Origin of the sequence: Shewanella sp. ISTPL2, from assembly GCF_013283205.1 — a bacterium.
Taxonomy (GTDB): Bacteria; Pseudomonadota; Gammaproteobacteria; order Enterobacterales; family Shewanellaceae; genus Shewanella; species Shewanella oncorhynchi.
In genome coordinates, this window is the sequence record NZ_JAAPAV010000001.1 from 2,941,244 (window position 1) to 3,329,768 (window position 388,525).

At 45.2% G+C, this 388,525-nt stretch carries 322 protein-coding genes, 1 tRNA gene and 7 pseudogenes (1 of these 330 only partly in view); 204 read left to right on the forward strand and 126 right to left on the reverse strand.

Annotated features, from left to right (window positions below):
• The 3 genes from HUB64_RS12855 to HUB64_RS12865 all read right to left on the reverse strand — a co-directional run.
• Window positions 1–2,343, reverse strand: partial view of a winged helix-turn-helix domain-containing protein gene (locus tag HUB64_RS12855; RefSeq protein ID WP_173497121.1) — the 5' portion only. It extends 924 nt beyond the left edge of the window; 2,343 of the gene's 3,267 nt are visible here — the first part of the coding sequence; its start codon is at window positions 2,341–2,343; the stop codon falls past the left edge of the window.
• A 432-nt stretch (window positions 2,344–2,775) separates the two neighbouring features.
• Window positions 2,776–4,104 carry a DUF4785 domain-containing protein gene (locus HUB64_RS12860; RefSeq protein ID WP_173497122.1) on the reverse strand — a complete coding sequence of 443 codons (1,329 nt, stop codon included), beginning with the start codon at window positions 4,102–4,104 and terminating at the stop codon, window positions 2,776–2,778.
• Between the two features lie 11 nt (window positions 4,105–4,115).
• On the reverse strand, window positions 4,116–4,973 hold the full coding sequence (locus HUB64_RS12865; RefSeq protein ID WP_113938915.1) for a hypothetical protein: 858 nt from the start codon (window positions 4,971–4,973) through the stop codon (window positions 4,116–4,118).
• Here HUB64_RS12865 and HUB64_RS12870 point away from each other — a divergent pair.
• The 8 genes from HUB64_RS12870 to HUB64_RS12905 all read left to right on the forward strand — a co-directional run bounded on the left by HUB64_RS12870 (window position 4,972) and on the right by HUB64_RS12905 (window position 12,856).
• A complete protein-coding gene (locus tag HUB64_RS12870; protein WP_173497123.1) occupies window positions 4,972–5,172 on the forward strand; it encodes a hypothetical protein in 201 nt (66 codons plus the stop codon). The genes HUB64_RS12865 and HUB64_RS12870 overlap by 2 nt on opposite strands.
• A 592-nt stretch (window positions 5,173–5,764) precedes the next feature.
• Complete coding sequence (locus tag HUB64_RS12875; protein ID WP_113938914.1) at window positions 5,765–6,112, forward strand: hypothetical protein; 348 nt, start codon at window positions 5,765–5,767, stop codon at window positions 6,110–6,112.
• 185 nt (window positions 6,113–6,297) lie between these two features.
• Window positions 6,298–6,999, forward strand: coding sequence for a TetR/AcrR family transcriptional regulator (locus HUB64_RS12880; protein ID WP_173497124.1), 702 nt, complete (start codon window positions 6,298–6,300; stop codon window positions 6,997–6,999).
• Window positions 6,999–8,009 carry an HlyD family secretion protein gene (locus tag HUB64_RS12885; protein ID WP_173497125.1) on the forward strand — a complete coding sequence of 337 codons (1,011 nt, stop codon included), beginning with the start codon at window positions 6,999–7,001 and terminating at the stop codon, window positions 8,007–8,009. Before HUB64_RS12880 ends, HUB64_RS12885 begins: the two co-directional genes overlap by 1 nt.
• Window positions 8,006–8,962 (forward strand): ABC transporter ATP-binding protein, encoded by a 957-nt coding sequence (locus HUB64_RS12890; RefSeq protein ID WP_173497126.1) that lies wholly within the window; start codon window positions 8,006–8,008, stop codon window positions 8,960–8,962. The genes HUB64_RS12885 and HUB64_RS12890 overlap by 4 nt, the downstream gene beginning before the upstream one ends.
• The gene (locus HUB64_RS12895; RefSeq protein ID WP_173497127.1) at window positions 8,952–10,088 is read left to right on the forward strand and encodes an ABC transporter permease; all 1,137 of its coding nucleotides are present in this window, start codon (window positions 8,952–8,954) and stop codon (window positions 10,086–10,088) included. Before HUB64_RS12890 ends, HUB64_RS12895 begins: the two co-directional genes overlap by 11 nt.
• Before the next feature lie 169 nt (window positions 10,089–10,257).
• Complete coding sequence (locus tag HUB64_RS12900) at window positions 10,258–11,547, forward strand: acetyl-CoA hydrolase/transferase family protein (RefSeq protein ID WP_113938909.1); 1,290 nt, start codon at window positions 10,258–10,260, stop codon at window positions 11,545–11,547.
• A 406-nt stretch (window positions 11,548–11,953) separates the two neighbouring features.
• Complete coding sequence (locus HUB64_RS12905) at window positions 11,954–12,856, forward strand: cell division protein (RefSeq protein WP_107946996.1); 903 nt, start codon at window positions 11,954–11,956, stop codon at window positions 12,854–12,856.
• A 300-nt stretch (window positions 12,857–13,156) separates the two neighbouring features.
• Here the strand turns inward: HUB64_RS12905 and HUB64_RS12910 are convergent, their stop codons facing one another.
• Window positions 13,157–13,705 carry a DUF1415 domain-containing protein gene (locus HUB64_RS12910; protein WP_173497128.1) on the reverse strand — a complete coding sequence of 183 codons (549 nt, stop codon included), beginning with the start codon at window positions 13,703–13,705 and terminating at the stop codon, window positions 13,157–13,159.
• A 26-nt stretch (window positions 13,706–13,731) separates the two neighbouring features.
• Window positions 13,732–14,325: a LysE family translocator gene (locus HUB64_RS12915; protein WP_173497129.1), complete on the reverse strand. Its 594-nt coding sequence runs from the start codon at window positions 14,323–14,325 to the stop codon at window positions 13,732–13,734.
• 398 nt (window positions 14,326–14,723) lie between these two features.
• On the opposite strand from HUB64_RS12915, the gene HUB64_RS12920 reads away from it, so the two are divergent.
• A complete protein-coding gene (locus HUB64_RS12920) occupies window positions 14,724–15,407 on the forward strand; it encodes a DUF4136 domain-containing protein (RefSeq protein WP_173497130.1) in 684 nt (227 codons plus the stop codon).
• Window positions 15,408–15,655: 248 nt separating this feature from the next.
• Here the strand turns inward: HUB64_RS12920 and HUB64_RS12925 are convergent, their stop codons facing one another.
• From HUB64_RS12925 to HUB64_RS12935, 3 genes are all read right to left on the reverse strand, one after another.
• Window positions 15,656–16,477 (reverse strand): DUF2797 domain-containing protein, encoded by an 822-nt coding sequence (locus tag HUB64_RS12925; RefSeq protein ID WP_105249677.1) that lies wholly within the window; start codon window positions 16,475–16,477, stop codon window positions 15,656–15,658.
• Window positions 16,478–16,664: 187 nt separating this feature from the next.
• Window positions 16,665–17,318, reverse strand: coding sequence for a DedA family protein (locus tag HUB64_RS12930; protein WP_168823092.1), 654 nt, complete (start codon window positions 17,316–17,318; stop codon window positions 16,665–16,667).
• Between the two features lie 470 nt (window positions 17,319–17,788).
• Window positions 17,789–18,289 carry a glycine cleavage system protein R gene (locus HUB64_RS12935; protein ID WP_028760534.1) on the reverse strand — a complete coding sequence of 167 codons (501 nt, stop codon included), beginning with the start codon at window positions 18,287–18,289 and terminating at the stop codon, window positions 17,789–17,791.
• Window positions 18,290–18,489: 200 nt separating this feature from the next.
• On the opposite strand from HUB64_RS12935, the gene HUB64_RS12940 reads away from it, so the two are divergent.
• From HUB64_RS12940 to HUB64_RS12960, 5 genes are all read left to right on the forward strand, one after another.
• On the forward strand, window positions 18,490–20,748 hold the full coding sequence (locus tag HUB64_RS12940; protein ID WP_173497131.1) for an ABC transporter permease subunit: 2,259 nt from the start codon (window positions 18,490–18,492) through the stop codon (window positions 20,746–20,748).
• 59 nt (window positions 20,749–20,807) lie between these two features.
• Window positions 20,808–22,466 (forward strand): phosphate ABC transporter permease PstA, encoded by a 1,659-nt coding sequence (gene pstA, locus HUB64_RS12945; RefSeq protein WP_173497132.1) that lies wholly within the window; start codon window positions 20,808–20,810, stop codon window positions 22,464–22,466.
• A 33-nt stretch (window positions 22,467–22,499) separates the two neighbouring features.
• On the forward strand, window positions 22,500–23,318 hold the full coding sequence (gene pstB / locus HUB64_RS12950; RefSeq protein WP_028760531.1) for a phosphate ABC transporter ATP-binding protein PstB: 819 nt from the start codon (window positions 22,500–22,502) through the stop codon (window positions 23,316–23,318).
• Window positions 23,319–23,388: 70 nt separating this feature from the next.
• Window positions 23,389–24,099 (forward strand): phosphate signaling complex protein PhoU, encoded by a 711-nt coding sequence (gene phoU, locus HUB64_RS12955; RefSeq protein ID WP_028760530.1) that lies wholly within the window; start codon window positions 23,389–23,391, stop codon window positions 24,097–24,099.
• 244 nt (window positions 24,100–24,343) lie between these two features.
• Entirely contained in the window at window positions 24,344–24,496 is a 153-nt protein-coding gene (locus tag HUB64_RS12960; RefSeq protein WP_173497133.1) for a hypothetical protein, read from the forward strand.
• A 381-nt stretch (window positions 24,497–24,877) separates the two neighbouring features.
• Here the strand turns inward: HUB64_RS12960 and HUB64_RS12965 are convergent, their stop codons facing one another.
• The 4 genes from HUB64_RS12965 to HUB64_RS12980 all read right to left on the reverse strand — a co-directional run bounded on the left by HUB64_RS12965 (window position 24,878) and on the right by HUB64_RS12980 (window position 27,803).
• Window positions 24,878–25,288, reverse strand: coding sequence for a contact-dependent growth inhibition system immunity protein (locus tag HUB64_RS12965; protein WP_131523257.1), 411 nt, complete (start codon window positions 25,286–25,288; stop codon window positions 24,878–24,880).
• Window position 25,289: 1 nt separating this feature from the next.
• Window positions 25,290–25,622: a polymorphic toxin type 28 domain-containing protein gene (locus HUB64_RS12970; RefSeq protein ID WP_173497134.1), complete on the reverse strand. Its 333-nt coding sequence runs from the start codon at window positions 25,620–25,622 to the stop codon at window positions 25,290–25,292.
• A gap of 222 nt (window positions 25,623–25,844) precedes the next feature.
• On the reverse strand, window positions 25,845–26,822 hold the full coding sequence (locus HUB64_RS12975) for a transposase (RefSeq protein WP_173497135.1): 978 nt from the start codon (window positions 26,820–26,822) through the stop codon (window positions 25,845–25,847).
• A gap of 255 nt (window positions 26,823–27,077) precedes the next feature.
• Window positions 27,078–27,803: a hypothetical protein gene (locus tag HUB64_RS12980; RefSeq protein WP_105249673.1), complete on the reverse strand. Its 726-nt coding sequence runs from the start codon at window positions 27,801–27,803 to the stop codon at window positions 27,078–27,080.
• A gap of 470 nt (window positions 27,804–28,273) precedes the next feature.
• Between HUB64_RS12980 and HUB64_RS12985 the strand changes: the two genes are divergently transcribed.
• Complete coding sequence (locus tag HUB64_RS12985) at window positions 28,274–29,290, forward strand: IS110 family transposase (protein ID WP_173496475.1); 1,017 nt, start codon at window positions 28,274–28,276, stop codon at window positions 29,288–29,290.
• 469 nt (window positions 29,291–29,759) lie between these two features.
• Window positions 29,760–30,089: a cysteine-rich CWC family protein gene (locus HUB64_RS12990; protein ID WP_173497136.1), complete on the forward strand. Its 330-nt coding sequence runs from the start codon at window positions 29,760–29,762 to the stop codon at window positions 30,087–30,089.
• Window positions 30,090–30,106: 17 nt separating this feature from the next.
• On the opposite strand, the gene HUB64_RS12995 is transcribed toward HUB64_RS12990, so the two are convergent.
• Both HUB64_RS12995 and HUB64_RS13000 read right to left on the reverse strand, forming a co-directional pair.
• On the reverse strand, window positions 30,107–31,219 hold the full coding sequence (locus tag HUB64_RS12995) for an energy transducer TonB (protein WP_173497137.1): 1,113 nt from the start codon (window positions 31,217–31,219) through the stop codon (window positions 30,107–30,109).
• Between the two features lie 196 nt (window positions 31,220–31,415).
• Entirely contained in the window at window positions 31,416–32,237 is an 822-nt protein-coding gene (locus HUB64_RS13000) for a hydratase (RefSeq protein WP_173497138.1), read from the reverse strand.
• Window positions 32,238–32,555: 318 nt separating this feature from the next.
• Between HUB64_RS13000 and HUB64_RS13005 the strand changes: the two genes are divergently transcribed.
• Together HUB64_RS13005 and HUB64_RS13010 are read left to right on the forward strand one after the other, a co-directional pair.
• Window positions 32,556–33,530 carry a DMT family transporter gene (locus HUB64_RS13005; RefSeq protein ID WP_168825611.1) on the forward strand — a complete coding sequence of 325 codons (975 nt, stop codon included), beginning with the start codon at window positions 32,556–32,558 and terminating at the stop codon, window positions 33,528–33,530.
• 29 nt (window positions 33,531–33,559) lie between these two features.
• On the forward strand, window positions 33,560–34,174 hold the full coding sequence (locus tag HUB64_RS13010; protein WP_173497139.1) for an HAD family hydrolase: 615 nt from the start codon (window positions 33,560–33,562) through the stop codon (window positions 34,172–34,174).
• Here the strand turns inward: HUB64_RS13010 and HUB64_RS13015 are convergent.
• The 4 genes from HUB64_RS13015 to uvrA all read right to left on the reverse strand — a co-directional run bounded on the left by HUB64_RS13015 (window position 34,171) and on the right by uvrA (window position 41,038).
• The gene (locus HUB64_RS13015) at window positions 34,171–34,542 is read right to left on the reverse strand and encodes a DUF6677 family protein (protein ID WP_173497140.1); all 372 of its coding nucleotides are present in this window, start codon (window positions 34,540–34,542) and stop codon (window positions 34,171–34,173) included. The two genes, HUB64_RS13010 and HUB64_RS13015, sit on opposite strands and share 4 nt — an antisense overlap.
• A gap of 138 nt (window positions 34,543–34,680) precedes the next feature.
• Entirely contained in the window at window positions 34,681–36,603 is a 1,923-nt protein-coding gene (locus HUB64_RS13020) for a DEAD/DEAH box helicase (RefSeq protein ID WP_011847889.1), read from the reverse strand.
• Window positions 36,604–36,797: 194 nt separating this feature from the next.
• The gene (locus HUB64_RS13025) at window positions 36,798–37,967 is read right to left on the reverse strand and encodes a M28 family peptidase (protein ID WP_173497141.1); all 1,170 of its coding nucleotides are present in this window, start codon (window positions 37,965–37,967) and stop codon (window positions 36,798–36,800) included.
• Between the two features lie 188 nt (window positions 37,968–38,155).
• Window positions 38,156–41,038: an excinuclease ABC subunit UvrA gene (gene uvrA / locus HUB64_RS13030; RefSeq protein ID WP_131524377.1), complete on the reverse strand. Its 2,883-nt coding sequence runs from the start codon at window positions 41,036–41,038 to the stop codon at window positions 38,156–38,158.
• A gap of 403 nt (window positions 41,039–41,441) precedes the next feature.
• Here uvrA and HUB64_RS13035 point away from each other — a divergent pair, with 403 nt between their 5' ends.
• Together HUB64_RS13035 and ssb are read left to right on the forward strand one after the other, a co-directional pair.
• A complete protein-coding gene (locus tag HUB64_RS13035; RefSeq protein ID WP_168825599.1) occupies window positions 41,442–42,809 on the forward strand; it encodes an MFS transporter in 1,368 nt (455 codons plus the stop codon).
• Window positions 42,810–42,917: 108 nt separating this feature from the next.
• Window positions 42,918–43,628, forward strand: coding sequence for a single-stranded DNA-binding protein (ssb, locus tag HUB64_RS13040; protein ID WP_011790777.1), 711 nt, complete (start codon window positions 42,918–42,920; stop codon window positions 43,626–43,628).
• Window positions 43,629–43,811: 183 nt separating this feature from the next.
• Here the strand turns inward: ssb and HUB64_RS13045 are convergent.
• A pseudogene (locus HUB64_RS13045) lies at window positions 43,812–44,090 on the reverse strand (transposase); the annotation flags it as partial.
• A gap of 168 nt (window positions 44,091–44,258) precedes the next feature.
• Between HUB64_RS13045 and HUB64_RS13050 the strand changes: the two are divergent.
• The 7 genes and pseudogenes from HUB64_RS13050 to cueR all read left to right on the forward strand — a co-directional run bounded on the left by HUB64_RS13050 (window position 44,259) and on the right by cueR (window position 54,871).
• Window positions 44,259–44,507 carry a heavy-metal-associated domain-containing protein gene (locus HUB64_RS13050; RefSeq protein ID WP_173247046.1) on the forward strand — a complete coding sequence of 83 codons (249 nt, stop codon included), beginning with the start codon at window positions 44,259–44,261 and terminating at the stop codon, window positions 44,505–44,507.
• Between the two features lie 255 nt (window positions 44,508–44,762).
• Window positions 44,763–44,959: pseudogene (locus HUB64_RS13055) on the forward strand (integrase core domain-containing protein); the annotation flags it as partial.
• A 677-nt stretch (window positions 44,960–45,636) separates the two neighbouring features.
• Complete coding sequence (locus HUB64_RS13060; RefSeq protein ID WP_173497919.1) at window positions 45,637–46,803, forward strand: efflux RND transporter periplasmic adaptor subunit; 1,167 nt, start codon at window positions 45,637–45,639, stop codon at window positions 46,801–46,803.
• Window positions 46,800–49,976: an efflux RND transporter permease subunit gene (locus HUB64_RS13065; RefSeq protein WP_173497142.1), complete on the forward strand. Its 3,177-nt coding sequence runs from the start codon at window positions 46,800–46,802 to the stop codon at window positions 49,974–49,976. Before HUB64_RS13060 ends, HUB64_RS13065 begins: the two co-directional genes overlap by 4 nt.
• Window positions 49,977–50,145: 169 nt before the next feature.
• Window positions 50,146–51,438 (forward strand): annotated as a pseudogene (locus HUB64_RS13070) (efflux transporter outer membrane subunit); the annotation flags it as partial.
• A gap of 76 nt (window positions 51,439–51,514) precedes the next feature.
• On the forward strand, window positions 51,515–54,022 hold the full coding sequence (locus HUB64_RS13075; protein WP_173497143.1) for a heavy metal translocating P-type ATPase: 2,508 nt from the start codon (window positions 51,515–51,517) through the stop codon (window positions 54,020–54,022).
• 366 nt (window positions 54,023–54,388) lie between these two features.
• Entirely contained in the window at window positions 54,389–54,871 is a 483-nt protein-coding gene (gene cueR / locus HUB64_RS13080) for a Cu(I)-responsive transcriptional regulator (RefSeq protein WP_173248699.1), read from the forward strand.
• 213 nt (window positions 54,872–55,084) lie between these two features.
• Here cueR and HUB64_RS13085 read toward each other — a convergent pair whose 3' ends face one another.
• The 6 genes from HUB64_RS13085 to aspA form a co-directional block, all read right to left on the reverse strand.
• Window positions 55,085–56,140, reverse strand: a complete 1,056-nt coding sequence (locus HUB64_RS13085) for a porin (protein WP_173247035.1) — start codon at window positions 56,138–56,140, stop codon at window positions 55,085–55,087.
• Between the two features lie 228 nt (window positions 56,141–56,368).
• Window positions 56,369–57,094, reverse strand: coding sequence for a fumarate reductase iron-sulfur subunit (locus HUB64_RS13090; RefSeq protein ID WP_105251338.1), 726 nt, complete (start codon window positions 57,092–57,094; stop codon window positions 56,369–56,371).
• Complete coding sequence (locus tag HUB64_RS13095) at window positions 57,091–59,100, reverse strand: fumarate reductase flavoprotein subunit (RefSeq protein ID WP_173247032.1); 2,010 nt, start codon at window positions 59,098–59,100, stop codon at window positions 57,091–57,093. Before HUB64_RS13095 ends, HUB64_RS13090 begins: the two co-directional genes overlap by 4 nt.
• Before the next feature lie 151 nt (window positions 59,101–59,251).
• On the reverse strand, window positions 59,252–59,977 hold the full coding sequence (locus HUB64_RS13100; protein ID WP_113940029.1) for a fumarate reductase cytochrome b subunit: 726 nt from the start codon (window positions 59,975–59,977) through the stop codon (window positions 59,252–59,254).
• Window positions 59,978–60,116: 139 nt separating this feature from the next.
• Entirely contained in the window at window positions 60,117–61,418 is a 1,302-nt protein-coding gene (locus HUB64_RS13105; protein WP_105251341.1) for an anaerobic C4-dicarboxylate transporter, read from the reverse strand.
• 115 nt (window positions 61,419–61,533) lie between these two features.
• Entirely contained in the window at window positions 61,534–62,976 is a 1,443-nt protein-coding gene (gene aspA, locus HUB64_RS13110) for an aspartate ammonia-lyase (RefSeq protein ID WP_131524382.1), read from the reverse strand.
• A gap of 552 nt (window positions 62,977–63,528) precedes the next feature.
• Here aspA and ansB point away from each other — a divergent pair.
• The 6 genes from ansB (at window position 63,529) to HUB64_RS13140 (ending at window position 71,365) form a co-directional block, all read left to right on the forward strand.
• Window positions 63,529–64,587 (forward strand): L-asparaginase 2, encoded by a 1,059-nt coding sequence (gene ansB, locus HUB64_RS13115; protein ID WP_105251343.1) that lies wholly within the window; start codon window positions 63,529–63,531, stop codon window positions 64,585–64,587.
• A 491-nt stretch (window positions 64,588–65,078) separates the two neighbouring features.
• Window positions 65,079–67,913: a pitrilysin family protein gene (locus tag HUB64_RS13120; RefSeq protein WP_217272643.1), complete on the forward strand. Its 2,835-nt coding sequence runs from the start codon at window positions 65,079–65,081 to the stop codon at window positions 67,911–67,913.
• 254 nt (window positions 67,914–68,167) lie between these two features.
• Complete coding sequence (locus tag HUB64_RS13125; RefSeq protein ID WP_173497144.1) at window positions 68,168–69,358, forward strand: MFS transporter; 1,191 nt, start codon at window positions 68,168–68,170, stop codon at window positions 69,356–69,358.
• Entirely contained in the window at window positions 69,333–70,292 is a 960-nt protein-coding gene (yidZ, locus tag HUB64_RS13130; RefSeq protein ID WP_131524386.1) for an HTH-type transcriptional regulator YidZ, read from the forward strand. Before HUB64_RS13125 ends, yidZ begins: the two co-directional genes overlap by 26 nt.
• 230 nt (window positions 70,293–70,522) lie before the next feature.
• Complete coding sequence (locus tag HUB64_RS13135) at window positions 70,523–70,966, forward strand: hypothetical protein (RefSeq protein WP_173497145.1); 444 nt, start codon at window positions 70,523–70,525, stop codon at window positions 70,964–70,966.
• Between the two features lie 57 nt (window positions 70,967–71,023).
• Window positions 71,024–71,365: a hypothetical protein gene (locus HUB64_RS13140; protein WP_173497146.1), complete on the forward strand. Its 342-nt coding sequence runs from the start codon at window positions 71,024–71,026 to the stop codon at window positions 71,363–71,365.
• A gap of 46 nt (window positions 71,366–71,411) precedes the next feature.
• Here the strand turns inward: HUB64_RS13140 and HUB64_RS13145 are convergent, their stop codons facing one another.
• A complete protein-coding gene (locus HUB64_RS13145; RefSeq protein ID WP_173497147.1) occupies window positions 71,412–74,141 on the reverse strand; it encodes a DEAD/DEAH box helicase in 2,730 nt (909 codons plus the stop codon).
• Between the two features lie 372 nt (window positions 74,142–74,513).
• On the opposite strand from HUB64_RS13145, the gene HUB64_RS13150 reads away from it, so the two are divergent.
• Both HUB64_RS13150 and HUB64_RS13155 read left to right on the forward strand, forming a co-directional pair.
• Entirely contained in the window at window positions 74,514–75,884 is a 1,371-nt protein-coding gene (locus HUB64_RS13150; protein ID WP_173497148.1) for a DUF4397 domain-containing protein, read from the forward strand.
• 231 nt (window positions 75,885–76,115) lie between these two features.
• Window positions 76,116–77,237 carry a sterol desaturase family protein gene (locus HUB64_RS13155; RefSeq protein WP_105251349.1) on the forward strand — a complete coding sequence of 374 codons (1,122 nt, stop codon included), beginning with the start codon at window positions 76,116–76,118 and terminating at the stop codon, window positions 77,235–77,237.
• Window positions 77,238–77,399: 162 nt separating this feature from the next.
• On the opposite strand, the gene HUB64_RS13160 is transcribed toward HUB64_RS13155, so the two are convergent.
• Window positions 77,400–78,833 (reverse strand): LysM peptidoglycan-binding domain-containing protein, encoded by a 1,434-nt coding sequence (locus HUB64_RS13160; RefSeq protein WP_105251350.1) that lies wholly within the window; start codon window positions 78,831–78,833, stop codon window positions 77,400–77,402.
• 210 nt (window positions 78,834–79,043) lie between these two features.
• On the opposite strand from HUB64_RS13160, the gene HUB64_RS13165 reads away from it, so the two are divergent.
• From HUB64_RS13165 to HUB64_RS13180, 5 genes are all read left to right on the forward strand, one after another.
• On the forward strand, window positions 79,044–80,399 hold the full coding sequence (locus tag HUB64_RS13165) for a leucine-rich repeat-containing protein kinase family protein (RefSeq protein ID WP_173497149.1): 1,356 nt from the start codon (window positions 79,044–79,046) through the stop codon (window positions 80,397–80,399).
• 296 nt (window positions 80,400–80,695) lie between these two features.
• Complete coding sequence (locus HUB64_RS13170) at window positions 80,696–81,910, forward strand: efflux RND transporter periplasmic adaptor subunit (RefSeq protein ID WP_173497150.1); 1,215 nt, start codon at window positions 80,696–80,698, stop codon at window positions 81,908–81,910.
• Window positions 81,910–84,981, forward strand: a complete 3,072-nt coding sequence (locus tag HUB64_RS13175; RefSeq protein WP_173497151.1) for an efflux RND transporter permease subunit — start codon at window positions 81,910–81,912, stop codon at window positions 84,979–84,981. The genes HUB64_RS13170 and HUB64_RS13175 overlap by 1 nt, the downstream gene beginning before the upstream one ends.
• A gap of 259 nt (window positions 84,982–85,240) precedes the next feature.
• Window positions 85,241–85,378 carry a hypothetical protein gene (locus tag HUB64_RS23190; protein WP_254451416.1) on the forward strand — a complete coding sequence of 46 codons (138 nt, stop codon included), beginning with the start codon at window positions 85,241–85,243 and terminating at the stop codon, window positions 85,376–85,378.
• A gap of 102 nt (window positions 85,379–85,480) precedes the next feature.
• Window positions 85,481–86,998 carry a sel1 repeat family protein gene (locus HUB64_RS13180; protein ID WP_254451417.1) on the forward strand — a complete coding sequence of 506 codons (1,518 nt, stop codon included), beginning with the start codon at window positions 85,481–85,483 and terminating at the stop codon, window positions 86,996–86,998.
• 158 nt (window positions 86,999–87,156) lie between these two features.
• Here the strand turns inward: HUB64_RS13180 and HUB64_RS13185 are convergent, their stop codons facing one another.
• A complete protein-coding gene (locus HUB64_RS13185; protein ID WP_173497152.1) occupies window positions 87,157–90,273 on the reverse strand; it encodes a M9 family metallopeptidase in 3,117 nt (1,038 codons plus the stop codon).
• A gap of 420 nt (window positions 90,274–90,693) precedes the next feature.
• Between HUB64_RS13185 and HUB64_RS13190 the strand changes: the two genes are divergently transcribed.
• Entirely contained in the window at window positions 90,694–91,695 is a 1,002-nt protein-coding gene (locus HUB64_RS13190; RefSeq protein WP_173497153.1) for an NAD(P)H-quinone oxidoreductase, read from the forward strand.
• Between the two features lie 490 nt (window positions 91,696–92,185).
• On the forward strand, window positions 92,186–92,590 hold the full coding sequence (locus tag HUB64_RS13195; protein WP_105251357.1) for a hypothetical protein: 405 nt from the start codon (window positions 92,186–92,188) through the stop codon (window positions 92,588–92,590).
• Window positions 92,591–92,724: 134 nt separating this feature from the next.
• Here the strand turns inward: HUB64_RS13195 and HUB64_RS13200 are convergent, their stop codons facing one another.
• The 5 genes from HUB64_RS13200 to cutA all read right to left on the reverse strand — a co-directional run bounded on the left by HUB64_RS13200 (window position 92,725) and on the right by cutA (window position 99,383).
• Complete coding sequence (locus tag HUB64_RS13200; protein WP_131524396.1) at window positions 92,725–93,759, reverse strand: aldose epimerase family protein; 1,035 nt, start codon at window positions 93,757–93,759, stop codon at window positions 92,725–92,727.
• A 190-nt stretch (window positions 93,760–93,949) separates the two neighbouring features.
• Window positions 93,950–95,095 (reverse strand): galactokinase, encoded by a 1,146-nt coding sequence (galK, locus tag HUB64_RS13205; RefSeq protein WP_028761840.1) that lies wholly within the window; start codon window positions 95,093–95,095, stop codon window positions 93,950–93,952.
• 295 nt (window positions 95,096–95,390) lie between these two features.
• Entirely contained in the window at window positions 95,391–97,046 is a 1,656-nt protein-coding gene (locus HUB64_RS13210; protein WP_131524398.1) for a cation:proton antiporter family protein, read from the reverse strand.
• A gap of 181 nt (window positions 97,047–97,227) precedes the next feature.
• Entirely contained in the window at window positions 97,228–99,063 is a 1,836-nt protein-coding gene (locus HUB64_RS13215) for a protein-disulfide reductase DsbD (RefSeq protein ID WP_173497154.1), read from the reverse strand.
• Complete coding sequence (cutA, locus tag HUB64_RS13220; RefSeq protein WP_113940010.1) at window positions 99,060–99,383, reverse strand: divalent-cation tolerance protein CutA; 324 nt, start codon at window positions 99,381–99,383, stop codon at window positions 99,060–99,062. The genes HUB64_RS13215 and cutA overlap by 4 nt, the downstream gene beginning before the upstream one ends.
• A gap of 225 nt (window positions 99,384–99,608) precedes the next feature.
• Between cutA and HUB64_RS13225 the strand changes: the two genes are divergently transcribed.
• Window positions 99,609–100,205 carry an FxsA family protein gene (locus HUB64_RS13225; RefSeq protein ID WP_105251362.1) on the forward strand — a complete coding sequence of 199 codons (597 nt, stop codon included), beginning with the start codon at window positions 99,609–99,611 and terminating at the stop codon, window positions 100,203–100,205.
• A gap of 288 nt (window positions 100,206–100,493) precedes the next feature.
• Here HUB64_RS13225 and HUB64_RS13230 read toward each other — a convergent pair whose 3' ends face one another.
• The 3 genes from HUB64_RS13230 to HUB64_RS13240 form a co-directional block, all read right to left on the reverse strand.
• On the reverse strand, window positions 100,494–101,480 hold the full coding sequence (locus HUB64_RS13230) for a DUF3187 family protein (RefSeq protein ID WP_217363100.1): 987 nt from the start codon (window positions 101,478–101,480) through the stop codon (window positions 100,494–100,496).
• Between the two features lie 696 nt (window positions 101,481–102,176).
• Window positions 102,177–105,263 (reverse strand): efflux RND transporter permease subunit, encoded by a 3,087-nt coding sequence (locus HUB64_RS13235; RefSeq protein ID WP_173497155.1) that lies wholly within the window; start codon window positions 105,261–105,263, stop codon window positions 102,177–102,179.
• Window positions 105,264–105,266: 3 nt separating this feature from the next.
• Entirely contained in the window at window positions 105,267–106,349 is a 1,083-nt protein-coding gene (locus tag HUB64_RS13240; protein WP_173246975.1) for an efflux RND transporter periplasmic adaptor subunit, read from the reverse strand.
• A 128-nt stretch (window positions 106,350–106,477) separates the two neighbouring features.
• Between HUB64_RS13240 and HUB64_RS13245 the strand changes: the two genes are divergently transcribed.
• Window positions 106,478–107,467, forward strand: coding sequence for a LysR family transcriptional regulator (locus HUB64_RS13245; RefSeq protein WP_113940006.1), 990 nt, complete (start codon window positions 106,478–106,480; stop codon window positions 107,465–107,467).
• Between the two features lies 1 nt (window position 107,468).
• On the opposite strand, the gene HUB64_RS13250 is transcribed toward HUB64_RS13245, so the two are convergent.
• A complete protein-coding gene (locus HUB64_RS13250; protein ID WP_131525936.1) occupies window positions 107,469–108,836 on the reverse strand; it encodes an MATE family efflux transporter in 1,368 nt (455 codons plus the stop codon).
• Window positions 108,837–109,060: 224 nt separating this feature from the next.
• Between HUB64_RS13250 and HUB64_RS13255 the strand changes: the two genes are divergently transcribed.
• The 6 genes from HUB64_RS13255 to HUB64_RS13280 all read left to right on the forward strand — a co-directional run bounded on the left by HUB64_RS13255 (window position 109,061) and on the right by HUB64_RS13280 (window position 115,683).
• Window positions 109,061–109,351: a co-chaperone GroES gene (locus HUB64_RS13255; protein ID WP_006086113.1), complete on the forward strand. Its 291-nt coding sequence runs from the start codon at window positions 109,061–109,063 to the stop codon at window positions 109,349–109,351.
• A gap of 57 nt (window positions 109,352–109,408) precedes the next feature.
• Entirely contained in the window at window positions 109,409–111,046 is a 1,638-nt protein-coding gene (gene groL / locus HUB64_RS13260; protein WP_071938647.1) for a chaperonin GroEL, read from the forward strand.
• 956 nt (window positions 111,047–112,002) lie between these two features.
• Window positions 112,003–113,190, forward strand: coding sequence for a RelA/SpoT domain-containing protein (locus tag HUB64_RS13265; RefSeq protein WP_173497156.1), 1,188 nt, complete (start codon window positions 112,003–112,005; stop codon window positions 113,188–113,190).
• Between the two features lie 348 nt (window positions 113,191–113,538).
• Window positions 113,539–113,910 carry a hypothetical protein gene (locus tag HUB64_RS13270; RefSeq protein ID WP_254451418.1) on the forward strand — a complete coding sequence of 124 codons (372 nt, stop codon included), beginning with the start codon at window positions 113,539–113,541 and terminating at the stop codon, window positions 113,908–113,910.
• A gap of 692 nt (window positions 113,911–114,602) precedes the next feature.
• Window positions 114,603–115,178, forward strand: coding sequence for a hypothetical protein (locus HUB64_RS13275; protein WP_173497158.1), 576 nt, complete (start codon window positions 114,603–114,605; stop codon window positions 115,176–115,178).
• 118 nt (window positions 115,179–115,296) lie between these two features.
• Entirely contained in the window at window positions 115,297–115,683 is a 387-nt protein-coding gene (locus tag HUB64_RS13280; RefSeq protein ID WP_173497159.1) for a carboxymuconolactone decarboxylase family protein, read from the forward strand.
• A gap of 159 nt (window positions 115,684–115,842) precedes the next feature.
• Here the strand turns inward: HUB64_RS13280 and HUB64_RS13285 are convergent, their stop codons facing one another.
• Entirely contained in the window at window positions 115,843–116,094 is a 252-nt protein-coding gene (locus HUB64_RS13285; RefSeq protein WP_006083102.1) for a DUF2999 family protein, read from the reverse strand.
• Window positions 116,095–116,452: 358 nt separating this feature from the next.
• Between HUB64_RS13285 and HUB64_RS13290 the strand changes: the two genes are divergently transcribed.
• The 3 genes from HUB64_RS13290 (at window position 116,453) to HUB64_RS13300 (ending at window position 119,230) form a co-directional block, all read left to right on the forward strand.
• A complete protein-coding gene (locus HUB64_RS13290; RefSeq protein ID WP_173497160.1) occupies window positions 116,453–117,949 on the forward strand; it encodes an ATP-binding cassette domain-containing protein in 1,497 nt (498 codons plus the stop codon).
• Window positions 117,950–118,421: 472 nt separating this feature from the next.
• Entirely contained in the window at window positions 118,422–118,718 is a 297-nt protein-coding gene (locus HUB64_RS13295; RefSeq protein ID WP_173497161.1) for a DUF134 domain-containing protein, read from the forward strand.
• On the forward strand, window positions 118,715–119,230 hold the full coding sequence (locus HUB64_RS13300) for a NifB/NifX family molybdenum-iron cluster-binding protein (RefSeq protein ID WP_173497162.1): 516 nt from the start codon (window positions 118,715–118,717) through the stop codon (window positions 119,228–119,230). Before HUB64_RS13295 ends, HUB64_RS13300 begins: the two co-directional genes overlap by 4 nt.
• 19 nt (window positions 119,231–119,249) lie before the next feature.
• Here HUB64_RS13300 and HUB64_RS13305 read toward each other — a convergent pair whose 3' ends face one another.
• The 3 genes from HUB64_RS13305 to HUB64_RS13315 all read right to left on the reverse strand — a co-directional run bounded on the left by HUB64_RS13305 (window position 119,250) and on the right by HUB64_RS13315 (window position 120,500).
• Window positions 119,250–119,597: a co-chaperone YbbN gene (locus HUB64_RS13305; protein WP_173497163.1), complete on the reverse strand. Its 348-nt coding sequence runs from the start codon at window positions 119,595–119,597 to the stop codon at window positions 119,250–119,252.
• Between the two features lie 62 nt (window positions 119,598–119,659).
• Entirely contained in the window at window positions 119,660–119,881 is a 222-nt protein-coding gene (locus HUB64_RS13310; protein WP_173496094.1) for a hypothetical protein, read from the reverse strand.
• Entirely contained in the window at window positions 119,847–120,500 is a 654-nt protein-coding gene (locus HUB64_RS13315; protein WP_173497164.1) for an excalibur calcium-binding domain-containing protein, read from the reverse strand. Before HUB64_RS13315 ends, HUB64_RS13310 begins: the two co-directional genes overlap by 35 nt.
• Before the next feature lie 411 nt (window positions 120,501–120,911).
• On the opposite strand from HUB64_RS13315, the gene HUB64_RS13320 reads away from it, so the two are divergent.
• Window positions 120,912–121,298: a PadR family transcriptional regulator gene (locus HUB64_RS13320; protein WP_105251375.1), complete on the forward strand. Its 387-nt coding sequence runs from the start codon at window positions 120,912–120,914 to the stop codon at window positions 121,296–121,298.
• Between the two features lies 1 nt (window position 121,299).
• Window positions 121,300–122,262, forward strand: a complete 963-nt coding sequence (locus HUB64_RS13325) for a hypothetical protein (RefSeq protein ID WP_173497165.1) — start codon at window positions 121,300–121,302, stop codon at window positions 122,260–122,262.
• 147 nt (window positions 122,263–122,409) lie between these two features.
• On the opposite strand, the gene HUB64_RS13330 is transcribed toward HUB64_RS13325, so the two are convergent.
• Window positions 122,410–123,225 carry an ABC transporter substrate-binding protein gene (locus HUB64_RS13330; protein WP_173497166.1) on the reverse strand — a complete coding sequence of 272 codons (816 nt, stop codon included), beginning with the start codon at window positions 123,223–123,225 and terminating at the stop codon, window positions 122,410–122,412.
• 300 nt (window positions 123,226–123,525) lie between these two features.
• Here HUB64_RS13330 and HUB64_RS13335 point away from each other — a divergent pair, with 300 nt between their 5' ends.
• From HUB64_RS13335 to HUB64_RS13355, 5 genes are all read left to right on the forward strand, one after another.
• Window positions 123,526–125,610 (forward strand): TonB-dependent receptor, encoded by a 2,085-nt coding sequence (locus tag HUB64_RS13335; RefSeq protein ID WP_173497167.1) that lies wholly within the window; start codon window positions 123,526–123,528, stop codon window positions 125,608–125,610.
• 273 nt (window positions 125,611–125,883) lie between these two features.
• Window positions 125,884–126,726, forward strand: coding sequence for an AraC family transcriptional regulator (locus HUB64_RS13340; protein ID WP_105251379.1), 843 nt, complete (start codon window positions 125,884–125,886; stop codon window positions 126,724–126,726).
• Between the two features lie 138 nt (window positions 126,727–126,864).
• Window positions 126,865–127,578, forward strand: a complete 714-nt coding sequence (locus tag HUB64_RS13345) for a LysE family translocator (protein ID WP_173497168.1) — start codon at window positions 126,865–126,867, stop codon at window positions 127,576–127,578.
• A 97-nt stretch (window positions 127,579–127,675) separates the two neighbouring features.
• The gene (locus tag HUB64_RS13350; RefSeq protein WP_173246922.1) at window positions 127,676–128,506 is read left to right on the forward strand and encodes a hypothetical protein; all 831 of its coding nucleotides are present in this window, start codon (window positions 127,676–127,678) and stop codon (window positions 128,504–128,506) included.
• 333 nt (window positions 128,507–128,839) lie between these two features.
• On the forward strand, window positions 128,840–129,673 hold the full coding sequence (locus HUB64_RS13355) for an HNH endonuclease (protein WP_173497169.1): 834 nt from the start codon (window positions 128,840–128,842) through the stop codon (window positions 129,671–129,673).
• A 137-nt stretch (window positions 129,674–129,810) separates the two neighbouring features.
• On the opposite strand, the gene HUB64_RS13360 is transcribed toward HUB64_RS13355, so the two are convergent.
• Complete coding sequence (locus HUB64_RS13360; protein WP_173497170.1) at window positions 129,811–131,751, reverse strand: GGDEF and EAL domain-containing protein; 1,941 nt, start codon at window positions 131,749–131,751, stop codon at window positions 129,811–129,813.
• 224 nt (window positions 131,752–131,975) lie between these two features.
• On the opposite strand from HUB64_RS13360, the gene HUB64_RS13365 reads away from it, so the two are divergent.
• On the forward strand, window positions 131,976–132,734 hold the full coding sequence (locus HUB64_RS13365; protein WP_173497921.1) for a phosphatase PAP2 family protein: 759 nt from the start codon (window positions 131,976–131,978) through the stop codon (window positions 132,732–132,734).
• A 54-nt stretch (window positions 132,735–132,788) separates the two neighbouring features.
• On the opposite strand, the gene HUB64_RS13370 is transcribed toward HUB64_RS13365, so the two are convergent.
• Window positions 132,789–133,337 carry a DUF2799 domain-containing protein gene (locus HUB64_RS13370; protein WP_113939984.1) on the reverse strand — a complete coding sequence of 183 codons (549 nt, stop codon included), beginning with the start codon at window positions 133,335–133,337 and terminating at the stop codon, window positions 132,789–132,791.
• 201 nt (window positions 133,338–133,538) lie between these two features.
• On the opposite strand from HUB64_RS13370, the gene HUB64_RS13375 reads away from it, so the two are divergent.
• Both HUB64_RS13375 and HUB64_RS13380 read left to right on the forward strand, forming a co-directional pair.
• A complete protein-coding gene (locus HUB64_RS13375; RefSeq protein ID WP_254451419.1) occupies window positions 133,539–133,832 on the forward strand; it encodes a hypothetical protein in 294 nt (97 codons plus the stop codon).
• Between the two features lie 335 nt (window positions 133,833–134,167).
• A complete protein-coding gene (locus tag HUB64_RS13380) occupies window positions 134,168–135,028 on the forward strand; it encodes a PA4780 family RIO1-like protein kinase (protein ID WP_173497172.1) in 861 nt (286 codons plus the stop codon).
• A gap of 738 nt (window positions 135,029–135,766) precedes the next feature.
• Here HUB64_RS13380 and HUB64_RS13385 read toward each other — a convergent pair.
• Window positions 135,767–136,000, reverse strand: coding sequence for a transposase (locus tag HUB64_RS13385; RefSeq protein WP_106649408.1), 234 nt, complete (start codon window positions 135,998–136,000; stop codon window positions 135,767–135,769).
• A gap of 672 nt (window positions 136,001–136,672) precedes the next feature.
• Between HUB64_RS13385 and HUB64_RS13390 the strand changes: the two genes are divergently transcribed.
• Window positions 136,673–137,362, forward strand: coding sequence for an OmpA family protein (locus tag HUB64_RS13390; RefSeq protein WP_173497922.1), 690 nt, complete (start codon window positions 136,673–136,675; stop codon window positions 137,360–137,362).
• Window positions 137,363–137,627: 265 nt separating this feature from the next.
• The gene (locus tag HUB64_RS13395; protein WP_173497173.1) at window positions 137,628–138,464 is read left to right on the forward strand and encodes a molybdate ABC transporter substrate-binding protein; all 837 of its coding nucleotides are present in this window, start codon (window positions 137,628–137,630) and stop codon (window positions 138,462–138,464) included.
• A 78-nt stretch (window positions 138,465–138,542) separates the two neighbouring features.
• Here HUB64_RS13395 and mgtE read toward each other — a convergent pair whose 3' ends face one another.
• From mgtE to HUB64_RS13450, 11 genes are all read right to left on the reverse strand, one after another.
• A complete protein-coding gene (gene mgtE, locus HUB64_RS13400) occupies window positions 138,543–139,907 on the reverse strand; it encodes a magnesium transporter (protein ID WP_113939980.1) in 1,365 nt (454 codons plus the stop codon).
• A 250-nt stretch (window positions 139,908–140,157) separates the two neighbouring features.
• Window positions 140,158–140,433, reverse strand: coding sequence for an HPr family phosphocarrier protein (locus HUB64_RS13405; RefSeq protein ID WP_173497174.1), 276 nt, complete (start codon window positions 140,431–140,433; stop codon window positions 140,158–140,160).
• A complete protein-coding gene (gene rapZ, locus HUB64_RS13410) occupies window positions 140,420–141,274 on the reverse strand; it encodes an RNase adapter RapZ (RefSeq protein ID WP_105251390.1) in 855 nt (284 codons plus the stop codon). Before rapZ ends, HUB64_RS13405 begins: the two co-directional genes overlap by 14 nt.
• The gene (gene ptsN / locus HUB64_RS13415; RefSeq protein WP_006083071.1) at window positions 141,271–141,714 is read right to left on the reverse strand and encodes a PTS IIA-like nitrogen regulatory protein PtsN; all 444 of its coding nucleotides are present in this window, start codon (window positions 141,712–141,714) and stop codon (window positions 141,271–141,273) included. Before ptsN ends, rapZ begins: the two co-directional genes overlap by 4 nt.
• Before the next feature lie 2 nt (window positions 141,715–141,716).
• Window positions 141,717–142,004: a ribosome hibernation promoting factor gene (gene hpf, locus HUB64_RS13420; RefSeq protein ID WP_006083070.1), complete on the reverse strand. Its 288-nt coding sequence runs from the start codon at window positions 142,002–142,004 to the stop codon at window positions 141,717–141,719.
• 28 nt (window positions 142,005–142,032) lie between these two features.
• Entirely contained in the window at window positions 142,033–143,511 is a 1,479-nt protein-coding gene (locus HUB64_RS13425) for an RNA polymerase factor sigma-54 (RefSeq protein ID WP_105251391.1), read from the reverse strand.
• A 107-nt stretch (window positions 143,512–143,618) separates the two neighbouring features.
• The gene (gene lptB / locus HUB64_RS13430) at window positions 143,619–144,350 is read right to left on the reverse strand and encodes an LPS export ABC transporter ATP-binding protein (RefSeq protein WP_105251392.1); all 732 of its coding nucleotides are present in this window, start codon (window positions 144,348–144,350) and stop codon (window positions 143,619–143,621) included.
• Window positions 144,347–144,901 (reverse strand): lipopolysaccharide transport periplasmic protein LptA, encoded by a 555-nt coding sequence (gene lptA, locus HUB64_RS13435; protein WP_105251393.1) that lies wholly within the window; start codon window positions 144,899–144,901, stop codon window positions 144,347–144,349. Before lptA ends, lptB begins: the two co-directional genes overlap by 4 nt.
• Complete coding sequence (gene lptC / locus HUB64_RS13440) at window positions 144,888–145,448, reverse strand: LPS export ABC transporter periplasmic protein LptC (protein ID WP_105251394.1); 561 nt, start codon at window positions 145,446–145,448, stop codon at window positions 144,888–144,890. The genes lptA and lptC overlap by 14 nt, the downstream gene beginning before the upstream one ends.
• Entirely contained in the window at window positions 145,445–145,996 is a 552-nt protein-coding gene (gene kdsC, locus HUB64_RS13445; RefSeq protein WP_028759542.1) for a 3-deoxy-manno-octulosonate-8-phosphatase KdsC, read from the reverse strand. Before kdsC ends, lptC begins: the two co-directional genes overlap by 4 nt.
• Window positions 145,996–146,973, reverse strand: a complete 978-nt coding sequence (locus HUB64_RS13450; protein ID WP_131524129.1) for a KpsF/GutQ family sugar-phosphate isomerase — start codon at window positions 146,971–146,973, stop codon at window positions 145,996–145,998. The genes kdsC and HUB64_RS13450 overlap by 1 nt, the downstream gene beginning before the upstream one ends.
• Before the next feature lie 643 nt (window positions 146,974–147,616).
• Here HUB64_RS13450 and mlaF point away from each other — a divergent pair.
• Genes mlaF through murA form a run of 7 tightly spaced genes read left to right on the forward strand, consistent with a single transcriptional unit; the run spans window position 147,617 to window position 152,248 of the window.
• On the forward strand, window positions 147,617–148,435 hold the full coding sequence (mlaF, locus tag HUB64_RS13455) for a phospholipid ABC transporter ATP-binding protein MlaF (protein ID WP_063882287.1): 819 nt from the start codon (window positions 147,617–147,619) through the stop codon (window positions 148,433–148,435).
• Window positions 148,432–149,217, forward strand: a complete 786-nt coding sequence (gene mlaE, locus HUB64_RS13460) for a lipid asymmetry maintenance ABC transporter permease subunit MlaE (protein WP_105251396.1) — start codon at window positions 148,432–148,434, stop codon at window positions 149,215–149,217. Before mlaF ends, mlaE begins: the two co-directional genes overlap by 4 nt.
• A 56-nt stretch (window positions 149,218–149,273) precedes the next feature.
• Window positions 149,274–149,747 carry an outer membrane lipid asymmetry maintenance protein MlaD gene (gene mlaD / locus HUB64_RS13465; RefSeq protein ID WP_028759401.1) on the forward strand — a complete coding sequence of 158 codons (474 nt, stop codon included), beginning with the start codon at window positions 149,274–149,276 and terminating at the stop codon, window positions 149,745–149,747.
• 11 nt (window positions 149,748–149,758) lie between these two features.
• Window positions 149,759–150,421, forward strand: coding sequence for a phospholipid-binding protein MlaC (locus tag HUB64_RS13470; RefSeq protein WP_105251397.1), 663 nt, complete (start codon window positions 149,759–149,761; stop codon window positions 150,419–150,421).
• Entirely contained in the window at window positions 150,418–150,702 is a 285-nt protein-coding gene (locus HUB64_RS13475; protein WP_105251398.1) for a lipid asymmetry maintenance protein MlaB, read from the forward strand. Before HUB64_RS13470 ends, HUB64_RS13475 begins: the two co-directional genes overlap by 4 nt.
• Window positions 150,703–150,721: 19 nt before the next feature.
• A complete protein-coding gene (locus HUB64_RS13480; protein WP_006086065.1) occupies window positions 150,722–150,979 on the forward strand; it encodes a BolA family protein in 258 nt (85 codons plus the stop codon).
• A gap of 9 nt (window positions 150,980–150,988) precedes the next feature.
• Window positions 150,989–152,248, forward strand: coding sequence for a UDP-N-acetylglucosamine 1-carboxyvinyltransferase (gene murA, locus HUB64_RS13485; RefSeq protein ID WP_105251399.1), 1,260 nt, complete (start codon window positions 150,989–150,991; stop codon window positions 152,246–152,248).
• 97 nt (window positions 152,249–152,345) lie between these two features.
• Here murA and degS read toward each other — a convergent pair whose 3' ends face one another.
• Entirely contained in the window at window positions 152,346–153,428 is a 1,083-nt protein-coding gene (gene degS, locus HUB64_RS13490) for an outer membrane-stress sensor serine endopeptidase DegS (RefSeq protein WP_105251400.1), read from the reverse strand.
• 115 nt (window positions 153,429–153,543) lie between these two features.
• Entirely contained in the window at window positions 153,544–154,896 is a 1,353-nt protein-coding gene (degQ, locus tag HUB64_RS13495; protein WP_173246892.1) for a Do family serine endopeptidase DegQ, read from the reverse strand.
• A gap of 412 nt (window positions 154,897–155,308) precedes the next feature.
• Between degQ and zapE the strand changes: the two genes are divergently transcribed.
• The 8 genes from zapE (at window position 155,309) to rlmB (ending at window position 163,216) form a co-directional block, all read left to right on the forward strand.
• Window positions 155,309–156,421: a cell division protein ZapE gene (gene zapE, locus HUB64_RS13500; RefSeq protein ID WP_168825494.1), complete on the forward strand. Its 1,113-nt coding sequence runs from the start codon at window positions 155,309–155,311 to the stop codon at window positions 156,419–156,421.
• A 291-nt stretch (window positions 156,422–156,712) separates the two neighbouring features.
• Complete coding sequence (rplM, locus tag HUB64_RS13505) at window positions 156,713–157,141, forward strand: 50S ribosomal protein L13 (protein WP_105251403.1); 429 nt, start codon at window positions 156,713–156,715, stop codon at window positions 157,139–157,141.
• Between the two features lie 14 nt (window positions 157,142–157,155).
• Complete coding sequence (rpsI, locus tag HUB64_RS13510; protein WP_006083052.1) at window positions 157,156–157,548, forward strand: 30S ribosomal protein S9; 393 nt, start codon at window positions 157,156–157,158, stop codon at window positions 157,546–157,548.
• A 138-nt stretch (window positions 157,549–157,686) separates the two neighbouring features.
• Window positions 157,687–157,875, forward strand: coding sequence for a DUF2065 domain-containing protein (locus HUB64_RS13515; protein WP_105251404.1), 189 nt, complete (start codon window positions 157,687–157,689; stop codon window positions 157,873–157,875).
• A 72-nt stretch (window positions 157,876–157,947) separates the two neighbouring features.
• Window positions 157,948–159,243 (forward strand): adenylosuccinate synthase, encoded by a 1,296-nt coding sequence (locus tag HUB64_RS13520; protein ID WP_173497175.1) that lies wholly within the window; start codon window positions 157,948–157,950, stop codon window positions 159,241–159,243.
• Window positions 159,244–159,355: 112 nt separating this feature from the next.
• Entirely contained in the window at window positions 159,356–160,012 is a 657-nt protein-coding gene (gene motX, locus HUB64_RS13525) for a flagellar protein MotX (RefSeq protein ID WP_113939975.1), read from the forward strand.
• A 39-nt stretch (window positions 160,013–160,051) separates the two neighbouring features.
• Window positions 160,052–162,475: a ribonuclease R gene (rnr, locus tag HUB64_RS13530; protein WP_173497176.1), complete on the forward strand. Its 2,424-nt coding sequence runs from the start codon at window positions 160,052–160,054 to the stop codon at window positions 162,473–162,475.
• Complete coding sequence (rlmB, locus tag HUB64_RS13535; RefSeq protein ID WP_028759536.1) at window positions 162,476–163,216, forward strand: 23S rRNA (guanosine(2251)-2'-O)-methyltransferase RlmB; 741 nt, start codon at window positions 162,476–162,478, stop codon at window positions 163,214–163,216.
• A gap of 127 nt (window positions 163,217–163,343) precedes the next feature.
• Here the strand turns inward: rlmB and HUB64_RS13540 are convergent, their stop codons facing one another.
• Together HUB64_RS13540 and HUB64_RS13545 are read right to left on the reverse strand one after the other, a co-directional pair.
• A complete protein-coding gene (locus tag HUB64_RS13540) occupies window positions 163,344–164,777 on the reverse strand; it encodes an MFS transporter (RefSeq protein ID WP_173497177.1) in 1,434 nt (477 codons plus the stop codon).
• A 242-nt stretch (window positions 164,778–165,019) separates the two neighbouring features.
• Window positions 165,020–165,763, reverse strand: coding sequence for a YdiY family protein (locus tag HUB64_RS13545; RefSeq protein ID WP_168825486.1), 744 nt, complete (start codon window positions 165,761–165,763; stop codon window positions 165,020–165,022).
• Window positions 165,764–165,976: 213 nt separating this feature from the next.
• Between HUB64_RS13545 and rpsF the strand changes: the two genes are divergently transcribed.
• Genes rpsF through rplI form a run of 4 tightly spaced genes read left to right on the forward strand, consistent with a single transcriptional unit; the run spans window position 165,977 to window position 167,415 of the window.
• Window positions 165,977–166,372 carry a 30S ribosomal protein S6 gene (gene rpsF, locus HUB64_RS13550; RefSeq protein ID WP_105251410.1) on the forward strand — a complete coding sequence of 132 codons (396 nt, stop codon included), beginning with the start codon at window positions 165,977–165,979 and terminating at the stop codon, window positions 166,370–166,372.
• Window positions 166,373–166,380: 8 nt separating this feature from the next.
• On the forward strand, window positions 166,381–166,686 hold the full coding sequence (priB, locus tag HUB64_RS13555) for a primosomal replication protein N (protein WP_105251411.1): 306 nt from the start codon (window positions 166,381–166,383) through the stop codon (window positions 166,684–166,686).
• Window positions 166,687–166,698: 12 nt separating this feature from the next.
• A complete protein-coding gene (gene rpsR, locus HUB64_RS13560; protein ID WP_169563989.1) occupies window positions 166,699–166,926 on the forward strand; it encodes a 30S ribosomal protein S18 in 228 nt (75 codons plus the stop codon).
• 36 nt (window positions 166,927–166,962) lie between these two features.
• The gene (rplI, locus tag HUB64_RS13565; RefSeq protein WP_113939970.1) at window positions 166,963–167,415 is read left to right on the forward strand and encodes a 50S ribosomal protein L9; all 453 of its coding nucleotides are present in this window, start codon (window positions 166,963–166,965) and stop codon (window positions 167,413–167,415) included.
• 237 nt (window positions 167,416–167,652) lie between these two features.
• Here the strand turns inward: rplI and HUB64_RS13570 are convergent, their stop codons facing one another.
• Window positions 167,653–169,851, reverse strand: a complete 2,199-nt coding sequence (locus HUB64_RS13570) for a S46 family peptidase (protein WP_173246879.1) — start codon at window positions 169,849–169,851, stop codon at window positions 167,653–167,655.
• A 125-nt stretch (window positions 169,852–169,976) separates the two neighbouring features.
• On the opposite strand from HUB64_RS13570, the gene dnaB reads away from it, so the two are divergent.
• Together dnaB and alr are read left to right on the forward strand one after the other, a co-directional pair.
• The gene (gene dnaB / locus HUB64_RS13575; protein WP_105251415.1) at window positions 169,977–171,383 is read left to right on the forward strand and encodes a replicative DNA helicase; all 1,407 of its coding nucleotides are present in this window, start codon (window positions 169,977–169,979) and stop codon (window positions 171,381–171,383) included.
• A gap of 86 nt (window positions 171,384–171,469) precedes the next feature.
• Window positions 171,470–172,546, forward strand: coding sequence for an alanine racemase (alr, locus tag HUB64_RS13580; protein WP_173497178.1), 1,077 nt, complete (start codon window positions 171,470–171,472; stop codon window positions 172,544–172,546).
• 424 nt (window positions 172,547–172,970) lie between these two features.
• On the opposite strand, the gene HUB64_RS13585 is transcribed toward alr, so the two are convergent.
• Window positions 172,971–173,435 carry a chemotaxis protein CheX gene (locus HUB64_RS13585; protein ID WP_105251417.1) on the reverse strand — a complete coding sequence of 155 codons (465 nt, stop codon included), beginning with the start codon at window positions 173,433–173,435 and terminating at the stop codon, window positions 172,971–172,973.
• Between the two features lie 735 nt (window positions 173,436–174,170).
• Between HUB64_RS13585 and dusA the strand changes: the two genes are divergently transcribed.
• From dusA to HUB64_RS13600, 3 genes are all read left to right on the forward strand, one after another.
• Entirely contained in the window at window positions 174,171–175,190 is a 1,020-nt protein-coding gene (gene dusA / locus HUB64_RS13590; protein ID WP_254451420.1) for a tRNA dihydrouridine(20/20a) synthase DusA, read from the forward strand.
• 208 nt (window positions 175,191–175,398) lie between these two features.
• Entirely contained in the window at window positions 175,399–175,689 is a 291-nt protein-coding gene (locus tag HUB64_RS13595) for a hypothetical protein (RefSeq protein WP_173497179.1), read from the forward strand.
• 151 nt (window positions 175,690–175,840) lie between these two features.
• Window positions 175,841–176,041 (forward strand): PspC domain-containing protein, encoded by a 201-nt coding sequence (locus HUB64_RS13600; protein ID WP_113941528.1) that lies wholly within the window; start codon window positions 175,841–175,843, stop codon window positions 176,039–176,041.
• Between the two features lie 131 nt (window positions 176,042–176,172).
• Here the strand turns inward: HUB64_RS13600 and HUB64_RS13605 are convergent, their stop codons facing one another.
• Window positions 176,173–176,910, reverse strand: coding sequence for an enoyl-CoA hydratase (locus tag HUB64_RS13605; RefSeq protein WP_028761866.1), 738 nt, complete (start codon window positions 176,908–176,910; stop codon window positions 176,173–176,175).
• A 33-nt stretch (window positions 176,911–176,943) separates the two neighbouring features.
• Between HUB64_RS13605 and HUB64_RS13610 the strand changes: the two genes are divergently transcribed.
• From HUB64_RS13610 to HUB64_RS13620, 3 genes are read left to right on the forward strand one after another with little or no spacing between them, the layout of a single operon-like run.
• A complete protein-coding gene (locus HUB64_RS13610; RefSeq protein ID WP_173497180.1) occupies window positions 176,944–177,426 on the forward strand; it encodes a copper chaperone PCu(A)C in 483 nt (160 codons plus the stop codon).
• A gap of 11 nt (window positions 177,427–177,437) precedes the next feature.
• Complete coding sequence (locus HUB64_RS13615; RefSeq protein WP_105251468.1) at window positions 177,438–178,406, forward strand: DUF2333 family protein; 969 nt, start codon at window positions 177,438–177,440, stop codon at window positions 178,404–178,406.
• A 2-nt stretch (window positions 178,407–178,408) separates the two neighbouring features.
• Window positions 178,409–179,146 (forward strand): TIGR04219 family outer membrane beta-barrel protein, encoded by a 738-nt coding sequence (locus tag HUB64_RS13620; protein WP_173497181.1) that lies wholly within the window; start codon window positions 178,409–178,411, stop codon window positions 179,144–179,146.
• A gap of 77 nt (window positions 179,147–179,223) precedes the next feature.
• Here HUB64_RS13620 and tolC read toward each other — a convergent pair whose 3' ends face one another.
• A complete protein-coding gene (gene tolC, locus HUB64_RS13625; protein WP_105251469.1) occupies window positions 179,224–180,531 on the reverse strand; it encodes an outer membrane channel protein TolC in 1,308 nt (435 codons plus the stop codon).
• Window positions 180,532–180,775: 244 nt separating this feature from the next.
• On the opposite strand from tolC, the gene nudF reads away from it, so the two are divergent.
• The 7 genes from nudF to parC are packed head-to-tail and all read left to right on the forward strand — an operon-like array spanning window position 180,776 to window position 188,719.
• Complete coding sequence (gene nudF / locus HUB64_RS13630; RefSeq protein WP_028759445.1) at window positions 180,776–181,378, forward strand: ADP-ribose diphosphatase; 603 nt, start codon at window positions 180,776–180,778, stop codon at window positions 181,376–181,378.
• A 6-nt stretch (window positions 181,379–181,384) separates the two neighbouring features.
• The gene (locus tag HUB64_RS13635) at window positions 181,385–181,825 is read left to right on the forward strand and encodes a DUF1249 domain-containing protein (RefSeq protein ID WP_105251470.1); all 441 of its coding nucleotides are present in this window, start codon (window positions 181,385–181,387) and stop codon (window positions 181,823–181,825) included.
• A gap of 15 nt (window positions 181,826–181,840) precedes the next feature.
• The gene (gene cpdA / locus HUB64_RS13640) at window positions 181,841–182,680 is read left to right on the forward strand and encodes a 3',5'-cyclic-AMP phosphodiesterase (protein WP_105251471.1); all 840 of its coding nucleotides are present in this window, start codon (window positions 181,841–181,843) and stop codon (window positions 182,678–182,680) included.
• A 26-nt stretch (window positions 182,681–182,706) separates the two neighbouring features.
• Window positions 182,707–183,282, forward strand: coding sequence for a YqiA/YcfP family alpha/beta fold hydrolase (locus HUB64_RS13645; protein ID WP_173497182.1), 576 nt, complete (start codon window positions 182,707–182,709; stop codon window positions 183,280–183,282).
• Between the two features lie 56 nt (window positions 183,283–183,338).
• Entirely contained in the window at window positions 183,339–185,225 is a 1,887-nt protein-coding gene (parE, locus tag HUB64_RS13650) for a DNA topoisomerase IV subunit B (protein ID WP_105251473.1), read from the forward strand.
• 52 nt (window positions 185,226–185,277) lie between these two features.
• Entirely contained in the window at window positions 185,278–186,450 is a 1,173-nt protein-coding gene (locus HUB64_RS13655; protein ID WP_105251474.1) for a sorbosone dehydrogenase family protein, read from the forward strand.
• Complete coding sequence (parC, locus tag HUB64_RS13660) at window positions 186,443–188,719, forward strand: DNA topoisomerase IV subunit A (protein WP_105251475.1); 2,277 nt, start codon at window positions 186,443–186,445, stop codon at window positions 188,717–188,719. Before HUB64_RS13655 ends, parC begins: the two co-directional genes overlap by 8 nt.
• A 166-nt stretch (window positions 188,720–188,885) precedes the next feature.
• On the opposite strand, the gene HUB64_RS13665 is transcribed toward parC, so the two are convergent.
• Entirely contained in the window at window positions 188,886–189,944 is a 1,059-nt protein-coding gene (locus HUB64_RS13665; RefSeq protein ID WP_105251476.1) for a porin, read from the reverse strand.
• 435 nt (window positions 189,945–190,379) lie between these two features.
• Complete coding sequence (locus HUB64_RS13670; RefSeq protein WP_173246856.1) at window positions 190,380–191,444, reverse strand: porin; 1,065 nt, start codon at window positions 191,442–191,444, stop codon at window positions 190,380–190,382.
• Between the two features lie 426 nt (window positions 191,445–191,870).
• On the opposite strand from HUB64_RS13670, the gene tcdA reads away from it, so the two are divergent.
• Window positions 191,871–192,680 carry a tRNA cyclic N6-threonylcarbamoyladenosine(37) synthase TcdA gene (gene tcdA, locus HUB64_RS13675; protein ID WP_131524107.1) on the forward strand — a complete coding sequence of 270 codons (810 nt, stop codon included), beginning with the start codon at window positions 191,871–191,873 and terminating at the stop codon, window positions 192,678–192,680.
• A gap of 86 nt (window positions 192,681–192,766) precedes the next feature.
• Here the strand turns inward: tcdA and HUB64_RS13680 are convergent, their stop codons facing one another.
• Window positions 192,767–194,392: an ATP-binding protein gene (locus HUB64_RS13680; protein ID WP_168826667.1), complete on the reverse strand. Its 1,626-nt coding sequence runs from the start codon at window positions 194,390–194,392 to the stop codon at window positions 192,767–192,769.
• Window positions 194,393–194,560: 168 nt separating this feature from the next.
• Here HUB64_RS13680 and HUB64_RS13685 point away from each other — a divergent pair, with 168 nt between their 5' ends.
• Entirely contained in the window at window positions 194,561–195,172 is a 612-nt protein-coding gene (locus HUB64_RS13685) for a superinfection exclusion B family protein (protein WP_105251480.1), read from the forward strand.
• A 141-nt stretch (window positions 195,173–195,313) separates the two neighbouring features.
• Here the strand turns inward: HUB64_RS13685 and HUB64_RS13690 are convergent, their stop codons facing one another.
• Window positions 195,314–195,445: a DUF3149 domain-containing protein gene (locus HUB64_RS13690; protein ID WP_105251481.1), complete on the reverse strand. Its 132-nt coding sequence runs from the start codon at window positions 195,443–195,445 to the stop codon at window positions 195,314–195,316.
• Window positions 195,446–195,756: 311 nt separating this feature from the next.
• Here HUB64_RS13690 and HUB64_RS13695 point away from each other — a divergent pair, with 311 nt between their 5' ends.
• Window positions 195,757–197,346: a bacteriohemerythrin gene (locus HUB64_RS13695; protein ID WP_131524106.1), complete on the forward strand. Its 1,590-nt coding sequence runs from the start codon at window positions 195,757–195,759 to the stop codon at window positions 197,344–197,346.
• 300 nt (window positions 197,347–197,646) lie between these two features.
• Window positions 197,647–197,733: transfer RNA gene (locus HUB64_RS13700), tRNA-Leu, on the forward strand.
• 129 nt (window positions 197,734–197,862) lie between these two features.
• On the opposite strand, the gene HUB64_RS13705 is transcribed toward HUB64_RS13700, so the two are convergent.
• From HUB64_RS13705 to HUB64_RS13740, 8 genes are all read right to left on the reverse strand, one after another.
• Window positions 197,863–198,195 carry a YegP family protein gene (locus HUB64_RS13705; RefSeq protein ID WP_173497183.1) on the reverse strand — a complete coding sequence of 111 codons (333 nt, stop codon included), beginning with the start codon at window positions 198,193–198,195 and terminating at the stop codon, window positions 197,863–197,865.
• Between the two features lie 131 nt (window positions 198,196–198,326).
• Window positions 198,327–198,731, reverse strand: a complete 405-nt coding sequence (locus HUB64_RS13710) for a DUF2787 family protein (RefSeq protein WP_173497184.1) — start codon at window positions 198,729–198,731, stop codon at window positions 198,327–198,329.
• 19 nt (window positions 198,732–198,750) lie between these two features.
• A complete protein-coding gene (locus tag HUB64_RS13715; RefSeq protein WP_173497185.1) occupies window positions 198,751–199,194 on the reverse strand; it encodes a JAB domain-containing protein in 444 nt (147 codons plus the stop codon).
• 69 nt (window positions 199,195–199,263) lie between these two features.
• Window positions 199,264–199,770: a hypothetical protein gene (locus HUB64_RS13720; RefSeq protein WP_173497186.1), complete on the reverse strand. Its 507-nt coding sequence runs from the start codon at window positions 199,768–199,770 to the stop codon at window positions 199,264–199,266.
• 34 nt (window positions 199,771–199,804) lie between these two features.
• Window positions 199,805–201,838 carry an AAA family ATPase gene (locus HUB64_RS13725; RefSeq protein ID WP_173497187.1) on the reverse strand — a complete coding sequence of 678 codons (2,034 nt, stop codon included), beginning with the start codon at window positions 201,836–201,838 and terminating at the stop codon, window positions 199,805–199,807.
• Complete coding sequence (locus HUB64_RS13730; RefSeq protein ID WP_173497188.1) at window positions 201,835–202,770, reverse strand: site-specific integrase; 936 nt, start codon at window positions 202,768–202,770, stop codon at window positions 201,835–201,837. The genes HUB64_RS13725 and HUB64_RS13730 overlap by 4 nt, the downstream gene beginning before the upstream one ends.
• Before the next feature lie 136 nt (window positions 202,771–202,906).
• The gene (locus tag HUB64_RS13735) at window positions 202,907–204,190 is read right to left on the reverse strand and encodes a hypothetical protein (RefSeq protein ID WP_173497189.1); all 1,284 of its coding nucleotides are present in this window, start codon (window positions 204,188–204,190) and stop codon (window positions 202,907–202,909) included.
• 95 nt (window positions 204,191–204,285) lie between these two features.
• Window positions 204,286–205,062, reverse strand: coding sequence for a hypothetical protein (locus tag HUB64_RS13740; protein ID WP_173497190.1), 777 nt, complete (start codon window positions 205,060–205,062; stop codon window positions 204,286–204,288).
• 375 nt (window positions 205,063–205,437) lie between these two features.
• Between HUB64_RS13740 and HUB64_RS13745 the strand changes: the two genes are divergently transcribed.
• The 14 genes and pseudogenes from HUB64_RS13745 to HUB64_RS23080 all read left to right on the forward strand — a co-directional run bounded on the left by HUB64_RS13745 (window position 205,438) and on the right by HUB64_RS23080 (window position 229,620).
• Window positions 205,438–206,274 (forward strand): hypothetical protein, encoded by an 837-nt coding sequence (locus tag HUB64_RS13745; protein WP_173497191.1) that lies wholly within the window; start codon window positions 205,438–205,440, stop codon window positions 206,272–206,274.
• 402 nt (window positions 206,275–206,676) lie between these two features.
• A complete protein-coding gene (locus HUB64_RS13750; protein WP_253724223.1) occupies window positions 206,677–206,841 on the forward strand; it encodes a hypothetical protein in 165 nt (54 codons plus the stop codon).
• 61 nt (window positions 206,842–206,902) lie between these two features.
• Window positions 206,903–207,310, forward strand: a complete 408-nt coding sequence (locus HUB64_RS13755) for a LexA family transcriptional regulator (protein WP_173497193.1) — start codon at window positions 206,903–206,905, stop codon at window positions 207,308–207,310.
• On the forward strand, window positions 207,311–208,567 hold the full coding sequence (locus HUB64_RS13760; protein WP_173497194.1) for a Y-family DNA polymerase: 1,257 nt from the start codon (window positions 207,311–207,313) through the stop codon (window positions 208,565–208,567).
• A 426-nt stretch (window positions 208,568–208,993) separates the two neighbouring features.
• Complete coding sequence (locus HUB64_RS13765) at window positions 208,994–211,825, forward strand: archaeal ATPase (RefSeq protein ID WP_173497195.1); 2,832 nt, start codon at window positions 208,994–208,996, stop codon at window positions 211,823–211,825.
• Between the two features lie 23 nt (window positions 211,826–211,848).
• A complete protein-coding gene (locus tag HUB64_RS13770; RefSeq protein WP_173497196.1) occupies window positions 211,849–214,248 on the forward strand; it encodes an adenosine deaminase in 2,400 nt (799 codons plus the stop codon).
• 407 nt (window positions 214,249–214,655) lie between these two features.
• Window positions 214,656–215,207, forward strand: a complete 552-nt coding sequence (locus HUB64_RS13775) for a hypothetical protein (protein ID WP_173497197.1) — start codon at window positions 214,656–214,658, stop codon at window positions 215,205–215,207.
• 186 nt (window positions 215,208–215,393) lie between these two features.
• Window positions 215,394–215,975, forward strand: a complete 582-nt coding sequence (locus tag HUB64_RS13780; RefSeq protein ID WP_254451421.1) for a hypothetical protein — start codon at window positions 215,394–215,396, stop codon at window positions 215,973–215,975.
• 6 nt (window positions 215,976–215,981) lie between these two features.
• Window positions 215,982–216,443, forward strand: a pseudogene (locus HUB64_RS13785) (DUF4113 domain-containing protein); the annotation flags it as partial.
• Between the two features lie 512 nt (window positions 216,444–216,955).
• Window positions 216,956–217,465, forward strand: a complete 510-nt coding sequence (locus HUB64_RS13790; RefSeq protein ID WP_173497198.1) for a DUF5625 family protein — start codon at window positions 216,956–216,958, stop codon at window positions 217,463–217,465.
• 591 nt (window positions 217,466–218,056) lie between these two features.
• Window positions 218,057–220,297 (forward strand): type I secretion system permease/ATPase, encoded by a 2,241-nt coding sequence (locus HUB64_RS13795; protein ID WP_173497199.1) that lies wholly within the window; start codon window positions 218,057–218,059, stop codon window positions 220,295–220,297.
• A complete protein-coding gene (locus tag HUB64_RS13800) occupies window positions 220,287–221,741 on the forward strand; it encodes an HlyD family type I secretion periplasmic adaptor subunit (protein WP_173497200.1) in 1,455 nt (484 codons plus the stop codon). Before HUB64_RS13795 ends, HUB64_RS13800 begins: the two co-directional genes overlap by 11 nt.
• A gap of 68 nt (window positions 221,742–221,809) precedes the next feature.
• On the forward strand, window positions 221,810–222,451 hold the full coding sequence (locus HUB64_RS13805) for a hypothetical protein (RefSeq protein ID WP_173497201.1): 642 nt from the start codon (window positions 221,810–221,812) through the stop codon (window positions 222,449–222,451).
• A 44-nt stretch (window positions 222,452–222,495) separates the two neighbouring features.
• Window positions 222,496–229,620 carry a calcium-binding protein gene (locus HUB64_RS23080; RefSeq protein WP_217363101.1) on the forward strand — a complete coding sequence of 2,375 codons (7,125 nt, stop codon included), beginning with the start codon at window positions 222,496–222,498 and terminating at the stop codon, window positions 229,618–229,620.
• 763 nt (window positions 229,621–230,383) lie between these two features.
• On the opposite strand, the gene HUB64_RS13885 is transcribed toward HUB64_RS23080, so the two are convergent.
• Entirely contained in the window at window positions 230,384–232,441 is a 2,058-nt protein-coding gene (locus HUB64_RS13885) for a TonB-dependent receptor (RefSeq protein ID WP_173497202.1), read from the reverse strand.
• Window positions 232,442–232,863: 422 nt separating this feature from the next.
• On the opposite strand from HUB64_RS13885, the gene HUB64_RS13890 reads away from it, so the two are divergent.
• Window positions 232,864–233,163: a hypothetical protein gene (locus HUB64_RS13890; protein WP_173497203.1), complete on the forward strand. Its 300-nt coding sequence runs from the start codon at window positions 232,864–232,866 to the stop codon at window positions 233,161–233,163.
• Entirely contained in the window at window positions 233,160–234,764 is a 1,605-nt protein-coding gene (locus tag HUB64_RS13895) for a PepSY domain-containing protein (protein ID WP_173497204.1), read from the forward strand. The genes HUB64_RS13890 and HUB64_RS13895 overlap by 4 nt, the downstream gene beginning before the upstream one ends.
• Before the next feature lie 216 nt (window positions 234,765–234,980).
• Here the strand turns inward: HUB64_RS13895 and HUB64_RS13900 are convergent, their stop codons facing one another.
• A complete protein-coding gene (locus HUB64_RS13900) occupies window positions 234,981–235,382 on the reverse strand; it encodes a MerR family transcriptional regulator (RefSeq protein WP_173497205.1) in 402 nt (133 codons plus the stop codon).
• 76 nt (window positions 235,383–235,458) lie between these two features.
• Here HUB64_RS13900 and HUB64_RS13905 point away from each other — a divergent pair, with 76 nt between their 5' ends.
• The 3 genes from HUB64_RS13905 to HUB64_RS13915 all read left to right on the forward strand — a co-directional run bounded on the left by HUB64_RS13905 (window position 235,459) and on the right by HUB64_RS13915 (window position 239,591).
• On the forward strand, window positions 235,459–237,543 hold the full coding sequence (locus HUB64_RS13905) for a TonB-dependent siderophore receptor (RefSeq protein WP_173497206.1): 2,085 nt from the start codon (window positions 235,459–235,461) through the stop codon (window positions 237,541–237,543).
• 329 nt (window positions 237,544–237,872) lie between these two features.
• Window positions 237,873–238,481: a hypothetical protein gene (locus tag HUB64_RS13910; protein WP_173497207.1), complete on the forward strand. Its 609-nt coding sequence runs from the start codon at window positions 237,873–237,875 to the stop codon at window positions 238,479–238,481.
• Window positions 238,482–239,150: 669 nt separating this feature from the next.
• Window positions 239,151–239,591: a hypothetical protein gene (locus HUB64_RS13915; protein WP_173497208.1), complete on the forward strand. Its 441-nt coding sequence runs from the start codon at window positions 239,151–239,153 to the stop codon at window positions 239,589–239,591.
• 198 nt (window positions 239,592–239,789) lie between these two features.
• Here HUB64_RS13915 and HUB64_RS13920 read toward each other — a convergent pair whose 3' ends face one another.
• Together HUB64_RS13920 and HUB64_RS13925 are read right to left on the reverse strand one after the other, a co-directional pair.
• Window positions 239,790–240,728 (reverse strand): diguanylate cyclase, encoded by a 939-nt coding sequence (locus HUB64_RS13920; protein ID WP_173497209.1) that lies wholly within the window; start codon window positions 240,726–240,728, stop codon window positions 239,790–239,792.
• Window positions 240,728–245,626: a PAS domain S-box protein gene (locus HUB64_RS13925; protein ID WP_173497210.1), complete on the reverse strand. Its 4,899-nt coding sequence runs from the start codon at window positions 245,624–245,626 to the stop codon at window positions 240,728–240,730. Before HUB64_RS13925 ends, HUB64_RS13920 begins: the two co-directional genes overlap by 1 nt.
• Before the next feature lie 423 nt (window positions 245,627–246,049).
• Between HUB64_RS13925 and HUB64_RS13930 the strand changes: the two genes are divergently transcribed.
• A complete protein-coding gene (locus tag HUB64_RS13930; protein WP_173497211.1) occupies window positions 246,050–247,306 on the forward strand; it encodes a Vps62-related protein in 1,257 nt (418 codons plus the stop codon).
• Between the two features lie 261 nt (window positions 247,307–247,567).
• Here the strand turns inward: HUB64_RS13930 and HUB64_RS23320 are convergent.
• A pseudogene (locus tag HUB64_RS23320) lies at window positions 247,568–248,773 on the reverse strand (methyl-accepting chemotaxis protein); the annotation flags it as partial.
• A gap of 966 nt (window positions 248,774–249,739) precedes the next feature.
• Here HUB64_RS23320 and thrS point away from each other — a divergent pair.
• Window positions 249,740–250,939, forward strand: coding sequence for a threonine--tRNA ligase (gene thrS, locus HUB64_RS13940; protein WP_302479734.1), 1,200 nt, complete (start codon window positions 249,740–249,742; stop codon window positions 250,937–250,939).
• A 466-nt stretch (window positions 250,940–251,405) separates the two neighbouring features.
• On the opposite strand, the gene HUB64_RS13945 is transcribed toward thrS, so the two are convergent.
• Window positions 251,406–252,356 carry a GlxA family transcriptional regulator gene (locus tag HUB64_RS13945; protein WP_173497214.1) on the reverse strand — a complete coding sequence of 317 codons (951 nt, stop codon included), beginning with the start codon at window positions 252,354–252,356 and terminating at the stop codon, window positions 251,406–251,408.
• Window positions 252,357–252,493: 137 nt separating this feature from the next.
• Between HUB64_RS13945 and HUB64_RS13950 the strand changes: the two genes are divergently transcribed.
• Entirely contained in the window at window positions 252,494–253,387 is an 894-nt protein-coding gene (locus HUB64_RS13950) for an MBL fold metallo-hydrolase (RefSeq protein WP_254451423.1), read from the forward strand.
• A gap of 404 nt (window positions 253,388–253,791) precedes the next feature.
• On the opposite strand, the gene HUB64_RS13955 is transcribed toward HUB64_RS13950, so the two are convergent.
• The gene (locus HUB64_RS13955; protein ID WP_173497216.1) at window positions 253,792–254,403 is read right to left on the reverse strand and encodes a LysE family translocator; all 612 of its coding nucleotides are present in this window, start codon (window positions 254,401–254,403) and stop codon (window positions 253,792–253,794) included.
• A gap of 99 nt (window positions 254,404–254,502) precedes the next feature.
• On the opposite strand from HUB64_RS13955, the gene HUB64_RS13960 reads away from it, so the two are divergent.
• The 4 genes from HUB64_RS13960 to HUB64_RS13975 all read left to right on the forward strand — a co-directional run bounded on the left by HUB64_RS13960 (window position 254,503) and on the right by HUB64_RS13975 (window position 261,715).
• Entirely contained in the window at window positions 254,503–255,375 is an 873-nt protein-coding gene (locus tag HUB64_RS13960) for a LysR family transcriptional regulator (RefSeq protein WP_173497217.1), read from the forward strand.
• A gap of 699 nt (window positions 255,376–256,074) precedes the next feature.
• Window positions 256,075–260,253: an RHS repeat domain-containing protein gene (locus tag HUB64_RS13965; RefSeq protein WP_173497218.1), complete on the forward strand. Its 4,179-nt coding sequence runs from the start codon at window positions 256,075–256,077 to the stop codon at window positions 260,251–260,253.
• 23 nt (window positions 260,254–260,276) lie between these two features.
• Window positions 260,277–261,125, forward strand: a complete 849-nt coding sequence (locus HUB64_RS23215; protein WP_254451424.1) for an RHS repeat-associated core domain-containing protein — start codon at window positions 260,277–260,279, stop codon at window positions 261,123–261,125.
• A complete protein-coding gene (locus tag HUB64_RS13975) occupies window positions 261,125–261,715 on the forward strand; it encodes a hypothetical protein (protein WP_173497219.1) in 591 nt (196 codons plus the stop codon). The genes HUB64_RS23215 and HUB64_RS13975 overlap by 1 nt, the downstream gene beginning before the upstream one ends.
• Before the next feature lie 617 nt (window positions 261,716–262,332).
• Here HUB64_RS13975 and HUB64_RS13980 read toward each other — a convergent pair.
• From HUB64_RS13980 to HUB64_RS14015, 8 genes are all read right to left on the reverse strand, one after another.
• A complete protein-coding gene (locus HUB64_RS13980) occupies window positions 262,333–262,803 on the reverse strand; it encodes a hypothetical protein (protein ID WP_173497220.1) in 471 nt (156 codons plus the stop codon).
• Window positions 262,804–262,813: 10 nt separating this feature from the next.
• Window positions 262,814–263,479, reverse strand: coding sequence for a molecular chaperone (locus HUB64_RS13985; protein WP_173497221.1), 666 nt, complete (start codon window positions 263,477–263,479; stop codon window positions 262,814–262,816).
• A gap of 61 nt (window positions 263,480–263,540) precedes the next feature.
• The gene (locus HUB64_RS13990) at window positions 263,541–264,215 is read right to left on the reverse strand and encodes a DMSO/selenate family reductase complex B subunit (RefSeq protein ID WP_173497222.1); all 675 of its coding nucleotides are present in this window, start codon (window positions 264,213–264,215) and stop codon (window positions 263,541–263,543) included.
• A gap of 13 nt (window positions 264,216–264,228) precedes the next feature.
• Complete coding sequence (locus tag HUB64_RS13995) at window positions 264,229–266,739, reverse strand: DMSO/selenate family reductase complex A subunit (RefSeq protein ID WP_173497223.1); 2,511 nt, start codon at window positions 266,737–266,739, stop codon at window positions 264,229–264,231.
• 19 nt (window positions 266,740–266,758) lie between these two features.
• Complete coding sequence (locus HUB64_RS14000; RefSeq protein WP_173497224.1) at window positions 266,759–268,747, reverse strand: MtrB/PioB family decaheme-associated outer membrane protein; 1,989 nt, start codon at window positions 268,745–268,747, stop codon at window positions 266,759–266,761.
• A gap of 14 nt (window positions 268,748–268,761) precedes the next feature.
• Window positions 268,762–269,703: a DmsE family decaheme c-type cytochrome gene (locus tag HUB64_RS14005; protein WP_173497925.1), complete on the reverse strand. Its 942-nt coding sequence runs from the start codon at window positions 269,701–269,703 to the stop codon at window positions 268,762–268,764.
• An 868-nt stretch (window positions 269,704–270,571) separates the two neighbouring features.
• Window positions 270,572–271,654, reverse strand: coding sequence for a DUF1566 domain-containing protein (locus tag HUB64_RS14010; protein WP_173497225.1), 1,083 nt, complete (start codon window positions 271,652–271,654; stop codon window positions 270,572–270,574).
• A 52-nt stretch (window positions 271,655–271,706) separates the two neighbouring features.
• On the reverse strand, window positions 271,707–273,011 hold the full coding sequence (locus tag HUB64_RS14015) for a DUF2628 domain-containing protein (RefSeq protein WP_173497226.1): 1,305 nt from the start codon (window positions 273,009–273,011) through the stop codon (window positions 271,707–271,709).
• A gap of 167 nt (window positions 273,012–273,178) precedes the next feature.
• On the opposite strand from HUB64_RS14015, the gene HUB64_RS14020 reads away from it, so the two are divergent.
• Window positions 273,179–273,424 carry a helix-turn-helix domain-containing protein gene (locus HUB64_RS14020; protein WP_131525885.1) on the forward strand — a complete coding sequence of 82 codons (246 nt, stop codon included), beginning with the start codon at window positions 273,179–273,181 and terminating at the stop codon, window positions 273,422–273,424.
• Here the strand turns inward: HUB64_RS14020 and HUB64_RS14025 are convergent.
• The 4 genes from HUB64_RS14025 to modA form a co-directional block, all read right to left on the reverse strand.
• Window positions 273,421–274,725, reverse strand: coding sequence for a site-specific integrase (locus tag HUB64_RS14025; RefSeq protein ID WP_173497227.1), 1,305 nt, complete (start codon window positions 274,723–274,725; stop codon window positions 273,421–273,423). The two genes, HUB64_RS14020 and HUB64_RS14025, sit on opposite strands and share 4 nt — an antisense overlap.
• 236 nt (window positions 274,726–274,961) lie before the next feature.
• Window positions 274,962–276,047, reverse strand: coding sequence for a molybdenum ABC transporter ATP-binding protein ModC (modC, locus tag HUB64_RS14030; protein WP_173497228.1), 1,086 nt, complete (start codon window positions 276,045–276,047; stop codon window positions 274,962–274,964).
• Window positions 276,041–276,778 carry a molybdate ABC transporter permease subunit gene (gene modB, locus HUB64_RS14035; RefSeq protein ID WP_131525893.1) on the reverse strand — a complete coding sequence of 246 codons (738 nt, stop codon included), beginning with the start codon at window positions 276,776–276,778 and terminating at the stop codon, window positions 276,041–276,043. The genes modC and modB overlap by 7 nt, the downstream gene beginning before the upstream one ends.
• A 16-nt stretch (window positions 276,779–276,794) precedes the next feature.
• The gene (modA, locus tag HUB64_RS14040) at window positions 276,795–277,586 is read right to left on the reverse strand and encodes a molybdate ABC transporter substrate-binding protein (RefSeq protein ID WP_173497230.1); all 792 of its coding nucleotides are present in this window, start codon (window positions 277,584–277,586) and stop codon (window positions 276,795–276,797) included.
• A 205-nt stretch (window positions 277,587–277,791) separates the two neighbouring features.
• Here modA and HUB64_RS14045 point away from each other — a divergent pair, with 205 nt between their 5' ends.
• From HUB64_RS14045 to HUB64_RS14055, 3 genes and pseudogenes are all read left to right on the forward strand, one after another.
• On the forward strand, window positions 277,792–278,571 hold the full coding sequence (locus tag HUB64_RS14045; protein WP_173246843.1) for a TOBE domain-containing protein: 780 nt from the start codon (window positions 277,792–277,794) through the stop codon (window positions 278,569–278,571).
• A gap of 295 nt (window positions 278,572–278,866) precedes the next feature.
• A pseudogene (locus HUB64_RS14050) lies at window positions 278,867–279,109 on the forward strand (IS4 family transposase); the annotation flags it as partial.
• A gap of 1,214 nt (window positions 279,110–280,323) precedes the next feature.
• A complete protein-coding gene (locus HUB64_RS14055) occupies window positions 280,324–280,968 on the forward strand; it encodes a two component system response regulator (protein WP_131525039.1) in 645 nt (214 codons plus the stop codon).
• Between the two features lie 54 nt (window positions 280,969–281,022).
• On the opposite strand, the gene HUB64_RS14060 is transcribed toward HUB64_RS14055, so the two are convergent.
• The gene (locus HUB64_RS14060; protein WP_168826752.1) at window positions 281,023–283,797 is read right to left on the reverse strand and encodes a two component system sensor kinase; all 2,775 of its coding nucleotides are present in this window, start codon (window positions 283,795–283,797) and stop codon (window positions 281,023–281,025) included.
• Window positions 283,798–284,051: 254 nt separating this feature from the next.
• On the opposite strand from HUB64_RS14060, the gene HUB64_RS14065 reads away from it, so the two are divergent.
• From HUB64_RS14065 to HUB64_RS14250, 38 genes are all read left to right on the forward strand, one after another.
• Entirely contained in the window at window positions 284,052–284,441 is a 390-nt protein-coding gene (locus HUB64_RS14065) for a hypothetical protein (protein WP_247651579.1), read from the forward strand.
• Window positions 284,438–285,913, forward strand: a complete 1,476-nt coding sequence (locus HUB64_RS14070; protein ID WP_131525041.1) for an EscC/YscC/HrcC family type III secretion system outer membrane ring protein — start codon at window positions 284,438–284,440, stop codon at window positions 285,911–285,913. Before HUB64_RS14065 ends, HUB64_RS14070 begins: the two co-directional genes overlap by 4 nt.
• A gap of 1 nt (window position 285,914) precedes the next feature.
• Window positions 285,915–287,120 carry a type III secretion system inner membrane ring subunit SctD gene (sctD, locus tag HUB64_RS14075; protein WP_173497231.1) on the forward strand — a complete coding sequence of 402 codons (1,206 nt, stop codon included), beginning with the start codon at window positions 285,915–285,917 and terminating at the stop codon, window positions 287,118–287,120.
• An 8-nt stretch (window positions 287,121–287,128) separates the two neighbouring features.
• Window positions 287,129–287,320: a hypothetical protein gene (locus HUB64_RS14080; RefSeq protein WP_131525043.1), complete on the forward strand. Its 192-nt coding sequence runs from the start codon at window positions 287,129–287,131 to the stop codon at window positions 287,318–287,320.
• Window positions 287,321–287,424: 104 nt separating this feature from the next.
• Complete coding sequence (locus HUB64_RS14085) at window positions 287,425–287,793, forward strand: hypothetical protein (RefSeq protein WP_168826759.1); 369 nt, start codon at window positions 287,425–287,427, stop codon at window positions 287,791–287,793.
• Between the two features lie 47 nt (window positions 287,794–287,840).
• Window positions 287,841–288,416, forward strand: a complete 576-nt coding sequence (locus tag HUB64_RS14090) for a secretion protein EspA (protein WP_006081435.1) — start codon at window positions 287,841–287,843, stop codon at window positions 288,414–288,416.
• A gap of 37 nt (window positions 288,417–288,453) precedes the next feature.
• The gene (locus HUB64_RS14095; RefSeq protein ID WP_168826761.1) at window positions 288,454–289,254 is read left to right on the forward strand and encodes a secretion protein EspA; all 801 of its coding nucleotides are present in this window, start codon (window positions 288,454–288,456) and stop codon (window positions 289,252–289,254) included.
• A gap of 10 nt (window positions 289,255–289,264) precedes the next feature.
• A complete protein-coding gene (locus tag HUB64_RS14100) occupies window positions 289,265–289,735 on the forward strand; it encodes a SycD/LcrH family type III secretion system chaperone (RefSeq protein WP_028759293.1) in 471 nt (156 codons plus the stop codon).
• Entirely contained in the window at window positions 289,725–291,179 is a 1,455-nt protein-coding gene (locus HUB64_RS14105) for a type III secretion system translocon protein (protein WP_173497232.1), read from the forward strand. Before HUB64_RS14100 ends, HUB64_RS14105 begins: the two co-directional genes overlap by 11 nt.
• Before the next feature lie 12 nt (window positions 291,180–291,191).
• Window positions 291,192–291,794 carry a pathogenicity island effector protein gene (locus HUB64_RS14110; protein ID WP_028759295.1) on the forward strand — a complete coding sequence of 201 codons (603 nt, stop codon included), beginning with the start codon at window positions 291,192–291,194 and terminating at the stop codon, window positions 291,792–291,794.
• Between the two features lie 63 nt (window positions 291,795–291,857).
• A complete protein-coding gene (locus tag HUB64_RS14115; RefSeq protein ID WP_131525048.1) occupies window positions 291,858–292,241 on the forward strand; it encodes a secretion protein in 384 nt (127 codons plus the stop codon).
• A 48-nt stretch (window positions 292,242–292,289) separates the two neighbouring features.
• Entirely contained in the window at window positions 292,290–293,915 is a 1,626-nt protein-coding gene (locus HUB64_RS14120; protein WP_173497233.1) for a hypothetical protein, read from the forward strand.
• Window positions 293,916–294,122: 207 nt separating this feature from the next.
• Window positions 294,123–294,602: a SycD/LcrH family type III secretion system chaperone gene (locus HUB64_RS14125; protein WP_173497234.1), complete on the forward strand. Its 480-nt coding sequence runs from the start codon at window positions 294,123–294,125 to the stop codon at window positions 294,600–294,602.
• Between the two features lie 47 nt (window positions 294,603–294,649).
• Window positions 294,650–295,777 (forward strand): hypothetical protein, encoded by a 1,128-nt coding sequence (locus HUB64_RS14130; protein ID WP_173497235.1) that lies wholly within the window; start codon window positions 294,650–294,652, stop codon window positions 295,775–295,777.
• A 39-nt stretch (window positions 295,778–295,816) separates the two neighbouring features.
• Window positions 295,817–296,518 (forward strand): hypothetical protein, encoded by a 702-nt coding sequence (locus tag HUB64_RS14135; protein ID WP_173497236.1) that lies wholly within the window; start codon window positions 295,817–295,819, stop codon window positions 296,516–296,518.
• A 214-nt stretch (window positions 296,519–296,732) separates the two neighbouring features.
• Entirely contained in the window at window positions 296,733–297,431 is a 699-nt protein-coding gene (locus HUB64_RS14140) for a helix-turn-helix domain-containing protein (RefSeq protein ID WP_173497237.1), read from the forward strand.
• Window positions 297,432–297,440: 9 nt separating this feature from the next.
• Window positions 297,441–297,656: a type III secretion system needle filament subunit SctF gene (gene sctF / locus HUB64_RS14145; RefSeq protein WP_012197145.1), complete on the forward strand. Its 216-nt coding sequence runs from the start codon at window positions 297,441–297,443 to the stop codon at window positions 297,654–297,656.
• 25 nt (window positions 297,657–297,681) lie between these two features.
• Complete coding sequence (locus tag HUB64_RS14150; RefSeq protein WP_012197146.1) at window positions 297,682–297,996, forward strand: EscG/YscG/SsaH family type III secretion system needle protein co-chaperone; 315 nt, start codon at window positions 297,682–297,684, stop codon at window positions 297,994–297,996.
• Complete coding sequence (sctI, locus tag HUB64_RS14155) at window positions 297,983–298,324, forward strand: type III secretion system inner rod subunit SctI (RefSeq protein ID WP_131525054.1); 342 nt, start codon at window positions 297,983–297,985, stop codon at window positions 298,322–298,324. Before HUB64_RS14150 ends, sctI begins: the two co-directional genes overlap by 14 nt.
• Window positions 298,321–299,040 carry a type III secretion system inner membrane ring lipoprotein SctJ gene (gene sctJ, locus HUB64_RS14160; RefSeq protein WP_131525055.1) on the forward strand — a complete coding sequence of 240 codons (720 nt, stop codon included), beginning with the start codon at window positions 298,321–298,323 and terminating at the stop codon, window positions 299,038–299,040. The genes sctI and sctJ overlap by 4 nt, the downstream gene beginning before the upstream one ends.
• 29 nt (window positions 299,041–299,069) lie before the next feature.
• Window positions 299,070–299,750: a type III secretion system domain-containing protein gene (locus HUB64_RS14165; protein WP_173497238.1), complete on the forward strand. Its 681-nt coding sequence runs from the start codon at window positions 299,070–299,072 to the stop codon at window positions 299,748–299,750.
• Window positions 299,747–300,400: a type III secretion protein gene (locus HUB64_RS14170; RefSeq protein ID WP_173497239.1), complete on the forward strand. Its 654-nt coding sequence runs from the start codon at window positions 299,747–299,749 to the stop codon at window positions 300,398–300,400. Before HUB64_RS14165 ends, HUB64_RS14170 begins: the two co-directional genes overlap by 4 nt.
• 10 nt (window positions 300,401–300,410) lie before the next feature.
• Window positions 300,411–301,439: a TyeA family type III secretion system gatekeeper subunit gene (locus HUB64_RS14175; RefSeq protein WP_028761714.1), complete on the forward strand. Its 1,029-nt coding sequence runs from the start codon at window positions 300,411–300,413 to the stop codon at window positions 301,437–301,439.
• A 293-nt stretch (window positions 301,440–301,732) separates the two neighbouring features.
• A complete protein-coding gene (gene sicP / locus HUB64_RS14180; RefSeq protein ID WP_173497240.1) occupies window positions 301,733–302,170 on the forward strand; it encodes a chaperone SicP in 438 nt (145 codons plus the stop codon).
• Window position 302,171: 1 nt separating this feature from the next.
• The gene (locus HUB64_RS14185; protein WP_173497241.1) at window positions 302,172–306,215 is read left to right on the forward strand and encodes a type III secretion system effector BopA family protein; all 4,044 of its coding nucleotides are present in this window, start codon (window positions 302,172–302,174) and stop codon (window positions 306,213–306,215) included.
• A gap of 118 nt (window positions 306,216–306,333) precedes the next feature.
• Window positions 306,334–306,693: a type III secretion apparatus gene (locus tag HUB64_RS14190; protein WP_012197154.1), complete on the forward strand. Its 360-nt coding sequence runs from the start codon at window positions 306,334–306,336 to the stop codon at window positions 306,691–306,693.
• Entirely contained in the window at window positions 306,690–308,750 is a 2,061-nt protein-coding gene (locus tag HUB64_RS14195; RefSeq protein ID WP_269319663.1) for an EscV/YscV/HrcV family type III secretion system export apparatus protein, read from the forward strand. The genes HUB64_RS14190 and HUB64_RS14195 overlap by 4 nt, the downstream gene beginning before the upstream one ends.
• A 12-nt stretch (window positions 308,751–308,762) precedes the next feature.
• Window positions 308,763–310,094 carry an EscN/YscN/HrcN family type III secretion system ATPase gene (locus HUB64_RS14200; RefSeq protein WP_173497242.1) on the forward strand — a complete coding sequence of 444 codons (1,332 nt, stop codon included), beginning with the start codon at window positions 308,763–308,765 and terminating at the stop codon, window positions 310,092–310,094.
• 16 nt (window positions 310,095–310,110) lie between these two features.
• Window positions 310,111–310,512, forward strand: a complete 402-nt coding sequence (locus tag HUB64_RS14205) for a hypothetical protein (RefSeq protein WP_173497243.1) — start codon at window positions 310,111–310,113, stop codon at window positions 310,510–310,512.
• A complete protein-coding gene (locus tag HUB64_RS14210) occupies window positions 310,505–310,951 on the forward strand; it encodes a hypothetical protein (RefSeq protein ID WP_173497244.1) in 447 nt (148 codons plus the stop codon). Before HUB64_RS14205 ends, HUB64_RS14210 begins: the two co-directional genes overlap by 8 nt.
• A 4-nt stretch (window positions 310,952–310,955) precedes the next feature.
• Window positions 310,956–311,876 (forward strand): hypothetical protein, encoded by a 921-nt coding sequence (locus HUB64_RS14215; RefSeq protein WP_173497245.1) that lies wholly within the window; start codon window positions 310,956–310,958, stop codon window positions 311,874–311,876.
• A 119-nt stretch (window positions 311,877–311,995) separates the two neighbouring features.
• On the forward strand, window positions 311,996–312,646 hold the full coding sequence (gene sctR, locus HUB64_RS14220) for a type III secretion system export apparatus subunit SctR (RefSeq protein WP_012197160.1): 651 nt from the start codon (window positions 311,996–311,998) through the stop codon (window positions 312,644–312,646).
• A complete protein-coding gene (gene sctS, locus HUB64_RS14225; protein WP_012197161.1) occupies window positions 312,643–312,912 on the forward strand; it encodes a type III secretion system export apparatus subunit SctS in 270 nt (89 codons plus the stop codon). Before sctR ends, sctS begins: the two co-directional genes overlap by 4 nt.
• A gap of 2 nt (window positions 312,913–312,914) precedes the next feature.
• Window positions 312,915–313,715, forward strand: a complete 801-nt coding sequence (gene sctT, locus HUB64_RS14230; RefSeq protein WP_012197162.1) for a type III secretion system export apparatus subunit SctT — start codon at window positions 312,915–312,917, stop codon at window positions 313,713–313,715.
• A 21-nt stretch (window positions 313,716–313,736) separates the two neighbouring features.
• A complete protein-coding gene (locus tag HUB64_RS14235) occupies window positions 313,737–314,786 on the forward strand; it encodes an EscU/YscU/HrcU family type III secretion system export apparatus switch protein (protein WP_131525061.1) in 1,050 nt (349 codons plus the stop codon).
• 543 nt (window positions 314,787–315,329) lie between these two features.
• Entirely contained in the window at window positions 315,330–316,562 is a 1,233-nt protein-coding gene (locus HUB64_RS14240) for an efflux RND transporter periplasmic adaptor subunit (protein ID WP_173497246.1), read from the forward strand.
• A 2-nt stretch (window positions 316,563–316,564) separates the two neighbouring features.
• A complete protein-coding gene (locus tag HUB64_RS14245) occupies window positions 316,565–318,598 on the forward strand; it encodes a MacB family efflux pump subunit (RefSeq protein WP_173497247.1) in 2,034 nt (677 codons plus the stop codon).
• Window positions 318,599–318,605: 7 nt separating this feature from the next.
• Window positions 318,606–320,057: an efflux transporter outer membrane subunit gene (locus HUB64_RS14250; protein ID WP_173497248.1), complete on the forward strand. Its 1,452-nt coding sequence runs from the start codon at window positions 318,606–318,608 to the stop codon at window positions 320,055–320,057.
• A 145-nt stretch (window positions 320,058–320,202) separates the two neighbouring features.
• Here the strand turns inward: HUB64_RS14250 and HUB64_RS14255 are convergent, their stop codons facing one another.
• From HUB64_RS14255 to HUB64_RS14300, 10 genes are all read right to left on the reverse strand, one after another.
• Window positions 320,203–321,345, reverse strand: coding sequence for a site-2 protease family protein (locus HUB64_RS14255; RefSeq protein ID WP_168826794.1), 1,143 nt, complete (start codon window positions 321,343–321,345; stop codon window positions 320,203–320,205).
• Between the two features lie 231 nt (window positions 321,346–321,576).
• A complete protein-coding gene (locus HUB64_RS14260) occupies window positions 321,577–321,954 on the reverse strand; it encodes a DUF4144 family protein (protein ID WP_028759298.1) in 378 nt (125 codons plus the stop codon).
• Window positions 321,955–322,187: 233 nt separating this feature from the next.
• The gene (locus HUB64_RS14265; RefSeq protein ID WP_173246781.1) at window positions 322,188–323,876 is read right to left on the reverse strand and encodes a DUF342 domain-containing protein; all 1,689 of its coding nucleotides are present in this window, start codon (window positions 323,874–323,876) and stop codon (window positions 322,188–322,190) included.
• Between the two features lie 479 nt (window positions 323,877–324,355).
• Window positions 324,356–325,399, reverse strand: coding sequence for a methyltransferase (locus HUB64_RS14270; RefSeq protein ID WP_173246778.1), 1,044 nt, complete (start codon window positions 325,397–325,399; stop codon window positions 324,356–324,358).
• Window positions 325,400–325,595: 196 nt separating this feature from the next.
• On the reverse strand, window positions 325,596–326,918 hold the full coding sequence (locus HUB64_RS14275) for an alkaline phosphatase (RefSeq protein ID WP_173246775.1): 1,323 nt from the start codon (window positions 326,916–326,918) through the stop codon (window positions 325,596–325,598).
• A 74-nt stretch (window positions 326,919–326,992) separates the two neighbouring features.
• Window positions 326,993–327,946, reverse strand: coding sequence for a glutathione synthase (gene gshB / locus HUB64_RS14280; protein WP_173246772.1), 954 nt, complete (start codon window positions 327,944–327,946; stop codon window positions 326,993–326,995).
• Window positions 327,947–328,039: 93 nt separating this feature from the next.
• Window positions 328,040–328,771, reverse strand: coding sequence for a 16S rRNA (uracil(1498)-N(3))-methyltransferase (gene rsmE, locus HUB64_RS14285; protein ID WP_173246769.1), 732 nt, complete (start codon window positions 328,769–328,771; stop codon window positions 328,040–328,042).
• A gap of 8 nt (window positions 328,772–328,779) precedes the next feature.
• Window positions 328,780–329,559, reverse strand: a complete 780-nt coding sequence (gene endA, locus HUB64_RS14290; protein ID WP_219235770.1) for an endonuclease EndA — start codon at window positions 329,557–329,559, stop codon at window positions 328,780–328,782.
• A 126-nt stretch (window positions 329,560–329,685) separates the two neighbouring features.
• Window positions 329,686–330,345 (reverse strand): SprT family zinc-dependent metalloprotease, encoded by a 660-nt coding sequence (locus tag HUB64_RS14295; protein ID WP_173497249.1) that lies wholly within the window; start codon window positions 330,343–330,345, stop codon window positions 329,686–329,688.
• Window positions 330,346–330,503: 158 nt separating this feature from the next.
• Window positions 330,504–331,658 carry a hypothetical protein gene (locus HUB64_RS14300; protein ID WP_173497250.1) on the reverse strand — a complete coding sequence of 385 codons (1,155 nt, stop codon included), beginning with the start codon at window positions 331,656–331,658 and terminating at the stop codon, window positions 330,504–330,506.
• A gap of 330 nt (window positions 331,659–331,988) precedes the next feature.
• Between HUB64_RS14300 and blaOXA the strand changes: the two genes are divergently transcribed.
• A complete protein-coding gene (gene blaOXA, locus HUB64_RS14305; protein WP_105251500.1) occupies window positions 331,989–332,813 on the forward strand; it encodes a class D beta-lactamase in 825 nt (274 codons plus the stop codon).
• Window positions 332,814–332,976: 163 nt separating this feature from the next.
• On the opposite strand, the gene HUB64_RS14310 is transcribed toward blaOXA, so the two are convergent.
• Window positions 332,977–333,888, reverse strand: coding sequence for a LysR family transcriptional regulator (locus HUB64_RS14310; protein WP_105251501.1), 912 nt, complete (start codon window positions 333,886–333,888; stop codon window positions 332,977–332,979).
• Between the two features lie 121 nt (window positions 333,889–334,009).
• Here HUB64_RS14310 and HUB64_RS14315 point away from each other — a divergent pair, with 121 nt between their 5' ends.
• From HUB64_RS14315 to HUB64_RS14325, 3 genes are all read left to right on the forward strand, one after another.
• The gene (locus HUB64_RS14315) at window positions 334,010–338,563 is read left to right on the forward strand and encodes a biotin carboxylase N-terminal domain-containing protein (RefSeq protein ID WP_113941555.1); all 4,554 of its coding nucleotides are present in this window, start codon (window positions 334,010–334,012) and stop codon (window positions 338,561–338,563) included.
• Between the two features lie 1,013 nt (window positions 338,564–339,576).
• The gene (locus HUB64_RS14320) at window positions 339,577–339,831 is read left to right on the forward strand and encodes a YkgJ family cysteine cluster protein (protein WP_173242460.1); all 255 of its coding nucleotides are present in this window, start codon (window positions 339,577–339,579) and stop codon (window positions 339,829–339,831) included.
• Window positions 339,832–339,853: 22 nt separating this feature from the next.
• A complete protein-coding gene (locus HUB64_RS14325; RefSeq protein WP_105250838.1) occupies window positions 339,854–340,309 on the forward strand; it encodes an Rrf2 family transcriptional regulator in 456 nt (151 codons plus the stop codon).
• On the opposite strand, the gene HUB64_RS14330 is transcribed toward HUB64_RS14325, so the two are convergent.
• The 4 genes from HUB64_RS14330 to gpmM are packed head-to-tail and all read right to left on the reverse strand — an operon-like array spanning window position 340,284 to window position 344,978.
• The gene (locus HUB64_RS14330) at window positions 340,284–341,039 is read right to left on the reverse strand and encodes a divergent polysaccharide deacetylase family protein (RefSeq protein ID WP_173242462.1); all 756 of its coding nucleotides are present in this window, start codon (window positions 341,037–341,039) and stop codon (window positions 340,284–340,286) included. The genes HUB64_RS14325 and HUB64_RS14330 overlap by 26 nt on opposite strands.
• A gap of 9 nt (window positions 341,040–341,048) precedes the next feature.
• On the reverse strand, window positions 341,049–342,257 hold the full coding sequence (locus HUB64_RS14335; protein ID WP_173497251.1) for a S41 family peptidase: 1,209 nt from the start codon (window positions 342,255–342,257) through the stop codon (window positions 341,049–341,051).
• Window positions 342,258–342,289: 32 nt separating this feature from the next.
• Window positions 342,290–343,423, reverse strand: coding sequence for a murein hydrolase activator EnvC (locus HUB64_RS14340; RefSeq protein ID WP_113941204.1), 1,134 nt, complete (start codon window positions 343,421–343,423; stop codon window positions 342,290–342,292).
• 10 nt (window positions 343,424–343,433) lie between these two features.
• A complete protein-coding gene (gene gpmM / locus HUB64_RS14345) occupies window positions 343,434–344,978 on the reverse strand; it encodes a 2,3-bisphosphoglycerate-independent phosphoglycerate mutase (RefSeq protein ID WP_105250842.1) in 1,545 nt (514 codons plus the stop codon).
• Between the two features lie 267 nt (window positions 344,979–345,245).
• Between gpmM and HUB64_RS14350 the strand changes: the two genes are divergently transcribed.
• The 7 genes from HUB64_RS14350 to HUB64_RS23405 all read left to right on the forward strand — a co-directional run bounded on the left by HUB64_RS14350 (window position 345,246) and on the right by HUB64_RS23405 (window position 351,385).
• A complete protein-coding gene (locus tag HUB64_RS14350) occupies window positions 345,246–345,680 on the forward strand; it encodes a rhodanese-like domain-containing protein (RefSeq protein WP_105253030.1) in 435 nt (144 codons plus the stop codon).
• A gap of 295 nt (window positions 345,681–345,975) precedes the next feature.
• Complete coding sequence (gene secB, locus HUB64_RS14355; RefSeq protein WP_006083777.1) at window positions 345,976–346,461, forward strand: protein-export chaperone SecB; 486 nt, start codon at window positions 345,976–345,978, stop codon at window positions 346,459–346,461.
• Between the two features lie 4 nt (window positions 346,462–346,465).
• A complete protein-coding gene (gene gpsA / locus HUB64_RS14360) occupies window positions 346,466–347,482 on the forward strand; it encodes an NAD(P)H-dependent glycerol-3-phosphate dehydrogenase (protein ID WP_173497252.1) in 1,017 nt (338 codons plus the stop codon).
• A gap of 193 nt (window positions 347,483–347,675) precedes the next feature.
• A complete protein-coding gene (locus tag HUB64_RS14365; protein ID WP_173497253.1) occupies window positions 347,676–348,860 on the forward strand; it encodes an NAD(P)/FAD-dependent oxidoreductase in 1,185 nt (394 codons plus the stop codon).
• A gap of 222 nt (window positions 348,861–349,082) precedes the next feature.
• Complete coding sequence (locus HUB64_RS14370; protein WP_173497254.1) at window positions 349,083–349,970, forward strand: hypothetical protein; 888 nt, start codon at window positions 349,083–349,085, stop codon at window positions 349,968–349,970.
• Between the two features lie 29 nt (window positions 349,971–349,999).
• Window positions 350,000–350,773, forward strand: a complete 774-nt coding sequence (gene thyX / locus HUB64_RS14375) for an FAD-dependent thymidylate synthase (protein ID WP_173497255.1) — start codon at window positions 350,000–350,002, stop codon at window positions 350,771–350,773.
• A 480-nt stretch (window positions 350,774–351,253) separates the two neighbouring features.
• A complete protein-coding gene (locus tag HUB64_RS23405) occupies window positions 351,254–351,385 on the forward strand; it encodes a hypothetical protein (RefSeq protein WP_330147829.1) in 132 nt (43 codons plus the stop codon).
• Window positions 351,386–351,446: 61 nt separating this feature from the next.
• Here HUB64_RS23405 and HUB64_RS14380 read toward each other — a convergent pair whose 3' ends face one another.
• The 5 genes from HUB64_RS14380 to HUB64_RS14400 form a co-directional block, all read right to left on the reverse strand.
• Complete coding sequence (locus HUB64_RS14380; RefSeq protein WP_173497256.1) at window positions 351,447–352,811, reverse strand: TrkH family potassium uptake protein; 1,365 nt, start codon at window positions 352,809–352,811, stop codon at window positions 351,447–351,449.
• A gap of 1 nt (window position 352,812) precedes the next feature.
• Window positions 352,813–353,514, reverse strand: coding sequence for a TrkA family potassium uptake protein (locus HUB64_RS14385; RefSeq protein ID WP_173497257.1), 702 nt, complete (start codon window positions 353,512–353,514; stop codon window positions 352,813–352,815).
• A 32-nt stretch (window positions 353,515–353,546) separates the two neighbouring features.
• Window positions 353,547–354,230 carry a response regulator transcription factor gene (locus HUB64_RS14390; RefSeq protein ID WP_173497258.1) on the reverse strand — a complete coding sequence of 228 codons (684 nt, stop codon included), beginning with the start codon at window positions 354,228–354,230 and terminating at the stop codon, window positions 353,547–353,549.
• Window positions 354,231–355,277 carry an ATP-binding protein gene (locus HUB64_RS14395; protein WP_113941211.1) on the reverse strand — a complete coding sequence of 349 codons (1,047 nt, stop codon included), beginning with the start codon at window positions 355,275–355,277 and terminating at the stop codon, window positions 354,231–354,233.
• 283 nt (window positions 355,278–355,560) lie between these two features.
• Window positions 355,561–356,484 (reverse strand): pirin family protein, encoded by a 924-nt coding sequence (locus HUB64_RS14400; RefSeq protein ID WP_173497259.1) that lies wholly within the window; start codon window positions 356,482–356,484, stop codon window positions 355,561–355,563.
• Window positions 356,485–357,068: 584 nt separating this feature from the next.
• Between HUB64_RS14400 and HUB64_RS14405 the strand changes: the two genes are divergently transcribed.
• The 6 genes from HUB64_RS14405 to mog all read left to right on the forward strand — a co-directional run bounded on the left by HUB64_RS14405 (window position 357,069) and on the right by mog (window position 363,244).
• Window positions 357,069–358,742: a sensor histidine kinase gene (locus tag HUB64_RS14405; protein ID WP_173497260.1), complete on the forward strand. Its 1,674-nt coding sequence runs from the start codon at window positions 357,069–357,071 to the stop codon at window positions 358,740–358,742.
• Complete coding sequence (locus tag HUB64_RS14410) at window positions 358,736–359,467, forward strand: LytTR family DNA-binding domain-containing protein (protein WP_173497261.1); 732 nt, start codon at window positions 358,736–358,738, stop codon at window positions 359,465–359,467. Before HUB64_RS14405 ends, HUB64_RS14410 begins: the two co-directional genes overlap by 7 nt.
• Before the next feature lie 107 nt (window positions 359,468–359,574).
• Entirely contained in the window at window positions 359,575–360,819 is a 1,245-nt protein-coding gene (locus HUB64_RS14415; RefSeq protein ID WP_173497262.1) for an MFS transporter, read from the forward strand.
• Between the two features lie 234 nt (window positions 360,820–361,053).
• Window positions 361,054–361,791, forward strand: coding sequence for a sulfite exporter TauE/SafE family protein (locus HUB64_RS14420; protein WP_113941215.1), 738 nt, complete (start codon window positions 361,054–361,056; stop codon window positions 361,789–361,791).
• Window positions 361,792–361,927: 136 nt separating this feature from the next.
• Window positions 361,928–362,392, forward strand: a complete 465-nt coding sequence (locus tag HUB64_RS14425; RefSeq protein WP_105250911.1) for an NlpC/P60 family protein — start codon at window positions 361,928–361,930, stop codon at window positions 362,390–362,392.
• A gap of 318 nt (window positions 362,393–362,710) precedes the next feature.
• Window positions 362,711–363,244, forward strand: a complete 534-nt coding sequence (mog, locus tag HUB64_RS14430) for a molybdopterin adenylyltransferase (protein WP_106648670.1) — start codon at window positions 362,711–362,713, stop codon at window positions 363,242–363,244.
• 73 nt (window positions 363,245–363,317) lie between these two features.
• On the opposite strand, the gene HUB64_RS14435 is transcribed toward mog, so the two are convergent.
• The 4 genes from HUB64_RS14435 to HUB64_RS14450 form a co-directional block, all read right to left on the reverse strand.
• Window positions 363,318–363,566 (reverse strand): hypothetical protein, encoded by a 249-nt coding sequence (locus HUB64_RS14435; protein ID WP_173497263.1) that lies wholly within the window; start codon window positions 363,564–363,566, stop codon window positions 363,318–363,320.
• Between the two features lie 95 nt (window positions 363,567–363,661).
• Window positions 363,662–364,810, reverse strand: a complete 1,149-nt coding sequence (locus HUB64_RS14440) for an ABC transporter permease (protein ID WP_173497264.1) — start codon at window positions 364,808–364,810, stop codon at window positions 363,662–363,664.
• An 82-nt stretch (window positions 364,811–364,892) separates the two neighbouring features.
• A complete protein-coding gene (locus tag HUB64_RS14445; RefSeq protein ID WP_173242482.1) occupies window positions 364,893–365,627 on the reverse strand; it encodes an ATP-binding cassette domain-containing protein in 735 nt (244 codons plus the stop codon).
• A gap of 3 nt (window positions 365,628–365,630) precedes the next feature.
• A complete protein-coding gene (locus HUB64_RS14450; protein WP_173242483.1) occupies window positions 365,631–367,271 on the reverse strand; it encodes an alpha/beta hydrolase in 1,641 nt (546 codons plus the stop codon).
• Between the two features lie 93 nt (window positions 367,272–367,364).
• On the opposite strand from HUB64_RS14450, the gene HUB64_RS14455 reads away from it, so the two are divergent.
• From HUB64_RS14455 to HUB64_RS14485, 7 genes are all read left to right on the forward strand, one after another.
• Window positions 367,365–367,736, forward strand: coding sequence for a GntR family transcriptional regulator (locus tag HUB64_RS14455; protein WP_173242485.1), 372 nt, complete (start codon window positions 367,365–367,367; stop codon window positions 367,734–367,736).
• Between the two features lie 42 nt (window positions 367,737–367,778).
• The gene (locus tag HUB64_RS14460) at window positions 367,779–368,642 is read left to right on the forward strand and encodes an ABC transporter ATP-binding protein (protein WP_173497265.1); all 864 of its coding nucleotides are present in this window, start codon (window positions 367,779–367,781) and stop codon (window positions 368,640–368,642) included.
• On the forward strand, window positions 368,639–369,955 hold the full coding sequence (locus HUB64_RS14465) for an ABC transporter permease (RefSeq protein ID WP_173242487.1): 1,317 nt from the start codon (window positions 368,639–368,641) through the stop codon (window positions 369,953–369,955). Before HUB64_RS14460 ends, HUB64_RS14465 begins: the two co-directional genes overlap by 4 nt.
• Window positions 369,956–370,147: 192 nt before the next feature.
• Complete coding sequence (locus HUB64_RS14470; RefSeq protein WP_173242490.1) at window positions 370,148–371,956, forward strand: long-chain fatty acid--CoA ligase; 1,809 nt, start codon at window positions 370,148–370,150, stop codon at window positions 371,954–371,956.
• A gap of 142 nt (window positions 371,957–372,098) precedes the next feature.
• Window positions 372,099–374,555 carry a toxin-antitoxin system YwqK family antitoxin gene (locus HUB64_RS14475; RefSeq protein WP_173242492.1) on the forward strand — a complete coding sequence of 819 codons (2,457 nt, stop codon included), beginning with the start codon at window positions 372,099–372,101 and terminating at the stop codon, window positions 374,553–374,555.
• A gap of 125 nt (window positions 374,556–374,680) precedes the next feature.
• Complete coding sequence (locus tag HUB64_RS14480; RefSeq protein ID WP_173497266.1) at window positions 374,681–375,091, forward strand: thioesterase family protein; 411 nt, start codon at window positions 374,681–374,683, stop codon at window positions 375,089–375,091.
• Window positions 375,092–375,214: 123 nt separating this feature from the next.
• Complete coding sequence (locus tag HUB64_RS14485) at window positions 375,215–375,763, forward strand: HPP family protein (protein WP_105250927.1); 549 nt, start codon at window positions 375,215–375,217, stop codon at window positions 375,761–375,763.
• On the opposite strand, the gene HUB64_RS14490 is transcribed toward HUB64_RS14485, so the two are convergent.
• Together HUB64_RS14490 and HUB64_RS14495 are read right to left on the reverse strand one after the other, a co-directional pair.
• Window positions 375,760–376,026 carry a GNAT family N-acetyltransferase gene (locus HUB64_RS14490; protein WP_173497267.1) on the reverse strand — a complete coding sequence of 89 codons (267 nt, stop codon included), beginning with the start codon at window positions 376,024–376,026 and terminating at the stop codon, window positions 375,760–375,762. The genes HUB64_RS14485 and HUB64_RS14490 overlap by 4 nt on opposite strands.
• 69 nt (window positions 376,027–376,095) lie before the next feature.
• Complete coding sequence (locus tag HUB64_RS14495) at window positions 376,096–376,524, reverse strand: thioesterase family protein (protein WP_105253036.1); 429 nt, start codon at window positions 376,522–376,524, stop codon at window positions 376,096–376,098.
• A 194-nt stretch (window positions 376,525–376,718) separates the two neighbouring features.
• Here HUB64_RS14495 and HUB64_RS14500 point away from each other — a divergent pair, with 194 nt between their 5' ends.
• The 6 genes from HUB64_RS14500 to HUB64_RS14525 all read left to right on the forward strand — a co-directional run bounded on the left by HUB64_RS14500 (window position 376,719) and on the right by HUB64_RS14525 (window position 380,469).
• On the forward strand, window positions 376,719–377,078 hold the full coding sequence (locus HUB64_RS14500) for a MerR family transcriptional regulator (RefSeq protein WP_113941227.1): 360 nt from the start codon (window positions 376,719–376,721) through the stop codon (window positions 377,076–377,078).
• 67 nt (window positions 377,079–377,145) lie between these two features.
• The gene (locus HUB64_RS14505) at window positions 377,146–377,724 is read left to right on the forward strand and encodes an NAD(P)H-dependent oxidoreductase (RefSeq protein ID WP_113941228.1); all 579 of its coding nucleotides are present in this window, start codon (window positions 377,146–377,148) and stop codon (window positions 377,722–377,724) included.
• Window positions 377,725–377,749: 25 nt separating this feature from the next.
• The gene (locus HUB64_RS14510; protein WP_173497268.1) at window positions 377,750–378,151 is read left to right on the forward strand and encodes a GFA family protein; all 402 of its coding nucleotides are present in this window, start codon (window positions 377,750–377,752) and stop codon (window positions 378,149–378,151) included.
• Between the two features lie 3 nt (window positions 378,152–378,154).
• Window positions 378,155–378,505 (forward strand): MerR family transcriptional regulator, encoded by a 351-nt coding sequence (locus HUB64_RS14515; RefSeq protein ID WP_113941230.1) that lies wholly within the window; start codon window positions 378,155–378,157, stop codon window positions 378,503–378,505.
• 216 nt (window positions 378,506–378,721) lie between these two features.
• A complete protein-coding gene (locus HUB64_RS14520) occupies window positions 378,722–379,108 on the forward strand; it encodes a carboxymuconolactone decarboxylase family protein (RefSeq protein WP_105250934.1) in 387 nt (128 codons plus the stop codon).
• Between the two features lie 269 nt (window positions 379,109–379,377).
• Complete coding sequence (locus tag HUB64_RS14525; RefSeq protein ID WP_173242499.1) at window positions 379,378–380,469, forward strand: hypothetical protein; 1,092 nt, start codon at window positions 379,378–379,380, stop codon at window positions 380,467–380,469.
• Window positions 380,470–380,577: 108 nt separating this feature from the next.
• Here HUB64_RS14525 and mtnC read toward each other — a convergent pair whose 3' ends face one another.
• The gene (gene mtnC, locus HUB64_RS14530; protein ID WP_105253037.1) at window positions 380,578–381,258 is read right to left on the reverse strand and encodes an acireductone synthase; all 681 of its coding nucleotides are present in this window, start codon (window positions 381,256–381,258) and stop codon (window positions 380,578–380,580) included.
• A gap of 381 nt (window positions 381,259–381,639) precedes the next feature.
• On the opposite strand from mtnC, the gene HUB64_RS14535 reads away from it, so the two are divergent.
• On the forward strand, window positions 381,640–382,068 hold the full coding sequence (locus tag HUB64_RS14535; protein ID WP_173242501.1) for a hypothetical protein: 429 nt from the start codon (window positions 381,640–381,642) through the stop codon (window positions 382,066–382,068).
• A gap of 300 nt (window positions 382,069–382,368) precedes the next feature.
• Here HUB64_RS14535 and HUB64_RS23220 read toward each other — a convergent pair whose 3' ends face one another.
• Window positions 382,369–382,707 (reverse strand): TonB-dependent receptor, encoded by a 339-nt coding sequence (locus HUB64_RS23220; protein WP_309247071.1) that lies wholly within the window; start codon window positions 382,705–382,707, stop codon window positions 382,369–382,371.
• Here HUB64_RS23220 and HUB64_RS14545 point away from each other — a divergent pair.
• Window positions 382,706–383,159, forward strand: a pseudogene (locus HUB64_RS14545) (hypothetical protein); the annotation flags it as partial. The gene HUB64_RS23220 and the pseudogene HUB64_RS14545 sit on opposite strands and share 2 nt — an antisense overlap.
• A 35-nt stretch (window positions 383,160–383,194) precedes the next feature.
• Here HUB64_RS14545 and HUB64_RS14550 read toward each other — a convergent pair.
• Together HUB64_RS14550 and HUB64_RS14555 are read right to left on the reverse strand one after the other, a co-directional pair.
• Entirely contained in the window at window positions 383,195–383,920 is a 726-nt protein-coding gene (locus tag HUB64_RS14550; protein ID WP_173242503.1) for a response regulator transcription factor, read from the reverse strand.
• Entirely contained in the window at window positions 383,913–386,033 is a 2,121-nt protein-coding gene (locus HUB64_RS14555; protein ID WP_173242505.1) for an ATP-binding protein, read from the reverse strand. The genes HUB64_RS14550 and HUB64_RS14555 overlap by 8 nt, the downstream gene beginning before the upstream one ends.
• A gap of 294 nt (window positions 386,034–386,327) precedes the next feature.
• On the opposite strand from HUB64_RS14555, the gene HUB64_RS14560 reads away from it, so the two are divergent.
• A complete protein-coding gene (locus HUB64_RS14560) occupies window positions 386,328–388,412 on the forward strand; it encodes an InlB B-repeat-containing protein (protein ID WP_173497269.1) in 2,085 nt (694 codons plus the stop codon).
• Window positions 388,413–388,525: the final 113 nt, after the last annotated feature.

The window sequence follows — 388,525 nt, forward strand, 5'->3', positions numbered from 1 at the left end:
TGAGCCCAAAGTGTTATGGGCATAGGACAGCTCCATCAGCGCATCTTTATCCTCTGGCGCAAGGGCGTACATGGTTTGGCTGTATTTTAAGTATTGCTCGTAAAAAGGGCGCGATGCCGCCCAATCACTCACATCATACTTAAGCTGGCCTAACCAAAACGCATTGGCACCTAGAGTTTTCAGTAGGGCTAAGTTTTCCGGCTGCAATTCGAGCAGTGGCAGCATTTTTTCTTGCGCTGCGAGTAATGCGCTGCGAGCTTCATCGATTTTATTGCGCGAATAGGCGACTTCGCCCATGGCCTCTAAGGTTTGGCCGTGTTGGAAGCGGGCATCGAAGCTTAAGTGCGCGTCATCCTCTTTATTGGAAAAATCACTGAAATATTCCAGTGCCTTATTGCTGATCCCGTCGAGTAAGTCCATACGGCCGATGCCGCGCATCTTGTCGGCGAAGTCACCCACCATAAAGCCGAGCAAATCTTCGGCGGCGAGGCGTTTTTGCAGGGCAAGTTTTTCGGCCTCTATGCTGCGCACGCTCATAATAATGGAGGTGAGGGTGAGGACGCATAATAGGGTAACGGTTAAACGCCTCGTCCAGCGCAGCATATTGGCGCGTTTGCTGGAGGCTGTGATAAAGGCGGTTTCGGGATCGTCTAAATCGAATAACGGATTTTGGCTGAGGCTTTGGGCTTCTTTTAAAGGTTTACCTTCAGCGAGTAGATAAGCGCTGTGTTTGGCTTCGCTGAGCCAACGCTTAGATAAATGCTGTAGGCGACTCTTAATGCTTAAGCTGTCGTTATGCTCGCTAATCCAAGCGGTTGCCCGCGGCCAACGGCGCAACAGGGCTTCGTGGGCGATGCTAAAACAGGGTTCACCATTTTGCAGATGCGACACGAATAAGCGGCTATCGACCATGGCTTGCACTAGGGCGGTTTCGGCCGTGCTTTGCAGCTGCGACCAGCGAGCGGTGCGGCTGGTGATGGACTTTTCATCTTCACGTAGGGTCACTAGCAGAGATAAAATTCGTGGTAGGCTGGCTTTTTCGGCATCGCTTAAATGGGAAATCGCCTGCTCGGCATTTTTGCCAATCGCCCCTTCAATACCGCCAAGTGCATGATAAACAGAGACTAATAACTTATCGTCGGCGCTGCGTTGCAAATACAAGGCTTGCAGAGTGTATTGCAACATGGGCAACGCATCTGGGTTACTGGCCGCATCGCTGCAGAGCATTTCGTCGAGCGGCATCGCGGTGTCGCTGTCAACTTCCCAGCTTAAGTTGGCAGCCACTGCGGGCAGGCGGATCATTTGTAATAGCTCAGTGCGTGTTGGCGGCGCTAAGTCAAAGTGGGCGCCGCGGGCTTTACCCGCCATTAAGCTTGGGTAATTGACCAATAAAGGATAAAAATCGTTGCGACAGGCACTGATGATAATCACGGCTTTTGAGGTGGCGAGTTGTTCCAATAATTCTATGAACTGAGTTCGTTCGGTATCGCTAAATAGCGGTGATGAGAGCAACACTTCTAATCGGTCGATAAACAAGGCAAAAAACGGATTAGAAAAGGGTTTAGCCTTGAGCGCTTGGGTGCACTGGTCGATTACGCTTTGGATATCTTCGATGAGTTGAATCGCCAGAGTCTCAGCGCTCATGCCTTCGAATACTGGGGTGTCGTTGATTTCCCAGTCGAGCATAGCACTGGCAAGATCGGTGAGTAGTTGCCCTTTACTCACATCGGCAAAATCTAAGCTGCTGAATGACGCGACACCAATGCCGTTATAGCCGTCGCCCTTCATTAAATTGGGCACAACACCCGCATTTATCAGGGAGGATTTACCGCTGCCACTTGGACCTAAGATCAGGCAGAAGGCACGGCCAAACAGGATTTGTTGACTTATCCGGTTAAGCAAAGTGCTGATTTGTTCACTGCGGCCAAAAAACACCTCGGCATAATTAGCGCTATAGGCTTGGAGCCCCGGAAAGGGCGAGCCGCCTTGCCAACTCTGTGGGCTGGCGGTGGCTTCGTGGCCGATAGGAAAACGCACTTCGGCTAAGGTGCGATAGCCGCGTTTGCGTATGGTTTCTATATAGGTGGGTTCTGTGGCGCTATCGCCTAATGCTCGACGTAACTGATTGATAATCTTGTGTAGTGGATTGTCGCCGGTATCTACACCTGGCCAGCAGTGGCTGACTATTTCATCACTGCTGACGACTTCGCCCGCCCGTTGACAGAGAAATAGCAGCACATCCATCGCCTTGGGTTCAAGTTGTTTGACTTGTTTGCCAAGGAGCAGACTATTGGCGCTGGGATTGATTTGCCATTCACCAAAGAAAAATGTGCTGTCACTCATAACGATGTCCATTTATTGAGTATTGACCATGGCACGGTAAAAACTTGCGCCGTGAGTCACTCTTATTGTTATACGTATTGTTATAAAGATCTGTGCTTGTCATTCAAAGGTCTGATGTCAAGACCTTGACATTATGCCGTTGATGATTGTTATTTAAAAGGAATAACCCTTGATAATCAATGTAAATTTTATCAGGGTGAGGTGTGGTAAATAGTCTTTAGCTTGTCATTTTTCTGTCAACAGTTTGTGCATTGCGCTAGATGTTAAATAAGGTGATGGCTTTTAGGTGTAGATTGCAAAAGATCAACAATAAAAAAGTGCCCGTGATTAGGCACTTTGTATTAGAGAGGAACTTAAGGATAACAAGCCTGACTTATCAGTACCTTAAGTTAAGTATCTTAACGTTAGCCCCTTAACATTCGTCCCTTTGGATTAGCGCGATAAGGTTAGTGCCTTGGCTTGATAGCTTAATCTGGCCATTTGACCTTGATCTTGCAGTTCTAATTCATTGAGTTCGAAGGGCGGCTGTAAACCCGAGGCTTGGATGAGCTTAGGATCTAACATCAGCTTTAACTTCGGCGACTCTGGGGTTAGCCAATTGGCCGCTTGGGTGCGTAGAATCGCCACCTTTTGACCTTCGGCATTGGTGCCCGTTAACGTGCCACTTAAGCCAAAACGTCCCGCCTCGGCGACCGATAACTCAAAGTTGATTTGGTTAGGTAGGCCTTTATCCCAAACCGTGAGCACTTCGGGCTTGATGCTCGCCGAATTGACATAGGACTTAAAGACAGATTTGACCGTGCGCTGCACCGGTCTGCCATCGACTTGGGTTTGCACTGTGATTTCAATTTCACTGAAACCCGCATTGCTGCTCGAAAGTGCAACGCCCGCGGGGATCACCGCTTGCCATGTCTCCCCTTGTTTTACCATCGCCAGCGGTTGCATATTGCCATCGGCTTGCTTGAGTTTTGCCTGTGGCACAAAGGCGTTATCACTTTGGCTGAGTGCGAGTTCAAGCCCAAGGGTTTGCGCATCCGCCGCGATGGTGGTGGGGGCTTTGACGCTTAGTTGATAGGGCGAGCCTTTTTCCTTCACATTGACTAAGTAGCTGGCGCTCGGTGTTAACGGCTGGCTGACCTGTAGGCGATATTCGCCCGGTGTGGCCTTCGCCGACATTTGTAATGCACTGGAATCATCGGTTAACCCTGCGCTAGCCAAAGCATCGGCGTTGACCATCGATTTGACCAGTGACTCATTGGTGTTTATCCCACTGCTGTTGGCTGCTTTGCCTTGGGGTGACTGATTAGGGGGAACGCGCTGAATTTGCACGCGCTCAGGGGCAATGACCTCGGCGTGCATTAAGGCGCCAGAGCGGGTATCGCCCCGAGGTGCAATGCGCACTAAGCTAGACGCTTGGCTCATGGTGAGGCCCACGCCCGCATTAAGCTGTGCGCCTGTTACATTGACCCAATACTCGTCACTTTGGCTGGCTTGCTCCAGCTTAAGTATACTCGCTTGATACTCACCGTACAGCGGGGTGATAAAGCTAATGTAATCCGTACTGGTGTTGATGGGCGTGAGTGTTGGGCTGGCAATATTGCTATCGACTAAATCGGTATCGCTCGGCGCGGCTAGGGTTAACCCTTTGGCGTACATTGGGCTGGCATTGGTTTTGGGATCTATGGGTGTGGCTTCATCTTGGCAGGCTGCAAGCAGTCCGCTTAGCGCCAAGACACTGGCAAGTTTGCTGAGTGTGTGCATCTTAGTGCTCCTTAAATGTGGTTGCGGATCAGCGTGTCTAAATTGAAACACGCCCGGCGGCTCTGCTGATGGCTTAAGGGCTCTTGGCCACGGGTCTTTTGTTTATCGGTAAACCAGACTGTGCCAGCCGCTTTTTGCGAGCTGCAATTTAAGAAGCCGTCGGAGCAGCTATCGAGCCAGTTTTGGGTGGTTTCGAGCGCGACTTGGTATTGATAACCCGCGCAGTAACTGTCGCTGTCCCAAATAGCGGAATCAACATCTGAGCCCACCACGACTTCGAAGGGTTTACCCAGCGATGGGCGACCCGCTGTGCCATTAAGCCAAGCGTTGTTGTAGTTTGCCATCCAACCGACTTGCTGTTGTTTCACCGCATTGCTGCCATAGCCTAAGAGCCAGCCTAAGCTGGTTTCGAACACATTACCTTGGTTCACCGCATCGGCCAGCGGCGTACCAGCACTGGAAGGTGCGATGGCGATAACCTTTGAGGTGGCGTTGATCACTGCAGGATAACGGCTGTCCCACGTTGGGTTAGATAAAATCCACCGCACTACGTTGCCACCATTGGAGTGGGTCAGCAGAATTAAGTCGTCGATATTTTTGGCTTGGATAAAGCTATTGAGCTGCGTGGCCAGACAACCTGCGGCGCTTTCTTCCCACATATATTGGTCAAAGTCGCAGTTGATCACTGTGTAATTGTTTGGCACTGGGATGCCTTGGCGCACTGAGTTAACAAATTCGGGCGTCCAGTAATCGGCTAAGGCATTGGTCTGGTGACCCGTACCATGGATAAAGGCGACTCCGGTTGCGGCTAACGTGACTGGGCTGACAGCGAACAGACCCAAGAGCATGAGGGCTTTTTTGATCTTCATGGCTATATCTCGTGTTGTTGGTCTTGTTGATTGTGGCCGCCAGTCCGTTGCGACAGTTCAGGGCAAGTCAGTTAATGCAGGATTTGCCGTAAATAAGCTTGAAATCGGCTGGCATGGCTCGGTTTATAGGCGCTTAAGCGCGGGTTACTCACTTTGGGTAAAACATGACTTAAGGCCTGAATACGACGGGATAGTGTGAATGCGCTAGTTTAGGTTGGCATCAAATGTGATTGCCGTAACTTAGCCATTATCAACAGGACTTAACTCAAGCTTATTAACCTAGACGCAACATTTTAAGCTGGCAAGTAAAACCATCATTATAAAATGCAATCGCAGGGTCGCATTTTGAACGGTTCGTTTTAATGTCAAACTAAAGGTTGGTAACCTGATGATAAGCAATGCCTAATAAACTAAATTGTGCTTTATCGTGTTTGAAATATCGATTTGCTTACACAAAAGAATTTTCTGTGACACCCGCTTAGTGTTTAATTTAATCAGTTTATCATTCTGTATATAAAGGTTTTTTGTGATAAATAATTCAAACTCGCCCATTTACTCTGGGATATGGGTATCACTTTAGTGCATTTAAAGACTAAACCGATTAGGCTGAGCTGAGGTAAAGTGGGATAAACGGAATAAACCAACATTGCCGAGATGACATTCTTCTCATCTGAATCAGTCATCTGAGCCATGGATTGACTGAGAGTAGAAAAAGTAGCGCGATATGGGCAGGTTTAATCTAAATAGACAACAAACACGGGAGAATAAGTTTGGCGATAGAACATAATAAGATGGTGAGCTGCTTAAGTGGACTGCAATGTCGCACTAACTTCACCATAAAAAACATTACAGAATACATGCTCCCAGAAACCAAAGAGGCTTTCTATTTACACCTCGACGGTAAATCACCAAACTTGATTATTCGTCCCGCATTCGAAGTCTTTTCCGGCGAACTTGCCACTATTGCAGGCGTGCATGCCAAATACGACTATTTCCACAATGCCGAGATGACACGTTTCCCCAAACGTTTGCATAAGAGTTTGACCGAAACCCACTATGGCCTTGCCTTTAGTTTTGACACTGTTGAAGCCGTACAGCAATTCATTACCCGTTTGAGTGCGATAGTGAAAGGCGCATAAGCTTTTACTGTATAAATCTTTAATAGAAGGCCGCTTAATTTTTCGATTGAACGGTATCTAAATTTTAACCATGCAGTCCTAGGGTTAAATTCCTCAATATCAATGAAAATGAGGAATTTAACTGCTGCCTTTTTACGCGGCTTTTCAGTATATTCATCAATAGATGAATTTTGCTGGAGCTTGCCATGTCGCTTATTCCCGGTCGCCCAAAGGGGGTTGTGCCATTTACCGCCCAAACTGAATCACAGCCGCAGACTCCTGGTCGTCCGAAAGGGGATTCCGATGCCCGCCAACGCTTAATTATCGCAGCCCTAAATCTCTTCAGTCATCGCAGTTATCCCAGTGTTTCTACCCGTGAAATTGCCCGCGAAGCCGAGGTTGATGCCGCGCTTATTCGTTATTATTTTGGTTCAAAAGCGGGCTTGTTCGAACAAATGGTGCGGGAAACCCTTGAGCCCGTATTAGCGCGTTTTCGCGAAATATCCGCTGCGGATGCCCCTAATAACTTGGGTGAACTTATGCAGACATATTATCGCGTTATGGCACCTAACCTAGGATTGCCACGGTTGATTATACGGGTGTTACAGGAAGGCGATGGCACAGAACCCTATCGCATTATGTTGTCTGTTTTTGAGCAAATTTTATCCCTCTCGCGGCAATGGCTCGAATCCACATTAGTCAATGCAGGGCTATTGAAGGAGGGATTAGATCCCGATTTAGTACGCCTCAGTTTCGTGAGTCTGATGGTCTTTCCGCTTATTGCGCCCCCGGTGTTAATGCGTCAGTTCGGCTTTTTTAGTGCCGATGCTGATGGTTTACAGCGTCTAGCGCTGCACAATATGCAGGTTTTTACCCAAGGTGTACTGCGTGAACCGAGGAAGTCGTAATGAGTGTGAATTTTAAAATTCTGACGCACGTGAGTGTGGGTTGTGTGATCTTGCTATTAGTCGGCTGCACTGAAGCGCCGCCCAGAGTGCTTGGCACTGTCGAGCGGGACAGGCTGACACTTACCGCGCCCGTAGGTGAGTTGATTACTCAAGTGAATGTGGTTGAAGGTCAACAGGTTAAGGCGGGCGAGGTGTTAATTCAGCTTGATACAACCTCAGCCAATGCGCGCCTCGCCCTGCGCCAAGCCGAGCTTGAACAGGCTAAAGCTAAACTTTCTGAGGCGGTCACAGGTGCGCGTTTAGAGGATATAGAACGCGCCAAGGCCGTGCTCGACGGGGCAAATGCCAGCGTGAAAGAGGCTCAGCGAGCCTTTGAACGAACAAACCGTTTATTTGCCACTAAAGTACTTAGCCAAGCGGATTTAGATACCGCCCGTGCGGCGCGGGATACCAGTTTCGCTAAGCAAGCCGAGGCGCAGCAAAGTCTGCGATTGCTAGAAAATGGCACCCGTAGTGAGCAGCTAGAGCAGGCCAAAGCGGCGGTGGCTGCAGCTCGCGCCAGTGTAGCCATCGAACAAAAAGCCTTAGCAGACTTGAGCTTAGTGGCGGCGCGTGATGCCGTTGTCGATACGTTGCCTTGGCGAGTCGGCGATCGCATTGCCGCAGGCACTCAGTTGATTGGTTTACTGGCGAGCGAGGATCCCTATGTACGGGTTTACCTGCCCGCGACTTGGTTAGACAGAGTGAAGGTGGGCGATAGCGTCAATATTCTTGTGGATGGCCGCGAGATACCGATTGCTGGCACTGTGCGCAATATTCGCAGTCAACCTGCTTACACGCCATTTTATGCGCTGAATGAACGTGATCGGGCGCGGCTGATGTATTTGACCGATATTACTATTTCCGCCACAGATCAGGACCTACCTACTGGCATGGTATTAGAAGTTGAACTCGATGTGCTGCAACTCGATGTGCAGCCAAAAGTGCAACAAAAAGTGAAACAGCCATGAGCCACGCCGATTTTGCTATCGAGACCCAAGGTATGACCCGCGCCTTTGGCGGCGTCAATGCAGTGGAAAACCTCGACCTCGCCATTCCCAAGGGCACTATTTATGGGTTTCTCGGCCCCAATGGCTGCGGAAAATCGACTTCAATTCGCATGTTAACTGGGTTGCTGAGTCCAACATCGGGGAATATTCGTGTTTTGGGTGAAACCTTACCCGGTGCCGAGGAAAAACTGCGTCGCCGCATTGGCTACATGACGCAAAAATTCTCCCTGTACGACAATCTTTCGGTGCGGGAAAACTTAGAGTTTGTCGCGCAAATTTATGGCCTTAACCGCCGAGCATCAAAACTGCGAATAGCCGAGTTAGTCACGCTATACGATTTAGTCGGCCGTGAGAAACAAATGGCGGGCTCCATGAGTGGCGGCCAGAAACAGCGTTTAGCCTTAGCGGCGGCGACCTTACATCACCCTGAATTGCTGTTTCTCGATGAGCCGACATCGGCGGTCGATCCTGAAAATCGACGCGAGTTTTGGGAGCGCTTATTCGATCTCTGTGCCCAAGGCACCACGATACTGGTCTCGACTCACTATATGGATGAGGCCGAGCGTTGCCATGGTCTGGCGATTTTAGAGCGGGGGATAAAACGCGCCGACGGTTCACCCCAGCAACTGATGGCGGCGATGGGGGCTCGGGTGGTTGAGATATCAGGGGACGACTTACGTAATTTAAAACAATCACTGATCAGCGAGTCTGCGGTATTGTCGGCGGCGCAAATTGGCAGTCGTTTGCGGGTGTTAGTGCGCAGCGATATTGAAGATCCGCTTGCTTGGCTTAAACCAAGGGTTGCTAGTCGGACGATGGAAGAAGTGCGCGCTAGCCTAGAAGATGTGTTTGTCACTTGTACTGGCGAGCGCTTGGCTGGGGTTTCCAAGGGAGAGACTGACCATGTGGCGTAGGATTTTTGCGATTGTGGTCAAAGAGCTGCGGCAGTTGTCGCGGGATCGCATGACCTTTGGCATGATAGTCATGATCCCGTTAGTGCAACTGATGTTGTTTGGTTATGCGATCAATACCGATGCTCGCCATCTGCCTGCTGGGTTAGTTAATTTGAGTGATTCTGCCTACAGTCGCGCACTGGTTAAGGCGGTGGAAGCAACGCAGGTCGTAGATTTTAAGCAGCGATATTTAAGTGCCGCCGAGGCTGAGGCGGCGATTACTCGCGGCGAAGTTAAAGCTGTGCTGTATTTGCCCGCCGATCTCGATGAGCGCTTAGTGCGTCACCCAAGCTTTGTGGGTCAGCAATATTTAACCCAATCCTATATCGCACAACCCGCTGGCCAATGGCTGGTGGATGGTTCAGATACGGTTGTCGCTTCAACTATTCGTAACCTAAGGCAAATGCCACTGGATGAAGTCGCAGGAAGAACACTAAAAACGGCGATGCCGAGTTTTGAAGTGGTGCAATATTTCAACCCAGAACAACGTTCTGTGGTCAACATAGTACCCGGCCTGTTGGGGGTGATTTTGACTATGACCATGGTGATGTTTACTTCCGCCGCCATAGTGCGTGAGCGCGAGCAGGGCAATATGGAGTTTTTGATCACTACGCCAGTGCGGCCACTGGAGTTGATGCTGGGTAAAATCGTGCCCTATGTGATGGTTGGCTTTGTGCAAGTGACCATTATCCTGAGCGCAGGGCATCTGTTGTTCGATGTGCCCATTCGCGGCGGGCTTGATTCTATCGCCCTTGCCGCTATGTTGTTCATTTGCGCCAGTTTAACCTTAGGATTAGTGATTTCGACCATAGCGAAAACCCAGTTGCAATCGATGCAGATGACGGTATTTATTCTCTTGCCATCGATTCTCTTGTCGGGATTTATATTCCCCTACGAAGCCATGCCTATCGCGGCGCAGTGGATTGCCGAAGCCTTACCCGCAACCCATTTTATGCGTATGTCACGGGCCATAGTACTGCGCGATGCCCAAGTGATGGATCTGCAATTTGATGCCCTGTGGATGATAGGTTTTACCTGTGTCGGGCTATTTATCGCCAGCATGAGATTTTCGAAGCGCTTGGATTAACCCTGTACTGAGTTTCATCATCAAGGGCAAAGTGCCGAGTTTTGATATAGCGCAAATTATCAGTAAACAGTCGCGCTAAGCCATTGAAATCGATGTTGCTTAATTAGGATATCCCTTACACTGCCGCTAGGGCGATTGCCGCCATCATGCTTAGCGAAGGGAATTCATTATGCCTCCAATCATTTGTCATAGCGCGCTCGATGCGGTTGCTTTAATTCAAAGCGGCGAGACGCTGTGGACTCATTCCATGGGCGCCACTCCGCGCATTTTATTAGATGCGTTGGCGCAGCATGCTCTCACCAAAGAAAATCTCACCCTGTTACAGTTACATACTGAAGGCGCCGAATCCTTAAGCCATCCCAGTTTACAGGGGCATTTACGCCATCGATGTTTTTTCGGTGGGCTGCCAACGCGGGCATTACTGCAAAGTGGTGACGCGGATTATGTGCCGATTTTCCTGTCTGAAGTGCCTAAGTTATTTCGTTCCGGCGAGCAAAAAATAGATACCGCAATTATCCAAGTGTCGCCACCCGATAAGCATGGCATGTGTTCCTTAGGCATTTCGGTTGAAGCAACGCTTGCAGCTTGCCAAGTCGCGGGTAAGATCATCGCTCATATTAATCCACAAATGCCGCGCACCCATGGTGACAGCTTTATCCATATCGACCGTTTTGCCGCTGTGTATGAGCAGAGCGCGGCGTTGCCCATTCATTCTTTCGCGACGGGGGATGCGGTGAGTTTGGCGATCGGTAAAAATGTTGCCCAATTAGTGCGTAATGGCGATTGTTTGCAAATGGGTATAGGTGCGATCCCCGATGCCGTGCTGTCTTGTTTAACCGAACATAAAGACTTAGGCGTCCACACTGAGCTATTTTCTGACGGTATATTACAACTGGTTGAAAAGGGCGTGATTAACAACAGTAAGAAGCGTTTTTATCCGGGAAAACTCGTCACAGGTTTCGCCCTGGGTAGCCAGAAATTATACGACTATGTTGATGATAATCCTGCGGTCATCTTTATGGACATAGAGCAAGTTAACGACACGGCCATTATCCGTAAAAATCCCAATGTGATGGCGATTAACTCGGCGTTGCAGGTCGACCTTTCAGGCCAAGTGTGTGCCGATTCCATTGGCACTAAAATCTATTCTGGTGTCGGGGGCCAGATGGATTTCATCCGCGGAGCAGGGTTATCTGAAGGTGGTCGTTCTGTGATTGCGCTGCCCAGCACGGCCGCGGGGGGAACGCTTTCTCGCATTGCAAGCGTGTTATCACCTGGCGCAGGGGTTGTTACCACTCGGGCCCATGTGCATTATATTGTGACCGAATACGGCGCCGCTAATCTACGCGGCCGTTCACTGCGAGAACGGGCACAAGCGCTGATCGCCATCGCTCACCCAGATTTTAGGGAACAATTAAGTCGTGATGCCTTTGATGTGTGGGGATTAAGACTTCTTTGAGTGATTGCTTGAATCTGAATCGTTGCCTGTTGTAAATCGAGTGCAGTTGCTTCCGTGACACGCCGTGAAGCCATCCATGGCGGCTCTACGATGACATCCATGTCATCGAAGGTCACGTCAGCTACTACATTCGATTCTTATTATAAAATTTGATATTTATCATCATCTTTGAGTCGGTTTAAAGAATAGTTAAAATTTTAATTTGATAGAGGTGCTAACCATTTGAAAATTTTTGGGGCTTACTTTTATTAATATTGATAAGTTTAGCGGCATTTAAAATCAATCATATATTGTAAGGTTGATGTTCAGGCTGCAGGTTTGGAGGCTGAGCGTGTGCATTTTGTTGGTTTAGTTAAGGTAAACGTGCAGTACATCAATTAAAGGTTAGCTTCAAAAAGGAATCTGAATGACCAAGGATCAAGATTGTAATAGTAGGAATATACCTCTCCCTATTCAACGAGAGGTTAGGCAACGTTGTGGCTTCGGTTGTGTTATCTGCGGAATGCCACTCTATGAATATGAGCATATGGAGGAATGGGCTAGCGTTAAGCGCCATGTCGCTGAAGAAATAACGCTATTGTGCGATCAACACCATAGAGAAAAAACGGGTGGGTTCCTGCCCAAAGAAATGGTACGCAATGCTGATTCAGATCCATTTAATCTTCGTGAAGGCGTTTCTAAACCATACTGCCTTCATTTTTCGGGAAAAACTGCTGAAATTGAGATTGGCGGAAATAGCTTCACATGTGAGGATCAAGGATATGGAACCGCAATGGTACCTATTAGCGTAGATGGTACTCCCTTGATTGGGCTGGTTATGGCGGATGGACATTTACTCTTAAATCTTGTTATTTTTGATGAATTTAATGCACCAGTTCTTCATATTAAAAATAATCAGCTTTATTACTCTACTGCACCATGGGATATCCAGCTAGTTGGTACAAGGCTTTCAATTCGGGAGGCACATCGTAAGATACTTATAGAGATAGACTTCAAACCACCAAATAAAGTTGTTATAAAACGAGGCCGATTTTTAAGAAATGGGGTAGAGATTTTAGTAAGGCCGAGTAATATTTTGATTACAAATAATGCAACCTTGCTCAGTGGTTGTCATGCGCATAATTGTTACGGCGGCTTAATTGTCGGTCATCACGAACAAAGTTTAGGTGGCTTTATGGCATTAGGTTGTCTACCTCGGTATCTCGGTGATCGTTCCGAAGCTCTTAAGTTTGAACGTGAATCAATGGCTGAAATTGAAGTGAACAAGTCTAACAATAATAAGGGTGGTGTGAATGCGACCCGCTGTTGATGTGTCAGCCGTTATTGATAAGTTTATATAAGAAGATCAAATAGTTAAGGTAGTGACAGTGTATTTGGGTTAAATATTTGTTCTGGCTGGGTCGAAGATATGTGCAAAGGTTAACTGAATTAAGCACTGGCATGTAAGTGACCGTTGGCGGCATGGATGCCGTCGTCGAGCCCTCATGGACGAGTTCACGGCGTGTCACTGGAATGATAGTGCTTAATGTCTAACTTGGAATAACGTCAACAGCCCAATAAATCCTGTCTTGCTTTGTATAACTGCTCTCTGTTGTTTAAAGAAACGAAGCTATTTCCCCATGCACTCTGCTAACAGTTTGACGAAAAAGTCGCTGCCTTTGCGTTCGCAAAAAGCGATATTGCGCTCTGGGATGGTTTCGGGATCTGTGTAACTGGCGAGAGCGAGCTCCATGCTGGCTTCGCGGATGATGTGCAGGGTTGGGTAGGGCGCGCGGTTGGTGAAGTTGGCTGCCCCGTCCTGTGGTTCGCCATCGAAACAATAGTCTGGGTGGAAGGTGGCGAGTTGGTAAGTGCCTTCGTACTCGTGTTCGATAAGCGTATCGGTTGCCATGTCGATGAGGTCGAGATAAGCATAAAACCCCTCAAAACCACGGGGTAGAATAAACAGTGTGGTTTCTGCTTCGGGGTGGGCGTCGAGGTATTGGCATTCTTCAATCAATGCCTTAAGCACTTGTTTGACTTTAGTCTGTTCCACCACCAGATACCGAATACTGCCGCGTTCGACTTCTTGTCTGGCGAAGGGGCAAATATTGTATTTCATGATCACTTTTTTCACCCAGTCGTCGGTTTGTTGAGTGATCATGTCAATTTCGTTCATGGCGGTCGTTTGCTCGTGCTTAAAAATTAGGGGGCGATCATAGGGATGATAGACGCCACAAGCAAGAGCGCCATGCTGATATTAAAAATCTTCTGTTGGCGCTCATTTTTTAAAATGCGTTTAAGGGCTACACCAAAGCCGAGCCAGACGATAGCGCAGGGAAATGCGATGCACAAAAATACCGTTGCAATAGTGATGACCTGCGGGGTCAAATCCTGCTGTACTGACGTGAACGTCGCAATCGCGCCCACGGCCATGATCCAGCCCTTAGGGTTGACCCATTGAAAGGCCGCGGCTTGGATAAAACTGAAGGGTTTAGCAATGGCTTTGCCTTCCATCTTGCTACTGCTGTTGGCAATCAACCAAGACAGATACAAAAGGTAACCTATGCCGACGACTTTAATCACTTGATGGATGATAGGATAGCTTTGGAATAGGGCGCTCAAGCCCAAACCTATCGCGAGGATCATGGTCGGGAAGCCAAGGCTTATTCCCATAAGATGCGGAATACTGCGTTTTACGCCAAAGTTTACCCCTGAGGTCATCAGCATAATATTGTTAGGCCCAGGGGTGATCCCAGATGAAAAGGCAAACAACGCGATAGCGAGTATTAACTCCATAGATAGATCCACACCTTTATTTTAGTTTTATGGCATTGTGATTATTTGCGGCATTGAGCCTGCGATTTACTCATCGGCCGGTACGCAATACTGTGTTGCTATTATTTAAAATTGCGACATTTGATTGCAACGCAGGCGAGGCATTCTAGCGATTAAATGTTGCCGCGCCTATACGACATAGCGAGTTTATAAACTAAAAAGAATAACAAAATATGTACATGCCTCGATGGGATTAATGGCGTGAGAATAGGGCTAGCGAGTTTGATGGTTCTCTGTGTTAGCACGAATATCAAGATATATTGGAATATGCTGATTTAACACTATGATGGATATCAGCTTTCAGTTTTAGTAATAGTAACTATCCTTAGACAGCATTTTATAGATTGAGGTAACAGGGCATGATGAATCCATCATTACATAGTGAGCTAAGTGGAGTGCTAAATCGACAGCTCAGTCGAGTTCCTTGCTGGGCTCCCGACCGAGTGTTAAGTCGGTATTTGAGAGTGTTAATACTGCTTTTTAGCAGCGTTTTAGGTCTTACTGGGTGCGTGACTGTGACGGATAACGCGGCGCAGTCGTTGCGAACCACAATCGTGATGTCTGGCGATCTCAGTGAATTACCGTCAACGGCAATGACATTTACTTGGCATCCTAAATTTCAAAAAATCATCACAGATAAACGCTTAGATCCGCAGCCAGTGTTGCAACACATGCAAGCCGTATTAAAGCAAACTTTGCAGAGTAAGGGATATCGCTGGGTCGAAGATCCACTACTGGCGGATTTTCAGGTTGGCTTTGGCGTCGCTATGGGAACTGAAATGAGTGATGAACAAATTTTGGCAGTGGCAGGGTTAGTCGCTGGGCTGTCAACCGACGGTGTTAATACCCAAAAGTATGACAAAGGTACCGTGGTGATAGCGCTCTTTAAACCCACTAAAATACAGGGCGTTGATGAGCCAATTTGGCGAGTGCTTGCCCAAGGTTTTGGCAACATTAAAAAGATGGATGAGCTAACCGAAAATTTCGACAGTCTCATTGCCAGTATGTTGGCCAATATGCCGTCGGTTAATGTGGCTCTTTAGTCAGCGTTTGAGCTTTAGTTCAGTTCTAAGTGAATTGAGTCAGCATTTTGGTTGGAGCATTCGCCAGATAAACGGGATTAGTGCTTAATTGAGGTGTCTTGGTCCCATGTTTGTGGTGCTAGCTCCCATTTTTGAACTGTGGGACATGGTACTTTAGTGACAGCCATCTCAATAAAGGGCGCGACAGTGAAAACTGACGCGCTTTTTCATTTTAATGGATGGAAGTTCCATTTTGATTTCAGACTGTTTCAGTCGTGCTCGACTGTGATCTCGTAGGATGAAAACTTACGAATGTTAATCACGCCCGTATCAAACATTAAATACTGCCCCTTGATCCCCTGCAAAATTCCGCTGACGACCACATCTTTATCGAAATTGTGCGAAGTGATCTTCTTCGGAAAGGTGTCAATTGGATAATGAATTGGCTGAATCGTTTCGTGCAAACGCTCGATACTGTAATCGCCTTTTTGCATGCCGATTTCGTGCAACTTAGCCTCAATTTGTGGGATCAGTTCCGCAGCCTTAGCATTTAAATCGATATCGTCGGCATGGCCTTTTAACATGGCTTGCCAATGGGTTTTATCATTAACCAGTTTTGCCAATTCTACTTCGACTAAGCCTGAGAGCTGTCTTGTTGAGACTTTAAAAATCGGTAAACCTTGGGTAGCACCTTGGTCAATCCAACGGGTGGGCAGTTGAGTGTGGCGGGTAATGCCGACTTTAACGCCCGAAGTATTCGACAGATATACATAATGCGGCACAAAACAGTGGCTCTGGGCCCACTCTGGTTCGCGGCAAGTGCCTTGGTCGTAATGACAAGTTTCCGGCTTCATGATGCACATATCGCAACTCGCCAACTTTTGCATACAGACAAAACAATGGCCCTGCGAGTAACTCTTCTTGCTCTTTTTACCGCAGTTGCAGCAGAAGATATTGCCCGTGTGGGTCAAGGTTAATTGCTTGCCTATCAATGGATTGAGCGGGAGTAACTCATCACCAACAACGAGTTGATATTGCACTTGTTGCGCGTCATCTAACTGCACGCGCATCTTTTTTAGCGTTCCTAACATGGTCATCCTAATGTGTTGCGTTCTGGTGCAGCTTAGTCGCTCATTATGCGTTCTAGTGCACGCTTTCGTTATATCGTCATTGCGTGGTCGCCAGTATACAAGATTATCCAAGCCAGTTTAGATAGGATTTTTCGATAAGTAAGTCGATTGATGGCGTTAATGACCTGAGTCGATTGACTGAGAGCACCTAAACCTCTTTTGTTTTACTTAACCATTTGTACACTAAGGCAATAATACCGAAAGTAAGCAGGGCTACTGGTAAGTAAATGATTATGCTCATAAATTGTGTTTGGTATTTTGTTGCTAATTGGGTATGGCTAATGAGATACCCAAAACCAACAACGGAAAAAATCCACACCATTGAGCTGATGAAGTTAATGAGTAAAAAACGACGGGAAGAAATACCCGTTGCACCTAAAATATAGGGGTAAACGGTACGAACAAAAGGAATATAACGTGCGAGTAGCAGGGTTATCACTCCATAGTTATCAATAAGGTGGGTCGCTTTTTCCTGATGTTTGATATCAATATTCGACAGCAGTTTTTGGTAAATTTGGGTATGCCCTAAAAATCGACCCTGTAAATAACCTATAGCTGTACCTGTAAAGGTTGCTAGAACCAATAACGGCATAATACCGATATGAAGAATATCTTGATAAATCAGCACTCCAGTGAGAAAGAGTAGGCTATCTCCGGGTAAAAATGCGGTGGGAATAAAGCCATTTTCTAACACTAAAAAGCCACAAATTAATGCGCTGACCATGAGGGCGATTTTAGGATTGGCTAAAACCGCCAGATCATTGTGTATCATGGCTTGGGCCAGTTCGTATAACTGCTCCATACGTACTACTCCCTAAAATAATTGATAAAACATAAAGATGGAAAAGCTCGAAAGCGGCAATTTTGAACCTGAGCTATGGTGTTTCGTGGGTTATTCTACCAAGGGAGCATGAATCGAAAGGCAGTTACAACATTAAATTTTGTTGGTGTTAGTGTGTTTATGATTCAGTAATCGGGTTTTGTGGGCTTTTTATAGTAAAAATATTAAGCATTATTATAGGGTTAATAAATTTTAAATGATGACATCAACTTACAAACCCACTTGCCTGATTCCTATGCGCATTCTAACGATTCCAACTATCCAGTATTGATTGCACTGGCTTAACTTAATTTGAACACCTTGCCGCGAATGTCGGTTTTTAAGCATTGTTTTTAAGCGCACTTTAAGTGCTGTTTGAAAGTACTATTGCGAGTGCGCTCTCTAAATGTATTGGTGTGCTAAGTGTTAGCTTGCCGTAAAAGCTAATGGCATTAACGGCTTAATCTATCGAGCACGAGATCATCCCCAAGAGCATAGAGGGATTCTACCAGTTGATCTTCTTGGGCGAGATCTGTGAGTCCAAGGCCGATGGTCGCCCGAAACAAAGCTATACCTGTGTGGCCTGCGGTTTCATATTGACTACTAAACTGCTCGATATTGATGCCAATTGCATTGATTTTATTAGATATATCGAGCACAAGTCCGGGTCTGTCATAGGCCACTAGGTTGTAACTTAAGCGTTTGATGGGCTTAAGGGCGACCGAGGTTTTGGAGTAGGTGAGGGACAGGCTATCGATGCATTCTAGGGCCTCAATGAGCTCGTCCATGCGCAGTGACGGCACTTCGAGTAACAATATCGCGGCAAAGACACCGTCAATATGGCGTAATTCTGAGTCGAGCCAGTTGCCGCCATGACGACTCACAGCATGGGCGATTTGTTCTACTAATCCTTTTCTATCAGGTGCTTGTAGTGTGATTAAGTATCGTAGCATAGTGACTGACTCCTATTTTTTGTAAAAGGCACCTGTTTTAAAACGGGGTGTAACACAACTGTCATCTTTGCGTCATATAATCCAACGCACTTAGAATAAAGGATGTTGTTATTGCTCAGTTTACGTTCAAACAGTGTAAGCATAGCACTCGGCAAATCCTAGCGAAAAAACTCGCTAGCTATTAATAATAGAGGTTCTTAATGGAAAGTCAGGTCACTCAACCTGGTTCTGCATCGCACAGTATGCTTAAAGGCGGACGCTCGAATCGCAGGGCATTTAAGGATAAAGCGGCGCAAATCAGCGTCACTATCGGCGGCACTATGGTATTTGTCGCCTTATTGTTGATCTTCTTTTATCTGTTGTATGTGATTAAACCCATTTTCGACAGTGCTGATGTCACACCCGTTAAGAGTGTGAGCTATCAACACGCGGATGTGCCGACCTTAATGGTGGGTGCTGAAGAGCAAAATGAGGTGATGTACCGTGTGAGCGTTCATGGTCAAGTGGACTTTTATACTGTTGCCGACGGTAGCTTACTTTCTAGCTTTACCCCGACGTTACCAGCGGGTGTTACCGTCACCAGCGCCGCCGTTGCTGTACCGAGCGAACAACGTTTTGCGCTAGGATTAAGTAATGGTCAGGTCATAGTGGCGGGCCTAGAGTTTGGTTTAACGTACCCCAATAACAAACGTTTAATCACACCTAAACTGCGTTATCCCGCAGGTGAAACCCCTATTACAGTCGATGAGACGGGCAGTGCGATTCATAAGCTGACCTTCACTTATAGCTCAGACAAAATGAGTTTTGCTTATCAAGATGAAAGTGGTGTTTGGCGCCTCACTCGTCTCGAAGGGCAAGAGAACATGATGACTGAAGAAGTGGAGTGGGTTTCTACGACGTCACAAATTCAAGATGCGCCGAAGAAAGTCTCCCACGAGCTGATGACGCCCGATCAACGTCAATTGATGTTGCAAACTGGCAATAAAATTTTCGTGTACGACATCCGTGATACTGACAGCTTAGATCTGCTGCAGGTGATTGATGTTGAACGTGCTAAGGCACAAGTCAATAACGTGGCTTTGCTGGCGGGAGCGAGTTCATTACTGGTCAGTTATGACACAGGTATTGTGGCGCAGTACTTCCAAGTTAATGGTGAAAAAGGGCGTTTATATCAAGAGATTCGTCAGTTTGATGACTTACCGCCCATCAGCTCGATTGCCTCTGAGTTTTATCGTAAGAGTTTCGCGACTGTGAGCCCTGAGGGTGAGCTAACACTACTCTATACCACGAGTCATCGTGAACTGTTTGATGCAAAGTTTGACCTTAAAAACCCCGGTAAAATGGGCTTTACCCCACGCTCAAACGGCATAGTCGTTGAGGCGGACAAAAAGCTGCATATCTTCAGTGTGGAAAACTCCCACCCAGAAGTGTCATGGAGCGCCATGTGGGACAAGGTGTGGTATGAAGGTTATCCAGAGCCACAATATGTATGGCAATCGACCTCAGGTTCTGACGATTTCGAAGCTAAGTTGAGCTTAATGCCATTGGCCTACGGCACAATGAAAGCGGCATTTTATGCCATGTTATTTGCCGTGCCTTTATCCGTTGCTGGTGCGATTTACACTGCTTACTTTATGTCGCCTAAGGTGCGCGGTTTCGTGAAACCGACCATTGAAATCATGGAAGCATTACCAACGGTGATTTTAGGCTTCTTGGCGGGTCTGTGGTTAGCGCCACTGATTGAAGAGCATCTCCCCGGCATTTTAATTCTACTGATCTTATTGCCGACCTCGATACTCACATCTGCCTATGGCTGGAGTAGGTTGCCGGGTAAGTGGAAACAACGTTTACCCGAAGTGTACCAAGAGCTGATGTTAATCCCTGTGGTCTGTTTCGTGGGTTGGTTCTCTTTTGCGGTCAGCCCAATCATCGAAGTGGCGTTGTTTGATGGTAATACCCGTCAATTCATCACTAACGAACTGGGGATCACCTTCGACCAACGTAACGCGCTGGTGGTCGGTATTGCTATGGGCTTTGCGGTGATCCCAACGATTTTCTCCATCGCTGAAGATGCCATTTTCTCTGTACCGCGTCATTTATCTAACGGCAGCTTAGCCTTAGGTGCGACGCCTTGGCAGACATTGACACGCGTGGTGTTGTTAACCGCCAGTCCGGGAATTTTCTCGGCCATTATGATGGGCCTTGGCCGCGCCGTTGGCGAGACCATGATCGTACTGATGGCCACCGGTAACACCGCCATCATGGAATGGAGTGTGTTCGAAGGGATGCGAACCTTGGCGGCAAACATTGCGGTTGAAATGCCTGAATCGGCTATCGGTAGCTCGCATTACCGTGTGCTCTTCCTTGCTGCGTTTGTACTATTCATCTTTACATTCTTCTTTAACACCATTGCAGAAGTGGTGAGACAGCGTCTACGTGAACGCTATAGCTCGCTGTAACGGGGATAAGACAATGACATTAAATACTATTTCGCCAGTGACCTTGAGAGGTTTGTGCAATGGGTAAGTGGGTAAAATCAGGCTCGCCATGGATATGGATGACGGGCGGTGCTGTGAGCATCAGTTTGATTGCCGTCTTAGGCTTATTATTGTTAATCGCATGGCGTGGCTTAAGTTACTTTTGGCCTGCAACCGTTTACCAGTGGGAGCTTGAAGATAACACGGGTGTACGTTCGACCTTAATTGGTGAGGTTTACGATAGGGAAGATGTACCGACTGAGCGTTTGATTGCTGCTGGCCATGTGTTTAAGCAACACCCGGGCGAGTTTGTGACCCGTTACTTAGTGAAAACCGGTAACCGTGAATTTGTGGGTTTGGATTTCCGCTGGATATTAGGTACGGACATTGTTAGCCGTTCTGTGCCAAGCGAGGTCGCACTGATCGAGCGGGCTAAAAACGGTAACTTCTACGGTTATCCGATAGCCGTGATTGAAAATGGCAAGCGTCTTGATTTAGTGAATGATGCGATTGAATCCTCCTTAATGGAGCATATCGAACGCGCTGTTGCCTTATCGGACAAAGCGGTTGATTTGCAGAAGCAAGATATTGGTTCGATTAACTACGCCATTGAAAAATTGCGTTTGCAGGAGCGTCGTTTCGAGCTGGATGGGGAACTGACCGACAGTATAAAAGCTGAGTTGGTCGCCAAGAGAGCTCAACTGCAAGAAGATTACTTAGTGCTTGAAAAGGCGTTATTTGCCCTGCGTGATGATGCGGCGCGTGACTCGGTTATCGTCCGAGATATGCGCGGCGAAGAAGTTGAACTGAAGCTCGATACCGTTCTGGATGTGACCTATGTGAATCACTTAGGACTCATAGGCAAAATTGGTAAGTGGTTTGTCGGTATTGGACGCTTTATGAGTGACGATCCGCGTGAAGCCAACACTGAGGGCGGCGTGTTCCCCGCGATTTTCGGCACTGTATTTATGGTGATGTTGATGGCGGTTATCGTGACGCCATTTGGCGTGGTCGCGGCGGTTTATCTACATGAATATGCTAAGAAAGGCCCTATTACTAAGATGATCCGCATTGCGGTAATCAACTTAGCGGGTGTGCCCTCGATTGTTTATGGTGTATTCGGTTTAGGTTTTTTCGTGTACATGATGGGCGGTTCCATCGACCAATTGTTTTACGCTGAAGCTTTGCCTGCTCCTACCTTTGGTTCGCCAGGGGTGATTTGGTCGGCATTAACCCTCGCGATTTTGACGCTGCCTGTGGTTATTGTGTCGACTGAAGAAGGGTTAAGTCGTATTCCAAGCGCAGTACGTCAAGGTAGTTTGGCATTGGGCGCGACTAAGGCTGAAACCCTGTGGCGGATTGTGATCCCGATGGCGAGTCCAGCGATCATGACGGGTTTGATTTTAGCGGTCGCTCGTGCTGCCGGTGAAGTGGCACCGCTGATGTTGGTGGGTGTCGTGAAATTAGCGCCAACATTACCACTGGACTTTAACTTCCCGTTTGTGCATTTAGAACGTAAGTTCATGCACTTAGGGTTCCATATATATGATGTGGGCTTCCAGAGTCCTAACGTTGAAGCGGCACGTCCTCTGGTGTATGCGACCTCTTTCTTGCTGGTGTCTGTGATTGTGGCACTCAACTTGACGGCCATTAGCGTGCGTAACCACTTACGTGAAAAATATCGTTCGCTTGAGCACTAATCAGCGATTATCCTGAAAGTATTAGGACTAAATATGATTTCTATAGATTCGACAGCAATGAAAACCAATAACTTTGATTTAGCTAACTTAAGCCAGAACGACACCGCGCTGGAGATCCGTAACTTAGATTTGCGCTATGGTGATAAGCAAGCGCTGTTTAATGTATCGATGAAGATCCCCAAGAAGCAAGTCACTGCCTTTATCGGCCCCAGTGGTTGTGGTAAATCGACACTATTGCGCTGTATTAACCGCATGAATGACTTAGTTGATAATTGTCATATTGGCGGCGAGATATTGCTGCACGGCCAGAATATTTACGACAAGAAAATCGACGTCGCGGCCCTGCGCCGTAATGTCGGTATGGTGTTCCAACGCCCAAATCCTTTCCCTAAGTCGATTTACGAAAACGTTGTTTATGGCTTGAGATTGCAAGGGCTGAATAACCGTCGTGAACTCGACGAAGCGGCTGAGCGTTCATTGCGCGGCGCGGCGATTTGGGACGAAGTTAAAGACAGATTACACGATAACGCCTTTGGTTTGTCTGGCGGTCAACAGCAACGTCTGGTGATTGCCCGTGCGATAGCCATTGAGCCAGAAGTGTTATTACTCGACGAACCAACATCGGCACTCGATCCGATTTCGACGCTGACGATTGAAGAGTTAATCACTGAGCTTAAGACGAAATATACTGTGGTTATCGTGACTCACAACATGCAACAGGCGGCGCGGGTATCGGATCAAACGGCCTTTATGTATATGGGTGAATTAGTTGAATATGCTGATACTAACACGATTTTCACCACGCCGAAAAAACGTAAGACTGAAGATTACATCACAGGACGTTACGGTTAATCACTTGAGTATCGGATAAGGCCACCACGGCTTGGTATGGGTCAACAGTTAAGTAACAGGTTGGAACGCAATGGAAAACATGAATTTAAGTAAGCACATTTCGGGTCAGTTCACCGCTGAGCTGGATGATATCCGTAATCGAGTGCTCGCCATGGGTGGCTTGGTTGAACGTCAGCTGGAGCAAGCGATAGATGCCTTAAGTGCCCTCGATGCCGAGTTAGCCCAGCGGGTGATTGCAGGCGATCATAAGGTCAATGCGATGGAAGTCTCCATTGACGAAGAATGCACGCGTATTATTGCCAAGCGTCAACCTGCGGCCAGTGATTTACGCTTGATTATCGCTATTTCAAAAACCATCGCCGATCTTGAGCGTATTGGTGATGCCTGTGTGCGGATTGCAAAAGCGGCATTAGATAAACGTTTGAATAATCAGCAGCCTTTGTTAGTTAGTATTGAAAATATGGGGCGTCATGCGACTCGGATGTTGCATGCGACTTTAGATGCCTTGGCCCGTATGGATGCTGATACCGCGTTAGAGCTGCATAAAGAAGATGCTAAGCTTGACCGTGAATATGAAGGCATCATTCGCCAGTTAATGACCTATATGATGGAAGATCCGCGTTCAATCCCAGACATACTCGACGTATTATGGGCAGCACGCGCAGTTGAGCGTGTCGGTGACCGCTGTAAAAATATTTGTGAATACATTATCTACTACGTGAAAGGCAAAGACGTTCGCCATACTTCCTACGAAGATATGGAAAAGGACATGAAAGGCTAACACAAGTATTAATCTGCTATTGTAATGCCATTCGCTGAATAAAACGCTCTACAGTCTCTGTGGAGCGTTTTGCTTTTAGAGCTTTTAAATGCGGCTTAATAAATGCCGACTGCTTTTATAGACTGATTTGACAGTACTAATAGCAATGATGAGTCAATTCGATTTGGTAAAAACGCATTGGAAAATTCTGCAGGGCTATTATACCGGAGTGAGCTTTAACTACAGTTGTTGGGGGGCTTAGCGTTTGCTGATACTCATTCATACAGGCTTGCCATGGTATTCACTCACCGACGCGCAGCAAGTCCATCCTTGGATGCTCGACCGCCCCGTCCATGGGGCGGACGGTCGTCTCGCTAATCACCATGACTCACCTTTCGAGCATTCTTGTAATCTGTAGATTTAAAGACATACGCAACACACTTTTGGGACAAAACCTTGCTAGATTTTTTACTCTAATTCATTGGTTTCGGATTAATATTTGTAAGGCAATTATTGAACGTTAGTATTAAACCCGATGAAAAAGCCATCCTAAAGCGAATGCTCTTCTAAAACTCGCAGCAGACTGAGCAGCTCAAAGCAGTAGAAGTGATCACCCATAAACAGCAGAAGCGATCAATTGTGTCAGTGCCATCAGTTGGTGGCGCTGCCCCAAACTGCGGCCCCTGCTGGCAAAGGCTGCACACTTCTACGGGTCAAATTGCTTAGTTTCAGGTAAGAAAAAGCCCCAATAAAATGGGGCATTTTGTCTATCATTGCACTAATATAATCTTCATATTGACTACACTAGTAACTTGTTAAGCTTATCGATTACAACTAAATGCTCGTCTTGAACACCTTCTTCCTTTATTGCTTTTAAATTATCATCAATGGATAGCACGAGCATCAGATCTTTTGCTTTTTCCTTAGCTACATATTTTTCAAAGTCTACTTGAGCTATCGCGACCAATAATTCACCATCATACTTCCATCCACATAGGGGATTGAGAATTAACATGTCTATTGCTAAAGGAACTATCTCCTTTAGGTAGAGTTCTTGCCTAATGGCAATCGCAACATCTTTTTCTGATAAATTGTATAAATATGTATCTCTAACAGAAATATACCAATCATCTAGTGAAGATGTATCTTCGCAATGTTCTATGTTAATCCCGTACTGTTTTTCAAGTTCAAGAAAGTTTATATCTTTCATATCAAATCCCGTGACCTTTAAAAGCACCTTCCATTTTGTCTATAGCATCGACTGCTTTTAGGCGAGCTTCATTAGCTTGAGGATTATCGACTTTTTCTAAAGTTTTAATCGATTTTCGCAAGCCTCTCAAATTATCATTCATTTCTTTAATATGATTCCAATACTTATCGCCTAGCTTAGATTTTAACGATTGCATCATTTCTGTTCCAACACCGATAAAATCTTTATCCTTTAGCCCATTAGCTGTAATGTTGTTGATTGTTCTAATTGCCTTTAGCTGCGATTGACCTAGTTCAACAACTGCTTTCCCTCCCTTGCTGGGTAGGAACGCCAAAAAATCTGGCCATCCATTTTAGATCAACAACATAATGCACTTTTGGTTTGTCTACAACTTGTACTAGCTAAAATTGCTTAAATGAGAGTCATCAAAAGTTGAAGGGCTAAAGCTGAGGCATAAAAATGAGCTAACTCATTAAAAAATTGGTGTATTTAAGACATGCTAACCCACCCAATAAAACACATGGGCAGAGATTGGTTTGGTTAAGCAGGATTACAGTTAGTTGCTGTGAAAGTACTGACAGCTTGCCGCAAAGTGCCGTCGTCGCTTTTCTAGATGTTCACAGTAATCAGTGAGTTCTTGCAGCGTACCCACCGGACCATAAAATAGCTTGCCAAATTCAGTGGACAGCTTGAGCCAATTGTGATGTAGGATATTTAATCTTGTCAGTAACTTAGCACTATTTTCACTTATTGCCCCACGTTTATCATTGCGGATTATTCGGCCTGTATCATCCACTAATTCGAGATAATCCGTTAAGGAAAACGCAATGCCATTGGGCTGGTTCTCGCGCTCATTACCGATAAAAGGCAGTAGATTTTTAGGTTGTTCACCTTTTAATGCGGCCCGAATGCGCAGCTGAATACTGGTATGGTCGGATTGTTCTGGCGTATCCGCTATTTGGGCTCTAATCGGATTCAAATCAACGTAGGCCATACAGGTTAACACAGCGGCTTCATCGAGTAAGGCTTGGGCTTTAAAGCGTCCTTCCCAAAAACGACCAGTACAGTTATCTTCTTGATTTGCTTGTCTTGCTATTGGTTCATTAAGGCAGCGCATAAACCATGAAATATCGCATAATCGGCTGCGGTAAATTGCGATTGAATGCCTTAATCGGTTGACCTCGTGAGCTTCAACTAACTCACCTTTGGCGAATTTTTGCGTTAAGTCATCACCTTTAAACAGCTTATGCCATTGCTCAAGTACTTCGCGGTCAGTCCAACGATTGGCACTGTCGATATCGACCCGCAGCACCACATGCAGATGATTCGACATCACCGCAAAGGCTGCCACATCAATGGCAAAAACGGCTTCAAGTTCAAACAGTAGTGACTCAACCCAACCACGGCGATGGTCATAGTTTTTTCCAGAATAGGTATCATCGCCACACAAAAACGCACGCCGAACAACGCGGCTACAGCAATGGTAATAGGGCGTATCTTCAAGACTAATTTGAGTTCTGCGAGGGCGCGGCATACAAACCTCCTTGTTTAATGCTTAACCCAAGCATAGTCGGAGGTTAACAACTGCGCCATTAAGGCTGGGTGTCCAGTTAACTTTGTTAACTAACAGGGTGTCCAGTTAACTAACAACTGCGCCATTAAGGCTGGGTGTCCAGTTAACTCAAACTACCAGTTAACTCAGGGTGTCCAGTTAACTCATAGTTTCTGTTTGCATGGTATTAATAGCTAGATGGCCTTGGCCTAAGATAAATGGATAAATCCTGTTGTTTTATAACCTCCACATTACATTGCCACCTATGCCATAGAATACATCAAGCTCAAAACTGAAAGGCTCTTTCTCTGAAACTCCCAATTTATTCAGTAACTGAGTTGGTAATATTGGCTGACAACTGCCGACAGCATTTTTGATAGCATTCATGAACTTTTGATCTGTTGTCAAAAAGTACTCTATATCATTTACCTCTGCACTCCATAGATGAAATGCATCGACAAATTGCTCTTCCTTTTGTAGTACATGGCATAGCTCATGATACCGCGATATATTACGGAGATTTTTTTGCATTTCAGCAGATAATCCTAATTTTTCGAAATTATTATTGCTAGGATTTATGTTTCTTAAGCAATTGCAAAATTTAACCATTGCACTCGTTGTTATGTACTCATTCATGAAGGATTGAAAAAAATATGAGCGTTCAATGGCAGGGTTGACTTCATTAAACAAGTTTTCAGGGAATAGGTTCCCAAATTTTGAACCAATGGCAGAGCCAGAACGTTGCCAATTTTCAAGCTCTAATTCTACGTATCGATATCCAATTATTTTTTTACTTTGTAGCAACTTTGATATCGTAGGTAAACAGTTAAACTCTTCTTGTAACCAACTGGAGTTTTTCTCTAAAGCTGCCTTTCTGACGTAACCCAAAACACCATCAATTCTGACTGAAGTCATTATATCGCCATAAGATATTATGTTTTGATCAAATAAAATTGAAGTCATACGATTTCCTGATACATGTCTTTACCCATGATGGCATCTTGTAACATTATGAAAAGTTGGTCAACACTCGCACCGTATAAGCCGTCGTTGACAAGCTTTGGGGGCAAATGCATGTTAATCCGAAGCCAGCGCACAATGGTAGGCTTTGAGGGAACCAGACTAGGCAAGTCTGTTTCACTGTAACGATTTTTGAAATTCCTCATGGGCAGGTCATACTTTTTGGTATTCATTACTTTATGTATCTCAAACTATCAGACTAAGCAAGAGCAAGCCTTCGAACTGTGACATGTTTTGGGGCAAATACTTTTTAGGGCAGACATAGGTATTGATAACTTACCTAAGATTGTCATTGCTGCACCAGTGACCTTCTAAAACAGGGATAATGGAATGGACCCATCCACTTTTAATCGGCCTCGCAATGGGCCACGATGTAGTCGCTAAAACTCATCAGAAAGAGGACGGGTCCACCTATGAAGATTACTACAATCGGTTTAGATATCGCAAAGTCTGTTTTTCATGCTGTTGGTGTCGATAAAGCAGGCAAGTTAATCAAAAAGAAAATGCTTAGACGCAAAGACTTGCTGCCCTTTGTCGCGAAAATTGAGCCTTGCCTTATCGTTATGGAGGCGTGTGGCGGCGCGAGTTATTGGGCCAGAGAATTTGAGCAATTTGGGCACGTAGTTAAGTTAATTGCCCCGCAGTATGTGGTTCCTTTTAGGCAAGGTAATAAAAATGACTACAACGATGCGCTAGCCATTGCGGAGGCTGCGCAGCGGCCCAACATGCGGTTTGTAAAACCCAAAAGCGTCGAGCAGCAAGATGTGCAACTGCTCCACCGTATGCGCGAACGATTAACTAAACAATCAACAGCCTTAATCAACCAAGTGCGAGGCATGTTAGCAGAATACGGTATTGTCATTACCAAAAGTAAATCGGCTTTTAAAGCCCAGTTACCAGATATTTTGGTCGATGAAGCCAATATGCTGACCATCAAGGGTAAAGCCATCTTTTATCAGTTATATGATGAGGTTATCGACATTGAAAAACGGCTTAAGAGTTGTGACACCCAAGTACTAAACGAAACTCATAACAATGTGATTTGTCAGCGATTACAAACTATTCCTGGTGTTGGGCCTGTCACCGCTACGGCGATTTATGCTGCAGTGGGTGACGGTAAAGACTTTAGCAATGGCCGACATTTTTCAGCTTGGTGTGGCTTAGTACCTAAGCAGCACAGCAGTGGCGGGAAAGATAACCTCCTCGGGATAAGTAAGCGGGGAAACGCCTATTTACGTACGCTATTCATCCACGGCGCCAGAGCGGTGTTGCGACACAGTGGGAGTAAGTCGGATAAGTTGAGTTGTTGGGCTATCCAGCTAGCGGAGCGCCGAGGTTTCAATCGTGCGTGTGTGGCCGTCGCGAATAAGCTCGCCAGAATGTCATGGGTTATCGCGGCACGTGAAGAAGAGTTTCGGCTCGCTATGTAACAACATCAAATGTACTTATTATGTTAACGATTAACCAACCAGCAAGTTGCTAAGACACTTGATTTGATGATGAGACAGTCAGACTGATCTACTAAAAACCTTACGAAAACATAGGCTCTGATGAAGCCGCAGGGATGATAAGGACAGTAGAAGCAAATATCCATCAGGGCCAGAGGAATCCCTCAATAAGAGGCCGAATATATGGGTGCAATGAACTCTTCTCAAAATTGATATCGAATGTCTTGCAAACCGGATGGGTCCATATATGTTTTTGATAGGACGAGCAGTTCTCCTTGGTCGACTCTTTATTAAAAATCAGGGTGAAGCCCCACGACTTTTTAACTAAAGCATTCAAACGTAGTTTGGAAAGTTTTAAAGTCTCACTTTGGTGCCAATCAACTAAGTTTGAGTTGCAAAAATCTATTATGATCTCCGCGCTATAACAACTTATCTTGCTATAAGGATTACTGTGTCTCAGCCATTGGAACAACCTAAGTTAGAAACTGCGCAAATTTGCCCTCTGTGCCAAGGTGCGAATCAATGTGCTGTGATTTTAGGTAAGGGGATTGAGGACTGTTGGTGCGCGCTGCAGGTGTTTCCGCCTTTGGCTGCCTTGCAAGCGCAAGCATCAGATTCGCCGCTAGGGGTCATCAACCATATTTTACCGTCTGCCGATGCGTGTATTTGCCAAGCTTGTTTAATCCAACTTAAGCAGGGGTTAAGTCTGGGGCAGATCGCAGAGCAGGATGAAAAAAGCCCATCGAGTGTGAGCGATGGGCTAGGTTATGAGGTGAAATAGCGGGCTGAAGTAATGAGCTATCGATTTATGGTGTAATCCAGTTGCACAGTGGTTTGTGCCTCAACGGCTATACCATTTTCAAACTTGGGTGCGTAACGCCATTTATCTATCATTTTTAGCGTTTCTTTCTCAAAGAGAGCACCACCCTTAGAAGCTAAAATTTCAGGATTTTTGACGAAGCCATTTTCATCGACAGTAAATTTAAGCTGAACCCAGCCACTTTTACCTCGCTGCGCATAGGACATTGGATAGTCTGGTGCGGTACGGAAAATAGGTTGTTGTTCCTGTGCGTCGGCCCAAGGACGCATTTTGCCGATAGCAATACAGTGGGCGGTGGACTCGTCACGCTTTCCTTGGCGCTCATAGAGTTCTACTAAATAAGCGTGGGCACTTAAGGCATAGGGATGGCTAAAGTTAAGGGCTTCAAACTGCTTAACGACTTCTAAAAGCAATGGAATCGCCTTGTCATCATGCTTTTCTGCATACTCAACGGCACCCACCACATAGGTTGCCTTGACTCTGTCTATGGCGTTCTCTGGTAAAATCTCTTTATAAATATCATAGGCATCGAAGGCATAGCTTCTTACGCTTTTGGTGTATAGCTCTGTATTTGATAAGCGGTTGAAGGCGGCCATTTTTACATCGGCGAGCAGTTTCTTTTTATCGGATTTTTCAGCAATTGCGATAGCAGTAAGCAAATCATTTTTCGCATCTTTGGCTTCAACGGCGGTTTGTGCAGCACCTAGTAAGGGGTCGATAAGCTCAAGCGCTTCTTTGCCATAATGAACTTTATAGTTAGCCAGAGCGAGTTGATACAATTCATTCGCCTTAGCCGTTTTTGGCAGATTCTTTTCTGTAAATGGGTAAGGGGCGACTTGCTTTTCTATCGCCGCGGCCCAGTTCATGGCCAGGTTAGCTAAGTCGACGCTGTCTTTGGCATATTGAGCTTCTCCGAGTTGATAAGCGGTTTTTGCGCTCGCTTCAATATTTGCAGCATCGCCTTTTTCTACGGCGGCTTGATAGTCACTATAGGCTTTGGCAAAGCTATTTTCTGAGGCATGCACGCTAAGAGAAGTGCCTAAAGTGAGGGCAAGAAGACAGGCAATTGGCAGCATTTTTCCGTGTGACATTCTATATATCCTTATTATTGATGAATTTAGATGATACATAGGTGTACATTTTGAGGCAAGTTAGTTTGGCTTTTGTTAATGGTGCTTGTGGTGAATGCAGATAACTGAGCACTGAGAACTGAGATTGAAAATAAGCGAGCCCAGCTGAAACTGAGTTCGCTTATTTATCAGTGCCTTGTCGCTTTATAAGTCGCAATCACTTAGTAGTGAAAGTCACGGCGAACTGTCCAAGCGCGCCGTATTCAAATTTGCAGACCTGTGCCAATGGCAGATCGAGGACGCCAGCGTAGGAGCCTGTGATCACATATTGCCCTTGAGTTAAGCCAATGCCTTGGGCAGATAAAAAGTTAACTAACCAGTAGAGTCCCGCCTTAGGGAAACCGTTGGGATGAATGGCGGATTTTTGCAGTGTGTCGCTTTGCTGGTGCTCGCCATTGGCAATATCAACGCTGAGTTCAAAACAGCTGGTTTCTAAACCTTCTTGCGGATTAAGCACTGGCCCTAACCACAGTCCTTGATTGACTAAGCCATCGGCGAGGGCATCAAAATGCGTCGCTTCACTGGGTGTGTGGTAGCGGCTTTTGATCAATTCCAAGGCTAAGCGTGTGTGGCCTAAGGCCTCGTCGATTTCAGCCTCTGTGTAAGGCGTGCTTCTTGGCGGTAAATCGCGAGCAATCTCGAAGGCGAGTTCGGGTTCGACTCGGGCGAGGCCTTTAGTCGATGGATAGAGCGGGCAAGTGGTCGATTGATGATACACATCAGCTTGATAAATAGGCGCTACGACGGTTTTTTCCGCCGTGGGTACTAGGCATTTCCACGCCGCGATAGGATTTTTATCGCTTGCCTTAAATATTTCTGCTATGGCTTGTTGAATAGCGAAGGCCTGTTCGAAGCTGGTTGGCCTTAGTTCTGGGATTAGTAAATCGCCGCTCGTGCCTGCTGCGCGGCGCTCGGCTAATTCTTTGGCTGCGATATTAATATGCGTTTTAACTTGTTCGATCGTGGCGGTAGATAACATTAACTTTCCTATTTAAAGCGTTAGCTTAAAAAGAAGTGGCCTAGAGAGAGTGTGGCAGAAGCCATTTTTATGGGCCAAATATACTCGGTTATTGGCAACGCTGGAAATGCCAATGTTGGCTTTCGGGGTAAATCTGCTGCAGTTGAATCAAGAGTGCGGCCAATATTCCAATTATCGTAAGATGCTGAAACTTGCCCCACATAAGTGTCAGCTAAAGTATCCAATCTAACGCGAATGTTTCCATGATGATTGGCTAGATATTGTGTTGGCTCAGTGCCAGAATGGCTGTCCATTTTGTGGTTTCTACTGGACTCCTCCGTGAACCTTAGCCATAACGCCCCTCAGGCAAATAATCATGCTCAACTCGGGCTCCTGTTCATCTCAGTTGCGGTTTTATTTTGGGGCATGTTACCTATAGCATTAAAGCTCTCGGCGGCCTTTATTGATCCCGTAACTCTTACTTGGTTTCGTTTTCTGGTCGCGCTTTTAGTCAGCATAGTGATCCAATGGAGCGCAGGTAGTCTTAAGCAATTTGCAGCACTCGATGCCAAAGTTTGGTTAAGGTTAGTGCTTGCTGGCATCTTCTTGATGCTCAATTATGTGTCTTTTGTTTATTCACTCGATTACCTCGCCCCGGGCGCCGCCCAACTGAATTTCCAGACTTCGCCCTTTTTCCTCGCGTTTGGTGGTGTGTTGTTTTTTAAGGAACGGCTTAATGCGGTGCAACTCAGCTGTTTTGCAACCTTAGCTTTAGGTATGTTGATGTTTTTCCATCCTAATTTAAATTTTTCTGGGGCTAATAATCATCAGGTTTGGATTGGGGTGATGATCATCCAGTTCTCAGCACTGTCGTGGACTAGCTATGCCTTATTGCAAAAATCCTTACTGAATCGTTTGTCGCCCGCGAACGTGCTCTTAGTGATCTATGGCTTAGGTATTTTCGTAATGGCTCCCTTTAGCGACTTTAGTCAGTTTGTCAGTATGGACAGCTTCGATTGGCAGATAGCACTGTTTTGCGCCGCCAATACCTTGATCGCCTATGGCTGTTTTGGCCAGTCGATGAAGTATTGGCCGACGGCGCAGGTCAGTGCCATGTTGGCCCTAACGCCAGTATTTAGCTTTAGTGCCACGGCGTTAGTGGTGAGCCTTGGCTGGTGGCCAGAAGTATTCCGCGCTGATGAATTAGATGGTTTATCTCTGCTGGGGATTGGCGTGATTATTGTGTCTGTGATGGTGGTGCAATTGCTGCCTATGTACCGTAATCGTCAGGCGAAGCGTTTGCAGGCTGTCTAACGCAGACATTTTATCCATGGGAAAGGCCAGTGATCACTAGACTCAGCGAATTAAAACTTCAGGATATCCGTGGCGTCATCTTCGATCTCGACGGCACCTTAGCGCATTCTAATCCCGATTTTGCTGGGTTGCGGCGTGAATTGGGGATTCATTCTGGTACGGATATCTTGGCCCATGTCGAGAGTCTGAGTACTGATGAAGCACGGGCTAAGGCGTTAGACATTGTCCATGAGTACGAAAGACAAAGTTCACTCAAGGCCAGTTGGATTGATGGCGCGAGGGAGCTTATCGAATGCCTACGGGCCAAGTCACTTCCCTTGGCTATTTTGACTCGCAATATGCCAGAAGCGGCGCAAATCACTATCGATAAACTCGGCATAGATATCGCACTGGTATTAACACGCTATGATGCGCAGCCTAAGCCGCATCCCGAAGGTATTCATCTTATTTGCCAGCAGTGGCAACTCGCGCCCGCAGATATCTTGTATGTGGGCGATTATCTGTTTGATCTGCAAACTGCGCAGAATGCGGGTAGTCACTGTGCCCTCTATTGTCCTGAAATTATTCCCGATTATGCCCACAACGCCGATATGCTCGTTACTTGCTACCATAGCTTTATTGAAGCATGGACAGTTGGCGACTAGGCATTGTTTTGGGCCGTGACGGCATCTTGCTTATCTTGTTTCAGTCCCAAGCGCACGCTATCTAATAAGGCAATCAGCCAGCAGAGGATAAATCCGTACATCAGCTTATCCGCACCATCACGAATGGTTGCCGTGGTTTGTTTGGTCACTTCGGCCGCAATTACGCCCATATCCAGCGGCAAAACACCAGTTTGAATATCCAGCGAGATAAGCTGCGCCACTTGCATGACTTGTTGCAGCAACAGGCCGAGACTCAATATTGCCAGCACAAAAAACACTAGAGCACTGCGTTTATGTTGCAGATAAAAATGGCCGCTGCCAGGGGCGACGAAGGCGGATAATAGTCCAGCGGTAAGGGCTTTTTTCATGGGAGTCGATTACTTATGCCATTAAACTCTTTGGAGATTAGACACTAAGCTTTATCTTTGCTAAAGGCAAACTAAGACAAAATCAAGACAACAAAAAAGGAGCCTAGGCTCCTTTTTTAGTCTCTAGCTTAAGCTAGATTAGTCTTCACGTGGTTTACGTGGCTTACGCTCACCGGCAGGTTTGTCTGCACGTGGTTTGCGGTCAGCAAATGGCTTATCACCAGTAGACGCAGCGCGAGGCTTACGATCACCCGCTGGGCGGTCACCTGTTGGACGATCGCCACGTGGTTTACGGTCACCGGCAGGACGGTCTGAACGAGCACTGCGGCCTGAATCAACAAATACTTGATCGCCAGCTTCGCGGATGTTCAATGGCTTGCCACAAACACGTACTTTACGTAGGTGCTGTAACACGTCTTTTGGCATGCCGTCTGGCAAGTCAACAGTGGTCACTGCATCATAAAGTTGGATTGCGCCAATGTAACGGCTGTCGATGTTAGCTTCGTTTGCGATAGCGCCAACGATGTTACCCACACCTACACCATTCTCACGACCTACGTCGATCACGTAACGGCACATTTTCAAATCTGGGTTGTCTTTCAATGCTTCAGCTGAGCCTAAGCTGGCTGGCATTGGACGCGGTTCGCGACTTCTGCGTTCACCACGTTCACCACCACGGTCATTACGATCACTTCCGCGGTCGCTACGTTCAGTGCGCTCACTGCGTTCATCACGAACACGTTCTTGAATGGCTGGCAATTGCAAAGGACGTTCTTGTTGAACTTGCTGTAACAAAGCTGCGGCTAGCAGATCGGTATCGACTTCTAACTGTTGGCATAATTGAGCAACAGCTTCTTTCATGAAATCTAAATCGCCGTTGATTGTTTCAGCCAATTGCTCACCTAAGCGAGACAGACGACGTTCTGCAACTGTCTCTGGGCTTGGGATTTTCATTGGTGAAATGCGGCTGTTAGTTGAACGTTCGATAGTGCGCAGCATGCGCATTTCACGGCTCGTTACAAACAGGATCGCCATACCAGTACGGCCAGCACGGCCTGTACGGCCAATACGGTGTACATAAGCTTCGGCATCATACGGAATATCGTAGTTCACAACGTGACCGATACGCTCAACGTCAAGACCTCGGGCCGCAACGTCAGTCGCGATCAGAATGTCTAACTTGCCACGTTTCAGTTGGTCAACTGCACGCTCACGGGCTTGCTGGTTCATGTCACCGTGTAGTGGTGATGAAGCATAACCGCGGGCTTCTAACTTTTCAGCTAACTCAACACATGAGTTACGAGTACGCACGAATATGATTACACCTTCAGTGTTTTCAACTTCTAATACACGTACTAAGGCTTCAAGTTTGTTGTGTTGTGATACTTGTACAAAACGCTGTTCGATTGACTCAACCGTAGTTTGGCTTGATTCGATACGAACATGTACAGGATTACGTAAGTGCTGGTTAGCAACACGCTTAATTTGCTCTGGCATAGTGGCAGAGAATAGTGCCAGTTGGCGTTCGCTTGGCGTGTGCTCAAGGATCCATTCGATATCATCGATGAAGCCCATTTTTAACATTTCATCGGCTTCATCGAGCACTAAGGCTTGTAATGAATCGAGTTTCAAGGTGCCGCGACGCATATGGTCCATAACACGACCAGGCGTACCAACGATAACTTGTGGGCCACGTTTCAGGGCATTCAACTGTTGTTGCATGCTTTGGCCGCCATAAATAGGAAGAACGTGGAAATTCTTCATAAATTTGGCATAGCTACTGAACGCTTCAGCAACCTGCACGGCTAATTCACGTGTTGGTGCTAATACTAAAATTTGCGGTGTCGTTTGGCTGGTAACTTTGTTTAATAGTGGTAACGCGAAGGCGCCAGTTTTACCTGTACCTGTTTGCGCTTGACCTAAAATATCTTTGCCAGCCATAAGTGGATCAATACTGGCTGATTGGATTGGCGTTGGTTTTTCATAACCTAGCTCGTCAAGAGCACGCAACAAATTCTCGGATAGGCCGAGTTCACGGAAAGTTCTTTCATCGGATGACATTGGGTTGTAGCCTTGTGGATGCGCGCGCGAAATGGCGCTAAAGTTTCACAGACAGAAAATCAACCCCGTGTCGATTTCCCGCGAACGACGGATTATAGCAGCATGGCGGCCACTTTACCAATCAGAGTCACGCTATTTAACCTGTTTTCTGCATTTTTTTCGCTAAAACTGAGCAAGAAACGCGCCACTTCCCATTAATTCTTTAAATATTCAACATTTAATTGAAGTAACTCGAATGCTGACTCTGTCACTGCCGCAAGAAAAGTGATGTCGATTGTCGCGACGGTATCCTCTGGTGTGTGATATTGGGGATGGGTCGGCACACCAAAATACAGCCAAGGGATATTCGCTTTGTGGAAGGGGTAATGATCCGACGCCCGCAGCCAATCGGTACTTTGTATGCTTCGACCAACGGGTTTAGGGTGCGTGAGTTTAATGCAAAGTCGGTTCTGTTGATTCAGTAGGGGTTTAAATTGATTGAACTGAGTGAAGTTTCGACTGCCTTCGAGGTAAATCGCATAGGGCCTGCCGGGGTGACTCACCATATCTAAATTCAACATCAGCTCAAAAGTCGCTTCTGGCAGGCGGGTTTTGAGTTGCTCTACCAAGGCGATACTGCCATAGAGCCCAGGTTCTTCGGCATCGGTTGCCACAAACATCAGGTTTACCTTAGGCAAGGTATTGGGTTGTAGGGCAAATTGCTGTTGCCAATGTTTGGCAATGGCGAGCATAGCGGCGACGCCCGAGGCGTTATCATCGGCGCCGTGGTAAATCTTACTGCCGCTCAACCCTAAGTGATCATAGTGGGCGACGATAATGCGCCATCGATTCGTCGGTTCTGCCGCCATCACGGTGGCGACCACGTTGGCGCCAGTTTCTTGGGTGAAGAAGGTTTTATATTCAAAGGGCACGATAAAGTCCGCTCCCCAAGGCTGTAAACCTAGCCCCTGAAATTGCTGCTTTATATAGTCACGACTTTTTGCCGCACCTTGGGTTTGGGTTTTGCGGCCTTCAAATTCATCCGAGCTTAATACAGTGACTGTCGCTTGTAACTCTGTGGGCTCGGCCCAAGTGAGTTTTAGCTCAGTGCGTGCACAGGTTTCGGTTGAGTTAGCGCAGCCAGTGAGGGTCGTTGTAACAACGCAGGCCAGTGCTAATAAGCCAAGTCTTTGGGATTGATGTCTTAAAAGGTGCGTGATCTTGAACTTGGCGAGCCGCTGACCGATACGACTGTGGTTGAATAGAGTCGATGCGCTTAGGTTTATGTCACTGAGGCTTATGTCGCTTAGGTTTTTACTTAAAAGTGATTGATATTGCCTCGGTAATATAAGGTGAGTCACTGGGGATTGAGTGCTATCACGCATGGACATTCCTTATCGCTGAAGCCTTCGCCAGAAGATGAATAGCATCTTTGCCTAAATCCGATTCTAATTCAATGAGATCTATATGTATGCGATAGCTTAAGCATATTGGATTGCTGAGCGAAAAAAAGCGCAGTGCTTAGGGCGACTGCGCTTTTATTATTCAGACCAACGGTGGCATGAGCCGAATGTTAAGCCTTAGCTTTATTGGCCTTTGCCAGCTCGATATCCCGTTTTAGCAGTGGCTTTAAGAAGCGTGCCGTGTGGGAGGTTGGATGCTCGGCGACTTCTTCCGGCGTGCCTGTGGCTAAAATCATACCGCCACCACCGCCACCTTCTGGGCCTAAGTCGATAATCCAGTCTGCGGTTTTGATCACATCCAGATTATGCTCAATCACCACAATCGTGTTGCCGTGGGATTTGAGACGATGCAACACGTCGAGCAGCAATTGAATATCGGCAAAATGTAAGCCCGTGGTCGGTTCATCCAAGATATACAAGGTTTGGCCCGTGTCACGTTTAGATAACTCTTTGGCAAGTTTCACCCTTTGGGCTTCACCGCCCGAAAGTGTGGTCGCACTTTGGCCGAGACGCACATAGGACAAACCTACATCCATCAAGGTTTGTAGCTTACGGGCAATGGCAGGTACGGCATCGAAGAACTGACGTGCATCTTCCACTGTCATCTGCAGTACTTCGTGAATATTCTTGCCTTTATAGCGTACTTCTAAGGTTTCGCGGTTATAGCGCTTACCTTTACAGGAATCACAGGGCACATACACATCGGGTAGGAAGTGCATTTCGACCTTGATCAAGCCATCGCCTTGGCAAGCCTCACAGCGTCCACCTTTTACGTTAAAGGAGAAACGGCCGACCTGATAACCGCGAGTCCTCGACTCTTGGGTTCCGGCAAAAATCTCGCGAATTGGGGTGAAGATGCCCGTATAAGTGGCAGGGTTAGAGCGCGGTGTGCGGCCAATTGGGCTTTGGTCGATATCGACCACTTTGTCGCACAGTTCCATCCCTTCGATACGATCATAGGGTGATGGCTCATCCACCGTCGCCCCGTTGAGCATTCTATGGGCGATTTTGAAGAAAGTATCGTTGATTAAGGTCGATTTACCCGAACCCGATACGCCCGTCACACAGGTGAATAGGCCAATGGGAATGGTTAAATCCACATTACGCAAGTTGTTACCGCGAGCGCCAAATAGCTCAATCACTTGAGTTTTGTCGAATGGAATGCGCGGCGTATCGATATGAATGCTGCGCTTACCGGAAATATATTGGCCGGTGACCGATTCTTCACAGGCGATGATCTTCTCAATTGGACCGTCACAAATCACTTCGCCGCCGTGTACGCCAGCGCCAGGGCCGATATCGATCACGTGATCCGCCATACGAATCGCATCTTCGTCATGCTCAACCACAATCACAGTGTTGCCCAAATCCCGCAGGTGGATCAGGGTTTGCAGCAGACGTTCGTTATCCCTTTGATGCAGGCCGATTGAAGGTTCGTCGAGCACATACATCACGCCGACGAGCCCTGCACCGATTTGGCTGGCGAGTCGAATACGTTGGGCTTCACCGCCGGAGAGGGTTTCTGCTGAGCGCGATAGGCTCAAATAATTGAGACCCACGTTGACGAGGAAACCTAAACGATCGCGGATTTCCTTTAAAATCTTCTCGGCGATCTGCGCCTTTTGGCCGCTAAATTCGACTTTCTCGAAGTAGTCCAAGGCTTCTCCAATCGACCAAGTGGTGAGTTGTGGCAGGTTGATATCACCTAAAAACACGTTACGGGCTTCTTCGCGTAAGCGCGAGCCACCACAGCTTTGACAAGCTTGGGTATTGATAAACTTGGCTAATTCGTCACGTACCGAGTTGCTTTCGGTTTCGCGATAGCGCCTGTCCATGTTGTTTAGAATGCCTTCGAAGGGGTGATTACGCACCACCACATCACCGCGGTCATTAATGTATTTAAAGGCAATACTTTCTTTACCTGAGCCGTAAAGTACGATTTTGCGGACTTTTTCGCTAAGCTGCTCGTAGGGCACTTCGACATCGAACTTATAGTGTTCGGCGAGTGAGCTAAGCATTTGGAAATAGTAGAAGTTGCGTCTATCCCAGCCGCGAATCGCACCGCCCGCCAGTGAAAGCTCGGTATTGGTGATCACACGCTCAGGATCGAAAAATTGTTGTACCCCTAAACCATCACAGGTTTGGCACGCGCCGGCTGGATTGTTAAAGGAGAAGATCCTTGGCTCTAATTCCGCCATCGAATAACCGCAGTGCGGGCAGGCAAAGTTGGCCGAGAAGATCAGTTCTTCGCCTTTTGCTTTACCAGTACCCGTGTCGTCTTCCATGCTGGCAACGGTCGCGATGCCGCCGGAGAGTTCCAGCGCAGTTTCGAAGGATTCCGCTAAGCGTTGCTTGATATCGTCACGCACTTTAAAACGGTCGACGACCACTTCAATCGTGTGTTTAACGTGTAAGTCTAAGGTTGGCGGATCGGTTAAGTCACACACTTCACCGTCGATACGCGCGCGGATATAACCCTGCGCTGATAGACCTTCGAGCAATTTAACGTGTTCACCCTTACGGGCGTTGACCACAGGTGCAAGCAGCATCAAGCGGCTGTCTTGGGGCATTTCCAACACTTTATCGACCATCTGGCTGACGGTTTGTGCCGCCAAGGGTTGATTGTGTGTCGGACAACGCGGCTCACCCACGCGTGCAAACATCAAGCGCAGGTAATCATAAATTTCGGTAATCGTGCCCACGGTTGAACGTGGATTATGGGAGGTGGATTTTTGCTCTATGGATATCGCCGGGCTTAAGCCTTCGATATGGTCCACATCGGGCTTTTCCATTAAACTCAAAAATTGGCGAGCATAGGCAGATAGGGACTCGACATAACGTCGCTGGCCCTCGGCATATAAAGTATCGAAAGCGAGGGAGGATTTGCCAGATCCCGATAAGCCCGTGATGACAATCAGTTTATCCCTTGGGATAGTCAGGTTGATATTCTTGAGATTGTGGGTGCGTGCGCCGCGTATTTCAATCTTATCCATCTATCGCTCTAATGCCATATGCTTAAAAAAATGAGCACAAGTATCGCACAGTTCCGCCGCTGAGTTTAGTTGATTCTGTGATCTGCACCAATCCTAGGGCTGGCACTGGCTTTAAGTCGACCTGCTTTGCGGGATGTTGTGGATGGAATGGATTAACTAAGATTAATACTGTTGTTGCGCACTGACTCACAGGACAATTGTGAACACTATGTTAGACTCATACCCCTGTGCATGAGCGTTAAAAATAAAGATGTTAACTCAGACACAGTCAATATAGGTCCGTGATAAACGGGATAAAAGCTAAGTGTATAGTCAGTGGTTTAGGCCACTATTTCCTTTTGAGCAAATCCTTTTGGGTGTGGTAACATGCGCCCCTTAAAAGACTTCAATCCAGGGCAAAATCATGGGTAACAACGGACTTTCGGGTACTGAGAAAAAAGTCGCGTTTTCTTTAGCCAGTGTATTTGGTTTGCGTATGATGGGCTTGTTTATGATCATGCCCGTCTTTGCACTTTATGGTCAGCATCTCGAAGGCTTTTCGCCTCTGTGGGTGGGTATTGCTATCGGCGCCTATGGCCTGACTCAAGCCGTGCTGCAAATCCCCATGGGGATTTTATCTGACAAATATGGTCGTAAGCCGATTATTCTCGGTGGCTTAGTATTGTTTGCTATTGGTAGTGTTATAGCTGCTAACGCAGATACGATTTATGGCGTTGTCTTTGGTCGAGCTGTACAGGGTATGGGCGCGATTGCCGCTGCCGTGCTGGCGCTTGCCGCGGATTTAACCCGCGACGAGCAGCGCACTAAGGTGATGGCGATTATTGGCATGTGTATCGGGTTATCTTTTGCCCTGTCTTTGCTAATGGGACCTATCGTTGCGCAACATCTTGGGTTGACTGGATTGTTTTGGTTAACGGCGGTATTGGCTATTGTCGGTATGCTGTTGATCCAGTTTTTAGTGCCTAATCCCATCACTCAGGCTCCGAAGGGAGACACTCTAGCTACGCCCGCTAAGCTCAAACGTATGTTCCTCGAGCCGCAATTATTTAGGCTTAACGCTGGGATTTTTATCCTGCATTTAGTGCTCACCGCAGTATTTGTGGCACTGCCGCTGGATCTGGTGGATGCGGGTCTAGTGAAAGAAAAACATTGGATGCTGTATTTCCCCGCTTTTGTGGGCGCATTTATTTTGATGGTGCCGTTAATCATCATAGGGGTTAAGCGCAAAAATACTAAGGCGATGTTCCAAATTGCCCTCGTGATAATGATAGTGGCATTGCTGGCGATGGCCGCATTTGCGAGCAATCTTTGGGTATTGAGTTTTGCCGTGGTGCTCTTCTTTACTGGGTTTAACTATTTAGAAGCCTCACTGCCTAGTTTGATTGCCAAATTTTGCCCCGTCGGCGAAAAAGGTTCGGCCATGGGCGTGTATTCAACTAGCCAGTTTTTAGGGGCTTTTTGTGGTGGTATGCTCGGTGGCGGTGCTTTCCAGCTCGTGGGCGCAGTCGGGGTATTTGTTGTTGCCGTGATCTTAATGTCTATTTGGTTATTCCTGACATTAGGCATGCAAAATCCTGTGTTGTTAAAGAGTTACACCTTAGAAGCTGAAGTGAAAGACAAGGCGCAAGCGCGCGATATGGCAACCCAGTTATCCCAATTAATGGGCGTTGTTGAAGCCATAGTCGTGCTGGACGAGAAAGTAGCTTATCTCAAGGTAGACGAGCATTTCGATTTAAGAGAAGCACGAGCTGTGTTAGGCTCTGCTCAATAATATCTGGTCTGCCGTGTGGTATTTGGGGAAGCTGATTTTCCTCTATGGCAATAAAGATAAACAACATACTGAATTAATAGATTATTTAAAGAATCGCAGGAGATTTCAATGGCCAGTCGTGGTGTTAACAAGGTAATTTTGGTTGGCAATTTGGGACAAGATCCAGAAGTGCGTTATATGCCAAACGGTAATGCAGTCGCAAACATCACAGTAGCGACTAGCGAATCGTGGAAAGACCAACAGGGTCAACAGCAAGAGCGTACTGAATGGCACCGTGTGGTTCTGTTCGGCAAATTAGCTGAAATTACCGGTGAATACCTGCGTAAAGGTTCACAGGTTTACCTTGAAGGTAAACTGCAAACTCGTAAGTGGAAAGACCAAAGTGGTCAAGACCGTTACAGCACTGAAGTGGTTATCGACCAAAGCGGTAGCATGCAAATGCTAGGTAGCCGTGGTCAAGGTGGACAAGCACAAGGCGCGCCAATGGGCGGCGGCATGCCACAAAACGCAGGTTATCAATCTGCACCACAACAAGCCGCGCCTGCGCAAAATCAATATGCGCCAGCGCCTCAAGCTGCACCTGCTTACCAAGCGCCAGCTCAGCAACAATATGCTCCGCCAGCACCTGCCCAGCAGCAAGGTTATGGTCAGCCACAGGCTCAACAACCACAACAAGGTGGTTATGCGCCTAAGCCACAAGCCGCGCCAGCGCCAGCTTATCAAGCGCCTGCAGCACCGGCACAGCGTCCAGCGCCGCAACCACAGCAAAACTTCACTCCAGATTTGGATGATGGCTGGGATGACGATATTCCGTTTTAAATTGGAACGTATCGAAGTGTAAAGACGGTATCGTCTTAAATAAGCAAAGCCACGCGAGTCGTGGCTTTGTTGTTTCTTGTTTTTATGTTTTGTGCCGTGAAGCGTGGGTTAGGTCGTTCAACCCTTTACCTCGCTTGTTCGCATGATGATACGCTTGAGATAGATACTTAACCTGAGATCAGTTTAACGATCCATAACTGCAATAGCATTAAACTCCCCGTTAGTGAGGTTCAGTTGTGGCTTATTGTCTTTTAATTGATAGGCGATGAGTCCCGCAATCATATTCAGCATAAAACCATGCACGCTGCGGTGTCTGGAGAGCTCTATTTGAGAGATATTTTTTAACTGGTCGTTGATGGTTTCTATGATGAAAAGTCTCGACAGCATCGCTCTATCCCACAACAACATCGCCTTCTCTTTCATATTCTTACGCACGTTTTCCACCAGTGTGACCGCCTTTTTCCAGCAAGTACTGAGTAGCTATCAGATTGCAGCACTGGCGACCCCTGCTCACATTGTGCCATTTGGGCACAACTGGTACTGGGTAACATCACAGAAAATAAGCCTTGACCTTCTCCCTGTAGCAAGGTGCAGAATTTTAGCTGCCCACTTTAGCAAAGGAGATTTACGATGTTAACGTTAAAAATTACCGATATGACCTGCAACCACTGCTTTGGCTTGATCAATCGTGCAATAAAGGAACTGGACGCCGATGCAGTCGTAACAGCAGATCTCTCCAGCCGTAGTATCAATGTACAAAGCAGCCAATCGCAAGACGAAATACTCGACGCTCTGGAGGAAATTGGATATCCGGCCAAACCCGAGTCAACCTGTTGCAGTGTAGATAGAAGCAGCAAGTCGCAAAATACCGCCAATTGACAGTGCACCTTAGTGGAGGCTTGAGCTGTGTGCAGTGAAAGTTGCATGTACGGTTCTTAGGAGAGCAGCACCTAGTAACAGAGGTGCTGCTTATCCGCCCATAACGAGTTATAAATGGATATAATTTAAGGACAGAGTAATTGAATTTGTTTCCAAAAATGTAATATCACCGCCAATATAATGGTCTGACTCTGTATACCACTGCACCTGCTCCGGTCTAATTTTATTTCAGCACTTAACTTTGAGGCAGTATGGGTAGGGGTGTGTTGGGATAATGCCTTCGTTGAGCGTTTCTTTGGTAGCTTAAAACACGATTGGATTTTTAACATTGCTCAACCAACAGGGGAGTTTTTAAGCTAGATGTGACTGTTTAAATGAAATATTAGAACTTGGAGTGACGTCATTCTGCTAATGGTGATCTGTCACCTGTAGAGTTCAAAAATTCTCAATGAAAATTGTCTAATATGGGTTGAACAGTACACTGAACGCTCACAGACAGAAGTAAATCTAATGCAATTAAGGCAATGGCACTCATGCGCTAGCCCTGATCAAACACCTGAGTAATCACCACGAATTTAATCATAGTATCAGCTCTTCTTTATTTTGATTACTGCTCAGTCTGACACTTAAGGCCAGAACATCATTTCCTTATTTCAGCCTGTATCTGCTTAGTTCTAAGCTCTAAGTTTGCGAGCTTACATTCCTCATACCCAAGTAGTCGAACGGTAAAACTCACCAGTGTTTAATGCTGTTTGCTTGGAACTGCAATCAGGCCATTTCTGCTGTCAGCCCTAACATGAATGCAACCAGTAGGCTAAAGCTGCCAGCAGTAACAACACTTCCAATCGCTCTCGTTTGTAAGTGCAGTGGTCGTAGCTGCCAAGGTCGTATGTCTGGCTTTTTTGTCGAGGAAGTTTTCTTCTATGTGCATGCCTTAATACTTAGCGATTTTCGTCGCTGATCATGATTTTTTCGTCATCAGAGTTAGACTTCGCTGCGTCTCGCAAGGCCTCCTTACTAATCAAAAAAACACTTGACCTTCTAAGCGTAGTAAGCCGGATAAATACAGTAAGAGCTACCTCGGCTCAGCAAAACTAACTGTCGACTGCTATCGAGAAAGGAAAAAATGATGAAGGTCAAACGCATAACCATAACCACTGTGGCGCTAAGCGTTGCACTCGCTATCGCAGGATGCAAGGAGGCGATGCCCTCTGTCAGTCCCGCAAAGCCACCAAGCGTTCCGGTGGCCGAAGTGATCGTTCGTCCGGTGACGCCATTTGTCGAACTCACAGGTTCGCTGACCGCGGTCAAGCGGGTTGAGCTGCGCCCGAGGGTTGCTGGCTATATTCAGAACGTAAGCCTGCCCGAGGGACGCTTCGTCGAAAAGGGCAGCGAGCTCTTTCTCATTGATCCTCGGGTGTTCCAAGCCGCGCTGAACGCCGCGACGGCGCACCTGCGCCAGGCTGAAGCGGCATCGATACTTGCCCAAACGGAATATGCACGAGCCGAACAGCTATTTGCCCAAAAGATCGTTGCTCGTGATCGCTTCGACATCGCAACCGCCTCTATGAATGCAAGCAAAGCACAGGTCGACGCCGCAAAGGCAGCGGTGGATGCCGCACAATTGGATCTGAGTTTCGCACGTGTCACGGCGCCGATCAGTGGACGTGTCGGCCAAGCCCTCGTTACAGAAGGCAACTACGTCTTCAGCGGCGAGACGCCACTCACGACTATTGTTTCTATCGATCCCATCCACGTCTATTTCGATGTAGACGAACGCACTTATTTGCGATCGCTCGCCGCAGGCCGAGACCACACTACCACGCATGGTCCACAGGCGGAAAAGGTCATGGTGGCACTGCTCACCGACAAGACGTATTCGAGGCCAGGCCGTGTCGACTTCCTCTCCAACACCAGCGATCGTGGGACGGGAACAGTGCGTATCCGCGCTGTTGTCAACAACCCCGATGGGCATTTGACGCCCGGTCTTTTTGCCAAGGTCAAACTAGAAACTGGGTCGCCGCAAGCGAGGGTTCTGGTTTCCGATCATTCGATTGGTACCGATCAAGGTAGCCACTATGTGCTCGTTGTCGGCAAAGACGACAAGACGGAATACCGGCCAGTCGAGCTGGGTCCGGTGGTCGAGGGGTTGCGCGTGATCGAACAAGGTCTACAGCCCGGCGAGCACATCGTTGTCAAGGGGCTGATAGGCCCGGGCATGCAGGTCACGCCACAGTCCGCTGCGATTGACGGTACACCTATTGCGGTGTCACAAACCTCGGGAGCCGTACAATGACATTCCCACGTTTCTTCATCGATCGCCCGATTTTTGCCATCGTCCTTTCAGTTTTGATGGTGCTCGCTGGCATCGTTGCCTTCTTCCAATTGCCGCTCAGCGAGTATCCGACCGTGACGCCGCCGACGGTTCAGGTAACCGCTTCCTACCCGGGTGCCAATCCCAAGGTGATTGCTGAAACGGTAGCCGCGCCACTCGAGCAGGCGATCACCGGGGTCGAGGGCATGCTATACATGTCGTCACAATCAGCCACTGACGGCCGAATGATCCTGACCGTCACGTTTGCGCAAGGGACGAATGCCGATATGGCACAGATCCAGGTACAAAACCGCGTCTCGCGCGCTCTGCCGCGTTTGCCGGAGGAGGTGCAGCGCCAAGGCGTCATTACGCAGAAGACCTCGCCGGACATCCTGATGGTGGTTCACCTGTTATCGCCAGACAAACGCTACGACCCTCTCTATATTTCGAACTACGCTTACCTCCAGGTGCGCGACGATCTGTCCCGTATCCCGGGAATCAGCGACGTTCTGGTTTGGGGAGCTGGTGAATATAGTATGCGGCTCTGGCTCGATCCGAGCCTAATCGCCGCACGAGGGCTGACAGCGGGCGATGTGATTGCCGCTGTGCGCGAGCAGAACGTACAGGTGGCGGCTGGCTCCGTCGGTCAGGCTCCCAATTCCAGTGCCGCGTTCCAAGTGACAGTGAACACGCTCGGGCGGTTAACCGATGAGGAGCAGTTCGGCGACATCATCATTCGTACGGGCGGCGACGGCCAGGTGACGCGCTTGCGCGATGTTGCCCGCATTGAGATGGGGGCCGATACCTACGCATTGCGCAGCCTGCTTGACGGTGAACCTGCCGTCGCGCTGCAAATCATCCAGAGTCCGGGCGCCAACGCACTCGACGTTGCGCAGGCGGTGCGTACAACCATGCAGCGGCTTGAAGGCAACTTTCCGGAAGGACTCAGCTCGCGCATCGCGTATGACCCGACGGTCTTTGTCCGTGCCTCGCTGGAGTCGGTGGTAACCACCTTGTTGGAGGCGATTCTTCTTGTCGTTATCGTGGTGGTGCTGTTCCTGCGCAACTGGCGTGCTTCGCTCATACCCCTTATAGCGGTGCCAGTGTCGCTGATCGGCACCTTTGCCGTCATGCATCTGATGGGTTTCTCACTGAACACGTTGTCGTTGTTTGGCCTGGTGCTTTCAATCGGGATCGTCGTCGATGACGCGATCGTAGTGGTTGAGAATGTCGAACGTCACATCGAAAATGGTGAGGAACCCATGCAGGCCGCGCGGCTTGCCATGGACGAAGTCACCGGTCCTATTATCGCGATCACCTCGGTACTTGCCGCCGTTTTCATTCCGACCGCTTTTCTAAGCGGCTTACAGGGTGAGTTCTATCGACAGTTTGCGCTCACGATTGCGATTTCAACCATTCTGTCGGCAGTTAATTCACTCACGCTCAGCCCTGCGCTCGCAGGACTCTTGTTGCGCCCGCGCCAAGCGGCAATAGTGCGAGTTCCGCGCAGTTTGCGTGGCCGCGCCGATCAGTTGTTTCGGACACTAGGCCAGCCGTTCCAGCATGCACCTGACGCTTATGGCAACACGGTGCGCAAAGTGGTGCGGATTAGCGGCGTGGCGCTTCTGGTTTACGCCGGACTCCTTGCGTTGACCTTCTTCGGATTCAAGGCCGTCCCGCCCGGCTTCGTGCCCATGCAGGACAAATATTATCTTGTCGCAATCGCCCAGCTGCCAAACGCCTCGTCACTGGACCGCACCGACGCAGTCGTCAAACAGATGTCGAAGATCGCGCTGACCGAATCAGGTGTCGAAAGTGTCGTTGCGTTTCCCGGCCTTTCTATAAATGGTTTCGTCAACGTGCCAAATGCCGCGGTAATATTCATCATGCTCGACCCGTTTAAAGATCGCACGACACCCGATCTCAGCGCTATGGCGATTGCGGGGCGCTTGCAAGCCCAATTTGCCAGCATCCCCGATGGTTTCCTCGGCGTGTTCCCGCCACCACCGGTGCCTGGCCTTGGCGCGACGGGCGGATTTAAGATGCAGGTCGAGGACCGCAGCGGTGCCGGGCTCGCAGCTCTGGTGCAGCAGACCCAGATCCTGATGACAAAAGCTACCGAGTCAGGTGAGGTGGCTGGGCTTATGACCAGTCTTGACATCAATGCGCCGCAGTTAGATGTCACCATCGATCGCACTCAGGTTATGAGCCAGGGGGTTCGTCTGGCTGATGTGTTCGAGTCGCTTCAGGTCTATCTCGGATCTCTATATATCAACGACTTCAACCGCTTCGGTCGAACCTATAAGGTGACGGCCCAAGCCGATGCAGACCACCGCATGCAAGCCGAATCTATCGGCCGCCTGCAGGTGCGCAACGCGGCCGGAGATATGCTGCCGTTGTCCTCCTTTGTCACTGTGACGCCAAGTGCCGGCCCAGACCGCGTGATGCACTACAACGGCTACCCTACGGCCGACATCTCGGGCGGTGCGATGGCTGGCGTCAGCTCGGGGCAGGCTGTTGCGGTCATGGAACGATTAGCCAAGGAGGTTTTGCCTGAAGGCATGAGCTTCGAATGGACTGATCTTACCTACCAGCAAAAACTGGCTGGCGATTCGGCGCTGTTCATTTTCCCATTGTGCCTGCTGCTCGCTTATCTCATCCTCGCCGCGCAATACAACAGCTGGCTGCTGCCTCTGGCGGTTCTGCTGATCGTGCCGATGTGTCTTTTGAGCGCGATTACCGGTGTCTGGCTGGCTGGGGGCGACAACAACGTCTTTGTTCAGATTGGGCTTATCGTGCTCGTCGGTTTGGCGGCCAAAAACGCAATATTGATCGTCGAGTTTGCACGCAGCCTCGAAGCTGCAGGAACAAGTGCGCTGGAGGCGGTCGTTGAGGCTTGTCGATTGCGGTTGCGGCCTATTGTGATGACCTCATTGGCATTTATTGCTGGCGTCGTACCGTTGATATTGGCAAGCGGTGCTGGGGCCGAAATGCGTCAGGCTATGGGGATTGCGGTCTTCGCAGGTATGCTCGGCGTGACATTGTTCGGATTATTCTTGACGCCGGTTTTTTATGTAGTGATACGTGGCTTGGAGGCTCACTTCGAGCGGCACAGTTCAAGTGCTAAGCCGCACATTGAGGAGAGCATGTCATGAGAAGTCCATACCAAGCAGTTCTGTTACCCCTGAGTGCGCTAATCTTGACTGGATGCGCGGCGGTGGGCCCAAACTACTCACTACCTTCACGCAGTTTCCGGCCAGTTTCAGTGAGCCTCCCGCCGGTCTTGGAATAGGGGCCGTTGAGGTGAAGTGATGGGGCACCTTCGACGATCCAGCTCTGAACATCATGATCCAGCTGGCGCTCGCGGCGAACCATGACATAGGTATCGCTGTCGTTCGGCTCGAAGAGGCAAAGGCCATGTTGGGTGAGAGCCGTCAGGGCTTCCTGCCGAGCGGTGGCGCTGAGCTTGGTTATGAGAACCGTCGCCGGAGTGAGGTCGAGACGCCCCATAGTCAGTCGCGTCAGATAGAAACCTATCGCGGCGCGGTAGACGCTTCCTGGGAAATCGATCTTTTTGGCCGTGTGCGGCGATCGGTGGAGGCCGCACAGGCGCAAGCAGGCTCCCGCGAGGCTCTGCTGCGTGGTGTGCAGGCGGGGGTCGCTGCTGCGGTGGCTGCCACTTGGTTCGAGCTACGCGGTATCGAGGCCGAACTAGCTGTAGCCGCCGACATCAGCCAAAGCCAGCGCGAAAGCCTGAGTCTGGTCGAACGTCTCGTGCACGCCGGTTCTGCCAGCGAATTCGACCAGCTCCGTGCCGAGGCCTTGTTGCACCATGTCGAGGTGGCCGTGCCCGAACTGGAGCGCCGCCGTGCGGCCTCCAGCAATGCACTGGCCATTCTTCTTGGCGAAACGCCCCTGACGTTTAGACCACCTGCTGTAACGCCTGCGCGTGAAGCGCTTGCTGTTCGAACAATCGCCGTGGGCGATCCCGCAGCACTCCTTTCTCGGCGTGCTGATATTGCGGCGGCTGAACGGACTCTCGCTGCGGCGACCGCTCGGATTGGGGTCGAGACGGCTGGTTTCTACCCCGAGATCCAAGTGCATGGTTCAATCGGGCTTGTTGCTGGAAGTCTCGATGAAGTAAATGGCTCCGGAGTGTTGTCCAGCTTCCTCGGCCCGGTCATTCGCTGGTCTCTTTTCGATACTGGGCGCGTGCGTGCCCGCATCGCCGCCAGCGAGGCACGTACCCAAGAGGCGTTGATCGTCTACGACCAGACCGTGTTGCGCGCACTGCAGGAAACCGAGGATGCCTTCAAAGCCTATGGCGCCGCGGGTAGCACGCTTGAGCTGCGTCTGCTTGAGTCAGCCGCAAATCGCGAGGCGGCTCGTCTTGCCCGTGTGCGGTTCTCAGCAGGTGAAGGCATCTACCTTGATGTGCTCGAAGCCGAACGGTCCGACTTTGCAAGCCGGCGTGCGCTGGCAATCGCTCGCACCCACCAACAGCTTGCCGTTGTCAGCATCTACAAGGCGCTGGGTGGCGGCTGGGAGATCTGCGCGCAGGCGGATCAGGACTGCAGTGGCGCCGACGGCATTTCGAACGGACGCGTCGTGAAATAAATCACACATAGGACTTGACCTTCCCATGGTTGGAAGCATTAAGCTTTTTTTAACTCAACATTTAAGGAGTAGTTCAATGGCTTCTGTTTCCTTGCCACAAAACGCCAATCAATCCGTGTCCGCAGGCACTCGTCTGAGCCTGCCTGTCGAAGGCATGACGTGTGCATCATGTGTCGGCCGTGTCGAGCGAGCGTTGAAAGCGGTCCCCGGGGTGCAGACGGCCGTGGTCAATCTCGCTACCGAACGCGCCGACATTACTTTCCCCGGCGTAGCCAATCCGCAGGCGGCTGTTCACGCCATTCAGAGCGCTGGCTACACCATTCGCGAAGAGACCATCGAGTTGGCGATTGAGGACATGACCTGCGCATCATGTGTGGGCCGGGTAGAGAAAGCGCTCGTAAAAATTCCGGGCGTGCTCGAAGCCACTGTAAATCTGGCGACCGAGCGCGCGAGGGTGCGCCATTTTGCAGGGGTCGTCTCCACGGCAGATCTTGAAGCCGCTGTCGAACAGGCGGGCTACAAGTCCCGTCGCTTGTCCGCCGAAACGGCGAATGCTAGCGATCAGGACACTGAGCGTCGTGAGAGCGAGGCGCGGGCACTGCGACGTTCTTTCATCACTGCAGCCATCATCACCTTGCCCGTATTCATCCTTGAGATGGGCTCTCACCTTATTCCCGCCATGCATCATTGGGTGATGGGGGTTCTGGGGCAACAGACCAACTGGTATGTGCAGTTCGTGCTCGCCACCCTGGTCCTGTTCGGTCCTGGTCTGCGCTTCTTCCTAAAAGGGGTACCGGCGTTGCTGCGCGGTGCTCCTGACATGAACTCACTGGTCTCGGTCGGCACCGCGGCGGCTTATGGCTATTCGATCGTCGCAACCTTTGCCCCTGAAGCGCTGCCGCAAGGCACTGCCAACGTCTATTTTGAAGCTGCTGCGGTCATCGTTACCTTGATCCTGCTCGGACGCATGCTGGAGGCGCGCGCCAAGGGGCGAACCTCACAAGCGATCAAGCGGCTCGTCGGACTTCAGGCTAAGACCGCGCGCGTCCAGCGCAACGGCGAAACGTTTGAAATACCGCTCGATCAGGTGATGACTAGTGACATAGTGCTCGTTCGTCCGGGCGAGAAGATTCCGGTCGACGGCGAAGTCGTCGAAGGTGCCTCTTATGTTGACGAGAGCATGATCACCGGCGAGCCGGTGCCCGTATCTAAAGGGGTGGGAGCCGAAGTTGTCGGCGGCACTATCAACAAGACGGGCGCTTTCAGTTTTTGCGTCACCAAGGTCGGCGCGAATACGGTGCTCGCGCAGATCATTCGTCTGGTCGAGCAAGCGCAGGGGTCAAAGCTGCCGATCCAGGCGCTGGTCGACAAAGTGACCATGTGGTTCGTCCCAGCGGTGATGGCAGCTGCCACGCTGACCTTCCTCGTCTGGCTAATCTTCGGCCCGTCCCCAGCGCTGACCTTTGCGCTAGTTAATGCGGTCGCGGTTCTTATTATCGCTTGTCCGTGCGCTATGGGACTGGCCACGCCGACCTCAATCATGGTTGGCACCGGCCGTGCGGCCGAGCTCGGCGTACTCTTTCGTAAGGGCGAAGCTTTGCAGGCGTTGCGCGATGTGAGCGTTATCGCGCTCGACAAAACCGGCACGCTGACCAAAGGACGCCCCGAGCTGACCGATCTCGTGCCTGCCGAGGGATTTGAATACAACGAAGTTCTTGCTCTTGTTGCGGCCGTCGAGACCCGCTCCGAGCACCCGATTGCCGAATCGATCGTCACAGCCGCAAAGCAGTTGAACCTCACCCTTGCACCTATTGAGAGCTTCGACGCAACACCGGGCTTCGGCGTGTCGGCCAAGGTCGCAGGTCGTACCGTCGCCGTCGGTGCGGATCGGTTTATGACGCAGCTCGGTCTGGATGTGTCGAGCTTGCAGTCCACCGCCCTGCGTCTTGGTGAGCAAGGCAAGAGCCCACTTTATGCCGCGATCGACGGCCGCTTGGCAGCGGTGATTGCAGTCGCAGATCCAATTAAAGAAACAACGCCTGAAGCAATCAAGGCGCTGCACGCGCTCGGACTGAAAGTAGCGATGATCACTGGCGACAATGCGGCGACCGCTGCGGCGATTGCCGAGCAGCTTGGCATCGATGAAGTCTTAGCCGAGGTTCTCCCCGATGGTAAAGTCGAGGCGCTGAAGAAGTTCCGGAACAATGGCGCGCGAGTCGCCTTCGTGGGAGACGGTATCAACGACGCGCCAGCACTCGCCGAAGCTGATGTTGGGCTCGCCATCGGCACGGGAACCGATGTAGCGATAGAAGCTGCTGACGTGGTGCTAATGTCGGGCGACTTGCGTGGCGTGACGAATGCGATCGCGCTTAGTCAGGCCACGATCCGTAACATTAAGCAGAACCTTTTCTGGGCCTTCGCCTACAACGCCGTGTTGATACCGGTTGCGGCGGGTGCGCTCTACCCGTTGAATGGCACCTTGCTTTCGCCAATTTTCGCAGCGGCCGCAATGGCACTTTCCAGTATATTTGTGCTCGGCAACGCGCTCCGACTCAAGCGTTTCAGGGCTCCGATGATGGTTTAAACCCACACCAAGTCATTGGCTTTTGGGGTGGTAGCGCAAAAGTCACGCTTGGTAGACGAATATTGTTGAAGGAGTAACACAACATGTTTTCACCAAATACGCCCTTGGATCACCTCAAGGACGATTATAGCGACGCCCGAGAACATCTCTTTGCCACTCAAGAGTCGTCACACCTGAGGTGTGGCGGGACTATATGCATTTGATCACCACATTAGCTCTGAGCAATCTTCAGATGGAATATAGACAACATGAATGCGATCTGAATACCTGTATGCCGACGTGTTCTTTACGCCCAGAGAAATATCTGTGCGTAGGTAAACCTCAGTTTTTGAGCGTATTTGATTAATTTACTAGAAGGAGAGAATGATGAATATTGGTCAAGCAGCCAAGTTGTCCGGCATCTCGGCGAAGATGATTCGCTACTACGAACAGATTGGCTTGATACCCAAAGCGAATCGTTCTGATGCTGGCTACCGAAATTACAGCTCGGCAGACGCGCAAAGCTTTCGCTTCATCCGTCGCGCACGCGACCTTGGCTTTTCTGTCGAACAAATCTCGGAACTCCTGGTCTTGTGGTGCAACCGAGATCGCGCGAGCGCCGACGTTAAGGCGTTGGCGCTCTCCCATGCCGACGGACTGAAGGCGAAGATCGTTGAACTACAAGCTATGGTGCAAACGCTCGAGCAGCTAGCCGAAAATTGCCATGGCGATGGCCGCCCGGATTGCCCGATCCTTGCGGATTTGGCTGAGCCAACCGCCGCAGCGAAAGAACGTTCACAAGTTCCACATAGAACACCTCGATTTGGGAGTGACACACCCGCCTCGTCACGCCATCGTCCGCCACGGTGACTAACTCGTGAGCTTCTTCGATGGCGGCGTTTTCCAAGTTAGTTGTCACCATTGACTTACGCATCGAAGAAGCCCAAAAAGCACAATCATCAAGTTCTGTACAAGAACCACGCGAGTCGTGGCTTTGTTGTTTCTTGTCTTTATGCTTTTAAGTTTTTTGCTGTGAGGTCGTTAAACCCTTCACTTACATGACTATACGCTTGAGATAGAAACTTAGAACGTATAATCGAAGTTATAACGCATGCCGATCATGATTTGGTCATTGGTTTCAAGGTATTCGTAATCGGTTTTTTGATATTCGACAAAGGTTCTGAACATAGACGTTAAATGCCATTCAAGCGTAGTGTTGTAGGCATTATAGGTTTTAGAGGTCACATCGTTGCCACCATCATCATATTTAGATACACCTAGCTTAACTTTATAGCTTTCATTGATGGCGTAGCTTGCTACGACGTCAAGTGTGGATCCATCGGCGTCATCTTTGTCTATGTCTTGATAGGCTGCGGCGAGGTATAAAGAGTCGAAGCTCTTTGATAGGGTCACGCCTAGAGTATTTTCATCGGTGCCGTCGTCTAACTCTTTGTTATAAAAAGCCGCAGCGATGTAGATAAAGTCAGTTTTGTAGCGCACGCCGGCGTTGACAAAGTCGCTGCCGTTACTCTCTTTATTGTCGCCGTCGAATTGTCCATCGGCCGAAAATAAGATATCACCAAATTGCTTACGATAGGTGACTAGATTATTCACTCTGAATGGGCTCGCACTGTCATAGGCAAGCGGTGTTCCTGAGCGGTTAAAGATATCGACCGGATCAGAAATCATTTCCTGAGTAACGGCTTGCTTACCGATGGCGAACCGACCAAATAAGCCTTCAATACCGACATATGCTAGACGTGCGTCGCCAAAGTCGCCGTCGTTTTTGATGTCGACTTTAAATTCGCCTTTAGCAAAGCCTGTTAGGCCGTGGCTGAGCTTTTGCTCTGCGGCAAAACCAATCCGTGAGCTGGCATCACTCACATCCCACACTTCGTCTGAACTTAAGTTGCTCACTCCGAATGTTGGGCGTAAAGAACCATAAAAATTAAACTGGGTATCCGATGGCACTGATGGCTCATTTTCTTGAGCTTCGAGCATGGCGAGTCTCTGCTGAATTTGTTGTAACTCAGTGCGTAATTCGTCATTGGTTTCTGCTGTATTATTGGCTTGAACGGCAAAAATAGGTGTGGCAAAGCTCAGCACAAGTATGGCTGATGTGAGTTTAGACGGTTTCATTTATGTTTCCTTACATAACAACTACTCGCGTTACGCTAATGGATTTTGTTGCCGATTGAGCTGTATCGCTAGTAGTAAGGAGCTGCACTTGTGATAGTGCTGGGGAGGCGCCTAACTAAGAAAATTAGGCTTCGTAACTCAGCAGCTGACAGATAAAAGCGGTCAGCTGGTTTTGGAAAGGTGCAATCCTATCAATCCCGCCAAAACAGCGGGACGTTAGAGGGAGGATTAGAGTATGGTCGCGGCCATTTTGCGGCGCAGGTAAGCGATTTGCTGCATGTGTGGCAAATCTTTGGGGCAGTTATCTTGGCAGCCGAGTAGCGTCATACAGCCGAACACGCCATCTTGATTGCCAATCACATGGTAGAAATCATCCGCGCTGCGGCTGTCTCTGCTATCCATTTCGAAGCGGGCAATTTTCATCATGCCAACCGCGCCGACAAAGGTGTCACGCATTTGTTTGGTGGCGCAGGCCGACACGCAAACGCCACATTCGACGCAGCGTTCTAGCTCATAGATCCGCGCGGCTTCTTCAGGTGCCATTGGATTTTCGAGGCGATGAATGTCCTGATCATCGGGTCTAGGGTGCAGCCACAGTTTTAAGCGTTCGGCTAATTCACGCATAAATTTACCCGTGTTCACCGATAAGTCGCCAATCAGCTCGAAGCCTGGTAGCGGCATGAGGGTGATTTCGCCATTAGGATAATTTGCCGTTAACGTGCGACAGGCAAGCGTGGGGAAACCATTGATCACCATGGCGCAACTGCCACAGATGCCCGCGCGGCAGACAAAGTCGAACTGCAGTGAAGGGTCTTGTAGCTCACGTAGTTGATTTAAGGCGATAAATACTGTCATGCCCGGTGTTTCAGTCAACTGATAACGTTCCATCTTTGGCTTGTCTTGGCCATCTTGCGGATCGTAGCGAAAGATATTAAAGCTGATTTGACGGCTCATAGTGGTTTGTTTCCTACCGGTTGGGCTGGAGTGATCGCTAAGGTATCGCTGAGGCGTTCATTAGGAGCCTGCAGGTGGCTTGGCAGCTCGTATGGCATCAGGGCTCGCTGCAGTGTGTCTCTATCGGGGTCATCACCTAAGCTCGCGAGCACTTGATTGATTTCTTGTACGCGTTTTTCGGTATCTGGATGGGCGATAGTATTGTCGTTACCGTAGCCCCGGTATCCCGGTGGTAGCTCCATTTTCATCACATCTAGCGCTTCATAACGCAGTACTGGTTCAAGTGATTCGGCATCTGGCCAAGTTGCCAGCGTGCGGTTGAGCCAATCTTTATCGTTGCGTTGTGGGTAATCTTCCCGTGAATGTGCGCCGCGGCTTTCAGTGCGAGCTTCTGCGCCACAGGCGACGGTTAGGGCTACTTTCAACATACGGGTGACGCGCAGCGCTTCGACTAACTCAGGATTGGAGTGACGTTTTTTACATTTAAGGCCAAGATTTTTTGCCCGCAGCAGTAAGTCTTTCAAGCCTTTGATGGCTTTATCTAACTCGGGTCCATTACGGAAGATCCCGACGTAGTTCATCATGATGCGTTGCATTTCTTTCTTTATTTGGAAGGGGTTTTCTGTGCCGTTGCCTTCGATCAGCCCATCGATTTCTTGCTGTAATTTATCGATGAATTTTTGAGTCAGTGCGGTATCAATTTCTAAGTCGTTATTCTCACAAAAATCAGCCACATATTTACCGATGATCATGCCGCCGACCACAGTTTCTGCCACCGAATTACCGCCTAAACGGTTAAAACCATGCATGTCCCAACAGGCCGCTTCTCCGACACTGAACAGTCCTTTGAGTTGTGGACTCTCACCTGTGGCATTGGTGCGCACACCGCCCATGGAGTAATGCTGGGTTGGCCTGACGGGGATCCAATCTTTGCACGGATCGATACCGAGGAAGTAATCACAAATCTCTTTCACTTCGCGCAGGTTGGTTTCGATATGCTCACGGCCCAGCTGCGTAATATCCAGCCACAGATGCGGGCCGTAAGGGCTTTCGACTCCATTGCCTTTGCGCATGTGTTCTGTCATGCGGCGAGAAACCACATCGCGGGAGGCGAGTTCTTTTTTCTCTGGCTCGTAATCTGGCATAAAGCGATGACCGTCTTTATCGCGCAGAATACCGCCATCACCACGACAACCTTCAGTGGTAAGGATCCCCGCGGGCACTATGGCGGTAGGGTGAAACTGCACCGCTTCCATATTGCCTAAGGTGGCGACACCTGTGTCGAGTGCTAACGCTTGGCCTATGCCTTCGCAGATGGTGGCATTGGTCGATATTTCATAAATCTTGCCATAACCGCCAGTGGCGATGGTGGTGGATTTGGCGACATAAGCGCGCAATTCACCTGTGACTAAACAGCGGGCAATGACTCCATGGCAACGCTTACCGTCATGGATCAGCGACAGTGCTTCAATCCGTTCATGTACTGGAATGCCCATGGAGATAGCTTGGTTATCGACCGCGTACAGTAAAGAGTGGCCAGTGCCGTCTGCGGTGTAACAGGTACGCCATTTTTTTGTGCCACCAAAATCGCGGGCATTGATTAGGCCGTGAGCTTCTTCAGCCTCATTGAGCGTTACCCTTTGCGCGTTCATGATGACTTCACGTGGGCCGGCGGATATTCTCGACCAAGGTACGCCCCAGTTGGTGAGTTCGCGGATCGCTTTTGGTGCAACGTGGGCAAACATGCGTGCGACGTCTTGATCGCAGCCCCAGTCAGAACCTTTTACCGTGTCTTGAAAGTGAATGTCTTCGTTATCGCCCATGCCTTTAACGGTATTGCCTAGGCTGGCTTGCATTCCGCCCTGTGCGGCGGCCGAATGTGAACGTTTTGCGGGAATTAACGATAGCACTAAGGTATCTAGGCCTCGCTCTTTGGTGGCAATCGCGACTCTAAGGCCTGCCAATCCTGCGCCAATGACTAATGAGTCTGTATAAATGATTTTCAAATCAGATCCTTATCTAATAATTTAGATAACATTTCATGGATTTATCATTGCGCTCCTCGGGCATAGATGCGCTGCAACTATGTATCAGAGGAGGATCCGTATGTTGTTTGTCTTGCTATATAGGCTAAGTGCGCCGATAGCGTCATGCCCATTACTGAGGAATAAACGGTTGTACCGGCAAAACTAATTCGATACCAATATTGATATAGGTCACTAGGCTTAATGTGCCTAAACACAATAAATAGACGATCAATACTTGCGCTATAGTGCGGATAAGTGGACGGTTACTACTCACACCCCACTTTAATATCACTCGGTATAAACCAACGATGCCGTGGAATAACACGATAGGTAAAAACACCACGTATAAGAGCCAAGCGTTATCGTGGTAAACCCGTTCGGCCGAAAGGTGAGGGCCAATATCAGGGTTTAAAATCATAGTGGCAAGATGGGCTGACACTAAGAAAAACAGTAAGAAACCGGTGATCATCTGCCAGAACCATGCTTGGGTATCTCTATGCTTGATAGTCGACATGAAGCCACGCATCGCTCGCCATTGACCTAATTGCACCGGAAAACGACGTAGTGCGGTGGCGGCATGTACTGCAACAATCACCAGCATAATGACTGAAATGATCTGGGTCACGATGGGGAAGCCATGACCCGTCGAGCTAAACATACTGCCTTCTAAGAATTGCACCATGTGAAAGAAGGTTTCTTTACCAAATAAAATGCTCGCCTCGAAATGCATATGAAATAAGAGGAAAATACCTAATATAAGCCCTGTCGCACTTTGTAAGCAGTCTGCTTTAGCCGACCAAGCTTGGCCAAATGGTCCGCCGTTAATGGCGGTAGGAACACGCGTTTTTGCTGACATTAATTCACCTCTTACTCGATTTGCTATGGCGTGAATGTACCTGCATCACGCCAAAACAAAGTCTATAGATACAGATTAAAAGAAGAGGGTTAATCCATTTGTAGGCATTAGCCCTGAGAGCACTTAGGGTAAAATTGAGCTACAGCATCATGCCGCCAAACAGGAAGGCCAATGCCACACTGGTGGCAATCGTCACAACGCCAGGGACCAGGAACGGATGGTTAAATACCGCCTTACCAATCCGAGTCGAGCCGGTATCATCCATCTCGACCGCAGCCAGTAGCGTGGGGTAAGTCGGTAATACAAACAGCGCGCTGACGGCGGCGAACGAGGCTACGGCTGTCAATGGACTTACGCCAATCGCCAAGGCTGCGGGCATTAGCGCTTTTGTTGTCGCGCCTTGGGAGTAGAGCAGCATGGAGGCAAAGAATAAGGTTACCGATAATAACCAGGGCTGACTTTGCAGTAAGGTGCCGGCTAAATCTTTGATTTCCTCGATATGATTCGACACTAAGGTATCGCCTAACCAAGCCACACCTAATACACAGACACAGGCTGACATGCCTGACTTGAAGGTGGCCGCATTGGATATTTCGCTCGCGTCTAACTTACAGAAAATCGTAATAGCGGCAGCTGCCGTGAGCATCAGCACCATAATGGCGGCGTCGCGTGGCAATACAGGGTCAACAATCAAACCGACTTTGTCAGATATCGCAGTGGCATAGGCCATGACAGCCGCAATCGCCAGCAAGAAAATCATCACAGATCGTTTCGCGCCGGCTTTAATTTTGATCTCAGTTTTACCGCGTGTTTTAACTAAACCTTTGGCTAAGCGTTCTTGATAGACAGGATCATCGGCCAGTTCTTTACCCATTAAGTTGGCAACAACGGCTCCGACCATGCAGGCGAGGAAAGTTGAGGGAATACAAACGGCTAACAGTACTAAATAATCTACGCCAAACGGCTCTAAGATACCTGAGAAGAACACGACAGCCGCTGAAATCGGTGAGGCGGTAATGGCGACTTGAGATGCGACAACGGCAATAGATAAGGGACGAGAGGGGCGAATGCCTTGCTCTTTTGCGACTTCGGCAATAACAGGTAAGGTGGAGAATGCTGTGTGGCCTGTACCCGCAAAGAGTGTCATGAAATAGGTGACGACAGGGGCCAGAAAGGTGATTTGTTTGGGATGCTTACGTAATAATTTTTCTGCCAGTGAGACTAAATAATCCATCCCTCCAGACACTTGCATGGCCGCAATCGCGGTGATAACTGACATAATGATGAGGATCACGTCAATCGGGATATTGCCCGGTTTGAGTCCCATCCCCGCGGTCAGTATCAGTACCCCGACACCGCCAGCGAAGCCGACTCCCATGCTACCCATCCTTGCACCAAGGTAAATAGCCCCGAGGACGATAATTATCTCTAATATAATCATAGTGTTAACTCTATTTTATTTTTTAATTTCAATAGCCTACGCATATTCACTCTGCGCAGGCTTATTCTTGAATCATCGAGTTGTGGGCTGGGAAAGGCTCCCCAGCCCCACTGAGTTACACTTTGGCTTTGCTGGTATTGCGTTTAGCCTGATATTTAGGATTCATCAGGTTTTCAACTGAGAGAATGTCATCGAGTTCTTCAACCGTTAACAAACCGCGTTCGAGTACCACTTCACGGACATTTTTACCCGTTTGAGCGCAAATCTTGCCTATGATGTCACCTTCATGGTGGCCGATGATTGGGTTAAGGTAGGTCACGATCCCGATAGAGTTCATCACATGGGCCATGCAGATCTCTGGATTTGCTGTGATACCTTCAACGCATTTTTCACGTAGAGAGATACAGGCATTGCCCATCAAACTGAGCGACTCAAACATTGCCTGTCCAATCACAGGTTCCATTACGTTAAGCTGTAATTGGCCAGCTTCGGCGGCCATAGTGATAGTGATATCATTGCCGACAATCTTAAACGCAACCTGATTGACGACCTCAGGGATCACAGGGTTAACCTTGGCTGGCATGATGGAGGAACCCGCTTGCAGCTCAGGAAGATTAATCTCCTTCAGACCTGTACGTGGACCCGATGAAAGTAAGCGTAGGTCGTTACAAATCTTGGACATTTTAATCGCCATACGCTTAATTGCACTGTGCAGCATAACGTAGGCACCACAATCGGATGTCGCTTCGATTAAATCTTCCGCTGGCACATAGGCACGCCCAGTAATGTCTGCCAGATACTTAATGGCTAATGCGGAATAACCGACAGGCGTATTGAGCCCTGTACCAATGGCGGTTGCGCCTAAGTTCACTTCTAACAACAACTCTTGGCAACGTTTGATGGACTTAATTTCTTCTCGCAATGTAACTGCAAAGGCATGAAACTCTTGGCCTAAGGTCATAGGCACTGCATCTTGCAATTGAGTGCGGCCCATTTTTAAGATGGTTTTAAACTCTGTGGCTTTAGTGTCGAAAGCGCTGATAAGGTCGGTTAATGCATCTAACAGAATATCGGTACTGTTGATGACCGCAATACGGAAACCTGTTGGATAGGCATCGTTAGTCGATTGGCATTTATTGACATGGTCATTAGGGTTGATGACATCGTAACGGCCTTTTTCAAGCCCCATGATTTCCAGTGCAACGTTGGCTAATACCTCATTGGTATTCATGTTGACCGAAGTACCTGCGCCTCCTTGATAAACATCGACCGGAAATTGATCAACAAATCGACCCGTTGTGAGTATCAGATCGCACGCTTCAATAATTTTGTCAGCGATTTCAGGACTTACAGCGCCTAATTCACTGTTAGCCATGGCAGCGGCTTTTTTTGTTAGCATCATGCCACGGACTAATTCAGGTACATCGGAAATTTTTTGATTACTCAGCTTAAAGTTTTCGATGGCACGCAATGTATGTATGCCATAATAAAATTCATTGGAAACTTCTTTCGTGCCCAATAAATCTTCTTCGATCCGTACGCTATTAGTATCTTTCATTTCGATCCTATTAAATCCAATTAATAGTAAGATATATCTCCGAGTATTGAGTTGTGGATGTGTACAATAAGTATACGTAACACATCAAGAATAACTCATCGAAAACATGAAGGAGAATCGTCTCCTTGACTATCGAAGTAGATCTTAACGCTTTGGCAATAACAGGATTAGGATGGTGATCACTTAACTGTATGAAATAGTGTATTTCTTTTTTTTCTTAGATAAGTCTCTCAACTCGGATCACTAGTGTGAGCCATTACTTTTTGATGCAAATTAGCTATAGATTTGTTATTCGTTAACCAATCGGCGACATATTTATTCAAGTGTTTTTAAAATTAAATAAACCATACGATATTTAATTGTCACTGCGTCAATAGCGAATAATCATTAGTTAAATCTACTCAATAATAAATGCATGGTGTTTTCCTTAAAGTTTAAATAATCAATTAGATAACGCTAAATATGTTATTTCATTTTAGTGAGAGCTATCACAGTGAGGCTTAGACAATAGTGCACACTGTGGGCGTTTATTATTAATCAAAGGATGTAAGCATGAATTTTCCAATGCGTAAGCTTTTGCTCTCGGTCACTTTAGGGTTATTTCTCTCCTCCGCGGCGCAGGCGCTTCCACAGGTACGTATTATTGCCACGGGTGGCACTATTGCGGGAGTCGGACAATCGGCTACTGAGTCTAACTATCAGGCTGGTGAAGTGGGCATTAGTAGCTTAATTGCAGCCGTGCCTGAAATGAAACAACTTGCCGATATTCAAGGTGAGCAACTGGTTAAAATCGGTTCGCAGGATATGAACGATAAAGTTTGGCTAGCCTTAGCCAAGCGCATCAATCTGCTATTGGCTGATAAAGATGTCGACGGTATCGTCATTACCCATGGTACTGATACCTTAGAGGAAACGGCGTATTTTTTAAATCTCACCATCAAGAGCGATAAGCCTGTAGTACTGGTTGGGGCAATGCGTCCATCAACCGCCATGAGTGCCGATGGCCCGATGAATCTGTATAACGCAGTCGCGACCGCCGCTAACCTCGAATCTAAAGGTCGAGGCGTGTTGGTGGTGATGAACGATACCGTATTGAATGCCCGCGATGTGACTAAGACTAACACTACAGGTGTACACACTTTTGCCGCGCCTAACTTTGGCCCGCTTGGCGTTATCCATAACAGCAAGATTGAGTACATGGGTAATACTGAGCGTCAACATACTACGCAAACGCCTTTTGATGTCAGCAAACTCGACAAGTTACCGCAGGTAGGCATAGTGTATAACTACGCCAATGCCAGCGATTTACCTGTCAAAGCTATGGTTGAAGCGGGTTTTGATGGCATAGTCAGCGCCGGTGTAGGTAATGGTAATATTTACCACTCAATATTTGACACCTTAGCTAAGGCGAGTCAAAAAGGCACCTTAGTCGTTCGCTCTAGCCGAGTGCCCACAGGCGCAACCACGCTTGATGCCGAGATAGACGATGCTAAATATGGCTTTATCGCAGCAGGTAATCTTAACCCGCAAAAAGCCCGCATTTTACTGATGCTGTCGTTAACGCAAAGCAAAGATCCACAGCAGATCCAACGTTGGTTTCAACAGTTTTAAGATTCAGCTGCGTGATAAAACAAAAGCCCTGTGAATATTCGTAGGGCTTTTGCATTTTGTCATTAATGGCTTACCTGTGAAGTGGTTTTTTCACGAGGCCATGAGCCGAAATATCTAAACAGTGTTGTGATTTTTAAAGCCAAAATTGTGAGGGTTCAACTCAGATTTTCAATCAAGATATTGCTCTGTAATTAGAAATTAGATTTAAGAAAGGCTTCGCCAATTAAGCACTCAATATCTCACTAATATATGCATACCATTCCACAGTAACCATTAAATCCACAGCTGTTTCAGCTTCCTTCCTCTCTCATTATTTTTCGGCATATTCTGACTATATATCAAGGCGATAAACTATTTTTAGTACGGCATAAGGTATTGATTTTGTGACTTAAAGTGCTTTAGGTACTATAGTGAAAGCTTATTTTATCTGAAACATAGGTGAGCGCTTCCTAGGTTTCTTGTTTGATTTTGGGGGAAAAGTGCGAATTTTAATGAACAATTTCAAGGTAATTAGTTTTGTGCGTCAGTGGTTACTGCTGGCGCTTTTGAGTATGGTTTTGCCACTGCAGGCGAGTGAAGATCCGCTGTGGATGGGAACGACAGGCTTGCCTATGAGTGAGCGGATCCATACCGGTGAACTTGCCAATGGTATGCGTTATTTATTGGTGAGCAATAAGACGCCGGAGCAGGCGGTCATAGTGCGGATGCGGGTGGATGTAGGCTCTTTGGTCGAGTCTGATGCCGAGCAAGGATTAGTGCATTTTCTTGAACACATGGCCTTTAATGGCTCGACCGGATTGGCGGCGGGGGAGATGATGCCGACATTGCAGCGCCTTGGCCTGAGTTTTGGCGCCGATACCAATGCTGTGACTGAGTTTCAGCAGACGGTCTATCAATTCAACTTGCCAAGTAATAGCCAAGATAAAATCGATACTGCTTTGTTTTTAATGAGAGAAATTGGCAGTAATCTATTACTCGACCCAGCGCTAATTGAACGTGAAAAAGCGGTGGTGTTGTCTGAGCTGCGTGAACGTAGCGGTGCGGATCTTGAGAATTACCGTAACCAATTACAGTTTTTAATGCCAAACACATTGCTGTCAAAGCGCTTCCCCGTGGGTGAGGCGAACAGTATCAGTAATGCCAATCGCGAGGCGTTGCTGTCTTTATATCAGCGTTTTTATACGCCCTCACGCACTACTTTAATTGTGGTGGGAGATATCGAGGTAGCCGCGGTAGAACAAAAGATAAAACAACAGTTTGCCAGTTGGAAAGCCGCGCCTTTGGCCGCTAAAACCAAGGAACAAGCTATTGGTACTGTCGCAGAGCGCCAAAGTGTCGATGCGGCGGCATTTTTTGATCCAAGTCTGTCAACGTCAGTTTCCCTTGGCATGCTAAAACCCATCTCAGCGATTACCGATAACCCTGCTGTGCGGGAGCAGGAAATGTTGCTCGAGCTTGCCCACGGCATCTTGTATCGCCGTATGGAGTCGCAATTACTGCATAGCCAAGGTTTATATGGTGTAAACCTGCAGGTTGGGCCGCAGTTTGATATTGCCTATGGCACACAAATGAGCCTAGGTACGCAGGAAAATAACTGGCAAGAGGGAATCGCACTCTTGGAGAAAACCCTGCGTCAAGCAAAAGAGTTTGGTTTTAGCCAGCAGGAAATTGACCAGCAAATCAAACGTATGCATAAGGGATATCAGCTAAGTGTCGCGGGGAGCAGTACTATTCACAGTGTGAATATTGCCGAGAGTCTAGTGTATTCGGTGGCGGGCAATCGCGTCCCTGTCGAACCTGATTGGCAGCTCGCATTTTTTGAAAAAATAATGCCAACAGTGACACCGCAAAAGCTAAGCCAAGTGTTTAATCAAACATGGAACGCCACGCCGTATTTGTATCTGACCAGCAATAAGCCCATTGAAAATGCTGAAAAACAGCTTATCGCCAGCTACGAGAAAAGCCGTAAACAAGCGGTGAGTGCACCAGCAATCAAGGCGATTGATGAGTTTGCTTATACTCAGTTTGGCGAGCAAGGCAAGTTAGTGGCCGACAGTCGCGATAAGGAAACGGGGATTCGCCAACTGCAATTTGCCAATGGCGTGCGCCTTAATCTTAAGCCTACCAACTTTAATAAAGGCACCACATTGGTCAGCCTAAACATTGGCTTTGGTGAAGTGCCATTCCCTGAGTTGGATGGTTTGTCTTATCTGTTTAACAGTGCGTTTGTGCAGGGGGGACTCAAGGCCCATGATTATGACAGTCTGCAGGATATTTTTGCTGGACAAGATATTTCCATCAACTTAGGCCTGCGTGAGCAAAGTTTTGGCGGCGAGATTAGCACTAATGCCGCAGAGCTACGCACGCAGCTTGGCTTAATGACGGCTTATTTAATTGAGCCGGGTATGGATAAGCAGGCTGAGCAATTGTTTCGTGAACAAGTGATTGCCGAGCAACAAAGTATTCATAGCAACCCACAATCTGAGTTTTCTAATCAGTTTGCCCGTATCTCCCATAATGGTGATAAACGCTATGGTTATGGTGAGCCTGAAGAAATTCTCAAACGTCACTTTGGAGAATTAGCGCCGAGTTTCCATTCGGCCGTCGAGCAAGGGGCGATTGAACTCGCTATTGTGGGCGATTTTGACGAAGCGAGTGCCATTGCTGCTGTGGCTGAAACAATTGGCGCCATTAAGCGTAGCCCTATTGCTAATGCTCAGTCGATAGTACCTGTGTTTCCGAAAGTGCCCGTTCAGAAAACATTAACGCATTATGGTCAACTTGATATGGCGGCACTTGCCATGGTGTGGCCTACAACGGACATGACTCACTTGAGTCAACACGCGGGATTGGGTCTGCTGGAGCAAGTGCTAAGCATTCTATTAACGGAAAACGTGAGGGAGAAGGCGGGCGCGAGTTATTCGCCATCGGCCTTTTCTTACAACGATTTCAATGCCAGCGGTTATGGTTACTTAGGTTTGTTTAGCGTGACGACTCAAGCCATGTTGCCAACGGTTGCCGAGTATTTCACCGCCGCAGTTAAGCAAGTTAAAGCGCCTTCGGGGATCAGTGAGGATTTGCTTAATCGAGCCCGCCAACCAGTGCTTGAGTGGATGCAAGCTGCGCCGCAAACCAATGGTTTTTGGTTAGATCTCACCTCAACTGCCCAGAGTCATCCTGGTCGTTTTGCTGCCTTTAAACAAAGGCAAGCGTTAGCGCAGCAGATGACAGTTGCAGAACTTAATAAATTGGCGCAGCAATATCTGCAAGACGATAGCAGTTTAATGATCCAAGTCCTTCCTGCACCGCCAGAACCTCAGCAATGAGTATTGGGCTCATAGAATAGTAGACTGATCATTCACCGACATATCCCCTGTGGTCGCAAACCACAGGGGATATTTTTCTACCTCTTTCTTCCTCTATCTTCTTTTACCAACTTTTCTTTCACGTTCGTGGTGTTATGCCCACCCATAGGTCGTCAATGGAAATACCTGTTGTCGAAAATGCCACTCACAGATCTGCGCGAGTGAAACTAGTCTAGGCGCAACTTATGTGTGAGATGGCTAACGGGGTGAGGTATATGTTTCGATATCTATTGTGCAGTTTTTGTCTAGTGTTTTTGTACCCGACAGGGATAGATATGTACTTGGTCGGTTTGCCGCAAATTGCGCAGGATTTAGGGGCGAGTGAGGCGCAGCTGCATATTGCTTTTTCTGTGTATCTTGCGGGAATGGCGACCACTATGCTGTTTGCGGGGAGCTTAGCCGATAGGATTGGGCGTAAACCCATTACCTTGTTTGGCGCATTGCTGTTTGCTATTGCCTCTTACTTTGCCGGTAGTGCGCAAACCAGTGATCTCTTTTTAATGGCACGCTTTGCACAAGGCATTGGTGCGGGTTCTTGCTATGTTGTGGCTTTTGCGATTTTGCGTGATGTATTAGACGATAAGCGCCGAGCAAAAGTGCTCTCTATGGTCAATGGCGTGACTTGCATTATCCCTGTGATAGCGCCTGTGATAGGCCATTTAATTATGCTTAAATTCCCATGGCCTAGCCTATTTAACACTATGGCGGGGATGGGATTAATGGTCTTAATCCTGTGTATTTTTGTATTGCACGAAACCTATCCTAAACCGCAATTTCACACCACAGTTGAGCTGGGTGGGTATAAAGAATCCTTTAAACAGCGGTTTTTTCTCAGTCGTGTGGTGATAACGACTTTAGGTGTGACCACGATTTTAAGCTATGTAAATGTCTCTCCCATGTTGATCATGGGGCAGATGGGGTTTGACCGTGGGCAATATTCCAATACCATGGCAATGATGGCATTGGTGAGTATGTTAGCCTCATTTTCGACGCCCTTTTTGCTTAACCTGTTTAAAGAAAAATCGTTAATCTTGTTCTCTCAGATATTATTTGCCGCAGCGGCATTGGTGTTTATCTTGACTCAATTGGGCGGGGTTAGTCAGTCATTCAACCTGTTAGGTTTTGCTTTTGTTTGTTCCGGTTTTTCGATTGGATTTGGGGTCACCATGAGTCAGGCGCTCAGCCCATTTGTTACTCGGGCTGGAGTTGCCAGCTCATTACTGGGAATTGCCCAAGTGTGTACTTCAGCTTTATATATTTGGGTGATGGGTCTGCTCGAAGTGAGTGCGATTAATATATTATTAGTGATCCTCGCTGTCGGTGCGCTGGTGAGCATTACACTGATCTTAGCGGTTCCTAAATTGCCGGAAATTGTACTTAATGACCAAATCCCTGAGTCGGCTTGATCTTAACTTATTGTTTATTTTGCAGCTTTTATTACAGGAGCGGAGTGTCTCTAAGACTGCCAAAAAGCTCAATGTCACGCCATCCACTGTGAGTAAGTCGCTGGCCAAATTACGGGATTGGTTTGACGATCCCTTATTTGTCAAAACGCCGCAGGGATTTCAGTTAACGCCATTGGCTCACGGTATGGAGCAGGAGTTATCGGAATGGTTGCAAATGGGTAAGCAACTGATGGCTAAGCGCGGTGATGAGATGACCAAAGGGCTCACCTTCGAGTTAATGCTTGAGTCGCCTTTGTTGCTTATCATGCTTAATGAGCTGACTCAGGCCATTTATACTCAATACCCTGATGCAAAGGTGAAGGTACGAAATTGGGATTACGATTCACTCGAAGCGATTGTGCGTGGTGAAGCTGATATGGGTTTTACCGGCCGAGAAAGTCATCCACGTTCCAAGGAATCCCTTGATTTATTACCCTATTTTATCGATTTTGAGGTTTTATTTACCGATCTTCCTCAGGTGTATTTGCGCCGCGATCATCCCGCCTTGCAGGAAGAGTGGAATATAGACACCTTTCTTAAATATTCGCATATCAATATTTTGTGGGAAAAGAGCGAAACCTGGGCCTTAGATGATGTGCTTATTGAGCTTGGTCTGAGTCGTAATATTGTGCTGACCTTGGCCAGTTTTGAGCAGTCACTGTTTGTCGCGGCAGAGCCTCACCACAGCATGATGGCAATTGCGCCACAATATTGTGAGCAATATGCCCGCCAATTACACCCTGACTTAGTCACTCGCCCGATCCCGATAAGTGGCGAATATCTTAATAAACTCGCCATTCCTTTTACCTTGATTTGGCATAAGAGAAACAGCCACAACCCCAAAATCACTTGGTTGCGAAACAAGATAAAAGCCATTTATCAACAGCATGATTAAGGCTGTTAACCATCATTTATATGTTCTGTTTTCAGTTACTCACAACGAGTGACCAGAACAGGAACGTTATACCCTAGTATTCAATATTGCGTGGTTTTTCGCATGGCGCATTTGATAAAAAGCTGATAAGTTCATTTTTTACAATTAATTAACTATGCTTGTTTTTGCTGGTCCAATAAGATAAACGAGCTGTACATAAATATTAAGACGTTAGCCGCTAAGGAAAGGGTGTGCAAAGTCCAATCTCAATCGGTTGTGAATGTGGTGGCCCAGAAGATGGCGGCATATCCTGTCTGAAAGTGGAGCTCTTCCACGCGTTAGAAAAGCATGTCACCTCTACGCATTGCGATTCGGTAGATCAGTACGCGTTGGTGCTGAGGGTAGATGGAGAATTTGCCAACTATGGTCTTGAGGGGGTTCATCGGGTACGCTTTGCCAAGAAAAGTCGATACCTTACTGCTGACATCCAAATTCCAGAGTCAGTTTGGCGTTTGGCGCGTGAGGAAGATCTCCGGCAATATCTTGGGTCTTCACTTCGCTCAGCCATAGAGATATTCGTTGCTAGGCTTAAGAAGGAAGGAATTGCGGTTGTAGAGATAAGTCTCTACACCGAGATGAATGTGGCGATCACAGAGTTCACACAACGCGCGTCGGCGGCTAACTATTCGCTGTAGGCGCGACGGCCCTGACTGGCCGCAGCGTGAGCTCAAACTTTATGCATCCGGAACATTATGATAATACAGCGCAAACAAACAATCTGTGCATGGGCGGGTGTTGGGCCGCAAAAGCCAGAGGCAGGAACAAAATTGGGTATCGCGCTTGGTACATTGGGCTGCGGACTAATTAATGGGCTCCGGCATATGCCCAAAAATGGAACGAACGGTTGGTATATCTGGTGTGGGGAATCCATGTCACAAGAGGATGAGTTCTTCTCACCACTTCACGTCGAGCACATCCAAGAATACTTGCCTGAGGTAAAAAAGTATCTCGATCTGCCTCCTGGTTACCGTTTTCTAATTGATGACAATAACTACGAAGATATCTGGTTTGAGGCTGAGCTACTAAATGCATAACAATCGCAGGCACAGCAACGGCTTTTCCGTTGCGGCTTCACCTTCACTAAAGAGCCGCGCGTGCTGCGGGCGTTATTCCCAATTGCTGGCAAATATGTTGGATACAAAGTTCTTGCTGTTGGCACCATAGCCCATAGCTGACGGGGATCAGTTTAATCCCCGCGCGCTGTAAGAGTTTATACAGTTCAATATCGAAAAAGTCCGCCCAAGGTCCTGGGTAACCGATTAAATCTATTGCTAAATATTGGTTACCATAGCGGCACAGAATATCCAGTTCTAGTCCCGCCATATGGTAAGCGCGCCAGACAGTTATGCCTTTTTCTTCAATCGCGTGTGCCACAGACTGGCCGAAGCTATCGAGGGAATCGACATAATTGTGTGCCGCTTGAAATTGGCCCGCCGATGCTAAGTAAGTTGCCAGTAAATTATTGTTGGGGAGCTCATGCGCTTGTACCGATAAAAATAGCCACTGCATTTGTTTAGCACGGGTGATGGCGACATTGAACATATCTTCGCGATTTAAATACACGGCGGCGCGGCTGTCTTTGGCCGTTATGCTAAACGACAGCAGCATAATATCGCGCTCTTCCCCTTGAAAACCAAAGGGCGTGGCAATCCGTAATTGATGACGTTCTATTTGCTGCGTGCTAAAGCGTGCGAGGATCTGCTGGGATAAATACTCCGTCTGATTGCGAAAACAGGAGAGCACACCAATGCTGGCGGGCACTAATGCATTTTCTTGTTCATCAATCAGTTGAGCTAACTTTTCAATTAATGCCTCCGCTTCTATGGCGTTAATTCCTTTACTATCACGGCTGCCAGTCACCTGGACTCTGTGTAAGTGCCCCGAACTCGTGCAGGGTCTGTGCTGCATAATCTTCAGCATACCTTGATAAAACTGCTGATTACTAAATTGGATCAGCTCAGGTTTACTCCGAAAATGCTCATTTAAAAATACCACTTGGGATTGGCTTGCAAGGGATTGCGATACTAAGTCGAGCATACTGGCATCACGGTAGCTCATTAGGCCGCGGCAATCCGCAGCGAGTCCGAGTTGGGTCTGGATTTGGGTTTGTTTTGCGCGGGATAAAAACGAGAAATGGCGCAGCTGTTTGCTGTCGCCCACCACCAGTGCTGCTTTTGCCCGCTGCAAGGCCGGTAAACATGCGGCAATATTGGCTTGGGTGGCTTCATCAATAATCACTAAATCAAACATTTGCTGCTCCATGGGCAGCACTTTATGCAAGCTGGCAAGGCTCGATAACCAAATGGGAAAGGTTTGCTTTAAGGCATCAAAATCCGTTTTGTAGAAACCGTCGAGTTGCTTAGCTGATTGTCGAGCGCGAAGTGCACTGGCAAAACTCACCAGCGTACTGCGCTTATGTTTGAGCAATTGGTGTAATCGATAGTGAGTGGCCAATTGTAAGTATTTGAGGCTTAAGTCTTCTTTTTGGGCGATGAGGGCGGTTAATTTATCGAGTTCATGCCATTGCTGGGCAAACCTTTTTATACCTGCACGGTAAGCCCAGTTGTAAAATCCTAAGCGCCAGCGCGATTGTCCTTGTTGTAAGGTTGCCAGTTTTTGGCCGCGACGTATGGCATGGCGGCAATGACGTATAAAGTCCGCTTCCATTTTGACTTGCTGACGAGTCACAGTATTAAGTTGCTGTTTTGCATTTAATAGCAACCTATCCGAGATGGCTTCATTTGATGCAGGGTGCTGACCATGGAGCATTTCATCAATCTGGTTTTTAAGGACTTTTATAAACTGCGGCGAGCCAGCTCGAATAAGACTGCTCCCAAGCTGGAATTGTTGCTGTAACTTATCGGCAATCACATCAACAGCAATATCGGTGTGGGCGACGATAAGTACCGATTTGCCTCTTAATACCTGCTCTGCTGCCACAGTGGCTATGGTGTAACTCTTACCTGTTCCCGGCGGGCCTGAGATCTGCCCCAAAGTATGATTGGCCGCAATCTTTAAGGCCTGAATTTGCGCGCGGCTTAACAGCCCAGGAAGATAAGCCTCTTGCGTGTCTTCACTGGCGCTGATTGATGTTGTTTGTTGTGTTTCTGCGAATAGCGCTTTAAGCGGTGCTGATGGTTCAGCCGCTGTCATTAGTTTGTCGAGTTCGTGCAAAATGCCGCGACTTGCGATCGAACGTTCTGCCAAAATGATTTGGCTTCGACTGACAAGAAACTGCCCACGTTTACGGCATAAGCTAGTGAATTCAGCCTCATCGATCAGCTTGGGAAAATGCAATAAATGACTGGTATCGACATCGGCTTGGCCCGCCCGCAGCCAAGCTATCCAGCCACTGACATCCGTTGGATTATCGCGTAAATCTTGGCTTAGGCTATGTCCTTCAACGACTAATTTTTCTAATAGAGCTTCATTGATAGTGAATGGTCCGCTGCCAGCTAGAGTGTTATTGCTCTCTAGGTAGAGATTATCGCCGTCAGCCTGTAATTGGCATTCGCGATAAAGGAGTGGTGTCACGACTTTACGTTTTTCGCCATTAAGGTCGACTGTGCCGCAGAAAAACAGACAGCAGTGCAATAATACCTTTTCGCGTAAATACAAAGCGCTACGTGCTAGTAATGCACTGGCGGGAGCAAATGGCACAGGCAAGCGGGGTAGGAAGCCACTGCTTAACTCGTCTTCATGTTGGAGTAATAGCTGATCTTGCTCGGCAAGCTTGTGGCTAGACCAGAGATTGATTTCGGCACTATCGTGTTGAAAACATTGTTTGTAGTAGTTGAGAATCCCTTGCAAATCCTATCCATCCCAAAGGCTTAATTGGCGATGCGAGAGTAACCTAATCGCATTAGTCGAACAAGGTTTGTACCGTCTAAAGATAGTTTATCCATAGTCACTTTAAGCCTAAAAGAGAGGTGTTCGATAGAACAGTCATTTTCCACTGGAGCAGAATTTTTGAGAGGCGAGCAAAAGTATCAGCAGCCGCATTTGTATCAATTAAGGGCCTGAAAAGTGTGGTTTGTATCACTTTTTTGTGTGTTATTGAAATGTTTGTTAAGTGTTTGAGTTTGTAAAATATTTGTTTTTGTTTTTAGTGGAAATTGCCATTGTTGTCATTGTATAACTGCGTAGATTGAACTGAATTTTTGTCTGCTAATGAGGGAAACAATGATAAAAAGTAAGCTAAAGGGATTCGCTGCGGTGGCTGTTGCCTGTTTAGCGGTAACGGCATGTGGCTCAGATGATAATAATGAAGAGGGCACAGATCAAAATGCCACCTATGTGCAATTCTATAATGCTTCAGCTGGAAGCACTGTTACTGCACTCAAAGTTGCCGATAAAACCTATGAAAGTGTGATCTATGGGGACACTATGCCGCGATTTACGTCGACGGCTGGCGTAACTGCGATTGAAGTGATGGCTAAGGATGCCTCTGATAAAGATATCTCTATTTATAAAGAAAATATCGATTTGAAAGTTGCAACGGACCATTTCTTTGTATTACATGGTGATTTTACCGAACCTAAATTACTTAATATCAACTATTCTCGCACTGAACTCGATAAGCTCAACGAAGTGGCTGAAAACAGTAAAATGCAGCTCTTGATTGCCAATACTGCAGTGCATGCCCAAGCCTTTGACGCTTATGTTTCTAAGTCGACCCAAACCTTTGCCGATGCTGTGATGTTAGGCAGTGTGGCCTACGGTGAAGTGTCGCAGCCGCAAGTGATGGATACGGGTGAATATAAGGTTTACCTCGCACCAGCGGGAACAACCAATGTTTCTTATACAACTGCGAACATTAAATTCAGTTCTAAGGTGCCTTATAAGCTGATTATCCGCGAAGGTTTTGGTGCTTCGGATTCAAAAATCACCTTGGACAGTGTCGATTCAACCACCAATGTTCGCAATCATGTAGCATTAGAAGCGAGTGTCGATTATCGCGTCTTTAACGGTTTAGGTTCGCACATTATCGATGTGAAAGTGGCTAGCAGTAAGCAAGATACTCTGTTTAGCGAAGTGCCATCTTTTGGGGTGACTAGCTATCAAAGTGCTGAGTTTAATGATTTTGGTGTGAGTGTGTTCGACCACGGTACGCAAAATAAATTGCTCGATAATGTGCTTATCACCCTTAACCAAGATGACATTAAAACCATCTTCATCTATGAGCAAACGACCGAGCAGGGCAGCCAAGTGAAGGCGATGGAGATGAAGCAAACTCAGACGCCAAGTCCCTATAGCTTTAAGTTCGACATTGTGAGTTTTGCCGATAAAAGCAATCTAACCGTGTATTTCTTAAAGGCAAATGACACGATTGAAACGGCTGTAAATAAGATCACCGCAGTCAATCCTGCGAGCCCTCAGTCATTGACTGTGCCAGCTGGCGAATATTCTATTAAGGTTATCGCTGTGGAAAACGGTACTAAAACCGTTGTCTATGCATCCGATTTAATGGATTTCAGCAATGAAGACAATGTGACTATGGTGCTGAATAAAGATCCTTCTACTAGCTTTGGTTATAACTTGATTAAGATCTAACCGCTAAGGTGAGTGAACGGCTCTAATAAAACAGCGCTACTTAGGTAGCGCTTTTTTTGCTGTTTTTTTGTGCTCGTTTTAGTGGGCTTAGTAGATTGAGCATTATTGTCTTAGCATTCACTTTTTATTGATTGTGGCTGCGGGGTTAATGTAGGCTGATCGGCAAAAATTAAGCCGAGCATTGCTGTGATGTGAGTAACGCGAGCAATATAGGAAAAGGAGTTCACTGTGATGAGTAAAGGATTTAAAGACGGCCATTTCCAAATTGGTGAAGGCAGTATTAGCGGCACTATAGCGTGTATGTTAGCGATATTATCGTTTCTGGGTGTATTGGCGTTTCATTTTCCCGAATATCTCACCACTCCAGAATTACGCCAAAGCTATAATGTCGATGTTATTCGCAGCTTAATATTTGTCGCCTTAGTGGTGTCGGGCAGTTTAGGTTTATTGAATTTTATTCGAAATAAAAATAAGCGTTTCGGCTTTGTGGCTTGGGTATTTGTGAGTTTAGCGATTGCCTTTGGTGGTCATCAAGTTGAGGTCGAGCCTTTTGCTAATCATAAGGTCTCACTGGGTTTAGATTGGTTTATTTTAGACTTATTAGGCTCAACCTTAATTTTCATTTTTATCGAGAAATGGCTACCCCATAAACCAGAACAAGCAATATTGAGACCCGAGTGGCAAGGGGATTTAAACCATTTTTTGGTGAATCACTTAGCGATTGGATTTGTATTATTGGTGGCAAACCAATTTGTGCAGTCGACCTTTTCTTGGGCTATTTCCAGCACAGTGCAAAGCTTTATCGCGGATCTTCCCTTTGCGTTGCAACTGTTGTTGATTTTATTGGTCGCCGATTTAATGCAATATGCGGCGCACCGTGCCTACCATGAAATTCCTTTCCTGTGGCGCTTCCATTCGGTGCACCATAGCGCGAAACATTTAGATTGGTTGGCTGGTTCAAGGCAACATATGTTTGAGTTGATTGCTACCCGTTGTTTAGTGCTCACGCCGATTTTTATCTTGGGATTCTCCAAAGATATCATCAGTATTTATGTGATTATCGTTGGCGTGCAGGCGGTATTTAATCATGCCAATGTGCAGGTTAACTTTGGCTGGCTACGTTACTTAATTGTCAGTCCGCAATTCCACCATTGGCATCATGCTTCCGATAAGGCGGCAATCGACCGTAACTATGCTGCCCATTTTTCTTTTTTAGATTACCTATTTGGGACTGCAGTTCGAGGTCAGAAAGAGTGGCCAGAGCAATATGGTGTCGTGGGCGATTACATGCCTGTTGGCATGTTTAAGCAGCAATTGTATCCCCTTGGTTTAGCGAAGAAAGACACAAAATAATGGCGTGCAATTAGAATGGTTTGTTTTGGAATGATTGTCCGGGAGTATTTGTTAGGTCAACTGAGTAGTGGCGGTTAACTCTGACACTGGATAGAAATAAGCCCAACACAGCGCTTGGGAACCGCGCTTTGTTGGGCTTATTTGCCGTTCAAACTACAATCGTTATTCGGAAATTTTCAGTTCTTGGCCTGGCTTAATAATGCTTTTGCCATTGAGCTGGTTCCACTTCATTAAGTCAGCCAGTTTAACCTTATTCTTACGGGCGATTTTATCCAGCGAATCACCTGATTTCACCTTGTAAGTGGTCGCTTTTACTACAGGTTTATCGGCCGATGTTGAGGTAGTCGCTTTAGCTTTGGTCGACGACTTATTGCTCACTTTTTTATCTGTCTTCGCCTTGGTTTTAGTGGGTTCTGGCTCATTATCATTGCCCGCCATTGGCGTTAACAGTGTGAGCTCTTGGCCGATTTTTAGGCGGTCAGATGTCAGATTGTTGGCCTGTTTTAATGCTTTCACTGACATATCAAACTTGGCTGCGATTGTGCCTAGGCTGTCACCAGATTTGACGATATAGCTTTGGCTGTCATAGCGTTTTTGAGCGTAGAGCTTGTCTTGATTTTCCTGATAATGACCTATGTTTTCCAGTGGTAAGGCGATTTGATATTTACCTTTGCTGGGGATTACACCTTGGCGAAAGCCTGGGTTATAGGTTTTAAATTCTGCTTTGCTGAGCCCTGCTGCATTAGCAATCTGGCCGATATCTACGCCATTAGGTGCTGGCACTCTTTCTAAGAAAGGGCGGTTAGCAATAGGGGGGACTTTTAAACCGTAGTGGTTGGGATTTCGAATAATCTGAATAAATGCCAGCCACTTAGGAACTGTTTGTACTCGCTTAGCGGGGATACCCAGTGACCAAAAGTCCGTAGGTTTGCCCTTGGCTTTGTTTTTATCAATGGCGGCTTTGATCACTAGCTCACCGGTATTGTAGGCGGCGACGGCGTTGATCCAGTCTTTGTCTAAGGTGTCGTATAGGTGCTGTAGATAGTCGAGCACTGCATCGGTTGAGGCCAGCGCATCTTTACGGCCATCGTAGGCAGAATTCACCGTTAAGCCAAAATTACGTCCAGTAGCAGGGATCATTTGCCACAGTCCTGCGGGGCCGTTAGCTTGTGCTAAAGGGTTATAGCCACTTTCGACTATGGGCAATAACGCCAATTCTAATGGCATGTTACGCGCTTCGAGCTGGCTGACTATGTAATACAAGAATGGCTCGGCGCGATCGCCGACTTGGTTCATAAATTTTTGTTTATCATCGAAAAAGTTACGCTGTTTACGTACTTCGGCATCATCATGGACGTCAATGGTATTGGCGTGTTGGATCTTTTCCCACACGTCGCTGTACTGCTCAACCACTGCGGGTGGCGTTTGATGCTGTTGTGGCGAGTGGTCGTTATCATTACTGACATCACTTGCTGTGGCATTGAATTCAGTGGTTGATGGGCTTGCTGATGTTGTAGCGCAACCGCTCAGTAGGGCCATTAGCATGGCAAGCATAAGCACTGTAAAAGAGTGCGTTTGGCGAAAATGTGTCCGCATGATTGTCCTGTGATGAGTTGACTGGGCATTCCATATTGGTGCACATGCTAATCTGTTTTCGAGTTTCTGGATAGCTCCCCCAAGTTTTACCTATCGTATCAAAGTTGTCTTAAGGCCGATTGTGCCGCCCTTTGATTGCAGATCCTGCGTTTAGCTTTGTCGATTTATACGCTACCATAGCCGCGATTTTTCATTAACTTGGGTAGCAAAGTGCAGACGTTAGCGCAGTTAAGGGCAGGGCAGTTACAAGGGATCACACGTTTACAATTGGTTGAGGATTTAACCGAGTTCCCGCGGGAGATTTTTGATTTAGCCGATACCCTCGAAATCCTCGATTTATCGAATAATCAACTGAGCACTTTGCCCGAGGATTTACACCGCTTATCGCATTTAAAGATAATTTTCGCCTCGAATAATCGCTTTGAACATTTGCCTGAGGCATTAGGGCGCTGCACAAATTTAGAGATGATTGGCTTTAAGGCCAATCAAATCAAAACAGTGACTGCTGCGGCATTACCGCTGCAAACCCGCTGGCTCATCCTAACCGATAACCTCATTGAGACATTGCCTGCGGCCATGGGCGATTTACATCGTCTGCAAAAATTAGCTTTAGCGGGTAACCGTTTAACAACCTTGCCCGAGTCGATGGCCAATTGCCGCAACTTAGAGTTAGTGCGTTTATCGGCCAATCAACTCCACGCACTGCCAGCTTGGTTACTCAGTTTGCCCAAACTGACTTGGCTCGCCTTTGCGGGAAATCCATTCAGCCATACCTTAGTCGATCCCCATGCCGATGTGGCCACAGTGGCGAATGTGACTCTGGGTGATATCAAGTTGGCTGAAAAGCTTGGCGAAGGGGCTTCAGGGGTCATTTATCGAGGCCATTGGTTGAATCAAGCCATGATAGCCGCGACGGGGTCGGCGCAGATTGCGGTAAAACTCTTTAAGGGTGAAGTGACGAGCGATGGTTATCCCGCTGACGAGTTAGATTGCTGTCTCACAACGGGTGATCATCCCTGCCTTATTAAGGTCGTGGCGCATATTAGCCAAAAAGATCAATTGGGTTTAGTAATGGAACTAATTCCGCCAGGGTTTAGTAACTTAGGGCTACCACCAAGTCTTGTCACCTGCACTCGCGATACCTTTAAAGACGGTAGCCAATTTCGCCTTGATAAAGTCGCCAAAATCACACACCAGTTGGCCGATGCGATGGCGCACATGCATGCCAAACAAGTAAGCCATGGTGATGTCTACGCCCATAATATTATGGTTAATCAACAGATGAGCTTATTGTTTGGGGATTTTGGTGCGGCATCAAACTTACGCAATCTATCGACAGCAGAACGCTTAGCGATAGAAGCTATTGAAGTGCGGGCGCTTGGTTGCTTGATTGAAGATCTATTGGCCTATGTGGATGCATCTGCCTATATGAGTGCCTCGATTGGCCCTCTGTACTACACACAGTTGAGTGCGATTAAAGACGAGTGCATGCAGTTAGATGTGGCTCAGCGCCCCTGTTTTGCAGACGTGAAAAAGGCCATCGGAGCCCTGCTAAAAGGTAAATAGTGGCTTGCTAACCGGCTGGCTCTAAACTTGTTTCAAGTTTGCTGTGTTTTATGGTTGTTTGTGTGATTTAAGTGCTCACTATTAAGTTTATCGTTAAGTTATTGTTTTGTTTGGTTGTGTAACCGAGTTTTTACTGGCACTGACTGGGATTAAGCCTATAGGCTGTATACCCAAATAACCTCAAATTGCTGAAACAGGCACTTTGGGGGGACTTGGTATTAGTTTTGGGTTCAATCCGGTTTGCTGTTGTCGGATAGGATGTCCGTTGAATAGTAAGAACGATAGGTTTGCATACTATGTTTACACGAACGCTGTTTACACAAAGAGTAACTGAACGAGCACGCAGTGCATGCGATATTTCATTAAAAAGCCATCCCCATCATCTCCCAAAGGCGCCCTTATTCGCGCCTTTGCCGTTTCTACTGGCGAGTGTTTTCGCTTTAGCCCCTATGGCCGTGATGTCGGCGGACAAGGTCGACATCATCCCTGTGACGGTCGAGGCCGTTAAAGAAACGTCCTTTGCCGATGTAGTGAATGAAGTCGGTAAAATCAACGCTATCGATTCAGCCACGCTGAACTTTAATGCTAGCGAAAAAATTAGCGCGATTCATTTTAGTAACGGCGACAAAGTGACTAAAGATCAAGTGATTGCCGAGCAGGACAACATTAAAGCCAAGGCTGATTTAGACAAAGCCAAGAGCACCTTAGCACTGGCTAAAACTAAGCTGGAGCGTATCGAAGATTTACTGATTAAAGAACCCTTCGCGCTTGCTAAGCAAGATGTGGATGAGCTACGGGAAAATGTGAATCTGGCCGATGCGGATTTTCGCCAGAAACAAGCCACCATGAACGATTACCTGATCAAGGCACCCTTCGATGGTCAGTTGACCAGCTTTAGTCAGTCTATCGGCAGTCAAATTGGTGCTGGTACGGCCTTAGTCACCCTCTATAGTTTAAATCCGGTCGAAGTGCGCTATGCCATCAGTCAGAAGGATTTAGGCAAGGCGCAAAAGGGCCAAAAGGTGAATGTGACTGTTGAGGCCTATGGTAATAAGGTATTCAAAGGGTTAGTTAACTATGTTGCCCCTGCGGTAGATGAAAGCTCAGGACGGGTTGAAGTGCATGCCGCCCTTGAAAACCCTGAGTTTAAGCTTGCTCCTGGCATGTTCGCCAACATCAAGCAGTTCTATAGTCTAGGGATTAAACGTCTGTTAGTGCCGCAAAATTCGATTATTGCCAATAACGATGAACGTTTTGTCTGGCTAGTGCAGGGCGATAGCGTAGTAAAACAAGTAGTTAAACTCGCTCAAAATACGAATGACGGTTATGCCGTCGTGACTGAAGGTTTAGCCGAAGGCGATTTAGTCGTTAAAACGGGTATGCAAAACCTCAAGTCCGATAGCAAGATCAAAGTCGTGCAGGATAGAAACACTGCAGATAAAGCGGCAACATCAAGCGCTGACAAAGGTGCTGATTCAGGCGCTACTCCAAATATTGAGGTGGCTGAATAATGCGTTTACCCGAAGTCTGTATTCGTCATCCTATCTTCGCCTCCGTACTCAGTATTATGGCTGTGTTACTGGGCTTGATTGCCTTTCAAAAACTCGATATCCAATACTTCCCTGAGCATACCACCCACTCGGCATCTGTGAATGCGTCGATTGCAGGGGCGAGCGCCGATTTTATGTCGAGTAACGTGGCCGATAAGTTGATTGCTGCGGCTTCGGGCATAGATAAAGTCGATACCATGTCGACCGACTGTAGCGAGGGGCGTTGCTCATTAACGATTAAATTCAATGATGACACCAGCGATATTGAATACACCAACTTAATGAACAAGTTGCGTAGCAGCGTCGAAGGGATTAACGATTTCCCCCAGAGCATGATAGATAAGCCCACAGTCACTGACGATACTTCGGCCACAGATTCTGCCAGTAATATCATCACCTTTGTGAACGCGGGAGGCATGGAAAAGCAGGCTATGTATGACTACATTAGCCAGCAGTTAGTACCGCAACTCAAACAAGTTCAAGGCGTTGGTGCCGTTTGGGGGCCATATGGTGGCTCACAAAAGGCGGTCAGAGTCTGGCTCAATCCTGAACAAATGAAGGCGCTGAATATTAAAGCTGCCGATGTGGTGGGCACGTTAGGCTCTTACAATGCCAGTTTTACCTCGGGTGCGATCAAAGGTAAGTCGCGGGATTTCTCGATTAACCCTTTGAATCAAGTTGAAACGCTTGAAGACGTGAAGGATCTGGTGATTAAGGTCAGCGAGGGTAAGATCATCCGCGTGTCCGATGTTGCCGATGTGGTGATGGGCGAGGAAAGTCTGTCGCCGAGTATGTTGTCTATTGGTGGTCATAGTGCAATGTCATTGCAGATTTTACCGCTGAGCAACGCTAACCCAGTGACAGTGGCTTCGAACATTAAAGCCGAAATTGCACGCATGCAAAAACATTTACCCCAAGGCTTAGAAATGAACTTGGCCTACAACCAAGCTGATTTTATTGAAGCCTCCATCGACGAAGGGTTTTCTGCGTTGATTGAAGCAGTGATCTTAGTTTCGCTGATTGTGGTGTTATTTTTGGGTAGCCTGCGGGCGGCATCGATCCCCATTATTACCATTCCCGTGTGCGTGATTGGGGTGTTTGCTGTGATGTCGGCGCTCGGATTTAGTATCAATGTGTTGACTATTCTGGCGATTATTTTGGCCATTGGCCTTGTGGTGGACGATGCCATTGTGGTGGTCGAGAACTGCTATCGCCATATTGAAAACGGTGAAACGCCTTTCAATGCGGCGATTAAAGGCTGTCAGGAGATCATTTTCCCTATCATTGCGATGACGTTAACGCTCGCCGCCGTGTATCTGCCGATCGGATTAATGTCGGGCTTAACCGCCGATCTGTTTCGGCAATTCTCCTTTACCTTAGCAGCGGCCGTGATGATCTCTGGTGTGGTGGCGTTGACTTTGTCGCCTATGATGAGCGCCTATCTTATCAATACTACTGAGCAACACCCTAAATGGTTTAGCCGAGTCGAGAATGCGCTGCAGCAGTTAAATCATTTGTATATCAATGAGCTGAATAAGTGGTTTTTCCGCAAGCGCTTGATGTTTGGTGTGGCTGTGGTTTTGGTGGGTCTTGCGGGTATTGCTTACTGGCAATTACCCAAAATACTCTTGCCTGCGGAGGACTCTGGCTTTATCGATGTGGCGTCTAATGGTCCTACCGGTGTCGGTCGGCAGTATCATCTCAATCACAATGCTGAGCTTAATAGCGTGATGGATGAGCATCCCGCGGTTGGGGCTAACTTGTCCTATATCGAGGGAGAGCCAGTGAACCATGTACTACTCAAACCTTGGGGTGAGCGCAGTGAGGGTATAGATGATGTGATCAGCGACTTGATTACAACATCAAAGGAAAACGTTTCTGCCTATAACATGTCGTTTAGCATTCGCTCAGCGAATAATCTTAATATTGCCAATAACTTGCGTTTAGAGCTGACGACCTTAGATCGGAATAAGGACGAACTCAGCGAAAACGCCGCCAAAGTGCAAAAATTACTCGAGGATTATCCTGGCCTGAATAACGTAGGCAACTCAGTGCTTAGGGATCAACTACGCTACGATCTGTCTATCGATCGCAACGCCATTATCCTCTCTGGTGTGAGTTATGGTGATGTCACTAATGCGCTTTCTACCTTTCTTGGCTCAGTGAAGGCGGCGGACTTACATGCTACCGATGGTTTTACTTATCCTATTCAAGTGCAAGTAAACTTAGACAAACTGAGTGATTTTAAAGTGTTGAATAAGCTGTATGTCACTTCTGAATCTGGGCAAGCACTGCCATTGTCGCAATTTGTGTCGATTAAACAGACCACGGCAGAATCTAACATTAAGACGTTTATGGGTCTTGATAGCGCTGAATTGACGGCAGATATTATGCCCGGCTATTCAACTGATGAAATCAAAACCTACTTAGATGAACAATTACCGACATTGCTTAATGATGCCCAAGGCTTTAAATACAATGGCGTGGTGAAGGATCTTATGGATTCGCAGGCGGGCACTCAGTCGCTATTCTTGCTGGCATTGGTGTTTATCTATTTGATTTTGGCTGCGCAGTTCGAAAGTTTTGTCGATCCCTTAATTATCTTACTGACTGTGCCCTTGTGTATTGTCGGTGCCTTATTGACCTTAGCCTTGTTTGGCCAGAGTGTGAATATCTATTCGCAGATTGGTTTATTAACCTTAGTGGGGCTAGTGACTAAACACGGTATCTTGCTGGTGGAGTTTGCCAATAAGCAACAAGACCAAGGTTTGAGTGCGATTGAGGCGGCGCGAAGCAGTGCCAAATCTCGTTTAAGACCGATTCTAATGACGTCTTTAACCATGATTTTAAGTGCGATTCCTTTAGCCTTGGCATCGGGCCCGGGCTCGTTAGGGTTAGCTAACATAGGTTTAGTCTTAGTCGGAGGTCTGTTAGCGGGCACTTTCTTCTCGTTATTTGTAGTGCCTGTGGCCTATGTCGCTATGGCGGAATTGAAGGCCAAGGATGTGCTTGCTAGACTGCGAAGTGCTTAAGTTGAGTTTTATGCGCTGGGTTTATCGCCCCTAGGCTGAGAGGCATGGGTTCAACTTGCCTGTAAATACGTTATGATTTAAGCCAACGGCTAAACGCGTTGGCTTAATTTTTTGTCGATAACTTAATGATCTTTGTTGTATTTAAGCGAGTGTTTAAGTGCGAGTGGATTTGCCTCATCAGCGACGGAGAGCTGGCATTATGAGTTTGTTACATTGCTTTCATAGGGCTTTTTTATATTTGGTTTGCTCGGCTGGATTGATGTTTGCCTCTCCCGTCATGGCCTCTTTTTGGGATTCTTTATTTCGTAGTGAGTTGCCCGTCGATCAAGTGACTGCACCTGTAGACAGTCCGCGTTTCGAGTTCGTCGGCGTCTTACCTGCTAATACGCAATTATAACTTGTCGGTTATTACGTCTCATCTGTTTGTACTCGAAAGGAAATCCGTTTTCCCAGTGGTGATATTGCTAATCCCTACCGCGCGACATTCGAAGAAACCTCAGTGCTGCGGCAAGTGATTAGCAGTGGTAGCAAAGCGAGTGAGTTTTCGCTGCCCTTAGCTTTGAATGGTGGCGGCGATTGTCTGTGGCGGCTTGAGGATTTAATGCTCGATGTGACAATACTGCCGAACCATCCGTTGTGGCAAAGGGCTAAAGCACTTAAACAACAATATCTTGCTAAGTTGCAGCGCACTTCTGTTGTGGATGCGGCACAAGTTGCTAGCCAAACTACGTTGCCGACTCAAGTGTCACCCCACGATGATTTTTATTTAAGTCATGAACTTAATATCGATCCTATTTATGCGGGTAGCGAGGCGGATAATTCGTTGCTTGCGACTACGCCTTTATCTTTAGCGCCAGTTTACTATCCAGTATTTATTCATTCTCCTAAGGAAGACAAACCCTTCGAGGCTAGGCTGAAAAGTAGTTTGCAGCAAATTTCTAGCCTATGGGCTAGTCCTTATACTCAAGCGGTTCGTCGCGGTGATGAGACTGTGATGCGGGTGAATTTTAATCCACAGATTGCCGAACAGTATGAGGTCAATGTTTGGTATCAGCCTGATACGGTTGAGGTGAATTATCCCGATGGTACTCAATATACTTATGCTAACGGTGATGTGAAATTGTATGCCTATGGTAAACCTGAATCACAAATCAATACCTTAGCTCAGAGTTCAAAGGCTGCTGATAAACGATTGTTAGCACGTATCTATGAGCTTGGGCACGCCTTACCCAAGGATAAAATTAAGGCACAGAAATATTACCGTGAAGCCGCTGAAGCTGGCGATATTGAGGCGCTGCATTGGCTGCGAGATCAAGCGGGTTACGCGGGGCGTGCCGATGAAAAGATCTATTGGCTGGAGCGCGCCGCAAGCTTTGGCGATAATGCGGCAAAGCTTGAGTTAATCCGTTTACCTTTATCGGTTATTGAGCGTGGCTTGGTTAATACAGGTGCGGATAAGGTTCGTGAAACGCAAGCATGGCAGCAGTTAAATCAGCTAGTTGACCAAGGGTTGCCTGAGGCAAGAAGTCTGATGGCGTTTTATCAAGTGTTATCTTGTTCGCCCTATTTTAATGCTACAACGGCATTGGAAAATTATCGCCAAAGCGTTAAAGCTCAACCTGATTTAGCGCGAGATGCCGCCGAAACCTATTACTACTTTAAAGAGGACTTTGAGCAGAGCGAGGAGTTTTGGATAATTGCCGCCGAGCGAGATCTTTACGCCGCCGCTGAACTTGCCAATATCCTGTTATTGGAACCCTATCGAGATACGGTTAACGCGAGATACTGGTTAGAAAAAGTGACAACCTTGGGTGCCAAACAAGGCTTGCAAGCGGATATTCTAGGCAATGCTTACTTCCAGTTCGCAACCCTGTTAGATAAAGGCGAGGGTGGACCGGCCGATGCAAAAGCAGCGTTAACGCTTTATCAGCAGAGCATTGAAATGGCAGAGCGGTTTTCAAACGACTATGCAGCAAGGGCCAAGGAGAGAGTGCAATTGCTCGAAGGGATGCGCTAATAACGTATTGCCGCTAAAGACTCTATGACGTCAGTGTCGCTTATTCAGCTTATCTTCAATAAAAATCCCTGCAGAAGCAGGGATTTTGCTATTTATTCAAATGCTTGATTTATGCGTAATGGCTAAAACTGCTTACTTAAGCGATGCAAGTCATCAAACTAGCGTAAATCAACCTGCAGTGCGACTCCCGCACTCTGGGGCTCACTCTGCACTGTGATGTAATACCAACCCACGTTTGGTGCATTGACTGTGATACTTTCCCGCGTGTTGGCGGGTGTCACAGAGGCTGCATCGAAGTGTTGAGCATTCGCCCAAGTCGTCCCCGAAAACAGGCTAACATCACCACTGCCGTGGGCGGAGTTGATGCTTAGCTGATTAGTTCCCTCTGGTACCCAAAGGTAATAATCGTTGCGCCCATCGGCGGTGCAAATGGCTTTGCCAGCACTGAGCTCACCATAACTTAAGGGTGATTGCGTCGCGCAGGCGTTGGCAATGAGCACCGGATCGGGTGTGTTACTCGTGCCTGTGCTTAAGGTCAGTGTTACGCCGCTAAACTCAGTGGCAGTATCAATCGTGATATAACGCCAGCCACGATTGGCGCTGAAGCTAAGCGATTCTTGATTTCCTGCTTGAGAGCTCTTTGCATCGGCATTATCTGCGTCGGCCCACTGACTGGCATTGAAGTAAATATTGGCATCCCCAGAGCCGCCCTTAGTGGTGATAGTGAACTGGGTATCATCTTCCTCAACCCAGAAGTAGAAGCTGTTACGCCCGCCACTGATGCACTCATTTTTGCCTAGGGTGAGCTTACCGTAATCTAAGGTCGCTGCGCCGCAATTGGCTGGTGGCTCAGGATCCACGCCGCCATCCCCCAGATCGGGGTCGATATCAGCAAATAGCTCAGTGGTGCTGACTTGCATATCGACGCCGCCAAAGTCCCCCGATAAGGTAATGTAGTGCCAATACTCGTTAGGGTTTAACTGCACCTTAATCACTTGATAATTACCATTACCGATACCAGCGCCTTGGTTTTGCTCAGGGCTTGCCCAGCCTCTAGAATCGAAATAAATGTCGGCATCCCCCCAACCACCGCCAATCTTGATCCAAAGCTCTTGGGCTGTGCGATCGGTATTGGTGAAGCTGAAACTGGCGCGGCCGAGTTTTGAATCGATACATTCCATCGGCACATCAATTTTCAGGCTGGCCGATTCTGTGTAACGGTAGGCTTCGTTAGTCACTTGGCAAGGCGAGTAATCCTTACTGATAGTGCCTGCTGGTCCTGTCCAGTTGCCTTCGCGGCCACTAGGCTCAGCGTCGACATCACTCGGGCCCTTATCGACTATGCCATCGTCAGCCGTGCTTAAACCACTGGCGAGCCAACCCTGCCATTCGTTATCGTAACGTGTGCCGATATTATCCATAAAGGCTTGATATTCTGCATATTGATCGTTGCGTAGGTAGGCCAGAATCTGTCTCACATCGTCCCTGTGGTGTTCAAACATGAAACGCACCGCCAGATAGCCCCAGCGATAGATGCGGTCTTGGCCAGATTCATAGTTGTTTTTGAAGATGGTCGATAACATAAACTCACCGGTTTCGCCCATGGCAATTGCCGCAGGGTTTGCGTCACGGTAAGAGATGTATTCCGCGAGGCCTTCAATCCACCAAATGGTATTGGCCGAAGTGCCACGACTAAAGTCACCAAACAGGTTATAGCGTCCATCAAGGTAGTGTACGTATTCGTGTTGCAGGTTCCAGACGTGGAAATCCGGCGTGCGCCATTCGGCTTCATAGGCGATGAAACGTGCCTGATTTTTGAGTCCGGCGGGTGAGCCTTCTAAATACATGCCGCCATTGTCGGTACTGATACCAAATATACTGTTGGCTAAGGATTTATACTCAGACGAACTGCCGAAGATCACTAGCTCTAAGTCATCGTTGTTATCCTGCCCCACGGGTTGCATGCCCGTTTCGAGTTTACTGTGGAAATAACTTTCTTGGCTGGTTAGCACATCACAGGCCCACTTGGCTTGATCTTGATAGAGATCTTGGGCGCGGATCTTGAGACTGTCGGAGCATTTCCAATTAAAAGGTAAAGCATCGGCTTCTAACTGCGCCTTAAAACCACAGATATTGTAATCGTTACAATGGCTGCGATCGTAATAGTCTGCCATTTCTGCCGCCGCGTACCAAAGCACTTTGCTCGGTTCGGTTTTGCTGGTGCTGCTGAGGATGTTTTTGACCAGCTGGGTCACTCGCGGGCGCATGGCATCAATGTAATACAGCCTAGATAACTCTTTAACTGAGTTGACCAAAAGGTACTCTGCATTGGTGCCTAACAAGTTGCGATGTTCGAGTTGGAAGTTATTCAGCGCATCTAAAATCCCTTGATCACGCGCGAACAGCGCCTGCATGTCATCATTCCATTGGGCGCGGAATAAGGTGGTAAACACTGAGTTTGCTGCGGCGTTCATGGCGAAACTGGCTTGCCAGTAAGCGTCGTAGTCCGTAAGCACTTTGATAGTGACATGATTAAACTCGGCGCCGAGCTCGGCTGAGTCAATCAGGATTAAGGCTTCTTTCAACACGCCAGCATTGTCATCGGAGACAGTCCAAATCGCAGCGTTCGCAAATAACGCATTAAGGGCAGATTTTAAGCTGACCTTAGCAGCATTGCTGTAAGCGGGCACATCATTTGGGCTGTAAAACTGCACATAAAGGGCCGCGCGGACAAAGTAAATATGGGACTCCAGATGCTGAACATCGACCCCAGTGTAGTCCTTGGCTTTAGCGGCAATGGCATTAGCCACACTGATCACATTGGCCTCGCTAAATAGCGCGGTCGCAGCACTGCCTTTGAGGCTATAGAGCTTACCGACGCATTCGGGTGTCGATTGGCTCAGTTCATTGACTAGTGCCTGACCTGATTTCCCAACAAAGTCACTGCAGTCGCTGACTTGCATCGCGACGCTACGATTCTGCAACTTAAGTGGGGGTTGCTCCGAGACCTCTATCTGACGTTTTTGGCGCGAATGAATCTTAGGCTGCTCTGTCATCGTCGGATCATTGGGGGATGCCATCAATGGCGTCTCCCGTAGCAGTGGTCTATGTGATTCAATTAAGCTAATCGGTGCAGAGGGCGGTGGCGGGACGGGTTGAGCTGGTGAACTGTTTGGTGTGTTGTTGCCTAATGGGGGGCTTGCATGAGTGTTATGGGCAAGAACGGGAGTTGCAATCGCTAAGCTAATTGCTGCGAAGAGTAGTGTGTTTTTCATTGTGTATCCGTAGTTATCTAGTCTGCAAAGCAGATCTTCCTTGGGCGTTATTTGATGCATTTAACACAGACTTGCATCAAACCTCATTGGATTATTTGCGTGATAACAATAGCGCGACAAACATCGCAGCCAGCAAATAATGCCTCAGAATAATGGCTGTAAGTTTTTAATATATCTAGTATTTGTCATAATATTTTTTTGATACATCTTTTCTGTTCAGCTTAGGTTCAGCTTAGGTTCAGCTTTCAGTTCAAATGGTTAACGTCAGTCGCTTGATTGAGTGCGATGGAATATAGAATGGAATAACTGTGGCTATTTGGCTTGAAATTGCGCTAGCTTAGCCGCATTAAGGTTTAGCAAACGAACCGTTTAAGCATAGCAATCTGCTATTAGGTTGGTGCCATTCTCACAGGAGCTTTTATGTCAGCTTTACCAAGCGAGTACACCCATATTCATGTTGAGCAACCAGGGGCGCCCGAGGTGATGCGGTTATCGCGCTCGCCTTTGCCTGTACCTGCGGCGGGGCAAGTGTTGATCCGCGTACATGCAGCAGGAGTGAATGGCCCCGATGTTAAACAAAGAGTGGGCGCGTATCCACCGCCACCGGGTGCATCACCGATTATTGGTCTTGAGGTTGCAGGGGATATTTGTGCCCTCGGTGATGGCGTGAGCCAATGGCAAATTGGCGATAAGGTATGTGCCTTAGTGCCGGGCGGCGGTTATGGCGAGTATGTGCTCACCTATGCTGCCCATTGTTTGCCGATCCCGACGGGTTTTAGTTATGTGCAGGCAGCCGCGCTGCCAGAAACCTTCTTCACCGTATGGGGTAACCTGTTTATGCGTGCGGGACTCAAAGCGGGCGAGACGGTACTGATCCACGGTGGCTCAGGTGGCATTGGTAGTACGGCTATTCAGTTGGCCAGTGCGCTGGGTTCAAAAGTAATAGCGACGACGGGACAGGATGAGAAACGCGATTATTGCTTGAGCCTTGGCGCCGCTGAAGTCATCAACTATCGTACTCAAAACTTTGTTGAACCTGTGATGGCACTCACTCAAGATAAGGGCGTAAACGTGGTATTTGATATCGCGGGTGGCGATTTTATCAATCTCGACTTACAAGCCTTAGCGATGGACGGGCGTATGGTGTCGGTAGCTATGCAACGGGGGCCAAAGGCCGAGGTCGAGATTTTCCGCCTGATGGCAAAACGTATCATGTGGACAGGGTCGACCCTAAGACCGCAGAGCGTGGAGGCCAAAGCCGCCATTGCTGCTGAATTATTAGAGAAAGTTTGGCCGTTGTTAAACACCCATAAAATTGTCCCCAATATTTTTGCAACCTTTCCATTAGCACAGGCCGCTAAAGCCCATGCTTTGATGGAGTCGGGTGAGCACAGGGGCAAAGTAATACTGACTGTCATTTGAGCTAGGCATACTTGGTTTTGCAGCGACATATTTGCTTTAAGTCGCTGCCATTCGAGTCAATCTAGAAGACATTCTGACATCATAGTGGCTTAGTCATTGTTCGGTAAATATGAGTTTGTAGCGCTGTAATTAAATCTTCATGGATAACTTTGATGGTTAACTTTACAGCAACCTCGAATTGTTAACGTTGATGACTCATCAAACACCATAGATATGATTGCTTTTTCTTGGGAATAAAACTTGCCGCGTCGATTTTTTAGACTAAAGTCGTTAATGATTAAACTTTTTGGGTACTTTGGCAGAAATTAATACGTAATTAGTGAAAATTTCATGGTATGAGGCATTGATTATCGGAAATATTCTGTAAAAATACCCAGTTGAAAACGTCAGAGACTTTCAGGCGCTATTCGTGGATCAAAGCAAGCGATGCTTCGCTTATTCAGGCTAAAAAACTCATGGTGTATGTGTTGATTTAAGGGTATTAGCATATATGTATAACACAGCAAAGAAACAGGTTTGGTATGGTGAGCTGAGAACATCGAAAGGCAACGCGATTGTCGTCCATGACAACCAGCTGCCCGATGCCTCCCCAGGACGTATCTACCTATACAATACCGATCGCGATGCGATCATTGAGTATGTGGAAGATATAGTCAAAGTGAACCTATACGACTTAGATGAGGCTGCGTTAAAAGCTGCTGAGGCTAAGTTTGGTGGTGCATGGAAGGCGGCAAGATCTCAATTTATGAGTAAACATCAAGCTCGCATTGACTTGAACAACGTGAAGGAAACTGCGCCTGTACGTAAGGCAAAGCCTGAAGTTGAACCAGAAGTCGAATCTGATGCCGTTGGCGTGGATTTTGACGATGATTGGGGCGATGATTTTGATGATTAACACAGTGTCGGCCTAAGGGCTAACACTGTGAGTGTAAGGAATAAAGTAGTGTTTATTTTATTCCTTATCGCTTTATTTATTCCCTTCTGCTAAACCGCATTTTTCCTCGTTTCCTCAATTTTTATTGCGAATGGCTACGCATCGGCATCGAACTGATAACGGCTAATGTGGTGATAAACCTTGCCTGGCACTAACCAAACATCATCACCAAAGCGCTCGCCTTGGTTCGGGGAGTCTGGCAGCATCTGCGGCTCTAAACACACAGCATGATGTTGATTTAATACCTGTTGATTGCGACCTACTGTGCCATTTAAAAAATTAGCACAGTACAGCTGCACACTCGGTTGATTAGTATAAACCGTCATAGCGCGACCGCTGATGGGACTGCTTAAACAGCCAAAACGGGCGAGTGAGCCATCGGGGTTATTCATCATATAACAGTGATCATAACCGCGAGTGCTTGCGAGTTCAGCGGCATGCAGCTTGTCGCCTAAGCGTATTGGTTGACTTAAATCGAAAATCGACCCAGTTGTATCGGCAATCCCAGTGGGAACACTGACATCATTCATGGTGAGATAGCGCTTGGCATCGATTTGCATCAGATGTTCGTGATTGGTCTCTGTGCCATCGAGGTTGAAATAACTGTGCTGGGTGAGGCTTACGGGACAGGCTTTATCGACGGAGGCTAAGATTTCTACGTACAAATTATTGCCTGCGAGGCGGTAATCCAGCTGAACCGTGCAATTACCGGGGAAACCCATGTCGCCATCTGGGCTCATTAAGGTCAAACGCACACCATCGGGGAGTTGACCTAGTTGCCAGTTTTTACGATTAAAACCCTCACGGCCGCCGTGCAAACAGTTAGTCGCTTGGTTTACATCTAACTGATAATCATGACCTTGATAGTGCATTTTGCCGTTAGCAATGCGATTTGCAAAGCGGCCAGCAATGGCACCTAAATGAGCCGATTGGGTCAAGTAATCTTCAGCGCTATCACAACCTAAGACGATATTGGCACGTTCGCCGTGTTTATCAGGGGTCCACAGAGCGCGGATAATACCGCCTAAGCTGATGACTTCTAATGCGAGTATGCCATTGTCGATCCGAACCCGCTCGATTTCGCCGCCGCGGGGATCGGTCCAAGGATCCAAAACACTGAAACGTACCATTTAGCTTCCCTCTGTGTTGAATATGCTCACTGCTTATTGTGTTAAATGAGTATGTTAACCCTATTATTTACCATCAACAGCATAAAGTTCAGTGATGAATTCGTATGTTATCGACGGCGTAGTCACTCTATTCGGTTGTCTTTGGTTTAAGTGCGGCTAAGTGCTTGTTCTAACAAATTGCCTGTTCTGGCTAGTTATCTATGCGCCCTGCGCCAGCGCTGGCGGAACATAAATACACTGTGGCATCGATGGCGGTTTTTTCGAAGAATTCATGTTCAACGGCGGCAACAACAGCGTCAGTCAGTTCATGGTCGACCAAGGCGACCACGCAGCCGTCGGTCATGCGGATGCCACCACGCTCGCCGATCACTTGGCTGACAATTTCAACTAAAGTATCAAATTCGGGCAGTGTGACTTCAAAATCATCACGCAGTGAAGCATGGGATTCAGCCATTAAACGACTGAATTTTTGGATGTTATTTTGCTCTAGGGCGCGGGCAGCATTTTGAGTTCTTTGGTTCTCAGTGACTACGTGTTTCGCTCGGCGGTATAGCACTTCATCTAAATCGGCCTTTGCACTTTCTAGCTGGCGTAAATCGAGGTGACGCAGTGCATCTAAGCCAAAGTACTCTGCCGCTTGTGCACACTCAGTGCGACGTTGCTCATTGGTCGCGGCTAAGCGTTGTTTCTCGATATGGGCATCTATGATGATAAGGCTTAGGTTTTCTGGAATGGGAATGGCTTCGCTATCGAGATCTAAGCAGTCAATCAGGAGTGCATGGTCTTGTTCACCCATGGCGCTGCACATTTGATCCATGATGCCACAGGCCGACTCAACATACCTGTGCTCACCGCGCTGTGCGAGTTGCGCCACCGCCATTGGGGATAAATGCAGTTGGCTGGTATCACTAATGGCTGTACCGAAGGCGACAACGAGTGCGCCCGAAGATGAAAGACCTGCAGCAAGTGGCACATCGCCCACAATGGCTAAGTCTAAGCCCTTGGCTAATAAGCCAGTTTGCGCCATAGCCGCAGTAAAACCTTTGAGGTAATTCACCCAGCCATCTTGCGGGTCCATGTCGTTTTCTTGGCCGAAAACCCACTCTTTAATTTGTCCGGGAAACGCATCGGCGACGGCTCGAAACTTAGTATCGTCACGGCGTTTTACCGCAATCACTGTATGAAAATTAATGGCTGCCGGGAGTACAAAACCGTCATTGTAATCCGTGTATTCACCGATCAGATTGACTCGCCCTGGGGCTTGATATAAATCATCGGCTTTAGTGCCAAAGGTTTGGACAAATAACTTAGTGGCGCGCTGCGCAGGGTTTGACATGCTGTAAAAAATTCCAAAAAAGCTGAGCTAATTTCGTTACCGTCATCGATTTATATCACGACTGAGTCAGTGATGTAACTGAGATTTTTTGCTGAAATGGCGATAGGCTGCAATGAGTAAATCGATACTGGGATGAGGGGGCAAAATAGCGTATTGAGTGTTTTATCTAGCTAATTGATTTGTAAAGATTAGTCAGCATTTAGTTGGATGCCGCACAAACTAGCAGAGGATGTTACTGCTCGTTTGTGCGACCTGTTATGGCGTGATTTTAATTTAATGCAGCATTAGCAGGCACTTAACTACGTGGCTCCGCATTAAGTTTAGGATCAGGCACTTGTACAGTATCTTCCGCTTGAACTGTGTTTTTTTCCGAGTTTTGCAATAGCTCGTAAATCACATGATCCACAAAACCAGCACCTGCGGCTTCGTACAGGTTGTACACACTGTGTACACCCGATTCTCGAAGCGCCGCAGCATCGTCACTGTACTGCACAATTGCACTGATTTTGCCTTGATAATTCAGTTTTTTGAGTTGCTCAACTGCAAACATATTTCCCGCGTGGTGCGGCATGGCTAGCAGTACCAGTTCAAGATTAGGTGCTCTGTCGAGTTTTTCCCAAAAGTCGGTATCTGAGGCGTCACCTTGCACTACATTGCGACCCTTTGTTTTATGTAAGTCGACTAAGTCTTGCTTGTGTTCAATACCGAGAATTTCCCCATCAAATTGTTCCCTGAGTTCATCATAGGCACCGCTACCAATACGGCCCATGCCTAAGATTAAAAAGCGTGGATTGCCAATGGCTATCGGTCTATCTTCTGGGTGTAACGGGCGTTTTTCAAGTTTGATTAAACGCTGCTGGAATCGCTGGTAGATATTACCGACGGTGGCGTTAAGTGGCGCGGCGAGTAAAAAACTAAAGCTTAATGCCACGGCGATGATCACTAGCCACTCGGGAGGTAACCAACCTTTATAGGTGGCTACTGCGGCGACGATCAAACCGAATTCACTGAAGTTACCTAGGTTAAATGAGCCCAACATAGAGGTACGTGAACGCAGTTTAAAGCGGGTAAGAATGTAAACAAACAGCAGGATTTTAAGTGGCACTAACAGCACTAATAGCGCCGCGAGTACGATATCCGATACCGTAGGTAAGCCATTGAGCCCTATGGTTAAGAAGAAGGCAACGAGGAAGAGTTCTTTAAAATAGAACAGGGATTTTGCCAGCTCGGAGGATTTTTTGTGGCCCGCCAACAAGATACCGATAATCAGTGCGCCGAGATCGGGTTTTAAGCCAACAGATTCAAATAACCAAGCGCCAACCACGAGTGCCATGACTAGGCCGAAGAGCACTAAGAGTTCACCGTGGCCGACACGGTCGAAAGCTTTATAGATGAGTGGTTTAGCCAGTGGCAGTAAGAGTAATGCAAAGGCCCATACCGAAGGTACATCGCCTTTAGAAATGGTTAAAAACAGTACGGCGAAGATATCCTGCATAATCAAGATGCCAATAGCGACCCGGCCGTAGAGGGATTGCACGTCGCCTTTATCTTCTAACACTTTGACCGCAAATACGGTACTGGAGAAGCTTAACGCAAAGGCAATTAACGTTAGTTGTTCTAGGTTCAGACTCGTGAGTTGGCTTAAACCTAGTAAGCCGAAGAGTTTCAGAATCGGCACAAAAATCACGATCGAGAGCACTAAGTGCACACTCGAACCCGCCCACACTTCGGCCTTGAACAGGCTGCGAATATCGAGTTTCAAACCAATAGCAAACAGTAGCAAAGTCACGCCTAGGCTGGCGAGTTCTTGCAGTAATGGCAGGCTTTCTTTATCTATTCCTAAGATGAACAGTACAAAGCCTGCCACTAAGTAGCCGATGAGCGGAGGGAGTCCTATACGGCTGACGAGCATGCCGCAGATGAGTGTAATAATGAGGATGCCTGGTTCCATGATGCTCCAATCTAAAAAGTCTAAAATTGTAAGTGATTGTATAAGAAATCTATGACACTTGGATAAAAAAGCGGACTTTTAATGAAAAAAGTCCGCTTTTTATTGGTGTTGCGGTAAATACACTTGGCCGTTAAAACACGCGCGAACTAAATCACTCCGCTGGTCTAAGCCTAAATCGTCACTATTTCACGAGATGATCTAAATGGGTTGCAAAATCTTTGGGGCCCATAAAACCAGTCACGCGTAAATCTTCCCTTTGCTCACCTTGTTCGTTAAACATCAACAGCGTAGGCAAACCAAGCACATTGTATTTTTCGAGTAAGGCCACATCGACCTTGTCACTCTTAGTCACATCCGCTTGTAGCAGTACGATTTTATTCATGCGGGCTAACACGTCGGCATCTTTAAAGGTGATGGCTTCGAACTCTTTACAGGCAACACACCAATCGGCGTACAGATCGAGCATCACAGGCTTACCTTGGGCGGTAGCGGCTGCAATTTCTTGCTCAAGATCTTCAATCGATTTAATGCGTTTAAAGCCATGGACTTCTTCGGTCGTCGCTGCAGTGCCTACGGAATTGTTATTAAAACCAAAGTGTCCCATCACAGCTTGGAATCCGTAGGAGAAGCTCGCCAGTAGCGCCAGCGTTAATAGCACTGAACGTAAAGTTTGTTTCCAGTTAAATTCACTGAGTTTGTTCTGATGCATCAAGTAGCCAGTGAAGCTTACGCCCCACAGTGACCAAAGCACATCGGATACTACGCCTGTCCAAATACGGCCAAGCATCACGATAGATACAGCGATCAGCAGGAATCCGAAGATAGTCTTGATGATGTCCATCCAAGCGCCGGCTCTCGGTAATAATTTACCGCCTGAGGTGCCGATAATCAGTAGAGGTAATCCCATACCCATGCTGAGTACATACAGGGCTAAGAAACCTTGGAGTAGGTCGCCGGTTTGCGCCACATAAACGAGTGCACCCGACAGCGGCGCGGTAGTACAAGGTGATGCGACAAGGCCAGAAATCACGCCCATCAAGAACACGCCAACTAAGTTGCCGCCTTTTTGATTATTCGAGACTGAGTTCATCTTCTCCTGCCAGCTCGATGGCAGTTTCAAATCGTATAGGCCAAACATAGATAAGCTGAGCACAAAGAACAAAATCGCGAGTACGACTAATACGGCAGGATGTTGTAATGCCGCTTGGTATTTTAGTCCCGCCGATGCGACCACTAACCCTAAGATAGAGTAAGTGATTGCCATGCCTTGGACGTAAGCCATGGACAAGGTAAAGGCTTTTGCGGTTGAGAGCTTTTGCCCTTGGCCGACAATAATACCCGACAAAATCGGATACATAGGAAATACGCAGGGCGTTAATGCCAGACCGACACCTAGACCAAAGAAGATCACTAAAGTCCAAATTAAGCTGTCGTTTGACAGCATTTGGCTCAGGGTATCTTGCTGAGTAATGGGTTGCGTATTGGCTTTATCGGCAGTGCTTGGCTCAGTGCTGGTTTGCTCAGTCGTCGTGGTTGATTCGGCGCCTACAATTAAGCCATCGTTGGCTGCAATCGCCTTTAAAACGACTTCATGCTTGGTCGGTGGATAACACAATTTACCTTCGGCACAACCCATAAAGGTCACTGTGAGCGTGGCATTTTCATCGGCCTGTTTTAAACCAACGGGAATATCGACATAGGTATAATAGACTTCTTGCTTACCAAAATACTCATCTTCATGGGGCTTTCCCTTTGGTAGAGCGACCGTGCCTAACTCGGCACCATTGACGCTAAATTTAAGCTTGTCGCGGTACATATAGTAACCGTCGGCAATCACCCAATTGAGTTTGACCTGATTACCTTCTTGCTTGGAATCGAAGGCAAATGCTTGATCGACAGGCATCAATTCAGGCTCACCCTTCATGAAGTCGAATTTGTTACCGAAAACCCCTTCACTATGAGCTAAGGGCGCAAGAAGCAATATAGAAGTGAAAATAAGGCTGAGTAGTTTTTTCATGGCTGAGTGTTGTCTTTTATCCAATCTAAGTAGGCTGGTAGCCCGTGGGTCACAGGCACGGCAATAATTTCGGGTACTTGATAAGGGTGAAGCCTAAGCACAAGTTGTTCTAACTCTGTATATCGACTTTGTAAACATTTAATCTGTAAGCTAAATTCTTGCTCTTCACAGATTTTTCCTTCCCAAGCATAAATTGAACGTATCGGGGCGGAAATCTGAACACAAGCGGCAATACGCGACTCAATTAAAGCTCGAGCCAAAGTATTGGCTTGTACTTCATCGGGGCAGGTAGTGCTAACCACTAAATACTGATGCTGCATAGTGTTAGGTATCGTCTCTTAAGAATCTTAAAGTTCGCTTAAGCCAACTCCGTTAGGCTACTTTACGTGTTTTAATGGTCTCATACATTAGCGGGTTAACAAAAGGGTGAGCTAAATATCAGTGTTTTGCTCCCTTACTTCGTCCTAATGGTTATCCTGACTTGAATTAAGACCGGATAACCCCCATTTAGTTTACAGAGATAGTCAGATAAACCTGAGGTCGGTATGTTTTTCATTATTTTTTTACTCTTTGTGCTGATCCCAGTAATAGAGCTGTCGGTGCTGATCCGTGTGGGTGAAGTGCTTGGCACTTGGACTACCATAGGTTTAGTGCTGTTTACCGCCGTGCTCGGGGTCTCTCTGGTTCGCAGCCAAGGCTTAAATACCTTAATGCAAGTACAACAAAAACTCGCCCGCGGTGAAGCACCGGGGCAAGAAATTGTCGAAGGCATGATGTTAGCTATGGCGGGCATCTTGCTCGTGATCCCCGGTTTTGTGACCGATGCCATTGGCCTATTATTCTTGACGCCATTAACCCGTCGCCCCATTGCTGCCTTGTTGTTCAAACGCATGCAGTTACGGGTTGTTGCCGGTTTACAGGGCACAATGCACGGTGGCTTTCAAGCGGGCCAAGGTCCCTTTGGGCCTAAGCCACAGGACCCATTTGGCCAAGCGCCATTTGATGATAGTGTGAAAAAGGACGGTAATGTGTTTGAGGGGGACTTCGAACATAAAGTCGATCCAAGTGATATCAAGCCCGCTAGCCATCAACTCTCTGATAAAGCGCAGGACAAAGAACAGGATAAAGATCCTAAGCCTTAGTATTAGTCTTAGTCTCGTATTGTCTCAGTCGCTTGTTGCGTTAGTTTGTTATTGGATTAACTCAGTTGATTATCGCGTTTATTCGCTTGAGTTTTCTCCCTAATATCCCTTAGATACCAGTGGCCCACTGAATCAATCTGACCTGTGCCGCTGGTTCACCTCCACAGTAATAGCCATTTCACTCTTAAAAAACTCCAATACTAATAACCCGCCCACTAAGGTATAAGAGTTAACATGATATTAGAGAAAAGCTTTTTTTTCGCATCCACGCGATAAAGTTAGGTATTATTAAATCATGACTCTGTACCCAAGAGAAAAAGCAATATCAGTGCTGTTGTCCATGTTGAGTAGGTTTTCGACGATAGTGAATTCAATTGCACTGTTATTCAGATAATACCTATAGCCTAGAAATACTTCGTGAGAAGGTTTTGAAAAGTCATTATTTGTTTTGAGTAAACCTTCATAATGATGTAATTCAATAAGCCAACCATGGCGTCCCATTAAATACTCATAACCTAAAGATAACATTACAGCATGATCTTTATAGTCTATTTCAGATAGACTTTCATCATTTTGTCTAAAACTTATACCTGTTGTGGAGTAAAAATGATGCATTCCAGATGTATAGCTATAATTCAGCTGTAATGCTTGTTCAAAACGGTTATCTACAAATGGGCCAGAATTAACATGGTTGTAATATAAGCTGCCACCAATTGATAGACCATAATTATCCTCACTAAGCAATTGATATTCTAAATAGAAATTTAGGGAATTCGTTAGCGTGTCGCCAGAAAGATCAGGTTGATTGATACCATTCTTTGAAAATATTTGGTTTTTGTCTTTGATTGTATTGTCGCGGCCATTTTGGCCCACACCAAATGCGTCATGAAACCAGATAGTGACCGAGTCAAGATGGTTATCCCCACTAAAACTCCACTTATAATTAGTATCAAACATCCATTTTTCAGTGAGTTGCCACTTTATTCCGCCATTAAGAGAATTATGATAATAGTCAGCATAGTAATCGTCAGTTTCAGCCCATACACTTGCTACTGTTGCAGATCCGTATATCTCTTTTTTCCCTTCAGGCAGTGCAAATCCTGAACGAAGCAGAGGCGTTAAGCTACCCGCATGTGTAGGTGATTGGGCATGCACACGAAGTGGCCCATAATGACTATAATTGATATTTTCTGCGAAAGTATTCGGTAAAAATATTACCGTATAAACTAGATGTGCTCTAATAGTCACAAATAAAATTTTCTTTGCATATTTCATCGAAAACTCTTTTTTAGCTAATCTCTATTAAAAGCAATGTTTTGTAGTGAGGCTGATATTATGTATAAATGACTTAAATTTTGTCTGTTTGAAGCAATAAGGTTTTTGATTAGACAGATTTCTAATTGATTTTAGAATTAAAAACTACAAAAAACATACCATAATAGTACAAGTGCGAGCCAGAATGACCTACAGATAAACGGGATTGTAGTGAGTATTAGTAAAGTGCTAATAACTGCCAGTAATATTGTCTGTTTACTCATTGTCTGGACGCTATCAAAGCGTAATTTCATGATGTTTCTCAAACATAAATTATTATGCTAACAAAGCAATAACATTATTTATGTTGTTAGTTATAGGTAGTGGTATTTCAGATGGCATTGTAAATGAATAATCAGCACTAAATATACCGCTGCTATTTACTCGTGTAAATGTGTGTAACAGGTAATTGTCCCGTATTAGCGGTGAAAATATGGAACTGATAGTTCATGTTTTTTAATTAATATATTTATTTATCAGTCATATTAGTTATCGTAATTAAAGACCAATCTCAGTTTGCCAAACTTGTTTATCTAATGGATGTGCTTGTTTAAATTGTCCCTCAAACCGCAATAGATCAAAAATGAAATGGCCAGCCAGCCACGAATGACTGACCGGCCGCGCCGGGAAGCGTTTTTGGATAAAATGCGGAGCAGGTTAGTTGGGTGATTGACCTCCTGTTGCCGTCGCTTTGATATTGAATACTAGGCTGTACATCACTGGCAGTACGATGAGCGTCAGCAGAGAAGCGAAGCCTAGACCGAAAATAATCGTAATCGCCATAGAACCGAAAAACGCGTCGGGGATCAGCGGTATCATCCCGAGCATAGTGGTTATCGCGGCCATCATCACTGGGCGAACACGGCTGACACAGGAGTCGATTAAGGCAAAATAGGCTGGTTTACCTTCACTGAGCTCGAGGTTGATCTGATCGACCAAGACAATACCGTTTTTAATCACCATGCCCGACAAACTCAGTAATCCGAGTAGTGCCATAAAGCTGAAGGGCGCATCGAACAACAAGAGTCCCGCTGAAACCCCAATCAATGCCAGTGGCACAGTAAACCAGATCACTAAGGGCTGACGTACTGAGTTGAACAAGAATACGGTAATCAAAAACATCGCCAGATAACCTAAGGGAATCGAGCTAAATACCGACGCTTGTGCTTCACCTGCGGTTTCAAATTCACCGCCCCATTCCAAGCGGTAACCTGCGGGCAGGCTGATCGCTTCGACCTGGTCTTTGATTTTGCGCAGTACAGAATCGGCAGTTTCATTGCTACCAAGCTTAGGATCGGCCATTACTGCGAGCATGCGCATGCGATCGCGGCGCATCACCAGCGGATTTTCCCACTCAGTGTTGAAGCTACTGACTACTTGGGTGGCGGGCACAAAGGTATTGTGTTCGCTGCTCCAAATTTGCAGCTTCCATAGGCTGTCGGCCTGCAAACGTTCTTCGGCTGGCGCTCTGGCGACTATCGGCAACAAGTGGCTGGTTTCTCTGTATAAACCTATTTGCTTACCGCTAAAGTTAACCAATAGGGCATTGTCGAGATCTTGCTTACTGATCCCTGTTTCGCGCGCTTGGGCATTTTCCAGTTGCGGACGGATCAACGGCACTTGATTACGCCAGTTGTGACGTATGCCATCCATGCTCGGTTCGGCGTGGAAAATGGCCTCGGCTTGGGCACCTAAAGCGCGCAGCACTTCTGGGTTATCACCGTAAAAGCGTGCCTCAATTTTGGCGGCGGGCGAAGGGCCGTTTTCCATGTTTTTTAAACGATATTGTGCCTGTGGGAAACGTTGATTTAACAAGGTTTCTAATTCTGGCATATAGGCTTTCACTGCGTCTAAATCCTGCATTTCTACAATCAACTGGGCAAAGGCGGGATAGCCTTTTTCTGGCTGATAGGGCAGTACGAAGCGCTGCGAACCTTGGCCAATAACGGTTGTTAAGTGTTTTAGTCCAACGTCTTTTTGCTCGTCCAGCGCAAGCATTAACTTCTCGATATCAGCGGTAAAACGCTCGGTCGCCTTGATGTCAGTCCCCTCTGGCATCCAGATATCCACAAAGAAAATCGGCGTGTTAGAAGCAGGAAAGAACACATTCTTGATATGACCAAAGCCCACCACAGCGCTGAAAAGCATAGCGATAACCAGCAGTATGCTCACCAGCCTAAAGCGCAGTGCCACAATTAAGCTTGTGCGATATAAGCTGAAGAACCAGCCCTTGTAGGGGTCTTGGGCTTCTTCATCGCTCGGCGCATCTTTAAATAACAGATGACAGAAAAACGGCGTGAGTGTGATGGCGGTGATCCAGCTGATAAACAGCGAAATCATCAACACTTGGAATAAAGAACGGCAGAATTCACCGGCGGCATTTTGTGATAAGCCAATGGGCGCAAAGGCAATAATGGCAATTACAGTCGCGCCCAATAGCGGCCACTGGGTTTGGGACACTATCTGTTTGGCCGCTTCCAAACGGGTCTTACCGCGACGGATACCAATTAAAATGCCTTCAGTAACGACAATGGCGTTATCGACCAACATACCAAGGGCAATAATGAGTGCGCCGAGGGAGATGAGCTGTAGATCAATCCCGAGCACTTTCATCACGATAAAAGTGCCTAGAATCGTCAGCAGTAAGATCAGGCCCATCAATAGACCTGAGCGCAATCCCATAAACAGCAGAAGCACGGCGATCACTATGGCAATGGATTCCATTAGGTTGATTAAGAAGCCGTTAACTGTCTCATCTACCGCCTGACTCTGATTATAAACCGTCGCTAAATTCATGCCGATTGGGCGTTGTGATTCAAGCTCGGCTAAACGGTCACTGACCTTTTGCCCGATTTCGACTACATTCACACCGCTAGAGAAAGAAATCCCCAGCGATAATGCTGCTTCACCTTTATTGTGATAAAGCACGTTAGGGGTTTCGTCATAATCCCTTTCAATATTAGCAATGTCGCCAAGGTAAATCAGCTCAGAGCTACCCGGAGGGCTGACGATCAAACGCGCGAGATCCTGCACATTGCTAAATTCGCCCGTGGGATGAATGCGGATACGGTTATCGCCAATCACTAAGCTGCCCGCGTTAGAGACGACGTTTTGATTGTTCACTAAACCATAGATATAGCTCTGATCTAACCCCAGTGCCGACAGCTTTTGCTGGGAGATTTCAATCACGACTTGCTCGGTGACGTTGCCAGCAACAGAAACCTTTTTTACTCCAGGTACTAGCACTAGCTCGCGGCGCAGATAGTCGGCGTAATTGCTCAACTCGCGGTTGCTGTAATCAGGTCCCGAAAGGTTAAATAAAATGCCATACACATCGCCAAAGTCGTCCATCACCTGTGGCATTGCTGTGCCCGGCGGCAAGTTTCCCGCAGCATCATTAACTTTACGACGCACTTCATCCCACACCTGCGGCAGGCTGGTTTTATCGTAACTTTCTTTAATCTCGATTTGGATTTGTGATAAACCCGCACTATTAATTGAAGTCACATGCTTAATGGCGTCGAGTTGCTGCAGGGCATCTTCGAGCGGTAATGTCACTTCTTCTTCAACTTGCTCAGGCGATGCACCGGGATAAGCCGTGATCACTAAAGCTTCTTTAATGGTAAATTCGGGGAATTCTAGTTGCCCCAAACCAGTAAAACTGACGCCACCACCCACGAGTAGTAGCAACACAAACATCCAACTGATGACTTTGTGGCGTATCGAATACTCTGCAATGTTCATCAATTACACCCCACGCTGCCAGCGTAGTGGTTTGACTTTCATGCCATCGGATAATTGAGACACTCCAGCGCTGACGATGAGATCGCCCTTGTTGACGCCCGTTAAAATCTCAACACCTTGATTACTCACGCGTCCGAGCGTCACCATCGTCGGTTTTACTTCACCCGATTGCGCTTGGTAAATCCACACTTGTACTTGGCCATCTTGGTCGCGCTTATCGATAGCGGTCACTGGCACTACCGTTGACGCGAGGGCACTAGGATCTTTGACTAAGGCTAAGGTCAACTCGGCACTCATTCCTGGAAGTAGCTGAATATCTTGAGGTTGAGGTAACGAAAACACCACTTCATAGGCTTGGGTGCCCGGCGTGACTTGAGTCGAGTATTCCTTAAATTTGGCATCGAAACTTTGCTCAGGGAAGGCACTAAAACGCACCTTAGCGGCAAAGTGAGCTTGATCGGTATATTGCTTCAAACCCGCCGCCATCGACTCGGGAACTTGAATGCTAATATCGAGCAAATTATTGTTTTGTAATGTTAATACCCCTTGGTTTGCTTGCACTATTTGGTGGTTATCCACTAAACGTTTGGCGACTGTACCGCTAAAAGGTGCCGTTAAACGGGTGTAACTCAGTTGATCGCGTGCAGCGGCTAAGGCGGCGGTGGCCGATTTGAGTTGCGCTTGAGTGCTATCAAACTCAGATTGTGAAATCAGCTTGCGATTGAGTAGCTCGACTTTACGTTTAAAGTCAGCGGCTAACAGTTCATGCTCCGCCTCGCGGGTCATTAAATTATTGTGGGCGTCCCTGTCATCAAGTTTTGCGAGTAAGCTACCTTGAGTGACTCTTTGCCCTTCAACTAATGCCAATTCTGTTAATTGTCCTGAAATGCGGAACGACAATTCTGCGCGACTATTGGCGGCAACGCGGGCTGGAAATGTTCTGAAATCTCCGTCTTCTACATTGAGTACTTCAAACAGTTTAACCGGACGAATTGTTGCCACTTGCACTGAACTTTCCGCAGGCGAACAACCACTGATCAGGGCTGGAAGCAGCATTGTCAGCGGCAAGAGTCGATATGATTTCATGGTGGAGATTTCCTAGTTAACAAATTGTCAGCATTTCTGGGCGCGAAGATACCAGCTAAATTAGTTGCAATAAACGGGATACTTTGGGATTATCAGTCCCACATAATGAGATTGAACTTAAGGTCAAAATGAAGACAGAGGACTTAGCGTTATTCCACCGAATTGCTGAAACCGGTAGTTTGATTGAAGCGGCGGATTTACTTAACTTGCCAAAATCGACTGTGAGTCGGCGTTTGCAAGCCTTGGAAGATGAGCTGAACATTAAATTGTTCCACCGTCAGAGCCGCTCTATGACGCTCACTTCTGCGGGCAGTCATTTTTACCAGCGCTCGCAGAATATTTTGGCTCAGCTCGACGAAACCCTATTCGAAATGACCAATGACGATGCTGAGATCAGCGGGCATTTGCGTATTCAAATGTTCCCCATCCACAGCATGAAAATCTTGATGCAAGCCATTTTCCGCTTTATGGATATGCACCCTAAACTCACCTTAGAAGTCATCAGCAGTTCAGAATCCGTTGATATGGTGAAACATAATCTCGATGTGGCCTTTGTGGTCGAGCCTGCGTTGGATACCTTAGATTTAGTGGTGCGGCCAATTTTTACCACTGACTTACGTTTTTACGCCAGTCCTCAATATTTAGCTGCACACGGTACACCTAAAACACCGAAAGAGATTGAAGCACATAATGTGTCTATGTTCCGTTTATCCAACGGCAAAATCTTTAATGAGTTATTTATCGGTTCAGAACAAGAGGTGAGAGTCAGAGGTAATTTCTGCTCCAACAGTATTGAAGTGGCGGTTGAGTTTGGATTGCAAGGACGCGGCATAGTGTATGCGCCTGCTGAAGTCGTGGATGAATATGTACAAAGCGGTGAGTTAGTGACTTTGTTACCTGAAATCCAACCCCACCAAGGCGAGTGTTTCTTAGCTTATCCATCAAGACGTTACGTGAGTTTAGCCTGTCGACGCTTTATCGACTATATCATGCAAGAGCTAGTGCCAAATGGCGTGCCGATCAACATGAGCGAGCAAGGTCCACGTCGATCCTGCAAAGCCTCTACGGGAGCGTTTTCAGACGACGTGTTGCGCTTTCCCGTTAAAAAATCAAGCTAGTTTACCCCTCGCTAATGGCGTTTGCGGTCGTGATCTTTGTGGGCTCACAGATCCGCTGCGCCAGCCAGTAACAGGCAATTCCCATCAAAATATTGGTCACAGGTAGCGCGAGCAGCAGGCCTTTAACGTCACCTATATACGATCCCAAGGCTGCTAGCGGCAGCATGAGCAGTACTAAGCGGCACAGATTGATGACTAATGAACTCATAGGCCTGTGGTAGGCATTGAGCGAGGTCGCGACAATAATCACTATACCCAAAGGTCCGTAGGCACAGGGCAGCACTAAGATATAAAAACTCAGCCACTCGATAACCTGCGGATCGGTACTGAATAAATGCGCGATAGGCTCGGCTAAAAAGATCAGTGGGATATAGAGTAAGGTTTGGAAAATAAAGATAAATTTTATCGATAATAGCAGGGCTTCTTTTGCTCTGTGTGGCTGTCCTGCCCCTAAGTTTTGCGCAATAAAGGGCATTAAACTCGACGACAGTGCCATCACTACTATTAATAGTACTGACTCTAATCGAGTACCGGCACCAAAGGCTGCTACGGCGCTGTGATCGATATGCGCCAACATGGCCATAATAATGGCATTGGCTAGTGGATTGATTAAATTCATCAAGGCGGCGGGTTGTGCGATATGGGCTAATTTGCTCCAGTTCGCGCGCATTCTGTCTATGTCAAAGGCGGTCCATTCGAGCATTTTGCGCCTGACAATCAACAAATATCCCGACAAAGATAAGGCAATCAACCAAGCGAACAGGGTTGCAATTGCGGCGCCTTGGATTTCTAAACGTGGAAATGGCCCAATACCAAAAATCAGTAACGGATCGAGGATAAGATTGATGATTGCCGCCAGCGCCATGATCATCGCCGGCGAGCGGGTGTCGCCAGTGGAACGTAAGCCTTGATTGCCTACCATCAACAATACCAGCAGCGGTGCGCTGACATACCAGTAAATCATATAGTCGTGGATTAGCGGCAAGCTGTCATCGTTTGCCCCGAGTAAGCGAAACAGTGGCGTAATAAAAATGCTACCCAGTGCGGCTAAACTGGCGATCAAGACAAAGGTGAGCAATAAGGCATCATGCAAGAACACTTTGGCCTTGTGGGCATTACCCGAACCGATAAGTCGACCTAAATTGGTCGAGACTCCAGCGCCAATACCAATGGCGATGCTAGAGATCACTAAGGTCACCGGAAAGGTAAAACTGATGGCGGCTAAGGCTTCGGTGCCCAATTGGCTGATAAAAAAAGTGTCAGCGAGGCTGAAACCTAGAATGGTCATAATGCCAATTAAGTTGGGGAGGCTCATGTTGAGCAGTACACGACCAATTGGCGCGGTGAGCAGCCCGTGTCTGTCTTTCATGGAAAAATAGTGCCTTGTTAGCGAGCGGAGGCGAGATTCTAGCAGGATTGTGCGGACTTGAAAAAACCGACATCAAAAAATTGAAGTTTTTTTTGTAAATGCCCTTGGATCTCGACACTGTCAGCCCCATATCTCAGACAGCAAAAGAGCAGACTAAGGTGTCTGTTTTTTTAATCACAAATAGGCTCGATTGTAGGGCATCAAATCATTAGGAGAGTTCATAGATGAATATTCGTCCATTACATGACCGCGTAATCGTTAAGCGTCTAGAAGTTGAATCAACATCAGCGGGTGGCATAGTACTGACCGGTAGCGCCGCTGAAAAATCAACTCGCGGTGAAATCCTTGCTGTGGGCAATGGCCGTATTTTAGAAAATGGCACAGTTAAGCCACTGGATGTCAAAGTGGGTGACGTGGTGATCTTCAACGAAGGTTACGGCGTTAAGAAAGAAAAAATCGACGGTCAAGAAGTCTTGATCCTGTCGGAAGCTGACCTGATGGCAGTAGTGGGTTAATCCTCAGCATCAATTCGACATTCCAATTAATCATTAAAAATTTAAAGGATAATCAAGATGGCAGCTAAAGAAGTTGTATTTGGTAATGACGCTCGCGTAAGAATGCTGGCTGGCGTAAACATTCTCGCGAACGCAGTAAAAGTGACCTTAGGTCCTAAAGGCCGTAACGTGGTATTAGACAAGAGCTTCGGCTCACCACTGATCACTAAAGACGGTGTTTCTGTTGCCAAAGAAATCGAGTTAGAAGACAAATTCGAAAACATGGGCGCGCAAATGGTGAAAGAAGTTGCTTCTAAAGCCAACGACGCCGCCGGTGATGGTACTACTACTGCAACTGTACTGGCTCAAGCCATTGTCGTTGAAGGCTTAAAAGCCGTTGCAGCCGGTATGAACCCAATGGATCTGAAGCGCGGTATCGACAAAGCCGTTATCGCTGCAGTTGCTGAATTAAAAGCCTTATCACAACCTTGTGCAGATTCAAAAGCGATTGCACAAGTTGCGACTATCTCTGCAAACTCTGACGAATCTATCGGCGAAATCATCGCAACTGCGATGGAAAAAGTCGGTAAAGAAGGCGTGATCACAGTTGAAGAAGGCCAAGCGTTAGAAAACGAATTGGACGTAGTAGAAGGTATGCAGTTTGACCGTGGCTACCTATCTCCATACTTCATCAACAAGCCAGAAACGGGCAGTGTTGAATTAGATCACCCATTCGTACTGTTAGTAGACAAGAAAATCTCTAACATTCGCGAACTGTTACCTATACTTGAAGGTCTGGCAAAAACCGGTAAGCCATTGCTTATCGTTGCTGAAGACGTTGAAGGCGAAGCATTAGCAACCTTAGTTGTGAACAATATGCGCGGTATCGTGAAAGTGGCTGCTGTTAAAGCACCTGGCTTTGGCGATCGTCGTAAGGCAATGCTGCAAGACGTAGCAATCCTGACTGGCGGTACTGTTATTGCTGAAGAAATCGGCCTAGAGCTTGAAAAAGCAACCCTAGAAGATTTAGGTACAGCTAAGCGTGTTGTGATCACTAAAGACAACACCACCATCATCGATGGTAACGGCGAGCAAACACAAATTGCTGCTCGTGTAAGCCAAATCAAACAACAAGTTGAAGAATCAACGTCAGACTACGACAAAGAAAAACTGCAAGAGCGTATGGCTAAACTAGCTGGCGGCGTAGCAGTGATTAAAGTTGGCGCAGCGACTGAAGTTGAAATGAAAGAGAAAAAAGCCCGCGTTGAAGATGCTCTGCATGCAACTCGCGCTGCGGTAGAAGAAGGCGTGGTTCCTGGCGGCGGTGTTGCTCTGGTTCGCGTAGCTTCTAAGATCGCTGAAGTTGAAGTATTAAACGAAGACCAAAAACACGGTGTGGTTATCGCACTGCGTGCAATGGAAGCGCCACTGCGTCAAATCGCCACGAACGCGGGTGAAGAAGCGTCAGTTGTTGCTAACACAGTGAAGAACGGCAGCGGTAACTTCGGTTATAACGCCGGTAATGACACTTACGGTGACATGTTAGAAATGGGTATCCTTGACCCAACTAAAGTGACCCGTTGTGCATTGCAATTCGCTGCGTCAATCGCAGGTCTGATGATCACTACAGAAGCTATGGTTGCTGAGATCCCACAAAATGCTGGCCAAGATATGGGCGGTATGGGTGGGATGGGCGGAATGGGCGGCATGATGTAATTTTTGCTGGTCTAAAACGTTGATTACGGCGTTGCTGCTCGCTCACATACACACAACGTATGCTACGCTCACAGCGCCTTGTATTGAACGTTTTGTCCTGCGCAAAAACATCTGCGGTCTTTAGCTTAATCGCTTAAACCTAAATTCTTGTAAAAGAAAAATGAAAACCCCGACTCGGGTAACTGAGTCGGGGTTTTGTTTTTGGTCTGGTAGCTTGGGCAAATTTCAGGTGTACTTACCTACACTTTTTGGGATTTAAGCGCTGAAATGACTATGAAAGTGTAACATTGTATACTTTTGTATACTTTTGCTGGTGGTTAGATGGTTCCATCATTCTTGATTGCTTTTAAAAGAAAAATCAAAGTCGTGGGGCTTCACCCCACACCCGACCAAGGAGGACTGCTCGTCCTATCCTCCTTGGATGCTCCAAGACGCCCCTAACGGAGTTGAAAGCGCCTTGGGCATTAAGCGTTCTTATGCTATCGCGTCAGACGCTCGTCCCTGATTCGACTGACGCTATCTCGGCATCAATGCCTCGCTCACGCAATGAACGCAAATGCCCTGCGGCAACTCCGAGGGGAGGGTGAACTTCTGTAATCCTGGTATCAGCTGTTAATCCCAAAAGAGTTATGCCTGTCCTATTTTTCACTGCTATTTTTCAGTTTGAACAAAGTAGGACATTGACCTTGCTAAACCCGAGGTGACCATATATGTCCCATTTTTGCCGGATTTCTAACTTTATTTGCTTTAGTATGGAAACAGACCATGGCAGGATTAAGATAGGTGCGGTATATAATTTTGATTTTTTATGGCAGAGTAGCCTTTGGTGATGTTTGAATCTATATTTAAAACGTTACCAATGTCTTTTTCTAGGTCGTTAAATAATATATCTTTAATTATTAATGGTTTGTAGGCATTATATTGTGTATTCGCAATTTTAATAATGATAGTGCCCAATGAATTATGATGGAAGGATTGGTGGAGCTTATAAATTGGAAAAAGTTCCTTCAGGAAAGCAGGTGTTACGGGCTGGTGAGTATTTGATTGATAATCAAACTTATGAGCTTGGTAATGAGTCTAAGCTAGATGATGCCTTTCAGATACTTTCTTATTGGCGATATAGTTATGAGCGACCTTTAGAAAATGCGTTGGCTAAAATTCAGCCTGTAGTTAAACCGATCGATACAACAGCTATTTTTGCTAAAAGGTTAAAGCGATTTCCATCGATTGTATTAAAGCTCAAACGATTCCCTAAGATGAACTTAAAAAACATGCAGGATATTGGTGGTTGTAGGGTTATTCTTGCAAATGAGAAAAAGGTTGAGCAACTCTCTAGAGCTTTAAGGAAAATGCCTGAGTTTCGGTGGGAAGATGGATTCAAAATAAAGGATTATATAAAGTCTCCTAAACTTGATGGTTATAGAAGCTTTCATATAATTGGAAGATTTAAAGATACTGATGGTAATGACAAAAAAATTGAAGTTCAACTAAGGACAAGAATCCAACATTATTGGGCAACAGCACTTGAGATTATTGACTTATTCACAAAACAGTCACTAAAAACAAATCAGGGAGAGGAACTTTGGAAAGAGTTCTTTTCTAATGTAAGTCATCAGTTCCAAATTATTGATAATATACATATTTTTGATAAGTTGTCTGAGAAAGATAAAAAAATTCAATATGTAACTAGGTTATTGAAAGATAGGGATTCAGCTAGTTCGGTTTTGACAGTGTGTGATACTGCAAGAGAATTAGGTGTTACTAGCAAACTTAAAGCTTTTGCTAGCTCATTAAAGGTTATAGGTGATGAGCTTGAGACAATTGGTAATGACCGGTATGTCTTACTTGAAATTGATGTAGTAAAAAGTTCTGTCGCCTATACCTTATTTTATAATTATGAGTCTGAAATTGCAGAGAAGAAATATACAGAGTTAGAGAGAAAATTTTCAGATAGAAGAACAAACATGGTTGTTGCACTTGTTTATGCAAATGCAGTTGGTGGTATTAAAGAGGCATATCCAAACTTCTTTGCTGATTCAACAAGATTTAGCGAACATCTATCTTTGATAACAGGGGCTGAGAGTCTTTTTAGGCGAAATTTTTTGAGAAAAGTTTTAGATAAGGCAAATTTGGCTGGACTCTAGTCGCCAGAATCTGGAGAGTAACAAACTACTCATTATTTAATTTACGAGAATTTAACGAGCCAACCATTGTTAAATTTCTATTGTTTTGGACTACTCATTCCGTATAGCCATAATGTACCTTTAGTATTAAAGATAGCGGACAGGCATATCTTTTATGATGAATGAATTTAGGTAACTAGTTACGTGAGTCGTGGAGTCTCATTATTGAGTAACTAGGCAGTTTATCTGGTAATTAACATCTAACCTGATAACTTTGGTACATTCTTTATCAGAAATTTAGCGAAGCAGGTAGTTCATATGAAAAGAGTTTTGGGGGGATGCCTTGCTTGCTGTTTATTTGGCGGCGCGATGAACTGTCAGGCAGCGAGTAGTTTTTCTGAGTTACAGTCGGAAGAACTGACACCGGTATTTGACCAAGCGATAGACTCCGCCTATGGATCTCAATCTGTCCTTTTAGAGAAAGAACTTCCAGCCTTAACTACCGATATTCAGAGTTGGAACAAACGCTACACTGGCTTTGATATCAACGAGAATAGTTGGGGTTGCGGTCTTATTGGAAGTAACGCTAAGGCACACCACATTGCTTATACCTTGTATTTTCAAACTGATAGAGAAGTATGGGTTCCACTGAATGGGAAAACCATCTATCAGTCATTTTGGCAGGTTGTCCATCCCAAACAGGAAGAGTATGTGTGGACATTTGACCAAAATTCGCAATAGCCGATGCGGCACTCGGCCGCGGTAAAAGTGGGGCTGAGCAAACTACAAGTAATTTAACGAGCCATCCATTGTTAAATTTGCAGAGTGTATGCTTGTAAAAAAGGCATACAGATAACTGGAGAGTTGGTTGAATTAAGCATTGGCATGTAAGTGACCGTTGACGGCATGGCCGCTCTTTCATATCTGACCCATAGGGATATGGGAAATGTCACTATGATGTCTGGAACATCATTGACCATGTGATCGCGGCATTTGCACTTCCGTATGCAGCAGATGCCGTCGTCGAGCCCTCATGGATACTTCTTGTGAAATAAAAGGGGTGGCGTGTCACTGGAATGACAGTGCTTAATCATCAGCTTCCGCTGTTAAGCCGCAAACGAGCTGCAAAATAGTCTGCCAACCTTTGATAAGAACGAAAGCGAGGACTGACACATTTCTTTCTGAGTTATTTGCAAGAAAAATATAGGTGTCTTTGAGTATTCCAAGCTTCTATCACTTGGCCGTAGGGTTATATAAAAATGGCAGTCTTACGTGTGATAGATTGGAGACTATCCTAATGATAAATTGGTTGAATACTAATATATTGGCAGACATTTAAGCTGAACAAAAATAGTGGGTTAAGCTCTTATTCTCAATTACAATGCACTATTTTTATTCGCTAAATGCGGCATTAAACGAGCAGGAAACCCAGTATGAATATCCCAATGATTACCGCGCTTCAGAGTGCTATTACCGAAGCGCTAGAGAGTATACCAACCGCTGAGGCGGAGCAGATTTATGCATTGTCTTTCTATATCAACAACGAATATGACGATCCCCGTCTACCTACGCTGACAGTCGGCTATAACACAGTCGACGAGTGGCATGCTTCGATTCCAAAGGCTTCTAGCTCTGACGAAGCAAAATGGAACTATGCCTTCTGGCTTCAAAACGAACTCCTCGTCTTTGGGGATTCTGACTCTCAGACTGCGGATATCTTAGCTCGCTGGGTGGCCGATCTCGGTCTCGGGTACAGTGATGCGGAGGAAGATGTCGATTTTGATCGCTGCCTTGAGCTCGGTCAGGAGATAACCGAGCAATTTGTTGCCGCAGTATGCGTTGTCGCTTCTACACTCCATTCCAACTTAACCGTTAGTCGCGTTTTCGGTCGTTCGCTACCCATCATAGTTCACGAGCTCGAGTACTATAACGAGATCGCAGATCAGACAGAGGCCTGTAACCCTCCCAGACTCGCCGAAGAGTTCGTTGCTTGGGTGCGCTCAATCTAACGTTGGTTATCAGTTATAGGTGGTAAGGATATAGGGCAGATTGGTTGGCGGCGGTTCAATAAGCCTAATCACAGAGCTTAATCACATAGCTTAATCACATAAGAAAAAGGATGCATCGATGAACGAAGAGCAATACGAGAAGGGTCTTGAGGTGCGTCGTGCTGTGATGGGCGATAGCTATGTGGATAAGGCGCTCAATAGTGCGACCGATTTTACGCAACCGCTGCAAGATTTAGTCACGGCCAATTGCTGGGGTGAAGTTTGGGTGCGTGATGCTATCTCAAGGCAAATGCGCAGTTTGATTACCATAGCGACGCTGGCGGCATTAAAGGCGCCGACTGAGTTAAAGGGCCATGTGCGGGGCGCGCTAAACAATGGCTGCTCGGTTGAAGAGATCCAAGAAGTCTTACTGCATTGCACCGTTTACTGCGGTATGCCTGCGGGGATTGAGGCTTTTCGAGCGGCGAAAGAAGCGATTGAGGAGTGGCAGGCGCAAAACAGTTAGCTCACTTGGTATTAATCATTTTGAGCGTCAATGGCTTTGAGGTTTAGTTGCTGTAAGATTTAGTTACTTTGCGGTTTAGTGGTTTTAACATTCGCTAGGGGAGCTGAGTTACGCGGATTCCCCTAGCGCATGATGGCTACAAACTTGAACAGTTTGCGCTTATTTTTGTAGCTGGGCTTTTGCGGCTTCTACTTTTGAGAAATCCAAACCGAGTTCAAGCACGGCTTCTTTGATCAAGGCCGGTTTCTGCATCACTAGTCCCAGCAGTTGTTGTAATTTTTCGGCTGGGATGCCTAATTGACCGAGCGTGCCCATCGCCATTAATGGATTTTCGGTTAATGTTTGAAACAGTTCTTGGATTTTAGCGTCACTGACGTTGTGTTCTTTTAAGATGGCAATAATGGGATTCATTGCATTACCTTGTTGATATGAAAGTTAAACAGGTGCCGATTTTATCACAGTTCTGCCAGAGTGGTTGCCTCACACATGCGTACCCATTGGATGTTGCCACGCTTTGCCTATGCCATTAAGCGCATTAGATTTTATCCCCAATAAGCTTTACTCTGGTGTCGTATTCCCCAAAATCTGCCGATAAAAACCTGAGCGACAGTCGTGCATCGTGAGCCGTTGCATTGGATATTATGGCTCTAGATATCATGACTCTAAGATATTGCTGCTCTAGATATGATTGCCTTAGATATCATGGCGCAATGCGATTGGGTAATCGCTGGCTTTTATCATCCCTTAAAAATAGAAAGGAACTGTGGTTATGCTTGATGTTGTCGCGAACCAAGACAAAAGTATTGTGGTTAAACAGTTGCGATACGGGCGTGATAATGAGGTGTTAGTCGTCGATGAGTGGCAACTGCATCCTGCTGAACATTGGGCGATTTTCGCGACCGACAGTTATTGTGGTTCCTTGCTCGGGCGAATATTAACGGGTGATATTCTGCCCGATGAAGGGACGATTTCTGGCCTGCCGCAACGTATCGGCTGGGTGTCACTTGGGTTGCAACAAGCATTGCTGGAGCGCGAGTTAGAAAAAGACGAACTGGATTACGGTTCGAGTGTCGAATCCTTAGTATTGGAATGCTGCCAAGATGCCAAGCAACTCCCAGCATTATTACAAAAGGTTGGGCTTGAGCCTCTGCGTCGGCGTGGTTTTCGGCAATTATCCACGGGCGAAACGCGCAGAGTCATGCTGGCGCGTGCGCTGGCAATATTACCGCAATTGCTGATCTTAGATGACCCTTATGCTGGGCTCGATGTTGAACATCAGACGAGTTTATCTGAGCTGCTGAGTGAAGTGGCTGAGCATACTCAGTTGCTGATCATCACCTCACGCCAAGAAGAATTGCCGCCGTGCATCAGCCATGTGGCGCTGTTTAATGGCGAGATGCTCAAATCGGGGCAGAGTGTGCATAAGCTCAGCCCGTCGATGTCGATTGAGCAATGGCACAATCATCCTGTGATGGCGCAGCTTAATGCGTTATCGGCGCAGCGTAGTGATGAACTCTTGGCCTTGATGGAGCGGCAAAGGCACAACGCCGAGGCGTTTGATCCTCTGGTCGAGATTAAAAATGGCAAAGTGGAATATGTCAGTGGGCTGATTTTCAGTGGCGTGAATTGGCGCATCGAGGCGGGGCAACATTGGCAAGTTCGCGGCCCAAATGGCTGCGGTAAAAGCACTTTGCTGGGGCTGATTTTGGGCGATCATCCCCAATGCTATAGCAATGATATCACGCTCTTTGGCCGACCTCGCGGAAGCGGCGAGAGTATTTGGCAGATTAAACAACGGATTGGCATAGTATCGTCGGCGCTGCACTTACAGTATCGCGTCAGTTGCTCGGCATTAGACGTGCTGCTTTCGGGCTTTTTTGACTCTATTGGTCTGTACCAGAAACCCACTAAACCTCAGCTAGATTTGGCAAAGGAATGGTTAGCCATTTTGCACATGACAGGGCTGGCAAGCACCAGCTTTAAGAAGCTCGATTATGGGCAGCAGCGATTATTGCTGATAGGTCGCGCCCTGATTAAACAGCCCTTATTACTGATTTTAGATGAGCCATATCAGGGCTTAGATTTTATTAATCGCACCTTAGTGATGCGGGCGTTGGAGATGATAGCCGAGCATCATCTGAGTCAATTGCTGTACGTGTCGCATCATAGGGAAGATGCCTTACCTGCGATTAAAAACTTTGTCGATTTTATTAAGCAAGATGACGGCTATTCGGTACAGGTGAACTACTGTGAGTCTGAGGATTAAACCCTTTTAAATCAGTAAATGCCACCTATCACAGCAGCTTAACGGCTGCTTATTTGTTTTGAGAGTTTGTCATTATCCCTCAGCACTCCAACGCAGATTAAAACTGACCTTAATGGGCGCTAGCCATTGAGTGTGTTAGTCACGCCAGACAGCAGTTCTGTTAATTAGTCATGCTTGATATAGGTAACTGTGAGCCGTCTTACAGTTTTGAATGTCGTTGGCGCGAATAATAGTTTCTGGCCTAGGCCAGAAACTCGTGACAGTTTTATGGTTCATCCACTGAACTTATTCATCAAGTCAGTTATCACGCTTGAGAATCCAGAACGATGGACTCCCTTAGCTAGATGAGCCTTAGATGAGCTTTAGTTGAGCCCTAGATGAGCCTGAGTGTCGTGCGCTGTAAACAAGATGTGCACTAAGACCTAAAACACGATTTCAAGACATATAAGACGACTTAAAGATAAACACATATATGCCAAGACCCAAAAAATGCCGTCAATTATCGAGCTGTGTGCCCTGTAGCCTATTTAAGCCTAATGGGATCCCTGCGGTTAAATTAACCCATATTCAATTAGAGGCCGATGAGTTTGAGGCCCTCGAACTGGGTGATGTTAAAAGATTAAGCCAGATCGAAGCCGCGGCCTTGATGGGGATCTCTCGGCAAACCTTTGGATACCTTCTCGCCAATGTCCGCAAAAAGGTGGCGACGGCCATTACTCAAGGTCAAGCCTTGAGACTGCCAACCCAAACAGACAAGGATTTATCATGATTATTGCCATGCCGATGAGCCGCGAACGCCTCGCCAGTCACTTTACGAAAGCCCTACAGATTGGCTTTTATAATGAACAGCTTCAGCTGATCAAGCTGGTCGATAACCCGGCAATTGAAGGTGACTGTAGTGCTAAAAAAGCCTTACTAGAGCTGATTATCCAACAGGGTACCAATATTGTACTTGTGCAGAATATTGGTGAGCGCATGTTAGGAAAGTTGCTCGATGCGGGGATTAGCGTGAGTAAAGGCAGTGCGAGCCAAACAGTGGTGACTTTGCTGGCACAAACGGCGGATTTGAATCTTAGGTTGACGGATGCATCCCAAGGTCGCGCTTCACTTAAACATGCCGCCAAGGGCGGATGTTGTCATTCTACAGGTGACGGCTGCGGTTGCAGTGGTAAAGCTAAAGCAGCACCTGGTTCAACACGTCTTATAAGCACGCCAGCAGTACAGGTTAAGCTCGATAAGTCAGTGCATTACGCTGGGTTTAGACCCTTGGTAAACAAATAATCTCACTGTCTAATTTGAATTATTCCGTCACGATCAAACCATAGGGGCGGGCAAGCGCCCCTCGAATATCCGCTAACGAAAACACCTTAGAAAACCGTCCAAAGGTTTTGCCATAAAACACACATTCCACCACAGGTAAGGCAAATACATTGTGGCTCGCCGCTATCTCAGCTTGGGCTTGGCAATCAATATAGGCCATCCGCATCAGCGGGAACACTTGCGCTAACATCTCTGCAATTCTCGGTTTGAGCGTTTGACACACACCACAGTTTGGCGCGCCAAATAACAACAGCACCGCCGCATGCTCGGTTAACATGGACTCAAGCATCTCAGGTGAATCAATGTGCGTGATGATATCGGTGTGCATGCGTTGCCATTTGGAAGTTGTGATGGGTATCAATTCATGGGTTAGTTTGCGTGTTTTTAGGGTTAAAGCCAGCCCATTGTTACCACGCGACTACCGATAAATTGACCAAGGTTGAATAAGCCAAATATGAGCAGCCCGATACTGGCAGCAATCACTCCGATTTGCTGTATGCCTGTTAGACGATTTAGCCATTGTTTTAGATTATTTATCATTTCGCTACCTGCTACCTGCTCATCATATGTCGCATCGCTAACTGCACCACTGGCGCTCGCAGGGAATGCCATCACCGTCACCATCCATTTGAGTATTGGGGCAATGTTGGATGTAGAAAGTCGCCTCAGCACAGGAACTCATGTGGCTGCAATGGGTTTTACCCGCTTCACATTGGAATCTTGGTGTTGCCGTTGCTTGTATTCGCGCTTTAGTTTCATACATGGGCATTGGCTGAATGTCTTCATTTGTGAGGACTGGTACTTCATCGATTGCAGGAGCTTCATTAAATTCTTGGTATTGTTTAAAGCCAAAGATAACTATGGCCACGATTATCAGCAGCGGGATTATCGTATTAAAAGAGGATTTTCGTGAGTTATGGTGATGCGCTTTGTCTTTGTTATTGAAGTTGAAGTTTTCATTGCGTGATTGGATATGAGAGTGGGAGCGTGTTGTTGCACTCGCTGCAACGACTGCGACGCCTTCAATTGAGGCGATAACCGCTTTTCTTTTGCCGTCATTTTGCACTTCCGTTTGAAACAGAATGCTGTCGCCCACTATGGGTTTTCTCGCCATCTTTTTCAGCACTGAAATGTGAATAAACACATCTTGGGCTGCGTTTTTTTCAGGCTGAATAAAGCCAAATCCCTTTTCATCGTTCCAGCGTACCAGTACGCCTCTATCCATGAGCATTTTCTATGTCCTTAATTTAACGGCTTAATATTTTTAGTTATTGAATATCAATACTTACTTGAGTCGTGCCTATTTATCTCTTTTAAGGAGCAAACCGTACTTAGGTTGACGAGTCAGCGATTCAATGTTGGCAGCTAAGTTACTCAAGCATAGGAAGTTTTGCAATTTTTTATCTTGAATTTGCTTATGTGTGACTCATTCGCATTGAGTGTATGGCGGTGGGGAAATGTGAGCACTTAGCAGAAACGGTTGGCATTTTGGTAAATTCAATACAAACAATAGATTGCATTAATAATAAACAAATTGATCAAAAAATGTGCATGAAAACTTGCAATTTTACTGTGTGCTACATAGTATTTGCTGTGTGGTGCACAGTGTGTGTGACACAGTGTTAAGGACAGGAATTCGACAATGACAAGTTCACAGCTAGTCAAAATGCGACTCGAGTTGCGCCGTGGGGTATTAGTGTTGGCGGTACTGGGATTATTAAAACAAGCCCACTACGGTTATTCGCTCCGCAAACAGTTGCAGGAAGGTGGTATTGATATTGACGAAGGGACTCTGTATCCCTTAGTGCGCCGCCTAGCCGATCAAGGATTGTTGGATAGTGAGTGGCGACAGGCCGAAGGGCGTGAGCGTCGTTATTACCAATTGTCGTCATTGGGCGCTGAGTTGCTCAGTCAACTTACCGATGAATGGCAGCAACTTAATGGCGCCTTGGCTTTTTTACTGGAGCAAAGCGCTGACACTAATGGCTCTGATATGAAAAGCTCAGACGAGAGTGCAGAGGAGATTTGATATGGAATTAGTCGATCGCTATATTGCCGCGGTGCAGCGAGAATTGCCCGAGAACAAACGTCAGGAAATAGGTCGTGAATTAAAAGCCAATATCTGCGACCAATTGGATGCCCTATCTGAACAAGGTGAATTGACTGAAGCGCAAATTGTCGCGGTATTAAAGCAAATGGGTCATCCCTGTAAGGTCGCGCAGCAATTTGTTCCGGCAGTACCTATTATTGCCTCTGAGGATATTCCGCTTTTTAAACATACACTTTTCACTGTGCTTGGGGTCTTGTTTGTGCTGCAGGTTGTGGGCGGCACGACTCAATGGTTGGGCTCTGCAGAGGGGGATCTATTAGGATTTATCCACCATATTGCCAAAGGTTTTATTGGCGATGCCTGTCTTGCCTTTACCGCTATCCTGTTGGCCTTTTGGAGTTTCTCGGCTCAGGGGAAACCTATGTCCGGCAGCAATTGCCAAAAATGGCAGCCGCAGAATTTGCCTAAGGTTGGGCCCGGTTGGCAGCATATTAGTTTAAGCGATGTGTTTACCGATCTGGCGACATATCTTTTTCTCTTACTTGTGATTTGGTGTTCTGTGTGGATGAGTAGCGAGCAATTAGCCGCGCGGACTGTGATTTTCAGCGCCAGTGCTCAGCAATTGTTGCAATGGTTTAGCCCTATTATTTTGCTGTCTATGGGGAATAGCCTCTGGCAACTACGCCGCCGAGTGTGGACTACTGAATTGTTACTGGCGAATATGGGGATCAATCTTGCTTATGCCTCGTTCTTAGTCTTTCTGGCCTTTAGTTCGCCACTATTACAAAGCCAAGTACAAAACCAAGGAGCTGAATTAAATGGGGAGTTTACGTTATTACAGTTAGAACATTGGCTAAGTTATACTCTAGTGATTGCCGCTATGTTCCCTGGCTATGAGGTGATTCGCGATGGGTTGCGTTGGCGTAAACTCGCAAGCAAATAAGTAAGGTTTAACCTAGGTTTTGTAGGTGAGTTTTATTCACTTTTTCATCGAATACATGGCCTGTTCAGTATGATTGAACAGGCTTTTTACATTAGTGCCATCTTCTGTGGGGAAAAGTAAGCCACGACTTTTACAGTCGATGCTGATTTATTCTGGGGTATCGCCATGATTCATTTCATTATTAAGCGATTTTTGGGCCTGTTGTTTGTAGGTGTCAAATATGCCTTCTTGCTTCATCTGTTTGAGCTCCCGAGCAAGATTAACGGCGAGTGCCGCGTGACGTTTATTTAAGTAACCATAGCTGGTGAGTTCTTCTAGGGTGGCAATCGCGATTATTTTGCTGCCTTGAAACTCAGGCGTTTGTAATAGATCCAATGAGCTTGCCTCCGTATCAATATAGATATCGATTCGGTCGCGGAGCATTTTACGAAAGGAGCTCGCGGGGGACGAAGATTCAGTCAGACGCTCCTTAGGAATGAGTCCCTTTAGCTTTTGTTCTGCGAGGAACACGCCTCGATAGTATTCGATCTTGTATCGACTCTTTTGCAGTGCTTGCCAGTCAGGTATTTTGATTTCGGGATTGTGCGCGAAGGCAATTAAATGGGTATCGATAACCGGTTCTTCAATTCGAATGAGGTTGGTAAACTTTTCGCCATAACGAGATACACGCCCCGGCTCGCCATCCACTTTACCTGAGTCCGCCATCATACTGGCGCGGGCTGCGGGAACCACTTGATAGGAGAAGTCATATCCTAAGCGTTCAAAGGCTTGGGCGTAAATCAGTTCAGCCCATTTAAAGTAGAAGTTATGTTTGGGGTCCTCATAAAACGCCATCGTAATGATAGGTTTATCAGCAATCATCACTGTGGTTTCTGCTGTTGATTTGCTGGTTGCATGAACCGAGACACAAAAGAAAAGGCCTACCCACACACTCCAAATGTGCATATTGCTCCATCGTTGCATAGCGTGTCTCTCAAAGTGTTGAGTTATTTAGAGTATAGCTAGCCTGATAAATGGGTTCATTTTTATTCAAGCAAGATTATTTTATTTCCATGATTTCGTACTAACACACGGTTGAAATGTGATCTGCTGGCGGACATTTTGTCCTTTTGGGTTTAAAAATGTGCGATACGGCACATAGAAATGATATTTGCCTGTATTTTGCTGGTTTTTTATTCATCAGAGTTTGAACTTGATCGGTTTTTTGCTTGTAAATAAGGCGTTAAATCCTTGCCGTCTATCACCTGTAGTAGGAAAGAAAGGATGAAATCGGGACTGGGATTATCAGGAATGCGGTTATCAAAGCTTTGGTTATCAATGACGTGGTTATTACCTCTTTGTTGTTTATCGAGTGCCGTAGTGGCAGAGGCGGCAACGGACAATATCGAACGCCTTGAGGTGCGCGGCAGGCAAATTAACACCTTAGGCCATAGCACTTCGGCATCGGAGGGAATAGTCGGCGCGGCAGAAATCGAGAGTCGACCCCTATTACGAACCGGCGAAATCCTCGAATTTGTTCCTGGGATGATAGTCACTCAGCACAGTGGTTCGGGTAAGGCTAATCAGTATTTCTTACGTGGCTTTAATTTGGATCATGGCACAGACTTTAATACTCGAGTCGATGGTATGCCTGTGAATATGCGAACCCATGGGCATGGTCAGGGTTATACGGATCTTAACTTTTTGATCCCTGAACTTATAGGCGAGATCCGTTATGCCAAAGGCGCTTATTATCCTGAGGTGGCCGATTTTTCTGGCGCGGGTGCTGCCCAATTACTGCTGGCTGATCAACTCCCCCATAACCAAGTTGGGGTGACGTTGGGGGAATATGGTTACCAGCGACTCGTGGCAACTCAGGAGCTAAACACTGACATGGGGCGTTTTATTTTGGGGGGGGAGGCACAAACCTATGATGGCCCGTGGACGGATATTGATGAGGATGTGAGTAAGGTCAGTGTCGTCGGGCGTTATTTAACTCGGCTCGGCGAGGGTGACTTAAGCGTCACTATGATGGCCTACGACAACAGCTGGAATTCGGCGGATCAGATCCCCGCCCGTGCGGTGGATTCTGGATTGATTGATTTTTATGGTTCTTTAGATAAAGACGTCGGCGGTGAATCTAACCGTTATAGCGTTTCAGCTAATTACGATGCGGGTGATTGGCAGGGAAATGTCTACGCTATTCGCTCGACTATGAATTTATTCTCTAATTTTACCTATTTTTTAAACGATCCCATCAATGGTGATGAGTTTGAACAAGTCGATGAACGCACGATTTGGGGCGGTGATCTCAAGCGTGATTGGCAGACTTCACTTGGTGGTACTCAACTGAATTACAGTGTGGGCGGCGATGTGCGTTATGACGATATTGGCGCAGTGGGTTTGTATAACACTCAGGCGCGACAACGGCTGAATACGGTAAGGCTTGATGAAGTGCAAGAGTTGTCGAGTGGCATCTTTGGCAAAGTTGAGTGGCTGCCAGCTGAGCAATGGCGTTTTAATCTTGGGCTGCGTTACGATTATTTTGATGTGCAGGTCGACAGTGATAATCCGCTTAACAGTGGCGATGCGTCCGATGGTATGTTCAGCCTCAAAGCTGGTGCTTCTTATTTGTGGAGCGATAATCTTGAGTTATATGTTAATGCAGGCCAGGGGCTACATTCGAACGATGCCCGCGGTGCAACGATCAAGGTTGACCCCGTGAGTGGCGATGAGGTCGAAAAAGTCGATCTCCTCGTGCGCTCAAATGGTGGCGAATTTGGGGTGAAATACTATGACAGGGACTTTATTAATTTCTCTGCTGCGATCTGGTATCTGCAACTAGATTCAGAATTAGTATTTGTGGGCGATGCGGGGAACACTGAGCCGAGTCGTGCATCTGAACGTTATGGTGCTGAATTAACGGCTTATTATTGGCTGAATGAGGCAATCAGTATCGATATGGAATTAGCGTGGACTAACGCCAGATTTACTGAAAATGAATTTGAAGAGGGCAAGTATATCGATGGCGCGGTTCCCTTTGTTGCCAGTGCGGGCATCACCTATCGACCCGACGGCGATGGCCTGTATTCGAGTGTACGCGTGCGGCATCTTGGCGAGCGGGTGCTCGACAGCTTTAATGACCACAAGGCTGATGCGACCACATTAGTTAACCTCGCATTAGGATACGAGTTCAGCCGCTTCGACACTAAGCTTGAGCTGCTCAATGTGTTTGATAGTAAAGATCACGACATAGATTATTTTTATGCCTCTCGTTTGCCCGGCGAAGCTGCCGAAGGCGTTGAAGATCAGCATTATCATCCTGTTGAGCCACGAATGGTGAGAGTCAGCGTGAGTTATCATTTCTAGTGATATTCATCTGTTAAGGCGATATCGAAAGTTATTACGTATTCCGCCGAGCAAAAAATGTATCTCAATTAAGCGTCCAGATAGTTGGGCGCTTTTTTCTGCTGCACTCATTTAAGCGCTAATTTAAGCACCAATCTAAGCCCAAATCGCTTCAAACTATGTGGCTGCAATAATTTACTATTCCCACGCTGACAATGGAGGCTAGAATGAGGACGAGTCGATCTGAGTTTCCCCCTGTTTTACAGCTGATGCTATAGGTAGTCGCCGCGAGTTATGAGTACTGCAACACCCATTGAAAACATTAATTATTGGCGTCATCCTAGCTTATCAGGCATAGAACTGAGTCAGGCGGAATTTACGCATTTCAGTTTTGATAAACATGTGCATCTGGATTACCACTTAGGCGTAGTCACTCAAGGCGCGCAGCAGTTTGTGAATAAGGGCAGCAGTTATCAGCTTGGTCAGCATAGTTTATCGACCTTAAATCCCGACGACACCCACGATGGTCAGAGCCGCGATGCCGACGGTTATCGGGTGAAAGTGATGTCGATCCCCGTGGAATATATGAATGAAGTCAGTCAAGAACTGGGTTTGAAGGAGCACTTTTTCAGCGCGCCTATGGTGGATGACCCGACGCTTTATCAATATTTTATTCAGCTACACGAGCTATTAATTCAAGGCCAATGCAGTGCGCTTGCGGGTGAGTCCCACTTACTGAATTTTATTCATCTGCTGCTGGAGCGTTACCCGAGCGGTATTTCATCTTGCCTATCTAAACCAAATCAACCGCAGGGGTTATCTAAGTTGCAGGTGAGCTTAGTGAAACAGCGAATTCACGATGAGCCTTGGCATAATACTCAACTTGAAACCTTAGCCAATGAAGTGAATTTAAGTAAGTTTCAGTTTTTACGGCAATTTAAACAGGCAACAGGGATGACTCCCCATGCGTACCTTAAACGGGTGCGCTTAGAGTTGGCGAAAAAATCCTTAAGTCATGGCGCTTTAGTGGCGGATGTGGCGCAGCAGTTCGGATTTTTCGATCAAAGTCATTTAAACAAAGCTTTTAAGCAGGCATTCCTATTATCGCCAGTGCAATTTCAGCGGCGTATGCTCTAATTTCCGCCCGTCTTTCGACGCCGCTGGTTTTTAAAAAACACTGAATAGTGCAATTTATTACAATTCAGCGCTGCGACAAATTGCCATACTGGCTGCCTCAGTTATCGTTATTAACCTTTTTTGCGGAGCCGCATATCTATGGATTTATCTTTATTACTCACCTTGGCTGTAATCCATGCCGTTGCTTTAATCAGTCCCGGACCCGATTTTGCTATTATGGTGAAGATTGCGACTCAGCAGTCCAGAAGCACTGCGGTTGCCGCCGCTGTGGGGATTTCAATAGCCATTTTAGCTCATACGATTTTGAGTCTGACCGGTGTGAGTCTACTCATTAAGAGTTCGCACACTCTGTATCTCTTAGTGCAAATTGTGGGCGCTTCTTACCTCGCTTGGATGGGGTTTGGTGCCCTGCGTGCCAGCCTTGCGATACTCGCTAAACGTAAAATGAGTGCCAGAGTCCATGCAGGGACAAATGATGATGCTGTCATTAGCGCTGGTGACGTTGAAGGCGTGGCGTCTGTTGCTGGTGGCTTAGGTGGCGCTATGTCACGCAGGCAAGGTTTTTTGACTGGGCTTTATACCAATCTATTGAATCCGAAAGCATTAGTGTTTTTCTTAACCCTGTTTTCGGCCTTGATTACCCCAAGTGTTACAACGAGTACTAAAATCGCTTCCGCTATTTTGTTGTTGTCTTTGTCATTGGCATGGTTTGGCTTTTTAGCGGTAATGTTGTCAAAGGCGCAGGTGCAACTTAAATTGCAGCGACTAACACCGGTTATCGATGCGGTTATTGGTGTCATCTTTATGTCAGTAGCCTTGGCGATTTACTCAAACCTATTATTAACCGCTTAGTCAGGCGCAGTGTAAATCACCTTAGGTTTTAGTCTGAGGCACTTATGGTATTCTTGGCCTTTAGTCTCAGCAGAGACATTTGAAGTAAGGGATAAAGATGCCATTCGCCTCACGACTCAAGGGAAGCAAATTAGCTGTTTTCAGCCAAGTTACACTGATGAATATCGCGTTTTCTGCGGCGTTAATATTCAGCGTTATGGGTTTAAGCATCAATGCAAACGCCGCGGATGAAGCCATGCCACAGGAATATATTCCTCTGGTGCAGGGACTTATCGACGCCGCCAAGGCCAATGATCTTGAGGCGATTGCTAAGCGTGTGGCTTACCCGCTTAAACGTGAATATCCTATCCCCGCGATTCAAAATACCCAGGAAATGATCGCACGTTTCGATCAGGTTTTTGATCCTAAGCTGCTTGAGCAGATCGCCCATTCTAAGATTGAAGCTGATTGGCAGACGATGGGCTGGCGCGGCATTATGCTCGGTAGCGGTGTTGTGTGGCTGGATTTTGATGGCAAGATCATCGCCATTAACTATCAAACACCGGTAGAGGCAAAACTGAAAGCTGAGCTTATTGCTAAGCAACAAACGGCATTACATCCGAGTGTGAGTGAGTTTGTCAGCCCTGCGTTATCTTGGGAGACCGCCAAGTTTACCATTCGTGTCGATGATATGGGGAACAGCCAATACCGCTATGCCGCATGGGCAAAGGGTAAGGCATTGAGTGAAAAGCCAGATTTAGTGCTGAATAAAGGCAAACTCGTTTTTGATGGCAGTGGAGGGAATCATTCATACCAATTTCGCAGCGGCCCATACCAGTATTATTGTTATGTCACCGTCTTAGGCGGCAGCGATAGTCCTCTAGGCGAGCTAGTGGTGTTTAAGAATGACCAAGAAATACTGACACAAGCTGTTATTAAAGCAGACTAGTCTCGTTTCCCTATCCCTATGAGTGAGATTTAAAGCCGCGACCCTATGTTGATGGTCGCTGCTTTAATCTTCCATATTTTAGAAAGTTACTGTGGCAACAATGCTAATCTTAGGTAAGTTCTCAATATATAAATCCGTCCTAAAAAGTTAATGCCCCTTTTCATGGTAGCACCACGCAAAACTACGCTTGTCGCGTCGGACTGTTGACCAAATTTTTGTAATGCTACAATGTGACTACAAAAACAATGATTATCCACGCAGCAAATTACAGTTCAATTCGTCCATTAGTGTTTGTTTCACTTATTCGAAAAGTGTAAATGGTAAGGAGTCATGATGTACGATATATTGCTAAGACATATCCAAAAAAACTATGAAATATTACCTCTAGTAAAAATAGGAAATAAAGGCGGTTCTTGCAGATTCTGTAAGTCGAGTAAAGCATCGTATCGTAATAAATCACACTCTATTCCCGAGTTATTAGGAAATAAAAGCATATTCACTTTAGATGAATGTGACGAGTGCAACAAATATTTCGGTCGTAAAATTGAGAGGGATTTGAGTGAGTTTGTTACTCCTTCGTGGTTTACTAAGTTAAAGGGAAAGAATGGGCGTAGGACAATGCAAGCACTTGGTGGAATCAAACTATCTAGTGATGTCAGTTCCTTAAATATAGAATTTCCTGACCATAGCAGTAACTATTTAAAAGACATTATACTGGAGACAAAAGGCCGTTCCTTTGCGGGAGTTAATGTATATAAAGCATGGGTGAAGATCCTAGTTTCAATTTTACCTGAAAAATATCTGTCTGATTTCGATGATACGACAAAATGGCTGCTTTCAGATGATGGATTTGAAAAACTAAACCACAGGCCTTTTATATTGGTTGGGAATCAACTACCTGATTTTAGGTTGCCTGATGTTATGGATGTAGAACTTATTAGACAGCAGAATGCAGGTGAGGATGCAGTTTATCAATTAGATGTAAGGTTCAACAACTATTATATAAAATTGCCTTTTTCACCCAAAGCAAAGTGTATGTTTAGAGTTGGTGAAGTTATTCCGGCTAGAAATGAAATTGAAAAAGTATATTTTCAGGAGATCGACCTTTCAAAATATGTTTCTAAGCATAACTACAAACTGAAACTAGATATCTCAAGTGTTAAATGAAAAAATTGAGTACTAATCTACCTTAATTAACCTATTTTGTCCCAAATGTGAGTTATAACATTCTGTGGAAATGACAATTCACGCAGCATTATTCAGTCGGTTTTAATTCGCGAAATAAAAGAGCATTAAGGATGAACTTAATGCTCTTTTTTATGGATAAATGCCTGCTCAAACTGTGTTGCGGTAATGGGTTTACCGTAGAGGTAGCCTTGGCCTAAGTCGCATTCCTCGTGACGAATAAAGGCATCTTGTTCTAGGGTTTCTACGCCTTCGGCGATCACTTCCAAGTCCAGTTTCTTACCAATGGCAATAATTGCCTTGGTTAACTCTCTATTTTGTTCGTTTTCTTCGAGTTTACTAATAAAGCAGCGATCGATTTTTAAGGTGTCGAAAGAGTATTTTTGTAGATAACTTAAGGATGAGTAGCCTGTGCCAAAATCATCTAGGGAGATGCGGATACCGAGTTCTTGTAGTTTTTGGATGGCATTGTGGGCAATGTGTTCATCCTGCATCAGCATGCCTTCGGTAATTTCAAGTTCTAAGGCGGTGGGGGGCAATTGATAAAGGGTGAGTAAGTCGGCTATGTGTTCGCTAAAGCGGGGATTGCGCATTTGCAAAGGGGAAATATTGATGGCGATTTTAAACTCTTGGCCTACCTCGCGACACCATTTTGCCGCCTGAGACAGTGCGGTATGCAATACAAAATTGCCAATATCGATAATCTGGCCATTACGTTCAGCTAAGGCGATGAATCTGTCTGGGGCGACATTGCCAAGGATGGGATTATGCCAGCGCAGCAGGGCTTCGGCACCAATCACTTGCTTCGTCTTTAAGTTAATAAAGGGTTGGTAATGCAGGCTTAACTCGTTCTTGTTCAGTGCATCGACCAAGTGGGATTCCAGTTGATAGCGTAGGTTTAAAGCGGCTTGCGTATCTTGATTAAAGAAGCTGTGAGTTGAGCCATCAGCCTTGCTGATCGTCATGGCCGCTCCGGCTTTTTGCAGCAGGATGGCGGCATCGATACCATCCATAGGCGCTTGTGCTATGCCCATGCTCGAGGGAATCGTGATTACAAAATCAGCCACACCAAAGGGGGTATTACAGCAGTTAAGCACTTTATTGATGAGTTTATTGGTTTCGTTATTCGAAGGTTTGTGGGCTTGAATAATCACAAATTCGGCGCCAGCGATGCGGGCGATAAAGGTGTTTTCATCGGTATAGTGCTGTAAACGTTGGCTGAGAATAGTGAGAATTTTATCGCCAATCAGGTAACCATAACTGTCGTTGATGGATTTGAAATTACGCAGCCCAAGATAGAGTACTGAAATCTTTTCTTTGCGATTCACTTTTTCGAGCATGATCGACAGACTATTAATCAAATTGATGCGGTTGGGTAATCCCGTGAGTGGATCGTAGCTTTTATGGTATTCCAGTGAGGTTTCGGTGGAGGTGCGGTTTTCGATTTCTTTGATGAGCTTGCCGCTAAGTTCGGCGAGTTCATGGGTGCGCTGTTGTACTTTTTGCTCTAGCTGCTGATTGTACAGTTGTAGCTTAGCCTGTTGATAAAGGGTGACTAGGTTAGCTTCGATACCATTTTGAAACCGAGCGAGTAAGCTGCGAAAAGATTGGCGGTAATTATGCTCTTGGCTATCGAGCATGCAGATAGTGCCAAAGGCACTGCCATCTGGCCAACGTAAAGGTAAACCACAGTATGCGATCATGCCGAGTTTAATGTCAGGATTTTTGTCCCAGTTTTTATCCTTTAGGGCATTAGGAATGTGGAGTTCCTTACCTTCTTTGATCACTGTTTCGCAGTAAAGTCCGTGGCCTAAACTGTCTTTATCATGTTTTTTATAGGGATTACCTTGGGTGCGGCTCGAGGTAAAGACCTCAATATCGGTTTGATGGACACGCATGATCAAAGCGGCGGGAGTGTCGACTAATTCAGAGAGTAAATCTAAGGTTTGTTGCCAGTTATCAACCATTTCTTGGGGAACAACGATTTTGTCTGTGTCGATAGCAATGTCGGCAAATAAACGATCTTTTTGAGACTGGTTAATGGCGAGGTTGTATGGCATGAATGCTCAGTCCTAGAGGCGCGATACTATTCATAAACTATAGTCTTTTTACTCATGATGTGAGTCTTTTCGATAAATTTAGTTACTGCAAAATCTCGGTTCTATCTTAAATGCTGCGCTGTTAAATCTCTTAAGTGTTAGGTAAGAATTCAACGGTACTCTAACACTAAATGTTCTGATTTTTGGATTTATTAGTGAATAACTATTTGAAAGATAAAGTTATGATGACATTTATGGATTTTGCTAAGGGGCATTTAATTACGCCGCTTTTAGTGTTTGCAGTGATCATAGTGGGGCTTGAATGGACTCACGCTGATATGAAAGTCGCGACTTTGTTATTTCATTGGCAAGGAGGTATCGACTCTTGGCCATTGAGAGGATATTGGTTGACCGAAGATTTACTGCATGTCACTGGGCGTAACTTTGTCATCTTGCTGGCGGTGAGTGTCGTAGTCGGCATTGCCTTTAGTTTTCGAAGTGACAGGGTAAAACCGTACCGCAAGGGCCTGATTTACCTATTTAGTAGCGTATTGGCGAGTGTGTTGCTGGTCCGAATTGGCAAGAGCGTTACTCACATGACCTGCCCGTGGGATGTGATTGAGTTTGGCGGCCAGATGATACATACCTCCTTGTTTTCTCGTTTACCTAAAAGTGCTGAGTTTGGTCAATGTTTCCCTGGTGGCCATGCCAGCGGCGGGTTTGCTTGGGTTGCCTTGTATTACGTGCTGCGTGAGTATCGCCCGCATTTAGCTAAGTTTGGATTAATCTTTGGTTTGAGTTTGGGCCTAGTATTTGGCATTGGCCAAGAGTTACGCGGCGCCCACTTCTTGAGTCATGATTTATGGAGTTTAGCCATAGCATGGACGTCCGCTAGCCTACTCTACTATGTGTTTTTTCTGCGCTCGCCTGCGTTTAGAAAGTCTAAATTGGTCGCTTTGGGTCAAATGTTCAAGGTTACAAGTAGTGGAATACCGCAAAAATAACGAGCTGCGAAGCTAAAGCCCTGAGTCCTTATTGGGTTCAGTGTTTTTTATGGCTTAAAATCTAAATTCGAAGCGCATATCTGGTCTGCGTAGGCGAGATCTTTCATCTAACAGTTGGTTTTTTTCGTTGAGTAGGCTGTTTTTCTGTTTCAATAAGTCAGCCTTGTCGGTGAGATTATTGATCTTGCCATCAAGACTGCTTATTTCTCTCTCTATGGTATTTAAGCGGTCGGCAATCTCAGTTAAACGTTTGTTGGTCAGGTATTGTTGATGGCCTTGGTTATAGCGCTCAACAAACTGGTTATTACTGCAAACCCCATAATAACTTTCTCCCGCTAAGCCTACGCGGTAGCCATTTTCTGGCACGCAGTAACTGGCTAACCCTTGCTGGTATCCTTGTTTCCATTGCGCGGTATCGACACTGAGATTAAATTCACGACAATCTTTTTGATATTGATTTAATTGCCCAGAACTTGTCCCACGGTTGCCATCGGCAAGCCCAAGGGCAAACCAATCACTATTGGCGCATTCTTCAATAGATAAGCTGCTGCATTGAGTCAGGGATAAGACTGAAAGTGCGAGGAAAATGCTGGGATAGTGCATGGATAAGTTCTCTATATGTTGTGGCGTTTAGGATAAAGGCTCTTATGGGGGAGATCTAGCTATATATACCGCCGTTTATACGGTCATAGATGCGTTTTGTTGGGCAGAATCCATCACAGTTTAGCGGATGAATGCATGATAACCAGCTGATATTGTGTTAGTTTGTGGTTAACACTTTAAATGTCTGCTTTGGTGCTCGCTATGATTTCACATATTTCATCTGTGTATTCTGCTTCATTACCGGCAGTTAAGTCGTCTCATCAATCCCTTGATACTGCCGAGCCAAGTGGACTTAAATCCTTTACCTATGGTGCATTAGGGCTGGCGGCTCCCAAAGCTGAGGTCAGTTTTGATGGCAATGCAACGAGTAAAATACCTGAGCCTAGTGCGGATGATGTAGATGACGTTAAGAGTTCAAACGACACTTATTACAGTGCAGGCCAAATATTGAAAGCGGCGGCGACTGTGGGCAGTGTGATTGCCTTGTTTGTTTGAGTTAAGTTCCTGCACCAATTTAGCTCTGGGTATTATTTCAACTGGCTTGGATTGGCATATTCGCCGTGGAATATGGCTTGTTGTTTTGAGTCTGGTTTTATTGGGGTGAGCATAAAAGAATATTCTTTTAGTTAAAGTGGTATTTTCAGTCTCTTTCTTTGCCAAAGCGCTGAGTAAATCTGGTATTGTGTTTAACACGCAAGTGCATTAGTTTTTACTTAAAATTCGTTTAACAATCCTAAACTATATTCATCAAACTTCCGCTGGAGACCGCTTTTGTATGAAGATTTGCCCGCAGTATTCCATATCATGCCTAAGTAAGGTATAAGGGCGCTATGAAAACTCCGAAACGAATCCAACCCCTGGTTGATGAAGGACTGGTCGATGAGGTCATTAGCCAGTTAATGAGCGGTAAAGAAGCGACTGTGTACGTTGTACGCAGTGGTGATGATATCCGCTGTGCCAAAGTCTATAAAGAAGCGGACAAGCGCAGTTTTAAGCAAGCTGTGTTATATCAAGAAGGCCGAAAAGTCCGTAACAGTCGTCGCGCGCGCGCGATGGAAAAAGGGTCTAAATTTGGCCGTGATCAGCAGGAAGAAGCTTGGCAAAATGCTGAAGTTGAAGCACTTTACCGTTTAGCGAATGCGGGTGTGCGTGTGCCAAAGCCTTATGGTTGTTTCGATGGCGTGTTGCTGATGGAGTTAGTGACGGATGCCGAGGGCAATGTCGCGCCGAGATTAAACGATGTTAGTATGTCGGCAGAAAAAGCCTTGAAGGATCATGCGTTGGTGATGACCTATGTCAAACGTATGCTCTGTGCTGGGTTAGTGCACGGTGACTTGTCTGAGTTTAACGTGTTAGTTGACAGTGAAGGGCCAGTGATTATCGATTTGCCTCAGGCGGTCGATGCCGCGGCGAATAACCATGCCAAATGGATGTTAGCGCGTGATGTGAATAACATGACTCAATACTATGGTTTGTATGCTCCTGAGCTGCTAAAAACACAATACGCCAAAGAAATTTGGGCCTTGTTTGAAGCCGGTGAATTGAAGCCTGAAACGCCATTAACGGGTGAGTTTACCGAAGTGCTGGTTGAAGCCGATGTTAGTGCGGTCTTGGAAGAAATCCAAGCAGCCTTTGAAGAGGCGCAAGAGCGTAAGCAGCGGATCCAAGAGGCAAACGAAGAAGACTATTAATCGTCAGTCGTTGTTTTTCACCCATAAAAAAGACGCTCAAAGTAGCGTCTTTTTTATGCTAAAAATTAAGTGAAATTATTATTTTTGTTATTGATTTTATTATTGTTATTTAATTTTTGGCGTTAGCCAATCCTTGGCTTAATCCCCGATGGAAGCTGGGGCCATCCTTGTTGCTACAAACAAGCTAGCAATCATCGAACAGTGTGATAAAAGGACAAGAGTTGAGAGAGAAATATGTTCATGACTTGGGGGAGCACAATTCACATATTTAATCTTTGGGGAAGACAACTCCCTCAATCCTTGCCGAAACCTTGGTCACTCTTCAGTCAATCTATGTAATACCAATCACGGCCTTCCTTGGCGCACTACACTCATTGCAGTGCTGGATCATCATTGATCCTGTGAATAAAATGACAAGGCCAGAGAGAGAAATATGTTCATGACTTGGGGGAGCACAATTCACATATTTGATCTTGGGGGAGATAACTCCCTCCCTAGTCTTGCCGAAACTTTTGCATTGTCCCTATCCGTTTGTTGCTGTTAATACTATTTCCCAATCTTCGCTGGGTTCATCAATTTGGACGACAAGGCCGGACTAAAAAGGGCGCTGTTATTATTGTTGTTAGCACATCTTTTACATCGTTAGCGTTATCAGCAGGGCGATATGCAATCTCGTCCGGCCTTGTCTATTCGGGCACGTTTAGCTTGTTGTACAGGCACTCAATTGCCATGCAGCACTTAACCTATCGTGCGTAGCTCTTGATTGAGCTGTTTAATTTTTTTCTGTAGCTGGGCAATCTCACTCATTAATGCGCATTCTCTTTGCTGGGGTTGCAGATCGCTTTCTCGCACCCATTGGTAGACTGCCTTGGCAGATAAACCGTATTGACGTGCAACATCCGACAGTAAGCGACCTTGTACTTTAACCTCGGTGATAACATGTAGCTTGAGACTATTTTCTGCGATTCCCATGAGCGTTCCCTCTTTTACTGCCTTCGAACCAAAATATGACCGTTTGCGTTGCCTTTTATTGATGATAGTGACGCTGTTCTAAATCCCACTGGCTCAGACCTAGATGGCGCAGACAAATCCATTCGTGGCGACATAGTGCGATAAAGTTCATGACCTTTTTCATACTTCCTCCTTCATGACCCTAAATACTCGAGCCCATTTTCTGTCTCGATAGGTCCATTTAATTTGGATTAATCCTGTTGAAGTCGACTCTAGTTTTCGGCGATGTTTACCGCGTCTGACTGTCTACTCACTTAGTAGTATGTAAAATTCGTGCCAATATTCTAATTTTTATTTTAACCTTTTAAATCATTGGATTGCGCCTTCGATTAAAACGGCGTTATTTTTTAGTGCTGCCAATAAAGGTGCAAGGTGCACTATTTCGGTGCCATAGACTTGATATTTAATTGGCTGGTACAAGCCATGATTGAAGCCCGAAATCTGTATCTTTGCTGACTAAAATCTGGATTAGCATAATTGAAGATGGATAAAGGATTGTCTCCAGCGCAATTGCTTATATACTGCCTGCTTTGTGGCAATCCCTAGGTCATTCGTATTACCTAATGGACGTGATATTTCTTGCCCTTTTGAGCGGTATTCACAGTCATCAATCATATAAAGAGGTTATAAATGATGAAGTGTTTTCAGGCAGTGCAATCTAAACCATCCCTGTTAGCCATAGTGGTATTGACGACCGCGCTAGTTGCATCGGGTTGTACAACAATCAATCCCTATTCAAACGAAGAACAAACCGCTAAAGCGACCAGTGGCGCGTTGATTGGTGCAGTCGCGGGTGCCGCAATTGGGGTGGTATCTTCGAGCAAGAGCGACCGCGGTAAAGGTGCCTTAATTGGTGCTGCATCGGGCGCTGCAGTCGGTGGTGGTATTGGTTATTACATGGATGTGCAAGAGACTAAATTACGCCAACAATTAGCCTCAACGGGCGTGAGTGTGACCCGTAACGGCGATAACATCATTTTGAATATGCCTAATGAAGTGACCTTCGGCGTAGATCAAACCGAGTTAAGCGACGGTGCTAAACGTGTGCTGAATTCAGTGGCGGTTGTGGCCAAGGAATACAGCAAAACGCAGCTCAACATATTAGGTTATACCGACAGCAGTGGTTCAGACTCTTACAATTTACGTCTGTCACAGGTCCGGGCTAGCGAAGTGGGTAATTACTTGATGAATAAAGGCGTTGCCTCTGCCCGTGTAAAATCAAAAGGTATGGGTGAAGCGAGTCCTATTGCATCAAATGCCAATGCAAATGGCCGAGCACAAAACCGCCGCGTTGAGATCGTACTAATACCAACGGGTAAATAGTCTGGTCTAAGTACAAAGTTCTCGCTGAAAAAGTCGCCTGGGGCGACTTTTTTGTTTTCAGTGGTGGGCTAATTGAGTGATTAGCTTGCCGTGCTTCAATTAGACAATTTGTCCTTTGTGAAGCGCACCTTGAGTGACCTGCAGCACAAACATATCACTGCTAATTACCTTGGGATGAGTTCAGCTTGATCCCTTTATCGATTTCACGTTCTGTATGGGAATAAGTCACAAGAATGACTTTTAGTGCCTAAAGGAGAATATGACTATGATAAGCAAAAATGTGTTAGTAGCCTTGAGTTTAAGTCCTGTCATCATGGTGACTGCTGTACAAGGAGTGCCGATGAAAGCCGAAGTGACCACAGGAGCCGCGCCGATAGAACTGCGCGCCGCAGGCAGTTTAAAGGCTGCGATGAGTGATATTATTGCTGCTTATCAAGCACAGTCGCAAATAAGTGTTGTAGCGCAATATGCGCCCTCAGGTTTATTGTTAAAGCGCATTCAAGAGGGCGAGAAAGTCGATATCTTTGCCTCGGCGAATATGAAACATCCACAGGCATTAGTGGATTCGGGTCAGGGCGAAGCGGTGCAAATGTTTGCCCGTAATCAACTCTGCGCTGTTGCTCAAGACACAGTTCAGGTGACGAGTGCGACGTTACTCGATACCTTGTTAGATCCTAAGGTTAAAGTCGGCACCTCAACCCCGAAAGCCGACCCCGCGGGTGATTATGCCTGGGCCGTTTTTGCTAAGGCCGAAGCGGTAAAACCCAATGCGAAAGCCGCGTTAGAGACCAAGGCATTACAACTGACGGGCGGCCCTGAGAGCGTTAAACCGCCTAAAGATCGCAACCCCTATGGCTGGGTGATGGAAAACAAGCAAGCGGATATCTTTTTAACCTATTGCACTAATGCTGTGCTGGCTAAAAAAGAAGTGCCGAGTTTACAAATCATAGACTTACCGCAGGAACTCGCCGTGGGTGCCGACTATGGTTTACTGGTTTTGCAAGGCGCTAATACTGCCGCTAAGCCGTTAGCCGAGTTTATTCTATCGACAAAAGGCCAAGCGATTCTGAGCAGTTATGGTTTTCAACCTCCGGCAAAATAGCCTTCTTTAGTTTTCCAGTGGGATAAAAAACGGCACCTTTGGAGTGCCGTTCTGTGGTTAGCTTAAACTGTTAAAGCGTTAGTTCATCAGGTAGAGCGTCGCTAACCCGAGGAAGGCGAACAGGCCAACCACGTCAGTGACTGTGGTGAGCACCATACCGCCAGCGAGGGCAGGATCGATTTTAAGTCGTTTTAAAATCAATGGAATACTCGCACCTGCAAGCCCAGCTACTGTCATATTGATCAGCATAGCGCTACCAATTAATCCCGCCAGTGCCATATCATCCTTCCATAGCCACACGGCGACAAAGACTAAAATAGACCACATCAAGCCATTGAGAAAACCAATAGATAGCTCTTTACCGATAAGCCAGCGGGCGTTGCTTTGGCCGATATGGCCTAAAGCAATACCACGGATCACGAGGGCTAAGGTCTGATTACCGGCAACACCGCCCATGCTAGGGACAATCGTCATTAGGATGGCGATAGTGGCAAATTGCTCAATAGTGCCTTCAAACATATTGCTGACCGACGATGCGAGCAGGGCGGCGAATAAGTTAATCGTGAGCCAGAGCGAGCGACGTAGGGTACTTTTTAGCACTGGACCAAAGGTATCTTCATCTCCGTCCATCCCCGCCATACCCATCATGGAATGTTCAGCATCTTCGCGGATAACATCGACTACGTCATCGATTGTGATACGCCCGAGTAGCTTACCATCACTGTCGACGACAGGTGCCGATACCCAATCATTGCGTTCGAATTTCTGCGCGACTTCGCTGTCGGACATGCTCACCGGAATACTTTGAATATTGGGATCCATGATATTGCGAATTGTGGTGCTTGGCGCGCAAGTCAGCAGATCTGCCAGCCTAACACCGCCAAGGACTTTGTCCTGTTTGTCGACCACATATAAGGTATCTGTGGTGTCGGGTAGGTTGCCCCTTTGCCGAAGATAGCGCAGCACCACATCGATATTCACATCGGGTCTTAGGGTGACAGTATCTGTGTTCATCAAGCTGCCGGCGGTCTCATCTGGATAAGATAGGGCTTGTTCTACCCTCAGGCGATTTTGCTCCGTCATCGACTGCAACACTTGTTTGTAAACGGCGTCGGGAAGACTTCGCAGAATATAGGCGAGATCGTCGGTGTCCATGCTTGCTGTCGCTTTCGCGACTCGCTCAGGGCTCATGCTGCGGATCAGTGGGTCTTTGAGTTCTTCACTCAACTCATCGAGTATGTCGCCTATTTGTTCCTGATCGATGAGCTGCCACAATACTTGTCTGGCACTTGGCGGTGATGATTCTAAGATCAGCGCGATATCTGAGGCGGCCATTTTTTGCAGCATATTACGCACATGCACGAACATGCCGCTGCTAAGCGCTTGGTTTAACTGGTCAAGACTATGTCCGGTGTGATCGTTTTCTGCATTATCTACGGGCATTTGTCCTCCATTGTGCGGCAAATTGGTTTGAGATCTTAGTGTTGGGCTAGGATTTAGCGGTGACTAAGCGTCAGTCGATGACACAGATTAAGGCGGCTAAGGTAAGGTTAAGGCCAGCGCAATGACCGCTAGTGTAATCGCCTGTGGCTTGTATCGTCGAGCGACAAATGTTTTGCCATGTCTGAATGGCAAGTTTTTTAAACTAGACATGAAGTGAAACTAACGATGAAGTGCTTAGTGTGAAGTGAAACTAACAGGCTTCGTCAAACTTAGCGTCGATTAAGGCACAAATGGCATCGAGAGCCGGCTCTGCATCTGGGCCTTCGGCGATAAGCCTGATGGTTTTACCCATGCCAGTTTCAAGCATCAGCAAGCCAAGCACACTGGCGGCCGATGCTTGTTTATCGCCTTGGATTAAGGTGATGGTCGCATCAAACTCGGAAGCCAGTACCACCAACTTAGTGGCGGCACGGGCATGTAAACCGAGCTTATTACAGATGGTTATCTGACGTTCAAGCTTTGGCATTATTGAGCTCTCGATGACGGGCATAAACTTTATGTTTACCGTTACTAAAGCGTTTGGCCAATTGCTCTGCGACGTAAACGGATCTGTGCTGTCCACCTGTGCAGCCAATGGCCACAGTTAAATAACTGCGATTGTTACGCTCGAGGTGCGGCAGCCAAGTCTCCAGTAAGTTTTCGATTTGCCAGATGAACTTATTAACCAGTGGTTGACGATTTAAGAACTCAGCTACGGGTTCATCTAAGCCAGTCAATGGCCGCAGCGCCAACTCCCAGTGGGGATTGGGCAGGAAGCGCACATCGAACATAAAGTCGGCTTCGGTGGGCATTCCGTGCTTAAAGCCAAAGGACTCGAAGTTGATCACGAGTTCTTTATCGACACTACCAAGGAGAATTTGTCTGACTTGGTCGCTTAAATCATAGATATTCAAATTCGACGTATCTATGTAGTGATCGACCAGTTTTGACATAGGCTCGAGCAGTTTTCCCTCCAGCTTTATCGCTTCTTGCAAAGAGACTCGGCTCTTCGACAAAGGATGCAAACGGCGGGTTTCGCTGTAACGCTTAAGCAGAATTTTATCGCTGGAGTTAAGGAAGAAGCTCGTTAACTCAGTATCTGGAGGTAGGCTAGCGAGTTGTTTTACTAAGACCTTATCCTGCTCAGGCATGTTACGCACGTCGACACTGATGGCGACGAGATCGTTACTGCCTTTGAGTTGCTCAAGCAAACTGCCAATCAATGGCAAAGGAAGGTTATCGACACAATAATAGCCGAGATCTTCGAGTACCCTAAGGGCGACAGATTTGCCTGAGCCTGAGCGGCCCGACACTATGACCAGTTTCATCCAGTGATTACCTGATAGAGTTCCGTTTCATCATGCGTCTTGCGTAATTGCTTTAATATTTGCTTGTCGCTCAGCTTTTCGGCCATGCAAGACAAGGTACTTAAGTGCTGCTGACATTGGTCTGCAGGCACCAGTAGTGCAAATAAAATATCAACAGGTTGCTTATCGATAGCATCAAATGCTATCGGCTCTTCACACTTAATGAGTATGGCAATGGGCTGATCTATATCGGCTAGTCGACCATGTGGAATGGCGATGCCGTTACCTATACCTGTGCTCCCCATCTTTTCGCGCGCCACTAGGCTTTCGAATATCTCTTGAGATGAGAGGGTCGGGTACTGGGCAGCGACTAAGTCGCTGATGAGTTCCAGTACCTTTTTCTTGCTGCCCGGAGTGGCGCAGGTAGTGCACTCCGGCCGCAGTATGGTACAAAGTTCCATTATTAGTGTTTTGTTAACTTCTCTTTGTGTTTAATAACCTGACGGTCAAGCTTGTCAATCAGGGCGTCTATAGCAGCATACATGTCAGCATGCTCTGAAGTAGCAAAAACTTCACCACCTATGAGGTTTATTCTCGCTTCGGCAATCTGTTGCATTTTCTCAACATTGAGCACAACGTGCACATTATTGATCTGTTCGAAATGGCGTTCAAGTTTTGAAAACTTTTCTTCTACATATGCACGTAACGATTCGGTAATTTCGACATGGTGTCCACTTAGGTTTATTTGCATAGAAACGTCCTCCGATATCCACTGTAGGTTATAAACTTTTACGCTGATTAGAAGGTGGAATAAGCATAGCCTCTCGGTACTTCGCAATGGTTCTGCGGGCTACGTTGATCCCTTGTTCTGCCAGAAGTTGTGCCATCTTACTATCGCTTAATGGTTTTTTCTGGTTTTCCGCTGCCACCAGTTTCTTTATAAAGGCTCTGATTGCTGTGGATGAGCACTCACCACCATCGTCAGTACCGACGTGGCTAGAGAAGAAGTATTTTAGTTCAAAAAGTCCCTTAGGGGTATGCATGTATTTTTGAGTTGTGACCCGTGAGATGGTGGACTCATGCATTTCTACCGCTTCGGCAATATCGTTAAGCACCATAGGCTTCATGGCTTCTTCACCATACTCAAAGAAACCTTGCTGATATTGCACTATGCAATTAGCAACTTTAAGCAAAGTATCGTTACGGCTTTCTAAGCTCTTAATAAACCATTTAGCCTCTTGCAGATGGCCGCGAATAAATTGGCTATCGGCTTGGTTTTTAGTGCTGCGCGCCATTGAAGCATAATGTTGATTTACATTGATTTTGGGCATGCAGTCAGGATTTAGCTCAACCACCCAGCGGCCATTTTTCTTCGACACAGACACATCTGGGATAACGTATTCGTCATTATTGGGCGTGATCAACAAACCTGGGCGAGGATTGAGGGTTTGGATGAGTGCTATACCATCCCTTAATTCATCTTCTTTTAATTTAGTCTTACGCATCAATAACCTAAAGTCTCGGGCGGCGATCAGATCTAAATGATCTTTGATCAGCATACGGGCGTTTTCTAGGTTGGGAGTATCAGCGGCGAAATGCGACAGTTGGATCAGCAGGCATTCACTTAAATCGCGGGCGGCAACGCCTATGGGATCAAAATGCTGAATACGCTTGAGTACGGCTTCGACTTCGTCAAGCTCAACTTCAGGATTGCCCATGGCTTCGAGAATTTCTTCAGTGCTTTGGGTGAGATAGCCCTGATCGTCGATGGCATCAATAATGGCGGTGGCAATGGCTAAATCGGTTTCAGAAAACGGCGTGAGGTTTTTTTGCCATTCTAAGTGTTCGTACAAACCTTCACTGGTCTCGCCTTGGAAGGGCATATCGTCTTCACGACTGCCGCCGGGGCCTGAGTTTGGGGAGGCGGTAAACACTTCATCCCATGTGGTGTCCATGGGGAGCTCATCGGGCATGGATTCTTTGGTTAGCGACTCTGCCGTATCTATGGTGGAGCTGTCTTTTTCTGGTGGCAGAGTGCTAGATTCACTGAAATCCGTATCGGATAGCGTTTGGTTTACAGGGGTTTTAGTGGCGTCGAATTGATCCTCTTCCAGCTCGAGAAGGGGATTAGAATCTAATGCTTGCTGGATCTCTTGCTGCAGTTCTAATGACGACAGTTGCAACAGACGTATAGCCTGTTGTAGTTGTGGCGTCATGGTTAACTGTTGACCCAGTTTGAGCTGGAGTGACGCTTTCATGTTACCGCTGATCCCTACGTTATTATTGTTGGATGAGGTCGCTTATTATTATCTTGAGTGAAGCCCAATGGCGGTATAAATTGCCTCCATTGGCTTCGCTCGATTAACTATAGCCTGAATTGTTCACCTAAGTACACAGCCCTAACTTGCTGATTGTCTAAGATCTCTGCTGGAGTTCCTTCGGCAATCAGGTTTCCGTGACTCACAATATAAGCATGTTCACATACATCTAATGTCTCGCGGACATTATGGTCTGTGATCAGTACGCCAAGGCCGCGACTTTTGAGTTGTTCGATAATCTTCTTGATGTCGATAACCGAAATAGGATCGACGCCGGCAAACGGTTCATCGAGCAAAATGAACTTAGGATTAGCGGCTAAAGCCCGCGCAATTTCGACGCGACGACGTTCGCCACCCGACAATGACATGCCTTGGCTGTCACGGATGTGGGTGATATGAAACTCTTCGAGCAGATGTTCTAGTTCTTCTTCTCGTTCTTCGTTTTTAAGTTCTTTACGAGTTTGCAGTACGGCCATGATGTTGTCATGAACAGTTAGCTTACGAAAGATACTGGCTTCTTGCGGTAAGTAACCTATGCCTTTGCGGGCACGCAGATGCATAGGATCTGCGGTTAAATCATCATCGTCGATAAAGATATGTCCCTTATCGCTCTTCACTAGCCCGACAACCATGTAAAAGGTCGTGGTTTTACCTGCACCGTTTGGACCGAGTAGGCCAACGACTTGACCGGTTTTTACCGTCAGACTGACGTCTTTAACCACTTGGCGACTCTTGTAACTTTTCGCCAGATTTTGTGCTCTTAAGGTGATTTGGGTCATTTAGAGTCCTGCTTTTTTACAGGTTTATCCGCCGGAGCGTCTGATTTAGCATCATCTTGATAGTTTTCAGGCTGAATAATAGTGATTACGCGATCGTCACCACTGCCAGTACTCTCGGCCATCAATTTCTGTTGAATCATGTTATAGCGGATTAAATTGCCTGTAACTTGGCTACCTGCTTGATCTAATGACGCCATACCTTTCAGAGTTAAGGTGCGGCTTGCCATATCGTAACGAATTTCTTTCGCGCTAGCCGATGCAGGACGGCCATCGTCTAATATCTGGCTATACGTAGCAGGGTTGCCTGTGGCGACTAAAGTTTTGCTATTTTCACCTTCAGCGGAAAATGCACGCAGTTCATTTGCTTGGATTTTTATTGAGCCTTGGGTAACTTCCACCGGACCAAAGAAGATAATCTGGTTGTTTTTGATATCCGCAGTTTGGCTCACAGCTTTAATTTTGACTTCTTGCTTTAAGTCGCCCACTTTCGCGAAAGCACTCATGCTCATAATTAGCATTAGGCTGGCAAGTAATACGTTATTTTGCTTCATATGTTCCTACTACCTGACTGGTCAATTGCACTTCTTGCGCGTTGAGGTCGGCATAAAGGCCTTGGCCTTGAATATTAAAATCTTTCCCTGTGACGTAAATGGTACGGTCAGAGGTCATTATCATAGTGTTGAGATCGAGTTCCAGATAACTGGTGGACAAGGTCTGAATCGGTTCTTCTGGGCTAATGGCATCGATAATAACATTATTTTCTAATACAACCTTGCCAGTTTCCTTGTTTAGCTTGCCCTGATCTGCCCTGAGCTGCCATTGTGCTTTACCTTGGTCTGGATAAACAAGATAAACAGGTTGAGTAAAGAAAGTTTGATTCGTTGAATCATAATGTTCCATGTGTTTCGCCGTCACACGGCTATTCACTAGTCCTTGCTCATTGAACTCAACACTGCGCAGATCTTCAACGATGAAATCTGGGGTATTTTGATCTTTTACTCTGTTATCGGAATCACCGCTGTGTTTGTTCTGGACCTGCCAGTAAAGCGCTAGTGCGGTTCCAAAAAAAGCGATAATCGCGAGTGTCACACGACTCATATACTCATTCCATGGGCCGAAGTGAATTTATTTTGACTTAGGAGTAACAGATCTGTGAGTTCACGCAGTGCACCGTGGCCACCATTGAGCGTAGTCACAAAATGGGCGTGTTGGCGTACATAGGGGTGGCCGTCAGCAACACTGACCGCTAAACCGACGACATTCATCACGGGGAGATCGACAATATCATCACCGATATAAGCCACTTCTTCTGGGGTGACACCATAAAGTGCGAGCAATGCTTCATAGGGCTCGAACTTATTGTCTACGCCTTGGTAAATATGGGTAACACCAAGGGCTGTCATACGGTTTTCAACGATTTTGGATTGACGTCCTGTGATCACGGCGAGGTTGAAACCGCTGGTGAGGAGTGATCGCACGCCATAGCCGTCGCGGGTATGGAAGGCTTTGAGCTCTTCGCCGCTATTACTCAAGTAAATACGGCCGTCGGAAAACACCCCATCGACATCACAGATTAACAGTTTAATCTTTTGCGCCCGTTGCCACACATCATCACTGATTGGGCCGTAAAATCCTTGCTGTGGCATTAAATGACTCCTGCTTTTACCATATCGAGCATGTTAAGAGCGCCAATAGGATGGCGATCTTTATCGATAACAATTAATCCGTTGATATTTTTTGAGTCCATCACTTGCAGTGCTTGGGCGGCCAACACATTATCTGTGATCGTGACGCAGTTACGGGTCATCACATCGGCAATGGGCGTCGTGCGTAAATTCACTTCGGCATCGATAACGCGGCGTAAATCACCATCGGTGAAGATACCAACCAGCTTGCGCTGATCATCGATAATCGCCGTCATGCCTAGGCCTTTCTTGGAGATTTCGTACAGGGCTTCTGTGATGCAAATATCGTGGTTGACGAGCGGTAAGTCATCACCACAGTGCATCACATCGCAGACTTTTAACAGCAACTTACGTCCTAAAGCTCCGCCAGGATGGGACATAGCAAAATCATCACGGGTAAAGCCTTTTGCTTGCAGCAGCGCAATGGCGATGGCATCGCCCATCACTAAGGTCGCTGTGGTACTTGAGGTGGGTGCTAGTCCAAGTGGGCAAGCCTCTTCTGGGACTTCAATACATAAATGCACTTTAGATAATCGCGCCATATTCGATTCGGGTTTACCTGTTACCGCGATAACGGGCACGCCCATACGTTGGATGACCGGCATTAAGGTGAGGATTTCGCTCGACTCACCGGAATTTGAAATCGCTAAAATCACATCGTTATCGGCCAATACACCCAGATCGCCGTGGCTGGCTTCACCCGGATGCACAAAAAATGCGGGCGTTCCTGTGCTGGCGAGGGTGGCTGAAATCTTATTGCCGATATGGCCCGATTTGCCCATTCCCATGACAATCACTTTGCCTGTGCAGTTGAGGATCAACTCGCAAGCTTCTGCAAATTCAGCCGAATCAACATATTGATAAAGATTGTCTAGGGCTGACTTTTCAATGTCGATAACTTTACAACCCCATTGGCGCAGTTGTGATTTGTCTACCATGTCTATCTCTCTTTTTGCATTGTCTTTGTCGCCCCATTGATGGGATTGGAATAGCACAATTTGGTACGCGATAAAGATGATATGTAATAGGCTTTCTGCCAAGTATTAGTTTGTTTTCAGACAATTTAGCTTATGTCTTACTGTGGTTTATTACCGAAAACAGCAAAACAATTGCGGCAGGCTAGAGCGATTGATCCGACTCGTCAAGTTCAGCTGCGTTAGCTATTCACGCACAATAACGTGTTTAGCGGCAGAAGGTCTTGAGCAATATCATCGTCTTTGTCGTTTATTTCAATGGATTTATCCCATATCGCAGCGGGTATTACCCTATGGGATGCCTCTATTGCGCAATTGCGTATCGACTCTCCCCGATAAAAGTGGGCGAAGAGTGAGCTAAGTGCGAACGAATTAGCCAATACTGCCAATTCTGCAACCAGGTTGAAAACATTAAGTAACATTTTACCTGTGCAGAGTGAAAACTTAGGGCGCATTTTCGCTGTAAATGAGGCAAATTGAAAGTATCGCAGGGCGATAGTGTCGATTCGGTTGTAGGTTAAAGCGCAATTACGTACAATTTGCGGCTCTTCGATTGGTCAGTCTCGGAAGACTAGGATCACCTCATTTGCAAATGTCGGAATCAAGCATGACTCAAGAACAAACGCCGTTGGTTGAGATCCGTAATTTGGGGTTTAGCCGCGGTCAGCGTGTGATATATGAAGATATTAGCCTGTCCATTCCAAGGGGCAAGGTGACGGCGATCATGGGGCCGAGCGGCATAGGCAAAACGACCCTGTTGAAATTGATTGGCGGCCAATTAACGCCTGACCATGGACAAGTTTTATTCGACGGTCACGATATCCATGGCGTGAGTCGTAATGAATTATTTAGTCTGCGTAAGCGGATGAGCATGCTGTTTCAGAGTGGCGCGCTGTTTACCGACATTAATGTGTTCGATAACGTGGCGTTTGCGCTGCGTGAACATTCTGGACTGCCTGAAGACATTATTCGCACTATCGTGTTGATGAAACTTGAAGCCGTAGGTTTACGTGGTGCCGCTCAGATGATGCCGAGCGAATTGTCCGGTGGTATGCAACGCCGCGCCGCATTAGCTAGAGCCATAGCGCTTGAACCTGAAATGGTGATGTACGATGAGCCTTTTGCAGGGCAAGACCCAATATCGATGGGTGTGTTAGTAAAGCTTATTCGTGAGTTATCCGATGCGCTGAATCTGACTTCAATTGTGGTGTCCCACGATGTGGATGAAGTGCTTGGCATTGCCGATTATGTATATGTGGTGGCTGACAAAAAAGTCATCGCCCACGGTACCCCTGAAGAATTAAAGTACGCTGATAATCCGCAGCTGAAACAGTTTATTCAAGGTGCTCCGGACGGCCCTGTGCCGTTCCATTATCCGGCAAATGATTACCAGCAAGAATTAATGGCAAAAGGAGTTGGCAAGTGAAGTTAATCGACAGTATTGCCGACTTAGGCCGCAGCGCGATTGAGCTAGTGCTCGGTTTTGGCCGTGCAGGCCTTATGCTGTGGGGTGCGATTTTTCGCTGGCCACGCGTGCGTAAAGGTTTTCCATTATTAGTGCGCCAGATTTATGTGGTCGGTGTGCAATCCATGGTGATTATTTTAGTCTCAGGACTCTTTATCGGCATGGTGCTCGCACTGCAAGGCTATAACATCTTAGTTGGTTTTGGCACCGAAGAAAGCTTAGGTCCTATGGTGGCGCTCAGTTTACTGCGTGAGTTAGGGCCAGTTGTTACCGCGTTATTGTTTGCGGGACGGGCGGGTTCAGCATTAACCGCTGAAATTGGTTTAATGAAAAGCACTGAGCAGCTTTCCAGTTTAGAAATGATGGCGATTGACCCATTAAGGCAGATTATTGCACCGCGCTTTTGGGCTGGAGTGATCAGTATGCCATTGCTGGCGTTGATGTTTACCGCTGTAGGTATTTATGGCGGGCACCTTGTTGGCGTGGAATGGAAAGGGATCGACAGTGGTGCGTTTTGGTCGATTCTGCAGGCGTCTGTCGAATGGCGTCAGGACATAGTTAACTGCTTGATCAAAAGTGGTGTGTTTGCCGTAGTGGTCACTTGGATTGCGTTATATCGCGGTTATCAAGTGATCCCAAATCCGGAAGGCATCAGCCGTGCAACGACCCAGACTGTCGTTCAGTCGAGCCTCGCTGTATTGGCATTGGATTTTTTACTGACAGCCCTGATGTTTGGCCGCTAACGGAACACTGCGGATTTCGACACAGGTTAGATGGATTAACAGAGTGGTAGCTGAACATGTTGACACGAAAAATTGAATTATTAGTGGGTGTGTTTCTTTTAACAGGATTGGCCGCTTTTTTGGTCTTAGTCTTTAACGTCGCCAATATTGAAGTGAAAAGCAGCGATAGCACTTATACCATACAAGCCAATTTTACCAACATTGGTGGTTTGAAGGTGCGTTCGCCAGTCAAGGTTGGCGGTGTTGTCGTTGGCCGAGTGAGCAGCATAGATTTAGACCCAGTTAAGTTAGTGGCTGTGGTCACATTAGTGATGGACAAGCGTTACGATAAATTCCCTGAAACCAGTAGTTTAGCCATTTTGACTTCGGGTTTGTTGGGCGAACAATTCTTAGGGTTAACACCGGGTTTTGTCGACGATGATGTCAGTATGCTGAAAGATGGCGATAAGATTGACGACACTCGTTCGGCATTAGTGTTGGAGGAGCTGATTGGTCAGTTCTTATATAGTATGGGTTCGAAGGATAAATAGGGGTTACCGCTATGTTTAAAAACTTATCTCGTTTTTTATTGCCGTTAGTGATGGTTTTAGGGGCAACGAGCGCAGTTGCCGCTGATGTGGTTGTCGATACGACAGATCCGTATGCCATGGTGAAAGCCGTTGCCAATAAAACCTTCGATCGTTTTCATAAAGATAAAGCATTAATCGACGCAAATTCAGACCATTTAAAGGTGATTGTTCGTGAAGAACTCATGCCTTATGTCGATTATAAATACGCTTCTTATAAGGTATTAGGCCAATATCTTAAGGATTCAACCGAAGAGCAACGCAATCGTTTCGTCAATGCTTTTGAAGGTTATTTAATCTCTACTTATGCCCAAGCCTTTACTGAATATACTAATCAAAAAGTGGAATTCTCACCTGGGATTGATTTCAGCAAAGAGAAAATGGTCGATGTAAACGTGCAGATCATCGAAGCCGGTCGCCCACCGATTAAACTATTGTTTAAGGCGCGCCGTTTAAAGGATGACTCATGGAAGGCATTTGATTTAGTTGCCGAAGGTGTGAGCTTACTGTCTTCTAAGCAGTCGGAAATCTCTAATCTAATTCGCCAACAGGGTATCGATCCCGTGATTAAGATGCTCGAAGATCGCACTAAAGAGAAAGTGGTCATGAAGGCTAAGTCTGGGAAGTCACAGTCGTGATTGAATTTGTGCAACAGGGGACAGTTTGTCATCTTAAAGGGCGCATAACCCAAGCCGATGTCATTACACTTTGGCCACAGCGGCAACAACTGCTAAATGAGTCAACCCAGATATTGTCTCTGTCTGGGCTCGAATACAGTGATAGCGCTGGCATGGCATTTTTGCTGGCGTTAGTGCGTGAACATCGCAGCCAACTTGTATTGAGTTCTGCTTCACCACAACTTAAAAAACTAATTGATTTATATGATTTAGATGCCTTCTTTACCGAAGAAGCGCATTGAGAATAGGGTAATAGATTTCATGGAATGCAGCTTAATTGAACAGATTTTACGTGATGCGTTAGGGCTTGAAGAAGTTCACGCTAGCTCGGATGGTAGCCATTATAAAGTGATCGCCGTAGGTGAATGCTTCGATGGTATGAGCCGAGTCAAACAGCAACAAGCCATTTATGCACCGTTGACGGCACACATTGCCAGCGGTGAATTACATGCATTAACGATCAAAACTTTCACGCCGACTCAATGGAAACGCGAAAAAGTTTTCAACATGCCTAGCTAGTGAGGAAAAGTGGATAAACTAACAATTCAGGCAAGCCCCCCGCTTGCCGGTGATGTGATTATTTCAGGTGCTAAAAATGCAGCTTTGCCTATTCTGATGGCGGGTGTATTGGCTGAAACCGATTTTGTGGTTTCTAACGTGCCCAATCTACGTGATGTGAGTACGAGCTGTAAGTTATTACGCTGTCTCGGCGCTGAAGTGACTGAACTCGGTGACGGACAGATCCGCATTTCTACCACTAATCTGAATGAGTTTTGCGCTCCCTATGATCTAGTGAAAACCATGCGTGCTTCTATCTTGATCTTAGGGCCGTTATTGGCTCGTTATGGTACGGCTGATGTGTCATTGCCTGGCGGCTGTGCCATTGGCGCAAGACCAGTGAACTTGCACTTACATGGCCTCGAAATGATGGGCGCCAAGATTGAAGTGAAAGAAGGTTATATCAAGGCCCGTGTTGATGGTCGTCTTAAAGGCGCACATATCTTTATGGACATGGTGAGTGTTGGTGCCACCGAAAACTTACTGATGGCCGCAGCATTAGCCGATGGCGAAACCGTGATTGAAAACGCGGCACGCGAACCTGAAGTGATCGATCTCGCTAATTGCTTAATTGCCATGGGTGCAAAAATCACTGGTGTAGGCAGTGCGACATTGCGTATTCAAGGGGTTGAGCGTTTACAGGGCTGCAATTACCGAGTTATGCCAGATCGTATCGAAACCGGTTCCTTCCTCGTTGCTGCCGCGGTGACCCGTGGTCGTATTCGTTGTTTAAAAGCCGACCCTGCTTCACTGGAGTCGGTTATCGCAAAACTTGAAGATGCAGGCGCGACGATTACTACGGGCGAAGATTGGATTGAGCTCGATATGCAGGGTAAACGTCCGAAGGCGGTGAATATCAAGACGGCACCTTATCCTGGTTTCCCAACCGATATGCAGGCGCAGTTTTGTGTACTCAATGCCTTAGCACAAGGTACGGCAACCATAACTGAGACTATCTTCGAAAATCGTTTTATGCATGTGCCTGAACTTATCCGTATGGGCGCTACCATGGAGCTTGAAGGCAACACCTGCATCATTCAAGGGATTGAATCTTTAAGTGGTGCTCAGGTCATGGCGACGGATTTACGTGCGTCAGCGAGTCTAGTGATTGCTGGCTTAGTGGCCGATGGTAAGACGATTGTCGATCGTATCTATCACTTAGATCGTGGCTATGAGCATATTGAGAATAAGTTTCAAGGTTTAGGCGCACAGGTTGTGCGTATTCAGTGATCTGTTACTGACTTAAGCTAATTTTGCATCATTAAAAAACCAGCTAAAAGCTGGTTTTTTGTTTTCTGCAGTTGAGCGCGTAATACTAAGTGACACTCTAGTTATCGATCACAACCTTCTCATCGATAATCACAGGTAACTCTTGTTGTTTACCTTGGCGTATCACAGTCATCATCACTTTCTTACCCGGTGTGGTTTCAGCGATGCGGTCCATTAGCATCTCAACGCCTGGCACATCTTCACCATCGTATTTAATAATCACATCCCTTGGCATTAGCAGGGCACGGGCCGCAGGGCCATTAGGATCGACACCCGTAACGAGCACACCTTTGAGATCGGGTAGATTAAGGATTTGTGCCACGACAGGATTAATCGGCTCGCCAGAAATTCCTAAAGCGCCACGGATCACTCGACCATTTTTAATCAACTTACCCATAATGCTGTGGGCTAATTTAATCGGGATAGCGAAGTTAATCCCATGGCCGCCACCTTCTTCACCCACTTGGAATGCTGCGGTATTAATACCAATAAGGCTGCCGTTAGTGTCAATGAGTGCGCCACCCGAGTTACCTGCATTAATCGCTGCATCGGTTTGTAGGAAGTCTAAGTAACCTGAACTTAAGCCGTTACGCCCCGTGGCACTGATGATGCCTTGGGTAATGGTCTGGCCTAAATTGTAGGGATTACCAATAGCGAGTACGACATCACCGACTTGAGGCGGACTGTCGAGATTAACGGGGACAATCGGTAAGTTATCGCCTTCAATTTTAAGTACCGATAAATCGGTTTCAGGATCGAAGCCAACCACTTCAGAGGTAAATTTGCGTCCATCTTGCAGGGCGACAACAATCTCATCGGCTTTCTTAATGACATGATAATTAGTGAGAATATAACCTTCTTTACTCATTATCACCCCAGAACCTAGACCTTGAAGTGAGCCTGAATTAAGTGGGCGGTTCTGATCTATGCTGAGGCTATAAATATTCACAACCGCAGGAGCTGCACGGCGTACCGCCTTGGCAAAGGATAGCTCGACTGTGTTGTTGGCACGGGTTTGTAGCAGACTACTACCGAGGGATTGGTTATCGAAATAACGTGTCACCAATAAAAACATGGCCGCCATGATAAGGCCGAAAAGGGTGGCTTTACCGAGATATAACAGAGTGTCTTTTATAGTCATGGCAGGATGGATCTAGAAAAAGGTGAGTTAGATTAACATGTTTAATCGATGTAAGCATAGGGAACCTAAGCTCCCTATGCTTATCTATGGCAGAAAAAATGGCCTATTTTGTCGATTAACGTAGGACTAAATATAACATGCTCTTATCACGCATTATCTTCAGTGCAACGGCACCTTCTTGATCTTTAAGTTGTGCTTTCAGTGTCTTAAGATCTTTAATCGCAGTGCGGTTAATACCGACAATTACATCTCCTTTTAATAAGCCACTCATGGCCGCGGGTGAGCCTTGTGCGACATCGGTAATTTCAATGCCCTTAGATGAGTTTTCTAAGGACGCACCTTGCAGCATAGGATGCACGGCACCAGCCGCTGTTTCACTGGTTTGGCTCGCTTCACCTAAGGTCACTTTAACTGTTTTCTTATCACCGTCACGGATGAGTCCTAACTCAACGTTAGCACCTGCACCCATAGTGGCGACTTTAGCCCGCAGTTCTTGGAATGACTTAATACCACGGCCATCAACGCTGATGATAATATCACCTGCTTTTATACCAGCCTTCTCTGCGGCACTGCCCTTGGCTACTTCATTCACGAAGCCGCCGTGTTGAGTGTCTAAACCGAAACCTTGTGCGAGTTGGCTATCGAGATCACGTCCCGAAATACCTAATACACCGCGGCGTACTTCTCCGTGTTCGGCAATTTGTGCCACGAGGTTTTTCACCATATTAGCAGGGATGGCAAAGCCAATACCGACGTTACCGCCACCCGGTGCTACGATTGCCGTGTTAATCCCAATTAACTCGCCGTTAAGATTGACGAGTGCGCCACCCGAGTTACCACTGTTAATCGCGGCATCGGTTTGAATAAAGTTTTCCAGCATTTCAATGCCTAAGCCGCTACGGCCTAAAGCACTAACAATGCCCGAGGTGACGGTTTGACCTAAACCGAAGGGGTTACCAATGGCAACGGCAAAGTCACCTACGCGTAAATCATCGGAATCAGAGGCTTTGATTGCGACGAGATTTTTCGCTTCAATTTGCAATAATGCGATATCTGACTCTGAGTCAGTACCAATCAGTTTTGCTTTTACTTCACGGCCGTCATGAAGACCAACTTGAATATCATCAGCACCGTCAATCACATGGTTGTTCGTGACGATATAGCCTTTTTCTGCGTCAATAATGACGCCTGAGCCTAAGCCTCTAAAAGGACGTTCTTGCACTTGCTCTTGTGGCGCATTAGGGCCGAAAAAGTAACGGAAAACATCAGGTACTCTTTGCTTAGAAACATGAGTCCCCGTTACCGCTACTGATACGACTGCGGGCGTCGTACGCTCAAGCATAGGCGCAAGACTTGGAATGGATTGTCCCTCAACCGTCTGTGGAATGGCGGCCTGTGAGACGACAGGCATTATAGTCAGGGTCGCGGCTAACATTGCGGCTGAAAGTACAGATAATTTTGTTTTCATCTATTCATAACTCCAAATAAGGGTTGAAAGATCTGGATGTAATGCATCAGCAATCGTGCGAGTGCCAGATCAAATCTGTATCGGTACCGGCTATTTGCCTAGGTAATCACTCTGACTCGCACCTTATTGAAAAAGTTCATTATATTAATAAATGTTAATTTTTTTAGCCTATTTTGTCGGCTGTTTCATACTTGTTGCTGAACAGAAATCTGTGGGCGAGATTAGGATTTTTCAAGCCCTAATATCAGCAGATTTTGCCGATTAAAATGACCTACAGCATAGAGGCTTATTAGACGTTTGTATGCAGTTTAGCGTTAAGGTAAAAGTCGTATTCTGCATTAATATATCCTGCGTCATATTGGCCGTGCTAATATCGTCACAGTTTTAGTAAAGGACATAAGAGAATTTAAACGTGCCTCAGTTAAGCCCTTGGCAGCATTATCAAAAAGATCTTACTCGTGATGGTTTTTCCCATGATCCGGCTCAAGAAATTGCCGTTAAGGCGTTACAACGCGTCTATGAAGACTTAACTACGGCAGAAGAACCGAGTTCTATTGTGGGGAAATTGTTTAGCGCATTAGGCTTAAAATCGGCACCAGCATCACCTAAAGGCCTGTATCTTTGGGGCGGAGTTGGGCGCGGTAAAACCTACCTGATGGATACCTTTTTTGATGCCTTGCCTGGTGAACAAAAATTGCGGGCTCACTTCCACCGCTTTATGCATCAATTGCATTTAGATTTGGATGAGTTAAAAGGCGTTCGCGATCCTTTGTTGGTGATTGCGAAAAAGATGGCTGCAAAATATCGCGTTATCTGTTTCGATGAATTCTTTGTCTCTGATATTACCGATGCCATGCTATTAGGTACGCTGTTTCAAGCGTTATTTAAAGAAGGCGTTGTGCTGGTTGCAACTTCGAATATTATCCCCGACGACTTATATAAAAATGGCTTACAGCGCGCACGTTTCTTACCTGCGATAGCCTTAATTAATCAACATTGTGAAGTACTCAATGTGGATTCTGGCATTGACTATCGATTGCGTACCCTTGAGCAAGCAGAGATTTATCATCATCCGTTAGATGCACAAGCTGATGCCAATCTGATACGTTATTTTAGTCAGTTAGCGCCTGAGTCTGAGGTGCTTACTGGTGACATCGAAATAGAAGGCCGCAGTATTAGTATTCGGCAGCAGGCGCAGGGCGTATTGTTGGCCGATTTTAGAGCGCTCTGTGATGGTCCACGAAGCCAGCGTGATTACATGGAACTTGCGCGGATTTATCACACTGTCCTCGTGAGTGGCATAGAACAAATGGGCGCCTTTTTGACTGGCGATGACATCGCCAGACGTTTTTTAGCTATGGTCGACGAATTTTACGAGCGCAATGTAAAGCTGATTGTATCGGCTCAAGTGCCACTCGAAGATATTTATGCCGATGGTTTGCTTAACTTCGAATTTAGGCGTTGCCGTTCACGCTTAATTGAGATGCAATCCCACGATTATTTAAAAACCGAACACCTGCCGTAACCCAGTAGTGTAAGAGTTTTGCATTAGCTGCGGCCTTAAATCACCAGAGGCTTGTTAATCCTTAGGATGACAAGTCCAATTGGTCGATATTTTATAATTTTTATCAAAATATCAGGTGATTTTTAACTCAGCTTTGTCTATACTCCGCCACCTGCCCACGTTACTCCGCCAATTGGGCGGAAGTTGTAAGCCGAAGTCGGTGCTCGAAGGGGTACTAAAAAGGCAATTTTGTGTTGTTTGCAAATGCAGACAGCATGTGAGACAGAAAATTAACTTTGGGTTTTTGTAATAATGAAGACTTTTACTGCTACACCAGAAACTGTAACTCGTGACTGGTTCGTCGTCGACGCAGACGGCAAAACTTTAGGTCGTATCGCTACTGAAATCGCTGTCCGTTTACGCGGTAAGCATAAGCCAGAATACACTCCACACGTTGATACCGGTGATTACATCATCGTTGTTAATGCTGAAAAAGTGACTGTTACTGGTAACAAAGCGAAAGGCAAAACGTACTACTCGCATTCAGGCTTCCCTGGTGGCATTAAGCAAATCAGCTTTGAAAAGCTGCAAGCGCAAAAGCCAGAAATGATCATCGAGAAAGCAGTTAAGGGTATGTTACCAAAAGGTCCTCTGGGCCGTGCCATGTTCCGTAAACTGAAAGTTTACGCTGGCGCAGAACATAACCACACTGCACAACAACCTCAAGTTCTTGATATCTAAACGGGATTAAGCAAATGGCTGCAACTCAGTACTACGGCACTGGCCGTCGCAAAACCTCTACAGCTCGCGTTTTCGCTAAAGCAGGTAGTGGCAACATCGTTGTAAATCAACGTCCTTTGGATCAGTATTTTGGTCGTGAAACTGCTCGTATGGTTGTTCGTCAACCTTTAGAGTTAGTTGAAATGACTGACAAGCTGGACATCTATGTAACTGTTAAAGGCGGTGGTATCACTGGCCAAGCAGGCGCAATCCGTCACGGTATTACCCGTGCTCTGATGCAATTAGATGAAGCACTGCGTCCATCACTTCGTTCTGCTGGTTTCGTTACCCGTGACGCTCGTAAAGTTGAGCGTAAGAAAGTGGGTCTACGTAAAGCACGTCGTAAGCCACAATTCTCTAAGCGTTAATTCGTTTTTGGAATATCAAAAAACCCAGCCTATGCTGGGTTTTTTATTGGCTAAAAATTGACGGTATAAGAAAACTCTTTGGTTGGAGTATGCTGATATACAATAAATTTATATTAAGCGAGTGAGTTTGAGGTAAGCATGACTTTTCAAATTTTTATGCTAGCAGTGGCACTTGTGTTGGTTTTGGAAGGCCTTGGGCCATTATTATTCCCAAATAAATGGCGTCGTTATTTAAATGAACTCTCCCATCAAAATCAGCAAGTTATCCAGCGACTTGGTGGGGCATTAGTCACTGCTGGAGTCGTGATTTGGGTTATTTTTGCGTAAAAAATAGCCTGCTTGCCCTTATTAACTAAGATCTGTTAAAATTCTTTTTTAACCGCAACCTTGCAGCAAATAATGGGCAAAAACGTAGTTGTTCTCGGCACCCAATGGGGTGACGAAGGAAAAGGTAAGATTGTCGACCTTCTAACAGAACAGGCAAAATATGTAGTGCGCTATCAAGGCGGCCACAATGCTGGTCATACCTTGGTTATCGACGGTGAAAAAACCGTTCTTCATCTGATCCCATCGGGTATCCTGCGCGATAATGTGAAATGCATTATTGGCAACGGTGTGGTGCTTGCACCTGACGCCCTGATGAAAGAGATCAACATGCTGAAAGATCGTGGAGTTCCTGTTGAGGAACGTCTGTTGATCTCTGAAGCGTGTCCGCTGATCCTTCCCTTCCATTGTGCCCTTGATATTGCCCGTGAAAAAGCGCGCGGTAATAAAGCTATTGGTACAACTGGCCGTGGTATTGGACCTGCGTATGAAGACAAGATCTCTCGTCTCGGTCTGCGAGTAGGCGACCTGTTCAATGCTGAACTGTTTGCTGAAAAGCTGAAAGAAGTTATGAAATATCATAACTTTATGCTGACAGAGTACTATCAAGTCGAAGCGGTTGATTACGAGCAAACGCTAGCAGATGCTTTGGCTATGGCCGATTATCTGAAGAGCATGTGTGTTGATGTGACTGAACTATTGGATACTGCACGTAAAGCCGGTGAGCCAATTCTGTTCGAAGGCGCTCAAGGTACATTACTCGACATTGACCACGGAACATACCCATTTGTAACCTCTTCAAATACCACTGCCGGTGGTGTTGCGACGGGTTCAGGTTTTGGTCCGCGTCACTTAGACTATGTCTTAGGTGTCATGAAGGCTTACACCACTCGCGTAGGTGCAGGTCCATTCCCAACTGAACTATTATGTGAAGTCGGTGATCATTTAGGTACTAAAGGTCATGAGTTTGGTGCAACAACGGGTCGTAAGCGTCGTCCAGGTTGGTTGGATGCTGTAGCAATGCGCCGCGCAGTTCAAATCAACAGTGTTAGCGGCTTCTGCTTGACTAAGTTAGATGTACTTGATGGTCTGAAAGAAGTGAAGATTTGTGTCGGTTATCAGAATCCTGATGGCACTATCTCTAAAGTCACTCCGCTGGCCGCTGAAGGTTATGAACTGGTTACGCCGGTTTATGAAACTATGCCGGGTTGGAGCGAGTCGACTTTTGGCGCGACATCAATTGAGCAACTGCCTCAAGCAGCGATCAATTATATCAAGCGTCTTGAAGAGTTATTAGAAACACCAATCGACATTATCTCTACGGGTCCTGATCGTAACGAAACCATGATTTTGGTTAATCCGTTCAATTAAGATCTGTTAAGGCCGTGTTTCACGGCCTTTTTCTCTGCTTCTTTATGCCTTTCTCTGTTTTATTCTGCGGTTAGAAATTCAGCTCAAGCTCAAGAAATAGGTTATACTGCCGATGCAAGTATTCATCCTACTGTCATTGAGAGTCGTTATGCTACGTACAGCACTCGTTGCGCTACTGCCTTTAGTATCTTCAATGTGCTTTGCTGAAACGCAGGCGGTGGATATTTATAGTCAAGATCAATTGCTTGATTTGATCCGTAGCAATCAATACTTAGCGAAAGTGAAACGTGATGATTGCCAGTTAGTCCAAGACATTGAGGCGCGAGCCCAAGTCTTAAAACAGCCTTTATATCAATTCCTTTGGGGCGAAATGCTCAATCATGGAACGTGTGTGAAGGCTAACCCTGTGAAGGGTATTGCTTTGTTACGTGACTCGGCCGAACAAGGTAGCTCAGAAGCGATGTTAAAGCTTGCCGAGTATTATCAGAGTGGGAAATTTGTCATCCGCAATAAAGACAGAGCAGTGCATTATTTACTGCCTGCGGCTGCAAGTGGCAGTTTATCCGCTCGTATGATGTTAGTTCGTTTATTCGGTGAAGGTTATGGTAGTCCTAGGGATTACGAGATGGCCTATCACTGGTTATATAACGATGTATTTGCGGACGAGGCGACTAAGAATAAAGCCTTGTCTTTACTGCAGGTGTTAGCAGCTAAAATGCCCCCCAGTGCAGTGGCGCGGGCCCAGCAAGAACAGTTGCGAACCCGTTAAGTGGTCTCTTAATCTAGAGACACATTATTTGGATATTGAATGATCAAAGACCCTCATTTTGAGCGTGAACAGGATAAGTACGAAAACCCTATCCCAAGCCGTGAGTATATTCTCGATTACTTACGTTCTCAAAAATCACCTATCACTCGTGACAGCATTGCCGCGGCGTTAAACATCCAAGAGGAAGAACAACTTGAGGCCCTGCGCCGTCGCCTACGTGCGATGGAACGCGATGGCGAACTTGTGTTCACCCGTGGGCAGAGCTATGGCTTACCCGAGAAAATGGATCTGATCCCCGGCACAGTGCTCGGACACAGAGAAGGCTTCGGCTTTTTCAAACCCGATGAAGGCGGTGATGACTTATTTATTTCGAACCGCGACATGCTGATGTATTTCCACGGTGATAAAGTGCTGGCGCAAAAAGCAGGCACAGATCGTCGTGGTCGTCGCGAAGCACGTTTGGTACGTTTGATCCAGCCGCGCAGTGCTGCAATTGTTGGCCGTTATCATGTTGATAGCGGTATGGCATTTGTCATTGCCGATGATAAGCGTATAACCCAAGAAATCTTAGTCGCGAATGAAGATCGCAACGGCGCCCGTCAAGGCGATGTGGTTGTGGTTGAATTAACGCGTCGCCCAGGTCGTTTTGTTAAGGCTGCGGGTAAAGTGACTGAAGTGCTTGGTAAGCAAATGGCGCCGGGGATGGAAATCGAAATCGCCCTGCGTAACTATGACTTACCCCATACTTGGTCACCTGTGATCGAGAAGAAACTGCGCCGTATTCCCGATGAAGTAACCGACGCCGATAAAGTCGGTCGTGTGGATTTACGTCATCTGCCATTAGTGACTATCGACGGTGAAGACGCCCGCGATTTTGACGATGCCGTGTATGCGGAGAAAAAAGCCGGTGGCGGCTGGCGTTTATGGGTTGCGATTGCCGACGTCAGTTATTATGTGCGTACCGATTCTGCCTTGGATACCGAAGCGCGTGCCCGTGGTAACTCTGTGTATTTCCCATCGCAAGTGATCCCTATGCTGCCGGAGAAAATCTCTAACGGCCTATGTTCGCTTAATCCCCACGTCGACCGTTTATGTATGGTCGCCGAGATGACCGTATCTGCTAAAGGTAAGTTATCAGGTTATAAGTTTTATCCGGCTGTGATGTATTCCCATGCCCGTTTCACTTATACCCAAGTGGCAGCAATGTTAGAAGGCGGCCCCATTGCGCCTGAGCATGAGGCTTTGTTCCCGCATTTGCAGTGTTTACAGTCATTGTATTTAGCGCTCGATGAGCAAAGAGCCGAGCGTGGTGCGATTGCGTTTGAAACCATGGAAACGCAGTTCATTTTCAATGAGCAGCGCAAGATTGATAAAATCGTGCCGCGTGGCCGTAATCAAGCCCATAAAATCATTGAAGAATGTATGATTTTAGCCAACGTTTCTGCAGCTAAGTTTGTGAAGAAACACAAAGGCGAAGTCTTGTATCGTGTGCATGAAGCGCCATCCGAGCAAAAATTGGCGAACTTTAAAGAGTTCCTTGCTGAGCGTGGTTTGACTATGCCTGGCGGACTTGAGCCAACGCCGTCAGATTATCAGAATGTGATGTTGCAAATTGCCGACCGCCCTGATGCTGAACTTATCCAAGTGATGTTACTGCGCTCTATGCGTCAGGCAATTTACACTCCGGATAACGAAGGTCACTTCGGTTTGGCTTTAGAAGAATATGCGCATTTTACCTCGCCCATTCGCCGCTATCCGGATTTAGTGTTACATCGTGTGATCCGTTATTTACTGGCGAAGGAAAGAGGCGAAGCCACTGAGAAGTGGACGCAGGATGGTGGCTATCACTATCAGCTCGATGAGCTCGACCAATTAGGCGAAGAGTGTTCGACCACAGAACGTCGTGCCGATGAAGCGACTCGCGATGTTAGCGATTGGCTCAAGTGCGAGTTTATGCAAGATCACGTCGGCGATACCTTTGAAGCTGTGATTGCCTCAGTGACCAGTTTTGGTTTGTTTGTGCGCTTAAATGAACTGTTTATCGATGGCTTAGTGCATATCTCAAGTCTTGGTAGCGATTACTACCAATTCGATCCTATGCGTCAACGTCTTATCGGTGAGCACACAGGTCAAGTTTATCAAGTCGGCGATCCTGTGACGGTTAAGGTCGCTGCAGTCAACTTAGATGACAGACAGATTGATTTGGTTATGCTGGGTGATGACGGCAAAGGTGGTAAACGTAAAGCATCTGCCAGCCGTGATAAGCCGATGACAGCCCGTGAGCGCGTTAATCGTGAAGGCGCTAAGCAAGGTAAAGCAGGCAAAACCGCGGCATCTAGCGCCAAAGCTGAAACAGGCAAAACCAAACCTAAGGCCAAAGCTGGCACTAAAGCTAAAAAAGCAGCAGTAAAAGATCCGGCTAAAAAGCCAAAAGCCGCTAAGCGGAGCACGAGAAAGAAATAAATGAAAAAACAAGATATTATTTTTGGGATCCACGCAGTTGAAGCCCTGTTAAAACACAGCCCTGAGCGCATTATTGAGTTGTGGCTGTTACAAGGTCGTGACGATGAGCGCTTAACTGTGCTGGCCGATCAGGCCAAAGCCTTTGGCACGACGATTCAAGTCGCTTCTCGTAAAGCCTTAGATGACAAAGCGGAAAGCAGCCAACATCAAGGCATAGTCGCGCGCGTTAAAGCGGCGAAAGTATTGAATGAGCAAGATTTAGATGTGCTGCTTGCTAACACTGAGCAAGCATTCCTGTTGATCTTGGATGGTGTGACGGATCCCCATAACTTAGGCGCTTGCCTACGTAATGCTGATGCGGCTGGCGTGCAAGGTATTATCGTGCCTAAAGACAATTCAGTTGGCTTAACTGCGACTGTGAGTAAAGTGGCATGTGGCGCTGCGGAAACAGTGCCTTTATTCCAAGTGACTAATCTTGCGCGCACTATGCGTCACCTGCAGGATAAAGGTGTGTGGATTGTGGGCACTGCGGGCGAGGCAGATTGCGAGCTTTATCAAGCGGATCTCAAGGGGTCATTGGCGATTGCTATGGGAGCGGAAGACAAAGGCTTACGCCGATTAAGCCGTGAGTCTTGCGATTCACTGATCTCTATCCCTATGGCCGGTAGTGTGTCTAGCTTGAACGTATCGGTTGCAACGGGTATTTGCTTGTTTGAAGCTGTGCGTCAGCGTCGTAGCTAATATGCTCACGTTTGCCTGATCTCACACATGCAGTATCAGGCTTGAAGTAACAACCTGCAGTAACAACTGGTCGTAATAAAAAGGCGGATTAACGATATAAAGTTAATCCGTTTTTTATTGGCCTTTTTTACGTCAGCGCTTTGTCTAGGTTAACCTGATTGCTATCAGTTTCATCTATTTGAGCCGCTTCAGGCTCTGCTTGCTCAATATCGAAACTAAAGGCGAGTTGTTCCTCATTATCATCGATAATATCGTCATCGACGCCATCGGCCCCTAAATCATGCTCCGATTCATCTAAGTTAGCGCTTGGCGTCATATGCTCTTGAATTGATTTAACATCAACCCGTGGGTCCAACGCTGCCGCCAGTGGTGACGAGACTAAGTCGCCCGTCGCCATTATGTAGTCTTGGGTGACATTGGTTTCGACTTTTTGCTGTGAATGTACATAACGTAAACGCACAAAGAGTATTAAGGTACAGGCTGACATAAAGCCATATAACATGTTATTGCCAAACCATTGCATTAATGTCGATGCGATAAGCGGACCGATACTGGCGCCTAAGCCGAAGGTTAATAATATTGTTGCTGATAAGCCTACCCGCTCATTTTGCTCTACTCGAGAGTTGGCAAGCGCTGTGGCGAGCGGATAGAAAGTGAAACCTAAAATACCAAATAGGAAAGTCATCACCAGTGAAATCACCGGATGATAGGGGGTTAAGGCGATAGCTAAGGCTAAGATACCGAGCAATATACAGTTGATACGGATAAGGCGACTGCGGGACATAATGTCGGACAATTTTCCCATTGGCCATTGTGCCAGTAATCCCGCTAAAATCGTTGCCGTCATATACGTGGCGACTTTTTCAGGTGGTAAACCTAAGTTACTGGCGTAGGCGGGAGCGAGACCATAAAACGAACCCACTATCATGCTACCAATCGCGATTGTCGTGAGTGCTTGTGGCGCTTTTTTCCAGTAATAGGCAATTTTGAGTGGGGCAGGCACTAAGGGCGCAGGGTGAAGACGACGCGTGAGTGAAATCGGTACGATACAGAGTGAAAAACAAATTGCGATAAGCAGTAGTGGCTCTAGTCCTAATTCGGGGAAAATACTGATCGCACCTTGGCCCAAGATTAAGCCGAAGTAAGATACGATCATATAACTCGCAAACACTGTGCCCCTTTGATTACTTTCAGCTTGTTCGTTAAGCCAACTTTCTAACACCATGTATTGGCACATCATCCCCATACCGACCACGAGTCTGAGGAGCAGCCAAACCGCTAGCTCATCCACGAGTGCATGGCCTAATGCCGATGCCGCAACTATGCCTGCACTGGCGACAAAGGCGCGGATATGGCCCACTTGAGCGATAAGTCGATGACCAATCTTAGAGCCTGCCACTAGGCCAACATAGTAGGCCGACATCATGCCGCCAATCCATATTTGTGGCACATTCATTACTGAGAGCCTGAGCCCAAGATAGGTGGTAAGCAAGCCGCCGGCTAATACCATTAATAATGTGGTGCTATATAAAGAGGCGAAAGTGCGCAGCGGATTAGTCATATACAACTCCGAAAACACAAACTAGATTGATAATGAGGAGTGAGTATATCAGGGGTTAGTGTTTATGTTGTGTTGCAAATTGTTGGTAAATCTTGATTAATTGCGCATTTCTGCTCAAAAAATCACTGAATTATGTCGGAACAACTCAAGGGGATGCTTGTGAAGCATTCACATAGACGCCAGCCGAGTAGGCTATTAGCGTCATGTTAGTCTATGTATTTCGTCGTATTTTTTAAAAGGAGTTATCTAAAAGTGTAAAGCAAGTTGAAGGTGGTGATGGTATCCATGGGTTGGCTTCCTTCTGGTACCACTTCAGTGTATTTGATGTTCATACCGATCTTAAATGCCCAATCTTGGAACACCAGATTTTTATAGTTCATATCTAAGGTGAGGGTGTTGTTGTTCTCGCCTACTTCCGCGGTGAGATCGGCATTGAGACTGCTGTATTCCTGTAGTTTTTGAGAGAATTTGGCAGCGGTACGAAGAATGACATCTTTTTCGGCATCAGGGCTGGGGATGGTTACCGATTCTGCAGGTAAGTTATATCGATAACCTGGGCCGAACTCGAGACTGAGTTTTGTTTTATAACTACTGATAGCATTGAAACCGTAACCACTCGAAAGAGTCGATATTTGCGTGTAACTACCGAATTGATCCCAAGTAAAATCACCACGTCCGAAGACATAACCCTTAGTCAGTTTATAGTTCGATTGTAACTGTAGCTCATATTTTTCGGAGGTTGTTTGACTTTTTTCTGAGGCAAAATAGGCTTTTAGTGTGGCTTCTTGCTTGGTTTGCTTTGTATCGTAAATCAGTTGGGTTCGACCATTAAAACTGCTGGATTCGGTATTGCCTGTGTTCAGTTGCAAGCCGGCTTCGATTTCCGCGGTAAAATCGCTGGGCGGTTCCTGATAATCAGGTGGAACAAGCGCAAGTGCTGGAAATGAAAGGAAAAACAAACTGATTGGCGCAATAACTTTTAGCATTATGTTTTATTCTTGGTTAGCTGATTTCAGACGTCCGAATGTAGGCGAACCGCCATCATACCTGTATTGATTGGCGAGGCAAAGTTATTGCTTGAGTTTCTGGCTTGCTTTCTGTACTATCTCGCGCTCAAATCAGTCACTATTTTTCGTTCCTTGCCTCCATTTGGTTTGACTGAGCCAATACCGAGGCTACATAACCGTAAGGAGCAATAAATGCGTCATTACGAAATCGTATTTATGGTTCACCCAGATCAAAGTGAACAAGTACCAGGTATGATTGAGCGTTACACAGGTGTTATCACCGAAGCTAACGGCACAATCCACCGTTTAGAAGATTGGGGCCGTCGTCAACTGGCTTACCCAATCCTTGACCTGCATAAAGCTCACTACGTTCTGATGAACGTTGAAGCTAAAGCAGAGACGATCGAAGAGCTAGAAACAGCTTTCCGTTTCAACGACGCAGTTCTGCGTAACATGGTAATGCGTACTAAAGTTGCCGTTACTGAAGCATCTCCAATGGCTAGAGCTAGAGATGAGCGCGATTCACGTCGTGGCCCAGCTGGCGAACGCTCATATGATGAAGCTCACGCTGAAGAAATCGCTGAGTAAGGTAATCTGTGACCACCAATAACTTGGTGTTGTCAGGAACGATAACTCGTTCAAGACGCTTTAAAAGCCCAGCAGGTATTGCACACAGTGTAATTATGTTGGAACACAAATCGCAGCGTTATGAAGCCGAAATGCTCCGCAACGTCTACGTACAAATTCAAGTGATATTGAGTGGCCCACGCTTTGAAAGCGTCGCAGAAGATCTGAAAGCAGGTGTGGAAGTACAAGTGCAAGGCTTTATGACGCTTCAACAGGGGCGTAATGGTCAGAACCGCTTAGTCATCCATGCCGAAAATGTCGAATTGAAAACTTAGGAGACTGTCAACATGGCACGTTATTTCCGTCGTCGCAAGTTCTGCCGTTTCACCGCTGAAGGTGTTACAGAAATTGATTACAAAGATATCGTTACTTTAAAGAACTACATCACTGAAAGCGGCAAGATTGTTCCTAGCCGTATCACTGGTACTAGTGCTAAATATCAGCGCCAACTAGCTCGCGCTATCAAGCGTGCTCGTTATCTTTCTCTACTGCCATACACTGATTTACATCAGTAATTGCAGTATTCCTAATCGAATATAGAGGATTTGATAATGAACGTTATTCTGCTTGATAAAATCGCTAACCTAGGCAACTTGGGTGACCAAGTTACTGTTAAAGCTGGTTACGCTCGTAACTACCTTTTGCCACAAGGTAAAGCTGTTGTTGCTAACGAAAGCAACGTTAAAGTATTTGAAGCTCGTCGCGCTGAATTAGAAGCTAAATTAGCTGCTGAATTAGCTGCTGCTAACCTACGTGCTGAGAAAATCACTGCACTGGAAGCTGTTGTTATTGCTTCTAAAGCGGGTGATGAAGGCAAACTGTTTGGTTCAGTTGGCAACCGTGACATCGCTGATGCAGTGACTGCTGCTGGTGTTGAGCTGGCTAAATCAGAAGTTCGTTTACCATTAGGCGCTCTGCGTACTACTGGCGACTTTGAAGTTGAAGTTCAGTTACACACTGAAGTTAAAGCTGTTGTTAAAGTTTCTATCGTTGCAGAAGCTTAATTACTCCTTGCTTTAATCTTAAGAGAAACACCGCTTCGGCGGTGTTTTTTTATAGCTGAAATTTAGGTTTTGATATCGGCTCTGCGATGGATTTAAGCGATAGGTGATACGCGCCTACTCATTCAATCTCATCATCCCAAAGTGTATTCGCTGCTAAAATACGAGCCCAAATAAAAGCCGCTTACTGCATAACAGTGAGCGGCTTTTTGTTTAGAGCAACGGATTTAGCTCAAGGTATTAATTTCTCACTAAATCCAATTCTTGGATTAAGTTATCGGCATGGTCGACTTCATCCATCATCCACAGGATATAGCGAATATCCACGTGCACTGCACGGGTGATGGTTGGGTTGAAGAACCAATCTTTAGTGATAGCTTCATAGGTTGAGTCGAAGTTAAGGCCCACTAACTCACCTTTTCCGTTGAATACTGGTGAGCCGGAGTTACCACCTGTGGTATCCACACTCGATAAGAAGTTAACAGGTACTGAGTTAAATTCTTCTGGTTTATCTAAACAAGAGAAGAGTCTGCAAATCCAGCCGCGGGGATCTTGATAAACCGACTTCACCAGATGATCGCCAAAACGTTGTTCGCTAATCGCATCGAGGAGTTTTTTCGGCGCATTATAGGGCTCAACGCCTGTGTGTTTTGCGACTATGCCATCAAGACGAGTAAACGGCTGTTTATAGAGCGCATCACGTGATTGATAACCATCAACCATGCCATAGCTGATCCGTAGCGTACCGTTGGCGTCAGGATAGACTGGCCAGTTGTTTGCTTTGTAGTATTCGATCACGGCCGCCATATAATCAGGGCGAGCACTAGACAGCTTGCCGTCTAAGATTTTTTCTGACTTTTCCTGTGCCATATTCGTGTCATAAAGTGCTACGGCTAAACGAATAAAGGGATCTGCACTGGTTTCGAAAGCGCTAGCATCGGCATTCATCCACGCAAGGCGCTTAGCTTGGTCTGTGAGCGTAGTGAGTGAGTACAAACCATCGAGTTTAGCTGCGAGATCGGCATCTTTCGTGTTCACATTTAGCATCTCATCGAGTGCTGCTACGCGATTTGATTGGCTAAGGTAAGCATTTAAATCCTGTAGCCACAAAGTCTTATCAACAGTGACATCAAAACTTGAATCGATACGTTTAAGACGTGAGCTTAACATAGCAATATCACGTTCTTGGTAGCCTTGCTCACGCTCGGCATCGGGCTTTTGTTTTTCTTTAGCAAGACGGTAGAGGCTGTTTGCTGCGGTTAACAATGTGCTAGATTGGGCATTGGTAAAGTAGTAATTACTTTGGAATGCTTGTTGTTGCTCGGCGAGTAACACTTCTAACTCAGCAATGAGATTTTGATTTAGCTTAGGGTTTTGTTTAAGCCAAGCTAAAAAATTATCTTCACGGCTTTGCTTAATGCCAATGATATCCGTTGCTTTAAAACCCGCTAATAGGCCGTTGAGTTTCTTCATCCGGTTGGCCATTGAGGCCATATTACCTGCGTACTTAATGGCGATATCGGCATCTTTTTGTCCCATAGCCTCGATAGTATCAATCTGTAATTGATAACGCTTAGCTTGGGTTGGGTACAACCAATCACTGGCAAATTTAAGTTCACTGGTCAGGTTGTAACGGCTAGTCGTGCCTGGGTAACCCGCCACAAACACGCCATCACCGGCTTTTACGCCATCGGCATTGACCTTAAGGTAGCTCTTTGGCTGGTAAGGAATATTATCGTCGCTATAAGCAGCAGGTTTGCCATCTTTACCCACATAAGCTCGTAGGAAGGCAAAATCACCCGAATGGCGTGGATATTCATAGTTATCAATATCGCCACCATAGCCCCCAACACTTTCAGGTGGTGCGTAGACTAAGCGCACATCGCGGATCATCAATTGCTTGATTAAGTAGTATTCTAAGCCGTTATGGAAACTGCGCACATTACAACGATAGTTAGCATCGGCTTCACAGCTTTTGATGAGCGCTTTACTGTGATTTTGAATGTCTTCGTAACGACTTAGCGGGTCTTGGCTGAGGTCTTTATTGATTTGCGCGGTGACATTGGTCACTGCTTCTGTGATGTATAAACGTTCGTTAGGACCGGCAGAGGGTTCCTTGTCCATCGATGTTGCTAAAAAGCCTTGTTCTAGGTAGTTATGCTCTTGCTTAGTGTTATATTGTATCGCCTTGTAGGCACAATGGTGGTTTGTCACAACTAGCCCTTGGGGGGAGACAAAACTGGCGGTACAATAGCCCAGCCCAACCACAGCGTTCATTGGATAACTTGTCAGATCGGCCAGTTTTTCTGCCGGAATATCAATTCCGCGTTCACTGAGTTTGTCTGCAATTGAAGGCATTTGATAAGGTTGCCATTGTCCTTCGTCGGCAGTTGCTATGCCGGATGTCAGTACTAAGGCCGCAACCAATGCAATACGCATGTTCTTTCCTTATTGATTGTTAGAGTGTCCGTTGGAATGAAATAACAGGCGAGTGTAAACATCCTGTTTGCTTGACGCGGGTTTTATATCATATTTTGTTAAGTTGTTGGAAATCGGGAGCGTTAATGTCACAACAAGGTGCTTTTAAGCCTAAAAGTAAGCCAAGAGATTTGCAGCTTGATGGACTCAAGCTGCCACCGCATTCAATTGAGGCTGAACAATCGGTATTAGGCGGCTTGATGTTAGATGCCGAAGCGTGGGACAGGGTAGCTGAGGCTGTCGTAAAAGAGGATTTTTACTCTCGCTCACATAAGATGATCTTTTCTGCCATGCACAGATTGGTCGATTTAGGGCAACCGATCGATTTGATCACTGTTTCTGAACAGCTCGAAGTTGAGAACCAATTAGAAGATGCCGGTGGTTTTGCCTATTTAGGTGAGATTGCGAAAAATACCCCAAGTGCGGGTAATATTTTATCTTACGCTGAAATCGTCCGTGAACGTGCTGTCGTTCGTGACATGATCCGCGTCGCGCATGAGATTGCCGATGCGGGCTATAACCCAGAAGGTCGGGACTCGGGTGAATTACTCGACCTGGCTGAGAGTAAAGTATTTAAGATCGCCGAGATGCGAACCAATGCTAATGAAGGTCCCGAAGGCATTAAAACCATTCTGGAAAAAACCGTCGATAAGATTGAGCAGCTTTATAACAACCCCCATAACGGTGTGACTGGAGTTTCGAGCGGCTTTAACGATTTGGATAAGATGACCGCTGGTTTCCAGTCTGGCGACTTGATTATCGTTGCTGCGCGTCCTTCTATGGGTAAAACCACCTTTGCGATGAACTTGTGCGAACAGGCCGCAATGAATGAAGATAAACCCGTACTTATTTTCAGTCTCGAGATGCCGTCAGAACAGATTATGATGCGTATGCTGGCCTCCTTGGGCCGCGTTGATCAAACCAAAATCCGTACTGGTCAACTCGATGATGAAGATTGGGCGCGGGTTTCATCGACCATGGGTATCATGCTCGAACAAGGTAAAATGTATATTGATGATGGTTCGGGATTAACCCCGACAGAAGTTCGCAGCCGCGCGCGTCGTATCGCCCGTGAGTACGGTGGTTTATCTATGATCATGATAGATTACCTGCAGTTAATGCAGGTGCCCGCCTTAAAAGATAACCGTACCTTAGAAATTTCTGAAATTTCACGCTCGCTGAAAGCATTAGCCAAAGAGTTGGAAATCCCGATTATTGCCCTGTCGCAGCTTAACCGCTCGCTCGAACAAAGGGCCGATAAACGTCCTGTTAACTCGGATTTACGTGAATCAGGCGCTATCGAGCAAGATGCGGATCTCATCATGTTTATTTATCGCGATGAAGTGTATAACAACGATTCTCAAGATAAAGGCACGGCAGAAATCATCATTGGTAAGCAACGTAACGGCCCCATTGGTCGGGTGCGGCTCACTTTCCAAGGGCAATTTTCGCGTTTCGATAATTATGCTGGGCCGCAGTTTGAAGAAGATTAATTGACGTTTAAAAACAGTCAGTTTGCGTTTGCAGAAGATGAGCTGTATTGATGTATTTTTTATTTCCTGAGTAAACAAGGTAAATTTTGAACCCTTTTCCCCGTGCAGAAATTAGCAGTAGTGCACTGCAAACCAATCTCGCTGCGTTGCGTCAACAGGCACCAGCGAGTCGTGTGATGGCCGTCGTTAAAGCGAACGGTTATGGTCATGGATTATTGAATGTCGCTAATTGTTTAGTTAGTGCCGATGGCTTTGGCCTAGCACGATTGGATGAGGCCTTAGAATTACGAGCGGGCGGCGTGATAGCGCGTTTATTGTTACTAGAAGGTTTTTTCCGTGCCACCGATCTTCCGTTACTCGTCGGGCATGATATTGACACTGTAGTGCACCACTGTTCTCAGCTTGAGATGTTAGAGCAAACTGTGTTGTCAAAACCTGTCACTGTCTGGCTTAAAGTGGATTCAGGCATGCATCGTTTAGGTTTTACGCCCGAACAATTTTCAACGGTTTACGCAAGGTTAATGGCCTGTCCCAATGTGGCAAAACCGATCCATTTGATGACACATTTTGCCTGTGCGGACGAGCCTGAAAACACCTATACCTCAGTACAGATGGCGGCTTTTAATACGTTAACGGCAGGCTTGCCCGGATTTAGAACCTTAGCAAACTCTGCTGGTGCCTTGTATTGGCCTCAGAGCCAAGGCGATTGGATCCGTCCTGGTATCGCACTCTATGGTGTATCTCCTGTTACTGGTGATTGCGGTGCGAATCACGGGCTAGTTCCTGCGATGGAATTGGTATCACAGTTGATTGCGGTACGGGATCATAAAGCCAATCAGCCAGTGGGCTATGGTTGTTTCTGGACCGCGAAGCAAGATACTCGTTTAGGCGTAGTGGCGATTGGTTATGGTGATGGTTATCCTCGCAATGCACCGGAAGGCACACCCGTGTGGGTCAATGGTCGCCGCGTACCCATAGTCGGCCGTGTTTCTATGGACATGTTGACTGTTGACTTAGGCCAAGGGGCACAAGATAAAGTTGGGGATAGTGCATTGCTGTGGGGTAAGGCATTACCCGTGGAGGAAGTCGCTGAACATATTGGCACTATCGCTTACGAATTAGTCACTAAGCTTACGCCAAGGGTTGCTGTTTGCTTAGCTTAACCCTGACAGATGGAATTATTCTGGGACACTTTTTAGTAAGAAAAGGGTGATTAAACACCGTTTTCTTTTATGTAAAGTGTCAGGATGAATAATTGCCACTACACGAATGGTTACTGCAAATAACACTATGAATTATAGTTATTTGTTAGCGGGAGAAGTGTCGAACCTGTAGGGCTGAGATAGACAAAATAGTGGTTTGCAGTTCACAGTTGGCGACGCAATATGTTTTGGACCTGAGGATGAAGCTGTGCTGAACTGGTGTTAGGCGGCAAAATAGACGATAAAAATACCTCAATTCAGGTTACGGTAAACCAGCCGTTCTGATCTTTGTTATCTGGCTTTAAATAAGCGAATGAAACATAAGATCCAGAGCGACAGGATATTTAATGTATTTTGAGCTGACTGGCTTGATGCATTTTAGCTATTAGTTTTCAAAACATATTTCAATATAAGCAGTACCATGCGGGCTTGTAAATGGCATGATAATCTTAGTGCCATTAGCTTTATGGGAAATAGTATGGCCTTTTCCTGATACGACCATAGGAGTGGCCATTTCAAATTCATAACCTTTTTGACCCAAAAGATTTTTTGCGCCACCAGTCACCATATTCGTAATTTCGCCTACTAAGTCAGTCACTTCCTCGTTAATTTTACCCGGGTTTTCGCCCAGCATATTCTGCATTATCTGCAAAACAAGCTTTTGTTCGAAGGTAATCGACAGTGATCCTTTTGTTTGGGGTCCTACAAGACCGATTAGGCCGGATACATCACCCTTTGCTAAGTTATCTACTTTGATTTGGGGTTTGCCCGGCGTCAAATCCATGCTCGCCATCGTAGATATGACATTGAGCAAAGATTGGAGGAAAGGATTAATAAAATTAACGTTCATGCCTAAGTTTGTCCTCTTTTGAGCCTAAACCATGGAGTAATGGCATTGCTTAAGGCTATTAGAAAAGTTGCTTATCGACAGCAATCTTGATCACACTCTATCAGCTTAGATGAGACAGCTATAAATGTGAGGCTAATTTAAAGATATTCTTATCATTTATCTGAGTTATAGGCCGCTAAAGCTCCATATAACCGTGCCCTTTATTGTTTAGACCGTTTTGTATGATGGTTTATAAGTTTGCTTGGAAGACACTTATCGTCAAATAGCGTTGTTTTACGTCTTATACATACAAAAATGGGCTGCATTAGCCCCATTCATAGTGGCTCATGAGTGCCGATGCTGCAAAGTTTTTTAGCCTTTTTATGGAGTAACTCGACTTTTATTTGCACTTGAACTTGTGAGAAGGCGTTGCTACTCAACTCTCTATCCCATCGCGTCTTACGTAATCCCATTTTATATGGCTATTTTCGGCATTGTGGAGTGCTATCAAAAAGGCGTCTTGGCCTTGAGTGTCTTAGCTGACTTTGTAAAAGTACGATGTTCGCTGTAAACTGTCTCACTTTTTTGCTTCACCCTAACGACGCATTTGTAGTGTGTTGTTCAGTACGTGTTTTCAGGTCAATTACTGGGAACACCATCTTGAGCGCTCAATCTTATAATTTGGGATACCTCACAGGATGCCCGGCAATTAGACAAATGCACAAATGTGTAAAAACAGCTTAAAATGTGAGCGTGATGATTCAATCTAAAATGAGTAAAAACCCTGTTATATCAGCTATTCCAATCGTTAGGACCTTTTCCATTGCGCCCATGTTGGACTTGACGGACCGTCATTATCGTTATTTTGCACGTTTGATGTCGGCTAATGCTTTGTTATATACGGAGATGGTGACAATAGGAGCGATATTGCATGGTCGCGGTGATTACTTGGCGTATAACCAAGAAGAACATCCTTTGGCGTTGCAGTTAGGTGGCTCTAATCCCTTAGATTTGGCTCGTTGCGCTAAACTCGCTGCTGAGCGAGGCTACGATGAAGTTAACCTCAATGTGGGTTGTCCTTCCGATCGAGTGCAGAATGGTCGCTTTGGCGCGTGTTTGATGGCGGAACCTGAGTTAGTGGCTGAGTGTGTTGACGCCATGAAACAAGTCGTTGATATTCCTGTGACTGTGAAAACGCGTATCGGAATTGATGAACAAGATAGTTATGCGTTTTTAACCCAGTTTATTGATGTGGTCAGTGCAAAAGGGTGTACGGATTTTACTATCCATGCGCGTAAGGCGTGGCTTCAAGGGTTAAGCCCAAAAGAGAATCGCGAGATCCCGCCGCTCGATTATGAGCGTGTGTATCAACTTAAGCGTGATTATCCTGCACTTAATATTGGTATTAATGGCGGCGTAACAACTCTCGAGCAAGCACAAGTTCATTTAGTGCAGCTCGATGGAGTAATGATGGGGCGCGAGGCTTATCAGAATCCTTATATTCTGGCGCAGGTGGATCAAATATTGTGTGGCAGTCAAAAAGCAGTGATCAGCCGCGAGGCTGTGATTGAGGCTATGTTGCCTTATATCGAAGCACATTTGCAGTCGGGTGGGCGACTTAATCATATTACTCGCCATATGATCGGGTTATTCCAAGGCTTACCGGGTGCCCGTGCGTGGCGCCGTTATTTGAGCGAAAATGCCCATAAAAACGGCGCTGGGATAGAAGTGGTAAAGCAGGCTTTTCAGAATATTCAGGCTGAAGTTGTAGAGTAATTCCACTCGACTTAAAAGATGGTGAAATTTACTAATTTGAGTAGTATTTTTCACCACTTGTTATTTTTCAATCCATCCCTATATCTCATTTTGTCCACATAAATTTTTTAAAATGATTAAAATCATAATCTTAAAAATATTTTTATAAGTTGGCACGCAGTTTGTAATAGTCCCTTCGTCAAGTTAATTAATCGAAAGGGATGCCATCATGTTTACGTTAACCATTAAAAAATCAGTACAAATGAGTGTGTTATTAGGCGCGTTAGTCGGTAGCGTTGCAGCACACGCAGAAGCCGCACCAATATCAGATGTTGTGGGAACTATTGAGCAAACATTAACTGCGCAGACACAAGAGTTGTTCGTCAGTGTAAAGCGTGAATTTGTGATGTCATTGCAAACACAACTGGCTGAAAGTATTTATGACTTCAACAGTCAACTTAGCTTAAACGCTGAAAATAAAGGTGAATCGGCAGGTGTCGATGAATATAGCGCTAAGTAAAGGATCTGCTTATGTGGTTTGTAGTACCTTTGATGACATTGCTACTGTTACCTGTAATTAGTCTTGCGTTGTTTTCAGGCATTATTTGCTGGTTTCAGTGGCATAGTGTTAGTGATAAATAAGTTCGCGATCAACTGAGCCGAGGTTTTAGATGAAACGATTAAAAGTGCGTATGGAGAGTCCAGAGCGGTTAGTGTGTGGTGTTGCTGCAGGCATGGCGTGGAAATTTGATTGGTCTTGTTTTTGGACTCGTGCGGTGTGGGCTGGTGCAGTTGTATTTATGCCGGGTGTAAGTTTGCTAATTTACTTTGTTTTAGCATTGTTAGTTGACCAATGGAAAAAACCAGCCTAAGCATGCAGTGATGGCTGGTGTTGATGAGCTAATAAGTGGCTTGTTTTGATTTAAAATGATGTAGTTAAACCTATCAAGAAGAGGGCACTTTGACCCTCATGCGAAAATGTATGTGCATACTGCCTTGCAGACTACTTTTTCAAAAAAGCCTGAAATCTGCTTTTGGCTTCATCACTTTTTAGCCTAGCGCTAAATTGTTCAAGTTCTTGGTGCATTTGGTGTTGTACACGATTTTTATGCGGACGCATTAATTGACGTGTGATTTGTAGTGCTTGTGGCGGTTGATTGGCCAATTTTTTTGCCTGAGATAATGCATAACTGAGTAAATCTTCATGGGCCACAATTTCGTTGATCATATTGAGTCTATGGGCCGTCTCGGCATTAAAACTTTCACCAAGTAGCAGTAACTCAGCCGCTTTTTGATAACCAATGAGTTCAGGTAAGAGTAGGCTAGCCCCCGCTTCCGGCACGAGAGCCAAGTTGACGAAGGGAAGTTGAAATTTCGCCGTGTTGTCAGCGTATACCAGATCGCAATGTAGCAGTACGGTTGTCCCTATACCGACGGCGGCACCAGAAACAGCAGCCACCAGAGGTTTTTTGAGTTCGAGCAGACAAAATAAGAAACGTACTGCGGGATGATTTGGCCCTAAGTCACTATTTTTCAAAAAGTCAGCAACATCATTGCCTGAGGTGAAACAATTATCTTGGCCATGGAGCATAAAGGCACGAATGTCGTTGTCTGCTTCACCTTCGATCAGGTATTCTGTCAGTTGTTTATACATATTAAGATCAAGTGCATTGCGTTTATCCGGGCGATTAAAGCTAATAATACGCACGCCCTGATCATCCTGAACCTGTATATGACTCATGGGTTGTTTCCTTTACGACGACATTGGGTAGACATGGAGTTTAAGACATTGAAACCAATATTCAAACAGCTGTTTAATTGTCTAGTTTTATCTTGTGCATCATTTTCAGCGTTGGCGAACGTAGTCATGACTGAAGGTCATGTACGCGCCATGCCTGAGACAGTACCAAATACTGCCGCTTACTTTACGCTTGAAAACCACACAGATAAAGCGATTCGTCTTATCGGTGTCAGTACGACTGTGGCAAAGGATGCCCAATTACACACGATTATCGAAGACCAAGGCATGGTGAAGATGCGCCATGTTGAAGGTTTTGACATCCCCTCCCATGGCACATTAACGTTAACGCCGTCAGGGGATCACGTCATGTTGCTTGGCTTAAAAGCGCCATTGGTGTTAGAGCAACAAGTTGAACTGCAATTAGAGTTTGACGGTGGCGAGAAAATGGCAATTACCCTGCCTGTTAGTAAAGCAGCAGAAAACGCCGCAGAGCAAGAGCATCATCACCATCATTAAGGAGTCGCTTGATGCAAATTACATGGAAAAAAGTTACCGGGGTCGGTTTATTTTTAGTATTAATCGGTTATGGCGTGAGTGTATGGTGGAGTATCGAACCGGATCCGATTAGCCCTCAACAATTAACAGCATCCAATAAGAATATTGTTGGATACGCTACTACTACATCGCTAATCCTCACAGTCGAAAATTTACTCGATAAACAAGGTGGTTGGTTATCAAACGATGTGATGCCACCTTCCATCTTCATGGATAACATGCCCGCATTTGAATATGGTGCTTTGGAGCAAGCCCGTGATTTAGCCTTGATTATGCGTAAAGAGTTTAGCCGCTCACAGTCACAATCTGCGGCGGACAAAGATTTAGGCGAAGCCCAATCTAAGCTCAATATTGACCACACTAGCTGGTTAGTACCCAGTGCCGAAAGCGAATATCGCGATGCAATCAAATTGCTGAAGCTTTATCGTGCTCGCATGATGGACCCTAATAATCAAGATGCACAGTTTTATGCCCGTGCTGACAACCTTAATGAATGGTTGAAAGAAGTGCAGAAACGTCTGGGCAGTATGTCGCAGCGTTTATCTGCCAGCGTTGGCCAAGAGCGCTTAAATACAGACCTAGCTGGTGACAATTCGGCGCGTCAATCAACCCCAAATTTGACCAGCCATCAGGTAAAAACCAGTTGGTGGAAAATTGATGATGTCTTCTATGAGAGCCGTGGTGCTTCATGGGCGTTGTTGAACTTTATGCGCGCAGTTGAAGTTGACTTTGCTGACGTATTGAAGAAGAAAAATGCTGAAGTGAGCCTAAGACAGATCATTCGTGAACTGGAAGCGACTCAGCAAACTGTCTGGAGCCCTGTTGTGCTGAATGGCAGCGGTTTTGGCTTAGTCGCTAATCATTCATTGGTTATGGCTAACTATGTATCCCGTGCGAATGCCGCGGTGATTGATTTAACGAACTTGCTATCTCAAGGTTAATTATGAAAAAAACTCTCCTCGCCAGTGCGGTATTAGGATTCTGTATGGCCTCATCTGCCCAAGCGGCCACTGTGGTCGGTTTCACAATTGGTGGTGACTACTGGCGCGCCGATACTAGTGGTACTTTTGCCGATAAAGGCCAACCACAACAAACATTTGATTATAGTTCATCGGCTCAAGGTAGCTACTGGATTGCGGTTGAGCATCCATTGCCATTTGTCCCTAACATTAAAATCCGTGAAAATAGCCTAGATCAGAAAGGCAGCATGTCGGATGCTGATTTCAACTTCAATGGGCATGATTTTAAAGGCAATGTTACTGCTTATACTGATTTGAGCAACACAGATTTCGTGCTGTATTACGAAATATTGGATAACGACATAGTGTCATTGGACCTTGGTGCTGCATACAAGTTAATGAATGGTTCACTGCGCGTGCAAGATCCTGGTCACCCTGAAGAGAAAGATGTCGATAGCGGTATTGTGATGGGTTACGCCAGTACGCATGTAGGTATGCCTGGCTTAGGCTTGTACGGTTTTGCTGATTTGATGCAGGGCGTCAATGAGTCAAGCGTGCACGACTATGCTATTGGTTTAGGTTGGCAATTTGATGGTTTGGCCGTTGATACCCGTGTACGTGTAGGCTATCGTGAATTTTTATTCGATGTGAGTAATTTCTCGGGTGTGAGTGCTGATACTAAATTTAAAGGTTATTTTGCGGGTGTTGAAATCAACTTCTAATTTTGTTGATTTTTAACTTTTAAGCATAAAAAAACCGCCAAATGGCGGTTTTTTATATTTAATGACTGAGAGCGTTGTTACTGTGCAATCAAGCCATTATTGATGGCGATAACATCATCTTCATTCAATGTACCCGCAGCTTGCTTTAGTGCAACAACTGAGTTGATGTAGCTATAGCGCGCATCGGATAATTTACGTTTTGAGTCGTACAAGTCACGGGTACGGTTCAAAACATCAACGATAGTACGAGTACCCACTTCGAAACCCGCTTGAGTGGCTTTTAGGGCACTTTCTGATGAAATAACCGATTGCTCATAAGCTTTGATTGAGCTGATAGAAGCGCCTACGTTGTTGTAGTTATTACGAACGTTTTTCACTACACCACGGTAAATTTGCTCAAGCTTTTCACTTGCTTCAACATACTGGAATTGTGCTTCATTAACTTGTGAGCTGACTTTAAAACCTTCGAAAATCGGAATGCTTAAGTTGACACCAACGCTGACATTATCAAAATCAGGTTCGTTGAGATTACCCATTTTTTGCTCAAGACCTTTGTTGTAACCGGCATTTAAGCTTAAAGACGGCATGTGGCCAGCTTGATAAAGCTTAATGGTCTCTTGGGCAATATCTTTACCAATACGTTGAGTCATTAAATCAACACTATTGGTTTCAGCAATTTTTAACCATTCGCTAGATGACGTTGGCGCTGGCGTAACGGCTGAGAAACGGTTGGTATCTAGCACATTAATCGTCTTGTGATCGATGCCGGTGATTTCACGTAAGGCTTCATAACTATTGGCGAGCGTGTTTTCGGCTAAAATTTCAGTGGCTGAGGCTAAGTCATATTGCGCTTGAGCTTCATGCACATCGGTAATCGCGGTTAAACCCACTGCGAAACGTTGTTTAGTTTGTTCAAGTTGACGCTCGATTGCGCGTTTTTCTGCACCTTGGAACTCGTAGTTGTCTTTCGCCGTTAATACATCGAAATAGGCTTTAGTGATACGAGTAATCAAGTTTTGTAATGCTGAAGCATAAGCGGAATCAGCTTGAGAAGCGGCTTTCTCAGCAAGACTTAAACCAACCCAAGCACTGTGATCATAGATGACTTGATTTAATTTCAGGCTACCTACTAGACCACTTGCATCATCCTTCGGATCATTCCAAGCTTTGTCATAACCGACGTTTGCACTAATGGTTGGCAACAGCGGAGCGCGGTTTTGCTCGATTTTCTCAAACAAACCATTACGCTGGGCTTGGGCTTGCAATACGAGCGGGTCGCTGGTCAGTGCTTGCTGATAAATTTGCAACAAATCATCTGCTTGCACCGCTGAAGCGGAAGCCGCAAGTGTTAATGCTGCGCATAAATTATGGATCTTAAATTTCATTTGCTGTCCTTATTAGACAAAATCCCCCCACGGAGGAATATTTTAACTTCGTTTAGACTAAGTAATGCCTTTACCAAGGCGGTTTGCGCTTCCCGACGCTTCCCGATACAGCTAAAACTTAATGACCTAGAGTCTAAGAACTCTGACACTTTCAAGTCAAATTCGAAGTGTAACAGATTTTATTTTAAAAATGTGCTCAAATTGCCTTGATTGTAGGCGCAAATTTAACTTTTAAGGATAGAGTATGAAACCCCCTGTTTTTTCGCAAACGGATATTGAGATCTTAGGAAAAAAATCCCTTTATCAAGGGTTTTTCTCAATGGACGAATACACTTTCAAGCATAAATTATTCGCTGGTGGCTGGAGTAAGCCTGTCACTCGCGAAGTGTTTGAACGGGGTCATGCTGTGGTCGTTCTGCCCTATGATGCCAAGCAAGATAAAGTCGTACTTATTGAACAGGTACGTTTTCCTGCATTAGCAACCGCTAAATCTCCTTGGCTTCTTGAGTTAGTCGCGGGTATGATTGCGCCCGCAGAAACGCCTCTGGATGTTGCACACCGCGAATTAATGGAAGAAACAGGCTTAATGGCTAAGCAAATACACAGTGTAAATAGCTATTTAGCGAGCCCCGGTGGTAGTACAGAACGTTTCTATTTCTATTGGGCTGATGTCGATTCAAACGACGCCCGTGGATTGCATGGATTAGCTGAAGAGCACGAAGATATTCGATTGCATGTCATGAGCCGCGAGCAAGCTTATGAGCGAGTGGTTGCGGGCGAGATTGATAATGCGTCGACCGTTATTGGATTACAATGGTTACAATTAAACTATCAGCAACTGGTTTAAGTTGGGATGAATTTGGCTACTTCGAGTCTAAAACGGCGCTATAAACCCAACGTCAGTGATTTTTTAGCACTGTGCGGGCGTAATTATGGCTACATGTTGAAATGGTTACCGTTAGAGATAGCTATCGGTGAGTCATGGCGACTCGAAGGTGAGTTTGGTATATTAGTAGTGCGAATTTTAGAAAATACCAAATATACTCAGCTAGTTGAGATATCTCGTCCCATCGAAATCAAGGAGTTTATCAATACTCCCAAGGTGTTAGTGAGAATTTATCACGATGCTAAATTAGCAGAAGTGTTAACTGGCCAACAGATTTACCAATTACGCCCAGTGTATGATTATCCCAATGTACGCATGTATCAAAGTGATGAAAAGTACCAGGTGAATGCATTCCTGGAAGAGTTATTAAAGATTGGTTACCAACACAGTGTCGTGTGCCAGTCTTAGAATTGGGTATTCAATGTGCTGAAAGAGGCTGTCTCTTACTCCATAGCTGAAGGGGAAAGCGTGCGTATCGTGCAAGTCACAGATCCGCATCTTTTTGCCGATCCTGAAGCTCAGCTATTAGGAGTTAATACTAGCAAAAGTTTTGCTGCCGTATTAAATACGATTAGAGCTGTGGACTATCCTGCTCACTTGATGCTCGCCACAGGCGATTTGAGTCAAGACTATTCGGCTGAGTCCTATCAGCAATTTGTGAAAGCAGTCACCCCCGTTGGCTTACCTTGCCATTATCTTCCTGGAAATCATGACGATCCACGAATCATGTATCTGCACATGCAGGGTGAACAGATTTTTGGGCAGCAGCGTATTCTGGCGGGAAACTGGCAAATCCTCATGTTAGATTCAACCGTGCGGGGAAAGCCTGGCGGCAATATGGCCGAGACTCAGTTCGAATTAATTGATGAAGCCATTGCCGCACATCCTGAATGCCATACTTTACTGGTGATGCATCACAATCCCATCGTTGTGAATTGTACTTGGCTGGATCAGCACTGCATGGACAATGGCGCCGAGTTTATCGCGCGAGTGGCAAAGTATCCGCAGGTCAAAGGATTGCTCTGGGGACATGTGCACCAATGTATTGATACCCATCATAATGGGCCCCATGGCACGTTGCAGTTGATGGCGACACCTTCCACTTGTATTCAATTTAAGCCGTTATCGCCTTATTTTGCCTTGGATGGCGTTCAACCGGGTTATCGTTTGCTGGAGTTGAAAGCCGATGGTAGCATCAATACTAAAGTGTATCGCGTACCGGGTAACCATTTTTCCCCCGACAACAACTCTAGCGGTTATTAACGCGAATAGCCGCAGCCTGAGGAAATATGCTGCTTTATATTCACGGTTTTAATAGCTCTCCATTTTCAGATAAAGCTGTGATGACGGCTAAGTACATGGCGCTGCATCACCCTAGTGTGGCCTTCCATCAGCCCCAATTGCCTAATACACCTAAGGCTGTGATGGTGCTCTTAACCGCTTATGTTGAGGCGGCGATTGATGCCAAAGAGCCATTAGCTTATATAGGCTCATCTTTAGGTGGGTATTTCGCCAGCTATTTAGCCGAAACCTATGGTGGCAAAGCGGTGTTAGTTAATCCTGCGGTAAAACCCTTTGAGTTGTTCGATGAGTTTATGGGGCCGCAATTCAATCCTTACACTGAACAGCATTATCTTGTCTTACCTGAGCATAAGTCTGAAGTCGCTGAATTTAATACGGCTGTGATCCGCAATCCGGATCGTTTTTTGGTATTATTGCAGACAGGTGATGATGTGCTGGATTATCGCGAAGCGGTCAATAAGTATCATCACTGTCAATTGCGAGTTGAAGCGGGTGGTGATCACAGCTTTGTTGGTTATGAGTCGCATCTGCAAACTGTAAGCCAATTTTTACACTTACCTTGACAAACTGACATGCCGAGCCGCAACATGGCCGGATATAACAACCTATAGCGTGCCCTATGACAAATCAATACACCTCTGACGCCATTGAAGTTCTCAACGGACTCGATCCTGTTAAACGCCGTCCAGGTATGTATACCGACACCTCCAGACCTAACCATTTGGGCCAAGAGGTCATAGATAACAGTGTCGATGAGGCATTGGCAGGTCACGCGACAAAAATTGAAGTTGTTCTACATACAGATAACTCCCTCGAAGTCACTGATGATGGACGTGGTATGCCAGTGGATATCCACCCAGAAGAAGGCATTCCTGGGGTTGAGTTAATTCTGACCAAATTGCATGCTGGCGGTAAATTTTCGAATAAAAACTACCAGTTCTCCGGTGGTTTACACGGTGTCGGTATCTCGGTGGTTAACGCTTTGTCGCGCCGTGTCGAAGTCACGGTTCGCCGTGATGGCCAAGTGTATGACATCGCTTTTGAAAATGGCTTTAAAGTTGAAGATTTACGCCCAACAGGGACCTGTGGCCGTCGTAATACGGGGACTCGAGTGCATTTTTGGCCCGATGCGAGCTATTTTGATTCGGCTAATTTCTCAAATTCAAAACTGATTTATCTGCTTCGTGCTAAAGCGGTACTGTGCCCAGGTTTACGGATTAAATTCACCAATAAACAGACAAATGAAGTTCATGAATGGTTCTATGAAAGCGGCCTAACTGATTATTTAAAGGCGGCTATCGGTGACAATTTAAGATTGCCCGAAGAGCCGTTTGTGGGTTGCTTTAAAGGTCAACTAGAAGCCGCAGATTGGGCCATTACTTGGTTGCCTGAAGGCGGTGAATCCATTGGCGAGAGTTATGTTAATTTAATTCCGACTCCACTCGGTGGTACCCATGTGAATGGTTTCCGCCAAGGTTTATTGGAATCGATGCGGGAGTTCTGTGAGTTCAGAAATTTAATCCCCCGTGGTATTAAACTTTCACCCGAAGATATCTGGGATCGCGCCGCGTTTATATTGTCGGTGAAGATGCAAGAACCGCAATTCGCTGGTCAAACAAAAGAAAAGCTTTCTAGTCGCCAATGCGCTGCTTTTGTGTCTGGCGTTGTGCGTGACGCATTCTCACTCTGGTTGAACTCAAATACCGAGTTAGCTGAATCCTTAGCCGAAATGTGCATTAATAATGCCCAGAGTCGTTTAAAGGCCGCCAAAAAAGTGGCCCGCAAAAAGGTGACTTCGGGACCTGCACTGCCGGGTAAGCTGACAGACTGTAGTGGCCAAGATCCGATGCGCGGAGAGTTATTCCTCGTGGAAGGGGATTCTGCGGGTGGCAGTGCTAAACAGGCCCGCGATCGTGAGTTTCAAGCCATCATGCCGCTGCGTGGCAAAATCTTGAATACCTGGGAAGTCGATGCTTCGCAGGTGTTAGCTTCACAGGAAGTCCATGATATTTCGGTCGCGATTGGTTGCGATCCCGATAGCAGCGATATCTCTGAATTACGTTATGGCAAGATTTGTATCCTTGCGGATGCCGACTCAGACGGACTGCACATTGCTACCTTGTTATGCGCGCTATTTTTGAAGCATTACCGTATCTTAGTTGAGCAGGGTCATGTGTATATTGCTATGCCGCCGTTGTTCCGTATTGATATCGGCAAAGAGGTTTATTACGCCTTAGATGAGGCAGAAAGAGCGGGTATTTTAGACCGTATTGCCGCTGAGAATAAAAAGGGTAAGGTACAAGTCACCCGCTTTAAGGGCTTGGGTGAGATGAATCCTTTACAACTTCGTGAAACAACGATGGATCCAAACACCCGTCGTTTAGTACAGTTGACGATAGATGACATCGAAGAAACGGATGCTTTGATGGATATGTTGCTCGCTAAGAAGCGTTCGCCGGACCGTAAAAACTGGCTTGAAGATAAGGGTGACATGGCTTTACTTTAATGTTGTGCACTATTGCCGATAACAATAAAACATAGGCATAAAGAAAATTACAATGTTGTATATTAAAACTAATAATTATAATTGCTTAAAGGTGTTTTCTGCCGGTTTTACGCTCTTAGCGAGTGTGACGTTATTGCTCTGCAATAGCGCCTTTGCGGGTTCCCAATCGATCATGATTACCGTCGCTAAGGGGTTTGGTTTATCGCTTTATGCCTCGGATATTGGCGATGCTAAGCAGATGGCGATGGGGGCTAATGGCACTTTATTTGTCGGTTCCAATAAGAGCGGCACTATCCATGCTCTCGTTGATAGTAATCAAGATGGTCGTGTCGATAAGCGCTATGTGATAGCCAAAGGGCTTGAATCACCCGATGCGATTGCATTCCACAATGGTGACTTGTTTGTCGCCACTGAAAATCAAATAGTGCGCTTTGTTGATATTGAGCAAAGATTGCGCCGCCCGAGTCGACCCAAAGAGATTTACAGTGACTTGCCTTACTCAGAGAAGAAAAGTTCTCGGGCAATTAATTTTGGCCCAGATGGCCGTTTATATGTGTCTATTGGTGCGCCCTGTAACGTCTGTGAAGCGCCAGTGCCTTACAGTAGTATCATAGCGATCAATGTTGATACAGGCGCGAGTGAGCAGATTGCGGCTGGTGTGCGTGATGCAAGTGGATTTGATTGGTCGCCAATAGACAAAAAATTATGGTTTGCCGATCAAGGCCGTGATTGGATGGGGGACAACTTACCACCCGATGAGATTAACCGCATCGATGTGATAGGGAGTCATTATGGCTTCCCTTATTTACATGCCAGTAGTGTTGTCGAACCCGCCTATGAAAAACCGAAAAATTTAAAAATCACTCTGCCAATGTATGAGTTGCCAGCCCATGTTGCACCCACGGGACTTGCATTTTATCGCGGCAGTCAATTTCCCGATATTTACCATAATCAGTTGTTTGTCGCCGAAAATGGCTCGTGGAATCGTTCGAGTAAAGTTGGCTATCAAGTGGTGATGTTGAAGATTGAAGATCAAAAAGTGGTGAGTCGTGAAACGGTTGTTAGTTTCCTTGACGGTGAATTTCCCGTTGCTCGACCCTTTGCGCTGTTATCGGCATCCGATGGTGCTATGTACATCTCCGATGATTTAAAAGGTAACGTGTATCGCTTGTTTTATAAGGGCGATAGTACTGAAGAAACACAGGAACTAGAAGAAAATGAGTGACGCTATCAAGTTAAGTCTCGATGGGGTAGAGCAAATGCCATTGCGGCGCTTTACCGAAGAGGCTTATCTGAACTATTCCATGTACGTCATTATGGACCGAGCCCTGCCACACATTGGTGATGGACTTAAACCGGTACAGCGTCGAATTATCTATGCGATGAGTGAGTTAGGTTTATCGGCTCAATCTAAGCATAAAAAGTCGGCCCGTACGGTTGGTGACGTATTAGGTAAATACCATCCTCACGGCGATAGTGCCTGTTATGAGGCTATGGTATTGATGGCGCAGCCATTTTCATATCGCTACCCGTTAGTCGATGGCCAAGGTAACTGGGGTGCCCCCGATGATCCTAAGTCATTTGCGGCTATGCGTTATACCGAAGCACGTCTCTCTAAATTCTCTGAAGTGTTACTCAGTGAACTGGGACAAGGTACGGTTGAATGGGGTGCTAACTTCGATGGCACTTTGAAGGAACCTAAAGTACTGCCTGCACGTTTACCGCATATCTTACTCAATGGTATTACTGGTATTGCCGTAGGTATGGCGACGGATATTCCGCCGCATAACGTGAGAGAATTAGTCTCCGCCTGCGTAGCATTGCTCGATGATCCTAAGCTTGAACTCGAGCAATTGATGGCCTTTGTACCAGGCCCTGATTATCCAACTGAAGCCGAGATTATTACCCCGTCTGCCGATATTGCAAAAATTTATGAGTCGGGCCGTGGGTCATTAAGAGCACGTGCGGTTTACACTGTCGATGGCGGTGAAATCATCATCACGGCGCTGCCGCATCAAGCCAGTAGCGGTAAAATCTTAGAGCAAATCGCCGGTCAAATGCAGGCGAAGAAATTGCCTATGGTGGCCGATTTACGCGATGAGTCGGATCATGAAAACCCTGTGCGTCTTGTGGTGGTGCCGCGCTCCAATCGCGTTGATTGCGATCAACTGATGGCGCATTTGTTTGCCACTACAGATTTAGAAAAGAGCTTTAGAGTTAACTTAAACGTGCTGGGTCTCGATGGACGTCCGCGAGTTAAAGGGTTGAAAACCTTATTAACTGAGTGGTTAGAGTTCCGCGTTGATACGGTTAAACGTCGTTTAGAATATCGTTTAGACAAGGTGGTATCGCGGTTACATATACTCGAAGCCCTAATGATCGCTTTCCTCAACATTGATGAAGTGATCGAGATTATTCGTTTTCACGATGATCCTAAAGCCGAGTTGATGGCCCGTTTTTCACTCAGTGATAAACAAGCCGAATCGATCCTCGAGTTAAAGTTACGGCATTTAGCTAAGTTAGAAGAATTTAAGATTACGGCCGAACAAAATGAGCTTGAAGCCGAACGCGAAAAACTGGAGCAGTTATTGGGCTCAGAGCGTCGCTTGAAGACGTTGATCAAGAAAGAATTAATTCAAGATGCCGAAACCTATGGCGATAATCGTCGCTCGCCAATCGTATTGCGTAATGAGTCCAAAGCATTAACTGAACAAGAGTTAACACCGACAGAAGCCGTGACTGTTGTCTTATCTGAAAAAGGTTGGGTGCGTTGTGCTAAGGGCCACGATATCGATCCTTTGTCGCTCTCCTATAAGTCTGGCGACCAATATCTATGTAGCGCGATGGGACGTAGTAATCAGGCCGCAGTGTTTATTGATTCGTCTGGGCGGGCTTTTGCGACGGATAGCCATACTCTGCCATCGGCCCGTAGCCAAGGTGAGCCTATTACGACTCGCTTCAATATGGCACCTGGCGAAACCATGCAGCATGTGTTGATGGGTGAAGAAGACCAATGTTACTTGTTAGCAACGGATGCGGGTTACGGTTTTATTTGTTCATACAACGATATGGTGTCGCGCAATAAAGCGGGTAAAGCCTTGCTGAGTCTACCAACAAACGCTAAATCATTAACGCCTAAGTTGATCGACCGCACTAAAGAAATGTCACTGCTAGCGATTACAAACGAAGGGCGGATGTTACTGTTTTCGCTAGAAGCGTTACCGCAATTATCCAAGGGTAAAGGTAATAAAATTATTGGCATACCAACCGAAAGAGCCAAGAGTCGCGATGAACTTATGACACATTTACAATTAGTGCCGAGTGATACGCCGGTTACCTTGTGGGCAGGTAAGCGCAAGCTCACACTGAAGCCAAGCGATCTTGAGCATTATCGAGGTGAACGTGGTCGTCGTGGTGCAAAATTGCCTAGAGGATTACAACGTGTCGATAGCGTTGAATTAGGTGACGGTGGTGATGCTTTAGCGAGCATCTAATGCTTTGTAATGGCTTCAATGCTATAAAGAATTAAATGGGTTAACTAAAACCACCTCAGTTTGGCTTAGGTGGTTTTTTATTTTTTGCGTTTTGGATTAGATTATGAGACATAAAAAAACCTACTGTATTACTACAGTAGGTTTCTATTATCTCTTAGGTAAGAGATTAGAAGTCGTAACGTACGCCTACAGAGAATACGTTGTCATCTTGTAGATCTGTTTTAGCATTAGCAACAGTAAAATCACCACGGTACATAGCGTATTGACCATAGATCATAGTTGATTTCGCTAAGCGATAATCAGCACCAATGTTGAAGTTTTGGAAATTGATGTCATCAGCACCTTTTACGCCGCCCAGTTTAGTGTAAGCGCCACCTAAACCAGCTTCATCAATGCCGTATTCAGCCTTCAGGTTTACACCGTTCAGATCATAAGAAACGTTAACAAAGTAAGTGTTACCTTCGATGTCATTGTTCACAACATCTTCAGAGTTTTGGAATAAACCACCAACTTTGAATTGACCGAATTTTGCTTGGCCAACTAAACGGTATGCATCAACACCAGCAATGCCTTTGTTATAGGCTACTGCAGCATAGTAATTCTGCTCTTTAAACTTGCTGTCACCTAGAGTTGCGCTTAATGCATATAGGCTTTCAGAAGTCTTAGCTGTAGTGTCGTTATCATCAAATTGATAGTTAGCGTTTAATGTCACTAAGCCTGCAATTTTTGGTGAATAGTACCAAGCACCATCGGCAGTACGAGTTTGGGCACTGACTAAACGGTCGATATCGGCGTTAGTGTTACCGAAAATATCCACAGCACCTTCGGCTTGTTTGAATACTGAGTCATTACGACCCACTAACACAGTACCAGCGTTAGTTTTTAAACCTAAGAAAGTGTTACGTGCTTTGAAAACATCACCTGCACCAGAAGTGTTTTCAACTTGGAATTCCATTTGGTAGATAACGTCAAAGCCATCAGCAATTTTTTCTGAACCTTTAACACCTAATAGAGAGAAGTTGTTTTCTAAATAAGTACCTGCGTTATTCTCATCGGCATAGTTTGCTTCTAAGCCGTTAGTACCTGATTGTAGAGTGGCACCTGTGTCAGTATGGGTTAGAGCAAGCTCTAAACGACCATAGAAGCTTGGGCCTTCGGCTAGCGCACCGAATGAAGCCAATGCCAATACTGATGCAACTGATGCAGAGATGAATGTCTTTTTCATGTTTTGTGCTCCCTCGAACCTAAGTTCTTATCCATTTTTCATGGTTTTTGTGTGGTTTAACGCATTTGCTACCTGAGTCGGTAACAAAGTTGCCGCCGATTTTTACAGTTTTACGACTCGCAGGCTGTGGCGCAGATCATGTTTTTGGCTCTCCTTGCCTATATTCGGGCCATTTCTGGGATCTTTCCTTATATCTTGACTGCAAATTTACCTGAAAGGGGTAAAACTCTATTTTTCACTTACTACTTAAGTGGTAGGTAAGGCGGATTGCCTTAGATAGTGCGTCGGCGAGGGTAACTGTAGCATATACTAATGCTGTAGCAAGTCTGTCATATTGGTTATAGATTTGTGTTTGGGGGCGATATCTAAGCAGAAAAAGCGGCCGAAGCCGCTTTTTTATCAATAAATAACCTTGGGGTTAGTTGATTAATCTATTTAAAAATCAACGCGTAAACCGACAGTAAAGATGTTGTCATTCAGGTCTTGCTTTACATCGGCCAACATAAGATCACCATCGAAGCGTGTGTAGTGACCATAGACCATAGTCTTAGTGCTCAGGCGGTAATCAGCTCCCACACTGAACTGTTGTAGGTCAACATCGCTGACTTGTTCTAAACCGCTGTTGCCTTGGTCACCAACATAACGGCTCACGTACTTGCCTAGACCTGAGTCATCTTTGCCGTACATCATCTTTAGTTTTAAGTCGCCAATTAAGTAGGCTGCGTTGACAAAATAGGTATCGCCTGAGAGATTGGCAAACTTATCATCTACATGCTCACTGTGTTGATATAAGGCACCTAAGATTACGTCACCGAATTTAGCTTGGGCCACACCACGATAGGCTTCAACGTTATCAATACCATCACTATAGGCGGCAGCGACATAGTAGTTTTGTGCTTTAAAGGCTTTATCCCCTAAGGTGGCGCTCAGAGCATACATTTGATCTTTGCTATACACGTCGTTGCCATTGCTATCCACTTGGTCATAGTTATCACTCATCAGATAAGTGGCATTAAGCGTCACGAGATCGGCAATTTTAGGTGAATAGTAAGAAATGCCATCGGCGGAGCGTGTTTGGCCTGCAACCAGTAAGTCGATATCAGCATTGGTATTACCGAAAAGATCGAAGCTTCCTTCAGCTGCTTTAAATACGGTATCGTTACGACCCACTAAAGCCGTACCTGCGGCACTTCTGATACCTAGGAATGTATTACGGGCATTGAAGGTTTTATTTGAGTTATCAAAGTTTTCGACACCAAATTCCATTTGATAAATGATGTCAAAGTAAGGGCTTACAGCTTCAGAACCTTTTACGCCTAACCAAGAGAAGTTGTTTTCAAGAACAGTGCCCTCCTTTTGGTTTTGAGTTGCATAACCTGTGTCTGAATTGGTAATGGCAAGATCAGCATGACCATAGAATTCAGGGCCATCGGCGAGTGCTGTGAATGAATAGAGTGTGAGGCTAGAAATAATAGCCGTCGTCAGTAGATTCTTTTTCATCTTCATTTTCCTGTGCTTATCGCTGTTATATGCATTGATAACTTCAGTATCTATGCATGCTGTTGAGCTTTTATGCGGCAAAGTCTGCACAGACTTGAAATGATAAAGTGTGATCTTGATCAAGTTTCATATAAAGGATGGCTTATTCAACATATTGTTTTACAAGTGAAATACATGTTTTTATTAAGTCGATTACCAAATGACTCGGTGGTAAATGATGGGCCTTTGCTTTTATTACACTCATTTAGTATTCGTATCCCTTTGCATCTAGTGTTTGGTGGCTGAGGATCTGATTTCGGTTTATGTCGATATCGTTTAGAATCCACGGCACATTTCTGGTGTTGCTTTTAAGCTGTCCCAGCTGGTATCTACTGGATGCTAGTGCAAGCGCTCCTGCTGTTATTGGGTAATATAAGGTAAGTATTTATGACTGAGGCCTATCAAAATCGATTTGGCGGAATTGGCCGTTTGTATGGACAAAAGGCGTTGGCTAAATTTGCCACATCCCATGTGATGGTAATTGGTATTGGTGGCGTCGGTACTTGGGCGGCTGAAGCCTTAGCGCGGAGCGGCATAGGGCAGATAAGCTTGATAGATTTAGATGATATCTGTGTCACTAATACTAACCGACAAATACATGCTCTTAGCTCCACCATCGGCGGTTCTAAAGTTGCTGTGATGGCGCAACGGATACGTGAAATTAATCCTGATTGCCAAGTGAATGAAATTGAAGATTTTATTACATTGGATAATCTAGGCGAGTATTTACTTGGAGCTAAAGAGGGCGGCAATATTGATTATGTTATTGATTGTATTGATGCCGTTAAGCAGAAGGCTGCGCTAATTGCTTGGTGTAAACGTCAAAAAATTAAGATAGTGACAGTGGGTGGTGCGGGTGGACAGACAGATCCGACGCAAATTCAGTTAACTGATCTCGCTAAAACCTACCAAGATCCTTTGCTAGCCAAAGTGCGTAATATTTTGCGCCGCGAGTATAACTTCTCTAAAAACGTGCAACGCCGGTTTGCTATCGATGCTGTTTTTTCCAGTGAGCAGTTAGTGTATCCCCAAGCCGATGGCTCAGTGTGCGGTACTAAAGCGGCGGCTGATGGCAGCATGAGGATGGATTGTGCTTCTGGTTTTGGGGCTGTGACTATGGTCACTGGGACATTTGGTTTTGTGGCGGCAAGTCGCGTATTAGCGCGATTGGCACAGCAGGCTCAAGAGGCGGTTTAAACTCTTAACCTAGATTCAGCCAAGATATCACCGCTTTCAAGGGCGGTGATACCCCTTCAATATTATGTAATTTCATTAGGTTATAGTTAGATATAAAAATCTTGTTGATTATTGACTGGTTCACATTGAGTGTATGGAAATTTAATATCAAATTGTGGGCCGCCTAGTTTTGAGTCTGCGCGATAACTCATAGTGCCTTTCAACAGTGTTGCGGCATTAAAGGCCGCTGATAATCCTAAGCCAGTACCACCTTTATTACGATTTGTAGTAAAGAAGGGTTCGAACATGTGCTCAGCAACATCTGCTGGAATGGCTAAGCCATTATTTTGAATGCTGATTTGAATTGATTCTTCATCCAAAGTCGCATTAATGTGGATAAGATTGTCTTCATGTCCTTGGAATGCATGGGTAAAGGCGTTCGAGAGAATATTACTAACAATTTGATTTAACAAACTGATATTGGTTTTGATATTGAGTGTAGGCTCCACGTTGATCTCCGTTGAGGCGTTAACATTGGGATGCATAATTAATGTCGACTCTAGGATTTCATGTAGCTGCTGGTTTAGATTACAGCATTGGTGTTCTTCATGACTGCGATCGATGGCGATCGTTTTAAATTTTTGAATTAAGCTACTGGCTTTAGTGATATTACGGACAATGAGTTCACAGCTTTCTTGGTACTCATTAAGTATTTCATTTATCTCATCTAATGTAGCTTGATCGCTGTGGATCAGGTCGATCAGTTCTTCAATATGGCTGAGCTGCGCACTCGCCGCCGTCAAACAAATGCCAATTGGGGTGTTTATCTCATGGGCAACCCCTGACACGAGTCCACCTAAGGCCGCCATTTTTTCTTGCTCAACTAAAACCTGTTGTGCTCGTTTTAGTGCGCTAAGGGATTGTTCTAACTCTAGTGTTCTTTCTTTAACTTGTCTTGCTAGCTCTTCTTTATAGCTACGTTCGAGCTTGAGTAGCCGCTCTCTATCTTCTAAGGCTATTTGCAGTTCCGTCTTAGAATTCTTTAAGGCGCTAAATGAGCTTCTAAGTTGTACTTGCATGCTATTGATGGAATCGGCGACTTGTTTGAATTCATCAATTTTTTCATGACGGTCAAATTGTAGTGGCTCATATTCATGGTCTATGTCGATATTTTTGCAGTATTGGCTGAGTTTATCTAAGTGTTTAGTAATGTTGAACCACACTAAAAATAGAATAAAGCCAGCCACTAAGAAGGTTTTAATGCCATTAGAAAGCAGAATGATAATGGCCTTATCATACAAGCGTTGATAGATAGCATCGACATCGACTTGTATTTCGAGTGTGCCGACATTGATGTTTTCAGTCGGTGATTTATAGACTAAAGGAAAGGTTTTATCTAAGGAGTGTTCTTGTTTCTGCTCGCCTGCATTCCATGCTTGGCCGCTGTCATCTTTAATCGAAATATAGTTAATATCGGGCAGCTGAATTAGCCCATTGAGCTGAGTGTTAATGAGCCGCTCGTCAATAACCCAAATACTGGCGGCGAGCACATCTAAGTTCACCTTTTCCATGTTGGAAAATACTCTATCGATACGTACTACATCATTGCGATAATCACTGATCAACTGATATGCAGTGGTGATTAAGGTGATAACAGAACTAAAAAGTACAATAGACAGGGTAAGGTGCCTGCCTATGGGGCTTTTGATAAGTTGGCTAAAGAATGTCAGCATCTTAAATTTTCTTTATGCAATAGCGGCTTGAGATGCTTATAAGCATAGACCTACAGATCCAGAAAGTGCATTTTCTCGCAGATAAAATCAACGAAATATGTCTTCATTTGTGGCATTGAATTTGCTTGTTAGCCGATAAGTTCAATTTTTTGTCACTGGGATAGCACTATGTTTAAACTCAAGCTGGATTCAGTTAAGTTTTTTAGCCCGAAGAAAATGATGTTTAGAGTCATGTTGTGGCTTATGGTGAGTTGTTCTGTCTTACTTCTTATTCCCCCTAATGTGCTGGCAGTGCTGGCGCTCGATAAATTTGTGCCAGAACATGCACAGTTTGTTGGATTAGGTCTAATCGTTTCTATCGCTTACTTTTTGAGTCAATTAATTAACTTAGGCTTAGATGAGTCTATCCGTCATTTAAGTGATAAGCGCGTTATTGAGACGATTGAAGCTAAAGTGAATCTACTTGATCCCGCTGAGCGAGCTTTAGTGAGGGAATTCTTTCTTCAAGGCGCCACGATTTTGACTCTGCCGCAAAATGAACCCGCTGTAAAAAGTTTAGTGAATGCCTGTATCTTAGAGAAGCTCGGTAACGAGCGCCATTATGCAATTCAGGGACCGACCGCTGACTATAAGATTGCCATGAAAGCGCGTATGTACCTTAACCGTGATGTGCTGCGTTTGCCAGCAGGTGAGCCGAGCCAAGAAGAAATGCAGTCGTTGATTAAGGCGCGCCCGCAATTTTTGAATGGATTAGTACAAAACAGAAAACACGCAGCATAGGCGTGTTCAGCCTCACTCGGATGAGTGCTAGCTATGTTTTAGTTAGCATTTTTAACATGCGAGACAACAAAAAATGGGGGTGATAAAACCCCCTAGATTTTGCATTTATACAAGAAACATGAAGAACAACTGGAGCAAAAACTATGGTTTCGGTGCCGACTTCACAATGAACATCCAAGTGATATAAGACACTATCCCTATTGTGCTAAAGATAACGATCATTGAAAGTAAGCCTATGGGGTTACCAAACATTAGATCTAACCAAAATGCCATGACTGAAATCCTCTTTCCTGTGAAGTCCTCGCTAAATTAGCGGTATTCGATAGCTAAAATACTGATCTCGATCAATAAAAAATCGACATAGGAATACAAAGTCATAACCCTTAGTTAACTCTGTGATCTTGGTCAAATTTAAGGATGTGCTTAACAGCGACGAGTTCAAATAATTTAGCTTTGTTTCTTCTTCCGTTAGCGTCTAGGATTAACCTATTCAACTCGATCGATATTCAGTTAACGCGCTATTCCATTTATTCGTTCTTGTTTTTATATGAAGGCGCGATATCAGTTTTTTAAAGGAGTAAAAAATGGATTCTAAAAAAAGTCACAAGGATTCAATGGGATATAATTCTATCTTTGCGCCACTATTGTTGCTGATTTATCCCCTCTATTGTTTGGTGATCACAGGGCACTTTGTTGCCATTTTGTGTTTAAGCGTGCTCGCCGCCATTTTAATGTTCAACATCAATAAATTAATTCGTAATTTGAGACAACTTGAGCGTGCAGCACACCACTTAGGCGAGGGAGATTTGAGTTATCAATTGGAAGAGAAAGATGCGGGTGTGTTCATTAAGGTAGTACATAACATTAATCGCATGGGCGAAGATGTCAGCCGTACGATTTTGTCTTTATCTGATACCTGTGAAGGGATGAAAAAAGTCGCCTCGGATATCAAGGTTATTAGTGAACAGGCAAAGCAAGGCGTGTTAGAGCAAGAGCATCAAACTGAACTGGCAGCCAGTGCAATGACACAGATGGTTTCAAGTGTACAAGCCGTATCGCAAAATGCGGTGAGTGCTGCGCAGGCAGCTGATATTGCCCAAAGTTCTGCTAAGCGCGGCGATCAAATCATGAATGGCATAGTCACTAAAATTGGCGCTATGTCGCAACAGATCCATGATACTCGAACCGTGATCGAGCACTTGGCCGCCGACAGCAACAATATCAGTAGCATTATTGAAACCATTTCGCAGGTGGCCGAACAGACCAATTTACTCGCCTTAAATGCTGCCATTGAAAGTGCGAGAGCGGGTGAACATGGCCGCGGTTTTGCTGTAGTTGCCGATGAAGTGCGTAATCTCGCTAAACGAACATCCGAAGCCACGGTTGAGATCCAGCAGCAAATCGCCGCATTACAAAAAGGCGCACAACATGGTGTTGAAGTCATGTTGAAAAACGTGGCGATTGCCGACGAAACGGCTGATATGGTTGATCAAGCTCACAGTGCACTCGGGCAGATTGTCGCTCAGGTGGAGACCATTACCGATATGTCCCACCAAATCGCCACGGCATCGGGACAACAACATACAGTAGCAGAGGAAATTAATAAAAATATCAGTGTGATGGCTGAGCTAGCCCTGAGTAATGCCTCCCACACCAACAACACTAACTTATCGAGTTTGAAAGTGTATAACATGTCGCAGGAAATCGGCTCCTTGCTGCATCGATTCCATGTGAATGCGGCATTCTTTAATTCGAGTCAGGCGCAAAATAAACTCTTTGTGAAATGGGGGCCTGAGTTAGACATAGGAATGCCTGAGATCAATCGTCAACATCAGCGCTTAGTCTCATTGATCAATGAATTACACCGCACATTAAATGAAGAGTATGGACTCGAAGCCATCAAACGTATCGTGCAAGGATTAGTGGATTACACCGCCAATCACTTTGCCTATGAAGAGGAACTCTTTGCGCGTTTTGGTTACCCTCAAACTGACAGCCACAAGGAAAAACACGGCAAGTTAGTTGGGCAAGTACTTGATTTTCAAAAGCGGGTTGTTAGAGGTGAAGATGTTGCCGACGAATTAATGGCTTTCTTGAAAGCTTGGTTGGTAAACCATATTCAAAAAAGTGATAAAGAATATACCGCTTTTTTATTATCACATGGCGCAGAATAACCTCAAGAGCATGATTTTTGAGCGGTTAAATGCAATTTGTATTAAAGTCGCGGCAAAAGACTTGCCATTGTCATAAGCAAAGGTATAATTCCCAGCACTTAGAGACAGCCAGTTGTTTTGATTGCTTCTAAGTGCATATTTGATATGCCAGTGTGGTGAAATCGGTAGACACAGGGGATTCAAAGTCACAGTGTTTACAGCTTAATTTTCACTAAGCTGATGATATAAAAAGTTAATTGAAAAGAATTAACGTGCAAAATCCTTGCAAAGATTTGCAAAGTTTTTGAGATTGAAGATAATGCCAGTGTGGTGAAATTGGTAGACACACGGGATTCAAAATCCCGCGCCCTTAAAAGCGTGCCGGTTCGACTCCGGCCACTGGTACCACTTCAAAGCCGACCTTAGCGTCGGTTTTTTTGTATCTAAAATTCAGTCATGTTAGATACTTACCAACACGCTACTTTGCTAGAGTTCATCATTCACCTTCCTGCAAAGCACCACACTGGGCATACTTGCCTAGGTCAAATCTTTGATGGAGGTTGTTTTTCCATTTTCCATCACCGACTTAATCCCGTTATCTCTCGCAGCAGTGCTCGAATACATTTGGCTAGTGCCAATGATTTGATGGTTGGCTGCTTTGAGGTTGAAATACGGCTTCTCGTTTTTAGCCACTTCTTTGGCATATCGGGCTTCGATTGGGGAGTTGGTTTGCACGGATTCAATACCGTTCAACGCACCACTCTTACCTGTGTAAAGCTCGCTGGTGAGAATGACTTCTCCATTTCCCGCCTTTAATACAAACTTAAATTGCTCATTACTGCTTTTACTTAATTCATACCATCCTGACATGGGTTTGCTCCTTATTCTTTAAGACAGTGCATAGCGCAAGCAAGGAAGACATTTCCTGCTTGAGCATCAGTGTAGTCGATTTCATTTTATTTGAGATGTGACTTTTACGGCGGTTTTGAGTGTTTTGAGGGTTAATCTGGCGACACAATGACATTAAAAACCTCTAACTCCTGCCAATAGCATAGGAAGTTTTGTTCCCATATCGGGTAAAACTCAGTTGCCGCTTCGATGACTAATATGCCACTGATGCTTTGAAATACGCCGCAGCTAAAGTCAAAGTCCAGTTCTTTAACCAGCTCCCATTGTCCCTGATAGCCGACATAGCAAAAGTCGGTGATGTAGCATAACTGCCATTGCTCGGCGTGTTTCTCTAGCCTTATCTCCACGGGATGAAAGCCACCCCGTTGGGGACTGTAATCCGGATCACGAAAGTTAATCGTTACGGCATTGTCGGCTTGGTTAGTGATAAACGGGGTTAATGCCAATAGCAGTCTGCCAGAGACAGGCAAGGCCAACTCTTTGTTGATGGTATTCATCTTGTGTCCTTAGTCGGTATTAGAATAAATCGGAGTGGGTTTCACGAAGGCTGGTAAAGCGGTTAAGGCCAATAATCACATGGTCGAGGACATTGATATCCAGCACTTTGGCGCACTCAATGACTTTACGGGTGAATTGAATATCGCTAGTGCTTGGTGTTGGATCGCCTGAAGGGTGGTTATGAACAAGGATAACGCTGGGCATATTGAGGATGACTGCTGTGCGTAACACTTCGACGGGTCGCATACTGATGCCGTTCACGGAACCTGTCGCCACGACTTCTACGCAATTAATGGTGTGCTGGGTTGTCAGGTTTGCCACGATAAACATTTCTTTGGTTTCATGCTTAAGGTAGTCAAATACCTGCGCGGTATCTTCAGGTCGTGTGATGGCTTGCTCGGCCAAGGCGCACGGGGTTTCTTTGAACTGATATTTGACATTGATTTCTCGGATAATCGCCATGGTCTATCCCTATTGGTGCTAAAGACTCAGGAGCAGAAGGAAGTCCTTTCGCTCCTGATAGTGTGTGCATTACTTGAGGGTTTTGGCTGAGGTATCGCTCTTCGCCTCACTCTTTGGTTCTTTACTGGCCTCAGTGCTAGCCTTAGTTTTCTTGGTCGGGAACTTAGATGCCTTGAGGATGAACTCATCTAGCTCGCCTTTCTCCACGGCATCGATAATCAGCTTGATGGTGTCAGGTAGCAGGGCTTTATCACCGACATCAATGGCAGGTTTATCCTTTACCAGTTCGATAGGCTTAATCCCGATACGGACTTCGAAGTAATAGTGACCTTCACTGTCGTAGTACCATGGGCGTACTGTGATACGGCGGCGCACCTTCTTACGCTCTCCTGTCTCTGGGTCTTTGACACTTTTCTCGCGGTAGGCTTCAAACTCGCTGCCTTGAATAAAGCATTCGGCCATATCTAATTGCTGCTTAAGCTTGTCAGCCAAGCGGGTTCTTTTGCCGATGATAGGTGGCTTAACGGCAATTTCAGGGCGAGCGATAACCTTGAGCGAACTCAATAATGTTGTCATGGGGTGTTCCTTTTCGTGGGTTGTATTGCTGGGGTTAGTTGATAAAGCCAATGCGGCGCGTGGCTTGTTTACGGTTGTTTTCTTGGGTTAACAGAGCAATCGCAGTGGCTCTGTGGTTTTGGTTAGGTTGAAATAACATCCGCCTTGCTACGATAGCGAAGTCGCCGGGCGTTAATTGTTGTAGTGCGTGAAGTTGGTCTACTTCGGTTTGGGTTAACTTAGTGATACCCAATACTTGCTTATACAAGGTATGGCGCTGTGGCTCCGTCAGATAGTCACAGGTCAGTTTAAAGTCAAAGCGGCGCATCACTGCGCTGTCGATAGCGCTGAGTGCATTAGTCGCGGCAAACACAGGCATAGTGTTGCATTCAAGCTGTGACAGCAGTTCGTTGATGAGCTGCACTTCATACTGCGCTTGAGCGCTCTCACGCTGACTGAGCAAGCTATCGACTTCATCAAAGAGCATTAGCTTCTTTGTTCTGTGCGCTTCTCTAAACAGCGCTGCAATGTTCTGCTCGCTCTCACCGACATACTTACTCAGTACATCTGAGCACTTGATGTGCATGATATCCATACCGTGGGTTTCAGCTAAGTGATGTACCCAGCCTGTTTTGCCTGTACCTGGGGGACCATTGAGTAGCACCCTAACAGGGAGGCTGTTGGCTATCGCGGTGTCGATATCACAGATAATGGACTGCGTATCTTGTCCATCGATGGCGTTAAGGTTTAAGCAACTCGGGTCAAAACTTAGCTGGCCTTGATACTTAGCCGCTGGCGACTCTTCACCACAGGCTTCAAGAGTGGCATCGATAACATCCAATACCACGATTTCAGCCTCATCCCCTGTTAAGGCTAGGGTACTTGCCACATGGGCGGCGTTCGCAATATATGCCGGAGCAGCATTAGATTTGCTAGCTAACACCAAGCGAAACGTATCCGATACCTTAAGTGATTTGAGCATGGTTTTACTCATGGCAAAGCTAAAGGCTTCATCGGGCACAGGGATTTCCATCACTAGCTTAAAGCGGCGTATGTAGCTTGGTTCAAGTTGCGATACATGGTTGGTAATCCAAATAGCAGGTACAGGATTGGTTTCCAGTAAGCGCATTAAGCCTTCTTTGGAATAATGCTCATCGGCATGCTTAAACACGCTTTCGCATTCATCAACCAATAACAGGCTTTCATCTGAGCCATCGAGCAAGCTTTGAAGTAGATTAAGGTAGGTTAAGCGTTGGCTAGTGGGCTCTTTACTCAAGAACTCATCAGTCACTTTGCCATCCTCAAACTGTACACTTTGCACCTCCACTAAGCTGCGCCGCAGTGCCTTTGCTAAGGTGCGAGATAGCTCGGTCTTGCCTGTACCCGCTGCCCCATAGAGTAAAATGTTAACGCCTTTCAGCCGCTGAGCCATGGCAGCTCTTAGATAGCGATACACTAAATCGGCATTCACATGCTCAAATTGCTTCAGCTTGAACTGTGCAGTAGGGCTGTGCTTGATAATCGGCGCGAGCAAGGCTTCACGGCGAGTGAGCTTTTCAGTCACCAGCAATAACCTAAACGGCTCAGGTATTCTCAACAAATGCGGTAGGAGTAATGCTGCTCCCTCAATAAAGCGATTACGGGCTAAAGGTTCTAGTTGCCCATGAATATCATCACTGCTAAGCCCTGTTTCTTGCTCTAACCAATGAATGAGAATATCCGCATCATGGTCGGCTAGCAGGTTAAGCAACTCTTTGAGCCCTGCATTGGCATTGAGTACGATGATAAGTACCATCATGGGTTTCATCGCGGCATCTAGCTTAAACAGTTCACACAGAAACCGCGCATTGTGCTGCACCGTTTCTGCCATTAGAGGGTGATTATCCTTAGGCGGAAAGAGCGCGAGGGTGCTGTCGATATCATGATTAATGCCATGTTGCAGCTTGATACCCACTAACGAGTTAATCGCATAAGACGGCATATACTCAAAGCCATAATTGACGGCTGACAGTAATAAGTCTTCGGCGATTTGAGTTGCAAGGTAATAACAATGCTTAGCGTGTTTAGCGATGGGTTTGACGTTTATCATCGACTGCCGCGCCCCCGTTTAATGGGTTTATCCGGCGGGATGTAATCCAGCATCGCAGCGGCTTGCTTCATAAACGCATGGTCACGTTTATCGTAAATGGTGGTGGTACTGATATCGGCGTGTCCTGCCATTTGGCGCACGGTATTGATATCCACATTTTGCTCAAGCAAGCGAGTTATAAAGGTTCGGCGTAAATCATGGGGTGATACGTTATCTACCCCTAGCTCATACAAGGTATCTTTAACTAACCGATACAAGGCCGTTGGGGTGGTTGGCTCGGTAAGTTTAAGCTTGCCAGTCAGCGTCGACTTACACACTAAATAGCCCTGCTGGCGCTGACGCAACTTAAGCCATGCCAACAGATTTAGTTCTACCCATTCAGGTAAGAACAAGGTGCGACTCTTGTTACCTTTACCCGCAGCCACTGTCAGGGTATGCAAGTTGGCATCGTAGTCACTCAGCATCAACGCCGATAACTCACTGCGGCGCAACCCAGTACCCAAGAACAGGCTAAATATCACCAGATTACGGGTAGCAAAGGTGCCTTTTTGAGCCCTAAAGTAATCCAATACCGCGGTCACTTGCTCGGTGCTTAACGGCGTACCTTGATGCTCACCGTGCTTTACTTGATTAATGGTCTGCAAGTTAGCGACCTGCGATAAATCGGCTTTGTTCATCAAGGCCGCCACTTTGACGATGTTCTTAATCGCTATCATGGCGCGGTTGATAGAACGCGCTGACCACTGCGCATGAGTCATCATTGCGCGTATTTGCAGTGCTTGTTGATAGTCTATCTGGCACAGCTTGTCATCGAGACTGTCTTCTTGCCATTGCATGAGTCGCGCAATACTGCGCATTTGTGAGCTGATAGAGCGCTGACTATTAATAGACAGGCGGCTCAAATACAGCGCATAAGGGGTCGCTGTAGTCATAGATAACTCCAGTAAGTGTATAAATTGAATTGTGTTTAGAGGGTTGAACGAGAAGGGAAAGTGATACTAGAAACACATTCATAGTATCACTTTTGAGCCTAAATTTCAGCCACTGTTTTTGACACGGTTAGCGAGGCTAAGCCTTAGGGGATATGATGCACTTTCGTAACTTACGCAGCACTTTCTCTTGCATCGACTTAAACGCTTTGCGATTGATAAACATCGCATGGCGCTGAAGCATGTCACTTCGCGCCATAAAGGCGGCTTCATCATACTCATCTTTCAAATAGATCATTAGTCCATCTCTTAGTGCTAATTTGCGCTCTGCCTCATCTAAGTTGCCGAGTATCTCAGGGCGATAGATTTCGACAGACTTAAACAGGTGACTCATCTTGTGCAGGTCTTGTAATAACAGAGTACTGCCAGATTGTTGAGGGAGGCAGGCGTTTTCGAAACGTGTTACCGTTAACGGATTACTATCTTCATTAATGAGCATAGGAAGCCGATCCTTTGCCTTTTTAGAACTCATCTCTAACAGCTTTTCTGGCTTGCTATAAACGACGATATGGCTATCACCTTGCTTGCAGATGTACATCGTTTGAACAAAGCGCATCCCCTTATTCTCATGCTCACTGTGATTATTAAAATGCTTAACCTTTGGCTTATCGACAATCACCAGTGGTGTAGGAACACACAAAAAGTCAATGGCGATATCGCAACGTGTAACGTTTGCGCCTTTCATCTTGGTTTTATAGTCTTTAATACACTTAGAGCGCTTTAGCAGATAAAAAAACTCGCTAATCTGTTTAGGCGTAAACCGCGCAGGAATAAACTCAATTCTTAGCTTGTTGTGCTTAGTTTTACGATCTTTAGCGTAATCACCAAAGAACATGCGTATTTGCGCAGTCTTATCAGTCTTTAATGAGAATGTCAGTACATCTCTATAGAATTGGCCTTTCTGGCGCTTGGGCTTTGTCTTAGAACACTTAAATTGGCTATTTTCAAAGATAGACGGAGATTGATTGTATAAATCATCAATCTCATCTTCAGCCACATCCACAGTAATATGCAGCTTATCGATGATGGGATAACACGCCCATGCCTGTGGATTGGCTAATTGAGATTCAAGCAAACGGCTCTGAAGATGCAGACCTTTAATGCTATCAGTGACAGTACCTACAGTGGCATGTTGCAATGCGTATTTGAGCGCTTTAGTGTCCATCACGTTTAGCGCTGTATGCTCGGCTAGACGCTGATGCATAGCCTTAGATACAAACTTGTTATGGCTAACACGATACTGAATGACAGCTTCTAAATAGTTATCTATTGTAATGTGAATATCATTATTACTGCTATCTAAGTACTTATAACTATTAAGCATAGTACTATTAATAGCTGATTTGATTTGGTTGTTATTCATGGTAATGCCTTATTAGATCTATGGGGTTTTACAGCTAAAGCTTAAAGCCGATTCAGTGCTCGCTTAAATCTGAACCAGCCAATGTAGTGAGTTTTTCATTTGCATTCATTTAATTTTTTCTTTAGCATTTTTATTGCTAGCTTTAATATTTTCTCATTACTTCCTGCATTTGTTTTTAAAAAAGCCAAAAAAACCTTTTTGATATTAGTTTTCTCGCAGGATTCATCTGTGAAAAAAAATATAAATTGGTTAAGTGAGGCGCTAAAGGTTTTCTTTGACTCTTTTTTAAAGGCACTTTCTATTTCAGGCGGTGAAACTAGATTTGGTTCGATTACTGGCATGCTGCGCTCACCTGAGCATGAGTATTCTGAGTCAAACATTTCTAAATTGCAGCCCTCTGCCGGCGGGATATCCATATCAACTATATCTTGCGATTCATTTGCGCAGCTATCGTTTTGACGTTCGATTAATATGATTTTCTCCCGGAGAGCATCAATTGCCTCCTCAACAATTTTTTGAGTATATTTACCTTCGGTAGTCATTTCTTTACCATACTTACTTTCAATCAATAATTTAACTTCATTAATTTCCTCATTATTCAGGTCTGTCATTGCAAGCATTGAGCTATCACTAAATAAATTTATGCCTGCTTGCCCACATATGGAATAGGCAATCTTCGCTGAGCGGGCTTGTTTCCATGCGGCATCGTATGTAATATTCAGCTCATTTTCTACAAACGCTTTGAAAGATGAATAGCCAATGTTTTTATAGCCGCCGTTGGTGTAGATTATGTAAAGTATTGATTTTGTTAAATTAGATGAACCAGTTAAAGCCTTGCATAATTTTTTCATTTTCTTTGAGTTTAAAGACAACCCCCCTCTAGTGCCTTTTTGTTATTGATGATTGTTTTAACAAATTTAAAATCAGGCTCTGAATTAGCGCTTGTAGTTTGATTATGTTTCATGTGTACCTTCTATGTTGTCATCTAACTGTCTATAGTCCTCGCTCCAAAATTCCTCAGTGCCGAGCAATCCTCCGAGCTAAGCTCAATTTAATACAGTCATAATGACTTGTAACTACTTGATTTTTTCATCGTTTTACGTTTTTTAACTTCATTTTATTATTCTGAGACTAGATAAATACCGTTAAAACATATAAACTTCGATTGCAGGCGTAATAAAGCATTAAAAAATAAATTTATGATAAAAAACATGTTGTTATGCTTTTAATTTCTTTTTGGTTAAAATATGAGCGGATACGATAGGTTGGGCACGGATAAAAACCCCTATATGGGGTTTGATGAAGAAGAATTTGCTATATACAAATCCTTAAAGACTGGCGAGGTGACTTTAGGCTATGTGGATAAAAGGAGGACTTTGCTCACATTAAACCTGCAAAAAGGACTTTTTGATTATTTAAATAAAAGAAGGAAAAAGATTGTTGACAATGAGGTTAAGTTTATTGATGAATATATGGAAGAGTATAAAGAGTTAAGGAGGATGCATAAAAATACTAACCTTAGATACGGGGTTGAATACTTCAATGGATGGGTCGAACTTTACATTTTGACAAGTCTATTTCCAATTACATTTAAGATGTTTCTTAACTATGAACGAGTTAAAAAGTGTAATTCATGCGAAAATCATATTAATAAAAGGTTGAAAGTTATAAATGCAACAGTTAAAGCCAAAACTTTGTCAGAAAAAACTAAAGATACCACCAATGAATATGGTGAGTTAAAGCTGGAAAGAAGTAATTACTTCATTTTGATAGACCCATTAACAAATAGTTCTAAAATACAATATTTTGATTGCAGGAGGTCAAATATATGCTTTAATGTAATTGATAACTTAAAGTCTTACGAGTTATTAATAAAAGGCGGTAGTGAACTAAGACGGAATTTTAAACATTTTATAATAGAGTGCTCATTTAAGATTAAATGTATTAGTCATGAGAGAAAGTTCAAAAAAGATAACCATGTTGAGCTATGGGAATATTTTACTTGTAACATCAAGAAGTACTACGTTTTTTATCGTCGATACCTTGATATCAAGAGGAAGCAGAACAATGACCATAAGCACTAGAAATTTCATGTTAATGATGCCATCAAGCAAACGTCAGTTAAGATAACAGAAAATTTAACATCTTTCGATTTTACTTTTTCTCCACCAATTGCGAGCCCGCAATTTATAATTAAATTTTATGAGTGGCTTTCATGCACTGTAACGGTTTAGGTGCGTTAATCTATATCGCTAACTTCCTACACTGATGAAAATACTGATAGCTATTGTGGGCAACAGATTTTGGCCTGTTAAGTTAATGCAAAATCACCTCCCGCCCTCCCTTGCTTCAAGAAAAATCTTTGCTATCGTCATATTAATAAAGGTATTTCAATTCTCTGGCTAAGGATGGCTAACTTCATGATTTTCCGACCTATACAGGTTCTAGTCACTTCAATCCTGTTAACCTTGTTCGGCTTTATAGTAATGTTTTTATACACATTAATGCAGCCACTGTGTATTGATGACTTAGCAGAGATAAGCGAGATTGCATCCCTCCGAGCTGAACAAGGCTATACCGACCCAATGAACATTAACGTGACCTTCGATAAAGAGAAGAATCAATGGTGTTACATTGAGGTCGCTGAATAATTCTTGCTAGCTGCTATTCTACGACTATAATCACTGTATGTAATTACAGTGGTTTATTGCTATGCGTGTTATCCCTATTCCTGCCCGTGCAGGTATTACTGGTTTTGAGTCACCTGCTGCTGAATACTCTCAACTAGGTCTAAGTTTGGATGAGTTATTGATTAACCATCCAAGCTCGACTTTTCTCGCCTTTGCAGAAGGGGATTCGATGCAAGGTAAAGGTATATTTAATGGAGATATACTCATTATTGACCGCCATGAAACAGCGCGTAATGGCGATGTGATTGTTGCCAGTTTAAATAGGGAGTTTATTTGCAAAATCATTGATATACCCCGCCGTTTACTGCTTTCCTCCAATCCACAACACCAGCCTGTCATCATTCACGAATACGATGAATTTAGTATTGAAGGGGTTATTACTCGTTCTATCCGTTGCCACCGTAAAAGTCCCTTATTGAGTGAAAAGTAGATGTTTGCGCTAGTCGATGCCAATAGCTTCTACTGTAGCGCGGAACAGGTGTTCCGGCCTGATTGGCGTGGTAAGCCTGTTGTTGTACTCAGTAATAACGATGGGATGATTGTTGCTGCTAATAGACAGGCTAAAGAAGCGGGTATTCAGAAGTTTGTGCCTTACTTTCAAGTCAAAGTACTCTGTGCAGAGCGTGGTGTTATTGTGTGTTCGTCTAACTATGAACTGTATGCTGATTTGTCTAGCAAGATGATGGATATCATTGGCCGATTTGCGTCTGAGCAGCATGTCTACAGTATCGATGAAACCTTCCTGTCGTTTAAGAACTGCTACCCTGCAATAAAGTGCCTGCATACCCAAGGGCAATTGATAAGACGCGCTGTATGGAAAGAAGCCCGTTTACCTGTTTGTGTGGGGATTGCTAAAACCCTGACGCTGGCGAAACTAGCTAACCATGCTGCTAAGAAGATAGAGGGCTATAAAGGTGTCGGTGTTATCGACAATGACCAAGACCGTATCAGTATTTTAAAGCAGCTTGCAGTGGGTGATGTTTGGGGGATAGGACGTAGGCTTAGTGCCAAGCTCGAACTGATGAATATCCGTACAGCGTTTGACCTCGCTAACATGCCAGCAGGATTAGCCCGTAAACAGTTCAGCATTGAAGTCGAGCGCACAGTACGAGAGCTTAACGGCCAAGTATGCAAGGTGTGGGATGAAGCAAGGGCTGATAAGAAGCAGATATTCTCGACAAGAAGCATGGGTGAGCGAATCACTGATTTTGAGTCATTAATGCAAGCATTAAGTAAGCATGTTGGTATCGCCGCAGCAAAAGCGCGTAAACAAGGCTCCGTCTGCAAAACTATGCTGTTATTTGCTACTAACTCTCCCCATGATGAGCGTCCTGTTAGCTATAAAACAATGGTGCACTTTCCTTGTCCAACTAACTGTACGGTCGAGCTGAATAAGGCTATATGTGAAGCCGCACCCAAGCTATTTCGTGAAGGTGTACGCTATTACAAGATAGGCGTAGGTTTGATTGATTTAGCGAGCGAGAAACATAGCCAATTAGACCTGTTCAATCCACCGACAGCAAAGCCAGCGCTAATGCTTACACTCGATCACATTAACCAACGATATGGTAGTGATACTCTGTTTATTGCTGCTCAAGGCATAGAGCATAAATGGGCAATGCGGAGGGACTTATTGACACCTCAATATACGACTAAGTGGCGAAGTGTACCGCGCATCAAGTGCTAACGAGGATTTACCTTATTCCTAGCTACAGAAAGCGAACCTCATCAGTCTCATTTCAAGAGTTTCTGATAGATTTTATAATGTTATTTGAGAAGTGTGTAGAAAATCCCTCACTTCGTCGTATTTTCTCGTTCTCTATTTTCGCTACTCCTATGATACCATCATGAAAACATATAGTTATACCATAAGTTGGCATCCCATAAGCGCATCAATGGATCAGCGAACAGATCGAACGGGCAGTAAATGAAGGCTGGTTGGGGAGTAAGTGAGGTGTTCAGTTTTACGAGCGCTCCTGTTAGCTATTTAGCTTGGGTGGTGGCGAAACCACCACCTACGTAGAGCATTGCATCAATCAATGCAGTGGAAATTTAAAGCTCCAGCTCTGATGCACAGGCTGGTGAAAATCAAAATTAATGGATCAATACGGACATGACAGACAGCGTACAGACTAAAACTACCGAGAATATCATCATCGACTTGTTCGCCCCCAATCTTCCGGGCAGTACCAAAGAAGATGATCTCATTCAGAAATCTCTACGTGATCAGTTGGTCGAGAGTATCCGCAACTCGGTTACCCCTCCTGACGCTGATAAATCTGCTGAACTAACACGGTTTATTGATGAGTCCGGTCGTAATGTGTTTTTTGTGGATGGTACTCGTGGTGCGGGTAAAACCACTTTTATCAACAGCGTGGTTAAACGTCTGAACAACGATGGAGATGATTCAAATGGTCGAATCAAATGTCTGCCGACCATCGACCCAACTAAGCTGCCGCGTCATGAACCCATTCTGGTCACGGTGACCGCCCGCCTGAACAAAATAGTGTCCGATAAGTTCAAAGGGAATTGGTCATCGAATGACCATAAAAAACAAAAGGAAGATTGGCAGAGCCACCTTGAGCAGCTCAAGCGTGGTTTACATCTCCTGACCGACAAGGAATACAAGCCGGAATATTTCAGTGACGCCTTGAAGCTGGATGCCCAGCTTGATTACTCCATCGGTGGCCAAGACTTGTCAGAAATCTTTGATAAATTGGTTAAATGTGCATGTGAAATTCTTGGCTGCAAGGCCATTTTGATCTCGTTCGACGACATCGATACCCAGTTTGATACGGGTTGGGATGTGCTCGAATCCATTCGTAGATTCTTTAATAGCCAGAAATTGGTGGTGGTGGCGACAGGTGATTTGCGCCTATATTCCCAGTTGATTCGTGGGAAGCAATACGAAAATTACAGCAAAACGTTGCTCGATCAGGAAAAAGAGAGCGCCCGTTTAGCCGAGCGGGGCTATATGGTTGAACATCTTGAACAGCAATATTTATTAAAACTGTTTCCGGTACAAAAGCGTATTCAGCTGAAAACCATGCTGCAACTGGTAGGCGAAAAGGAAAAAGTCCGAAACGAAAAAATCAGGGTTAAAACTAGGCCTGATATGAGCGCAGATGCTGCCATAGAAGTTCGCGAGGCTATTGGAAGTGCTGTTAGAGAAGGGCTTAATTTGAGGGCGGGCTCTGATGCAGATATGTATGTGAATGAACTGCTGAAGCAGCCTGTGCGGTTATTGATGCAGGTGCTTCAGGATTTCTATATCAAAAAGTATCGTGCTAAATCGGTAAAAATCGAAGTTGAGCAAGACAGCGATGAGAAATCTGATCCGAAGTTACTCAGAAATGCCTTGTATGGATCGATGCTAAGCAGCATTTATCGCGCAGGGTTAAATTATGAACAACATCGGTTTGGTATGGATTCGCTCTGTAAGGATATATTTACCTATGTAAAGCAGGACCGTGATTTTAACACCGGATTTTATTTGCGGCCTCAGTCTGAGAGTGAGGCATTAAGGAATTGTTCGATTTATTTGGCATCTCAGGTAAGTGAGAACTGTCAGGGAAGTCTTTCCAAAGTATTGCAGATGCTTTTAGTAGGTTGTGGTTCGGTCAGTATATTTAACCAGTTCGTTTCTGGATTAGTTCAGGCGGAAAATGATAAGGAAAAGTTTGAGCAGCTTGTCAGTGAGTATGTTGCTTACATGTCAGTTGGCAGAAATGAAAGCGCATCTCATTGGGCTAACCGTTGTTCTGCTGTCATAGCGGATGCAAGTACCGACAGAAAAGTTGGAGTTTTCATCGGCCAAGTCCAATTGAACCGTGGTTCAAAAAAAGAGAAAGTAGAGAACTTTAACTATTTTAAACTTGATAAAGAAAGTGGTTTAGCTAAAGCAGCAATGGCTGCATCTTTAAGTACGGTTGCATCAAGTAACTTGATGGATTTTAGCAGTGTTTTCAACTTGATTGGCGCTATTTCTGATATCGCTGCATGTTCAAGTGATCTTTCTGCTGCTACTAAAGTTTTCAATAAAACTATATCTCAACCTACTTGTATTGCGCCTCCTTGGAGTAATGCTGCTGCGCGCGCGGAGGTGAAGACTGGTAATTCTGCTGATAATAACGACGAAAATTCCGTGCAGGTAGATGATGAAGCGGATAGCGAGGAGGATTATGCATCAGGCCGTGTTGACCAAACTGTTGAAGCGGAATTTAAAGATGCGTTTGATGCTATTAGTAAGTGGCTTAATAGTGTCCAAAAGTTAGAGTGCAGAATTCGGCCTTCTGCAATATTGATAGGTAAAATATGGACTAGGTTCTATTTTAATATTAGTAACGTGGAAGATTTACATAAAAGTAGGCTGAATAAACTAAACGCTCGGCTTGGCGTTATTGCTATGCACTCTAATGCCGCAAAGATCATGCGGTTTAATGTTTTAGCTCTTCTTCACGCTGTTTTGGTTGAGGAAAGTCTATATCATGCGGTGGAGGATAAAGACTATATTGGGGACGGTTTGCGGCTTAATCCGGTTACATCAGTAGGAGAGTTTGAGACAAAACTCAGGATTATGGATTCTGTTTTGAAGAAATCGAGAAAGAAGTGGAGTGAAACTAATCCACTATTTTTCCTGTTAATTAGTTGTCCTATCCTTCATCCATTTATCTTCCCATTTGGTGGTGTTAATAGTTCTACGAAATCACTTAAAAAAGAAGAAGGATTTCGTGATCTTATTTTTAATATTGTCGGGTTTGAGTTGTTTTCTAAAGATGACTGGAATGATTTGACTGCACAATGCGATCCTGATGAAAGTAAATCGTTCGATAAAATCATTAAATCCCTAAACTCAGCTACAATCGCAGGTGCAAAATACGCTGACTCAAGGTCACCAGTGGGGAGTACCACTCCCTCTTCTGATGACAAGGCAGGCAAGAAATGATGACCACCATATAAGGATTGGATATGGAAAGGTTTCTTCTTAATTCAACAGTATTATTGCATCGCCTGAGCGCTGCCTCATTGGATGAGGTATTACTTGATGACCAAGTAGAGTCATCCGTATTTCTTACTCAATACGAGCAAGCGCGTAGTTTGCCTGATCATGTAGCCAAATCGGCTTGGTCATCCTTAGTGCAGCAAATCAAACAGCGAAATATGAAACTCGGCCCAGTCGCAGCCTTACGCCAGATCGCTAAAAAATTTGTTAAGAACGAGAAAGATGGTCCCAGAACCGACCTAGCTTTGTTCTCTGAATGGCAAACTCTGATGAGCCGAGTGTCGTGCCTGCCAATTATGGCGTGTCATCAGGTATTTAACTCAGGGCCTGCCAGTCTGGAATATAGCTTTCGCTGGCCTTTATACCCTTATCACCCGATGGTTGAGGACTATATTACCCGTGAACGCCTGCACGAAACCCACCAACATCTGAATGGCAGTACTAGTGCGGAAGAGTGTTGGCTAGATGCACTCAAGCACCTAGAAGTGAGTGTCAAAGATTTCGAGAAGGGCTGGGCCTCTCAAGAGATGAAACAACTCTGCGCCCAGATTGATTTTTCGCTGACGCCTGAAATCTTCAAGGATCGTTTGCAGATCGCCAGCAATATTCGCGAAATTCTTTGTCGGGTTGCTCAGGGCATGGAGTTGCCAGAGTGGCTCGTATCATTGCTGCACCCGCAGCAGTTGGTAGGTAGCACAATTCTGCATCAGGACAAGGTGTATGGTTTTGCGACAGTTTGGCCAACGGACGACAAATACAATCAGGAGTCTGAATTTTGCTTGCTAGCCGGGTTGTTGGAAAAATGGCGGTATGGTGCTCCCGAAGGATTGGAACGACTGCTGTGGATTTACCTACTGATTCAGAATCAGTATCTGACCTTACTGGTTCAGCGAGACGATTTTTTCGGTTTTGATCAGTTCCAGAAATACACCATGACGGAGCTGAGAGAAGAAACCGAGAAATCTTATTTGTCTCGTTTCAAACATGCACATGGTGCAGGTGTGTATTCTCAGGTACGTTATTTGGAAGGACGTTTTGCCCCGAAGAGCGACCCAAGCAAAATGCAAAAACTGCTCTTCAGCGTGCTAAGAGGGTATTGGGAATACCTGAGTTCTCATATGTCTCAGGAATGGGTGCATCATAGGCCGCTGACTATGTCGCAAGTGCTCGATAATCTTGAACAGGTTGAACCTGATGGTAAGTGTGCAGAGCTGGCGCTAGTGCTGCACTTTATCAAAAGAAAGCCAAAAAAGGATGAAGTCTATCCTTACGCATTACTATTCAAGGATCTGAAGAATCAGGCCGCTATCTTGATGGGCATGCTGAAGTATGAGCCGCGCTTAACACGCTGGATTCGAGGAGTGGATGCAGCTGCTAATGAGATGCACGCGCCACCAGAGTTGTTTGGGTCCTTGTTCCGGGTACTAGCCAAATCAGGTATTGCTCATTTTACCTATCATGTTGGCGAGGACTTTCCGCATCTGATCAGTGGTATTCGATCCATTGACGATGCCTTGAGGTTTTTGCCACTTCGTAATGGCGACCGTCTTGGTCACTGCACGGCTATTGGTATCACGCCTAACATCTGGAAACGTTCTTTGCCATTGTCTTTGTCTATGACCAAAGAAACGCGATTGCTCGATTTGGTATTTATCTGGCGGGAACTTCGAAGTCATCCGGAGCTACTGCGTTACGCCAGCGACGCAGCGATCGAAGCGGTTCGTTTGGCCCATGAGGTGTTTTCGTTGGAAGAAGAAATCTCGATTACCACCCTTGATAAGGTGTTAGAAATACGGGGTGTGTTGGCAGAATCGGAAGGGCTGCTAGGTGATCTAAATGGGCCATTAAAACCCAAATCCCACTGGCTAGAGGAGTACGAGTACGCTAGAGAGTTGGCTAAAACCGCAGGCATGAACAGGCCTCTGGAGTTGTATAAGCAATGGCTTACTTCTGACAATGTGCGAAAGCAGCGTGCTGAATACGTTGAAGTTGCGCTGGATGATTTGCCGGATGAGGCGGTTGTTTCATTGCAACAGGCTGTGATGGCAAAAATGGCAGACCGAAACCTTGCGATAGAGTGCCCTCCGACCAGCAATACCCGTATTAGCCAGTATCGAGATGTCAGTGAACATCATATCTTTCGCTGGATGGGCTTGCCGGGTGAGGTGATTGAAGGTGATGTTCCTATGTCTATTTGTCTGGGATCTGATGATCCGGGTATCTTTGTCGCGGATTTGAAATCCGAGTTCTATCATTTATTCGCAGTGTTAACCCGAAAGTTCGGTTTGTCGCCTGCGGAAGCTTTGAGAAAGGTTGCGGAGATGAATGAAAATGGGCGGATTTATCGCTTTCACGATGTCAGGTAGCGTGTGTATGTTGTAGATTCTGTGATTGAACATGTAGTCAAGAAAACAGGCCTAAAAGCTGTCAATCTATGTTAACAATCAGTCATGCGCGAGCGTAAAACAATGAGAAAATTAAATGTTATCAATTGATTATTATTCTAATAGTATAAAAAATGCTAACGTAAAAATGTAAATTCATACAGCATCATTTATACCAATTGACTTGGATGTTGCAGCGGCCAAGTCCAACAAGCGGTTTATGCCACGCAAACAACGCAGCGCATGAATACTAAGTCGTTATATTGTGTATAAATTATGGCAATAACAGCATTTAGAAAAAATTAGATCATGAATTAATAGCTATCCAATAATTTCCGGTCTCCAAACTGACCTTCATTAGACTTGTAGCCTATTACAGAGAGGAAACAGTGAAAAAGCCACAGCAAACATACGACCTGAAAATTCCTGATGACGACTATAAAATAGCAGCGGTCATGGAACGTGATAAGGTCAACTTTGAGTCTCCCAACATTTGGTTTTATGTGGGCGCAGATTGCAAGAACCCCGGCTATGCAAAGGTAGGGATTACGATGGGCGATTTGAGATCCCGTTCATATAGCTCCGCCAATCCCAATTATTACCTGTTCTGCGCTTTTCAGTGCATGCAAGACACAACGAAATCGCAGCTCGAAAGTATTGAACTCAACGCTTTAACCTATCTTGACGGCGTGTTCCCGAATCATCGGGAGCGTCACGCGGAATCGCAACGCCTGTCAGAGTGTTATAACGATATTGATTTTGAAGTTTTTTTTTCCTGCCTTCACGACTACCTGCTTGATAATCACCCACACAATTTTCAGACAGCTTCTTTTGAAAATGCAGTTGGTGTTGAGGAAGGATATGCGCTTGCATGGGAATTTAACCATCGCTTACCACTCGTGGTTCAAAGACACTTTCGGAACTTGATCCTACGGTATTAAATAGCTGTTTCGAATAGTGCTACAGTTGAGTAGGTTGACTCTGCCACTATCTGAGTATCGCTACAGGCGCTGTGGGGCTGTTTTTCTGCGTGAGGAACTACTTTCTTATGGGGACGCTGGAACGCCGCCACAGAGGTATCGTGGCGCTATTAGCTAGGATTTTGGGGCGTTATTAGGATTAAAATAATGGAGATAAAACGATTGGATTATCAGGGGTCGTTTTTAAACGCTATCGATAAAACGTTGGAACTAGGGGTAAATTTAGATTCATACCCAAAAGAATTTAGTGAACCGTGTCCTGAGCATGTACGTGCTTCAATATTGAAACTAACGGCTGACGTACTTCACTCCAAAGGATTTAGATCTTCCTCTCTATTGGCAAAAAAATGTGTTCCAGTGCATCTAATAGTTCAGTACTGGCTAAAACAAGAATTGAATATAAGCAGCTTTATGACGATAGGTGAGCGGTATTGGAGTGACGATGAAATATATTGCAAGATGTCTTACGACTATATCAAATCAGAGATGATAGCCCCTAACCACAGCAAACCGATAAATGCACATGTATGGTTAACGCTGCCAGATGGGAGCATATTGGATTGTACTGCTGAGGCATTTCTGGATGTTACTGAAGCACGGGGGGATTTCCCTGTCAATGAATGTCTAATGTTTGTTAGACCAAGTGAGACACCTCTGTCTGGCTATCACCGACCATATCTTGTCGGTACGGATTTTCTTGAAAAGGCAGGAGTTATTAAGCTAGGTTAGGGATATGCATTGAGTAAGCATGTTGGTATTGCCGCAGCTAAAGCGCGTAAGCAAGGCTCAGTCTGCAAGACTATGCTGTTATTTGCTACTAACTCTCCCCATGATGAGCGCCCTGTTAGCTATAAAACAGTGGTGCATTTTCCTTGTCCAACTAACTGTACGGTCGAGCTGACTAAGGCAATATGTGAAGCCGCACCCAAGCTATTTCGTGAAGGTGTTCGTTATTACAAGATAGGCGTAGGTTTGATTGACTTAGCGAGCGAGAAACATAGCCAATTAGACTTGTTCAATCCCCCCACCGCAAAGCCAGCGCTAATGCTTACACTCGATCACATTAACCAACGCTATGGTAGTGATACTCTGTTTATCGCTGCTCAAGGCATAGAGCATAAATGGGCAATGCGGAGGGACTTATTGACGCCCCAATACACGACTAAGTGGCGAAGTGTGCCGCGCATCAAGTGCTAACGAGGTTTTGCCCCATTCCTCGTTGGCAAAGTGACATCTAGCTCACTACAACATCAGTATGTTGACCCAATTTTAGTAATGATAAAGAGTTCTGGCATTATCAGTTATCAACCGCAATTACCCTAGCCAATGAGAAAATGTGGTGCGAGTATCAACCTGAATGCGAGGTCAAAATGTTGTTCATCAAGATCAATAATGAGTCAGATATGAGCGTAAAAGAATGAGAAAGATAAAACGATATCAAGTAATTACCCATCAAACTGTATAAGAAATAGCTATCGCAAAAAAGCAAATTCCTATAGCATCATTTATACCAATTGACATGGATGTGACAGCGGCAAAGTCTAACAAGCGATTTATGCCCCGCAAACAGCGCAGCCGCATAAATACTAAGACGTTAAGTGTCTATCGAGCTTATGAGTAATAAATTAGGATTTTTGGTAATTGGAATACTAATAGTACACGCATTATTTTCTTACGCTTTCGATTCATATTATTCAAAGGCTCTATTAATGGAGCCAATCGAATTAGATTCAACTATCGAAAAAGAATACGATATAAGAGTACCAATGAGCCAAACATATCAGGTGGAGCTACTATTTGCCCGAGAAGGCAGGGATTTTGAATATCTTAAATCTGTACTAGGTGATATGACTAGCCTTAAAGAAAATGGAGTTCCGCTTAAAGTATCCTGGTCGCTACGGTCGGGAGATAAACTTATTGCTCAAAATGAATTGGTTGCAGTTGACTCCTGTGGTTGGTCGAATGAACATGTTTACCGCTGTCTAGGCAGCTTTAAAATTCCTTCTGGAAAATACAAGTTTGGTCTTCTTGTTTCTGAACCGGATAAGGTATTTGGACAATTCAAAACATCGTTATCCATCAACTTTAATTTTAAAAATGCACACACTTGGCAAACTGCTTATATTTTTTTGTCCATGTTATTTAATATTTTTGTGGCTCCTATTGTGGGTGTGGTGATCTTGCTAGTCTTGCTGACAAAGCACTTAACAAGAAATTAAACAAGGATAAAAACAGTTGTTTTTTGCTTCTCCTCCACTCATTTTAACCAACTGTTTTTACCTGTTAACTAGGCGTTATCCCATAGAAATTTTTATTCGAAACTCATTAATTCGAGCTAAAAGCCTAACTTAGAAATGTCCAAAAGCGAGTTACTTACTCTTCAGTCATGCTATTGCGTTTTCTCTGCTGATTAGTAGTGAAACATTAAAGACTGAGAGATATGTGACTATTTATGCATATTGTGCTGCATAAACTGAGTTTTGTATGAGTCTGTTACGATAATGCGCTAAGCACATCGATTAAGCGCTTAAATGTGTGAAAATTGCACTTTAACAGTTATTAAAGTGCAAGTTATTTGCATGTTTTTAGTTGCAAAATTATATTCAGTGTGTTGTTCTATATGTGTTTTATGGAACGCTGCTCATTATAAAGTGGGTCGTTAAAAGTACGCAAAGTAATTCCATTGCAGGCTGTTTTGTAAATTAAGTGTTAAAATAAAAAAGTTAAATATACGTATGATACAAATGTTTACATTTGTGTGAAAATTTTACATTATAAGTGAAAGGATAGTAAATAGACTCAGGAATTAGATGTCGAACCATTTCAACTCTGCTATTCAATGTCTAACATTGATTGCCCGCTTTCACCAATTACCCGTTGAACCAAGTGCGTTACTTCGCGAATTTCAATATGACGAATCTAATGAAGATAAATCATTATTAGCAAATATTAATTTAATTCGTGCAGCTAAAAGTATTGGTTTCAAAGCTAAATTTATCATTGATACAGCGGAAAAACTTACCGCTCATACATTACCCGCAATAGCGCGACATGTTGATGGCCACTTTTTTATCATCGTCAAGATAGCGAATGACGAAGTACTGGTTCAAGAAATTACTGGTGCTAACATAGGTTTAAGCTCTCATACGTTTGCTGAGATTAACGAGTTTTGGACTGGTGATTTGTTATTACTGTCAAAACGTAGCTCATTAATCAGTAGCGTGATGACTGATAGCGTTAAATTTGGTTTTTCTTGGTTTATTCCCGTACTGATAAAATACAAAACCTATTTTAACGATGTTTTTATCGCTTCTTTTTTCATTCAGTTGGTCGGTTTAGCTTCGCCAATATTTTTTCAAGTGGTTATCGATAAAGTACTAGTGCATAAAGGTATGACCACACTTGATGTACTAGCTGTTGGCTTTTTTATCGTTATTACCTTTGAAGTGATACTTACCGGGCTGAGAACATATGTGTTCTCCCATACTACCAATCGCGTTGATGTTGAGCTCGGCAGTAAATTATATAAGCATATGTTGTCATTACCGATAGCTTACTTCAATAGCCGCCGAGTGGGTGATACGGTCGCTCGAGTTAAAGAACTCGATAGTATCCGAGAATTTTTGACCGGTTCATCATTAACAGTCGTACTTGATATATTTTTTAGTTTTGTTTTTTTTGGAGTGATGTTTTATTACGCACCTCTACTAACATGGATCGTTATCGGTACTATTCCTTTCTACCTTACTCTGTCTTTAATCATTACCCCTACTTTACGTAAGCGATTGAATGAAAAATTCCAGCGCAGTGCAGAAAATCATTCATTTCTAGTCGAATCAGTCAATGGTGTTGAAACCATTAAAGCCATGGCAGTAGAGCCACAACTCCGTAATAGCTGGGAAGACAAATTAGCTGATTATGTAAATACTTCCTTTAAAACTAGCAACTTGAATAATATTTATAGCCAAGTGGCCGCTTACATTAACAAGATCGGGGGCTTGTTAACGCTCTATTTTGGTTCCATTGCTGTGGTTTCGGGAGATTTGAGCATAGGTCAGTTTATTGCGTTTAATATGTTGGCTCAGCGTGTTAGTGGGCCCATTATGCGTTTAGTTAATCTATGGCAGGATTTTCAACAAGCCAGTATTTCACTACAACGTTTAGGCGATGTGCTCAATTCTCCATCAGAGCCAGGCTATAACCCAAACCGTGCGACCTTGCCCGATATTATGGGCAAAGTTGTTTTCGATAATGTGTTGTTTCGTTATGCCCCGAATAGAGCACCTGTGTTAAACAATGTTAGCTTTCAATGCAGCCCCGGGGAAGTGATTGGTATTGTTGGTCGTTCTGGCTCGGGTAAAAGCACCTTAACTAAATTAGTTCAACGATTATATGTGCCTGAAGCGGGTAGAGTACTTATAGACGGTGTTGATTTAGCCATGGTCGAACCTGCATGGCTTCGCAGGCAAGTGGGTGTAGTTTTACAAGAAAACTTTTTGTTTAATCTCACTGTTCGAGAAAATATTGCACTAGTTGACCCCAGTATGCCGATGGAGCAAGTGGTTAAAGCGGCTCAACTTAGTGGCGCGCATGATTTCATTTTAGAGTTGCCTGAAGGGTATGACACTGTGGTTGGCGAGCAAGGTTCATCACTTTCAGGAGGTCAGCGTCAACGCATTGCTATTGCTCGTGCATTAGTCACTAACCCTAAAATATTGATTTTTGATGAAGCAACCAGTGCTCTTGACTATGAATCAGAAAGCATTATTCAAGCCAATATGCGTCGCATTAGTCAAGGCAGAACCGTCTTTATCATTGCACATCGCCTCTCAGCGGTTAAAGATGCACATCGTATTATGGTGGTTGATAAAGGTAGGCTTGTTGAGCAGGGTAGTCATCAACAGCTCGTTGAGTATGGTGGCATATATGCACAACTTTACTCCATTCAAAATCACCATGGCGTTGGTATGGCGGCTAAGCCGCTAGCACAAGCACCGATAAATCCCATAATACAAAATAAGCCTAAGGTGGGAGGTAATAATGCATCATAAATCTGAGCATGAAGCCGAGGCGAACGACAAACTTGCACATCGTAAATTAGCAAAAGAAAAACTGGCTTTTTTGCCTGCAGCCCTTGAAATACAAGCAGCCCCGCCAGCTAAATGGAGCCGCTCTTTATTGTGGATCATCATTGCATTAATGGTCACGCTAATTGTATGGGCATCATGGGCTGAAATCGACATCATTGCCACTGCACAAGGGAAAATTGTACCGAGCGGCAAGGTGAAAATTATTCAGCCTTTAGAGACAGGTGTAGTTAAAACGATTTTTGTCAAAGAAGGTCAACATATTAAAGCTGGTGACAAACTTATCGCGCTCGATAACACTTCAAGCCAAGCGGATGCAGATAGGCTTAGTAGCGAGTTGCAAGGATATATCGATGACTTAGCGCGTCAAAATGCGTTTTTAGCGAAGTTGGATGCGGTAGTCAGCAGTGCAATAGTCGATAAAGACGTAAACACGATAGGCTCAAGTGCTGCATTATCTAAATCTACTTTATCAACAGCAATAGCGCCTAGTATTGCAACATCAAAAATTCCTCTATTACCTACCAATCAACGCTTATTACTTGAGAGTGTGTGGCAAGAGTATCAATCAAAGCTGAACAGTTTCACCAGTGAAATAACCAAACTAATGGCAGAGAAGAAATCGATAAGTATAGATGTTGGTCGTATCGAGAAAACCTTACCATTAGTGATTGAGCGAGAGCGAAGTTATTTTACCTTACTCGAAACCTCCGCGGTATCACGCAATCAATATCTGGAATTAAAACAACAGCGTATTGACCAGGAAGAAACCCTATTACTACAACGTGCCAAGATTGAACAAATCAATGCGAGCATTGTGTCTGCCGAGCAAAATCTTTACGCCTACCTGTCTGAGACCCGTCGTAACACCCTTCAAGAGATTAACCAACTGACGAGACAAAGTGAAAGTGCCAAGCAAGAGTTAACCAAAGCTAACCGTCTCACCCAGTTAAGGGTACTTATCTCGCCTGTTGATGGTGTCGTTGAAGAACTTGTTATTGCCACCATTGGCGGTATCGTCACACCCGCACAAGAGCTATTAAAAATTGTGCCGAATGAACAACAATTAGAAGTCGAAGCAGGACTACTCAATAAAGATATCGGTTTTGTACATGTAGGGCAAATTGCAGAGATAAAAATCGACAGTTTTCCATTTACTAAATACGGTGTAATAGACGGTGAGGTTACTGATATTTCGGCTGATGCTGTGGAGCATGAACAGCTCGGCTTATTGTTTCCGCTCAAAGCGTCATTAGCAACCGACGAAATTAATGTCAATGGCAAGGGGGTAAAACTGAAACCCGGCATGTCAGTCACGGTTGAAGTAAAAACCGGTACACGACGATTAATGGAGTTTTTATTAGCACCGTTAATGCGTGGTGTAAGTGAAGGGGCACGTGAGAGGTAGTCATTACTAAAACGCCCTATTTACAAATTAAATTTTTTACAACTGTAATTCAAAAGGAATCATCATAGATGAAAAATTCTATTCTGCTCATCATTGTAGTGAGTATACCCTCATCATTTTCTTGGGCAGAAGCCTATGAAGACCACTCGAACCCAAATTTGCAACTTTGCAAATACTTTAAGGCTTATCTCGAGCGTAATGTAGATAAGCCATTGCAATGTGGCCTTGTAGCAGATGAGCAATTTAAAGACTTTCGCCTGCCTAATTTACAGCCTGCACCAGAGGGGCTAGGTTTGCGTATTAATGTGCAAGCAAGAATGGTCATGAGTGATAGTTATCAAAAGCATTTAGATGAAGCAATCAGGCTAGATAAAGGGAAGCGCTACCGAATCACTCGTTTAGATTTTAATAATGATGGTAATACAGAATCTGTGTTAGTTGAAGATTATCCGGATGAATGCTTACAAGCGCCACGTTACTACGCAGCTTATTCTTCATATGTTTATGATGAAAAACATTTAAATATTGATTCTAGCTTTATTTCAACTCACAAGTCCTATGCTAACCAATCTGGTGAGCCGTTTTTTTATGATGGCAGAGTCTATGGCGCAGTGATAAGTAAATCTCTTGTAGAAATTTACGAGCCAGTAGGTTTTCGCGAGAATAAATTAATCAGTACAGACCCAATCTGCTCTTACAGGAAAAATTAGAAAACTAATATTAATTATTTTTAATAATTTATAAGGATATAAAAATGCCAACGAATTCAGCACAGACATTATATGAAAATCAGCGTTATGAGTTGATTAAGCAGTTAGAGGAAGGCGGTCATGAAAATCCAGAGGTTTATTTGGATGGTGCAGGTATACCGACCATGGGAGTAGGCTTTAACCTTCAAGTTTTGAAAAATGTAATTGAAATTTTATCAAATGGATTCGGAATAAGTGACAGAAAACTGGCCGAGGATTTACAAGCTGAAGCTTTGGATATTAAATCTGAGTACGATACTGCAATCTCCGCTTATAAGGTGGCCAATCCTAAACCTAGTGCAATGACTGATACCGAATGGAATAATAATGCAGCGATTTCAGTATTAGCCAGTTTGAACTCCAGCAACTCCAATCATATTTCTCCTCAAGAGCGCTTGGATGCAATTTTCCAAGCAGCAGGTAATACAGGGCAATTTATAATTCAGCCGTCAGCTACTGAAACCGCGGCACAGAAAATACGTAATATTTTTGATGTTCTCATCGAAAATTATGAAATAACATTAAGTAACCGTATAGGCACAAGTACATTAGTAAATGATTATTCAAATGAACATTTGGCACTAATTTCGTTGGAATATAATAATGGTAACTTGTTAATTGGCAATGGTTTAAAAGGTGCTTTAAGTTCTGGAGATAGATTTGAAGCATGGTACCAGATTCGTTACTGGTCAAATAAGTACTTGGAACGTGGAATTGCAAAGCGTCGTTATTTAGAAGCGGATTTATTTGGTGTTTTTAGTTCAGATTCACCAACTACAAGTGAAGCAAAAGCCGTTATTGATGCTTTTTTAGAGCCTGCTCACTTTGCAAAGATTTCCAGTGATGAACTGGAAATGGGGAAAGTTATTAGTGGTGTAAATGTCGCTCAAATGGCTAACCGTGATTATGGGGCTTTATCATTTGTGGGTCATATTCCTAATTTCGGTGAAATCTTTAAACCGATAGCTCGCTACCTTTTAGAGCGCTTTAATCCAGATGGTGAAGATATAACCCATCTTGCCAACACTATTAATGGTGAAGTGATGCTGGGGATTTTGAATGCCCAAGGAGAAATTTCTTCCTCGGCAAAAGGTGATGCCGTTCAAGATAAAAATGATTTGTTAATTGCTGTTGAAGATAAAGCAAGTATTTTAGTGGGCGGTTTTGGCAATGACATACTTATAGGTAATGCCAAAGGCGACAAGCTTGATGGTGGAGATGATAACGATATTTTATTAGGAAATGGAGGCATCGACATCCTAAATGGCGGTGAAGGTGACGATCTCCTCGACGGCGGCACTGGCAACGATACGATGATAGGTGGAACAGGTAATGATACGTATTTTGTCGACTCTCTTCTTGACGTCATCGTTGAAAATGCAGGTGAAGGCGATAGCGACACACTCATATCCTCGATAGATTATGCCCTTACAGATGGACATTATCAGCATATTGAGAACTTCACATTGGATTCCCGCAATGGCGGCAGTGGTCTACTTTTAGCCGGAAACAAGTCGAATAATATATTAACAGGCAATCAACTTGATAATATTATCTTGGGGGGCGGTGGTGCAGACACTCTCTATGGTGGAGATGGAAATGATCACTTAGAGGCTGGCGAAGAAGACTTATATGGTAAAGGTGAAGTAAATATTCTTCAAGGTGGAACAGGTAATGATGTCTTGATTGGTGGCGATGGGATTGATTTGCTTTATGGTGGTACAGGTGATGATACCTTATATGTCGCACGTGGGGGGATTCACGCTATTAGTCCCGTTGAAGGTTATAAGTTAGGTACCGAACTGATGAGTGGCGGTGAAGGCTTTGATAGCTATTATGTGGGTACAGCATCTAATTTAGCGATCATCGAAGACTCAGATGGCCAAGGAGAAATATATGTAAAGGTAGATGGAGTTGGAGACAAGACTCATAAATTAACTGGTGGTGCTTTTTGGGGTAAGCAGACAATTACAGAAACAGGTTTAGAAGCAGATGGTTATACACTTATACATGCAGACGGTACCGCAAGCCAATTGACGGTATCTTATGAGTTGGATGGTAGTCAGACGTTAATTGCATTTGGTTTCAATATTCCTAATTTTTACAACGGTATGTTAGGCATTAAGCTTGAAGGTGGTCGTGTAGATACCGGTAATAATACCGTTGACGATGTCCTTGAAAAAATGATGTTCGATGAGCAATTCTCTCCCGCCGAAGTAGAGCGTATTAAATCTGTTATTAGAAATGCTTATGAACAATCACCCATAGCAAGAAAAATGTTTAAAGACTTTGCGGTCGTCGGTGGTAATGAAATTAATATTCATTTTTCTGAAAATGGCTTTTCTTCCTCATCACTCGGGCGCGATATGTCTACCGATGGTGCAAGCAGTGGCGGTGAGCTAGGTTTGTCTATCGATTTAAACTGGCTTGAAAATAATACTTATATTAGCACCAACGGCAAAGCCGTTGCAGATTCCCTTGACGCGGCGCTTATTCATGAGTTAGTGCACTTAATGACAGGTTTATCTGATGAAAGTAACCCCGGTGAACAAGGGGCTACAATAGAGTTTGCTAACTCAATTTATCAAGAAATGGGCATAGCACAACAAGCTTCTTATTCCGCATATGATGCAACAGGTAACACTCATATCACCAATTTTGAATATACCCAAGGTCAAGCCATTGATCGTGCATTTACCTTACTTTCTGAAAATACGAATATAAATGATCTAGATAGCACTGAAGGCGGCATTTTAAAAGATCTTATTATCGGCAATGAGCGCGATAATGTAATAAACGGTGGTGATGGCAACGACTACTTATATGGTGGCGATGGCAATGACACCCTTAAAGGCGATAAGGGCTGGGGTGGACATGAAGGGGTAATAGAAAGTCATGATGTCCTGTTTGGCGAGGGGGGAGATGACATTCTTGAAGGCGGAGAAGGTAATGATGTGCTCTATGGCGGCAGTGGTAATGACAAGGTTTTAGGTGGAAGAGGTAATGACCAACTCATAGGTGGAAAGGGTAATGACCTGCTTGATGGTGAGGTAGGTTATAACACATATATTTTCTCTAAAGGTGATGGGCAAGACACCATTGGTGCGAGCAGATATCGAAGTTCCAGCGATGAATTAATTTTTACAAGTGAAATTAACCCTACAGACGTTGTATTCGCTCGTGAGGGCATTGATTTAGTCTTTCGCTTCTTAGATACCGACGACCAAATCACCATAAGAGGCCATTTCGAAACTTCAGGAGGATATGGAGACTTTGTAAAAGTTACCTTTGCTAATGGCACAATATGGTCAGCTGAACATATTAACTCATCGTTATTACAGGGAACTGAAGGTTATGACAATATCGTTGGCTACGGCGGTGATGATGTAATAAATGGCCAGGAAGGTAATGATGTTATTGAAGGCCAAGATGGGCATGACACAATAAATGGTGGTTCAGGCAATGACACCCTCAAAGGTGAAAACGGTAATGATATTCTTGAAGGTGGATTGGGTAATGATACTTTAGATGGTGGCAATGGTAACGACATCATTACCGGTGGTGAGGGTAATGACATCATTAAAGGCGGAAGTGGGACAAACACCATACATTTTTCTAAAGGTGATGGGCAAGATATTATTTCATCTCAGAATGAATTTAATTTTAAGGATAGATTTAATCGACTGGTTATTTCTAAAGAAATTTCAAGTTCAGACGTAACATTGTCAAGAAATTCTTCTGATTTACTAATAGAAGTAAATAACTCTAATGATAAGGTGACGGTAGAGAATTATTTTAATAATAATGAAAATGAACTTAAGAGTGTACTGAGTGAAATAGTTTTTTTAGATGGTACAATACTCGTTGCTGAAGATATTCAGAAGCTAGTTCTTCAAGGTACTAATGCTGATGATAAATGGTTGGTTGGGGGAGGTGGGGATGATGTTGTCAATGGGGGGAGGGGTGATGATGTTATTCAGGGTTCATTTGGTAGAGATGTATTAACAGGAGGCTTAGGGAATGACATTGTAGAAGGCGGTTATGGCAATGATACCTATATTTTTTCGTCTGGTGATGGGCAAGATATATTTAAGGAGTTTGTTTACTTTTCTGTTAATGAACTTACATATAAATATTCGAGCTTAGAGGACCGTATTAGTTTCACTGATATAGATTCTACCGAGATACAAGCGAAGCAAGTTGGTGATGATTTAATTATAACGTTTAATAACTCTACGGATCAGATAACTATTACAGATCAATTTAGAGGGAGTTATTCCACTCTGTATAGCATACAGGATTATGAAATTGAATTTTTTAATTTTGCTGATGGTGTTCAATGGCAAACGAATGATTTAATTGAACACTCTTTAAAAGGTAGTGTTGCTAACGACATTATTTATGGTTTCGATAGAGCAGATACTATAAATGCAGGCTTAGGTGATGATACTGTTTATGGCATGATGGATGATGATGTTATCCATGGTGATGCAGGTAATGATTTCCTTGATGGTGGTGAGGGTAATGACCACATTTTTGGTGATATTGGCAATGATACTTTAAAAGGTGGCTTAGGTAACGATCAGTTATTTGGTGGTGAGGGTAACGACATCTTAGAAGGTGGTGATGGGGCCGATACGCTCTATGGCGGTGCAGGCGATGATATCTTAATCTCTTTTGATGATATTTATGATAAAAGTGGTAAAACTCTTATTGGTGGTAAAGGCAATGATACGCTTTATGGCTCATTCGGTAATGATACCTATAATTTTAATCTTGGTGATGGCCAGGATCGTATCATCGCGACGAAAAAGGAACAGGCATATTCTAATTTTACAGCCACAACAGATACGTTGATTTTTGGCGCAGGCATTGCTGCTAGTGATTTAATCTTTGAGCGTCATGGCGATGATATGCGAATTAAAGTCGCTAGTAATGGCGATAGCATTACCATCGAGAACTGGTTCCTGTCTTATAGTGAACATTTCTTAATTGATCATTTCCAATTTGAAGATGGTACAAGTTTAAACGTTGCCGAAATTAACGATCTTGTCGTTCATTTAGGTACCGATAATGGGGAGCAGTTATTAGGTTCGGCTAATAGTGACCGTTTATCAGGCCTAGGTGGCGATGATAAACTCTTTGCTCAAGACGGAGATGATACTTTACTCGGTGGTGATGGTGCCGATTACCTCGATGGAGGCGCTGGTAACGATGCGCTACGAGGCGAGACAGGTAATGATACCTTACGTGGAAATAGTGGTGATGATTTGCTGATTGGTGGTGAGGGGGATGATGGATATCTGATCTACAAAGGTGATGGCCATGATATTGTTGACGTAAGTGACGGCGGGCAAGACAATCTGTTTCTTCAAGATATTAACTATGATCAAGTGAGCTTTACTCAAGACGGTAATGATTTATTATTGCTGATTGGCGATGATGCTAGCCAGTCTATTCGGATTTCAAATCACTTTTCTGGAGGAGAATCTGCAATTGACCATATTAAGACCGCCGATGGACGTTGGTTAAGCACCGCGGCAATTAATGCCTTGATCAATGTTGATCCCGATCCTACTCCAGACCCAACGCCAGATCCTGATCCCACACCAGATCCGGACCCTACTCCAAATCCGAGTGTTGGCGGGGCTGATATTCTGGTTGGCACTGTACGTGGTGATATTTTGGTGGGGGGCGCTGGTAACGATACGTTAACCGGTGGTAAAGGTGATGACCTATTATCTGGCGGTGCTGGTAATGATACCTTCATTTTTGCTAAGGGGGATGGGCAAGATGTTATTAGCATCAGTACCGGAACTAATGTCATTGAGTTTGCGAGTGATATTTCTTGGCAAGATGTTGCATACAACTTGATGAAGTATGGTGATGATTTAGTTTTGAAAATCGCCGGTGGTCCTGATCAAATAACGATTACTGATTTTTTCCTCTATGGTAGCAATGTACTGAGTGACTTTAAGTTTGCTGATGGAAGTAATTTAACACCAGCTCAGATTTTTGGGGCTTATGGGTTACCTGTTGCTAGTGCAACTCCGCCACCAATTCCGGAAGTTACTTTTGGCGACTTAGCTGACAATACAATGAATGGTACGAGTGGAAATGATATTCTTAACGGCCAAGGTGGTGATGACACTTTAATTGGTGGCAAAGGCAATGACGTGTTAATCGGTGGTCTTGGCAACGATACCTACTTACTCAATAGTGGTGATGGTCAAGATATTATTGATGCTTCAGGTGGCGGTCTTGATACGGTTTTATTCAAAACAGGCATTAGCTTTAACGATATCGCCTCTTCTCTAATGAAAAGAGGGAATGACTTAGTTCTAGGTAGTGGTAACAGCCAAGTCACCATTACTAATTTCTTCTTAGGTGGAGACTACGCTATTGACAGTTTTGTCTTTGAGTCTGGTGGGCAGCTAAGTGCTGCGCAGATATTTGGTGCTTATGGTATGGCGGTTCCCGATATTGCTGAGTCTGATCAAGGGCTGATTTTACCTGATCAACGACAATTCGTAGAAGTTATTCATGGCAATGAGATCTCTCAAGGTTTATATGGGTCATCTGATGATGAGTTGTTACTTGGAGAAGGTGGAGATGATGTTTTATCGGGTGGTGCTGGTAATGATACGTTAATAGGTGGAGCTGGCAACGATAAATACCTATTCGCTCTAGGTGATGGAGCAGATACAATCAATAATTATGATACCAGCGCTACAAATAAAGATATATTAGCTTTTGGAGCCGGGATCGACAGTGCTAAAGTTAATGCGACTCGAAGTGATGATGATTTGATTCTCCAAGTTAACGGAACAGAAGATCAAGTTACCATTAAAAGTTATTTTGCTAATAGCGGTTCAAGTGAATATAGCTTATCTTCAATACTTTTTGAGGATGGAACTGATTGGAGTATAGAAGATGTAACTGGTTTATTACCGACACTGGCGGCAGAGACTAGTAGTGTAAGTTCAGATGTTACTGATAATGTGCCAATAGATTTGTCATTGAATTTGCTTATTCAAGCTTATAGTGCATTTGACGGTGATGACGATGCAGAAGTGGGTAAATATAGCAAAGATCGATATATTACATTACCAATAGTTGAAGAGTATTAGTTCGTTATAGATTGAAAATATAGTGGAAGCCCTCACAACATTTTGTTGCGGGGGTTTTATCTTTGTTTAAATTTTTAGGGAAAAAACCAATACAATCAGTGCTGGTTGACATCAACGGCTCACCTTAAGCTATCACTAACACGTGCTAATATTAATCCTAAGCCCAAGAATTAGAGCCAAAAATCTAACACGTTTTTTTGTCCAAAATCGAGTTATTTACTCTTCAGTTATGCTATTGCGCTTTCTCTGCTGATTAAGAGTGAAATATTAAAGACTGATAGATATGTGATTATTTATGCATGTAATACAGCATAAAATGAGTTTGAGACAATTTTGTCACGATAATACGCAAAACACATCGATTTAGCACTAAAATGCGTGAAAAGTGCACTTTAACTTCTATTAAAGTGCATTGTTGTTTCTAATGAGAAATGTGTAGCGTAATTCACATTCTTTATATCAAAGGGCATATTTTATTTTGCCATTACAATTATAATTTGCAGCGAGGCAAGTAGTGGATGTGATTAGCCAATTGAATCAAAACTTATAGTTGTTAGTAAATATTAGTAATGATAATTATTCTGAACTTTAAGATTAGGAGTATCGTTTAATTTTAGTAGTTGGCACTGTTAATCAACTTCGTTTATGAGCCGTATGCTGTTGAGTTTAATCCTTTACATTAGCTGTATTGGTTAAATATGAAAACACCCCCATTCATAAGAGGGGATGTTTTCAAGTATAAGGGTCTATATTAACAAAGGTGTTAGAAGTTATACATCACAGATACACCGATGCTTCTTGGGTCGATAATTGCAGCGTAACCGTCCACATAACTGCGGCTGGGTGGCTCATTTACTGTTAAAGCTTGTTCATCAAATAGGTTGTTCACAAAGCCACTCACCCGCCAGCTGTTGGCTTGATAATCGACGCTAAAGCGAGTTACTACATAGTCACCTGCCACGCGGTCTTCTGTGTTGTTTATATCGGCGAAGTATTCACCAACATAGTTGCCTGATAGGCCAAAGGTTAGCTCGTCATTGAGCCAATATTTAATGCCTAAGTTTGCTGTAACGTGTGGCGCCGCATTCAGTTGATTGCCGATGACATCCCCATAATTAGGATCTGCTCGTTTAATTTCACTGTCGAGTAAGCCCACTCCAGTCGTTAATTGCCAGTTATTGCCAAGCATTGCAGTCAGGGCAGTTTCAATACCATAGGTAACTGCTTTGTTTACATTGGTAATTTTTCGAGCTTGATTAGATGCTTGATATCCATCGAAGTTGTTATAGAAAAGGTTGGCACTAAGGTTGACATTACCGTCTAAAAATTCACTGCGCGAGCTAAGTTCGAAGGTATCAACAAATTCTTCATCGTAATAGTAATATTCACTTTCTGCTAACGACAATGCTCCACCGCCAGCGTTATATCCGCGGCGCGCACTGGCGGCTAAGGTCGTGTTATCTGTGATGGCGTATTGCAGTACTAACTTAGGCAGTGTGACTGTGGTGCCGTCATCGAGGTTTTCATTTAGTTGACTACCTTGGTATCGCATCGAAAAATTACGTGTTTGTTCATCACGCATCACCCGACCGCCGAGAGTAACCCAAAGTGAGTCGACTAAACCATAGGTGATTTCACCGTAAATAGACGTTGATGTACTACTGTCATCGCCGTTATAAATTGAGCTGCCTGTGCTATCAAAGTCTTGGCTGCGTTCAAAATAAGATAGGCCAATAAAGCCATTCAAGTCGCGGTTATTTAAGCCAAAACTGTATTTACCATCGACAGTGTAACTTTGATCTTTCATATCCACATACTGCTGCGCTGTCACAACTGGCTCGTAAGATTCAAAGCCCCAGTCATAATCCATGTAGGCGACTACTAGATCGAATGCTTTGCCTTCACCAAGGTCGTAGTCAATTTTTACTGAGTGTGTGGCCGATTTAGTTTCAATATAACGCTGAAAAATAGGGCTATATGCCCAAGGGTCATTTCCCGTGAAGTAGTTACGTCCGGAATCTCCTTTCTCATTATTAAACGAGAAGCTATACATCACTTTTAGATCGTCAATCGCATTTGGTTGCCATAAAACTTTGCCGCGCCAGCGGTTAGTAATGAGCTCATTTTGGTCGAATGTGGCTGGGTTTGTGTTGTATTCCAAACCTTTGTTGTAGGTTTCACCTGTGACATTTTGCCCGCTGATCCTAAAGGATAATTCGTCGTCTAAAATCGGGCCTGATAGCATTACGGCGCTATCAATATAGTTATCTTGGTTGCGGTAACCTAAGCGGGCGGCTCCATGCCAATCGAACGTGGGATCTTCAGTTTTTATAAATACAGTGCCACCAATACTGTTACGTCCATTAATGGTCGATTGTGGCCCTCGAAATATTTCAATTTGTTGAATGTCCCATAAACCTGTATCGCCAGTGAGATCGGCAACAAAGGGTTCTGCCACACCATCAATCAGAGTGGAAACGCGGGCACGAGCACCGCCAGTGAATGAGTTGAAGCCTGAAGCCGAACCATTGCCTGAGACACCACGGATATCTGGTACCGAGCCTGTTAGTACGACAACGTTAGGTATTTCGGACAAAGCATTTGAAATCGACTGATACTGACCGCTATCGAGTGTTTCTTTGTCAATAACAGATACCGACGAGGTCGTATCTTTTAAACTGCGCTCAATTTTTTCGCCATATACAGTAATTTTTTCAATAGCATCTGCCGAGGCTATCTCGACGGCAGCAGCAGCCGTTGACATGCCAATACTCGACAGAAGTGCCGCAATCATATTTTTCTTAAATGCCCTGTGTTTCATGAAGATCCTCGGACTGACTATTAATGAATAGCGTGGTGTTAGCTAGAAGTGCCGACAATTTACATTAAAATAACCTTAATCACAATTGCGAATAGATGTCATTTACATTACCATTTATCGGTTTTGTGACCTCAACCAAATAATGAAAATAACAGGGTAAATATGTTTGGAATTTCAGCTTTTGTAGCGACAGTTATCGGTATCATGCTTATTTACGGTACGAGTAAACATCAAAGATTAAGGCGAACGTCATTACCTAAATCATTTTTGATAATCGGATATTGTTTACTTTTATTGGCACTATTTTTTTGGTCGCAGCATTTGAGTTTGATATCCGCATTATTCACTTGGTTTTTTAATGTCTTGCTATTGCTGATATGCATTCCGTTGGTCACGCTCGTAAAACATAGAGGTGAATTGTCATGAAGCGGTTAACTGAAGCTGAAAAGATTCAGCCTCATTGGTGGAGAAAGAGCCTGATTGCAGGAGTGTTAGGTCTTACATTCGCCTACGGAGTGGTGGCAGTTTTTGCTTGGTTTGGCCCCGGAGGAATTGATGCGCCAATGAAGGTACAGCTTAATATGTGGCTAATTAGTTTAATTTGGTTGACCGTTGTTTCACTGAGTTTTTTATTCAAGACCGCAACCACAGCCTTGTGTGGCTTGGCCTTGGCTAATGTTGCTATTTATCTTATTTTCATCGGGTTATGGACATTGTTATGAGAATCCGTGCAGATGTGCTTCGTACTTATCAGTCTATCCATACGTGGACGGGAATATTAACTGGACTGCTATTATTCATTGCTTTTTATGCGGGTGCATTGACTATGTTCAAACCGCAAATTGAGCAATGGGCCATACCGTCAAATCAGCAGTTAGCTCAAGTACCCAGTGAGCGGTTGGATGAGTTAATTACGAAGGCATTGAGCCAATATGATAAAGCTAAGGAAGGTTTTATTATCAGCTTTGATGAACATGAATCACCAATGAAGTGGTACGAACATGGCGGCGGTCGCGGTATTCGATTAGATGATCAATTACGGCATGCAAGTTTGACTGAGCATGGCGAGATTATCACCCAAATGAGTAGTACTAACGAGTTGGGCACGTTAATTGACCAACTGCATCGTACCGCTGGCATCATCGGTAAAGTGGGCCATGAAGATTTAGGTGTGATTGTTTTAGGTGTGGCGGCCCTATTGTATTTTTTGGCGTTAGTGTCAGGTGTTATTATTTTGCTGCCTACTTTAGTCAAAAACTTGTTCGCACTGAGGCAAAATAAGGGAAGTAACCGCCTTTGGCTAGACAGCCATAATCTCGTTGGCGTCATCAGTTTGCCATTCCACATCATCATCGCATGGACAGTGATTGTTTTTGCGTTCCACGACTTTTTTTATGGTGGGTTGGGTATCATTTATGGTGATAAACCTTTATTTGAACGGCCTGTACGCTCAAATGTTGAATACTCAATTACTGAACTTCCATCAATGGCAACGTATCGACAGCAATTAAGTGCGATGACCCATGGCTATCAAATTGTTTCTATGGCGTTTTCAAACCTTTCAACTACCAATCCCGCGCTAGCTGTCGAAGTAAAAACCGACGGGCAGATAATGCGTGGTGGCTATAGCGATTTTATTTATCTGAACCCTTATACCTTTGCGGTGCAATTTAACACACTTAATCAAGCCAGTGAGGGGGCGTATGGTCCAATTGTAAACAGTTTGTTTGCTCTGCATTTTGGTAATTACGCGGGTGACTTTGGTCGCTGGATGTATTTTACCTTTGGTTTATTAGGGGCATTTTTGTTTTATAGTGGCAATTTACTCTGGCTAGAAAAACGTCGTAAAAAGCAAGCAGAGCAGCAAGCATCGACACGTTTTATGGCATCGCTGACAATTGGTGTTTGTTTAGGGTCAATGTTGGGGGTGAGTTTCGCTATCTTGTTGACTAAATGGCTTTATCTGGTAACTCATCAGGTCAATAGTCATTACCTTGCCTGTTACTACGTTATATTTTTTGGGGCGATTATTTATAGTTTTGTTCGTAACCCTGCGTTGGCCGCAATCCATTTACTGAAGTTATTAGCATTAGTTTGCGCATTGATCCCTGTGAGTACACTCATCTCACCGTTGTTTGCACCATCCGAGTCGATTGCTTCTGCTAGTTTTGGGCCAGTCGATATGGTGGCGTTGATTTTTGCAATATGCTTTTATTTCAGCGCCCAGAAAGTTTATAAGCGAGCTTATTTTGGAGAACGAAATAGTATTTGGGCATTGTCTAAACCTGAGCATTTAGCCAAATTTACTGCTGCACAGCAGTGAATTTGGTTAGTTCCGAATTTAAACCCAATTTAGGGTCCACTACTAGTTCTGCACAATTGGGGTCATCAAATTAGTTTTAAACTAGTTCGCCATATAGTAAGGCGAAAAATGCACTTTAATATATTAAAGTGCATTTCTGTTACGAATTAATCATGTGGTCAGTGTTATTCAAATAGCTTCTATTGGGTTGTCAATTTATGTATATAGCCGACATACTTAACTCTCGCGGTACTCATCTTGTTTTAGACGCTTGAGGATGCAACAGTCGCTAACATGGTGGTTATCGCAGGAGACTAAGGATGAAAGTGAAGCCTCTAGCTTGGCCAGCTCCCGCTGCGTTTGACGAATATGCTCGAGTTGCTCCGCAATGATCTCATCGACCACCGCGCAAGAGTTGTGAAGATGCTGCTGGACTTCTACCAGACGACGAATGTCGCTCAGGGCAATATTCAACGCTCTGCAGCGGCGGATAAAAATGAGGGTATCCACATCCTGCGGGGCGTAGTATCGGTAACCATTGGCCATTCGCTTTGGGGGAGGTAGCAATCCTTCCAGCTCATAGAAACGGATAGTTTTTACTGGAACCTGTGAGGCGGATGCCAGTTCGCTGATTTTCATCTTGACCCTCCAGTAACTGTAAGCTTTAGCCTGCATCATACCACTTACTGATTATTTAACGCTATTGGACATACCTATGCCTCACTTATCGCCCTTAGCCTTTCTGTTATTATCCTTGGGCGCCACTTCATCCTATGGCGCTCCGGTCAATGAAAAAGACGAACACGCCGCAAACATTAATACGCCTCAAACCGCCGCAGAGCCGGTCAGCCAGCATGAACATGAAGCCTCCCATGAACAAGATAGCCATGATGACAAACTTACCGATGAACACGGTGATGAGCATGACGAGGGAATGGAACGAATTTTGGTTCAGTCCACTCGTTTAGGACGGGTAGTTGATGATCAGCCCATGAGGGTTGAAGTGGTCACTCACGAGGAAATCGAGGAAAAGGCGGCTATGCGGCCAGGAAACATTTCAATGATGTTAGCAGAAACGGGTGGGGTACGAGTGCAAACCACTTCACCCGCTCTCGGTAGCGCGAATGTGCGTTTGCAGGGAATGGATGGCCGCTACACTCAATTGCTAGCAGATGGTCTGCCGCTATACGGCAATCAAGCATCATCACTCGGTTTACTGCAAATTCCGCCTACGGATCTGGGACAGGTAGAGGTTATAAAAGGCTCGGCTTCATCCCTCTATGGTGGCTCGGCTTTAGGCGGGGTTATTAATTTGGTCTCTAGACGACCTGGCGATGAATTTGCTGGCGAGACACTCCTTAACCTGACCTCTAAAAATGGCCAAGATTTTACGGGTTACGCCGAATCTCCTCTCAGCGACAATCTCAAGGGATCTATTACAGCAGGTGCCCATTATCAAACCATCGAAGACATAGATGCCGATGGCTGGGCCGATCTGCCGGAATACGAACGTTACACCCTGAGACCAAGGCTGTTTCATGAAGGTGACAATGGCGATAACCTCTATGTGACTGCTGGCTACATGACTGAAAATCGTCGAGGCGGAACGCTAAATGGGCACACAGTGGCCGATGGTAATCCCTTTATCGAGACTCAGAACTCAGAGCGTATGGATGCAGGTCTTGTCTATCATAGACCCGTTGCTGATACCTTGACCTTTAGTACCCGCGCCTCCGCCATGGTGCAGGAACATTTCCACGGCTATGGGGTTGATAACGACAACGATAAGCACGGCAATTACTTGCTAGAGACCAGCCTGTCTGGCTATCGCGACAATCTAGATTGGGTGATTGGTGCGGCGTATCAATCAGATACGTATGAATCGGACAACTATTCCGACTTTGACTATTCTTTCGATGTGCCGGGGCTTTTTGCAATGGTGGACTACAGCTTGATGGAGGATTTGATCGCTTCTGTCAGCGCCCGTATGGATCACCATAGCCAATATGGTACCGAGCTTAGCCCCCGATTCTCGCTCTTGTACCGTGCCGATGGTTTCACAGTACGCGGCTCCTATGGTCAAGGCTATTACGCACCAACCCCATTTGTGGAAGAAATCGAAGCCGCAGGCTTGTCGCGACTAGAGCCTCTTGGGGAGCTCAAGGCAGAAACCGCTCGAACGGCCTCAGTAGATTTTACCTACCGCTTCAATGATTTAGAAACTAGCCTTACCCTGTTTGGTTCGAATATCCGTAATGTGACCGAGCTTGAGGCTTTTTCCTTGGAAAACAATGATACCTTCGACAGAGTCCGTCTAGTCAATGCTGAAGGAGAAAGCCAGATCCGCGGTTCAGAAATGCTGCTACGCTACTACCTTGGCGATCTCAAGCTGACAGCAAGTTACCTTTATCTGGATGCAACCGAGCCGACTCAAGGCCGAACGCCTCGCCGCGAGATTACATTGACGCCCAAACACTCCGCAGGATTCGTGGCGATGTGGGAGCAACACGGTAACTTTCGCGCGGGGTTCGAAGCCTATTACACTGGCATTCAACGTCTAAATGACAACCCTTATCTGACCGAGTCTGAACCCTACTGGCATCTTGGCCTGATGGGAGAAATGACCTTTGGCCGCTACAGTTGGTTTATCAATCTGGAGAATCTGCTAGACATTAAACAAAGCGATACTCATCCGCTGCTGTTGCCCGAAAGGACTCCTACGGGACAGTGGACAACTGATATCTGGTCGCGTAACGATGGATTTATTGCCAATGCAGGAGTCAGGATTAAATTCGGTTAAACTCTTATGCCTAGGTTTTCTTTCACGGATACCGAGCAAAATTAGGGATTAATTTTTAACTCAAAGCATGGGCTTTATTTCTAAAAAATCTGTTATTGATTAACATTTTTTGCCATGGTGGCATGCAGTGAATCTGTTCCGACAGAGGCATTCGTGCCGCTAACAGTTAGTGTTGTAGCGATACTTATCTTAATTAAAAAGCTTGTGCTCCATTGTTTATTTTGAGCTTGCAGAAGTGTAGATTTCTGTTCCAACCCATTGACCAAATTTTGGTAGTGTTACAGAGTGACTATAGAATTCAGGTCTTACTAGCTTCAAGTGGGGAAATTGTGACAGAAAAGGAATTTATTGAGTTATTTGATAGCTGTAAAAATCATTATTGGAAGCTTCCAGAAGATGATGTTGTTTTTTGTCTTATGGAAACTTTTTTCTATCTATTGAAAAACGCCAAAATACGAGACGATTGGGAATTTAAATCGTGTGCATTTGGACGGAATATAGTTATTTATGCTATGTCTAGAAAACAGAGTCATGAATATTCCTTAGGTTTTTACCAAGGAGATATTTATTTGGAATCATCAATATTTAAACCTGAAACTATCAAGTATATGCCCAGTGAGTTTTGGATAGTTCTTGCTGAACTCGATTTAAATCATAATTTTTCCTTTCAAGAGAATGCAGTTGTTTCAGACAAAGTTAGTTTCGATACCCGAACGGGAGTATCCAGTATATATAAAATAGTTCGGAATTACATTTTACTTGAAGAGCACGACCCAGAATCTACATACAACCTAGGAACTCTTGAAGCTCACTGGGGGAGAACAGAATCACCAGTCGAAATTTTGAAATCGGCCACAGCTCTTCTCAAAGGGCTCTATAAGCTCAATTATTTGCTGTATCGTCGTGATTATCTGAAACGTAAAAACTCAAAAACCTGACAATTTACAGTAATTATTCTTGCTGTTGTAGGAAAATTCAAAACTTTTTGCTTATTTATAGACCTCTGTACAGGCGTTACATCATAGAAAGATTAATTAGAATTTACGGGTTATAGGTAATAACTTCAAAAATATATGTCCCCAAATGAGCTCGTGAATTATTCTAGGTGATACTGATTTACTGAAACAGACTAATCTAGTCTGGTTCTCGAGCCGAACCCTGCCATTTGCATTCGATGTTAGCGAATGTTCTTTTACTTAGCGTCGAACTTTTAACCTCAAACGTGTGACCTCATTGTCCTACAAATACTCATCTATGTTCAATTTTAAGCTATTCACTACGAGTGGTCGAAACTGGAACGTCATACAGTAGTATTTCAATCGTTTGGTTTTGCGTGATGTTAGGTCGATATCTGAGCAAGTTATCTCAAGCATCTAAATCTAAAACATTTAAAATTCAACTCATGAAGTTACCGTTTTCAGATAATAGGTTTAGAATACGCGCATGCGCGTTTTTTCTTGGTGGCGTATACTATAAAAACTGATAAATTCATATTAATACAGATAGTTAAGGTTGCATTTTTTACAGTGATGATGAGGTGAAGTCCCATAAGCGATTTATCCTCCGTAAATAGCAACACTAAAACGTTAATTGCATAAGGATGAACGATGCCATCACTGAAGTATGAAATACTCAACGTAATAAAAGAGCTATCAACGCCGTACGCCAGTATAACCAAACTATCGACAGCGTTTGATATAGACGATACAAACTTTATCGCCGCTTTCAGAGAGCTTGAACGTGAAAATCTTATAGCTTCTGCTAATTCACCACATTGTGGACTTATTGTTGGCGTGTGTGGGACGCCTGTTTGGTTAGCCGTAGACCTTTATGTTACTCAATTTGGTATTGATCAACTTAATCTATCAAAACGCAAATTCTGGCCGATATTCATTAAAATTATTGAAAACCCGACGGCATCTGTGTTAATCGCAGCGCTTATTTGTTTATGCTCCGTACTCGTATACTCTTCTTTTGGTAGCGACCTGTCAGAAAATAAAGAAACACAAGTTGAAATACATAAACTACCAAGAGAATCTCAACCATAAATTTCCTCATGGTTTCTTAGCTAGAAATCCATCAGTGATCACTCAAAATCAGAATGATTCACACGCTAAAATCTACAATATTATGTATTTTTTAGTTTCTAAAGTCGTAGCCAAATTCAGTCGAACACGATGAATGTCAAATTTCAGTTTTGATAATTTCAAAAATCAAAACTTACAATGTGTACTCAATAATGCTGTTTACCGTAACAGGCTAACCCCGCTGACTTGATTACGACCATGTTCTTTCGCAAGGTACAATTGCTTATCTGCCGATTCAATAAGTGTTTGCCATTTCAAATGCCGATGAGGTTGCATACTTGCAACGCCAGCACTAATCGTGACCTCTTGAAAACTGGAGCCTAAATGCTCGATGTGTAAGGCTTGCACTGCGTTTACGATGAGTTGTGCGATGTGCATCGCGCCTAAATGCTGAGTGTCCGGTAATAGGCAAATAAATTCCTCACCACCATAGCGCGCCACTAAATCGTTCGGGCGGTGTATTGCTGTGCGTAGCGCTTTCGCGACGAGACGTAGACATTGATCTCCTTCCTGATGACCATAGCGATCATTGAAAAGTTTAAATGAATCGACATCTAACATCACCACTGACAAAGGTGCACTATTTCTGCAGCAGTACTTCCATATTTCGGGGATCCGTTGCTCAAACAGGTGCCGATTCGCAACCCCTGTTAGCCCGTCCAGTAAAGCAATCGATTGGAGTAAATCGGCTTGTTGTTTGAGGATAAACTGATTATTCACCCTCGCGTTCGTGATAATCGGATTGATGGGTTTATGAATAAAATCGGCGGCGCCAAGCTGAAAGCCTTTAACCTCTTCTTGTTCATCAAAATGCGCGGTAACAAAGATAATGCAGATATTGGCTGTTGCGGGATCTACTTTGAGCCGTTGACACACTTCATAGCCTGTCATACCAGGCATTTCTATATCCAAAAGCACTAAATCAGGCAGTTCATTCTGGCAGACTGCGATGGCTTGCTCTCCGTTTGTGGCCATAAACATTTCATAATCTTCATGAAAAAGCTGATGTAATATTTTTATGTTGAGGGGTTGGTCGTCAACGATAAGAATTTTTCCCTTCATGCGATTGGCTTGCGGGATGATTTCCGTAGGATGCATTATTTATTCTCCAACATGATGATACGTAAAGTGTCTGATGCCTTATCGAATTCGAGTGCTTGTACTTGTCCCTGTAGTGTTATCCATTGTGGATGGTGTGGTAATTTTTTGATTAATCGGTCAACGAAAGTCATAGCTTCTAAATTGTTCGCTTTTAAGAGGAGCATGAGGGCGTTCAGTTCAGTCCAAGCACTCGGCATTAACGCTTGAGAATCGATGGCCAGTGTCATTTTATCTTGAGCTAGCACAGTCGATTCAGGTTGAGGGATGTAGGTAGATAGTTGCTGAGTACTTTCATTGATTAATAATTCTAATTGTTCGGTCCACGCTTTTATCTCAATAAACTCAAAGTCTTTTTGTTTGAGCTGTTTTTCTAAAAATGCGGCATAAGCGGCTAAACGCAGTGCACCAAAATTACTGGCAAGACCTTTGATGCCATGTCCCACGGCCGCCGCAGTGGCATACTCGAACAGCTTAGTAGACTGCTTGAATAGATTGAGTTGTTTCAACATTTCAGGTGCAAAACCTTTCGCCATTTTCTGGAAAAATGCCTGATTACCGCCAAAACGGCGCAGTATCAGCTGGATGTCATCCAGCAATGGCATATCGTCCATATCGTCAAGTGGAGCCAGTAACTTCGCAGGTTGATGCTGTTGCGCTAATGAGGGGACTTCTTCCTGTCCCACTAAACGCAAAATACTGGGGAGTAATATTTGCATGTCGATTGGCTTACCCACATGATCATTCATACCCGCATCGAAGCAATCCTGTTTATCGCTTTGGGATGCATTGGCAGTCATCGCTAGAATGGGCAGATCCGCAAATCGGCTATCAGCGCGGATAAGCCGTGTTGCGGCTAGGCCGTCCATATCGGGCATTTGTATGTCCATGATCACGATATCGAATACGTTTCCACTTTCTAACACTTGAAACACCCCTTCAACGCCGCCGTTGGCAAGTTGCACGTTTGCCCCTTCATAACTCAGCAGCTCATCAATCACTTGTCGGTTGAGTTGGTTATCTTCAACCACTAAAATGGCGAGTGTAGATAACAATCGTTGCGAGTGCGGCATAGGATTCACTGTCATCGTTTTGCCTTCGATAGCATTGATTATCGCCTCGGCTAAAATCTGTGATGTGACCGGTTTAGTTAAAAAATTCACGAAGGGGACATTTTTAATATGCTGACTTTCGCTAATCACCTCATGGCCATAGGCGGTGAGCATAACGATGAGCGGAATAGGGCTATCTGAGTGAGAGTTACACATTAAATCAGCGGTTTGTAGCCCATCAAGATCTGGCATACGCCAATCCATTAGCACGACATCGAATGGTCTTGCGCTTATATTGGCTTGTTTTACTTTTTCAAGCGCTTGATATCCCCCCGAGGCGGTTTCTGCACTGCAGCCAAAGTCAGTCAAAATCTTATGCAAAATTTCGACAGTCAGTTCGTTATCATCGACAATTAAAATATGATACCCACTGAGGTCAATAGCCTGAGTAGCTTCAACTTCCATGACGCAGAACGTCACATCAAACCAGAAACGGCTACCCACACCCACACGGCTGGTGACATTTAATTGGCCTCCCATGAGTTCGACTAACTTTTTGCTTATCGCTAATCCCAGCCCTGTACCGCCAAATCGTCTTGATGTTGACGATTCTGCTTGTTCAAAGCCCGTAAAAATGCGCTCTATTTGCTCTTCACTAATACCAATACCGGTATCTGAAATTGAAATCTGCACAGTAACGGTATTGGCCTCATGACATAAGCATTCCATGGCGACAGTGACTTGACCGTGGCGTGTAAATTTAAGGGCATTACCCGCTAAATTAACCAAGATCTGTTGCAGCCTCAGTTGGTCAGCTAAGAGCCATGGGGGTAAAGCCGAATCAAGGTCAAACATGACCTCGACATTTTTGTTGCCATGGTTACCCGACAGCACTATTGCAAGGTCTCGCATAAGCAGTTCGATTGAACAAGGGTGTAGATCGAGTGTTAATTTACCGGCATCGATTTTTGAAAAATCGAGAATATCATTCAGTAACCCTAATAATGATTTCGCCGCGGTTTGGGTTTTGGTCACATAATCCTGTTGTTGCACAGACATTGAGGTATGTTGCATTAATTGCAGCATCCCTAAGACCGCATTCATTGGGGTGCGGATTTCATGGCTCATATTGGCTAAAAATGCGGACTTTGCCGCATTAGCCGCATCAGCCTCATGTTTAGCCTCTCTCAAGGTTTCTTCTAATTGCCGCTGTTCGGTAATATCTAAATTGATACCGATGACTTTTGTGACCTGACCCGTGACATCGCGTTCGATTTGGGCGGCAGCTTGCACGTAACGAATGGTGCCATCGGTTCTGACGACTCTAAAAATGGGATCATATTGGTCTTTTTCTTCTATTGCTGCTTTTAGCTTCGCCTCGGCGAAGTCAATATCATCTGAATGGATCCGCATACGCCAATGCTCATAGGTTAATCCTTTATCCTGCAAACTTAGGGGGTGATCGTAAATAGCAAACATCCGCTCATTCCATTCGAGGGAGTTATCGCGTAAATCCCAGCTCCAAATGCCGAGCTTGGCGACTTCCGCGGCCTTACTTAAATAATGACTCGCAGTGACAAGTGCTTTTTGTTGTTGTAGTACTTGGGAAATATCAATTGCAATGCCTAAATAACCAATAATCTCGCCGACATTATCCTTCATGGCTGTAACAGTGAGAGAGACTTGGCATTGACTGGTGTCTTTTCGCACATAGGTCCAAGTGCGCGTTTCTGGCCCAAAGGTTCGCGCTTTATAGACGAACACATCAAAGCCTTGAATGTCTTCACCATACTCACTGGACAATTCAGCTGCTCTTGCCGCGACTTCCTCGGGCAAATGTAGCGGTGCCGGTGTTGATAGCCCAATCATATCCACGGCGGCGTAACCGAGTAATTGCTCGGCCCCACGATTGAAAATCGTGATCACGCCCTTTTTGTCCGTTGCGATGATGGACATTTCGGAGGCGGCATCGAGTACGTTCGTTAACAACGAACCTAACTTATTTTTCTCAATTTGCACCAATTTACGCTCTGTGATGTCGGTTCTTAATGCGACAAAACGTTCTATATTGCCGTTTTCATTAAAGACAGGGCCAATCACAGTATCAAACCATTTCAGCATTTGGTGTCGGTCACGATTACAAATTTCACCATGCCAAGATAGGCCTGATTTTATTTGGGTCCACATGGTGCGCCAGAATGCGGCATCATGCTCACCAGAGTTCAAAATGGCATGGGTTTTACCTAACAATTGTTTGCGTGAATAGCCACTTACGTGGCAAAAATTATCATTCACTTCTAAGATGACGCCATTCGGGTCGGTGACAGAGTAGAGCAACTGTTGATTGATGGTGTCGAGCAACGTCTGGTTTTCGAGTAATGCTTGCTGGAGTGCATTGGTACGTTTGGTGACTTCTTGTTCTAAACGCGCATTCAAATTTAGAATATGCCGCTCGCCATCTTGTTGGACGGTGATGTCGCGGATAGTTTGGCTTACCCCCACAATCTCATTGTGTTCATTGTAGATAGGTAGCGCTGTCGTAGAGGTTGATAACTGGCTACCATCTTGGCGCTGATGGCTTGATATTCGATTTAATACTGTTTTTCCTGAGAGCACTTCGGTAAACAGAGCGTGTTCTTTCGAGATGCTATTGGATGGAATAATCAATTCTGCATTTGATTGACCTAATACCTGATGTTCTTTATAGCCAAATAGCTGCTCAGCGCCTTGGTTCCAACTCGTAATTTGGCCTGCAAGGTTAAAGCTGATAATGCCGTCGAGGGAATGCTCTAAGATGCTGGCCCGTCTTGCCTGCTCAGCTTGCATTTGTCGCTTACGTTGCGAACTTAAGGACCACACAGTGATAAAGGCGGCCAACAGTAGACTGAATAACCCGCCACTGAGCAGCACTAAGCTCGGTTGATTAAGGTGTAATGACTGAATAAAGGCGGGGTAGGCAATGACTTCGACCTGCCATTTGCGGCCAAAAATATTTTTTGTCAGTGTGTGGCTATATGCTGATGGTAGCGAGGCATCATTGGCATGCGTCTCAAAAAATCGAATGGGGTGCTGTGCTTGGGTAATATCACTGAGCAACAATTTAGTTTGCTTTTGATTAAGCGCTAAATTCGTTAACACTTCGTTTGTCACGAGGGGAGCATAACTCCAACCATAACCAGCAGAAAGCCTTTCTTCGACGGTTTTGGGTACCCAAACGCTACGATAAATTGGTCGTAATATCAGAAATGATTGTTGGGGTTCACCTGTGGCTTGTACTAACGTGATGGGAGCCGATAACCGCACTTCTCCGGATAATAACGCGGCATCTGCTGCTTCTTTACGATAGGCTTCGGATGCAATATCTAACCCAACGGCAGCACGGTTTCTGTCTATCGGCTCAATGTACTCAATCACATACTTTTCGCCGCTGTGTGGGGTCAGTTGCCGAATATTGAAGTCAGGCCAATCGTCATTTTTGGCTCTTGCTAAAAATGCGGCTTCATCTGCGCTGGATATTCGACGAATAAACCCAAATCCTCTGGCTCCTGGAAACTCTTCATCAATATCACGGGTCAAGCTGTAACGATGGAATATCGCACGGCTGATATTGTGCTCACCTGCGGTGATGATTGTCCCTTGAGCCCCACGCAAGCCATATTGATATAACTTAATACGGTTGATGACGTTCTCACTGATAAGCTCAGCATTTTCCTGCAAAGCTTGTCCGATGACGTGGGCGTTCATCCGTCCTATCTGCCATGAGATTAAGCCACTGAGTATCAATCCCAATATCAGAAAACAGATGCCCAATTTATAGGCGGGTTTATAACTCGTCGGCAAATTCATATGTGCTTAATTATTTATCATCAGTAAGGTTCTGATTTTGGACCATTAAAAGACTTTGTGCCACTGAGGAAGGATTGGCAAAAGCTAAATAGGTTAAAAGTCGCAAATTTTGATGATGAGCGATGATTTCAGCCCGTTAGTGTCATGCGAAGAGGAGCAATTTGAGAGAAGGTCATTTACCTGTGATTGACGACTTAAGTTGGATAATCATTTCCTCACTGGCATCCGATGTTTATATCCCCTATACCTAATGTCTGCTGAACATCTTTAGTCGTAATGCTTAGACTATTAAAATTCAACATTTATATTTAAATTCATGATATTAATGTTTATTTTGCATGCTGCAAGGAGTGCTGATGCTTAAGCAGACACAACCATGTTATTGATCGATATTGCAATCTTAACTATTAAAGGATGAAAGTTATGAGCGTAGAAACAGAGAAAGCGTTTGGCGAACTTATTTTAACGTTTACTGACAGTTTTACCCCACGCTGGAATGACAGTGGGAGTGGTGGGAGTGCCGATGGGGCTTTTTGGCAACCCGTACCACCAACAGGATTTTTTGCGCTCGGCTCGGTCGGGGTCGGCCATTATGGTGATATTAATGGCAATCTTGCCGCTTTGTGCGTGAAGGCAAATAGTGATAGTCAAGTACCTTTAAAGCATCCTATTGGTTTCGACCGGATATGGAAAGACAGTGGCTCTGGTGCTCATAAGGATGGTTCCTGTTGGCGACCTAAAGCACCTGATGGGTATGTTGCTCTGGGGGATGTATTCATGGAAGGACATGAAAATCCTCCGTCCCTTGAAGATATTGTCTGTGTCAGAAGCGATCTCGCATATCCCGCCGATATTGGTACTGAGATTTGGGCAGATCATGGTACTGGCTCTTCCAGTGATTTTGATTCCTTTGAGGTGGTGGCACCAGAAGGTTATACCGACTCTGATAAAGCATTGATCGCAGCCAATACTTTTGTTGCGAATAACAGTTACAATAAACCCGTTGGAGCCGCAGCTTTACATTGCCTTAATCTCAAATTGCCATTCGATGTCAGTCCTGAACCTGCTGTACCTAAGTTGACCAGTTTTGATGCGCCACCTTCAAGTACGCAAGCATCCCTCGACAGGGTAGTGTATCTGCCTTTCACGGCGATTAAAGATGAAAGCAAAAACATTGCTTGGAAATTGCTTAACTCACCTTTCTACCGCTTAGAAAGATATGTGAGTTATCGTACAGAGATTTTTGACCATAATCAGACCAGTAATGAGCAAACCATTAAAGAAACGATTACGACAGGTATTAGCCATAGTAAGAGTGAAACCTTTAGTACTACGACAGGGGTTTCTGTTTCTGCTGAGACAGGTGTAAGTTTCTTAGGTACGGGTGGGAAAGTGTCTGCCACTGTCAGCGTAGAATTAGGTTGGACTGATACAACGGGGATTTCTGAGTTTTCTGAGCGAAGTTTAGAAAAGTCGATCAATGTACCGCCCTATAAAGCTCAGGCTCTATGGGCGATGTCCTATAAGTTAATGGTAAAACGAGGCGATGGCAGTAGTTTGCCTAATCCTCTCAGTTTTGAAGTCGATTATTTTGTCCATTCCGAGTACCCAAATGGACCGACCTACAGAACGGTTGCGCCACGTAGAGAACTCGCTTATGAAGCCAGTAACGATCTGTAATTAAGTGTTTATACCGACTTAATCAGTGGTCAATGGTCGATAGAGGGAAAGAAGCTAGCTGCCGAGGCTAGCTTTTTTATTCTCTGAGAAGGCTATCATTACGATAGCTCAATATTGGGGCAAAAATGCATTATCCATGGTTAACGAGGCTGATTGAGCTGCAACCAAAAGAGCTTGAATATCCCCCAACTTAGCACATAAATGTCACGCTGAAATTGCAGGTATCTATCAATCCGGTATTTAAAGTGATAGTCCTTTAACTGAATCAGAGACTAATTTTGCATCAGCTATCATATCATCGATAACCTTTTTTATTTCAATAGCTTGACTCTCTCCATAGGATGTTTTTTCAAGGGCGACTTGGATATAGGAATCAATACTTTGCGTAATGCTTGAGTTCTTGGTTATTACGACCGCTATCTCAGCGGTTGATTGTGAGGTGCGAGAAGCCAATTGTCTGACTTCATCTGCTACTACTGCAAACCCTCGACCTTGCTCTCCGGCTCTTGCTGCTTCAATCGCGGCATTAAGTGCGAGTAAATTTGTTTGGTCTGCTATTGAGCTTATCGTCGAAATAATCGCATTGACATTTTTTGCTTGCTCGTTTAATTGAGTTATTAAGGCATTGATGTCGTCTACAGAATGATTAATTTCTCTTGAATTAGAGAGTAAAAGCTCAATACTCGATTTACCTTTTGCAGCGGTGTTGACAGTGTCTTGTGCTGTTTGATAAGAAATAAGAGCCGCTTCTTTTACCCTCATCGCTTTTTCGACCCTGTCAGTAATATCACTTGCAAGCTTTATGATTTTTACGACGTCACCAGCGTGATTATATATCGGATTATACGTTGCTTCTAACCACACAGTACGGCCATATTTGTCAATGCGTTTAAATAAGCCTTTTTGAATTCTGCCTTTGGCTAGGTCTGACCAAAATTGGGGCGTTTCTCGGTAAAAGTTGTCATCACAAAATTGCCTGTGGTGTTTCCCTACAACATCATGAATCGAATAACCAAAGCAATTTAAAAAGTTTATATTAGCATCAAGAACAATCCCATCTGGAGTGAAGTCAATTACCGCTAATGATTTGTCCATGGCTTTTAATAATGCTTGATTTCTTTCTAATTCCATTTGTTCTATTGTGACATCAGAAGCCACTTTTGCAACGTACTCGACTTTGCCACCGTTCATGATGGGGAAGTATGTCGCAGCTAACCAGACGGCATTTCCTTTTTTGTTTTTTCGAATAAATCGCGCACTGGTTGGTGTTCCATTCGCTAAAGATTGCCATAGCTTACGGTACTCAGGTTTTTCTACATCTTCAGGAAAGCAGAGCAAGCTATGATGCTTGTTTAATATCTCGTTTAGCTCATAGCCAAGAGTCTGTAAAAGTAACTTATTTGCGAAGATAACATGGCCTGATGGCGTAAACTCAATGTAGGGTACGGTTTGTTTTAATGATTCTCTAAATGCGTTCGCTGAAGCCGATTGTGTCGTTAATTCTGAAACGGTTTTTGTAAAGAGACTCTTAGAAACAAACATCGATAACCCCCAAAATAAAGTGTTAATCTACTTCTAGTGTATAGCTCAAAAAGAAGCAAGTTCTAGTCATTAAATATTTAAGAGACTAGCACTTAAGTATTAGTTGTTTTTGATATTAAATGGCTCAAGTGACATTTTATCTAAAATGCTAATAAACATTAGATGTAAATTTTGGAAGGTATAAAAAATCAACCTTGGATTTGAGTAAACACTCATTGGTATTTTTGAGTATGTAAATATAGCTTTAAAAATAGAGTTACTTTAATGCTTCAGCTTTCAGTTATAGGTGGTGATGAGGTTTGTTGTCATATCTTTATTGACCTTTTTAAATTACCCATTAACCAGATTTACACCGTCTGATTCACGTTTAAAATTACGGCATTTTACGCTGGTTTCGGGCTAACGCGCTTTTGCCACTTTTCAATTTATCTGCGACTCAAGTTGTACAGTTCGGTGCTGTGAGGTTGACCTGATTTTAGTAATGATCCACATAGTATTCAGGTTCATTTGCTACTCGACATGACGAACTCGAAACTCAATATATTTCTCTCAAAAAGTGATCCAACGGTCCCAATACCTGATGACTTAGCAGAATGGCTTGATGTGCTATGCCTCTATTTTTTATGGGAGATAGGCAGTGACTAGAAGCTAACGCGATACTGTGGCATTTCTAAACAAAATGCTTGCTGCGATAGGGTTGATTTGTTATTACTGGCGCATGAAAAAAATATACGTAAGCGCAATTAACACCACCACTACCACCACGAGAATTCTCGGGGGGTAGTTTTTTGCGTCTTTAAAAAAACCCTCTGAGCGACATCGCCAGAGGGTTTTTTTATACCTTGGTTTTGTATTTCGCTCAGATTTAACTCAGATTTAACTCAGGAGAGAATGATGAAAACACATCGCGAAATTGCAGAACAACTTGACCTATTTCACTCTGAACCACAGGCGCCGGGTATGATTTTTTGGCACCCGAATGGCTGGGCGTTATTCCGAGATATTCAAGATCACATGAGGCGCGTGTATCGCCGAAATGGTTTTGAGGAGGTGAACACGCCTGTTTTTATGAAGAAGGAGTTATGGCAAACATCTGGGCATATAGACATGTTTGCAGAGAACATGTTTTTCGGTGGCGGAAAGGAAAACATCGATGAATATGTGTTAAAACCCATGTCTTGTCCTGCCCATATTTTGCTGTTTAAGCGCGGGGTACATAGCCATAGAGATTTGCCACTGCGACTATTTGAGTTTGGCTTGGTGCACCGTAATGAATCCTCTGGCTCGTTAAATGGTTGTTTGCGCGCACGCCAGTTCACTCAGGATGATGCCCATGTTTTTTGCTGTTGGTCTCAGGCAGAGGAGGAGATATGTGGTTTTCTCCAACGTGCAAAGCAGGTTTATGGTGATTATGGCTACCATAATTTAGACGTAAAAATATCGACTAAACCTGAAAAGGCATTAGGCAGCGATGAGCAATGGTGCCGAGCACAAAAGCTATTGGACTCAGCCTGTCAGATTGAGGGCTTTGATGCCGAGTATCAAGCTGGGGAAGGGGCTTTTTATGGTCCTAAAATTGAACTGTCACTGACAGATTCCATGGGAAGACGCTGGCAGTGTGGCACTATCCAGTTTGATTTTAATTTGTCTGAAAGATTCGATGTTCATTACACCAATGAGCAAGGTGAATTCGAACGGCCAGTGATTATGCACCAAGCTATGTATGGCTCTATCGAGCGTTGGTTGGGGATTCTCTTGGAAGTATCACAGGGCAATCTCCCGGATTGGTTACATCCTGTACCTGTCGCTATCGCCTCAGTGAATGAGTCAAACAGCCAATTTGTCCGCCAGCTAGAGGCATTATGTTTAGCACAAGACATGCGAGTGTTGGTTGATATCAGTCAAAACTCAGTTGCCCGCAAAATGAAACGCTTTCATAAGCAAAAAGTGCCTTACATCTTAGCTGTAGGGGATAAGGAAGAGGCTGAGAATATGGTTTCAGTTAAGAGCCGCAAAGACGGTGTTATGACACACATTCCTCTTGCTGAACTAGCTGACTACCTCGCGGATAAACTAGAACGCAAGTTATAACGTAAGGTAAGGCTAGCTATGGTTACCATCGCTGGCCTTTTACTCAAATTGTTACTTTGTCTAATAGTAGGCTAGTTCATTAAAGGGGTTGTGAAACTGTTGATCTTGTTAGTTTTCAATTTAATTTGCTGTAGACGCTACTTTTATTGGCAGATAACTTTTGCCCCAAAGTGAGCCACGGCTCGAAGAACAGCCCTTTGTCATCTGATAATTTGAGATACTTAAAGTAATGGGTACCCAAAAGTAAGACCTGATCATGAGGGATTGCAAAAATCGTTACAGTGAATCAAACTTGCCTAGTCTGGTTTACGGGCTGAACACCATCATTTCACGTTAGCTTTTGGCTAACGTGCTTTCTGCCCAAAACTTGGTTTCGATAATTAGTGTACTTGTAAAAATCGAACACTCAGTAAAATCGGCGTTTATAGTTTATTTTAGAGTTACTTCCAACATCGCTCTAACATCGTTAGTTTCCCGCAAACGTTTTACGCCAAGCACTTGGGCTAACTTGAAAACGTTGATTAAAATGTTGCCTAAATGACGTTGCAGTCTGAAAACCAACTATTTCAGACACTTGTTCTACAGGAAGTCTTGTACTTTCAAGAAGCTCAAGGCTGCGTTGCAGACGAGCGTTCACAAGCCATTTTCCAAATGACATACCGGTAGCGTTGTTGAAATGCCGAGTAAAGGTACGGCGACTCATAAATAATTGGTCTGCTAAATCAGCAATGGAATATTGTTTGTCGAGGTTTTCACGTAAATAATCCAGTAATCTATTGACCTCTGCATCTTGAGTTGATTTTGGGATAGGTTGTGCAATAAATTGTGCCTGACCGCCTTCTCTGTGCGGAGGTACAACTAAGATACGTGCAACTTTATTCGCTGTTTTTGTCCCATAAAAAGACCTCACAATATACAAGCAACAGTCTAAAGCGGCAGCAGTACCTGCAGAAGTGACTACACGGTCACTTTCAACATAAAGTGCATTCGTATTTAGCTTTATATTTGGAAAACGAACTGTAAAATCTTCCTCTGCCATCCAATGAGTTGCAGCTTCTTTTTTATCTAATAGCCCTGAGTAGGCTAACGCATAAGCACCATAACAAAGCCCCACGACCATAGCCCCTCTTTCATGAGCTTTAACCAATGCTTCAGATACATCAGAAGCAGGTGCACTGTCTAGGTCATGCCACCCAGGGATGACAACTATATCTGCCAACTCAACGAGTTCTAATCCACCATCAGGCTGAACTGTCATCCAATTGTCAGTGTGTTGTGGCTTACCATCAATTGACACTATCTTTAAGTCAAAAATGGGTTTGCTATCTGGCAGCATCGAAAAAACGGCTTGAGGCACAGCGACATGAAACACGCTGAAATGAGGATAGAGAATCAAAGCGACTGTTGGTACTTGCATATGCAAAGTGCTCCCAAGTGAATCGTCATATCATTATTTGGCCCAATTGTTTCGAAGTTTGTCATTTGGGTCAATGTTCCCTCTCGTAAATACCGAAGATAATGTCTCATATTAATCAACCGCCAAAGAGATACATTATGAAAAACAAAGCTATCACCATCCTACTTACCTTAGGGCTTGCAACTATCATAAATAGCACCAATGCATTAGCTGAATCGGCTCCAACACTGTATGCAGAACCACAGCAGATTCACTTTCAGCATATTCGAAATGCAACATCTAAACTCACTTATGGTGACACAACATTCTTAATCGACCCTATGCTGGCAGAGAAAGATACCTATCCTGGTTTTGCCGGTACTTACCGTAGTGAAATACGTATACCAATGATCGATTTACCCATGTCAGCTAAAGCTGTAATTGACAATGTAGACGCCGTTATTGTCACTCACACACATCTTGATCATTGGGATGATGCAGCACAAAGTGTAATTCCTAAAACGATGCCTTTATTTGTTCAAAATGAAGAGGATGCAAATACTATTCGCGCTCAAGGCTTTAAAGATGTGCGTGTGTTAGGTATTAAAACTCAGTTCAATGGCATTAGTTTAACCAAAACGGGTGGGCAGCATGGCACGGATGAAATGTATGCAATCCCTGAGTTAGCTAAATTGTTAGGAGAAGCTATGGGGGTGGTGTTACAAGCAGATAATTACAGTACTGTATATTTTGTCGGTGATACCATTTGGCGTAATGAAGTGGAAAATGCTCTAAATGAATTTAAGCCTGAAGTAGTTATTCTTAACACGGGTGATGCTCGTTTAGACGGCCTTGAAGGTTCTATTATCATGGGTGAACAGGACACTCTTCGAACTATTAAGCATGCACCTCAAGCTAACATTGTTGCTGTACACATGGATACGGTCAATCACGCAGCACTGACTCGTAAAGAGCTCAGGGAGTTCGTACAAGAAAAAGGCATAGAAAAACAAGTATTAATCCCTGAAGATGGTGAATCGTTGAAGTTATAGTATAGCTTCTTGATTAATTAGTTGTGAGTGATAAGGGGGGAAGTGGGTACTCGAAATCGTGAGCGAGTGAATCACTCTGTACCTGAGTGATTCACACCAACCGCTAAAATCCGCCCTAGTCCTCCGTTTGTTGCTATTCTGGGGCGGTTTTTTCCCTTAAGATGAATCAAATCTCCAGAGAACTGATTCATGTCCCTGTTATACCTATTCCGACTGGATATATCGAGCGCTGATTAGTTTGTAGCCAAACGAAGCATTACTAATAGAATAGCTAATCCAAATCTGGCTAATAAGAGTGAATTATCTAACAAGGTTTTGTTCAAAAGTGAGTTAGACTAATTTCCCAGTGGTAGTTCGTACCACTGGATTAGCACCATACTTCCTTATGACGTGAAAGGTGGAATTTAGGCTTTTATTGATAATGTTGCACCAAAAGCAATTAGACCCAATCCACACGCCTGATTAATTCTATGACCAAACTTTTTAATTATGTGACTCGCGTGTACAGATGTGACTAGGTAAGCGACTATACAAAACCAAGCCATATGTAGAAGTGCAATGTAAACGCCATAGCTAATGACGAAAGACATACCTTCATTATTGGCTGATATTAGTTGGCTAAAGACGCTTAGAAAGAAAAGCATTGTTTTAGGATTCAATACATTACACAAAAAACCTTGAAATATGTACTTTCGAGCATGTGTGGGTTGGTCTGTTGAGTTTTCATTGTCTAATTTCAACTTAGAACTGACTAACCCTGTTACACCGAGATAAATTAAATACGCCGCACCAATGTACTTCACTATGCTAAATAAAACCGCATTCTGAGAAACTAAGTGACTAATCCCTATCACTGAATAGGTAATATGCACACAAACACCAATCCCTATCCCAAGAGCCGTTAATATGCCCGCTTTTCTGCCAAAAATTGCACTGTTTTTAAATACTAAAACAAAGTCAGCACCAGGGCTTACTACGATTAAAAGCCCAAATACTGCAAAACTTATTAACTCCATTTTCTATCCTAACTGTTCATGATTTTAAAATAATTGTATAGATTTATTGGTAAGTTATAATCGAAAAAAAGGCATCCTAAATGTGAGAAAAAGTCACAGATGAGACATTTAAAAGCATTCTATGTATTTCATATTACGGCAGAGTCATCGAGTTACAGTAAGGCAGCAGAAAGACTTCATATCACTCACGGAGCAGTGAGTAAGCAAATTAAATTGCTAGAGAGCCATTTGTCGAAGTTACTGTTTTACAAACAAGGTAGAGGAATGCGTCTCACGCAAGAAGGTGAGCTACTCAAGCTGTACACTGATATTGCGTTTAATGCTCTAGATAATGGAGTTAAGAAGCTAACGAGGGAAAGCAATAAGCATCTTGAAGTTTCCTGTGAGCCCACATTAACTATGCGCTGGCTGATGCCTAGGCTGGCCAGTTTTTTCCAGCTTACGGGTATTGATGTTCGACTATCAACAGCAGGAGGGCCTGTGGATTTATGTGAAACAGGATTATCTTTAGCCATCCGGCGTGATGACTTCGATATTAGCCCAGAATATACGACACACAACTTAGTCAATGAGTGGGTTGGCCCTGTTTTTTCGCCTGAATATTGGAACAAAGCTCAGCACAACTTAGATGATATCGTTTTGCTTCATAGTGAAACGAGACCTTCTGCATGGTCAGATTGGTCATCACGTTCAACACATGCCTTTAATATCAATAAGTCTAAATCCTTTGAGCATTTTTATTTCTGCTTACAGGCGGCAGTTGACGGTTTAGGGGCTGCTATAGGGTCATATCCTCTGATAATCGATGACTTGAAAAACGGGAGGCTGGTGGCTCCATTTGGATTAACTCAATCTGGACATCGTTATGTACTGCTCAGCCACACAGAAAGACTAGGAAGCAATGAATTGGAGTTTTTAAACTGGTTAGAAAAGACAATGTCCTTATGCCAGCCTGAAACTCTTAGTTCATAATTGTAGTGGGTTAGTGAATTTGGTCCTTTAGCAAGAAGTGTAGACTTTATGTTATGGCAATTAAAGAACTCTACAAATACAAAGCTGCTAAGTGATACTTTGTTCTGAGTTTAGTCTGAGTCGATTTTAAGAATGAAACATTAAAAAATAATAGATATGTGACTATTTATGCACATTGTGCTGCATAAACTGAGTTTTGCATAAGTTTGTCACGATAATTCGCAAAACACATCGTTTAAGCGCTATAACTCGCGAAAACTGCACTTTAATTATCATTAAAGTGCAGTTTTTTAGTCAGAGTAATAACTTGGGTGGCTTTATATAGCTTTTATCTGGGAGGCTAAAAAATTGGTTTACTACGCGCGTAATCTGCCCACTATCCAGTGGAATTAATCAACATCAGATCCTCTATGTACAAGTTATCTGTTCTAAATGACCTAATATTTAACTTCGTTAGCTTATTATGCTGATGATTAGTTAGTTGAGCTAGATTTTTGAGCGTTATTGAATGAAATCCGTGTAAAAAATGTAAATTAAAATGCATTCAAGTAGTCAATGCCGTAAAAGGCTTTATTCACTTCGTATAGAAATATACTAAATTAACTTTTTAAGTGACGATATCAGGTTGTGTAGTTAACATTTTATTTAGCTGCAGGTAATGAAAATATTAAGATTTTTATACTTTATCAGGAATGGGTTATGGAAAACGCTATATTGAAATTATATTTAATTTTTCTTTCGTTATGCTTTATACCAACTTCAAGTGCGGATGTATTTACAAGTAGTAATCAGCAACAACAGTATCATAAAAAATATTTAATAACTAGCGCAGCACTTGCAATTAGTGACCCTGCATCAGTCTTTGGTGAGTCAGTCGATTTAAGCTCAGGTTTAGTTGTGTTTAGGCGTAATGATGCTCATCTTCCAGGGAATTCCGATTTATCATTCAGCTACCAAACTTATTACGACACATCAATGCCTGATGTCGCTGGATGGAAAGAAGATATCCCAAGAATTGAATATAGTTATATAACTAGTGCAGGCAATTCTACTCTTGCTGATGGCTGGCGGGTTGGAAAGTATTGTTCAGAAAGCCAATTAAGATCTAATAACGGATCGGATATTTTTGGAGTCCAGCATACTGGCTCAGTGCTGGCCATTCCTCACATGGGCAAAAAACAACTTCTAGATAGTACGCAAAATATTTCTAGTGCAGTGTATTCTGAATCAAAATATATAACTAACTCTTTGTGGAAAATTAGTTGTTATATATCACAAGAAACAAGCGCTGAAGGATTCAAGGCTATATCAACTAATGGAACTTCATATTATTTTGAGCATCTGATAAGTAGTCCTAAAGTACATTCATATGAACGTGATGGCATTCGTGGTTCTGATAATATAAATGTTTCACAACATGGTTCTCTTAGAAGGAAAACTATAGCACTTTACGTTAAAAGGATTGAGGATAGATTTGGCAATTATGTTAACTATAGTTATGCTGATGGAGGACTCTCTAAAATGGAAAGTAATGATGGCAGGATATTGACCGTTGACTACATAAACAATAGAAAAGTTGTTTCATTGAAAAGCCGGGATTCATCATGGGAAAGGAAATGGAATTATTTCATTCGAAACAATAAATATATAGTCACTCAACCAGATGATCGAGAATGGTCGTATGATTTATTTATAAATCAGTATAAACCATTTCCACCAGGATTCAGCGGTAACTTCAACACCTCTTGTCTTATATATCCAATCAACAAAATTATGTCAGTTACTCACCCTAATGGTCTTACTGGTGAGTTTAAGTTTTCAGAGAGAGTTGATTATAGCTCAAACTATATGAGTGTACCAACAAGGATTCCGGTTCAATGTAGTAGAGTCTTAAATCTAGTAGAGAAAAAAGTATCAGAACACCTATCTGGCTTGAAAAATGAATCATTATTATGGCGGTATATTTATTCTGAAAATGAAGGTGGTTATGTTATTAATGGTAAAACTCCGCCAGATAAGTTTAAGTTAAAAGGTTCAATCCCTTCTAATGTTGACCCATTTTTATCTGATTCTATTCAAATAATAAATCCGGACAAAAGTTACGTGAAGCATTATTTTAATCGTGAAGGACGCTCTGCATCTGAAGGTATGATTATAGCTACAGAGCATTTTGACAAGTTGGGAGTGTTACTAAAAACTGAAGCGCTAACTTACACTAATGGCATTAATTTCGGTAAACTACTGACTTATGTAGATGGCTGGGAGAATTTTATTTTAAGCAAGAAAGTGATTACTGATGGTACAGATGAGTATACAATAATATACTCTGACTTCAATGAGTATAATTTTCCTGGCAGGGTAGTGGAAAGTTCTTTTTCAAATACTAAGTATATTAAAAATGAATATACTCACAGTACGCAATCTTGGGTTATGAATTTATTACAGAAAGAATATATTTCAAGTGATGACTCATTCTCTACCCCATTCAAAGAATATTTATTTAACGATAAAATGTTACTTTTACATGAAAAATTGTTTGGTAACTTGGTAAAAACACATAGCTATTATGCCGATGGTAATCTATTACAAACAACTTACAATGATTCTGGTCGTTACGAAAAATTCGATGACTATTATCGCGGCAAAGCTCGTAAGATAACCTTGCCCTGCGCTACGATTAATGGTTGTAATACTGTTAATGGAAGCACTCCCAATACTGTAGTTGCGCTTCTTGAAGTTAATCCTGATGGCACAGCTAAAAGTGTTACTGACTTTAATGGAAATAAGACCTCATATAGCTATAACCCAATTGGCTGGCTCACCAAGATTGACTACGCTGATCCTAAATGGGCTGATAAGGTCATTGGCTATGCTACTGTAAGCATGAACGATGACGGTATTAGTGGCAGTAGCATTGCAGTTGGGAGTTTACGTCAAACAATTTCGCAAGGTAATTACGAAAAACATATCTATCATGACGGTTTATTGCGACCTATCTTTACCCGTGAACGTGATACTGCTAACGCCTCGACAATTCGATATCAAACTATGGCCTATGACCATGAAAATCGTCCGACGTTATCAAGCTTTCCGAGTGCAGATGCAAGTAATCGTATAGGGATGGAGACAGAATATGATGCGCTGGGTCGCGTTGTTACTCAGACTCGAACCAGTGATGATAGCACTAGCCGCCGTGAATACCTCACTGGTAATAAAGTTGCAGTGACTGATGGTGAAAATAATACCACCACTACAGCTTATCTTGCTTATGGGGAGCCTTCCTTTGACAAGCCAACGTTAATAGAAGCGCCTGATAGTGATGATATTGCGATTGAGTATAACGTTTTTGACCAAGTAACCAGTATTCGTCAAGGTAATGTCACTGAAACGCGTCTCTATGATGCTTATCAGCAATTGTGTAAACAGATACGCCCTGAAACGGGGATTACTGCATTTGGCTATAATGGTCAACGTCAACAGATATGGCGTGCAGAAGGGACCAATGGTCCCACAACAAGCTGTGATGCGGGCGCAGTACCAGCCAGCCATAAAATGTTGCTAGCTTACGACAATTTAGGGCAGCTTCGTACTGAGAACTTCCCCGATAGCACACCTGATAGAACCTACAGTTATGACGCTAATGGCAATTTATTGTATCTGGTTGCAGGGCCCGTGAATTGGAGTTATCTCTACAATAGTCAGAGCGGCTTAGAGAAGGAAATACTGTCACTGGATGGGCGTAATTTTGTATTAGATTGGGAATACAATAATCTTGGAGCATTAAGCTCACTGAAATATCCTTCAGACGCAGTGATTGATTTTGCACCGAATGCTTTAGGTCAGCCCACTAAAGCTGGCAGTTATGCAACAGGTGTGAATTATCATCCCAACGGTCAAATTAAGCAATTTACCTATGGCAATGGCATCGTACGTAATGTTGCGCTTGATACGACTGGTCGAATAGATGCAATAACAGATGCTAAAGGTAGCTCAGTTAAGAACAGTCTAGACCCAAGTTATGACTATAACGACAATTTAGCTCGTCTGATTGATTGGGTAGACCGCAACAACGATGTCGATAATCTGGTTTATGATGGCGTGGACAGATTGACGTCAGCGGATGGTAAGTGGGGCACTGGCCGTTACAGTTATGATGGTCTGGGTAATATCCTCGGCCGTAGCCTGAATAATTCCACTATTACCTACAAGTACAATGCGCTTAATCGGTTAAATAACCTCACTGGAGCTTATGCCTACGGTTACCAATATGATGCTCGCGGAAATGTTACCAATAATGGCCGTTATAGTCTTGCCTATAACTTAGGCCAGCAAATGACTGCCGCAAAGGGCATTAGTTATGTGTATGACGGTCATAATCGCCGGGTAAAACAAACTAAAACAGATGGTAGTCATTACACTGTTTATAGCCAAGGCGGACAGTTGTTATATCGTCAGGCTGCTGATGGCACTAGAACAGATAGTGTGTTTCTAGGTAAACAGTTAGTGGCAGAGGTTGATAATGCTCTCGCCGGAAATCCCCCAAACATTAGCGGTATCACACCAACAGTAGCGCTAAAAGTGGAAGCGACTTTAGTTGGAAGTGATTGCCCCCCTAAAATGGATTGTCTTGCTGTTGTGAGTTCCCCCGCTCATTTAGTGACATGGAGTAGTACCAATGCCTCCTCTTGCTCTGGAACGGTTAACAAAAGTTTCAATGGTGCAACACAAGGGATTGATATTTTATCCGGTACGAATGGCCGTAAAACTTATACAGCCAATGGTATTATCTATCAAATCACATTGACATGTACTGGTGACGGAGGTCAAACGACGAGCCAAGAAACGGCCAGTGGAATTGGTGGCGGGGTTGAAATGTAATGACTAACAATAAAGGATTAATAATGAAATTATGGAAACCATTCATTTTGCTACTAGTGGTATTAATCAGTATACCCAGCTATGCAGGGACAGTGCGATACCAGCATACCGATATGTTGGGCTCAGTGGTATCCGAATCAGATGCTACAGGCAATATTATCAACCGCAGCCACTATGAACCTTTTGGCAAGCGCATCGGTGGTGACAAGGAAGGTATAGGTTACACCAGCCATCTGCAAGATAAAGACTTAGGTCTGACCTACATGCAGGCACGATACTATGATCCACTCATAGGTCGTTTCTACTCTAACGATCCGATAGGATTCAGGGATGTTTATAGCTTTAATCGATATGTATATGCTAATAATAATCCGTATAAATATACAGATCCGACAGGAGAAAACCCTTTTGCTATAATTGGTGGTATTGCAGGATTTTTCCAATCATTATCAGCAGTATCGAATTCTGACGCATCGTTTACTGATAAGGCTTTGGCAGTTGCTGCGGGAACATTAATTGGTGCTGTTACAGGAGGAAGAGCGACAGGTGCTATTACTGCGGTCACTGCTAAATTAACAGGTGTAGTAGGTAAAGCTGTAACTGCTACAGCCTCTGGAACTGTTGGAGCAACAAGTGCAGTTGTAGGTCAAAATATTGGAGATGTTTTGACTACAGGGCAGCCTTCTTCAACAGAAGATAATATAAAAGCGGGTGTTACTGGTTTTGTGAGTGGTGTTTCTGGTAGCACCTCATCAAAAGATGGGCTAAATGCTGCTATGACGATAGTTACAGAAACAGTTTTACAAACAGGCAGTGCTTTAGCAAATGAAGAAAAACTTCCTCCCCCAGAAGAGAAAGAAGAGATTAGATAATGAGTATTAATAACTTGGAAGGATGTACCTATACAACTAAAGTAAACTCATTATTAGTCTTTATTCTATTAGTTGGTTTTTGCATGGTTTCATATAGTTTTAAATTGTTACAAGACCCTCTCTTTTGGTTAATATTTTCAGGTTTAGCAACTGCTTTCCTTTGGATTTTAGGTGTTTCGTATGAAGTTCATGATAATAAATTGGTCATCTGTAGGTTCAGTCGGATTATTAAGTCTATAGATATTTATGAACTAAGTTATTTGTGTCTATTGGATAGGCAGTTCGCATTATTAACTTATAAGCGTATTCCACTATTTTTTTGGGGGGTTAAATCTGTTGACCAAAAAGAACTACTGTTGCAAATTAATAGTAAGCTGAAGTATAAGGCTGACTTTGATATTGTTTTAAGTAATCGTAAGTTATTAGTGGAAATAATTCAGAATGTAGTCATTTCTATAGTTTTTTTTATTTCCGCTTGGAAAGTGGATGATGTAAATGAAAGTGGTTTGCAAGCATGGATTTTATTGGTAGCCTGCTTTTTATTGTTGATTTCATTATGGAAATTAAAAAAAATACAAATCGTTAAATAAACTGACTAGATAGTGGTTAAACTAGATGTTAATTTTGAATCTAAAGCCTTGCAATCGCCAGTATCTTGAGCAGAAGTTTTAGTGGTGTAGTGAATTTGGTCACTTAATAACAAGTGCAAGGCCTTACTCATGGCTATTTTGGAACGCTAAAGATTTAAAACTGTTAAGCAATACTTTACTCAGATTTCTGTTTTTATGATTAAGAGTGAAACATTAAAGACTGATAGATACATGACTATTTATTCATATTGTGCTGCATAAACTGAGTTTCGCACTAGTTTGTCACGATAATGCGAAAACACGTCGATTAAGCGCTATAACTCGCGAAAACTGCACTTTAATCTATATTAAAGTGCATTGTTGTTTCTAATGAGAAATGTGCAGCGTTATTCACATATTTTCTAAAAAACTGACCAAATTTTGCTGACCACATCTACGCGTTGAAGCAAGTTGCTGTTTAAGGAAAAGTGTTTTAATACTGTATTTATTGAATCAGGACTCTTATTATCAATGCGTCCAGTTCGTTAACTTTAAACTTCTATATAATGGCTAATTAAAACTGTATATTTGATAAAATACTTTTTTCTTCATGTGGTTAGCGTGTGAAGTAATAATGGCTAATTAATGCCCATATTACGAGTGAATTGTCGACGCTCTAAGCGAAGCATCATTAGCTGATTTGATAATCTTTCAAGCATTGAACAAATAGACTCTGATGCTGAGTCTTTTTCTTTATAACTGATATATTGTTTTCGCCATACCTCCGCTAATGTAAATACAAGTTGCTCAACTTGTCCTACGGACTGTTGGGATAATTCTTTTATAAAAAGAAGCCTACAGCATTCAAAGAAACAATGAAGCACTACACTATCTGGTAGCACCTTTTCATTCATCGTTGCATCGAGCTCTAACCATTCAGGTTTTCCCTCAATAAATATGAGAGTTGACATGAAGTTTGTAACAGATCCTAAGCTAGTGCTACCGCAACATAGGCTTTGTAAACTCTCAAAAGGTGCGAGACTCAATTCTAGTCTATTCGCTAGTTGTGCTTTTAGCCATTGATTGCCAACTGCTCTTACAAGCGTCATTGTTTAACCTTTAGCGATAGAGTTTTACTGTTTGGGGAATAACATCTAATTTCTGACCAAGGTGGCCTAGAAAGACCCGAGCTAGTACAGCTGTCCCACGATAAAAGTCAGTTTTAGCATGAAGCTCTGCCAGTTCTAAACAGCGATCTGCCCATGGTAATAAGTGTTGCTGCAACAGTAATGTGCATACTCTAAACTTGTCTATATCATCAGGATTTGCGACCAATTCATTTAGTAAATATTGTAGTACTAATAATATTAGACCGATATGATCTACAGGTTCATTTCCTGGCAACGATAGTTCAATTCTATGGGTTTTATAAAAGCTGATGAGGTTCTGGGTTGAAGATTCATTGAGTAGTTGTCCTTCACTTGTGTAAACTGACCCCCAAGGTACAGCTTTAGGATCGCCTGGACCGAAAAATAGTTGCCCATAGTCTAACTTAAGCTCAATCAACTGCGCTTCACAATCATCCCATTGCGCTAGATATCTCGCAAGAGCTTGTCTACCTAACTGTTCACGTTCTGTGAGTTCTAGTTCAGGCCATTGACTTGCTAATTTATCCCGCTTAAAACTGCTAATTAATGTCATACTGGGATACGAGTACAATATATTATGAAGTACTTTTGCTACCGCACTCCATATTTGGTAATCACTCGCGTTTATTGTTGACATAGTGCACCTTATTACAATTTATAGATAAAACGAGGGGCCTTAGGCCCCCTCGTTTTCAATATTAAACTTCTGCGTGATTTAATACTTGGCCACTGCCACCAATTGGTTGACCATTTCGGTTAGCTTTGATGATCAAGTTAGGCGAAGTGATTGATGCCGATGGTAATGGTGCAATATGCCCATCACCTTCTCCATACTTAGCCTTCAAGTTCTCCATAGTGTCAAAATCCAATGCACGTAATGGACAAGAGTCAACACAGATAGGCTTTTTACCTTGAGCAAGCCGATCGCTGCAACCATCACATTTGGTCATCACTTTACGTTCTATATCAAGCTGTGGTGCATCATATGGACAAGCTCTAGCACAGCTTTCACAACCAATACACAGTTCCGTTGCGACTTGCACCAATCCATCTTCACGACGTTTGTGCATAGCTCCTGTTGGACAAGCTTTTACGCAGACAGGTTCATTGCAATGATTACAGCCAATAGACATATAATAAGCAAAGACATTTTGCTCAAAACTACCATCACCATTTAGCGACCAACTACCACCACCATATTCATAAACACGGCGCCATATGATACCTGGTAAATTTGCTACACCGTTGTTGAGTACATCGTCTTTTACGCGGACTAGCCCCGTCATTCTGTCTTTGCAGGCGATATGACAAGTTTTGCAGCCAGTACATTTGCTGCTATCAAAATAGAAACCATATTGTGTTTGTTGTGTCATTTTAATTTACCCCTTACGCCTTGACGATCTGCACACGGTTAGTGTGTTGTGGGTTACCCTTTGCAAAAGGACTTGGTTGATAGCGCGTTAGCGTATTAATACAACCCCCAACATCAATTGGATGACCACTTCGTCCAATGCGCGCTATATCCGGCTGATACCAAGCTCCCTGTCCTAGAGCAACGACACCAGGAGCCACCCTTGGGGTAACACGTATAGGTAATTCAACGGTGCCACGATCATTCCACATTTGAACCTTATCACCGTTTCTTAAACCGCGACTGTATGCATCTGCAGGGTTCATCCACACTGCATCTTCTGCGGCTTCACGCAACCATGGAACGTTATGATAACTTGAATGTGTACGTCCCTTTGTGTGATAGCCCATTAATTGAAGTGGGTAGTCATCCTTGGTGTCTTCATCGTCATAACCCTCCCACGTTGCCTGGTACATTGGTATTGCACTAATATAATCGCCTTTAACATTGGGATTAAATACCCAGTCTTTACCCTTTTGAGCCATGGATAATGAATAGATCTCAATCTTACCTGAGGGCGTACTCACCGCTTTACCATTGTTAATATAGCTATCTAGAGCAAGCACTGGTGTTTTGCTAAATGCGCGGAATACACCAATTTGCTGAGCTTCGGTATAAGTCGAAGGGAATGCAGGCTGGGCATTAACATTACTACTATCAGTTCGAGTTTTTTGGTAGAGAGCCTCAAGCCAAGCAGCTTCATCTTTACCCTCTGTATATTCGGCCTCTTTACCTATTTTGGCTGCAATTAATCGGCCCATTTCAAACATTGAAATGCTTTCCCACATAGGTTTTACTGCGGCTTTCATTGCGACTAAATAGCCCATAATCCCAGAGGCATAACTGTCATTAACCAGATCATTTGACTCTAGCCAAGTGGTGTCTGGTAGTAAAATGTCCGCATAACGAGCACTGGCTGTCATCCAACAATCACACACGACTATGAGCTCACATTTAGTATCATCTTCCAGGATTTTAGCAGTACCATTACAATCTGAATGTTGGTTAATCAGCGCATTACTGTTAATAGCAAATACCGCTTTAATATCTGCACCGAGTGGGGTATCCAAATCAGTTGTGCCACGGATCCCATCTTTGCGCGCAGTCATTTCATGACCACGTTCAATTGCTTCAGCCCAAGTGAAGAAGGAAATAGATTCTTTAACAGGATTGCTACCACCGCTCATACCCGCACGATTTAAGCTGCCTTGGTATGGTAAAGCTCCATTGCTGACGCCTGGTTGCCCCACTTTTCCTGTTAAAAAAGAAAGCATATAACAGGCACGCATAGCTTGTTCACCATTGGCGTGACGGTTTACACCTGCACCAGTGACAATAAATGGTGCTCTAGCATTCATAATCTTGCTGGCGATGGATTTAATATTTGCTTCTGATATTCCACAAATTTTAGCTGCCCAGGCGGGGGTTCTTGGGCCATTATCGACGAACTTACCTTCACCAAGAATGTAGTTGCGATAGTTGTCTTCAACGTCGATATAAGGCAAATATTGAGTCTTTTTAGGATCGCCACTTGCGGTAAATTCAGCAACAAGCTTTTCAAGAGAGGCCTTGTCAAATCCAACGCAGTACTTATCTAAAAATGCCTTGGAATGAGTATCTACCCATCCAGAGCTAATCATTTCATAGGCAATAGCTTCTGCAAATGCCGCATCGGTTCCAGGTCTAATCGGTAGCCACTGATTCTCTTTACCCGCCATTGAATCGGTATAGCGTGGATCAACCATAATGACTTCAAGGTTCGAGTTCGCCTCTAACGCCTTTAAGAAATCATATCCCTCACCTGAGCCGCTTTGACGCATTTCACTCGGGTTATAGCCTATACCAAGAAATAGATCGCTATCGTATAAAGCAGTTAAAGAAGAACCTGATGTACTGCCAAAACCTGTTGCTGCAGCCGCTTCATTTTGTTGTGCCCAAGAATAGTTGCCATAAATCTTAAGGAATCCACCATTAAGATTTAGTACACGGTCAAAACAAGCTGAACTAGCAAAACCATAATAGGCTCCTGTTCCATAATGCTTAAGGATAGACTTATTGCCATAACTACTGGCAATTCGCTGAATTTCGCTTGCAATGGTTGAAGCTGCTTCATCCCAAGTAATTGGAACAAATTTAGCCTCTCCTCGCTTACCAACACGCTTCATTGGTGTACGTAAACGATCTGGAGCATAAGTACGACTACGAAGTGAACGTCCACGGGCGCAAGCTCGAATTTGATGATTGCCATATTCATCATTAGTTTCATGGTCAGCTTCAATACGCGTAATAACGCCATCACGACTAAAAACTTTAATAGGGCAATTTGAACCACAGTTAACAAGGCAGGATGACCAAGTTTGTATTTCATCACCTATCGGTGGCTTTGGTGGTACAACATCTACATCACTTGAGCCAGAATTACAGCCAGTGACTGTTGCTGCACAGCCCATAGCTGCACTTATTTTAAGAAAACTTCTGCGTTCCATTATCTTTACCTCTTCAGAATCAAGGCAGCAGGTAGCTGAAGGTAAACATCAGCAAATGCGCATTGTAGTTATGGTTAAGTTCTCCCAGAGTAATTACCCCTGGTATGCTATTGACGCCTGATTGGGCATAGTCCGTGTCGTAATAACGTTCGTACTGGTAACTCAATTTGAGACCTACACTCCCACTCAAGGCATAACGCCCATATAACTCAACACTGTGGTTATAGGCGTAATAATCTCCGTAAGGGTGCATTTCGGTGGAGGTGAGCAGAGTGTCGCTAGCGGAGTTAGCAAATAGATAATTTCCACCGACTGTCAGCCGATCATCTAGCAATCCACTATAGGTAAACCCTGCGCCCAAATTGATGAATTCATCGGCAATATCGCTATGCCAATCTGGGGAAGAAAACTGCTGGCTGCCAGCGATAGATGAATCTATCCATTGTTGTCCTGCCATTGCATAAAACTGCAATTGCTTGGATAGCTGTAAACCTAACTGAATGTCATAGCCATAATCCGTTGATTCAGTAAGACCAATGAGAGTTTTAGCGTAATCATCTTTTGCATAACGCCCGCTAAAATCGACTGTCATCCAATCTAATGGGGCATAATTAACTTTCAGCTCAAGCGCATTACGTTCACGGTCGGCAAGGTAAAATTTACGTAACAGTGGATTTTCTTCAATCGATGTTGCTTCCACTGTGTCATAGATCGAACCGGTACGTTTTTCATAACGAGCCCCAAAATCAATTACAGTGTTAGGTAATGCTCGCATATTGAGCTTTGCCCAAAGTGCATCGTCATGGGTTTGCTCTCGTTCAAGATAACTACGTTCAACCTCTTTACGATCATATCCACCCATTAATCGATATTGGCTATTAATACGATAACTGGTGTGTAGTTTGTAATTTAGTCTTTCAATATCCATCGGAACATTTTGCTTAAATGCCCCGCTTAAACTGTCAAACTCTAGCTGGGCAAAATCCCATACTGAGCTTTTGTTATCTCGGTCGCTATAATCTACCTGGCCATTCATACGCCAACGCGGTGTCAACATACTACTAAAACCCACTCGAGCATCTAAAGTATCAACCTGGCCATCCCAACTCTGCAATGGATTACCGTTCATTTGGATGAGTTCACCGTCTTGAATCATTCGTCCAGCTGCTACTCGGCCATTGATGGAAGTTTGTTCCATTAAATATTGACCCGATAGTGATACTTGATGAGCATCATTATCTGGCGTTGCAGCATAGACATCAGGTAAATGAGGTAGGCTTAAATTATTAATATTGTTACGATAGAAACTGCCGTTATAGAGTAGCTCTCCCAACCAACTATCCCCCTCCATACTCAAACCTGCATTGAGATTCTCTGTATTAGCATCAACAGGTAAGGCGAAGTTAACTGGGCGAGGTGCTACTAAACTACTGCGACGGTTTCCTGTTTTTTGCTCATGGTCATAATTGATAAAAGCCTGTAGCACACTATATTGCGCTTCAAATCCCAATCCGATCTTTTCACGCTCAATTTGCAGATCTAGCAGTCGAGTTGCATCACTAGGTAAGAGCATTCCATTGTTATGCCACAATTGAGTCTGAGCACGACTGTCATATTGAGTAAGGAGGTTATAATCAAGGCTGACGCCATAAAGCCCCGATTGACCCACATCGATATGCGCATAGCTATTATCTAACCCTAATTGATGTGCTTGAACATTGGCTTGATAACCTGCATGACGATAGCGTAAATCTGTACCTACTCCGGTGCGAATTCCATCACCAGCTTCACCCAGAGCATTACCCGAGTGAACATCGTCACTATCTGCCCAGCCAACACTCAGTTGCACTTCACCTTGATAACCATGCTTACTGATACAACCTTTGCATTGATAGGCATCAAGCTTTATTCCTTGAACATTCGCTTTTTGAACCGAAAAATCTGCAGCATTAACACCTGTAGTTGCGGCAAGTAATCCAAGGGTAATTATATTAAGTTTAAAAGACATGTCAGACTCCTTGTTCAACGGGCAAAATTGCTGCCGGCAGGGTGGTTGGAGCCATGGATTTGGCTATGGCAGTTAAGACAACCCATTCCACCACCAAAAGCATCTGTTCCAGGCTGAGTCACAACTCTGCTTGCATGGCCATCGTCGGCATGACACTGTTGGCATAGCTGAGGAACGCGTTGCTTAACTAATGCTTCATTCACACTGCCATGGGGGTTGTGGCAAGTAGAACAGTTTTCGGTAACCGGAGCATGTTCCCATAGGAAAGGACCACGTTTTTCAGCATGACAGCTATAACAAGTGTCATTTACAGAGGTCTTTTTTAATGCACTTTCATTGAATGAACCATGGGGATTATGACAATCGATGCAGGTCATTTCATTCCATTTTAATGGGTGAGATGAGCGCTTATTCATATCCGATTTTTCCTTGGTATGACAAGCTGTACAAACCTGATTTACTTGCAGCTTTTGCAACACGGGATCTTTTGCTGCATGAACTTGATGGCAGTCTGCACAGGCGATTTCTTCCATATTATGTAAGCTGCTGTGCCAACCACTTTTCTCAGTATTTTGGTGACAACCTAAACACACAGTATTTTGGCTTGGTGCCGGTAATTGGCTATCGTGTCCAAAAGTAATCATCGGCTCTTTGCCGCCTTTATTATGCTCACCTATTGGTCCATGACACGCTTCACATTGCAAGCCCGCCATTGGTGACTTTGCATTGTTGATATCACCATGTACTCCATCAAAAATAGCCATTACTGTCGTATTTTTTCGGTGACATATAAGGCATGAGTCTGCGCCTTTAGTTGAATATTTTCCTTCAGAAAATTTATCTATCAGTATTTTTTCTAATTGCTCTCCGGTTTGATGATTCGAAGAAATGTTTTGTGCCATTGCAGCTGGAGATAATATAAGAATAATATTAATTACCATCATCAATTTTATCATTTCATGCCATCTCATATTTGTGCCTTATTGTTAAAATGACTTTGCAACGAAAATATTATCGCCAAAGAATAGCATTAAAGTATGAGTGTTAATGTTTGTTAATAATTACACTGGAGATAAATGTGACGAGTATCTGGTAAATCGTTTTGATGTGCTTTGATTGGCATAAAATTATAAGTGAGAACTATTTCTATTATTTTAATGTGATTGAAAGTAAATGGTTTTATTTTTTACTGGGTTCATGGTACCTGGGTTGTTACTGAAATGTTTTACAAGTGTTTTAATTGCGGTTCTAATTTATTGTTTTCTAATTTGATTTTGGTCTCATATTTAACAATTAAAAAATTCATATTTAAAATTGGTCTGTTATTTGATTTTGAATAAATTTTGTTTGTTCCGTGCATTTATATACTGTTAAGTCATGTTGTTCGCTTAATAAAGTGAATGCGACATATGTTAAACATGTAAAGCTAATAATATTAAATTTAAAATGATAAAGGTTGAGGCTAGAGGGTAAAGTAGCATAGCGTTGTTAATTAAATTATTTTACGAAACGCAATAGCTTCAAAAGTTGTTGGCTGATAACACTACTTGCTGGCGAACAGGTTACCGAGCTTGATGACTTTGTTTCCACTTGATGATTCTGCTACTTATTTGTTGTAATGTGGATATTCAAATCTTTTGTAGAGTAAGAGATTGATAAGCGTTTATAGGATTTAATGTCACCAACGCAAATGAGATTAACTTTTACTCCCCAGTTGTTCGGTTTCTGAACTTTGGAATAGTATTCATTTCAAAGGTAATCTTTAGACTAGAAGCGGTAGGCATTCGCTCTTTATCTGCAATGCCTACCTCATGGTGAGATCCGTTACTTTTGTTTTCCTCTCACCATCCGGACGTATAGATAAAGGACTGGTCCATTCCAGCGGCCATGGCCATCATAGAATTGGATAAGCCACTTGCCACCAAACTGGCTATTATCGCTGGCAGTAGATGTCCAATACCCTGCATAGTCAGGTGTCTGTGGAAATGCTGCTTGCGCTAATGTCGGGCTTTTATAGTTACCTTCACACACATTATCATTTGGTTTCCAATAAGTTGGTTTACCTGATGAACAATAAATCAGTGAACTTAATTCCTCTTTTGTGGGTAAGCGCCAGTCGGTGTGGTTACCATCAGAGATAGACATTCCCATGGCATATGGCCAGATAAAAGTATTAGGACTGCCTTTACAGCTACCGTCTTGCCATGTCTGTCCTACGCTACAGCGCATCCACATGAGCTTGGTTTGCGTGTCGGTGATGGTGCCATTGCCGTTATCAATATACCGCTCTGCAAGTGTACCATCTCCAATTTTGGTAAACGTGGCATTGATTTGGCAATCTGATGTCACTGTGCCTGTGGTGTACTCATTGTTATTGAGCGTACCGTTACAGCCTGTGACGGATTCAATTTGATAGCCGATGTTCGTTGAGATAGTAAAGCTGGTATTGGTGTTGTAACTGACATCAATACTCTCGGGACTGATTTTGCCTCCGGTTGTTGCTTGCGTGGTGATTTTGTACGTGCTGAGTTTGAAAGATACGGTGACTGCACACTGGGCATTTATGATCGCTGTTTTATAGCTGTTTTGGGTTAATGCGCCGCCGCAACCACTGATATCATCGATTTGATAGCCGGTATCGGGTGTCACAGTGAAAGTCGTTCCATGACCGGATTCAACCAAGTTTATTGCTGGGCTGATTTTCCCGCCAAGGCTTGCCGTCGCTGGGATGCTGTAGACGGTTGGGGTGACTTGCCCGTTGTCATCGTTGCTGTCACCCTCCGAGCCGCCACAGCCAGCGAGTAATGTTGTTGCAAGTATGCTCAAAAGCAGTGGATTTGCCTTTGATGGCGGTGTTTTTATTGATGTTATGGCGTGTTTGATGCTTGCGTGAATGCACTTATTCATAGGTGTTCCCTGTTATGTGGTCCTGATTAAAGCAGGCGGTTGGTTGTGATGATTACTTCGTTACTTGATTGAGGAGGATGTTTTCTGGTGTGAATATTTCGCCGATAGCCTTGTTGAGTGAGTTACTGTAGATGTCATCTAGGGCATTGTTGGCGGTGATATACGGGGTGTACTCTTTACCTTCTCCCAATGACAGTTGCCACCTTGCGGTATTCACTTCAAAGGTATCGTCGAGATTGATGAGGAACTGAATCGTCAATGATGCGCGTGTGACCTGAGAGATAAAGGCTTCATCGACTTTTCCAGTTACCGCTTCAGAGGCTTTTTGACCCACTTGCTTGAAGTGTTTCAGCTTCATATTGCAGGTATATACAACAGTGGTAATGCCATTACTGGCTTCTTGCTCGCCCCAAGCTGTGCTGGCGCAAGGCGTCCATTTATCAAACGCCTGACCTATGTTGGTTTGCTTGTAGTCTTCGAGGAACCCCTCTTTTACATAGATAATATTTAATGGTTCACCGAAACGAATGCCGAGAATGATTAAGACGATAAGGAGCGCAACAAACGTAACAACCGCAGAGGATATGATACCTAACCAACCCGTCATCCACTTTGGCATCCAAGGCCATATAGTTTCACCGAGCTTGTAATAGCGGTAATAGTCATAATTAGCCGTAAGACCAAAGACAATAGAATTGATGATAAAAGGAAGCTTGCTCAGGTTCTTGTCAGTAATGAGTGATGCAACTGCTATGATTATCAGGTTCAGCAGCATTAGCATGAGAAACAGATAAATGCCTTTCTTCCACATGCCCTTAGCGAAGTAGTACCCCGAGCCAAACACAAAAGCGAGCGCATTCATGTTAACCACATTCTGCCCCTTTAATTGTTCCTTTTTAGGCCTTGAGGTATGTGCAGGACTTTTTGCTGAAGCAAAATAGCCCAACTTGTCAGCTTGTCTTAGGTCAAATTCAGCAAACACCTTTTGCCAGCCTTTACTTAAATCATCATAGGATTTCACTGTCGGTTTAGTGGCTGCTGTAACAGGCTTAGCTTCAATCGATGGCTTCGCTACTTGTTTTGGTGTAACTGGTGCGGTGGCTACAGGGGCTGACGTTACGGCTTGAGTTGCTACGGGCTTGATGTGGGTGATGATACCCACAGCGTTCAACTTGGCTTTTAGCGCGTGAGCCTCACTTTCGCTCAGAGCTTTCTTAATGCATATCGGATTACCCGAGAACAGTAGATGTGCTTTTCCCTCGGGGACTTTCAAAAACTTTGCCAGTGCCTGACTCAGCTTATGGCGGTCTTTTCCTTCTGCTATCTCACCTTTAAAAATGACGTTGTAGGAGTTCATTACCTTTCCTTGTAATACGGGTTGAGCTATAGGCTTTACTAGGTCAAGTAGACCTATGTTTGCTCAAGGGTTTAAATGAGGATTATATGCACTAAATGCGGATTATAATCCGTGGTTAGTTGGTAAGCAAATTCCCATAGTGGTTGCCTTGTGACGAAGGAGACACTATGAAAACATTAGCGACTGAATTTGGTCATGCGATGCGCAAAATGAGAAAGCTCAGAGGCTTATCTCAAGATGAATTGGCGTTACGTGCAGAGATTGACCGCAGTTATATCGGCCGTATAGAACGAGCTGAGGCGAACATCACGCTCGATATGTTATATAAGATTGCTGAGGTGCTCGACTGTGAGCCACATGTGTTGCTGCCGAGTCGAACATCACTAAAAGGTCAGGTGTTACCTAAATCTTAAATACAGCCTCGCTGTTTGTAGCTGGCTTGCCACTCTTTAAACAGCTCAGTCAGTCTTGCTTCATTCTGCTTACCACCAGACGCTCTTTTGGCTCTTACTTTGGATTTAGCTTTGCCTTTGCCTAGGTCAACACCCGACAGCTCTTTACTGTACATCTTCGGCGTCACGTGGCTGTAGTGCTGTTCAATCATGGCAATGCTAGTGCCACATTGTTTAGCCAATACTTCCATGCTGACGTTACCTGATATCAGTTGCCAAGTAATGTAGGTATGGCGCAATGAGTAAAGTGTTCTAACGCCATGGGGTGATGACTTTAAACCTGCCGCTTTTATCGCTTTATCAAAGGCTTTACCGAGTTCATTGGTTTCACTTCCGTCGACTAAGCGAAACAGCTTGTCAGAAGGCTTTCTGTTTGGGAAACGCTCTCGTAACTCTTGAACGCTGGAGAAAATTTCATCACGGCAAACCACTTCTCGGACGCCCGTGTGTTTGACTGTTTTCCCCTTGGTCACAGTGATATAGAAGATAATATTGTGCTCATTGGTATCGATGTGGATGTCACCCCATGTCAGGCTTTCCATTTCTGTTCCTGGTCGAATACCTGTGTTCACCGCAAACTCCATATAGTCCATCAGTAGCTCACGAATTTGGCGGGTTTTCTCTTTACGGCTGTTTTGCTCAAGCTGATATACAGCATCGAATGCTTTGTCGTATTCCTCTGGTGAAAAATGCGCGCGACGTTGTGATTCAACCCCTTTGGTAGATAGTGAGGGGACTTGTGCTGCCAGCATCCACTTACAATCTACGGCTTCCTTAAACACTAATTGCAGGGCTGCGTTGTGGTTCAGTAGCGTTGATTTTGCGGGTTTCCGGCCAAGTAACTTTTCACGCCATTCATCAAAATCACGCAGCTTTTCATTATTAATCGAAGTGATGAAAGTGCGATCGAAGAAGGGGATATGGTACTTGCGAAGCACCTGAATGTAGGTCGTAAACTTGTGATTTTTGTCTTTGTCTTTGTCCTTCTCCTTTTTGATAATATCTGCCATGGTATTAATGGCTTTTTCAGCCACATCACGAAAGCGCTTGGAACTCACCAGTTGATTACGGTCTGCCATAAATTGGTATTCGATTTGAATCCGATAGGCCATACCAATGGCTTTCTCTTTTTCTTTCTGCTTGGTGGCTTTAGAGTGCCACTTACCAGCCACTTTGATGCGGGCATACCAACGCTCGCTGTTATCTTGTTTATAGACGTATAATTCGTCTGAAATGTCATGCCGTTCGACTTGTTTGCTCATGGTCTGATTCTGATGCTATTTTGCAAAGAATTTGCAAAGTTTGTACTTGTGTCGTAACTATATGAAAAGTAATAGTGATATTACAAGCGTTCTATTCAAAATCCCCCGCCCTTAAAAGCGTGCCAGTTCGAGTCTGGCCACTGGTACCAAATCCTTCAGATGAAGGAACTAAAACCGACCTAGAGTCGGTTTTTTTGTGCCTGAAATTTGGTTTTCGAACGGTGCTCTAGGTTGAGCTAGTGGGATTCAGCGATATCCATTTGCGTCATAGTCACGCCTTTGATTTGTGCATAAATCGCTTTGCCATGAGTGAGTTGCAGTTCGTCGCAGGCCCAAGGGGTGATGTTGGCCCAAAGTTCATCACGGCCTAGGGCGATTTTTAATTGGATTTGCTCGCCGTTATCACTGGGGTATAACTCTTTAATTTCTCCCTTTAGCAGGTTGCGGATACTTGAGCCTTTGGGGATCTCAGTGCAAACCGAGACATGATTTGCCTGAATACGCACTTTGAGTTTCTTTGCCGTCTCAGCTAGGTAGCTATTTACCCACAAATAGTTTCCATCATCCATCACGAGTCGAGTCATGGGGTAGTCGGGATGTCTGTCGGCGACCTTTGCACTGAGGAGTGAGCTGAGTTCCTGCAATGGCACCCAAGGGCGCATTTGCTCGCTATTCCACACTTCACTTAAGGCCCCTTGGGCGATCAATTTCCCCTGATGCAGCACCAGCATATAATCCGCCAGTTGTAAGATCTCATCTAGGCTGTGGCTCACATACACTATCGGCAGTTTTAGTTCCTGCGATAAGGTTTGCAAGTAGGGCAGTAACTCGCGTTTACGGGGTAAATCGAGTGATGCCAGCGGCTCATCCATTAGCAGCATGTCAGGTGATGTCAGCAGGGCACGGCCAATGGCAACCCGTTGTTTTTCTCCGCCCGATAGCGTGCTGGGATAGCGATTGAGCAGTTTTTCAATTCCCAGTAACTGCACAATTCTATCGAACAAGACTGGGTTAGCTTTACGCACACCATAGTTGAGATTGCCCTTCACGCTATAGTGCGGGAACAGTCGTGCTTCTTGAAATACATAGCCAATTTGGCGCTTCTCTGGGGGAAGGTTCACTTTGCCTTGTTGATAAAGCAGTTTGTCACCGAGGCGGATTTCACCGCTATCTGGGGTCGAAAGCCCGCCAAGTAGGTTCACGAGCGAGGTCTTACCCGCACCCGAGCGGCCAAAAACGGCTGTCACGCCTTGCAATGGCAATTGGGTATCGACTTTCAGTTGCAGTTGTCCGAGTCGTTTTTCAATATTGATTGTTAACATACGCTTGCCGTCCTCTGCAGGGCTTTTTTACTCAGCCATTGGGAGGCGAGTAAAGACGCGAGCGCGATAACGATCGAGATAATGCACAGGCGCATGGCCTGATATTCGGCCCCTGGGGTTTCAATAAAAGAGTACATGGCGAGCGGAATTGTACGGGTTTCACCGGGAATATTAGAAACGAAGGTAATAGTCGAGCCAAATTCCCCTAGGCTGCGAGCAAAGGCGATAATCATGCCTGACACTATCCCTGGAGAGGTGAGCGGCAGTGTGATGGTGAGAAATACTCGCCATCGACTGCTACCTAAAGTGCGTGCGGCCTGCTCGAGTCGAATATCAACAGTTTCAAAGGATTGGCGTATGGCTCTGACCATCAGCGGGAATGACACTATCGCCGCCGCGAGGGCCGCACCGCGCCAACTAAAGCTAAAACTGATGCCAAACCAATTAAATAACCACTGGCCGATAAAACCTTGGCGGCCCATGCTGATCAGCAAGAGATAACCCACTACCACGGGCGGTAACACCAGTGGTAGATGGAGCACACTGTCAAATATAGCCTTGCCAGGAAACTCGACTCTGGCCAGCACCCAAGCGCATAAAATGCCCAAGGGTAAACTGGCGATAACGGCAACGGATGACACCTTTAAACTGAGTAGTAGTGCGGCAATTTCATAGTCGCTTAAAAGAGAGCCACTTAGCATAGAGCCGCTTAAAAATGAGCCGCTTAACAAAGAACCACTCATCACCCTAATTCACTCCAAAGCCATATTTCTCAAACACATTTTTTGCGCTTGGGCCCTGCAGATACTCATTGAACGCTTTGGCGCTTGCGGTCGATTCTTGTTTGACTAAGGCGATAGGGTATTCAATTGGGCTGTAACTCGTTTCTGGGAAGGTGCCAACGATTTTGATCTTTTGGGCGACTTTCGCATCGGTTGAATACACTATGCCAAGCGGCGCTTCACCCTGTTCAACCAAAGCGAGAGCGGCACGGACATTGTTAGCACGGGCGAGTAAGGGCTCAGCGGCTTGCCACAGCTTGAGGTTTTCGAGGGCTTGTTTGGCATATTGTCCAGCAGGCACATGATCTGGATCGCCAACAGCCATACGACTGCCTTTTAATGCGGCTTTAATATCCCAATCGCCATTGAGCACGACTTCTGTGATGGGACTATTTTTCTCGGCAATCAAGACTAAGGTATTTTTTAACAAGGTTTTTCGGCTGTTAACATCGACCGCTTTAGCATCGATCAGATAATCCATCCACTTTTGATTCGCCGAGACAAACAGATCGGCTGGCGCACCATTGGCGACTTGTTTTGCCAGTGTTGAAGAAGAGGCGAAGGAGAATATCACCTTAGTATTGTGTTCTTTTTCATATTGCTGGCCGATTTCGTTAAGGGCATTGGTGAGCGATGCCGCTGCAAAAACAGTCACTTGCTCATTGTCTGCCGCAAAAATAGGGCTAGATGTCAGTACCATTGTGAATAACGAAGCCGTGGTAAAACGCAGTAATTGCTTAAGGTGAATGGATTTCATTGTGTTCCTCCGTGATAAAAAGTGATCGTTATATACCAATCTATATATCGATCATTCAAGCCCTAAGCAATCAATTAGTGATCTGTGTGCGGTTTCTTGCTGATTAATGGCATTCATCCGCTGAAATATCTCGGCAATCTTATTGGTATCCTCAAGACGATGAAGGACAATAGAATTCAAGTCAGACTTGGGTGCTGGATAGACGATGGATTTACATGCATTACTTACGCTTTCCCTCGGGGATAAGCCCTTCGCCAATCCTAGGCGGATAAGCCTGCTTGAGCAGGTCGCCAACACAGGCTCGATCAGCCAAGGCGCCAAGCTTGCGGGGATCAGTTATAAAGCGGCGTGGGACGCGATCAATGAGATGAACACCGCCATGCCCGAACCCGTAGTGTGTAGCGAAAAGGGCGGCAAAGGCGGTGGCGGCGCTAAACTCACCGAATTTGGCGAACGGTTGCTTAAGGTGTATTCCATCACCTCCCAAGTACAAGAAATGGCCTTGGCCGCCTTGCTCGATGAGTCCGTCGATATGCACAGTTTATTGGATGTGATGGCGCATTTCTCCCTCAACACTAGCGCCCGCAATCAGTTAACGGGGCGTATCAATAGCATTGATTCATTTGGATTAAATGACAAAATCAGCGTGACCTTATCGGGCGGACAACAGATTCAGATTTCAGTGACTCATTCGAGCTGCGAGCGCTTGCAGTTAGCCCTGGATAAATCCGTGTTGTTACTGTTTAAAGCCCCCGCAGTACTGGCGACGACTCATGCCTGTGAAGTGGATGGGCAAAATTGCCTAAGCGGTCGTTTGCTGAGCGTGACTGAACTTGGCGATAAGGCCGAATTAGCCATAGATATTGATGGCAAAGACATCATCTATTCAGTGATGCCACTCACCCAAATGCAGAGTTTGGCTGTCGGCGAATCATGTTTCGCCTGTTTTGATGCCACGCAGGTGATCCTCGCCAGCATGAATTAGTCGAATTGAATAATTAATTCGATTAATCATTGGGTTATTCACTGGGGATGGCCAGTAACTTGGCGTTATTGTTGTCGAATGGGATCGTTCGTTTTTGTATTTAAATCAATAGTTGACCCAAAGGGGGAGCAACAGCAATCCTTTCTTGGATCTCCTTTGCCAAACAACGTCCATGTTTAACTGTCAGTTCACCATCTCAGGCTCTCGTTCGTAACACTGCTACACAGCACGGTCGCTTATCTATTCATCAACACTGATAGCTTCACTAACTTAACTCATTTAGGACGGCACATCGATAGCCTTGTTGGTGTAACAGGCATTTTTGTGCGTAGGGTTATACGGAGAAATGCAGTAATTACAGCGGCACTTCCAAGCAAACACGGTGAAGAAACTGAATGTGTTATCGACAGTCAGGATGGGCAAAGAGCTGTTACGGCGACGGCATGACTATTCCATATCAGCAGATGACGCGCTTTGTGCTGCGAAGAAACAGGCCGAACTCTCATTAATTCATGGCTGTTGGGTTATGAATTATTAGGGTATCCTACAGTGCTCTGCTTATATACCCTCTTTCGCGATTAACAGTGTATTAAAATGTAAGCTCTGGCTGTTCGGCTACTACACGTTTTTGCGAAGTTTTATTGATACAGTAGATTGCCTTGCTAAATCTTCAAGTGTTAATCATTGTGCTAGCAATGACTCTTGAGTTTCTTTAATTTTGGCCGTTTCCCCTACATCCTTTAATATTTTTCAGTTACTTAGGGTTTTAGTGTGGTAGCGATTTTTAGTTATAGTATTAGCTTGGAGCATTTTTATCTCCTCAAGTTAAATAATTTGGCATCAAAATATTACCTCAGAAAAAGAGTTATAAAGGTTTAAAGTTAAAGGTGAAAGCGTATCTATGATGAGTGTCATGATTCTATAAATACATCACTAAAACACTTTTCCTAAAACAGTAACTTGCTTTAACTCTTAGATGAGTTGAGTAAAAATTGACCAGCTTGAAAGGTGTTAGAGTAATTAGACTGTACATGATAGATTAAAAAATTAATTTAATAATGGTTAATGGTTAATGGTTAATGGTTAATGGTTAATGGTTAATGTGTAATGTTAATAGGGTTAATAGTTAGCTATTATATAACTCTCTTGGCTTTAATTGTTTATTTTATATCCAGGGTAAATGTTAATAGTCTTATTGTAAATAATTTCTGATTAATGTGAGAGTGAAGAGCTATAAATAATGGGTAAGTCTGAACTTAGATAATTAACTACTAAAATATGCCTAAACGACTGGCCATACATTATAAATTTTATCAAATAGCAACTATTCTTTATTTTGGTTAAATGATTTGTTGTTGAGTAACCCGATATCATTTTTTGCAAAAGCTTCTCTACCAACTATACTAAAGCCCAACCAGTAAAAATGTCGGCCATTACCATCAAGTGTTTTGTATCCGTTAAGGTACACATGTCCATATATAGAATAAGCTATCAATCCTTTAGTAGCATCATTCCTTAAAGTTATGAAGGAAAACTGAGTTACCTGAGAGAGAAAAACTAATCCTGTTGCTATTCAATTTTTATTTTTATACATTAAACTTGCACCATGATTACTATTTTTGTATAACTATTTTAACTGATTAATTCATTATTTCTTAAATATTAAACGGGTTTTAATGCTGTTAAATCATTTTTTCATCGATGGTTTTAAAAACTTTTTATGATTTTGAGTATTAGAGTCTAGGGACGTATATGGCATTTAGTCATGGAAAAGTGATCAATATTTTAGTGGTCGATGATCATTCGTTGATTTTTGATGGATTAAGAGGCTGTTTAGCGCCTTATCCTGAACTTAATCTGATTGGCTCGGTTGAAGATGGGCTTGCGGTATACGAGAAATGCCTCAAACTCAGGCCAGATCTGGTCTTTATGGATCTTAAATTACCCGGAATGGGTGGATTGGACGTGATCCGTCAGCTCAGACAACGTTGGCCAGAGATGATGATTATTATGTTAACGGCGACGATTGAGGAAAAAAGTGCACGGGAAGCGCTTGATGTAGGCGCCAATGGTTATGTATTAAAAAATAGCCCTAAGAGCACACTATTAGCGGCAATTAAGTGTGTGAGTAAGGGCAAAAACTTTATAGATCCTAGTTTAGATGAGCAGCAAATAGCCGCTTTGAGTGGAGTGGTCGATGGGGATATCCCTTTGCTGACCCCCCGCGAGCAACAAGTGCTAAAACTGATCTGTGAGGGGCGCCGCAACCGTGATATTGCTGAAGATTTAGTGATTGGTTTAAAAACGGTAGAGACTCACAGAATGAATTTAATGCGCAAACTTAATGCGCATAACGTCGCCGAGTTAATGCATTGGGTGCAAAGACTCGGATTATAAAGATGGATGTGGCGCAAGCACAGTTTGTGCCGTGCTTGCACTTTTAGTTTAAGATCAACTTTCAGCGTCTAATGCGTGAATTAAATTATCGAGAGCGCTAAATTCTGCTAGGCTCAAACATTCTTTCGTTTCGAGTGCTACCTCTAAATCTGCCGCTTCATTTGCAATGTTTTTTTTACCTGCTAAGCCCGCGCTACCTTTGATGGTATGCAGTACATCACTCAATTCTTTCCAAGCTTGATTCTCTATATGTAACTTGGCCTGATGTGCCATATCGGCCAGATGCACGGCGAGTCTATGATTAAGATCTGTATGCGAAAAATCAATCATAGGCGCATCGATTTCATTGTTTATCACGAGCTGCATATCACGATCTAATTGCATATCAGCCGCGGCTTCGAGTGCATGGTTAAGTTGCTTCAATGACACTGGTTTGGTTATATAACTATTCATACCCGCGGATTCTATTGTGTCATGCTCTTTAGGATTGGCGTTGGCAGTGAGTGCAAAAATTGGGCAATCACCATCGAGAATATCTTCACTATTGCGCCATCGTTGCGTTGTTTGATAACCGTCGAGTCCTGGCATACGAATATCCATAAGGACAAGATCGAAGATATGTCGAGTACCTTTTTCTAACGCGGCTTCACCACTGCTAACGGCAATGACTTGTTGTCCTAATTCAAGCAACATTTTACCTATGATATCGCGATTAGTTTCGACATCGTCGACTAAGAGGATCTTTAACCGCCAAGGGAGAAGTGTTGGGGTATGTTGACGTTGCTTATGTGGCAGATTGTGGCGAATTTCAAAGAGCCTCTGCCATAAACGAGCCGGCAAGTGAGCCAGTTCAGGAGATGCTAATGCCGGATTATCCCCTTCAATGGGGCAAGCTCCCCAGAGTGTGAGTTGTGGATGTAAGGCTAAAGGAGCGACAATCACAGTATTAGGCAAACATAGGGGCGCAGTTGGATCAACTAAGGGTAAATCGAGAATAAAGGTACTACCTTCGCCCAAAGTGCTAAACATTGTGAGTTTGCCTTTCATTTTGCTGGCGAGTTTCGCTGAGATAGGTAAACCAAGCCCTGTGCCCGATTTATGATGGCAAGTTTGTGCAAAAGGTTCAAAGATACGCTGCTGATCTTGAATAGCAACCCCCCCCCCCGTGTCCTCCACGCTAAAATACAGATGCTGCTTAACCACTTCGATACGTAATAAAATCTGGCCAGCTTCAGTAAATTTAGCCGAATTACCGAGCAAGTTAACCAGAATTTGCCTGACACGCAGAGGATCCAGTAGTGCTTTCTCGGCGACATTAGCATTGACTAAGCATTTCAGGGTGATGGGCTTATTCACGATCCGAGATTGGATGGTGATCATTGCATCATCAGCCAACTTCAAAATGGGGTAAGACTGTAAGTTCATTTCAATTTGGTCGGCTTCTATACGGGAAAAATCCAACAAATTATTGATAATGGCGAGTAAAGAATTGGCACAATTATATGCGGTATCACGCAAATCCATTTGTTTAGGTGTCAGTTGGGTATTACGTAGTAATTCGAGCGACCCAGTAATACCATTCAATGGAGTTCGAATTTCGTGGCTGATAGTTGTTAGATGCTCGGTTTTACGTTCATTGGCCTTTTCTGCTTCTTGCTTAGCCAAGGCTAATTCATTGGTACGAAGGGTGACTTTTTGCTCTAACTCGTCATAGCTTTCTTTTACTGTATCGAGTAGGTGGTTATAGGCTTTCGCAATTTGTCCCAGCTCGTCATTACGATCCTGTGGTAGTCGGTGTTCGAAGGTCGACTGACTGGCATTATTGATGATATTTACGAAGTTTCTCATAGGTTTGCTAAGGTTAATCTTTAATATATTCAGCAGGATAGTTGCTGTCAAAACTAAGACCAACAGAGCGCATGGTAGCTCTTTAAAAAAAGGTATTAACGCCATATCTTTAAGATAGACATCTGAAATTAACGTGATGTGCTGCCAGCCAGGCCCATGAATATGCTCTTTTATGACATAGTAATCGCCCAATGGGTGTGCGGTGTTCTTAGCATGTGGGTGGTCATGACTAAATTCATCTTTGAGTTTAACAAGTATCGACGGAGTTAAGGTTAAGGTAGATTTAGAAAATAACTCCCCCTTTGGTGTCATGAAAAAGCTAATGTCCCCAGGTCCTAAGGCATTATTTAGTGACATTGCTGACGCTAAATTGATACTAAAACCGACTTGTGGGGATAGGGGATCCTGTGGGTCACTCGAGTAACTGAAACTTAAGTGGTAGTCCTCAGAATTCTTGTCCTTGAGCGGTGTTCCCCAACGATAACCTGTAGTCGACGCTTGTACTGAGAGCTGTTTTATCTCGCGTAGACGAATTTGAAAATATTCATCATTGGCATCTGATGCTGCATAAATCGTAATACCTTCGTTAGGTTTCAAGATGAAAGTATCTAAATATCTGTGTTGCCCAGCACTGCCAAATGTTTGCGCGACCCACATGGTCAAAGTATCGTCATGGCTTTTCGCTTGGAATGGAAAATAATGAGACACAATTTCCTGGTCATTCACTTTGTCTATTGAAGCGAACTGTTTGAGCTGTTTATCGAGCTGGCGCACATCATAACTGGCATCGGTGAAAAGTGTATTACTCACCTCGGCCCGTAATCCGCTGAGCTCACTAAAGGCAACTAAGGAGCGTTCGAGTGTATGGCTGAACGTGTTGTTATAGGATAGATATTCCATCATCAGCCACAGAGCTACGAGCACTGACATAAAGGAGACTGTGAGCTTAGTAACTAAGGAAAACTTCCATTGGATCTTCATCTATGTTCTCTGCTCATCTTATTTCGGCCTTTGTCAGTTAAAAATACGCTATTCATCTTGTTCTTGCATGAACTTCGAAATCCATTCGAACCATTTTCTCATCTTAACCACATTAACGGCCAGTGCTATCAGGTGAATAACTGAGGCTTGGTATTTTTCATCTACCTACCTTAAGTAGTTAAGGTGTTCACCTGATGGGCGCTAGGCTTAGACACTTACATACTGATCCCATGAAAGTGAAACAGGGTGTAAAAATGCTGACGAGATTGATTGAAAGTGGCTTCTTGGCTAGCCAAAACGTCGAAGGAAACACGACTTGGACCTTAGCCGAAAGACAAGCCCTCGTTCTCGAAACTGACACCTCTGTATCTATTGCAATAGTGCTAGCGATTTCGACCGATATTGCTGTGGATTGGCTAACACAAGCAACGCTCGCATTAGCCGCTAGTGATCACGCCTTAGATTGTGGCCTTCAGCTTAGAGGTGAACTCTGGTTGTTATGGCGTTATTACGATGAAATTCAAGATGATGAAGCTTTATCTCAAGGGATTGTCATGCAACTTGCTATAGCGAGGTTTCTCGAAAAGAGCCTGCTTAAACCTGTTGATAGCAATCGAGCTTCACTTATCGGGAGGACAGTATGAAAAAACTACTCAGTCTACTGTTACTTTGTCAGATTGGCCTAGTTCAGGCTGCACCACTGACAAACATTAAATGGCAAGGTGAACCCTTTGTAATGATCAGTCGAGGCACTGCGCTAGCCTCCGTCATCCAAGACTTTGCCAACAATTACGGCGTACCAGTCATTGTCAGTAACAAGGTCAACGACAACTATATCGGCCAAATCCAAGAACAAGATCCTAAATCCGTTATTCAAGATCTGACCCGTCGCTATGGCTTAGTTTGGTACTACAACAACGAAGTCTTATATGTTTACAAAGCCAGTGAAATTAATAGTGAAGTGCTACCGTTAACTAGCTTATCCGCGACTAAGGTCGACCATTACCTGCGCAGTGCAGGAGTGTTAGATAAGGGGGTCTGTAACATTAAATCTATGGCAGGGATCAGTGGCTTACAAGTCACAGGTGTACCCGAATGCATTAACAGTGTCACCAAACTTACGGCACAACTTGATGCCAATGCTAAACAAACCACAGAAAACCAAGAAACGGTTAAAGTCTATCCACTGAAATACGCATCTGCCACAGACTCTATTTATGAATATCGTAGCCAACCTGTGAGTATTCCAGGATTAGTCACGGTGCTAAAAGAAATGGATCAAGGTACACAAGTCGCCAATGCAGTGGCGGGTTCTGTGAGTAATATTAGCGGTCCAGTCTTTGCCGCTGATCCTCGTCAAAACGCCATCATAGTCCGTGGAAGTGCCCGTGATATGGCCACTTATGGCTCTTTGATAAGACAACTCGATACTAAGCCCACCATGATTGAAGTGTCTGTATCGATATTCGATGTGGACGCCTCTGACTTTAAACAGTTGGGCATAGATTGGTCGGCGTCAGCCAAATTAGGGGGTGGTTCAGTCAGTTTCAACAGTGGTGATAGCAGTGACAATTTTTCCACTGTCATAGGCAATACTGGCAACTTCATGATGCGCCTCAATGCACTAGAGAAGAACTCTAAGGCCAAAGTGCTCTCACGTCCCTCTGTGGTTACGTTAAACAATGTGCAAGCAGTACTCGATAAAAACGTGACATTTTACACTAAGTTGGAAGGAGATAAAGTCGCTAAATTAGAGTCAGTGACCACTGGTTCTCTATTACGAGTCACACCAAGATTGATTGATGAAGTAGGTCATCAGGCTGTGATGTTGGATCTCAATATTCAGGATGGTCAACAGAGCCAAGCAGTGAGCCGTAGTGAACCATTACCACAAGTGCAAAACTCCGAGATCTCGACTCAGGCGACGCTGAAATCGGGGGAGAGTCTGTTACTCGGCGGCTTCGTACAAGATAGAGATGAAACGACCCAGAACAAGATCCCGTTACTAGGCGATCTACCATTACTGGGCGGTTTGTTTAGAAGCACAGATCACCACACTCAAAGCGTGATGCGTCTGTTCCTGATCAAAGCGGAACCCGTTAACCAAGGAGATTAATATGTCTTCAGGATACAAGCTCTTATGGTTAAACGGTCCATTGCAAGGACGAGAGTTATCTTTGCCTCTTGGTAACTTAAGCATCGGACCCGATGGTGATGTGTTAGCCACACTTGAACACGTAGAACAAGTGGATTTATTGATCGATGAAGCGGGGGTTCGGCTGCAGTCTTGGGTACCGACTTGGATAGCTGGACAGCCTATAAGCGAAGTCAATATGTTGCCATTGGGGCAAGTTATTGAACTCGCTGGTGTGGGTATCCTCTTAGGCCATTGCACCGATGAATTACAGCAACAGGCAATACCATCACATTTTCAAACAAAGGCAAAGAAGTCGTGGTGGTTACTGGCGATAGTTTCAATGCTCTCTATGGTGCTATTAGCGACAGTGTTATTAGCTCCTGCAAAGATGCCTATCGCCGAGTTGACACAAGCACAATGGTTATCGCAGCAGCTGCAGACCGACGGTTTAAACGGAGTTCAAGCCCATTGGTCAAAAGATGGCGTGGTGACACTGAGCGGCTTTTGCCAAGATTCACAACGTATGGCGCAGTTTCTCGGTGATATCAAAGGACAAGGTATTTTATTTATAGAGCAGACCACTTGTGGCGATCAGTTGATACGTAATGTCAAAGATGTCTTAGTCCAAAATGGATTTGCCAATGCCCTTGTGACCTTAGGTAGTGAGCCCAGCAATGTCATTATCTCAGGCGCCATTCAGTCAGGGGAGCGCTGGGATAAAGCGGTGTCTAGCTTGAATAACCTGCCCGGACTTGTTAATTGGCAAGTTAGCAATCAGGTTGACAGTCAGCTCAAACCGTTAATCTCCGCATTGCGAAACAAAAATTTACTGGTTGGTCTCATGATAGAGCGGATCAATGATGCCATCGTCATGACAGGTAAAGTCAGTGAACAACAACAGCAACAGATTATGACTGTTGCGCAAGGATTAGAACCAACGCATGCCAATGGATTGAAGTTAGTATTTCAAAATATTCCAGTACAAAACGAACTTAATCATTTATTTAATGCTTCTGTGGTGACCTATGGTGGTAATGCTCAGTCTCCATTCATAGAGTTATCGAGTGGTGTTCGGTTATCAACGGGTAGCAAATTAGATAATGGTTATGTCGTGGAGTATATGAACATTCATGGATTAGATCTCAGTAGAGCCGGTGAGTTAATTCATGTACCACTTATTTTTTAGGAGGCATTATGTCAAGAATTACACAGCTTGAGGATGATATTAAATCACATAATTACAAACAGGAGGCTTACCATAATAGACTAGCTAAAATGCGCAGTAATATCTTATCTGGTAATAGTGGAACAATTCCATTGTTAGATGAAGCTATCAATGCGGCAGAAATAGTTATAGACACACTTTTTTCACGTTATAAAAAATAGCTTTAAATTTTAATCTAGTGGTTTGACCAGTTTTGTTTTATTCCCATCGTTTTTAGGTATCTTCAATACATAATAGTATTAATATATAAGTCAAGGAGTTAGTTATGGATATGTTCAGTGATATAAAATCAGTTATGCAAGATCTTCAGCAACGTAAAGCAGCACTTGGAGAACATATTAAAGAATTTCAAGCGCTACAAGAAGAAATAAATCTTCTAGTTGAACGTTCTGATAGGGATCCTGAAGCATTAGCTAAGCTGATTAAGTTAAAGAATGCATTCCCTGGTGGATTTGAATTACAGCAAAATACTGTTATGAATAAAGTCAGTGAATTGGAACATCATTTCAAAAGTCTCGAAACACAATTTAATTTGTTAGGTAAAATAGAATCTGGCGAGGTTGATAATGATATTGACTCAACTTCTAAAGAAAAGGTGATTGACAAGGTTAAAAAAGTTAGAAGTTATATGTAAGTTCAATAAAAATCATGCTTAATTTAAATAATCAATGAGGTGTTATTATGGATATTTCAAATGTAGGTAATCAAGGCACTAGCATTATTAACTCTCAACAACCTGAAAGTGTCAAAAATCAAATTGCTTCACGCGGTGATTCAGTACTCTCAGGGGGAATTGCAGTCTTATATATGTTTATGAATCTGCTTTCTGAATTAGCCGATGCCAAATACAGTCAAATGCAGCAAAAAGCTGATGTTTCTCGTCAAGCGCAAGATATGGCAAATCAGGTTGATGAGGTCATTGCAAACGTCTCCAAAGATGGTGATAAAGCCGTAGGTAAACTTCCTGATGATGTCGTGAAATACATGCATGACAATGGTTTCACCATAGATGGTATGACCATCGATAAGTACCTAGCCAAGAATGACCCCGACGGTAAAGGGTTAGATAAAGGTAAGTTACAAGCGGTGAAAGCGGCGTTGGAATCTGTATCTAACCGTGCCTCTGACTTCGTTTCACAATCTCAGCTACAGCTGCAAAAAATTATGCAGACTTACAACGTTACCGTCAGTTTATTAAACAGTATGCAAACCATGCTAGCGGAGATGAACAAGTCGATTGCACAAAACATTCGTTAATTTAGTGCGATATCGTTTTTTGTTGGAGGTCATCATTGTGGAAATTACAAATGTAGCAACTCAAGGTACCAGTATTACCAACAGTCAAGCGTCGGATGAGGTGAAAGCTCAGATAGCGTCTCGCGGAGATTCAGTGCTCTCTGGAGGTATTGCAGTACTGTATATGTTTATGAATTTGTTGTCAGAACTGGCCGATGCTAAGTATGGCCAAATGCAGCAAAAGGCCGATGTGTCGCGCCAAGCTCAAGACATGGCGAATCGCGTCGATGAGGCGATAGCTCAAGTCGCGAAGCAAGGGGATAAAGCCACGGTAAATCTGCCTGCTGATGTCGTTAAGTATATGAGTGACAATGGCTTTGAAGTTGATGGCATGAGTATCTCTGCTTATCTCAGTCACAATGATCCCTCCGCTGTTTATTTGAAAAAGTTACTAGACAAAATTGCCGCAGCTGGACCAGAAGGAATGCAATCGGCGAGTTGGCAAGATGTGATCAGTTATATGGATGAACACGGCATCAAGGTCGATGGTCAGCGTTGTTGTGATTATATCTGGGGTCTTCCCGAAGTCGGACAGCAATCATGGCAAAGCATCAGTAAGGTACATATGCAACAGATTGCCAATGCCCTTGGCGCTGCTGGAGGACTAGATAAAGGTAAGTTGCAAGCGGTGAAATCGGCTTTGGAATCGGTCTCAAATCGTGCCTCTGACTTTGTCTCCCAGTCACAATTGCAACTGCAGAAAATTATGCAGACCTATAACGTGACCGTCAGTTTACTCAATAGCATGCAGACCATGTTGGCCGAGATGAATAAATCCATCGCCCAAAATGTCCGTTAGGGAGTCAGTTATGAAACAGGAAGAATTTGAAGTAATTGAACACTTTCTGCAACGGGGAGGCTCACTGCGTATGTTGGCTGACGTCGAGCAAAGTGACTTGAATGTGTTGTACCAATACGCGTTGCAGTTAATGGCTTGCCGTGATCAACAGGGGGCGAAGCGGATCTTTTACCTCTTAATGCGCATAGACCAATGGAATTATGACTACTGCTTTTCTCTAGGAATATGCTGCCAGCAGTTACACGAACATGAAGAGGCCATTTTCTGTTTGGGCCGGGCAGGGATGATCAAAGTCGATAATCCGTTACCCGCTTACCATGCTGGTTTGAGTTACTTGGCGTTAGGTAACCATGATTATGCCCAGAGAAGCTTTAACGCCAGTCTACGTTGGTGTGAAGGCCACCCCGAGAGCACAGGGATTGCCGCCAGTGCACAGCGCGGGCTAGCCACACTCGCTAAGGAGAATTCCCATGTCAATTAACAGTGTGATGGAAAGAGGCCCTGAGAATGTGTCGGCCAATTATGCTAGCGCCCAGGCGCATGCTGTTAGCAAAGCAAGTTTGCCCGACTGGTCCATGCCTGTGACGCTCACTCAAACTGAGCATAAAGATCAGCATCAAGGTCCAGTCACAATGAAAGATGCACAAAGGGCATTGCAGCGTATTTTAACGCCCTTTTTTACCCCAGATCCTAAGACTGGCACTGTTGGTGGATTGGGATCATTGAATTCATTAGAAAAAGCGTCCATGGATTCCATGGTCATGATGGCTGCGAATCTCAGTATTTCGACCTTCGCAGACACAGCAAGCTCGGCCATGAAAGCTAGCAAGATAATGACCGATACTCAAGAGTTCCTGCGCGATAAAAAGGTGAAGGAATATCAAGAGCAACTGGCAAAAGCCATCGAGCAAGCTGATAAGGCCCACAAGGGTGGAATTTTCGGAGCCATTTTCGACTGGATTGTCGGAGCGGTTGAGGCCATTTACGGTGTAATTAAGTTGGTCGAAGGCGCCTTACGCTGTGCGGTTGGTGATGTTGCGGGGGGCGCATTAGAAATTGCCGGAGGTGCTGCCTATCTCGCTGCAGGGGTTGCTGGCATGGTTAAAGCCGCAGCAGAAACCGCCATCTTATGTGGGGCAGATAAAGATAAATGCCAGAGCGTAATTGATGTGGCAGGCAAAGTGCAATTAGGTTGCGAAATAGTGGGCATGGCACTGGATATCTTCCAAGCAGGGCGGGCAATTTCAGCGACACGTTCAATTGCCAAAGGTACAGAAACGGCGATGAAGGAAGCGGCTCCTAAACTCGTTGATGGTATTACTAAAGGTTCTACCGAAGCGGTCACTAATGTCGCGAAAGAAGTTGGTAAGCAAGTTGCCGAACAAGTTACTGACCAGGTTATGGCCAACTTAGGCAAGGGTTTAAAAGAAGCCGCTGAACAGGGGGGACGTAAACTTGCCAGTGGTCTGATGGATGCCTTCAGTAAAGAGGCGATTGAGCAACTCGTGACTCGATCTGTCGAAGAAGTCGGCAAACAGGCTATTAAGAAAGGCGTCCAGGTCACTGCCGAGGAAATCACTAAGCAAGTGGTGAAAGAGGTTAGCCATGAAGTGATTAAAACGGCAATCAAGGCATGTACTTTTACGACCTTAGATGTGATCCGTGCGACCGCTGGTGCAGGAAAAGCGATTACCGATGGCAGCATAGCCGTTGAGAAAGCCAAACTGCAAAAGCAAATTGAAGAACTGATTTTAAAACAGAATTTCTTAGAGTTTTGCTACGAGTGGTACGACAAAGCTAAAGAACAGCAAATGAAAACTGTAAAAGATCTGATTGAAAAACAAGGCGACAGCTTAGACGGTGCCAGTAAGGCGATCAGTCAGAGTGGCGCACTACAAGCCCGTATCGCAGGTTCAACAGTATAAGTGAGGTTTACCATGACAGATATCAACATTATTTCGGGCCAAGGCCACACTCCAGCGCCCGTTAACACAGACAAGACTGATCAACTGAATGACAACTGTGCCAGTGACGGTATGGATGCTATCTCGCAAATTAATGATCTTATGCTGAAATTGGCCGAGATGTTTAAAAAATTACGCAACGTATTACAGGACTACAACGTTAAGCAGCAACAACTCGGTTGGGACGTACAAATTGCCTCTATGGACGATAAACGTTCCGCCATTGATAAGGCTTGCGAAGCGAGTATCTGGACTGGTGTATTAGAGATCGCCGGAGGGGTGATAGGTATGGCAGGGGTTGGGTTATCGGGCAAGTTTGGCGATGCTGCGACTCACATGAGTGGGGCGTTTAGCAAAGGGATTGAAGGCACAGGCAAAGTGGTCGGTGCCAATATAAGCAAAGAGGCTGAGCTAGAGCGCACTATTGGTGATTTTAAGGCGAGTAACGCCCAGAGCTATATCAAGGGTGTTAATGATCTGAATGATAAAGCAAAGCAAATTTCAGAGCAGATGCGCTCCTTGATCAAAGAGCTCGTCGAATTGCATGGCCGCATTAGCTCGGCAGTACATAACTAGCAGTGCTTCTATTCAACATCATTAAGTGTTAGGTCGAACTGGCTTAACACTAATGAGATCAATATGGATAGTGTAAGTCAATATCTTGCCCGTCAAGGGGTGACAGTCAGTCCTGCTTATTTTGAAAACAGCCAGTTTGAATGGGGAAAATGTTGGGATAGTCCCCATTGGTCGATGGTGTATCGCGTCGACGAAAACACACTGACCATTTGTGACTTTTGCAGTAAAGGCAATACCTCGGGGGTCAGCAGTGCGGTTTTACAGTTAGTGGAACAATTACGTCATTTAAGGCGAAGTCTGCCGGATATTCAGCAGATCCGCGGCATGGTAATCCATGATGCAGGTAGGCCTGCACAACGTCTCGCTCGTCAGGCACTGAGAGAGGTATTGCTCAAACAAGGCGCCAAGGAAGTTAATCAGAATGGCGAGACTTGGTTGGTGTACTAGGGCAAACAAAAGCCGTTCATGGGCATGGTCAATTAAGAGGTAAAGATTATGACTGTCGAAGTCGCATTAGGTAGGCAACATACCTATCACTTTAACGAGAGCCGCTTAGAGCGGGTTCTCACTGCCAACACTTTAGATGAAGCGGGGAAAATGGGCTTACTGGACAAAATTCTTGATTGGTTTCGTGGTGGCGTGAAACTCGAAGCGATACAAGCTCTATATCAGCAAGTAACCCAGCCTGGCGTGCTCACTCCTTCCCAAGTGGCACAAAGGTTTTGTGCATTACGTAATTTAGCGGTCGATCAACATCAAACCAAATTTAAATTAGCTCTAGGCGACAATGGTGAGCAATGGCGGATGTTGCTAAGTATTGGTGGCCGTACAATTTATCAAACGGATAACCGCGATATAGACACACATTTCTATCAAGTTGCCGCAGTGAAAACCACAATAACGGCCAATGATGACTTACGAAAAATGGCCTCTTCACTCACGCTGGAAAAGTATATTGAAGGCAATATTCAATGTATGTCTGACAATCAAGTTGTACAACAAGCCTTGCGAAATAGCTTGACAGATCCTCGCTTTAGCAGTGAAAAGTTTACTGGAATTCTCCCTAATGATAGCGAAGCTGCGACCTTTGTCGCTCAATTTGGCGATCTTCAGTGGACCTTTTCTAATCGCGCTGAAACAAATGGTGAATTTCGCGGCGGTTTACTTAAAAATGCTTTATCTTCAAGTGATTATAAAAATATTGGTGACTTGGTGGCTAAAGGTTTTATGAGCTGTGAGGATAATTTTCTGCGTTATGCCGTCACACCATCTCGTTACGAATTACTTAATTACGTTACTGCTCATGGCATGGAGGATGAAGGGCTAATACGAGTGCTATATCAGGCCAAAGTAGGTAATACCAATTTAGGGGCTCTTTATGGTTTACCCGCCCCCAAAGATGCACCGCAACTAGACAATTTCGATGATTTTGTTTTATGCGATGAGGATATTAATCTTGGCGAATCCCAAGCGGATGTTTATGCCGATGAAGCTACATTCTACCAAGGTATAGGGCAGCACCAAACCACCACCATAGGTGATAACTGTTATAAATTACTTCAGTTGGATATCAATGAAGGCCTGCATTATCTCGCGACTAAAGCTAACCCGTATAAATTTCACGGAGGCATGCAGAACGCGTTCGACTACCTTGTTGGACGCAACTCAGGTGCGATTGCATTACGTAATTGTATAACATGCGCTAAGGCTGTCGATGTCAATATGGGACTCATGTTGACTCGACAAAATGATAGCGTCGTTCCGCTCAAGTTTTGGGAAGCGATAGACACGAGAGCGGGTGTTATCAGTCAAGTTACGGCTCAGAGCCAAACGATAGGGTTATCGCCTGAACAGTCTGTCTCATCGTTATTATTTAGCGCCTTGCCTCAAGGAAAGCGAGCCATAGTCACTGTACCTGTCAGTGGGGGAAAAGATTCCCATGCCATGAATTTTTTTCACTTCGATTCGGGTAAATGTTTTTTGGTCGATGGACAAAATGGTAAAAGCTATGATCTTCAGCACCCTGAGGATCGCACCGCGTTAGATAGCCAATATAATGCTCAGGGCCGAGACCTAGCACCTATCACACTCCATACCACAGGAGACTTGCCGAAATTTTAAGTAGATAAGGCATTCAATCGGATAGTTTACGATTTTCTCGTTATTCAGATACAGGATAGCAATCCGATTTAAGACACTTATTCGTGAACATTTACCTAGCCAAAAACGAATGAGCATCATCTTTTTTTCATACTAATGGATAGATTTTCGCATTGTCGAGTGGATCCCCGTAAATGCATTTAAATTGAACCGCTAAAGGCACCTCAAATGATAAATAAAGAGATTGAATTAGATTTTGAAAAGCTTGAAGCAGCCTGCAAGTTAGCCTTAGCCGAACAACAGACCTTAGCTGAGCAAGCTGGCTTAACGAGTCAAGATCTCGAGCTAATTTACCTATCAGGTACGAGTAAATATCAGGCAGGCTTACCCGCAGAAGCGATTGTCGATTTTACCTATTTGGTCATGCATCAGCCTTGGGATAGACGTTTTCATCTTGGACTGGGGTCTTGCCTACATTGGCTAGGTGAATACCAGCATGCCTTGACCTTCTATGGTTATGCACTCGTGATGGATGCTTGCTCTCCCGACGCGAGTTTCCGCATTGCGCAGTGCTTTCTGAGCTTAGATGATGACGCCTCGGCAATCGAAGCGTTACAGATGGCTATCTCACAGAGCTACAGTAAGCCAGAGCACCATTTTGTGGGGGAGCAAGCACAGCAATTGCTTAGTGCTCTCAATAATCAATAGACAATAGGATTTGCAATCTTCATTTATATTATTGAAAGAGGTTTATTATGAATGAGTTAACACATGTTCCTTTATCATCCCCGACTTTAAGTAGTTTAGATTTAGTCAGTTCGGCCCGCGCTTTGTTAAAAACACAATTAGGCAGTTTTGATCCCAAACAAGTGCCCCTGAGCTCTGAAGTCGACGGTAAGGTCACTGATATTCAATCCAAGGCACAACTGACTCGGGATGAAGCTAAAGTGGCTGCCGATGAGGCTAAAAAAGTGGGGGTAGATCTGGCCAAGTCCGGCTTTTTTAGTAAGCTCGCTTCGGTGGCTTTTGCTGGTATTGCGCTTGGCGTGTCTATCGCTGCCACAATACTCACGGGGGGGGCAGGGGTTCCCTTATTGATAGCCTCTGGCGTTGCTTTTACCTTAGCGGTCGCCGACGCGGGTTGTGCTTTTGCTGACTGGCGTAGTAAAGCGGCTGGGGGAGAAGGACTCGCCATGGGCAGTGATTCCATTGCTAATGCGCTAAATATCTTGTTAAGCAAAATGGGGGTAAATGATGATAGAGCACAGTGGTGGGGCAAAGCCGTTTCCATTAGCTCAAGAGTTGCGCTAGCAGTAGGCACTTTATGGAGTGCGGTGGTATCTCCTCCCTCTCTTCCCGCGCATATTGCTGGCACAGTTAATATGGTGAATATGGCCCGTAGAAGCGCCGAACCTGTCGTAGAAGGGGTTATCGGTTTAGTGAACCATACCTCGACCAAGGTACTGGATAAGTTAAAAGGCACTTCTCAAAATAAATCATTCGAAGCAGAAGTGTCTAGCGTAAAAGCATACCAACTGCGTCAGTTACAAGCCTCTGCCCTTACACAGCAAGGCAATATGAAACTCAGTGAGGTGCAGTTAGCACTGAAAGAGAGCCAAGCCAATGAAAAAACGGCGCAATTTGATGCCGAAATCCGTATGAAACAGAGTGAGCGACTCAGAGGAACTAATCAAACATTACAGCAACAACTTGCAGAGAAAGAGGGATTGCTACTGCAGAGTCAAAATCAATTTGAGCAACTACAGTCACGCTTCGATAAATCCAACGTTCAACTATCAGGCGTGATGCAGCAACTACAAATGCTACAGCAGCAATTAGCAGAATTACAGCCTGCGAGAGCTAGAAATAATAGCTTTAGCTAAATCAATAACAGTCCTTAAACAATATAGCGAGGAGACAATATGTTAAGCAGTAACGCCTTTAACGCTAGCATAGCGACTGGGTTAGGCCGTTTTTCTCCCTCAGAGAACGCAAGGCAAGCAATTCGGTTATCGCCAGATCAAGCGATAACTCAAAGACAAGCGATTAAAGACCAACACATTACGCAATTATCTGATGCACTATGGCTTTGCAGAGACGGGGATACTGTGGTGGCAAAAGCATGTAAATCCGCGTTTAATGCCCTGGGAACGCAAGCTGATAAGCAAGATGCCGCTAAGCAGCACATCTTATGCTATGCAGCCCTAAAGTTAGACAAATTGATCCAGCATGGCAGTTATCTTGCGAGTCCTAAGGTGAACAAACAGGTACTGGCTGATATCGCAACTATGCTCGAAATCGATAGACACAGTGCAGGCAAGAGTGCCCTTGAGAGCGCTGCAAGGGTCCTAGTCGATAGAGTACATCTCGATCGAGTAGAACACGTAGATCCCGCAATAATGACCGCAGTTAGAGATAGGTTAGTCTTAAAAACACTCCATTGTTTGACCGAGAAAATGAATCGGGTCGTCGATAAACATATTGAAAAAAAGGGGTTATACGGAAAAGAGGGCCATAGTTTTAGTTCTGCACAAATTGACCATAAAGTGTATGACCTCCTGCTAATTCATAAACAAGTTCAACGGGGTCAAGATCTTAATGCATTACGCAGTGGCTTAGTCTGAGTCATTACGGACCGTCAGCAAGGATGCTGGCTAGTGTATCAATCGTTTTCTTTTTCAGTCGTTCCTTCGATTCTTATCCCACGGGTTAGTTTCTCATAAGTCGTTGTTGACGCAGCTGCATTTAAGCGAATTCAGATCTCAGGTTAACACCTGATGTCAACCTATCCGCTCGCGTTTCACAATGAATCATAGTTTGCAGTAAGGGTTAATCCATATGAGTGCAATACAAATAATTTTGTTTCGACAGCCAGGGAAAATCCACTATCAGGGTGAAAACCTAGCGGTCGGCAGTAATCAGTTAGTTGTAACCACTGAGGAGGCAACAGCTTCTGCTTTGAGTCGTGACAATTGGATGAGCATCTTTTGTTATCCAGGTGAGCTACACGCATTATTTCACGAAATTGCCGATCTGATTGGCCCGAGTGCTGAGATGAATCGATTTCAACCTGAATCAACAAAAATACTCCCTGTATTTGATGAGTTAAGCAATGTCATTGAACAGTTGAAAAGTAATCATAATTTATTGATTAAGTTTATTTTTATGTACTGTCTTGGTATGGATAACCGTTACTTTTCCGGTTTAATGCGTTACTTCTTAGCCCATAACGACAAGATGCTGAGCTATCTTGAGGGCAATTTTATGCAACCTTGGCCAGTCACACGCTTTGCCGAAAATTTAGGCATTGAAGTACGCCGACTCAATTTCTTGTTTTATAAAAACTATGGTGTATCGGCAAAGCAATGGTTGTTAGAACGGCGCTTAAGTTATGCCCGTCAGCAACTGATAGTGACTGAGAAAAAAGTCGCCGATATTGCCTTAGATAGTGGTTTTAGTAATCACGCACATTTTACCGAATCGTTTAAGAAACGTTATTTATGCAGCCCAACCGTACTGCGTGCAACCTTTGTATAAGGAGGTCCCATGGACTTAAGTGCCATAGTTAATCAATTGTCTCAGCTATCGACGCGCTCAGCTCAAGAGGTACAGGCCAAGATGTCTGCAGGCGATTTGACCGATCCCGACAAGATGATCAAAGCCCAATTTGCCATGCAGCAATACTCTAACTTTGTCGGCTATGAGAGTGCCATGATAAAAGCGATTAAAGACATGATCCAAGGGATCATTTCTAAGATTTAACCCCCTTCGATTGTAAGGAAAAATTATGTTAACCAGTGCCGATAAACAACTGTTAGTAGAGGCTGCTATTGCCGCCTCAAACCATGGTCTAACATCGCAAGCCTATGCTTTGCTAGCCATTTTTCCTCAACTGATTAGCGATGATGAAGACAGACATATTTGTGCCAGCCTTATTTACTTTGGTTTAAATGAAAATACTAAAGCATTAAGGGAATTAGCCTCTTGTCAGACTGAAGCAGCTCAAGGATTAAGGTTTTTATTTTCAGGTTCAGGCCCAACAGCTGGGCGGAGTGAAATTATTTCACAGATGTTACGTGGAGGTTCCAATGGAAATTCATAGCCTAAGTCAGCTTGCTAAAGTCACCCAGCAAGCCAGCAAAACTACAGAAGCAGACCCTAACTTAGCAAGCCAGTTTTCACAATTAATGCAATTAGGGGGATCGGATATAAGTCAGGCGGTGAACATCGCAACTCAGCCACAGGCTTCGGGTTCATTACAAGGTGTGATACAGAGTGCTGAAAGTCACGGAGTCGGCCACTCACCCTCTCCAGAGGCCATGTTAGGCGGACAGCTTTTGATGGGTAAAGCCATAGTTGAGGTCGATCTGGCGGCAAAGACTGCGGGCGCCGTCTCCCAATCCATAAACAAATTGGTGAATATGCAATGAAACATTTTAAATGGTCAATATTGTTGCTCGTCTTCGCATTGACTGGATGCAAAGTCGATCTCTATCGAGATCTTCCACAAGATGAAGCGAATCAAATGGTCGCCCTGTTGATGCTTAATCACATAGATGCCAGTGCTGAAGCGGATCAAAAATCAGGTAATGTGTCCTTAAAAATAGATAAAGATCAATTTATCAATGCCGTTGAATTACTGAGACAAAATGGCTTTCCTAAACCTCATTATGCCAATATCGAGGATTTGTTCCCTTCGGGTCAGTTAGTGACTTCACCCGCCCAAGAGGAAGCGAAAATGGGTTATCTAAAAGAGCAACAACTTGAGCGTACCTTGTCGAGTATGGATGGGGTGATTAGCGCTAGGGTGTCTATTGCTGAACCTGCACCCGACTCAGGGCGTCAGATTGCACAGACTAAGTCGGCCTCCGTATACATTAAATATTCACCTCAGGCTAACTTAACAAATACGGAAAATCAGATTAAGAGCTTAGTGCAGAATGCCGTTCCAGGACTGAGTTACGACAATATCAGTGTCTTTTTGCAAGCTGCGAGTTATCGCTATCAAGCAATTACCCAGCCCACTAGCAGTAGTTCATCTCAATTTTTAGCCCAGGTCGAAGCGTACAAGTTACCATTAGTGATCAGCTTATCTGGAATAATGCTACTCAGCATAGGCGGTATGTGGTGGATGAGACGTAAGTAACCATAACAATTGTTGTTTCTGGAGGAACTATGGAGGACTTGACCCCTAATCTACCACTAATACGGGTCGAAGCTACTGGCCAAAACAAGTTAAATCGAGTTGTATCACCAGCATTATTGGCCTTCAATCGTCTCGTTTGGCAACCTGTTGCGACTATGCATCCGAGCTGGTGGCAAGAATTACAATTAACTCTTTGGCAGGCACAGTATCAAGCGGGTACCCGATTAGCGCAGCGAATCGAAGCAGTTGTGGTTTCCCGTTATGGTTTGGCAGGTCAAGATTTACCAAAGGAATTTAATGAGCTCGAGGCTAACCTGTTAGCCTGCCGGCATAAACTCAGTGCCATAGTGACGGCGTTGGGGCTCTTTCTCCTCAACCGCCCTGATTATGTATCATTACGTGAATATCGTGATGCCTTGCATCAAGAGTTAAGCCACGCACAAATTCAACAAATTTGGAATTTGTGGCCCCAGAGGCCCCAACTTACAACATATGCCTATCGAGACGAAGTGACTGCGACAGAGTTAGTTGGCGTAGCCCAGACCTGCGCTATTAACCTGATAGGACAATTATGGGGAAACAAACCGTTCTGGCGGGCATTAGCCTTGACCTTACCTGTGCAAGCAACATTGCCATGTAAAGCGGACTCCCTAGCACCTATTTCCTTAGATATTCCTCGCTGGTTAATGAGATTGGAGCGACTACTATGAACCCATTTTTAATTGAGGTACGCCCTTGCGAGCTCCGTCGTGAAGGCCATCATTTGATCAGCGCCACAGCGTTACATCGGGCGAGTGAGTTAGCGGATATGGAACACTTAGTTCGTACGCGAATTGCCAAAGCACTCAAAAAAGCCCGCCGTCAACGCGATGCCGCGCAAACTCGTAGTGAGCAGATACTAGAGCAAGCACAACAGGATGCCCAAGCGCTTAGCGCACAGTGGCAACAGCAAGCTAAAGCTGTGGCCATCGATGAGGCCATTAGCTGGCATTATAACGAAGCCCATTTAATTCAATCGCTTACCGATAAATTACATGCCAATATTGCCGAGCAAATTAAAAAAGTGCTGACGACTTGGATGCAAGAACATGAGTTGTCTGCATTTCTAATCAAACGGTTATCCGATCAAGTCTGTGAACGAGTAGGGCAAGGTGCCTTAACACTGCTGGTTTCAAATGATGATTTTGCCGCGCTAGCCAAGGCATTCGATGGCCGTATGACAGTGCAAGTATCAGCGGAGTTAGTCTCTGGACAGGCCGAATTAAGTTCTTCGACTATGACAGCTAAAATTGATCTTAATGAACACTTACAGCAATTACTGGCGGCGTTTGTCCCCGAACCATTAAAGGGCGTTGGCTAAGGAGCTTATTATGGTGCGTATCGATGGTGCCAACGCAGTGGATTTTCATAACACAGCGAGTGTTAACGAAACCCATGGACAAGTGTTTCCGGCAAACAATGTAACAGACATGGCGGCCGCAGAATTAGCGGAAGTGCGTTCTGAAGCATTGGAAGAGACCATGGAAGGATTAAGTCTCGGATTAAGCAGCCATTTGAAAAAGTTAACCTCAGGTAAAGAGCCAACAGATCCCCGATTTACAGCACTCGAGCAGTTACTGCAACAACTAGGAGACACGCAAGCAAGCACAGTCAATAAACTGGCCGAACAGTTTGCGAGCTTAGGCGATGGTGATGAGATCCTCTCGCAACTTAAACAATTGGGTTTAGACAGCGGTAACATGATGCTATTAATGATGGCGCTAGTCATGTCAGGAAAATTAGGTCAATCCGCCCATAATAAGCTACGCAAATTACTGACAGAATTACTCTCGCAAGAAGGAGCTGAAATAGCATTATTTGCCGCCCTTGAAGGCGTTGCACTCGATCATGCTGGTCTGCAAGCCTTGCAACAACTTTATCAACAAGCGGTTCGAGGCGATGCCGGCCTAGCCAAATGGTTTGAATTACTTCAGCATCTTCCTGACCGCCGTAAGCGGATCCGTGTGTTGCTTAGAGCACTATCTGAACCTCTGAGCGATCAGCACAGCGGGAGAAACATGGTCAAGATAGCAGCAGCGGTAGATGACTTACGTCGATTGCTTATTTTTCTTACGATAGAGGAACATTGCTATATGCTCGCCCGTGCGACTCAGCTTGATGGTGAACAAGTGTTAAAAGTCACGTTACAACTGACAGAACAAGCTTGGGTGTATCCCCAATGGATAGATGAACAAATACGACTATTACCTTTAATGCCTGCAAGACGATTGGGATTTCTGCGGCGCTGGCGGGAACTGCTGAGTATTATTCCTCTGGCATGTTTTCGCGATCCAGAACAGAAAGAACATATTGAAGAGGCCATGTTGGGCTTACTCGATGACTGGTGTGATCAGGAATAATGAGCATCTGCTAATGTTAGCGTAACGCAGAACTCAGGCAACTATGATGATATTACAGGAAAGATCTACATTCAGACCATGTGCAATACCTATACAGTCCAGTCGCTGACGCATGGTTGCTTGATTGACCTGCGAGATTTTTCTCGCCGCATAAGACTCGACACTGGCCCGTAATACAACAGGTATTTAAGTTAGAACTCGATTAGTCTCAGGTGTACACCTGATATTCATTCTTCCTGACTCAGGACAAACTTTCATCAAGGTCACACTTTCACCAATTGAGGGGACGCTAGATGAATGTACATGACCAATTATTAGCTCAGCTCGGCCAAGCACTCGGCTTACCATTAGTGTTTGATGCTAATGGACAATGTCTGCTAATGCTAGATCAAAAATTAATGATCTCTATACGTTACGGCGATGCGCAATGGACCTTTTATTGCATGCTCGCTCAGAAGCCGCAGCTGACTGAAAACCACTATTGGCAAGCTTGTTTGCAATTGAATCTCAAACTTGCCGAACAAGGTAAGGGCTGCATCTGCTATGAGCCTCAGTCCGATGCTTTGTTATATTTAACATTTATTCCTATGCCAGCCAGTTCCCCCCTGCTCAGCGAATTTCTCGGTGACTTAGTCGACACGTATCAAGCTCTGCAGAGCCATGTTGAAACCGAAATGACTGGGACAACCTCATCAATAAATACCATAAATCTTAGTGCGGGGGGGCAATAATATGGCCTTAGATATCAGTGCATTTAGTCATGCGGCTAAGCTTGACGGCCGTCTTTCCTTAGTCGATACCCCCGAGGGTATACCGACGATTATAGTTGCCAAAGAAGGCTTTAAAGAAAAATTACTTAGCATGCTGAGCCATATTCCTTTACTCAAAAATACCCAAGCGGTCCAAGATTATGTCAATGGCTTGTCACTCGATAATAAGCAAGTGTTGGGCGTGTTCTTGCAGGCATTGGCGGTAAGATTTGGTCATGATATTGCACTGGATATGGTAGATGCTGTCGATTTGTCCGGTCATACTCCATTAACTCTGCGCACGATCGAGCAACTCACCGAGCGGTGTGAAGCATTTATGCCGCTCCCTCCTTTAAACATATGCGAGACTAATGAAGATACGCTAAAAGTTCTTGCTTTACCTTCCCAGAGCGGGATTGAGTCTAAATCGTCGGAGAAGCAAACACTCAGCCCATCAGTGCTTAAACCTTCAGCAGAACCTATATCCGTCGATAAAGACATCAGGGGAACGGCTTTCCATATTTTAAGCCAGCAGCTTATTACGCCACAGGATATTTTACACACACAGAATCAATGCCTTAAGCAGTTGTTAACTACACCAGTACCTCAAAAATTAACTATGCCGACCACTCAAACTTGGCTGGCGTCTTGGGTGTATTCAGAACCTGAACCCATTAAAACCTTACAACAAGCTATTAAAAATTATAATCAAGTACTTAGCGACACTCAGCTAGCGACATGTATACAGAACTTAAATCAGAGTCGAGATCCCTTGATTAGCAGCGATGAACTGACTGCAATGCGTGATCATGTTAAATTTGGGCTAGTGCAAATTAAGCAGGCTTTAACCCTAGTCGCTGAATTGAAAGCTAATTTGTCGGTGGAGCAGAGCAGTGTTCTGTCGCCGCTACTGGCCGAAGTCAATCTGGGATTATCGCAATATGATGTGTTAACTACGGCGATGCAGACATTTGAGCAAGCCTTATTAGTATCGACCCCGATGCGCCTAGCCTTATCTGAGTTTCATGCCCAGCTTCCCTATGCACTACAAAACAAACTGACAGCGGATACTTTAGTGAGTAGTTATCAACTGTTTTCCCCTTTAATGCAAAATGAACTCAGTCAGACAGAGAGAGTTGAATATATAGCGGCAAGCTTAGTTTCTATGCTCAATGAGGAGAACATCAGCGAAGTCTCAGGGCAAAAAAAAATAATGCCAGAGATCAAAAGCTTAGTATTACTTATTAACCAGTTTGTGCTAAACCCCATACAAGAACCTCTAGCCATGAGTTCGTCATTTAAGACTCTATTTGAAGCGCAACAGGCTGAAGCCGAGCAACATCTAATCCAGCTAGAGCAAGCACAAACCTTACTGGCCGATTGCCTTACTCGGGCCAGTAATCTTAGCGAACAAGCGCTAATCGCTGTCGGCAAGCAAGTGAAAATCGAAGATCATTTAGCTGCAGTGAAACAGGCTGGAACCCAACTCAGTACTATATTGTATAAGGCTATCAACCCTTCTGGGGAAGAGGTCCATTTCGAAGATCTCACCGCAACATTACTGTATCTTGGCGGACAAGAATATGTCGAGAAAGGCAGTCGTTTACAGTTCGATGAGCCTGTTAACTTTGATGATCTCGATCTTGAGCAGACACTAAGAAATGAGCTCGATAGCTATACTTTACCTCCTCAAGTGGCAAGTTTAGCGCAGCAAGTTCTACAAACTCAGCATCATCTTAATTGGTTCGAGGGAGTGAGCTCCATCAGCTTTAGCCCAAATAATTCGCAAGATATTTCGTTGTTTGATGATGTTAACAACCTGCAACTAGTCTCACAGATTGAGCAAGATCAAGCTCGTTATCACAGTTTTCTGACCGAACGTCTTGCCTTGTGTAATGATTATCACCGAGCCGTGACCGAGTTGCTGTCGGCTGTTCCCTCTGAGACGGTGCGCAATCAGCTAACCCAAGAGCTAGTGCAAATTAGTGCGGATCAAGATGCGACCCGAACTTTAGTTGAGCGACTCAATCGACTGCAGAGTGCACAAGATGTGCTAGTGATAGCGGGAAATAATGTCGCTAAATTGTCGGCGTTAACCCAGCAACTCGCGCAAGTTAGGAGGGAAACAAATGCTGAACGTGCCGAGGTCAATTTAAGTTATTTTCTTAGCCATCTTCCTGAATTACAAACTAATAATGAAAAAGTGCGCGCCTTAACTCAAGAGCAGCATCTTTTATCGGCTAAACTGGAAAAATTGACCGCACATTTACAGCAGTTATATGGTGAAGGGCTAGTACTCACTTTAGCCGAACCTGAGGCAAGTTCCCCTGAACTGCGAGCTTTTCACACTCTGACTCGCCAGTTAGCCGAAGTCAATCGCTCTATTGAAGATCTCGATGATGCCTACCAACATGGTTTGTTACAGCTGAAAAAGGCCACAATTGCAGCAAAAAATAATGGCGGCTATCCAGATCAAGGGGGGATGGCGAGTGGACATGCATGGCAAAGTTGGTTAGTGCAAAAGTTTGTCGGCAATTGGTCTTCCCAATATCGTCCAAGTTTAGAAGAACTTATTTTATCTAGACAGCTGGCCAAAAATAACATGAGCAGTGTCGCGGAGGCTTATCTCGCTTTAGCATCAAGTGTTAAAGCCTCGAAAGCTAGCGTAGCAAATGTGTCAGCTTTAACCTCGCCTCAATACATGATGGCTGCACTGGGCGACCTGCATAATTGGTCGATGGCACATCCGATCGAGGCACGTGAGCTCGCAGGCAATTTAACTCAAGCCTACAATATTATTTTGGCCAACCCAGGGACCTTTGGAATGGAACTGGTTAACACTGTCACCACAGTGTGGCAAACCGGGACGGTACAAAACCAAGTGCACGATATTCTGCAAGGTAAGAGAGAAGAGCTGCCGGATAAAACGAATTTCGCTATGACACCGCAAATGATTGCGTTATTACACATGGCACAGTTAGCGCCGTATATTGCGGGTGGGGCGAAAGGGGCTGCTAATACAGGCATAGGTGGGCCTTTAGTAAGCGGTGTATTTGGGATGATGTTTCCTGGCGCAGGGATGGCTACACCTGTCGTCGGCTTAGTTGGCGGCGTCCTGCAAACTTGGTCAGAACGTCAGCTTGCCAATAACATGCGTGCGTATCGTAGCAGTGAAGTTATGGTGAATGCTTTAATTAAAGGCATGCAGGCAGAAGGCGGACTTAGTGCTCGTGGCGAGGCCATCGCTGGTTATATGCTACAGCGGCAGGCCCTGCAAGATGTTGGTACAGTCTCCCGTGATTGTTTTGAAGTAGGTAAAGTCGGTGCAGTTAAGCGTGCACTCACAGATATCGTTAATTGGTGGAAACATGCTTCAACGGGAGCCAAAGTCTTTGCTGTGGTGACGACACTTGTGGTTGCCTCTGTGGTATCGGCGGGAGCGATCGCGGCGGCATTGTTTACCTTAGGGACTGGTGGCGTTGGAATAGTGGCAGCTGTGGGGCTTGGACTGGGAGGATTAATGGCAGGCGCCTATTTTTCCAAGGCTGTGGTGTCGACATTGCAAGGGGCTAATTTTTTAGGCATGGCCGATACTGCCCGCGCGGCCGAGGCTGAAATGACAGAAAAACGAATCGAGCAAGCGTTCGCGCAATTGGCTCATACTCCCGTATCTCAAACTTCAATAATTAAGACAATTGCCCACAGCGTATCAGGCACCCCAGAAATCCCCAAATCGATGGCGGATGTATTGGGGCTTGAACAACACCAAGCCGCGCTAAAAGCACATTTACTGCCGCAATTAGTCGGCCTCGATAGTGATGCGCAGCAGGCGATCTTTATTCAAAGCATGCAACAATATGCTAATGATAAAAGTCACGAAATAGAAATTAATCAAGCAATAGACAGGGAGAAAGCAGTCGAGCGGGCTATGAAATGGGTTGCTGAACTTGACATAGTACCAGCACAATTACAGCAATGTATGGAAGAAATCGATGCGGCCTTATTGATGGAGAACTCTTCTCGATAATCCATAGTGGTTGAATCGCTGTTGACTTAGTACTTGCGGGTATTCAGGTGTTCACCTGATACCCGCTTTTTATTGTCTGGGAGATGATAAGACCGAGAGTTAATGCTGGAGAAGCGATATGGATTTACTACTAATGCGCAACCTCGAACAATTTTTTCGGTTAGTGAATCGCTGGCCTGTGAAGCTTGAGGAACGCATTGAATGCCATTGGCCTCCACACGGAGTGTTACTCGAGTGCCATCAAGGACGATTATTGATGACGACTTGGTTGCTTAACACTCCCGCACGTGATCTCAAACCTTATTTATCACGTTGGCATCCAGAAGCTTTTGCGGGCAGAGTTCAGCGATTGTTCATCGTCAAAAACCGTTTAATGATCAGTTGCCTCTGTCCATCGACACACCAGGGTCATGATTGGTACCACTTGTACCAACTGCAACAAAAATTCCTAAATCGTATGCTCATAGGAGGTCAATGATGAACCTCATCAGTCGTTGGTTAAGTAAAGCCGCAGGGCGTCACGATATCATCTTAAGTGCCATGTTAATGGTAGCTGTATTTATGATGATCTTGCCTCTACCGACACCTTTGATCGACGTATTAATTGCCTTAAACCTTGGCTTGTCCATAGTGTTATTGATGATCGCCATATACATCCGTGACCCTTTAGAGTTCTCAGTATTTCCATCCCTACTATTGATCACAACCTTATATCGTCTGGCACTTACTATCAGTACCAGTCGTTTAATTTTGCTGCAGCATGATGCTGGAGATATTGTATACACCTTCGGTAACTTCGTGGTCGGCGGCAACTTAGCGGTCGGAATTATTATCTTTGCCATCATCACCATAGTGCAGTTTATCGTTATCACTAAGGGGTCTGAGCGGGTGGCGGAAGTGAGTGCACGTTTTTCCCTCGATGGTATGCCTGGTAAGCAAATGAGTATCGATGGTGACATGCGTGCTGGCATCATTGACGCTAAAGAGGCAAAGCGTCAACGGGCACAAGTTCAGAAAGAAAGTCAGCTTTATGGCGCGATGGACGGCGCGATGAAGTTTGTAAAAGGCGATGCCATAGCCAGTATTATTGTCATTTTAACTAATATCATTGGTGGTATCGCTGTCGGTGTCATGCAGCACAATATGTCGGCTGCCGAAGCATTAAATACCTATGCAGTCTTGTCTGTCGGGGATGGTTTGATAGCCCAAATACCTTCGTTACTGATTTCAGTCACTGCAGGCTTAATTGTGACCCGAGTTCCTGGAGAGCAGAGACAGAATTTAGCCAACGAATTAGTGATGCAAGTAGGGCGTCAACCTGCATCATTGCAAATGGCCGGGATAGTCATGTTCATCTTTGCTTTAATCCCTGGCTTCCCAATTTTAGTCTTCGGCACACTCGGTTCGGTCGTTTTAGGGGCTTCATTGTGGTTGAAGCGTCAGCAAAAACGAGCAAGTGCTCAAGGAGAGGAGAGCCATTTCACTGAAGCAGGCAAAAGTGACACGGCCAATGTCGACAATATGGCACCAGGGGCTGTACCACTGATTTTATATCTTGGAGCCGATGTGCCTATCCATGGGGTTAAAGAGGCACTGCAAAAACTACGTTGGCAATGGTTTGAACAATTGGGCGTGCCATTACCGGAAATCCAATTACAAATAGCGAAGAAAGGCAGCCTAGGTTGTTGTGATGTGCTCTTGTACCAAGAATCTGTATTGCAATTGCAGCTAGTACCACAGGAAGCCCTTTTGATTGACTCCATCGCAACGATTCCATGCCGTGTCGAGTCCATCCCTTTTAGTAATCAAAGATTGCATTGGATCAAAGGTAATGCGCTTGAACAGGCGGAAGCCCAAGGTTTAGCTGTTTGTCGTGATGAGCAAATTCCCGCTTATGTGATGGGTAAAGTGATCGACCGCTATGCAGGGGAGTTTATTGGTGTACAAGAAACCCGGTATTTAATGGATGCTATGGAGGCTCGCTACGGTGAGCTCGTCAAGGAACTTCAACGCCTCTTGTCAGTAGGAAAGGTCGCCGAGATCCTACAACGCTTAGTTGAAGAGGGGATTTCGGTGCGCGATTTACGAACTATTTTTGAAACCTTAGTCGAATGGGTGCCAAAGGAGAAAGACATCATCATGTTAACTGAGTATGTACGGATTGCGCTTCGCCGTCATATTCGCCGCAAGTTTGCTACCCCACAAGGTTGGATCGCTGTGCTCATGGTTGGAGAAGGAATTGAAAATGTGATCCGTGAATCGATACGACAATCGACTGCTGGCTCTTATTCGGCCTTGGACATGGCACAAACTCAGCAAATATTAACCTGCATTCAAGAACAGCTGCCACCGGAACAAACCTGTGTACTGTTGACCTCGCTCGATGTGCGTCGTTACCTGCGAAAAATCGTAGAACGCGAGTTATTTAGCACACCCGTTTTGTCGTTTCAGGAATTAGGCGACGATGCAGAAATAAAAGTCATAGGCCAAGTGGACTTAGTGGGTGAGGTACTCGATGCCGCACTGGCAAGCTAATGGAGGCGATAGATGAAATTACCCAGTAAAGAAACACTTTATGCACAACTCGAACCTAGTTTATTCGCCACTCAGAGTTTGTTGCCTGTTCCATCGGTTCGCTATTTCGGCAAAGTTCAAGAAGTGGGGGCCACACTCGTGCGTGCAACTTTGCCTGGTGCACATCAAGGAGAGCTTTGTCTCATTGGTAATCGCCTCAGTGCCGAAGTCGTTGCGGTAAAAGGCGATGAAGCCCTGTTATCGCCCTTCGACGTTACGGCGGGACTATGCAGTGGAGAATTAGTTGAAACCTTAGGCTATGGGCATCAAGTCCCCTTAGGTCAAGGCTTGCTTGGTCGAGTGGTCGATGGCCTTGGTGCTCCTATGGATGGCTATGGACTGACTGCAACGTCATTAAGGCCTAACCAAGGTTCTGCACCTAATCCATTATCACGACAACTTATTGATACTGTCATGCCCATGGGGATCCGCGCTATTGACAGCGCCCTCGCCTGTGGCATCGGCCAAAGGATTGGTATTTTTGCCGCAGCAGGAGGGGGAAAGAGTACCTTACTTGGCATGATCGCCGCGCACTGCCAAGCGGATGTGATTGTACTGACCTTAGTCGGCGAGCGTGGCCGTGAAGTCCGTGAGTTTATCGAATATAACCTCACGCCAGAGGCAAGAGCGCGCACTGTGATGGTGGTTGCTACATCGGATCGTCCTCCGCTTGAGCGAATGAAAGCCACACTAACGGCAACGACCATTGCTGAGTACTTTCGCGATCAAGGTAAGAATGTGCTGTTGATGGTGGATTCACTGACCCGATTTGCCCGCAGTGCGAGGGAAATTGCGTTGGCGGCTGGCGAGAGCCCAGTGTCTAGCGGTTATCCTCCAAGTGTCTTTGTCAATTTATCGGCCTTAGTCGAACGAGCTGGCCCCGCTGCCAAAGGTAGTATCACTGGCATATATACCGTACTGGTTGAAGGGGATGACATGAATGAACCTATCGCCGATGAAGTTCGTTCCTTACTTGATGGACACATAGTGCTATCACGTCGACTCGCTGGAGCGGGCCATTACCCTGCAATTGATATCAATGCCAGTGTCAGCAGGGTAATGGATCAGATTGTTAGCCCTGAGCAGCGGTGTAATGCCGCTAAGATGCGCCAGTTACTGGCATTGTATCAAGAGGTTCAATTACTCATCCGAGTGGGCGAATACGTGCAAGGTGAAGATCAAGAAACCGATGAAGCAGTGGCTCGCCATCAGGATATTCAGCAGTTTTTGTGTCAATCAGTCAATGAATTCAGTCCCTATGAAGAGACGCTACAAAAATTGAAATTATTGCTTTTAAGCCATTAATGGGAGGAACTCAATAATGAACCCATCCCAACTTACAGCGAAAGACGAGCAATTATTACAGCGATTACTCGTAATTCGTAGTGACAAAGAAGCTAAATTGCGCCGAGAGCTAGCCTTACATAGGCAAAAATTCAGGGAGCTACTTGACAGGCAAATCCTCATCAATCTCGAGCGGCAAGCGCAAACTAATCGGCTGCGTCTGCAGCAGATGCCAGAACAAATATTAACTCCAACTGAGCTAATCACTTTTAAATTGACCTTAATGAAAGAATACCAAAAAGAAAGGATATTAGCCGAAACTGCTGAGATGTTGGTAATAGAAAAAGAGCAGTTGGAGTCCACTATGGTGCATATGCAGCAGGCGATTCTTCAGTTAGTTAAATCCCAACAAAAACTGCAGGAGGTTGTCGATGAATAATCCTATGGCGATAGTGCGAACATCGAAAATATCTTTCCCCAGTGTCGAAGCCAGACAAGAGTCGGATCCAGAAATGCGTCGCTTGTTTAACCGTTATTTCTGCGGTCAACAGGAAGATGACAACACTATATCTACCAAAGATCGGCTTAACGCTAAGGCACTACTCAGCCGCGATGGTGGTGTGTACCGACAAGGAGCGAGCGAAGTAATCCGGCAAGGTGAGCAACTATGCTATCGCTTGCTCAATGGCCCTATGATGGGATTAGTGATCCAAGCCTGTTACCAACCACGAGGAATTCAATTGCAGTTGTTTCCTAAGACAGCGCGTCAATCGGAACTGCTCGCAAGACTCTTACCTCAACTCAGCGAGCAACTACAAGGGCGACGCTTTGCTATTCATTTAGATCTTATGCCAACCAACACAGCAGTGACGAGGTAGATGAATGAACATCAATAAACTGATCAATGCTAGCCAAGTTATAGGCCGTGGCCTAGCACAGCAAGCTTGCCAAATCGAACTGACGCGTATCGGGGGCGATGGAGTATTCTGGCAAAGACGCAATGCTCCATCAGGATCGGGTCTGTGGTGTTCTAAACAGGATTGGCAACTGTGGGTAACCGCAGTAACTGGCGTAACTTCCTCGACTGAGATTGCTTGTGATTTATTGCCCTGTGTTAGTGCGGCAGCATTTGATGTAGCGGGTGAATGGTTGGTCGATTGCCTTGAAGAAGTCCCTAAGCCATTTGGATTGGTGCCAGATATTTATCCCGTGCTAACGCTTCAAACTACGCAATTGGAACAAGGCGACGTGGAGAGTGCCGGTCAATTGGCTTGTGTCTTAGTTGATTGGCCGCAAGAGGACTGGCAGAGCCAAGTCGAGTCATGGTCAGCATTCTCAGGTAAAACGGTGGATGTTAGTTTGAGTTTAGTGGCCGGTTTTGTGCCCCAAATAACGCCTACACCTGACTTACCCGAAATAGGCGGGGGTTTATGGCTCGATGGTGATGTGCAAATCGAGCAGGGGGAAGCGCTGTTATGGGCGGATGGACCGTTGGCTAAGATCAAGTTCATCACCCCTATTGATGGTCCTCAAGCACAACTCGAAATTGTGTCTTTATTGCCTAAGATGGACGCTATTCAGCCCCCTTTGATCGCCGATATTGGTCGAGTGAGTCTGCCTCTGGCTAAGCTCGGCGCTATGATGACGGGTGACAAGTTAACGCTGGAGGTTACGCTGAATAATCAAGTGCGTTTAGGACGGTTCAGTCATCAGTACGGTCAAGAGCTGTACCAAACTCTGGCAAGTATTCATCTCCTGCGTGGAGAGTCGGGATTGCTCGCACAAATCGAGGCTCTAGTATAAGGGGAATGGTGTTGCGTTTACGGATATGTCAGCGGTTTTTAGTTAGCTAAGGTCTTCACCTGATACAGGTCAATCACAAAGCGCGCCATGATGGAACCCTAGCCACAAAGGAGGTTTCCATGACCTTACTCGACCATCCAATCCAATTGATCATTATGTTGTTTTGCTTGTCACTGCTGCCGCTGTTCGCCGTGATGGGCACTTCATTCTTGAAATTGGCAATTGTGTTCTCTATGTTACGTAATGCCTTAGGGATCCAGCAGATCCCACCCAATATGGCAATTTACGGCCTCGCATTAATTCTCACTCTGTTCACCATGGCACCCGTGGGGATGGCAATCAATGACAATCTAAAAGCCACTCCTATAGTGTTCGATGCACCCAATGTATTTGAGCAAATCAACACTGAAGCCATAGCACCCTACCGCGCATTTCTCGAAAAAAATACCAGCAATACTCAGATTGAATTTTTCGCCAATATTGGCCATAAGGTCTGGCCCGAAAAATACCAGCAAGTGCTGACCAAAGACTCACTGTTAGTGATGGTGCCAGCCTTTACTATGAGTCAGCTCATAGAGGCATTTAAGATAGGTTTACTCATTTATCTTCCCTTTGTCGCAATTGACCTTATCGTCTCCAATATTTTACTGGCAATGGGCATGATGATGGTGTCCCCCATGACGATAGCCCTACCGTTCAAATTGTTGATTTTTATCTTGATGGGTGGATGGGAAAAACTGATCAGTCAACTAATGATGTCATTCTCATGAGTGAAACTATCATAGTACATTTCACCTCTGAACTACTGTGGATGGTGTTACTGCTGTCGCTACCTGTTGTTATCGTGGCCTCAGTTGTCGGAGTTTTGGTTAGCCTTATTCAAGCCCTGACCCAAATCCAAGATCAAACATTGCAGTTTCTGATCAAACTCATCGCCGTGTGCGTGACACTTGTGGTCTGTTATCACTGGATGGGTAGTTCACTGTTGAATTACGCCAGCATGGCTTTCGATCAAATTAGCCAAATGGGGGGGTAGTGATGACAACTCAGCTACCCAACCTATTAACAGCACAACTTCCGGTGTTGGCACTCTGTATGATGCGCCCTTTAGGCATGATGCTGCTATTACCCTTATTTAAAGGGGGGGCAATGGGGAGCGCATTAATCCGTAATAGTCTGATTTTAATGTTTGCTTTACCTACTGTGCTGGCAATGGATGAAATGCAGCCGATACTGCAGCAGGCCGACACTTGGATGCTCATCAGCCTATTTGGCAAAGAAATTATTGTAGGCATGTTACTCGGTTTCTGTGCCGCCATTCCCTTTTGGGCCATAGATATGGCGGGATTTGTAATTGACACAATGCGGGGGGCATCCATGTCGACTGTACTTAACCCATTGATGGGACTGCAATCATCGATTTATGGCATGCTGTTTACTCAAGTTCTTACCGTGCTGTTTTTAGTCTCGGGTGGTTTTAATTTTCTGCTAACTGCACTTTATCAGTCATATCAACAATTACCCCCAGGATTTAATTTAACGCTAAGCCAGCCCTTGATGGTGTTTATAGCCCATGAGTGGCAATTGATGTGCCAACTATGTCTCAGTTTTGCCATGCCCGCCATGGTGATTATGATCTTAGTCGACGTAGCCTTAGGGCTAGTAAACCGCTCGGCGCAGCAGTTAAACGTCTTCTTTTTGTCTATGCCCATTAAAAGCGCTTTGGTCTTACTGTTATTGATCTACAGCTTACAGTTTGCTTTGTCCCATTACCTGCAGACCATTTCTGGGGTAGAGCAGCACGTCGATATTTTGTTTGGACTTTTAGCAGGGCACTAGTGCCCCTGGTGGATATGACCTATGGCCGAGAAAACAGAAAAACCCACAGAAAAACGTTTACGAGAAGCGAGAAATCGCGGTCAGGTCATTAAAAGTGCTGAAATTGTCACAGGGTTACAGATGGCGATCATTCTCGGGTACTTTCTCTACGAAGGGCCTGCACTCGTCCAAGCCATTATGGCGTTAATCGACTTAACCATTCACGCCATCAATCTTCCCCTTGAAACTGCGGCCGAGCAAATCGTTGGTACCTTCGCCATGCTGGCATTACGTTTTTTAGGTGGGCTGACATTAGTACTCGTGTTTACCATTGTGGTGGGGAACTTAGTCCAAACAGGTCCCGTTTGGGCGGCTGAGTCTATAATGCCGAGCATGGATAAACTCAATGTCATGAATAATGCTAAGCAACTTATTTCACTGAAAAGTCTGTTTGAGCTCGCTAAAAACCTCGTTAAAGTCACAGTGCTTAGTTTAGTGTTTTACTATCTGCTCCATCGTTACGTTAACGCCTTTCAATACTTGCCTTTATGCGGAGAAGCCTGCGGTATCAGTGTGATTTCGACCATGATCACTTGGCTCTGGGGCAGCTTTTTAGGATGTTACTTAATATTTGGGATCGCTGATTATGCATTTCAACGCTATAGCCTAATGAAAGAACTCAAAATGTCTAAAGATGACACCAAACAAGAATACAAAGATTCTGAAGGTAACCCCGAAATGAAACAAAAACGCCGCGAAACCCAGCGAGAAGTGGCGTCTGGTAGTCTTGCCAGTAACGTTCGCAAAGCCACAGTGGTTGTGCGTAATCCAACCCACATTGCCGTGTGTTTGTATTATAGTGAAGGTGAGACGCCGTTGCCTAAAGTGCTTGAAAAAGCCGAAGATCACATGGCCTTACACATAGTGGCATTAGCTGAGAAAGCTGGGGTGCCAATTGTCGAGAACATTCCATTGGCCCGCGCCTTATTTAAACACGTTGAGGCAGGAGACGTGATTCCAGAGAGCCTATTTGAACCCGTAGCAGAGCTTTTACGTCTAGTGATGACAATATCCTATGATAATATGGAGTAACAGGTCTTACTGTAATCAAATAGGATCCTTGATGATAATTGTCTCTTACGAATCCCATAATGAATCTATGAAATTCAAATAAGTAGCCACGCATAATATTGTTTGAAGTAATCAATTTTACCAAAATATTACTCTGAATTTGCACTAAGTTAGGTTTACGCACGCCGCTGAGAGATAGCACACTGCAAGTGTGGGGTGAAGCTCCACGACGTTGATTTTTCTTGAAAAAGAATCAAATGAAGTCTGTATCTAGATTCGTTTGAATGGCTGAACTACCACAAGTGGCACAGTCATAGAATGTAGACAACAACAATTTATCACCTGACGATTTGGTGTTCGCACTAAATTGGCATGGCAGTCTAAGCACCACTCAATCGTGCTTTCCTTGTCAATTTCTACACAGATATTTGCAAATCTTTACCTGTTAACGACACTTCCTTCGTCTACTGTCTTTGGCTAACTCTATATACTGTTGGAACAATTTCAGTTCCTTAGCAAGATGAATGCTTGCTGTCTTTAGCATTGATGGACACGACAATACCGATGAAAAAATCCTCAAAGCGTAAATTGCTGCTCGCGTTAAGCGGCTTAATCCTCCTTAGTGGCGGTGCTTATTTTATGTGGCATAAGCCTGAAACGGCACCTACCTATGTAACTGAAGCGGTGCGCCGTGGCGATATCGAAAACTCAGTACTTGCCAATGGCATGTTGCAGGCATCCAAACTGGTGAGTGTGGGCGCACAGGTATCGGGGCAAATCTTAAGTTTGCCGCTGGCACTGGGTGATGAAGTAAAAAAAGGCGATTTGATTGCTCAGATTGATAGCCTAGCGCAGCAGAATAATTTGAAGGATGCCCTCGCATCACTCAAGAGTATCAATGCTCAGTTCCGTGCTAAACAGGCGCAGATCCGCCAAGCTAAATTGGAATTTAGCCGCCAGCAGCAAATGCTTGCCGATAAGGCCAGTTCTCGTGCCGATTATGAAGTGGCCGATGCTAATCTAACGGTTTATCAAGCCGAGCTTGAGCAATTAGAAGCGCAAAAACAACAGGCTGAGATTAACGTCGACAGTGCCAGAATCGATTTAGGTTATACCAAAATTACCGCGCCGATGGATGGCACTGTGGTGTATTCCGCGGTAGAAGTGGGGCAAACCGTTAACGCTAATCAAACAACACCGACCATAGTTGAAATGGCGCAGCTGGATACCATGACAGTTAAAGCGCAGATTTCCGAAGCCGATGTTGTCAATGTCCATCCGGGTCAAGCCGTGTATTTCACTGTCCTTGGAAAACCGAATCATCCCTACCGTGGCGTTTTGAGGGCGATTGAGCCTGGGCCGATTTCGATGGATGGCGACGATAGCAATATGAGCTCTAGCGACTCAGACGCTATTTATTACCATGGTCTGTTTGATGTAGAAAACCCTGACCGCACCTTGCGTATCGGCATGACGGCGCAGGTGTCTATAGTGTTAGCTAAGGCCGATGATGCGCTATTAGTGCCTGCGCAGATATTGCGTATAAAGCCGAGGGAGAAATCCGCGGCGCCAGAGGCTAGGTCTGTCGAGCGTAAAGCCCGCAGCGGCCCGCAATATCAAGTGCCTGTATTAGTTGATAACCAAGTGCAATATGTGGATGTCACTGTGGGGATTAACAACAAAATCAATGCTGAAATCACCGCGGGTTTGAAGGAAGGCGATCAGGTTGTGCTTGGCATGCCGTCTTCCGATGATGGCAGCAGTAAATTACGTCGCCCACCTAGCGTGAGGTTTTAACAGTGACAACGGCATTACTTGAAATTTCAGGTTGTTATCGCACTTTTCAGGCGGGTGAGCAGCAACTCACTGTGCTGAAAGATGTGAACTTGTCGATTGGCCGTGGCGAGATGGTGGCGATAGTTGGTGCTTCTGGCTCGGGTAAATCGACCCTAATGAACATTCTTGGTTGTTTAGATAAGCCGTCAAAGGGCGCGTATTTTATCAACGGCCAAGATACCTCGACTATGGACGTTGATGAGTTAGCACAGCTGCGCCGCGAGCACTTTGGTTTTATCTTTCAGCGTTATCATTTACTGGGCGATTTGACCGCCATAGGCAACGTCGAAGTGCCTGCTGTGTATGCGGGTAAAGAACGCACGGTTCGTAAAGACAGGGCCGAGCATTTGTTAACGCGTTTAGGCCTTGGCGACAGGCTTGACCATAAACCCAATCAGCTCAGTGGCGGACAGCAGCAGCGGGTCAGTGTGGCGCGCGCTTTAATGAATGGCGGCGATGTGATCCTTGCGGATGAACCAACAGGTGCACTTGACAGTCACAGCGGCGAAGAAATGATGCAGTTGTTGCAGGAGCTGCACAGCGACGGTCATACCATCATTATCGTGACCCACGATATGCACGTGGCCCAATATGCCGACCGCATTATCGAAATCAAAGACGGCGTGATCATCAGCGATGAGCGCAGTCAGGATAAACAAACGGCTAAGCCACAAAGCTCGACGTCACAAACTTCGACGTCGCAAAGCTCAACGTTACAAAATATGGCGCCACAAAATCCTAGCGGTGCAGTGGCAGCAAAAGACAGCTCGCGTGCGCGGGTGGCTTCGTTGGACAGATATGTCGAAGCACTTAAAATGGCGCTGGTGGCGATGTCGACCCACAGGTTACGTACCTTCTTGACTATGCTCGGCATTATCATAGGTATCGCCTCAGTGGTTTCTGTGGTGGCCTTAGGTGAAGGCTCGCAGCAGGCCATTCTCAAAAGTATCAGTTCGATGGGAACCAACACGATTGATATTCGCCCCGGTTCAGGTTTTGGCGATCGACGCTCGGCGCGGGTGCGCACCTTAACCGCAACGGACGCCAATGCCCTTAAAAATCTGCCCTATGTTGATAGCGTGACGCCAAGCATTGGCTCTACTGCAACGGTTCGTTTTGGTAATAAAGCGGTATCGGCATCGGTGAATGGTGTGGGACCTGAGTTTTTCCGTGTAAGAGGGTACGAGTTAGCGCAGGGCCAATTTTGGGATGATGCCAGTGTCGCATCGCTCGCCCAAGATGCGGTGATTGATGACAACACCCGTAAGGAGCTTTTCCCTAACAGCGCTGCCGACAATAACTCGGCGATAGGGCAAGTGATTTTCCTTGGAGATTTACCCGTACGTATCATAGGTGTGACTCAACCCAAAGAAAGTGCTTTTGGTAACAGCGATGCGCTTAATGTATGGGTGCCTTACACCACAGTTTCTGGCCGTATGGTGGGTAAAAATTATTTGGATGGTATTACAGTTCGACTCGATGAAACTGTGCCGAGTAACGCGGCGGAGCAGGGCATTATCGCGCTGCTTAAAATGCGCCACGGCACGCAAGATTTCTTCACTATCAATACCGATACCATTAGGCAGAACATCGAAAAAACCACTGCGACCATGACCTTACTAATCTCGGCTATCGCGGTGATTTCCCTTGTCGTTGGCGGAATTGGGGTGATGAACATTATGTTAGTGTCTGTGACTGAGCGAACCCGTGAAATCGGTGTTCGTATGGCCGTGGGTGCGCGCCAGAACGATATTTTGCGCCAGTTCCTTATCGAAGCCATTTTAGTGTGTTTGTGTGGTGGCACCTTAGGCATCGCCTTGTCCTACTTAATTGGCGTGGTGTTTGCTCAAACGGGGGGCAGTTTCCAAATGATTTATTCCACCACCTCCATCGTTGCTGCCTTTGCCTGCTCGACCTTAATTGGTGTGCTATTTGGTTTCTTACCCGCCCGCAATGCGGCGCAGTTAGATCCCGTTGATGCACTAGCCAGAGAGTAATAACACCATGAATAATAAACTATTTAATCGAATTTTTTCGCCTCGTAGCTGTGCTATTGCTGTGGGACTGGCTTTGGGAATCGCTTTGCTAAGTGGCTGCAGCAGTGTTATGCGTTCAGACTTTGAACCACCCGCACTGGCTATTCCAGAACAGTGGCAAAACACCATAGTGAACGAGCAAGTGAGAGTTGATCCTTGGTGGCAGCAGTTTCATCAGCCCGAGCTCGATAAGCTGGTCAGCCAAGTATTGAGCACTAACAATGACTTAACCCTAGCGACCTTAACGCTGCGTAAAGCACGCTTGCAGGCAGGACTAACGCGGGATGATCTATACCCACAGTTATCGGCAAACCTTGACGCTTCCCGTAATCAGCCACTTGAGGGTGGCGATGCGACTAAGAGTTATCAAGCAAAATTGTCCGTGAGTTATGAGGTGGATTTGTGGGGCAAAGTGTCGGCCAATATCGATCAAGCTCAATGGGCGGCGCTGGCGAGCGCCGAAGATAGAGAAAGTACCACCCAAAGCCTAGTGGCGACCACTGCATCCTTGTATTGGCAGATAGGTTATTTAAATCAACGGATTGATTTAAGCCAAAAGAGTATCGAGTACAGTCAGCAAACGTTGGCATTAACTCAAAGGCAGTATGATTCTGGGGCCGTGACGCAAGTGAATGTGCTTGAAGCTCAGCGCAGTATGGCGGGACAAGAGGCTGCCCATAGCCAGCTTATTCAGCAATTAACTGTGGCTAAAAATGCCCTCGCGATATTACTGAATCAGGCACCTGCAGCTGTTCCTGCGCAGAGTTTAGCTTCAGGGGGAACTTGGGTTGAGATTAAGCAACTCCCCGACGTAGCTGTGCCGGACGTTAGCGTGGGTGTACCCGCAGATTTATTAGTGAGACGCCCAGATGTGAAGGCCTCCTTGTATCAACTGCGCTCCGCCTTGGCGAGTAAAGATGCGACCTATGCGAGTTATTTCCCAAGCCTGAGTTTAACCGGCGGTGTTGGGGAGTCGACCTCTGAGTTAAAAGAGTTGTTACGCAATCCAGTTGGCAGTTTAGGCGCAGGGCTAGTCTTGCCCTTTTTGCAGTGGAATCAAATGCAAATCAATAACGACATTGCCGATATCGATTATCAAACTGCAGTGGTGAATTATCGCAAGACGCTTTATTCCGCCTTTGAAGATGTCGATAACGCGATTTCGGCTAAGCAGCAATATCGCTATCAAGGGGAGAAGTTGGCGCAGCAATTCAGTGCAGCGGCGGCCGTTGAAGCCATTTATGAGAGCCAGTACCGCAATGGCGCTATCGGTATTCAGAATTGGATTGATGCCCAAGAGAATCGTCGCAGCGCCGAGGCGGCTTTACTCGAGAATCGCTATAACCAACTTACCGCCCAAGCGACGCTTTATCAAGCCCTTGGCGGCAGCGATATCGCTCCGCCTTTGGCAAAGGAATAGCGCATTTTTGTAAAAGCATCACAGCGCGACAGAAAAATAAAAAACCGCTATTAATAGCGGTTTTTTGTATTGCATCACTCTGGACAAGTGCAAGTGTAAGCACTCGTGCTAGTGCCTTTGCGCTGCGTTTAGCCGTTAAGCAGAATTAGCTGCGTAATATTTGCAGCGGCAGACTGAGCATATCATCGCCGGTTCCGGCTAAGTGCCAGATGATGCCGACTAAGGCACCAACCGTGAGCAAGTACCAAATAACCGAGAAGATTTGCCCGTATCTGTCTAATGGCAGCAGGTGGCTTTGATGGCGAGTGCGCCACTCGAAGATGATTTCTAAGCTACCGATCAACAGCAAGAAGCCCAATAGCGCTAAGCCTAAGGTGTAGCTGATATACACACCAAAAGCGGCACCAGCGGCGCAGGCGACCAAGCCCATAATGCTGTTCATCGAAAAGCTGATGCTCTTTAAAATATGGCCGCCATCGAGTGGCAGAATAGGCAATAAATTAAATAGGTTAAGCAGCGCATTAAAGGCGGCAAGGCCAGCAAAAAACACATTGCCCGTTGCGTGGTAAGCAATCAAGGAAGCGATGGACATCAAGAGCCCAAAGGTCGGTCCCATGATAGAAATCACCACATCTTGCCAACGCGTATTAATTTTCTCATCGGAGAGCGCGAGTCCGCCCATAAAGGGAATAAGGTAAATCCCTTTGGTCTTCATCCCAAAATATTTCATTGCGCGAATATGGCCATATTCGTGAAATACCAAACAGGCGATAAGTGCGAGGGCGAATTGGAAGGAGAATAGCCAAGAATAAGCGGCAACACTGGCGCCCGCTAACACTACCTTTATGACTTTAGCGCTTTTTAACAGCTTAAAGCCGAGGGAGGCGAGTCCTATCATGCTGATTTTTTGCTGCTTAACGATGGGCGTTTCTGGTGTTTGGCGTTCGATATCTTTCTCTGTCCGTCGCCCTTGGTCGATAATCTTGTCATCCATCAGCAAGCAGTAATCGAGGCGGAAAGGCTGCCAAACGAGATCGGTTTCGAGGCGAACTTGGATTTTAGCTTCTGTTATGGCGATGGCTTGCTCACCACTTTCTGTCACCAATGGGCTGCTGTGGTGGGTGAGCTCAAAGACATGGACTTTGAGGCCGCCATTATCGACGGAAGCTTCTTTTTGTGAGACTAAGGTGTTGTCCCAGTAGAGTTGTTGCCAGCCCGCGAGCGAGCCTTCTAAGCGCAGTTGTTTGCCTAAGCAGTCAATCTTAAGTAGTTCCAATTTCGGTTCCATCTGTTTGTATATTTAGTGCCAACTTAAACGTCATCCCTTGAGTCGACGCAGAAAACGGTTATTTTGGAGTGGATCTTAAGCGCTTTACCGTTTGGCTTAGCGCTGTTACACCGCGGCAAATTATGCCTGTGAATTGATTATGAGGATATTAGCTTTTAAGGTCATATTGTTTTTTATTGATTAACTGAGTCATTGATAGCCATTTATTATGGCTTATCATGTGTTTGCTGTTTATTCATCGAGGGTACGAACAATTTCGATTCCTTGGGCAATTGTCGTGAAAGCCAGTTTAGCGACACAACATTGTCCTAGTGCTTGGGCATGATTTTGAACCCATTTGATAAATTCATTGAGTGGTAAATCCTGTTTTTGGCGCAGTAATCGAGGTAATTCGCCAACAGGATCTTCATGGATTTTTTGTGGACAGGCACTGATAAGGTATCGCTGCCCTTTGGAGTCTAATAATTGATCGGTTTCGATGAAGTGATGCTGATAGAGACAGGCCAGTTCGAGCCAATCTCTTTGATGTTCTAGGTAAAGTAATTCGTCATTTTGAGTCAGTTTTACAATCGCTGGCCATTCAATACTCGACATCTTAACGCTAGTCATTTCAGATCCTTAGGAAGTTTAAAATGGGCTCTGAGGTATTCTCTGAGATCAATCGGCGGCAGTAGACAAGGATTAGGATTTAGCAAGAAGGTGACTTGGCATACTGCTGCGTGCGTTTATCTGTGAGCAGTATGCCACGCTTGGAGAAGATAGATAGAGGCCAGAACGAGTTCAGAGGTTTGGCTGCCGAGCGAAAGCTGCCTCAGCACTGGCGTTAAGAACCCTAGTGAACCTTATGTGCTCGGTACAGCTTTTGCCTTGGCGTTATAGTCAAAGTTAATCTCTTGATTAACATTGGCAATACAACAAGTGCCGTGTTCACGTGCCGTACGGTGATTTGCTTGACCTATATGCAGCTCAACGTTAAGGAATACGTGTTTAAGCACTTCGATACGGTATTTTTCGTAGTAGCCTTCGACTTCTTGTTTAAAGGTATCGAATTCAAGCTCTTCACGGGTACGTTCGTCCATGATGCGATTCTTCTCATCAAGCATCATCTTTATTTGCTCAATCATAACCGCGTCAGCTTGCCATTCTGACTTGGGGGGCAGTTTATTGAGGCGAGCCTCGATATCTAAACTGGCGACAACCATAGCTTTAACGCTCTCATCGAGTAGCTTGAGATCTTGCTTGAGTTCAGCCTGTCCCATTGCGCAGTAAACGTCAGTTTTAGTCCCTGCCGTTGCACCTATGACAACCGCCGTGATGCCTTTTTCAGCGTGTGCAACTCCGCCAACCAGATCACCACGACGACCGCTAGGATCGCTGACCGTTAAACTGCCGGCGGTTTTGGTATTACTGTGCAGCAACTGTTTAGTGACTAAGATATTACCTTTGGCAACTAATTGAGAATATTGCACAAATTGGGCGCTGATCTGGCCTTGAGAATAGATATTGGTAGAGTATTCATTGGCTTTAATCTGGCGGCCAATGATGCCTTTACTCACAGTGACATCGCCTTCTGCTTCAAGGGTGGCGGAGTCCACAAACCCCATCACGGTAATATCGCCTGAGCTTTTAACTATCATGCCCTCGTGGACATCACCTGTGATTAAAATACTGCCCTTGAAGGTGACATGGCCTGTGCTGATGTCGACATCTTTAAGTTGCAGTACATCATCGACATTCATACCTGTACGGGTTTCGACGGGTTGCCCCGGCACTGTGGCGATCAGCTTATTGGGATCTTTGGGATGAAAAGCTGTGCCTGTACCCGCTTGAAGCACTGCATCCTTACCTGGTTTTTGTTTAAGGACTTCGCCCTTGATGTTGTAGCCCGGAGTGCCTTCGGTGGCTAAATGTTTAACCATCAAGAGATCATTGGCTTTAACAACGATCATTGCGCCTAAATTGCGCATATCGACACTGCCATCTTCGCGCTCTTGTGGCTGAAGCAAGCGCTCCCGCGCAAGGAATACTTTGCGTTCTAGTACCGCATTGAGTCCATTAACAGGGGCTTTGCCTTGGGCTATTTCACTTTGGCAGATTTCCCCTGGCTTGAGTGTGCTGAGTTGCTTTAGTAGAGCTTGAATTTTGAGTTTGCTTAGCCCCATGCAGACGTTGTTTTTTTTGAGATGAGTGAGGATCTCTGGCAAATCTATCTGTTTACCACCCCATGCTGCGGTAAGTTTAAGACTGGCTTGCATTTTATCGGGACTAATCTCGATAGCTATGCTGCCATCGCGACGTTCGGCCAAAGTAGTATAGAGCTCAAATTTTCCATCGTCTTGATTACAAAGAGAGTTGATTTTAGCGACGGTTTTAGTAATGGCTGGTTCTAGCGGAAACAGGGCGGCGAATTCAGGTAAAGACAACAGGCGCATTATGTCTTCATGGGTGACTGGACCATGGACATTAGGGATCAGGCGCAATTCAGCTTTTGTCTTATCGCTGTTTAGCTCTATGAGTTCAGGGTCCAGCATAGGGGCATTCCTAGTAATTGCGTTTTATTCTTGTTAAGAAGCTGTTTTGAGTATAACAGTAGAAACTTAGGGTAAAGAAGCCTTTTTGGCTGCAAAATCAGCAAATGTTGTCATTTTGTTGTTAATGGTCTATGAGTGAATTTTAAAATAGTTTTTTATAAAAAATTGAGTCTTATAATCAGTGTTATCTCTGGTTTTATAACAAAAATTACTGAATAAACCACAACTTATATTGATTTTAGGTTTAACCATTATTTTGATGTTTTAAATCGAATCCCTATGTTAGGAACGGCTGTTGAGTGACTATAAGTGAGGAATTGTCAGAATCGCTGGCATGCGGCAGATCACAATATTGAATTTTGTAACACGATGAAAGGGAGGTTTTATCTAAAAACAAACAGGGATTGGGATAAGAGTGAGTGGCTGGGTTGCCAATAACGCGCTTCAGCGAAAGCATCTGCGCGTTATTAATCAAACATCTATTTGTGCTGGAAGTAATACAACTTGTACTTGTTGTTATCGGCAACCACTTTCAATTGGCCAAATTCGGCGGCGATAATATCGGAATAGGGCAGGTGGCGATTGGCGACTATTTGCCAAATACCATTATGTTGTAATTGCTTAGCACTATCGGTGACAAAGTTCTGCGCTATGCTGGTGGTGCTGGCGAGGCCATCATGAAACGGCGGATTAGAGATAATGCCGTTAAATTTTCCTGTGGTTTGCGCGAGCCCATCGGATGGATACACTTTGGCTGTCATGCCATTGGCCGCCAGGGTGAGTTCACAAGAAGCTAACGCCATGGCATTAATATCAACACATTCTAGGGATAGGCTCGGTTGTGCTTTTAGTAGAGCGGCGGTGATCACGCCTGCGCCGCAACCAAAATCGAGCACTCGACCCGAGAGTGTTGGTAGGTGTGACAATAATAATTCAGTGCCGAGATCTAACCGTTTTTCGCTAAATACCCCGACTAAATTACAGATACTGATCTCGCCTTGCGGCGTTGTGAGTTGATACTGACTGACCCAGTCGCTAAGTTTCATTGCCGGGGCGCTGCCCTCTAAATGGCTACCAAACAGCAGGCAGTGGCGGGCGTTATCGAGCTTCATCCCCGTCGTAAAATACTCAGGCAAGAGTTTAACTAAAGACTTAATCCCGCCTTTGTTTTCCCCAACCACTAACAGTTGGCCGTTAGGCACAAGATTACTGGCGGCGAGGTTAAACAGATAAGGTGCGAGGGGTTTAGCCTTGGGGAAATAAACGATAACAGTATCGTACTTTTCTGGTTTAATTGGGTCTTGATGTGGCAGTTCGTGGCCGAAGTAGCAACGCAGTTTTGAATTCGCGTGCGGCGCTAAGTGTAAATAATGGTGATAATCCAAGGCGAGGGCATCGACCGAGGCCGCGACATCGAGCAGGGCTTTTGGCAGTAGATCGGCTTCATGATTGAGCACTAACACCTTATGTTGGCTTAGGCTGTCTTGATTACGAATAATGACTTGCGATGGATTAGTTAACACAGTTACTGGCACCGATAGACTTAAGTGCGGGCATTATACCTGTTATTTATGCCCGAGCCAGTTTGCATCGAATCACTGCGCTAAGACCTAATAAAATCCCTAATAAAATCCCTAATAAAAAGACCCAATAAAAAAGGCAACTGCATTATGCGGTTGCCTTATGTGATTGTCTTTAATGAACGGAATCGACTAACGCTTAGCTTTTAGGTTTCTTCGGTTTTGGCAATAAGCTGAAAATCTTATTGGCGATATCAGTATTGTCTTGATGGCCGTTAAACAGCTCAGATGCGGGACCTGCGGCAAACACTTGTACGTCTGTGCCTGTATGACCGTCGGTTGTCCAACCTGTATCAGTTCGCTTATCAATAACATGGCGAATTGCAACCGCGATGGTTTCTAATCCCTGCATTCTGGCGACCGTTAATTTTGCGATTTCTTCTTCGTTGAGCTCAAAACCTAAACCGCGGGCAAGATCGGCCTGCCATTGTTCACCGCTGATGGCGGCTAAGGCTAATGTGTCGGTACTGGCTGAAACGTTGCGTAGGATTTCAGGGTTCCAGTTGTACTTTCCATCGACGCCAATCGATAGGCCGCCGGTGTTATGGTCGGCGGTGATCACCATCAGGGTATCAGGATGTTCACGCACGAATTGCTCAACCACTTCAATGGCATTGGAGAATTCATCCATCTCACCCATAGCAGTGGCGATGTCGTTATTGTGGCCCGCCCAGTCGATGAGACTTCCTTCGACTAACAACACAAAACCTTGGTCATTCTGCGACAGTAAATTGAGTGCTTTTTGGGTTAAAGTGCTGAGTTTTTTCGCATCTTTTTCATCAATCGCCCAAGGTAATTGGACTTCGGCAAACAGTCCCAGCACTTTAGGTTGGGTGATGCTGGCGAGATCTTCAAAACGAGTAATATGTTGATAACCCTTGGCTTTAAATTGTGCTAATAGTTCAGGGGTAAAGTATTTTTGACCACCGCCTAAGAATACATCGGCGTTAGTTTCTAGATAGCTGAGTGCCAAAGCATCGTAGTTTTTACGGCTTTCGTTGTGGGCCAAAAAGGCGGCTGGCGTGGCGTGGTTGATTTGCGACGTTACAGCGACACCTGTGCTAAGGCCAAGGGATTTGGCTTTTTCGAGTATGGTCGGCAGCGGTTGCTTTTGGGTATCGACCGAAATCGCCCCATTGTAAGATTTAACGCCAGTGGCGAGCGCAGTTGCTGCCGCGGCTGAGTCGGTAACATAACCACTGACACTGGCGGGATAAGTGCTCGCCATCCCTACAAGTAAACGGTCGAATACGGTTTGTTCGACTTCCTCTGTGTCAGGATTATCTTTGTAGTAACGGTAAGCGCTAGTGTAAGACGGTCCCATACCATCACCTATCATGATGACAATGTTTTTGGGACGCGACGGTGCTTTCGTTGGACCTGTTTCTATGTTGGCCCAAGTCGGAGTCGATAGTAATAAACCTATGCCGAGTAACAAGAATGGCGCTTTGGTGAAACTCATATCACATCCCTAGAAAGTGGCTAGGCGCTTGTGATGTCAAAGCGCCTTAAATCAACAAACTCGTTGGTAAATTTTTATGCTTTGGTGTTCATGCGTGCTTCAATAGCATCCATTAACATGCCGGTGATGTCGACATTAAATGCTGCTTGGATCTCACGGATACAAGTTGGACTGGTTACGTTGATCTCAGTCAGCTTGTCACCAATGACATCGAGGCCGACAAAAATCAGTCCACGTTTTTTAAGTTCTGGACCAATGGCGCGGGCAATTGCCCAATCGCTGTCGGATAAAGGTTGAGCCACACCGCTTCCGCCTGCCGCTAAGTTACCACGGGTTTCGCCTTTCATTGGGATACGCGCCAAGGCGTAGGGCACAGGCTCACCATCGACCACTAAAATGCGTTTATCGCCTTTGGTTATCTCAGGGATAAAGGCTTGCGCCATGGCATATTGTTGGCCATAGCTGGTCAAGGTTTCTATGATGACCCCAAGGTTTGGGTCGTCCTGCTTCACGCGGAAAATCGAGGTGCCGCCCATACCATCAAGTGGCTTAAGAATAATATCGCCCTTCGCTTGGTGGAAAGCGCGGATACGTTTGGCATCACGGGTTACGATCGTTTCTGGAGTGAATTCGCTAAACCATGCGGTAAATAGTTTCTCGTTAGCATCACGTAAGCTTTGTGGCTTGTTAACGATCAACACGCCTTGTTCTTCGGCGCGTTCAAGCATGTAAGTTGCGTAGATAAACTCAGTATCGAATGGCGGGTCCTTACGCATTAAGATCACGTCGAGTTCGCTCATCGGCGTGTCTGTAGCTTCGCCGAGTTCAAACCATTTGCTCGCATCATTGAAAACAGTTAACGGACGCATATTGGCCATAGCCACACCGTTGACCATGGCAAGATCGGCCATTTCCATATAAAACAGCTGATAACCTCTTTCCTGCGCGGCCATTAACATGGCAAAACTGGAGTCTTTCTTAATGTTGATCTCACTGATGGGGTCCATCACTATGCCGAGTTTTATCATTAATCTGTTCCTTATTTGTCGCCATTTGCAGGCAAAAAAGCATTTATTGGATAATGGGGTGCTATACCACCGCTGTGTGCGGCTGTGGACGGTCTAGCCTAAATCACCAAATCTGAGTTGCAGTGCCGTAATGGCGGTGAGCGAGGCGGTTTCGGTGCGTAGCACTCTGGGGCCAAGCAACACATCGGTAAATTGATAGGTTTCTGTCATGGCGATTTCTTCCGCCGACAAACCGCCTTCTGGGCCAATTAATAGTCGCACGCGGGTATGGGCCAAATCTAAGCCATTGATACCGTGTGCGGCACGTGGATGCAAATTGAGTTTAAGCGCTGAGGTCGGCTCACTGCACCAATCGTGTAAGTCCATCGCTGGGCGAATCACGGGCACTTGGCTGCGTCCCGATTGCTCACAGGCGCTCACGACGATCTTCTGCCATTGCTGAATTTTTTTCTCTAGGCGTTCGCCGTTGAGTTTCACACCGCAGCGATCTGAAAACAGCGGCGTAATAGTATTGACGCCAAGCTCGACTGATTTTTGAATGGTGAACTCCATTCTATCGCCACGGGAAATCACTTGGCCTAAGTGCAAGTTGAGTGGCGACTCAGATAAATTGGCCTCACAGGAGAGCAGTTTTACTGTGACATGCTTCTTACCTGCGTCAACAATTTCAGCAAGATAATCATTGCCATCACCATTAAATAGACTGATATGTTCGCCGTTGCCCATGCGTAGCACCTTGCCGATATGGGCCGCGCCATCTTCGTCTAAGTTCAACTGTTGATTGATGGCTAATGGCTGAGGTTGATAAATTCTTGGGACTCTCATTGTCGACCTTATTCGGCTAATTGTTGACGCTGTGGTGGCGCATTACAGGCATTCTGCACAAAGGGGTTATGGTTACCTTGGGTTTGCGCTATGGCGTTATCACGTTTGCACTCAATAGTATCAACTGGATAGGTTTTATCCCATGCCTTAAATAATTTTAATTGGCTAGAGGCGATTTTAAGACCATAGGTCTGCTGCATATAGAGGTAGGTTCTGGCTATCTTACCGCGGGTATTCGCGGGAGGTTGTGCTTGACGATTCTTAAAGTCGACTACCATAGCACATTGGCCATATTGGTCAGCCTTACCGTTCCATTGGCTAAATCGGAAGTTGCTGCGATCGCCATTGACCTCACCAATTGCGGGTACCAAATTATGCATGTCCGATTCCATTTTATTAAATTCATTACTGTTATCGGCACAGTTTTTACGGCCGCCCTTTTGCCAGCATTGGAGTTGATGGCCAAATTCCCAGGCGGGGACTATGTGTTCCCACTCGATACGGTTGGCGCGGGTTTCCTGTTTACGGACTTGATAACCACAGCTGGCGAGATCGGGTTTCCACGATTTACCTTTGATCTGAATTTCACAGCCACAGTAAAAGCTGACTGCGGGCAGAGTACCTTGGCGACTGCCTACGTAGAGCGCCTGTGACTTGGTTTTTGCTTGGCTGAAACTGCTGGGATGTGACACTGAGGCACTTGCGGGCACAGATAAGGTCGCCGCCCAAGTGATTAGGCACAACAAAAGTCGCCGTGAATTAACGGTTAAAGAAGCTATGTTCAAAATTTATCCCAAAATAACAAACACTACGCGAGCCTTTGGCTCGTCTTTTATGGCGTGATGGTAAGGGAAATATCGCTGTTTATGCAAATTGAGTCGTACTTAGGTGGGAGTTTTGTTTGCTGAAAGTCGCTAGAACGCAGTTAAATGGGTCTTACAGCGTTTACAAATATAACGACTTTCACCACGCAACACCTTGTTATGGCGGCGAATACTCAGTCGAATTGGCCCACAGGCGCAGCGATACTCAACATCGCGACTCGTAACTGAAGTGGTATTAAAGCTATGTGTGGTACTCGGATTGACCTTAAATACCGTTAACATCAAAGATTGCCATTCTTTACCGTGGGGCTTGGTTTTGCCAAAAAGCTGAAAACACAGCAAATGACAAATTTCGTGGGGGACGACCTCAGTCAGAAATGCCTCGCTGTTTTCGCGTAGCAATACAGGATTGAATCGCAAGCGATTCTGCTGCAGATGAGCCGTACCCGCGCTCTTACCCCTTAGACTAAATTGAGTGACTGGGCGTGGAAAAGTGCGCTTAAGCGATATCTCGGCCTCTTGATAACAGGCTTCAATTCGCGCTAGTACTTGAATTTGTAGTGACGAGAGTGGGCGTGATGAACCGGTGAAAATATGTGCTTGAGCCGGATCTTGTAATGGTGGACTCGTTATCCCCTGCGACTTATCTTGGCTTTGGCCTAAGGCTGCGTACGTCGATTTTGTCAGCGGGGCAAGTGCTTCACTGCTGCGACGGCGTAAGGCATTGAGTAAGTCAGCGGGTTTCAGCATAGGGTTAGCGTTGGATCTCGTCGGTTAAAGATAAAATTGAGTGCTTAAAACTTATCGGTGATTAAGCCTGCCTAAGCGTTCACATCAGAAGCGTTCGCATCATAGCGAACGCTATCTGACAATGCTAGTTTCGGCCAGTTTCAGCCAGTGTGACTTGGCTATAAACTCGCTGCCGCCTGCATCACCATAGTGCGTACTTGTTCGACTATGGCTTGCTCAGTATCGGCATCATAGCCTTTGACTCTTGGTGTGTGAATGTGGCCGACCTTGGCATGGCTATTAAACTTTTGCTGCAAGACTATGGCGCGATAGGAGATTTCATTAGAGAGATAACCGCCGCCAGAACCTTCGACTGAGGTTTCGTTTTGCAGTTCGTTTAATGACGTCGCGCTAAATTCACCGCGGGCAAGGGTAGTGACAGTATGGTTATCATTGACTTTCCATTGACCATCTTTGACTTGCATCGCCGAAACAGGCAGTGAAAATTCCACAAATTCGGGGCCGATAAAATCTTTACCATTAAGCTTTGGGGCAACGGGTGCGGTTTTCGTGCCGCCAGTGAGTACGTTTTGGTTATCGGGCGCCGCTGCGCTGCGATTTCGCCCTGGGAAACGTTCGATATCAAAATCAGTTCGGCCCATGCTAACGGTGAATACAAATTGGGTTTTGGGATCGCGATAAATCGGGCTCAATAGCGACTCGATAAGTCCTTGATCAAAATCTGCAAAACGTACTGGCACCATAGCGGTTTCTATTTGCGCCGTTTTACCATTAATATCAAAGCGAAAACCATCCAAGGCGAGGGCAACTAGACCGGAAGGATTACTCTGGGTGATATCTTTGTCGAGGAAGAAAGGATCGAAACCCGTGAGAAATATTTTGATTTGGACATCATCACCATATTGAATATCGCTAAAACCCCGTGAGGCTTTTTCAACCGCACTCATTAATATGTCTTGTTGCCAATCGGCCATTTTAAAGTTGGCGCTGGTGGTTTTTAGACTATTAAGCATGGCAAGGCGAGCCCAGTATAAAGGTCGGTCGTCAAAATGCCCTGACTGCACATCGCGGACAGCTTGTTGCCATAATCTGTGTCCTTGGCGTGCCGCTAATTGGGTGGCGTCAACTTCGTTTTTCTTTGAGCTCAGCTGAGCCAGACCATCGTCAAGAGCTTGATAGCGAGTGACTACGTCGCCTATGGTTTTTTCGGCTGTTGGTAGGCGGGAAACTTCAACATCACCAAATAACTGCACGGCACTGGCTGTAGTCATTAAGCTGGTGGTGAGGATGAGTGTTAACACTGGCTTTAACATGTTTGGCTTCCCTGTAGTGATTAGACGTTATTCATTGGAAATAATGATTATTTTTTTCGTACGGATAGGCTCTTATGCCAAAAAGTATGCACTACAAGCTGAGGGTAATAAAGTTAAGCTCAGTGATCTTCGTCATCTTATGTCAATATCTTCTATCACAAATCATATGGCGCTAGCATTAATCCATCTGCAACAGTGCAATAGGGTCTAGTTTGCCTCTTTTTTGCCACAATTGGTCAGCAGTTTGCTAGGGCTTGCCAAAACCCTAAGTGATAGCCTTAATCACTTTTTTAGTTCATTGGATTGTTTGTTTTTCTACAAGGAGACTTTATGCGTTTGTTCACCATATCGGCTGTGCTGGTGATGTCGTCTATTTTAGTGTCGTCAAGCTTAGTGGCGCCGACTTTTGCATCTACTACAGCTAAGGAGTGGCAAGAAACCCGCAGTTGGGATGCCAGTTTTACTCAGCACCAAACTAAAGGCGTAGTGGTGTTATGGAATGAAAACAAGCAACAGGGATTCACTAATAATCTTAAACGTGCCAATCAAGGTTTTTTACCTGCATCGACGTTTAAGATTCCTAACAGTTTGATCGCGCTAGAGCTTGGCGTGGTGAAGGATGAGCATCAAGTCTTTAAGTGGGATGGTAAAAGTCGAGATATCGCAACTTGGAATCGTGATCATAACCTTATTACTGCAATGAAGTATTCGGTTGTGCCTGTCTACCAAGAGTTTGCTCGCCAAATTGGTGAGGCGCGTATGTCGAAGATGATCGCCTCGTTTGATTATGGTAATGAGGATATTTCGGGAAATTTGGATAGTTTTTGGTTAGATGGTGGCATACGAATTTCGGCTACGGAGCAAATCGATTTCCTACGTAAGCTTTATCACAACAAGATACACGCTTCTGAGCGCAGTTTACGTATTGTTAAGCAAGCCATGCTGACTGAAGCGAATTCTGACTATATTATCCGTGCGAAAACCGGCTATGCAGTCAGAGCAGAACCAAGCATTGGCTGGTGGGTAGGTTGGGTTGAACTCGATGATAATGTATGGTTTTTTGCGATGAATATGGATATTCCCGACGCCGCAGGTTTACCATTGCGTCAAGCCATTACTAAGGAAATCTTAAAACGGGAACGCGTTATTCCTTAGCCCATGCTAGGTCGCGTAAGCATAGCGTATCTAAACCTTGCGAGAATTGCGTATGAAGTGGCCTACTTGGCTGACATCAATCGTGATACTGAAAGCCTAGACTCAGATCTAGGCTTTTTTATTGGACTTTCTTGAAACAGGTTTCCTGATGCGACGGGAAACGTTAACCCATTAGGGATTGCAGGCTTTCTTGGCTGCTGAAGCGTTTTACAAAGAAATCTAAGAAGACACTGATGTTGGTGGCCAGTTGGCGTCGGCTCGAATAAACCCCGTAAACCTTAAAAGGTTCAATCGGCCACTCCTGTAAAATCGGTACTAGCTGTCCATTAGCAAGTTCAGTCTTACAGGCTGAATTGGATAACATGGCGATGCCAAAATCATCTATGGCTAATTGCTTCACCATTATCGGGCTGTTGACCCTCACTTTACGCTGAAAGTTAGCCATGGTTTTACGCGAACCTTTACCCAATGGCCAAATTGGTGCTGAGCGAGAAGTCCCCAATAAAATCCCACTGTGCAGGCTGAGTTCCTTTGGGGTCGCGGGTGTGCCTTTGAGTTTTAAGTATGCAGGGCTTGCCACTAAAATTGGCTGGCGTTCAAACAGTAATCTTGCGACTAAGTCCGACGATTGAAGTGGACCATATTTGATGGCTATGTCATATCCTTCACCGACTAAACCAATATCGTTGTCGGTAAACTGGACATCCAATTCAACATTGGGATATAAACGCATAAATCCGCTACAGAGGTTAGCGATAAGTTCTTGGCTAAATGACACTGGGATTGCAATGCGTAATGATCCTGACACATCATCGTGAGTATTCTCGATAACTGCCTTGGCCGCTTCTACCTCATTGCGAATCGAATCACAGTGTTGATAAAAGAGTGCCCCGATTTGGGTCAAACTCAAATTACGGGTGTCGCGCTGTAGTAATCGCACGCCAAGTTGTTCTTCTAGCTGCGCGATTTTGCGACTTATGGTGGATTTTGGGTGGCCGGTTTCACGTGCAGCTTGGGAGAATCCCTTCGCTCTAACTACGGCTGCAAATAGCATCATACCGTTTAAATCTGGCATGTTATTCCCACTGTCTCATATTTGGAACAAAGCGTCCTATGCAGTTTAATGGCATTTGACGGGATAACAAAGTTATATTTATTGGCTAAAAATTTTCAGAGGCTAAGCAGAGGATCTTTTGATGACCAGCAATAATCAGCCCAAACACATGACTCAAGCCCAAACGCCCGATCCGCTTTTTTTACAGGCCGAGCATTTGGCAAAAGATTTTTCTCTGTTTCCTAAGCACAGTAAACAGAGTTTATCGGAAGAAATTAAAGGTCTTTTAAATGAGGATGCTATTCAAGCAAACTTAAAAGACTTGGCATCTTTAGATGTCGACGGTTACGTTGCTAAAGTGATCCAGCCGACCCAAGATAAAGGTCGTCCTGGTGCAAAACGTATTATTGCCGATCTTAAAGGTCGTTTGATTACGGAAACTCACTTGGGCTCTTTTTACAGTGCTGAGGTCGAGCTGAACTTTGGTTCACGCACTCGTCGTATTGGCTTTATTGCCCAAGAACGCACTACCGCTAACGGTGCTTGGATGCCTGAGCATCATTACGCCGCTTGTAAAGCAATTCGTCATTTCGCCGAATTGTCTATGCCTATTATCTATTTAATTGATACCCCAGGGGCGGATGCTGGCGAAATCGCTAACAGCCAAAACCAAGCGCATTCAATTTCTAAAGCCATCGCAGAAAGTGCCAACGTTGACGTACCGACAGTCGGTATCGTAATTGGTGCTGGTTATTCTGGTGGCGCAATTCCATTAGCGGCGGCGAACATTCTGTTGTCGTTGCGTGACGGTATTTTCAACACGATCCAGCCACAAGGTCTGCAAAGTATTGCCCGTAAGTACAACTTATCTTGGCAAGAATGTGCGAAATCTGTGGGTGTATCACCAGAAGAGCTTTATACCTCAGGTTGTATCGACGGTATCATCGACTTTTCACCTGGCGATCGTGACGAGCGTCAGCACAATCTGCGCCGCGCTATTATTAGCAGCGTAGAAGCGGTTGAGCGTGCAGCGATGAATTTTGTGCGTGAATCTAAAGATTTACGTGAGCATTATGATCGCAGTTTAACTCGTTTCCTTAATCCATCTAAAAACTTGATGGCTTTGGAACTGAACGCAGAATTGGCTGTGGCAACGAGCCCGACCAGTCACCATAACTTGTTTGGTAGCGCCTATCGCTATTTGCGTTATTTAACGCTACGTAGCCGTATTCATTCTATTTCTCAAGAGCAATATGGTCGTCTGTCACGTGCTAGCGTGCCAGAAGGTGATCTGTTGGCACGTATTCAACAGGAACAAGACCGTGTGTTCCAAGCTTGGTTGTCTAACCCTGACAAGCTAGTTTATGACGAAGATTTGAATAAATTATGGACTAACTTTGTCGCTAAGCGTGACGAAGTCTCGACCGAGCGTAACATGCTGACACGTTTGATTTTGGGTGAGCCAAAAGAGAACTATAAAAAAGCACGTAAGGCGCTGTTATTCAACATCAGTTGGTCTTTATATCACCGCTGGAAAAGCAATGCGGCTAACAACTTCAAAGGGCTTATTCAGCACTTAGAAAATTTGCCAAAGTCTGTGACTCAAGCTAAATGGCCTGAGCTGAATCAACTGACTGTGCTGGATGTGGTGGTAAATGAAGAACTGCGTGAAGACTTTATTTGGCAATGCCATAACATTCTGATCTTCAATGCCTTGTATGACAACGTTGTGGGCAGCTTAGCGTCAATCGCTAAAGAAGCCATGATGTCGAAGAGTTTGTCACGTAACTCAGTGAATAACCTGTTGCACAAGTCAATTGACCATGCATTGTCGACGCAAGATACCTCGAACGACAAAGCTAAGTTCTATAAGTGGCTCAAGTATTTTATGGGTCAATCGAACCGCGCCGATTTGTTGGTGCGAGTAGAGCAGTGGAAGAGTGTGGGTTTCCCACAACTTAACGACAGTCTATTCGTGGTACTGACTTACTTCTTCGAGCGTTTACTGCCTGAGTATTTCGATAGTGAAAGCGATACCAGCAAGTACACTGGCGCGATCAACCCTGTGCGTATCGGTCGTCGTAAGGACTTCTGGAACCGCTTGACCATGGGTTATCAAGATCTATTGATCCAAAAAGTGCTACGTGACGAAAAACGTAAAGGCAACATGACTTGGGAAAATGTGGTGAAGCAGTTCTTTACCCATTTCGAAGAGATCAACGGCGACAAAATGTCGGCTAACTTGCTCAACTTCCCAGGCTTCCGTTTATCGATTGAAGACGCATTAGATAAAGGCATTCGCCCATGTGGTTTGATCACAGGTATTGCTGACTTTAAAGAAAAAGGTCAAAAAGTGCGTGTGGGTGTGGCAGTGTCTAACACCGCATTCCAAGCGGGTGCATTCGATATGGCCAGTGCTGAGAAATTCTCTGCACTATTAATCGAGTGTGCTAAGCGTAAATTACCCGTTGTGTGCTTTATCAGTTCAGGCGGTATGCAGACTAAAGAAGGCGCCGCGGCGCTATTCTCTATGGCTGTGGTGAACGATCGTATCACGCGCTTTATTCGTGATAACGAATTGCCAGTACTGATGTTTGGTTTTGGTGACTGTACCGGTGGTGCGCAGGCGAGTTTTGTGACTCACCCATTGGTGCAAACTTACTATCTGTCTGGTACTAACATGCCATTCGCAGGTCAAATGGTGGTGCCAGCTTACTTACCATCAACGGCAACGCTGTCTAACTACTTGTCAAAAGTACCTGGCGCAATGGCGGGCTTAGTCCATAACCCATTCAGCGACAATTTAGACTCTCAGTTAGCAGGTATCGATCCTCTGATGCCAATGCCTTCGGCAAAAATTAACGATGTGATCATCAATGCACTGTCGACCTTAGTGGTTGAAGCTACTGTTGAAGAAGAAGTGATCGTGCAGAACGATCCACGTAAGTTAATGAAGCCTATTAACAAAGTATTGGTTCACGCCCGTGGTTGTACAGCTGTAAAACTTATTCGTAAGGCGCATGACAATAATATCAATGTGGTATTAGTGGCGTCGGATCCTGATATGACGTCAGTGCCAGCGGACATGCTCAAAGAGACCGATAAGTTAGTTTGTCTCGGTGGTAACACATCGGATGAAAGTTACTTGAACGCATACTCTGTGCTGAAAGTGGCCGAATATGAACAGGTTGATGCATTGCATCCTGGTATTGGTTTCCTATCAGAAAGCCCGCAGTTTGCTGCATTGTGTGTGAATAACGGTGTTAACTTCGTCGGTCCTAGCGTGCATTCAATGACGACTATGGGTAACAAGTCGAACGCAATTAAGACATCGCAAGCGCAAAATGTACCTGTTGTGCCTGGTTCGCACGGTATTCTGACCAATGCTGAACAAGCCGTAAACGTGGCGAGCGAAATCGGCTATCCAGTATTGCTTAAAGCGGTACAAGGTGGTGGCGGTAAAGGTATTCAGGTTGTAAAACGTCCTGAAGACATGATTGGTTTATTCCAAAAAACTGCAACCGAAGCGGCTGCAGCCTTTGGTAACGGTGACTTGTACTTAGAGAAATATGTGACATCACTGCGTCACATCGAAGTGCAGTTACTGCGTGATAAGTTCGGCAACGCGAAAGTATTAGGTTTGCGTGACTGTTCGGTTCAACGTAACAACCAAAAAGTGGTCGAAGAATCTGGCTCAACTATGCTGCCGGACGAGCTGAAGCGACAAGTGCTGGCTTATACCCGTGCCTTAGGCGACGCGACCGATTACATGGGCGCAGGTACCGTTGAGTTCATCTATAACTTAGATGCAAACGAAGTCTACTTCATGGAAATGAACACGCGTCTGCAGGTTGAGCATCCTGTTACGGAAGCGACTTCAGGTATTGATATCGTTAGTGCGCAGTTTGATATTGCCGCTGGCCGTTCAATTGCAGCGTTAGAGCCTAAAGAAATTGGTTATGCGATGGAAGTACGTGTGACGGCTGAGAAAGCGGCGCTCGATAGCCATGGCATACTGCAGCTGATTCCTAATCCGGGCAAGATCACTGAGTGTGTGTTCCCAGATCATCCCGATGTGGAAATCATTTCGATTGCTGCGCCAGGTAAAGAAGTATCGCCATACTACGATAGCTTGATTGCGCAAATCATCATGCGCGGTGAAAACCGTGAGGATGTGATTGCCAAACTGTACGAATACTTAGACAGTGTAGTGCTGAAAGGCATCGCGACTAACATTCCGTTGCTCAAGCTGATCTTGAAAGATGGTACTTTCAACGAAGGTGTTTACGATACTAACTATCTGCCACGCTTAATGGCCGAGCTCGATATTCCTGCGTTGATCGCAGAAATGGAAGCTGCCGCTGAAACTGTGGAAGTAGACACTGAATCACTGCGTGTTGGCGAAAGTAACGAACTGAAAGTGTTAGCCCAAGGCGCAGGTATCTTCTATACCTCTTCTGCACCGGGTGAAGCGGACTTCGTGAAAGAAGGTGACATAGTCACCGTTGATCAAACACTAGCACTAACAGAAGCGATGAAGATGTTCTCGCAAGTGACCTTAGCTGGCTTTAACCGCCAGAGTGCGATTCTGTACCCTGAAGATAAGAAGTATCGTATAGAGCGCATCCTGAACAGCAATGGTCAGCAAGTGTCTCAAGGCGACTTACTGTTCGTGGTCTCGCCTGTTGAAGAATAAGCTCAGCGTTTAGCGCCATAGCTGAATGAGACAATACCCGCCATTGGCGGGTATTTTTTTGCTTCTAAATTATTGCCACTAAATTTCCTGTCACTAAATATAGGTAAGCAAACATGCCACTCTTAATGTGCATGACGTCTTTGATAAATCAACTTAGCTTTAATAGATAAGCATATCGCTAACAAGTGGCCAATCTCAGCTCTGTGCAATACGACCAGTATCTCTGATTAAGTCGGCAAAGAGTCTCTTTAATCTATCGTTTGCCCATTTATTAGAACAAGCTGCATCAAGAATCCACCTCTGGCCTCGAGAATCAACGGAATCTCCATGCTTTATTCGTAGTATATAGAGGCTCATCAAACCTCATTTTAAGTTGAAACTGAGTCTAAAATGAGCTGTGTGTGGATAACTTTGGGGGTAAGTGGTGGGTATGATGTGACTAGATTAGATAATTAGAATTAACTGCAAATTTCCTTAAAATAGGGGTTGCACAAAATCTCCTGCTGCCTATAATGCGCATCCACTGACACGGCAGACAGCGTTAAGCAGCCTGATGTGACGGTTCATCGATGAGTTTACTGATTGATGAGTGTTGAGAAAGTTTGCAAAACTCCTTGACGCGAAACGGGAAATGCGTAGAATACGCAGCCCTAGCCAACTGGAAGCGTTCGACGCTCAGTGTGGTACTCAAGTTCTNCATCGAAAGATGAGGCTTTTTTCGTTATGGTGTCGTGGATAATTCGTGTCAGTGACGCACATGCTTCGGGCTCGAAGTATGTGGTTATCGTCATAGTCGGGCATCATGTAGATGAAATCCTTATCAGAATATGAAGCTTTCGCTTCAATGTTAAAAATCAAAACCTACTTTTTGCCGATCTTTATTCCACTTTATCAATATTGTTTCTTTCACGTTCTGAAAACCTCCTGTGCGCGACTTGGCAGTATTGACCTGTGACACTGATCTCGGACAAATTAAACGGTATAATGCTTTATGTCTTTCATGAGTAACGAAAATGAATTGTCGTCTTGGGTGTGGTGCTTGTTGTATTGCGCCTTCAATAAGCAGCAGTATTCCGGGTATGCCAAAGGGTAAGGCGGCGGGTGAGCGTTGTGTGCAATTGAGCGATGCCAATTTATGTTTGATTTTCGGCTCGCCTGATCGTCCTGCGGTTTGTAGTGATTTCGATGCATCTGAAGATGTTTGTGGTCATTCGAACGAAGAGGCGCTTTGGTTGATTACCCAACTCGAATCTCAGACCTCTCATTAAGTTTATCGCTGACAGGTGAAATATGCAGTTAACTCGTTATACCGATTTTGGCGTTCGTACCCTGATGTATTTAGCGGTTCAGCCAGATAGAACAACTTTATTTAGGATTGCTGAAATTACGCAGGTATTTGATCTGTCACCAAATCATGTCTCTAAGATAGTGCATCATTTAGGCAAGATGGGTTACCTTGAAACCATCCGCGGTAAGATGGGCGGTTTCCGTTTGGGTAAGCCTGCGAGTGAGATTAACCTAGGCCAGTTAGTTCGAGTATTAGAAAACTCACTCGCCCCGATTGATTGCAGCAAACCTTACTGCCGATTTACACCAGCATGTAAGCTTAAAGGCGTGTTAGCCCAGGCTGTTGAAGCTTATTTGAATGTGCTGGATCAATATACTTTGCTGGATATTGTGAGTAACCGTGATGAGTTAGTCGCCTTGCTGCCAGACTTTTCTATTTCAGTGCTGCAACTGGATTAGTACCACTTTTAAGTGCAATACCGATGGGGAGCAAACTCGATGCTGGCACTAGATCAATCCCCTCGGTTTTAAGTCTGTGTAGGTTAGCCTCTAAGAAGCGCATAGTTTCTGGATAAGGATGGGCAATCGCCACCAAGCTACCTTGGGTATGTGCCTGACTTATCATTAAGTTAAATTGTCTCTCGAGTGCATTGGCACTAGTATCATTGTCTAGAAACAGTTGGCGTTTTAGTAAAGGAATGCCTAGCTTATCTGCGTTATCCCCTGCCTTAGTGAATCGTGTTGTCATACTATCGACAAAATACAGCTGCTTTTGTTTGAGTGTTTCCATGACCCAGAGCATGGGATCGTCTAGTTGAGTTAATAGACTCCCCATGTGGTTATTGGCACCTTTGGCAAAGGGAACGCTGTTAATCGCATCAATAACACTGGTGCGAATTTGTGCCTCAGTCATCGTATTGGTTAACCCCCCCAGCCCTAATGTCTTACCATTAAGCGCCTGCATGGGAAGATGTAGCATAATTTCGTGGCCTTTTTGGTGTCCTGCGTTAGCGAGTTCTTTGCCAAGTGGGGTATGGGGTAATACAGCGAGTGTTACTGTATTGGGCAGTGCCAGTACGGCTTTATCTGTATGACGATAACCTATGTCATCAATAATGAGTGCAAGCTGGGCTGCATAGCTTTGAGAAATGCTTAGGGCCAATAGGGCCAAGGAATAAAGTAAGCGCACAATTTCTTCTTATTCGTCATGGTGCTGTATCCATGCAATGGCAGAGGTCACTTGATGATCTTGGGCCAGTGATGCATGGGCTGATAGGGCGTCGATTATAGCTAAATTACCAACGCCGGAACCAGTTTCGGCGGCAATTTTTATGTCAGGGATGATCCCTATGTTATGAATATTTTCACCTCTAGGAGTATTGTACTGGGCAATTGTGAGTTTAATCGCGTTACCATCTTCTAAGATGGGGATCAGGCTTTGTACTGTACCTTTGCCAAAACTGGTCTCACCTAAGAGTTTGGCACGACCATTTTCTTGTAATGCGGCGGCGAGAACTTCGGATGCAGAGGCCGAGCCTTTGTTGATTAACACTAGCATAGGCACGTTAGTCAGCATGGTTTGCGGTGAGGCATAGTAGTCAGAGTTGGCGTCGAAGAAGCGGCCAGAGGTCGAGACTATGCGTCCTTTGGCGAGAAATAGATCCGCAATTTTAACCGCTTGGTCGAGTAGGCCGCCGGGATTATTACGTAGATCTAAGATAAGTCCTGTGAGTGGTTTGTTTTGCCATTGGCTGAGCGAGCGCACCATATCTTCGGTAGAGTTTTCTTGGAAGTTGCTTAATCTGACATAGCCAATATTGCCATCAAGCAGTTGAGTGCTGACCGACTCTATAGTGATATTGCTTGGCTTGAGTGACACTTTAAAGGTGGCATCGTCATTACTGTGTTTTAGCTCTAAGTTAATACTTTGATTATTGAGACTATGTCTTTTTATTTCAGTAAGGATATCGGCTAGATTCGTTTCAGTCGCCAGGGTGTCGTTAAGTTTAATAATAATATCGCCCGCACGTATTCCCGCTTGCTCTGCGGGAGAATGGGCAAAGGGGGCTATGATGCTGATGTGGTCTTTTTGGGCCGCGACTTCGAAACCGAAACCAAAATACTCGCCGCGATTCGAATCTTTAAGATCGAGTAATTCTTGATGATTCAAGAAGCTGGAATAGGGGTCGAGATGTTCAAAAATGCCTTTGATGGCGGCCTGCACGAGCTCTTCTTTGGGAACGGTTTTGATATAGTAAGTTTCAACCGTTTCAAGTACATCTTGTAGTAATGGATAGTCAAAGTTGTCGCGGTAGGACTTAGCATTTTCTTGACCAGAGAGGCTGATGGATAGGCCTAAAGTGAGACCTAATCCAACGCAACTGATATAGCGGATCATGTATTTCATAACGGTCCCCTGTGATAAGGGGACCGTTTTGATTAGCGACAGTATTTCGCTGGATCGACGGCTTGCCCTTTATGCCTTATTTCAAAGTATAGGCCAGGCTCGCTCTGTCCACCTGAACGTCCGACTAAAGCAATCGCTTCACCGCTTTTTACCATCTCACCAGGGCTTTTTAGTAGGGTTTGAGCGTGACCGTAAAGACTCATATAACCTTTACCGTGATCGATGACCATGACAAGACCAAAACCGCGTAACCAGTCGGCATAAATGACTTTACCACCTGAAACGGCTCGAATATTTTGCCCTTCTGGTGCAGACAACATAGTGCCTTTCCATACTACTTGACCGGAGCGTTGGCTACCAAAGCTAGCACTCACACGACCTTTTGTCGGCCATTTAAGTTTGCCACTTTGTTTACCAAAGCCTTCCATCGAGGGGTTATCTTTCATGGCCCGCAGCGCTTGTTCAACGACACGCTTTAAGCTGGCCTCTTCAATTTGCAACTGCTCAAGCTCTGCACCCTTAGAATTTAAGGTGCGTTGCAGCTCTTTGATGGTCAGTTGACGCTGATCTTGCTCTTGGCTCAAACGTTTAGCTTGTACTTGTTGTTCGGCCACGAGTTTCGTTAATTGCTTTTGCTTACTCGTTTGCGACACCTTGATCTCATCTAGCTCGGTCAAGGTTTGCTTTAATTCGTTGATCGACTTCATCCGCGCTTTATTGAGGTATTGGTAATAAGCCAACATACGCTCGATAGTGGCGGGACTTTGCTGATTAAGCATCATCTTAGTGTAATCGTGATTACCGGCAAGATAGGCGCTCGACAGCTGTTTCGACAGTGTTTGTTGTTGAGTCACTTTAAGCGTTTCTAACTCATCTTGACGTTGTTTTAGCTCGGCAAGTTTAGTGTCGATTTGCGCTAAGCTATTTTTGGTGCTGTTGACTTTTTTGGCAGCTGACGCAATCGCTTCTTCATCGCTACGCAGCAATGACAGCAGTTTTTCTCTTTGTTTACTGGTGGTTTTTAATGCGCTTTGTTGTTGATTTATTTGCGTTTGGATTGATTTTAACTCGGACTTACGCTTCTCCAAATCAGAAGCGTGTGCCGAGAAAGATAACATCATAAAGCCAGCAATAATGCTGGCTTTAACAAGGAGTCGAGTGCTCACTAGGTAACGGTTACTCTTTTATGTGGATTAAGGGTTTGCCCGTCATCTCAGCTGGAATGGCTTCGCCGATCAAGGTCAAGATGGTAGGTGCAACATCGCTGAGTTTACCACCTTCATCTATGGTCGCATCGCGTCCAACAAAGACGAAAGGCACGAGTTCACTGGTGTGGGCCGTGTGAGCCTGACCTGTGGTTTCGTCGGTCATTTGCTCGGCATTGCCGTGGTCGGCGGTAATAATACATTCACCGCCCACTTTCGCCAGCGCATCAACCACACGGCCGATACAAGCGTCGACAGCTTCACAAGCTTTAACGGCGGCATCGAAATTACCTGTGTGGCCAACCATGTCACCATTGGGGTAGTTACAGATGATCACGTCGTATTTAGTTGATTCAATTGCTGCGACTAACTTGTCAGTCAGCTCAGCTGAACTCATCTCAGGCTGTAGATCGTAAGTTGCCACTTTAGGCGAGTTGATTAGGATGCGATCTTCTCCCTCGAATGGCTCTTCTTTACCGCCGTTAAAGAAGAAAGTCACATGGGCGTATTTCTCAGTTTCTGAGATACGCAGCTGAGTACGACCTTGTTTCTGCAGCACTTCACCTAAGGTATTCACTAAGTTTTCAGATGGATAAGCGATAGGTGCTGTGATGTCGCCAGCATACTCAGTCAAAGTGACGAAGTGCATTTTCGGCATAACAGCGCGTTCGAAACCATCGAAGTCTGGGTGAATAAAGCTACGGGTGATTTGACGGGCGCGGTCAGCACGGAAGTTCATAAAAATCAGAGCATCGCCGTCTTTTAATGTCGCAACTTGACCGTTGGCATCTGTGATCGCCGATGAAGAAACGAATTCATCGTTTTCGTTACGTTCGTAAGCTGCTTCCAATGCTGTAACGGCATTGTCGTATTGGAATTTTGACTTGCCTTGGGTGATTAAATCGTAGGCTTGTGACACGCGATCCCAACGATTATCCCTGTCCATAGCAAAGTAACGACCAATAATCGATGCGATACGGCCATGGCCTAATGTAGTAAACAGATCATCAAAATGGCTCAAGCTACCCTTAGCGCTGCGCGGTGGCGTATCGCGTCCGTCGAGGAAAGCGTGCAGATAAACCTGAGTTGCACCGCGCGCAACGGCCATACGGCACATAGCTTCGATATGCTCTTCATGGCTGTGGACGCCACCGGGAGAAAGCAAGCCCATAATGTGTACTGCTCCGCCAGCTTTGATGGCTGAGTCTACCGCATCACATAGCGCAGGATTTTTTTCAAACTCATGATCTGCAATGGCTTTACTGATACGAGTGAGTTCTTGATAAACCACACGGCCAGAGCCTAAGTTAATATGGCCAACTTCAGAATTTCCCATCTGGCCATCAGGTAAGCCAACATCTAAGCCAGAACCTGAAATCAAACTATGGGGATATTTAGCGTTGAGACGGTCGAGTACCGGAGTCTTGGCGTGGAAAATCGCATTATTATGCGTGTTTTCACGGTAGCCCCAGCCATCGAGGATCAACAACGCGAGCGGACGTTTAGCTGTCGTCATAGTGATACCTTTAAGTTTTATAGAAGCGATAGAAATCTGAAATTGGTCAAATATTACTACGTTAGCGGGGTATGAAAAAGCGCTTTACCCCGATTAAGGTCATCGAATCACTAATTCGCCCGATTCTGTGAGTGGCTTGTGACAAGTACAGAGTCAATTGCACTAAAAGTGCGATCTCGAACTGTGACTAAACTGCTGCATTCTGCCAAGGCAATCGGTATACTCTGTGCCCTTATCGAATTTTCGCCATTTATGCGGGCAATCATCATGCAAGAATATATCGAATTTTTTAAAGCTCACTCAATGCTCAGTCTGGCTTGGGTGGGATTATTTGTTGTGCTTGTCGCGAGTATCATCAAATCGAGCATGTCAAAAATCAAAAGTATTTCTCATCAAGAATTAACGATTATGGTGAATAGACAGGATGCTAAAGTGGTTGATGTGCGCTCGAATGACGAGTTCCGCAAGGGCCATATTGTTGATGCACTTAACGTTACGCTCGCCGATATTAAAAATAATCAGATATCAGCCCTTGAAAAGTATAAAGCCAGTCCCATTATATTGGTATGCAATGCTGGCATGACCTCGTCTCAAGCCGCTCAGCTTTTGAGTAAGCAAGGTTTTGAAAACCTGTACAACTTGAAAGGTGGTATGGGTGAATGGCAGGCAGCAAATATGCCTGTTTCAAAAAGCAAAAGATAAGTTGTCGGCGGCAGTTATGATTTCAGCTGCACTCAATCCACAGGATAGTGCAGTAATAAAGTCATCATTGTTTGGCATACTGATCCTACGGTCGCTAAGGGCTTAATGTAAGTTTTTAGACTGGTTCGATCGATACCCGAATATGGGTACAAGTTGGGATGATACCGAGATCTGATATAGGCCTTGAGTAACATAAGCCCCGAGCCAATTTACGTTCAAATAGTAATTGGCTTTCAAATAATAATTGGCTTTCAACGAAAAGCCGATACAACATTGATAGGATAGGTAGGAAATTATGGCTGAAGTAGCAAACAACGAACAACAAGCCCCACAATTCAACATCCAACGTGTTTACACTAAAGATGTGTCTTTCGAAACGCCTAACAGCCCAGCGGTATTCCAAAAAGAATGGAACCCAGAAGTTAAGTTAGATTTAGACACGCGCAGCGCTAAATTAGCTGATGATGTGTATGAAGTTGTCCTGTCTTTAACTGTGACTGCACAAAACGGTGGCGATACTGCTTTCCTATGTGAAGTACAACAAGCCGGTATCTTCTCTATCACTGGTCTGACTGAGCCACAATTGGCCCATTCATTAGGTGCATACTGCCCTAACATCCTATTCCCATATGCTCGCGAAACCGTGGGCAGCTTAGTTGGTCGTGGTACTTTCCCACAACTGAACTTAGCACCTGTTAACTTCGACGCGCTGTTTGCCCAATACGTGCAACAACGTCAAGCTGCTGCGACTGCACCAGCTGCCGAAGAAGCTAACGCTTAATTACATGAAAAACTCTGCCGATATCACGGTATTAGGGGCGGGCTCTTATGGCTCCGCCCTTGCCATTTCTTTAGCTAGCAACGGTCATAAGACCTTGTTATGGGGACACGATCCTGTCCACATGCAAACGCTCGCTCAAGACAAGTGCAACCAAGCTTTTTTGCCTGGTATTGCGTTTCCTGATTGTTTACAGATCGAAGCCGATTTAGCCAAAGCCTTAGCCGCCAGCAACAATGTGTTAGTGGTCGTGCCAAGCCATGTGTTTGGTACTGTGCTTGAGCAAGCTAAACCGTTACTCCGTAGCGATGCGCGCATCGTATGGGCAACGAAAGGGCTTGAGCCTGAAACCGGACGTTTGCTGCAAGATGTGGCCCGTGATGTGTTAGGTGAGCAATATCCGCTGGCGGTGTTATCTGGGCCGACCTTCGCGAAAGAACTCGCCATGGGTTTACCTACGGCCATTTCGGTCGCGGGCACTTGTCCTAAATTCACCAACGATCTCGTCGAGCTGTTACACAGCCCTAAACGTTTGCGGGTTTACGCCAATGACGACTTTACCGGACTGCAACTGGGCGGCGCGGTAAAGAACGTGATCGCGATTGGCGCGGGCATGTCCGACGGTATCGGCTTTGGTGCGAATGCCAGAACGGCCTTGATTACCCGTGGTTTAGTCGAATTGACGCGTTTAGGCGAAGCCTTAGGTGCCAATGCGGCCACCTTTATGGGCATGGCGGGGTTAGGCGACTTAGTATTGACCTGTACCGACAACCAATCCCGTAACCGTCGTTTCGGTTTAGCCTTAGGTAAAGGCTGTGATGTGATGACAGCACAGGCTGAAATCGGCCAAGTGGTTGAAGGTTATCGCAATACCAAAGAAGTGTTTACACTTGCGAAACGCCTCGGGGTTGAAATGCCGATCACTGAGCAGATTTACCAAGTCTTGTATCAAGGCAAAGCGCCGGTCGATGCTGCTAAAGAGCTGCTCAGCAGAGAAAAGAAATCAGAAACGCCTACGCAATAAACCGCGAGCCGTGATGATGCTGTAATGCCGAATAAAGGAAAGGGTGCTAAAATAGCGCCCTTTTTTGTGTCTAGCGTTTGAGCTTATCTTTGCTCCGTTTAGCGGTTACTGACTTGCTTGCTAAAGGTTCGTGAGTCAGCAAACTGCCTGTTGGCAGCCAATACCAATCAATTTATCTGTGTGGAGTAAGAGCGTGAAACATCATGATGTCATTATTATCGGAGCCGGCGCCGCGGGATTAATGTGTGCAGCGACAGCGGGTTACCGAGGCCGTGATGTACTCGTACTTGATAATGCTAAGCAAGCGGGGCGTAAAATTCTTATTAGCGGTGGTGGCCGTTGTAACTTCACTAACCTTAAAGTTGAGCCCGCTAATTTCCTCTGTGGTAATCCCCACTTTGTTAAATCGGCACTCGCGCGTTATCCGTCGCAGCAGTTTATTGAAATGGTCGAGCGTCACGGCATTGAATACCATGAACGCGATCACGGCCAACTGTTTTGCAATGACTCGGCCAAAGAGATAGTCACTATGCTATTGACCGAGTGTGAATGGGCGGGCGTGACGATTAAGCTGCGCACCGATATTCTGGCCGTTAAAAAGACGGAGGCAGGGCGCTTTGAGCTCAACACCTCTAACGGCGAACTGAGCTGCGACTCACTGGTTATCGCCACGGGTGGCTTATCCATGCCTAAACTCGGCGCCACGCCTTACGGTTATCAACTGGCCGAGCAGTTTGGCCTAAAAGTATTGCCAACTCACGCGGGTCTGGTGCCTTTTACATGGCACAGTGAAGATAAAATTCGTTTCGAACCTTTGTCGGGCATTGCCGTACCGAGCCGCATTACCGCTAAAGATGGCACTGCGTTCAGCGAAGCGCTGCTATTCACTCACCGTGGCTTATCTGGCCCCGCCATTTTGCAGATTTCCAACTATTGGAAAGCGGGCGAAACCATAGAAATCGATCTCTTGCCGAATATGGATTTGGCGCAATTGCTTGAGCAGCAGCTCACTGCGCATCCAAAACAGAGTTTGCGTAATACCTTAAGTCAATGGTTGCCTAAACGCTTGGTCGAAGTTTTATTCGATGAAGCCCTGTTGAATAAAGCGTTAAATCAGCTAGTTCACGCCGAGCGCGCAAAACTAGTCGATAATATACACCGCTGGACAGTATTGATGAATGGCACCGAAGGCTACCGCACCGCCGAAGTGACCTTAGGCGGCGTTGATAGTAATGAATTGTCATCTAAAACCATGGAAGCCAGCAAAGTCGCAGGACTCTACTTTATCGGTGAAGTCATGGACGTAAGTGGTTGGTTAGGTGGGTTTAATTTTCAATGGGCCTGGGCATCCGGCGTCGCCGCAGGACAAGCGGTTTAGTGTTTATAAAGCTAATTAAATGAAAATCAATATTTCGAGCTAACAAACTAAAAGTATAAGCTTTATTCGTACATTAGTTGGTCATTATCGTTTTTTGTACGTTAATTTTTAAATTAGGTAGGCTAGAATATCTACTTGATTGAAGTTAGAAGCTGGTTTTAGTGGCTCAATGTTTCTAAAGGACATGGCTGTTTTTTTAACTGATTTGTTAGAAGGATTTATATGATATCAGGAATAACAATCAAGCAAATGATCGATAGTGGTGAGTTATTTCAACTACCCATCGGGGAAGAAAGGGAAAAGGTAAAAGCTCGTGTACAAAGCGCATCAATTGATTTAACTGCTAAATATTTTTATATCGCAAGCCAAAATAGAAATATCAGTATATCAACAGATTTAGACAAATTTGCCTTTGATTCTCATCATCTACAGCCTGGTGAGACGGTTATTATTAAGATCGCTGAAAAATTTAATATGCCAAAGCAAGTTGCTGGAACAGTATTCCCGCCCAATTCATTGTCGAGTAAGGGTTTGATTATGACAAACCCTGGTCATATAGATCCGGGTTTTAAAGGCTATATTTCAGTTTGTTTGGTTAATATGGGACGTAACGTAGTTATTCTTGATGGTAAGCATAAAGTTGCTACCTTGATTTTATCTGCATTAGACCATGAGACAGAGGGTTATGAGGGTTATGAGGGTTCTGAAAGTGTAGGAGTTTCAAAGCAACAAATTTCAAATATTGGAAATGATTTTGCTGGTTTAGATGAACGTATTCCTAAGATTGTTAATAAATCAGTAGGGAAGTCTGCATTTGTGGCTCTTGCTTTTGTTGCCGTCGTTATGACATTGATAGCTATTATAGCTCCTGAAATAACACAGTATAGAACTGAGCGAAAAGATATAGCACTAATAAGTAAAGATTTAATTTTTCCTTTACAAAAAGAGGTTTTTATTTTGAAAAGCCAGTTGCAGTCAAGCGAGGCTAACCTAAAAAGTATGAGGGAGCAGAATTCATTAGAACTTGCGAAACTTCGTCAGGAACTAGCGAACATGAGTACGTTTCATGGTAAGTCTTCAGACAATAGTTTAGCAATAAGTAATAAGTAACATTAAAATTATAAGTTAGAGGTTTAAAAATGATTCAAACTTCAGAGCTAAAAATCTTTGAGATTTCCAAACCAAATTTTAATGCTAGTGCTTTCGAAGAGTTCTTGCAACAAGAAGGATTTATATGGAATCGCTCGTCAGATAATGAAATTGAAGAGCTTGTTGAGGCTGCTGGAAGGGTTTGCTATATGTCATTTGGCGATGGGCGCCAGTCTCCGAGAGATAATTCCGAATATATTGCAAATTTAATAAAACAAGGTCATGAAAGCGTTCTGGAGCATGTTAACTGGACATTTGTTATTACAGGTGTGTCGAGGGGCTTTACACATCAGCTTGTCAGGCATCGTGTTGGATTTGCTTATAGTCAGCTTTCCCAGCAATATCATGATGAGTCAGAAGCAAGGTTTGTGGTGCCTCCTACAATAAAAAATAAGCCTGATTTGTATTGTTCATGGGTTAAGCAAGTAGAGTCCAGTTTGAATCTTTATAGAGATTTGCTTAGTCAGATAGATGAAAATGCCAAGAATCATCAATTTGATAAAAAAGAATCTTTGAGGGAACTTCGAACATCGGCGAGATCAGTCTTACCGAATTGTACGGAAACTAAAATTGTAGTTACGGTAAATGCTAGGGCCTTAAGGCATTTTTTCAAAATGAGGGGCGCACTTGATGGTGATTATGAAATGCGAAATGTTTCATCTGAGTTATACAAAATCGTATCCATCGAATCTCCTGCATTATTCCAAGATTTTAAATTAGTGGACTTGAAAGATGGGTCATCTAAGCTACTTCATACTAAATAATTGGATGACTTAAAGTCATTAAGCCTAGTATATTATCTGAGTTACCATCTTGTTTTTGCTACTTTATCTCTATAATGCCATTGATTTTAAATACTTTTAATAAGTTTCATTTGTCTATCAGCACTTGTCTTAATTTACTTGACCAATCGCCCGCTTGATTTCTGTCTAGCACAGTTTTTCACCCTTGGATTTGCGAGGAAGTAGGCGATCATCTGTGGGGCAAGGCTACCCATGAACATCATAGATTAAGAAGGTACTGCGATTAAATGGCGATAGCATTGCGCAAAGCGGCTGATTTTTAAGAATTAGTCAGTGGTTAACAAACTTATCAATGAGCTGAACTATATAGATGTCATGTATAGAAAACTTGGAAAACGATACGTGTTTTCTCCGTCATGTATAATTTTTGTGGAAAATTATACATATTGACTCTCTTAAGTATAAAAAAGAGCGAAATTTATCTATATAGACTCGTTTGCTTTGCTTACTACTGGCGCCACAAAATATTTAGAGCAACTGGTTGAGTGCGGATTTTTAACGAAACAAAAAGTGGGGCGCGCTAATTATTACATTAACGCCCCGCTGTGCCAGTTGTTGATCGCCCACAGCTAAGCTGAGTTGAACCAATAGCGGCACTGACTATTTTTCAGTGCCTGCCTTCCAACCAATCTCTTTAACCAATCGCTAGTTTGGTTTCTGCGTAGCGCAGTTTCTTGGTCCTTGGGCTGGCGAGGAAGTAGGCGAGTACGAGTGGGCCTAGGCGACCCATGAACATTATAAAAATGATGATGGCTTGGCCTAGAGTGGTTAAGTTGCCTGTCAAACCGCGGGACAAACCGACTGTGCCCAGTGCTGACACTGCCTCAAAGACGATATCAATTAACGGTGCGTTTTCACTTAATACCAGTGCGAAGATGGCTAGCCAAGTGACGCCAATGGAGATCATGGTTAGCGCCAAGGCTTTGCTGACAGTGTCTTTGGGGATCTCGCGCTTAAACACATAAATGGCTTCATCGCGGCGTAAGTAGCCATAAGTTGCCAAAATCAGCACCATAAAGGTGACCACCTTAATGCCACTGGCGGTGCTTAATGAGCCGCCGCCAATAAACATCAATACCAGCATGAGTAGCGTTGTACCATCTTCGAGTTGGTCAATTGCTAGTGTATTAAAACCTGCGGTGCGCGGTGTCACGGCTTGAAACCATGAGGCTAACCATTTCCCGAGTTCGCTTAAGGGCGCCAAGGTATTGGGGTTGTTGTACTCAATAAAGTAAATCGCAATCACGGCGACGGCGTTGATAATCATAGTGCCTGTGATCATCATGCGGCTGTAAACGCTAAGTTTTGACCAACGCTTGTTCCTACGAAGATCTATCCACACCGAAAATCCGAGGCCACCTATGATGAGCAGGCCTGTGATGGTGAGGTTAATGACAGGATCGGCAACATAGGGCATTAGGCTGTCGGCACTGAGGGCAAAACCTGCGTTGTTAAAGGCGCTGATGGTGTAGAAAAAACCGTGGAATAAGCTGGTTTGCCAACCAAGTTCCTGACTCCAGTACACGGAAAGAATGGCCATGCCTACGGCTTCAACCAGTAAGGAAAACACTAACACTGATTTTGCCGTTGACACTAGAGTCGATGTATCTGTTTGATTAAAAGCCTCTTTTGCGACTGTTTGGTGTAAAAAACCAATTCTACCGCCAATGGCGATCAAGGTGACAATGGCGAAGGTCATCAGCCCAAGTCCACCGCATTGGATTAACAGCGCTATGACGATTTGCCCAAAGGGCGTAAAGACAGTGCCAGTATCGACAACAACCAGCCCAGTTACTGTTACTGCCGAGGTGGCCGTGAACAGACTTTGTAGCCAAGTAACAGAAGATTCGGTTGCTATCGGCAGTTTGAGTAAGCAAGTGCCTAAGATGATCAACAATGCAAAGCTCACGCTTAGGATAAAGGGCGGTGCGCCTAACAACTTTTTACTCGATTTGGGTTTACGCTCAATCGCCATGATGGAGGGATGCCATTGAACCAAGTTACACCAACCTTGGCGCTAGGTATTTGAGCTCAGTACGGCTACCGCAGAGCAGTAAGGCGTCATTCGTTTGCAGGATAAATTGACTATCAATTTTGCTGAAAATCGTCAGATCCCGCTTAACCATAATGGCGGCGACTTTGCCTTTAGGATTGCGTATCACATTGCTTTTTGCATCATCTTTAACATCATCCTGTGCAGCGCCGAGTAGTTGGCTGACAGTAGTTTGATCAAGGTGAGGCTTGATATGGATTTCGACTACATAGAGACCATCACCAATCGGCAGGAAATTGTTCACCATAGGATAGTTGAGTGACTGGGCGACACGTATGCCCATTTCTTCCTCTGGATGTATGATGCGTGCGACGCCGAGTTTAGAGACGATAGTGTGATGGGCTTTAGTGCTGGCCTTGACCCAAATGACTTCTACTCCCAGATTTTTCAGTGCCAAGGTGCACAGCAAACTCGATTGCATATCTTCGCCAATTGCGACCAGTACGGCTTCACTGTTTGCGAGGTCTAGCTCACGTAGTGCGGCTTCGTCGGAACAATCACAAATAACCGCTTCGGTTAAGTCTTCTACGTATTTTTCCACCATTTTAGGGTCACTATCCACGCCAGTGACCGTGTGGCCTAAGTGGATCAATTCTAGGCTAGCGGCGACACCAAATCGCCCTAAGCCAATAACGGTAAAATGTGCCATTAAAATATCCTTTTCTAATTTATAACAGATGCTTATCTATTGTTTGTTAAGCGATAACCTAGGCCCGCTTCTGTCTTAATGAGCTGCTGCTCGCTGCTGTCATTGAGTTTTTTACGTAACTGACTGACTAAGATCCGCAGATAATGACTGTCTTCTTGATGGGTTTTACCCCAAATATCCCGCAGTAATTCAGTTTGTTTAATGAGCTGACCAGGGTGAGACATTAAGGTCTCCATCAGGGCGAATTCCTTTTTGGTTAAGGCGATTTCTTGTTGATCGAGCCAAAGCTGGTGGGTACTTTTTTGCAACTTAAGTGCGCCAAACTGCAGTAAATCACTTAATGGCGGTTCATCGACTAAGTCGCGGACTAAAACCTTGATGCGAGCGATTAACTCCCTGATCCCAAATGGCTTGCTGAGATAGTCATTGGCGCCAGCTTCCAAAAGACGAATTTTTTCTTCCTCTTGATCGCGGGCGGTTAAGATAAGCACGGGCACTTTGTCACTCTGACGTAGGGTTTGCAGCAAGCTGATGCCATCACCATCGGGTAGGCCAAGATCGAGCACTAACACGTGTGGCTGCTGTGTGTGATATTGCGCTAGGGCTGACGCAATCGAGGCCGCGCCATGATATTCGAATCCTTCCGCTTCTAACGATATCCGCATAAAAGTGTGGATTTGCGCTTCGTCATCGACAACCAGCACCTTATAAGCCATTTATTCCTCTCCCTTTTTTATCGGCAATGCGATACGAATAAGGCTGCCATGAGCGACAGGTTCGGCGCTGATCTGGCCACCATGGGCGGTAATTATGCCCTTAGCAACAGCAAGCCCAAGGCCCGAGCCGCTATCGGTTGAGGGATGTTGGCGATAAAAGAGCTCAAAAATTGCCTGCGCTTGAGCGGGTTCTATGCCAAGACCCTCATCTTGGATATCTAACAATAATGCATCGCCCTGCTGATACGCTTTTACTATGACTTGCTTATCAGAAGGCGAATAGCGCAGCGCATTATCCAATACATTAAAAATAGCTTGCTCAATCAATGAGCTGCATATCATCAGTGACGGTAGATCGGCGTCACTCTTGATGATAATGCGCGGCTGCGTGGCTGGAAAACGGGCAATAGCTTGGTGCAATACATTCATTATGGCGTCTTCACTCAAGCTAAACTTGAGTGCGCCGTGTTGTAACTTAGTGGCCTGTAATAGGTTTTCGATATATTGGTGCAGGCGATGGCTTTCGGCTGCTGCGCTATCAATCAGCTCATCCTTTTGGTCTGGACTGAGCTTAGGCATGTATTCCTTTAAGGTGGTGAGCGTGCCAATGATAGTGGCGAGTGGGGTGCGTAAATCATGGGAAACCGACAGCAAAATACTGTTGCGTAACTGAGCTTGTTCGAGAGCATCTTGCTGACGTCGATAGTGTTCGGCTAATTTGCTGGTGGTGAGGGCGACAAGCAGAAACACACTGAGATTGAGAATGTCCTCAAGATTAAACATCTGGAGTGAATAACGTGGTGTGGTAAATAGAAAATTAAAGCTGGTCGCCTCAAATACTGCTGCAAAATAGGCCAAGTTGGCGTTGCATTGTAGGGCTACGGCCACTACGGCCAATTGTAAAATTAGCAGTACGGCGATAGTCGAGTTTGAAAAGTGATCGATAAAGGCGCTGCTGAAAATGGCCGTCACTAGCACTATGAAGGTAAATAAAGTCGGGTGCGAACGCCAGTATTGTGTCATGGGAGCCGCTATGGATGAAGTCATGAATAGAAAGACGCATATAAAGAAAGTGCCTGTACTTTAGCAAAGGCATTTTAAGATAGCGCGTAAAAATGCCGTAAAATTTGTAACCTTGTGAGTGGCTTAGCTTGCACTTAGCTTAGGCAAATCGAGCTTGTTCACATCACACTTTGGGTAAATGATAAGGCTTACCGCATACACTCATGTTGTAAGCCTTAACCCTTGCGCAGGCCATTACGTATGTTGCCAAAGCGCTTATCCAACCACTAACCCTGAGTCATTGACCCGCCCGTCATTGATCTAAGCATCACCAAGGTATTGGCGGGGGCACTAAGCGTTTGCCACTATAGTCAGTAACGGCGGCGAAGCGGGGATCTTCGGCTTCCCAATCTGCCTGTGCTTTGACTATTTCATCTTTGCTATGGCCGACAAAGTTCCACCAAATGCTGACAGGATCAGCCAGTGGCGCGCCACCAATCAGCAGTATGCGACAACCCGCCTCGAGTTTTATGGTAATGGTTTCGCGTAGCATGCCAAGGTAGGCGAGGTGGTTATTATCAAAACTGTCATCCTCGATTTGGAAGCGGCCTTCCAGTGGCATGAGGGCATATTCGAAACTAGGGTCGAGATTCAGAGTGAGTTCAGCGTCATGGGCGGCAAACAGATCTATGGCAACGATAGGTGAGAAGTGTAATGTGGGCGCCTGTTTATGATGCCAACTGCCAATCAGTAGGGTGAATTCGACGCCTGACTCGTGCCAAGTCGGCAGCTCTGGGTAGTGATCGAATCTCGGAGTGGTATCTTTGTGTTCCAGTGGTAAGGCAATCCATAGTTGGGCTGCGTGCATAGTGTGATGGCCCGCTATCGACTCTTCGGTGTGGGCTATGCCGTGTCCGGCTGTCATCAGGTTAACTTGTTTTGGGCGGATCACTTGAGCACTGCCGAGGCTGTCCCTGTGCATGATTTCGCCTTCGAGCATCCAAGTAAAGGTTTGCAACCCAATGTGTGGATGTTGGCCGACGTTTAACTGCGGGCCGTCGGTGATTGGGCCAATATGGTCGAGAAAGCACCAAGGGCCGATAAGGCGGCGCTCTTTTTGGGGAATAGCCCGTGCGACAGGTATGCCGCCGACATCACTGATTTTAGGGGCTATCCGTTGAGCTTGAATGCGGCCATTTTCAATAGGACATTCCTTAGGGCCACCATAAAACTGTGCTTGTAGTTCACTCATGTTCGCTCCTTATTCCATTACTAGGGCATGCTCAGTTCAGTTTGGCTCGGTTCAGTGCTGCTAAGTGTGAACCTAGAATCTCGCATGGGGGTGATCTCATCTTGCATTCGAGCCGAAGGTTTTAGCTTCGGGTATTCCAGTCGATTTTGCAAATTGTGGCAGTGACCTGATAGAGGGCAACTGCACTTTTTAGTGGTTAACTTAACGTGTCTTAGGTTCTTCAAATTGTCCTTCGATACGCTTTGATAGCCTAATTCAAGTACGAATGTGTGACTGAGCCCGCGTGAATGGGACTTTTATCTGTCCTTTACTTTAGCAAGCCTGTATTTATGTGGGCATTAGCGTTTGATGTTTTACTCGAGCCTAAATACGAGTGTTTGACAAGTTTGGGGCTCGGTGATTTTTATCATCCATGTCTTACGTTGGATCTGCAAAATCGAGTCTATCTTTTATGGGAGCTTGTGTTGGCGGCAAAGCCTGTCTTCACCCTAATCCATTCAGCGTACAGGCTTAACACTCATAAATATATCATTGGTAAATATAACGTTGGGCTGTGATTCAGCGTGATAGATCAAGGAGAAAGCGTGCTCGAAAATCAAATGATGTTACTGGCGGTATTTGAACGGGCGGCCTTGATGCTGATGACCTTGTTCTTTTTAACTCGCACTCGACCGTTTCAGCGTTTATTCCAAAAGCGTAATCATACCCCCGCAGAGTTGGTTTCTGTGGCGGCGATATTTTGCTTATTTGCGGTATTTAGTACTTATACCGGCATTGAGGTTGAAGGCGCGTTGGTCAACGTGCGGATTATCGCGATTATTTCTGGCGGGATTCTATTTGGCCCTTGGGTTGGTATTCCTGCGGGCGTGCTGTCGGGGCTGCATAGATATCTTATTGATATGGATGGTGATACCTCTATTCCGTGTTTAATCGCTAGCATTATTGCCGGCCTTATGGCGACGTGGATTTATTACAAATGTCCCAAATCTAAGTTGTGGATTTATGGCATTGCGGCGGGCATGTTGTGCGAAACGCTGACCATGTTGTTGATTTGGTTGCTGACAGAGCCACACGAGGTGGGCGTTGAGATTGTGAGTCATATTGCCTATCCCATGATTGCGGGCACTGTGTGTATCGGACTGATTATCAAGCTAGTGCAGGACCTCGACGATGAGAAAGAGTTGATTGCCGCTAAGCAGGCTAAGCTCGCGCTGGATATTGCTAATAAAACCTTACCCTTTTTCCGCAAGATTGACCGCCATGCCTTAGAGCAAGTTTGCGCTGTGATCCGTAATGAAATCCATGCCGATGCCGTGGCGATTACCGATACTCGCGATGTATTAGCCTATATGGGCGTTGGTAAAGATTACTACGAGGTCGATGGTCACCAAGCGATTAGCGAAATGACTCAAAGGGCGATAGAGCAAGATAAAAGCATTATTAACAATGACTTACGTCAATATCATTTATCGGATTTTCATTCGGTCATCATAATCCCGCTGCGCGAAAACGGCACTGTGAGTGGTACGCTGAAGATTTACTATCGCAATACCTATCGTATCACTAGCTCGTTGCGGGAGATGGCGGTGGGCTTGTCGCAGTTGATTTCGACTCAGATGGAAGTGTCGCGTATTGAGCAACTGCAGGAGATGACCCGCAAGGCGGAGTTTACGGCGCTGCAGAGCAAGATTAACCCGCACTTTTTGTTTAATGCCCTCAATGCGATTTCTTCTTTGATCCGTATTCGGCCGCAGCAGGCGCGGGAGTTGATTGCTAATCTGGCCGATTATCTACGCTATAACCTAGCTAAAGGCGATGAGCTAATTGATATCCAAGAAGAAGTGAAACAAGTCCGTGATTATGTGGCGATTGAGCAGGCACGCTTTGGCGACAAGCTTGAAGTGATCTTCGATGTCGACGATGTGCATTTTTGTGTGCCTTGCCTCCTGTTGCAGCCGCTGGTGGAAAACGCCATTTTGCACGGCATTCAGCCGCGCAGTGCACCGGGCAGAGTGACCATAGAAGTGAAAAAACTCGATTCTGGCATTCGCGTCGCTGTGCGCGATACTGGCTATGGGATCCGCCAAGAGGTGATTGATGGCGTAGCTGCTGGCCGCGTAGAAAGCAGCAGTATCGGGCTGATGAATGTGCACCAGAGAGTGAAGTTATTGTACGGCGAAGGTTTGCAGCTTAAACGGCTCGAGCCGGGGACTGAAGTCAGTTTTTACTTACCGGAAAATGAGGCGCAAGTATGTTAAAAGCCATCATAGTTGAAGATGAATATCTTGCCCGTGAGGAGCTGGAGTATTTAGTGAAGAGCCACAGTGAGATAGACATAGTGGCTAGCTTCGAGGATGGCTTAGAGGCCTTTAAATATTTGCAGGATCACGAGGTCGATGTGGTGTTTTTGGATATCCAAATACCGTCCATCGATGGCCTCTTGTTGGCGAAGAATCTGCATAAATCGACCCATCCTCCCCATGTGGTGTTTGTGACTGCCTATAAAGAATTTGCAGTAGAAGCATTTGAGCTCGAAGCCTTCGATTATATTCTCAAGCCCTACAATGAACCGCGGATCATCAGCTTATTGCAGAAGATTGAACAGGTGGGACGACAAGCACCAAAGCCACAACATGAGGTCGCGAGTAACACCAGTCGAACCGTGAATTTAGTCAAAGGTGAGCGGATTATCGTCACGCCCTGCGAGCAAATTTATTATGCCGAGGCCGATGAAAAACTGACCTATGTCTACACCCGCACTGACCGTTATGTGATGCAGATGACCATCAGTGAGTTTGTGAGTCGTTTGCCTGCTGAAGGCTTTTTCCGCTGTCACCGTTCCTATTGCGTCAATATCAACAAGATCCGCGAAATCGTGCCTTGGTTCAATAGTACTTACCTGATTAGGTTGCATGATTTGTCGTTCGAGGTGCCCGTTAGCCGTAGTAATATTAAGGCTTTTCGACAGCTGATGAGGCTGTAATTGTCATTCATTCCTGCAGATCTGTATTTCATGCCTTAATTGATCGGCGCGAATCGCATCTCTCTTATAGTGGACTCAATTCCTGATCCCCTAAAGCGAGATGCATCATGACTAAAGAGATGAACCGTACTCGGTACCTGACCTTAGTTGGTACTATTATCACCCAGTTTGCACTCGGCTCAGTTTACACTTGGAGCCTGTTCAATGCGCAGTTGGCCGTTAAGCTCGACGAACCCGTCAGCCAAGTGGCATTTGTGTTTGGTTTGCTGAGTTTGTCTTTGGCCGTGGCATCTTCCATGGCGGGCAAATTACAGGAACGCTTTGGCGTACGTAATGTCACCTTAGGCGCAGGCCTGTTACTCGGCGTTGGATTCTTACTCACTGCCCAAGCCAGTAACTTGATGATGCTTTACCTGTGCGCAGGGATTTTAGTGGGCTTTGCCGATGGCACTGGCTACTTGATGACCTTGTCTAACTGCGTGAAGTGGTTCCCTGAACGCAAAGGGCTGATTTCGGCGTTAGCGATTGGCGCTTATGGTCTAGGTAGCCTCGGATTTAAATACATTAACGTGCTGTTACTCGAAAACACTGGCCTTGAAACCACCTTCCAACTGTGGGGCCTGATCGCCATGGCGTTGGTGTTATGTGGCGGTATGTTGATGAAAGATGCGCCTGCACAATCAGCCGCAAGTCAGCAAGCCGAAAGTCGCGACTTCACCCTCGCTGAAGCCATGCGTAAGCCGCAATACTGGATGCTGGCGCTGATGTTCCTGTCGGCCTGTATGAGTGGTTTGTATGTGATTGGTGTGGCTAAAGATATCGGCGAGAAGATGGTCGACTTGCCTGTACTGGTCGCCGCCAATGCTGTTGCTGTGATTGCTATGGCGAACCTCAGTGGTCGTTTAGTGCTGGGTATTCTGTCGGACAAAATCCCCCGCATTCGGGTTATTTCACTGGCGCAGATCATCACTTTAGTCGGTATGGTGTTACTGTTGTTCATTCCTTTGAATGCTAACCTGTTCTTCGTTGCGGTTGCCTGCGTTGCCTTTAGTTTTGGCGGTACTATCACTGTTTATCCATCATTGGTGAGCGACTTCTTCGGCCTGAATAACCTGACTAAAAACTATGGCGTTATCTACTTAGGTTTCGGTATCGGCAGTATTATCGGTTCGATTGTCGCCTCGTTATTTGGTGGGTTTATTGCAACCTTTAACGTGATTTTAGTGCTACTGGTGGTGGCGTTAGTCATGTCATTAACCATTCGTATGCCAGAGCCCAAAACCCCTGCGTCAGCTAAGAAAGCGACTAAGAGTACGCCTCGCTTAGTGAATATGACGGCCGAATCTGCATAGGCGTAAGCTAAGCTTTTCCTCTTTAGCTAAAAGCTAACATAAAAAATCCGCAGCCAAATGGCTGCGGATTTTTTACTTTTTATCCCGTGTTTTATGGGCGAGGTTGTTATTCATTTAAGGCTCGCTGACTTATCTATGTGATTGCACTTTTGATGTTAGCTCTGTGCTGCCTCTTTTTTATCACACCAACAACAGGTAACTTGATAACCTTAAAGCGTTATTCAGGATGTGTTGATGTTAACGGACCCTCTTTTTTGGTTGGTGGCGATACCCGCAGTATTGATTACTGGGATTTCTAAATCCGGTTTTGCGGGTGGCGTGGGCGGGTTAACTGTCCCGCTATTGGCGCTGGCCATTAGCCCTGCTACAGCGGCGGCAGTCATGTTACCACTGCTGATTTATATGGATTTTTTAAGTGTTCGTTCCTGGTGGGGGCAACATAATCCGCGTCATTTATGGATCCTCTTACCCGCGGCGATTGTGGGAATTTTTATCGCTTATCTGTTGTTCGATCGATTAAACGAAGATTACTTACGGGTGATTCTAGGCTGTGTGTCCTTAGGTTTTGGTTTGTATGGTTTGATCCTTGGGGATAAAACTCAAGCATCACCTTCACCTCTGGTTGGGCGCTTGTGTGGCTTAACCGCCGGATTTACGAGTTTTGTTGCCCATGCGGGCGGGCCGCCACTCAACGCTTATTTGTTGCCGTTGCGCTTAGCCAAGGCAGAGTTTTTAGCCACTGCCGTGGTGTTTTTTGCGGTGGTGAATCTGGTTAAACTTGTTCCTTACAGTTTGCTTGGGCAGATCAACCAAGAGAATATTATCGTTTCTCTGTTATTGGTGCCGCTGGCATGGTTAGGGGTAAAGTTAGGTTTGTTCATTCAAGATAAAATTGACGATAGGTTATTTAAACGCATCATCTTGATTTTAATGGTGCTGGTGGGTGTGCGTTTATTGTGGACGGCGTTATAGTTTTAAGCTTTAGGTTATATTAGTCTGCTAGAGTGCGCGGGTGTTGGGGCGTTTTGATCCCCAGCCGCCCTGAATTTACCTGATAAAAACTCAAAATTACGTTACTGTGAAATCTGCCTGCAATGAGTTTGAAGCTATGAAACGATTATTGATAGTTATCTTAGCCTTAGGCCTTGGCGCTTGTGCTAGCGCGCCAGAACCTAAGCCTGTGGTAAAGCAAGTTGAACCCGCCACGGTTTGGAATGATAGCAATATCTCCGAACTGCATTCTGAATGGCGCGGAGTGCCCTATCGTTTAGGTGGTGGCACTAAGCGTGGCATAGATTGCTCGGCTTTTGTGTCTGTCGCCTATCAGAAGATGTTGGGTATGACTTTACCGCGCACAGTCGAAGAGCAACAAGCCTTAGGTAAACCCGTGCCGAGAAATCAACTGCGCAAGGGTGACTTGGTATTTTTCAAGACGGGCTGGAGCACACACCATGTCGGCATTTATGTAGGAGGCGATAATTTTCTCCACGTTTCCACTAGCCAAGGGGTGAAGATTTCGAGCCTGCATAACAGTTATTGGGCGTCTAAGTATTGGAATGCACGGCGGATTTAACCCTTTGATCGTTTTTATCTTTTGAATGGCTCAACTTGCAGTGTGAGTGCCTGAGCTAATCTCCCTTTATGGCATGTTTTTATCGGCCCAATGCTGCTTTGCTTTGGGGAAGGCGTTTGTCATCAATGAACAATTTTTAAATTCCGAGTGTCTAAACGGTGTTGCGCGAACTTCATCATGTTTTAGTCGCCCCCTTTTCCGAGCATTTATGCTATTTTAGCTGCGGCTTAAGGTCGAAGCTGTCGCGGCTTCTTCCATGCTTGATGTCGACAATTTTCACTTCGGCATGTTTCATTTCAACATCATTGGGGATTTCCTATGAGCAAAGCAAAAATCGGTATTGTTACGGTCAGCGATCGCGCCAGCGCGGGAATTTATGAAGATATCTCAGGCAAGGCGATTATCGACACGCTCAATGACTATCTCACCAGCGAGTGGGAGCCGATTTATCAAGTGATCCCCGATGAGCAGGATGTGATTGAAGCGACGCTGATCAAGATGGCCGACGAGCAGGATTGCTGCTTGATTGTCACTACCGGCGGCACTGGCCCAGCGAAACGCGATGTCACCCCAGAAGCGACAGAAGCCGTCTGCGATCGCATGATGCCAGGCTTCGGTGAGTTGATGCGCGCCGAGTCATTAAAATTTGTGCCTACCGCCATTTTGTCTCGTCAAACCGCAGGGTTACGTGGCGATTCATTGATTGTGAATTTGCCCGGCAAACCAAAATCGATTCGCGAATGTTTAGATGCCGTGTTTCCCGCCATTCCTTACTGTATCGATTTGATGGAAGGCCCGTATTTAGAGTGCAATGAGTCGGTTATCAAACCATTCAGGCCTAAGGCTAAGTAAGCTTCTATCTAGCTTGTAAAAACAATAAAGCCACTGAAAACTCAGTGGCTTTATTGTTTTGTTCGCTTAGGGGTCATAACTGATTAATCTGTTGCTTTAGCTCGTACTCTGGCTCTGTCACTATTTTTTCAAGCACTTGTACTCGCTCAATTAGTGTTTGGTTTTGTAGGCTGAGTTGAGTCACTTTGTCCTCAAGGTGGCTATTGTCTGCGGTGCCCACTCCAAGTTGGCGCGCCTTTAGATAGTGTTTAAACATTTCAGTGGCGCTGAGGCCAATAATGAAGCTGACCATAATCACCATTAAGATAAATTCGTTTTCCATAACAAACTCCCGTAGCTATTGAGGTTTTCAACTTGGGAGCGACCTAGTTATCGCTCCTCAAGTTTGTCGTCCCCAAGTTTATCAATTGAAGCGCCCTATAAACCGAAGATCACTTTTTCACTCTTGAGCGACCTTTCCATGCCAAAGGCGAGCAATACCGCAATGGCGAGTGTGCCTAAGGTCGAAACCAGTAACTGCAGCATGGGCAAGTCTTTACCTTTGATAAAGTCCATTAATGCCTGTTGCTGACCCGAGACGGGCAACCACTGCAGCATATCTGGCGCTATGTTGTAACTGGCGGCCATCGACAGGGCTAAGGGCACAAACAGCACCATAGTCAGATAGGACTGAGCTTCCTTAAAGGTTTTCGCCATAAAAGACACAAAAAGTTGCAGACAAGCGGCCATTAACGCGACGGGGATGCCGACCACTAACATCAGCAGCATAAATTCTGTGGTGATGTTGACGCTAAAGCCTAATTCCTGCCATGGCACGAAGGCGTAGGCGATTTTAGACACCAGCAAGATCAGCACTAAACCGAGCAGAGCGAACAAGCTCACCGCAATAATTTTTGACAGTACTAATTGGCGAGTGGTCAGCGGATGGCTCAATAGCAGGGCCAAGGAGTTACGTTCGCGCTCACCGGCACTGGTGTCGATAGCTAGGTTCATCCCCGAGATAAATACCGAGTAGATCATAGTGAAAATGGCGATACCTAAGATCATTCCACCCTTAGAGTCTGTGGTGGCTTTGTCTTGCACATTCACCTTGAGTGGCTGAACCACGCGCGGGTCGATACCGCGGGCAATTAAACGTAAACTGCCCATTTCAGCGCTGTAGGCCTGCAGTTGTTTCTCGAGTCTGCGAATCGAGTTCTGCAGTTTCTCCTCAGAGTTATCGGCCACGATAGTGATCTCAGCGCTTTTGCCTTGGTTCATTTGCGCGGCATAGTCGGTGTTGATGATCAGTTCTATTGCTTTAAGGTCTTTGGCGTCAGAGCCATCGGCTGCGCCTTGAGTGATGCCTTTATTCGATAAAAATCTTACTAAATCCGGTGCTTTATCGGGATTTTTAATGGTGATTTTCAAATCATCGGGGCTGGTTAGCTGGCCAATTAACACCATAAATAGGCCGCACATGATCAACGGTGTTCCTATGGCGTAGTACAGACCCGCCATCACAGAGCGCTTATCGCGGGCGGCATCGATGAGTTCTTTACGAACCATAGCCATTATTTTATTCATGCTGTCATTCCCTTATCCATGATCTTATCTATCTGAGCTTGTATATCATTGATGCTGCCTGCATTCTTGTTAGTTTGAGTCATCATGCCGCTATCCCTTCATCCGTGCCGATAAGTTGAATAAAGGCTTCTTCGAGCGAGTCTTTGCCTGTTTGAATGCAAAGCTCTGTTGGGCTACCAATGGCGACGACTCTGCCTTGGGCCATGACGATCACTTGGTCACACAGCGCGGCGACTTCTTGCATTACATGGCTAGAGAACAGCACGCAATGTCCTTGATTTTTAAGATCGATAAGGATGTCACGCAGTAGGCGAGTGCTCATCACATCCAGCCCACGGGTCGGCTCGTCGAGGATAATATTGCTCGGGCTGTGGACGATTGCCTGTGCGAGGGCGGTTTTCATTCTTTGTCCTTGGGAAAAGCCTTTGCAGCGGCGATCGCTAATGTCTTCGAGGCGCAATTTCGCAATCACTTGGCTGGTGGCCTCCTTGGCCTCCTTGGGTGATAAGCCGCTTAGCTCGGCAAAATAGCGAATGTATTCCCGTGGTGTTAAGCGTTCATACAGACCAAAAGGGTCGGGGAATAGCCCGAGTTGCTGCTTAGCGCCAATAGGGTCGATGGCGACATCTATGCCTTCGATTTCAGCCTTGCCGTTATCGGGTTTTAGCAGGCCAAAAATCGTGCGTAAACAGGTCGTTTTACCTGCCCCGTTCGGGCCGAGTAATCCTGTGATTTGGCCGTTTTGTGCGACGAAACTTAAGTCATTCAGCGCCTGCACGTCACCGATGCGCTTGGAAAGATGGGATACTTTAATCATGGCTTATTCCTTAGCTCCAGTGCTGGCGTGATCATCTGTTGTCGTGGTTTTTGTGCTGGTCGCATTAAGCGGTTCCACCGAGCTGGCATTTAAATAAAAGCTGCGGCGCACATCTTTGTTCAAACATTCGCCGTCGAGATCGTTGACTGAGCCCGAGCGGACGAGATCGGCAATCAGGTTATTGGCGCAGGATTGATAGGCCACACCGTGGGTCGCATAAGGAGCGACAAAGTGCTTGGCATTAGTGAGTTTTTCCATGGCTAACTCGCCCCAGCTTGGTGGGGTGGCGGGGTCGATTTCGCCGGATAACAACAAGGTCGGAATGTTACTGTTAATGGGCTCGCTAAAGCTGTTATCGACTGCAGGGACTTTCCATATTGAACAAGTCGCCTCTAAGCCTTCGAGCATGGTTCTGCCCATAAAGGATTTTTTGGCCTGTTCGCGCATGGTTGGGGTAATGCGGTGCATATCTTCGCCACAGACCACAGATGCGTGCATGCCCATCGCCATGCCGGCATTGTCTAGGGTGAGGGCATAGAGGCCGAGTATAGGTTGGAAGTTGTTTTTCGATGCTTGATGAATCGCATGTGGCAAGAGGGCGCGCACATTGGCTTGATACAGCGCCATGCGGATCGAACCAGAGAATTTACCGCGCGTCATGGTCAACATGGTTTTTTCGCCCGTGACGGGATCGTAAACGTTTTCCATCACAGGGCCAGTGGCGAGCTTAGCGTCGACTCGCTCAAAGTCTGCCTTTAACTGGGGAAATTGGCTGTTACAGGCGGCGGTTGCTTGGCAATCCTTAAATAATAAGTCGAAGCCACGATCAATCGCCGAGCCAATTTCTAATACGCTTTGCTGCATGGGCACTATGCCGTCTAAGGTCACTGTGGCTAAGTGCTCTGGATATAAACGCATGTAAAGTTGCGCCATGCGAGTGCCGTAGGAGATGCCGTAAATATGCAGTTTTTTATAGCCTAAGTGCGCTCGCACGGCTTCGAAGTCTTTAATCGCATTGAGGCTGCCATATTGAGTCACGTCGGCATCAATTTTGGCTAAGCATTTTTGCGTTTCGGCTAAGGTATCGACATTATCGTCATCGAAGGATAGCGGAGATTGAGCCCCTTCATCGCAGGCCAGCACATTCGAACGGCCAGTGCCCCTTTGATCAATCAGTAAAATATCCCGCTGTTGGCGGACTTTGCTCAGCATGGCATCGAAACCTGCCGCGTTCTCTATGGCCGATTGTCCTGGGCCGCCTGCAATCGCCAGCAAGGCTTCTTCATGGTTGGCATTTTTCACCGCAGGCAAAACAACGTAATGCACTTGGATCTGTTTGCCATCGGGTTTGTTAGGGTTTTCTGGCACAGTCACAAAACCGCAGTTTAGACGATCGGAAACGCCTTCCACATAACAAGTTTCGTTGTCATTCGCCATGTTCCTAGCTATATCAGCCGTCGCTTGTGTCTCTTGGCTTTTCACATCACTCGCCCACGTCGCCGTACTTGCCATTGCCAGTATGAGTGCGCTCATTCTCAAAGTACGCGCGCGCCATGTGGCATTAGTCGTGCCATGCCGTGGCTGAGTTGGCACAAGGCGTTGAACTGTGTTGCTTAACTTCCTGTGTGTCATGCTATATATCATGCGCGCTTTCCTTTTTGCATTTCAGGACGAGTGTGTTAATTTAAATACCAGTGTATCGGTGTATCAATGTATTAATACAGTGTGTAAAGGCTAATGTTAGAACTTTTAAATGTCAACCCCAGCAGTGGTGAACCCATTTACAAACAATTACACGAACAAGTCGTGCGTTTAATTGTGGGCGGTCAACTGCAAGTGGAAGACGTATTACCTTCAGTGCGCCAGATTGCCGAGCATTTAGCGGTAAATCCCATGACAGTTTCCCGCGCCATTCAACAGCTGGTTGACCAAGGTTGGCTCGAACGTCGCCGCGGCCAAGCGACAAAAGTTGCCTTGCGAACTGAGACTATGGCATCGGGTATTAGTCTGCTCGAACCCCAGATCTATGCTCTGTTGTCGCAGGCAAAGCAGTTAGGTGTCAGCTTGCCCGAGTTGCTGCAACGGCTAAATGAGCGCTGGCAAGATTAGAAAGTAATGTACCGATAAATAGAATAAAAAGGATGAAATTCGATGGACCCAAAGCGCACGCCAATACTTGAATTTAACCGAGTGAATAAAGTCTTTCGCGGTAAAGGCGCGGGCGAAAAGTGGGCGCTTAAGGATTTATCGTTAACTTTGTCGGCGGGTATGGTGGTGGGGTTATTGGGGCAAAATGGGGCGGGTAAATCGACCCTAATGCGCTGTGCCTTGGGTGTGCTCACACCGGATTCTGGCAGTATTGTTACTTTAGGCGAAACGCCCGAAAACTTAACCTCAAAGGCAAAGGAGCGTTTAGGTTATGTACCGCAGCAACCTTTTGGTTATGAAGGTTTTACTATTGAACGCGCCCTCGATTTACACCGCAGCTTTTATCCCAATTGGGACATGCAATTAGAGCAAGATTGGTTGGTACGTTTCGAGTTAGATGTGACCCAACAGGTGCAGCGTTTATCGGTTGGGCAAAGGCAATCATTAGCGTTAATTATGGCGATGGCCTATCGCCCTGAGTTGTTAATCCTTGATGAGCCCGTTGCCAGCCTCGACCCTATAGTCCGGCGCAAGTTTATGGTCGATTTGTTCGATCTTGCCCTCGAATCTGGATCTGCAGTGCTGTTTTCATCCCATATCACCTCTGATTTAGAGCGAGTTGCCAGCCATGTGGCATTGATTAAACAGGGTGAGTTAGTGCTGTTTAAGGAAATCGATGCCCTGCGTGAAGAAGTGCGTTTGTTAACACTCGCGCCCGAAACTGTTTTGCCCGAGTCAATTACAGTGCTGAGCCGTGTTGGCGATTCGGTGCTGGTGGATTTAGGTGAGCACAGCGCGTCAATATCATGTGTGTTAAAGAATGAAGCTTTAAACTTGGAGCAACTGTTTATGGAGCTACACAGATGAGTGTGGCGCACCATAAGCAGATACAAGTCGCGAAGGGCAAAAGAACGAGCCAGCGAATGAATCCTTTCAAGGGCATGCTGCGCTTTTGGTGTTTTGATATCGGCAGTGTGAGCTTTTTAGGTACGGCTATACTGGGGGTGATCTTAGCTTGTATCGCCGCGGTTTATGGTAAAAATGACAGTGCTGAACTGTTGTTTTCTATGGGGATTATCTCAAGCTCGGCGGCGGTTGCATGGCAACTCATACGTCTGATGGCGAATGAATGCGCACAGTTAATTCCCCATTATCGTCGCCATATCTACATTCAAAGTGTCACTGTTTTAGCTAGCGTTTTTGGCATAGGTGTCTTGTTCTGTTGGGCTTTAGGTTTGACGGCTAGCCTAGCGAGCTTAGTGCTGGCTTTGGTGATGAGTTTAACTTTTATTTGGCTTTGTTTACTCAGTACTCAGTGGTTTTATGCTTCGTTTTTACTTTTTGTCTTAATGCCGTTTATCCCATTGATTGCAGAGCACATTCCCCTTTGGCTAAGTGCTATTGCCCTGCTGATTTTAGGTATGCTGATTGCGCGTGCATGCGGTGTTTTACCTTGGCGCGCTGAGGCGAGGACGGTATATCTCAATGGTCTCGAAATGGGGTGGTTTTGGCTGCCGAATCTGCAATCGATGCGTATCTTGAGTCGCTTCGAGCGTTATTTGCATCCCACCAATTTTTTTATCGGCCCTATGCTCACCATTCTATTGTTATTACTGCCTATATTAGCCTTAGTGCTTGGGCTGTTGTCGCATCAATTTCATTTGAATATCCCTGTATTATTGTTTTTGGCGCAGTTCAGTGTGATTAGTTGTTCGCTGGTGCATTGGAGCCGAGTGCAACGCTCGCGCTCGACAGAAACCTTATTGTTGATGCCAGGGTTTGATGGTCGAAAAGGACTCATAGCGGCATTTTGCCTTGGACAGCAAAGACTCCTGAATGTGGTCGTCGGCATTATGCTGGCGTGTAGTTTGCTGTTGGGCTGGCTCAATGGTGATCTGAATATGCAGTTAGTGGGTCATCTCGTGTTGAGTACTTACTGGGCCTGCGCCTTGACGTTAGGTTTTGGCTGTATGTGTCGCCGAGTTTTGCATATCACGCTCACTATGATGGTCGTCGCGGGGCATTCCCTGTGGGTGTCCATCAGCCTTACGTCTTTAAGTGATGGCGGCAATTTAACTAATTGGTTGTTATGGGATCTACTCTTAATACTGCTTGGGCAAGCGGTGCTGATTTGGGGCAAGAAAACCCTCTGGAAGGGCGATGTTATGAGGGCATGTTGACGTTTCGAGATTAAATTTTGTTCGCTCTGGCAAGTAAGTGAAACTAAGAGTGGTACGTCGCTAAAGGCTATTTACAGCGTGATTTGGGCGACATTTGCACAACATTAGAGCAAAAACTCTTAGTTTTTATTTGGCCTTCAGGTAGAATGCTGCAAAAGCGGTACACTTGTAAGCTAAAAAGGTGAGTCTCTTATGTCTCTCGATCAATATCATGTTATTCGACTACTACAGCAGCAGAGCGAGTCTTTAAAAGACGCAGTAGCGCTGGAAGGTTTTGAAATGGCCGCTCCTTGGTATCAGGTGAGTTGGCAAGCCTTCGACCAAATCAGCAGTAAAATTGCACAAGTGTTGATCGAACTTGGCGTACAAGTGCAAGACCGTTGCGTTATTCTGGCGCAAAACTGCCCGCAGTGGACTTGTGCCGATGTCGGCACTCTCAAAACTCGCGCCGTTGTGGTGCCAATTTATCCCACCAGTACCGTCGAACAGGCGAGCTTTATCGTAAACGACGCCACCGCTAAAGTGATTTTTGTTGACGATGCTAAGCAATACGCCATGGCGTGTGAGTTGCAAGCCTTATGCCCAAGCCTAGAGCATGTGATTGTATTCGATGCCAGCGTGACACTCGCTGCCGATAAGGCCAATCAGCATTGGCATCTAGATACCCTACTGGCGGGTGACACTCAGTTAAACATTGAGCAAGAAGCCGAGCTTAATCAGCGTTTACACGCTGCAAATCTTGATGATTTACTGACCTTAATTTATACCTCCGGCACGACGGGCGATCCTAAGGGCGTGATGCTGGATTACCGTAATATGGCGTCTACCATACGCCAGCACGATCAAAAACTGGCCTTCCATTCTGGCGATGTGTCTTTGGCATTTTTGCCCTTGAGCCATGTGTTTGAGCGCAGTTGGAGTTTCTACGTCTTGTGCCGTGGCGGCCATAACGTCTATCTGCAAAATACCCAAAGAGTGAAAGAGGCGATTAGCGCCGTGCGTCCACATACCTTGTGTGTGGTGCCGCGTTTCCTCGAAAAAGTGTATAGCGCCGTACAAGATAAAGTTGCCAAATCAGCCGACGGTCGTAAGAAGTTGTTTGCATGGGCGATGCGCGTTGGCCAACGTCAGTTCGAAGTCGGCCAAGGTCGTGCTAAGGGCGGATTGTGGTTGTCGCTGCAATGGCGTTTGGCGCACAAGCTGGTGTATAGCAAGCTGCAAGCCGTGCTCGGTGGCCGTTTGAAGTTTATGCCTTGCGGTGGCGCAGCCTTAGATGTGAATGTCGGTAGTTTCTTCCATGCGATTAATATTCCAGTACTTTGTGGGTACGGTATGACAGAAACTAACGCGACTGTGACCTGCAATACCTTAGGTAATCGAGTGCCGGGTTCCAATGGACAACCTTTGCTGGAAACCGAAATTAAGCTAGGTAAGGACGATGAGATTTTAGTCCGCGGCGCGACTGTGATGCGGGGCTATTACAATCGTCCTGAAGATACCGCCGCTGCGTTTGAAGATGGTTGGTTAAAAACCGGTGATGCAGGGCGTTTCGATGCGAACGGCAATTTATTTATTACCGATCGTATTAAAGAATTGATGAAGACCTCCAACGGTAAATATATCGCGCCGCAAAGGGTTGAGGGCGCCGTTGGCTGTTGTCCTTTTATCGAGCAAGTGGCGATTATTGCCGATGCGCGTAATTATGTGACCGCTTTGATTGTGCCAGCGTTTGAGTCACTGGAAGCGTGGGCGAAGGACAAAGGGCTGAAGTATGAGTCACCTTTAGAATTGCTGCGCCATAGTCATGTGGTTGAGCATTTTGAGCAACGCTTAAAGCAGTTACAGCATGAGTTGGCCGGTTTTGAACAGATTAAAAAGTTCACTCTGTTGCCTGAAGCGTTTTCGATGGAAGCGGGTTTAATCACCCCAACGCTCAAGCTGCGCCGCAAGATGATTTACCATAAATATGCCCATGAAATAAATGCTATGTACAACAACTAATTGTTAACTTGTTGTTGCTAAAGGCCGCAGAAGCGGCCTTTTTTTTATCTACTACTTCCTGAAGTGCTTTTCTTCGCTTAAAATTCGCCCCGTTTACTGGTGCGCATGAGGCGCGAGGCGTCGGTATAAAAGGTGTAGTTAAATGGAACTTTCGATTCGTAGTTTATTCACTGCAGCGAGTGCGGTGTTGTTATCTTCTTTAACTGTCATTCCTGCAGCTGACGCTGAGGATTACGACAAAATCGTCCATGGCCCAGTGGACTTGCCTAACGGGCAATGGCTCAATTTCTATCAAAAAGATCATAAAGTGTGGGGCGAAATGCTCTATGGCGATGCGCCCGGCGTGCGTCTTGATGATTATGGTTCTGCTGAAGTGGTTGCGGTTTTTTACCTCGATTTTGATAAAGGTGGCACCAAAGAAGTGGTTGTCATGCTTAAAGATGCCGATGGTCAGCATTTACGGGGCTATGGTTTTGAAGGGGATGATCTCACAAAACTCCCCCGTCTACAGGTTGTGCTCGATGACGTGGCACCAACCTTAACCTCGTTTACCGTGGGTAGCGTTCGTAAAGTACTAAGCCAAATTCCGCCGCAACAATACCGTATGACCTATGATGTTGACGCGATTGAAGATCCCGCCATTAAAGCGATTGTCGATGGTTCTACTAAGCTCAAGCCGACCTTAGTGGGTTATCGTAATTCCGAAGGTTCACCCGTCGATGTGAAGACCGCCGTCGAATATAAATTACGTTATCCACTGACTCGTAAAGATAAAGATGCCCAAGGTAATGAGCATCAATATAGCCTTGTGACCACCTTTGATCGCAGTGGTTATAGCGAAGAAGACGGCAGTTTTGTATTGGTGAGCGTGGCCTTTGAGGCCGATGACTTTGATTGGCTTAAAAGTGGTGGTGCCGTGATCCCTAAAACTGGCCCATCCTACGATTTTATGAGTATGGGCATGGGGAGCACTTGGGCAGGGCTTGCCAGTGAAAGTCATTATGCCCAAGGCGTGCTTGATGGCCCGTATGCGGCCTACGATGGTCGCAATGGTAGCGTGGTTTACTCTGGTAACTACAAACAGGGCAAAAAAGTCGGTAAGTGGATGGAGACAGAGAACCAAGCCATTTATTGGGAAGGCGAATATCTTGACGGTAAAAAGCAAGGTAAATGGATTGCACAGTCGATGTTCGATGAGGCCGATAACTTTGGTTTTGCCCATTACAATCAGGATGTGCTCGACGGCCCCTACGAAGTCTATGAGCCCGATTATGACTCCAGTGCAGAAGGCGATAAGCGATTAGTGGCAAAAGGTATTTATCTTAATGGCGTAAAAGATGGCGAGTGGCTTGAGGCTGATGGCAGCAAAGGCCAATATCAAAAGGGTGTGAAGCAAGGCGCTTGGGTCGATAAAGTGACGAGCGGACATTTCCGTGATCAAGTAGGTGAAGGCGCCTATCTTGCAGGAAAACGCACTGGCCCTTGGGTATTTAAAGCCGAAGATGGGACTCGTACCGAAGTGAACTATGTCAATGGCTTACGTCAAGGAGAGTCTAAATCATTCGACAAAAATAATCTGATGTTTAATACCCGTCATTATGAGCAGGGTCGCCTTAATGGTCAGAGTATTTGGTATTCAAGTCCGAATGTCGTGGTGGATATCGCTAACTACCGCCAAGGAGAGTTGGATGGTCAGCAAATGCGCTTTAATCCCCAGAACGGTGAGCTGACTGAACTAACGAGTTATAAGTTCAATGAAGCGGTGACGCTTAAGCCTTCGCACGATGAATGTATTATGCGTGAGAATCCCTACTCAGATGATTGTGAAGGGGTGATTAATGGCAAAAATGAAGCAATTTCATCGATAAAACACGGTGAGCAACGCGAGTATCATAGCAGCGGCTCCCTGTATAAATTGGCTTATTACACCAATGGCGCTGTAGATAAAGAATATCAGTTTGATTCAAATGGCCGTTTATTAAATTTAAAAACGTACAAAGCGGGTAAGGAATACGGCCCAAGTATCAGTTATTCCACTGATGGTGGTTACTCACTCTCCCGATATGGTCACCAAGTGAATAACCGTGTCTCTGGCCCCCATTATAGTTTCTATCCTAATGGGCAATTAAGAAGCCTGTGGAACTACTGCCAGCAAGAAGGCGAAATGTGGAACGGTGAACCTTACTACTGGGATAACGCCATTGCGCGCTGCGGTATACAGCGGGAGTACTTTGATAATGGTGCCGTGAGTTGTATTGAAGACCTCGATAGCAATTATGCCGTGGATAAAGTGTGTTACGACATGAATGGCAAGATCGCGAATGAAATGCTGCGTATCGATGAACAGCATGTGATCCACAAGCGCTACATTAACGGTGTTATCTATTCCGAAGAGCCGGGTTTTGCCGATTACTCACATATTACTAAGGGCCGTAAGATTTATCATTTAGAGAACCCAAAAACTCATGGGGTGTATAAGTCTTATAAAAATGGCAAGTTAGAATACGAGAAAATGTATGATATGGGTAAGGCTGGATGCCTTAAAAAGTACGATGCTAACGGCAAGCAAACCCCAGAAACGGCGAGTTGTCAGTTTTAAAATGCTAGGTTTGGGCTAGTGGCTAGAACCTGTTTGGCTTAGGATAATGGATGAGTTTGGTGGTTGGTTTAATTACGTTAATCACCACGCTCTTCCATTCATAAAATAATAAAAAGGAAGTTTGCATGTCAGCCACAGAATACAGTCTCGAAATCAATCCAAGATTTACTGAAACCGACGGCCTAGGTCATATCAACAACACTGTGATCCCCGTATGGTGCGAAGCGGCGCGCACGCCAATCTTTGAGATTTTTAATCCCGAGTTAGATTTGCATCAGTGGAACTTAATCGTCGCGGGGTTTACCGTGGCATTTATCGCGCCGACTTACTATGGCAAGAGTGTCACAGTAAAAACCTATGTCAGCCGTATCGGTAATAGCAGCTTCGAGCTGACCCAAACCTGTTGGCAAGCGGGCAACAAGACCGCCGAAGTAAAAACCACACTCGTACATTACGATTACAGCAGTGAAAAAAGCCGCCCGATTCCTGAAGATATCCGCGAAATGCTCGCTAATCTGAGTGGTGAAAGCGCTTAGTCTGCTTACTCTTTCGGTCAGCGTAATTGCAATTGCGCTGCTGAAGGGTTAATTTGTCGACCCGCTAACTGTGATGCAGATCACTTGTCTGTATCGCTTAATTTTTATCGGTTCGGATTAACCATGAGATTCTATTTTACCCGCATGCGATCGAAGGACATTTGTCCACCAAGACAGCCACTTAAAAAGATTGTGTGGTCATGGATTGGGGCTTTCTGTGGCATTTACTTGGTCGCGAGTCTCGCAAATTATATGAGTGAAAACCTCGTCGACACTATGTTTGTCATTGGCTCGTTTGGTGCGTCGGCTGTGCTGGTGTACGGTGCACCGCTGGCGGAGTTTTCGCAGCCGCGTAACTTGATTGGTGGCAGTGTGTTATCGGCCTTAATTGGGGTCGCAGTGTACCAAGTGTGTGGCGATTATGTGGTGCTGGCGAGCGCCTTAGCGGTATCCCTGTCTATCGCATTCATGTACCTGACTCGCACTCTTCATCCTCCGGGCGGCGCAACGGCATTGATTGCCGTGATTGGCGGTGAAAACGTGCATCAACTCGGCTTTCTTTACGCGTTAATGCCAGTGTTCCTCGGCTCAGTATTACTCTTACTGGTCGCGCTGGTGGTCAATAACCTCTCCACCGATCCTAAGCGCCATTACCCTGTTTATTGGATTTAGTTTTTCAAAAATTTCTGTACATACCAGCAGCTGGCTTGGATAGTAAAGTCTTGGCCTTTGGCCCACTTTAAGCCGTGGCGCACTAAGCGTTCGGCAAGGCCTTTACCGCGCAGCTCGTTGGGGACAAAGGTGCGGCTAAAATCGATATTCTTGCCAGATAACTGGTATTCCAACACGGCTTCATAGCCGTCGACAGGGATAATAAAACGCTGTTTATCCTGTTGATGTTCAATGGCTATCTCGATATTTTCGTTATCTGACATACATGCTTCCCTCAAGGTATGGCCTAAAGTGTGCTGGCAATTTATCTATGGGCTCGGATAGCTTAAAGCTTAAGCGACTTCGTGCTGTTTGAGAATCGCCAGCAGTTCTGCCGGTAACTCGGCTTTTTTACCCGTTTTAAAGTTAAACATCACCGCGACTGAAGTGCCTAAGGTGGTTACTGCCTGCTGCTGTTTACTAAAAGCCTGATAATGCATGGTAAATCTATCGCTGTGAATATCGCTAATGCTGACACTTACCAATAAAGTATCGGGGAAAGTCACTGGGCGTTTATAGCGAGCCTGATTTTCGCTGATTACGGGGCCAATACCTGATTTATACAGGGTATCTAGCGGGAAGAGACGATTGAAAAAGTCGATACGTGCCGTTTCAAAATAGCGGAAATACACCACATTATTAACATGTTGTAGGGCATCCATTTCACCCCATGCAACGGGGATTTGGGTAACGATAGGGTGCTGTGCGAGAAACTTTTCCATTGCCTGTTCTTGTACACCTTCTTGCAACTGTTGTTTAAATCCCATGATAAAAATCCCAAGTTAAAACGCTCGTTTAAGCGGCCAGACTAGCAGCATAAGATTGCTGCGACAAGTCTTGGCCTAAGCTGATACTGTGGCTGATAATGGCAAGCAATGCAGATATGAATAATGTCTTTAAAGGGTTAGGTTGAGCTATGTATATTGGACAAGCGGCAAAGCAAACTGGGCTGTCGATAAAAGCGATTCGCTTGTATGAGGCGTGGGGGCTCATCGACACTCCCGCACGTCAGGGGCGTTATCGTATTTATAGTGCGGCGGATATTAGGCTGTTGTTGCTGATCAAAGAGGCCAAAGCCCTCGGTATTAAGCTTGTCCAACTAAAAGATTTACTCGAACAAGGCGATAAGCATGCTCAGTTAGCCACAGTGCAGGCTTTTTTGTTGGGTATTAAAGCGGATTTTTTACGCCAGATAAGTGAGTTAGAACATAAAGTCACTCAGTTAGATGCCTGTATTGATGGGCTCACCTCCTGTGAGTCGCAGCTGTTACCTTAGGTCTTGACTCTCCCCTTAGGGGCAGAGTTTATGCTATTTGCCACATTGACTGTTATGGCGTTTCATCGTGGCAAAAAAGATTTTAGTGATCTGTGGTAATCCTAAGGCGCAGAGTTTTTGTGAGCATCTAGCTCAAACCTATGCCCAAGCGGCGGCAGATAAACACTCAGTGAGAATCGTCAAACTAGCTGAGCTGAATTTTGACCCGAATCTGACCTATGGTTATCGTCAACCTCAGCCACTCGAAGCCGATTTGCTAGCGTTTCAAGCGAATATCCAGTGGGCGGAGCATGTGGTTATTATCACACCGATTTGGTGGGGCGGTATTCCAGCTAAGTTTAAAGGCTTAATCGATAGGACATTTTTATCTGGGTTTGCATTTAAATATGAGAAAGGTAAATTGATACCCGCTAAGTTGCTGCGCCATAAAACTTCGCGAATTATCATGACTATGGACACGCCGCCTTGGTATTACAAGTGGTTTCAAGGCGCTCCCGCGCTGAAACAGCTTGATACCGCCACCTTAGTTTTTAGTGGTTTTAAGCGGGCTAAGTCCAATATGTTGGGGCCAGTGATGAGTGCTAAGGAGCCGCAATTGCAACAATGGCGGGCGTTGGTGCAGCGGCTGGGGAATTTAGGTTTATAGAATCTAGCGAAACAAGGAGTGGGGTGTGATTAAACAAGTGGGCAATACTCTTATTCAGCCAAAACACAGAGCGTCTTGCCATTGCCATTGCGGTGCCGTGGTATTGGAGTTGTCATTGCCTAATGGCATCGAAAATCCACGCCGTTGCGATTGCTCTATCTGTCGTCGTAAGGGCGCAATGGTTGGCTCTGTGCCGCTGGCGGGGATTAAGATCCTCAAGGGTGAGGATATGCTGAAACTCTATGAATTCAATACCAAAACTGCCAAACACTACTTCTGCTCTATCTGCGGTATTTACACCCATCACCAGCGGCGTTCCAATCCCCATGAGTATGGTTACAACATTGGTTGCCTCGAAGGGGTTAACCCATTCGATCTCGAAAATGTGCCCACGAATGATGGCGTTAATCATCCTGCGGATCGTTAGATTATGAATATAGGTCAGTTTGCTGCACTCACAGGGCTGTCGGCGCATACGCTCAGATATTACGAGAAAATTGGCCTACTGCAGTCTGTCGTTCGAAATGGCAGCGGGCATCGTGATTATGCTGCGAAAGAAGCGGAATGGATTGGGTTTATCAATCGCTTAAAAGAAACGGGCATGCCGTTAAAGCAGATATTGACCTATGCCGAGCTGCGTGTCCAAGGCGATGCAACCGCTGGCCAGCGACAGCAGTTGCTCGAGCAACATGCAACACAATTGGCTGAGCGTATTCGCCAAGAGCAGGAGCATTTGGCTGCTCTTAAGCAAAAAATTCACTATTACCAAACTCATTTTTAGTGGCTAAGCTCAGTCGCTAACATTTGTGGTTAAATGCTAAAAAGCTAATATTATTTACTTTTCTATTTGCTTGCTTGTGCCTCTAGTCGGCGAGTTAAACAGAGGGTTAGTTTTACTGATCCGCATTGCCTGTGTCATCCATCAATGAACCATTGACTTAGAGTTAACTCTAAGGTTTAGGCTGCTTGCTGTGATTTAATCCAACAGGAGCTAAAAATGAGTAATCAAAGATATGTGCAGGGCCTCGCTAAACTGACTGAAATCGACGGTGAGGCGGGGGAGAAAGTCATCCGCAGTCTTGCCGATATTTGCCCTGACTTAGGCAAGTACATTATTGAATATCCTTTTGGGGATATTTATCAGCGTGAAGGGCTCGACCTTAAGACGCGGGAGCTAGCGACAGTTGCCGCACTCACGGCGCTAGGGCATTGCCAGCCACAGTTAAACGTACATATTAATGGCGCATTGAATGTGGGTTGTACGCCGCAGGAAATTGTTGAGGTGATATTGCAAATGTCTGTTTATGCTGGCTTTCCTGCTGCACTTAATGGCATGTTTGTCGCTAAAACCGTATTTTCTGAGCGGGAGTTAAGCGTCGTTTAGTTAGTCCTGAGTCAGGTTTATCGATTTGCAAAAGTGACCATAAGGCCGCTTTGATTTCCTCTCTCAAGTTCATTTTAGTTGGATTTAAACGGGCGATGGGGTGTTGCAGAGCTTTCATTCGACTCTAAACAGAACGTTCGACTTTGGCTAGAGATAGCCAAAGTGACCAATATACCGAGATTGAGTGGCACAGTTGCCAACACTGTGCTTTGCACATTACAGTGGCAAATGTTGCCCGTCTTACTATTTCAATGGAATGTAAAAGAATAATGAATTTAATCGGTTACATTGAATCTGCTCGCCAGTACTTGCGAAAGCTCAGCTTACCATCACTGAGTGACATCCGTTTAGGTTTGGGCAAGTTCTGGCGCTGTCTTATCCTAGGGGTTGCTAAGTTATCCTTTGCGCAAAAGCTGTATCTTATTGCTTTGATATTGGCTTTTAGTAGCGAGTTAATGGGGTTGGTCGCTGTGATTGCCGTAATCGCTATGGCCATCGAGTTTTGGCCTGTGTTCGAGCGGGTTTGGCACAGTTTGGCGGGCAAAGCTGTGTTGTTGCTGTTTTATGCGATGATTGCCAACTTTGCTTTGGGCTGGTCTGGCGCGATAGTCAACGAAGTGGTTGGGGTCTCAGCAAGCGATCTCAATTACACCCATAACTTAGCGATTTTACTCTATATGCCCGCTTGGTTTTTGATGGTAAGCGCGATCGTGCTGCTGGCATTACAGTTGATTATTCCTATCTATTTAATATTGATCTTTTTGCTTAAACCTTTAGGTGTCAAATCGTTACGGCTTACCTCGCATACTTCATTCCGTAAAACGACTTTTTTGATCCGTATCGTGCTAGCGACTGTGGTTTTGTATCACTTGAGCCTGTTAATTGATTTAGAGACTCGCATTGAAACCTCGTTTGGCAACTTTATTACCTCTCCCCAAGAAGCCGCTAAGCATGCGCCTCGCGAGCCTAAATCGGGACGGTTGCCGGATGCGACCGATGTGCTGACGGTACCGATTGTAGAGCTAACTCAGACTGCTCTTGACTCTGAAAGCGATAAATCGAGCAAGGCTGAGAATAGTAATGATGACGACGAGCTGGAAGAGGAAGATCGCAAAAAGGCCTACGCCTCGGTGCGAACTCAATATCAGTACTTAGTGCGGCAATGGCTAGCTACGTTCGCATTTTCACTTGAAGCCAATGGCCGCTCGCGTTGTAAAAAGCCTGCCGAGTCGAATGTGATTGAATTAAATGATTACGAGATTTTGTTGATCACACCCGATAAGAATGCGGATTATGGTTATCGTTTTGAGGTGGAAAAATGTATCTCGGCTGCGTTTCCGCTGGCGGTGAAGGGTAATTGAGTCAATTAATAAAAAAGCGACCACAAGGTCGCTTTCGTTTTATAGGCTAAATCAGCTTGAGCTGACTATCGTGTTATTCAACAACCATCACGTTATTCAATAATCGCATTATTCAATCAGCAGCTCATCGAAGCTGCTGATTTTGCGGAACTCGCCAGTGCGTTGCTTGCTGTCGCGAACCATTTGGCAGGTCATCATGCCCGCAGCGTCGGCAGCTTTTAATTCTTCAATAACATCAGACACAAACAGTACTTGTTTGGGGCTTAAACTGATAGTGTTGAGGATATTGCAGTAAGCCTGCTTATCTAATTTGTTGCCCGTGCGGGTGTCGAAATGGCCGTTAAACATTTCAGTTAAATCGCCGCCGTCACTGTGGCCGAACAACAGTTTTTGCGCGTCGACAGAGCCGGATGAAAAGCTGTAAATACGCAGGTTTTGTGCGCTAAAACGTTTCACCGCTTCAATAAAGTCCGGGAAGATATGGCCCTTAAATTCACCGTGGGCATAGCCTTGTTTCCAAATTAACCCTTGTAAGGTTTTAAGTGGCGTAGCTTTACGGTCTTCGTTGACCCACTGTTGCAGGATCTCAGTTACACGCGCTAAGTCAGCCTCGGGCTCTAGGGCGATATCTTTAGTGTCACAAATACAGTTTTCAACCAATACATTGTGTTGGTTCTGTTCTAAAAAGTCTGGCAAGGCTTTGACAGAATAGGGGAATAGTACATCTTGGATAAAGTTTAGGTCTGTCGTGGTGCCTGCTGTGTCTACGACTATGGCTCTGATACCCATAATGTTTTGATACTCCACAATATGTTGGCTAAAAAATGCAACTCCGATCCTAAGCGTTATTGGTGAAATTGGCTAGTCTATTTCACCCAAACACATGGGCAAATTGTGGGTGATATCACTAAGCGATAAGATTGAAATTTGATTAATCTAGTAATTTTAAAAGCTTATCCACTGATTATCCGAGAAAACACTAACTTGATACTGGATTTCATCTCGTTTATTGCGCACAAGTTTGTGGTAGACATAAGACTATGGTCTTAATAGCTAAGGGAAATTTAGGCTGCTATTGTAGTTAATGTCTCTTTACTCCTTTATACCTTGCATGCTGTGGTTTTCGGGAGACGAGACAGCATATTTCACCTGCGAATAGAGAGACCTTACATGAAATATTTACCCGCACTTGGCTTTGGTATCCTATTAGCCTTATTGAGTTTTATCAGCTTCTCATTGGTCGCCAGCGCGGGTTATATGTTGGACATGTTGAGTGCGGTGCCTCACATCTCGCATAACAGTGTGGAGTATCTTTTGTTGGCGGCTCATGATGCGAGTTTGCTGATATTGCTTGCAGGTTTAGTGCTTTATGCTTACCACAGGATCTTTCCTAAACTTCCCTTCGATTGGTTTACCGCTGTGCTTATCCAAATGCCCCTTGGCTTGGCGGTACTGGTATTAGATGGTTTTACTTTAAACCTGTTTTCATTCAAAGGTTTTGCACTAACGCTGACCACTTTAGCCGCTTCATTTGGGGTGTTAAGCCTCTTTTGGTTGCTTCAACGCAGAGCTAAGCGCTCCGAGGCGAGGTTGAGCTAAAAAATTGAGAAGACCAAAAAATAAGGCCATTAAAGTTGTTTTCAATGGCCTTGATTTTGTGAATTTACAATTTAGTCAATAGAGAGTGTTCGTTGATGTATGTTCTAGAATTGATAGCTGAGGGCCAGTTTGTAGTTACGTCCCGGTAAGGTTTTTTCTTCATCATCAGGCCAAACCGAGTAAGTCTCATCCTGAGTTCTAGGCTCGCTAACCAAGGGGCTTGATATGTGAGATATACGCTGTGAAGTTGATAGCCTTCTGCATCCATTCCTCTTTTGAGCTGAGCCTCCGGAAGACGGGTCATATCCATGGCAGTCGTAATGCTGAGATCAGCTGCCAGCTGATCCCAAGATTGATTTTATCTTGTGGAGCACTGTTATAGGGCTGGCGAATATCTTCAATAGTGCCAAGGTAAAAGTTGAGCATGCCCTCGACATCCATTTTCACTTTGCTGTAATTAGCAAATAGATCAAGACTGTTGTATTGATAGGTTAATTCTGCTTCGATACCGCTCGAATAGAGCATGCCAATATTTTTACTGGAATAATCTCTATGTGTGGCTTCTGTTGGGGAAGCTGGTACTTTTTGACCATCGACAATGTTGTACATATAAGGTGCGGTGTCGATATAATTTTGCATTATGGCGGTGCCGGGCAAACAGCTGAAACATTGGCTGGCGAATTTGCAAAATAACAATGCCCAGGGTGAGTTTTATCTAACCGATATTATTGCGATGGCACATCGGGATGGCGTTGAAATCGCTACTGCCCATCCAGCCATGTCGGTAACTTTGTTGAACTGAAAAAAACCGTGTTAGGCCAAGGTTCTAAAGCCAATCATCTGACTTATCTGGGGGATGCGGTGATCGGCAGTAAAGTGAATGTCGGTGTTGGCACTATCACCTGTAACTACGATGGCGCCAACAAATTCCAGACCACGATTGAAGATGGTGTGTTTTTTGGTTCCAACAGTTCACTGGTGGCGCTGGCTCTGTGGTGACACATGACGTCGCTGCCGACGAATTGGTGGTCGCACGGACCAAACAACAGCATATCAGCGGTTGGCAAAGACCGGTCAAAATCAAAAAATAAGCTGATTTAAGCGCTATCGTAGCAGCACGACTGGTTTAGCGTGCTGTTCCTTCTTTGATGCCTGCTTCCGGCCATTCCTGCACTAATAAGTAGCCCTGATTACGGTAAGTCACCAGCAGTTCTTCCGCTTGACCACTCAGCTGCACTAACTTTTTCCGCAACCGGCTGATGGCAATATCCAGTGCCCGGCCTGCCAGATAAGTATCTGTTTCACCCAATGCCAGCGCTAATTCTGTTCGGCTGATAATTTTTCCCTGATGGGCAATCAGTTTAATCAGCAACTGTTGCTCGTTTTCACTCAATTGCAGTGCATGCTGTTGATAGCACAGCTGACGATTTTCCAGATTAAGCCGGAACTGTAAAAACCGCAGATCGGGTACAGTCACAGCGTGCGGCGGCAAGCGACGCAATAAACCCTGGATGCGAAGCAATAACTCCTGCGGAAATACCGGCTTGCAAATGTAGTCATCAGCACCAGCGCCCAGCCCTTGCACCCGGCTTTGTTCCGACGCGTTGGACGAGATCAAAATTTTACCGATGTGGGGTTTGCATAGCTGGCGGCACAGTTCAATACCACAACCATCCGGTAATTGCACATCGGCGATCAGCAGTCGTAAATCTGGTTGTGACAACATGGACATGGCGGCAGCCAGCGAATGTGCCAGGCTGACCTGGAAACCTTGTTGTTGCAGGAAGGCACTGAGCGCCAACCCAAGCCATTCGTCGTCTTCAACCAACAACACCCGGATTTGTTCAGTCATGCCGCACTCCTTCGATTTTTTGCCGTAGCAACTGCGCACTGCGGCTGGCAAGCTGACTTAATGGCTGTTGTGATGCGGACACTCGACTGAGCTGGGTTTCTAGTGCTGCCAGCCGCTCCGCCAGCAATTCCAATCCCAAAGTAGCTGCCATACCACGCAATTGATGCAGATTGGCCTGCAGTTCAGCGCCATGCAAACTGGGCCACTGGCTGATCTGCTGCTGTAATTCGGCAGCCAGCCCGGCTAATTTTTGTTGCACCAGTTGCGCCGGTAAATAACAGGCGAAACTTTGAAAGGTCAGGCTGTTGGCTATTAACGGCCAGGGCAACAATTGACGAATACTTTGTTGTAACTGTGCCAGCTCTACCGGCTTAGTCAGCACTTGTTTAATGCCTGCAGCCAAACAATCCTGCTGCAATTGCCGGCTGGTATCGGCGGTTAATGCCAGCACAGGTGGCAGTGTGCTTAGCAGGGGGCCAGCCAGCTGTTGTTGCAACTGACGGAACAAACTCAGGCCATCACTGTCTGGCAGATTCATATCTAGCAATATCAGCTCAAAGCTGTGTTGCTGACAGAGACCAAGCGCTTCTGCCGCAGTGGCGGCCACCAAAACCAGATGACCATCGTGTTGTAGCAGTGCTTTAATGATCTGCTGATTTAATTCAACATCTTCTACCAGCAAAATATGCAGAGGTGGTATGGTACTGCTGGCGACTGTCGCTATGGAATCCGAAGCGCTGATCGGTGTCAGCGGCAACTGAAAGTAAAAACAGCTGCCAACACTGGGCTGGCTGGTAAATTTTAATTCCGCCCCCAATAACTGCAGTGCTTTTTGACATAAAGATAAACCCAGGCCAGTACCTTCCCGCAGTTCCTGCTGCGAAGCCCGGATAAAAGGCGTTAGAATATCGCGCTGGTCGTCAGGGTTGATGCCAATACCACTGTCTTCGACCGCAAAGTGGATGCTGTGTTGTGGTCCGGTCTGATCCGTCAGTTGCACCTGCAGCCGGACAAAGCCATGATCAGTATATTTAATGGCATTCCCCAGCAAATTGATTAGCACCTGCCGTACTTTGCCCTGATCAAAACTATAGATTTGCTGCGAACTCAGCTGTTCTGTTTGCAAACTCAAGTGTAATTGCCGTGATTGCGCCAGTGGCTGCATACTGTCGACGATACTGTGCAACCAGGGAATTAATAAGGTGTCCTTTGATTGGATTTGCACCTGACCATGCTCCAGACTGGCATGCTCCAGCACTTGTTGCGCCATCGTCGATAATGCCATGCCTGCGTCAATAATAATGCTGCAGTCCTGCTGTAATTGCTGATCCTGTTGCCGCAATTTCATCAGTTGTGCTTTGCCGACAATGGCATTTAACGGGGTGCGTAATTCGTGGCTCAATGACGCCAGAAAGCGGCTTTTTAACGCGGCTTCGGCTTTGCTTTGCTGTTGTAAAGTATCCAACATCTGAATGCGTCGTTCGGAACAGAGCAGAAAATAACTCAGTGTCAAACCATAGACCACAAAATATGATAAAGCCGCCACCGCCACATTTAACAGGTTGAGGCGAAAGATGCCGCCTAAGTCACCGACCAACAGGATATATGCAATACGATAGCTCATCAGCATGATTAATAACATCAGGACCGCCTGAAACAGTTTGACTCCTAACGAAAACCCTGTTTTTTGCTTGGCTCTCAGCACCCGGATACTCAGCAAGCTACAAAGGGAAAACATCAGACTGACCAGGATAATGCGGCCATCGGTATAAGGCGTGATATAGGTGAAATACAAAAAAGTCAGGCTAAAGCTGAGCGTGAGTACGGTTAACAAGCTTTTGTTGCGCTGGTAGCCGAAGAATAAGCGGGTGCCCCATAAAATGGCTAACACTGCGGCCAGCAAAATATGGTTGGCTAACACCACTCCCAGCCAAACCGGTGTCTTGCTTTGAGTACTGAGTAATAACAACCCTAGCGGCAGCAGGCTATTGCCAATCGCCCACTGTTTCGGGCCAGCAAAATCTTTATTCAGCAGATATAACGGCCAGATAAATAAAGCACAGGCCAAAGTCACCATGACCGAAGCTAACGAATGCGCGAGCGGATCCAACATTACCACACCTGGAATGCCTTCAATCGGCATCTCTGACTACTACAACCTAGCTATTTTACCCTGTTTAGTGAGGAATCATAGGGTAACTTTCGTACCTATTGCGGGTTTAATAACAAATCAGCGCTGCCGTTACTTTTCTACTTTCCCGATTGCTACATCATCGACAGCTGTTACATGACGTTACACAGCATCTGGCCTTTTTGTTCAGAAATTGGAACCAACATGTTAGCATCCGGCGATTTTTTATTCTGGTGAATGACTCACCACTGATTATTACTTTGCTATGGAGCAGATATGATTCGCCTCTTGCAGTTAGCTATTTTGTGTATTGCCCTGACCGCATGGCCCGGCTGGGCGATGCAAATTTTTGTTGAAACGCCGGCTGGCAAAACTATTACGCTAGATGTGGAAGGGTCTGACACAACTGAAAATGTGAAAGCTAAAATTGAAGATAAAGAAGGTTATCCGTCTGACAGTTATGCTTTGTTTTTTAAGCAAACTAAAATGGCAAACGACGTTTACACTTTAGCTGATTACAACATTGGCAAAGACAGTAAATTAATCATGCTGTTGCCTGATAGTTACCTTTTTCAAGGTCCGGCCGCCGTAAACGGTTACTGTTCCAGCGGTTTTTATCCTTCGATCCCGGGCGGCGGGGTTTTAATTTTGGCGCTATCGGGACCAGGCGGTTATTGTGCAATCAATGAAGAAGGGTTGGTGAGTCATTCAAATGCGTTCAATACAACTGGATTTCTCATCAGAAATCTCAGGGCCACATTTACCCCGAAAAATATTATGTTAGTTAACAAAGCAAATAAGCCGCTCGTTGCTACTGTTACCTCTCTGGACAAAGATAATACTGAAATTTTTCATGAAAATTTTACGATTGAGCCCGGGACTAATGGACTGAGTTTGGACGCTGCCCATGGGTATACAGGCGAATTATCGATTAAGTTTAATCAGGGCGCCGAAGTTTATTTAAAAGGTTTTGGTATTATTTTTAAACCAGTCAATACAGCGCCGACTATTTCAGGTAAGCCAGCAACAGCGGTGTCTGCAGGCAGTTTGTATAGTTTTACCCCAACAGCATTCGATGCTCAGGGAGATAAACTTACATTTTCAATTGTCAATAAACCAGCATGGGCAACCTTTGATACAGCCACTGGCAGTCTATCTGGTAATCCTGGTTTTGATGCAGTTGGTGACTATAGCACTATAAAAATCAGCGTCAGTGATGGTTTATTGAGTGCGTCATTGGCGCCATTTTCTATTCAGGTGACTGCTCCTGCTTACCAGGTTAGTTTTATCGATGCCGATGGCAAGCCATTATCGATCCAGCAAATCATTCATGGTCAAGCGGCGATAGCGCCAGCTGTGCCGACGCGGGAAGGGTATACCTTCAACGGTTGGGATGTCAGTTTTGCTAATATCACTTCAGCTTTAACAGTGACGGCGCAATACAGCCAGAATGTGTATGTCGTCAGCTTTGTTGATGCTGAAGGTCAGTTGTTATCAACCCAGCAAATTACTCATGGCCGAGCGGCAACAGCGCCAGCTGTGCCAGCGCGGGAAGGGTATACTTTCACCGGTTGGGATGTCAGTTTTGCTAATATCACTTCAGCTTTAACAGTGACGGCGCAATACAGCCAGAATGTTTATGTCGTAAGCTTTGTTGATGCCGAAGGTCAGTTATTATCGACCCAGAAAATCATTCATGGCCAAGCGGCGACAGCGCCAGCTGTGCCGACGCGGGAAGGGTATACCTTCACTGGTTGGGATGTCAGTTTTGCTAATATCACTTCAGCTTTAACCGTGACGGCGCAATACAGCCAGAGTGTGTATGTCGTAAGCTTTGTTGATGCTGAAGGTCAGCCATTATCGACCCAGCAAATTACTCATGGTCAAGCGGCGACAGCACCAGCTGTGCCAGCGCGGGAAGGGTATACCTTCACCGGTTGGGATGTCAGTTTTGCTAATATCACTTCAGCTTTAACAGTGACAGCGCAATACAGTCAGAATGTGTATGTCGTAAGCTTTGTCGATACCGAAGGTCAGTCGTTATCGACCCAGCAAATTACTCATGGTCAGTCGGCAACAGCGCCAGCTGTGCCAGCGCGGGAAGGGTATACCTTCACCGGTTGGGATGTCAGTTTTGCTAATATCACTTCAGCTTTAACAGTGACAGCGCAATACAGTCAGAATGTGTATGTCGTAAGCTTTGTCGATGCCGAAGGTCAGGTGTTATCGACCCAGCAAATTACTCATGGCCGGGCTGCGACTGCACCAACGGCACCAGAGCGGGAAGGTTATACCTTCACTGGCTGGGATGCGGACTTTAGCAAAATCACTGCCGCCTTAACGGTAAAGGCNAGAAGGTGAGTACCACACTGAGCGTCGAACGCTTCCAGTTGGCTAGGGCTGCGTATTCTACGCATTTCCCGTTTCGCGTCAAGGAGTTTTTACAAACTTTCTCAACACTCATCAATCAGTAA

Excerpts from the sequence above, each read along its gene's own strand:
- HUB64_RS12860 (WP_173497122.1), bottom strand. The coding sequence starts at position 4,104 with ATGCACACACTCAGCAAACTTGCCAGTGTCTTGGCGCTAAGCGGACTG.
- HUB64_RS12870 (WP_173497123.1), top strand. The coding sequence starts at position 4,972 with ATGGCTATATCTCGTGTTGTTGGTCTTGTTGATTGTGGCCGCCAGTCC.
- HUB64_RS12865 (WP_113938915.1), bottom strand. The coding sequence starts at position 4,973 with ATGAAGATCAAAAAAGCCCTCATGCTCTTGGGTCTGTTCGCTGTCAGC.
- HUB64_RS12875 (WP_113938914.1), top strand. The coding sequence starts at position 5,765 with ATGGTGAGCTGCTTAAGTGGACTGCAATGTCGCACTAACTTCACCATA.
- HUB64_RS12880 (WP_173497124.1), top strand. The coding sequence starts at position 6,298 with ATGTCGCTTATTCCCGGTCGCCCAAAGGGGGTTGTGCCATTTACCGCC.
- HUB64_RS12885 (WP_173497125.1), top strand. The coding sequence starts at position 6,999 with ATGAGTGTGAATTTTAAAATTCTGACGCACGTGAGTGTGGGTTGTGTG.
- HUB64_RS12890 (WP_173497126.1), top strand. The coding sequence starts at position 8,006 with ATGAGCCACGCCGATTTTGCTATCGAGACCCAAGGTATGACCCGCGCC.
- HUB64_RS12895 (WP_173497127.1), top strand. The coding sequence starts at position 8,952 with ATGTGGCGTAGGATTTTTGCGATTGTGGTCAAAGAGCTGCGGCAGTTG.
- HUB64_RS12900 (WP_113938909.1), top strand. The coding sequence starts at position 10,258 with ATGCCTCCAATCATTTGTCATAGCGCGCTCGATGCGGTTGCTTTAATT.
- HUB64_RS12905 (WP_107946996.1), top strand. The coding sequence starts at position 11,954 with ATGACCAAGGATCAAGATTGTAATAGTAGGAATATACCTCTCCCTATT.
- HUB64_RS12910 (WP_173497128.1), bottom strand. The coding sequence starts at position 13,705 with ATGAACGAAATTGACATGATCACTCAACAAACCGACGACTGGGTGAAA.
- HUB64_RS12915 (WP_173497129.1), bottom strand. The coding sequence starts at position 14,325 with ATGGAGTTAATACTCGCTATCGCGTTGTTTGCCTTTTCATCTGGGATC.
- HUB64_RS12920 (WP_173497130.1), top strand. The coding sequence starts at position 14,724 with ATGATGAATCCATCATTACATAGTGAGCTAAGTGGAGTGCTAAATCGA.
- HUB64_RS12925 (WP_105249677.1), bottom strand. The coding sequence starts at position 16,477 with ATGTTAGGAACGCTAAAAAAGATGCGCGTGCAGTTAGATGACGCGCAA.
- HUB64_RS12930 (WP_168823092.1), bottom strand. The coding sequence starts at position 17,318 with ATGGAGCAGTTATACGAACTGGCCCAAGCCATGATACACAATGATCTG.
- HUB64_RS12935 (WP_028760534.1), bottom strand. The coding sequence starts at position 18,289 with ATGCTACGATACTTAATCACACTACAAGCACCTGATAGAAAAGGATTA.
- HUB64_RS12940 (WP_173497131.1), top strand. The coding sequence starts at position 18,490 with ATGGAAAGTCAGGTCACTCAACCTGGTTCTGCATCGCACAGTATGCTT.
- pstA (WP_173497132.1), top strand. The coding sequence starts at position 20,808 with ATGGGTAAGTGGGTAAAATCAGGCTCGCCATGGATATGGATGACGGGC.
- pstB (WP_028760531.1), top strand. The coding sequence starts at position 22,500 with ATGATTTCTATAGATTCGACAGCAATGAAAACCAATAACTTTGATTTA.
- phoU (WP_028760530.1), top strand. The coding sequence starts at position 23,389 with ATGGAAAACATGAATTTAAGTAAGCACATTTCGGGTCAGTTCACCGCT.
- HUB64_RS12965 (WP_131523257.1), bottom strand. The coding sequence starts at position 25,288 with ATGAAAGATATAAACTTTCTTGAACTTGAAAAACAGTACGGGATTAAC.
- HUB64_RS12975 (WP_173497135.1), bottom strand. The coding sequence starts at position 26,822 with ATGCCGCGCCCTCGCAGAACTCAAATTAGTCTTGAAGATACGCCCTAT.
- HUB64_RS12980 (WP_105249673.1), bottom strand. The coding sequence starts at position 27,803 with ATGACTTCAATTTTATTTGATCAAAACATAATATCTTATGGCGATATA.
- HUB64_RS12985 (WP_173496475.1), top strand. The coding sequence starts at position 28,274 with ATGAAGATTACTACAATCGGTTTAGATATCGCAAAGTCTGTTTTTCAT.
- HUB64_RS12995 (WP_173497137.1), bottom strand. The coding sequence starts at position 31,219 with ATGTCACACGGAAAAATGCTGCCAATTGCCTGTCTTCTTGCCCTCACT.
- HUB64_RS13000 (WP_173497138.1), bottom strand. The coding sequence starts at position 32,237 with ATGTTATCTACCGCCACGATCGAACAAGTTAAAACGCATATTAATATC.
- HUB64_RS13015 (WP_173497140.1), bottom strand. The coding sequence starts at position 34,542 with ATGAAAAAAGCCCTTACCGCTGGACTATTATCCGCCTTCGTCGCCCCT.
- HUB64_RS13020 (WP_011847889.1), bottom strand. The coding sequence starts at position 36,603 with ATGTCATCCGATGAAAGAACTTTCCGTGAACTCGGCCTATCCGAGAAT.
- HUB64_RS13025 (WP_173497141.1), bottom strand. The coding sequence starts at position 37,967 with ATGCGTGATAGCACTCAATCCCCAGTGACTCACCTTATATTACCGAGG.
- uvrA (WP_131524377.1), bottom strand. The coding sequence starts at position 41,038 with ATGGATAAGATTGAAATACGCGGCGCACGCACCCACAATCTCAAGAAT.
- HUB64_RS13035 (WP_168825599.1), top strand. The coding sequence starts at position 41,442 with ATGGGTAACAACGGACTTTCGGGTACTGAGAAAAAAGTCGCGTTTTCT.
- ssb (WP_011790777.1), top strand. The coding sequence starts at position 42,918 with ATGGCCAGTCGTGGTGTTAACAAGGTAATTTTGGTTGGCAATTTGGGA.
- HUB64_RS13050 (WP_173247046.1), top strand. The coding sequence starts at position 44,259 with ATGTTAACGTTAAAAATTACCGATATGACCTGCAACCACTGCTTTGGC.
- HUB64_RS13060 (WP_173497919.1), top strand. The coding sequence starts at position 45,637 with ATGAAGGTCAAACGCATAACCATAACCACTGTGGCGCTAAGCGTTGCA.
- HUB64_RS13065 (WP_173497142.1), top strand. The coding sequence starts at position 46,800 with ATGACATTCCCACGTTTCTTCATCGATCGCCCGATTTTTGCCATCGTC.
- HUB64_RS13075 (WP_173497143.1), top strand. The coding sequence starts at position 51,515 with ATGGCTTCTGTTTCCTTGCCACAAAACGCCAATCAATCCGTGTCCGCA.
- cueR (WP_173248699.1), top strand. The coding sequence starts at position 54,389 with ATGAATATTGGTCAAGCAGCCAAGTTGTCCGGCATCTCGGCGAAGATG.
- HUB64_RS13085 (WP_173247035.1), bottom strand. The coding sequence starts at position 56,140 with ATGAAACCGTCTAAACTCACATCAGCCATACTTGTGCTGAGCTTTGCC.
- HUB64_RS13090 (WP_105251338.1), bottom strand. The coding sequence starts at position 57,094 with ATGAGCCGTCAAATCAGCTTTAATATCTTTCGCTACGATCCGCAAGAT.
- HUB64_RS13100 (WP_113940029.1), bottom strand. The coding sequence starts at position 59,977 with ATGTCAGCAAAAACGCGTGTTCCTACCGCCATTAACGGCGGACCATTT.
- HUB64_RS13105 (WP_105251341.1), bottom strand. The coding sequence starts at position 61,418 with ATGATTATATTAGAGATAATTATCGTCCTCGGGGCTATTTACCTTGGT.
- aspA (WP_131524382.1), bottom strand. The coding sequence starts at position 62,976 with ATGAAAGATACTAATAGCGTACGGATCGAAGAAGATTTATTGGGCACG.
- ansB (WP_105251343.1), top strand. The coding sequence starts at position 63,529 with ATGAATTTTCCAATGCGTAAGCTTTTGCTCTCGGTCACTTTAGGGTTA.
- HUB64_RS13120 (WP_217272643.1), top strand. The coding sequence starts at position 65,079 with ATGAACAATTTCAAGGTAATTAGTTTTGTGCGTCAGTGGTTACTGCTG.
- HUB64_RS13125 (WP_173497144.1), top strand. The coding sequence starts at position 68,168 with ATGTTTCGATATCTATTGTGCAGTTTTTGTCTAGTGTTTTTGTACCCG.
- yidZ (WP_131524386.1), top strand. The coding sequence starts at position 69,333 with ATGACCAAATCCCTGAGTCGGCTTGATCTTAACTTATTGTTTATTTTG.
- HUB64_RS13140 (WP_173497146.1), top strand. The coding sequence starts at position 71,024 with ATGATAATACAGCGCAAACAAACAATCTGTGCATGGGCGGGTGTTGGG.
- HUB64_RS13150 (WP_173497148.1), top strand. The coding sequence starts at position 74,514 with ATGATAAAAAGTAAGCTAAAGGGATTCGCTGCGGTGGCTGTTGCCTGT.
- HUB64_RS13155 (WP_105251349.1), top strand. The coding sequence starts at position 76,116 with ATGAGTAAAGGATTTAAAGACGGCCATTTCCAAATTGGTGAAGGCAGT.
- HUB64_RS13160 (WP_105251350.1), bottom strand. The coding sequence starts at position 78,833 with ATGCGGACACATTTTCGCCAAACGCACTCTTTTACAGTGCTTATGCTT.
- HUB64_RS13170 (WP_173497150.1), top strand. The coding sequence starts at position 80,696 with ATGTTTACACGAACGCTGTTTACACAAAGAGTAACTGAACGAGCACGC.
- HUB64_RS13175 (WP_173497151.1), top strand. The coding sequence starts at position 81,910 with ATGCGTTTACCCGAAGTCTGTATTCGTCATCCTATCTTCGCCTCCGTA.
- HUB64_RS23190 (WP_254451416.1), top strand. The coding sequence starts at position 85,241 with ATGTTTGCCTCTCCCGTCATGGCCTCTTTTTGGGATTCTTTATTTCGT.
- HUB64_RS13185 (WP_173497152.1), bottom strand. The coding sequence starts at position 90,273 with ATGAAAAACACACTACTCTTCGCAGCAATTAGCTTAGCGATTGCAACT.
- HUB64_RS13190 (WP_173497153.1), top strand. The coding sequence starts at position 90,694 with ATGTCAGCTTTACCAAGCGAGTACACCCATATTCATGTTGAGCAACCA.
- HUB64_RS13195 (WP_105251357.1), top strand. The coding sequence starts at position 92,186 with ATGTATAACACAGCAAAGAAACAGGTTTGGTATGGTGAGCTGAGAACA.
- HUB64_RS13200 (WP_131524396.1), bottom strand. The coding sequence starts at position 93,759 with ATGGTACGTTTCAGTGTTTTGGATCCTTGGACCGATCCCCGCGGCGGC.
- galK (WP_028761840.1), bottom strand. The coding sequence starts at position 95,095 with ATGTCAAACCCTGCGCAGCGCGCCACTAAGTTATTTGTCCAAACCTTT.
- HUB64_RS13210 (WP_131524398.1), bottom strand. The coding sequence starts at position 97,046 with ATGGAACCAGGCATCCTCATTATTACACTCATCTGCGGCATGCTCGTC.
- HUB64_RS13215 (WP_173497154.1), bottom strand. The coding sequence starts at position 99,063 with ATGAAAAAACTACTCAGCCTTATTTTCACTTCTATATTGCTTCTTGCG.
- cutA (WP_113940010.1), bottom strand. The coding sequence starts at position 99,383 with ATGCAGCATCAGTATTTAGTGGTTAGCACTACCTGCCCCGATGAAGTA.
- HUB64_RS13225 (WP_105251362.1), top strand. The coding sequence starts at position 99,609 with ATGTTTTTCATTATTTTTTTACTCTTTGTGCTGATCCCAGTAATAGAG.
- HUB64_RS13230 (WP_217363100.1), bottom strand. The coding sequence starts at position 101,480 with ATGAAATATGCAAAGAAAATTTTATTTGTGACTATTAGAGCACATCTA.
- HUB64_RS13235 (WP_173497155.1), bottom strand. The coding sequence starts at position 105,263 with ATGAACATTGCAGAGTATTCGATACGCCACAAAGTCATCAGTTGGATG.
- HUB64_RS13240 (WP_173246975.1), bottom strand. The coding sequence starts at position 106,349 with ATGAAATCATATCGACTCTTGCCGCTGACAATGCTGCTTCCAGCCCTG.
- HUB64_RS13245 (WP_113940006.1), top strand. The coding sequence starts at position 106,478 with ATGAAGACAGAGGACTTAGCGTTATTCCACCGAATTGCTGAAACCGGT.
- HUB64_RS13250 (WP_131525936.1), bottom strand. The coding sequence starts at position 108,836 with ATGAAAGACAGACACGGGCTGCTCACCGCGCCAATTGGTCGTGTACTG.
- HUB64_RS13255 (WP_006086113.1), top strand. The coding sequence starts at position 109,061 with ATGAATATTCGTCCATTACATGACCGCGTAATCGTTAAGCGTCTAGAA.
- groL (WP_071938647.1), top strand. The coding sequence starts at position 109,409 with ATGGCAGCTAAAGAAGTTGTATTTGGTAATGACGCTCGCGTAAGAATG.
- HUB64_RS13265 (WP_173497156.1), top strand. The coding sequence starts at position 112,003 with ATGAATTATGATGGAAGGATTGGTGGAGCTTATAAATTGGAAAAAGTT.
- HUB64_RS13270 (WP_254451418.1), top strand. The coding sequence starts at position 113,539 with ATGAACTGTCAGGCAGCGAGTAGTTTTTCTGAGTTACAGTCGGAAGAA.
- HUB64_RS13275 (WP_173497158.1), top strand. The coding sequence starts at position 114,603 with ATGAATATCCCAATGATTACCGCGCTTCAGAGTGCTATTACCGAAGCG.
- HUB64_RS13280 (WP_173497159.1), top strand. The coding sequence starts at position 115,297 with ATGAACGAAGAGCAATACGAGAAGGGTCTTGAGGTGCGTCGTGCTGTG.
- HUB64_RS13285 (WP_006083102.1), bottom strand. The coding sequence starts at position 116,094 with ATGAATCCCATTATTGCCATCTTAAAAGAACACAACGTCAGTGACGCT.
- HUB64_RS13290 (WP_173497160.1), top strand. The coding sequence starts at position 116,453 with ATGCTTGATGTTGTCGCGAACCAAGACAAAAGTATTGTGGTTAAACAG.
- HUB64_RS13295 (WP_173497161.1), top strand. The coding sequence starts at position 118,422 with ATGCCAAGACCCAAAAAATGCCGTCAATTATCGAGCTGTGTGCCCTGT.
- HUB64_RS13300 (WP_173497162.1), top strand. The coding sequence starts at position 118,715 with ATGATTATTGCCATGCCGATGAGCCGCGAACGCCTCGCCAGTCACTTT.
- HUB64_RS13305 (WP_173497163.1), bottom strand. The coding sequence starts at position 119,597 with ATGCACACCGATATCATCACGCACATTGATTCACCTGAGATGCTTGAG.
- HUB64_RS13310 (WP_173496094.1), bottom strand. The coding sequence starts at position 119,881 with ATGGCATTCCCTGCGAGCGCCAGTGGTGCAGTTAGCGATGCGACATAT.
- HUB64_RS13315 (WP_173497164.1), bottom strand. The coding sequence starts at position 120,500 with ATGCTCATGGATAGAGGCGTACTGGTACGCTGGAACGATGAAAAGGGA.
- HUB64_RS13320 (WP_105251375.1), top strand. The coding sequence starts at position 120,912 with ATGACAAGTTCACAGCTAGTCAAAATGCGACTCGAGTTGCGCCGTGGG.
- HUB64_RS13325 (WP_173497165.1), top strand. The coding sequence starts at position 121,300 with ATGGAATTAGTCGATCGCTATATTGCCGCGGTGCAGCGAGAATTGCCC.
- HUB64_RS13330 (WP_173497166.1), bottom strand. The coding sequence starts at position 123,225 with ATGCAACGATGGAGCAATATGCACATTTGGAGTGTGTGGGTAGGCCTT.
- HUB64_RS13335 (WP_173497167.1), top strand. The coding sequence starts at position 123,526 with ATGAAATCGGGACTGGGATTATCAGGAATGCGGTTATCAAAGCTTTGG.
- HUB64_RS13340 (WP_105251379.1), top strand. The coding sequence starts at position 125,884 with ATGAGTACTGCAACACCCATTGAAAACATTAATTATTGGCGTCATCCT.
- HUB64_RS13345 (WP_173497168.1), top strand. The coding sequence starts at position 126,865 with ATGGATTTATCTTTATTACTCACCTTGGCTGTAATCCATGCCGTTGCT.
- HUB64_RS13350 (WP_173246922.1), top strand. The coding sequence starts at position 127,676 with ATGCCATTCGCCTCACGACTCAAGGGAAGCAAATTAGCTGTTTTCAGC.
- HUB64_RS13355 (WP_173497169.1), top strand. The coding sequence starts at position 128,840 with ATGTACGATATATTGCTAAGACATATCCAAAAAAACTATGAAATATTA.
- HUB64_RS13360 (WP_173497170.1), bottom strand. The coding sequence starts at position 131,751 with ATGCCATACAACCTCGCCATTAACCAGTCTCAAAAAGATCGTTTATTT.
- HUB64_RS13365 (WP_173497921.1), top strand. The coding sequence starts at position 131,976 with ATGACATTTATGGATTTTGCTAAGGGGCATTTAATTACGCCGCTTTTA.
- HUB64_RS13370 (WP_113939984.1), bottom strand. The coding sequence starts at position 133,337 with ATGCACTATCCCAGCATTTTCCTCGCACTTTCAGTCTTATCCCTGACT.
- HUB64_RS13375 (WP_254451419.1), top strand. The coding sequence starts at position 133,539 with ATGATTTCACATATTTCATCTGTGTATTCTGCTTCATTACCGGCAGTT.
- HUB64_RS13380 (WP_173497172.1), top strand. The coding sequence starts at position 134,168 with ATGAAAACTCCGAAACGAATCCAACCCCTGGTTGATGAAGGACTGGTC.
- HUB64_RS13385 (WP_106649408.1), bottom strand. The coding sequence starts at position 136,000 with ATGGGAATCGCAGAAAATAGTCTCAAGCTACATGTTATCACCGAGGTT.
- HUB64_RS13390 (WP_173497922.1), top strand. The coding sequence starts at position 136,673 with ATGAAGTGTTTTCAGGCAGTGCAATCTAAACCATCCCTGTTAGCCATA.
- HUB64_RS13395 (WP_173497173.1), top strand. The coding sequence starts at position 137,628 with ATGATAAGCAAAAATGTGTTAGTAGCCTTGAGTTTAAGTCCTGTCATC.
- mgtE (WP_113939980.1), bottom strand. The coding sequence starts at position 139,907 with ATGCCCGTAGATAATGCAGAAAACGATCACACCGGACATAGTCTTGAC.
- HUB64_RS13405 (WP_173497174.1), bottom strand. The coding sequence starts at position 140,433 with ATGCCAAAGCTTGAACGTCAGATAACCATCTGTAATAAGCTCGGTTTA.
- rapZ (WP_105251390.1), bottom strand. The coding sequence starts at position 141,274 with ATGAAACTGGTCATAGTGTCGGGCCGCTCAGGCTCAGGCAAATCTGTC.
- ptsN (WP_006083071.1), bottom strand. The coding sequence starts at position 141,714 with ATGGAACTTTGTACCATACTGCGGCCGGAGTGCACTACCTGCGCCACT.
- hpf (WP_006083070.1), bottom strand. The coding sequence starts at position 142,004 with ATGCAAATAAACCTAAGTGGACACCATGTCGAAATTACCGAATCGTTA.
- HUB64_RS13425 (WP_105251391.1), bottom strand. The coding sequence starts at position 143,511 with ATGAAAGCGTCACTCCAGCTCAAACTGGGTCAACAGTTAACCATGACG.
- lptB (WP_105251392.1), bottom strand. The coding sequence starts at position 144,350 with ATGACCCAAATCACCTTAAGAGCACAAAATCTGGCGAAAAGTTACAAG.
- lptA (WP_105251393.1), bottom strand. The coding sequence starts at position 144,901 with ATGAAGCAAAATAACGTATTACTTGCCAGCCTAATGCTAATTATGAGC.
- lptC (WP_105251394.1), bottom strand. The coding sequence starts at position 145,448 with ATGAGTCGTGTGACACTCGCGATTATCGCTTTTTTTGGAACCGCACTA.
- kdsC (WP_028759542.1), bottom strand. The coding sequence starts at position 145,996 with ATGCCACAGCAAGGATTTTACGGCCCAATCAGTGATGATGTGTGGCAA.
- HUB64_RS13450 (WP_131524129.1), bottom strand. The coding sequence starts at position 146,973 with ATGGTAGACAAATCACAACTGCGCCAATGGGGTTGTAAAGTTATCGAC.
- mlaF (WP_063882287.1), top strand. The coding sequence starts at position 147,617 with ATGACTCAAGAACAAACGCCGTTGGTTGAGATCCGTAATTTGGGGTTT.
- mlaD (WP_028759401.1), top strand. The coding sequence starts at position 149,274 with ATGTTGACACGAAAAATTGAATTATTAGTGGGTGTGTTTCTTTTAACA.
- HUB64_RS13470 (WP_105251397.1), top strand. The coding sequence starts at position 149,759 with ATGTTTAAAAACTTATCTCGTTTTTTATTGCCGTTAGTGATGGTTTTA.
- HUB64_RS13480 (WP_006086065.1), top strand. The coding sequence starts at position 150,722 with ATGGAATGCAGCTTAATTGAACAGATTTTACGTGATGCGTTAGGGCTT.
- degS (WP_105251400.1), bottom strand. The coding sequence starts at position 153,428 with ATGACTATAAAAGACACTCTGTTATATCTCGGTAAAGCCACCCTTTTC.
- degQ (WP_173246892.1), bottom strand. The coding sequence starts at position 154,896 with ATGAAAACAAAATTATCTGTACTTTCAGCCGCAATGTTAGCCGCGACC.
- rplM (WP_105251403.1), top strand. The coding sequence starts at position 156,713 with ATGAAGACTTTTACTGCTACACCAGAAACTGTAACTCGTGACTGGTTC.
- rpsI (WP_006083052.1), top strand. The coding sequence starts at position 157,156 with ATGGCTGCAACTCAGTACTACGGCACTGGCCGTCGCAAAACCTCTACA.
- HUB64_RS13515 (WP_105251404.1), top strand. The coding sequence starts at position 157,687 with ATGACTTTTCAAATTTTTATGCTAGCAGTGGCACTTGTGTTGGTTTTG.
- HUB64_RS13520 (WP_173497175.1), top strand. The coding sequence starts at position 157,948 with ATGGGCAAAAACGTAGTTGTTCTCGGCACCCAATGGGGTGACGAAGGA.
- motX (WP_113939975.1), top strand. The coding sequence starts at position 159,356 with ATGCAAGTATTCATCCTACTGTCATTGAGAGTCGTTATGCTACGTACA.
- rnr (WP_173497176.1), top strand. The coding sequence starts at position 160,052 with ATGATCAAAGACCCTCATTTTGAGCGTGAACAGGATAAGTACGAAAAC.
- rlmB (WP_028759536.1), top strand. The coding sequence starts at position 162,476 with ATGAAAAAACAAGATATTATTTTTGGGATCCACGCAGTTGAAGCCCTG.
- HUB64_RS13540 (WP_173497177.1), bottom strand. The coding sequence starts at position 164,777 with ATGACTAATCCGCTGCGCACTTTCGCCTCTTTATATAGCACCACATTA.
- HUB64_RS13545 (WP_168825486.1), bottom strand. The coding sequence starts at position 165,763 with ATGCTAAAAGTTATTGCGCCAATCAGTTTGTTTTTCCTTTCATTTCCA.
- rpsF (WP_105251410.1), top strand. The coding sequence starts at position 165,977 with ATGCGTCATTACGAAATCGTATTTATGGTTCACCCAGATCAAAGTGAA.
- rpsR (WP_169563989.1), top strand. The coding sequence starts at position 166,699 with ATGGCACGTTATTTCCGTCGTCGCAAGTTCTGCCGTTTCACCGCTGAA.
- rplI (WP_113939970.1), top strand. The coding sequence starts at position 166,963 with ATGAACGTTATTCTGCTTGATAAAATCGCTAACCTAGGCAACTTGGGT.
- HUB64_RS13570 (WP_173246879.1), bottom strand. The coding sequence starts at position 169,851 with ATGCGTATTGCATTGGTTGCGGCCTTAGTACTGACATCCGGCATAGCA.
- dnaB (WP_105251415.1), top strand. The coding sequence starts at position 169,977 with ATGTCACAACAAGGTGCTTTTAAGCCTAAAAGTAAGCCAAGAGATTTG.
- HUB64_RS13585 (WP_105251417.1), bottom strand. The coding sequence starts at position 173,435 with ATGAACGTTAATTTTATTAATCCTTTCCTCCAATCTTTGCTCAATGTC.
- dusA (WP_254451420.1), top strand. The coding sequence starts at position 174,171 with ATGATTCAATCTAAAATGAGTAAAAACCCTGTTATATCAGCTATTCCA.
- HUB64_RS13595 (WP_173497179.1), top strand. The coding sequence starts at position 175,399 with ATGTTTACGTTAACCATTAAAAAATCAGTACAAATGAGTGTGTTATTA.
- HUB64_RS13600 (WP_113941528.1), top strand. The coding sequence starts at position 175,841 with ATGAAACGATTAAAAGTGCGTATGGAGAGTCCAGAGCGGTTAGTGTGT.
- HUB64_RS13605 (WP_028761866.1), bottom strand. The coding sequence starts at position 176,910 with ATGAGTCATATACAGGTTCAGGATGATCAGGGCGTGCGTATTATTAGC.
- HUB64_RS13610 (WP_173497180.1), top strand. The coding sequence starts at position 176,944 with ATGGAGTTTAAGACATTGAAACCAATATTCAAACAGCTGTTTAATTGT.
- HUB64_RS13615 (WP_105251468.1), top strand. The coding sequence starts at position 177,438 with ATGCAAATTACATGGAAAAAAGTTACCGGGGTCGGTTTATTTTTAGTA.
- HUB64_RS13620 (WP_173497181.1), top strand. The coding sequence starts at position 178,409 with ATGAAAAAAACTCTCCTCGCCAGTGCGGTATTAGGATTCTGTATGGCC.
- tolC (WP_105251469.1), bottom strand. The coding sequence starts at position 180,531 with ATGAAATTTAAGATCCATAATTTATGCGCAGCATTAACACTTGCGGCT.
- nudF (WP_028759445.1), top strand. The coding sequence starts at position 180,776 with ATGAAACCCCCTGTTTTTTCGCAAACGGATATTGAGATCTTAGGAAAA.
- HUB64_RS13635 (WP_105251470.1), top strand. The coding sequence starts at position 181,385 with ATGAATTTGGCTACTTCGAGTCTAAAACGGCGCTATAAACCCAACGTC.
- HUB64_RS13645 (WP_173497182.1), top strand. The coding sequence starts at position 182,707 with ATGCTGCTTTATATTCACGGTTTTAATAGCTCTCCATTTTCAGATAAA.
- parE (WP_105251473.1), top strand. The coding sequence starts at position 183,339 with ATGACAAATCAATACACCTCTGACGCCATTGAAGTTCTCAACGGACTC.
- HUB64_RS13655 (WP_105251474.1), top strand. The coding sequence starts at position 185,278 with ATGTTGTATATTAAAACTAATAATTATAATTGCTTAAAGGTGTTTTCT.
- parC (WP_105251475.1), top strand. The coding sequence starts at position 186,443 with ATGAGTGACGCTATCAAGTTAAGTCTCGATGGGGTAGAGCAAATGCCA.
- HUB64_RS13665 (WP_105251476.1), bottom strand. The coding sequence starts at position 189,944 with ATGAAAAAGACATTCATCTCTGCATCAGTTGCATCAGTATTGGCATTG.
- HUB64_RS13670 (WP_173246856.1), bottom strand. The coding sequence starts at position 191,444 with ATGAAAAAGAATCTACTGACGACGGCTATTATTTCTAGCCTCACACTC.
- tcdA (WP_131524107.1), top strand. The coding sequence starts at position 191,871 with ATGACTGAGGCCTATCAAAATCGATTTGGCGGAATTGGCCGTTTGTAT.
- HUB64_RS13680 (WP_168826667.1), bottom strand. The coding sequence starts at position 194,392 with ATGCTGACATTCTTTAGCCAACTTATCAAAAGCCCCATAGGCAGGCAC.
- HUB64_RS13685 (WP_105251480.1), top strand. The coding sequence starts at position 194,561 with ATGTTTAAACTCAAGCTGGATTCAGTTAAGTTTTTTAGCCCGAAGAAA.
- HUB64_RS13690 (WP_105251481.1), bottom strand. The coding sequence starts at position 195,445 with ATGGCATTTTGGTTAGATCTAATGTTTGGTAACCCCATAGGCTTACTT.
- HUB64_RS13695 (WP_131524106.1), top strand. The coding sequence starts at position 195,757 with ATGGATTCTAAAAAAAGTCACAAGGATTCAATGGGATATAATTCTATC.
- HUB64_RS13705 (WP_173497183.1), bottom strand. The coding sequence starts at position 198,195 with ATGTCAGGATGGTATGAATTAAGTAAAAGCAGTAATGAGCAATTTAAG.
- HUB64_RS13710 (WP_173497184.1), bottom strand. The coding sequence starts at position 198,731 with ATGAATACCATCAACAAAGAGTTGGCCTTGCCTGTCTCTGGCAGACTG.
- HUB64_RS13715 (WP_173497185.1), bottom strand. The coding sequence starts at position 199,194 with ATGGCGATTATCCGAGAAATCAATGTCAAATATCAGTTCAAAGAAACC.
- HUB64_RS13720 (WP_173497186.1), bottom strand. The coding sequence starts at position 199,770 with ATGACAACATTATTGAGTTCGCTCAAGGTTATCGCTCGCCCTGAAATT.
- HUB64_RS13725 (WP_173497187.1), bottom strand. The coding sequence starts at position 201,838 with ATGATAAACGTCAAACCCATCGCTAAACACGCTAAGCATTGTTATTAC.
- HUB64_RS13730 (WP_173497188.1), bottom strand. The coding sequence starts at position 202,770 with ATGACTACAGCGACCCCTTATGCGCTGTATTTGAGCCGCCTGTCTATT.
- HUB64_RS13735 (WP_173497189.1), bottom strand. The coding sequence starts at position 204,190 with ATGAATAACAACCAAATCAAATCAGCTATTAATAGTACTATGCTTAAT.
- HUB64_RS13745 (WP_173497191.1), top strand. The coding sequence starts at position 205,438 with ATGAGCGGATACGATAGGTTGGGCACGGATAAAAACCCCTATATGGGG.
- HUB64_RS13750 (WP_253724223.1), top strand. The coding sequence starts at position 206,677 with ATGTTTTTATACACATTAATGCAGCCACTGTGTATTGATGACTTAGCA.
- HUB64_RS13755 (WP_173497193.1), top strand. The coding sequence starts at position 206,903 with ATGCGTGTTATCCCTATTCCTGCCCGTGCAGGTATTACTGGTTTTGAG.
- HUB64_RS13760 (WP_173497194.1), top strand. The coding sequence starts at position 207,311 with ATGTTTGCGCTAGTCGATGCCAATAGCTTCTACTGTAGCGCGGAACAG.
- HUB64_RS13765 (WP_173497195.1), top strand. The coding sequence starts at position 208,994 with ATGACAGACAGCGTACAGACTAAAACTACCGAGAATATCATCATCGAC.
- HUB64_RS13770 (WP_173497196.1), top strand. The coding sequence starts at position 211,849 with ATGGAAAGGTTTCTTCTTAATTCAACAGTATTATTGCATCGCCTGAGC.
- HUB64_RS13780 (WP_254451421.1), top strand. The coding sequence starts at position 215,394 with ATGGAGATAAAACGATTGGATTATCAGGGGTCGTTTTTAAACGCTATC.
- HUB64_RS13790 (WP_173497198.1), top strand. The coding sequence starts at position 216,956 with ATGGAGCCAATCGAATTAGATTCAACTATCGAAAAAGAATACGATATA.
- HUB64_RS13795 (WP_173497199.1), top strand. The coding sequence starts at position 218,057 with ATGTCGAACCATTTCAACTCTGCTATTCAATGTCTAACATTGATTGCC.
- HUB64_RS13800 (WP_173497200.1), top strand. The coding sequence starts at position 220,287 with ATGCATCATAAATCTGAGCATGAAGCCGAGGCGAACGACAAACTTGCA.
- HUB64_RS13805 (WP_173497201.1), top strand. The coding sequence starts at position 221,810 with ATGAAAAATTCTATTCTGCTCATCATTGTAGTGAGTATACCCTCATCA.
- HUB64_RS23080 (WP_217363101.1), top strand. The coding sequence starts at position 222,496 with ATGCCAACGAATTCAGCACAGACATTATATGAAAATCAGCGTTATGAG.
- HUB64_RS13885 (WP_173497202.1), bottom strand. The coding sequence starts at position 232,441 with ATGAAACACAGGGCATTTAAGAAAAATATGATTGCGGCACTTCTGTCG.
- HUB64_RS13890 (WP_173497203.1), top strand. The coding sequence starts at position 232,864 with ATGAAGCGGTTAACTGAAGCTGAAAAGATTCAGCCTCATTGGTGGAGA.
- HUB64_RS13895 (WP_173497204.1), top strand. The coding sequence starts at position 233,160 with ATGAGAATCCGTGCAGATGTGCTTCGTACTTATCAGTCTATCCATACG.
- HUB64_RS13900 (WP_173497205.1), bottom strand. The coding sequence starts at position 235,382 with ATGAAAATCAGCGAACTGGCATCCGCCTCACAGGTTCCAGTAAAAACT.
- HUB64_RS13905 (WP_173497206.1), top strand. The coding sequence starts at position 235,459 with ATGCCTCACTTATCGCCCTTAGCCTTTCTGTTATTATCCTTGGGCGCC.
- HUB64_RS13915 (WP_173497208.1), top strand. The coding sequence starts at position 239,151 with ATGCCATCACTGAAGTATGAAATACTCAACGTAATAAAAGAGCTATCA.
- HUB64_RS13920 (WP_173497209.1), bottom strand. The coding sequence starts at position 240,728 with ATGCATCCTACGGAAATCATCCCGCAAGCCAATCGCATGAAGGGAAAA.
- HUB64_RS13925 (WP_173497210.1), bottom strand. The coding sequence starts at position 245,626 with ATGAATTTGCCGACGAGTTATAAACCCGCCTATAAATTGGGCATCTGT.
- HUB64_RS13930 (WP_173497211.1), top strand. The coding sequence starts at position 246,050 with ATGAGCGTAGAAACAGAGAAAGCGTTTGGCGAACTTATTTTAACGTTT.
- thrS (WP_302479734.1), top strand. The coding sequence starts at position 249,740 with ATGATGAAAACACATCGCGAAATTGCAGAACAACTTGACCTATTTCAC.
- HUB64_RS13945 (WP_173497214.1), bottom strand. The coding sequence starts at position 252,356 with ATGCAAGTACCAACAGTCGCTTTGATTCTCTATCCTCATTTCAGCGTG.
- HUB64_RS13950 (WP_254451423.1), top strand. The coding sequence starts at position 252,494 with ATGAAAAACAAAGCTATCACCATCCTACTTACCTTAGGGCTTGCAACT.
- HUB64_RS13955 (WP_173497216.1), bottom strand. The coding sequence starts at position 254,403 with ATGGAGTTAATAAGTTTTGCAGTATTTGGGCTTTTAATCGTAGTAAGC.
- HUB64_RS13960 (WP_173497217.1), top strand. The coding sequence starts at position 254,503 with ATGAGACATTTAAAAGCATTCTATGTATTTCATATTACGGCAGAGTCA.
- HUB64_RS13965 (WP_173497218.1), top strand. The coding sequence starts at position 256,075 with ATGGAAAACGCTATATTGAAATTATATTTAATTTTTCTTTCGTTATGC.
- HUB64_RS23215 (WP_254451424.1), top strand. The coding sequence starts at position 260,277 with ATGAAATTATGGAAACCATTCATTTTGCTACTAGTGGTATTAATCAGT.
- HUB64_RS13975 (WP_173497219.1), top strand. The coding sequence starts at position 261,125 with ATGAGTATTAATAACTTGGAAGGATGTACCTATACAACTAAAGTAAAC.
- HUB64_RS13980 (WP_173497220.1), bottom strand. The coding sequence starts at position 262,803 with ATGACGCTTGTAAGAGCAGTTGGCAATCAATGGCTAAAAGCACAACTA.
- HUB64_RS13985 (WP_173497221.1), bottom strand. The coding sequence starts at position 263,479 with ATGTCAACAATAAACGCGAGTGATTACCAAATATGGAGTGCGGTAGCA.
- HUB64_RS13990 (WP_173497222.1), bottom strand. The coding sequence starts at position 264,215 with ATGACACAACAAACACAATATGGTTTCTATTTTGATAGCAGCAAATGT.
- HUB64_RS13995 (WP_173497223.1), bottom strand. The coding sequence starts at position 266,739 with ATGGAACGCAGAAGTTTTCTTAAAATAAGTGCAGCTATGGGCTGTGCA.
- HUB64_RS14000 (WP_173497224.1), bottom strand. The coding sequence starts at position 268,747 with ATGTCTTTTAAACTTAATATAATTACCCTTGGATTACTTGCCGCAACT.
- HUB64_RS14005 (WP_173497925.1), bottom strand. The coding sequence starts at position 269,703 with ATGATAAAATTGATGATGGTAATTAATATTATTCTTATATTATCTCCA.
- HUB64_RS14010 (WP_173497225.1), bottom strand. The coding sequence starts at position 271,654 with ATGAATAAGTGCATTCACGCAAGCATCAAACACGCCATAACATCAATA.
- HUB64_RS14015 (WP_173497226.1), bottom strand. The coding sequence starts at position 273,011 with ATGAACTCCTACAACGTCATTTTTAAAGGTGAGATAGCAGAAGGAAAA.
- HUB64_RS14020 (WP_131525885.1), top strand. The coding sequence starts at position 273,179 with ATGAAAACATTAGCGACTGAATTTGGTCATGCGATGCGCAAAATGAGA.
- HUB64_RS14025 (WP_173497227.1), bottom strand. The coding sequence starts at position 274,725 with ATGAGCAAACAAGTCGAACGGCATGACATTTCAGACGAATTATACGTC.
- modC (WP_173497228.1), bottom strand. The coding sequence starts at position 276,047 with ATGTTAACAATCAATATTGAAAAACGACTCGGACAACTGCAACTGAAA.
- modA (WP_173497230.1), bottom strand. The coding sequence starts at position 277,586 with ATGAAATCCATTCACCTTAAGCAATTACTGCGTTTTACCACGGCTTCG.
- HUB64_RS14045 (WP_173246843.1), top strand. The coding sequence starts at position 277,792 with ATGGATTTACATGCATTACTTACGCTTTCCCTCGGGGATAAGCCCTTC.
- HUB64_RS14055 (WP_131525039.1), top strand. The coding sequence starts at position 280,324 with ATGGCATTTAGTCATGGAAAAGTGATCAATATTTTAGTGGTCGATGAT.
- HUB64_RS14060 (WP_168826752.1), bottom strand. The coding sequence starts at position 283,797 with ATGAAGATCCAATGGAAGTTTTCCTTAGTTACTAAGCTCACAGTCTCC.
- HUB64_RS14065 (WP_247651579.1), top strand. The coding sequence starts at position 284,052 with ATGCTGACGAGATTGATTGAAAGTGGCTTCTTGGCTAGCCAAAACGTC.
- HUB64_RS14070 (WP_131525041.1), top strand. The coding sequence starts at position 284,438 with ATGAAAAAACTACTCAGTCTACTGTTACTTTGTCAGATTGGCCTAGTT.
- sctD (WP_173497231.1), top strand. The coding sequence starts at position 285,915 with ATGTCTTCAGGATACAAGCTCTTATGGTTAAACGGTCCATTGCAAGGA.
- HUB64_RS14080 (WP_131525043.1), top strand. The coding sequence starts at position 287,129 with ATGTCAAGAATTACACAGCTTGAGGATGATATTAAATCACATAATTAC.
- HUB64_RS14085 (WP_168826759.1), top strand. The coding sequence starts at position 287,425 with ATGGATATGTTCAGTGATATAAAATCAGTTATGCAAGATCTTCAGCAA.
- HUB64_RS14090 (WP_006081435.1), top strand. The coding sequence starts at position 287,841 with ATGGATATTTCAAATGTAGGTAATCAAGGCACTAGCATTATTAACTCT.
- HUB64_RS14100 (WP_028759293.1), top strand. The coding sequence starts at position 289,265 with ATGAAACAGGAAGAATTTGAAGTAATTGAACACTTTCTGCAACGGGGA.
- HUB64_RS14105 (WP_173497232.1), top strand. The coding sequence starts at position 289,725 with ATGTCAATTAACAGTGTGATGGAAAGAGGCCCTGAGAATGTGTCGGCC.
- HUB64_RS14110 (WP_028759295.1), top strand. The coding sequence starts at position 291,192 with ATGACAGATATCAACATTATTTCGGGCCAAGGCCACACTCCAGCGCCC.
- HUB64_RS14115 (WP_131525048.1), top strand. The coding sequence starts at position 291,858 with ATGGATAGTGTAAGTCAATATCTTGCCCGTCAAGGGGTGACAGTCAGT.
- HUB64_RS14120 (WP_173497233.1), top strand. The coding sequence starts at position 292,290 with ATGACTGTCGAAGTCGCATTAGGTAGGCAACATACCTATCACTTTAAC.
- HUB64_RS14125 (WP_173497234.1), top strand. The coding sequence starts at position 294,123 with ATGATAAATAAAGAGATTGAATTAGATTTTGAAAAGCTTGAAGCAGCC.
- HUB64_RS14130 (WP_173497235.1), top strand. The coding sequence starts at position 294,650 with ATGAATGAGTTAACACATGTTCCTTTATCATCCCCGACTTTAAGTAGT.
- HUB64_RS14135 (WP_173497236.1), top strand. The coding sequence starts at position 295,817 with ATGTTAAGCAGTAACGCCTTTAACGCTAGCATAGCGACTGGGTTAGGC.
- HUB64_RS14140 (WP_173497237.1), top strand. The coding sequence starts at position 296,733 with ATGAGTGCAATACAAATAATTTTGTTTCGACAGCCAGGGAAAATCCAC.
- sctF (WP_012197145.1), top strand. The coding sequence starts at position 297,441 with ATGGACTTAAGTGCCATAGTTAATCAATTGTCTCAGCTATCGACGCGC.
- HUB64_RS14150 (WP_012197146.1), top strand. The coding sequence starts at position 297,682 with ATGTTAACCAGTGCCGATAAACAACTGTTAGTAGAGGCTGCTATTGCC.
- sctI (WP_131525054.1), top strand. The coding sequence starts at position 297,983 with ATGGAAATTCATAGCCTAAGTCAGCTTGCTAAAGTCACCCAGCAAGCC.
- sctJ (WP_131525055.1), top strand. The coding sequence starts at position 298,321 with ATGAAACATTTTAAATGGTCAATATTGTTGCTCGTCTTCGCATTGACT.
- HUB64_RS14165 (WP_173497238.1), top strand. The coding sequence starts at position 299,070 with ATGGAGGACTTGACCCCTAATCTACCACTAATACGGGTCGAAGCTACT.
- HUB64_RS14170 (WP_173497239.1), top strand. The coding sequence starts at position 299,747 with ATGAACCCATTTTTAATTGAGGTACGCCCTTGCGAGCTCCGTCGTGAA.
- HUB64_RS14175 (WP_028761714.1), top strand. The coding sequence starts at position 300,411 with ATGGTGCGTATCGATGGTGCCAACGCAGTGGATTTTCATAACACAGCG.
- sicP (WP_173497240.1), top strand. The coding sequence starts at position 301,733 with ATGAATGTACATGACCAATTATTAGCTCAGCTCGGCCAAGCACTCGGC.
- HUB64_RS14185 (WP_173497241.1), top strand. The coding sequence starts at position 302,172 with ATGGCCTTAGATATCAGTGCATTTAGTCATGCGGCTAAGCTTGACGGC.
- HUB64_RS14190 (WP_012197154.1), top strand. The coding sequence starts at position 306,334 with ATGGATTTACTACTAATGCGCAACCTCGAACAATTTTTTCGGTTAGTG.
- HUB64_RS14195 (WP_269319663.1), top strand. The coding sequence starts at position 306,690 with ATGATGAACCTCATCAGTCGTTGGTTAAGTAAAGCCGCAGGGCGTCAC.
- HUB64_RS14200 (WP_173497242.1), top strand. The coding sequence starts at position 308,763 with ATGAAATTACCCAGTAAAGAAACACTTTATGCACAACTCGAACCTAGT.
- HUB64_RS14205 (WP_173497243.1), top strand. The coding sequence starts at position 310,111 with ATGAACCCATCCCAACTTACAGCGAAAGACGAGCAATTATTACAGCGA.
- HUB64_RS14210 (WP_173497244.1), top strand. The coding sequence starts at position 310,505 with ATGAATAATCCTATGGCGATAGTGCGAACATCGAAAATATCTTTCCCC.
- HUB64_RS14215 (WP_173497245.1), top strand. The coding sequence starts at position 310,956 with ATGAACATCAATAAACTGATCAATGCTAGCCAAGTTATAGGCCGTGGC.
- sctR (WP_012197160.1), top strand. The coding sequence starts at position 311,996 with ATGACCTTACTCGACCATCCAATCCAATTGATCATTATGTTGTTTTGC.
- sctS (WP_012197161.1), top strand. The coding sequence starts at position 312,643 with ATGAGTGAAACTATCATAGTACATTTCACCTCTGAACTACTGTGGATG.
- sctT (WP_012197162.1), top strand. The coding sequence starts at position 312,915 with ATGACAACTCAGCTACCCAACCTATTAACAGCACAACTTCCGGTGTTG.
- HUB64_RS14235 (WP_131525061.1), top strand. The coding sequence starts at position 313,737 with ATGGCCGAGAAAACAGAAAAACCCACAGAAAAACGTTTACGAGAAGCG.
- HUB64_RS14240 (WP_173497246.1), top strand. The coding sequence starts at position 315,330 with ATGAAAAAATCCTCAAAGCGTAAATTGCTGCTCGCGTTAAGCGGCTTA.
- HUB64_RS14250 (WP_173497248.1), top strand. The coding sequence starts at position 318,606 with ATGAATAATAAACTATTTAATCGAATTTTTTCGCCTCGTAGCTGTGCT.
- HUB64_RS14255 (WP_168826794.1), bottom strand. The coding sequence starts at position 321,345 with ATGGAACCGAAATTGGAACTACTTAAGATTGACTGCTTAGGCAAACAA.
- HUB64_RS14260 (WP_028759298.1), bottom strand. The coding sequence starts at position 321,954 with ATGACTAGCGTTAAGATGTCGAGTATTGAATGGCCAGCGATTGTAAAA.
- HUB64_RS14265 (WP_173246781.1), bottom strand. The coding sequence starts at position 323,876 with ATGCTGGACCCTGAACTCATAGAGCTAAACAGCGATAAGACAAAAGCT.
- HUB64_RS14275 (WP_173246775.1), bottom strand. The coding sequence starts at position 326,918 with ATGAGTTTCACCAAAGCGCCATTCTTGTTACTCGGCATAGGTTTATTA.
- gshB (WP_173246772.1), bottom strand. The coding sequence starts at position 327,946 with ATGATAAAACTCGGCATAGTGATGGACCCCATCAGTGAGATCAACATT.
- rsmE (WP_173246769.1), bottom strand. The coding sequence starts at position 328,771 with ATGAGAGTCCCAAGAATTTATCAACCTCAGCCATTAGCCATCAATCAA.
- HUB64_RS14295 (WP_173497249.1), bottom strand. The coding sequence starts at position 330,345 with ATGCTGAAACCCGCTGACTTACTCAATGCCTTACGCCGTCGCAGCAGT.
- HUB64_RS14300 (WP_173497250.1), bottom strand. The coding sequence starts at position 331,658 with ATGTTAAAGCCAGTGTTAACACTCATCCTCACCACCAGCTTAATGACT.
- blaOXA (WP_105251500.1), top strand. The coding sequence starts at position 331,989 with ATGCGTTTGTTCACCATATCGGCTGTGCTGGTGATGTCGTCTATTTTA.
- HUB64_RS14310 (WP_105251501.1), bottom strand. The coding sequence starts at position 333,888 with ATGCCAGATTTAAACGGTATGATGCTATTTGCAGCCGTAGTTAGAGCG.
- HUB64_RS14315 (WP_113941555.1), top strand. The coding sequence starts at position 334,010 with ATGACCAGCAATAATCAGCCCAAACACATGACTCAAGCCCAAACGCCC.
- HUB64_RS14320 (WP_173242460.1), top strand. The coding sequence starts at position 339,577 with ATGAATTGTCGTCTTGGGTGTGGTGCTTGTTGTATTGCGCCTTCAATA.
- HUB64_RS14325 (WP_105250838.1), top strand. The coding sequence starts at position 339,854 with ATGCAGTTAACTCGTTATACCGATTTTGGCGTTCGTACCCTGATGTAT.
- HUB64_RS14335 (WP_173497251.1), bottom strand. The coding sequence starts at position 342,257 with ATGAAATACATGATCCGCTATATCAGTTGCGTTGGATTAGGTCTCACT.
- gpmM (WP_105250842.1), bottom strand. The coding sequence starts at position 344,978 with ATGACGACAGCTAAACGTCCGCTCGCGTTGTTGATCCTCGATGGCTGG.
- HUB64_RS14350 (WP_105253030.1), top strand. The coding sequence starts at position 345,246 with ATGCAAGAATATATCGAATTTTTTAAAGCTCACTCAATGCTCAGTCTG.
- secB (WP_006083777.1), top strand. The coding sequence starts at position 345,976 with ATGGCTGAAGTAGCAAACAACGAACAACAAGCCCCACAATTCAACATC.
- gpsA (WP_173497252.1), top strand. The coding sequence starts at position 346,466 with ATGAAAAACTCTGCCGATATCACGGTATTAGGGGCGGGCTCTTATGGC.
- HUB64_RS14370 (WP_173497254.1), top strand. The coding sequence starts at position 349,083 with ATGATATCAGGAATAACAATCAAGCAAATGATCGATAGTGGTGAGTTA.
- thyX (WP_173497255.1), top strand. The coding sequence starts at position 350,000 with ATGATTCAAACTTCAGAGCTAAAAATCTTTGAGATTTCCAAACCAAAT.
- HUB64_RS14385 (WP_173497257.1), bottom strand. The coding sequence starts at position 353,514 with ATGGCACATTTTACCGTTATTGGCTTAGGGCGATTTGGTGTCGCCGCT.
- HUB64_RS14390 (WP_173497258.1), bottom strand. The coding sequence starts at position 354,230 with ATGGCTTATAAGGTGCTGGTTGTCGATGACGAAGCGCAAATCCACACT.
- HUB64_RS14395 (WP_113941211.1), bottom strand. The coding sequence starts at position 355,277 with ATGACTTCATCCATAGCGGCTCCCATGACACAATACTGGCGTTCGCAC.
- HUB64_RS14400 (WP_173497259.1), bottom strand. The coding sequence starts at position 356,484 with ATGAGTGAACTACAAGCACAGTTTTATGGTGGCCCTAAGGAATGTCCT.
- HUB64_RS14410 (WP_173497261.1), top strand. The coding sequence starts at position 358,736 with ATGTTAAAAGCCATCATAGTTGAAGATGAATATCTTGCCCGTGAGGAG.
- HUB64_RS14415 (WP_173497262.1), top strand. The coding sequence starts at position 359,575 with ATGACTAAAGAGATGAACCGTACTCGGTACCTGACCTTAGTTGGTACT.
- HUB64_RS14420 (WP_113941215.1), top strand. The coding sequence starts at position 361,054 with ATGTTAACGGACCCTCTTTTTTGGTTGGTGGCGATACCCGCAGTATTG.
- HUB64_RS14425 (WP_105250911.1), top strand. The coding sequence starts at position 361,928 with ATGAAACGATTATTGATAGTTATCTTAGCCTTAGGCCTTGGCGCTTGT.
- mog (WP_106648670.1), top strand. The coding sequence starts at position 362,711 with ATGAGCAAAGCAAAAATCGGTATTGTTACGGTCAGCGATCGCGCCAGC.
- HUB64_RS14435 (WP_173497263.1), bottom strand. The coding sequence starts at position 363,566 with ATGGAAAACGAATTTATCTTAATGGTGATTATGGTCAGCTTCATTATT.
- HUB64_RS14440 (WP_173497264.1), bottom strand. The coding sequence starts at position 364,810 with ATGAATAAAATAATGGCTATGGTTCGTAAAGAACTCATCGATGCCGCC.
- HUB64_RS14445 (WP_173242482.1), bottom strand. The coding sequence starts at position 365,627 with ATGATTAAAGTATCCCATCTTTCCAAGCGCATCGGTGACGTGCAGGCG.
- HUB64_RS14450 (WP_173242483.1), bottom strand. The coding sequence starts at position 367,271 with ATGATATATAGCATGACACACAGGAAGTTAAGCAACACAGTTCAACGC.
- HUB64_RS14455 (WP_173242485.1), top strand. The coding sequence starts at position 367,365 with ATGTTAGAACTTTTAAATGTCAACCCCAGCAGTGGTGAACCCATTTAC.
- HUB64_RS14460 (WP_173497265.1), top strand. The coding sequence starts at position 367,779 with ATGGACCCAAAGCGCACGCCAATACTTGAATTTAACCGAGTGAATAAA.
- HUB64_RS14465 (WP_173242487.1), top strand. The coding sequence starts at position 368,639 with ATGAGTGTGGCGCACCATAAGCAGATACAAGTCGCGAAGGGCAAAAGA.
- HUB64_RS14470 (WP_173242490.1), top strand. The coding sequence starts at position 370,148 with ATGTCTCTCGATCAATATCATGTTATTCGACTACTACAGCAGCAGAGC.
- HUB64_RS14475 (WP_173242492.1), top strand. The coding sequence starts at position 372,099 with ATGGAACTTTCGATTCGTAGTTTATTCACTGCAGCGAGTGCGGTGTTG.
- HUB64_RS14480 (WP_173497266.1), top strand. The coding sequence starts at position 374,681 with ATGTCAGCCACAGAATACAGTCTCGAAATCAATCCAAGATTTACTGAA.
- HUB64_RS14485 (WP_105250927.1), top strand. The coding sequence starts at position 375,215 with ATGAGATTCTATTTTACCCGCATGCGATCGAAGGACATTTGTCCACCA.
- HUB64_RS14490 (WP_173497267.1), bottom strand. The coding sequence starts at position 376,026 with ATGTCAGATAACGAAAATATCGAGATAGCCATTGAACATCAACAGGAT.
- HUB64_RS14495 (WP_105253036.1), bottom strand. The coding sequence starts at position 376,524 with ATGGAAAAGTTTCTCGCACAGCACCCTATCGTTACCCAAATCCCCGTT.
- HUB64_RS14500 (WP_113941227.1), top strand. The coding sequence starts at position 376,719 with ATGTATATTGGACAAGCGGCAAAGCAAACTGGGCTGTCGATAAAAGCG.
- HUB64_RS14515 (WP_113941230.1), top strand. The coding sequence starts at position 378,155 with ATGAATATAGGTCAGTTTGCTGCACTCACAGGGCTGTCGGCGCATACG.
- HUB64_RS14520 (WP_105250934.1), top strand. The coding sequence starts at position 378,722 with ATGAGTAATCAAAGATATGTGCAGGGCCTCGCTAAACTGACTGAAATC.
- HUB64_RS14525 (WP_173242499.1), top strand. The coding sequence starts at position 379,378 with ATGAATTTAATCGGTTACATTGAATCTGCTCGCCAGTACTTGCGAAAG.
- mtnC (WP_105253037.1), bottom strand. The coding sequence starts at position 381,258 with ATGGGTATCAGAGCCATAGTCGTAGACACAGCAGGCACCACGACAGAC.
- HUB64_RS14535 (WP_173242501.1), top strand. The coding sequence starts at position 381,640 with ATGAAATATTTACCCGCACTTGGCTTTGGTATCCTATTAGCCTTATTG.
- HUB64_RS23220 (WP_309247071.1), bottom strand. The coding sequence starts at position 382,707 with ATGCAAAATTATATCGACACCGCACCTTATATGTACAACATTGTCGAT.
- HUB64_RS14550 (WP_173242503.1), bottom strand. The coding sequence starts at position 383,920 with ATGACTGAACAAATCCGGGTGTTGTTGGTTGAAGACGACGAATGGCTT.
- HUB64_RS14555 (WP_173242505.1), bottom strand. The coding sequence starts at position 386,033 with ATGTTGGATCCGCTCGCGCATTCGTTAGCTTCGGTCATGGTGACTTTG.